The sequence below is a fragment of the Ralstonia sp. 1138 genome (assembly GCF_040544795.1).
Lineage (GTDB): Bacteria > Pseudomonadota > Gammaproteobacteria > Burkholderiales > Burkholderiaceae > Ralstonia > Ralstonia flatus.
Genome location: NZ_JBEPKQ010000002.1, coordinates 223,833 through 673,275, shown reverse-complemented (window position 1 = coordinate 673,275; position 449,443 = coordinate 223,833). Strand labels below are relative to the sequence as shown.

General features: G+C 65.2%; 426 protein-coding genes, 1 tRNA gene, 3 pseudogenes and 2 riboswitches (2 of these 432 only partly in view). Of the genes and pseudogenes, 215 read left to right on the top strand and 215 right to left on the bottom strand.

Translation table 11 applies throughout. The annotated features are described in order from the left end of the window. The 8 genes from bioB to ABIC76_RS10780 all read left to right on the top strand — a co-directional run. Window positions 1-996 carry the 3' portion of a biotin synthase BioB gene (gene bioB, locus ABIC76_RS10815; protein ID WP_102064357.1) on the top strand. Its footprint begins 84 nt before the window's first position, so only the last 996 of its 1,080 coding nucleotides appear in the window; its start codon lies off the left edge, out of view; it ends in the stop codon at window positions 994-996. 675 nt (window positions 997-1,671) lie between these two features. Then, window positions 1,672-3,696 carry an acetyl/propionyl/methylcrotonyl-CoA carboxylase subunit alpha gene (locus tag ABIC76_RS10810; protein ID WP_102064356.1) on the top strand — a complete coding sequence of 675 codons (2,025 nt, stop codon included), beginning with the start codon at window positions 1,672-1,674 and terminating at the stop codon, window positions 3,694-3,696. 109 nt (window positions 3,697-3,805) lie between these two features. After that, window positions 3,806-4,747 (top strand): 2-hydroxyacid dehydrogenase, encoded by a 942-nt coding sequence (locus tag ABIC76_RS10805; protein WP_354533963.1) that lies wholly within the window; start codon window positions 3,806-3,808, stop codon window positions 4,745-4,747. 1 nt (window position 4,748) lies between these two features. Next, window positions 4,749-5,678 carry a hydroxymethylglutaryl-CoA lyase gene (locus ABIC76_RS10800; protein WP_102064355.1) on the top strand — a complete coding sequence of 310 codons (930 nt, stop codon included), beginning with the start codon at window positions 4,749-4,751 and terminating at the stop codon, window positions 5,676-5,678. Window positions 5,679-5,700: 22 nt separating this feature from the next. Then, window positions 5,701-6,201 (top strand): YbaK/EbsC family protein, encoded by a 501-nt coding sequence (locus tag ABIC76_RS10795; protein ID WP_027678443.1) that lies wholly within the window; start codon window positions 5,701-5,703, stop codon window positions 6,199-6,201. Between the two features lie 10 nt (window positions 6,202-6,211). Beyond that, window positions 6,212-6,478 carry a DUF1289 domain-containing protein gene (locus tag ABIC76_RS10790; protein WP_102064354.1) on the top strand — a complete coding sequence of 89 codons (267 nt, stop codon included), beginning with the start codon at window positions 6,212-6,214 and terminating at the stop codon, window positions 6,476-6,478. Window positions 6,479-6,490: 12 nt separating this feature from the next. Continuing rightward, window positions 6,491-7,444 (top strand): MBL fold metallo-hydrolase, encoded by a 954-nt coding sequence (locus tag ABIC76_RS10785; protein ID WP_354533960.1) that lies wholly within the window; start codon window positions 6,491-6,493, stop codon window positions 7,442-7,444. A 61-nt stretch (window positions 7,445-7,505) separates the two neighbouring features. Further along, window positions 7,506-8,195, top strand: a complete 690-nt coding sequence (locus ABIC76_RS10780) for a TetR/AcrR family transcriptional regulator (RefSeq protein WP_354533959.1) — start codon at window positions 7,506-7,508, stop codon at window positions 8,193-8,195. 6 nt (window positions 8,196-8,201) lie between these two features. Here ABIC76_RS10780 and ABIC76_RS10775 read toward each other — a convergent pair whose 3' ends face one another. The 8 genes from ABIC76_RS10775 to ABIC76_RS10740 form a co-directional block, all read right to left on the bottom strand. Beyond that, on the bottom strand, window positions 8,202-9,788 hold the full coding sequence (locus ABIC76_RS10775; protein ID WP_354533958.1) for an AMP-binding protein: 1,587 nt from the start codon (window positions 9,786-9,788) through the stop codon (window positions 8,202-8,204). 59 nt (window positions 9,789-9,847) lie between these two features. Further along, on the bottom strand, window positions 9,848-11,842 hold the full coding sequence (locus tag ABIC76_RS10770) for an acetyl/propionyl/methylcrotonyl-CoA carboxylase subunit alpha (RefSeq protein ID WP_354533957.1): 1,995 nt from the start codon (window positions 11,840-11,842) through the stop codon (window positions 9,848-9,850). A gap of 3 nt (window positions 11,843-11,845) precedes the next feature. Continuing rightward, on the bottom strand, window positions 11,846-13,003 hold the full coding sequence (locus ABIC76_RS10765) for an acyl-CoA dehydrogenase family protein (protein WP_065860218.1): 1,158 nt from the start codon (window positions 13,001-13,003) through the stop codon (window positions 11,846-11,848). Window positions 13,004-13,064: 61 nt separating this feature from the next. Next, window positions 13,065-14,684 (bottom strand): acyl-CoA carboxylase subunit beta, encoded by a 1,620-nt coding sequence (locus ABIC76_RS10760; RefSeq protein WP_354533956.1) that lies wholly within the window; start codon window positions 14,682-14,684, stop codon window positions 13,065-13,067. Beyond that, window positions 14,671-15,558: an SDR family oxidoreductase gene (locus tag ABIC76_RS10755; RefSeq protein ID WP_354533955.1), complete on the bottom strand. Its 888-nt coding sequence runs from the start codon at window positions 15,556-15,558 to the stop codon at window positions 14,671-14,673. The genes ABIC76_RS10760 and ABIC76_RS10755 overlap by 14 nt, the downstream gene beginning before the upstream one ends. A 39-nt stretch (window positions 15,559-15,597) precedes the next feature. Then, complete coding sequence (locus ABIC76_RS10750; protein WP_354533954.1) at window positions 15,598-16,752, bottom strand: acyl-CoA dehydrogenase family protein; 1,155 nt, start codon at window positions 16,750-16,752, stop codon at window positions 15,598-15,600. A gap of 14 nt (window positions 16,753-16,766) precedes the next feature. After that, the gene (locus ABIC76_RS10745) at window positions 16,767-18,539 is read right to left on the bottom strand and encodes an acyclic terpene utilization AtuA family protein (protein ID WP_354533953.1); all 1,773 of its coding nucleotides are present in this window, start codon (window positions 18,537-18,539) and stop codon (window positions 16,767-16,769) included. 1 nt (window position 18,540) lies between these two features. Continuing rightward, a complete protein-coding gene (locus ABIC76_RS10740) occupies window positions 18,541-19,320 on the bottom strand; it encodes an enoyl-CoA hydratase/isomerase family protein (RefSeq protein WP_354533952.1) in 780 nt (259 codons plus the stop codon). A gap of 274 nt (window positions 19,321-19,594) precedes the next feature. Here ABIC76_RS10740 and ABIC76_RS10735 point away from each other — a divergent pair, with 274 nt between their 5' ends. The 3 genes from ABIC76_RS10735 to ABIC76_RS10725 are packed head-to-tail and all read left to right on the top strand — an operon-like array spanning window position 19,595 to window position 23,318. Beyond that, complete coding sequence (locus ABIC76_RS10735; protein WP_354533951.1) at window positions 19,595-21,874, top strand: TonB-dependent receptor; 2,280 nt, start codon at window positions 19,595-19,597, stop codon at window positions 21,872-21,874. After that, window positions 21,874-22,644: a tetratricopeptide repeat protein gene (locus tag ABIC76_RS10730; RefSeq protein ID WP_354533950.1), complete on the top strand. Its 771-nt coding sequence runs from the start codon at window positions 21,874-21,876 to the stop codon at window positions 22,642-22,644. The genes ABIC76_RS10735 and ABIC76_RS10730 overlap by 1 nt, the downstream gene beginning before the upstream one ends. Further along, window positions 22,635-23,318, top strand: a complete 684-nt coding sequence (locus tag ABIC76_RS10725) for a Fe2+-dependent dioxygenase (protein ID WP_354533949.1) — start codon at window positions 22,635-22,637, stop codon at window positions 23,316-23,318. Before ABIC76_RS10730 ends, ABIC76_RS10725 begins: the two co-directional genes overlap by 10 nt. A gap of 18 nt (window positions 23,319-23,336) precedes the next feature. Here the strand turns inward: ABIC76_RS10725 and ABIC76_RS10720 are convergent, their stop codons facing one another. After that, entirely contained in the window at window positions 23,337-24,263 is a 927-nt protein-coding gene (locus ABIC76_RS10720; protein WP_354533948.1) for an alpha/beta fold hydrolase, read from the bottom strand. Between the two features lie 137 nt (window positions 24,264-24,400). Here ABIC76_RS10720 and ABIC76_RS10715 point away from each other — a divergent pair, with 137 nt between their 5' ends. The 3 genes from ABIC76_RS10715 to ABIC76_RS10705 all read left to right on the top strand — a co-directional run bounded on the left by ABIC76_RS10715 (window position 24,401) and on the right by ABIC76_RS10705 (window position 27,716). Continuing rightward, on the top strand, window positions 24,401-24,949 hold the full coding sequence (locus ABIC76_RS10715; RefSeq protein ID WP_316888794.1) for a type 1 glutamine amidotransferase domain-containing protein: 549 nt from the start codon (window positions 24,401-24,403) through the stop codon (window positions 24,947-24,949). A 100-nt stretch (window positions 24,950-25,049) separates the two neighbouring features. After that, window positions 25,050-26,033 carry an NAD(P)H-dependent flavin oxidoreductase gene (locus tag ABIC76_RS10710; protein ID WP_354533947.1) on the top strand — a complete coding sequence of 328 codons (984 nt, stop codon included), beginning with the start codon at window positions 25,050-25,052 and terminating at the stop codon, window positions 26,031-26,033. A 210-nt stretch (window positions 26,034-26,243) separates the two neighbouring features. Continuing rightward, a complete protein-coding gene (locus tag ABIC76_RS10705; protein WP_354533946.1) occupies window positions 26,244-27,716 on the top strand; it encodes a DUF1254 domain-containing protein in 1,473 nt (490 codons plus the stop codon). Between the two features lie 22 nt (window positions 27,717-27,738). Here ABIC76_RS10705 and curA read toward each other — a convergent pair whose 3' ends face one another. Continuing rightward, window positions 27,739-28,770 (bottom strand): NADPH-dependent curcumin/dihydrocurcumin reductase, encoded by a 1,032-nt coding sequence (gene curA / locus ABIC76_RS10700; RefSeq protein WP_354533945.1) that lies wholly within the window; start codon window positions 28,768-28,770, stop codon window positions 27,739-27,741. A gap of 181 nt (window positions 28,771-28,951) precedes the next feature. Between curA and ABIC76_RS10695 the strand changes: the two genes are divergently transcribed. Continuing rightward, window positions 28,952-29,536, top strand: coding sequence for a helix-turn-helix domain-containing protein (locus ABIC76_RS10695; protein ID WP_354534216.1), 585 nt, complete (start codon window positions 28,952-28,954; stop codon window positions 29,534-29,536). Then, window positions 29,536-30,075: a GNAT family N-acetyltransferase gene (locus ABIC76_RS10690; RefSeq protein WP_102064334.1), complete on the top strand. Its 540-nt coding sequence runs from the start codon at window positions 29,536-29,538 to the stop codon at window positions 30,073-30,075. Before ABIC76_RS10695 ends, ABIC76_RS10690 begins: the two co-directional genes overlap by 1 nt. Here the strand turns inward: ABIC76_RS10690 and ABIC76_RS10685 are convergent. The 3 genes from ABIC76_RS10685 to ABIC76_RS10675 form a co-directional block, all read right to left on the bottom strand. Further along, complete coding sequence (locus ABIC76_RS10685; protein ID WP_102064333.1) at window positions 30,072-30,929, bottom strand: PhzF family phenazine biosynthesis protein; 858 nt, start codon at window positions 30,927-30,929, stop codon at window positions 30,072-30,074. The two genes, ABIC76_RS10690 and ABIC76_RS10685, sit on opposite strands and share 4 nt — an antisense overlap. 133 nt (window positions 30,930-31,062) lie before the next feature. After that, entirely contained in the window at window positions 31,063-31,491 is a 429-nt protein-coding gene (locus ABIC76_RS10680) for an acyl-CoA thioesterase (protein ID WP_354533944.1), read from the bottom strand. Window positions 31,492-31,520: 29 nt separating this feature from the next. Beyond that, window positions 31,521-32,375, bottom strand: coding sequence for a 3-hydroxybutyryl-CoA dehydrogenase (locus ABIC76_RS10675; protein ID WP_009239280.1), 855 nt, complete (start codon window positions 32,373-32,375; stop codon window positions 31,521-31,523). 175 nt (window positions 32,376-32,550) lie between these two features. Between ABIC76_RS10675 and ABIC76_RS10670 the strand changes: the two genes are divergently transcribed. The 7 genes from ABIC76_RS10670 (at window position 32,551) to ABIC76_RS10640 (ending at window position 38,695) form a co-directional block, all read left to right on the top strand. Then, window positions 32,551-33,483 carry a LysR family transcriptional regulator gene (locus tag ABIC76_RS10670; protein WP_354533943.1) on the top strand — a complete coding sequence of 311 codons (933 nt, stop codon included), beginning with the start codon at window positions 32,551-32,553 and terminating at the stop codon, window positions 33,481-33,483. Between the two features lie 241 nt (window positions 33,484-33,724). Further along, window positions 33,725-34,408: a hydrolase gene (locus ABIC76_RS10665; protein ID WP_354533942.1), complete on the top strand. Its 684-nt coding sequence runs from the start codon at window positions 33,725-33,727 to the stop codon at window positions 34,406-34,408. Window positions 34,409-34,519: 111 nt separating this feature from the next. Then, window positions 34,520-35,341: an alpha/beta fold hydrolase gene (locus ABIC76_RS10660; RefSeq protein WP_354533941.1), complete on the top strand. Its 822-nt coding sequence runs from the start codon at window positions 34,520-34,522 to the stop codon at window positions 35,339-35,341. 57 nt (window positions 35,342-35,398) lie between these two features. Next, entirely contained in the window at window positions 35,399-35,719 is a 321-nt protein-coding gene (locus tag ABIC76_RS10655) for a XapX domain-containing protein (RefSeq protein WP_354533940.1), read from the top strand. Window positions 35,720-35,723: 4 nt separating this feature from the next. Then, window positions 35,724-36,155: a DoxX family protein gene (locus ABIC76_RS10650; protein ID WP_354533939.1), complete on the top strand. Its 432-nt coding sequence runs from the start codon at window positions 35,724-35,726 to the stop codon at window positions 36,153-36,155. A 4-nt stretch (window positions 36,156-36,159) separates the two neighbouring features. Then, window positions 36,160-37,998: an amidohydrolase gene (locus ABIC76_RS10645; RefSeq protein ID WP_354533937.1), complete on the top strand. Its 1,839-nt coding sequence runs from the start codon at window positions 36,160-36,162 to the stop codon at window positions 37,996-37,998. Beyond that, the gene (locus ABIC76_RS10640; RefSeq protein ID WP_354533936.1) at window positions 37,988-38,695 is read left to right on the top strand and encodes a YoaK family protein; all 708 of its coding nucleotides are present in this window, start codon (window positions 37,988-37,990) and stop codon (window positions 38,693-38,695) included. Before ABIC76_RS10645 ends, ABIC76_RS10640 begins: the two co-directional genes overlap by 11 nt. A 12-nt stretch (window positions 38,696-38,707) precedes the next feature. Here ABIC76_RS10640 and ABIC76_RS10635 read toward each other — a convergent pair whose 3' ends face one another. Further along, entirely contained in the window at window positions 38,708-39,424 is a 717-nt protein-coding gene (locus ABIC76_RS10635) for a GntR family transcriptional regulator (RefSeq protein ID WP_354533935.1), read from the bottom strand. Between the two features lie 280 nt (window positions 39,425-39,704). On the opposite strand from ABIC76_RS10635, the gene ABIC76_RS10630 reads away from it, so the two are divergent. The 6 genes from ABIC76_RS10630 (at window position 39,705) to ABIC76_RS10605 (ending at window position 45,917) form a co-directional block, all read left to right on the top strand. Next, entirely contained in the window at window positions 39,705-40,772 is a 1,068-nt protein-coding gene (locus tag ABIC76_RS10630; protein WP_354533934.1) for a porin, read from the top strand. Window positions 40,773-40,919: 147 nt separating this feature from the next. Next, the gene (locus ABIC76_RS10625) at window positions 40,920-41,975 is read left to right on the top strand and encodes an ABC transporter ATP-binding protein (protein WP_354533933.1); all 1,056 of its coding nucleotides are present in this window, start codon (window positions 40,920-40,922) and stop codon (window positions 41,973-41,975) included. Window positions 41,976-42,052: 77 nt separating this feature from the next. Then, window positions 42,053-43,318 (top strand): ABC transporter substrate-binding protein, encoded by a 1,266-nt coding sequence (locus ABIC76_RS10620; RefSeq protein ID WP_102064322.1) that lies wholly within the window; start codon window positions 42,053-42,055, stop codon window positions 43,316-43,318. A gap of 2 nt (window positions 43,319-43,320) precedes the next feature. Continuing rightward, window positions 43,321-44,286: an ABC transporter permease gene (locus ABIC76_RS10615; RefSeq protein WP_354533932.1), complete on the top strand. Its 966-nt coding sequence runs from the start codon at window positions 43,321-43,323 to the stop codon at window positions 44,284-44,286. A gap of 1 nt (window position 44,287) precedes the next feature. Then, entirely contained in the window at window positions 44,288-45,184 is an 897-nt protein-coding gene (locus tag ABIC76_RS10610) for an ABC transporter permease (RefSeq protein WP_102064320.1), read from the top strand. Window positions 45,185-45,194: 10 nt separating this feature from the next. Next, window positions 45,195-45,917: an aspartate/glutamate racemase family protein gene (locus ABIC76_RS10605; RefSeq protein WP_354533931.1), complete on the top strand. Its 723-nt coding sequence runs from the start codon at window positions 45,195-45,197 to the stop codon at window positions 45,915-45,917. Between the two features lie 12 nt (window positions 45,918-45,929). On the opposite strand, the gene icmF is transcribed toward ABIC76_RS10605, so the two are convergent. After that, complete coding sequence (gene icmF / locus ABIC76_RS10600; protein WP_354533930.1) at window positions 45,930-49,217, bottom strand: fused isobutyryl-CoA mutase/GTPase IcmF; 3,288 nt, start codon at window positions 49,215-49,217, stop codon at window positions 45,930-45,932. 309 nt (window positions 49,218-49,526) lie between these two features. On the opposite strand from icmF, the gene ABIC76_RS10595 reads away from it, so the two are divergent. The 9 genes from ABIC76_RS10595 (at window position 49,527) to ABIC76_RS10555 (ending at window position 58,989) form a co-directional block, all read left to right on the top strand. Further along, the gene (locus ABIC76_RS10595; protein WP_102064317.1) at window positions 49,527-50,552 is read left to right on the top strand and encodes a hypothetical protein; all 1,026 of its coding nucleotides are present in this window, start codon (window positions 49,527-49,529) and stop codon (window positions 50,550-50,552) included. A gap of 255 nt (window positions 50,553-50,807) precedes the next feature. Then, window positions 50,808-52,010, top strand: a complete 1,203-nt coding sequence (locus ABIC76_RS10590; protein WP_027678482.1) for an ammonium transporter — start codon at window positions 50,808-50,810, stop codon at window positions 52,008-52,010. Between the two features lie 84 nt (window positions 52,011-52,094). Next, on the top strand, window positions 52,095-52,451 hold the full coding sequence (locus tag ABIC76_RS10585; RefSeq protein ID WP_012760922.1) for a DUF427 domain-containing protein: 357 nt from the start codon (window positions 52,095-52,097) through the stop codon (window positions 52,449-52,451). 164 nt (window positions 52,452-52,615) lie between these two features. Beyond that, window positions 52,616-53,338 carry an AraC family transcriptional regulator gene (locus ABIC76_RS10580; protein WP_354533929.1) on the top strand — a complete coding sequence of 241 codons (723 nt, stop codon included), beginning with the start codon at window positions 52,616-52,618 and terminating at the stop codon, window positions 53,336-53,338. A gap of 106 nt (window positions 53,339-53,444) precedes the next feature. Further along, a complete protein-coding gene (locus ABIC76_RS10575) occupies window positions 53,445-54,425 on the top strand; it encodes a DMT family transporter (protein WP_354533928.1) in 981 nt (326 codons plus the stop codon). 640 nt (window positions 54,426-55,065) lie between these two features. Further along, window positions 55,066-55,701 (top strand): LysE family translocator, encoded by a 636-nt coding sequence (locus tag ABIC76_RS10570; RefSeq protein ID WP_354533927.1) that lies wholly within the window; start codon window positions 55,066-55,068, stop codon window positions 55,699-55,701. A gap of 33 nt (window positions 55,702-55,734) precedes the next feature. Next, the gene (locus ABIC76_RS10565) at window positions 55,735-56,928 is read left to right on the top strand and encodes a low temperature requirement protein A (RefSeq protein ID WP_354533926.1); all 1,194 of its coding nucleotides are present in this window, start codon (window positions 55,735-55,737) and stop codon (window positions 56,926-56,928) included. Between the two features lie 94 nt (window positions 56,929-57,022). Next, window positions 57,023-57,730 carry a glutathione binding-like protein gene (locus tag ABIC76_RS10560; RefSeq protein ID WP_354533925.1) on the top strand — a complete coding sequence of 236 codons (708 nt, stop codon included), beginning with the start codon at window positions 57,023-57,025 and terminating at the stop codon, window positions 57,728-57,730. A gap of 62 nt (window positions 57,731-57,792) precedes the next feature. Beyond that, complete coding sequence (locus ABIC76_RS10555) at window positions 57,793-58,989, top strand: MFS transporter (RefSeq protein ID WP_354533924.1); 1,197 nt, start codon at window positions 57,793-57,795, stop codon at window positions 58,987-58,989. Window positions 58,990-59,422: 433 nt separating this feature from the next. On the opposite strand, the gene ABIC76_RS10550 is transcribed toward ABIC76_RS10555, so the two are convergent. Genes ABIC76_RS10550 through ABIC76_RS10535 form a run of 4 tightly spaced genes read right to left on the bottom strand, consistent with a single transcriptional unit; the run spans window position 59,423 to window position 61,837 of the window. Further along, on the bottom strand, window positions 59,423-59,677 hold the full coding sequence (locus ABIC76_RS10550; RefSeq protein ID WP_354533923.1) for a hypothetical protein: 255 nt from the start codon (window positions 59,675-59,677) through the stop codon (window positions 59,423-59,425). Further along, window positions 59,674-60,090 (bottom strand): VOC family protein, encoded by a 417-nt coding sequence (locus tag ABIC76_RS10545; protein ID WP_354533922.1) that lies wholly within the window; start codon window positions 60,088-60,090, stop codon window positions 59,674-59,676. Before ABIC76_RS10545 ends, ABIC76_RS10550 begins: the two co-directional genes overlap by 4 nt. Beyond that, complete coding sequence (locus ABIC76_RS10540) at window positions 60,090-60,596, bottom strand: helix-turn-helix domain-containing protein (protein ID WP_354533921.1); 507 nt, start codon at window positions 60,594-60,596, stop codon at window positions 60,090-60,092. The genes ABIC76_RS10545 and ABIC76_RS10540 overlap by 1 nt, the downstream gene beginning before the upstream one ends. A gap of 20 nt (window positions 60,597-60,616) precedes the next feature. Then, a complete protein-coding gene (locus tag ABIC76_RS10535; protein ID WP_354533920.1) occupies window positions 60,617-61,837 on the bottom strand; it encodes an aminotransferase-like domain-containing protein in 1,221 nt (406 codons plus the stop codon). A 125-nt stretch (window positions 61,838-61,962) separates the two neighbouring features. On the opposite strand from ABIC76_RS10535, the gene ABIC76_RS10530 reads away from it, so the two are divergent. Beyond that, entirely contained in the window at window positions 61,963-62,316 is a 354-nt protein-coding gene (locus ABIC76_RS10530; protein WP_354533919.1) for a glyoxalase superfamily protein, read from the top strand. 64 nt (window positions 62,317-62,380) lie between these two features. Here ABIC76_RS10530 and ABIC76_RS10525 read toward each other — a convergent pair whose 3' ends face one another. Beyond that, window positions 62,381-62,569, bottom strand: a complete 189-nt coding sequence (locus tag ABIC76_RS10525) for a hypothetical protein (RefSeq protein WP_147218045.1) — start codon at window positions 62,567-62,569, stop codon at window positions 62,381-62,383. A 61-nt stretch (window positions 62,570-62,630) separates the two neighbouring features. Continuing rightward, a complete protein-coding gene (locus tag ABIC76_RS10520; RefSeq protein WP_354533918.1) occupies window positions 62,631-63,101 on the bottom strand; it encodes a PRC-barrel domain-containing protein in 471 nt (156 codons plus the stop codon). A gap of 199 nt (window positions 63,102-63,300) precedes the next feature. On the opposite strand from ABIC76_RS10520, the gene ABIC76_RS10515 reads away from it, so the two are divergent. Further along, complete coding sequence (locus ABIC76_RS10515; protein WP_354533917.1) at window positions 63,301-63,777, top strand: hemerythrin domain-containing protein; 477 nt, start codon at window positions 63,301-63,303, stop codon at window positions 63,775-63,777. Window positions 63,778-63,807: 30 nt separating this feature from the next. After that, window positions 63,808-65,604 carry a thiamine pyrophosphate-requiring protein gene (locus tag ABIC76_RS10510; protein ID WP_354533916.1) on the top strand — a complete coding sequence of 599 codons (1,797 nt, stop codon included), beginning with the start codon at window positions 63,808-63,810 and terminating at the stop codon, window positions 65,602-65,604. A gap of 22 nt (window positions 65,605-65,626) precedes the next feature. Here the strand turns inward: ABIC76_RS10510 and rtcA are convergent, their stop codons facing one another. The 4 genes from rtcA to ABIC76_RS10490 all read right to left on the bottom strand — a co-directional run bounded on the left by rtcA (window position 65,627) and on the right by ABIC76_RS10490 (window position 68,930). Next, the gene (gene rtcA, locus ABIC76_RS10505; RefSeq protein ID WP_354533915.1) at window positions 65,627-66,688 is read right to left on the bottom strand and encodes an RNA 3'-terminal phosphate cyclase; all 1,062 of its coding nucleotides are present in this window, start codon (window positions 66,686-66,688) and stop codon (window positions 65,627-65,629) included. 90 nt (window positions 66,689-66,778) lie between these two features. Then, window positions 66,779-67,294, bottom strand: coding sequence for a hypothetical protein (locus ABIC76_RS10500; RefSeq protein ID WP_354533914.1), 516 nt, complete (start codon window positions 67,292-67,294; stop codon window positions 66,779-66,781). A gap of 11 nt (window positions 67,295-67,305) precedes the next feature. Then, window positions 67,306-68,520 carry an RtcB family protein gene (locus tag ABIC76_RS10495; RefSeq protein WP_354533913.1) on the bottom strand — a complete coding sequence of 405 codons (1,215 nt, stop codon included), beginning with the start codon at window positions 68,518-68,520 and terminating at the stop codon, window positions 67,306-67,308. After that, the gene (locus ABIC76_RS10490) at window positions 68,517-68,930 is read right to left on the bottom strand and encodes a zinc-ribbon domain-containing protein (protein WP_354533912.1); all 414 of its coding nucleotides are present in this window, start codon (window positions 68,928-68,930) and stop codon (window positions 68,517-68,519) included. Before ABIC76_RS10490 ends, ABIC76_RS10495 begins: the two co-directional genes overlap by 4 nt. A 194-nt stretch (window positions 68,931-69,124) precedes the next feature. Between ABIC76_RS10490 and rtcR the strand changes: the two genes are divergently transcribed. Next, window positions 69,125-70,723 carry an RNA repair transcriptional activator RtcR gene (gene rtcR / locus ABIC76_RS10485; protein ID WP_354533911.1) on the top strand — a complete coding sequence of 533 codons (1,599 nt, stop codon included), beginning with the start codon at window positions 69,125-69,127 and terminating at the stop codon, window positions 70,721-70,723. Between the two features lie 56 nt (window positions 70,724-70,779). Then, a complete protein-coding gene (locus tag ABIC76_RS10480; protein ID WP_102064296.1) occupies window positions 70,780-71,694 on the top strand; it encodes a LysR family transcriptional regulator in 915 nt (304 codons plus the stop codon). Between the two features lies 1 nt (window position 71,695). On the opposite strand, the gene ABIC76_RS10475 is transcribed toward ABIC76_RS10480, so the two are convergent. From ABIC76_RS10475 to ttcA, 7 genes are all read right to left on the bottom strand, one after another. Further along, the gene (locus tag ABIC76_RS10475) at window positions 71,696-72,709 is read right to left on the bottom strand and encodes a zinc-binding alcohol dehydrogenase family protein (RefSeq protein WP_354533910.1); all 1,014 of its coding nucleotides are present in this window, start codon (window positions 72,707-72,709) and stop codon (window positions 71,696-71,698) included. Window positions 72,710-72,823: 114 nt separating this feature from the next. Next, complete coding sequence (locus tag ABIC76_RS10470; RefSeq protein ID WP_354533909.1) at window positions 72,824-73,744, bottom strand: patatin-like phospholipase family protein; 921 nt, start codon at window positions 73,742-73,744, stop codon at window positions 72,824-72,826. Window positions 73,745-73,845: 101 nt separating this feature from the next. Next, window positions 73,846-74,118, bottom strand: a complete 273-nt coding sequence (locus ABIC76_RS10465; protein ID WP_354533908.1) for a DUF1145 domain-containing protein — start codon at window positions 74,116-74,118, stop codon at window positions 73,846-73,848. A gap of 127 nt (window positions 74,119-74,245) precedes the next feature. After that, entirely contained in the window at window positions 74,246-75,712 is a 1,467-nt protein-coding gene (locus tag ABIC76_RS10460; RefSeq protein WP_354533907.1) for an FAD-dependent monooxygenase, read from the bottom strand. Window positions 75,713-75,972: 260 nt separating this feature from the next. Further along, entirely contained in the window at window positions 75,973-77,811 is a 1,839-nt protein-coding gene (glmS, locus tag ABIC76_RS10455; protein WP_354533906.1) for a glutamine--fructose-6-phosphate transaminase (isomerizing), read from the bottom strand. Window positions 77,812-77,927: 116 nt separating this feature from the next. Then, window positions 77,928-79,295: a bifunctional UDP-N-acetylglucosamine diphosphorylase/glucosamine-1-phosphate N-acetyltransferase GlmU gene (gene glmU, locus ABIC76_RS10450; RefSeq protein WP_354533905.1), complete on the bottom strand. Its 1,368-nt coding sequence runs from the start codon at window positions 79,293-79,295 to the stop codon at window positions 77,928-77,930. A 338-nt stretch (window positions 79,296-79,633) separates the two neighbouring features. After that, entirely contained in the window at window positions 79,634-80,581 is a 948-nt protein-coding gene (ttcA, locus tag ABIC76_RS10445) for a tRNA 2-thiocytidine(32) synthetase TtcA (protein WP_027678562.1), read from the bottom strand. 166 nt (window positions 80,582-80,747) lie between these two features. On the opposite strand from ttcA, the gene panE reads away from it, so the two are divergent. Next, window positions 80,748-81,704: a 2-dehydropantoate 2-reductase gene (panE, locus tag ABIC76_RS10440; RefSeq protein ID WP_354534215.1), complete on the top strand. Its 957-nt coding sequence runs from the start codon at window positions 80,748-80,750 to the stop codon at window positions 81,702-81,704. A gap of 287 nt (window positions 81,705-81,991) precedes the next feature. Here the strand turns inward: panE and ABIC76_RS10435 are convergent, their stop codons facing one another. From ABIC76_RS10435 to ABIC76_RS10410, 6 genes are all read right to left on the bottom strand, one after another. Beyond that, window positions 81,992-83,731 carry an efflux transporter outer membrane subunit gene (locus ABIC76_RS10435; RefSeq protein WP_354533904.1) on the bottom strand — a complete coding sequence of 580 codons (1,740 nt, stop codon included), beginning with the start codon at window positions 83,729-83,731 and terminating at the stop codon, window positions 81,992-81,994. Window positions 83,732-83,738: 7 nt separating this feature from the next. Continuing rightward, window positions 83,739-84,902 (bottom strand): ABC transporter permease, encoded by a 1,164-nt coding sequence (locus tag ABIC76_RS10430; protein WP_354533903.1) that lies wholly within the window; start codon window positions 84,900-84,902, stop codon window positions 83,739-83,741. Next, on the bottom strand, window positions 84,899-85,870 hold the full coding sequence (locus tag ABIC76_RS10425) for an ABC transporter ATP-binding protein (RefSeq protein WP_354533902.1): 972 nt from the start codon (window positions 85,868-85,870) through the stop codon (window positions 84,899-84,901). Before ABIC76_RS10425 ends, ABIC76_RS10430 begins: the two co-directional genes overlap by 4 nt. Continuing rightward, window positions 85,867-86,841 carry an HlyD family secretion protein gene (locus ABIC76_RS10420; RefSeq protein ID WP_354533901.1) on the bottom strand — a complete coding sequence of 325 codons (975 nt, stop codon included), beginning with the start codon at window positions 86,839-86,841 and terminating at the stop codon, window positions 85,867-85,869. The genes ABIC76_RS10425 and ABIC76_RS10420 overlap by 4 nt, the downstream gene beginning before the upstream one ends. A 58-nt stretch (window positions 86,842-86,899) precedes the next feature. After that, on the bottom strand, window positions 86,900-87,670 hold the full coding sequence (locus tag ABIC76_RS10415) for a TetR/AcrR family transcriptional regulator (RefSeq protein WP_354533900.1): 771 nt from the start codon (window positions 87,668-87,670) through the stop codon (window positions 86,900-86,902). A gap of 86 nt (window positions 87,671-87,756) precedes the next feature. After that, window positions 87,757-88,680, bottom strand: coding sequence for a LysR family transcriptional regulator (locus ABIC76_RS10410; RefSeq protein WP_354533899.1), 924 nt, complete (start codon window positions 88,678-88,680; stop codon window positions 87,757-87,759). A gap of 118 nt (window positions 88,681-88,798) precedes the next feature. On the opposite strand from ABIC76_RS10410, the gene rocD reads away from it, so the two are divergent. Then, on the top strand, window positions 88,799-90,025 hold the full coding sequence (gene rocD, locus ABIC76_RS10405) for an ornithine--oxo-acid transaminase (protein ID WP_354533898.1): 1,227 nt from the start codon (window positions 88,799-88,801) through the stop codon (window positions 90,023-90,025). A 25-nt stretch (window positions 90,026-90,050) separates the two neighbouring features. Further along, complete coding sequence (locus ABIC76_RS10400; RefSeq protein ID WP_027678571.1) at window positions 90,051-90,980, top strand: arginase; 930 nt, start codon at window positions 90,051-90,053, stop codon at window positions 90,978-90,980. Between the two features lie 279 nt (window positions 90,981-91,259). Here the strand turns inward: ABIC76_RS10400 and ABIC76_RS10395 are convergent, their stop codons facing one another. After that, a complete protein-coding gene (locus tag ABIC76_RS10395; protein ID WP_252692014.1) occupies window positions 91,260-91,658 on the bottom strand; it encodes a dihydroneopterin aldolase in 399 nt (132 codons plus the stop codon). A gap of 22 nt (window positions 91,659-91,680) precedes the next feature. After that, a complete protein-coding gene (locus ABIC76_RS10390) occupies window positions 91,681-92,499 on the bottom strand; it encodes an SDR family oxidoreductase (RefSeq protein WP_354533896.1) in 819 nt (272 codons plus the stop codon). Window positions 92,500-92,515: 16 nt separating this feature from the next. Here ABIC76_RS10390 and ABIC76_RS10385 point away from each other — a divergent pair, with 16 nt between their 5' ends. Next, complete coding sequence (locus tag ABIC76_RS10385) at window positions 92,516-93,709, top strand: class I SAM-dependent methyltransferase (RefSeq protein WP_354533895.1); 1,194 nt, start codon at window positions 92,516-92,518, stop codon at window positions 93,707-93,709. 4 nt (window positions 93,710-93,713) lie between these two features. On the opposite strand, the gene ABIC76_RS10380 is transcribed toward ABIC76_RS10385, so the two are convergent. After that, a complete protein-coding gene (locus ABIC76_RS10380) occupies window positions 93,714-95,003 on the bottom strand; it encodes a muropeptide transporter (RefSeq protein WP_102064250.1) in 1,290 nt (429 codons plus the stop codon). A gap of 97 nt (window positions 95,004-95,100) precedes the next feature. On the opposite strand from ABIC76_RS10380, the gene ABIC76_RS10375 reads away from it, so the two are divergent. Continuing rightward, a complete protein-coding gene (locus tag ABIC76_RS10375; protein ID WP_354533894.1) occupies window positions 95,101-96,048 on the top strand; it encodes a M48 family metallopeptidase in 948 nt (315 codons plus the stop codon). 447 nt (window positions 96,049-96,495) lie between these two features. Continuing rightward, window positions 96,496-97,374, top strand: coding sequence for a hypothetical protein (locus tag ABIC76_RS10370; protein ID WP_354533893.1), 879 nt, complete (start codon window positions 96,496-96,498; stop codon window positions 97,372-97,374). A gap of 12 nt (window positions 97,375-97,386) precedes the next feature. On the opposite strand, the gene ABIC76_RS10365 is transcribed toward ABIC76_RS10370, so the two are convergent. Then, a complete protein-coding gene (locus ABIC76_RS10365; protein WP_354533892.1) occupies window positions 97,387-98,304 on the bottom strand; it encodes an EamA family transporter in 918 nt (305 codons plus the stop codon). A gap of 220 nt (window positions 98,305-98,524) precedes the next feature. Here ABIC76_RS10365 and ABIC76_RS10360 point away from each other — a divergent pair, with 220 nt between their 5' ends. The 4 genes from ABIC76_RS10360 to ABIC76_RS10345 all read left to right on the top strand — a co-directional run bounded on the left by ABIC76_RS10360 (window position 98,525) and on the right by ABIC76_RS10345 (window position 101,752). Next, window positions 98,525-99,037: a MarR family winged helix-turn-helix transcriptional regulator gene (locus ABIC76_RS10360; protein WP_354533891.1), complete on the top strand. Its 513-nt coding sequence runs from the start codon at window positions 98,525-98,527 to the stop codon at window positions 99,035-99,037. Window positions 99,038-99,062: 25 nt separating this feature from the next. Then, window positions 99,063-99,668 (top strand): DUF6630 family protein, encoded by a 606-nt coding sequence (locus ABIC76_RS10355; protein WP_354533890.1) that lies wholly within the window; start codon window positions 99,063-99,065, stop codon window positions 99,666-99,668. A 112-nt stretch (window positions 99,669-99,780) separates the two neighbouring features. After that, window positions 99,781-100,536 (top strand): YdcF family protein, encoded by a 756-nt coding sequence (locus ABIC76_RS10350; RefSeq protein WP_354533889.1) that lies wholly within the window; start codon window positions 99,781-99,783, stop codon window positions 100,534-100,536. Between the two features lie 307 nt (window positions 100,537-100,843). Beyond that, complete coding sequence (locus ABIC76_RS10345) at window positions 100,844-101,752, top strand: prohibitin family protein (RefSeq protein ID WP_102064243.1); 909 nt, start codon at window positions 100,844-100,846, stop codon at window positions 101,750-101,752. Between the two features lie 61 nt (window positions 101,753-101,813). On the opposite strand, the gene argC (ABIC76_RS10340) is transcribed toward ABIC76_RS10345, so the two are convergent. Then, entirely contained in the window at window positions 101,814-102,827 is a 1,014-nt protein-coding gene (gene argC / locus ABIC76_RS10340) for an N-acetyl-gamma-glutamyl-phosphate reductase (RefSeq protein ID WP_102064242.1), read from the bottom strand. 127 nt (window positions 102,828-102,954) lie between these two features. Further along, on the bottom strand, window positions 102,955-103,740 hold the full coding sequence (locus ABIC76_RS10335; RefSeq protein WP_102064241.1) for an exodeoxyribonuclease III: 786 nt from the start codon (window positions 103,738-103,740) through the stop codon (window positions 102,955-102,957). 32 nt (window positions 103,741-103,772) lie between these two features. On the opposite strand from ABIC76_RS10335, the gene pyrE reads away from it, so the two are divergent. Further along, entirely contained in the window at window positions 103,773-104,450 is a 678-nt protein-coding gene (pyrE, locus tag ABIC76_RS10330) for an orotate phosphoribosyltransferase (protein ID WP_027678582.1), read from the top strand. 600 nt (window positions 104,451-105,050) lie between these two features. Here the strand turns inward: pyrE and ABIC76_RS10325 are convergent. The 4 genes from ABIC76_RS10325 to ABIC76_RS10310 all read right to left on the bottom strand — a co-directional run bounded on the left by ABIC76_RS10325 (window position 105,051) and on the right by ABIC76_RS10310 (window position 108,651). After that, a complete protein-coding gene (locus tag ABIC76_RS10325) occupies window positions 105,051-105,878 on the bottom strand; it encodes a polyphosphate kinase 2 family protein (protein WP_316883427.1) in 828 nt (275 codons plus the stop codon). A gap of 46 nt (window positions 105,879-105,924) precedes the next feature. Continuing rightward, window positions 105,925-106,806, bottom strand: coding sequence for a diaminopimelate epimerase (gene dapF, locus ABIC76_RS10320; protein WP_354533888.1), 882 nt, complete (start codon window positions 106,804-106,806; stop codon window positions 105,925-105,927). 89 nt (window positions 106,807-106,895) lie between these two features. Next, window positions 106,896-107,789 (bottom strand): lipid A biosynthesis lauroyl acyltransferase, encoded by an 894-nt coding sequence (locus ABIC76_RS10315; protein ID WP_316883425.1) that lies wholly within the window; start codon window positions 107,787-107,789, stop codon window positions 106,896-106,898. Window positions 107,790-107,802: 13 nt separating this feature from the next. Next, entirely contained in the window at window positions 107,803-108,651 is an 849-nt protein-coding gene (locus ABIC76_RS10310; protein WP_316888876.1) for a lysophospholipid acyltransferase family protein, read from the bottom strand. Window positions 108,652-108,890: 239 nt separating this feature from the next. Between ABIC76_RS10310 and metK the strand changes: the two genes are divergently transcribed. Next, window positions 108,891-110,081, top strand: coding sequence for a methionine adenosyltransferase (gene metK, locus ABIC76_RS10305; protein WP_354533887.1), 1,191 nt, complete (start codon window positions 108,891-108,893; stop codon window positions 110,079-110,081). Between the two features lie 116 nt (window positions 110,082-110,197). On the opposite strand, the gene ABIC76_RS10300 is transcribed toward metK, so the two are convergent. From ABIC76_RS10300 to ABIC76_RS10290, 3 genes are all read right to left on the bottom strand, one after another. Continuing rightward, entirely contained in the window at window positions 110,198-110,776 is a 579-nt protein-coding gene (locus ABIC76_RS10300; protein ID WP_354533886.1) for a hypothetical protein, read from the bottom strand. A gap of 7 nt (window positions 110,777-110,783) precedes the next feature. Continuing rightward, complete coding sequence (locus ABIC76_RS10295) at window positions 110,784-111,413, bottom strand: hypothetical protein (RefSeq protein ID WP_354533885.1); 630 nt, start codon at window positions 111,411-111,413, stop codon at window positions 110,784-110,786. A 254-nt stretch (window positions 111,414-111,667) separates the two neighbouring features. After that, window positions 111,668-112,180 (bottom strand): hypothetical protein, encoded by a 513-nt coding sequence (locus ABIC76_RS10290; RefSeq protein WP_027678590.1) that lies wholly within the window; start codon window positions 112,178-112,180, stop codon window positions 111,668-111,670. A 240-nt stretch (window positions 112,181-112,420) separates the two neighbouring features. On the opposite strand from ABIC76_RS10290, the gene ABIC76_RS10285 reads away from it, so the two are divergent. Further along, the gene (locus ABIC76_RS10285) at window positions 112,421-113,302 is read left to right on the top strand and encodes an AraC family transcriptional regulator (protein ID WP_354533884.1); all 882 of its coding nucleotides are present in this window, start codon (window positions 112,421-112,423) and stop codon (window positions 113,300-113,302) included. Between the two features lie 12 nt (window positions 113,303-113,314). Here the strand turns inward: ABIC76_RS10285 and ABIC76_RS10280 are convergent, their stop codons facing one another. Further along, window positions 113,315-115,303 (bottom strand): acid phosphatase, encoded by a 1,989-nt coding sequence (locus ABIC76_RS10280; protein ID WP_354533883.1) that lies wholly within the window; start codon window positions 115,301-115,303, stop codon window positions 113,315-113,317. Window positions 115,304-115,535: 232 nt separating this feature from the next. Between ABIC76_RS10280 and ABIC76_RS10275 the strand changes: the two genes are divergently transcribed. Next, the gene (locus ABIC76_RS10275; protein ID WP_354533882.1) at window positions 115,536-116,684 is read left to right on the top strand and encodes an HPP family protein; all 1,149 of its coding nucleotides are present in this window, start codon (window positions 115,536-115,538) and stop codon (window positions 116,682-116,684) included. Between the two features lie 49 nt (window positions 116,685-116,733). Here the strand turns inward: ABIC76_RS10275 and ABIC76_RS10270 are convergent, their stop codons facing one another. Beyond that, window positions 116,734-117,639: a LysR family transcriptional regulator gene (locus ABIC76_RS10270; protein WP_354533881.1), complete on the bottom strand. Its 906-nt coding sequence runs from the start codon at window positions 117,637-117,639 to the stop codon at window positions 116,734-116,736. Window positions 117,640-117,745: 106 nt separating this feature from the next. On the opposite strand from ABIC76_RS10270, the gene ABIC76_RS10265 reads away from it, so the two are divergent. The 3 genes from ABIC76_RS10265 to ABIC76_RS10255 are packed head-to-tail and all read left to right on the top strand — an operon-like array spanning window position 117,746 to window position 120,658. Beyond that, window positions 117,746-118,801, top strand: a complete 1,056-nt coding sequence (locus tag ABIC76_RS10265; protein WP_354533880.1) for a polysaccharide deacetylase family protein — start codon at window positions 117,746-117,748, stop codon at window positions 118,799-118,801. Window positions 118,802-118,824: 23 nt separating this feature from the next. Then, on the top strand, window positions 118,825-119,247 hold the full coding sequence (locus ABIC76_RS10260) for a 5-carboxymethyl-2-hydroxymuconate Delta-isomerase (protein WP_354533879.1): 423 nt from the start codon (window positions 118,825-118,827) through the stop codon (window positions 119,245-119,247). 55 nt (window positions 119,248-119,302) lie between these two features. Next, window positions 119,303-120,658, top strand: a complete 1,356-nt coding sequence (locus ABIC76_RS10255) for an MFS transporter (protein ID WP_354533878.1) — start codon at window positions 119,303-119,305, stop codon at window positions 120,656-120,658. Window positions 120,659-120,719: 61 nt separating this feature from the next. Here ABIC76_RS10255 and ABIC76_RS10250 read toward each other — a convergent pair whose 3' ends face one another. Continuing rightward, window positions 120,720-121,334, bottom strand: coding sequence for a glutathione S-transferase (locus ABIC76_RS10250; RefSeq protein ID WP_354533877.1), 615 nt, complete (start codon window positions 121,332-121,334; stop codon window positions 120,720-120,722). 267 nt (window positions 121,335-121,601) lie between these two features. On the opposite strand from ABIC76_RS10250, the gene ABIC76_RS10245 reads away from it, so the two are divergent. From ABIC76_RS10245 to ABIC76_RS10235, 3 genes are all read left to right on the top strand, one after another. Next, a complete protein-coding gene (locus tag ABIC76_RS10245; RefSeq protein WP_354533876.1) occupies window positions 121,602-123,818 on the top strand; it encodes a response regulator in 2,217 nt (738 codons plus the stop codon). Window positions 123,819-123,889: 71 nt separating this feature from the next. Then, window positions 123,890-124,807 (top strand): RNA polymerase sigma-70 factor, encoded by a 918-nt coding sequence (locus tag ABIC76_RS10240; RefSeq protein ID WP_354533875.1) that lies wholly within the window; start codon window positions 123,890-123,892, stop codon window positions 124,805-124,807. Between the two features lie 141 nt (window positions 124,808-124,948). Next, window positions 124,949-125,419: a carboxymuconolactone decarboxylase family protein gene (locus tag ABIC76_RS10235; RefSeq protein ID WP_354533874.1), complete on the top strand. Its 471-nt coding sequence runs from the start codon at window positions 124,949-124,951 to the stop codon at window positions 125,417-125,419. 82 nt (window positions 125,420-125,501) lie between these two features. Here ABIC76_RS10235 and ABIC76_RS10230 read toward each other — a convergent pair whose 3' ends face one another. Continuing rightward, window positions 125,502-126,044: a GNAT family N-acetyltransferase gene (locus tag ABIC76_RS10230; RefSeq protein WP_354533873.1), complete on the bottom strand. Its 543-nt coding sequence runs from the start codon at window positions 126,042-126,044 to the stop codon at window positions 125,502-125,504. Between the two features lie 209 nt (window positions 126,045-126,253). On the opposite strand from ABIC76_RS10230, the gene ABIC76_RS10225 reads away from it, so the two are divergent. Beyond that, on the top strand, window positions 126,254-127,774 hold the full coding sequence (locus ABIC76_RS10225; protein ID WP_354533872.1) for a lactonase family protein: 1,521 nt from the start codon (window positions 126,254-126,256) through the stop codon (window positions 127,772-127,774). A gap of 110 nt (window positions 127,775-127,884) precedes the next feature. Here ABIC76_RS10225 and ABIC76_RS10220 read toward each other — a convergent pair whose 3' ends face one another. Beyond that, window positions 127,885-129,519, bottom strand: a complete 1,635-nt coding sequence (locus ABIC76_RS10220; RefSeq protein WP_354533871.1) for an acyl-CoA synthetase — start codon at window positions 129,517-129,519, stop codon at window positions 127,885-127,887. Between the two features lie 192 nt (window positions 129,520-129,711). Here ABIC76_RS10220 and ABIC76_RS10215 point away from each other — a divergent pair, with 192 nt between their 5' ends. Beyond that, window positions 129,712-130,410 (top strand): Crp/Fnr family transcriptional regulator, encoded by a 699-nt coding sequence (locus ABIC76_RS10215; protein WP_354533870.1) that lies wholly within the window; start codon window positions 129,712-129,714, stop codon window positions 130,408-130,410. Between the two features lie 102 nt (window positions 130,411-130,512). Next, window positions 130,513-131,184, top strand: coding sequence for an AraC family transcriptional regulator (locus tag ABIC76_RS10210; protein WP_354533869.1), 672 nt, complete (start codon window positions 130,513-130,515; stop codon window positions 131,182-131,184). Between the two features lie 20 nt (window positions 131,185-131,204). On the opposite strand, the gene ABIC76_RS10205 is transcribed toward ABIC76_RS10210, so the two are convergent. The 9 genes from ABIC76_RS10205 to ABIC76_RS10165 all read right to left on the bottom strand — a co-directional run bounded on the left by ABIC76_RS10205 (window position 131,205) and on the right by ABIC76_RS10165 (window position 138,202). Beyond that, window positions 131,205-132,143, bottom strand: coding sequence for a bestrophin family protein (locus ABIC76_RS10205; RefSeq protein ID WP_354533868.1), 939 nt, complete (start codon window positions 132,141-132,143; stop codon window positions 131,205-131,207). Between the two features lie 288 nt (window positions 132,144-132,431). After that, window positions 132,432-132,707, bottom strand: a complete 276-nt coding sequence (locus ABIC76_RS10200) for a fucose-binding lectin (protein ID WP_354533867.1) — start codon at window positions 132,705-132,707, stop codon at window positions 132,432-132,434. A gap of 32 nt (window positions 132,708-132,739) precedes the next feature. Continuing rightward, complete coding sequence (locus tag ABIC76_RS10195) at window positions 132,740-132,955, bottom strand: hypothetical protein (protein ID WP_354533866.1); 216 nt, start codon at window positions 132,953-132,955, stop codon at window positions 132,740-132,742. Window positions 132,956-133,004: 49 nt separating this feature from the next. Then, window positions 133,005-133,742 carry an amino acid ABC transporter ATP-binding protein gene (locus ABIC76_RS10190; protein WP_354533865.1) on the bottom strand — a complete coding sequence of 246 codons (738 nt, stop codon included), beginning with the start codon at window positions 133,740-133,742 and terminating at the stop codon, window positions 133,005-133,007. Continuing rightward, entirely contained in the window at window positions 133,729-134,382 is a 654-nt protein-coding gene (locus ABIC76_RS10185) for an amino acid ABC transporter permease (protein WP_147216790.1), read from the bottom strand. Before ABIC76_RS10185 ends, ABIC76_RS10190 begins: the two co-directional genes overlap by 14 nt. After that, window positions 134,379-135,113 (bottom strand): amino acid ABC transporter permease, encoded by a 735-nt coding sequence (locus tag ABIC76_RS10180; RefSeq protein WP_354533864.1) that lies wholly within the window; start codon window positions 135,111-135,113, stop codon window positions 134,379-134,381. The genes ABIC76_RS10185 and ABIC76_RS10180 overlap by 4 nt, the downstream gene beginning before the upstream one ends. A gap of 67 nt (window positions 135,114-135,180) precedes the next feature. Continuing rightward, window positions 135,181-136,008, bottom strand: coding sequence for a transporter substrate-binding domain-containing protein (locus ABIC76_RS10175; RefSeq protein WP_102064218.1), 828 nt, complete (start codon window positions 136,006-136,008; stop codon window positions 135,181-135,183). Continuing rightward, window positions 136,005-136,802, bottom strand: a complete 798-nt coding sequence (locus tag ABIC76_RS10170; protein ID WP_354533863.1) for a FadR/GntR family transcriptional regulator — start codon at window positions 136,800-136,802, stop codon at window positions 136,005-136,007. Before ABIC76_RS10170 ends, ABIC76_RS10175 begins: the two co-directional genes overlap by 4 nt. Window positions 136,803-137,272: 470 nt before the next feature. After that, on the bottom strand, window positions 137,273-138,202 hold the full coding sequence (locus tag ABIC76_RS10165) for a LysR family transcriptional regulator (protein WP_354533862.1): 930 nt from the start codon (window positions 138,200-138,202) through the stop codon (window positions 137,273-137,275). Window positions 138,203-138,566: 364 nt separating this feature from the next. On the opposite strand from ABIC76_RS10165, the gene ABIC76_RS10160 reads away from it, so the two are divergent. From ABIC76_RS10160 to ABIC76_RS10145, 4 genes and pseudogenes are all read left to right on the top strand, one after another. After that, window positions 138,567-140,003 carry an NAD-dependent succinate-semialdehyde dehydrogenase gene (locus ABIC76_RS10160; protein WP_354533861.1) on the top strand — a complete coding sequence of 479 codons (1,437 nt, stop codon included), beginning with the start codon at window positions 138,567-138,569 and terminating at the stop codon, window positions 140,001-140,003. A gap of 13 nt (window positions 140,004-140,016) precedes the next feature. Continuing rightward, complete coding sequence (locus ABIC76_RS10155) at window positions 140,017-140,382, top strand: carboxymuconolactone decarboxylase family protein (protein WP_354533860.1); 366 nt, start codon at window positions 140,017-140,019, stop codon at window positions 140,380-140,382. Beyond that, window positions 140,379-141,365, top strand: coding sequence for an NAD(P)H-quinone oxidoreductase (locus tag ABIC76_RS10150; RefSeq protein ID WP_354533859.1), 987 nt, complete (start codon window positions 140,379-140,381; stop codon window positions 141,363-141,365). The genes ABIC76_RS10155 and ABIC76_RS10150 overlap by 4 nt, the downstream gene beginning before the upstream one ends. A 208-nt stretch (window positions 141,366-141,573) precedes the next feature. Then, a pseudogene (locus ABIC76_RS10145) lies at window positions 141,574-141,657 on the top strand (IS5/IS1182 family transposase); the annotation flags it as partial. 40 nt (window positions 141,658-141,697) lie between these two features. Here ABIC76_RS10145 and ABIC76_RS10140 read toward each other — a convergent pair. After that, a complete protein-coding gene (locus ABIC76_RS10140; protein WP_354533858.1) occupies window positions 141,698-142,708 on the bottom strand; it encodes a fimbrial protein in 1,011 nt (336 codons plus the stop codon). Window positions 142,709-143,586: 878 nt separating this feature from the next. On the opposite strand from ABIC76_RS10140, the gene ABIC76_RS10135 reads away from it, so the two are divergent. From ABIC76_RS10135 to ABIC76_RS10125, 3 genes are read left to right on the top strand one after another with little or no spacing between them, the layout of a single operon-like run. Continuing rightward, entirely contained in the window at window positions 143,587-145,146 is a 1,560-nt protein-coding gene (locus tag ABIC76_RS10135; protein ID WP_502947852.1) for a recombinase family protein, read from the top strand. Then, entirely contained in the window at window positions 145,143-146,045 is a 903-nt protein-coding gene (locus ABIC76_RS10130) for a ParB/RepB/Spo0J family partition protein (RefSeq protein ID WP_354533857.1), read from the top strand. Before ABIC76_RS10135 ends, ABIC76_RS10130 begins: the two co-directional genes overlap by 4 nt. Further along, on the top strand, window positions 146,042-146,920 hold the full coding sequence (locus ABIC76_RS10125; protein WP_316888912.1) for a plasmid partitioning protein RepB C-terminal domain-containing protein: 879 nt from the start codon (window positions 146,042-146,044) through the stop codon (window positions 146,918-146,920). The genes ABIC76_RS10130 and ABIC76_RS10125 overlap by 4 nt, the downstream gene beginning before the upstream one ends. Before the next feature lie 68 nt (window positions 146,921-146,988). On the opposite strand, the gene ABIC76_RS10120 is transcribed toward ABIC76_RS10125, so the two are convergent. Continuing rightward, window positions 146,989-147,357, bottom strand: coding sequence for a hypothetical protein (locus ABIC76_RS10120; protein WP_354533856.1), 369 nt, complete (start codon window positions 147,355-147,357; stop codon window positions 146,989-146,991). Window positions 147,358-148,206: 849 nt separating this feature from the next. On the opposite strand from ABIC76_RS10120, the gene ABIC76_RS10115 reads away from it, so the two are divergent. The 4 genes from ABIC76_RS10115 to ABIC76_RS10100 all read left to right on the top strand — a co-directional run bounded on the left by ABIC76_RS10115 (window position 148,207) and on the right by ABIC76_RS10100 (window position 151,888). After that, the gene (locus tag ABIC76_RS10115) at window positions 148,207-148,677 is read left to right on the top strand and encodes a hypothetical protein (protein ID WP_316895793.1); all 471 of its coding nucleotides are present in this window, start codon (window positions 148,207-148,209) and stop codon (window positions 148,675-148,677) included. Window positions 148,678-148,850: 173 nt separating this feature from the next. Then, window positions 148,851-149,753 (top strand): hypothetical protein, encoded by a 903-nt coding sequence (locus tag ABIC76_RS10110; RefSeq protein WP_354533855.1) that lies wholly within the window; start codon window positions 148,851-148,853, stop codon window positions 149,751-149,753. 64 nt (window positions 149,754-149,817) lie between these two features. Next, window positions 149,818-150,732 carry a GIY-YIG nuclease family protein gene (locus tag ABIC76_RS10105; RefSeq protein ID WP_354533854.1) on the top strand — a complete coding sequence of 305 codons (915 nt, stop codon included), beginning with the start codon at window positions 149,818-149,820 and terminating at the stop codon, window positions 150,730-150,732. A 448-nt stretch (window positions 150,733-151,180) separates the two neighbouring features. Next, complete coding sequence (locus ABIC76_RS10100; protein WP_354533853.1) at window positions 151,181-151,888, top strand: BglII/BstYI family type II restriction endonuclease; 708 nt, start codon at window positions 151,181-151,183, stop codon at window positions 151,886-151,888. Between the two features lie 7 nt (window positions 151,889-151,895). On the opposite strand, the gene ABIC76_RS10095 is transcribed toward ABIC76_RS10100, so the two are convergent. Continuing rightward, window positions 151,896-152,741: an MT-A70 family methyltransferase gene (locus tag ABIC76_RS10095; RefSeq protein WP_354533852.1), complete on the bottom strand. Its 846-nt coding sequence runs from the start codon at window positions 152,739-152,741 to the stop codon at window positions 151,896-151,898. Window positions 152,742-152,860: 119 nt separating this feature from the next. Here ABIC76_RS10095 and ABIC76_RS10090 point away from each other — a divergent pair, with 119 nt between their 5' ends. Beyond that, window positions 152,861-154,132, top strand: coding sequence for a DNA adenine methylase (locus tag ABIC76_RS10090; RefSeq protein WP_354533851.1), 1,272 nt, complete (start codon window positions 152,861-152,863; stop codon window positions 154,130-154,132). A gap of 94 nt (window positions 154,133-154,226) precedes the next feature. On the opposite strand, the gene gyrB is transcribed toward ABIC76_RS10090, so the two are convergent. The 3 genes from gyrB to dnaA form a co-directional block, all read right to left on the bottom strand. Continuing rightward, window positions 154,227-156,755: a DNA topoisomerase (ATP-hydrolyzing) subunit B gene (gene gyrB, locus ABIC76_RS10085; RefSeq protein WP_354533850.1), complete on the bottom strand. Its 2,529-nt coding sequence runs from the start codon at window positions 156,753-156,755 to the stop codon at window positions 154,227-154,229. Between the two features lie 115 nt (window positions 156,756-156,870). Beyond that, window positions 156,871-157,986, bottom strand: a complete 1,116-nt coding sequence (gene dnaN, locus ABIC76_RS10080; RefSeq protein WP_012760842.1) for a DNA polymerase III subunit beta — start codon at window positions 157,984-157,986, stop codon at window positions 156,871-156,873. 276 nt (window positions 157,987-158,262) lie between these two features. Next, the gene (dnaA, locus tag ABIC76_RS10075; RefSeq protein WP_354533849.1) at window positions 158,263-159,852 is read right to left on the bottom strand and encodes a chromosomal replication initiator protein DnaA; all 1,590 of its coding nucleotides are present in this window, start codon (window positions 159,850-159,852) and stop codon (window positions 158,263-158,265) included. A 629-nt stretch (window positions 159,853-160,481) separates the two neighbouring features. Here dnaA and rpmH point away from each other — a divergent pair. The 4 genes and pseudogenes from rpmH to yidC all read left to right on the top strand — a co-directional run bounded on the left by rpmH (window position 160,482) and on the right by yidC (window position 163,206). Then, complete coding sequence (gene rpmH / locus ABIC76_RS10070) at window positions 160,482-160,616, top strand: 50S ribosomal protein L34 (RefSeq protein WP_003262958.1); 135 nt, start codon at window positions 160,482-160,484, stop codon at window positions 160,614-160,616. 62 nt (window positions 160,617-160,678) lie between these two features. Continuing rightward, window positions 160,679-161,101, top strand: coding sequence for a ribonuclease P protein component (gene rnpA / locus ABIC76_RS10065; RefSeq protein WP_147213434.1), 423 nt, complete (start codon window positions 160,679-160,681; stop codon window positions 161,099-161,101). Then, window positions 161,098-161,394, top strand: a pseudogene (gene yidD, locus ABIC76_RS10060) (membrane protein insertion efficiency factor YidD); the annotation flags it as partial. The gene rnpA and the pseudogene yidD, both read left to right, overlap by 4 nt. Window positions 161,395-161,541: 147 nt before the next feature. Further along, on the top strand, window positions 161,542-163,206 hold the full coding sequence (yidC, locus tag ABIC76_RS10055; protein WP_027678621.1) for a membrane protein insertase YidC: 1,665 nt from the start codon (window positions 161,542-161,544) through the stop codon (window positions 163,204-163,206). Window positions 163,207-163,278: 72 nt separating this feature from the next. On the opposite strand, the gene ABIC76_RS10050 is transcribed toward yidC, so the two are convergent. Continuing rightward, window positions 163,279-163,677, bottom strand: a complete 399-nt coding sequence (locus ABIC76_RS10050; protein ID WP_102064201.1) for a VOC family protein — start codon at window positions 163,675-163,677, stop codon at window positions 163,279-163,281. Between the two features lie 55 nt (window positions 163,678-163,732). Between ABIC76_RS10050 and mnmE the strand changes: the two genes are divergently transcribed. From mnmE to ABIC76_RS10035, 3 genes are read left to right on the top strand one after another with little or no spacing between them, the layout of a single operon-like run. Next, the gene (gene mnmE, locus ABIC76_RS10045; protein WP_354533848.1) at window positions 163,733-165,178 is read left to right on the top strand and encodes a tRNA uridine-5-carboxymethylaminomethyl(34) synthesis GTPase MnmE; all 1,446 of its coding nucleotides are present in this window, start codon (window positions 163,733-163,735) and stop codon (window positions 165,176-165,178) included. 7 nt (window positions 165,179-165,185) lie between these two features. After that, a complete protein-coding gene (locus ABIC76_RS10040; protein ID WP_354533847.1) occupies window positions 165,186-165,575 on the top strand; it encodes an NUDIX hydrolase in 390 nt (129 codons plus the stop codon). A 4-nt stretch (window positions 165,576-165,579) separates the two neighbouring features. Continuing rightward, window positions 165,580-165,903: a low molecular weight protein tyrosine phosphatase family protein gene (locus tag ABIC76_RS10035; protein ID WP_354533846.1), complete on the top strand. Its 324-nt coding sequence runs from the start codon at window positions 165,580-165,582 to the stop codon at window positions 165,901-165,903. Between the two features lie 15 nt (window positions 165,904-165,918). Here ABIC76_RS10035 and ABIC76_RS10030 read toward each other — a convergent pair whose 3' ends face one another. Next, window positions 165,919-166,170: a hypothetical protein gene (locus ABIC76_RS10030; RefSeq protein WP_354533845.1), complete on the bottom strand. Its 252-nt coding sequence runs from the start codon at window positions 166,168-166,170 to the stop codon at window positions 165,919-165,921. 339 nt (window positions 166,171-166,509) lie between these two features. Then, window positions 166,510-166,722, bottom strand: coding sequence for a 30S ribosomal protein S21 (gene rpsU, locus ABIC76_RS10025; protein WP_003262970.1), 213 nt, complete (start codon window positions 166,720-166,722; stop codon window positions 166,510-166,512). Window positions 166,723-166,972: 250 nt separating this feature from the next. Between rpsU and ABIC76_RS10020 the strand changes: the two genes are divergently transcribed. Beyond that, window positions 166,973-168,064 carry a DNA topoisomerase IB gene (locus ABIC76_RS10020; protein ID WP_354533844.1) on the top strand — a complete coding sequence of 364 codons (1,092 nt, stop codon included), beginning with the start codon at window positions 166,973-166,975 and terminating at the stop codon, window positions 168,062-168,064. Between the two features lie 33 nt (window positions 168,065-168,097). Here the strand turns inward: ABIC76_RS10020 and ABIC76_RS10015 are convergent, their stop codons facing one another. Genes ABIC76_RS10015 through ABIC76_RS10005 form a run of 3 tightly spaced genes read right to left on the bottom strand, consistent with a single transcriptional unit; the run spans window position 168,098 to window position 174,084 of the window. Beyond that, the gene (locus ABIC76_RS10015; RefSeq protein WP_354533843.1) at window positions 168,098-169,642 is read right to left on the bottom strand and encodes an efflux transporter outer membrane subunit; all 1,545 of its coding nucleotides are present in this window, start codon (window positions 169,640-169,642) and stop codon (window positions 168,098-168,100) included. Window positions 169,643-169,644: 2 nt separating this feature from the next. Further along, window positions 169,645-172,797: an efflux RND transporter permease subunit gene (locus tag ABIC76_RS10010; RefSeq protein WP_102064194.1), complete on the bottom strand. Its 3,153-nt coding sequence runs from the start codon at window positions 172,795-172,797 to the stop codon at window positions 169,645-169,647. 15 nt (window positions 172,798-172,812) lie between these two features. Further along, the gene (locus ABIC76_RS10005) at window positions 172,813-174,084 is read right to left on the bottom strand and encodes an efflux RND transporter periplasmic adaptor subunit (protein WP_354533842.1); all 1,272 of its coding nucleotides are present in this window, start codon (window positions 174,082-174,084) and stop codon (window positions 172,813-172,815) included. Window positions 174,085-174,652: 568 nt separating this feature from the next. Here ABIC76_RS10005 and ABIC76_RS10000 point away from each other — a divergent pair. The 4 genes from ABIC76_RS10000 (at window position 174,653) to ABIC76_RS09985 (ending at window position 178,760) form a co-directional block, all read left to right on the top strand. Beyond that, the gene (locus ABIC76_RS10000) at window positions 174,653-175,324 is read left to right on the top strand and encodes a TetR family transcriptional regulator (RefSeq protein WP_027678631.1); all 672 of its coding nucleotides are present in this window, start codon (window positions 174,653-174,655) and stop codon (window positions 175,322-175,324) included. Then, window positions 175,321-176,214, top strand: coding sequence for a patatin-like phospholipase family protein (locus ABIC76_RS09995; protein ID WP_102064192.1), 894 nt, complete (start codon window positions 175,321-175,323; stop codon window positions 176,212-176,214). Before ABIC76_RS10000 ends, ABIC76_RS09995 begins: the two co-directional genes overlap by 4 nt. A 105-nt stretch (window positions 176,215-176,319) precedes the next feature. After that, entirely contained in the window at window positions 176,320-177,768 is a 1,449-nt protein-coding gene (locus ABIC76_RS09990; RefSeq protein ID WP_354533841.1) for a dihydrolipoyl dehydrogenase family protein, read from the top strand. A gap of 101 nt (window positions 177,769-177,869) precedes the next feature. Next, window positions 177,870-178,760, top strand: coding sequence for a DODA-type extradiol aromatic ring-opening family dioxygenase (locus ABIC76_RS09985; RefSeq protein WP_354533840.1), 891 nt, complete (start codon window positions 177,870-177,872; stop codon window positions 178,758-178,760). A 31-nt stretch (window positions 178,761-178,791) separates the two neighbouring features. Here ABIC76_RS09985 and ABIC76_RS09980 read toward each other — a convergent pair whose 3' ends face one another. Then, window positions 178,792-179,820, bottom strand: coding sequence for a D-2-hydroxyacid dehydrogenase family protein (locus ABIC76_RS09980; RefSeq protein WP_354533839.1), 1,029 nt, complete (start codon window positions 179,818-179,820; stop codon window positions 178,792-178,794). 426 nt (window positions 179,821-180,246) lie between these two features. Here ABIC76_RS09980 and ABIC76_RS09975 point away from each other — a divergent pair, with 426 nt between their 5' ends. The 3 genes from ABIC76_RS09975 to ABIC76_RS09965 all read left to right on the top strand — a co-directional run bounded on the left by ABIC76_RS09975 (window position 180,247) and on the right by ABIC76_RS09965 (window position 184,391). After that, the gene (locus tag ABIC76_RS09975; RefSeq protein WP_354533838.1) at window positions 180,247-182,115 is read left to right on the top strand and encodes a phosphoenolpyruvate carboxykinase (GTP); all 1,869 of its coding nucleotides are present in this window, start codon (window positions 180,247-180,249) and stop codon (window positions 182,113-182,115) included. 861 nt (window positions 182,116-182,976) lie between these two features. Further along, the gene (locus tag ABIC76_RS09970) at window positions 182,977-183,819 is read left to right on the top strand and encodes a winged helix-turn-helix domain-containing protein (RefSeq protein WP_354533837.1); all 843 of its coding nucleotides are present in this window, start codon (window positions 182,977-182,979) and stop codon (window positions 183,817-183,819) included. Window positions 183,820-183,929: 110 nt separating this feature from the next. After that, window positions 183,930-184,391: a DUF3617 domain-containing protein gene (locus ABIC76_RS09965; RefSeq protein WP_354533836.1), complete on the top strand. Its 462-nt coding sequence runs from the start codon at window positions 183,930-183,932 to the stop codon at window positions 184,389-184,391. Between the two features lie 69 nt (window positions 184,392-184,460). Here ABIC76_RS09965 and otnI read toward each other — a convergent pair whose 3' ends face one another. From otnI to ABIC76_RS09935, 6 genes are all read right to left on the bottom strand, one after another. Further along, entirely contained in the window at window positions 184,461-185,249 is a 789-nt protein-coding gene (gene otnI, locus ABIC76_RS09960; RefSeq protein WP_354533835.1) for a 2-oxo-tetronate isomerase, read from the bottom strand. A gap of 23 nt (window positions 185,250-185,272) precedes the next feature. After that, window positions 185,273-186,598: an MFS transporter gene (locus tag ABIC76_RS09955; RefSeq protein ID WP_102064187.1), complete on the bottom strand. Its 1,326-nt coding sequence runs from the start codon at window positions 186,596-186,598 to the stop codon at window positions 185,273-185,275. Window positions 186,599-186,659: 61 nt separating this feature from the next. Further along, window positions 186,660-187,304: a 3-oxo-tetronate 4-phosphate decarboxylase gene (gene otnC / locus ABIC76_RS09950; protein ID WP_102064186.1), complete on the bottom strand. Its 645-nt coding sequence runs from the start codon at window positions 187,302-187,304 to the stop codon at window positions 186,660-186,662. After that, on the bottom strand, window positions 187,301-188,614 hold the full coding sequence (gene otnK / locus ABIC76_RS09945) for a 3-oxo-tetronate kinase (RefSeq protein ID WP_354533834.1): 1,314 nt from the start codon (window positions 188,612-188,614) through the stop codon (window positions 187,301-187,303). Before otnK ends, otnC begins: the two co-directional genes overlap by 4 nt. Next, window positions 188,611-189,522 carry an L-threonate dehydrogenase gene (ltnD, locus tag ABIC76_RS09940; protein ID WP_354533833.1) on the bottom strand — a complete coding sequence of 304 codons (912 nt, stop codon included), beginning with the start codon at window positions 189,520-189,522 and terminating at the stop codon, window positions 188,611-188,613. The genes otnK and ltnD overlap by 4 nt, the downstream gene beginning before the upstream one ends. 15 nt (window positions 189,523-189,537) lie before the next feature. Then, window positions 189,538-190,254, bottom strand: coding sequence for a FadR/GntR family transcriptional regulator (locus ABIC76_RS09935; RefSeq protein WP_102064183.1), 717 nt, complete (start codon window positions 190,252-190,254; stop codon window positions 189,538-189,540). A gap of 132 nt (window positions 190,255-190,386) precedes the next feature. On the opposite strand from ABIC76_RS09935, the gene denD reads away from it, so the two are divergent. After that, the gene (gene denD, locus ABIC76_RS09930; RefSeq protein WP_354533832.1) at window positions 190,387-191,370 is read left to right on the top strand and encodes a D-erythronate dehydrogenase; all 984 of its coding nucleotides are present in this window, start codon (window positions 190,387-190,389) and stop codon (window positions 191,368-191,370) included. Here the strand turns inward: denD and ABIC76_RS09925 are convergent. Together ABIC76_RS09925 and ABIC76_RS09920 are read right to left on the bottom strand one after the other, a co-directional pair. Then, window positions 191,367-192,011: a response regulator gene (locus ABIC76_RS09925; RefSeq protein WP_027678646.1), complete on the bottom strand. Its 645-nt coding sequence runs from the start codon at window positions 192,009-192,011 to the stop codon at window positions 191,367-191,369. The genes denD and ABIC76_RS09925 overlap by 4 nt on opposite strands. Beyond that, a complete protein-coding gene (locus ABIC76_RS09920) occupies window positions 192,008-193,447 on the bottom strand; it encodes a cache domain-containing protein (RefSeq protein ID WP_354533831.1) in 1,440 nt (479 codons plus the stop codon). The genes ABIC76_RS09925 and ABIC76_RS09920 overlap by 4 nt, the downstream gene beginning before the upstream one ends. 226 nt (window positions 193,448-193,673) lie before the next feature. Here ABIC76_RS09920 and ABIC76_RS09915 point away from each other — a divergent pair, with 226 nt between their 5' ends. Then, window positions 193,674-195,728: a carbon starvation CstA family protein gene (locus ABIC76_RS09915; RefSeq protein WP_027678648.1), complete on the top strand. Its 2,055-nt coding sequence runs from the start codon at window positions 193,674-193,676 to the stop codon at window positions 195,726-195,728. Between the two features lie 8 nt (window positions 195,729-195,736). Then, window positions 195,737-195,931 (top strand): YbdD/YjiX family protein, encoded by a 195-nt coding sequence (locus ABIC76_RS09910; protein WP_027678649.1) that lies wholly within the window; start codon window positions 195,737-195,739, stop codon window positions 195,929-195,931. A gap of 75 nt (window positions 195,932-196,006) precedes the next feature. Here ABIC76_RS09910 and ABIC76_RS09905 read toward each other — a convergent pair whose 3' ends face one another. The 5 genes from ABIC76_RS09905 to gabT form a co-directional block, all read right to left on the bottom strand. Beyond that, entirely contained in the window at window positions 196,007-196,753 is a 747-nt protein-coding gene (locus tag ABIC76_RS09905; protein ID WP_354533830.1) for a tetratricopeptide repeat protein, read from the bottom strand. 101 nt (window positions 196,754-196,854) lie between these two features. Beyond that, the gene (gene metW / locus ABIC76_RS09900) at window positions 196,855-197,490 is read right to left on the bottom strand and encodes a methionine biosynthesis protein MetW (RefSeq protein ID WP_027678651.1); all 636 of its coding nucleotides are present in this window, start codon (window positions 197,488-197,490) and stop codon (window positions 196,855-196,857) included. After that, window positions 197,487-198,701 (bottom strand): homoserine O-succinyltransferase MetX, encoded by a 1,215-nt coding sequence (metX, locus tag ABIC76_RS09895; protein ID WP_354533829.1) that lies wholly within the window; start codon window positions 198,699-198,701, stop codon window positions 197,487-197,489. Before metX ends, metW begins: the two co-directional genes overlap by 4 nt. A 279-nt stretch (window positions 198,702-198,980) precedes the next feature. After that, on the bottom strand, window positions 198,981-200,483 hold the full coding sequence (locus ABIC76_RS09890) for an NAD-dependent succinate-semialdehyde dehydrogenase (RefSeq protein ID WP_354533828.1): 1,503 nt from the start codon (window positions 200,481-200,483) through the stop codon (window positions 198,981-198,983). Between the two features lie 4 nt (window positions 200,484-200,487). Then, window positions 200,488-201,768, bottom strand: a complete 1,281-nt coding sequence (gene gabT, locus ABIC76_RS09885) for a 4-aminobutyrate--2-oxoglutarate transaminase (RefSeq protein ID WP_354533827.1) — start codon at window positions 201,766-201,768, stop codon at window positions 200,488-200,490. A 153-nt stretch (window positions 201,769-201,921) separates the two neighbouring features. On the opposite strand from gabT, the gene pdxR (ABIC76_RS09880) reads away from it, so the two are divergent. After that, complete coding sequence (gene pdxR / locus ABIC76_RS09880; protein ID WP_354534212.1) at window positions 201,922-203,436, top strand: MocR-like pyridoxine biosynthesis transcription factor PdxR; 1,515 nt, start codon at window positions 201,922-201,924, stop codon at window positions 203,434-203,436. A gap of 61 nt (window positions 203,437-203,497) precedes the next feature. On the opposite strand, the gene slmA is transcribed toward pdxR (ABIC76_RS09880), so the two are convergent. From slmA to argB, 3 genes are read right to left on the bottom strand one after another with little or no spacing between them, the layout of a single operon-like run. Then, window positions 203,498-204,148 carry a nucleoid occlusion factor SlmA gene (slmA, locus tag ABIC76_RS09875; RefSeq protein WP_027678656.1) on the bottom strand — a complete coding sequence of 217 codons (651 nt, stop codon included), beginning with the start codon at window positions 204,146-204,148 and terminating at the stop codon, window positions 203,498-203,500. A 42-nt stretch (window positions 204,149-204,190) separates the two neighbouring features. Continuing rightward, entirely contained in the window at window positions 204,191-205,048 is an 858-nt protein-coding gene (locus ABIC76_RS09870) for an HAD-IA family hydrolase (RefSeq protein ID WP_316888965.1), read from the bottom strand. Beyond that, window positions 205,048-205,974, bottom strand: a complete 927-nt coding sequence (gene argB, locus ABIC76_RS09865; protein ID WP_027678658.1) for an acetylglutamate kinase — start codon at window positions 205,972-205,974, stop codon at window positions 205,048-205,050. Before argB ends, ABIC76_RS09870 begins: the two co-directional genes overlap by 1 nt. Before the next feature lie 173 nt (window positions 205,975-206,147). Between argB and ABIC76_RS09860 the strand changes: the two genes are divergently transcribed. The 3 genes from ABIC76_RS09860 to ABIC76_RS09850 are packed head-to-tail and all read left to right on the top strand — an operon-like array spanning window position 206,148 to window position 207,217. Further along, window positions 206,148-206,741, top strand: a complete 594-nt coding sequence (locus ABIC76_RS09860; RefSeq protein ID WP_004628241.1) for a sigma-70 family RNA polymerase sigma factor — start codon at window positions 206,148-206,150, stop codon at window positions 206,739-206,741. A 51-nt stretch (window positions 206,742-206,792) separates the two neighbouring features. Continuing rightward, complete coding sequence (locus ABIC76_RS09855; RefSeq protein ID WP_027678660.1) at window positions 206,793-207,005, top strand: zf-HC2 domain-containing protein; 213 nt, start codon at window positions 206,793-206,795, stop codon at window positions 207,003-207,005. Then, the gene (locus ABIC76_RS09850) at window positions 207,002-207,217 is read left to right on the top strand and encodes a cysteine-rich CWC family protein (protein ID WP_102064174.1); all 216 of its coding nucleotides are present in this window, start codon (window positions 207,002-207,004) and stop codon (window positions 207,215-207,217) included. The genes ABIC76_RS09855 and ABIC76_RS09850 overlap by 4 nt, the downstream gene beginning before the upstream one ends. On the opposite strand, the gene ABIC76_RS09845 is transcribed toward ABIC76_RS09850, so the two are convergent. Both ABIC76_RS09845 and ABIC76_RS09840 read right to left on the bottom strand, forming a co-directional pair. Continuing rightward, complete coding sequence (locus tag ABIC76_RS09845) at window positions 207,218-207,439, bottom strand: hypothetical protein (protein WP_092974084.1); 222 nt, start codon at window positions 207,437-207,439, stop codon at window positions 207,218-207,220. Between the two features lie 46 nt (window positions 207,440-207,485). Beyond that, window positions 207,486-207,980 carry a copper chaperone PCu(A)C gene (locus ABIC76_RS09840; RefSeq protein WP_102065108.1) on the bottom strand — a complete coding sequence of 165 codons (495 nt, stop codon included), beginning with the start codon at window positions 207,978-207,980 and terminating at the stop codon, window positions 207,486-207,488. Between the two features lie 145 nt (window positions 207,981-208,125). On the opposite strand from ABIC76_RS09840, the gene ABIC76_RS09835 reads away from it, so the two are divergent. Together ABIC76_RS09835 and ABIC76_RS09830 are read left to right on the top strand one after the other, a co-directional pair. Beyond that, window positions 208,126-209,472 carry an ATP-binding protein gene (locus ABIC76_RS09835; protein WP_102064173.1) on the top strand — a complete coding sequence of 449 codons (1,347 nt, stop codon included), beginning with the start codon at window positions 208,126-208,128 and terminating at the stop codon, window positions 209,470-209,472. Between the two features lie 48 nt (window positions 209,473-209,520). Then, the gene (locus ABIC76_RS09830) at window positions 209,521-210,099 is read left to right on the top strand and encodes a response regulator transcription factor (protein ID WP_004628252.1); all 579 of its coding nucleotides are present in this window, start codon (window positions 209,521-209,523) and stop codon (window positions 210,097-210,099) included. A 33-nt stretch (window positions 210,100-210,132) separates the two neighbouring features. Here ABIC76_RS09830 and ABIC76_RS09825 read toward each other — a convergent pair whose 3' ends face one another. From ABIC76_RS09825 to gatC, 20 genes are all read right to left on the bottom strand, one after another. Continuing rightward, window positions 210,133-210,336 (bottom strand): CsbD family protein, encoded by a 204-nt coding sequence (locus ABIC76_RS09825; protein WP_004628255.1) that lies wholly within the window; start codon window positions 210,334-210,336, stop codon window positions 210,133-210,135. 85 nt (window positions 210,337-210,421) lie between these two features. Then, window positions 210,422-211,036, bottom strand: a complete 615-nt coding sequence (locus ABIC76_RS09820) for an HlyD family secretion protein (protein WP_102064172.1) — start codon at window positions 211,034-211,036, stop codon at window positions 210,422-210,424. A gap of 214 nt (window positions 211,037-211,250) precedes the next feature. Further along, the gene (gene hslU, locus ABIC76_RS09815; RefSeq protein ID WP_102064171.1) at window positions 211,251-212,582 is read right to left on the bottom strand and encodes an ATP-dependent protease ATPase subunit HslU; all 1,332 of its coding nucleotides are present in this window, start codon (window positions 212,580-212,582) and stop codon (window positions 211,251-211,253) included. A 26-nt stretch (window positions 212,583-212,608) separates the two neighbouring features. Continuing rightward, entirely contained in the window at window positions 212,609-213,145 is a 537-nt protein-coding gene (gene hslV / locus ABIC76_RS09810; RefSeq protein WP_004628261.1) for an ATP-dependent protease subunit HslV, read from the bottom strand. 157 nt (window positions 213,146-213,302) lie between these two features. Then, window positions 213,303-214,904, bottom strand: a complete 1,602-nt coding sequence (locus tag ABIC76_RS09805) for an ABC transporter substrate-binding protein (protein WP_354533826.1) — start codon at window positions 214,902-214,904, stop codon at window positions 213,303-213,305. A 100-nt stretch (window positions 214,905-215,004) separates the two neighbouring features. Next, window positions 215,005-216,312: a zinc metallochaperone GTPase ZigA gene (zigA, locus tag ABIC76_RS09800; protein ID WP_354533825.1), complete on the bottom strand. Its 1,308-nt coding sequence runs from the start codon at window positions 216,310-216,312 to the stop codon at window positions 215,005-215,007. Between the two features lie 99 nt (window positions 216,313-216,411). Then, window positions 216,412-216,831 carry an RNA polymerase-binding protein DksA gene (dksA, locus tag ABIC76_RS09795; protein WP_024977044.1) on the bottom strand — a complete coding sequence of 140 codons (420 nt, stop codon included), beginning with the start codon at window positions 216,829-216,831 and terminating at the stop codon, window positions 216,412-216,414. 421 nt (window positions 216,832-217,252) lie between these two features. Beyond that, window positions 217,253-218,338, bottom strand: coding sequence for a CobW family GTP-binding protein (locus ABIC76_RS09790; RefSeq protein WP_027678670.1), 1,086 nt, complete (start codon window positions 218,336-218,338; stop codon window positions 217,253-217,255). Then, window positions 218,326-218,853, bottom strand: coding sequence for a Fur family transcriptional regulator (locus tag ABIC76_RS09785; RefSeq protein WP_102064168.1), 528 nt, complete (start codon window positions 218,851-218,853; stop codon window positions 218,326-218,328). Before ABIC76_RS09785 ends, ABIC76_RS09790 begins: the two co-directional genes overlap by 13 nt. Before the next feature lie 96 nt (window positions 218,854-218,949). After that, a complete protein-coding gene (locus ABIC76_RS09780) occupies window positions 218,950-220,188 on the bottom strand; it encodes a lactonase family protein (RefSeq protein ID WP_343548069.1) in 1,239 nt (412 codons plus the stop codon). A 12-nt stretch (window positions 220,189-220,200) separates the two neighbouring features. Then, window positions 220,201-221,727 carry an FAD-binding oxidoreductase gene (locus tag ABIC76_RS09775; RefSeq protein ID WP_354533824.1) on the bottom strand — a complete coding sequence of 509 codons (1,527 nt, stop codon included), beginning with the start codon at window positions 221,725-221,727 and terminating at the stop codon, window positions 220,201-220,203. A gap of 132 nt (window positions 221,728-221,859) precedes the next feature. Further along, a complete protein-coding gene (locus ABIC76_RS09770; protein ID WP_354534211.1) occupies window positions 221,860-222,378 on the bottom strand; it encodes a metal-dependent hydrolase in 519 nt (172 codons plus the stop codon). Between the two features lie 78 nt (window positions 222,379-222,456). Then, window positions 222,457-223,650, bottom strand: a complete 1,194-nt coding sequence (locus ABIC76_RS09765; protein WP_102064164.1) for a class I SAM-dependent rRNA methyltransferase — start codon at window positions 223,648-223,650, stop codon at window positions 222,457-222,459. Window positions 223,651-223,689: 39 nt separating this feature from the next. Continuing rightward, complete coding sequence (gene xerC / locus ABIC76_RS09760; protein WP_354533823.1) at window positions 223,690-224,676, bottom strand: tyrosine recombinase XerC; 987 nt, start codon at window positions 224,674-224,676, stop codon at window positions 223,690-223,692. A gap of 14 nt (window positions 224,677-224,690) precedes the next feature. Next, on the bottom strand, window positions 224,691-225,380 hold the full coding sequence (locus ABIC76_RS09755; RefSeq protein WP_354534210.1) for a DUF484 family protein: 690 nt from the start codon (window positions 225,378-225,380) through the stop codon (window positions 224,691-224,693). Between the two features lie 14 nt (window positions 225,381-225,394). Next, a complete protein-coding gene (gene gatB, locus ABIC76_RS09750) occupies window positions 225,395-226,861 on the bottom strand; it encodes an Asp-tRNA(Asn)/Glu-tRNA(Gln) amidotransferase subunit GatB (RefSeq protein WP_354533822.1) in 1,467 nt (488 codons plus the stop codon). A 93-nt stretch (window positions 226,862-226,954) separates the two neighbouring features. Continuing rightward, window positions 226,955-227,917 (bottom strand): dienelactone hydrolase family protein, encoded by a 963-nt coding sequence (locus ABIC76_RS09745; protein WP_354533821.1) that lies wholly within the window; start codon window positions 227,915-227,917, stop codon window positions 226,955-226,957. Beyond that, window positions 227,917-228,399, bottom strand: coding sequence for a hypothetical protein (locus tag ABIC76_RS09740; protein WP_027678679.1), 483 nt, complete (start codon window positions 228,397-228,399; stop codon window positions 227,917-227,919). The genes ABIC76_RS09745 and ABIC76_RS09740 overlap by 1 nt, the downstream gene beginning before the upstream one ends. A 38-nt stretch (window positions 228,400-228,437) precedes the next feature. Continuing rightward, window positions 228,438-229,925, bottom strand: a complete 1,488-nt coding sequence (gene gatA / locus ABIC76_RS09735) for an Asp-tRNA(Asn)/Glu-tRNA(Gln) amidotransferase subunit GatA (protein ID WP_102064161.1) — start codon at window positions 229,923-229,925, stop codon at window positions 228,438-228,440. A 98-nt stretch (window positions 229,926-230,023) separates the two neighbouring features. Next, window positions 230,024-230,323, bottom strand: a complete 300-nt coding sequence (gatC, locus tag ABIC76_RS09730) for an Asp-tRNA(Asn)/Glu-tRNA(Gln) amidotransferase subunit GatC (protein WP_004628291.1) — start codon at window positions 230,321-230,323, stop codon at window positions 230,024-230,026. A gap of 491 nt (window positions 230,324-230,814) precedes the next feature. On the opposite strand from gatC, the gene ABIC76_RS09725 reads away from it, so the two are divergent. The 5 genes from ABIC76_RS09725 (at window position 230,815) to rodA (ending at window position 237,296) form a co-directional block, all read left to right on the top strand. After that, window positions 230,815-231,858, top strand: coding sequence for a rod shape-determining protein (locus ABIC76_RS09725; RefSeq protein ID WP_004628293.1), 1,044 nt, complete (start codon window positions 230,815-230,817; stop codon window positions 231,856-231,858). A gap of 239 nt (window positions 231,859-232,097) precedes the next feature. Next, window positions 232,098-233,144 carry a rod shape-determining protein MreC gene (gene mreC / locus ABIC76_RS09720; RefSeq protein WP_354533820.1) on the top strand — a complete coding sequence of 349 codons (1,047 nt, stop codon included), beginning with the start codon at window positions 232,098-232,100 and terminating at the stop codon, window positions 233,142-233,144. Window positions 233,145-233,160: 16 nt separating this feature from the next. Then, window positions 233,161-233,673 (top strand): rod shape-determining protein MreD, encoded by a 513-nt coding sequence (mreD, locus tag ABIC76_RS09715; RefSeq protein WP_015856079.1) that lies wholly within the window; start codon window positions 233,161-233,163, stop codon window positions 233,671-233,673. Between the two features lie 42 nt (window positions 233,674-233,715). Continuing rightward, window positions 233,716-236,121 (top strand): penicillin-binding protein 2, encoded by a 2,406-nt coding sequence (mrdA, locus tag ABIC76_RS09710; RefSeq protein ID WP_102064159.1) that lies wholly within the window; start codon window positions 233,716-233,718, stop codon window positions 236,119-236,121. 23 nt (window positions 236,122-236,144) lie between these two features. Further along, complete coding sequence (gene rodA / locus ABIC76_RS09705; RefSeq protein ID WP_037026347.1) at window positions 236,145-237,296, top strand: rod shape-determining protein RodA; 1,152 nt, start codon at window positions 236,145-236,147, stop codon at window positions 237,294-237,296. Window positions 237,297-237,343: 47 nt separating this feature from the next. Here the strand turns inward: rodA and ABIC76_RS09700 are convergent, their stop codons facing one another. Next, window positions 237,344-239,032 (bottom strand): AMP-binding protein, encoded by a 1,689-nt coding sequence (locus ABIC76_RS09700; RefSeq protein ID WP_354533819.1) that lies wholly within the window; start codon window positions 239,030-239,032, stop codon window positions 237,344-237,346. Between the two features lie 452 nt (window positions 239,033-239,484). Here ABIC76_RS09700 and ABIC76_RS09695 point away from each other — a divergent pair, with 452 nt between their 5' ends. Continuing rightward, the gene (locus ABIC76_RS09695; protein ID WP_009239399.1) at window positions 239,485-240,423 is read left to right on the top strand and encodes a LysR family transcriptional regulator; all 939 of its coding nucleotides are present in this window, start codon (window positions 239,485-239,487) and stop codon (window positions 240,421-240,423) included. A gap of 73 nt (window positions 240,424-240,496) precedes the next feature. On the opposite strand, the gene ABIC76_RS09690 is transcribed toward ABIC76_RS09695, so the two are convergent. From ABIC76_RS09690 to ABIC76_RS09675, 4 genes are all read right to left on the bottom strand, one after another. Next, on the bottom strand, window positions 240,497-243,127 hold the full coding sequence (locus tag ABIC76_RS09690; RefSeq protein WP_102064157.1) for a DNA topoisomerase III: 2,631 nt from the start codon (window positions 243,125-243,127) through the stop codon (window positions 240,497-240,499). 253 nt (window positions 243,128-243,380) lie between these two features. Continuing rightward, window positions 243,381-243,761 carry a thioredoxin family protein gene (locus ABIC76_RS09685; protein WP_316888990.1) on the bottom strand — a complete coding sequence of 127 codons (381 nt, stop codon included), beginning with the start codon at window positions 243,759-243,761 and terminating at the stop codon, window positions 243,381-243,383. Between the two features lie 62 nt (window positions 243,762-243,823). Next, window positions 243,824-245,029 carry a DNA-processing protein DprA gene (gene dprA, locus ABIC76_RS09680; protein WP_354533818.1) on the bottom strand — a complete coding sequence of 402 codons (1,206 nt, stop codon included), beginning with the start codon at window positions 245,027-245,029 and terminating at the stop codon, window positions 243,824-243,826. A gap of 25 nt (window positions 245,030-245,054) precedes the next feature. Further along, window positions 245,055-246,242 carry a LysM peptidoglycan-binding domain-containing protein gene (locus ABIC76_RS09675; protein WP_354533817.1) on the bottom strand — a complete coding sequence of 396 codons (1,188 nt, stop codon included), beginning with the start codon at window positions 246,240-246,242 and terminating at the stop codon, window positions 245,055-245,057. Window positions 246,243-246,494: 252 nt separating this feature from the next. Between ABIC76_RS09675 and def the strand changes: the two genes are divergently transcribed. The 15 genes from def (at window position 246,495) to ABIC76_RS09600 (ending at window position 262,206) form a co-directional block, all read left to right on the top strand. After that, on the top strand, window positions 246,495-247,010 hold the full coding sequence (gene def / locus ABIC76_RS09670) for a peptide deformylase (RefSeq protein ID WP_102064153.1): 516 nt from the start codon (window positions 246,495-246,497) through the stop codon (window positions 247,008-247,010). A gap of 10 nt (window positions 247,011-247,020) precedes the next feature. Next, on the top strand, window positions 247,021-249,045 hold the full coding sequence (locus ABIC76_RS09665) for an ArnT family glycosyltransferase (RefSeq protein WP_354533816.1): 2,025 nt from the start codon (window positions 247,021-247,023) through the stop codon (window positions 249,043-249,045). A 57-nt stretch (window positions 249,046-249,102) separates the two neighbouring features. Then, window positions 249,103-250,086 (top strand): methionyl-tRNA formyltransferase, encoded by a 984-nt coding sequence (fmt, locus tag ABIC76_RS09660; RefSeq protein ID WP_354533815.1) that lies wholly within the window; start codon window positions 249,103-249,105, stop codon window positions 250,084-250,086. A 31-nt stretch (window positions 250,087-250,117) separates the two neighbouring features. After that, window positions 250,118-250,774, top strand: coding sequence for a LysE family translocator (locus ABIC76_RS09655; protein ID WP_027678692.1), 657 nt, complete (start codon window positions 250,118-250,120; stop codon window positions 250,772-250,774). 120 nt (window positions 250,775-250,894) lie between these two features. After that, window positions 250,895-251,755 (top strand): zinc metalloprotease HtpX, encoded by an 861-nt coding sequence (gene htpX / locus ABIC76_RS09650; protein ID WP_027678693.1) that lies wholly within the window; start codon window positions 250,895-250,897, stop codon window positions 251,753-251,755. A 103-nt stretch (window positions 251,756-251,858) separates the two neighbouring features. Then, complete coding sequence (gene rsmB, locus ABIC76_RS09645) at window positions 251,859-253,190, top strand: 16S rRNA (cytosine(967)-C(5))-methyltransferase RsmB (RefSeq protein ID WP_354533814.1); 1,332 nt, start codon at window positions 251,859-251,861, stop codon at window positions 253,188-253,190. A gap of 13 nt (window positions 253,191-253,203) precedes the next feature. Further along, entirely contained in the window at window positions 253,204-253,974 is a 771-nt protein-coding gene (locus ABIC76_RS09640; protein ID WP_354533813.1) for a DUF4390 domain-containing protein, read from the top strand. Next, a complete protein-coding gene (locus ABIC76_RS09635) occupies window positions 253,971-256,442 on the top strand; it encodes a sensor histidine kinase (protein WP_102064148.1) in 2,472 nt (823 codons plus the stop codon). The genes ABIC76_RS09640 and ABIC76_RS09635 overlap by 4 nt, the downstream gene beginning before the upstream one ends. 36 nt (window positions 256,443-256,478) lie before the next feature. Then, the gene (locus ABIC76_RS09630) at window positions 256,479-257,192 is read left to right on the top strand and encodes a response regulator (RefSeq protein WP_354533812.1); all 714 of its coding nucleotides are present in this window, start codon (window positions 256,479-256,481) and stop codon (window positions 257,190-257,192) included. A 67-nt stretch (window positions 257,193-257,259) separates the two neighbouring features. Continuing rightward, a tRNA-Phe gene (locus ABIC76_RS09625) sits at window positions 257,260-257,335 on the top strand. A gap of 287 nt (window positions 257,336-257,622) precedes the next feature. Beyond that, window positions 257,623-257,928 (top strand): hypothetical protein, encoded by a 306-nt coding sequence (locus ABIC76_RS09620; protein ID WP_354533811.1) that lies wholly within the window; start codon window positions 257,623-257,625, stop codon window positions 257,926-257,928. A gap of 178 nt (window positions 257,929-258,106) precedes the next feature. Beyond that, window positions 258,107-259,015 (top strand): MurR/RpiR family transcriptional regulator, encoded by a 909-nt coding sequence (locus ABIC76_RS09615; protein WP_354533810.1) that lies wholly within the window; start codon window positions 258,107-258,109, stop codon window positions 259,013-259,015. Window positions 259,016-259,031: 16 nt separating this feature from the next. After that, on the top strand, window positions 259,032-260,387 hold the full coding sequence (locus tag ABIC76_RS09610; RefSeq protein WP_102064144.1) for an aspartate aminotransferase family protein: 1,356 nt from the start codon (window positions 259,032-259,034) through the stop codon (window positions 260,385-260,387). Then, window positions 260,381-261,217 carry a beta-keto acid cleavage family enzyme gene (locus tag ABIC76_RS09605; protein WP_354533809.1) on the top strand — a complete coding sequence of 279 codons (837 nt, stop codon included), beginning with the start codon at window positions 260,381-260,383 and terminating at the stop codon, window positions 261,215-261,217. Before ABIC76_RS09610 ends, ABIC76_RS09605 begins: the two co-directional genes overlap by 7 nt. A gap of 83 nt (window positions 261,218-261,300) precedes the next feature. Continuing rightward, the gene (locus tag ABIC76_RS09600; RefSeq protein WP_092973985.1) at window positions 261,301-262,206 is read left to right on the top strand and encodes a glutamate/aspartate ABC transporter substrate-binding protein; all 906 of its coding nucleotides are present in this window, start codon (window positions 261,301-261,303) and stop codon (window positions 262,204-262,206) included. Window positions 262,207-262,221: 15 nt separating this feature from the next. Here the strand turns inward: ABIC76_RS09600 and ABIC76_RS09595 are convergent, their stop codons facing one another. Beyond that, window positions 262,222-263,559 (bottom strand): protoporphyrinogen/coproporphyrinogen oxidase, encoded by a 1,338-nt coding sequence (locus tag ABIC76_RS09595; protein ID WP_354533808.1) that lies wholly within the window; start codon window positions 263,557-263,559, stop codon window positions 262,222-262,224. A gap of 88 nt (window positions 263,560-263,647) precedes the next feature. Between ABIC76_RS09595 and ABIC76_RS09590 the strand changes: the two genes are divergently transcribed. Beyond that, window positions 263,648-264,196, top strand: coding sequence for a TetR/AcrR family transcriptional regulator (locus tag ABIC76_RS09590; RefSeq protein ID WP_354533807.1), 549 nt, complete (start codon window positions 263,648-263,650; stop codon window positions 264,194-264,196). 9 nt (window positions 264,197-264,205) lie between these two features. Here the strand turns inward: ABIC76_RS09590 and ABIC76_RS09585 are convergent, their stop codons facing one another. From ABIC76_RS09585 to ABIC76_RS09570, 4 genes are all read right to left on the bottom strand, one after another. Then, a complete protein-coding gene (locus ABIC76_RS09585; protein ID WP_354533806.1) occupies window positions 264,206-265,492 on the bottom strand; it encodes a multifunctional CCA addition/repair protein in 1,287 nt (428 codons plus the stop codon). After that, window positions 265,489-266,190, bottom strand: coding sequence for a glutathione S-transferase family protein (locus ABIC76_RS09580; protein WP_102064139.1), 702 nt, complete (start codon window positions 266,188-266,190; stop codon window positions 265,489-265,491). The genes ABIC76_RS09585 and ABIC76_RS09580 overlap by 4 nt, the downstream gene beginning before the upstream one ends. Before the next feature lie 224 nt (window positions 266,191-266,414). Then, window positions 266,415-267,419 (bottom strand): complex I NDUFA9 subunit family protein, encoded by a 1,005-nt coding sequence (locus tag ABIC76_RS09575; RefSeq protein WP_354533805.1) that lies wholly within the window; start codon window positions 267,417-267,419, stop codon window positions 266,415-266,417. A 182-nt stretch (window positions 267,420-267,601) separates the two neighbouring features. Further along, on the bottom strand, window positions 267,602-269,554 hold the full coding sequence (locus ABIC76_RS09570) for a lytic transglycosylase domain-containing protein (protein WP_354533804.1): 1,953 nt from the start codon (window positions 269,552-269,554) through the stop codon (window positions 267,602-267,604). A 43-nt stretch (window positions 269,555-269,597) separates the two neighbouring features. On the opposite strand from ABIC76_RS09570, the gene ABIC76_RS09565 reads away from it, so the two are divergent. Next, a complete protein-coding gene (locus ABIC76_RS09565; protein ID WP_354533803.1) occupies window positions 269,598-270,203 on the top strand; it encodes a 5-formyltetrahydrofolate cyclo-ligase in 606 nt (201 codons plus the stop codon). Window positions 270,204-270,220: 17 nt separating this feature from the next. Beyond that, window positions 270,221-270,835 (top strand): pyridoxamine 5'-phosphate oxidase family protein, encoded by a 615-nt coding sequence (locus ABIC76_RS09560; protein ID WP_354533802.1) that lies wholly within the window; start codon window positions 270,221-270,223, stop codon window positions 270,833-270,835. A 4-nt stretch (window positions 270,836-270,839) separates the two neighbouring features. Here the strand turns inward: ABIC76_RS09560 and ABIC76_RS09555 are convergent, their stop codons facing one another. The 5 genes from ABIC76_RS09555 to ABIC76_RS09535 form a co-directional block, all read right to left on the bottom strand. Continuing rightward, on the bottom strand, window positions 270,840-271,298 hold the full coding sequence (locus ABIC76_RS09555; RefSeq protein WP_232041524.1) for a TfoX/Sxy family protein: 459 nt from the start codon (window positions 271,296-271,298) through the stop codon (window positions 270,840-270,842). Between the two features lie 29 nt (window positions 271,299-271,327). Next, the gene (gene metF / locus ABIC76_RS09550; RefSeq protein WP_015856052.1) at window positions 271,328-272,158 is read right to left on the bottom strand and encodes a methylenetetrahydrofolate reductase [NAD(P)H]; all 831 of its coding nucleotides are present in this window, start codon (window positions 272,156-272,158) and stop codon (window positions 271,328-271,330) included. Window positions 272,159-272,168: 10 nt separating this feature from the next. Further along, complete coding sequence (locus ABIC76_RS09545; RefSeq protein WP_004628357.1) at window positions 272,169-272,513, bottom strand: phage holin family protein; 345 nt, start codon at window positions 272,511-272,513, stop codon at window positions 272,169-272,171. A 55-nt stretch (window positions 272,514-272,568) separates the two neighbouring features. After that, window positions 272,569-273,993 (bottom strand): adenosylhomocysteinase, encoded by a 1,425-nt coding sequence (gene ahcY, locus ABIC76_RS09540; RefSeq protein ID WP_102064133.1) that lies wholly within the window; start codon window positions 273,991-273,993, stop codon window positions 272,569-272,571. Between the two features lie 107 nt (window positions 273,994-274,100). Then, window positions 274,101-274,176, bottom strand: a riboswitch (S-adenosyl-L-homocysteine riboswitch). 42 nt (window positions 274,177-274,218) lie between these two features. Further along, a complete protein-coding gene (locus ABIC76_RS09535) occupies window positions 274,219-274,968 on the bottom strand; it encodes an AAA family ATPase (protein WP_354534209.1) in 750 nt (249 codons plus the stop codon). A 235-nt stretch (window positions 274,969-275,203) separates the two neighbouring features. Between ABIC76_RS09535 and ABIC76_RS09530 the strand changes: the two genes are divergently transcribed. From ABIC76_RS09530 to ABIC76_RS09510, 5 genes are all read left to right on the top strand, one after another. Further along, window positions 275,204-276,661 (top strand): alkaline phosphatase, encoded by a 1,458-nt coding sequence (locus tag ABIC76_RS09530; RefSeq protein ID WP_354533801.1) that lies wholly within the window; start codon window positions 275,204-275,206, stop codon window positions 276,659-276,661. A gap of 17 nt (window positions 276,662-276,678) precedes the next feature. After that, complete coding sequence (locus ABIC76_RS09525; protein ID WP_354533800.1) at window positions 276,679-278,073, top strand: alkaline phosphatase; 1,395 nt, start codon at window positions 276,679-276,681, stop codon at window positions 278,071-278,073. 75 nt (window positions 278,074-278,148) lie between these two features. Continuing rightward, a complete protein-coding gene (locus ABIC76_RS09520) occupies window positions 278,149-278,844 on the top strand; it encodes a hypothetical protein (protein WP_354533799.1) in 696 nt (231 codons plus the stop codon). Window positions 278,845-278,904: 60 nt separating this feature from the next. Continuing rightward, window positions 278,905-279,816: a bifunctional hydroxymethylpyrimidine kinase/phosphomethylpyrimidine kinase gene (thiD, locus tag ABIC76_RS09515; RefSeq protein ID WP_206273455.1), complete on the top strand. Its 912-nt coding sequence runs from the start codon at window positions 278,905-278,907 to the stop codon at window positions 279,814-279,816. A gap of 12 nt (window positions 279,817-279,828) precedes the next feature. Continuing rightward, window positions 279,829-280,188 carry a DUF4369 domain-containing protein gene (locus ABIC76_RS09510; protein WP_102064128.1) on the top strand — a complete coding sequence of 120 codons (360 nt, stop codon included), beginning with the start codon at window positions 279,829-279,831 and terminating at the stop codon, window positions 280,186-280,188. A gap of 64 nt (window positions 280,189-280,252) precedes the next feature. Here ABIC76_RS09510 and ABIC76_RS09505 read toward each other — a convergent pair whose 3' ends face one another. The 6 genes from ABIC76_RS09505 to thiC form a co-directional block, all read right to left on the bottom strand. Continuing rightward, the gene (locus tag ABIC76_RS09505) at window positions 280,253-280,732 is read right to left on the bottom strand and encodes a VOC family protein (protein ID WP_316889022.1); all 480 of its coding nucleotides are present in this window, start codon (window positions 280,730-280,732) and stop codon (window positions 280,253-280,255) included. A 125-nt stretch (window positions 280,733-280,857) separates the two neighbouring features. Continuing rightward, window positions 280,858-282,012 carry a thiamine phosphate synthase gene (locus tag ABIC76_RS09500; protein ID WP_354533798.1) on the bottom strand — a complete coding sequence of 385 codons (1,155 nt, stop codon included), beginning with the start codon at window positions 282,010-282,012 and terminating at the stop codon, window positions 280,858-280,860. Next, window positions 282,009-282,836: a thiazole synthase gene (locus ABIC76_RS09495; RefSeq protein ID WP_325653931.1), complete on the bottom strand. Its 828-nt coding sequence runs from the start codon at window positions 282,834-282,836 to the stop codon at window positions 282,009-282,011. Before ABIC76_RS09495 ends, ABIC76_RS09500 begins: the two co-directional genes overlap by 4 nt. Before the next feature lie 9 nt (window positions 282,837-282,845). Continuing rightward, a complete protein-coding gene (gene thiS, locus ABIC76_RS09490; protein ID WP_027678722.1) occupies window positions 282,846-283,061 on the bottom strand; it encodes a sulfur carrier protein ThiS in 216 nt (71 codons plus the stop codon). Then, the gene (locus ABIC76_RS09485) at window positions 283,058-284,203 is read right to left on the bottom strand and encodes an FAD-dependent oxidoreductase (protein ID WP_354533797.1); all 1,146 of its coding nucleotides are present in this window, start codon (window positions 284,201-284,203) and stop codon (window positions 283,058-283,060) included. The genes thiS and ABIC76_RS09485 overlap by 4 nt, the downstream gene beginning before the upstream one ends. A gap of 13 nt (window positions 284,204-284,216) precedes the next feature. Next, window positions 284,217-286,112: a phosphomethylpyrimidine synthase ThiC gene (thiC, locus tag ABIC76_RS09480; RefSeq protein ID WP_027678724.1), complete on the bottom strand. Its 1,896-nt coding sequence runs from the start codon at window positions 286,110-286,112 to the stop codon at window positions 284,217-284,219. Window positions 286,113-286,211: 99 nt separating this feature from the next. After that, window positions 286,212-286,313: riboswitch (TPP riboswitch) on the bottom strand. Between the two features lie 215 nt (window positions 286,314-286,528). Here thiC and ABIC76_RS09475 point away from each other — a divergent pair. Further along, window positions 286,529-287,689 (top strand): NAD(P)H-dependent flavin oxidoreductase, encoded by a 1,161-nt coding sequence (locus ABIC76_RS09475; protein ID WP_354533796.1) that lies wholly within the window; start codon window positions 286,529-286,531, stop codon window positions 287,687-287,689. A 73-nt stretch (window positions 287,690-287,762) separates the two neighbouring features. Here ABIC76_RS09475 and ABIC76_RS09470 read toward each other — a convergent pair whose 3' ends face one another. Next, window positions 287,763-292,730 (bottom strand): putative Ig domain-containing protein, encoded by a 4,968-nt coding sequence (locus ABIC76_RS09470; RefSeq protein ID WP_354533795.1) that lies wholly within the window; start codon window positions 292,728-292,730, stop codon window positions 287,763-287,765. 704 nt (window positions 292,731-293,434) lie between these two features. On the opposite strand from ABIC76_RS09470, the gene ABIC76_RS09465 reads away from it, so the two are divergent. Together ABIC76_RS09465 and ABIC76_RS09460 are read left to right on the top strand one after the other, a co-directional pair. Next, window positions 293,435-295,096, top strand: coding sequence for an acyl-CoA dehydrogenase family protein (locus tag ABIC76_RS09465; RefSeq protein WP_354533794.1), 1,662 nt, complete (start codon window positions 293,435-293,437; stop codon window positions 295,094-295,096). A 277-nt stretch (window positions 295,097-295,373) separates the two neighbouring features. Next, window positions 295,374-296,282, top strand: a complete 909-nt coding sequence (locus ABIC76_RS09460) for an amino acid ABC transporter substrate-binding protein (RefSeq protein WP_354533793.1) — start codon at window positions 295,374-295,376, stop codon at window positions 296,280-296,282. A 288-nt stretch (window positions 296,283-296,570) separates the two neighbouring features. Here ABIC76_RS09460 and ABIC76_RS09455 read toward each other — a convergent pair whose 3' ends face one another. Further along, the gene (locus ABIC76_RS09455) at window positions 296,571-298,301 is read right to left on the bottom strand and encodes a GMC family oxidoreductase (RefSeq protein WP_354533792.1); all 1,731 of its coding nucleotides are present in this window, start codon (window positions 298,299-298,301) and stop codon (window positions 296,571-296,573) included. Between the two features lie 353 nt (window positions 298,302-298,654). Here ABIC76_RS09455 and ABIC76_RS09450 point away from each other — a divergent pair, with 353 nt between their 5' ends. Then, entirely contained in the window at window positions 298,655-300,079 is a 1,425-nt protein-coding gene (locus ABIC76_RS09450) for a coniferyl aldehyde dehydrogenase (RefSeq protein ID WP_354533791.1), read from the top strand. A 58-nt stretch (window positions 300,080-300,137) separates the two neighbouring features. After that, window positions 300,138-301,025 carry a LysR family transcriptional regulator gene (locus tag ABIC76_RS09445; protein WP_354533790.1) on the top strand — a complete coding sequence of 296 codons (888 nt, stop codon included), beginning with the start codon at window positions 300,138-300,140 and terminating at the stop codon, window positions 301,023-301,025. Window positions 301,026-301,085: 60 nt separating this feature from the next. On the opposite strand, the gene ABIC76_RS09440 is transcribed toward ABIC76_RS09445, so the two are convergent. Next, on the bottom strand, window positions 301,086-301,370 hold the full coding sequence (locus ABIC76_RS09440; RefSeq protein ID WP_102064116.1) for a hypothetical protein: 285 nt from the start codon (window positions 301,368-301,370) through the stop codon (window positions 301,086-301,088). 474 nt (window positions 301,371-301,844) lie between these two features. On the opposite strand from ABIC76_RS09440, the gene ABIC76_RS25575 reads away from it, so the two are divergent. The 4 genes from ABIC76_RS25575 to ABIC76_RS09420 all read left to right on the top strand — a co-directional run bounded on the left by ABIC76_RS25575 (window position 301,845) and on the right by ABIC76_RS09420 (window position 303,488). Beyond that, window positions 301,845-302,042 (top strand): hypothetical protein, encoded by a 198-nt coding sequence (locus ABIC76_RS25575; protein WP_257878091.1) that lies wholly within the window; start codon window positions 301,845-301,847, stop codon window positions 302,040-302,042. 183 nt (window positions 302,043-302,225) lie between these two features. Further along, window positions 302,226-302,531 carry a hypothetical protein gene (locus ABIC76_RS09430; RefSeq protein WP_102064115.1) on the top strand — a complete coding sequence of 102 codons (306 nt, stop codon included), beginning with the start codon at window positions 302,226-302,228 and terminating at the stop codon, window positions 302,529-302,531. A gap of 27 nt (window positions 302,532-302,558) precedes the next feature. Beyond that, a complete protein-coding gene (locus tag ABIC76_RS09425; RefSeq protein WP_354533789.1) occupies window positions 302,559-302,864 on the top strand; it encodes a hypothetical protein in 306 nt (101 codons plus the stop codon). A 24-nt stretch (window positions 302,865-302,888) separates the two neighbouring features. After that, on the top strand, window positions 302,889-303,488 hold the full coding sequence (locus tag ABIC76_RS09420) for a hypothetical protein (protein ID WP_102064114.1): 600 nt from the start codon (window positions 302,889-302,891) through the stop codon (window positions 303,486-303,488). Window positions 303,489-303,552: 64 nt separating this feature from the next. Here the strand turns inward: ABIC76_RS09420 and ABIC76_RS09415 are convergent, their stop codons facing one another. The 3 genes from ABIC76_RS09415 to ABIC76_RS09405 form a co-directional block, all read right to left on the bottom strand. Next, window positions 303,553-303,771 carry a hypothetical protein gene (locus ABIC76_RS09415; RefSeq protein WP_354533788.1) on the bottom strand — a complete coding sequence of 73 codons (219 nt, stop codon included), beginning with the start codon at window positions 303,769-303,771 and terminating at the stop codon, window positions 303,553-303,555. A 109-nt stretch (window positions 303,772-303,880) separates the two neighbouring features. After that, the gene (locus ABIC76_RS09410) at window positions 303,881-304,324 is read right to left on the bottom strand and encodes an acyl-CoA thioesterase (RefSeq protein WP_102064113.1); all 444 of its coding nucleotides are present in this window, start codon (window positions 304,322-304,324) and stop codon (window positions 303,881-303,883) included. A 111-nt stretch (window positions 304,325-304,435) separates the two neighbouring features. Beyond that, window positions 304,436-304,558, bottom strand: a complete 123-nt coding sequence (locus ABIC76_RS09405) for a hypothetical protein (RefSeq protein ID WP_354533787.1) — start codon at window positions 304,556-304,558, stop codon at window positions 304,436-304,438. A gap of 184 nt (window positions 304,559-304,742) precedes the next feature. On the opposite strand from ABIC76_RS09405, the gene ABIC76_RS09400 reads away from it, so the two are divergent. Beyond that, window positions 304,743-305,177, top strand: coding sequence for a universal stress protein (locus ABIC76_RS09400; protein WP_354533786.1), 435 nt, complete (start codon window positions 304,743-304,745; stop codon window positions 305,175-305,177). 42 nt (window positions 305,178-305,219) lie between these two features. On the opposite strand, the gene ABIC76_RS09395 is transcribed toward ABIC76_RS09400, so the two are convergent. After that, window positions 305,220-306,017, bottom strand: a complete 798-nt coding sequence (locus ABIC76_RS09395; protein WP_354533785.1) for an IclR family transcriptional regulator — start codon at window positions 306,015-306,017, stop codon at window positions 305,220-305,222. Between the two features lie 195 nt (window positions 306,018-306,212). Here ABIC76_RS09395 and ABIC76_RS09390 point away from each other — a divergent pair, with 195 nt between their 5' ends. From ABIC76_RS09390 to ABIC76_RS09370, 5 genes are all read left to right on the top strand, one after another. Then, window positions 306,213-306,977, top strand: coding sequence for an ABC transporter substrate-binding protein (locus ABIC76_RS09390; protein ID WP_354533784.1), 765 nt, complete (start codon window positions 306,213-306,215; stop codon window positions 306,975-306,977). Window positions 306,978-306,997: 20 nt separating this feature from the next. Beyond that, window positions 306,998-307,669 carry an ectoine/hydroxyectoine ABC transporter permease subunit EhuD gene (gene ehuD / locus ABIC76_RS09385; protein ID WP_102064109.1) on the top strand — a complete coding sequence of 224 codons (672 nt, stop codon included), beginning with the start codon at window positions 306,998-307,000 and terminating at the stop codon, window positions 307,667-307,669. A gap of 2 nt (window positions 307,670-307,671) precedes the next feature. After that, the gene (locus ABIC76_RS09380; RefSeq protein ID WP_354534208.1) at window positions 307,672-308,433 is read left to right on the top strand and encodes an amino acid ABC transporter ATP-binding protein; all 762 of its coding nucleotides are present in this window, start codon (window positions 307,672-307,674) and stop codon (window positions 308,431-308,433) included. Then, window positions 308,430-309,740 carry an NAD(P)/FAD-dependent oxidoreductase gene (locus ABIC76_RS09375; protein ID WP_354533783.1) on the top strand — a complete coding sequence of 437 codons (1,311 nt, stop codon included), beginning with the start codon at window positions 308,430-308,432 and terminating at the stop codon, window positions 309,738-309,740. The genes ABIC76_RS09380 and ABIC76_RS09375 overlap by 4 nt, the downstream gene beginning before the upstream one ends. A 74-nt stretch (window positions 309,741-309,814) precedes the next feature. Then, window positions 309,815-310,204, top strand: a complete 390-nt coding sequence (locus ABIC76_RS09370; RefSeq protein ID WP_102064106.1) for an RT0821/Lpp0805 family surface protein — start codon at window positions 309,815-309,817, stop codon at window positions 310,202-310,204. A gap of 71 nt (window positions 310,205-310,275) precedes the next feature. Here the strand turns inward: ABIC76_RS09370 and ABIC76_RS09365 are convergent, their stop codons facing one another. Further along, window positions 310,276-311,139, bottom strand: coding sequence for a DMT family transporter (locus ABIC76_RS09365; protein WP_354533782.1), 864 nt, complete (start codon window positions 311,137-311,139; stop codon window positions 310,276-310,278). Window positions 311,140-311,490: 351 nt separating this feature from the next. After that, entirely contained in the window at window positions 311,491-311,763 is a 273-nt protein-coding gene (locus ABIC76_RS09360; protein ID WP_354533781.1) for a metal/formaldehyde-sensitive transcriptional repressor, read from the bottom strand. 98 nt (window positions 311,764-311,861) lie between these two features. Here ABIC76_RS09360 and ABIC76_RS09355 point away from each other — a divergent pair, with 98 nt between their 5' ends. Continuing rightward, on the top strand, window positions 311,862-312,977 hold the full coding sequence (locus tag ABIC76_RS09355; RefSeq protein ID WP_354533780.1) for a nickel/cobalt efflux protein RcnA: 1,116 nt from the start codon (window positions 311,862-311,864) through the stop codon (window positions 312,975-312,977). 209 nt (window positions 312,978-313,186) lie between these two features. Beyond that, on the top strand, window positions 313,187-313,495 hold the full coding sequence (locus ABIC76_RS09350; RefSeq protein WP_027678745.1) for a hypothetical protein: 309 nt from the start codon (window positions 313,187-313,189) through the stop codon (window positions 313,493-313,495). Between the two features lie 54 nt (window positions 313,496-313,549). Here ABIC76_RS09350 and ABIC76_RS09345 read toward each other — a convergent pair whose 3' ends face one another. Next, complete coding sequence (locus tag ABIC76_RS09345) at window positions 313,550-314,446, bottom strand: LysR family transcriptional regulator (RefSeq protein ID WP_354533779.1); 897 nt, start codon at window positions 314,444-314,446, stop codon at window positions 313,550-313,552. 98 nt (window positions 314,447-314,544) lie between these two features. Between ABIC76_RS09345 and tam the strand changes: the two genes are divergently transcribed. Next, window positions 314,545-315,324, top strand: coding sequence for a trans-aconitate 2-methyltransferase (gene tam / locus ABIC76_RS09340; protein ID WP_354533778.1), 780 nt, complete (start codon window positions 314,545-314,547; stop codon window positions 315,322-315,324). A gap of 86 nt (window positions 315,325-315,410) precedes the next feature. Here tam and ABIC76_RS09335 read toward each other — a convergent pair whose 3' ends face one another. Together ABIC76_RS09335 and argC (ABIC76_RS09330) are read right to left on the bottom strand one after the other, a co-directional pair. Next, window positions 315,411-316,247 (bottom strand): bifunctional allantoicase/(S)-ureidoglycine aminohydrolase, encoded by an 837-nt coding sequence (locus ABIC76_RS09335; RefSeq protein ID WP_102064100.1) that lies wholly within the window; start codon window positions 316,245-316,247, stop codon window positions 315,411-315,413. A 138-nt stretch (window positions 316,248-316,385) separates the two neighbouring features. Next, window positions 316,386-317,318: an N-acetyl-gamma-glutamyl-phosphate reductase gene (gene argC, locus ABIC76_RS09330; protein WP_354533777.1), complete on the bottom strand. Its 933-nt coding sequence runs from the start codon at window positions 317,316-317,318 to the stop codon at window positions 316,386-316,388. A gap of 114 nt (window positions 317,319-317,432) precedes the next feature. Between argC (ABIC76_RS09330) and ABIC76_RS09325 the strand changes: the two genes are divergently transcribed. Together ABIC76_RS09325 and ABIC76_RS09320 are read left to right on the top strand one after the other, a co-directional pair. After that, window positions 317,433-318,317, top strand: coding sequence for a LysR family transcriptional regulator (locus ABIC76_RS09325; RefSeq protein WP_354533776.1), 885 nt, complete (start codon window positions 317,433-317,435; stop codon window positions 318,315-318,317). 168 nt (window positions 318,318-318,485) lie between these two features. Then, complete coding sequence (locus tag ABIC76_RS09320; protein ID WP_354533775.1) at window positions 318,486-319,805, top strand: MFS transporter; 1,320 nt, start codon at window positions 318,486-318,488, stop codon at window positions 319,803-319,805. A 4-nt stretch (window positions 319,806-319,809) separates the two neighbouring features. On the opposite strand, the gene ABIC76_RS09315 is transcribed toward ABIC76_RS09320, so the two are convergent. The 5 genes from ABIC76_RS09315 to ABIC76_RS09295 form a co-directional block, all read right to left on the bottom strand. Then, window positions 319,810-320,241, bottom strand: a complete 432-nt coding sequence (locus ABIC76_RS09315) for a polyketide cyclase (RefSeq protein WP_102064096.1) — start codon at window positions 320,239-320,241, stop codon at window positions 319,810-319,812. 48 nt (window positions 320,242-320,289) lie between these two features. After that, a complete protein-coding gene (locus tag ABIC76_RS09310; RefSeq protein WP_027678753.1) occupies window positions 320,290-320,727 on the bottom strand; it encodes a carboxymuconolactone decarboxylase family protein in 438 nt (145 codons plus the stop codon). Between the two features lie 86 nt (window positions 320,728-320,813). After that, the gene (gene pdxR, locus ABIC76_RS09305; protein WP_354533774.1) at window positions 320,814-322,271 is read right to left on the bottom strand and encodes a MocR-like pyridoxine biosynthesis transcription factor PdxR; all 1,458 of its coding nucleotides are present in this window, start codon (window positions 322,269-322,271) and stop codon (window positions 320,814-320,816) included. A 78-nt stretch (window positions 322,272-322,349) separates the two neighbouring features. Continuing rightward, the gene (locus tag ABIC76_RS09300) at window positions 322,350-323,564 is read right to left on the bottom strand and encodes an NnrS family protein (RefSeq protein ID WP_354533773.1); all 1,215 of its coding nucleotides are present in this window, start codon (window positions 323,562-323,564) and stop codon (window positions 322,350-322,352) included. A gap of 20 nt (window positions 323,565-323,584) precedes the next feature. After that, the gene (locus ABIC76_RS09295) at window positions 323,585-324,790 is read right to left on the bottom strand and encodes a globin domain-containing protein (protein WP_354533772.1); all 1,206 of its coding nucleotides are present in this window, start codon (window positions 324,788-324,790) and stop codon (window positions 323,585-323,587) included. Between the two features lie 228 nt (window positions 324,791-325,018). Here ABIC76_RS09295 and ABIC76_RS09290 point away from each other — a divergent pair, with 228 nt between their 5' ends. The 6 genes from ABIC76_RS09290 to ABIC76_RS09265 all read left to right on the top strand — a co-directional run bounded on the left by ABIC76_RS09290 (window position 325,019) and on the right by ABIC76_RS09265 (window position 330,024). Beyond that, window positions 325,019-325,492 (top strand): RrF2 family transcriptional regulator, encoded by a 474-nt coding sequence (locus ABIC76_RS09290; protein WP_102064092.1) that lies wholly within the window; start codon window positions 325,019-325,021, stop codon window positions 325,490-325,492. A 280-nt stretch (window positions 325,493-325,772) separates the two neighbouring features. Next, window positions 325,773-326,687: a DNA damage-inducible protein D gene (gene dinD / locus ABIC76_RS09285; RefSeq protein ID WP_502947851.1), complete on the top strand. Its 915-nt coding sequence runs from the start codon at window positions 325,773-325,775 to the stop codon at window positions 326,685-326,687. A gap of 235 nt (window positions 326,688-326,922) precedes the next feature. Next, window positions 326,923-327,309, top strand: coding sequence for a DUF2795 domain-containing protein (locus ABIC76_RS09280; RefSeq protein ID WP_354533771.1), 387 nt, complete (start codon window positions 326,923-326,925; stop codon window positions 327,307-327,309). Between the two features lie 26 nt (window positions 327,310-327,335). Further along, the gene (locus ABIC76_RS09275; RefSeq protein WP_354533770.1) at window positions 327,336-327,875 is read left to right on the top strand and encodes a DUF4142 domain-containing protein; all 540 of its coding nucleotides are present in this window, start codon (window positions 327,336-327,338) and stop codon (window positions 327,873-327,875) included. 35 nt (window positions 327,876-327,910) lie between these two features. Beyond that, entirely contained in the window at window positions 327,911-328,117 is a 207-nt protein-coding gene (locus ABIC76_RS09270; RefSeq protein ID WP_354533769.1) for a hypothetical protein, read from the top strand. Window positions 328,118-328,365: 248 nt separating this feature from the next. After that, on the top strand, window positions 328,366-330,024 hold the full coding sequence (locus ABIC76_RS09265; protein WP_354533768.1) for an S-layer protein: 1,659 nt from the start codon (window positions 328,366-328,368) through the stop codon (window positions 330,022-330,024). Between the two features lie 12 nt (window positions 330,025-330,036). On the opposite strand, the gene ABIC76_RS09260 is transcribed toward ABIC76_RS09265, so the two are convergent. Continuing rightward, entirely contained in the window at window positions 330,037-331,512 is a 1,476-nt protein-coding gene (locus tag ABIC76_RS09260) for a sensor histidine kinase (RefSeq protein ID WP_354533767.1), read from the bottom strand. Beyond that, window positions 331,490-332,170: a response regulator gene (locus ABIC76_RS09255; protein WP_045785346.1), complete on the bottom strand. Its 681-nt coding sequence runs from the start codon at window positions 332,168-332,170 to the stop codon at window positions 331,490-331,492. Before ABIC76_RS09255 ends, ABIC76_RS09260 begins: the two co-directional genes overlap by 23 nt. A 147-nt stretch (window positions 332,171-332,317) precedes the next feature. Between ABIC76_RS09255 and ABIC76_RS09250 the strand changes: the two genes are divergently transcribed. Further along, window positions 332,318-333,367, top strand: a complete 1,050-nt coding sequence (locus ABIC76_RS09250) for an ABC transporter substrate-binding protein (RefSeq protein WP_354533766.1) — start codon at window positions 332,318-332,320, stop codon at window positions 333,365-333,367. An 18-nt stretch (window positions 333,368-333,385) separates the two neighbouring features. Here ABIC76_RS09250 and ABIC76_RS09245 read toward each other — a convergent pair whose 3' ends face one another. Continuing rightward, window positions 333,386-334,513, bottom strand: coding sequence for a porin (locus tag ABIC76_RS09245; RefSeq protein WP_354533765.1), 1,128 nt, complete (start codon window positions 334,511-334,513; stop codon window positions 333,386-333,388). A 288-nt stretch (window positions 334,514-334,801) separates the two neighbouring features. Between ABIC76_RS09245 and ABIC76_RS09240 the strand changes: the two genes are divergently transcribed. Continuing rightward, a complete protein-coding gene (locus ABIC76_RS09240) occupies window positions 334,802-335,236 on the top strand; it encodes a PaaI family thioesterase (protein WP_102064083.1) in 435 nt (144 codons plus the stop codon). A 23-nt stretch (window positions 335,237-335,259) separates the two neighbouring features. Next, on the top strand, window positions 335,260-335,859 hold the full coding sequence (locus ABIC76_RS09235) for a hydrolase (protein ID WP_354533764.1): 600 nt from the start codon (window positions 335,260-335,262) through the stop codon (window positions 335,857-335,859). A 19-nt stretch (window positions 335,860-335,878) separates the two neighbouring features. Here the strand turns inward: ABIC76_RS09235 and ABIC76_RS09230 are convergent, their stop codons facing one another. Then, window positions 335,879-336,724 (bottom strand): helix-turn-helix transcriptional regulator, encoded by an 846-nt coding sequence (locus ABIC76_RS09230; RefSeq protein ID WP_354533763.1) that lies wholly within the window; start codon window positions 336,722-336,724, stop codon window positions 335,879-335,881. A 124-nt stretch (window positions 336,725-336,848) separates the two neighbouring features. Here ABIC76_RS09230 and ABIC76_RS09225 point away from each other — a divergent pair, with 124 nt between their 5' ends. Both ABIC76_RS09225 and ABIC76_RS09220 read left to right on the top strand, forming a co-directional pair. Next, complete coding sequence (locus ABIC76_RS09225) at window positions 336,849-338,315, top strand: MFS transporter (RefSeq protein ID WP_354533762.1); 1,467 nt, start codon at window positions 336,849-336,851, stop codon at window positions 338,313-338,315. Between the two features lie 130 nt (window positions 338,316-338,445). Next, window positions 338,446-339,225, top strand: coding sequence for an aquaporin (locus ABIC76_RS09220; protein ID WP_354533761.1), 780 nt, complete (start codon window positions 338,446-338,448; stop codon window positions 339,223-339,225). 9 nt (window positions 339,226-339,234) lie between these two features. On the opposite strand, the gene ABIC76_RS09215 is transcribed toward ABIC76_RS09220, so the two are convergent. The 14 genes and pseudogenes from ABIC76_RS09215 to ABIC76_RS09150 form a co-directional block, all read right to left on the bottom strand. After that, the gene (locus ABIC76_RS09215) at window positions 339,235-339,882 is read right to left on the bottom strand and encodes a response regulator (protein ID WP_354533760.1); all 648 of its coding nucleotides are present in this window, start codon (window positions 339,880-339,882) and stop codon (window positions 339,235-339,237) included. Window positions 339,883-340,124: 242 nt separating this feature from the next. After that, window positions 340,125-341,339: an EAL domain-containing response regulator gene (locus ABIC76_RS09210; protein WP_354533759.1), complete on the bottom strand. Its 1,215-nt coding sequence runs from the start codon at window positions 341,337-341,339 to the stop codon at window positions 340,125-340,127. 942 nt (window positions 341,340-342,281) lie between these two features. After that, window positions 342,282-343,088: a MetQ/NlpA family ABC transporter substrate-binding protein gene (locus tag ABIC76_RS09205; protein WP_027678773.1), complete on the bottom strand. Its 807-nt coding sequence runs from the start codon at window positions 343,086-343,088 to the stop codon at window positions 342,282-342,284. Between the two features lie 137 nt (window positions 343,089-343,225). Continuing rightward, on the bottom strand, window positions 343,226-346,042 hold the full coding sequence (locus ABIC76_RS09200; protein ID WP_354533758.1) for a DUF4118 domain-containing protein: 2,817 nt from the start codon (window positions 346,040-346,042) through the stop codon (window positions 343,226-343,228). Between the two features lie 656 nt (window positions 346,043-346,698). Continuing rightward, window positions 346,699-347,322, bottom strand: a complete 624-nt coding sequence (gene kdpC / locus ABIC76_RS09195) for a potassium-transporting ATPase subunit KdpC (RefSeq protein WP_354533757.1) — start codon at window positions 347,320-347,322, stop codon at window positions 346,699-346,701. 15 nt (window positions 347,323-347,337) lie between these two features. Next, complete coding sequence (gene kdpB / locus ABIC76_RS09190) at window positions 347,338-349,563, bottom strand: potassium-transporting ATPase subunit KdpB (protein WP_104564778.1); 2,226 nt, start codon at window positions 349,561-349,563, stop codon at window positions 347,338-347,340. 40 nt (window positions 349,564-349,603) lie between these two features. Then, window positions 349,604-351,376: a potassium-transporting ATPase subunit KdpA gene (gene kdpA, locus ABIC76_RS09185; protein ID WP_354533756.1), complete on the bottom strand. Its 1,773-nt coding sequence runs from the start codon at window positions 351,374-351,376 to the stop codon at window positions 349,604-349,606. A 19-nt stretch (window positions 351,377-351,395) separates the two neighbouring features. Beyond that, window positions 351,396-351,485, bottom strand: a complete 90-nt coding sequence (kdpF, locus tag ABIC76_RS09180) for a K(+)-transporting ATPase subunit F (protein ID WP_102064073.1) — start codon at window positions 351,483-351,485, stop codon at window positions 351,396-351,398. After that, window positions 351,482-351,607 (bottom strand): hypothetical protein, encoded by a 126-nt coding sequence (locus ABIC76_RS09175; RefSeq protein WP_004628489.1) that lies wholly within the window; start codon window positions 351,605-351,607, stop codon window positions 351,482-351,484. Before ABIC76_RS09175 ends, kdpF begins: the two co-directional genes overlap by 4 nt. 31 nt (window positions 351,608-351,638) lie before the next feature. Next, window positions 351,639-352,445 carry a TorF family putative porin gene (locus ABIC76_RS09170; protein ID WP_316896154.1) on the bottom strand — a complete coding sequence of 269 codons (807 nt, stop codon included), beginning with the start codon at window positions 352,443-352,445 and terminating at the stop codon, window positions 351,639-351,641. Window positions 352,446-352,832: 387 nt separating this feature from the next. Then, entirely contained in the window at window positions 352,833-353,231 is a 399-nt protein-coding gene (locus tag ABIC76_RS09165; protein WP_147216765.1) for a DUF8617 domain-containing protein, read from the bottom strand. Between the two features lie 103 nt (window positions 353,232-353,334). Next, window positions 353,335-353,517 (bottom strand): annotated as a pseudogene (locus tag ABIC76_RS09160) (toxin-antitoxin system HicB family antitoxin); the annotation flags it as partial. Window positions 353,518-353,563: 46 nt separating this feature from the next. Next, window positions 353,564-354,019 carry a YqhG/Tai3 family protein gene (locus ABIC76_RS09155; protein WP_354533755.1) on the bottom strand — a complete coding sequence of 152 codons (456 nt, stop codon included), beginning with the start codon at window positions 354,017-354,019 and terminating at the stop codon, window positions 353,564-353,566. 557 nt (window positions 354,020-354,576) lie between these two features. Beyond that, window positions 354,577-355,092 (bottom strand): hypothetical protein, encoded by a 516-nt coding sequence (locus ABIC76_RS09150; RefSeq protein WP_102064069.1) that lies wholly within the window; start codon window positions 355,090-355,092, stop codon window positions 354,577-354,579. 764 nt (window positions 355,093-355,856) lie between these two features. On the opposite strand from ABIC76_RS09150, the gene ABIC76_RS09145 reads away from it, so the two are divergent. The 4 genes from ABIC76_RS09145 (at window position 355,857) to ABIC76_RS09130 (ending at window position 357,819) form a co-directional block, all read left to right on the top strand. Beyond that, window positions 355,857-356,228, top strand: a complete 372-nt coding sequence (locus ABIC76_RS09145; protein WP_354533754.1) for a hypothetical protein — start codon at window positions 355,857-355,859, stop codon at window positions 356,226-356,228. Window positions 356,229-356,592: 364 nt separating this feature from the next. Further along, window positions 356,593-356,856, top strand: a complete 264-nt coding sequence (locus ABIC76_RS09140) for a DUF2933 domain-containing protein (protein ID WP_354533753.1) — start codon at window positions 356,593-356,595, stop codon at window positions 356,854-356,856. Beyond that, a complete protein-coding gene (locus ABIC76_RS09135) occupies window positions 356,856-357,527 on the top strand; it encodes a methyltransferase family protein (protein ID WP_316889078.1) in 672 nt (223 codons plus the stop codon). Before ABIC76_RS09140 ends, ABIC76_RS09135 begins: the two co-directional genes overlap by 1 nt. 28 nt (window positions 357,528-357,555) lie before the next feature. Next, a complete protein-coding gene (locus ABIC76_RS09130) occupies window positions 357,556-357,819 on the top strand; it encodes a DUF5676 family membrane protein (protein ID WP_316889080.1) in 264 nt (87 codons plus the stop codon). Between the two features lie 40 nt (window positions 357,820-357,859). Here the strand turns inward: ABIC76_RS09130 and ABIC76_RS09125 are convergent, their stop codons facing one another. The 11 genes from ABIC76_RS09125 to ABIC76_RS09075 form a co-directional block, all read right to left on the bottom strand. Further along, window positions 357,860-360,100 carry a copper-transporting P-type ATPase gene (locus tag ABIC76_RS09125; protein WP_502947856.1) on the bottom strand — a complete coding sequence of 747 codons (2,241 nt, stop codon included), beginning with the start codon at window positions 360,098-360,100 and terminating at the stop codon, window positions 357,860-357,862. Window positions 360,101-360,256: 156 nt separating this feature from the next. Further along, window positions 360,257-360,730 carry a hypothetical protein gene (locus ABIC76_RS09120; RefSeq protein WP_354533752.1) on the bottom strand — a complete coding sequence of 158 codons (474 nt, stop codon included), beginning with the start codon at window positions 360,728-360,730 and terminating at the stop codon, window positions 360,257-360,259. 507 nt (window positions 360,731-361,237) lie between these two features. Then, window positions 361,238-361,552, bottom strand: a complete 315-nt coding sequence (locus ABIC76_RS09115; RefSeq protein ID WP_147215590.1) for a hypothetical protein — start codon at window positions 361,550-361,552, stop codon at window positions 361,238-361,240. 47 nt (window positions 361,553-361,599) lie between these two features. Then, window positions 361,600-362,184, bottom strand: a complete 585-nt coding sequence (locus ABIC76_RS09110; protein WP_354533751.1) for a hypothetical protein — start codon at window positions 362,182-362,184, stop codon at window positions 361,600-361,602. Window positions 362,185-362,223: 39 nt separating this feature from the next. Continuing rightward, window positions 362,224-362,487, bottom strand: a complete 264-nt coding sequence (locus ABIC76_RS09105; protein WP_354533750.1) for a hypothetical protein — start codon at window positions 362,485-362,487, stop codon at window positions 362,224-362,226. 155 nt (window positions 362,488-362,642) lie between these two features. Then, window positions 362,643-363,056 carry a hypothetical protein gene (locus ABIC76_RS09100; RefSeq protein ID WP_354533749.1) on the bottom strand — a complete coding sequence of 138 codons (414 nt, stop codon included), beginning with the start codon at window positions 363,054-363,056 and terminating at the stop codon, window positions 362,643-362,645. Window positions 363,057-363,372: 316 nt separating this feature from the next. Next, complete coding sequence (locus ABIC76_RS09095; RefSeq protein WP_354533748.1) at window positions 363,373-364,080, bottom strand: aquaporin; 708 nt, start codon at window positions 364,078-364,080, stop codon at window positions 363,373-363,375. Window positions 364,081-364,085: 5 nt separating this feature from the next. Then, window positions 364,086-364,580 carry an arsenate reductase ArsC gene (locus ABIC76_RS09090; protein WP_354533747.1) on the bottom strand — a complete coding sequence of 165 codons (495 nt, stop codon included), beginning with the start codon at window positions 364,578-364,580 and terminating at the stop codon, window positions 364,086-364,088. A gap of 10 nt (window positions 364,581-364,590) precedes the next feature. Then, a complete protein-coding gene (locus ABIC76_RS09085; protein WP_102064057.1) occupies window positions 364,591-365,073 on the bottom strand; it encodes an ArsI/CadI family heavy metal resistance metalloenzyme in 483 nt (160 codons plus the stop codon). 11 nt (window positions 365,074-365,084) lie between these two features. Next, the gene (locus tag ABIC76_RS09080; protein WP_354533746.1) at window positions 365,085-365,408 is read right to left on the bottom strand and encodes an ArsR/SmtB family transcription factor; all 324 of its coding nucleotides are present in this window, start codon (window positions 365,406-365,408) and stop codon (window positions 365,085-365,087) included. 486 nt (window positions 365,409-365,894) lie between these two features. Beyond that, a complete protein-coding gene (locus tag ABIC76_RS09075; RefSeq protein WP_354533745.1) occupies window positions 365,895-366,356 on the bottom strand; it encodes a lysozyme inhibitor LprI family protein in 462 nt (153 codons plus the stop codon). 161 nt (window positions 366,357-366,517) lie between these two features. Here ABIC76_RS09075 and ABIC76_RS09070 point away from each other — a divergent pair, with 161 nt between their 5' ends. The 3 genes from ABIC76_RS09070 (at window position 366,518) to ABIC76_RS09060 (ending at window position 368,219) form a co-directional block, all read left to right on the top strand. After that, window positions 366,518-367,339, top strand: coding sequence for a PA3715 family protein (locus ABIC76_RS09070; protein ID WP_354533744.1), 822 nt, complete (start codon window positions 366,518-366,520; stop codon window positions 367,337-367,339). Window positions 367,340-367,541: 202 nt separating this feature from the next. After that, entirely contained in the window at window positions 367,542-367,847 is a 306-nt protein-coding gene (locus ABIC76_RS09065) for a panthothenate synthetase (RefSeq protein ID WP_354533743.1), read from the top strand. A gap of 132 nt (window positions 367,848-367,979) precedes the next feature. Beyond that, complete coding sequence (locus ABIC76_RS09060) at window positions 367,980-368,219, top strand: hypothetical protein (RefSeq protein WP_502947850.1); 240 nt, start codon at window positions 367,980-367,982, stop codon at window positions 368,217-368,219. 75 nt (window positions 368,220-368,294) lie between these two features. Here ABIC76_RS09060 and ABIC76_RS09055 read toward each other — a convergent pair whose 3' ends face one another. The 7 genes from ABIC76_RS09055 to ABIC76_RS09025 all read right to left on the bottom strand — a co-directional run bounded on the left by ABIC76_RS09055 (window position 368,295) and on the right by ABIC76_RS09025 (window position 375,851). Continuing rightward, complete coding sequence (locus tag ABIC76_RS09055) at window positions 368,295-368,444, bottom strand: hypothetical protein (protein ID WP_354533742.1); 150 nt, start codon at window positions 368,442-368,444, stop codon at window positions 368,295-368,297. A 39-nt stretch (window positions 368,445-368,483) separates the two neighbouring features. Then, complete coding sequence (locus ABIC76_RS09050) at window positions 368,484-369,659, bottom strand: DUF4382 domain-containing protein (RefSeq protein ID WP_354533741.1); 1,176 nt, start codon at window positions 369,657-369,659, stop codon at window positions 368,484-368,486. 271 nt (window positions 369,660-369,930) lie between these two features. Then, window positions 369,931-370,392: a chromate resistance protein ChrB domain-containing protein gene (locus tag ABIC76_RS09045; RefSeq protein WP_354533740.1), complete on the bottom strand. Its 462-nt coding sequence runs from the start codon at window positions 370,390-370,392 to the stop codon at window positions 369,931-369,933. A 31-nt stretch (window positions 370,393-370,423) separates the two neighbouring features. Beyond that, a complete protein-coding gene (locus tag ABIC76_RS09040; RefSeq protein WP_354533739.1) occupies window positions 370,424-371,596 on the bottom strand; it encodes a chromate transporter in 1,173 nt (390 codons plus the stop codon). A gap of 26 nt (window positions 371,597-371,622) precedes the next feature. Continuing rightward, complete coding sequence (locus ABIC76_RS09035) at window positions 371,623-372,585, bottom strand: chromate resistance protein ChrB domain-containing protein (protein ID WP_354533738.1); 963 nt, start codon at window positions 372,583-372,585, stop codon at window positions 371,623-371,625. 54 nt (window positions 372,586-372,639) lie between these two features. Next, window positions 372,640-373,695 (bottom strand): dienelactone hydrolase family protein, encoded by a 1,056-nt coding sequence (locus tag ABIC76_RS09030; RefSeq protein ID WP_354533737.1) that lies wholly within the window; start codon window positions 373,693-373,695, stop codon window positions 372,640-372,642. Window positions 373,696-373,769: 74 nt separating this feature from the next. Further along, window positions 373,770-375,851, bottom strand: a complete 2,082-nt coding sequence (locus ABIC76_RS09025) for a TonB-dependent receptor (RefSeq protein WP_354534204.1) — start codon at window positions 375,849-375,851, stop codon at window positions 373,770-373,772. 657 nt (window positions 375,852-376,508) lie between these two features. Between ABIC76_RS09025 and ABIC76_RS09020 the strand changes: the two genes are divergently transcribed. Then, window positions 376,509-380,000 carry an autotransporter outer membrane beta-barrel domain-containing protein gene (locus tag ABIC76_RS09020; RefSeq protein WP_102064048.1) on the top strand — a complete coding sequence of 1,164 codons (3,492 nt, stop codon included), beginning with the start codon at window positions 376,509-376,511 and terminating at the stop codon, window positions 379,998-380,000. Window positions 380,001-380,077: 77 nt separating this feature from the next. On the opposite strand, the gene ABIC76_RS09015 is transcribed toward ABIC76_RS09020, so the two are convergent. Beyond that, window positions 380,078-381,451 carry an ABC transporter ATP-binding protein gene (locus ABIC76_RS09015; protein ID WP_102064047.1) on the bottom strand — a complete coding sequence of 458 codons (1,374 nt, stop codon included), beginning with the start codon at window positions 381,449-381,451 and terminating at the stop codon, window positions 380,078-380,080. Between the two features lie 150 nt (window positions 381,452-381,601). Then, on the bottom strand, window positions 381,602-383,386 hold the full coding sequence (locus tag ABIC76_RS09010) for an ABC transporter permease (RefSeq protein WP_027678798.1): 1,785 nt from the start codon (window positions 383,384-383,386) through the stop codon (window positions 381,602-381,604). Between the two features lie 288 nt (window positions 383,387-383,674). Here ABIC76_RS09010 and ABIC76_RS09005 point away from each other — a divergent pair, with 288 nt between their 5' ends. Together ABIC76_RS09005 and ABIC76_RS09000 are read left to right on the top strand one after the other, a co-directional pair. Further along, window positions 383,675-383,962: an acylphosphatase gene (locus ABIC76_RS09005; protein WP_027678799.1), complete on the top strand. Its 288-nt coding sequence runs from the start codon at window positions 383,675-383,677 to the stop codon at window positions 383,960-383,962. 102 nt (window positions 383,963-384,064) lie between these two features. Further along, on the top strand, window positions 384,065-385,651 hold the full coding sequence (locus ABIC76_RS09000; RefSeq protein WP_354533736.1) for an inorganic phosphate transporter: 1,587 nt from the start codon (window positions 384,065-384,067) through the stop codon (window positions 385,649-385,651). A gap of 83 nt (window positions 385,652-385,734) precedes the next feature. Here ABIC76_RS09000 and ppk2 read toward each other — a convergent pair whose 3' ends face one another. The 3 genes from ppk2 to ABIC76_RS08985 form a co-directional block, all read right to left on the bottom strand. Beyond that, window positions 385,735-386,637: a polyphosphate kinase 2 gene (gene ppk2, locus ABIC76_RS08995; RefSeq protein WP_027678801.1), complete on the bottom strand. Its 903-nt coding sequence runs from the start codon at window positions 386,635-386,637 to the stop codon at window positions 385,735-385,737. Between the two features lie 140 nt (window positions 386,638-386,777). Continuing rightward, window positions 386,778-387,635 (bottom strand): 23S rRNA (adenine(2030)-N(6))-methyltransferase RlmJ, encoded by an 858-nt coding sequence (locus ABIC76_RS08990; protein WP_102064043.1) that lies wholly within the window; start codon window positions 387,633-387,635, stop codon window positions 386,778-386,780. A gap of 60 nt (window positions 387,636-387,695) precedes the next feature. Then, the gene (locus tag ABIC76_RS08985; RefSeq protein ID WP_354533735.1) at window positions 387,696-389,129 is read right to left on the bottom strand and encodes a CoA transferase; all 1,434 of its coding nucleotides are present in this window, start codon (window positions 389,127-389,129) and stop codon (window positions 387,696-387,698) included. Window positions 389,130-389,236: 107 nt separating this feature from the next. Between ABIC76_RS08985 and ABIC76_RS08980 the strand changes: the two genes are divergently transcribed. Beyond that, complete coding sequence (locus tag ABIC76_RS08980; RefSeq protein WP_354533734.1) at window positions 389,237-390,469, top strand: citrate synthase family protein; 1,233 nt, start codon at window positions 389,237-389,239, stop codon at window positions 390,467-390,469. A 16-nt stretch (window positions 390,470-390,485) separates the two neighbouring features. Here the strand turns inward: ABIC76_RS08980 and minE are convergent, their stop codons facing one another. The 3 genes from minE to minC are packed head-to-tail and all read right to left on the bottom strand — an operon-like array spanning window position 390,486 to window position 392,412. Then, window positions 390,486-390,740, bottom strand: a complete 255-nt coding sequence (minE, locus tag ABIC76_RS08975) for a cell division topological specificity factor MinE (protein ID WP_004628536.1) — start codon at window positions 390,738-390,740, stop codon at window positions 390,486-390,488. Between the two features lie 14 nt (window positions 390,741-390,754). Beyond that, window positions 390,755-391,573 (bottom strand): septum site-determining protein MinD, encoded by an 819-nt coding sequence (gene minD / locus ABIC76_RS08970; RefSeq protein ID WP_009239512.1) that lies wholly within the window; start codon window positions 391,571-391,573, stop codon window positions 390,755-390,757. 44 nt (window positions 391,574-391,617) lie between these two features. Next, the gene (minC, locus tag ABIC76_RS08965; RefSeq protein ID WP_354533733.1) at window positions 391,618-392,412 is read right to left on the bottom strand and encodes a septum site-determining protein MinC; all 795 of its coding nucleotides are present in this window, start codon (window positions 392,410-392,412) and stop codon (window positions 391,618-391,620) included. A 352-nt stretch (window positions 392,413-392,764) separates the two neighbouring features. On the opposite strand from minC, the gene ABIC76_RS08960 reads away from it, so the two are divergent. From ABIC76_RS08960 to ABIC76_RS08945, 4 genes are all read left to right on the top strand, one after another. Next, the gene (locus ABIC76_RS08960) at window positions 392,765-394,831 is read left to right on the top strand and encodes a bifunctional 2',3'-cyclic-nucleotide 2'-phosphodiesterase/3'-nucleotidase (RefSeq protein WP_354533732.1); all 2,067 of its coding nucleotides are present in this window, start codon (window positions 392,765-392,767) and stop codon (window positions 394,829-394,831) included. A 12-nt stretch (window positions 394,832-394,843) separates the two neighbouring features. Beyond that, complete coding sequence (locus ABIC76_RS08955) at window positions 394,844-395,647, top strand: tetratricopeptide repeat protein (protein WP_354533731.1); 804 nt, start codon at window positions 394,844-394,846, stop codon at window positions 395,645-395,647. A gap of 197 nt (window positions 395,648-395,844) precedes the next feature. Then, entirely contained in the window at window positions 395,845-396,885 is a 1,041-nt protein-coding gene (locus ABIC76_RS08950; RefSeq protein ID WP_180815142.1) for a fimbrial protein, read from the top strand. A gap of 193 nt (window positions 396,886-397,078) precedes the next feature. After that, the gene (locus tag ABIC76_RS08945; protein ID WP_354533730.1) at window positions 397,079-398,092 is read left to right on the top strand and encodes a fimbrial protein; all 1,014 of its coding nucleotides are present in this window, start codon (window positions 397,079-397,081) and stop codon (window positions 398,090-398,092) included. 15 nt (window positions 398,093-398,107) lie between these two features. Here ABIC76_RS08945 and ABIC76_RS08940 read toward each other — a convergent pair whose 3' ends face one another. The 4 genes from ABIC76_RS08940 to ABIC76_RS08925 all read right to left on the bottom strand — a co-directional run bounded on the left by ABIC76_RS08940 (window position 398,108) and on the right by ABIC76_RS08925 (window position 401,406). Continuing rightward, window positions 398,108-399,085, bottom strand: a complete 978-nt coding sequence (locus ABIC76_RS08940) for a 2-dehydropantoate 2-reductase (protein WP_354533729.1) — start codon at window positions 399,083-399,085, stop codon at window positions 398,108-398,110. Between the two features lie 4 nt (window positions 399,086-399,089). After that, complete coding sequence (locus tag ABIC76_RS08935) at window positions 399,090-399,914, bottom strand: class II aldolase/adducin family protein (protein WP_354533728.1); 825 nt, start codon at window positions 399,912-399,914, stop codon at window positions 399,090-399,092. A 120-nt stretch (window positions 399,915-400,034) separates the two neighbouring features. Then, window positions 400,035-400,982, bottom strand: a complete 948-nt coding sequence (locus tag ABIC76_RS08930) for a DUF2272 domain-containing protein (protein WP_354533727.1) — start codon at window positions 400,980-400,982, stop codon at window positions 400,035-400,037. A gap of 145 nt (window positions 400,983-401,127) precedes the next feature. After that, window positions 401,128-401,406: an HU family DNA-binding protein gene (locus ABIC76_RS08925; protein ID WP_004628548.1), complete on the bottom strand. Its 279-nt coding sequence runs from the start codon at window positions 401,404-401,406 to the stop codon at window positions 401,128-401,130. Between the two features lie 633 nt (window positions 401,407-402,039). On the opposite strand from ABIC76_RS08925, the gene ABIC76_RS08920 reads away from it, so the two are divergent. Continuing rightward, window positions 402,040-402,579, top strand: coding sequence for an SET domain-containing protein (locus ABIC76_RS08920; RefSeq protein ID WP_354533726.1), 540 nt, complete (start codon window positions 402,040-402,042; stop codon window positions 402,577-402,579). Window positions 402,580-402,599: 20 nt separating this feature from the next. On the opposite strand, the gene ABIC76_RS08915 is transcribed toward ABIC76_RS08920, so the two are convergent. Both ABIC76_RS08915 and ABIC76_RS08910 read right to left on the bottom strand, forming a co-directional pair. Continuing rightward, window positions 402,600-404,273, bottom strand: coding sequence for a sensor histidine kinase (locus ABIC76_RS08915; RefSeq protein ID WP_354533725.1), 1,674 nt, complete (start codon window positions 404,271-404,273; stop codon window positions 402,600-402,602). A gap of 8 nt (window positions 404,274-404,281) precedes the next feature. Further along, window positions 404,282-404,992 (bottom strand): response regulator transcription factor, encoded by a 711-nt coding sequence (locus ABIC76_RS08910; RefSeq protein ID WP_354533724.1) that lies wholly within the window; start codon window positions 404,990-404,992, stop codon window positions 404,282-404,284. Window positions 404,993-405,068: 76 nt separating this feature from the next. On the opposite strand from ABIC76_RS08910, the gene ABIC76_RS08905 reads away from it, so the two are divergent. Further along, the gene (locus tag ABIC76_RS08905; RefSeq protein ID WP_065858353.1) at window positions 405,069-405,296 is read left to right on the top strand and encodes a DUF3717 domain-containing protein; all 228 of its coding nucleotides are present in this window, start codon (window positions 405,069-405,071) and stop codon (window positions 405,294-405,296) included. An 18-nt stretch (window positions 405,297-405,314) separates the two neighbouring features. On the opposite strand, the gene ABIC76_RS08900 is transcribed toward ABIC76_RS08905, so the two are convergent. Both ABIC76_RS08900 and phhA read right to left on the bottom strand, forming a co-directional pair. Next, entirely contained in the window at window positions 405,315-405,629 is a 315-nt protein-coding gene (locus ABIC76_RS08900; RefSeq protein ID WP_027678815.1) for a 4a-hydroxytetrahydrobiopterin dehydratase, read from the bottom strand. A gap of 60 nt (window positions 405,630-405,689) precedes the next feature. Next, entirely contained in the window at window positions 405,690-406,634 is a 945-nt protein-coding gene (phhA, locus tag ABIC76_RS08895; RefSeq protein ID WP_354533723.1) for a phenylalanine 4-monooxygenase, read from the bottom strand. Window positions 406,635-406,771: 137 nt separating this feature from the next. Between phhA and ABIC76_RS08890 the strand changes: the two genes are divergently transcribed. The 4 genes from ABIC76_RS08890 to ABIC76_RS08875 all read left to right on the top strand — a co-directional run bounded on the left by ABIC76_RS08890 (window position 406,772) and on the right by ABIC76_RS08875 (window position 410,074). Further along, a complete protein-coding gene (locus tag ABIC76_RS08890; protein ID WP_027678817.1) occupies window positions 406,772-407,248 on the top strand; it encodes an Lrp/AsnC family transcriptional regulator in 477 nt (158 codons plus the stop codon). A gap of 93 nt (window positions 407,249-407,341) precedes the next feature. Further along, complete coding sequence (locus ABIC76_RS08885) at window positions 407,342-408,106, top strand: lysoplasmalogenase (RefSeq protein WP_343549197.1); 765 nt, start codon at window positions 407,342-407,344, stop codon at window positions 408,104-408,106. A gap of 34 nt (window positions 408,107-408,140) precedes the next feature. Next, window positions 408,141-409,142, top strand: coding sequence for a delta(1)-pyrroline-2-carboxylate reductase family protein (locus ABIC76_RS08880; RefSeq protein ID WP_354533722.1), 1,002 nt, complete (start codon window positions 408,141-408,143; stop codon window positions 409,140-409,142). Window positions 409,143-409,345: 203 nt separating this feature from the next. Next, window positions 409,346-410,074: an OmpW/AlkL family protein gene (locus ABIC76_RS08875; RefSeq protein WP_102064027.1), complete on the top strand. Its 729-nt coding sequence runs from the start codon at window positions 409,346-409,348 to the stop codon at window positions 410,072-410,074. 66 nt (window positions 410,075-410,140) lie between these two features. Here ABIC76_RS08875 and ABIC76_RS08870 read toward each other — a convergent pair whose 3' ends face one another. Further along, complete coding sequence (locus tag ABIC76_RS08870) at window positions 410,141-410,362, bottom strand: heavy-metal-associated domain-containing protein (RefSeq protein ID WP_354533721.1); 222 nt, start codon at window positions 410,360-410,362, stop codon at window positions 410,141-410,143. Between the two features lie 145 nt (window positions 410,363-410,507). Between ABIC76_RS08870 and ABIC76_RS08865 the strand changes: the two genes are divergently transcribed. From ABIC76_RS08865 to ABIC76_RS08825, 9 genes are all read left to right on the top strand, one after another. Next, window positions 410,508-412,730, top strand: a complete 2,223-nt coding sequence (locus ABIC76_RS08865; RefSeq protein WP_354533720.1) for a heavy metal translocating P-type ATPase — start codon at window positions 410,508-410,510, stop codon at window positions 412,728-412,730. Then, window positions 412,727-413,194: a Cu(I)-responsive transcriptional regulator gene (cueR, locus tag ABIC76_RS08860; protein ID WP_102064024.1), complete on the top strand. Its 468-nt coding sequence runs from the start codon at window positions 412,727-412,729 to the stop codon at window positions 413,192-413,194. Before ABIC76_RS08865 ends, cueR begins: the two co-directional genes overlap by 4 nt. A 75-nt stretch (window positions 413,195-413,269) precedes the next feature. Next, on the top strand, window positions 413,270-414,139 hold the full coding sequence (locus ABIC76_RS08855) for an alpha/beta hydrolase (protein ID WP_354533719.1): 870 nt from the start codon (window positions 413,270-413,272) through the stop codon (window positions 414,137-414,139). Window positions 414,140-414,206: 67 nt separating this feature from the next. After that, window positions 414,207-415,841 carry a GMC family oxidoreductase gene (locus ABIC76_RS08850; protein ID WP_354533718.1) on the top strand — a complete coding sequence of 545 codons (1,635 nt, stop codon included), beginning with the start codon at window positions 414,207-414,209 and terminating at the stop codon, window positions 415,839-415,841. Window positions 415,842-416,088: 247 nt separating this feature from the next. Then, window positions 416,089-416,859, top strand: coding sequence for an ABC transporter ATP-binding protein (locus ABIC76_RS08845; protein ID WP_206273361.1), 771 nt, complete (start codon window positions 416,089-416,091; stop codon window positions 416,857-416,859). A 111-nt stretch (window positions 416,860-416,970) separates the two neighbouring features. Further along, window positions 416,971-417,711 carry an ABC transporter ATP-binding protein gene (locus tag ABIC76_RS08840; RefSeq protein WP_354533717.1) on the top strand — a complete coding sequence of 247 codons (741 nt, stop codon included), beginning with the start codon at window positions 416,971-416,973 and terminating at the stop codon, window positions 417,709-417,711. A gap of 75 nt (window positions 417,712-417,786) precedes the next feature. Next, window positions 417,787-418,995, top strand: coding sequence for an ABC transporter substrate-binding protein (locus ABIC76_RS08835; RefSeq protein ID WP_027678828.1), 1,209 nt, complete (start codon window positions 417,787-417,789; stop codon window positions 418,993-418,995). An 80-nt stretch (window positions 418,996-419,075) separates the two neighbouring features. Beyond that, the gene (locus tag ABIC76_RS08830; protein WP_009239536.1) at window positions 419,076-419,960 is read left to right on the top strand and encodes a branched-chain amino acid ABC transporter permease; all 885 of its coding nucleotides are present in this window, start codon (window positions 419,076-419,078) and stop codon (window positions 419,958-419,960) included. 14 nt (window positions 419,961-419,974) lie between these two features. Next, window positions 419,975-420,961, top strand: coding sequence for a branched-chain amino acid ABC transporter permease (locus ABIC76_RS08825; RefSeq protein ID WP_102065099.1), 987 nt, complete (start codon window positions 419,975-419,977; stop codon window positions 420,959-420,961). 233 nt (window positions 420,962-421,194) lie between these two features. On the opposite strand, the gene ABIC76_RS08820 is transcribed toward ABIC76_RS08825, so the two are convergent. Next, a complete protein-coding gene (locus ABIC76_RS08820; protein ID WP_354533716.1) occupies window positions 421,195-421,446 on the bottom strand; it encodes a hypothetical protein in 252 nt (83 codons plus the stop codon). Window positions 421,447-421,565: 119 nt separating this feature from the next. Here ABIC76_RS08820 and ABIC76_RS08815 point away from each other — a divergent pair, with 119 nt between their 5' ends. Further along, entirely contained in the window at window positions 421,566-422,003 is a 438-nt protein-coding gene (locus ABIC76_RS08815; protein WP_354533715.1) for a hypothetical protein, read from the top strand. A 23-nt stretch (window positions 422,004-422,026) separates the two neighbouring features. Further along, window positions 422,027-422,785 (top strand): sulfite exporter TauE/SafE family protein, encoded by a 759-nt coding sequence (locus tag ABIC76_RS08810; RefSeq protein ID WP_027678832.1) that lies wholly within the window; start codon window positions 422,027-422,029, stop codon window positions 422,783-422,785. Here the strand turns inward: ABIC76_RS08810 and ABIC76_RS08805 are convergent. Further along, a complete protein-coding gene (locus ABIC76_RS08805) occupies window positions 422,775-423,152 on the bottom strand; it encodes a cupin domain-containing protein (protein ID WP_027678833.1) in 378 nt (125 codons plus the stop codon). The two genes, ABIC76_RS08810 and ABIC76_RS08805, sit on opposite strands and share 11 nt — an antisense overlap. 169 nt (window positions 423,153-423,321) lie before the next feature. Here ABIC76_RS08805 and ABIC76_RS08800 point away from each other — a divergent pair, with 169 nt between their 5' ends. Then, window positions 423,322-423,873 (top strand): phosphonate degradation HD-domain oxygenase, encoded by a 552-nt coding sequence (locus tag ABIC76_RS08800; protein ID WP_354533714.1) that lies wholly within the window; start codon window positions 423,322-423,324, stop codon window positions 423,871-423,873. Here the strand turns inward: ABIC76_RS08800 and ABIC76_RS08795 are convergent. After that, window positions 423,859-424,827, bottom strand: coding sequence for an SDR family oxidoreductase (locus ABIC76_RS08795; protein ID WP_354533713.1), 969 nt, complete (start codon window positions 424,825-424,827; stop codon window positions 423,859-423,861). The two genes, ABIC76_RS08800 and ABIC76_RS08795, sit on opposite strands and share 15 nt — an antisense overlap. A gap of 105 nt (window positions 424,828-424,932) precedes the next feature. On the opposite strand from ABIC76_RS08795, the gene ABIC76_RS08790 reads away from it, so the two are divergent. Next, entirely contained in the window at window positions 424,933-425,829 is an 897-nt protein-coding gene (locus tag ABIC76_RS08790) for a LysR family transcriptional regulator (protein WP_354533712.1), read from the top strand. A gap of 12 nt (window positions 425,830-425,841) precedes the next feature. Here ABIC76_RS08790 and ABIC76_RS08785 read toward each other — a convergent pair whose 3' ends face one another. From ABIC76_RS08785 to crgA, 3 genes are read right to left on the bottom strand one after another with little or no spacing between them, the layout of a single operon-like run. Next, window positions 425,842-426,057: a DUF3820 family protein gene (locus ABIC76_RS08785; RefSeq protein WP_354533711.1), complete on the bottom strand. Its 216-nt coding sequence runs from the start codon at window positions 426,055-426,057 to the stop codon at window positions 425,842-425,844. Between the two features lie 18 nt (window positions 426,058-426,075). Continuing rightward, complete coding sequence (locus ABIC76_RS08780) at window positions 426,076-426,564, bottom strand: DUF3995 domain-containing protein (RefSeq protein ID WP_354533710.1); 489 nt, start codon at window positions 426,562-426,564, stop codon at window positions 426,076-426,078. Window positions 426,565-426,575: 11 nt separating this feature from the next. After that, complete coding sequence (gene crgA, locus ABIC76_RS08775; protein WP_354533709.1) at window positions 426,576-427,472, bottom strand: LysR family transcriptional regulator CrgA; 897 nt, start codon at window positions 427,470-427,472, stop codon at window positions 426,576-426,578. A 107-nt stretch (window positions 427,473-427,579) separates the two neighbouring features. On the opposite strand from crgA, the gene ABIC76_RS08770 reads away from it, so the two are divergent. Continuing rightward, window positions 427,580-428,185 (top strand): short chain dehydrogenase, encoded by a 606-nt coding sequence (locus tag ABIC76_RS08770; protein ID WP_354533708.1) that lies wholly within the window; start codon window positions 427,580-427,582, stop codon window positions 428,183-428,185. A gap of 155 nt (window positions 428,186-428,340) precedes the next feature. Continuing rightward, window positions 428,341-429,489 carry an ABC transporter substrate-binding protein gene (locus ABIC76_RS08765; protein ID WP_354533707.1) on the top strand — a complete coding sequence of 383 codons (1,149 nt, stop codon included), beginning with the start codon at window positions 428,341-428,343 and terminating at the stop codon, window positions 429,487-429,489. Window positions 429,490-429,563: 74 nt separating this feature from the next. Here ABIC76_RS08765 and ABIC76_RS08760 read toward each other — a convergent pair whose 3' ends face one another. Beyond that, the gene (locus ABIC76_RS08760) at window positions 429,564-430,577 is read right to left on the bottom strand and encodes an aldo/keto reductase (protein ID WP_354533706.1); all 1,014 of its coding nucleotides are present in this window, start codon (window positions 430,575-430,577) and stop codon (window positions 429,564-429,566) included. Between the two features lie 86 nt (window positions 430,578-430,663). On the opposite strand from ABIC76_RS08760, the gene ABIC76_RS08755 reads away from it, so the two are divergent. From ABIC76_RS08755 to ABIC76_RS08690, 14 genes are all read left to right on the top strand, one after another. Beyond that, window positions 430,664-431,593, top strand: a complete 930-nt coding sequence (locus ABIC76_RS08755) for a LysR family transcriptional regulator (protein ID WP_354533705.1) — start codon at window positions 430,664-430,666, stop codon at window positions 431,591-431,593. A gap of 183 nt (window positions 431,594-431,776) precedes the next feature. Further along, window positions 431,777-433,726 carry a tRNA uridine-5-carboxymethylaminomethyl(34) synthesis enzyme MnmG gene (gene mnmG / locus ABIC76_RS08750; protein WP_354533704.1) on the top strand — a complete coding sequence of 650 codons (1,950 nt, stop codon included), beginning with the start codon at window positions 431,777-431,779 and terminating at the stop codon, window positions 433,724-433,726. After that, on the top strand, window positions 433,726-434,394 hold the full coding sequence (rsmG, locus tag ABIC76_RS08745) for a 16S rRNA (guanine(527)-N(7))-methyltransferase RsmG (RefSeq protein ID WP_354533703.1): 669 nt from the start codon (window positions 433,726-433,728) through the stop codon (window positions 434,392-434,394). The genes mnmG and rsmG overlap by 1 nt, the downstream gene beginning before the upstream one ends. Before the next feature lie 37 nt (window positions 434,395-434,431). Next, on the top strand, window positions 434,432-435,217 hold the full coding sequence (locus ABIC76_RS08740; protein WP_015855941.1) for a ParA family protein: 786 nt from the start codon (window positions 434,432-434,434) through the stop codon (window positions 435,215-435,217). Between the two features lie 17 nt (window positions 435,218-435,234). Then, window positions 435,235-436,146: a ParB/RepB/Spo0J family partition protein gene (locus ABIC76_RS08735; RefSeq protein ID WP_027678844.1), complete on the top strand. Its 912-nt coding sequence runs from the start codon at window positions 435,235-435,237 to the stop codon at window positions 436,144-436,146. A gap of 350 nt (window positions 436,147-436,496) precedes the next feature. Then, window positions 436,497-437,045 carry an ATP synthase subunit I gene (locus tag ABIC76_RS08730; RefSeq protein WP_102064005.1) on the top strand — a complete coding sequence of 183 codons (549 nt, stop codon included), beginning with the start codon at window positions 436,497-436,499 and terminating at the stop codon, window positions 437,043-437,045. Window positions 437,046-437,275: 230 nt separating this feature from the next. Next, on the top strand, window positions 437,276-438,157 hold the full coding sequence (gene atpB / locus ABIC76_RS08725; RefSeq protein WP_027678846.1) for a F0F1 ATP synthase subunit A: 882 nt from the start codon (window positions 437,276-437,278) through the stop codon (window positions 438,155-438,157). 83 nt (window positions 438,158-438,240) lie between these two features. Beyond that, window positions 438,241-438,507, top strand: a complete 267-nt coding sequence (gene atpE, locus ABIC76_RS08720; protein ID WP_003262709.1) for a F0F1 ATP synthase subunit C — start codon at window positions 438,241-438,243, stop codon at window positions 438,505-438,507. Window positions 438,508-438,613: 106 nt separating this feature from the next. Continuing rightward, window positions 438,614-439,084 (top strand): F0F1 ATP synthase subunit B, encoded by a 471-nt coding sequence (locus ABIC76_RS08715; RefSeq protein WP_009239554.1) that lies wholly within the window; start codon window positions 438,614-438,616, stop codon window positions 439,082-439,084. 2 nt (window positions 439,085-439,086) lie between these two features. Then, window positions 439,087-439,623 (top strand): F0F1 ATP synthase subunit delta, encoded by a 537-nt coding sequence (locus ABIC76_RS08710; protein WP_027678847.1) that lies wholly within the window; start codon window positions 439,087-439,089, stop codon window positions 439,621-439,623. 73 nt (window positions 439,624-439,696) lie between these two features. Next, on the top strand, window positions 439,697-441,238 hold the full coding sequence (gene atpA / locus ABIC76_RS08705; protein WP_009239556.1) for a F0F1 ATP synthase subunit alpha: 1,542 nt from the start codon (window positions 439,697-439,699) through the stop codon (window positions 441,236-441,238). Window positions 441,239-441,302: 64 nt separating this feature from the next. Beyond that, complete coding sequence (gene atpG, locus ABIC76_RS08700; protein WP_027678848.1) at window positions 441,303-442,178, top strand: F0F1 ATP synthase subunit gamma; 876 nt, start codon at window positions 441,303-441,305, stop codon at window positions 442,176-442,178. Window positions 442,179-442,220: 42 nt separating this feature from the next. Then, the gene (gene atpD / locus ABIC76_RS08695; protein WP_037028786.1) at window positions 442,221-443,624 is read left to right on the top strand and encodes a F0F1 ATP synthase subunit beta; all 1,404 of its coding nucleotides are present in this window, start codon (window positions 442,221-442,223) and stop codon (window positions 443,622-443,624) included. A 91-nt stretch (window positions 443,625-443,715) separates the two neighbouring features. Next, window positions 443,716-444,132, top strand: a complete 417-nt coding sequence (locus ABIC76_RS08690) for a F0F1 ATP synthase subunit epsilon (RefSeq protein WP_009239559.1) — start codon at window positions 443,716-443,718, stop codon at window positions 444,130-444,132. 98 nt (window positions 444,133-444,230) lie between these two features. Here ABIC76_RS08690 and ABIC76_RS08685 read toward each other — a convergent pair whose 3' ends face one another. Beyond that, entirely contained in the window at window positions 444,231-446,612 is a 2,382-nt protein-coding gene (locus ABIC76_RS08685; RefSeq protein ID WP_102064004.1) for a DUF6600 domain-containing protein, read from the bottom strand. A gap of 569 nt (window positions 446,613-447,181) precedes the next feature. Here ABIC76_RS08685 and ABIC76_RS08680 point away from each other — a divergent pair. The 3 genes from ABIC76_RS08680 to ABIC76_RS08670 form a co-directional block, all read left to right on the top strand. Further along, entirely contained in the window at window positions 447,182-448,324 is a 1,143-nt protein-coding gene (locus tag ABIC76_RS08680) for an RsiV family protein (protein WP_354533702.1), read from the top strand. Window positions 448,325-448,344: 20 nt separating this feature from the next. Next, window positions 448,345-448,806, top strand: a complete 462-nt coding sequence (locus ABIC76_RS08675) for a CoA-binding protein (RefSeq protein ID WP_102065097.1) — start codon at window positions 448,345-448,347, stop codon at window positions 448,804-448,806. A 115-nt stretch (window positions 448,807-448,921) separates the two neighbouring features. Beyond that, window positions 448,922-449,443 carry the 5' portion of an alpha/beta hydrolase gene (locus tag ABIC76_RS08670; protein ID WP_102064002.1) on the top strand. Its footprint extends 426 nt past the window's final position, so the window shows 522 of its 948 coding nt (coding positions 1-522); it begins with the start codon at window positions 448,922-448,924; its stop codon lies beyond the right edge, outside the window.

The following is a 449,443-nucleotide window of genomic DNA, read 5'->3' as shown; positions in this document are numbered from 1 at the left end:
CGCGAAGCCATCGAAGCGCTGTTCGCGCTGCCGTTCAACGACCTGCTGTTCCAGGCGCAGCAGGTGCACCGCGCCAACTTTGATGCGAATGCGGTGCAGCTCTCGACGCTGCTGTCGATCAAGACCGGCGGCTGCCCCGAAGACTGCTCGTACTGCCCGCAATCGGCGCGCTACGACACCGGTGTCGAGGCTGAAAAACTGATGCCGATCGACGCAGTGCTGGAAGCCGCATCGCGCGCCAAGCAAAACGGCGCAAGCCGCTTCTGCATGGGCGCCGCGTGGCGCAACCCCAAGCCGCATCAGCTCGACGCCGTGGCCGACATGGTGCGCGGCGTGAAGGCGATGGGGCTGGAGACGTGCGTGACGCTCGGCATGCTCAAGCAGGAACAGGCCGCGCAGTTGAAGGAAGCGGGCCTGGACTACTACAACCACAACCTCGACACTGCGCCGGAGTTCTACGGCGAGATCATCACCACGCGCACGTATCAGGACCGGCTCGACACGCTCGAGCACGTGCGTGACGCCGGCATCAACGTGTGCTGCGGCGGCATCGTCGGCTTGGGGGAATCGGTGCACGAGCGTGCAGGCCTGATCGCGGAACTGGCGAATATGGAGCCGTATCCGGATTCGGTGCCCATCAACAACCTGGTGAAGGTGGAAGGCACGCCGCTGGCGGGCAACGAAGAACTGGACCCGTTTGATTTCGTGCGCACGATTGCCGTGGCGCGCATCACGATGCCCAAGGCGATGGTGCGGCTCTCCGCTGGCCGGGAGGCGATGGACGATGCGCTGCAGGCTCTCTGCTTTATGGCCGGTGCTAACTCGATCTTTTATGGCGAGAAGCTGCTGACGACGGATAACCCGGAGGCGGATGCGGATCGGAAGCTGCTGGCGCGGTTGGGGATGCGGGTGGAGGTGCAGGATCACATGCACCATGAAGCGCAGGCTGGGGCGCAGTCTTCGCATTGCCATATCGACATTACGCCGGCGGACTGATGTTTTGTCTTGGGGTGGGTTTTGGTTTTTTGTTGGTGGTCCATCCCTTGTTTCATCCCCTGCCGGGGCTGACTCACTTTTCTTTGTCTTGCCAAAGAAAAGTAAGCAAAAGAAAGGCGCGCCCGAGATGGCGAAAGACTCCTTGAATTTATGTCGCAGGGAGGGGAAGGGAAAAACTCGCTTCGCTCAGACAGTTTCCCTTCCTTTTTCCTCCCTGCAACAGAAATTCAAGGCGCCATCTAGGGCATCAACGGCCCCACCATCGCAGTGCAAACGCAGTGGTGGGTACGCAGCAAGACGCGGAGCGAAGGAACAGGCAACAAGCAACAAGCAACAAGCAACAGCCTGACAGAGCATGCACACCAACGTTTTGGCCGTTGACGTTCCTGCCCTAGATGGCGCCTTGAATTTGTGTAAGCGGGCGGAAACAAGACGGGGAACTGTCTGAGCGCAGCGAGTTTTCCCCGTCTCCGCCCGGTTACACAAATTCAAGGAAGGGGTCGCCATCTCGGGCGCGCCTTTCTTTTGCCTACTTTTCTTTGGCAAGACAAAGAAAAGTAGGTCGTGCCCGGCAGGGTACGAAACAGGGATGGACCAAAACCGCGCGCCCCGGCAGGGGATGAAACAAGGAATGCACCACAAGTGCAAAAACAAACACGGAGACTCAACAACACCATGCTGACAAAACTCCTCATCGCCAACCGAGGCGAAATCGCCTGCCGGGTCGCCGCCACCTGCCGCAAGCTCGGCATCCGCACGGTCGCGGTCTACTCCGATGCCGACGCCAACGCCCGCCACGTCGCGGCCTGCGACGAAGCCATCCACATCGGTGAGCCCGCCGCCCGCGACAGCTACCTGCGCGCCGACCGCATCCTCGAAGCCGCACGCGCCACGGGCGCGCAAGCCGTCCATCCCGGCTACGGCTTCCTCTCGGAAAACGAAGCCTTCGCAAAAGCCTGCGCAGACGCCGGCATCATCTTCGTCGGCCCGCCGGCCTCGGCCATCGAAGCGATGGGCAGCAAGAGCGCGGCCAAGGCGCTGATGGAAACAGCAGGCGTGCCGCTCGTCCCGGGCTACCACGGCGACAACCAGGACGCGGCCTTCCTGCGCACGCAGGCCGATCGCATCGGCTATCCGGTGCTCATCAAGGCAAGCGCGGGCGGCGGCGGCAAGGGCATGCGCGTGGTGGAATCGGGCGATGCGTTCGAAGCGTCGCTCGCCTCGGTCAAGCGTGAGGCGTCGTCCAGTTTTGGCGACGACCGCGTGCTGATCGAGAAATACCTCACGCGCCCGCGCCACATCGAAATCCAGGTCTTCGCCGACAGCCTCGGCAATGCCGTCTACCTGTTCGAGCGCGATTGCTCCGTGCAGCGCCGCCACCAGAAGGTGCTGGAAGAAGCCCCGGCGCCCGGCATGACGCTGGAGCGTCGCCGCGCGATGGGCGAAGCGGCCGTGGCTGCCGCGCGCGCCGTGGGCTACGTGGGCGCCGGCACCGTCGAGTTCATCGTCGACGAAGACGGCACGTTCTACTTCATGGAGATGAACACGCGCCTGCAGGTCGAGCACCCGGTCACCGAAATGATCACGGGCGAGGACCTCGTCGAATGGCAATTGCGCGTGGCCTCCGGCGAGCGGCTGCCGCGCACGCAGGACGAACTGCACATTCACGGTCACGCACTGGAAGCGCGCATCTACGCAGAAAACCCCGACCGCGATTTCCTTCCCTCGATCGGTACGCTGAAGGTGCTGCGCACGCCGGCAGCGGTGGAGTTCACCGTGGGCGCGCAAGCCAATGGCGAACCCGCCGCCGTGCGCATCGACGCTGGCGTGCGCGAAGGCGACGCCATCAGCCCGTACTACGACCCGATGATCGCCAAGCTGATCGTCTGGGGCCGCGACCGTGACGAAGCGCTCGCACGCATGCTGCAGGCGCTGGGCAGCTTCCACCTGGTGGGGCTGTCGTCCAACGTGGCGTTCTTGCGCCGGCTTGTTGCATCGAAGCCGTTTGCGACGGCCGACCTGGATACCGGCCTGATCGCGCGCAATCACGACACGCTGTTCCCCGCCGCACCGGACGTGCCGCAAGACGCCATCGCGCTGGCCGCGGCAGCGTTGCTCGCCCGCGAGGCGCGCAGCCTGCGCACCGACACGCGCGACCCGCATTCGCCGTGGGCGCGCGGCAGCGGCTGGCGGCTGAACGGTGCTGCTGAGCGCACGCTGCGTTTCACGCATGGCGATCAGTCCATCGACGCGACCCTCATCTACGGCCGCGACGGCTCGCGGCTGAAAGCTGGCGGCAGCGAGGCGCCCTTCACCTCGCAGCGCCACGCCGAGACCTTCACCGTCACGCTCGGCACGCACAAGGCAACCGGCCAGGTGCACGCGGATGGCGATGCCTTCCACGTCTTCACCGGTGGCGCGCACTGGACGCTCGAGCGTCACGACCCGCTTGCCCATGCCGGCGAAGCCGATGACGAAGGCGGCAAGCTCACGGCGCCGATGCCAGGCAAGGTCATCGCCGTGCTGGCCGCGCCCGGGCAGACCGTCACCAAGGGCGCGCCGCTGGTCGTCATGGAAGCCATGAAGATGGAGCACACGCTCACCGCACCCGCCGACGGCGTCGTCGAATCGGTGTTGTATGGCGTGGGCGATCAGGTGACGGAAGGTGTGCAACTGCTGGCGTTCAAGCCGGCCGAATAACGGCTGTATGACGCCCGGATGAGGCCCAAGCGGGGCCGCCACACGCGTTGGCGGCCCCTGCTACACTGCTTGACGTATACGTCAATCACCCGCACTGAAGTCGCCCCACATGCACATCCAGATCTATACGCCCGATGGCAAGCCCCAACCCTGGCTCGATGGTTTTGCGCAGGCCCTGCCTGAGGCGCGGCTGTCGGTGTGGGAGCAAGGCGCGGCGCAGGATGCTGACTACGCCGTGGTGTGGCAACCGCCCGCCGACATGCTGCGCGATCGCCGCGACCTGCGGGCGGTGTTCAACCTCGGTGCGGGCGTCGATGCGATCCTGGGCCTGCGCGCGCAATCGCCCGACGCCATTCCCGAAGGCCTGCCGATCGTGCGGCTGGACGACGCCGGCATGGCCGCGCAGATGGGCGAGTACGTCACGCACGCCGTGCTGCGCTTCTTCCGCCGGCTCGATGAATACGAGCGTCAGCAGCAAGCGAAGATGTGGCGCTTCCTGAAGCCGTTCAACCGCGACGAGTTCGTCGTCGGTGTGCTCGGCCTGGGCGTGCTGGGCACGCACATCGCCAAGACGCTGGCAGGCTTCGGCTTTCCGGTGCGCGGCTGGAGCCGCTCCGCCAAGCACGTCGACGGCGTCGATTGCCGCGCGGGCAGCGATGCGCTGCCGGATTTTCTCGCCGACACGCGGGTGCTGGTGAACGTGCTGCCGCTGACGGCCGACACCGAAAACGTGATCGACGCGAAACTGCTGGCTCAACTCGCGCCGGGCGCGTTCGTCGTCAACGTGGCGCGCGGCAAGCATGTGGTGGAAGACGACCTGCTGGCCGCCGTGCGCAGCGGGCATGTGGCCGGCGCCGCGCTCGACGTGTTTCGCACCGAGCCGCTGCCTGCCGACCACCCGTTCTGGACCGAACCGCGCATCCACATCACGCCGCACATTTCGGCGCTGACACTGCGCGAGGTCAGCATTGCCCAGATCGCGCGCAAGATTCGCGCGCTGGAAGCGGGCGAGCCGATTGCCGGCATCGTCGATCTGCAACGAGGGTACTGAGATGAGCATGCCGAATTTTGTGAAGGTGGTCGAGGTCGGCCCGCGCGATGGTCTGCAGAACGAGAAGTCGCCGGTCTCGACGGACACCAAGGTCGAGCTGGTGAACCGGCTGTCCGACGCCGGCTTCGTCAACGTGGAAGCCGCCTCGTTCGTGTCGCCCAAATGGGTGCCGGCGATGGCCGATGGCGCCGACGTGATGGCACGCATCCAGCGCCGGCCGGGCACGCTGTACTCCGTGCTCACGCCCAACATGAAGGGCTTCGAAGGCGCGGCCGCAGCGGGCGCGGATGAGATCGTGATCTTCAGCGCCGCCAGCGAGGCCTTTGCGCAGAAGAACATCAACTGCTCGATTGCGGAGTCGATCGAACGCTTTGTGCCGGTGGCCAAGGCCGCCAAGGATGCAGGCATTCGCGTACGCGGGTCGATCTCGTGTTCGCTGGGCTGCCCGTATCAGGGCGAGGTGCCGGTGTCGTCCGTGGTGGATGTCATCAAGCGCATGGCCGATCTGGGCTGCGACGAGATCGACATTGCCGACACCATTGGCGTAGGCACGGCCGGGCGGGTGAAAACCGTGATGGAAGCCGCCGCGGCGACGTTCCCGATCGACCGCCTCTCGGGCCATTTCCACGACACGTACGGCCAGGCGTTGGCCAACATCCTTGCCAGCCTGGAAGTCGGCATCGCGATCTTCCACGCCTCGGTGGCGGGGCTGGGCGGCTGCCCGTATGCCAAGGGCGCGACCGGCAACGTCGCCACCGAAGATGTGCTGTACCTGCTGCACGGCCTGGGCATCCGCACCGGCATCGACCTCGACAAGGTCGTGCTGGCGGGTGACTTCATCTCGCAGGCCATCGGCCGCCCGACTGCCTCGCGTGCGGGCCGCGCGCTGCTGCTCAAGCTGCAGGACCAGATCGCCCAGGCCTGCATCTGAAACTCCATCAAGAAACACGACGATGACCGCTACCGATACGAACGCCCCCCTGCCTGAATCCGCCCAACGCGTGGCCGACCACCTTCGTACGCTCGGCTACGAAAAAGCCATCGTGATGCTGCCGGCCACCGGCAAGACCTCCGCCGAGGCGGCTGCCGGTCTGGGCTGCTCCGTGGCCGAGATCGCCAAGTCGATCATCTTCCGTCGGGCAGAAGACGACGTGCCGGTGCTGGTGATCGCCAGCGGCACCAATCGTGTCGACGAGGCAAAGGTTTCCGCGCACGTGGGCGCGCTCGCCAAGGCCGATGCGAAGTTCGTGCGCGAGAAGACCGGTTACGCCATCGGCGGCGTGTGCCCGGTCGGCCATGCGGTCAAGCCCGTGATGCTGCTCGACCAAGACCTGTTCCAGTACGACAGCGTGTGGGCCGCCGCCGGCCACCCGCATGCCGTGTTCAACCTCACGCCTGCCGAACTGGAAGCGATGACCGGCGCGCCCGTCGCCGATATCGCCCAGCGCGACTGATCGCACGAGCATGGACGCCTGCACCCGCGCGCAACTGAAGCTCTCGCTCGGCAAGTTGCGCAACAGCCGCCAGCAGGCGGAGCATGCGCAGCCGGTGTCCTCGCCGTGCATCAGCGTCTGCAAGATGGACGACGCGCGCGGCCTGTGCATCGGCTGCATGCGCACGATCGACGAAATTGCCGCGTGGTCGACCATGAACGACGCGGCTCGTCTGGCCGTGTGGAAAACCTTGCCCGAGCGCGCCTGCGCCTGGCTCAACGACGCGCCCTGCGCCTGACCGCTGATCACCATGGCCGAACACGACATCGTCACCCTTCCGGATTCGATGCGCGTGTTCGAGCGCGGTTGGCTGTCGTCCAACAACATCCTGTTCTTCGATGACGAAGCGCACGGCGGTTGCGCGCTGGTCGACACCGGCTATCTCACGCACGCCCCGCAAACCGTCGCGCTGGTACAGCACGCGCTGCAAGGCAAGCCGCTGCGCCGTCTGCTGAACACGCATCTGCATTCCGACCATTGCGGCGGCAACGCAGCGCTGCAGGCCATCTACGGCAGCCACACGCGCGTGCCCGCCGCGCAGATCGACGACGTGCGCCGCTGGGATACCGACGCCCTCAGCTACGGCCCCACCGGCCAGGAATGCGCGCGCTTCACGCTGCCTGACAACGATGCCGACGCAGCCCTGGCCGACGGCATGACGCAGCGACTGGGCGGCTTCGACTGGCAGGTCATCAGCGCACCCGGGCACGACCCGCACGCAGTCATCCTCTTCAACCCCGACACGCGCGTGCTGATCTCGGCCGATGCGCTGTGGGAACGCGGCTTTGGTGTGATCTTTCCCGAGCTGGAAGGCGAGAGCGGCTTTGCCGAGCAGCAGGCCATTCTTGAGCGCATCGCGCAACTCGACGCCCGCGTGGTGATTCCCGGACACGGCCGGCCGTTCACCGACGTCAACGCCGCAATTGACGCTTCGCTCGGGCGGCTGGCCTATCTGCGCGCCGATCCCGAGCGCAACGCGCTGCACGCCATCCGCGTGCTGGTGAAGTTCAAGCTGCTGGAGCAGCAGGCGCTGTCCCACGGTGCGCTGTTCACATGGTTCACGCAGACCACGCTGATGCCACGCTTGCAAGCGCGCTTCTTCGCGAGCCAATCGATGGAGACCTTGCTGGATGCCGCGATTGCGGCGCTGGTCAAGGCGGGCGCCGCCACCGTCGAACACGGCCGCATTCTGAACCGCGATTGACGTGCCGCGCGGTGGCGATGCCCCGCTACAATGCAGCGACGCCTCTTCTCCTCTCCAGGGCATGCCGAAACCCGCCACACCGAACCCGCCCGAACCTGCCACCGAAGGCGCCTCTGAATCCGCCACTGAAGCCGAAGCACCGCGCCGCAAGCGCGGCCGCCCCGCACAGGATGCCAACGAGGGCTTGCGCCGCGCGCTGATCGAGCAGTCGGCCAGGCTGTTCCGCGAGAAGGGCTACGGCAACACCACGGTGCGCGACATTGCCGCCGCCACGGGCGTGCATGCAGGCAGCTGGTTCTACTACTTCAAGACCAAGCAGGACATCCTGCAGGCGGTGATCGAACACGGCCTGACCGTGGCATTGGCCGACATCGAAGCCATCGATATCGACCACCTGCCGCCGCGCGAGGCGATGCGGCAGCTCGTGCGCGCACACCTCTACACGCTGCTCGCACCGAACCAGGATTTCATTCCGGTGATGCTGTACGAATGGCGCTCGCTCGATGCGCAGGCACAGGAACGCATCATCGCGCTCAAGGACCGGTACGAAGACATCTGGACGCGCGTGATCGATCGACTGCGCGCCTCCGGCGAATGGGCCCAGCCGACGCCCGTAGATCGGCTGCTGATGTTCGGTGCGCTGAACTGGACGGCACAGTGGTACCAGGCCGGCGCGGGCATCAGCATCGATGCGCTTGCCGATCAGGCGGTGCTGTTCATCCTGCGTACCCCGCCTCAGCCGGCGGCTTAGCCCTACTTAGCGTGCATCGCCCTCGAACAGCGTCTGGTTGGCGCTGCGCAGCACGTGCTTCTGGATCTTGCCCGTCGCCGTCATGGGCAGTTTGTCCACTACGGCGATGTGCTTGGGCACCTCAAAGCTACCGAGATGCGCCCGACAATGCGCCTGCAGCGCGGCGGCATCGGCGTGTGCATCGGGCTTGAGGCAGACAAACGCCGCCACCGCTTCCACCCAGTGCGAGTGCGGCAAGCCGACCACTGCAGCATTCGCCACAGCCGGGTGCCGTAGCAACACCTCTTCCACCTTGACCGAAGGGACGTTCTCGCCGCCGGTCTTGATCATGTCCTTGATGCGGTCCTTGAACTGAAGCTGACCGTCGGCATCCCACATGCCGAGGTCGCCCGTGTGGTGCCAGCCGAAGCGGCGCGCGTTGGCCGTGGCCTGCGGGTCCTTGTAATAACCGAGCATGACGTTGGGACCGCGATGCACGATCTCGCCCAGTTGGTTCGGGCCGAGCAGATTGCCTTGATCGTCCATCACCGCTGCTTCGTTCACCATGCACGGCCGGCCCCAGTAGTTGCCGGTGCGCTGCAGTTGCTGGTCGGGCGCAAAGTACATCGTCATCGGGAAAATCTCGGTCTGCCCGGAGCCGAGGGCAAAGTTGGGGCACATCTCGGCAATCAGGCGTTCGAGCAGCGGCTTGGCCATCGGCGCCATCGCATAGAGGCACAGGCGCAGGCTGGAGAGGTCGCGCTGCGCACGCAGTGGATGGTGCAGCAGCGCGGCGTACATGAGCGGCAGGCCGAACAGTTGCGTGATGCGCTCGTTCGCAATCGCGTCGAGCAGCGCTGCCGGATCAAAGCCGCGCTGGATGACGAGCGTGGCGCCCACCATCATCGCGGACGCGGCCGTCGCAAACTGTGCGCAGTGGAACATCGGCAGCAGGCACGAGAACACGTCGGTCTCGTTCAGATTCAGGCCCGCGACGTTGGACATCAGTGCTGCATGCACCGAGCGGTGTGAGTGCATGGCCCCCTTTGGCCGCCCGGTCGTGCCGCTGGTGTACATGATGAGCGCGAGATCGCGGTCGTCGATCACCACGGCGGGCAGCGTATCGGCGTGGCCTTGCAACGCTTGTTCCACCGTTTGCGGTCCGTCGGCAACCGGTTCACCGAAGCATTGGTGCGCCGGCAGCCCGAGCGCCGCCAGCGTGTCGCGCAGCGCCGGGTACAGCGCCGCGTCGATCACCACGTGCCGCGCCTCGGCATGTTCGAGGATGTAGCGCACATCCTCCGGCCCGAGCATCGCGTTGATCGGCACCCACACCAGCCCCGCCTTGAGAATGCCGTACGCGGCCACCAGGAACTGCGCCGAGTTCCCGCACACCATCGCGACCTTGTGGCCGGGCCTGAGGCCGCTCGCAAGCAGCGCGTGCGCATAGCGATTGCTGTCTGCATTGAGTTCGCCATGCGTCATGCGGCGCGGGCCGTCGACCAGCGCGACCTTCGCGCTGAACTTGCGTGCACTGCGATGCAACGTATCGCCCAGCGCCACCCGGTTCAGCAGGTTGGCTTCGAGCGTGGTGTCTGGCGTGGCTTCGGACATGGGACGTCTCCTGTGGACTGCATTGACCGCACGAATTGCACGACGAAACGATGGAGCCGTCAGGCCGCGGCAATCTCCATCAGCAACCCACCGGGCGCAACCTGGGCCCCGACCTGGGTGAACAGGCCCCTCACCTCGCCTGCGAGCGGCGCGGCAATGCTGTGCTCCATCTTCATCGCCTCCACCACCACCAGCACCTGACCTGCGCAGACGGCCTCCCCTTCGGCCACGTGCACCGCAACCACGCGGCCGTTCATCGGTGCGCTGATGCGGCCGCTGCCGGTTTGCGCGCCGCTGCGCTCGGCCTTGGCGTAGGTGATGTCGATGGCGGTGTGCTCGATGCCATTCAGCACGAAGTGGCAAGCGCCGCCCGTGACGGCGTAATCCACCGCGTGGAACGTATCGCCCAGCGCGAGCGTGATGCGATCGTCGCCCTCTGACACAAGCGCCACCTGCGTGGCACCGCCGTCCCAGGTCAGCTCCCATTGCTGCGCACCGAGCGCACGCACGCGCATGTCGATGGCCTCACCGTCGAGCGTGAAGCGGCACAGCGTGGGATAGGTACGGCTGCTGGCCCAGCCATGCAGTTCTGCGGGATACCGGCGCGCGGTGCCTTCGCGCAAGTGGGTGAGCAGCACGGCAGCCGCCTGGCAGACCGCTGCATCGGGTACGGCCGCCAGCCGCGTCGCCGCCGGGAAATGGCGGTCGATGAACGCCGTCGACACATCGCCGGCAAGAAACGCCGGATGCGCCACGCAGTCGCGCAGAAACGCCCGGTTGGTCGGCAGCCCAAGCAGCAGGCAATCGTCCAGGGCGCGCGCAAGACGCCGGCAGGCATCGGCGCGGTCGGTGCCGTGCGCGACGATCTTGGCGAGCATCGAGTCGTAGTACGGCGAGACGACGAGCCCGTCGGCCAACGCATGGTCTGTGCGCACCTCTTCGGGCGCACGCCAGCGGGCGACGGCGCCGCTCTGCGGCAGGAAATTCTGCTGCGGGTCTTCTGCGCACAGCCGCACTTCAATGGCGTGGCCGCCTTGTGCGCGGCGCGCATCGATGGCGTCTTGCGCCAGCGGCAACGGCTCGCCCAGCGCCACGCGCAACTGCCACTCGACGAGATCGACGCCGACGATCGCTTCAGTCACCGCATGCTCGACCTGCAGGCGCGTGTTCATCTCCATGAAGTAGAACGCGCCGTCGGGGGCGAGCAGGAACTCCAGCGTGCCCGCCCCCACATAGCCGATGGCGCGTGCCGCCGCCACCGACACCGCGCCCATGCGCGCGCGTAACTCGGGTGATACGGCCGGTGACGGCGATTCCTCAATCACCTTCTGATGCCGGCGCTGCACCGAGCAATCGCGCTCCCCGAGGTGCACCACGTTGCCGTGCGCATCGGCAAAGACTTGAATCTCGATGTGGCGCGGCTCGACGATGGCTTTTTCGAGGATCAACTCGCCCGAGCCAAACGCGTTCTCCGCTTCCGAGCACGCGGACTGCAGCGCCGCCGCAAACTGCTCCGCCCGATCCACCCGCCGCATGCCACGCCCGCCGCCGCCAGCGGCCGCCTTGATCATCACTGGGTAGCCAATCCGTGCGGCTTCCTCCGCCATGCGCTCGGCGGATTGATCTTCGCCTTGATAGCCCGGCACGCAGGGCACGCCGGCGGCTTCCATGAGGCGCTTGGCGCCGGCCTTGTTGCCCATCGCGCGGATCGCATCTGCGGGTGGGCCGATGAAGACGAGGCCGGCGTCTGCGCAGGCGGCGGCAAAGGCGTCGCTCTCAGCAAGAAAGCCGTAGCCTGGATGGACCGCCTGTGCGCCCGACTTGCGCGCCGCCTCCAGCAACGCCGCAATGTTCAGGTACGACGCCTGCGGTTGCGATGCGCCAATCGGCAACGCGAGATCGGCGGCGCGGCAATGCGGCGCATCGCGGTCGGCGTCGGAATACACGGCAACGGTGCGCATGCCAAGACGACGCGCCGTGCGCATGATGCGCAAAGCGATCTCGCCCCGGTTGGCGATGAGGACCGAGCGGAAGGCGGCATGCGGGGCGGCCATCGTTCAGCCCTTCTTGCCCGGCAGCGTGTTCATGTATTTGCAGATGATGCCGAGCATCACCTCGTCCGCGCCGCCACCAATGGAGCCCAGGCGCCCGTCGCGGTAATAGCGCGAGACCGGGTTGTCCCACGTGAAGCCCATGCCGCCCCAGAACTGCAGGCAGGCATCGGGCACGATGCGCGCGAGGCGCCCGGCCTTGAGCTTGGCCATCGATGCCAGCTCCGTCACGTCCTGCCCGTTGATGTACAGGTCGCAGGCTCGATACGTGAGCGCGCGCAGCGCTTCCACCTCCGTCTTCAGCTCGGCCAGCTTGAAGTGCACCCACTGGTTGTCGAGGAGGCTGGCGCCGAAGAGCTTGCGCTCGCGTGCGTACTCTGCGGTGGTCTCGATGCACATCGTCATCGTCGCCAGGCTGCTGGCCGCGGCCCACAGGCGCTCTTCCTGGAACTGCAGCATCTGGTACGTGAAGCCCTTGCCTTCCTCGCCGATGCGGTAGCGCTGCGGCACGCGCACGTCGTCAAAGTAGATGAGGCCCGTGTCCGACGAGTTCATGCCGATCTTGCGGATCTTCTTGCCGACCGACACGCCCTTCGTGTTCATCGGCACGATGATGAGCGACTTGTTGCGGTGGGCCGGGTCATCGGACGTGTTGGCCAGCAGGCACATCCAGTCGGCCTGCAGGCTGTTGGTGATCCACATCTTGCTGCCGTTGATGATGTAGTCGTCGCCGTCCTTGCGCGCGGTGGTCTTGATGCTGGCCACGTCGGAACCCGCGCTGGGTTCGGACACGCCCACGCAGGCCACCGCATCGCCGCTGATGGCGGGGGCGAGAAACTGTGCGCGCAGTTCATCCGAACCAAAGCGTGCGAGCGCGGGCGTCGCCATGTCGGTCTGCACGCCAATCGCCATCGGCACGCCGCCGCAGTGGATGTGCCCCAGCGTCTCGGCCATCGCCATCGCATACGAATAGTCGAGTCCCAGGCCGCCGAATTCGGTGGGCTTGGCGATGCCGAGAAAGCCCAGCTCGCCCATCTTCTTGAAGAGCTGCTTGGCAGGAAACATCTCGGCCGCTTCCCATTCATCCACGTACGGGTTGATGTCGCTGTCGATGAAGCGTTTCAGGTTGCGCTGCAGTTCCTGGTGTTCGTGGGTGAAGTGCATGGTGTCTCGCTCCGTTGTCCTGGTGTGCTGGGCTGTTTCGTGTATGGATTTCGGGATGGCGCTACGGGCGCGCAACGCCAAACTGGATCGGATGCAGCGTTCGCCTGCGCGCCTCGTCGCAGACGGACAGCACGCAGGCGAGCACCTTGCGCGTATCGCGCGGGTCGATCACGCCGTCGTCCAGCAGCCGGCCCGAAATGGTGAACGCGTCGGACTGCCGCTCGAAGGTGTCGATGACCTTGGCGCGCATCGCTTCGATGGCGTCGTGGTCGACGGTCTGGGTCTTGCGTTGCATGCTCGCGGCTATCACCGTCGCCATCGTGCCGGCGGCCTGCTCCGCGCCCATCACGGCCGTCTTGGCGTTGGGCCAGCTGAAGCAGAAATCCGGAAAGAAGCCGCGCCCCGACATGCCGTAGTTGCCCGCCCCGAACGACGCACCGCAATGCACGGTGATGCGCGGCACGGTGGCGTTGGCCATGGCCTGGATCATCTTCGAGCCATGCTTGATCATGCCGGCCTGCTCCGACGCCTTGCCGACGATGAAGCCGGTGGTGTTTTGCAGATACAGCAGCGGCGTGTCGGACTGGCAGCACGCCTGGATGAAGTGCACCACCTTGGTGGCGCCCGCCGGGTCCAGCGGCCCGTTGTTCGTGATGACGCCAACGCGCATGCCGCAGATGGCCGCATGCCCGGTGACGGTGCCGGGGCCGTAGTCGGGCTTGAACTCCAGGAAGTCCGACCCGTCTGCAATGCGTGCAATGACCTCGCGCATGTCGAGCGGTTTGCGATGATCGGTCAGTGCGATGCCAAGCAGTTCTTCGTCATCAAAGCGCGGCGGCGCATAGGGCCGATTCGCTGCAGGCACATCGCGGTTCCAGTCGAGCGCGGCAACAAGTTCGCGCGCAATGCGCAGCGCATCCGCATCGTCTTCGGCCAGGTATTCGGCCAGACCCGAAGTGGTGGCGTGCATCTCCGCGCCGCCCAGTTCCTCTTCGGTGGCGATCTCGCCCGTGGCGGCTTTCAGCAACGGCGGGCCGGCGAGGAACGCGCGCGCCCGGTCGCGCACCATCACCACGTAGTCCGACAGGCCCGGCATGTAGGCACCGCCTGCCGTGCTCGACCCATGCACCACGCTGATCACCGGAATGCCCGCCGCCGACAGCCGCGCGAGCCAGTAGAAGCCGCTGCCGCCGTGGATGAAGGTCTCCACGCGATACGTCAGCAGGTTGGCACCGGCCGATTCGACGAGGTGGATGAACGGCAGCTTCTGCTCCAGCGCAATGGCCTGCGCGCGCTGGAACTTCTCGATGCCCATCGGCTGCACGGCCCCGGCGTCGATGCCCGCATCGTCGACAATGATCATCGCGCGCACGCCGCTCACCCAGCCGATGCCCGCGATGAAGCCGCCGCCAGGAATGGAGCGCGCCGGGTCGGTGTGATCGAGGCAAAAGCCCGCCAGCGTCGACAACTCCAGAAACGGCGCGCCGGCGTCGAGCAGGCGGCCCAGCCGGTCGCGCGGCAACAGTTGCCCGCGTTGCTCGAAGCGCGCGCGCGAGGCTTCGGACTTGTCGCGCGTGCGGTTCTCCAGCGTGCGCAACTGGCCGACGCGCTCCGTGAGGGCAGCATGGTTCTGCCGATACGCGTCGCTCTGCGGCACGATGCGCGATTCAAGCGCCGGCATGGCGGTCCTCCTCGCCTTGCAGCACCTTGGGCGTCACGGCCAGATGAAAGCCGTTGAACGGCGCGGCGCCATGACGCGGTGCCGGCATCGGCGACCCGGCCCGCACGTTCGGCCGGCCGCCGTCCACGCGCAAGGTCGTGCCGGTAATGAAGCCCGCCGCTTCCGAGAGCAGATACACGATCGCCGAGGACACTTCCGCCTCGGTGGCAAAGCGCCCGAGCGGCACCGTCGACGGCATGCTGCGGATGGTCTCGGCCATCCATGGCGGATACGCGTCCATGCCCGACGACGCCACGTAGCCAGGCGCCACGGCGTTCACGCGCACGCCGTACTGCGCCCACTCGAATGCGGCCGTCTCCGTCAAGTTCACCATGCCTGCCCGCGCGGCGCCGGAGTGGCCCATGTTCGGCATGCCGCCCCACATGTCCGCCACGATGTTGACGATGGCGCCGCCGCGCTGCTGCATCGCCTGGTTCAGGCATTCGCGCGCCATCAGGAAACCGCCCGTCAGGTTCGTCTGCACCACCGCTTCCCAGCCCTTGGCCGAGATGTCCTTGAGCGGCGCCGGAAACTGCCCGCCCGCGTTGTTGACCAGCGCATCGATGCGGCCATGCTCGCCGTAGATTTGCGCGACGGTCGCTTGCACGGCAGCCTCGTCGCGGATGTTGCAGACGTAGGCGTGCGCGATGCCGCCAGCTTCGACGATCTCCGTGCGCACCGCCGCGAGCTTCTCTGCATTGCGCCCCACCAGCGCAACGGCTGCGCCCAGCGATGCCAACTCGTGCGCCGTGCACCGGCCGATGCCGCTGCCGCCGCCCGTCACCACCGCCACCTGCCCCTGGAACAGCCCCGGTCGAAAGACTGAGCGATACATGGTTCTCTCCCTGAATGCGCGCGTTAGGCCCTTAGGTCCTTAGGCCCAGCCGAGCTGGCGCGCGGCAAGGTCGCTGAGGATTTCCTCCGCGCCGCCGCCGATCATGTAGACCTTCACTTCACGATAGATGCGCTCCGACTTGGTGCCGCGCATGAAGCCCATGCCGCCGAGCAGTTGCACGGCCGTGTCGGCGCAGAACTGCAGGCTCTGCGTGGCGAAGTTCTTCAGCATGCACAGCTGTGCGACCGGCGCATCGCCGGCCTGCATGCGACGCATCAGGTCTTCAAGCAAGGCGCGCGTGGCTTCGATGCGCGTGGCCATCGCCACCAGCTTCTGGCGCGCCACCTGGTGCTGCACGAGACGCTTGCCGAAGGTTTCGCGCTGGGTGGCCCATTCCACGGCTTCGGTCAGGCACGTGCGCGCCAGGCCGTAGGCCTGCATCGCCAGCGCCAGGCGTTCGTGGTTGAAGTTGCGCATGACCAGCTCGAAGCCGCGGTTTTCCGTGCCGAGCAGGTTGCCGACCGGCACGCGGACATTGTCGAAATGCAGTTGCGCGGTGTCGGAACACCACCAGCCCATCTTGCTGAGCGGCGTGCGCATCAAGCCCGGCGTATCGCCCTCCACCAGCAGCACGGAGATGCCGCCTGCCCCCGCCCCGCCGGTACGCACGGCCACGGTGATGTAATCGGCGCGCATGCCGGAGGTGATGAAGATCTTGCTGCCATTGACGACGTAGTGATCGCCGTCGCGCACCGCGCGCGTGGTGAGATTGGCGACGTCCGAGCCGCCCGAGGGTTCGGTGATGGCGAGCGCGCTGATCTTCTCGCCCGACAGAATCGCCGGCAACACGCGCGCCTTCAGCTCGGCCGATCCCCCGGCAACAATGGGCGGCGCGCCGATCGTGTGGCTGAACAGCGAAGCGAGCAGGCCACCGCTGGCCGCTCGCGTCAGCTCTTCGATCATTGCCAGTTCAAGGAACAGGTCGCCCGGCGTGCCGCCGTATTCCTCGGGGAAACCGATACCGAGCAAGCCGAGATCGGCCGCCTCGCGATACAGCGCACGCGGAAACGTCTCGGCCTCTTCCCATGCATCGATGTGCGGCAGCACGGCCTTGTCGACAAAGCGGCGCACCGTCTCGCGAAACGTATCGTGATCGGCATCGAACAGCGCAGACGGCAGCAGGCCTGGAAACATGATCGCCTCGTCGATCAAAGGGGGTCGGCCGGCACGCGCACCGGCATCGTCAGCAGCACCTGCGCCATGCCCTTGCCGAGCGGGTCGTTGCGCAACGACGCCATGCCGCCACCGCCCAGCGCTTGCTCGCACGCGAAGTTGAGCGCGTGAATGCCGGGCAAGTCGTACCGCGTCACGCGCCCTTTCACGACGTGCGCGAGGTACGCTGCGACAGCCTCGGCGGTGAGTTGCGCGCGCAGCAGCGGCAGGTCTTCGGGCCGGCGCGCGATGACGCCGATGTTGGAGGTGTCGCCCTTGTCACCGCTGCGTGCGTAGGCGAGTTCGATGAGGGGCACTTCGCGCGTCGGGCCGGGCGGCAATGCGGTCGATGCCGGCACCGCAGCCGATGCTTCCAGCGCGGCGCCGCCCGTCGGCACCGCGATGTCGAAGCTCTCCTCGCCCAGTAACGTCACGCGCGGCTGCACGCGCGCCTTGTCGATCAGGAAGGCGTATTGCTTGATGGCCGGCACCACGCTTGGCCGCCCGCCGGCGCCGGTCGTGCCGGGCGCCCACGATGTGCCGGCTGGAGCGATTTCGCGCGCGAACAGTTCCAACGCCGGCTTGTTCGGATGCGTCACCGCCAGCCACATCACCGATTCAAAGCGGGGCGCGGTCGGCTGATGCGGCCCGAACAGATATGCCGAACCCAGCGTCTCGATATGCGTTGCGCTGTAGTCCGGCAGGCCGAGCTGGCGGAACAGGCCGCGCGTGCGCTCCAGAATCGCCTCGGCCGTGCGGCGCGCCTTGCGATCGGCATCGATGCCGACAACGGTGAGCTGACCCGTCGCGCGATAGCCGTCGGCATACGTTGCGCTCACCTTGTAATCGGGCGTCGGCGCGCGACCGCGTGGGCCGCGCACTTCGACGCGATGCTCGCCGGCCTGCGTCATCGTCACGTGCGTGAAGTCGCAGACGACATCGGGCAGCACATAGCGCGCGGGGTCGCCGATTTCGTAGAGCAGTTGCTCGCCCACGGTCGCAGGCGTCACCAGCCCGCCCGTGCCGTCGGGCTTGGTGACGATGAAGCTGCCATCGGCCCGGCATTCAGCGATCGGATAGCCGCTGTGCGCCCAGTCGGGCACGGCTTCCCAATCGGTGTGCAGGCCGCCCGCGCCCTGGCAACCGCATTCAAGGATGTGTCCGGCGAGGCTGCCGGCGGCGAGCCGATCGTAATCGTCGGTGGCCCAGCCGAAGTGGTGCATCAACGCGCCGAGCGTGACGGCGCTGTCGACGCATCGCCCCGTGATGACAACCTGCGCGCCGGCATCCAGCGCTGCCTTGATCGGCAATGCACCGAGGTACGCGTTGGCGCTCACCACCTTGTCGGGCAAGGGGCGGCCACTTTGCAGCTCGCGCACGCCTTCGTCGCGCAGCGCGGGCAGCAGCGGCGTGACGTCGTCGCCTTCCACAACGGCAATACGCACGCTGACGCCCAGCTCAGCGGCCAAGGCTTGCAGCGCCGCCGCGCATCCACGCGGATTCACGCCGCCCGCGTTGGCGATGATGCGGATGTTCTGCGCCAGCGCATCCTTGAGCACCGCGCGCATCGCCACGCCCACAAAGTCGGTGGCGTAACCCAGCTCGGGGTTTTTCATGTGCGCGCTGGCCAGCAGCGACATGGTCAGCTCGGCCAGGTAATCGAAGACGAGGAAGTCGATGCGGCCGGAGGCCACCAGCTGCAGCGGCCCGGTCACGCTGTCGCCCCAGAAGCCGCTGGCCCCGCCGATGGCAATGGTGTCCTTGCGCATGTCAGCGGCCCGTCCAGTTGGGCGCGCGCTTTTCGCGAAAGGCGGCCTGGCCTTCCTGCGCGTCTTCGGTCAGTGCAAACAGGCCGATCTGGCTTTCGGTAAAGGCCATGGCCTGTTCGAAGCTGAGTTGCTCGACGTGCTTGAGCGTGTACAGGCCGCGCCGGATGGCCGACGGCGATTTGTCGACCAGCCGCGCGAGCAATGCGTCGACTGCTGCATCCAGCGCTTCAGGCTCGGCGACTTCGTTGACGAGGCCGGCGGCGAGGGCGCGGTCTGCGTTCATCGGTTCGCCCGTCAGGCAGAGTTCATTGAGCACGCGACGTGGCAACTGGTGCTGCAGCACGGCCAGCACCTGGGCCGGAAACAGGCCGACCTTCACTTCCGGGAGCCCGAACGTGGCGCTGCGGCTGGCCACCGCCAGATCGCACATCGCCAGCAAGCCCATGCCACCCGCCATGCACGCGCCGTTCACGCGGGCGACGAGCGGCATGGTGCAGCGACGCGCCGCGCGAAACAGATCGGCCAGCGCCTGGTGGGGCTCGGAATAGTCGAAGCGGAACGATTGGCCGCTTTGCAGATCGGCACCCGCACAAAAGGCGCGCGTACCGGCGCCGGTCAGCACCACGGCGCGCACGGCGGCGTCACGGCTCGCGTCGGCCAGCGCGGCAGTCAGCGCTTCCAGCACGGCGGCGTTGATCGCGTTGCGGCGGTCTTCGCGCTGAATGGTCAGCCACAGCGCTTGGCCGCGCCGCTCGATGAGGAGTTCCGGGTCCGTGCTCACGCGACGCTCGCCTTGAAAAGGGAATTCGGTTGGAGAACCTGCCCGGCAATACTAAATCATTTGATTGAAAAAATGAAAGCGTTCGCGTGCCGCCGCCCTCAACAATTTTCTACAGCGCGGCCGAACCGTCGTAACCCCATGATTTATATGACGATCCCGCTGCAGCCGTAAGCAATTCGCCAGCTGACGCGTTGACTCGTTCACATGTAAACGATAACAATTCTCATTTACAACAAACATGTGACGAAAACTTTCAGGGGAGTGTCACCACGTCATGTCCGCAGCACAGATCGAACGCAAGCGCACCGAACATTCGGTGGTGGGTTACCTGACCGGCGCAATGAGCTTCGCCGTGGCTTCTGCACCGGCGGTGGCCGACACGAAGAAAGACGCCGTATCCGCCACCCTGCCCGAGCAGACCGTGACCGGCACCAACGGCTTCAAGGCGGATGCGGCCTCGGGCGGCAAATTCACCGCGCCGCTGCTCGATACGCCCAAGTCCGTCACGGTGATTCCCGCAGAGGTGTTGCAGGGCACGGGCTCCGTCACGCTCACCGAGGCGCTGCGCACGGTGCCGGGCATCGCGTTTGGCGCCGGCGAAGGCGGCAACCCCGTCGGCGATCGCCCGTTCATCCGCGGCTACGACGCGCAGGCCAGCACCTTCCTCGACGGGCTGCGCGACATCGGTGCGCAATCGCGTGAGATGTTCAACGTGGAATCGGTGGAAGTCATCAAGGGGCCGTCGGGCGCGTATGAAGGCCGGGGCTCTGCGGGCGGGGCGGTCAACATCGTCACAAAGACGCCGAAGCTGGAGCACTTCACCGAGGGCACGCTGTCGGTCGGCAACGCGGCGTACAAACGTGCCACCGTCGACGGCAACTACCAGATCGGCGAGCACGCGGCGTTCCGCCTGAACGCGATGGCGCACGACGCCGCTGTTGCCGGCCGCGACGTGACGAGCTTCAGCCGCTGGGGCATCGCACCGTCCATCGCCTTTGGGCTGGGCACGCCCACGCGGGCGACGCTGTCGTACTACCACCTGCAATCGAACGACACGCCGGACACCGGCATTCCGTACAACAACGGCACGTTCAACCGCCGCACCGATGGCCGCCCGCAGCTGTTCGGCCCCGGCGACGGCGCGCCCGTGAATGTCGACCGCAATGTCTACTACGGCCTGTCGCGCGACTTCCGCCGCGACCGCGTCGACATGGGCACCTTCACGCTGGAGCACGATGTGTCGACCGCGTTGAAGCTGCGCAACACCACGCGCGTCGCCCGCACCAGTCAGGACTATGTGTGGACGCAGCCCGACGACAGCCAGGGCAACATCTATTACGGCATGGTCTGGCGCCGCACCAATTCGCGATACTCGGTGGCCAACACCGTCGCCAACCAGACAGAAGCGACCGGCAAGTTCGACACCGGCGGCTTCAAGCACAGCTACGCGGCGGGTCTGGAGTTCTCGCGCGAGCGCAGCAGCAACGACACCTACGCCGTAGCCACCGGCAGCAATCGCTGCCCCAACGGCATCGGCGCGGCGGGCGGCTACAACTGCACCGATCTCTTCAACCCAAACCCGAACGACCCCTGGGCCGGCAGCATCAGGCTGAGCAACAATCCGGCAGAGACGACGGTGCGCACGCAGTCGGCCTACGTGTTCGACACGATCGAGCTGTCGCCGCGCTGGCAAGTCAACGGCGGGCTGCGCTTTGATCGCTTTTCCGCATCGGCCACCACGTCGGCGAATGCGCAAGGCGTGCGTTCGAGCTTCTCGCGCGATGACAACCTGCTGAACTACCAACTCGGCCTCGTGTTCAAGCCTGCGCAGAACGGCAGCATCTATCTGGCGTACGGCACATCGTCGACACCGTCGGGCTCGGTGGCGGGCCAGGGCGCCGATACCAGCGCGCTCACGCCGGACCGCTCGGGCAATCGCGGCGACGTGCTTGCCCCGGAAAAGAACCGCGCCTACGAACTCGGCACCAAGTGGAACGTGCTCGACAGCAAGCTGGCACTGACGGCCGCGATCTTCCGGATCGAGACGACCAACGCCCGCATCGCGCAGCAGGACGGCACCGCCGCCATGGCGGGCAACAAGCGCGTCGATGGCTTCGAGCTGGGCTGGTCGGGCGCGCTCACCAACCGCTGGCAGGTGTTCGGCGGTTACACGTATCTGAAGAGCGAACTGCGCAACAACGGCGGCGCGGGCGCAGCCTTTGGCGGCACCAACGGTACGGCCTTCCCCAACACGCCGAAGAACAGCTTCAGCCTGTGGACGACGTATCAGCCGATGCCGAAACTCACGCTGGGCGGCGGCGCGTATTACGTCTCGAAGGTGTGGGGCAGCGCCAACCCCGCCAACCCGAAGTGGGTCCCGGCCTACTGGCGCTTTGACGCCATGGCCGCGTACCGCATCGACAAGCACACCACCCTGCAACTGAACGTGCAGAACCTGTTCGACAAGGTGTACTTCAACCAGGCGTATGCATCGCACTACGCATCGCTGGCACCGGGCCGCACGGCCATCCTGACGCTGGGCATCCGCTACTGATGCCGGCTGACGCTGCAACCGCCACAGCCGCTGTCACCGCCACAGCCGACGCGGCGCTGGTCGATGCCATCCACGCCGTGCTGACCGGCCCCGCCGACCGCGCCGCGCGCTGGCTGGCGGCAGCCGCCCAGCGCGGGCACACGGAAGCGCAGGCCATCTTCGGCCAATGGCTGCTCGATGGCCGCGGTGTTGAACGCAACCCCGGCGAAGCGCTGTTCTGGTTCAAGACGGCCGCGCTGTCGGGCCACGCGATGGCCGCCAACATGCTGGGCCGCTGCTATGAGCACGGCTGGGGCGCGCCCGCCTGCGACAAGACCGCCACGCACTGGTACGCCCGCGCGGCCAATGCCGGGCTCGACTGGGGCCAGTACAACTACGCGACGCAGTTGCAACTCGGACGCGGCATCCCGGCGGACCGAGCCCGCGCGTTTGCACTCTTCAAGGCGGCGGCCGCGCAAGGGCACGCCAAGTCGATCAACGTGCTGGGCGGCTTCTATGAAGACGGCTGGGAGGTCGAGGCCGACCCCGTAATGGCCCTGCGCTGCTATCTGCGTGCCGCAGAGGGCGGAGACTTCCGCGGCCAGTTCAACGCAGCGCGCCTGCTCGCACTCGCCAACCGCGCAGACGACGCCCTCGCCTGGATGCAGGCCGTGCCCCGCACCGCCACACCCGCCTTTCTCGCGAAGGCACATGACTTTCTTGCAGGCCATCCCGATGCGCGTTTGCGTGCGCTGGCCTGCGTGCTGAACACCCCATCGCCATGTTGCTGAAGATTCCCGCCGTCCTCACGAAGGAACAGGTCGCGCAGTGCCGCGCCACGATCGACGCTGCCGAGTGGGTAGACGGCAAGGTCACGGCCGGCGCGCAGTCGGGCCACGTGAAGCACAACATGCAGCTGCCCGAAGGCTCGCCGGCTGCGCGCGAGGTCGGCACCTTGATTCAGGATGCGCTGTCCGCCAACACGCTGTTCTTTTCTGCCGCGTTGCCGCTCAAGGTGTTTCCGCCGCTATTCAACCGCTATGCCGGCGGCCAGACCTTCGGCAACCACGTCGACAACGCGGTGCGCCACCTGCGCGGCACGGATTTCCGCATCCGCAGCGACCTCTCCTGCACGCTGTTCCTGACCGAGCCCGAAGACTACGACGGCGGTGAACTCATCATCGATGACACCTTCGGCGAGCACCGCGTCAAGCTCGGCGCCGGCGACATGGTGCTCTACCCCAGCAGCAGCCTGCACCGCGTGACGCCGGTGACGCGCGGTGCGCGCGTGTGCTCGTTCTTCTGGCTGCAGAGCATGGTGCGCAGCGATGCGCATCGCACGCTGCTGTTCCAGATGGACACGGAACTGCAGCGGCTGATGGGGTTGCTGGGGCAGGACGATCCGTCCGTGATTGCGCTGACGGGGACGTATCACAACCTGCTGCGCGAATGGGCCGAAGCGTAGGTGGCCACTCAAGCCGCCTCAGGCGAAGTACGCGCGCATCTCCTTGAGCAACGCTTCGGGCGCCTCTTCCGGCACGTAATGCCCGCATGGCACCGTGCCGCCGCTCACGTCGTCCGCCACGGCTTTCCACAGCTCCAACGGCTTGAAGCAGCGCTGGATCACGCCGTGCTCGCCCCACAGCACACGCAGCGGCACGCTCACGCGCTTGCCGGCGTCGCGGTCAGCGCGATCATGTTCAAGGTCGATGGTGGCGGCGGCACGGTAGTCCTCGCACATGGCGTGCACGCACGCAGGTTCGCGCATGGCAGCGGCGTAGGTCGCCATGGCTTCGGGGGCGAACGGTTCCAGCCCCGCGTGGCGCAGGCCCATCAGTTTGCTGATGTAGAAATCGGGCGTGGCGTTGATCAGCGTCTCGGGAAACGGCGACGGCTGGATCAGGAAGAACCAATGCCAGTAGGCAGACGCAAACGCCATGTCGGTGTGTTCGTACATCGCCAGCGTGGGGGCGATGTCGAGCAGCATGGCGCGCTCGACGTGGAGGGGATGATCGACACACAGGCGATGCGCCACCCGCGCCCCGCGGTCATGCGCGCACAGCCGGAAGCAGCCGAAGCCGAGCGCGCGCATCACCTCCACCTGGTCCTGCGCCATGGTGCGCTTGCTGTATTCCGCATGCCGGGCGCTGCCGGCCGGCTTGGACGAGGCGCCATAGCCGCGCAGATCGGTCGCGACGACCGTGTAATCGCGCGCCAATTCATGCGCGACCTTATGCCAGATCACATGGCTTTGCGGATGGCCATGCAGCAACAGCAGCGGCGGCCCGCTCCCGCCGATCACCCCCGCGATCTCCACCCCGTTGGCCATCTGGCGGAACGGACGAAAGCCGGGAAACAGCGCGGCATCTGCGGCAGCGGTGGCGGCATCGATGGAAAGCGGCGTGGTCATGCGGGTCTCCGGTGATCGGTCGTGGTTGAAGTGATGCGTGGCGATTGCTCCGCATGCTAGCGCAGAGCAGGCACGCGCGTTGCGGAACCATTCCCTGCCGTTCTCTTCTTTTGATTTCCCCTGACAAGGAGTTCGCCATGACCCCATTGCATGACATGCGCATCGCCATCCTCGTCGACGACCTGTTCGAGCAGGCCGAACTGGCCAGCCCCAAGCAGGCGCTGGAAGGCGCCGGTGCCACCGTCAGCATCATTGCGCCGAAAGGCCCCAGCGTGACGGGCCTGCACCACGCCGACAAGGGCGATACGTTCAACGTGGACCTGACGCTTGATCAAGCCAAGGCAGACGACTTCGACGGCCTGGTGCTGCCCGGCGGAGTCTTCAACGCCGACGCACTGCGCGTCGTGCCGGCCGCGCAGGCCTTCGTGAAAGCGTTCGAGCGCGCGCAAAAGCCCATCGCCGTGATCTGCCACGGGCCGTGGCTGATGGTGTCTGCCGGACTGGTGCGAGGCCGCACGCTGACGAGCTGGCCGACGCTGCAGGACGACATCCGCAATGCCGGCGGCATGTGGGTCGACCGTGAGGTGGTGACTGACCGCAACTGGGTCAGCAGCCGCAAGCCCGATGACCTGCCCGCCTTCAACCGCACCTTCATCGAACTGCTGGCGCAGCACGCCCACGTCTGAGCGCGGTGCGGTGACCGCGCACGGCGGGGTGCGGGATCGTTCCTATAATCGAACGACATGCTCTGCCCTGTTGTGCCGGTTTGCCAAACCAGGAGACGCCATGCCCGCCGCCAAGCACCTGCCGCCCGCGCTGCAGCACCTGACGCTGCCCGTCATCGGTTCACCGATGTTCATCGTCAGCTATCCGGAACTGGTGTTGGCGCAATGCAAGGCCGGCATCGTGGGGGCATTCCCGGCGCTCAATGCGCGCCCGGCGGAGGTGCTGGACGACTGGCTCACGCAGATGGACGCGGACCTGGCGGCGTACCGCACCGCGCATCCGCAGGAGGTGGTGGGGCCGATCGCCGTCAATCAAATCGTGCACCACTCAAACGCGCGGCTGGAGCAGGACGTGGCCACGTGCGTCAAGCACAAGGTGCCGATCTTCATCACCTCGCTGCGCGCGCCGGTCAAGGAGATCCTCGATGCGGTGCACAGCTACGGCGGCATCGTGCTCCACGACGTGATCAATCTGCGCCATGCGGAAAAGGCCTTGGAAGCCGGCGTCGACGGCCTGATTCTGGTCGCCGCCGGCGCGGGCGGGCATGCCGGAACGCTCTCGCCCTTCGCACTCGTTGGCGAGGTGCGGCGCATCTTCGACGGGCCGATCGCGCTGTCGGGCGCAATCGCCACGGGCGATGCCATCCTCGCTGCGCAGGCCATGGGCGCCGACCTTGCCTATATCGGCACGCGCTTCATCGCCAGCCAGGAAGCTCACGCGGCGGAAAGCTACAAGCAAGCCATCGTGCGCGCGGCCGCGTCGGACATTGTTTATACCAACCTCTTTACCGGCGTGCACGGCAACTACATCCGCGAAAGCATCGAACTGGCGGGCCTGGACCCGGCTGCCCTGCCCGAGGCCGACAAATCGAAGATGAATTTTGGCGATGGCAGCTCGCGCGCCAAGGCCTGGAAAGACATCTGGGGCGCCGGCCAGGGTGTCGGGCAGATTGCCGATCTGCCGCCCGCCGCCGAAATCGTGGCGCGCATGAAAGCCGAGTACGACGCTGCAAAGTTGCGTCTCGCACTGCACCTGCGCCTGTGAAACGCGCCTGCGCCGAGCCATGCGTGCGTGCCTCGCTGCACTTCAATTGACTTGCGCTGGCGGCGCTTCTACATTCCAAAGATTCATGACACGACATGCGCGGGGCTGCGGGATCGGCCACCGCGCAACCGTATGCGCAAGCATCCTTGGGGGGATGACCGACAGGCGTCTGCTTTCCTGTTGCGCGCACCGACGACAAAGGAGAACAAGATGACGCACTGCCCTGCGCCCGCGCGCCCGCTGACCAAGCTGGCCGTGGCGCTGAGCGTGGTGGCCTCGGCGATCACCCTGGGCCTGACCGGTTGCTCTACCCAGAACACCGCGACCACGGCTCCCATCGAACAACGTCTGCCGCAGCCGAACGAGGCGCTCGTGCGCTCGGCCTACGTCTACGCGTTTCCGTTGATGATGACCGACGCGCTGGTGCAGACCACGTCCGCGCTCGCGCCCGCTGGCACGTTCATGCATCAGCGCACGCTGGAAGACGAAACCCTGCCGACCGGCGTGCGCGCCCGCGTAGACGTGCTCGCCAGTAGCGCCTTCGTCGATTTGCGTAATGGCCCGGTCGTCCTGAGCCTGCCCGACACGGGGCGCCGCCACATCTGGGTGGCGCTGCACGACGGGTGGAGCGATGTGTTCGAGTCACTCGGCAACCGCACCACGGGGTCGCGGGCCGCGCACTACGCCCTCACGCCGCCAGGCTGGGAAGGCACGCTGCCGGCCGGCGTGAAGCAGATCACCGCGCCGACCAACCTGGTGTGGGTCGTCGCGCGCACGCAAGTCGCCGGCGCGCGCGATGTGGCCGGCGCACGCCGGGTGCAGGACCGCTACCGCATCACCCCGCTGGACGCCTTCGGCAAAACGTCCCTGCGTGAGGCCGAAGCCGAAACCAAGGTGAACGCCGACAAGGCCACCGACCTCGACGTCAGCATGGAGGCCGCGCGCCGCCGCGTCACCGCATTGGATGCCAACAGCTACTTCACGCGCTTTGCCGAACTGCTGAAGGACAATCCGCCGCACGCGGCCGATTCGACGATGCTGCAATCGCTGCGCGATCTGGGCATCGTGCCCGGTGCGCCGTTCGACGCCAAGGTCGTGAGCGCCGCCAATCTGAAGGTCATGGATGGCGGCGTGGCGGCGGCGCGGGAGACCCTCTCGCTGGCCGTGAAGCAGCCGCCCATCACGCAAAACGGCTGGTTCATCCCGCGCATGATCGGTGCCTATGGGCTGGACTACGCGCAGCGCGCCATCGTCGCGTGGAACGGCGGCGGCACCGACCTGCCGCAGGACATGCTCGTCGCCACCGCCAAAACCGACACCAACGGCATGGCGCTGGACAGTACGCACCGCTATGTCCTGCACTTCGAGCGCAACCAGCTTCCGCCCGAGAACGCCGGCTGGGCCATCGCCGCGTTATCCGCCGGCGGGCAACCGCGCAGCGCTGCGGAGCGCCCGAGCCTGCGCAACATGCTGAGCGAGGCCGACCACCCGCGCCTGAACCGCGACGGCTCGCTCGACATCCTGATCCAGCGGGCGCCGCCCAAGGGCATGCGCAACAACTGGCTGCCGCCGCCCACCGGAGCGTTCCTGCTGCGCATGCAGCTGACGTGGCCGAAGGAGGCCGCGCTCGACGGCTCGTGGCTGCCGCCCACGTTACAGCGCCGCGACGCCGCAGCCCAATAACCAACCGACAACGCCCGGGCGATCACGCCTCGGCCACGCGCACCACGAGCTTGCCGAAGTTGCGTCCTTCGAGCAGGCCGAGGAACGCGGCCGGGGCGTTCTCCAGCCCGTCGACGCGGTCTTCGCGCACCTTCACCTTGCCGGCCGCCACCCACGCGGCCATGTCGCGCTGGAACGCGTCGTAGCGACTGGCGTAGTGGTCGAGGATGATGAAGCCCTGCATGCGCACGCGCTTCTGCAGCACGGTCGCGGTGACCTTGGGCAGACGGTCTGGCCCGGCGGCGGCCTCGTCGTTGTAGTGCGAAATGAAGCCGCACACCGGCACACGCGCGCCGATGTTCAGCAGCGGCAGCACCGCGTCGAACACCTCGCCACCCACGTTTTCGAAGTACACGTCGATGCCGTCGGGGCAGGCCTGGGCCAGGCGCTTCGCGAGGTCGGGTTGGCGGCGGTCCAGGCAAGCGTCAAAGCCGAGCGTGTCGACGGCGTAGCGGCATTTGTCTGCGCCGCCGGCAATGCCGACCACGCGCGCGCCCTTGAGCTTGGCAAGCTGTCCGACCACCGCACCGACCGCGCCCGTGGCCGCGGCCACCACCACGGTTTCGCCGGGCTTGGGCTCGCCAATGTCGAGCAGACCGACGTACGCCGTAAAGGCAGGCATGCCAAGCCCGCCCAGCGCCAGCGATGGCTCCGGCATATCGCCCAGCGCGGTCAACTCTTCACCGGCCGCAACGGCATAGTCCTGCCAGCCCGCCGCGCCGAGCACCACATCGCCCTCGCGAAACCGTGCGTCCCGCGATGCCACCACGCGGCTGACGGTACCGCCCACCATGGGCGCGCCCACCTCGACGGGCGGCGCGTAGCCGGGGCCGACCTCGTCCATCAGATTGCGCATGTAAGGGTCGAGCGACAGGTACAGCGTGCGCAGCAGCACCTGGCCGTCCTGCGGCGTGGGCACGGCAGTCTCTTCGATGCGGAAGTTGTCGAGCGAAGGCGTACCGCTGGGGCGGCTGGCAAGAACGATGCGGCGATTGACGGCTTCACGTTGCGGCATGGCAATCTCCTGTAGACCAATCGTCTAGAAAACGGCGAAAAAAATTTGCGTGGCTGGGCAATCTAGCAGCAATCGCAAGATTCAGCCGACGGTTGCGCAAGGCACTACCCTCAGCAAGGCCAATCATTCATCGCCTCATATTCCAGTTTACTAGATGCAAAATTCCATTAAACTGGAATGCATGGACATCCATCAACGTATCGCCCAGCGCCTGCGCGAACTGCGCGACGCCCAGGGGCTCTCGCTCGACGCGCTAGCCGAACGCAGCCAGGTCAGCCGATCGGCCATCTCCCTGATCGAGCGCGGCCGGAGCAGCCCGACCGCTGCGGTGCTCGATCGGCTCAGCTCCGCGCTGGGCGTGACGCTGGCCTCATTGTTCGAAGACGGTGCGGCGCCAGCCGCGGAGCCCTCACCCGTATCGCGCGCGGCGGAGCAGCCGGAGTGGACGGACCCCGCCTCCGGCTACGTGCGGCGCAACCTGTCGCCGGCAGCGCGTTCGCCGCTGCAGCTCGTGGAGGTGCACTTTCCGCCCGGCCAGCGCGTCGCCTACGACACCGGCGCGCGCGATGCCGAAATCCACCAGCAGGTGTGGATCATCGAAGGCACGATGGAAATGACCGTGGGCGACGCGCACTGGCGCCTCAACGCAGGCGATTGCCTGACCATGCGGCTGGACTGTCCGATCGTCTATCACAACCCCACGCGGCGGCCGGCCCGCTATCTCGTCGCACTCACAACCGTATCCGCTGCCCACTGGAGGCCCTGATGACCGACACCCTGACCATCCGCCGCGTGGGCGCCAACGAGGCAAGCGCGTGCGTCGATGCCTTGGCCGATGTGCTCGTCGATTGCGTGGAGGGTGGCGCGTCGGTCAGTTTCATGGCGCCGTTGTCGCTCGACAAGGCGCGGGCGTTCTGGCGCGGCGTGGCCGATGGCGTGGCGAGGGGCGAGCGTGCCTTGCTGATTGCCGAAGATGCGGCGGGCGCCATCCACGGCACCGTTCAGTTGGTACTCGCGCAGCCGGAAAACCAGCCGCACCGTGCTGACGTCGCCAAGATGCTCGTGCACCGCCGCGCGCGCCGTCAGGGCCTGGCGCAGCGATTGATGGCGGCCATCGAAGACGAGGCGCGCACCGAGGGCAAGACGGTGCTCGTGCTCGACACCGTGACGGGCGGCGACGCCGAGCGGCTGTACGCACGCGCCGGCTGGCAGCGCGTAGGCGTGGTGCCCAACTACGCGCTGATGCCGGACGGCGCGTTCTGCGGGACGACGTTCTTCTGCAAGCAGCTGGGCGCCGCCGATTAAATCGTCAACGTGCCGCGGCCGATTTCGATCACGCGGCCGCCGACGTGGATCGTGCCGTCGGCATCCACCCGCAGCGTGAGGTGGCAGGGTCGTCCCACTGCAGCGCCCTGCTCGATGCGGTAACTGGCCGGCAACGCATGGCCCGTCGCGCGCAGCCAGCCGCCGAGGTTGGCACACGCCGAGCCGGTGCCCGGGTCTTCGAGCATGCCGGTGCCGTATTCGAAGAAGAAGCGCGACACCACCGGATCATTGCTGCCGGGCTTCGGCATGGTGAAGACATACGCGTTGCGCCCATCATTGCGGCTGCGCGGCCACGCGTCGAACACCGACAGATCGGGGCGGGCGCGGTCGACGTCAGCGCGTGTCTTGACGGGCACCATCAACTGTTCGATACCGGCATCCACCCACAGCGGTGGACCTGCCAGCGCATCGGCATCCAAGCCCAGCATGCCGGCGATGGCCGGGTCCGCCTCCCGCGTACTCAGGGCACCGGAGCGCGGCGGCACCAGCGACCACCCGTCGTCCTGCGCCGTCAGCGACACGATGCCCGACGGGCAACGCAACGTCAGCTCATTGCCGGGGCCATACAGTTCGCGCACCACCTGCGCGGTACCCAGCGACGGGTGGCCAGCAAACGGCATCTCGTAATCGGGCGTGAAGATGCGGAAGCGCGCCGTGGCGCCATCGGCCTCGTCGGGAAAGATGAAGGTGATTTCGGACAGGTTGAACTGGCGTCCGATGGCCTGCATGGTGGCGTCATCCAGGCCGCGCCCGTCTTCAAACACGGCGAGCTGGTTGCCGCCAAAGGTGGATTCGGCAAAGACGTTGAGCAGGCGGAAGGCGTAGCGCGACATGGTGGCGTCCGAAGTGTTGGGGAAGAAAAAAGGCGGTGTGGCGATGCGTCATCTTCAACGCACCGCCACACCGTCTCCATGCACACTTGCAGACAGTTTGCGCGAATCCGGCCTGACAGTTGGCGGACAGCCGTTACAGCAGCCGGTAGTCGTCCGTACGGGGCGTGCGTTCCATCACGTCGAACAGCGCCGGTGGTGGCGCGGCAACTTTGCGCTCGGCAAGGTCAAACCACGCGCACATGCTGGTGATTTCGGCACACAGGTCGCCCGCTTCATTGCGGATGCGGTTGACCATGATGAAACGCGAACCGCGTTCGTTGCGGCCGGCGGTCTCCACACTCACGGTAAAGGCATCCATGAGGCGCAGTTCCTTGCGGTAGCTGACACGGTCTTCAAACACCACCGGCCCGAGCTTGTGCTGCGCGAAGGCCTTCGGGCCAAAGCCCTGCTCGGTCAGAAAACGAAAGCGGCTGTGCGACGCGTAGTCGATGTAGCGCGTGTTTTTGAGATGCTGGTTGCCGTCCAGGTCAGCCCACAGCACCTGATACGTATAGATCGACATGGACGGCTCCGATGCGGTGCGGGATTGGCTCACTTGCGATAGTCGTACACACCGCGGCCGGTCTTGCGGCCGAGGTAGCCGGCGGCCACCATTTCGCGCATCAGCATAGCCGGGCGGTATTTCGGATCGCCGAATTCGGTGTACAGCACTTCCATCACAGCCAGCATGGTGTCCAGGCCGATCATGTCGGCCAGCGCCAGCGGCCCGATCGGATGATTGCAGCCGAGCTTCATGCCTTCGTCGATCTCCTCCGGCGAAGCCAGACCCTCGCCCAGCACGCAGAACGCCTCGTTGATCATCGGGCACAGGATGCGGTTGACGACAAAGCCCGGGCTGTTCTTGACCGTAATCGGCGTCTTGCCGAGCTGCTTGGCCAGCGCTTCCACCGCCGCGTGCGTGGCATCGCTCGTCTGCAGGCCGCGGATGACTTCCACCAACGCCATCATCGGCACCGGGTTGAAGAAGTGCATGCCGATGAAGCGGCTGGCGTCTTGCAGCACGGCGGCCAGCTTGGTGATCGAGATGGACGACGTGTTCGACGCCACGATCGCGTGCGGCGCAGCGGCAGCTTCGAGCTGCTTGAGGATCTTCACCTTCAGGTCGAAGTTCTCCGTGGCGGCCTCGATGACGAGGTCGGCGCGCTTGAGGTCGTCGTACGACGTGGAGCCCTGAATGCGGGCGAGCGCTGCGGCCTTGTCGGCTTCGGTCAGCTTTTCCTTCTTGATGAGGCGGTCCAGGCTGCCGGCCACGGTGGCAATGCCTTTCTGCACGGCGGCATCGCTGATGTCCACCATCACCACATCCAGCCCGACCACGGCGCACGCTTGCGCAATGCCGTTGCCCATTGTTCCGGCACCGACGATGCCGACGACTTGAATTGCCATGAACTGCTCCTCGCTTGGTATTGGAATGGAAGATGAAATGCAACAGATTGCAGAGGATAAACGACGCGACGACGGGCAGAAAAGCCTCCCTGACGCTCCCGTCACATTTCACCGGTTCGCCGTATGATGGCCGGCGTCGCGCCCCCCTTTCACCTCAGGCGCCAGGACGCTGCAAATGGACCGTTTTCTCAGTATCGAAGCCTTCGTGCGCGTGGCAGAAACGCGCAGCTTTGCTGAAGCCGCCCGCCAGTTGGGCGTGACCAACTCGGTGGTCACCAACCGCGTGCAGCAGTTGGAGCGCTTTATCGAAGCGCCGCTGTTTCACCGCAGCACGCGGCATGTGCGCCTATCCGAAGTGGGCGAGACCTATTACAAGCAATGCGCCGAGGCCGTCTGCATGCTGACGGACCTCACCGACCAGATGCGCGGCCTGCGCGCCACGCCGGCCGGCAAGCTGCGCATCCGCATGCTGCCCGGCTACGCGCTCAGCCACTTTGCCGAGCCGCTGGCCCGGTTCGGGGCGCAGTACCCCGATATCCAGCTCGACGTGGTGGTGGACGACAGCGTGGTCGACCCGATTGCCGAAGGGTTCGACGTGGTGTTCCAGATCTTCCCGCCCATCAACGATTCGCTGATCGAGCGGCGCCTGTTCACGCTGCGGCGCATGTTCTGCGCCACGCCCGCGTACGTGGAAGAGTACGGCCTGCCGCAGCAGCCGGCCGACCTGCTGCAGCATTCGCTGGCGCTGTACTCGGGCTACCCGACACGCAAGCGCTGGGTGTTCTCGCGCAATGGCGAAACCCTCCCCGCGATGGACCTGCCCGAGCAGGTGCGCTCCAACTCCGTGCATCTGCTGCGCGACTACGCCCTGACCAGCGCCGGCATCGCCTGCCTGCCCACGCTCGTCATCAGCGACGACCTGGTCGCCGGGCGGCTCGTGCCGGTGCTGGCCGATTACGACCTGACACCGCTGCATTTCTCGGCCGTGTATCCGGCGACGCAGCGCCAGGCCGTCAAGGTGTGCGCGCTGATCGATTGCCTGGCCAGCCACCATGCCGGCGAGCTGGCTTGGGACAAGCCCCTCATCGAGCGCGGCTGGATCCGCTGACGTCGCTGACGGCCACGCGCGCCGAATCCCACGACCGGCGCGCGGGTCCAGGGTACCGACCGAATGTTTCGGAACGTCGCGGCGATTGTTCGGCAATCGCAAAAACTGCACTCGCCGATTGAGGCGTTGCACCTCGAACGCAACTTCCTATCATGGATGGGCCGTTGATCGCGCCGCGCCGATGCGGCGACAGGTCTGCAGCATCCCCCCTCGCATCTCCTATCGGAAATCGGATACGGCCATGAATCCCAAGCTGGAAGTCCTTACCCCGCAGAACTGTCAATTGATCTTCATCGACCACCAGCCGCAAATGGCCTTCGGCGTGCAGTCGATCGATCGCCAGGTCCTGAAGAACAACACCGTTGGCCTTGCCAAGGCCGCCAAAATCTTCAACATCCCCACCACCATTACGACTGTCGAATCGCAGAGCTTCTCGGGCTACACCTATCCGGAGCTGCTCGATGTGTTTCCGGATCAGCCGCTGCTCGAACGCACCTCGATGAACTCCTGGGACGACCAGAAGGTGCGCGATGTCCTGGCAAAGAACGGCCGCAAGAAGGTGGTCGTCTCGGGCCTGTGGACGGAGGTGTGCAATTGCACGTTCGCGCTGTCGGCCATGCACGACGCCGACTACGAGATCTACATGGTGGCCGACGCTTCCGGTGGTACGTCCAAGGACGCGCACGACTACGCCATGCAGCGCATGGTCCAGGCCGGCGTGGTGCCCGTGACGTGGCAACAGGTGCTGCTGGAATGGCAGCGTGACTGGGCCCACCGCGACACGTACGACGCCGTCATGAAGCTGGTGAAGGAGCACTCCGGCGCCTACGGCATGGGCGTGGACTACGCCTACACGATGGTGCACAAGGCGCCGCAACGCACCGCGACGCCGCACGAGGCGCTGGCTGCCGTGGCTGCCAACTGACCGCGCCGCCGACTATAAAAGAAGACGCTGTTCCGGCCGGGCGACGCATGTGCAACCGCATGCGTCGCCCCGTCGTCCATTCAACCAGCCACCCTCCTCTCTCTCATTCCCATGCAAACGATTACCACCCAAGACGGTACGCGCATCTTTTACAAGGACTGGGGCAGCGGCAAGCCCGTCGTCTTCTCGCACGGCTGGCCGCTCAATGCCGACGCGTGGGACGCGCAGATGCTGTTCCTCGTGCAGAAGGGTTTTCGCGTCATCGCGCATGACCGGCGCGGTCATGGCCGTTCCGACCAGCCGTCGCAGGGCAACGACATGGACACCTACGCCGACGACCTGGCAGCGCTGCTCGATGCGCTCGACATCCAGGGCGCCACGCTGGTCGGCCATTCCACCGGCGGCGGCGAAGTCGCGCACTACATCGGCCGCCACGGCACCAAGCGCGTCGCCCGCGCCGTGCTGATCGGCGCAGTGCCGCCCATCATGCTGAAGACGGCGGCCAACCCGAACGGCTTGCCGATGGACGTGTTCGATGGCATCCGCAAGGGTGTGGCCGACAACCGCTCGCAGTTCTACCGCGATCTCGCCACGCCGTTCTTCGGTTTCAACCGGCCGGGCGCGAAGGTTTCGCAGGGCACCATCGACGCCTTCTGGGCGCAGGGCATGACCGGCGGCATTCACGGCCAGTACCTGTGCATCAAGGAATTCTCGGAGGTCGACTACACCGAAGACCTGAAGAAGATCGACGTGCCGGTGCTGTTCCTGCATGGCGACGACGACCAGATCGTGCCGATCGACAATTCGGCCAGGCTGGGCGTGGAGCTGGTGAAGAACGGGACGCTCAAGGTCTACCCCGGCGGCTCGCACGGCATGTGCGTGACCGAGGCAGACAAGGTCAACGCGGACCTGCTGGCCTTCCTCAGCACCTGATCGGCACGGGCGGCGCCGTTTGCGCGCGCCGCCCCTTGGCATCCTGGAGCCCTCCTCGTGAAGCCCTACCTCATCTCCATTGGCGTCGGCATGCTGGTTGGCGTCATCTATGCATTGCTGCACGTCCGCTCACCGGCGCCACCGGCGATCGCGCTGGTCGGGTTGCTCGGCATGCTGATCGGCGAACAGATCGTGCCGGCCGCGCAGCGCCTGCTGGCCGGCGAGCCGATCACCATGGCGTGGTTCCGGCACGAATGCGTGCCGAAGATCACCGGCGCACCGCCTCAAGTGCCGAGCCAAGCGCCGCCCCAGGCGTCACCCACGGACCTGGCTGCCACCGGCGAATCCGGCAGCGCCACGCCGCGCAATCCGAGCTGATGCCATGACACGCCTGTCGCTCGAACCCTCGCACGCTGCCGCGCCCGCCGGCACCGCGGCGAATGTTGCCCTGCATGCCGGCCTGCTGTTCCTGCGCGTCACCGGCAGCGCCCTGCTGATCGCCGTGCATGGGCTGCCCAAGGTGCTGCACTACAGCCAGGAACTGACGCGCATTGAAGACCCATTCCACCTGGGCGCCGCACCCACGCTGCTGCTCGCCATCCTGTCGGAAACGGTTTGCCCGCTGCTGATTGCGCTTGGCGTGCTCACGCGCCTGGCCTGCCTGCCCATCATCGCCACGTTGCTCGTGGCCATGCTCGTGGTGCATCCGGACTGGTCGCTTGCCGATGGACAGTTCGGATGGATGCTGCTGATCATCTTCACGACGGTCCTGATCGCCGGACCGGGACGCTTTTCGATCTTCCCAAAATACTGACGCAATGACCGCCGACCTCATCCTGCACAACGGCCGCATCCATACGGTCGACCGCGAACGCCCCACCGCCAGCGCCGTTGCCGTGCGTGACGGCCGCTTCGTTGCCGTGGGCGACGATGCCACCGTGATGGCACAGCGTAGTGCCACGACTCAGGTCATCGACCTGCGCGGGCGCACCGTCATTCCCGGCCTGAACGATTCACACCTGCACCTGATCCGGGGCGGGCTGAACTACAACCTCGAGCTGCGCTGGGAAGGCGTGCCCTCCCTGGCCGACGCGATGCGCATGCTCAAGGAGCAGGCCGCCCGCACGCCGTCGCCGCAATGGGTGCGCGTGGTGGGCGGCTGGTCGGAATTCCAGTTTGCCGAGCGCCGCATGCCCACGCTCGAAGAGCTGAACCAGGCCGCGCCCGATACGCCCGTGTTCGTGCTGCATCTGTACGACCGCGCGCTGCTGAACCGCGCGGCGCTGCGCCAGGTCGGCTACACCAAGGACACGCCGAACCCGCCCGGCGGCGAAATCCAGCGCGACGCATCCGGCGAGCCCACCGGTATGCTGATCGCCAGGCCCAACGCGATGATCCTGTACGCGACGCTCGCCAAGGGGCCGAAGCTGCCGCCGGAATACCAGGTCAACTCCACTCGCCAGTTCATGCGCGAGCTGAACCGCCTCGGCGTAACAAGCGCCATCGACGCGGGCGGCGGCTTTCAGAACTACCCGGAAGACTACGAGGTCATCCGCGAGCTGTCGGCGCAGAACCAGCTCACCATCCGCATCGCCTACAACCTCTTCACGCAGAAGCCAAAGGAAGAGCTGGCCGACTTCAAAAACTGGACCGGCAGTGTGCAATACCGCCAGGGCGATGACTTCTTCCGCCACAACGGCGCGGGCGAGATGCTGGTCTTCTCCGCCGCTGATTTCGAAGACTTCCTGCAACCGCGCCCCGACCTGCCCGAGACGATGGAGCAGGAGCTGGAAACCGTGGTGCGCCACCTCGTCGCGCAGCGCTGGCCGTTCCGGCTGCACGCTACTTACGACGAATCGATCTCGCGCATGCTCGATGTGTTCGAGCGTGTGAACCGCGACATTCCCTTCAACGGCCTGCCGTGGTTCTTCGACCATGCCGAGACGATTTCGCCGAAGAACATCGAGCGCGTGCGCGCACTCGGCGGCGGCATCGCCATCCAGGACCGCATGGCCTTCCAGGGCGAATACTTTGTCGACCGCTACGGCGCAGCCGCTGCCGAACAGACGCCGCCCATCAAGCGCATGCTGGCCGAAGGCGTGCCCGTGGGCGCCGGCACCGACGCCACGCGCGTGTCAAGCTACAACCCGTGGACGTCGCTGTACTGGCTGGCGAGCGGGCGCACCGTGGGCGGCATGGCACTGTATCCGGAAGGACTGCCGCGCGAGGTGGCGCTCGAGCTGTACACGCACGGCAGCGCGTGGTTCTCCGCAGACCAGGGCAACAAGGGGCAGATCAAGGTCGGGCAACTCGCCGACCTGGCAGCGTTGTCGGCGGATTTCTTCAGCGTGCCGGAGGCCGATATCAAGACCATCGAATCGGTGCTGACGGTGGTGGGCGGCCGCATCGTCTACGGCGCCGCGGAGTTTGCCGAATTCGGCCCGCCGCCGATTCCGGTGCTGCCGGAGTGGTCGCCCGTGGCGCGCGTGCCGGGGCACTGGCGGCCCGCTGCGCCTATGCAGCAGCAGGTGCATCAGTGCGTCGGTTCGTGTTCGGTGCACGGCCACGCCCACCAGAAAGCGCGCACGGCCAATGTGCCGACCACCGACTTCCGCGGCTTCTGGGGCGCCTTCGGGTGTTCGTGCTTTGCCTTCTGAAGCGGCGACGGCGGCAACGGCCGCACCGGCGTCAGCGCGTTTCCTGATCGCGCAGGGAACGCTGCTGGCGTTCGTCGCGGGCTATGTGGATGTGGTCGGCTTCGCGGCGTTGTTCGGACTGTTCACCGCGCATGTCACCGGCAACTTCGTGATGATCGGCCTGGAACTGGCGGGCTCCGGCCAAGGCGTGCTCGCCAAGCTGCTGGCGCTGCCGATGTTCGTGGTGGCCGTGGCGGCGACCAAACTCGCCGTGACGGCGCTCACGCGGCGCGGTGTGGCGCCGCTGCGGCCGCTGCTGCTTGTGCAGGCCGTTCTGCTGCTGGCCTTCATGGCGGCGGGCCTGCTGGCGCTGCCGATTCAGTCCCCCGATGCACCAGCCACCATCGTTGTCGGGCTGATCGGCGTCGCGGCGATGGGCGTGCAGAACGCCAAGGCGCGCATCGTGCTGTCGGAACACGCCCCCACGACGATCATGACGGGCAACACCACGCAGATCGTGATCGATGTGGTGGAGCTGCTGTCGCCGGGCGCTACGCAGAAGGATGTTGCGCGCACGCGGTTGCGCAAGATGGTGCCGCCGCTTGCCGGCTTTGCCATCGGGGCGGTGCTGGGCGCGCTGGCGTTTGCGACGCTGTCGTTCTGGTGCGTGTTGCCGCCGGTGGGGATTCTCGTGGCCCTGGCCGTCATGCAGCGCTAGGGCTTCGCCCGGTCAGAGCTTGACGCGGCGGAAGAGCGTCGAGAAATCGATCGCCTCCACCTGCCGGGGCTCCAGCTCCAGCGCAGCGATGTATTCACCCAGGTGTTCGCCCATCAGCCGCGCGGCACGCTCGCCGTCGCGGCGCTCCACCGCATCGAGAATGGCCAGGTGTTCGTCATGGCCGCAGCTCGGCCGTGCGGGGGACTCATAAAGCCCGATCAGCAGCGAGGTGCGCGCCACCAGCGTGCGCAGCATCGCCGTGATGATGGGGTTGCCGTTGGCCTCGGCAAGCTGGATGTGGAAATCGCCCGACAGGCGGATCCACTCGCGCCAGTTGCCCGATTCCCGGCTGGCATGTTCGGCAGCCGCCAGCGCGCGCAGTTCGGCGAGTTGCGCCGCGGTGGCGTGCTGGGCCAGTTCCCGCACCGAGCCGGTTTCCAGAATCAGCCGCGCCCCAAACACCTGACGCGCTTCCGCAGCGTCGTGCACGGCGATGGTCGCGCCGCGATTGGGCTGCAGCTCCACCACGCCCTCATGCGCCAGCTTCACCAGCACCCGGCGCAATGTCCCCCGCGTAATTCCAAAGGCCTTGCATAGCTGTGCCTCGACCAGGCGCGTGCCCGGCGGCAGCTTCTGCTCAAGGATGGCCTCGTACACCGCATCGGAAATGCGGGCGTCGACTTCGGCGTTGTTGCGGCGGGGCTGGGAGATCGGAGGGGTCGTAGGCACTGGCATCTCGCCATTCTAATCGAGCAAACCGCGCTTGGATTGTGCACAACCCTGATGCCAATCCAGACGACCTTGGTGCGACATCCTCAAGAAATCTCCCTGCACCCCAGGTGGTTTTGCACCAGAAGCAGGCGAAAACCCGCGATTTCGCATGGCACGGTTACTGCATGGATGACCTCCGTGATTGTGCACAATCCAAACGAAGCTTGTACTCAACATAGAACGCAATGCCGGGAGCGGCCACGCGGTCGCGCCAATTCATTTAGGGGGATCACCTGTCATGAGCACCACCACCAAGCTGGGCGCTGCCGCCTTGGCATTCGGGCTGTCTGGCGTCGCCGCTGCGCAATCGAGCGTGACACTGTCGGGCGTCATCGATACCGGCGTGAGCTGGACCAACCATGCCGGCAACGGCTCGCAAAGCCTGACCGGCGTGTCGGACAGCATTCTCGGTGTGTCCAACTTCGGCCTGAGCGGCAAGGAAGACCTCGGTGGCGGCGTGAAGGCGCTGTTCAACCTGCAGGCGGGTTTCAACCCCAGCAACGGGCGCATGTCGTCCAACGGCACGCTGTTCTCGCGCAATTCGTATGTCGGGCTGAGTTCGTCGTCGGGCACGCTCACGGCCGGCAAGCAATGGAACTTCAACGACGACTGGCTGGTGGGCAGCGTCTTCAAAGGCGGCTACAACTCGGGCTCGATCTTCAAGTTCAGCGAGTTCGACGCCGTCAGCGAGATCTACAACAACACGGTCAAGTACGTGTCGCCCGACCTGGGCGGCGCGCAGTTCGGCGCGATGTACGGCTTTGGCGAAGCTGCCGGCTCGATCTCGCAGGGTTCGCTGTTCAACCTCGCAGGGCGCTATAGCGCCGGCCCGCTGTACCTGGCCGCCAGCTACGACCAGGAGCGCGATGGCAGCGGCACCGGCTCGCTCTACAAGCTGATCACCGTGGGCGGCAGCTATGCGTTTGGCGCGACCAAACTGCGGCTGGGCGCGGCGCGCGCCGATGTGGGCGGCACGGGCGCGTTCCAGTCGATTCCCAGCATGTCGGCGCGCAAGGCGTACGCAGTGGAAGGCGGCGTCGACTACGCCTTCACCACGGCCTTTACCGGCTCGGCCGACGTGCTGTATCGCCGTAACACGACGCTGTCGAACAGCTCGATGGTCTACCGGCTGCTGGGCCTGTACAGCCTGTCGAAGCGCACCACGCTGGTGGCCAACGTGGCGTATCTGAAGAACTCGTCGAGCGCGACGGAAGCGCTGGTCAACACCACGTCGGGCGCCATCGGCGGCGGTGTGCCGGGCACGAGCCAGACCTCGGTGGCGCTGGGCGTGCGTCACACCTTCTGACCCGCGCGAAGCCGGCCGCGCCACCTGCCCCGGTATGTGGCGCGACTGCCCGCAGATGCGGCCATACGCACCAGAACGACGCATGCCCGGCCCGCGCGCCGCGAATTTGCCGCGCGCAGACAGGCACACCTATTGCACCAACCCGACATGACCCGCGCCCCCACCGCTCCCGCCGCCGCTGCTGCCGCTGCCGACTCCCTCGAACTCGTTGCGCTGACCAAGCGTTACGCGCACGACGCCGTGGCGGTCGATGCCATCAACCTGCGTGTGCCCGCCGGCAGCTATTGCTGCCTGCTGGGCCCGTCGGGCTGCGGCAAATCGTCAACGCTGCGCATGATTGCCGGCCATGAGCATGTGAGTGACGGCGACATCCTGCTGGGCCATCGCAACATCACCAACCTGCCGGCGGCATCGCGCGGCACGGCCATGATGTTCCAGAGCTACGCGCTGTTTCCGCATTTGAGCGCGCTCGACAACGTGGCCTTCAGCCTGAAGATGCGCGGCATCAACACACGCGAGCGCCGCCAACGCGCGCAGGCGTTGCTCGAGCGCGTGGCGATGGGCCACCTGGCGCAGCGCCGGCCGGGCGAGTTGTCGGGCGGCCAGCAGCAACGCGTGGCGCTGGCACGTGCGCTGATCATGGAGCCGCGCGTGCTGCTGCTGGACGAACCGCTCTCTGCGCTGGACCCGTTCCTGCGCACGCAGATGCGCGCCGAGCTGCGGCGCTGGCAGCAGGAGCTGGGGTTGACGTTCGTGCATGTCACGCACTCGCAGGAAGAAGCGATGGCGCTGGCCGACCAGATGGTGGTGATGAACCACGGCCGCATCGAACAGGCCGGCACCCCGCGCGAGATCTACAACCAGCCGGCCAGCGCGTTTGTCGCGACCTTCATCGGCGGACACAACCTGCTGGAAGACACGCATGGGCCCGTGGCGGTGCGCATCGATCGCATGGCCCTGCACGCCGATGAGGCCACCGCTGGAGACCACCCGCGCGTGCAAGGCCGCATCTGCGACATCGAATACCAGGGCACGCACGTGCTGGTGGGCGTGGAAGGCGTGGCGCTCTCGCCCTCGCAACGCGTAACGGTGAGCCTGCCCGAGACCGACGCCGCCATCCCACGCCTGGCGCTGCATCAACCCATCTGGGCTTCGTGGGATGCCGCGCAGGCGCACCGTCTGCCGGCCAGCTCCGCCGCCTGACACCCGAGACCCGACATTCCAATCCGCAGCCTGACGGCTTCAGGCGCTGCCTTCACCTTTCTATCAGGGGTTGCAACATGTCTGACGATTCCAACGACTTCAAGGCCGGCCGCCGCACCGCACTCAAGGGCATGGCCGCCATCCTGGCCACCGGCGTCGTACCCGCGATCCACGCGCAAGAAAAACTGACGCTGCGCTACCTCGGCACGGCGGTCAACCAGGACAAGCTGATCGCCGAGAAATTCGAAGCCGACACCGGCATCCGCGTGCAGTACGTGGCCGTCACCACCGATGAGATCACCAAGCGCGCAGTCACCGCCCCAAGCAGCTTCGACCTGATCGACACGGAGTATTTCTCGCTCAAGAAGATCGTGCCGACCGGCAACCTGCTGGGCATCGACGCGCGGCGCATCAAGAACGCGGACAAGATCACGTCGCTGTTCACCAAGGGCGAGGTGGCGGGCAAGAAAGTGGGCGACCAGGGCACAGCACCCAAGAAGGTCATGTACCTGCCGGGCGCCAACGCGACCACGTTCGCGACCTCGCCCACGCAGTTCATGACGCTGATCCCGACTGTGTACAACGCCGACACGCTGGGCATTCGTCCCGACCTCATCAAGCGCCCCATCAACTCGTGGGCCGAGCTGCTGAACCCGGAATTCAAGGGGCGCGCGTCGATCCTGAACATTCCGTCGATCGGCATCATGGACGCGGCGATGGTGGTCGAAGCCAAGGGCCTGCACAAGTACGCCGACAAGGGCAACATGACCCGCGCCGAAATCGACCTGACCATCAAGACGCTGATCGAAGCCAAGAAGGCCGGCCAGTTCCGCGCGCTGTGGAAGGACTTCAACGAAAGCGTGAACCTGATGTCGTCGGGCGAGGTGGTGATCCAGTCGATGTGGAGCCCGGCGGTGACGGCCGTGCGCAGCAAGGGCATCGACTGCACGTTCCAGCCGCTGAAGGAAGGCTATCGCGCGTGGGCTGCCGGCTTTGGCATTCCGAAAACGGTGTCGGGCAAGAAGCTCGACGCGGCGTATGAATTCATCAACTGGTTCCTCGACGGCTGGGCCGGTGCGTACCTGAACCGCCAGGGCTACTACAGCGCCGTGCTGGAAACGGCCAAGGCCAAGATGGAGCCGTACGAGTGGGCCTACTGGATGGAAGGCAAGCCCGCCGCCAAGGACATCAAGAGCCCGCACGGCGATGTGCTCGCCAAGGCCGGCAGCGTGCGCGACGGCGGCAGCTACGAACAGCGCATGGGCGGCATCGCCTGCTGGAACGCGGTCATGGACGAGAACGAGTACATGGTCCGCAAGTGGAACGAGTTCGTCGCGGCCTGATCATGACGACCACAGCACCGTCCACATCGTCAGAACCGTCGGCAGCGTCGGCAGCGTCGGCGCCGGCCAACGATGCACCCGCCGCCCGGGCCCGACGCCCGGTCGGTCCGGGCCTGCAGGCGCTGCCGTTTGCGGCGGTGTTCGTGGTGTTCTTCCTCATCCCGCTGGGGCTGGTCGCGATGGTCAGCTTCTGGGATTTCAACGAGTACGCGCTGCTGCCGACCTTCACCTTGCGCAACTACGCCAAGCTGTGGGAAGGCTGCGGCCATCTCAACGAATACGGCGATCTGTGCGTGACTGCGTCGACGTATCTGTCGACGCTGCGCTTTGCGCTGGGCACCTGGGCGCTCACGCTGGTGTTGGGTTTTGCGCTGGCGTATTTCCTTGCGTTCCATGTGCGATCGGCGGCCGTGCAGACGCTGCTGTTCGTGATCTGCACGGTGCCGTTCTGGACGTCCAACGTGATCCGCATGATTTCGTGGATCCCGCTACTGGGCCGCAACGGCCTCGTCAACCAGACGCTGCAGGCCATGCACCTGGTCGACCAGCCGCAGGACTGGCTGCTGTATTCGAACTTCTCGGTGCTGCTGGCGTACGTGCACCTCTACACCATGTTCATGATCGTGCCGATCTTCAATTCGATGATGCGGATCGACCGCGCGTTGCTCGAAGCCGCGCGCGATGCCGGCGCCACCGCCTGGCAGACGCTCTGGCATGTGATCGTGCCGCTGTCGCGCAGCGGCATCCTGATCGGCTCCATCTTCATCCTGACCATCGTGATGGGCGATTTCGTCACCGTCGGCGTGATGGGCGGTCAGCAGATTGCCTCGGTCGGCAAGATGATCCAGGTGCAGACGTCGTACCTGCAATTTCCGCTGGCGGCCGCCAACGCCGTGGTGCTGCTGCTGACGGTGCTGATGATCATCTGGGGCCTGACCCGCGTGGTCGACATCCGCAAGGAGCTTTGACATGCAAGCGCGCTTTCGTGAACCACGCGCCCCCGGCTTCTGGCCGCTGGCATGCCTCTTCGCGCTGTTTGTGCTGTTCCTGTACGGGCCGATGCTGACCATCTTCGCGCTCAGCTTCCAGGGCCCGGACGGCGGGCTGACGTTCCCGATGAACGGGCTGTCGCTGCATTGGTATCGCCAGCTGGCCGAGGGGCTGGGCGTGGTGGATATCGGCGCGGCGTTCCGCCGCTCGCTGGCACTCGGCGCGGTCGTGATGGCCCTGACCATGGGGCTCTCGCTGCTGGCGGCGCTGGCGTTTCGCAAGCGGCTGCGCGGCGGCGGTGTGCTGTTCTATGTGACGGTGGCCAGCCTGATCATGCCGTCGATCGTGGTGTCACTCGGCATCGGCCTGCAGTTCCGGCTCATCGACACGGGCATCAAGGCGCTGCTCACCGCGATGGGCATGAGCGAGCAGGCCGACAGCTTTGGATCGTCGCTGGGCCTGTGGACCTCCGCCCTCGGTGCGCACCTCACGTGGACGCTGCCGTTCGGCCTGCTCATCATGTTCGCCGTCTTCAACCGCTTCAACCCGGCCTATGAAGAAGCCGCGCGCGACCTGGGCGCTACGCCGTGGCAGACCTTCCGCCACGTCGTGCTGCCGCTGATTGCGCCGTCGCTGATCGGCGTGGGCATGTTCGGTTTCACGCTGAGCTGGGACGAGATCGCACGCACCTCGCAGGCGATTGGCGATGTCAACACGCTGCCGCTCGAGCTGCAAGGCTTGACCACCACCGTCACGACGCCGTCCATCTACGCGCTGGGCACGCTCACCACCGTGGTGTCGTTCATGGTGATGGGGTTGACGATGCTGGCCATTGTTCGACTGCGCCGCCGCCAGAGCGCCGGGCGTGCCGACTGAACGCGAGCCAATGACCATCGCTACCGAATCCCCCAGCCCGCGCCGGCTGCTGTTGATCAACCCGAACACCACGAGCGCGCTCACACAGACCATCACGCGCTTCGTGCAGGCCGCATTGCCCAGCGATGTCATTGTGGAACCGGTCACCGCGCGGTTTGGCGCGCCGTACATCGCCACCGAAGTCGGCTACGCCGTGGCCGCGCATGCCGCGCTCGACGCATGGACGCGGGCGGAGCAGCCAGCCATCGACGCCGCCATCATCGGCTGCTTTGGCGACCCGGGGCTCTTCGCGCTGCGCGAGGTGGCGCCGTGCCCCGTCACCGGCCTGGCGGAAGCCGCGTTGATGGAAGCGGCAACGTACGGCAGTTGCGCGGTCATCACGGGCGGCCACGCGTGGGGCCCGATCCTGGAGCGCTTGCTGCCCACGCTGGAGGGCGGCCACACCGTGCGCGACATCCATACCGTCGAACTCGACGGGGCCGCGCTATACGCTGCGCCGGATGCGGCAGAACAGATCTTGATCGGCGCCTGCACGACCGTCCTGCGGCGCCAGCCCGTGGACGCGATCGTGCTGGGCGGTGCCGGGCTGGCGGGCCTCGCGCAGAAGCTGCAAGCCCACGTTCCCGTACCGCTCATCGACAGCGTGACAGCAGCCGCGCGCCAGGTATGGCATGCCCAGCGCGGCGGGCATGGCGCGCTGCCGGCATGGATTGCGCCCGCCACGCATGCTTGAACGCGGTGCGGGCTACATGTTGCGCCGGTACTGCCCGCCCACCTCGAACAGCGCATGCGTGATCTGCCCGAGCGAGCAGACGCGCACCGCATCCATCAGCACGGCAAACACGTTCTGATCGTCAATCACCGCGCGCTGCAGGCGCTGCAGCATGGCGGGCGCTTCCCGGGCATGCCGCGCATGAAACGCTTCCAGGCGCGCGAGTTGGCTCTGCTTCTCTTCCTCGCTGGACCGTGCCAGTTCGATGTGCGGCGGCACCACGCTCTCGGCGTCGGGATTGCGGAACGTATTCACACCGATGATCGGCAGCGAGCCATCGTGCTTGCGCTGCTCATACAGCATCGACTCTTCCTGGATCTTGCCGCGCTGGTAGCCGGTTTCCATCGCCCCCAGCACACCGCCGCGCTCGGCAATGCGCTCAAACTCCTGCAGCACGGCTTCTTCCACGAGGTCCGTCAGCTCGTCGATGATGAAGCTGCCCTGGTTCGGGTTCTCGCACTTGGCCAGGCCCCACTCGCGATTGATGATGAGCTGGATGGCCAGCGCGCGCCGCACCGATTCGGCCGTAGGCGTGGTGATCGCCTCGTCGTAGGCATTCGTGTGCAGGCTGTTGCAGTTGTCGTAGATGGCGATCAGCGCCTGCAGCGTCGTGCGGATATCGTTGAAGGCAATCTCCTGCGCGTGCAATGATCGGCCCGATGTCTGCACGTGGTACTTCAGCTTCTGGCTGCGCTCGTTCGCGCCGTACTTGTCTCGCAGCGTCACCGCCCAGATGCGGCGCGCAACGCGGCCGAGCACGCTGTATTCCGGGTCCATGCCGTTGGAGAAGAAGAACGACAGATTCGGCGCAAAGTCATCGATATGCATGCCGCGCGCGAGATACGCCTCCACATACGTGAAACCGTTGGCGAGCGTGAAGGCGAGTTGCGAGATCGGGTTCGCGCCCGCCTCGGCGATGTGGTAGCCCGAGATCGACACCGAGTAGAAATTGCGCACCTGGTGGTGCACGAAATATTCCTGGATATCGCCCATCACCTTGAGCGAAAACTCCGTCGAAAAGATGCAGGTGTTCTGCCCCTGGTCTTCCTTGAGGATGTCGGCCTGCACCGTGCCGCGCACGTTCTGCAGCACCCACGCGCGGATCTTCGCCTCTTCGTCCTGCGTCGGCTCGCGCTGGTTGTCAGCGCGGAACCGGGCGAGGTTCTGGTCGATGGCGGTATTCATGAACATCGCCAGGATCGTCGGCGCGGGCCCGTTGATCGTCATGGACACCGACGTGGCGGGGCTGGTCAGGTCAAAACCGTCGTACAGCACCTCCATGTCGTCGAGCGTGGCGATGGACACGCCGGAGTTGCCGACCTTGCCGTAGATGTCTGGTCGCAGCGCTGGGTCTTCGCCGTAGAGCGTGACGGAGTCGAACGCGGTGGACAGCCGCTTGGCCTCCATGCCTTCCGAGACGAGCTTGAAGCGCCGGTTGGTGCGGAAGGCATCGCCCTCGCCCGCGAACATGCGCGTCGGGTCTTCGTTCTCGCGCTTGAAGGCGAACACGCCGGCGGTGTACGGAAAGCTGCCCGGCACGTTCTCGCGCATCAGCCAGCGCAGCACTTCACCGTCGTCTTCGTACGGGGGCAGCACGACCTTGCGGATGGTCGTGCCCGACAGCGTGGTGTGCGTGAGCTGCGTGCGGATTTCCTTGTCGCGAATCTTGACGACGTATTCGTCGCCGGAATACGCGCGGCGCAGGTCCGGCCACATGGCGAGCAGCTTGCGCTCGGCGGCGCCGAGCTGTGCGTCGCGCTCAGCCGCCTGCTTGTCGAGCGCGGACAGCGTCTGCACCGTGGCGCCCGCTTGCTCCAGCATGCGGTGGCTGGCACGCAATTGCTGGCGCTCGCGCGCGAGGCGGCTTTGCGCGTCGACGCGGCGGTGGTAGCTGCGCACCGTATCGGCCAACTCCGCTAGGTAGCGCACGCGCGCGGGCGGCACGATAGCGTCGTGGCTGGTGGAGCATTTGCCGGCCGGGCGCGGCAGCGTGCGTTCGGCCAGGGCCATGCCGCGTTCGGTCAGGCGATCGGCCAGCGCGTGATACAGCGCCGTCACGCCGTCGTCGTTGAAGTGCGAGGCCTGCGTGCCGAACACCGGCATGTCTTCGGGGCGGGCGTGCCATTGCTCGCGGTTGCGCTGCACCTGCTTGGCGACGTCGCGCCACGCATCCTGCGCGCCCTTGCGGTCGAACTTGTTGATCGCCACCAGATCGGCAAAGTCGAGCATGTCGATCTTCTCCAGCTGGCTGGCGGCGCCAAACTCGGGCGTCATCACATACAGCGACAGATCGACATGCGGCACGATGGCCGCGTCGCCCTGCCCGATGCCGGAGGTCTCGACGATGATGAGATCGAATCCGCCCGCGCGGCAGGCGGCAATCACGTCGGGCAGCGCGTCGGAAATTTCGCGGCTCGCCTCGCGCGTGGCCAGCGAGCGCACAAAGATGTTCGGGTGATTGATCGCGTTCATGCGAATGCGGTCGCCCAGCAGGGCGCCGCCCGACTTGCGCCGCGACGGATCGATCGAGATGACGGCGATGCGCAGCGTGTCGTTCTGGTCGAGCCGGAAGCGGCGGATCAGCTCATCGGTGAGCGATGACTTGCCTGCGCCGCCCGTGCCCGTGATGCCGAGCACCGGCGTCGGCGTGGCCGCCGCAGCCGCGCGCACGGCATCGCGCAATGCCGGGTCGATGCGGCCCGATTCCAGGGCCGTGATCAGCTGCGCCAGGGCGCGGCGGTCGCCGTTGGCGACGGGCGCCAGCGTCGCGGGCGCATAGACGGAAAGATCGATGTCGCAGCGCTGCACCATGTCGGCAATCATGCCGGCCAGGCCCATGCGCTGGCCGTCTTCGGGGCTGTAGATGCGCGCGACGCCGTAGTCCTGCAGTTCGCGGATCTCCGCCGGCACGATCACGCCGCCACCGCCGCCGAACACCTGGATGTGCTCGCCGCCGCGTGCGCGCAGCGCGTCGATCATGTACTTGAAGTATTCGACGTGGCCGCCCTGGTAGCTGGACACCGCAATGCCCTGCACGTCTTCCTGCAACGCCGCGTTGACCACCTCGTCCACCGAGCGGTTGTGCCCGAGGTGGATCACCTCGCAGCCCATCGACTGCAGGATGCGCCGCATGATGTTGATCGACGCGTCATGCCCGTCGAACAACGATGCGGCCGTCACGAAGCGCACCTTGTTGCGCACCGGCGCGGCTGCGCTGGCAGGCGTGGGATCGGCCGCGCGGGCAGCGGAAAGATCGGTCATGTCTCCACCTTCGATAAGTGGGGCGCCGGCGCTGGATGTGTTGTACGGCGCACAAGGCGACGCGTGCCGGTCGGCGGGTCGAACAGACAGTATTTTCGGGGTTGGCGCGGTCGTCAACGGGCCGCACGGGCGATGACCTGTTGAGCCCTCCGCTCAAATAGGCACGTCGCCACCCGGGCCGGTTTGCGCAAATTGCAGACGACCGGAACGGTCCGATCTCGGTGCAACACCCAGCTTGCACACAATCGATACAAATCGTTAGAGTCGGATTTTGGTCGGAAACGGGTCCGGCCACAGGGGGAACTTCCAATGCCAAGCCGCGCGACGATGCGCTGGTGTCTGATTGCCTTGCTGGCGTGGTCCGGCCACGCCCTGGCGTGGGACTACACGCCCGGCGCCATCCCGGGGCTGATCAGCGTGCTTGGCTTCCTGACGGTGCAATCGCAGGCGCTCGACCGCGCCATCCAGCGCTTTCCCGGCCAGCGTGAAGAGCTGATCCGCGCCCGTACCCAGTTCGACAACACCTTCCCGCAGGCACTGGCCCGCACACGCCGCCTGATCGCCGGCATTCCGCTCTCCGACGACGAGCGCCAACTGCTGATCGAGCGCGCACTCGACATCCACCAGCCGAGCGTGGGCGTTTCCACGCAGACGCCGCAAACCGCCCACTCGCTGGCCGAACGCGTGGTCGCGCGCGCGCAAGGCAGCCAGGACCGCGCCACGCTGCAAACGCTGCTGGCGGTGGTCTACGACGACCGGCCCGCCGAAGAGCTGAGCAGCCGCTTTACGCAGGCCGTGACGTTGTCTGACTGGCCGAACGCGCGCGGCGCGAGCGTCAACCTGCGGCTGCCGTTCTCGTGGGAACGCGTGCCGCCCACGCCGCCGCGCAAACCCGACCCGGCGCGCGTGGCGATCGGCGCGTGGGCCAACCAGGGCGGCTCGGGGCTCTCGCGCATGGAACTGATCGTGCGCCCCACCGAAGGCGACCTTGAAGCCGTGCCCGACAATCGCGAACCGCGCTGGATGCGCGATGCCGTCAAGCAAGCGGTGGCGGGACCCTGCCGGCTGCTGGGCTGGGGCACGCAATCGTTCGGCGGGCGCAGCGGCGTGTGGGCCAGCTACATCGGCGAATCGCCCGGGCCGCATCTCCCGCGCGCCACCGGCAGCACGCTGGTCGGCCGCGTCTTCATGGTGCCGACCGACGGCGCGCTGCTGATGCTGCACATGCAGTCCCCCGCCACGTCGCCCGAGCAGGCCAGCGCAGTGCGGCTGCGGTACGAGCCGCTGTGGAACGGCGTGGCGACATCGTTCAGCGTGTCTGGCGCCAAGCCGTAACGCCGCCCAAGCCGTACGCACCACCACGGCGCATCTCACTCCCACACCGCACCAATTCAAAGCAATTACGCACCGATTTCGGGCTACTTCCAGCGCGCTACGCGAAGGCGATGCCTTTCGCACGGCCCTGGTGCGCCATGTCATCTTTTTGCACACCGTTGGAACAACTTTTGCATCTGTCGGCGCTTTTTGCGTCATTTATGGGCACACGCTGCACCCGGATGGCGCTGACCCTCAACCCGCACGACAACCGCAATGAACTCCATCAAAACCGGGGGCGACGCGCTCTTCATCCTGCTGGGCGCGATCATGGTGCTGGCCATGCATGCCGGCTTCGCGTTCCTTGAGCTGGGCACCGTCCGCAAGAAGAACCAGGTCAATGCGCTGGTCAAGATCCTGGTCGACTTTGCCGTGTCGACCATCGCGTACTTCTTCATCGGCTATTCGATCGCGTACGGGGTCAATTTCTTTACCGGCGCCGACGTGCTCGCCCAGCAGAACGGCTACGAGCTGGTGAAGTTCTTCTTCCTGCTGACCTTCGCGGCGGCCATCCCGGCCATCATCTCGGGCGGCATTGCAGAGCGTTCGCGCTTCGAGCCGCAACTGGCGGCGACCTTCGTGCTGGTGGGCTTTGTCTACCCGTTCTTCGAGGGCATCGCCTGGAACCAGCGCTTCGGCATCCAGCACTGGCTGCAGAGCGTGACGGGCGCGGAGTTCCACGACTTTGCCGGCTCGGTGGTCGTGCACGCGGTGGGCGGCTGGATCGCGCTGCCGGCGGTGCTGCTGCTGGGCGCGCGCCACGGCCGCTACAAGGACGACGGCCGCATCGCCGCGCATCCGCCGTCGAACATCCCGTTCCTGGCGGCCGGCGCCTGGGTGCTCGCGGTCGGCTGGTTCGGCTTCAACGTGATGAGCGCGCAGACGCTCGACAAGATGAGCGGCCTGGTCGCCATCAACTCGCTGATGGCCATGGTGGGCGGCACGCTCACCGCGTGGTGGATGGGCAAGAACGACCCGGGCTTTTCGTACAACGGGCCGCTGGCCGGGCTGGTGGCCGTATGCGCCGGCTCCGACGTGATGCACCCGCTCGGCGCACTGGCCGTCGGCGGCATCGCAGGCGTGCTGTTTGTGTGGATGTTTACGCGCGTGCAGAACGTCTGGCGCATCGACGACGTGCTCGGCGTGTGGCCGCTGCACGGCCTGTGCGGCGCCTGGGGCGGCATCGCGGCCGGCATCTTCGGTTTGAAGGCGCTCGGCGGCTTGGGCGGCGTGTCGTTCTGGGCGCAGGTGGCGGGCACGGCCGGCGGCATCGCCATTGCGCTGATCGGCGGCACGGTGGTGTACGGCACGCTGCGCAAGCTCGTCGGGCTGCGGCTGGACCGCGAGGCCGAATTCATGGGCGCCGACCTGGCGATCCACCGCGTCTCGTCCACGCCGGAATCGGAAACGCACTGGTAAGCACGAACCGGCAGTCAGGGGAAGGCGCGCGCGGCGCTTGCTACAGTGAAAGCGTCTTCCCTGGCCCAACTGCAGGAGTGCCGCATGCCCGATATCGATCCGAATCACCCGATCACCGTCGAGTCGAACCCGCGCCGCGTAACCGTGACGCTCAACGGCTTCACCATCGCCAGCACGCACCTGGCGCGCACGCTGCGCGAGGCGTCGTACCCGCCGGTGCAGTACATCCCGCGCGACGATGTGCAGATGAACTTGCTGGAGCGCACGCAGCATCACACCCATTGCCCGTACAAGGGCGATGCGTCGTACTACACGATCGTGGCCGGCGATGTGCGCGCCGACAACGCCGTCTGGACGTACGAACAGCCCAAGCCCGTCGCACGCGAAGTGGCCGGCTACCTGGCGTTCTATCCGAACAAGGTGACGATCCAGGAGGAATGAGGGCGCAGGCGCAGCTGACATGCCGCTGTCACGCAAGCGGCGCACGATGCGCCTGTTCCTCTTCTCACGGGAGCCTCTTTCCGTGAAAGTTCCGAGACCCGGCGCAGACGATCTGTGGCCGGGTATTTTTTTGGGCGAGTGCCGGTGCTATTCTCGGCGGCACCATGCTGGACTTCCGCACTTACGGCCTCGCCGCGCCGCCGCACTCGCACGACTTCATGCAAGTCGTGATGCCCGCACGCGGCATCCTCGAGATGGACGTCGACGGCCGCGGCGGCCGTGTCGACACGCACCACGCCGCGCTCATCCCGGCGGGCGCCACGCATGCGTTTGAAGCCACCGGCGCCAACCGCTTCATCGTCTTCGACATCCCCGGCCAAAGCGTGGACGCGCCCAGCCTGGGCGGCCTGGCCGACCGCGTGTTCTTTCCGCTCACGCCCGGCCTGCGCGCACTGACGACCTGGCTGCAGGACGCGCCCATCGTCGACACGGTGCTGGCCACTGCGTGGTCGTCACTCGCGCTGGCAACGCTGGCCGCGCATCCGGCCAATCAATCCACGCAGATCCGCGCACGCCCCGATGCGCGTGCGGAGCGCGCCTGGCACGCCATCGAGCACCGCTACGCGGAGCCGCTTACCGTCGATGCGCTGGCCGCAGAAGCGGGCGTCAGTGCGCGTCGCCTCGCCACGCTGTTCCGTGCCGCCTACGGCACCACGCTGCATGCGCATCTGGCCCAGGTGCGGCTGCGGCATGCATTGACGCTGCTGGAAACCACCGCCCTGCCCATCGCCGAGATTGCCGCGCGCACCGGCTACTACGACCAAAGCGCCCTCACGCGCCACCTCAAGGCGGCTCACGGCATCACGCCCGCAGCGGTGCGCCGCTAGCCCGGCCCATTTCCGTTTTTGCCAAAACGCAGCCGTCTTCACCAAGACGCGCGCCACGCGCACGCGCAGAGTGCCGGTTCGATTGATCTTTACGGACAGGCGCTCCATGGCTGTTGGCGACACTCCCACTGCAACGCATCTTCATCACGCCCAGCACGACGTGCGGCGCGACCACCTCACGGGCATCGGCTACGGCGTCGCGGCAGGGGCGCTGTGGGGCATCATCTTCGTCGCGCCGAAAATGCTGCCGCAGTTTTCACCGCTGGCGCTGTCGGCCGCGCGATATGTGCTGTACGGCGTGCTCTCGCTCGCGCTGGCGCTGCCGGTGTGGCGCACGCTATGGCGCAAGACGACTCGGCGCGACTGGGCGGCGCTGCTGCTGTTATCGCTGCCGGGCAACATCCTTTACTACCTGTGCGTGGCGGGGGGTGTGCAGCGCGCGGGCGTGGCGCCGGTGTCGCTCATCGTCGGGTTGTTGCCGGTGACGGTCACGCTCGCGGGCGCGGCTGAACGCGGCAGCCTGCCATTGCGTCAACTGGCCCTGCCGCTGCTCTTGGCCGTGGCCGGTGTGGTGTGCATTTATCTGGATGCGCCCGACGTGCATTCGGATGCCGGCGGCAAAACCTATTTCATCGGCCTGCTGATGGCAGCGGGCGCGCTGGCGTGCTGGACGGTGTATGCGGTGAGCAACGCGCGGTACCTGCGCGCGCGACCACAGTTCTCGAGCCGCGAATGGTCGCTGTTGACGGGCGTCGCGACCGGGGTGCTGTCACTGGCACTGGCCGTGCCGGCGTTTTTGCCGCCCGGCATGGCAACGGCTTCTGCGCAGCCCGCATCGGCGTGGGCGATGTTCTGGCTGGTGAATATGGGCGTGGCGCTGGGGGCGTCTGTGCTCGGGAACAGCCTGTGGAATGCGGCTAGCCGCAAGTTGCCGTTGACGCTGTCGGGGCAGTTGATTGTGTTTGAGACGGTGTTTGCGTTGGTGTATGGGTTTGTTTATGAGGGGCGGTTGCCGCATGGGTTGGAGGTGGCGGCTGCGGTTTTGTTGGTGAGTGGGGTGGGGTTGGCGGCGCGGAGGCATGGGTAGGTTTTTTGGTTGTTTTTTGCCTTGGTGGTGCATCCCTTGTTTCATCCCCTGCCGGGGCTGACTCACTTTCTTTGTCTTGCCAAAGAAAGTAAGCAAAGAAAGGCGCGCCCGAGATGGCGACCCACTCCTTGAATTTCTGTCGCAGGGAGGGAGGGGAGGCAAACTCGCTGCGCTCAGACAGCCTCCCCTCTTTTTCCTCCCTGCAACAGAAATTCAAGGCGCCATCTAGGGCAGGGAAAGTCAAAAGACAAAAGCCACACCATCTGGGCACAAGCGCAAACGGCAAGGCCAACCACACGATGGGTTGGCCTTTTTCTTTTGACGTTGAGCCCTTGATGGCGCCTTGAATTTTCGTAAGCGGGCGGAAAAAAGGTGGGGAACTGTCTGAGCGCAGCGAGTTTTCCCCACCTCCGCCCGGTTACGCAAATTCAAGGAGTCTTTCGCCATCTCGGGCGCGCCTTTCTTTTGCTTACTTTTCTTTGGCAAGACAAAGAAAAGTGAGTCGGTCCCGGCAGGGAACGAAAGGAAGGTGGACCACCAACCCCAAAACCAAAAACAAAAAACCCCCACCCCATTTGACGCCCCATTTTTTTCATGGATAACTGTCTCCCCTCACCCCAACAACACAGCGAGCCACCCCATGACCCTCCACACCTGGCTGGCCTTCATCGGCGCCAGCATCATCATCCTGCTCATCCCCGGCCCGACCATCCTTCTGGTGATTGGTGATTCGCTGGCCAACCGTGGCCGCTCGGCGTGGAGCACCGTTGCCGGCGTGGCCGCTGGGGACACCACAGCCATGGCCGTGTCCCTTGCCGGTGCGGGCGCCCTGCTGGCCGCATCGGCGGCGGCCTTCACGGCGCTCAAGCTCATCGGCGGTTCGTACCTCGTCTATCTGGGCATCAAGTCGATCCTCAGCGCCCGCCGCCTGCGCGACGATGCACCCGAGGCCAACATCCCGGTGCAGCAGAAGTCCGCCGGCCGCCGCTTCCTGTCCGCCTGGACGGTCACGGCGCTCAACCCCAAGAGCATCGTCTTTTTCGTCGCGTTCGTGCCGCAGTTCATGTCGGCCGAGCAGACCTTCCTGTCGCAGAGCGTGATCCTGCTGCCCACCTTCGTCATCCTGGCCGCCGCCAACGCGTCGATGTACGCGCTGGCCGCCAAGCTGCTCGCCAAGCGTCTGACCAGCGTGGCGGCGCAGCGCCGCTTCGGCTACACGGGCGGTGCGGTGATGGTGGGCGCAGGTACCCTCACGCTCGGCATGCAGTCGGCCTGATCGCCCTTCCCAAGGCCGCCCCGAGGACCCCCGATGCCCCGCAGCTATCTCCGCCCATCGCCCGAAGGGGCCCACGGCCACCACCGCGTCACCAACATCGAGCTGTTCTTCGATCTGGTGTTCGTGTTTGCGGTGACGCAGCTCTCGCACCTGCTGATCGGCAACTTCACGCTGCAAGGCGGCGCGCAGGCGCTGCTGCTGATGCTGGCGGTGTGGTGGGTGTGGATCTTCACGTCGTGGGTGACGAACTGGCTCGACCCGGACAAGCTCGCCATCCGCATGCTGATGCTCGTGCTGATGACGGGCGGGCTGCTGCTGTCGGCATCGCTGCCGCAGGCGTTCGGCTCGCGCGGGCTGGCGTTTGCGCTCGCCTATGTGTTCATGCAGTTCGGGCGCACGGTGTTCTTCCTGTGGGCCGTGCGCGGCGAGGCGCTGCCCATGCGGCGCAACTTCCAGCGCATCGCCACGTGGCTCGGCATCTCTGCAGTGCTGTGGCTGGCGGGCGGCCTGTCGGACGGTTCCGTGCGCTGGATGTGTTGGATCATCGCGCTGACCATCGAATGGCTGGGGCCCTCGATGGGTTTCTACACGCCGGGCCTGGGTCGCTCCACCACCAACGACTGGAACGTGGAAGGCGGCCACATGGCCGAGCGCTGCTCGCTGTTCATCATCATCGCGCTGGGCGAATCGGTGCTGGTCACGGGCTCCACGTTTGCCGGGCTCGACTGGACCGCAGAAAACATCGCGGCGATGGCGATGTCGTTCGTCGGCAGCCTGGCGATGTGGTGGCTGTACTTCGACACGATTGCCGAGCGCGGCGCGCACACGATGTCGCATTCGGCCGATCCTGGCCGACTCGCACGGCTGGCCTACACCTACATCCACGTGGTACTGGTGGCGGGCATCATCGTCGGGGCCGTGGCCGATGAGTTCGTGCTGGCGCATCCGGTGGGCCACCCCCATGCGGGGACGGCGCTGGCGGTGCTGGGCAGCGCGGCGCTGTACCTGCTGGGCAACCTGCTGTTCAAGTGGGCGATCTTCGGCCGGTTGCGCCCAGCGCATGTGGTTGGCCTGGTGGCGCTGGGCGGCGCCTGGATGGTGGCGGGCGAATGGCCGGCGCTGGCGGTATCCGCACTGGCGACGGGCGTGCTGTGCGGCACGGCGGCGTGGGAAGGGTACGCACGCTCCTGCGAGACAGCCGAACCGGCACAAGCGCACGGGCACTGAGTGGTCACCTGAAAATTCCAGTTTTTGGACATTACAAAAGGCCACTCGCGCGCCTACTCTGTCCACCAACATGACAGAACACGAGGGCCCCGCCATGATCGACCTCTACTACTGCGCCACGCCCAACGGCCTGAAGATGGCGCTGTTCTTTGCCGAAACCGGCTTGCCGCATCGCGTCATCCCCGTTGATATCAGTCGGGGTGACCAGTTCAAGCCCGAGTTCCTGGCCATCTCGCCCAACAACAAGATCCCGGCCATGGTCGACCACGACCCGGCCGAGGGGACCGAGCCGGTGGTGCTGTTCGAATCGGGCGCCATGCTGCTTTACCTGGCCGAGAAGACCGGCCAGCTGATGCCCGCCGACCTGCACGGCCGCATGGAAGTGCTCAAGTGGCTGTTCTGGCAGGTGGGCGGCCTGGGCCCTATGGCCGGGCAGATCGGCCACTTCAACGTCTATGCGCCCGAGCGCGTGCCCTACGCCATCGAGCGCTACACCAAAGAGACCAACCGCCTGTACGGCGTGTGCAACCGCCGCCTCGCCGATCGCCCCTACATTGCCGGCACCGACTACACGATCGCCGACATCGCGGCCTATACGTGGATCGTCCCGCACGCCGGGCATGGTCAGGACCTGAACGACTTCCCGCACCTGCAGCGCTGGTTCGAAGCGGTTGGCGCGCGGCCGGCCACGCAGCGCGCCTATGCCGGAGTGGAACGCGCCTACTCGCGCCGCCGCGAAGACATCTCCGACGACGAGCGCAGCGTGTTGTTCGGCCAGACGGCCAGCTCCGGCGCGCGCTGATCCTCACGGAGCCCACGCGCTCCGCCTTTCCCTACGCATTCTTCTTCTGAGAGGAGCCGACCATGCCGGCATCGCTGTGGTGGTTGTGCCTGGGCGCGTTCGCCATCGGCACTGAAGGTTTCATGATCGCCGGCCTGCTGCCGGTGCTGGCCGCAGACCTGGGCGTGAGCGTGCCGGCGGCGGGGCAGCTCGTTACCGTGTTTGCCATCACGTATGCCGTGGGCTCGCCGGTGATGGCGACGCTGCTCGGCAATGTCGACCGCCGCCGCGTGCTGATCGGCGCGCTGGCCATCTTTGCGGCAGGCAACCTGCTGGCAGCCACCGCGCACGGCTTTGGGCAACTGATGGCGGCGCGCGTGCTGCTGGCGCTGGCAGCCGGCGTGTTCCTGCCGACGGCCAATGCGGTGGCGACCTCGCTGGTGCCCGCCTCGCGCAGCGGCTCGGCGCTGGCCATCATCACGGGTGGCGGCACGGTGGCAGTGGCGCTCGGCGTGCCGCTGGGCGCGTGGATTGCGGCGCAGGGCGACTGGCGCTCGACGTTCATCGCATGCGGTGTGCTGTCGGCACTGGCCACTGCGGGCCTCGCCTTCGGCCTGCCGCGTGCGCTGCCGCACAGTGTGACCACGCTGGCGCAGCGCCTGTCCGTGGCACGCCGCCCCGGCATGCTGGGCGCGCTGGCGGTGTCCACGCTGTGGGCGGCGGGCGGCTTTACGTTCTACACCTACGTCGCACCGTTCTTTGTGCAGGGACTGGGCTTCGCGCCGCAGCACGTGGGCATCGTGCTGTTCCTGGTCGGCAGCTTTGCGGCGCTGGGCACGGGCCTGGGCGGCCACATGACCGACCGCGCCGGCGTGGCGCGCGTGCTGGCGGTCAGCAGCGCGGGCATCGTGCTGGCGTTCTCCGTGCTGTCGCTGTCGGCGCAGGTGCTGCACGGCACGGTGGCCGGCGCCGTCGCCATCGGCGCGGTCGTGCTGTGGGGCATGGCCGGCTGGGGCTTCGGCCCGGCGCAGGCAACGCGCCTGATCCGCCTCGCGCCCGATGTGTCGCCGATCACGCTGTCGCTGCATGCGTCGGCCGTGTATGTGGGGATCGCGCTGGGGTCGAGCGTTGGCGCGCTGGCCCTGGCGCATGGCGGCCCTGGCATGCTGGGCTGGGCAGCCGCCGCGTGCCATGTGGTGGCGGTGGTGTTGTGGCGGACGGGTGGGCGGCATGAGGCGGCGCTGACCGATGGACCTGCAGCCACCTCGGTCGCACATTGAACACCGGAGCGCGGAACGCGACGCGCCGGGTCCAGAGCGCGACGCACGGACCTCAAACCCTCGCGCTCCGCGCTTGCACTGCCGCGGTCGACCCTCAAACCCTCGCGTTCCGACCCTGAACCACGGCGTTCGACCCTCAAACCCTCGCGTTCCGACCCTGGACCGCGGCGCTCGACCCTCAAACCCTCGTGCGCCACACTTTGAGCTCGACATTTTCGACCTCAAACACTCACGCTCCGGGCTTCGAGGTCGACGCTTGGGCCTCAGAGGCTCGGCGTCCGACCTTTGACCCCTCGCGTTCGGCCCTCTGAGCCCGATTTTTTCGACCTCGAACTGTCATGCTCCGGGCGTTGAGCCTGGTGCTCGAGCCTCGGACACTCACGCTCGACTGTCTGAGCCTCGCAATCGCGCCTCAGAGCCTCACATACGACACTCAGACCGCCGCGGTGGGCGTGTCCCGCCCGCCGGTCGAGCGCCGCGCGCCACGCCGATCCAGGTACGGCAGCGCGAACATATAGAGCCCCGTGAACAGCAGCAGCGCCAGCGGCAGCAGCGGCGCGTAGGTGATCCACGCCGGCGGCTGCGCACCCTTGCCCAGCCCCAGGGCGACAAAGTTGGCGATGACGGTGAGCGTGAACGCCATCGACACCCAGCGGTGAAACTGGCGGATTGCGTGGCGGGCGCTCACTGGGCACCTCCGGCGGCCTGGATCATCTTCCAGCCGTTGCCGGCCGGGTCACGAAAACCGGCGTCGACGCTGCCGAAGCGGTCGATCGGCTCCTGCGTGAACTCCACGCCGCGCTCGCGCAATTGGGCGTAGGTGGCGCGGCAATCGGCAACGGTCAGCACCAGCGGCGGCATCGCGCCCTTGGCCACCATGGCGCGCAGCGTCTGCGCCGTGGCCTCGTCGTGGATGGGCGGGCCGGGCTGGAACAGGCCGAGCTGAAACGACGGCTGCTCCGGATGCTGCACCGTCAGCCACCGATACGGGCCGTTGCGCACATCGGTATGCGCGCGAAACCCCAGCTTGTCGACATAGAACGCCAGCGCCGCGTCCTGATCATCCACATACAGCCCGACGACATTGATCCCTTGGCTCATCACCGCTCCTTGTTGTTGGTGGGTGACGGATTTGTACCCGCCGCCAGCTGGCGGCGCTTCTCCGAAACTGCTGTGACGAGGTCGGGCCGCTGCGCCGCCTTCAGCACACAGGCGGGCACGCGGTCGAGTTGCTGCTGCGGCGCGGTGGCCTGTGCGTCGCGGCGAAGCGCGCTCGGGCTCTGCCCGGTGATGTCGCGAAAGATGCGGCCGAAGGTGCCAAGGCTTTCCCAGCCCGTGGCGTAGGCGATTTCGATGATGGGCAGGTCGGTGTCGCGCAGCAGCGTGGTGGCCTGCTCGATGCGGCGCGTGAGCAGGTAGCGGTGCGGCGGAATGCCGAAGGCCTCCTTGAACGAGCGCGCAAAATGCGCCGCCGAGACGCCGCTCACCTCGGCCAGCCGCTTGACGGGCCATGCCTCGTGCGAGGCGGCGTCCATGCGGTCTTTGGCGCGCAGCAGGCGGCGCAGCAGCGCGGGGTCTTGCTGCGCGTCGGTGTGTGCCTGTGCCACCGCTGCCTGCGCCAGCGGGGTCAGCCCAGCTTGAACTCGCCGATGGCATGCGCGAGCTTGCGCACACCCTCTTCCACCTGCGCCAGCGACGAGGTGGCGTACGACAGACGCAGCGTCGAGCGATCCGGGTCGACCGGGTAGAACGCCGCGCCCGGCACGAACGCCACACCGCGCTCGATGGCCACCTTGGCCACATCGCCGGCATTGCGGCCCGGCAACGTGCACCACAGGAACATGCCGCCGCGCGGGCGGTTGAAGGTCAGTTCAGTGTCGGGCAACAGCGCACGCAGGCCGTTGGCCATGGCGTGAGCGCGTTCGGCATAGGCGGCACGCGTGCGCGGCAGCACCGTGTCCAGGCGATTGCTGCGCAGGTACGCGGCGGCCGTGGCCTGCGCAAACGTGGAGGTGTGCGCATCGGCAAACTGCTTGACCATCACCGCGTTGCCCAGCACCGGCTGCGAGGCGATCATCCAGCCCACGCGCAGGCCCGGCGCCACCACCTTCGACAGGCTGCCCAGGTAGATCACACGCCCCTGCGCGCCGTCGGTCTGCTGCGACAGTGCGTACAGCGACGGCGGCGGGGGCGCGTCGAAATACAGATCGCCGTACGGGTCGTCTTCCACGATCAGCAGGTTGTGGCGCACGGCCACATCCAGCAGGCGCTTGCGACGCTCCAGGCTCATCAGCGCGCCGCTCGGGTTGCCGAAGTTGGGAATCACGTAGAGGAATTTGGGGCGAGTTGTGGCCGCCCCCGTGGCGAGCACCTTTTCCAGCGCGTCGACATCCAGGCCGTCGCCATCGGTCGGCACGCCGGCCACCTTGGCGCCGTAGAGCTTGAACGCCTGGATGGCGGCGAGGAAGGTGGGCGCTTCGGTCAGCACCGTATCGCCTTCGCCGATCAGGACCTTGCCCAGCAGATCCAGCCCTTGCTGCGAACCAGTGGTGACGAGGATGTCGGTGTTGGCGACGTTGGCGGCACGCGACTTCATCAGCGTGACGATGGCCTCACGCAGCGGCTCGAAGCCCTCGGTGGCGCCGTATTGCAGCGCGCGGGCGGCGTCGGTGGCGAGGGCGCTGTCGGCGGCGGCCTTCAGGCCTTCCACGTCAAACAAGGCGGCATCCGGAAAACCGCCGGCAAACGAGATCAGGCCCGGCTTGCCGAGCACCTTGAACAGCTCGCGGATGGCGGAGGTTTCGACGTTTTGCAGGCGGGGTGCCAGCAGCGATTGCAGGAATTCCATGGCGTGCGTGTCTCTGTAGTTCGAGTGCCCGCCACTTTACGTGATGTGCGCCGCGTGCGCATGCCAACAGGGCGTCACAGCCATGACTAAAATGCCGGCACCGCCTAGGCGAAAAGGAGCCCCGCATGGCCGTCCGACGCATCGTCCCGAACCTGCATGCTGCCGATCCGGCACGTGCCCGCGCGTTCTATGCCGAACTGCTCGATCTGGAAGCGGTGATGGACCACGGCTGGATCGTCACCTTTGCCGAGACGGCCAACACGATGACGCCGCAGGTCAGCATTGCCAGCGAAGGCGGAAACGGTACGCCGGTGCCGGCGCTATCGGTAGAGGTAGACGATGTGGACGCCGTGCATGCGCGGGCCGTCTCGCTGGGCCTGGAGATCGTCTACCCGCTCGTCGATGAGCCGTGGGGCGTACGCCGCTTTTACGTGCGCGATCCGTTCGGCAACGTGGTCAACATCCTCGCGCACCGCTAGCCCGCACGCATCAAAAAAGCCCGCATGCCAAAGGCGATGCGGGCGCGGCGGTACCGGCTAACGGCTACCGGTGATTGCCGTTGTGGGTGCGCTTGTCCTGGTGTGCGTTGCCGTTCTTGTCCTTCTCGACAACGCGCGTGATGCCACCCGTGGCGGGCGGGTCACTGGCCGGGAAGGTGTCTTCCACCGCCTTTTCTACCAGTTCCTCACGCTTTTCTGCGTGCGGATGCTTCTCTTTCTTACCTTTCTCCATGGCGCCCTCCTGTTTCAAGCGTGGTTGACGACACGCAAGCGAACAGCGTGCCTGAGCGCGCTCAATACTCTTCCCAGTACGGACGCGAGCCGTAGTACTCATGCACGGACTGCGCCCAGGTCGGATCGGCCATCGTGGGCCAGCTGTCCTTGTCGAAACCCGGGGCCGCTTCAAGGCGATCCTTGTTGGCGTCGAGCACGAAGCACTTGCGGTCGACGTCGAGCGACATGGCACTCCACGGCACCGCAAACAGCTTGTCGCCGATGCCCAGGAAGCCGCCCACCGACATGACCGCATAGGCGATCCGGCCGCGCTGCACGTCGAGCATGATGTCGGTGATCTTGCCGAGATCCTCCCCATTGAGGTTGACGACGCGATCGCCTTCCAGCGTATCTGCGGCCATCAGTTCCGGGCCCGGACCGGCTGAATCCGTATCGGCGCGCCCGATGATGCGCATCCGGATGCCAGCGGTGGTTCCCACACCGGTGGCCGTACCGGTGCCCAGCGTGGTGCCCGTTGTCGTGGTTTGCATAGCAGTTACCTCCCATCAATCAGTTGACGTTCAGGATGATGTGCGGCGGCCGCGCAAGTCTGCGGCGGCCGTCGCACGTAACCACCTGTGTCAGCACGAAGCTTGCCTGCGCCACATCCCCCGCAAAGGCGCGGCCGCGGCATGCCGCTTGCTCGATGGTTCGGCGGACGCAAACAACAACCCCTGACCGGAGAGCCCCATGAACAAAGCCGAAATCCCTGTGGCGCAACGCGCCGTGCTGTCGATGCTGCTGGACGATCACCGCGAGGTGAAGAAACTGTTCAAGACGTTCCAGCAGGAGAAAGACAAAGCCGCCGGCGAGCAAATCGTGCGCGAAGCGTGTGAAAAGTTGACCGTCCACACGCAGCTTGAAGAAGAGGTGTTCTATCCGTTCGTGCGCGACAACGGCGGCGAAGCCTTCAAGGACCTCGTCGACGAAGCCGTGGTGGAACACGCCACCGCGAAGGACCTGATCAAGCAGCTGAGCGGCATGCAGGCGGGCGATGACCTGTTCGCCGCCAAGTTCACCGTGCTGGCCGAGTACGTCTCGCACCACGTCGAAGAGGAAGAGACCGAACTCTTTCCCAAGCTCATCCGCCAGCACGTGGACCTGACGCCGCTGCAGGAACCCATGACCACGCGCAAGGAAGCACTGCTCGCCGAGACCGCCAGCTGACGGCCCATCACCCGATACCGGACAGACACCATGCAAGCCACCGTCAGCGATTTCCTCGTCGCCCGCCTGTATGACTGGGGTGTGCGGCGCATCTTTGGCTACCCCGGAGACGGCATCAACGGCATGTTCGGGGCCCTGCAGCGCGCGGGCGGCAAAATCGAGTTCGTGCAGGTGCGGCATGAAGAGATGGCCGCCTTCATGGCCTCGGCGCACGCCAAGTTCACGGGTGAGCTGGGCGTGTGCATGGCAACGTCCGGGCCGGGTGCCACACACCTCATCACGGGGCTGTACGACGCGCGGCTCGACCACATGCCTGTGCTGGCGATCACCGGCCAGCAGGCGCGCACGGCAGTCGGCGGGCATTACCAGCAGGAGGTGGATCTGGCGGCGATGTTCCGCGACGTGGCCGGCGCGTTCGTCCACCAGGCCAGCATGCCGGCGCAGGTGCGGCACCTGCTGGATCGCGCGGTGCGCATCGCCATCGGGCAGCGTCGGGTGACGGCGCTCGTGCTGCCCAACGATCTGCAGGAAATGCCCTACACCGAGCCGCCGCGCGCGCATGGCACGGTGCACTCGGGCGTGGGCTACAGCGCGCCGAGCGTGATCCCGCAAGCGGCCGATCTGGAGCGCGCGGCGGACATCCTCAACAGCGGCCGCCGGGTGGCGATGCTTGTCGGCGCGGGCGCACTCGGGGCCAGCGCAGAAGTGGCGGCCGTGGCGGAAACGCTCGGCGCGGGCGTGGCCAAGGCGCTGCTCGGCAAGGCCGTCCTGCCCGACGAATTGCCCTATGTGACGGGCGCCATCGGCCTGCTCGGCACCGAGCCGAGCTGGGAGCTGATGAGCCACTGCGACACGCTGCTGATGGTCGGATCCGGCTTCCCCTATGCGGAATTCCTGCCCAAGGAAGGCCAGGCGCGCGGTGTGCAGATCGACCTCGACCCCGGCATGCTGGGGCTGCGCTATCCGATGGAGGTCAACCTCGTGGGCGACAGTGCGCAGACGCTGCGTGCGCTGCTGCCGCTGCTGCAGCGCAAGACCGATCGCTACTGGCCGGACCGCATTGCCCGTTGGAATGAAAGCTGGTGGAAGACGCTGGAAGACCGCGCGCTGCAGCCGGCCTACCCCGTCAACCCGCAGCGCGTGTTCTGGGAGTTGTCACCGAAGCTGCCGAGCAACGTGATCGTCACCAGCGATTCCGGCACCTGCGCCAACTGGTATGCGCGCGATCTCAAGTTCAAGCCCGGCATGATGGGCTCGCTCTCGGGCGGCTTGGCATCGATGGGGGCGGCGGTGCCCTACGCGATTGCGGCCAAGTTTGCGCATCCCGATCGCCCTGTCATCGCACTCGTGGGCGACGGCGCCATGCAGATGAACAACATGGCGGAACTCATCACCGTGTCGAAATACTGGAAGCGGTGGAAGTCTCCCAAGTGGATCTGCATGGTGCTCAACAATCAGGATCTGAACGAAGTCACCTGGGAGCAGCGCGTGATGGAAGGCGACCCGAAATTCCCGGCGTCACAGGACATCCCAGACGTGCCGTATCACCGCTTTGCCGAGTTGATCGGCCTGAAGGGCATCTACGTCGACAACCCCGACCAACTGGCCGGCGCGTGGGATGAAGCGCTCGACGCAGACCGCCCCGTGGTGCTGGAAGTGAAGACCGACCCCGATGTACCGCCGCTGCCACCGCACGTCACGCTGCAGCAGGCTCGCAACTTTGCGACGGCCCTGGCGTACGGCGACCCGGACGCGAGCGGCGTGCTGCGCGGGACAGCGCGGCAGGTGCTGTCGGCGCTGTTCCCGGTGCACAAGGACAAGGAGTGACACGGAAGTGGAGCGGGTGCAGTCAGGCCACCTCGACGTGGACGGCGCCGGATGCCAGCGGGCGCACCGCCACCTCCACCGGCAGGAACTTCTCGATCACGCCGATGTTGGTCAGCAGGTGCGATGACGCCGTGACCACCGTGAAAGCACCGGCGCCTGCGAGCGCCATCGGCAGCACCAACTGATCGGCGAGGTATTCGTCGACGGCGGCGGCGCTTTGCAGGTAGCGCTGCGCGGCTCCGGCGACTTCCCTGCCGATCGTCTCCGCCGTCACGCCACGCTCGCCGAAGCCCGTGAACACTTCGGTCACGTGCTCGTGCTCGATGTCCAGGACGAGCGCATTGCCGGGCCCTTCCGCGTTGCCGAGGTCCCGAACCGTGCCTTCGACGCCCGGCACGAGACGGCTCAACGTGTCCAGCTCGCGCCGCGCCACGCTGCCGCGCACGCCGGCAACGATGCCTTCGGCACGCAGCGCCCGTTGCGCACCGCGCTCCGTCAGGTATAGCGGCGTCAACGCGCCAGTGCACGGCGTTACCGTCGCCGCCACCTCGCCGCCGCCCGCGGGATAGAAGCCGTGGCGCTTGAGCGCGAGCGTCTGCGTCACACCCATGCGCGCCACCAGCGGCAGCCATGCCCGGATAAGGAAGTCGACCGGCGGTGCGGCGCGGTTGTGCGTGCCGCCGCTGACCGACACGGTGCTCGGCGCGTCAGCAAACCAAAGCGCTGGAAGGATCGTCTGCAGCACGAGCGTGCAACTGCCGGCCGTGCCGATGGCGAAGCGGTAATCGCCACCACGGATGGCGCCGGGCGCAAACCGCAGCGTCTGCGAGCCTGCTTCTGCGCCCTCTACCGTCGCTCCGCTGATCTGCACGGCGGCCTGCACCGCCGTCAGATGCTGGCGCAGCAAGCCCGGCTTCGAACGCTTGGCGCGGATGTTCTCGATCCGGAATGGCGTGCCGGTCAGCATGGACAGCGTGAGCGCCGTGCGCAGGATCTGCCCGCCCCCTTCACCTTGTGCGCCGTCAAGTTCGATGCAATCGGCGGACTTCGCGTGGTGTGCGTGTCGTTGTAATAGGGTGTTCATGGTTTGTTCTTCTTGTTTTTTATTAGTGTGCGCACATCACCGCCGCATGCGCGTCCGGTCGTACTCGCGTCGCAAGCGTGCTCGTCCGTCTCAATCGGTCGTGCTTGCCGCCAGCACACAGAGCGTGCGGCATCGTGCGTTGTACGCGGTCAGGCACCAGATGCCCCACCATTCCTTTCCGGCATCAAAGTAATCGCACCAGGTACTGCGTTCCGGCTCTTCGTCAGGGTTGCCCACCCAGTCGATGACGTTCAGTCCGTCAGCCGGCAGAAGGCCAAGCAGCTCTGCCCATTCCCGGAACGCCTTGGTTTCGAGCTTCGTGCCGTACGGCGGGTCCAGGAAGGCACGTTCCAACGCGCCACCCTTTTCTGTGAGCGCCCGGACGTCAGACGCGTCGAGCGTCCGGGGACAGGCACGGTCCAGCTGGACGTCCTGCGCGGGCCATCCGAGCTGCGCGAACAGGCTGCCCAGTGCCTGGCGGTGAATCTCAATGCCAGGCGCGTCCGGCCCTTCGACGCGATACAGCACAAAATCAAAAACGCAGCCGGCATGCCCCAAGCGCCGCCGCATCGCCTCCATGTCAGGGCTCTCGACACGCGTCAGCATGGTCGATGCCCTTAACCCTTCACACACACCACCTGGCGCAGCGTGTGGACGATCTCCACCAAGTCCGCCTGCGCAGCCATCACGTGGTCGATGTCCTTGTACGCCATCGGGATCTCGTCGATCACGTCGGCGTCCTTGCGGCACTCCACGTGGGCCGTGGCGCGGATCTGGTCATCGACCGTAAAGCGCTTCTTGGCCTGCGTGCGGCTCATGGTGCGGCCTGCGCCGTGGCTGCACGAACAGAACGCCTCTTCGTTACCGAGCCCGCGCACGATGAAGCTCTTTGCGCCCATCGACCCCGGGATGATCCCAAGCTGCCCCTTCTGTGCCGACACCGCGCCCTTGCGCGTCACCAGCACCTCGCGGCCGAAGTGGGTTTCACGCTGCACATAGTTGTGGTGACAGTTCACCGCTTCCACGTCGGCTGCAAACGGCTTGGTGATGACCTTGCGCGCGGCCGCAATCACGTTCTGCATCATCGTGGCGCGGTTGCGGCGCGCGTAGTCCTGCGCCCAACCGACGGCTTCAACGTAATCGTTGAAGTGTTCGCTGCCTTCTTCGAAGTACGCCAGGTCGCGGTCCGGCAGGTTGGCGATGTGCTGTCGCATATCGGCCTGCGCCAGTTCGATGAACAGGTTGCCGATCGCGTTACCCACGCCGCGCGAACCCGAGTGCAGCATGAACCAGACGCGCTGCTCTTCATCCAGGCAGACCTCGATGAAGTGATTGCCCGTACCGAGCGTTCCCAGGTGCTTGTAGTTGTTGGTGTTCTTCAACTTCGGGTACTTGTCGGTGATGCGCTTGAAGCCATCGGCCAGTTCACCCCACATGGCATCCACGGTTTCCGGCGGCGTGTTCCAGGCCCCCTTGTCGCGCGGGCCCGGCGTACGGCCGTGCGGCACCGCCGCTTCAATGGCGCTGCGCAGGCCGTGCAGGTTGTCCGGCAAATCAGCCGCCGTGAGCGTCGTACGCGCGGCCATCATGCCGCAGCCGATATCCACGCCGACGGCCGCCGGGATGATCGCGCCCTGCGTGGGGATCACGCTGCCGATGGTCGAACCCTTACCCAAATGCACATCCGGCATCACCGCCAGGTGCTTGAAGATGAACGGCATCTTGGCCGTATTCATCAACTGCTTGCGGGCGTCGTCTTCCACCGGCACGCCGTTGGTCCACAGCTTGATGTCGGCGCCGTTGTCGACGTGGAGGGTGTTGTAGCTGCTCATGATCCGTTGCTTCCTTTGTTGTTGTCGTTGTTCTTCTTGCTGATCGTGCGTCCGCTGCGTCGCGCCACTCGGCACGGTTTGCAGCGGATGGCGATCGAGTCGATATAGCCCTTGGCGGTTTCATACCACCATTTCTGCTGTGCGGCGGTCCAGACCTCGTGCTTTCCGCAATCGACGCAGGCGTACCACTGATCGACGTAGTAACCGTGTTGTGCGAAGCGGGGCAGACCGGATCCCCAGCTGTTGTGCGGCGCCAGTTGCGACACATCCACCGGCAAGCTACCCCGCGGTGGAGGCGGAGCTGGAGCAGGCACCGGCGCTCGTGCCCGCAGGCAGGCAATCTTTGCCTGTTCTCGCCGCTCGTGGCGCCGCGCCATGATGGCGGCGCGCTTCTGTTTACCGCTGATCATGCTGCGCTCCTGCTGAGTTGGACACATCCTCTAGTGCAATGGGTATGCCAGGTCACTTCCCCTGGAACAGCCAACCTCGCAACACATTGATTTCATTGGGTTTCCACGCATCCAACGCAGATGTAGGCACGCGAAACTTCCCGAAATATCGATCTATCGATATATTGGTTTATCTTTTTGGATAAACACGCGGGATGCGCAAAAACGTCGCCATCGGTTTCGTCGGTACCACGCTCGACTACGTGGGCAAGGGCGCACAGCGCTGGGAACGGTGGCGGCCGACCGTCGGCCTGTGCCAGCAGGACGACCTCGTCATCCACCGCCTGGAGCTGCTGCACGATGCCCGCAGCCGCGGCCTGTTCGAACGGCTGCGCGCGGACATCGCGTCCGTATCGCCCGAGACGGAGGTGCGCAGCGTCGAAGTCACGCTACGCGACCCGTGGGACTTCGAAGAGGTCTACAGCACGCTGCACGACTTCACCCGCAGCTATGCCTTCGACACCGAGGCCGAGGACTACCTCATCCACATCACCACGGGCACGCACGTCGCGCAGATCTGCTGGTTCCTGCTGGCCGAGGCGCGCTACCTGCCGGCGCAGCTCATCCAGACCGCACCGCCGCGCAAGAAGGAACTCGGCAACACGGCCGGCAGCTACAGCGTCATCGACCTGGACCTCTCGCGCTACGACAAGATCGCCACGCGTTTCGCACGCGAGCGCGAAGACACGGTGTCGCTGCTGAAGTCCGGCATTGCCACGCGCAACCCGGCGTTCAACCGGATGATTGAGCAGATCGAGCGCGTGGCCTCGCGTTCCAAGTCGCCAATGCTGCTGTTCGGGCCGACAGGCGCCGGCAAGTCGTTCCTCGCGCGGCGGGTGTACGAGATGAAGAAGGCGCGGCACCAGCTAGCAGGCCGCTTCGTCGAAGTGAACTGCGCCACGCTGCGCGGCGACAGCGCCATGTCGGCGCTCTTCGGCCACGTGAAAGGCGCCTTCACCGGCGCACAGACCGAGCGCGCGGGCCTGCTGCGCAGTGCGGACGGCGGCCTGCTTTTCCTCGACGAGATTGGCGAACTCGGCCTGGACGAACAAGCCATGCTGCTCAAGGCCATCGAAGAGAAGCGCTTCCTGCCGTTCGGCAGCGACCGCGAAGTCGAAAGCGATTTCCAGCTCATCGCGGGCACCGTGCGCGACCTGCGGCAGTGGGTGGCCGAGGGGCGCTTTCGCGAAGACTTATACGCGCGGATCAATCTGTGGACCTTCGACCTGCCGGGCCTGGCCGATCGCCCCGAAGACCTGGAACCGAACCTTGATTTCGAACTGGCCCGTTTTGCGCGCGAGCACGGCGAGCAAGTGCGCTTCCATACCGAGGCGCGCCGCATCTATCTGAAGTTCGTCACTTCGCCGCAGGCGCGCTGGACGGGCAACTTCCGCGAGCTGTCGGCCAGCGTCACGCGGCTGGCAACGCTGGCCGAAGGCGGACGCATTACCGAAGCCGATGTCGCCGACGAAATCGCCCGTCTGCAACGCACGTGGGCCGCGCCGGATCCGGCAGGCAAAGGCGACCGCCTTGCCAACTTGATCGGCGACGCGGCGGCATCGATCGACCTGTTCGACCGCATGCAGCTGGAAAACGTGATTGCCGTGTGCCGCGAATCGGCATCGCTGTCGGACGCCGGGCGCCGGCTCTTCGACGTGTCGCGCATAGAGAAGGCCAAGGTGAATGACGCCGACCGTCTGCGCAAATACCTCGCACGGTTCGGACTGGATTGGGCGACCGTGCGCGCCGGCTAGGCGCTCGGTAAGATGCCGTCCATCCTTCGACGCCTTCGCACTCGACCCCACACGCCATGATCCGCCTGGACGACCTCGCCATCCTCGTGCTGGCCGTGGACAACGGCAGCCTGTCGGCGGCTGCACGCGTGTTGAACATTGCACCCGCGGCAGCAAGCGCGGCCATCAAGCGGTTGGAAGCGGAACTCGGCGTGCGGCTGCTGGCGCGGTCCACGCGCAGCCTGGCGCTCACACAGGAAGGCGAGCGCTACCTGCAACACGCGCGCCGTGCGCTGGCGGATCTGCAGGCCGGGCAGGACGCGCTCGCGCTCGGGCGCCAAGCCATCGGCGGCGATGTGTCGCTGTCGATTCCGTCAGACCTCGGCCGCAACGTGCTCACCGGCTGGCTCGACGACTTCCTCACCGAGCACCCAGCGGTGGCGCTTCAAGTGCGCATCGGCGATCGGCTGGTCGACATGTTCCGGCAGCGCGTCGATGTCGCGGTGCGCTATGGCGAGCCCGAGGATTCATCGCTCGTGGCGCTGCCGCTGGCGCCGGACAACCGCCGCGTGCTGTGCGCGGCGCCGGCCTACTTTGCGCGGCATGGCGTGCCGAAGACCCCCGACGATCTGCGTCAGCACAACTGTCTGCTGCTGGCCCTGTCCGACACCACGCACGACCAGTGGACCTTTCACGGTGCGAGCGGCGACGGTCAGGCGCACGTTGTACGTGTCACCGGCAACCGCATCGCAGACGACGGCGAACTCGTGCGCCGCTGGGCGGTTGCGGGGCATGGCATCGCTTACAAGTCGCGGCTGGACGTCCTGGCCGATCTGCGCGCCGGCCGGCTGCAAGCCGCGCTGACCGACTGGCGCGGCGAGGCGGCGCCGCTGCATTTGATCTGCACGCACCGCCTCACGCTGTCGCCCACGCTGATGCGGCTGCGCGACTTCCTGCAAGACCGCATCGCCGGTTATCTGGCAGACGCCTGAGTCAAAACCCTTCCAGCACGATCTTGCCGCGCGCCTGATTGCTTTCGATCAGGGCATGCGCGCGCTTGAGGTTGGCGGCATTGATCGTGCCGAAGTGCTCGTTCATCGTGGAGCGCAACGTGCCTTCGTCGATGAGCGCGGCCACGCGATTGAGCAGGCGGTGCTGCTCGATCTGGTCGTCCGTGCTGAACATGGAGCGCGTGTACATGAACTCCCAGTGCAGCGACAGGCTCTTCGCCTTGAGCTTGCGCACGTCGAGCTGCGCCGGGTCGTCGATCAAGGCAAGGCGGCCTTGCGGCTTGAGCGCCTCGACGATCTGCTCGAAGTGGTGTTCGGTCTGGTTCAGGCTGGCGACGTAATCCACCGCCGGCACACCAATGCGATGCAGTTCCGCGGCCAGCGGCTGCGCGTGGTTGATCACATGGTGGGCGCCCAGCTCGCGCACCCAGGCAGCCGTCTCCGGGCGCGAGGCGGTGCCGATGACAGTCAGGCCGGTCAACCGGCGCGCGAGCTGCACCAGCACCGACCCCACACCGCCCGCCGCGCCGACGATCAACAACGTCTTGCCGCTGGGCGCCGCAGACTCCGGCACCTGCAGCCGGTCGAAGAGCAATTCCCAGGCGGTGATGGCGGTGAGCGGCAGCGCCGCTGCCTGCGCAAACCCGAGCGTGGCGGGCATCGCGCCGACCACGCGTTCGTCCACGACATGCAGCTCGCTGTTGGTGCCCGGGCGCTGCAGGGCACCGGCATACCAGACCGCATCGCCCGGCTTGAAGAGCGACACCTCGGCGCCGACAGCGCGCACCACGCCGGCAGCATCCCAGCCCAGCACGCGGGGTTGTCCATCCACGGGTGGCATGCCCGCGCGCACTTTCACATCGACCGGGTTGACGGAGATGGCGCGCACTTCCACGAGCAGATCGCGCGGGCCCGGCGTGGGTTCGGGCAAGGTCAGGTCGACGAGCGCTTCGGGGGCGTCGATGGGCAGGCTTTGGTAGTAGGCAACGGCTTTCATGGCGGACATTCCAGTGAATTGGATAGCCGCATCATGGGCGCGCACTGCTGGCGGAAACAGACGCGCGGCGCAGATTCAGTTTCAACGCGGGACAGAAAATCGCACCCTGCCCCATCAAGCTGCATGCACGCCGTGGAGGTCTGCGTTGCAGTTCGGGTGATCTTCGTTGTGGTCGTGCTCACGCAGCGCGCCCGGGATGCCGGTGGCCGCCAGACCATCGGCTGCAAGCCATGCCGCCGTGGCGGCAGCAGCGCGGTCGATCAATTCGCCGCAGCGGGCGTAGTCGTAGGGCGACACGTCGAGCGGGCACAACGGCGGCACGACGGTAATGGGCACCTGCCCCGCCCAGCGCTCCAGGTCTTGCACAAGCTGACGCGCGACCAGCAGCGACAAGGCGTTCAGCGCGTGCTCGATGGCGCTGCGCGGGGCGCGGCGGTCCGCACACGCAAACCCTGCCGGCAGTACGACGACGCGCGTGGCGCCCAGCCGGATGGCCGCGGAGATCGGCGTGTTGTTGGCGACACCGCCGTCGATCAAGAGCCGGTCGCCAATACGCACGGGCGGAAACACGCCTGGAATGGCGGCGCTGGCCAGCACGGCCGGCACGATGGCGCCAGACGACAGCACCACCTCGGCGCCGGTGCGCATGTCGGTGGCCACCACATGCAGCGGCAGCGTGGCCGCCTCCAGCGGGGTCTGCGCAAAATGCCGCGCCAGCAGGCGCTGCAGGCCCGATGCATCGACAAGGTGCTCCCGTCGGCCGCCCAGGATGCCGAGCATGCTGAACATCGCCCGCCAGGACCACGGCATCACGTCGGCGCGCCGCACGCCGCGCCACAGCGCCTCGAGCTGCGCCGTGCCCGCGGCGTGGGGGTTGCACGCAAAAAAGGCAGCGTTGATGGCGCCAGCCGAGGCGCCCACCACCATGTCGGGCACCACACCGGAGGCCACCAGCTCGCGCAGCATGCCGGCCTCGATGGCGCCGAGGCTGCCGCCACCGGCAAAGACAAACGCCGTTCGTTCCACTCTGTCCATGATCGATGCCGCGTTGCAGCAAGGAGTCCCGAGGGGTCAATCCAGGGACGACTGGAACTAGAGTAGGTCTGCCCCGCCGATGCGGCTAGTTAGTTGGCCGATCAGCGAGCTTGCCGTGCGGCGTCCGCCAGCGGCTTCCAGTGCAGAAAGCCGAACAGCAACGTCAGCAGCACGCTGTCGAACAACGGGCCCTTGTGCAGCGCCACCTTGCGAAAGCACAGCACCACTTCCAGCAGGTGCGCGGCCAGCAACACCAGCGCCATGATGCGCAACCAGCCGATGGCGTCGGCCGACAGCGGCAGGGGCGTGGCATAGCTGGCCAGCGCGAGGCCATACACGGCGAGCAGGACGATCTTGCTGAGGACGTTGAACATGCCAGGACTCCAGAGGGACGGTGATTCCGATGCCATGCAGCATACCGGCCACCGTTGCCCCTCCGGCCGCTTCAAACACCTGGATAGACGCCGCCCTCCACCCGGCTGTCTCTGCCGGCGGGCGGCGTCAGGCCGTCGCCGTGCCGAACCACCGCTGCAACGCCGTCTGCAACCCTTCGGTCGTTCCGTCACCGACCCACGCCACGTGGCCGTCGGGGCGGACCAGCACAGCGGACGGCGCGGGCACCGTGCCCATCACCGGCAGCGTCCAGGCGCCTGCGTAGCGGGCGTCCACTCGCCGCACGCGATCGACCCATGGCGCGATGTCGATGGCGTCCGCCGGGCCGAAGTTGATGAGCACCGCGCCGGCCGCGTGCAACAGCTGGAAGACGCGCACGGGGCCCTTAGCGGTGTCCAGGTCGAGATCGGGCATGCGGCGGCCGAGCAGCGGATGGCCTTCACCAAAGTCGTAGCGAATGTCGAGCGCGGAAACCATCCCGACGAGCCGCCTGCGCGGTTCCTCCATGCGAAACAGCTCCGAGGTGATCTCGCTCAGCGCCTTGGACCGCTCGTCCTGGCGAAGCAGCACCACCTGCGCCAGCGTATTGCGCAACGTGCGCGCGGCAACGGGATGGCGTTCCGCGTGATAGCTGTCGAGCAGACTGTCGGGCGCCGTCCGTTTGATGACGGCGGCGAGCTTCCAGCCCAGGTTCACCGCATCCTGCATGCCCATGTTCAGGCCCTGGCCGCCCATGGGCGGATGCACGTGCGCGGCGTCGCCTGCCAGCAGCACCCGTTGGTCGCGGTAGGCCACGGCCTGGCGGGCCATATCGGAAAACCGCGAGATCCAGTTCGGCCGATGCGCACCAAAGTCGGTGCCATAGACGGCGATCAGCGCCTCGCTCAGGTCGGCCAGCGTGGGCGCATTGTCGGTGCCGAGTTGTCGCTCGGTCAGCACCACGCGGACGCACTTGCCATCTTCCATGGGCGCGACAGCGTGCCGGCCGATGGCGTCGTATTTGAAGCCAAAGGGGGGCGGCGGCTGCGTGGTGTGTACCTCGGCGATGAGCCAACTGGTCGTGGCGTCCCAGCCTGCAAACTCGATGCCGGCGGCCTTGCGGACAGCGCTGCGCCCGCCATCGCAGCCCACGAGGTATTGCGCCCGCAGCACCTTGCCGTCGGACAGCGTGACGTCGACTCCGCTGCCGTCTTGCGTGAAGCCGGTCACTTCCCGCGCGCGGTAGAACGGCACGCCAAGCTCGCCGACCCACTGCGCGAGGAGTCGCTCGGTGTGGTGCTGCCACAGGCCGAGCACATAGTTGTGGCGGGTGGGAAAGTCGCTGATGTCCAGCGGGTTCTCGCCAAAATGCACGACCGGATAGGTCTTGCCCTGCGAGACAAAGCGCTCGGCCACGCCACGCTGGTCGAGCACTTCGACGGAGCGCGCGTGCAAGCCCAGTGCGCGCACGCCCACCACATCCTGGTTGGCGCGGCGCTCGACAATGGCGACGTCAATGCCGGCCAGGGTCAGCTCGGCCGCGAGCATGAGCCCCGTCGGCCCACCGCCGGCAATCACCACGGCATGCCCGCTCATTTCGCACCTCCGGCTCGCATCACCACGGCCCTGCCCTGCGCTCCAAACGTCGATGGCATCACACGCATGTCTCACCCTCCTTTCGGTCGGTTTCAAGATTGGGGGGCGATGCTACTGCGGCCGCCGGGGCTTCCCGCAACCCCCGGGGGCCGCGGTATACTTGAGGCAACGGTGGAGCGAATGCTTGTCTGGCGAAGCGCACACCACGAAAAAAGGCCGTCCCGAAGGACGGCCTTTTCTGTTTCTGCGCCTGCCGAAACTTATTCGACAGTCACCGATTTCGCCAGGTTACGCGGCTTGTCGACGTCGGTGCCGCGCGCCAGTGCCGTGTGATACGCCAGCAGCTGCAGCGGCACCACATGCAGGATCGGAGAGAGCTGGCCGTAGTGCTCCGGCATGCGGATCACCTGGATGCCGTCGCTCGACTGGATATGCGTATCGGCATCGGCAAACACGTACAGCTTGCCGCCGCGCGCGCGCACTTCCTGGATGTTCGACTTGAGCTTTTCCAGCAGCGCGTCGTTCGGGGCCACGGTCACGACCGGCATCTGCTCGGTCACCAGGGCCAGCGGGCCGTGCTTGAGTTCGCCGGCCGGATAGGCCTCCGCGTGGATGTACGAGATTTCCTTGAGCTTGAGCGCGCCTTCCAGGGCGATGGGGTAATGCAGACCGCGGCCGAGGAACAGTGCGTTTTCGCGGCGGGCAAATTCGTCCGACCACGCGATGATCTGCGGCTCAAGCGCCAGCACCGCGTTGAGCGCCGACGGCAGGTGACGCAGATGGCGCAGCGCGTCTTCTTCCTGCTCGGTGTTCAGATGGCCGCGCAGCTTGGCGAACGTCAGCGCCAGCATGTACAGCGCGGCCAGCTGCGTGGTGAATGCCTTGGTGGACGCCACGCCGATCTCAGTGCCGGCGCGCGTGAGGAACTTGAGCTGCGTCTCGCGCACCATGGCGCTGGTCGCCACGTTGCAGATGGCGAGCGTATGCGTGTGGCCCAGTTCGCGTGCGTGGCGCAGTGCGGCCAGCGTGTCGGCGGTCTCACCCGATTGCGAGATCACGACGACGAGCGCGTTGGGGTTGGGCACCGTCTCGCGGTAGCGGTACTCGCTGGCAACCTCGACCTGCGTCGGGATCTTGGCGATCGATTCCAGCCAGTACTTGGCCGTGCAGCCCGAGTAGTAGCTCGTGCCGCAAGCCAGGATCAGCACGCTGTCGACCTTGGGCAGCACCTGAGCCGCCTCGGGGCCGAACAGGTCAGGCGCAAAGCCTTGCACGCCTTCCAGCGTGTCGCCCAGGGCGCGCGGCTGCTCGAAGATTTCCTTCTGCATGAAGTGGCGGAAGGGGCCAAGTTCGACGGCGGCGGCGTAGGTGCCGACTTCCTTCACTTCACGCTCGACGATCTTGTCGTGTGCATCGGCCACGGTGAAGCCCTCTCGGGTGATCTCCACCACGTCGCCCTCTTCCAGATAGGCCATGCGGCTGGCGGTGCCAGCCACAGCCAGCGCGTCGGAGGCGAGGAACGATTCGTTCTCGCCGAGCGCCACCACGAGCGGCGAGCCGGCGCGCGCGCCTACCACCACGTCGGGGTTGTCGCGTGCAAACACGGCAATCGCATAGGCGCCGTGCAGGCGCTTGACCGACGCACGCACCGAGGCGAACAGGTCGCCGCGCGTGGCGCTGCTCGGGTACGTGTAGGCCTGGTGGATCAGGTGCGCGACGACTTCCGTATCGGTCTGCGATTCAAAGCCGTAGCCGACGGCCTTGAGTTCGTCGCGCAGCGCTTCGTAGTTTTCGATGATGCCGTTGTGCACCAGGGCGATGGTGTCGCCCGAGAAGTGCGGGTGCGCGTTGACGGTATCCGGCCGGCCATGCGTGGCCCAGCGGGTGTGCGCGATGCCGATGGCGCCATCGAGGTGGCTGGTCTGTGCCTGGGCATCGAGATCGGCCACGCGCGATACGGTGCGCGCGCGCTCGAGCTGTCCGTCACGCTGTACGGCGACGCCGCATGAGTCATAGCCGCGGTATTCCAGGCGACGCAGGCCTTCGATCAGGACGGGAACGATATTGCGCGTGGAAACCGCGCCAACGATACCGCACATGTTGATTTCTCCAGTTGGGGTGCGGCCGCACGCTCAATGTGCGCCGCACTCGGTAATTCAGTATCGATGCTCGTGTGCCGAAGCGGCATCCGCTGTTCGGCGCAGGAGAAACCCTGTCAGCCTTCCTTCTTCTGCTTGACCGGGCGCTGCCAGCTGTCGATGGTGACCTGCCGCGCCCGCGAGACCGTCAGCTTGCCGTCGGGCGCGTCCTTGGTCAGCGTGGTGCCGGCGCCCAGGGTCGCGCCCTTGCCAACGCGCACCGGCGCCACGAGCTGCGTGTCGGAACCGATGAAGGCGTCGTCTTCGATGACGGTGCGGAATTTGTTCGCGCCGTCGTAGTTGCAGGTGATGGTGCCCGCGCCGATGTTGACGCGCGAGCCGACCGTGGCGTCGCCCACGTAGGCCAGGTGATTGGCCTTGCTGTGCGCCGCGATCTGGCTGTTCTTGACCTCGACAAAGTTACCGATGTGCACGTCTTCGGCCAGCTCGGTGCCCGGGCGCAGCCGCGCGTACGGGCCGATGCGCGAGTCGGCGCCCACCTTGGCGCGCTCGATGTGGCAGAACGGCAGAATCTCGGCGCCGGCCTCGATGGCGGCATCGCGGATCACCGCATTGGCGCCGATGCGCACGCCGTCAGCCAGCGTGACATCGCCCTCGAAGACGCAGTTGACGTCGATCACCACGTCGCGGCCGCAGGTGAGCTGGCCGCGCACGTCGATGCGCGCCGGGTCGACGAGCGTCACGCCATCTTCCAGCAGTTGCTGCGCGATGTTGCGCTGGTGAATGCGCTCCAGCTCCGCCAACTGCACCTTGCTGTTCACGCCCAGCGTTTCCCACTCGGCCAGCGGATGGGCGGACGTGATGGGCACGCCTTCGCTGGCGGCACGCTCGATCACGTCGGTCAGGTAGTACTCGCCCTGCGCGTTGTCGTTGGAGAGCGTGGCAAGCCAGCTCTTGAGCTTGGCCGTCGGGCACACGAGGATGCCGGTGTTCACCTCATGGATGGCGAGTTGCGTTTCGTTGGCGTCTTTCTGCTCGACGATGCGCGTGATGCGGCCGGCGGCGTCGCGCACGATGCGGCCGTAGCCGGTCGGGTCGCCCAGATGCACGGTCAGCACGCCCAGGTGGTCGTTGCCGGCGGCGCCCACCAGCGCGCTCAGCGTTTCGGCGCGGGTGAGCGGCACGTCGCCGTAGAGCACCAGGGTGGGCACGCTCTCGTCGAGCTGGTCCACGGCCTGCATGACGGCGTGGCCCGTGCCAAGTTGCTTGTCTTGCGTGGCGAAAGCGATGTCGGGCGCGCCAACCATCTCGCGCACCCGATCGCCGCCATGACCGACAACCACCACCAGCCGCGTCGGCGACAGGGTGCGCGCGGTTTCAATGACGTGCGCCAGCAGCGATTTGCCGGCCAGGGGGTGCAGCACTTTCGGCAGGGCGGAGCGCATGCGTTTGCCCATGCCTGCAGCCAGGATGACGATATTCACAAGGAGGTTCCTAGAGTGACTCGAAGCGATAGCCTGCGACGGGTTGCCGGCACCGGGATTGGCTGCCTGAAACCCACCGCCCGCCACCTCCCCTCAGGATGGCCGGACCGCCTGCAAACCCTTCTGCGGGGCGCTTTTGCGGCGTATAAGACACAGATGGAAAAATTCTAGCATGGGGCCCACCCTCCCCCTGAACCGGTCAAACGGTGGAATTGTTGCAATCGCGCCATGACCGAGACGGGTAGCCCGCTGGCCGGTCGGGCGGATGGCGGACGTCCGGCATGGCGCGCGGTGCGCATGTGTGAAGCGTGTGCCACCCCGTGTGGAGCGGGTGGCGCTCAGCTTGCCGCGGCCTCCCCGGGCACGGCTTGCTCGGCGGGCTTGTCGCCTGGTTTGCGCTCAAACCGCACGAACTCGATGCGGTCGTCGTGCGAGCCGGCAAACACCAGCGGGGCCTGGTCGTAGGCAGTCTGGCCGAACAGCGCGTCTTCGCCGATCTTTGCCAGGCCCGTGGTCAGCCCGTTGAAGTCGAACAGATCGGTATCGGCCAGGTGCGACGGCACGACGTTCTGCAGCGAAGCGAAGATGTTGTCGATGCGGCCCGGCGTCTGGCGCTCCCACTCCAGCAGCATCTCCTTGACCTTCTTGCGCTGCAGGTTTTCCTGCGAGCCGCAGAGGTTGCACGGGATGATCGGGAATTCCATCGCGCGAGCGTAGGAGGCGATGTCCTTTTCCGCGCAATAGGCGAGCGGCCGGATGACGATGTGGTCGCCGTTGTCGGTGGCCAGCTTGGGCGGCATCGACTTCATCTTGCCGCCGAAGAACATGTTCAGGAAGAACGTGTTGACGATGTCGTCGCGGTGATGGCCCAGCGCGATCTTGTTGGCGCCCAGCTCCTTGGCCGTGCGGTAGATCACGCCGCGGCGCAGGCGCGAGCACAGCGAGCACGTCGTCTTGCCCTCGGGCACCTTCTCCTTGACGATCGAATAGGTGTCCGCCTCGACGATCACATATTCCACGCCCAGCTTCTTCAGGTAGTTGGGCAGCACCTCTTCCGGAAAGCCGGGCTGCTTCTGGTCGAGGTTCATCGCAATCAGCTTGAAGTCGACCGGCGCGCGCTTCTGCAGCGCCATCAGCACCGACAGCATCGTGTACGAATCCTTGCCGCCAGACAGGCACACGAGGATGGTGTCGCCGTCTTCGATCATCTTGAAGTCGCCGATGGCGCGGCCAACCTGCGACTGCAGACGGGTTTCGAGGCGGTGGAAATTATTGGAAAACGTCATGGCATATCGACCCCGCCAGCGCTGAATAATGGCCGGACGGGCGTCAAATTGTGAGGAAAATCAGCATTTTAGCGCGCGCGGGGCGCCGTCTGCAGGGTCGCGCGAACAGGCCTAGAATCGTTTGCCTCTCTTCTGCTCGATGGAAACGAACCCCATGACGACAGCAATGCGGATTCTGGTGCTTGGCGCCGGTGGCACCGGCGGTTATTTCGGCGGGCGGCTCGCCCAGGCGGGCGCGGACGTGACGTTCCTGGTGCGCCCTGCGCGTGCGGCGCGGTTGCGCGAACACGGTCTCGTGATCCGCAGCCCCCACGGCGATGCGCAATTGCCCGTGCAGACCATCACTGCAGACCAGGCGGCGGCTTGGGGCCGTGCCGACCTGGTGCTGCTGAGCTGCAAGGCCTACGACCTGGAAGACGCCATCACGGCCATCCGTCCCGTGGTGGGTGAGCGCACGGTGGTGCTGCCGGTGCTCAACGGGCTGGCGCATCTGGAACGGCTCGATGCGGCGTTTGGTGAATCGCGGGTGCTCGGTGGGCTGTGCCACATCAGTGCGACGAGCGCGCCGGATGGTGCGGTGCTGCATCTGAGCAACGGCCAGGGCCCCGCCGCGCATTCGATCACCTTTGGCGAGCGCACGCCGCATGCGCCCCGCGAGCGCACCGAGGCGATTCGCGATGTGTTTGCCACGGCCCACTTTGATTCCGTGCTGGCCGAGAACGTCATGCAGGACATGTGGGAGAAATTCACGTTCCTCACTTCGCTGGCGGCAATGACTTGCCTGATGCGGGCGACGGTGGGCGAGATTGTCGCCACGGATGAAGGCGCGGCGCTGAACGAGGCGATGTTCAACGCGTGCGAGCGCGTGGCGGCTGCGTCGGGGTATCCGAATCGGCAGGCGGCGCGCGAGCGTGCGCTGAACGTGCTGACGCAGGCGGGGTCCCCGCTGACGGCATCGATGCTGCGGGATCTGGAGAGCGGCGCGCGGGTGGAGGCGGATCACATCGTGGGGGACATGCTGCGCCGTGGGCGGGCGTTGGGCGTTGATGTGTCGCTGCTGCGGGTGGCGTTTGCGCATTTGCAGGCTTATCAGCAGCGGTTGTTGCGGGCGGCGGCTGGCTGACTGTTTGTTTTTTGCGCGTTGGGTTCACGCCTGTTTCATCCCCTGGCGGGGCTGACTCACTTTCTTTGTCTTGCCAAAGAAAGTAAGCAAAGAAAGGCGCGCCCGAGATGGCGACCCCCTCCTTGGATTTGTGTCGCGGGGAGGGGAAGGAGCCAAACTCGCTGTGCTCAGACAAGGCTCCTTCCTTTTTCCTCCCCGCAACAAAAATCCAAGGCGCCATCTAGGGCAAGGAAAAGCAAACCGTCCACTGCCAGCGGCGCCACTCTGGATCGCTGCTTGTCATTTGCCTATTGCCAACCGCCACCCAATGCCTGCATGAGCGCGGCGGAGTCTAGCAACCTGTCGGCTTGGCTCTGCACCTGTTGCAGCGTGGCCTGATCGACCTGGCGTTGGGCGTCCAGCAACGTTAGCGTGCTGATGCCGCCGGCGGCGTGGCGGGCTTGGGCGGCGCGCAAGGTCTGTTGCGCCTGGTCGGTTGCGAGCGCTCGGGCCTGTAGCGTTCGGGCGTCGTTGTTGAGGGCGTGCAGGGCGTCGGCTACTTCTTGCAGACCTTGCAATACGGCTTGTTTGTAGGCGGCGCCGGCTGCATCGTAGGCGGCTTCGGCTTCGCGTTTTTTTGCGCGCAGGGTGCCGCCGTGGAAGATTGGCTGCGTGAGCCCGGCGCCGAGATTCCAGATGCTCGATCCGGCGCCGAGGACATTGCGGAAGCTGGTGGTTTCCGAACCCAGGCCTGCGGACAACGTGATGCGCGGGAACAGGTTGGCCGTGGCCACGCCCACGTTGGCGCTGGCTTCGTGCCACATTGCCTCAGCAGCGCGGATGTCGGGGCGGCGTTGCGCGAGCGTCGAAGGCAGCGACACCGGCAGCGGGTCGGGCAAATGCAGTGCGTCGAGCGACGGCAACTCCGGCAAGCCGGCGCCAGGCTCGCGGCCTAGCAATACCGATAGACGGTGCCGCTGCTGCGCGGCCTGTTGCACGAGCGGCGGCAACGTGGCGTCGGTCTGCGCGACGAGCGTGCGCTGCGAGAACGCATCGACCTGCGCGACGCCGCCCACACTCAACCTCCGCTCGGTGATCTCCAACTGCTTGCGCTGCTCGGCGGCCAATCGCTGCGTGGTGGTGATCTGCGCATCGAGCGCGGCAATCCGCACTGCGGTCGTCACCACATTGCCCGCCAAAGACAGCCGGGCCGCTTCCAGTTCATAACGCTGCGTATCGACCTGCGCTTGCGATGCCTCCAGCGCCCGGCGCACGCCGCCAAAAATATCCAGCGCATACGACACCGACAGCGACGCCGAATACAACGTGAACGGCCCCGGCTTGGGCGTGTTGAAACCGAACGCCTCCGGGTTGATCTGCTGACGCACCGCCGACACGGTGCCATCCACCGACGGCAGCGCATACCCGAACTGCGCCTGCGCTTCCGCCTGCGCCTGACGCAAGCGTGCCTCTGCCTGCATGACCGACGGGCTCGCGCGCAACGCCTCGTCCACCAACGCATCCAGCGCCGGCGATCGGAACAGGTGCCACCAATCCGCCGGCACATTGGCATCGACAAGATGTTGGGCTTCGCCGCCAACCACGGGTGCGGATGCGGTTTCGCGCGCCACAGGCTGCGCGGAATAGCCGGTAGCCGCAGGCCCCGCGGGCGCTTTGAAATCGGGACCGACGGCACAGCCGCTCAGAGATAACGCGGCAACAATCACAACGCCAAGCAACCGCTCGCCACCCCACAACGCACGCCGCACCGTCAGCACATGCGACCGGACGGTTTGGCCGTACCCTGCCCTAGATGGCGCTTTGAATTTCCGTAAGCGGACGGAAAAAAGACGGGGAACTGTCTGAGCAAAGCGAGTTTTCCCGTTCTCCGCCCGGTTACGAAAATTCAAGGGGAAGTCGCCATCTCGGGCGCGCCTTTCTTTGCTTACCTGTCTTTGGCAAGACAAAGAAAGTAAGTCGGCCCCGCCAGGGGACGAAACAAGGGATGCACCACCAGCGCCAGCACGTCGAATCCAAAGCATCCACATAGCCACCTCAATCCAACGTCCTGCGATAAAACCGCAACGCCACCCCCAACACCACCACCGTAAACACCATCAACGGCCAGATGCTGGGCCACAGCTCAACCCATCCATTGCCCTTGAGCAGGATGCCGCGCGTGAGCCGGTTGAAGTACGTCATGGGCAGCAGGTTGCCGATCACCTGCGCCCACTTCGGCATGCCCACGAACGGAAACATGAAGCCCGAGAGCAGGATGTTCGGCAGGAAGTAGAAGAACGTCAGCTGCGTCGCCTGCAGCTGGTTCTGCGCCAGCGACGACAACGTGATCCCCACCGTCAGGCTCGCCACGATAAACAGCAGCGCCGACACGTAGACCATCCACACGCTGCCGACAAACGGCACGTGGAAAACGAAGAACGCCATCAACAGGATGATGGTCACTTGCACCAGCCCGATGAAGATGTACGGGACGATCTTGCCCGTCATCACCTCCAGCGGATGCACCGGCGTGGCGAGCAGGTTTTCCATCGTGCCGCGCTCGCGCTCGCGCGTCATGGCCAGGCCCGTCATCATCACCATGGTCATCGTCAGGATGGTGCCCATCAGGCCGGGGATGATGTTGTACTGCGTGATGCCTTCCGGGTTGTAGAGCTTGTGGATGCGCACATCGAATGGCGGCGCGGCACCGCTCGGGCCCGCGCCTCCGGCCAGCGGCGACAGCGCGCCCTTCATGTCCTTGCTGACGACGCCCTGCACGAGTTGCGAGAGCGACGCCACGGCCAGACCTGTGGCGGCTGGGTCGGTGGCATCGGCTTCCACGAGCAGCGAGGGCTTCTCGCCGCGCACGAGCTTGCGCGTGAAATCCGGCGGGATCGATACGACAAACTGCAGCTGCCCCTTGGCCAACGCCTCAAGTGCGGCGGTTTCGTCTGTCAGCGTGGTCGTCAGGTCGAAGTAGTCGGAGTTGCGCATGCTGGCCAGGAAGCTGCGCGTGAACTCGCTCTGGTCTGCGGCAATCACGCCGGTCAGCAGATGCTTCGGGTCGGCGTTGATGGCAAAGCCGAACAGGAACAGCTGCATGATCGGAATGCCGATCATCATGGCGAACGTCACACGGTCGCGGCGCAGTTGCAGGAACTCCTTGAGCACCACGCTCCACCAGCGCACGAACGAAAAGCGATTGCCGTCCGCCTTCATGGCTGCGCTCCGTAGTTGTCGGAGGAGCGCTTCATCATGTGGATGAACACGTCTTCGAGGCCGGTGTCGATCGGCTCGGCGCGCGTGCCGGATTCTTCGGCAAGCTTGCGCAGCGTGCCCTCCAGCGCTTGCGCATCGGCGCCCGTCACGTGCAGCACCGAACCGAACGCGACGGTCTGATCCACGCCGGGCTGCCCTTCCAGCTTGCGGCCCAGTTCGACGAGGTTTCCGCCCAAGACGGACCACGTCGACAGGTGCTGCGCAGCGATCACCTCATCGGCAGTACCGTGCGCGAGCAGTTCGCCATACGCGATGTAGGCGAGCTTGTGGCAGCGCTCGGCTTCGTCCATGTAGTGGGTGCTGACGAGCACCGAGATGCCTTCCGCTGCGAGCCGGTGCAGCTCTTCCCAGAAATCGCGGCGCGCTTTCGGGTCGACACCGGCGGTGGGTTCATCGAGCAGCAGCAGCTCAGGCTTGTGGAGCATGCACGCGGCCAGCGCCAGGCGTTGCTTCCAGCCGCCCGACAGCGAGCCCGCCAGTTGCTTGGCGCGCGAGGCCAGCCCGAGATGCTCCAGCGCGTGGTCCACCACCTCGCGCCGACTGGGCATCTCGTACAGGCGCGCGACGAAATCCAGGTTCTCGCGAATCGAAAGATCATCCCAATACGAGAACCGCTGCGTCATGTAGCCAACGCGCCGTTTGATCTGCGCAGACTCTTTAAGGATGTCGTAACCGAGGCACGAGCCGCTGCCGCTGTCGGGCGTCAGCAGCCCGCACATCATGCGGATCGACGTAGTCTTGCCGCTGCCGTTGGGCCCCAGGAAGCCAAAGATCTCGCCGCGCGCGACCTGCATGGAGAGGTCTTTCACAACGTGCTTGTCGCCAAAGTGCTTGTTCAGGCCACGCACGTCGATGGCGTAGTCGCCGTTGCCTGTGTGGGGCTGGCCCTCGGGGCGGGGAGCGCTCATGGCAGCGTCACCTCCACGGGTTGGCCCGGGCGCAGCTTCGGGCCATCGGCCGCAGCCGGCCGCGCCTCCACCATGAAGACCAGCTTGTCGCGCGTCGCGTTGCTGTAGATGACGGGCGGCGTGTATTCGGCTTCGGTGGCGATGTAGGTGACGGTGGCGTTGATATCCGCCGCGCAGCCATCGCAGTGCAGGCGCGCGGCTTGCCCGGGCTTGAGCGCGCCGACCACGCCTTGCGGCACGAAGAAGCGCACTTTCACGTTGGCCGGCGGCAGCATCCGCACCACGGGGCTGCCGGCGCCGACCCACTCGCCTTCGCGATACAGCGTGTCGAACACGAGACCGCCCTGCGTAGCCTTCTGCGCTTTCTGATCGAGCCGCCATTGCGCTTGCGCCACCGCCGCACGCGCGGCTTCCACCTGGGCGGATTGCGCGCGAATCTGGTCATTGCGCGCCGGCAGCTGGGCAATGCGCAGCTGGCTGGTCAATTCACGCACGCGCTGCGCGTTGGTCTGCGCGGTCGAGCGGCTTGCATCGAGCTGCGATTGCGCGATGCCGCCTGCGCGGAACTGCGCTTCGTCACGCGCGAGCTGCGTCGACGAGAGCTTGTCCGCCGCCACCGCCTGGGCCAGTTGCGCGCGCACCGCGTCCACTTCCGGCACGCGCTTGCCGACGTTCAGATCGGCGAGTTGCGCTTCGGCACCTTGCAGTTGCGCGGCAGCCTGCTGGCGGGCCGCCGTCTCATCCACCGATTCCAGTACGAAGAGCGGTGCACCGGCGTCGACGGTCTGCCCGCGCTGCACGCCGAGATGTTCGAGCCGCCCGCCCACCGGCGAGGCTACGTAGACGAACTCGCCTTCCACATAGCCCTGGTAGGTGCGGTCGTCGTGTTTGGCGCAGCCCGCCAGCGCGATGGCTGCGGCCGATACCGCCGCCAAAGACCCTGCCCTACCCATGCACAACGCTTGCCGCATACCGCCCTCCGCGGGATTCGATTGATGCGATTGATGCGATTGACCTGCCGTGTACGCCCTACTCGCGCCCCTTGCTCTTTGGCTTGGACTTGGACTTGGGCTTCGATTTCGATTTCCGCTTGGCTGATTTCCCGTCCGCTTGCTCCGCCTTGGCGACTGGGCCGATGCCATGCAGCAGTAGCGCCGCCACGTGCCGGCCGATGTCCTCGTCGCTGACCCGATCCGCCAGCGGCAGGCGGCCCCACAGCGCGCGCGTCGCCAGCGGCAGCATCGCCAGGCCGATCAACGAGACCATCACCAGCGGCGGCTGCAAAGACGCGTTCACCGCGCCGGCGGCCTGCGCGTGCGCAATGCGGTCGACCAGCAACGTGGCGCGCTCCAGCGCGATGCGGGCAAACACACGCTCGCGCAACTGGCCGCCCTCGCTGGCGATCTCGCGAATCCACAGCGTCGGAAACCATGGCGTGGCCGTCGCCACCGCGACCATGCGCTGCGCCACGCCGGCCACCGTCTGCGCAAGGTCGGGCAGATGCGCGTCGTCGGCGATGATCGCCAGTGCCGGGCCCGTCACCTGATCGATCAACGGACGGATGCGCCCTTCCACCACAGCGTCGAGCAATTGATCGCGCGTCTTGAAGTGGTAATGCACCATCGGCGCCGTCACCCCGGCTTCGCGGGCGATGGCGGCAAGCGTGGTCGGGCCAACGCCGTCGCGCGCAAATAACGTGACGGCAATGTCGAGCAGGCGGTCCCGGAGGTCGTCCTGCATTGCGCCGTCCTGGCGGCGAGGGCGGCCTGGACCGCGGGAGGAAGGTTTGCGGGTTGCCATGCTGCAAATATTAATTGTCGAATTAATTAATTTCAAGGCAGCAGTTTGCGTCTCGCAGATCAGCCTGGAACGCGACGGCGGCGCGGCTAACCGCGCGCCGCTGCATCCAGTTGCGCAAGCCGCACCAGCAAACGGTCTTGCGCTTCGCTTGGGAAGCTCGACGTGCGGCGCACGGCAAACACGGTGTTCAGGCAGCGTCGCGCCACGATCGGGCGCACGACGTGCAAGCGTCCGCGCTCCACTGCATCCTGGATGGCGTGCAGCGGCAGCACCGACCAGCCCATGCCAGCCTCCACCAAGGTGCTCACCTCTTCCAGGTCGGAGACGTGATGCGCGCTGACGGTCGTCTCGGGCATGCGCCGGAACAGCGCCTTGAACCACAGCCCGTAGACCGCATCGGATTCGTCGTAGGTGACGAAGGGCAGCGCCGCGCAATCAGCCAGCGTGCGTGGCGAAGCGTGCTCACGCAGTGCGCGGGCGCTGCAGGCGAGCACGAATTCCTCGGTATAGACCGCGTGGTGCTCAAACAGGCGAGACGTGCGCGGCGTGTAGACGAAACCCAGATCGGCACGGCCGGATTCGACGTGGCCGAAGACCTCTTCGTCGCTGCCAAAGGCGAGTTCCAGGCGCACATCGTCCAACAGCGGCGCATCGGATTCTGGCGACGGCGTCAGGAGCGCCGGCATCAGCACATAGCGCCCGAAGCTGGAGCCGCTCGCCAGCTTGAGCGACACGCGTTCCATCTCGCCGCTGTGCAAGGCGGCGCGCAGCTCGTCCAGCCCCGCAAACGCATCGCGGCACCACGCGCGCACCGACGTACCGGCCCGCGTGAGCACCAGCTTGCGCCCCGAGCGCTCGAACAAGGGCACGCCCAGCCATTGCTCCAGTTGCCGCATCTGGTAGGACAGCGCCGGCTGCGACACGGCCAGGCGATCGGCGGCCCGCACGAAGCTGCCTTCGTTGGCAACGGTCAGGAAGCTATGCAGATAGCGCAGCGGCGAGTGCGACATGGCGCCTCAATTCATCAAATTTTTGGATCGAAAAACGAAAAACATTCGATTTGATTTCAAGTCTGTCAGATCGCACAATCCGCCGCAAGTGAACGACCGATCCAGGCAGGAGGCCATCATGACGACCGCAATGCAACATCCGAGCTATGCATTGGAAGACCGTTACGGCGCACGCAACTACGCGCCCTTGCCGGTCATGCTGGAACGCGGCGAAGGCGTGTGGCTCTTCGATACGGACGGCCGGCGCTACCTCGACATGATGTCGGCGTACTCGGCCGTCAGCTTCGGGCATTCGCATCCGAAACTCGTGGCCGCGCTGATAGAGCAGGCGGGCCGCCTGACGCTCACGTCGCGCGCCTTCCACAACGTCGAGCTGGGCCCGTTCCTGGCCGACGTTTGCCGCGTCACGCGCATGGACCGCGCGCTGCCCATGAACACCGGCGCCGAGGCCGTCGAAACGGGCATCAAGGCGGCCCGCAAATGGGCACGCGACGTGAAGGGCCTGGCGCCCGAGGCGGCCGAGATCATCGTCTTCGAGAACAATTTCCACGGCCGCACGACGACGATCGTCGGGTTCTCCTCGCACGATCAATATCGCTACGGATTCGGCCCGTTCGCGGCGGGCTTCCGGCGCATTCCGTTTGGCGACGCCGATGCGCTGCGTGCCGCCATCGGGCCCAACACCGGCGCCATCCTCATGGAACCTGTGCAAGGCGAAGGCGGCATCGTGGAACCGCCTCCTGGCTACTTGAAGCTCGCACGCGAACTCGCCACCCGGCACAACGTGCTGCTGATCTGCGACGAGGTGCAAACAGGCCTCGGCCGCACCGGCGATGTGCTCGCGAGCTGGCATGAAGGCGTTGATGCCGACTTGGTGGTGCTTGGCAAGGCGCTCGGCGGCGGCATGGTGCCCGTGTCAGCCATCGCAGGCCGCGAGGCGGTGATCGGCGTGTTCCAGCCTGGGGACCACGGCTCCACGTTTGGCGGCAACCCGCTCGCAGCGCACATCGGCCGGGCGGCACTTGCCTTGCTGATGGAAGAACAACTGCCACAGCGTGCCGCGCGCGTGGGCGCAGCGTTCATCAATGAACTGAAAACGCTGGTCGGCCACGGCGTGCGGCAAGTCCGCGGACGCGGCTTGTTGATCGGCCTGCAGCTCGACGCCGACATCGACGCACACGACTTCGCCTTCGCGCTGGCCGAGCGCGGCGTGCTGACCAAGGACACCAACGGCAACGTGGTCCGCCTCACACCGCCGCTGGTGATTGGCGAAGCTGAACTGGCACTGGCGCTGGAGGCCATCCGCCAGACGCTGGCAGGGTGGCCGCGCCGCAAGGTGGCGTGACGGAAGAACTTGCAAGGGGAGTGACATGACCATCATCGATCTGATCGGCGCGGCCATCGGCTGCGGCGCGCAAGACGACGGCTGCAAGGACGGCCCGCGTGCGCTGCTCGAAGCCGGCGCGCTGGCGCGATTGCAGACGCCGGACACGCACGCTGCGCTCGTGCACGACATCGAACTGGCGACGTCGGCCGGGCACAGCCGCTCAGCGCGTCTGGCCGCGCTCCCGGGCGTGGCCGGCTTCTCGCGCGCGCTTGGCGATGCAACCGCGCACAGCGTGCACCAGGGGCATGTGCCCGTGATCATCGGCGGCGATCACTCGTGCGCGATCGGCACGTGGTCCGGCGTGGCGAACGCCTTGCGGCCGAAGGGCCCGCTCGGCCTGATCTGGATCGACGCCCATCTCGACAGCCACACGCCGCAGACGAGCGATTCCGGCGCCATCCACGGCATGCCGCTGGCGGCGCTGCTCGGCCACGGCGCGGCGGCCCTCACGCAAATCCGCGATGCCGCGCCGAAGCTGTTGCCGGAACACGTCGTGGTAATCGGCGCGCGCAGCTACGAGCCCGCCGAACGCGCGTTGCTGGATCTGCTTGGCGTGCGCGTCGTCGACGCCGCCGAAGTCGCACGCAACGGCCTGCGCGCCGTCATGGCCGACGCCATCCGCCAGGTCAAATCGGGCACCGCGGCCTTTGGCGTGACACTGGATCTGGATGCCTTCGACCCCGCCGTCGCACCCGGCGTGGGCACGCCCGAAACAGATGGACTCACCGCACACGGCATGGCCCAGGCACTCGCCGCCTGCGCGCGCGACGCACGTTTCGCCGCATTCGAACTGGTGGAATACAACCCGCGCCACGACAAGGGCGGGATCACAGCGCATCTGGCCCTGGACCTGCTGGCCAGCGTAGCAGGCGCGTTGCACGCCCAGCGCCGCGAATACGCGACGGCGGCTTAAGCCGCCAAACCGCAGGCACCAACGCCCGCACACCAACGGTCTGGCCGTTGATGCCCTAGATGGCGCCTTGAATTTCTGTTGCAGGGAGGAAAAAGAAGGGAGGCCTGTCTGAGCGCAGCGAGTTTGCCTCCCTTCCCTCCCTGCGACATAAATTCAAGGAATCTTTCGCCATCTCGGGCGCGCCTTTCTTTGGTTACTTTCTTTGGCAAGACAAAGAAAGTGACTCAGCCCCGGCAGGGGATGAGACAGAGAACGCACCAACAACGCCAAAACAGCCGCTCAGGCCTGGTCCTTAATGCGGAACACTTCCACCCCCACCGACTCACAATCCGGATACACATCCGGCTTCTCCGTCGACACCCGCGCCGCCAGCACATGCGGGTGCTTTAGCATTGCCGTCAGCACGTCATCACACAGCGTTTCCTGCAGATGGATATGACCTTGCGCCATACGCCGCGCCACGGTGTCGCGCATGAAGTCGTAATCCACCACTTCATGCAGCTTGTCTTCCGTGGGCGACGAATGCTCCAGCGGCACGTACAGCTCGATGTTGATCAGGACGCGCTGCTCGCCCTTCTTCTCGAATTCATGCACGCCGATGTTGATCTGCACTTCGTAGTTGCGCAGGAACATGCGGCGGCAGTGCGACAGGCGCGGGTGGGATAGCAGGGAAAGCATGGGAGCGTCCGGGGGGAGTTGTTTATTCAGTCAGGAACATCACGTCGCGGGCCAGCGGCATCAGGTGCTGGCCTCCGTCGACGAACAGCGTGGTGCCGGTCACGGCGCGGGCGGTGGCGAGGTAACACACGGCCTCGGCGATGTCTTCCGGCGTGGACGACTGGCCCAGCGGCGTCATCTGGTGCGCGCGTGCAAACCCGCCTTGCGACTGGTCGCCCGACACCATCGTGATGCCCGGCGCCACGCCCACCACGCGCAGCGCGGGCGCCAGTGCCTGCGCAAGCTGCATCGTCGCCGTCGACAGCGCGGCCTTCGACAGCGTGTAAGAGAGGAAATCCGGGTTCAGATTGTCGAGCTTCTGGTCGAGCAGGTTGATGACGACACCGCGGCGCTCGGCACCATCCGCCGTCAACGCACGGTGCAGCTCGCGCGACAGCAGCAGCGGCGCGGCCACGTTGGTGCGCATGTGCGTATCGAGCGACGCATAGCTGAAGCTCGTCGCCACGTCGTACTGGAACAGCGACGCGTTGTTGACCAGGCAGGTGGGCGTACCCAGTGCAGCGCTGCAATCGGCAATCAGGCGACCGGCAGCGGCTTCGTCCGAGAGGTCGGCCTGCAGCACGGCGGCGCGCTGTCCCATGGCGATGATCTCCGCGGCCACGGCGTCGGCCTCGGCGCGCGAGCGGTGGCAATGCACGGCAACATCCCAGCCGTGGCGGGCCAGCGCCAGGGCAATGACGCGCCCCACGCGGCGGCCTGCGCCGGTAACGAGGGCGATGCGCCGCGGTGTAGCGGATGCTGCGGCCGATTCCGCAGTGGACTGGTTGGGCGTCTGCGCCATTGTTTACAATCCGGCGATGAGCAAAACCGTGAGTTTACCGCTTCCCAACGAGGCGGCGCAGGCGCAGTCCGCGCACCTGTTCGCCATGATCGCCGATGCCATTGCGGCTGCCGGCGGCTGGCTTCCATTCGACCGCTACATGGAACTGGCGCTCTACGCGCCCGGCCTGGGCTACTACAGCGGCGGCGCAGCCAAGTTCGGCCGCCGCGTGGAAGACGGCGGCGACTTCATCACCGCGCCTGAACTGACGCCGTTCTTCGGGCGCACCGTGGCGCACCAGATCGCGCAGGTGCTGCAGGCTCTGCCTGAAGGCCAGCGCCACGTGCTGGAATTTGGCGCCGGCACCGGCAAACTGGCCGCCGGCATCCTCACCGAACTGGATGCGCTGGGCGCACGGCCCGACAGCTACGGCATCGTCGAACTCTCTGGCGAGCTGCGCCAGCGCCAGCAGGAGCGCCTGACTGCGCTCGGCTCCGAGCTGGGCGCGCTCGCGCGGTGGCACGACACGTTGCCCGCGCCGTTCACTGGCGTGATGGTCGGCAACGAAGTGCTCGATGCGATGCCCGTGTCGCTGTGGGCGCGCCGCGGCGGCGTGTGGCACCAGCGCGGCGTGGTGCTCGATGCCGACAACGGCCTGCAATGGGAAGACCTGCTTGTTGACCCGTCGGAGGTGCCCGCCAAGCTGGCCGCCCTGCCGGGCACGGACGATCTCATCACCGAATCACACGAAGCCGCCGAGGGCTTCATCCGCAGCGCCGGCGCGGCACTTGAGCGCGGCTTGCTGCTGCTGATCGACTACGGTTTCCCGGCTGCGGAGTACTACCACGCGCAGCGCGCCAACGGCACGCTCATGTGCCACTACCGCCAGCACGCGCATGACGATCCGTTCTGGCTGCCCGGCCTGCAGGACATCACCGCGCACGTCGATTTTTCAGGGATTGCCCAGGCGGGGCAGGAAGCCGGACTGGAACTGCTCGGCTACACGAGCCAGGCGCGCTTCCTGTTGAGCGCCGGCGTGGGCGAGCTGCTGATGACGCTCGATCCGTCCGATCCGATGCAGTTTCTGCCGGCGGCCAATGCCGTGCAGAAGCTGCTGTCGGAGGCGGAAATGGGCGAGCTGTTCAAGGCCATCGCGCTGGGCAAAGGCATCGATGCGGCGCTACCGCTGGCGGGCTTTGCGGATGCCGACCGCTCGAACCGCCTGGGTTAGTCGATCAGGCTGACGCGGCCTTGGCGGCTTTGGCTTCCAGGGCCCGTTCGTTCTGCTCGGCTTCGTAGCGGCCGATCGTGCCGCGCATCCACCACAGCAGCGCCAGGCCCGGGAAGGCGAACGCCACGGTCATCAGATAGAACGCGGGCCAGCCGTAGGCTTCAACGAGGTAGCCCGAGGTGGGCCCGACGTACACGCGGCCGATGGAAGCCAGCGCCGACAGCAACGCATACTGCGTCGCCGAGAACGACCGGTTGCACAGCGCCATCAGCAACGCCACAAAGGCCGCCGTGCCCATGCCCCCGCAGATGTTCTCGATGCCGATGGCCACCGCCATCGTCCACAGATGCTGCGGCGTCACGGCCAGTACCCAATAGCCCAGGTTCGACACCGCCTGCAGCACGCCAAACAGCAGCAGCGCCCGCACCAGCCCCAGCCGGACCATCAGCGTGCCGCCGTACAGTGCGCCCACGATGGTGGCGGCCAAGCCGAGCGTCTTGTTGACGATGCCGACCTCGCCGGCGGAAAAGCCGACGCCGCGGATCAGGAACGTGGTCGACAGGCTGCCCGCAAACGCATCGCCCAGCTTGTAGAGCACGATCAACGCCAGCAGCGCCCAGGCGCCACGGCGCGAGAAAAAGTCCCGCAGCGGGCCGACCACCGCTTCCTGCAGGCTGCGCGGCGGGCGCGCCGACACCTCCGGCTCAGGCGACCACAGCGTCGTGAAGATGCCCAGCGCCATCAGCCCGGCCATCAGCAGGTACATGTTGCTCCAGCCCATCACGCGATCGGCGAGATACAGCGCCAGGCCGCCCGACACCAGCATCGCCAGCCGGTAGCCGAGCACCTTCACGGCCGCGCCGACGCCGCGCTCGCTCGAATGCAGCACGTCGGTGCTGTAGGCATCGAAGACGATGTCCTGCGACGCCGACAAGAACGCCACCAGCACTGCAAGCCCCGCCAGTGCCCAGAGCGCGGCGTGCGGCGGCGTGAAGGCCATGGCAGCAATCGATGCCACCAGCCCCGCCTGCGTCAGGACCAGCCAGCCGCGCCGTCGGCCCATCAGCGGCGGCGTGAAGCGGTCCATCAAGGGCGCCCACAGGAATTTGAAGATGTACGCCTGGCCCACCAGCGAGAACAGCCCGATGGTGCGGATATCCAGCCCTTCCACCGTCATCCACGCCTGCAGCGTGCCCGAGGTGAGCGCCAGCGGCAGGCCGGAGGCAAAACCCAGCAGCAGCATCGCGCCGATGCGGCGGTTGCGGAAAATATCGAGGTAATCGTGGAAGGTCATGCGGCGGGCCGGAGGGGAAGGCGAATGCGGGTTGCCACGTAGCGTGGCACGGTGCGTTGGCCGATATTATGTCGCACGGATTCGGCCCCTCACCCATATGCCCCGCGCCACACGCTCCCTGCTGATCGCCATCGGCCTCGCGCTATCTGCGTGGGCCACCGCCATGGACGGCCCGCTGCCCGTGCCCTCCGACGGCGTGAAGCTGGAAGCGCCGACCACCACATCGCCCAACATCCGCCTCGTCATTCCGGCGGAAGAAATCGACAAGCGCGCGCTGGCCGAGTACCAAGGCATCATCGACAACGCGGCCCACGAAGGCGCGCTGGCGCCCGACAACGTGCCCGACCTCATCCGCCTCCGCAGCATCGTCGGGCGCCTCACACCGCAGGCACCGCGCTGGAACCCCGACGCCGCGCGCTGGCAGTGGGAGGTCAACCTGATCGGCTCGTCGCAGGTGAATGCGTTCTGCATGCCCGGCGGCAAGATCGCCGTGTTCTCGGGGCTGCTCGAACAGTTCAAGCTGACGGACGACGAACTCGCCATGGCGCTCGGCCACGAGATCGCCCACGCGCTGCGCGAGCACGCCCGCGCCCGTGCAGGCCAGCGCGAGATCACCAACCTGGGCGCCAACGTCATCTCGCAGCTGTTCGGCTTCGGCAACCGGGGCGACACGGACCTGGGCGAAGGCGCCAAGATGCACCTGCTGGCCTTCTCGCGTGCGGAGGAAACCGAGGCCGACCTGGTCGGCATGGACATCGCCTCCCGCGCCGGCTACGACCCGCGCGCCGCGCTCACGCTGTGGCAGAAAATGGGTTCGATCGGCGGGACGGAGCAAAAGCAGTTTCTGTCGACGCACCCCTCGGGGCGCACGCGCATGGCGGTGCTGTCACGCCATTTGCCCGAAACGCTCACGCTGTTTGCCGACGCCCGCCATATGACGATGGCGAAGCTCCCGGAATATCGGTCGAACATGCAATATCTGGGCGCGGCGCCTGTTGATAATGGCGACGAGGCGCCGATGCGGCCGATGGTGCGGCGGCAATAATCGGCGTCGAACAGGCGCGCGTTCCACCTGATACGCCCCCCACACTCCATCGATATGCGGTCTAGAGCCGCATCCATCGCTGGTCTTCTAGACAACACTTCTTTCCGTTCCGCAAATCCCGCCGATTTACGGAGTTTTTACTTTTGCAGCGGGATTAATCGTCAGTGCGGCCACCATTTGGTAGGGAGTCACCCCATCTTAAGCAAACCCTAAGAAAACAACTTTGCCCGCCTTGTACGCTGCGCCCCGCAGCATTTCTACGCACAGATTTCCACGAAAATCACGAATACAGGGATACGTACAACAATGAAGGCATGGGGCAAGGGATTTACGGGAATTGCATTCGCCTGCGCATTGAGCGCCTGCGGCGGCGGTGGCGATAGCAGCAACGGCGGTTTTGCGGACCCGAACAGCTTTTCAGTCAGCGCAACCGTCGGCGGAACCAAGGTGCAAACGTTTAGCGCAGGCAGCCAAAATGCCACGCTGACGGTCAAGTCGGGTCAGGACCTGCGCCTGGACAGCAGCACCGACGTCAATTGGAAATCCGGCGATGCGACGAGCAACACCGAGGTCTCCGTCAAAGGTGCCAGCACGCAAAGCTGGACCGCAGGCCTGAAGAGCCCGCCGGGCGGCACGTTTACGATCACCGTGACGTCGACCAAGGACGCGAGCAAGTCGGCGAAGGTGACGGTCACGGTGACGCCGCATGAGTACACGGCAGGCACGGCGCAAGTGGGTCGCGTCATCACGTGGAAGGAAACGAGCAACTACGTGGACGGCTCGACCGCGCAAAAGACGCGTGTGAACACCACGGCAGCCGTCGACGCCAACACGGGCATCACGACCGTGACGTCCACTCTGAACAACGTGACGGATGACACGTTTACGCAAGACGCCGACGGCAACCGCCTCAAGCGCACGTTCCCGAACAACGCCTCGTGCACGTACAACCCCAAGCGCAATCTGCTGAACTTCCCGTTGTCGGTGGGCAAGACGTGGACGTCGGGTTGGCTGTACACCTGTACGGCCGGCTATACGGAAACGGTCAGCATGACCTCGACTGTGGAAGCGTATGAACCGGTCACCACCGATGCCGGCACGTTCAACACGCTGCGCATTCACCATATTGAAACCATTACGAAATCCAACGACGGTCAGCTTCAGAATGGCCCCGCCGGCAACGCAGCCTACGCCATCGACATGCGCTGCTGGTGGGACGTCGCCGGCCAGCGCACCGTGAAGTGCGACAACGCCAACACGTATCAGGGTCCGGCCCCGGCGAATTACGTGAAGACCTTCTCGCAGTCAATGATGTCGGTCCAGTAATACCGCGCAGCTTCACCGCTCAACCAGCCCCGCAGCCTTTGCCGGCCTCGCGGGGCTTGTTGTTTGTACGGCCGTCTTCGCCCGCCGCGACAACGCCATCCCCGCCACCGTCGCGCCCAGGATCAGCACCGCGCCGCCCGTCTGTATCGGGCTGAACCATTCGCCCAGGACGAGCGCGCCGAGCACCGTCGCCGTCAGCGGGCTGAGCAGCGACAGGAACGTCACGTCTGCGCCGAGCACGCCGATACCGCGGACCCACAGCCAGTAGCCTAACGCCGTGCCGATGACGATGAGGTACGCAAAGCCCACCGCGTTACGCGCCGTGAGCGCGGGCGGCAAGCCTTCCACGAACAACGCCACCGGCAGCAGGACCAGGCCGCCGAGCGCGAGCTGCCAGGCGGCCACTGCCAACGGCGTGCCGATGCGGTCCCAGCGTTCGATGAGCACCGTGCCGATCGCCATCGAGAACGCCGCGGCCAGCGCAGCCACCACGCCGATCGCATCGAGCTTGGCCGCTGGGCCGAGAATCAGCAGCCCCACCCCCAACGAGCCGGCCAGCGCCGCGGCCAGTTGTGCGGGACGCGGCTTGCGCGAAAGCAGTGGCCATGCGAGCAGCGCGACCACCAGCGGTTGCACCGACATGATCGTTGCCGCCACGCCGCCCGGCAGGCGCTGCGCCGCCACGAACAGCAGCGCGAAGAACACGCCGATATTCGCTAGCCCGAGAAACAGCAGCGGCAGCAGCTTGCTACGCGGCGGCAGGCCGGGGCCGAGCAGCATCAGCAGCACACCTGCCGGCAGCGCACGCAGCGCGCCGACCAGCAACGGGTGGCCGACGGGCAGCGTCTGCGTGAAGACGAGATAGGTCGTGCCCCACAGCACCGGCGCCGCAGCGGTGGTCAGCATCAACGTCAGACGGTTGAACTGCATGATGAATCTCCATGTCACGTTATTCGATATCGAAATAAATGAGGACACATCCAGGCGGCGTCTTCGCTCTCCGGCGCCAGCGCAGCGTTCCCAAGGGCGCCGCCTTGGCCCTGCGGCACGCGCGATGGCGCGCATTGTCTCCGCACCGCAAAACCGATACGATCTTCCGGAGCCTCGACATCAAGTAATTCGATGTCGAAATACTAGGACGAGGATTTTTATGGGTCAAGGTGATTCCGCATCCCCGCAGGGCGGGCCGATGGACAACATCCTCGCGCAATGGCGGCGCGAGCGCCCGGACATCGACCCGAGCCCGATGGCCGTCTGCGGCGATGTCTGGCGCGCCGGCGAGCGGTTGCGCAGCGGCGTGGTCGCCAACGTGGCCGGAGCCGATCTCGACATGGCGGGTTTTGACGTGCTGTTGACGCTGCGCCGCAACGGTCGCGATCAGGCGCTGTCGCCTTCCGCGCTGGCCAAGGACATGATGCTGTCGACGTCCGCCATGACGAATCGGCTCGACCGGCTGGAAAAGCGCGGCCTGATCGCCCGCAAGACCGATCCGGACGACCGGCGCGGGCTGCAGATCGTGCTGACCGACGAGGGCTTCGCGCTGGTCGACGGGCTGGTCGCCTCGCATGTGCAGACCGAAGAGCGGATGCTTGCGGCGTTGAGTCAGGCGGAGCGGGCGATGTTGCGAGAGTTGCTAGGGAAGATCGGCGGCGCAGGCGATTGAGTTCGACCGACAGGAGAACACGTTCATGCTGAAGCGATTCAAAAACCTGTTCGGCCGACCCGCGCCGACACCGACATCGGAAGACCCGCTGCGCGATGACGACATCCTGCGGGACGACTTTTCTCCCAGCGCGGACGCGATCGATGCCCTGGCCGAGTTCGTGTGCCTGGTGGGTGCGCCGTGTGGGCAGGCCGAGGCGGACCAACTGGCCGCGTCCGTGCGGACCGGCGACCTCCCGGGCGATGACATTGCCGGGCTGTTGACGTGGTCGATTGCCCGAAACCTGGGCGACGGCGCGCCGTGGACGCTGGCCATCTGGGTCGATTGGAAAGCCTGGGATGAAATCGAATGGCAGACCGAGAAGCTGCTCGACACGCTGGGCATCGGGGCGCACTGGGAATGGACCCGCGCTGAAGCCGAGCGCACCGTTGCAGAGGGGCTGCTCGATTTCGGCGCATGGCTGCGTCCGCACGGCTACGAATTGCTGCACGTCGATACCGGGGGCGACGACTACTTTGCGTTTCCCATCCGGGCGGATCTGCTGCAAACCGGACTTGCCCACGCCGAGCGCGCAGGGCTGAAGGTCGAGCAGGCCGACGACTTTCGCGCGTCGCAAGGGCTGTCGCTCTAGCCCTGCCCTGTTTACCGCAACAACCCCGTAAGAAGACGGGTCGCGCGCCGCGCCATTCCTCTTTACGATGGCGGCTCACGTGTGCGCGTGGGGCGCCAACCTGGAGGAGCGTGTGAGCCTGACCATCCTGTGTGTGCTGGTGATCGTGGCAGCGGTGTGTGCAGCACGCGGCCGACGTCGGGCTGCGCGCGGGCTGGCGGTGTTCTGTGGCGTGCTGGTGATCGCGATCGGCTGTGGGCCGGTGCCGGCCTGGCTGCTCGATTCGCTGGAAAAACCGTTCGAGAACGAGCCGCACATCCAATGGGGCACACGCAACGCCATCGTGCTGCTGGGCGCGGGTACGTTCCGCGTGGGCGATGAGGTCGAGCCGGGACTGTTCTCCTATCCGCGGCTGGTGGAAACCACACAGCTGTACCAGGCGTGCCGCAAGTCGGATGGCGATTGCAAGATCCTCGTCAGCGGCGGCGATGCACGCCACCATGGCTTACCGGAAGCAACGGTGTATCAGCGCGAGCTTGTCCGGCTGGGTGTGGCCAAGGACGACGTGCTCCTGGAACCCCGGAGCATGAACACGTGGCAGAACGCGCAGTTCTCGCGCACGGTGCTGGCGCAATACGCGCCGGACCGCACGGTGCTCGTGTCATCAGCCATCCACCTGCGGCGCAGCCTGCTGTATTTCACGCACTTCGGCATGGCGCCAATTCCGGTGCGCGCCGACGATCTGCAGGCCGCGGCCTCGCCCTTGCCGATGGCGTACAACTTTGCGCTGACCGATTTCGCGCTGCACGAGTGGATCGGCATTGCGCGGTATCACGTGTACAACGCGCTGGGCTGGAACCCGGCGCGCATCAATCCCGGCGACGCCTGATTCGACCCGGCTGCCCCGCCGTTCGAAGTGGCGCTCTAGTGCTTCCGGAGGGCAGCAAAAATCCGGCGCCGACCTATACTTTGTGCATCGCAACATCCGGGCATCGCAATGCGCCACCTCGGCCGTATTGAAGCTCACCGCCTCATCACCATTGGCAAGCTTGCTTGCCACCACCCGCCCACCGGGCGCGGCCATCCCTGACGGGAATCGCTGACGATTCCTGCGCCAGCAAGCAGGCCGCTGCGTAAGCAGCGCCCGCCCCGCCAGCCACACCTCAGAAGCAAACCAACAAGCAAGGGGAACCCTCATGCCTCAAGTCACGGCAAGCAAGCTGCCGGTCAAACTGCTCGCGCTCGTCTTCGGCGCCGTCGCGGCGCTCGTGATCGGGCGGACTTTCCTGCTGAACTGGCAGATCATTCCGCCCGGCTACACGGGCATCAAGATCAACCGGCTGGTCGATCGCGGCATCACGCATGAAAACGTCGTCACCGGGTTCGTGTTCTACAACCCTGTGCAGACCGCGATCATCCAATACCCGACCTACGTGCAGCGCGTGATCTGGACGCAAGACGTGAATGAAGGCCGCGCGCTCAACGAAGAGCTGACGTTCAACACCAAGGACGCCGTGCCCGTCAACGTGGACGTAGCCGTCTCGTACCAGCTCGATCGGGAGAAAGTGCCGGCGTTCTACACCAACTTTCGCGCCGATCGCATCGAGACCTTCACGCACGGCTACCTGCGTGACACCGCGCGCAACGTGATCGTCGCCATCGGCTCGGAATACAACTTCGACGATGTGAACGGCGGCAAGAAGGAGGAGTTCGTCGCGCGGCTCACCAAGGAGCTGGACGCGCGGCTCGCGCCGCTGGGCGTGTCGATCAAGCAGTTCGGCATCGTCGGTTCGCTGCGCCCGCCGCGTGCGCTGCTCGACGCGGTGAGCGCCAAGACCAAGGCCATCCAGGACGCCATCCGAACCGAGAACGAAGTGCGCTCCGCCCAGGCCGAGGCCAAGAAGCGCGTGGCGATTGCCGAAGGCGAAGCCGCAGCCAACCGTGCGCTCGCCTCGTCGCTGGATGACCGCCTGCTGGCGTGGGAGCGCCTGAAGCTCGAACGTGCCGCCATCGAGAAGTGGAACGGCGTGACGCCGAGTGTGATGGCGGGCGGCAACGGCGGCGGCATGTTGTTCAACATCCCGGCCGGCGCGCAAGCCAAGTAAGCCGCGCCGCCAAAGAAAAACGCGCCCGAAGGCGCGTTTTTCGTTTCCGCTCAGGCGGCGATCAGCTTGCGAAGCCCGGCGCTGCCTCGCGCACGGCGTGCTCGGCGCCCGCTGCGGGAATCGGCGCTTCCACATGCAGGCTGGTCGCTTCATCCACGCCCAGGTGCACGTTCATGCATTGCACCGCCGCACCGGCCGCGCCCTTGCCCAGGTTGTCCAGACGCGCGGTGACGACCATGCGCTCGTCCGAACCAAACACGAACAGGTCGGCGCGGTTGGTGTCGTTGGCGCCCTGCACGTCGAAGAAGCCGTTGTCGAGCGTCGCCACGTTGTCAGCCGGCGCCACGCGGATGAACTGCTCGCCCTGGTAGTAATCGGCCAGCACACGGGCGATGTCCGTCGGGCTCGCCTTGCGCGCCAGGTGCTGCGGGTGCAGGCCGATCGTCACCGCCAGGCCCTTGAGGAAGTTGCCGACCACCGGCGTGAAGATCGGCGCGAGGCTCAGGCGGCTCTGCACGCGCATCTCCGGCAGGTGCTTGTGCGCCAGGGCCAGCGCGTACGGACGCGGGCTGTCGAGCTTCGGGTTATTGGCGGCCAGGTAGTCGGCGATCATCGCCTTGCCGCCGCCGCTGTAGCCGGTGAGCGAGAACGCCGTGACCGGGTAGTCGGCCGGGACGATGCCTGCATCCACCAGTGGACGCATCAGCAGCACGAAGGCGCTGGCGTGGCAGCCCGGCACGGCGATGCGCTTGGTATTGCGCAGGCGCTCGCGCTGGCCCTGGGCCAGTTCGGGCAGCCCGTAGACCCAGTCGTCCGACGTGCGGAACGCGGTGCTGGCGTCGATGATGCAGGTGTTCGGGTTGTTGACCAGCGAGACGGCCTCGCGCGAGGCGACGTCCGGCAGGCACAGGAATGCGACATCGGCGGCATTCAGGAATTTGGCGCGCTCGGCGGAATCCTTGCGCTTGTCTTCGGCGATGCGCAGCAGCTCGATATCGTCGCGCTGCGACAGATAATCGAGCAGGCGAAGGCCGGTGGTGCCTTCCTGACCGTCGACGAAAACCTTGAATGCCATGGTGATCTCGCTAAAAAACTGGGGGCCAAAGACAACGCCGGCAAGCGGTGCCGGCGCGTGAGGTTTGCATTGTAGCGGCTGACGAAGACATTTCCGCGGCAGCGCTACGGAGTGATTGCTGTGTCGCTTACCAGTGCGGCTTCGTGTCGTAATCGATCGTCAGGGGCGCGTGGTCGCTGAACTTGATGTCCTTGAAGATCGACACCCGCTTGGCCGTGGCGGCAATACCTGGCGTGGCGATCTGGTAATCGATACGCCACCCAACGTTCTTTGCGTACGCCTGGCCGCGGTTGCTCCACCAGGTGTACTGCTCGGGGCGCTGGTCGAGCGTGCGGAACACATCCACATAGCCGACCTCGTCGAACAGCTTGGTCAGCCACGCGCGCTCTTCGGGCAGGCAACCGGAGTTCTTCTGGTTGCCCTTCCAGTTCTTGATGTCGATTTCCTTGTGGACGATGTTGACGTCGCCGCACAGCACGACCTCGCGGCCCTTTTCGTGGCGCAGGTCCTTGAGATGCTCCATGAACAGATCCATGAAGCGGAACTTGGCCTGCTGGCGCTCTTCGCCGCTGGAGCCCGACGGCACATAGACCGAGATGATCGACAGCTTGCCGTAGCGGGCCTCGACGTAACGGCCTTCGGCGTCGAACTCGCCGTTATCGAAGCCGATGATGACCTCGTCGGGCTTGTGGCGGGTGTAGATGCCCGCACCGCTGTAGCCCTTTTTCACCGCGTGCTGGAACACGCCGTGGTAGCCGTGCGGCGCCAGGAATTCGGGCGTCATGTCGTCTTGCGCGCATTTCAGTTCCTGCACGCAGACGAAATCGGCGTCCTGCTTGCCCATCCATTCAAAAAAGCCTTTGCTGGCAGCGGAGCGAACGCCGTTGAGGTTGGCGGAAATGATGCGTAACATGGCGGGACTTTTTTGCGGACCAGAGAAAAAAGATGAGCCAAAACAGCGAGTTGCGCCAATCCTTCATCCGCTTTGCGGTGGAAGCCGGCGTGCTGTCGTTCGGGGAATTCGTGACCAAGGCGGGGCGGACGTCGCCCTATTTCTTCAACGCCGGCAAATTTGCTGACGGCGCACTGCTGGGCCAAGTCGCGCAATTCTATGCGAAAACCCTGCTGGACTCCGGTGTCGAGTTCGACATGCTGTTCGGGCCGGCCTACAAGGGCATCACCCTGGCATCGGCCACCGCCGTGGCGCTGGCGGGCCTGGGCCGCAATGTCGGCTTTGCGTACAACCGCAAGGAAGCCAAGGACCACGGCGAAGGCGGCAGCCTGGTCGGCGCGAAGCTCCAGGGCCGCGTGGTGATCGTCGATGACGTGATCTCTGCCGGCACTTCGGTGCGCGAGTCGGTGGAGATGATTCGCGCTGCTGGCGCAACGCCGGCTGCCGTGCTGATTCTGATGGATCGGATGGAGCGCAGCGGCAATGCGGTGGATATCGGCGAGCGCTCTGCGGTGCAGGATGTGCAGGCTCAGTACGGGATGCCGGTGGTGTCGATTGCTAATCTGGATGATTTGCTGGGGTATCTGGATAACGCTGGTGACCCGGCGCTGGCTGGGTATCGTGAAAAGGCTGCGGCGTATCGGGATAAGTACGGCGTTAGTGCGATTTGAGTTTTTGATGTTGTGGAAAACCCCGGTGGATTTGGTTCGCCGGGGTTTTTGTTTTTTGGTTTGGCGTTTGTTTCATCCCCTGCCGGGGCTGACTCACTTTCTTTGTCTTGCCAAAGAAAGTAAGCAAAGAAAGGCGCGCCCGAGATGGCGACCCCCTCCTTGAATTTCTGTCGCAGGGAGGGAGGGGAGGCAAACTCGCTGCGCTCAGACAGGCCTCCCCTCTTTTTCCTCCCTGCAACAGAAATTCAAGGCGCCATCTAGGGCAGGGAAAGTCAAAAGACAAAAGCCACACCAACTGGGCACAAGCGCAAACGACAAGGCCAACCACACGATGGGTTGGCCTTTCTCTTTTGACGTTGAGCCCTTGATGGCGCCTTGAATTTTCGTAAGCGGGCGGAAAAAAGGTGGGGAACTGTCTGAGCGCAGCGAGTTTTCCCCACCTCCGCCCGGTTACGCAAATTCAAGGAGTCCTTCGCCATCTCGGGCGCGCCTTTCTTTTGCTTACTTTTCTTTGGCAAGACAAAGAAAAGTAAGTCGGTCCCGGCAGGGAACGAAAGGGAAGTGGACCACCAGCGCCAAAATCCGACAACGCCAACCCAGTCACTCAATCCTCAACGCCTCAAACGCCGGATTCCCCTCCGGATACTGCGGCTTCATCCCTTCCAGCACCCGCAACAAAATCTCCGCCACCATCACATTCCGGTGCGTCTTCGAATCCGCGGGCACGACATACCAAGGGGCGTCGGGCGTCGCGGTGGCGTTGATGGCGGCCTCGTAGGCTTCCATATAGCCCTCCCAGAACTCCCGCTCGGCAATATCGGCTGGGTCGAATTTCCAGTGTTTGTGCGGATCGTCGACACGCTCCTGCAGGCGCTGGCGCTGCTCGTCTTTCGAGATATGCAGGAAGCATTTGACGATGGTCGTGCCGGTGTCGCTCAGCATCTGCTCGAACGCGTTGATGTGCCCATAACGGCGTTTGCATTCGGCCGCGTCGATGTCGCCGTGCACGCGCGTGATCAGCACGTCTTCGTAGTGGCTGCGGTTGAAGATGACGATCTCGCCGCGCGCGGGCGTCTGGGCGTGCACGCGCCAGAGGTAGTCGTGTGCGAGTTCCTGCGGCGTCGGCGCCTTGAAGCCGACCACGCGCAGCCCGAGCGGGTCCATCGCGCGGAAGACGCCGCGCACGGTGCCGTCCTTGCCCGAGGTATCCATGCCCTGCAGGATTACCAGGACCTTGCGCCGGTGCTCGGCGTAGAGCACATCCTGCAGCGCGTCGAGCTTGGCCGAGACTTCGGCCAGGCGCGCGTTGTCGTCCGCCTTGTTGCCGGTGGAGAACGGCTTGCTGGAGGCATCTACCTTCGCGATCTTGAACTTGTTGCTGCCGTCGAAACGGTAGTCGTCAATCAGGTTCTTGCCGTTCGTGCCCACGGTATCTCCTTGTTGTTCTGACGTTGCGGCAGGCGGCCGCGCGGTGTCAATGCGCTGCGGCAGTCAACTTGAGCGCATCCAGGTCCAGCGTGCCTTCAAAAACGGTGGTGGCGGGGCCCGTCATCATGACCGGCTGGCCGACACCGGCCCAGGCGATGGTCAGGTCGCCGCCATGCGTGGCCACCTTGACGGGCGAATCGAGCAGGCCGCGGCGGATGCCGGCCACCACCGCTGCGCAGGCGCCGGTGCCGCAGGCAAGTGTCTCGCCCGCGCCGCGCTCGTACACGCGCAGGCGTACGGAATGGCGATCGACGATCTGCATGAAGCCCGCATTCACGCGACGCGGAAACACGGCATGCGATTCGATCAACGGACCGTCTTCGAGCACGGGAAAGGCTTCCGTATCGTCGACGATCTGCACGGCGTGCGGATTGCCCATCGACACCGTCGACAGCCATGCAGTGCGGCCGTTGATCTGCAGCGCGTGCTGCGTGTCGTCGCCCTCGACGCGAGTGGGCAGGCCCTCCGGCAGGAACGGCAGGCGCGCTGCCTCGAACACCGGAGCACCCATGTCGACCGTGACCTGGCCGTCGTCCTGCATCGTCAACGTGGCGATGCCGTTCATGACTTCCACGCGCACGGTGCGCTTGTCGGTCAGACCGCGGTCGGTGACGAACTTGACGAAGCAGCGTGCGCCGTTGCCGCAGTGCTCCACCTCGCCGCCGTCGTGGTTGAAGATGCGGTAGCGGAAATCGACGTCGGGCCGCGTTGAACGCTCGACCAGCAGGAGCTGGTCCGCCCCCACGCCGAAGTGGCGGTCGGCAATGGCAGCCCATTGCTCGGGCGTGAAGTCGATCGGGGTCTGGAGGCCGTCGAGCACGACAAAGTCGTTGCCCGCGCCGTGCATCTTGGTGAAGTGCAGTTTCATGGCGGGCCGCACGGAGGCGGCAATGAGCGTTCGGAAAACGCCCATTCTAAAGCGAGCCGGCCTCGGTTGCCCCGGGGCGGCTGCGGGCATCAATAAATGCCCGGCATGCCCTCGGGGCGGTGCTTGAAGCGCTTGTGCACCCAGTAATACTCCGTGATGCGCGGGCGGATCGCGTCTTCAAAGAAGGCGTTCATGCGGCGCGTGTCGGCGGTCAGGTCGCCGGTGGGGTAGTTCTCCCACGCGGGCAGGATGCGCAACGCATAGCCCTCGTAGTTGGGCAGGATCTCGGTGTACATCGGCACGACCTTGGCGCCGGTCATCGACGCCATGCGCGGGATGGCGTTGAGCGTGAGCGCCGGCACGCCGAAGAACGGCACGAACTCGGAGTCGCGCTCGCCGAAATCCATGTCCGAGATGAGCTGCAGCGCCTCGCCGCGCTTGATGGTGCGCATGATCTGGCGGATGTTTTCGTTGCGCGACACCATGGTCGCGCCAAAGCGGCTGCGCAGTGCCTTGATGGCGTCATCGAGCACCGGGTTCGCCATACGCGTGTACAGCGAACAGCCCGCGTTGCCGACGTGCTTGCGCAGATAGTCCGTCAGCGCCAGCGCGCCGATCTCCACGCCCGACAGATGCAGCGTGACGAGAATGTGCGGCTGGCCGTGCAGCGCCGGCAGGTTGGCCTGATCGTCGATCTTCACCACGCGCATCAGGCGCTTTTCCGATGCGAACCACGCAAACGAGCGCTCGGCAAAGCTGCGGAAGACCTTGCGGAAAACGTCGTGCGCCATGGCTTCGCGCTCGGCTTCCGATTTCTCGGGAAAGCACGCGCGCAAATTGGCCAAGACCACGCGGCGGCGGCCATTGGGGATTCGGTAAAGCAGTCCGCCAAGGCCTTCGCCAAAACGCGCGACAAAACCGTACGGCAGGAAGGACAGCAGCCACAAGAAGCCGAGTCCGAGTTTGGCAGAGAAACGTTCCATAAAGGCAGCAGTGTCAGGCAGCGGGTGGAGCTTCCGCGCCCTTGGGATGCTTGTAGCGGTTATAGCCCCAGAGATATTGCGTCGGCGCCACGGCAATCAACCGCTCAATGGCGGCGTTGATGCGGGTGGCGGCCTGCGTGGCGTCTTCGGGCAGATCACCGATCTCCTCCACGTGCAGCCGGTAGCCCGTACCGCGCGGCAGCCGCTCGGCAAACAATGCCACGACGGGCGCACCTGTGAGCCGATGCAGACGGTGCACCAGCGTCATCGTATAGGCCGGCTTGCCGAAGAACGGCGCCCATACGCCTTCACCGCCGGTGGGCGTCTGGTCGGGCAGGATGCCAATGGCCTCGCCGCGCTTGAGTGCGCGCACCAGCATGCGCACGCCCCGCGGGTCTGCGGGAGCCATGTGCATGTTCGGCCCCGTGCGCATGTGTTCGATCCAGGCGCGCAGGCTTTCCTTGCGCGGCGGCTTGAACAGCGATGTGACGGGATGCTCGCTCGCGTAGGCCTGCGGCAGGACCTCGAAGCAGCCCAGATGCGGCGTGAGGAAGATCAGGCCGCGCCCGTCTGCCAGCGCACGCTCGATGGTGGCTCGGCAGACATCGAACAGGTGCGGCGCAACCTGCGCCCCGTTCTTGCGCACCCAGAAGTACGGCATCTCGAACACCATGCGGCCGGCGGAGCGCCCAGCCTCTTTGAGCATGGCGGGCGTGACGTCGGGATAGGCGTGGCGGAAGTTGGCGATGAGCCGGTCGTGATAGCGGCCGGGCACCTGGGCGGCCAACGCTCCCAGCCAGCCGCCCAGCGCCTGCAGCACTGACAGGGGCAGGCGTGAAAACAGCCAGTAGAGGAAGGTCATGCGTGCGTACGCTGCAATGTGTTGGTCGCAGTCGACAGGAGAGCAGGGTCTTGGCAGGCCGTGCTGCGGCCCCGAAAAGTGCCGCGTATAATAGCGCGATTCGCCGAGTTAACTGACAACTTGCGGGGCGAATCCTTGCTTGGCCACAAACCTCGGCAAGGTTGCTAAATACCGCTAAAGCGTCGCCGGCCGTGGCTTAACGGATTGGCAACGTGATAGCCAATCTGGAGCTAACAGCCGTGTCAAACGACTTCCTCTTCACCTCGGAGTCGGTCTCCGAGGGCCATCCCGACAAGGTCGCCGACCAGATTTCCGACGCCATCCTGGACGCCATCCTCGCCCAGGACAAATATGCGCGCGTCGCAGCAGAAACGCTGTGCAACACCGGGCTGGTGGTGCTGGCGGGTGAAATCACCACGTCGGCCAACGTCGATTACATCCAGGTCGCGCGCGAGACCATCAAGCGCATCGGCTACGACAACACCGAATACGGCATCGACTACAAGGGCTGTGCCGTTCTCGTCGCTTACGACAAGCAATCGCCGGACATCGCGCAGGGCGTCGACCGCGCATCGGACGACTACCTGAACCAGGGCGCCGGCGACCAGGGCCTGATGTTCGGCTACGCGTGCGATGAAACGCCCGAGCTGATGCCCTTCCCGATCTACTACGCACACCGCCTGGTCGAGCGCCAGTCGCAACTGCGCCGCGACGGCCGCCTGCCTTGGCTGCGCCCGGACGCCAAGTCGCAGGTGACGGTGCGTTATGTGGATGGCAAGCCGCACAGCGTGGATACCGTGGTGCTGTCCACCCAGCACGCGCCGGAAATGTCGCAAGAGGCCATCCGCGAAGCCGTGATCGAAGAGATCATCAAGCCGGTGCTGCCGTCGCACATGCTGGCCGACACCAAGTACCTGGTGAACCCGACCGGCCGCTTCGTCATCGGCGGCCCGCAGGGCGACTGCGGCCTGACCGGCCGCAAGATCATCGTCGACACGTACGGCGGCGCAGCCCCGCATGGCGGCGGCGCGTTCTCGGGCAAGGACCCGTCGAAGGTCGACCGCTCGGCGGCGTATGCCGCGCGCTACGTGGCCAAGAACGTGGTGGCCGCCGGTCTGGCGCGCCAATGCCAAGTGCAGGTCAGCTACGCGATCGGCGTGGCACGCCCGATCAACATCACGGTGTACACGGAAGGCACGGGCGTGATCCCGGACGAGCAGATCGCCAAGCTCGTGCAGGAGCACTTCGACCTGCGCCCGAAGGGCATCGTGCAGATGCTGGACCTGCTGCGCCCGGTCTACGAAAAGACCGCCGCGTACGGCCACTTCGGCCGCGAAGAGCCGGAGTTCAGCTGGGAAGCCACCGACAAGGCCCTGCTGCTGCGCGAAGCAGCCGGCCTGGCGGGCGAGCCGGCCAAGGCGTTTGCCTGAGCCAGCACTGGCGCCAAAGAGAAACCGCCCTTCGGGGCGGTTTTTTTGTCTGCTTGCCAAGAAAAAAGCCGCCCCGAAGGGCGACTGCTTTTTCTAACTTACACATGCGGTGCGCGCTACTGCCTGGCAACGGCTGCACGGAACGCGGCATCGTCGAGCAACACGCCAACCAGCTTGCGGTAGAGCGCTTCATATTGCCCCGCCGCCTGTGGAATCGCCGACACCCCCATGAACGGAGAATCCCACGAAGCCTCGGTGCGCAATGCGCGGTCGTAGCGCACGGTGCCAGACCGCGTCACCACAAACCGTGCTGCCAGCGCTGCTTTGCCGGTCCCGACGGGAGCTTCAACGGAGCTGTCGAGCAGCGTGCCGGTGATCACCGCATCCGAACGTGCATCCAACAGGCCTGCCGACTGCAACTCGACGCGCAAGGTTTCCCGCAGGTATTGGGCAAAGGAGCCTTCCACCGGCGAACGCACTGTGTTGCTGCGAATGCTGACGCCCTTATCCACACTCGCCGATTGCGCAGCATCCAGCGTGAATTTGCCCACCTCGACCGGGCCGATGGCAGGGCTACCGGCGCGCAGTTTCGCGGCGTTCTCGATGGTCGGCTTGGGCGGCGTCATCGGCATTTCGGCGCAACCCGCCAGCAGCGAGGCGGCCGCGAGCAACGCCGCCCACAGTGCACGCACCATTCCGGAATCAGTTGAACGCGGCGTCATAGGACAGATCCTTCAGCGCGTTGCTCAACACCTCGCGCGTCACCTGCTGGACTGCGTCCAGCGCTGTCGCAGACTTCTTGGCGCCGGCGGGCGGATTGGCGTTACCCAGGGTGGTGTGGATCGCATGACGCGCAGTCTTCACGATGGGGGTCGCCTGCCCCGGCGGCAGGTAGCTCACCGTGCAGATGTAGCCATCGGTGACAGCGCTGCCGGCCAGACCAAAGGTCAGACCCGTCACGAAACCCTTGGACGCGGCATCGTCCGTGATCGGCACGTTGTTCAGCGTGACGTTGAGCATGCCCACGTTCGGCGTCGGCTCTGTCGATACCTTCGAGAAGAGGCCGGTTTCGATGACTTCCTTGGCGGCCGTGTCTTTCAGAAGCGTCGTCACGCGCGGGTTGGGCGCGCCTTTGGTTTGAAATTCGAACACCAGTTGCACCGGCTTCGGATCCGCAACCTTCTTCATTTCGGACGCCGGCACCGCTTTGGTCGCGGTATCGACATAGAAGCTCGCGCAACCTGTCAACATGGCCGCGCCGGTCAAAGCAGCGGCCATCACCATACGGCGGATGAAGCGCCCGCCCCCAAACTTGCTGTTGTTGTTTTGCATACCCTGATTCTTCTTTGTGTGAGGTCGACTTCGGATACGTCGACGCAGGCGGTCAGCGTACTGGCGCGCCCCCGCAGACGGCGCCCCGGAGGGGCTGGGGGATGCTATCAGAGGCGAAGTGAAGATCACGCCCTTTCGAAGAGGGGTATCGCGGCGGCTGGTGGGGCCGCTTCAGTCGGGCTCCGAACCCGGCGCATCGGCAAAATGAAAACCGCCCTTCGGGGCGGTTTTTTCTTGGACCTTCGCAGCAGCAATCAAGCCGCCGTCACGCGAAAAGCCCGCCAGCGCGGCGAGTTGCCGTAGCGAGCACGAATGCCCTGGCGCAGTTCAGCGGAGTTGCCGTACTGGAACAGGCCGTTCTCGATGTCGTAGAAGAGTTCGCGACCGGGGCGCGTGTCCACGGCTGTCGCGTGGCCGTAATTGGACAGCCAGTACACGCCCGGCGTACCCGTCACGATATCGAGCAGCGCATCGAAGTTCACCGCGTTGGCAACTTGCACGCCATGCAGGTCCACGTTGCTCAGCAAGGTCAGCACATCCTGTCCATTGCCATTCGGATCCCAGCGGAACTTAACCTGCAAGATGCCGGCGCGCAGCTTGCTCGGGTCGGAATCCTTGGGCGCGATCGACGCGTCCAGCGTGTTCTTGCACCAGAGCGCGCTGGCGGCGGCGCACCAGCCGAGGCGGCGTTCGGTGTCGGTGCCGCCGCCCTGCGTCTGCAGGCTCGAATAGTTGTTGTGCGATGTGTAAAGCGTCTGTTCTGCCATGATGTGGCCTCGTCATCCAAGCGTGAGCCACCGGCTGTGTGCCGGCGCACCGCAAGGAACCGCCCTCACGGCAAGACCCACTCTAGGGACGCCAGGGCAGCGCCGATATGCGCCGCATGTGCCCAACCTCGCCCCATGGCAAGCGGCACGGGCCAAAGATCACGGCAGGCGATTGCGCAATTTCGATCAGGCGCGTCAAACCCGCCGGCGATACCGTATCGCCACCCAGGAGCCACCGCATTGACCACCGCCACTGACCGCTACCTCGCCCGCTTCCGCGCCGTGCTGGCCCACATCGACGCGCATTTGGAAGACACGCTCGACGTGGACGGGCTGGCCGACGTGGCGGCGTTTTCCAGCTACCACTTCCACCGTCAGTTCTCGTTGCTGTTCGGCATGAACGTCGGGCGCTATGTGCAGTTGCTGCGGCTGAAGCGTGCCGCCCATCAACTCGCCTATCGTGACGACGTGCGCATCACCGACATCGCGCTGGCATGCGGGTACGAAGGGCCGGAGGCATTTGCGCGGGCGTTCCGCAGGCAGGCGGGCCAATCGCCGTCAGCCTTCCGGGCCGCGCCGCAGTGGGCGTCCTGGGCGACCGATCTACAGGCGCTGCGCGCCCTCAGGAGCCAACACATGCCCGCACAACCGCACACCGAATCCGTTGAGATCGTCGAGCGCGAGGCCGTCGCCGTCGCCGCCATCGAGCACCGCGGCGACCCAGCACGCCTGGGCGAGACCCTTCGCACGTTCATCGCCTGGCGCCGCGAGCATCGCCTGCACCCCAGCGTTTCGGCCACGTACAACGTCATCTACGACAACCCCGACGACGTGCCGCCCGAAGCGTTCCGCATGGACATCTGCGCGGCGACGCAGGCACCGGTCGCCCCCAATGCGGCGGGCATCACCGGCAAGACGCTGGCAGGCGGGCGCTACGCCGTGCTGCGCCACACGGGCTCCGACGACACGCTCGCCCAGAGTGTGGCGTACCTGTATGCCGATTGGCTTCCCGCCAGCGGCGAGGAGCTGCGCGACGCGCCGTTGCTGTTCCAGCGCGTGCGCTTCTACCCCGACGTGCCCGAGCACGAGGCTGTGACGGACGTACTCCTGCCGCTCAGATGACCGGTCAGACGCTCAGGCGTCCAGGTGGATCTGGATGCCGGTGGCCGTGTAGATGGCCGTGGCCTTGAAGCCGTCCACCACCACCGACGCGAACTGGCGGTTGCTGCCCGCGCCATCCACCACGGCGATGGTGTCGCCCACCTTGGGCGCGTAGCCGTTCACGAACTTCACGTGCAGCGTGCCGCCGGCAATCGTGGTGAGGCCGGCCACGCTCAGCTTGCCCTGACCGTTCGGGCCGATGGCGAGGTCGAGCGTCGTGCCCTGCAGTTGCGTGAACTTGCCCGCAATGGCCACCGCCGCCGGCGCGTTGACCGCCAGCGTGCCGGCGCCGACATACACGTCGCCCGTGCCGAATGCGTTGGCCGAATCGGCTTCCAGCACGCCGCCTGCAACCTGCGTGCCGCCGGTGTACGTGTTGGCACCTGCCAGACGCAGCCGGCCAGTGCCCTGCAGCGTGAGCTTGCCCGCGCCCGAGATGGCATTGCGCCACGTATCGGCCGCGTTGAAGCCGCCCTGCGTTGCATCCATCGACACGATCACGTTGCCGTTGAACGCGCCGTAGCCGTCGGCCGCCGCGAACAGGTTGAGGCGGCCCCAGCCTTCGGCGTCGTCGAGCACGGGGTAGCCGGACGCCAGCTCCGTCGTCTTCAGCACCACGCGGCGTTGATCGGCGCTCAGGTACGGGAAGCGCGTTTCCAGCAGCACCTCGGCGCCCTTGGGCACCACCGGCGCCAGCGTCGTCGCGCCGATCTGCGTGAAGCCAAACGTCATGCGGCGCGTGAAGTTGGCCTGGTTGGTGGCGTAGTCGGCAAAGCGGTCGGTGGCCGGCGTGCCGGACTGGGCCAGCGCCGGGAAGGTCGTGGCGTCCGTGCCGGTCTGCGCCATCAGCGCGGTGTGCGCCTGCGTGAAGGCGGCCGTCTTGAGCGCGGCATTGGACGGGTCGACGAGGTTGGCTGCGGCGGCGGCAATGCCGATCATGCGGCCCGACATCACGTCCAGCGGCGAATGCATGCCGGCCAGGATGCGGTTCTCGCCCAGCTCCAGACCACGCGACAGCATCTGCTGGAAGCGCTCGGGCACCAGGTATGCCATGGCCACGGCATCGCGCGTCGCCTCGGCCGAGTGGCCGCTGATGAAGCCGCCGTCGGTGGCGGGGGTCGGGCTTTCGGCCGGCACCAGCGTCGGCACGACCACCACGCTGCTGCTCCAGCGGTACGGTCGCGCGTATTTGTAGAAGCGCTTGGCCGGCTCGGTAGAAGCGTTGTTGCCGACCGTGTTGATCAGGTCGACCACCTTGCCGAAGGCGGTGTTGCCGCCCGAGGTGCCCACGCCCGTGTTGTTGCCGCTGTCGTTGTAGAGCACCGTGGTGGCATCGGCCGGCACGGTGGTAATCGACGTCGTCTGCTGCGCGAGCGTGCGCCACGCGGTGGTCAGCGGCCCCATGCCGTCGGTCACGCTGTAGCCCTTGCCGCGGCGGTCGTCAAAGTACGCCGCATCGGCCTGGGCCTGCGTGCGGTTGGTGGTGGCGTTCACCACGTATTGAACGTTTGCGTTTAAGACGGGCAGATTGAGCTGCGTGCCGCCGGCCGTGCCGTCATTGGGCAGGCCCGTCCACGTGGAGGCAACCACCGCCGGGAACGACCCGTTGGCCGGCGCGTTCACGCCCGCATCGACGATCTCCGTCAGCGGCTGCCAGAGGTCGAGAAAGCGCGTGAACAGGCGCACACCGGCGTTGGTGCCCAGCGTGGCGTAGCGCGCATCGCCGCGCTGGTTGGTGGCGATGTTGTCGACGAAGGCGGGCACGCCGGTGGCCACGGCAGCCGTGTCGACAAAGCCGGGGTCTGCCGGCGGCGCCGGAATGGCCTGCGTGGTAGCGACGGGCGTGCTGCTGGTGTTGTCATCGCCGCCGCCGCACGCGGTGAGCGCGAGGGCGCCGAACAGCGCAACGAGGCTGGAGCAAAGACGCGGACGGAAAAACACGGGGCGGGCAGTGAAGGACATGGTGCGGCGGGCGCGGAGCCCGAAGAGAGCGCTGGAAAACCTCGCAGTCTCGGCACGCGCTGTGAAACCACCGTGACGTTTCCTTGACAAATCTGCGTGATCGTCGCCCTACATTGGGGCACGCCACGTCACGGCAGCGCTGACGGCGCGTTATGTCACAGCGTGATAGAATCGCCGGCTCCGTTTTTTGACTTTGGTGAAGCCTGGTCCGGGCAATCGCCGTCCGTCGACCATGTCCGCTTCACCGCTGCATCCCGCCCTGCGCCGCTGGCTCCACAGCTTCATTCCCGCACCCGTAACCGTGCGCTGGAGCGAACGCGTCCGCTCCGCCGTCGGCGCCCTCGTCGGCATCCTCTTTACCGGCACGATGATGAAAATGGTGCCAGGCGCTTCCACGCTGATTCCGCTGCTCGTCGCGCCGATGGGCGCCTCCGCCGTGCTGCTGTTTGCGGTGCCGGCCAGTCCGCTCGCGCAGCCGTGGTCGATCATCGGCGGCAACCTGGTGGCGGCCACGGTGGGCGTGACATTCGCGCTGCTCGTCGATGATCCGGTGATTGCGTCGGCGCTGGCCATCTCGGCGGCCATTGCCGGCATGTTTGCGCTGCGCTGCGTGCACCCACCTTCGGGCGCGGTGGCGCTCACCGCCGTGATCGGCGGGCCGGCCGTGCATGCGCTGGGCTATCGCTTCGTGCTCGAGCCGATCCTGATCCAGTCTGCGCTGCTGCTGGTGGGCGCGCTGGTGTACCACGCCGCCACCGGCCACCGGTATCCGCACGCGCAGCGCCTGCCCGCTGCCGAGCGCCCGCCCACCGCGGCCGGCTTCACCCGCGCCGACATCGTCGCCGCGCTGCGCCGCCAGAGCGAACTGCTGGACATCGACCCCGAAGACATTGAAGCCGTGCTGCGCGAGATGCAGCTGCAAGCCTACACGCGCACGTTCCAGGCGCTGACCTGCGCCGACATCATGACCACGCCGGTCGTCACGGTGTCGGCCGGCACATCGATCCCGCGCGCGCTGCAACTGCTGCGTCAGCATGGCTTCAAGGCGTTGCCGGTCGTGGACGAAGGCAGGCGCGTGGTGGGCATCGTCACGCGTGTCGACCTGCTCGGCCTGGCGCCCGCAGACATGCGCCAGACGCTGCGCCGCTGGTTCAGCATCGGCGCGCTCACGCCGCCGCGCGTGGCCGACCACATGAAGACGCGCGTGCAGACCATCGCGGCAGACGCGCCCATGTCGGATCTGGTGCCGATGTTTGCCAGCGCCGGCCACCACCACATTCCGGTGCTGGATGCCGACGGCCGGCTGGCCGGCATCGTTACCGAATCCGACTTGGTGGGCGGGCTGTACCGTCAGGCGAACATCGCGCCGCAGGCGGCCTGACGCGTCAGCACATCAGGCGCCCGAGTGCCCGACTGCGCCTGCCCTGCCGTCACAGCGCATCCCAACGCCAGTCCTGCTGGAGCCGGTCCCGAACGTAGTCGACAAACACGCGTACGCGCGGCGCAAGGTGCTGGCTGTGCGGATAGATCGCGTGCAGCGGTGCCGCCGACACCGAATGCCCCGGCAGCACGCGCACCAGGCGCCCAGCCAGCAGATCGTCCCCCACGTCCCAGATGGATTTGACGGCAATGCCCGCGCCCTCGGCGGCCAGCGCATGCGCGGCTTCGCCGTCGTTGGTGACGATGGAGGCCGTCACGCGCACGGTGTGCTCTTCGCCGCCGCCGCTGAAGCGCCAGTCCGCGCGGCGCTGGTCTCCGATGACGATGCACCGATGGCGCACGAGGTCTGCCGGATGCGCCGGCGCGCCGTGCTCGGCCACGTATGCCGGCGAGGCACATAGCACCCGGAAGTTCGGCGCCAGCGGCCGCGCGATCAGCGTCGAATCAGTCAGCGCGCCGAAGCGGATGGCCATGTCGTAACCACTGTCGATCAGGTCGACCACGGCGTCGGTCAGCTCCAGCTGCACGCTCAGTTGCGGATGCTCGCGCTGAAACGCCGCCACGATGGGCGCAATGCGCCGTCGCCCGAGCTGCCCCGGCGCCGTCACGCGCAGCAGGCCACTCACGGCCTGGCGACGCTGCATCAGTAGCGACTCGGCCTGTTCGATTTCATCGAGGATGCGCACCACGCGGCTGTGGAATAGCACGCCCTCTTCGGTCAGCGTCTGACGGCGCGTGGTGCGCTGGATCAGGCGTACGCCCAAGGCGGCTTCGAGCTGCGCCAGGCGCTTGCTCACGACGGACAGCGGCAAATCCATCTCGCGCGCCGCGCCCGACAGGCTGCCGGCGGAAACGATACGGGCAAACGAAATGAGCGCGGGCAGGTTGTCGAGCATGGGGCAATTCTTCGCGTTTCGGAAAGGATGTTTCCTATTGGCAGCGGTATTTCAGCGATTTCGCGAAGGCTAGCATGCCCCGGTCTTTCACGTTCGCGCTTGTGCCATGACCCGACTGCCTGATACCCCGCCCTCCACCGACGCTCGCGTCGACACCGCTGCCCAGCCGCACGCCGGCCGCCGCACGTTTCTCAGCCGTGCAGGCGCCGGGGCAGGCGCCCTGGCCGCTGGCGCGCTGCTGGCCGGCAACGCCGCCGCACAAGCACCGCGGGCCAGCGGCCCTGCAGCTGCTGGCGCGCCAGGCGCAGGCCAGTTCTGGCCAGACGGCATCCGCCTCGTCATCTCCATCTCGATGCAGTTCGAAGCCGGCGGCCAGCCGCCCAAAGGCACCGACAGCCCATTCCCCAAGATCGACTTTCCGGCCAGCATGCCGTCCGACCCGGCCACCAACACGTGGTTTGCCTACGGTTACCGCGAGGGCATTCCGCGCATGCTCGACCTGTGGGACCGACACGGCGTGAAGGTGACCTCGCACATGATCGGCGAGGCGGCGCAGCGCCACCCGGAACTCGCGCGCGAGATCGTCGCACGCGGCCACGAGGCCGCCGGGCACGGACCGCGCTGGAGTTCGCAATACGCCATGACGCGCGCCCAGGAACGCGCCTTCCTGAGCGAAGCCATGACGATGGTCGAGGCGGTGACGGGCCAGCGCCCCGTTGGCTACAACTGCAACTGGCTGCGACGCGGCCCCAACACGCTGTCGCTGCTGCAGGAGCTGGGCTACCTGTATCACATCGACGACCTGAGCCGTGACGAACCCTTCATCGAGCAGGTCAACGGCCGCGACTTCGTGGTCGTGCCCTACACGCTGCGCAACAACGACATCCTGCTGATCGAAGGCCGCAACTACTCGCCATCGGCCTTCCTCGAGCAGATCAAGCTCGACTTCGACCAGCTCTACGAAGAAGCCGGCTCGCGCCGCCGCATGATGTCGATCAGCGCGCACGACCGCATCAGCGGCACGCCGCAGATGGTGCGCGCGTGGGACGCCTTCCTCCGCTACGCCAAGCAGCACCCCGGCGTGGCCTTCCTGCGCAAGGACGAGATCGCCCGCTACACAGCCGCAAGCCCGCTGAGCGTGCGCGAGCCCGAAACCATCTGACGCCGGCCCGGCGGCGGCGCTGCATGCCCGCCGCCAAGCTTTCGGCAACCCGCACACCTGCACGCACCGCCATGCCGCATATCGTGATCGAAGCGACCGAGCCGCTGGCACTTCGCCTGGACTTTCCCGCGCTGTTGCGCACGATCCACCAGCAGTTGGCCGACAGCGGCAGCGCGCGGCTGACCGACCTCAAGAGCCGCGTCCACATCGCCGGGACGTTTCTTGCCGGTGACGACGCGCAAGCGCAGTTCGTCGTCGCCCGCCTGGTGCTGACCAACCCGCGCCCCGCACAGATGCAGCGCGACATGGCCGCGACCATCCACGACGTTCTGCGCGATGCCATTGCCGCCCGCGCAGACGCCGGCGCCTGGTGGCAATGCTGCGTGCTGGTGGAAACGCTCGACCGGACGCTGTACCAGAAGACCGACTCGCGGGCACCCGGCTAGCCCGTCAGTCAACACCGCACCCCGCAACACACACAACAACACCCAAGGAGACCTCATGAACCCGCACCCGCACGCCGGTGCGCTGGCGCAGCCTGCACCTGCCGCCGCCACGCCATCCGCACTGCCCCGCACCGCACCTGACGATCCGGCACTCGATGCCATCTACCGCCGCATTGCCTGGCGGCTGATGCCGATCTTGTTGCTGGCCCAGGTGTTGGCCTACCTCGACCGCGTCAACATCGGCACCGCCAAACTGCAGATGGCGGCCGACCTGAGCCTGAGCGCCACCGCCTACGGGCTCGGCGCGGGCATCTTCTTCGTCGGCTATTTCTTCTTCGAGGTACCGAGCAACCTGCTGCTGCATCGGCTGGGCGCGCGCGCCTGGATCGCACGGATCATGGTGTCGTGGGGGCTGCTGTCGGCGGCCATGGGCTGGGTGCAGAGCACGACCGGGTTTTACGTGCTGCGCTTCCTGCTGGGCGTGGCGGAAGCGGGCTTCTTTCCCGGCATCGTGCTGTATCTCACGTACTGGTTTCCCGCACACCGGCGCGGCCGCATGACGACCCTCTTCATGAGCGCCACGGCCGTGGCGGGCATCGTGGGCGGCCCGTTGTCAGGATGGATCCTGGCGGCATTCGACGGGCAGCTCGGGCACGCCGGCTGGCGGTGGATGTTCGTGCTCGAAGGGCTGCCGTCTGCCCTGGTGGGCGTGCTGGTGTTCTTCCTCTTGCCGAGCCGGCCGCGCGAGGTGCGCTGGCTCAATGCCGATGCACTGGCGCGTCTGGAGGCGGATCTCGCGCAGGCCGCACCGGCGCAGGCGCCCCTGCATCGCGCGTCGGACATCCTCAACGGCACGGTCCTGCTGTTTGCGCTGATCTATTTCCTGCTGCTGGCGGGCCTGTATGGCGTGAGCTTCTGGCTGCCGAGCGTGATTCGCGCCGCGGGCATCGCCAGCACCGTCACGGTCGGGTGGTTGAGTGCCGTGCCGTATGCCGTGGCCATGGTCGCCATGAACGTGGTGGCGCGGCAGGCTGACAGGCGGCGCAACTGGGGCACGCTCGTCGGCGCGTGTGCGCTGGTGGCCGGTGCAGGCTTTTGTGTGAGCGCGTTGACCGTCGATCAGCTCGCGCCGGCCATGGCCGCATTGACGGTCGCCTCGGCAGGCATCCTGTCGGCGCTGCCGCTGTTCTGGAACCTGCCCACCGCCCGCCTGGATGGCGTGGCAGCCGCTGCCGGCATCGGCTTCATCAACGCCATTGGCAACCTGTCGGGCTTCGTCAGCCCATCCGCCATCGGCTGGCTGACGGACCTGACACACACGGCAACCGCAGGCGTCGGGCTGCTGGGCGCATGCGCCATGCTGGCCGGTGTGTTGACGCTGGCGTACGGGCGTCGCGGTCGCCCGTCCTGACATCAGCTATAGACAGGTGCGGCCGGCGCGGATACGACAGCCCTCCCCGCCGGCCACTGCATCAAACCACATCCATCGCCAACTCGCGAAACGCGCTCAGCTGTTCCGCCGCCACCGAGTACGCCACCAGGCGCGGATAGTCCGCCGCCGGCACGCGGTCCGGCACCATCAGCTGGATGAAGGCCCACGCCACGGCCACCGTCACGCCGGCCTGCGTCAGCTCGTTCTGGTCAACGGGCAACGGCGCGTCCTTCCACTCCGCCTCCAGCGCTTCCACCGCCGCCAGCAACTGGGTGTGCACGCGCTCGACCCACGGCCCGTGCACTTTCTCGCTCGGGCGCAGGTTGTGTTCGTAGACGATCTGCACGGCCTTCTCGCACGCGGCCAGCGCCAGGCCGATCACGCGCAGGGTGTGCTGGCGCTCGGCAATGGCGGCGGGCATCAGGCTGCGGCCTGCCAGCGTTTCTGCGTAATCGATGATGAGCGTGGAGTCGATCAGCACGGTGCCGTCGTCGCACACCAGCGTGGGCGCCTTGACCACGGGGTTGATAGCGCTGAACTGATCGAAATGCCGGAAGACCGAGACCGACGCATGCTCGAACGGCAGCCCGAGCAGCTTGAGCGAAATGGCCGTGCGGCGCACGTACGGGGAATCAAGCATGCCGATCAACTTCATGGAATCTCCTGGCTGGTGTGGGTGTGATGGGTAAAAAACCTGGGGTGTGCAATGCCTTGGCCCCACGCGGGCGCGGATGCACATGATAGACAGCCAGCGCAAAGCGTGCCCGCGCCCCGGGCACGTTTTCTGCGTGTGCAGCATCCGCTTTAGGGCACCCGATTTGCCACCCAATTTGAGCCGCCTGATGCCGACACCGGCCGGCCTCCCGATTTTCTAGAATGCACGACACGGGCCAATGCTGCCGCCCGCCGGACAGGAGACCTTATGCCGTTTCTCGCGCACGACCATGACTGCCTCGGCTGGAGCGGTGAGATGGCGCAGCGCGTGCTGGCATTCGATTGGGCGTCCACGGAGTTGGGCCCGATCGAGGACTGGACACCCAGCCTGCGTGCCGCCGTGCAGATGGTGCTGGCCTGCCCGGTGCCGCTCGTCATGCTGTGGGGCCGCCACGGCTACATGGTCTACAACGACGCCTACGCCGAGTTTGCCGGCGGGCGTCATCCGTATCTGCTCGGTTGCCCCGTTGAACTCGGCTGGCCCGAAGTGGCGGACTTCAACCGCCACGTCATGGATGTCTGCCTGGGTGGCGGCACGCTGTCGTACCGCGACAAGGAACTCGTCCTGTTGCGCAACGGCCGCCCCGAAGACGTGTGGATGGATCTCTACTACAGCCCGCTGCCCGATGACAACGGCCGCCCGGCGGGCGTGCTGGCCATCGTGGTGGAAACCACGGAGCGCGTGCAGACCGAACGCGAACGTCAGGCCGCCGAACAGGCGCTGCGCCAGTTGACCGAAACGCTGGAGCAACGCGTGGCCGATGCGCTGTCAGCCCGCGCCGAAGTGGAAGCGCAATTGCGCCAGGCCCAGAAGATGGAAGCCATCGGCAACCTGACGGGCGGCGTCGCGCACGACTTCAACAACGTGCTGCAGGTGATTGCCGGCAACCTGCAGATGCTGGCGGTGGAAGCGCCGGGCAACACGCGCGTGCAGCACCGGGTGGCCGCGGCCACGCGCGCCGTGCAGCGCGGCGCCACGCTGGCTGCGCAATTGCTCGCCTTCGCGCGGCGCCAGCCGCTCTCGCCTGCGGTCGTCAACCCGACACGGCTCGTCCAGGGCATGAGCGAGATGCTGCACCGTGCGCTGGGCGAAGCCATCAAGGTGGAAACGCATCTGGCCGATGACCTGTGGCACGTGCAGGCCGACCGCAACCAGCTCGAGAACGCGCTGCTGAACCTCGCCATCAACGCACGCGATGCCATGCGCGGCGGCGGCGTGCTGACCATCGCCGCCAACAACGTCACGCTCGACAGCACGCAGGCGCAGGCGCAAGGGCGCGGCCAGCTTGCGCCCGGCGACTACCTCGTCTTCTCCGTCACCGACACCGGCGTCGGCATGCCGCCCGAAGTGGTCGAACACGTCTTCGAACCGTTCTTCACTACCAAGCCCGATGGCCATGGCACGGGTCTGGGCTTGAGCATGGTGTTCGGCTTCGTCAAGCAGAGTGGCGGGCATATCGCCATCGACAGCGCGGTCGGGCGCGGCACCACGGTGCAGCTCTACTTCCCCCGCAGCACGGAGGCCGCCCCGGACGATGCCCTCGACCTGCGCGACACCGTCGTCACGCCCATGGGCGGGCGCGAGACCATCCTGGTGGTGGAAGACGACACCGACGTGCGCCTGACAGCCGTCGACATGCTGACGCAGCTCGGCTACCGCGTGCTGACCGCCGCCAATGGCGAAGCCGCGCTGGAACTCATGAACAGCGGCACGCCCATCGATCTGTTGTTTACCGACGTGATCATGCCGGGCCCCATCAAGGGCGGCGAACTGTCGATCCGCGCCGCGCAACGCGTGCCGCCGCTGCCGGTGCTGCTCGTCTCCGGCTATACGCGTGACGAAATCCTGCACGACGGCAGGCTGCCGCCGGGCGTGACGCTGCTCGACAAACCCTACCGGCGCGATGACCTCGCGCGCATGGTGCGCAACGTGCTCAACAGCAGCCGCACAGGGCAGACGCAGGTGCGGCCCACAGTAACGACATCCACCGACGATGCTGCAACTGCAGTTGCATCTGCCGACACGTCACCACCGCCCACGGTGCTGCTGGTGGAAGATGACGCCGGCTCCCGCGAAGCCATGCAGGAGGTGCTTACAACGTTCGGCCTGGAATGCGTGTCCGCCGCCACAGCCGAAGACGCGCTTGCCCTGACCCACACGCGCCCGGTTCACGTCCTGCTGACCGACCTCACCCTGCCGGGCCAATCCGGCGCCGACCTCGCCCGCGCGCTGCTGCGGCAGCACCCGAACATGGACGTACTGCTGATGACCGGATACGGCATCGAGGCCGACATTGGCGAGCCCATCCCGGGCGCGCGCGTGCTCGCCAAGCCGGTCGACCTGACGCTGCTGCATGGGGCGCTGGCGCCATGGCTCGGCACAACCGTCAATGCGGCAACGCAACATGTGACGAACGCCGCATAATCGCTGCACCCTGTCACAACTGGCCGCCCCCGCTCGTCTAGGGAGCATCTGTCCTAGACGACGCCCCTGCCATGACCCAGCACCGCCCCGACCGCGCCGACCGCAACACCCGCACTGACCGCGAAGACACGGCCTTCACCGCCGCGCGGCCTCGGCTCTTTGCGATTGCCTATCGCATGCTCGGTAGCCGGGCCGATGCGGAAGACGTGCTGCAAGACGCCTGGATGCGCTGGCACCAGACCGACCAGACCGCGCTGCAGTCGGCCGAGGCGTGGCTCGTGACGGTGGTCACTCGCCTGTCGATCGACCGCCTGCGCGCCGCCAAGGCCGAGCGCGAAGCCTACGTCGGCTGGTGGCTGCCCGAGCCGCTGGTGGAGCCCGAATCCCACACCCCCACGCCCGAAGCCGCGGTCGAACTGGCAGGCGATTTGTCGATGGCCCTGCTGTGGGTGCTCGAACGCCTGTCGCCCGAAGAGCGTGCGGCGTTTCTGATGCGCCAGGTGTTCGAGCAAGACTACGCAGAGATCGCCGCCCTGCTGGGCAAGACCGAAGCCGCGTGCCGGCAACTGGTGCACCGCGCATCCGACCGTGTGCAGCAGGAGCGCCCGCGTTTTGATGTCGCGCCCGATGCGCATCGGGACTTGCTCGAACGCTTTGCCGAAGCCTCACGCACAGGCCAGCGCGACGCCATCCGCGCGCTGCTGGCAGACGACGCGCAATTGGTGGGCGACGGCGGCGGCAAGGTGCCGTCGTTCACGCGCATCATTCAAGACGCCGGCCAGATCACCAAGATCTACTGCGAACTGGTGCTCGCCATGGGCAACGTCCGCTACGTACACGCCCGCGTGAACGGCGAACCCGGCCTGCTGCGCTATGTGGATGGCAAGCTGGAATCGGCCCAGTCGTTCGTCCTCGAGAGCGGCCGCATCGTGGCGATCTACGTGGTGCGCAATCCGGACAAGCTGGCGCACATCGGCATCGGCGCATAAGAAAACGAAGATTTTCTGGCCGGGCTGTCACAACCCCGCCGCGTGGCGCGTCTTGAGGGTATGGAGCGACGCAAGGCAAGCACCGGCCCACCGGTCGCCCGCCTCGGCTCCTTCGTCCACCCAAACCCTCAGGAGCCACTCATGTCGCAAGCCCCTCGCATTGCCTACTTCCAACTCGCACCGAAGGCGTTCAACAACTTGCTGAACCTGTCGAACGGCCTGCGCCGCGACTTGCTGGGCGCACGGCTGGTCGACCTCGTGCTGCTGCGCGTGTCGCAAATCAACGGCTGCGCCTTCTGCATCGACATGCACTGGAACGACCTCGTCAAGATGGGCGAAGACCCGCGCCACCTGAACGCCGTGGCCGGCTGGCGCGAGGCCCCGTTCTTTACCGAGCGCGAGCGCGCGGCCCTGCGCTGGGCGGAGCTGGTCACCGACACCCCGCACAGCGATGCCAGCGACGAAGAATTTGCCCGGCTGCGCCAACACTTCAGCGATGAAGAGATCGCCGAGCTGAGCTTTGTGATCGTCACCATCAACAGCTGGAACCTGCTGAACGTGAGCCTGCGCAACCCGGTGCCGCTGAATGCGCCGTATGTTGCAGCGGCGTAACAAGGTCGGCGCCGATACGACGATCGCTGTACAGCAGCGCCTGCACCCACGCGTAGGCGCTGCACCTACAGGCTCGGCAGGTTCAGCCGTGCAGGAAGCGCACCATCAGCACTTCGTCTGCATAGCCCGTGGTTGATTTGAGCGCGCGCGGCTCCACGCCGTAAGTCTCAAACCCGCAGCGCGCATACAGCGCGAGCGCCGCATCGTTGCCGCGCACGACCGACAGCGTGAGCTGCTGCACCAACCCCGCTGCCGCCGCCACGATGCGCTCCACCAGCGCCACGCCCACGCCGCGCCCGCGCGCTGCCGGTGCCACATAAAAGCCCCACACGAAACCCTTGTGCGCGAGCTTCGCCATCGTTTGCTGCTTGAAGCCCGCCATGCCGATGATGCGTGCATCGCTGCCGGTTCCCGCATAGGCGCCCAGCACGATCGTCGTCGCCAAGCGCTCGGCAAACGCTTCCGTCGAGAGCCCGACCTCCGCCTCGTAGGTTGAGCCGAATGCGTCCGGCGAATCCTTGAGCGCGGCGAGCCGGATGGTGCGGTAGTCGGCGACATCGTTTGCATCGCCCGAAGACAACTGGCGGATTGCGACTGCGTTGTTGTTCGGGTTGGCGTTGGACATGGCTGACGAGGAGATTGTCGTGTAGGCAAGAAACAGACGTGGGCCGCCAGTATCGCGCCAATCACACGCCTTGGACCTACAGCGCCGCCTCCGTCCATGAAGCCGAGGGCGTTGTCCGTCAATTGGCCTATGTCGGCGCACACCCAGCTACCTATGCTTCGGGGAAACGCGAGTCAGCAGACCGCGACAACGAGAACCGGGGGGAAGCCATGGCCGAGCTTTTGATCGCCCAAGCGCAACGCAGCAGCAGCGCACACGTACAGCCCACGCCAGCACCGATCCCGCCCGACACCCCGCGGCACACACGCGGCCTGCACGGTGCCGCACTGGTGATGGCGGCTGCGCTGTCGCTGGGGCTCAGTGCCTGCGGTGGCGGCGACGATGCCGGTACCACGACCCCGCCGACGAACAACAACACGCCGGCGCCAACGCCGACACCATCACCTGCGCCGACACCGACGCCGGCCCCCGCCCCCGCGACATACTCGGTGGGCGGCACCGTCAGCGGCCTGGCCGCGGGTAAATCGGTCACGCTGCTGGACAACGGCGGCGATGCCGTGGTCGTCAGCGCCAACGGCAGCTTCCACTTCCCGACCAAGCTCGCGCAGGGCAAGCCCTATGCAGCCACGGTCGGCACGCGGCCTTCGGGCGAGAACTGCACCGTCACCAACGGCAGCGGCATTGTCGGCACCAGCAACGTGACGACCATTGCAGTGGCCTGCACGCCCAAGCCGCTGTTCGGCTATGCGGTCAACTCCACCGACGGCACCATCTCCGCCTTTACGCTGGATGCGACCACCGGCCTGCCTACCGCAGTGGGCACAGCAGTAGCGGTGGGAGCGGGCCCGCTGTCGCTGACCATCGACCCCGCAGGCAAATTCGTCTACGTGGCCAACGCCAACGACAACACCGTCACCACGCTGTCCATCAATGCCAATACCGGCCTGCTCACGGTGGTGGGTTCGCCCACCGCCACGGGCATGCAGCCGTACAGCATTGCGCGCACGCCCAACGGCAAGTTTGCGTATACGGCCAACTTTGGTGACAACACGCTCTCGGCGTTCTCGGTCAACACCGGCACGGGTGCGCTCACTGCGCTTGCGCCCATCACCGCCGGGGCCAACCCGTACACGGTCACCATCAACAGCGCCGGCACCTTCGCCTATGTGGTGAACGCCAACAGCGGCGCCACGCCCGGCACGGCCATGGCGTTTGCCGTCAACAACAGCACCGGCGCGCTCACGCAGGTGGGCACCACGGTCAACACGGGCAACACGCCGCAGTTCATTGCGGTTGCACCAAGCGGCGGCTTTGCCTACGTGGCCAATTCCGCCGACAACACGCTGGGTGTGTACAGCATCGACAACACGGGCGCACTCACCGCATCGGGCTCACCCGTGGCAACCGGTGTCAACCCGTTCTACATCGCCATCGCCCCGTCGGGCGGCTTCCTGTATGTGGCCAACGTGCTGGACAACACGGTCAGCGTGTTCAGCATCAACCCGGCCAACGGCGCGCTCACGCTGGTTGACACCACGCCCACCGGCAACGCGCCCGTGACGGTCATCGTCAACCCGGCCGGCACCTTCGCCTACGTGGTCAGCGCCGTGGACAACACCGTCAGCGCGTACAGCATCAACAGCACCACCGGCAAGCTGACTGCCGTGGCCAGCGGGTCAGCCGCCACCGGCAACATCCCGCGCGGGATGGCGATCGTGGCGGTGCCGTGAGGTTGTGATTGCGCTGAGTTGAGCTGAATCGGTCTGCAGGCATGCAAAGCCCCTCGCGATGGCGAGGGGTTTTGTTTTATTGCCGGCGCGTGCGGCAGCGCCGGCGGTGCTCACACATCAATCGCCGAAGTCGACTTCACCTTGCGACGTAGCTCGTATTTCTGGATCTTGCCCGTCGATGTCTTGGGCAGCGGGCCGAAGAACACCGCCTTGGGCACCTTGAAGCCCGCAAGCAGCGTCTTGCAGTGCGCGATCAGGTCTTCTGCGGTGGCGGTGGCGCCGTCCTTGAGTTCAACAAAGGCGCAGGGCGTTTCGCCCCACTTGGCATCCGGCTGGGCGACCACGGCGGCGGCCAGCACGGCGGGGTGGCGATACAGCGCGTCTTCCACCTCCACGCTGGAGATGTTCTCGCCGCCCGAGATGATGATGTCCTTGCTGCGGTCCTTGATCTTGATGTAGCCGTCGGGCATGCAGACGCCCAGGTCGCCGGTGTGGAACCAGCCGCCGGCAAACGCCTCGCGCGTGGCCTTCTCGTTCTTGAGGTAGCCCTTCATGCAGATGTTGCCGCGGAACATGATTTCGCCAATGGTCTCGCCATCGGCCGGCACCAACTGCATGGTTTCCGGATCGAGCACCGCTACCTGCGATTGCAGGTGATACCGCACGCCCTGGCGTGCCTTCATCGTGGCGCGGTCATGCTCGGGCAGCACGCGCCATTCGTCCTGCTCGGCACAGACGGCGGCGGGGCCGTACACCTCGGTCAGGCCGTAGACGTGCGTCAGCTCAAAGCCCATGGCTTCCATCTGCGCCAGCACGGCGGCTGGCGGCGGCGCACCGGCCACCATGCCGCGCACAGGGCCGCGCAGGCCCTCGCGCCACGACGGCGGCGCGTTCACCAGCGCGGTGTGCACGATGGGCGCTGCGCAGTAGTGCGTCACGCCTTCGTCGCGCATGAGGTCGAACACCAGCTTCGGCTCGAACTTGCGCAGGCACACATTCACGCCTGCGCGCGCCGCGATCGTCCACGGGAAGCACCAGCCGTTGCAGTGGAACATCGGCAGCGTCCAGAGGTAGACCGGGTGCTTGGGCAGATCCCACTCCAGGATGTTCGACACCGCGTTGATGGCCGCGCCGCGATGGTGATAGACCACGCCCTTCGGGTCGCCCGTGGTGCCCGAGGTGTAGTTCAGCGCAATCGCATCCCACTCGTCAGCCGGCAACTGCCACGCGTAGTGCGGGTCGCCGGAGGCGAGGAACGTTTCGTAATCGGTGTCGCCAAACGGCTCGGCCTGCGGGCCCAGGGCATCGTTCACGGCAATCACCTTCAGGCCGGGAATCTCCAGCGCCATCTGGCGCGCCACATCGGCAAACTCGGTGTCGGCCAGCAGCACGCGGGCTTCGCCATGGCGCAGCATGAAGACGAGGTTGGCAGCATCCAGGCGGATGTTCAGGGCGTTGAGCACGCCGCCCGCCATCGGCACCCCGAAATGCGCCTCCACCATGGCAGGCGTGTTGGGCAGCAGCGCCGCCACCGTGTCGCCACGGCCCACCCCCGCCAGCGACAGTGCACTGGCCAGGCGCCGCGCACGCACGTAGGTGTCGCGCCAGTTCTGACGCACCGGCCCGTGCACGATGGCCAGGCGATCGCCATACACATCGGCCGCGCGGGCAAGAAACTCGATGGGTGTGAGCGGGACGAAGTTGGCCGCGTTGCGGGCCAGACCGCTATCAAAATCCGTGGGCATTGCTGTGTCTCCGTGCGCCGGGCGCTGTTGCTTTTTGTTGGGCAACGCTATCATCGGCCGGCTCCCGCACTCTGTCACCCGGATGACAAACCGCCCGGAAACCCGCGCCACCCAAAGGCCGACGGGTTTCTTACAAAGCGAAGGCAGAGCCCCACGCGCCCCCGCCACCTTGACCGTGTGCCCACGCCCGCCATGACGACACCCCGTGCCCCGACGCCCGCCACGCAACTGCAAGGCCATGCGTGGTTCACCGCGCTTGCGCCTGAACACCAGGCCCTGGCCGTGCGAGAAACCCTGCTGCAGGCCTTCGAGCCCGGCGCCTTCATTGCCCGACGCGGTGAACCATCCCGCTACTGGATCGGCGTCGACACGGGCCTCATCAAGCTGGCCGTGTACACGTCCGACGGGCGCGGCTGCACGTTCTCCGGCGTGCCCGCCGGCGGCTGGTGCGGCGAGGGCAGCGTCATCAAGCGCGAAGACCGCCGCTACGACGTGATTGCCATTCGCGCCTCGCACGTGCTGCTGGTGCCCGAACCCGTGTTCAATACGCTGCTCGCGCAGAGCCTGCCGTTTGCCAGCTTTGTGGTGCGCCAGCTGAACGAACGCATGGGGCAGTTCATCGCCACCGTGCAGAACGATCGCCTGCTGAGCGCCGATGCGCGCGTGGCGCAAGCGATTGCACAGTTGTTCCACCCGGCCCTGTACCCGCGCACGAGCACCGTGCTGGAACTGTCGCAGGAAGAGATCGGCCTGCTGACGGGGTTGTCGCGTCAGCGCGTGAACCGGGCGCTGCAACGGCTGGCCGAAGGCGGAATGATCACGCTGTCGTATCAGACCATCCGCGTGACCGATCTTGAGCGGCTGCGGCTGTTCGGCCTGTCGGAGCTGTAAGCGCCGCGGCCGACTCTGTCACCCGGGCGACATTGCCCCTGTTGCGTGCAGACATAGAATCCTGCGACAGTCGCGCTTCATCCGCCGCCTTATCGGTCAGCCATGCCACTCATCAGCCGCGCCCACGTCCGACTCTCGCGCCTGCGCTTTCCGTTTGCGGTGCGCGTGCAGGCCGAGCTGGGCAGCGCGTGCCTGCGCGATGCCAACGGCCGACGCGAAGTGCGCCCGGGCGACCCGTTTGTCGTGCCCGCTTTCGCGCATTTCGGTTGCGAGATTCCGGGCACCGTGTGGCAGCCGTGCGCCATTACGTTCCACGCCGTGCCCGACGCCGGCTGCCCGCGCATGGCCGCCATCCAGCATGACAAACCCTGGGCCCGTGCGCTGGCCACACTGGTGTTCGAACACCCGGCGCAGGCGTGGAATGCCGCCCTGCTCAGCCACTGCTGGCAGGCCTGCCCGCGCCAGGTGCGAGCGCGGCTGTTTGCGGAAGGGGAAGCCCTGCATGCGCTGGTGCGCGAGCAACGCGCCGCCTGGGCGCTGTACCGGCTGGCGCACACCTGCGGCAATGACGCGCCCGAAGCCGAAGCGCTGCACGCGCTGGCCCGGCGCGCCGGTCTACGCAACGTGCGCACGCTCAAGGAGACGTGCGGGAGCCTGTTCGGAGTGGAGCTTGGCGCGCTGCTGGCGCGCAACGCAGATGCGGTGGGCGGTGCGCTGCAAGGCAGTGCGCCTAGGCTGGCGCACTGGGCGCAGCCGCTCACGGTGGCTGTTTAAGCGTCGGCCGCAGCCGCTGCTCAATCCACAATCACCCCACGCCGCACACCCTCACGCGGCGGCGGGCTGGGCTCGCCCATGATGTCCCGCACCGCGTCTTCAATCGTGGCGGACAGCGCGTTGAGCGCGAGGTCGTTGTCTTCGGTGCCGAACGGGTCTTCAAGCTGCGAGGCGATGGCCTCGTGCGCCATGAAGGTGTACGCCACGAACACCGCAAACACGGGCGTGAAGCTGCCGATGCTTTCCACCAGCCCGAACGGCAGCGCGGCGCAGAAGAAGTACACCGTGCGGTGGATCATGACCGAGTACGCGAACGGCAGCGGCGTGCCGGCAATGCGCTCGCACCCGCCGATGCTGTTCGACAGCTCGTTGAGGTTGCGGTCGAACGCCAGAACGGCAACCCCATCGAGCGCGCCGGCTTGCGTGCGACGCTGCACCCATTCGCCCAGCCACTGCACGATGGCGATGGGCCGGTAGCGCGCAGCCATCACGCGTTCGAACAACGGTGCGGGCAGGCGCGCAGCAAGGTCTTCGCGCGCATCGGTGTGACGCAACTGGTGACGCAGCGCGTGCGGCAGCGCACCCAGCACCTGCGCGAACTCGCGCACGTCGGCATCGGCTGCGGCACCGTTCGGCCCAGTGCTGCGCGGCAACGTCAGCGCCTGGCGCGTGAGTGAGCGCGCCGTGTTGAGCAACTGGCCCCAGAGCTTGCGGGCCTCCCAGTAGCGGTCGTAGCTGGCGTTGTTGCGAAAGCCGAGGAACACTGCCAGCGCAATGCCGACGAGCGAGAACGGCGTCGTGCTCAGGTTGACCGAGATGGGCAGCAGGTGCGCATGCACCGCGATGGCCACCAACGACACGAGGAAGATCAGGAACAGGCGGGGCAGAAGCTGCGGCAGCACCGATCCGCGCCATGCGAGCAGCATGCGGAACCAGTGCAGATGGGGGCGGACAACCATGGGGCGGGTGAGGCAGAAGGTGGAGTGCAGCGATTATCGCAGAGCACTCCTGGCGCCTGACACCTGTTTTTGGCGGTATTCAGGGCTCGTTCGGCCCTGTGGACCCTGCCTCCGCCGCGTCGGATATTTTATGAATTGATTATCTGAAAATCCCGACCCGGCTCAGCTCCCGCAAAAACCCCGCATATTAAAAATCCAAAACACAAATCGGCGCAAAGCGAACGCACTCGCTTTACGCCAACCCATGCAGAACCGCACTGCATTCTGCATGTTCAGGCCCGCCGTAAATCAGGCGGTCTGGGTATAGCCGCCCTTGGTCCAGCTGTTGCCGTCCCAGCACCACTCCGTGGTGTTGCTGCCGCTGGTGGCATATACGCGGATATGGACCGCGCTGCCGACCAACCAGCTGGTGACGGAGACGTTATCGCCCGGCTCGCTGAAAGCGCCCGTGTACCACCCCTTCCCGTCATAGCAACGCTCGGTGATCTTGCCACCATTGGCCGTGTAGACACGGATCGACGGCACGGTCCCCCACGACGTTGCAGCGGTCTGAACGTTCGACATGTTTTATCTCCAGAATGTGATTTCAATATCCATCAAATAAATGCAGCGAGATTTTCTCGGCATTTACTACGGCCCGGGTTCAGGGCTTCGCTAGCATAAGCAAAGAAAATTCCGGCTGCTGCTGAGAGATAAGCAGCACAGATGGAGAGAAAACTTACTGAACAAATGACCGATTTTTCGCGCCCAACCATTATGTTGAGCGCACCCACAAAATAGACAAAAGGCACCAGATGAGGTGCCTTGATCATGTCTAATCCAAAATAGCTGCAAGCGATGGCATAGCCACCATAGGAGCGCTCACTGCACCGCACCAATGAACGCCGCCAGCTCCGCCGTCTTGGGGCTGGCAAACACCTCCTTGGCGGGGCCGCTTTCATGGATCAGCCCATGGTGCATGAAGACGAGCTGATCGCCCACGTCACGGGCGAAGCGCATCTCGTGCGTGACCATGATCAGCGTCATGCCTTCAGCGGCGAGTTGCTTCACCACGGCCAGCACCTCGTTCACCAGTTCCGGATCCAGTGCGGAGGTGATCTCGTCGCACAGCAGCACCTTCGGCTGCATGGCGAGCGCGCGGGCAATGGCCACGCGCTGCTGCTGGCCGCCGCTGAGCTGGTCGGGGTAGGCATCGAACTTATCGGCCAGGCCCACCTTGACGAGCATCTGTCGTGCGAGGTCCTGGGCATCGGCCTTCTTCATCCCCTTGACCACCACGGGCGACAGCGCCACGTTCTCACCCGCCGTAAGGTGCGGAAACAGGTTGAACTGCTGGAACACCATGCCCACGTTCAGGCGCAGCGCGCGCAGTTGCGCGGGCGTGGCCTGCGAGCCCTTGAGCACCGCGTTGTCGACCACGATCTGCCCGTCGTCGATGGCTTCCAGCCCGTTGATGGACCGCAACAGCGTGCTCTTGCCCGAGCCGCTGCGCCCGATGATGGCGACCACCTGGCCGCTTTCCACGCGCAGGTCCACACCCTTGAGCACATGGTTGTTGCCGTAATGCTTGTGTACGGCGCAGAGATCAACGAGCGGCATAGAGCTTCTTTTCCAGATGAGAGGCGTAAAGAGACAGCGGCCAGCACAGCGCGAAATACGCCAGCGCCACCAGCCCGTAGATAAGGAATGGCTGGAAGGTGGCATTGGCCAGCACCGAACCCAGCTTGGACAGGTCTTCAAACCCGATGATGGACGCCACCGCCGTGCCCTTGACGATCTGTACGGAGAACCCGACCGTGGGCGCAATCGACAGGCGCACCGCCTGCGGCAGCACCACGTGCCGCATCTGCTGGAAGTAGCCCATCGCCAGGCTGGAAGACGCTTCCCACTGCCCGCGCGGAATGGCCTCGACACAGCCGCGCCACACCTCGGCCAGATAGGCGCTGGTGTACAGCGTCAGGCCGATGGCGGCAGCCGTCCACGGCGACATCTCGAACCCCGCCATGGACGCCCCAAAGAACACGATGAACATCTGCATGAGCAGCGGCGTGTTCTGGAAGAGCTGGATGTAGGCCTTGCTCACGCGCTGCAGCGTAGCGTTGCGCCCCACACGGGCAAACAGCACCACCAGGCCGGCCGTGCCGCCCAGCGCAAAAGCCATGAGCGACAGCATGAGCGTGGCAAGCAGGCCCTCCCCCAGCTTGAGGAGAATGGGCAACAGAGGAATGTCGGCAATCATGCGGCATCTCCAACGGAGGCGGCTGCGGTGGTGGTGGCAGCAAGCGGTGCAGCAGACACCGCAGGCACGCGGCGCCCCACGACAAAGCGCTGCCCGATCCAGGCCAGCAGCTGACGCAGCAACAACGCCAGCGCAAAGTACAGCGCCGTCACCACCAGGTAGGTTTCAAACGCGCGGAAGTTGCGCGACTGGATGAAGTTGGCCGCAAAGGTCAGGTCCTGCGCGGCAATCTGCGAGACGACCGACGTGCCCAGCATCACGATCACGATCTGGCTGCTCAGGGCCGGCCACACCTTCTGCAGCGCGGGCCGCAGCACCACATGCCGGAAGATGGCCCAGCGGCTCATGGCCAGCGCGTTGGCGGCTTCCAGCTGGCCGCGCGGTGTTTCTTGAATGCCCGCACGCACAATCTCTGTGATGTACGCGCCCAGGTTGACCACGGCCGTGAGCAGCGCCGCCTGCCATTCGTTGATCTGCACGCCCAGCGAGGGCAAGCCGAAGAACACGAACATCAACTGGACGAGGAACGGCGTGTTGCGGATGCCCTCCACATACACCTTGAACAGCGCATTGAACGGGGCGATGCGCCAGGCGCGGCACACGCCCCCGGCAATGCCGATGGCGCCGCCGAGCACCGCGCCCGCCGCCGTGAGCGCGAGCGTGAATGCTGCGCCCTGCGCAAGCTGGCCGCTGTAACTGAAGACAGCGCCAAAGTCGAATTGATAAGCCATGGAGGTCATCCGTGGCCCGGCACACCAACATGGGCGCCGGGCCTGTGTTGCGAAGGCGTGCGCGGGCTTACAGCTTGGTGGGCAGCGGCATCTTGATCCAGCGCTGCGACAGATCGTTCAGGCGGCCATCCGTCTTCAGCTTGGTGATGACGGTGTTCACCTTGTCGAGCAGCGCGGGCTCGCCCTTGGCCACACCCACATAGCAAGGCGTGTCTTCCACGGGGAACTTCAGGTCGAGCTGGCGCAGCTTCGTGCGCTCGTTCACCGCGTTGGCGACGATGTTGCCCACCGTCACCAGTTGCACCTGGCCAATCAGGTAGCTCTGCGCGGTGGCGTTGTTGTCTTCATAGCGCTTGATGGTGGCCGATGCCGGCGCAACGGCCGAGAGGGCCAGATCTTCAGTCGAACCGCGCGTGACGCCGATCGTCTTGCCGGCCAGATCTGCCGGTGCCTTGATCGTCATGTCTTTCGGGCCGTACACGCTCTTGGGAAACGGCGCATACGCCTGCGTGAAGTCGATCACCTTGGCGCGCTCCGCGTTCTTACCCAGGCTGGAGATGACCACATCGACTTTGCCCGTGGTCAGGAACGGAATGCGGTTGGTGCTGGTGACGGGCACCAGCTCGGCCTTGACGCCGAGTTCCTTGGCGACGAGGTTGGCCATGTCAATGTCATAGCCCTGCAGCTTGAGGTCCGGCCCCAGCGAGCCGAACGGCGGGAAGTCGTTCGGGATGGCCACGCGGATCACGCCGGCTTTCTGGATGTTGGCCAGCGCATCGGCATGCGCGGGGCGGCCGGGCAGCAATGCCGCAACAGCGCTGGCCGCCATGACGGCGTGGAGGAAGAAGCGACGCGAGATGTGGCGCGAAGCGTGGCGGGCGGTGATGCGGGTCATTCAAAAACTCCTTCGGATTCAGACATGGAGACGAGGCGAAACGAAACCGGTTCGTACGGCATGCGCTCGGGCGCAAGGTGGGGTGAAGGCGGCGGCGCGTTCAGATCAATCCCGCTGCGGCGCGCGGCTGACAGCAAGTGCGCGCGCATGGCCTCTGCACTGGCGGCAGCGTCGCCCGCCGCAATGGCCTGCACGATGGCGTCGTGCTCGTGCGCGGGGTGGTCGTCTGCGCCGTTGCGGGCAAAGGGCAGGCGCAGGCTGTGGCCGATGGCGTGTTCCAACTGACCGGCCATCGCCATCAACCCCGGGTTGCCCGACAACTGCGCGAGCAACAGGTGGAAGTGCAAATCCGCCTCTGCCGCGCTCAGCAAATCATTGCGCGCAAGCGCATGGGCCAACTGCTGCTGCAGCCATTGGAGGTGACGCAGGCCGGCGGCATGCATGCGCGCGGCGGCCAGCGCCGTCCAGCCGGGTTCCAGCACCAGACGCAGCTCGATCAACTGACGCGGCGACAGCGTGCCCAGCGCCGGCGTGGCAAACGGGCGGTGCATGCGCTCGGCACTGGCCCGCTCGGCGCCAAACGTCTGGCCACGCACCACCACGCCACGGCTGGGGAGAATGTCCACCAGGCCCAGCGTTTCGAGCACCGTCAGCGCCTCGCGCAACGACGCGCGGCTCACGCCCAGGCTTTCCGCTAGCTCGCGCTGCGGCGGCAGGCGGCTGCCACTGGGGTAATCGCCGCTCAGGATGCGTTGCTGGAGTGCTTGCGCAACGGAGGATGGAATGCTGTGCATAGGCCGAGATTGGAGAAAGACACGGTCGTGGTCTGACCGGTCGCCCACGGCTTATGCGAGTTTTGTGCCATGCAGCAAAAGGCTGCTTGTTTGGCGGTATTGCGGGGGGTTGGTTGCCTGGGCTGTGCCCTTGGGTGAGGCGGGGGCTGGGGGTGCGGGGGATTGGGCGCTTGGAGTTGGTGCGGGGTGCACCGGTTTGGGACGTGTGGGCGCTGAGGGAGCGGTGCGTTCCAACTAGCGTTGCACCAGTGGCGGAGCGAGGACCGTGTAGCACGTCACAAGAAACGTGACCTCGATGGAAGACGTAGACAACTTAGGCGCCTGGCGACAACTCCGACAGTCTGCGTACGCTTGTCAAAGGCTGCGGGATTCCCTCGACGGCCATCGCGTTTCTGATGGAGGACGACCACCCGCTCGAGAAGCAAAAAGGGGCGATCCGATCCGAGCTGGCCCCGGCTCCCCTCTCTCCACTAAGCAATACCAAGCTCCTTGGCATAGCCCTCCAGTTCGTCGGCGACGTGCGTCTTCAACGATTCAACGAATCGTTTGATCTTTGCATCGACGAACTGCCGAGACGGGTAGACCGCATACACGTTGCGGACCTGCGTGTGGTACTGCGGCAGTACGCGAACGAGTGCGCCGCTGCGCAGGTCGTCCATCGCTGCAAAGGCGGCCAGGAGCCCGATCCCCGCGCCATCCCGAAGGGCACATGACATTGAATCCATGTCGTTGACGCTGAAGTGAGGACCGGTAGGGCGGAACGTTGCATCGCCAGCGGGGCTCTCAAGGCGCCATTCGTCTGGCGCGTAATCGACTGTACCGAGGAGCACGCATGGGTGGTCGATCAGGTCTTCGGGGCATTCCGGGGTACCGTGGGCGGCCAGATAAGCAGGAGACGCTGCGAGGATGCAATGGCTGGTGCCGATGTTCTGGCTGACGTACGCGGAGTCTGGCAGCGTTCGCGTAATCACGATGCCGACGTCAAGCTGTTCTTCGAGCAGATTCGGCATGCGTTGCGACAGCAGAAGCTCGACGGACACTTCGGGATAGGACTTGCGGTAAGCCATGACGGCGCGCGTGACCAGATTGCGCCCGAGCCCGGGAACGGAGTGAACGCGCAACGTGCCGCGCGGCTCGAGCAGGGCGTCACGTGCCTCGGCCTCTGCACGCTCCACGTCGGCCAGGATGGCCACGCACCGGTCGTAAAACCGCCGTCCCGCATCGGTGATGACGAGGCGGCGCGTCGAGCGCTGCATGAGCCTGGTGTCGAGCGATTCCTCAAGGACAGAAACCGCACGCGAGACGTTTCCCACTGTCGTGTCCAGGTGGTTCGCGACGGCGGTGAAACTCCCCATCTCGACGACTTTCGCAAAAACCGACATGTTGTGTAGCTTGTCCATCCCACCTGCCCCTTTGGTCTGACTTCATCGTATCGGCCCTGCGCCGTGTATTCCCGCACCTCCCGTGCTTTGCGCGGGCGGCCGCTCTTCATCGGCAATCGCAGCCTTGCGTGTCGGTGAGCGTAACCCAGCGAAGCGCTCCGATTTTCTCTCTCCCGGAAAGAATCATTCTTTCCGCCCCGGCTAAATCCGGCGGGGCTTCCTACCTAGACTGCGTTCCGCAGACAAGCACTCCCTGACACCCGTGAGCCCCGGCAGCCATCGTCGGCTCGGTTGTACGTCAAGGCGCCGGGCGGCCGTCAAGCGGTTGACAAGGCATGAGTGCGCACCGATTCGAATTCCCACCTACTGGAGCAAGAAAGCCATGAACGCCCACTACGACCCCCTCTATCTTTTCATCAACGGCGAATGGATTACAGCCGGCGAGCGCGATACCGCACCGGTCATCAATCCGGCCACGCTGCAGGAACTCGGACGTGTGCCGCTTGCGACGGCGGCTGACCTCGACCTGGCGCTGCAGACGGCAAAGCGCGCATTCAACGTATGGCGCAATACGGTGCCGGCAGAGCGCGCGCGCATTCTGAAAGACGGCGCGAACCTGATGCGCGAACGCGCAGAGCACATTGCTGAACTGCTGACCCTGGAAGAAGGAAAGCCACTGGCCGAAAGCCGCGATGAAGTCCTGCGCGCAGCCGAGTACTTTGAGTGGTTTGCGGAAGAGGCCCGCCGCATCGACGGCCGCGTGGTGCCGTCCAATCGACCGGGCGTGCAGCAACTCGTGAAACGGCAAGCCATTGGCCCGGTGGCGGCTTTCACGCCGTGGAACTTCCCGGCCATCACACCGGCGCGCAAGCTCTCTGCGGCGCTGGCGGCAGGCTGCAGCGTCATCATCAAACCGGGTGAGGAAAGCCCGGCAACGGCACTCGCGCTCGCCCGTGCGCTGGACGACGCAGGGCTGCCCAAGGGCGTGCTGCAGGTGGTCTTTGGCGTGCCCGATGATGTATCGAAGACGCTGATTGCGTCGCCGATCATCCGCAAAGTGACGTTCACCGGCTCCGTCCCCATCGGCCGGCTGCTCGCAGCGCGCGCCGCAGAAGGCGTGAAGCCGATCACGCTCGAACTGGGCGGCCACGGCCCCGTGCTCGTGTTCAAGGACGCCGACGTTGAACGGGCGGCTGTGGAAGGTGCAGCAAACCGCTTTCGCGGCACTGGGCAGGTCTGCATTTCGTCAACGCGCTTTCTGATTCAGCGCGAGGTGTACGACGCGTTTGCTGCGCACTTCGTGTCGGCCACCCAGAAGCTCAAGGTGGGCGACGGGATGAAGCCCGGCACGCAGGTCGGCCCACTCGCCAACCCACGCCAGATTGCCAAGATGGAAGAGCTCGTTGCCGATGCCGTGGCGCGCGGTGCCAAGGTGCTGACCGGCGGCAAGCGCATCGCGCGCGATGGCTACTTCTTCGAGCCGACCGTGCTGGCCGACGTACCGATGGAGGCGCGCGTGATGCACGAAGAGCCCTTTGGCCCCATCGCAGTGCTGATGCGGTTCGATGAACTGCAAGACGGTCTTGCCGAAGCGAACCGCCTGCCGTATGGCCTGTCGGCCTATGCGTTCACGAAGGACGCGCGCACCGCCATCGACGTTGGCGACGGCCTGGAAGCCGGGATGATCGGCATCAACCAGTACCGCATCGTCTCGACCGAGCTTCCGTTCGGCGGCGTCAAGGAAAGCGGCATCGGTTCTGAAGGCGGCGCCGAAGGCATCGAGTTCTATCTCACCAACAAGTTCATCAGCCAGATCTGAGGAGGGCGCCACCATGTCAAACGCCAATTTCAACAGCCCGCGTGAAGCCGCGCGCGCCTTTACGCCGAAGCTCGCGGCACTCGTGGACGACGTGCTGTTTCCGCAGGTGTGGGCCGACGCCGCCCTTTCACCGCGCGACCGCAGCCTTGTGACCGTCGCCGCGCTGATCGTCGGCGGGCATCACGACGAGCTGCCCGCGCATCTGCGCCGCGCTGTGGGCAACGGGCTCACGCGGGAAGAACTTGCCGCAGCCATCACCCACCTCGCCTTCTACGCAGGGTTTCCGGCCGCGATCTCGGCTTCCGCAGTCGCGCGATCGACGCTCGGCGATGCACAGACCCAAGCACAGGCACAGGCGCAGCAGGAGACGCAATCATGAAAGCCATCACCTTCAGCGAATTCGGCGATGCCGATGTCCTCAAACTCGCCGACGTACCGGCCCCTGAGCTGCGACCGGACGACCTGTTGGTGCGCGTACACGCGGCGGGCGTGAACCGCGCCGACCTCACGCACCGACGCGGCGGATACGGCCGGCCGAACTTTGGCGACTCCACCATCATGGGGCTGGAAATTGCGGGCGAGGTGCTGGAAGTGGGTGCCGCAGTCGAGGGCTATCAGGTAGGCGACCGCGTGATGGGCGTGGTGGGCGGCGGAGCGTATGCCGAAATTGCCCGCATCGACTGGCGCATGGCCATGCCGATTCCCGAGCAGCTCGACTACGTACACGCGGCGGCCATTCCGGAAGTGTTCGTCACGGCGCATGAGGCGCTGATGCATCTCGGACGCCTCGAGCAGGGTGATTCCGTGCTCATTCATGCCGCGGCTGGCGGTGTGGGTTCTGCAGCGGTCCAGCTTGCGTACGCGACCGGCGCGACTGTGTTTGCGACCACCGAGGGGACCAAGCTCGAACGCGTTGTACAACTGGGCGCCGAACATGTCATCGACTACCGCACGGAAGATTTTGCCGCTGTCGTCGCGCAGAAGACGGAGGGGCGCGGCGTGGACGTCGTGATCGATTTTGTGGGCGAGCCGTATTTCGAGCGCAATGTCGCATCCCTTGCGAATGGTGGGCGCCTTGTGCAGGTGGGGATTCTGGGTGGCGGCGGACGCGTGCACGTCGACTTGGAGACGATTCTGTATCGCCACATCCAGATTATCGGCACCGTCATGAAGTCGCGCGCCCAGCAAGAGAAACACGCCATGGTGCGGCGCTTTCGCGAGCATTGGCTCAACCGCTTTGCCGGCGGCCGGCGCCTGGAGCCCGTGGTGGACAGCACGTTTGCGCTTGAGCATGCAGCCCAGGCCCATCGGCGCATGGAATCGTCCGCCAACGTGGGAAAGATCATCCTGACGATGGGCTAAGCATCGAACTGGCGTCCGGCGGTTGTGGTCACGCCTTTTCAGACAAGGGCTGCTGCTGGACAGTCGATGGCTCGTCGCTGTCAGCCCGCCGGGACTTTGCTCACGCGGTGGCATTCCCGCCCGTCACGGGAATGCGTCAGTCTGTTGTTATTGGCTGTTGCCACGCCGCTCGATGGCGGCTAGATCGCGAAGCGAGATGAGCGTCTCCTTCTGGCGCCCGCTTGATACTCATCTCGCTTTGCTCACTCCGGCTTGCGCCGTCATCTGCTGCCGATTCGCCGATCGGTTTTGTTGGCGGCGCTTACAGTCGATCGCCTCCGCGCCGCGGCTCGTTACTGATACTCCATCAGCACCGACATGGCGCCATTCACCGTGCCGGGCGTGACGTTGGCTTCGGTCTGAACGTAGGACACCCGCATCGGGATTGAGAACGAACCGCCGGTGTCCTTGTTGTAGTCATCGATTCTGGTGGACGTATCGAATAGAACAGCCGCCCCGGCACTGTCCGTTACCCTGATCCTCACGCCTTTAGCGGTGGATTCGGGCGAAAGCGGCAATACACCTGCCGAAGTCTCGATCGTGTCGCCCACCGGCTTGAGCCTGTAGAGAACCTTGTTGTATCCCTTCGGGCAGTCGTTAATGCTGATCTGGAAGCTGCGCTCGCCAGCCGTTGCGCCGATACCGGTCAAGCTTCTCGCGGTAGCGGGTTGCAGCGCTACGGCCTGACTTGGCACCGAGCAGCTTGCTTCGATTCTGGTCAGCGTGGTGTCAAGGCGGATGTTGTGAAAAGTCCAGCGGGATCCCGACGTTGTCTTTGCGTAAAAGCTGAACTGGATGTGATTGTTGGATACTCCGTTAACTAACGGTACAGCGTTCCTCAGCAATTGAATTTCGATCGGCGAAGAAAATTCTATGGGCGATTGATTTTCACTCAACCTTGTCTGAGGTTTTCCATTGATGAGGACTTGCATGTTCAAGCCTTTGATCGCCGTGAGAACGATCGGCCCCTCCACTTCCCAGCCCCCTGGGAGGCTACCTGGGACGGGCGTCACCATGGTAAAAGGCGTGAAATAGCGCAAAGTGCATGTGCCCTCACCACATAACTGTTGAGGCGTAATATAGCTTCTGGCCACAACGGTATCAGCAGGAGCATCCCCAGGCAGTGAGAGTGCGGTAGGAAAAGGACGGAAGTCTATGCCGAAAGCGGACGTGGCCGCAGTCAAGCCCAGCGCGGCCACTACTGCCCGTCCCACCACGCGCATGGCTTTCAGATCCAGCCGGTGCTTCTTCATTAGTTGCTCCCCAATATGCAAGGTATTGTTGGAAATGTGTGCCTCGCGCATCGGCCTATTGCACGTCCCCTCCTCCCAAATTTGATACACGTCTAAGTCGTTAGGGGTATCCAGGATGCGCGCGGCTATCACAAACACAGCGCTACGCGGAATGCTGCGATAACGGCTGGGCACGTGCGGATTGATTCTCTACATTGAGCAAAGATGGCGGCATCAGACGAATCCCAAAAACCGTAAGCGCCCGGTGATGAATTGCGCGCGGTCTGGTTTGACCGCACAGCAACTCAGGCAGCCAGCAAACGGCGGGGATACTGCGAGGCGTATCCGGGTCTCGTCAGGAAGAACGCCATGGCAACTATTCGGACCTGCGCAAGCTGCGGCCAACCCTTCGTCCCACGCTCTCAAGTACCGAACCAGACTTACTGCTCCATGCCAGCCTGCCAACGAGCGCGGCGACAGCGTTGGCAGCACGAGAAGATGGCAACCGACCCAGACTACCGAGAAAACCAAAAACGGAGTCAACGCGCTTGGCATGAGCGGCATCCGGACTACTGGCAGCAGTACCGGAACACCACAGCTAAGGGCGGGGAAACTAAGGGCGCACACAAGAGGGGCCAAGACTCCTCGTATGCCGGCTCAGTGCTGCCCAACTTCCCAGCTGGTCTCTATCGAATCGAAGCGGTTCTCCAACCGAGCGGCGCAACAATGGACGCGTGGATCGTACGAATGACGCCCGTGTATCTCGACCACTGATGCAAAAAGGACCTTTGCAAACATAGGACGTCATAGGCTCCGCATCTAACAACCGTTACCGTTTCTTCCATGTGAATCCTGGCCCCTCCTGCGACGCTGGAATTGCGCCTTCGGATCCACACGCGCCCACGTCCGTTAGCCGGCATTGGCGGAAAAAACTCTATGCGGTTGGACGTATGGCCGAAACCTTTTCGAGACCTCCCGACGAGCCCATCCTGCTTCGTGGCGCCGAGTACGTTCGGATGTCGACAGAGCATCAGCAGTACTCGACACAGAATCAGGCCGACAAGATTCGCGAGTACGCACAGCGTCGGGGCATCCAAATTGTGCGGACCTATGCTGACGAGGGTAAGAGCGGCCTACGACTCGACGGTCGCCAAGCGCTACAGCAACTTATCAAGGACGTTGAGTCCGGCACCGCCGACTTTCAAGTCATCCTCGCCTACGACGTCAGTCGCTGGGGCAGATTCCAAGATGCCGATGAGAGCGCCTATTACGAGTACATCTGCCGCCGTGCCGGCATACAAGTGGCCTACTGCGCAGAACAGTTCGAGAACGACGGCTCACCGGTCTCGACTATCGTCAAAGGCGTCAAGCGCGCCATGGCTGGCGAGTACAGCCGCGAGCTGTCTGCCAAGGTGTTCGCCGGCCAATGTCGGCTGATCGAACTGGGCTATCGACAGGGTGGACCGGCGGGATATGGCCTGCGGCGCGTCCTGGTCGATCAGCTAGGTACCGTACGCGCTGAGCTTACGCGCGGCCAACAAAAAAGCCTGCAGACTGATCGCGTCATCCTGATGCCAGGGCCGGACGACGAGACCGCAACGGTCAATCAGATTTATCGATGGTTTATTGACAGCAACTTACTGGAATCCGAAATCGCCAACCGGCTCAACGCCAGCGGCATTCGTACGGACCTCGGTCATGCATGGACACGCGCCACGGTGCGCCAAGTGCTGTCCAACGAAAAGTACATTGGCAACAACGTCTACAACCGGACGTCCTTCAAACTCAAGAAGCATCGCGTCGTCAACGGCCCTGAAATGTGGATTCGCAGGGACGGGGCTTTCGAAGCCATCGTTTCACCCGAGCTGTTCTATACAGCGCAAGGCATTCTGCGCGCTCGGGCGCGCCGATTCAGTGACGAAGAACTGTTGGACAAGCTGCGCAATCTCTATCGCACGCGCGGGTTCTTGTCAGGGCTAATCATCGACGAGACGGAAGGCATGCCTTCGGCAGCAGCCTATGCACACCGCTTCGGTAGTCTCGTCCGCGCTTATCAGGCGGTCGGGTTCACACCGGATCGTGATTATCACTACATCGAGATCAATCGCCTCCTGCGGCGTATGCATCCGCAGATCATCGGACAAACGGAGCGGATGATTGCCGAACTTGGCGGCTCAGTAGAACGTGACTCGGCAACCGACATGCTCACTGTCAATCGCGAGTTCAGTGTTTCGATCGTTCTATCGCGCTGTCAGATGCTGGAGACCGGCAGCCACCGGTGGAAGGTGCGCTTTGACGCTGGCCTTCTTCCCGACATCACAGTAGCCGTGAGGCTCGACACGGCCAACCAAGGGCCGCTGGACTACTACCTGTTGCCGCGATTGGACTTTGGTCTGCCGCGCATCAGCTTGGCCGATCACAACAGATTCGAACTTGAGACCTATCGGTTCGGTAACTTGGACTACCTCTACGGCATGGCCGAGCGCAGCCGCATCAGGAGGGCCGCATGACGAGGAAACACGCCAAGCCTGACCTGCGCATGATCCCGCTGGACGCAATCGAAGTCCTCAACCCCAGGGACCGCAACGCACAGAAGTTCGAGGATATCGTCCGCAACATCCAGACCATCGGTTTAAAGAAGCCGATTACTGTCACACCGCGCCCTGGGCAAGACGGCGCCGAGCACTACCTGTTGATCTGTGGTGAAGGACGCCTCAAGGCCTTCCGAGAGTTGGGGGAAAACTTTATCCCTGCGCTGGTGGTGGAGGCCAGTGATGAAGATGCCTTCGTGATGAGCCTGGCCGAAAATATTGCGCGCCGGAAGGGCAACGCCTTGGAGCTATTGGCAGGTATTGGCAGACTGCAAGAGCAAGGCTACGACAAGAAGGCGATCGCGGAGAAAACTGGGCTGACGCTGGACTATGTACACGGCATCCTGCAGCTCCTCAGTAGCGGTGAAGAGCGCCTACTTGTGGCGGTAGAGTCGGGGCGCATCCCATTGACAGCCGCACTTGTCATCTCGGGGGCCGGCAACAATGACCGTGCCGTACAAGTTGCCTTGCAGGAAGCCTATGAGACCGGCCAGTTGAGAGGTCACCAATTGCTGCATGCGCGGCGCGTCATAGAGAGGCGGCAGGCACTTGGAAAGACCTTGGCGCGCAGCGCACCACGCAAGCCGGCTGAGGTAACGACATCCAGTTTGGTGCGCAATTACCAGAAAGAAGTCGAGCGTCAGAAACTGCTTGTTAGAAAGGCTGAGACAGCACAACAACGTCTGCTCTTCGTCGTTGAAGCACTACGCGAGTTGATGTTGGACGAAAGCTTCACGGTGTTACTCCGCGCCGAGCGTTTGGATACGCTCCCGAAGTACCTGTCTGATCGAGTCTGGCCAGGAGGCCATACCTCATGACCGATCTGCTCGGGTTCATCCCTCGGCCACTGACGCTGCCGCTTGAGAACATTCTGCCGTCACGCAAGACCCCCGAGGGTCTCCAGCAATCTGCGAAGTTCAAACAGATTTTGTCGTCTATTGAAGCGATCGGCATGATTGAGCCGCTGAGCGTGGGCAAACCCGACAAAGCCAGCGGACTGCACGTCTTGCTTGATGGTCATATCCGACTCGCGGCGCTGAGGGAATTGGAGTTCGTGGATGCGCCTTGTCTGGTCGCCAACGATGACGAAGGCTATACGTACAACAACAGACTGAATCGAGTGAGCACGATTCAGGTGCACTTCATGATTCGGCGCGCCCTGGAGCGCGGTGTGCCTCGCGAAAAATTGGCCAAGGCGCTGAACGTCGATGTTCGACACATCATCATGCACGCGGCCCTGCTCAATGGCGTTTGCCCGGAAGCCGCAGAACTGCTGAAGGACTTTCACTTCTCACCGAACTTGGGTGCCGTGCTTCGCAAGCTGAAGCCCACCCGCCAGATCGAGTGTGTCGAACTGATGATCGCGGCGAACAACATCACAGTTTCGTATGCGCAAGCGCTAGTTGCGGCCACGCCGAGCAATCTGCTGCTACATGAGAGCAAGCCGCGCAAATTGAGCGGTGTCACCGCCGAGCAGATGGCAAAGATGGAGCGCGAGATGGGGAACCTGCAAGGCCAACTCAAATTGGTCGAGCAGTCCTACGGTCAAGACGTCTTGAACCTGGTCCTAGCCAAGGGATACCTCACCAAATTGGTGAGTAACGAAGCGGTGTTTCGGTTTCTGTCCCAGAAGCACCCTGATGTTTTACGTGAGTTTGAGACCTTGACACGATCAGTGTCGCTGGAGGCCTGAACAGGGCTCGGCTGAACCACTGCCTCTGTTGGCATTCCCGCCCGTCACGGGAATGCGTCAATCTGTTGTTATTGGCTGTAGCCACGCCGCTCTATGGCGGCTAGTACGTCCCACGTCTGCGGATCAACGTCGCGGCCCCCGAGCGACATCGATACGTATGCATCAATCGCATCCATAAAGCCTTTGATGAATGCCGGCGGGAATGCGTGTGCAGAGAGGTGCTGAAGCTCTGCCCGCAGCATGCCCGGTCGGCATTGGCCATGGGTGCGCATGGCGGTGCGAGTGCGCTTGAGATAAGCCTGCGCTGCCATTGCGCCGTTCAGGTACGTGCGATTTTTGGTGAGCGTGCCGGTGTCAGACGACGTGGACGCGTGCGTGGGTGGTGCAGGTGGAGATGGATAGGACGCGGGGCGGTGCCCGCTGTGATTCGCAGTCATGACAGCCTCTTGGATGGTTAAGAGACCCGTCATTCGTCGCCAGACGAGGTGGCGGGCCCGACGGCGAGGCTGGCGAACCGGCTCCAAGAAAACCGGCAGACCCGAAGGTCTCCCCACCCGGCCCGCCATAAATAACGCGCGAGCGAGTGCTCGGGGCTGATCGTGCATGACATCAGCCCCTCTTGGAAAAACCACGGATCGCCAGACCCGGCTGCCGTTGGAGCAGCAGCGGGAGCAATTATAGCGATGGGGGCGGCGGTAAAAGTTGGATTATTGATTACGCGCAGCAATGGTCGGAAGGCCCGGCTCACCCCTCAGACTGTGGAGTTTCAGTGTTAAACACTGGAACTCCACCCCCAGACACTGAAGCGTCAGTGTTAAACACTGGAGCTCCACCCTCAGACACGGGAGCTTCAGTGTTAAACACTGGAGCTTCACCCTCAAACACTGGAGCGTCAGTGTCAAACACTGGAGCTCCACCCTCAGACACTGGAGCTTCAGTGTTAAACACTGGAGCTTCACCCTCAAACACTGGAGCTTCAGTGTTAAACACTGGAGCTTCACCCTCAAACACTGGAGCTTCACCCTCAAACACTGGAGCGTCAGTGTCAAACACTGGAGCTTCACACTCAGACACTGGAGCTTCAGTGTCAAACACTCGAACCACAGCGGCTAGGGCTGGCGCTCAAAGCACAAGCACCGGCGCGCTGTAATCAGCGCGCGCCGTGTAATGCGCGACCGCTTTCCGTCAAAAATTGTGCGTGGCATTGAGATACGCAGCAACGGTGCCCAACATCTCCGTGTCGTGCCGACCGGCATGACACTGATAGCTGCTTTAGAAGGATTTCAATGTCTCAAAACCTGATTTCGTTTCAACTCAGCGCCACCGACGTAACCGCCATTGATGGCGCCCTGAAGACCCTGGAAGAAAAGCTCGTCGGCCTGATCGGCCTATCGACGGAACAACGCAGCAAGCTCATGAAGATGGGCCACAAGTCCGAGGCGTTCTGCCGCGAAGCCTTGGAACTGCTCAGCAACAACCCTGGCGTGCTACCGGCCAACTTCAGCCTGCAGGAAATGCGCCGCGATCTAACGGGCTTTGACACGTTGCGCCCCCGCGTCGCCCGCATGGACAAGCTGCTCGAACGGATGCGTGATTCGCAGCTGGCAATGGGCAGTGATTTGATGTCGGCCGCGCTGGAGGGTTACACGTACTTGAAGGTTGCGGGCAAGGGCGAAGGACTGGAGGGGGCGCGACGGGTTTTGTCGACGCGGTTTAGTCGGCGGCCGAGGAAGAAGGCTGAGGAGACTGTGCAGTGAGGTGATTGGTTGTTGATGGTTTGAACGAAGCCGCCCTTTGGGCGGCTTCGTTGTTTTGCGCAATCCAGACCAAGCGCGCTCGCTAAGCGTCGACGAGAATAAGACGTTTGGCGAATCGGGAGTAGCAACAGGCAGTTACACTGCCAACACACCCTCTCGCTCGCCGCTGGAACATGATTACTGAGACCCTCACCTTGGCCAGGCTTGCCGAAATGGCGGGGAAGTTTGTTTTCTGGGTTCGTAAGCAGAGGACCCGCCCAGCGGAGACAGTTGCTGGGCGCTTCATCCGTCTTTTTGAAAGCCACGATGTACATCGCAATCAAATACCTCGATTCTTTGGTCGAGGTTTGACCTTGCGGGACATACAAGACGAGAGTTCGCTCCTGGAAACGCTCGATGAGCCGATGCTTGAAGCAGTGTGCGACCTATTTGCGGTACGGCGAGAGTGGCTAGAAGGGGCCGAGGACCAGATCTATCCCTGTCACGACTTCTATAAGCAGCCTGAAGCCGTGGCACCCTTCCTGGCAGCGCTCAAGGCACATAATCCGGACGGTCAGCTCGATGGCGTATTAATCGCCCCTGACGATGAAAAAGGCGACGCGCTCATCATCCTAAGCGAGGTTGTCGGATGGATCGGCGACAAGCCCGTATATCGGAATCACCTGCTGAACAACTGGCTCTTCGATTACTGGAAGTCGCGGACTTACTTGGCCGCATGTGTAGCAAGCGCCTGGAAAAGCGAGGTCTATATACGCGGTTTTTACGCGCCTGGGAAGGCGATCAAGCGCACAGCGAGCGGCGAGCACCTATTGGGAACGGGGAGTGACTGGCCAGCTCCCAGCAAGAATAAGCGCTTGTATCCGGAGGATATGGCGCTGAAGCCTGAAGCCTTCTTAGCTGGAATCGATGCCGAGCAGGATAGTTATGGAACCGCGTCGGCGCTGAGCCTTTGGCTGAAGCTTGAAAAAGATGGCCACATGGCGACGGGTCTGTCAATGTACCGCCGCGAGGATGTTCGACAGCTATTTGAGGAACAGCTGACCATGCTCGGCGAAAAGTCGGCAAGCTTACGCTGACGCGACACACCCGCTCTGGGATTCGAGCACGAGCTGGCACCCGCTAATCGAAGCACAACAAAATATGAGACCGTTCACCCTGCGAGTTTTCGTACCTTCTGGCGACCCCACCGGTGTACTGATTGCAACGCGAGACGACGGGATTGGAAAGGCAACCATTTTCTCCCGACCACTCCTGGGCGAGGTCAAAGGCAGAAAAGAGTGGCACCTCCCGGGCGTCTATTTTCTGGTTGATCAATCCAAACTCTACGTTGGTGAGGGGGATCCTGTTGGTAAGCGCCTTGAAGACCATGCAGCAAAGAAATCCTTCTGGGACAGGGCACTCTTCTTTACGGCCGACAACCGCCTGAACAAGGCACACATCCAACACCTTGAATCGAAATTGGTGAAATTGGCCCATGAAGCTGGGATCGCCACTCTAGATAACGGCAACACCCCGCAAACGCCTGCTCTCGGCGAAGAGGAATATGCATTCGCGGAGAACGTCCTAGCTGATCTCCTGTTAATGCTCCCGCTACTGGGGTTTACTCAGTTCGAAGCAACGCAGGCTGTAGGCGAAGACGTAGACGCCGACACGGATGAGCCGAATGCGGTAACGACGGGCAAGCGAAGAGCCATCTACTCTGCACTTCCTCAAGGCATGCGCTTCCACGGTTCGTTCAAGGAGTCTCGCGCGACGATTGAAACGGCGGACGGTGGCGTCGTGCTGAAAGCCGGCAGCACCGTCGTAAAAGAGCCGGCTCCCAGCTTTGATGTTTGGATGGCCAAGTACGCGCAGCTACGCCGACAACTAATCGAGTCCGGCGTCATTGCGGAGGAGAATGGACAGATGGTCGTGAGGCGAGATCAGTTCTTCTCCTCCGCATCTGGTGCCGCCACGGTCGTGCGCGGCGTTAGCAGCAATGCGGACGGATGGGTTAACGAAGACAAACGGAACCTGGGCGATCTGCTGCGAGCGCTTAAACAGAGAAACGGCTAGTGATTGGGAGTGCGGCAAGCAAAAGTCGACGTCGCAAGATCACGAGGGCACCTGACGGGGCTAGTCGACTGAAATGCGTTACGCGGCTTACGGAACAAGAAGCGCGATAGGCGTTTGGCGCCACGTAGCGATGTGACGATCACAGCGTTGGAGGGGTATGCCCATGCGGAAAGCGTGTGAGGAGCGCTCAATACAGTGTGGATGGCGTTGTCAGCTCGTTTTGCGCGAGGCGGCGGAGAGAGAAAGGTGAACCTGCAACGTGGTAACTGCGTGGGCGGCTGGTTGTTGTGAACAATACTTCCAACGGCGTTGTCCATTCCAGGTAGATAGACACTCCTCTATGCTCGCACGGCCCCTCGAAAATGAACGTTTTTAGGAGGCGCTGGCTCGTGAGGCGGGTAAGTCGCTTGTAGTACCATGTGCTGTCATTTTGCCCACCTGTTTGCGCATGTTCGAGACGAAGACCTACGACGATCCTATGGTGCTTGATCCCGCAATTCGGGAGCGCTGGGCGTTCCTGGAGACCAGCTCCGCCGCTGCCGTATTGCGCGCGGTTTGCCGAGAAGAGTGGGCAGACATTACTGAGGTTCTGCGCACGTTCCAGCTTGTTCCTAATCGCTGGCTACGCGCGGGTGGCAATCGCGGTGATATTGCACAAGAAATTGACGGTATGTTTTCTGATTTAGGGTGGCGTGAAATTCGCGTCGATCTAACCACTCAAGGCATCCTGCTAACAAAGAACGGCAAGGAAGTGGAGAGATTGGAGCCTCAATATCAAGAGGGCTATCTCGTCGATAATTTCAAAGGGCGAGTAGCACTCGATGTTGAATGGAATGCGAAAGACGGAAACTTAGACCGTGATTTATCTGCATACCGATCGTGGCATGAGGCCGGCGTGATTTCTGCCGCGGTCCTTATCACGCAAGATAGGGTTCGACTTAAGGAACTCGCAGATCGTCTATGGAGAGACTACCAATTAACGCTCCCCGAAGAGGAAAGGAAATTTAAGCTCCCCATTGACCTCAGCACGTCTACAACTACAAATCTAGAAAAGGCCGCGTTGCGCGTGAGACGGGGAGTTATGGGAACATGCCCACTATTGGTAGTTGCCGCCATCCCGGCGACATGGAACCAGCAGCCGTACTTGCCCGCCTAAAGCGGCATTAATTTCGTGCCTTGGAGGGCTTTCTCCCTCGGGGATGCATTGTCGTTTCGGCCGCCTGCAGTAGCGAGCGAACTCTTTGGATGGAATAACCACTCCCATCGGAAAGCTGTCGAATACTTCTCCCTTGCTCATATAGGGCACGAAGTCTATCGCCAATGGCTTCGGCCCTATCCTTACTGACATGTTCATTCGGAGCCAAGCGCGGCAGAATTTCGCCGCCCTCATAGCCTTTGTGGACAACACCGCGCGGTATCACTTCATCGGCGGACTCGTCGCCCCAAACACTCCAGCCGGGGCGCGCGTGACGAGCAAACATTTCGAGGTAAGCGCCGGGTGAGCAAGCCTCAATCAACCGATATTGTTCGTCCGGTTTTCGAGAGTGCTCCCGCTTGCGCGTCTCGATCATGTTCACCTGCGAGCGTCCTGGTGGCAAAGTCCTCATCGATCCTTTGACACCGAACAAGAGTAACTCAGTCACGTTACGGAAATAGAAGCCGACACCTCGCCCGTCCGGCCCTCCGTCTTTTCGGCGCTTGGCCCAAACGATGTTTGACACGTATCGAAACCCCCACGCCTCCATAACCGCCAAGCCATCGGGAAGGAGAGCGTTTGGAACCCACAAGTAGAGATGAGCGTTGGGGGCAAGTATGTCCTTTACACCGAGCGACATGATCGCGTCGAGCGCCATCGTGGAGTAGCGATCCAACCTTCGGTGTTCAGGGGCAACTTTGCCAGTGCGATTGGAAAATCGCCATGGAGGGTCAGCTAGAACAGTTGAGAAACCGCCAACAACCTGAGGAAGGGGAGGCGGAGCGTTCTCTGGGCGGAGCGGTTTTGTAGCCATGCGACCGAGGCTAACAGAAAAAAAGATCTATTTAAAGATCTTTTCCTCGCACGGGGAGAGGTGGCACGGTACAATCCGTCGCTACCGACAAGCAGCGAATGCACCACTAGAGTCCACAGATGGAAGAACTGAAAGACTGTATGGACCCACATCCTTGCGCCACCCCTGACGTGCCGCCAGGTGTTAATGCCTCAGATATCAGCCCTCGCCCCTACCCTCAAGTGATCAAGTACATGGGGTCGAAGGCTACGTTACTTCCGTTCATCGCGCAGAGCCTATCCCAGGTCGGCCTGTCGGGTCGACCAATCGTCGATCTGTTCGCGGGCGCGTGCGCTATCTCTGGTGGCTTTGGCAATTCAACGAAAATAATATCTAACGACATCCAAGAATATTCGGCCACCATAGCAAGCTCTTATCTGCACAAGATTCAGCACGCCGGCAAAGTTGACGTAATCCGATTGGCTGAGATCTTCGCGAAGGAAAAGCTGGCTTCCCTGCCCGAAGGACTGACTCACTCCGATAACAGCACACTCGATGAATTTAATGCAGTCGAGACTAATAACAAAGCACTTCTAAACACTGAGTTCGATTTCCCATATCAGTTGTTTACTCGCGCTTACTCGGGGACATGGTGGAGCGCCGAGCAGTGTGTTTGGATTGATTCGATTCGGCAAGCACTTGATTCGCTGCGTGAAGATGGCAGTTTTTCTGAGGCAGATTTTCGACTTGGCTTGACATGCTTGATGCACGCAATGGCATACACAAGTCAAGGAACCGGGCACTACGCGCAGTATCGGGATGCGAAGGACGAGTCTTCGATGAAAGATATTGCCAAATATCGAAGGCAATCAGTCGCCGACTACTTCACGCGAAAATTTTCCGCGTTGGTGGATTGGAGTGCCAGATGCGTGGTTGATCTTCAGCACGAAACAACTTCGCTTGATTACAAGGATTGTTTAAGCCGGCTCGGCTCCTCCGTGATCTACGCCGACCCTCCTTACGCGTTTGTTCACTACAGCCGTTTTTATCACGCAATTGAAACCATTGTGCGATACGACTATCCCACATTGCAGTTAAAGGGAGGAGAAGTGGTGAAAGGGCGATATCGCGCAGATCGACATCAGTCCCCCTTCTGCATAAGCACTCAGGTACGAGGGGCGTTCGTAGACCTATTCGATGGAACAAAAGATGCGAACAGCGATTTGCTATTGAGCTACTCAAACACTGGGATGGTCGGGATTGAAGAGTTGATCGACCTCGCACACCAAGAGCTCGGCGGCCGATATCGTATTTGGGTAAACACTCTCGATCACGACCACATGACAATGGGCCGCCGGGAGGATCGAACACGCCAAGTGCAAGAATCGCTAATCGTCGCGAAACGCATTTGAATTTTGACTCGATAGCCCCCCCGGAATTGCTGCCCCCCGAAAAAAAACGCCGAGAGGAAATCTCGGCGTTTTTTTTATTGGGTGCTGCTAATACTCAAACATCAATATTCCGCGCCACCAACGCATTGCTCTCAATGAAGTTCCGGCGCGGTTCCACGTCGTCGCCCATCAGCGTGGTGAAAATCTGGTCCGCGGCAATGGCGTCTTCAATCTGCACGCGCAGCAGGCGGCGTTGGGTGACGTCCATGGTGGTTTCCCACAGCTGCTCGGGGTTCATTTCGCCCAGGCCCTTGTAGCGCTGGCGGCTCACGCCGCGCTCGGCTTCGCTCAGCAGCCAGGTCATGGCGGCGTGGAAGTCTGAGACGTTTTGCTCGCGCACCTTGTCGCCGGTGCCGCGGCGCACCTTGGCGCCTTCGCCAATCAGGCCTTGGAAGGTCTGGGCGGTGGTGGCCAGGGCGGCGTAGTCGGCGCCGGCCACGAAGTCGGCGTCGATGTGGCTCAGGCGCTGGTTGCCGTGCTGGCGGCGTACGACCATGACGCGGTATTTCTCGCTCTTTTCGTCGTACTGCATGAAGGCGTCTGCGGTGGCGCCGCCGTTGGCGCTGCTGGCGTTGCCTTGCATTTCCAGCAGGCGGGCCTTGAGCGTGCGGGCGCTGGCTTCGGCTGCGGGCTCGTTGGACAGGTCCAGGGCCACGCCTTCGGCAATGGCGCGCAGGGCGTCGGCGTCAATCACGCGAGACAGGCGCTCGATCACGCCGCGGCTGAGCTGGTACTGGCGTGCGAGTTCGGCCAGGGCGTCGCCGGCAATCTCGGTGCCGTCGGCACGCACGAGCACGGCGGTGTCCAGGGCCTGGCGCACGAGGTAGGCGGCCATCTCGACGTCGTCTTTGATGTAGCGCTCTTCCTTGCCGTGCTTGATCTTGTAGAGCGGCGGCTGGGCGATGTACACGTGGCCGCGCTCGATGATCTCGGGCATCTGGCGGTAGAAGAACGTGAGCAGCAGCGTGCGGATGTGCGAGCCGTCTACGTCAGCATCGGTCATGATGATGATGCGGTGGTAGCGCAGCTTGTCGAGGTTGTAGTCGTCTTTGCCAATGCCGGTGCCCATGGCGGTGATGAGCGTGAGCACTTCCTGGCTGGAGAGCATCTTGTCAAAGCGCGCGCGCTCGACGTTCAGGATCTTGCCCTTGAGCGGCAGGATTGCCTGGAACTTGCGGTCGCGGCCTTGCTTGGCAGAGCCGCCTGCGGAGTCACCCTCGACGATGAAGAGTTCAGACAGCGCGGGGTCTTTCTCTTGGCAGTCGGCCAGTTTGCCGGGCAGGCCCATGCCGTCGAGCACGCCCTTGCGGCGCGTCATTTCGCGGGCCTTGCGGGCGGCTTCACGCGCACGGGCAGCTTCAACGATCTTGCCGCAGATGATCTTGGCATCAACGGGCGTTTCGTCCAGGAATTCGGCCAGGGCCTTGCTGACGATGTCTTCCACCGGCAGGCGCACTTCAGACGAGACGAGCTTGTCCTTGGTTTGCGAGCTGAACTTGGGCTCGGGCACCTTGACGGAGAGCACGCAGGTCAGGCCTTCGCGCATGTCGTCGCCGGAGGTGTCGACCTTGGCTTTCTTGGCGATCTCGTTGTCGGTGATGTACTTGTTGATGACGCGCGTCATGGCGGCGCGCAGGCCCGTGAGGTGGGTGCCGCCGTCGCGCTGCGGGATGTTGTTGGTGAAGCAGAGCACCTGTTCGTTGTAGGCGTCGTTCCACTGCATCGACACTTCTACGGCCACGCCGTCTTTCTCGCCTGCGGCAAAGAAGATGGTGGGGTGCAGGACGGTCTTGTTCTTGTTGATGTATTCAACAAAGCCCTTCACGCCGCCCGAGAAGGCGAAGTCTTCTTCCTTGCCGGTGCGCTGGTCCGACAGCTTGATGTGCACGCCGTTGTTCAGGAACGAAAGCTCGCGAATGCGCTTGGAGAGGATCTCGTAGTGGTATTCGACGTTGGTGAAGATCTCTTCGTCGGCCAGGAAGTGCACTTCGGTGCCGCGCTTGTCGGTGGCGCCCAGCACGCGTAGCGGCGAGACTTCGACCATCTGGCCGTCCGGCGCTTGCACCGTTTCGATCAGGCGGTTTTGCGGAACGCCCTGCGCAAACTCGATGTAATGCACCTTGCCGCCCTGGCGGACGGTCACCTTCATCCACTTCGACAGGCCGTTCACGCAAGACACGCCCACGCCGTGCAGGCCGCCCGACACCTTGTAGCTGTTCTGGTTGAACTTACCACCGGCGTGCAGCTCGGTCATGGCGATCTCGGTCGCGCTGCGCTTGGGCTCGTGCTTGTCGTCAAACTTGATGCCGGTCGGGATGCCACGGCCGTTGTCGATCACGGAGATGGAGTTGTCCGTGTGGATGGTGACCTGGATCTCGGTGCAATGCCCGGCCAGTGCTTCGTCGATGGAGTTGTCCAGCACCTCGAACACGAGGTGGTGCAGGCCGGTGCCATCCGAGGTGTCGCCGATGTACATGCCCGGCCGCTTGCGTACCGCCTCCAGGCCTTCCAGGATCTGGATCGAGGCGGCGTCATAGCTGTTGGCCTCGGCGGGGGTGGATTGCGGTTTCTGCTCTTCGGTCATGTCGTTCTGCTCGCTGCCATGGGCGTTTTGCGCACATAGCGGGGTTGCTTAAAAACGGCGAAGGGGCGGATCGTCACGATCCAGCCCCTCGTCTTGCTCTGGGTGCAGCGGTGCGTCAAATGCGCATCGGCATGACGACGTACTTGAAGGTGTCGTCGTCCGGCAGGGTGATGAGCGCGCTCGAATTGGAGTCGCCCAGGCTCACCTGCACTTTTTCGGCCTTGAGGTTGGCCAGCACGTCCAGCAGGTAGGTGACGTTGAAACCGATATCCAGCGCATCGCCCTGGTAGTCGATTTCGAGTTCTTCCTGCGCTTCTTCCTGGTCAGCGTTGGTGGAGCTGATCTTCAGGACGTTGGTGTCGAGCATGCAGCGCACGCCCTTGAACTTGTCGGTGGTCAGGATGGCCGTGCGTTGCAGCGCCTGCTGCAGGAAGGCACGGTCGATCGTGAAGCTGTTGCGGTAACCCTTCGGGATCACGCGCTGGAAATCCGGGAACTTGCCTTCGACCAGCTTGGAGATCAGCTCGATATTGCCGAAGGTGAACTTGACCTGGTTGGAGGCCAGTTGCACCGAGACGGGATCGTCCACGTCTTCCAGCAGGCGTTGCAGTTCGAGGATGGTCTTGCGCGGGATGATGACTTCCTGGCGGCCGCCGGCGCCTGCCGGTTGCTCGCCGGTTTCGACGCCGCAGTAAGCCAGGCGGTGGCCGTCGGTGGCGACAGCCATGACTTGCTTGCCGTCCACCACCAGCAGCATGCCGTTGAGGTAGTAGCGGATGTCCTGCTGGGCCATCGCGAAGTGCACCATCGCCAGCAGGTGCTTGAGCGTCTTCTGCGGCAGCGTGATGCGGGCACCGAAATCGGTTGCCTCTGCGACAGTCGGGAATTCTTCGGCGGCCAGCGTCTGCAGCGCAAAGCGGCTCTTGCCGGATTGCACCGTCATGCGCTTATCGTTGAGCGTGAGCGCGACTTCGCCGTCGGGCATCGCACGCAGGATGTCGACCAGCTTGCGGGCGGCCACGGTGGTGGCGATATCGCCGGCGCCGGCGCCGCAATCGGCGTGCGTGGTGATCTGGATTTCGATGTCGGTGGACAGGAAGGAAACCCGTTCACCTTGCTTGGTGATCAGCAGATTGGCCAGGATGGGCAGCGTGTGTCGGCGTTCCACGATGCCGCTCACGATTTGCAGCGGACGCAGCAGGTTGTCTCGCGAGGTTTTGACCAATTGCATGAAGGCGATCCTTGGCTTGAGAGGTGACACCGCGCGCGCCCCAGCCTAGGCCACATGGGCCGGTGCCTGCAGGAGCATTCGCGATTAACCCAAAGTTGTTGTAAATCAAGGGGTTAATCACAAATTATACCGCAAATAAGGGGGCGCTGGATAGCGTCACGCGCGCGGCAAATATGTCTATTGTGCATGAAAAGACGCCCGCATTCGAGCGGGCGTCCGTTGAGGCTTGATTCAGGGCGAATGGCGTTGCCATGCGCTCTGCTGACCATCGCGCGGTCAGCCCTTGAGTGTTTGCTCCAGCACGTGCAACTCGTGGTTGAGCTGGGCGTCCTTCGTGCGCTCATCGGCGATCTTGCGCACCGCGTGCAGCACCGTAGTGTGGTCGCGCCCGCCGAACAATTCGCCAATCTCGGGCAGGCTTTTCTGCGTGAGTTCCTTGGCCAGATACATGGCGATCTGGCGCGGGCGCGCGATGTTGGCCGGCCGCTTCTTGGAGTACATGTCCGCGACCTTGATGTTGTAGAAATCCGCGCAGGTCTTCTGGATGTTCTCCACCGAGATCTGGCGGTTCTGCACGGTCAGCAGGTCTTTGAGCGCCTCGCGCGTGACCTCGATCGTGATCTCTTTGCCGTGGAAGTTCGAGTACGCCAGGATCTTGCGCAACGCGCCTTCCAGCTCGCGCACGTTCGAGCGCAGGTGCTTGGCGACGAAGAACGCCACCTCTTCCGGCACGGTCACGTTCTCGGCCTGCGCCTTCTTCATCAGAATCGCGACGCGCATTTCCAGCTCGGGCGGCTCGATGGCCACGGTCAGGCCGGAGTCGAAGCGCGAGATCAGGCGGTCGTCGATGCCGGTGATCTCTTTCGGATACGTATCGCTGGTAATGATGACCTGCGCCCGGTTGGCGATCAGCGCCTCGAACGCGTAGAAGAATTCTTCCTGCGTGCGGTTCTTGCCCGAGAAGAACTGGATGTCATCGATCAGCAACAGATCGAGCGAGTGGTAGTAGCGCTTGAAATCGTCAAACGCCTTGCGCTGATACGCCTTCACCACATCGGACACGTACTGCTCTGCGTGGATGTAGCGGATGCGCGCACGCGGGTTCTCCATCAGCATGAAATTACCGATGGCATGGATCAAGTGCGTCTTGCCCAGGCCCACGCCGCCGTACAGGTACAGCGGGTTGTACGACTTGCCCGGGTTGTTGGCGACTTGGATAGCCGCCGCGCGCGCCAACTGGTTCGCCTTACCGGTGACGAAGTTGTCGAACGTCAGGATCTGATTGAGGCGCGAGCGCTCGTGCACGGAATCGTCCACCGGCGCCTGCGGCGGCGCGGACAGGCTCGTGACCACGGCGGGCGCCTGCGGCGGCATGCGATACGACTGCGCGCTGACCTCGGCGGCGTCCATCACGGGCACGTCGATATCGGCGGCGGCATGGCTGGCCGTTGCCAGCGCGGTTTCGCGATACACGGACGGCGCGGGGCGCAGCGTGGCAGCGTCATGCGCGACACCGTTGCCGGTCGGCATGGCCTGCCGCGATTGACCTGCTTGCGCACCGAGGGGTTGCATCGGCACCGGCGCAAGCGCCGGCTGGAGGGCCGCCTGGCGCTGGCCGGCGGTCGGGTCGAGCACGAACTGCACGTCGACTGCCGCCTCCCAGTAGTCGCAGGCGAGCGACTGGATGCGGCCCGAGAACTGGCTCTTGACCCAGTCGAGCTTGAAGCGGTTGGGCGCGGCAATCCGCAGCGTGCACGCCTGCTCGTCAAACGACAGCGGCGTCAGCGGCTTGATCCACGTCTTGAATTGTTGCGGCGTCAGCTCACTCTCGAGCTGAGCGGACGCCGCATGCCAGAAATCCTGCATCGTTATCGTTAGGTGTTTGACCGGCGCCACACGCGTCAGATGACGTCCCCGGGAGGGCCGGCCGCCGGGCCCCTGGCGCTGGCCAGAAACCGGGTGGCTTTCGTTATTGGAACGGGATTGTACCCCCTGCCGAAAGTTATCCACAAAGGATAAGTCTGTGGATAACCTGTGGACCCGCTGTGAGTAGCGGTGGACAACCGATTTTGTTGACTTGCCGCAAACCCAGTCCTGACAAGGCTTTTCGCAGAGCACACCAAGCCGCACAAGGCGATGGGGACAACTCGCCAGCGGGTGGATTTCGGGCGCGGAGCGCACGTTATCCCCAATCAGCAAGGCTTGACAGATGTGGGAAATGCCGCTTAAATGTCGGGTTCTGCGATGCGCAGCAGGGGAGCGCACGCTTGTTCGTGTCAGATGCGGGGCGAAAAACACTTCGTCGCGACTGATCCGGCTTAGGCCCGATGCTCTCGGTGCCCGATGTTCCGGTGACACCCTAGACCTGAACAACATAGCGCACGGCAGTCTGCGTGGGCGATTTCTCTGACTGAATCGACACCAGGCCGCGGCGGTAGCCCTAGGCCCGGCGCGTGCGGCAATGTCCGCACCACCCATTAACAAGAGAGTGCATCATGAAGCGTACCTATCAACCTTCCGTTACCCGTCGCAAGCGCACCCACGGTTTCCGTGTTCGCATGAAGACCCGTGGTGGCCGTGCCGTGCTGAACGCACGCCGCGCCAAGGGCCGTAAGCGCCTGGCCATCTAAAGACGGCCGCGCCGAGGGTGACGGCTCATAGCCGTTGCCCATGGCTTTGCGGCACGCTGGCGATGGGCCTGCACGCCTACCCCAAGGCCGCGAGGCTGACAAAAACGGATGAGTTTTCATCCGTTTTTGCTTTGCGGCCGGTCCGGCGTAGTCGTCACTTCGTTCTGTATGTGCGTGCCAATGGCGCCGCCCAAGCGCGCCTGGGCGTGGTGATCGGCAAGAAATTCGCCAAACGCGCTGTCGAGCGCAACCTCATCAAGCGTCAGTGCCGCGAGTTGTTCCGCCTGCGGCAGCCTTTGCTGGGCGGGCGCGACGTGCTGATCCGCCTGCACGCCAAGTTTCCGCGCCAGGACGTGCCAACCGTGACCGCCTTCAAGCGCATCTGCCGTGAAGAGCTGGTGCACCTCTTTGAGGTTGCCGCGCGTCCATTGCCGGCACCGCCTTCGGCCACACCGTCCCAGCCCGGCGCTGGGAGCACGCCATGACGCGCGTGCTGCTGTTTCTGCTGCGCATCTACAAAGTGGCGTTCAGCCCGTTTGTGGGCGCGCAATGCCGTTTCCTCCCGACCTGTTCCGACTACGCGCGCGATGCCGTGCTCGCTCATGGGCCCGGTTACGGCAGTTATCTTGCGGCAAAACGTCTATGCCGCTGCCATCCGTTCGCACAAGGCGGGTATGATCCTGTGCCGCCCGCCGCTGGCGACGCTGTGTCCCGCTCCACCGATCCCGCATCGACCGACGCGACCGCAGCTGACTCCCAGCCTGCGCGGCCGTCGATCCAGGCAGTGCCGGACAACGTAGCGAGCAACCCGAGGTTGGACCCGGAAGCGCAACCGTACAAGGGTACGGTGAGCATCGCAGGTTCAAGACCGGGCTGCGCAGCCGTTTTTCGGCGCTGGCTTCACCTTCCCAGACCGTAATCCGACATGGATATCAAACGCACCATTCTCTGGGTGATCTTCTCGCTGGCGGTTGTCCTGCTGTTCGACAACTGGCAACGCGCGAATGGCCACCAGTCGATGTTCTTCCCGACGCCGCAAACGGCCACGACCACGGCCGCCGCGCCGGGCAGCACGCCCGCAGGCGATGTGCCGAAGAGCGCCTCGACGACGGCAGCCGCCGGGTCGCAAGCCGCCCCGGCTACGGGCGCCGCGTCGCAAGCACCGGCTTCGGAAAAGATCGTCATCTCGACCGACCTGCTGCGCGCCACCATCGACACCGACGGCGCCATCGTCACCAAGCTCGAACTGCTCGATCAGAAGGACCACGACGGCAACCCGATGGTGCTGTTCGACCGCAGCGTCGAGCGTACCTATCTGGCTCGCTCGGGCCTGATCGGCGGCGACTTCCCGAACCACACGACGGTGTTTGCAGCATCGGCCGGCCCGCGTGACCTGGGCACGGGCAACGATGTCTCGATCACGCTGACGGCCGACAAGGGCGGCGCCAAGCTGGCCAAGACGTACGTCTTCAAGCGCGGCAGCTACGTGATCGACACGCGCTTCGACGTGACGAACGACGGCACCGCGCCGATCAACCCGACCCTGTACCTGGAACTGGCCCGCGACGGCGGCGCGATCGAGCAGTCGCGCTTCTACAGCACGTTCACCGGCCCCGCCGTGTACACCGACGGCGACAAGTTCCACAAGATCACCTTTGCCGACATCGACAAGGGCAAGGCACAGGTGCCGGCCCCGACCGACAGCGGCTGGGTGGCGATGGTGCAGCACTACTTTGCGTCGGCCTGGATTCCGGCAGACAACGTCAAGCGCGAGTACTACGTCAACCGCGTCGACAACAACTTCTACCGCATCGGCATCCAGGAGCCGCTGGGCACCGTGGCGCCGGGCGCCAGCGTGTCGGCCACGGCGCGCCTGTTCGCCGGCCCGCAGCAAGCGCGCATGCTTGAGGCCATCACCCCGGGCCTGGACCTGGTGAAAGACTATGGCTGGCTGACCATCGTCGCCAAGCCGCTGTTCTGGCTGCTGGAAAAGATCCACGCGCTGCTGGGCAACTGGGGCTGGTCGATCGTCGCACTGACGGTGCTGATCAAGCTGGTGTTCTTCCCGCTGTCGGCCACGAGCTACCGTTCGATGGCCAAGATGAAGGACCTGCAGCCGCGCATGACGGCCATCCGCGAGCGCCACAAGGGCGATCCGCAGAAGATGAACCAGGAAATGATGACGCTGTACCGCACCGAGAAGGTCAACCCGCTCGGCGGCTGCCTGCCGATCGTGATCCAGATTCCGGTGTTCATGGCGCTGTACTGGGCGCTGCTGTCGTCGGTGGAAATGCGCGGTGCGCCCTGGATCGGCTGGGTGCACGATCTGTCCACGCCTGACCCGTTCTACATCCTGCCGGTGCTGATGGCCGTGTCGATGTTCGTGCAGACCAAGCTGAACCCGACGCCGCCGGACCCGGTGCAGGCCAAGGTGATGATGTTCATGCCGATCGCGTTCTCGGTGATGTTCTTCTTCTTCCCGGCCGGCCTGGTGCTGTACTGGGTGGTGAACAACTGCCTGTCGATCGCGCAGCAATGGTCGATCAACCGCATGCTGGGCACCAACAACAAGGCGGCACCCGCCAAGTAAGGCGAATGCGCTTCAGCAAAAAGGGCACCTCCGGGTGCCCTTTTTCATGCCTGCCAGAAACGCTTCAAGACCTCACACCGGTGCGTGGCAAACGGCTTCGATGTTGTGACCGTCGGGGTCGCGCACGAACGCGGCGTAGTAATTCGGGTGATAGTGCGCGCGCACGCCGGGCGCGCCGTTGTCGGTGCCGCCGGCAGCCATCGCAGCGGCGTAGAACGCCTCCACCTCGCCACGCGTATCGACGCGAAAGGCCACGTGCAGCGGCGGCTTGTTCGGCGCCTGCCCCGCCATCGCCGCCGAAATCCAGAACTCCGCCTTGCCCGGTGGGCCAAAGCCGGCCACGTCGGTGTGGCCGGTAACGGCCGCCGGAAACTCCAGCACCTTGGCCAGGCCAATGGCGCCAAGTGCCTGCTCGTAGAACCGCTTGCTGGCGTCGAAATCGCTGACGACGACGCCGGTGTGATCGATCATCCGAATCTCCTTGGAAACTGGCGCGCAAGGGCGCGGCTGCCGCACAATACCGCCCATGACTGCAGCTGACCACCCCACCGCCTTGCCGAACGCTTCCACCGCGCCACGCGCGCCCATCCTCACCATTCCCATCGCGGCGATTGCCACCGCGCCGGGGCGGGGCGGCATCGGCGTGGTGCGCGTGTCGGGGCCTGATGTGCGCGCCGTCATGCAAGCCGTATGCGGGCGCGTGCTGACGCCGCGGCAGGCAACCTACCTGCCGTTCCTCGACGCCGGCGGCAATGCCATCGATCGCGGCATCGCGCTGTGGTTTCCGGCGCCGCATTCGTACACGGGCGAAGACGTGCTCGAGCTGCAGGGCCACGGCGGCCCCGTCGTGATGCAGCTGCTGCTGCAGCGCTGCCTGGCCGCCGGCCGCGAGATCGGCCTGCGCGTGGCTGAGCCCGGCGAGTTCACGCGCCGCGCCTTCCTCAACGACAAGATGGATCTGGCGCAGGCCGAGGCCGTGGCCGACCTGATCGAAGCCAGCACCGAAGCGGCCGCACGTTCGGCGGCGCGCTCGCTCGATGGCGCATTTTCGCAGGCGGTGCATGCGCTGGTCGAGCGCGTGATCCATCTGCGCATGCTGGTGGAAGCGACGCTGGATTTTCCCGAAGAGGAAATCGACTTCCTTGAGGCGTCCGACGCGCGCGGCCAGCTTGCCGACATTCGTGCGGCCGTTGACGGCGTGCTCGCGCAGGCGCGCCAGGGTGCGCTGCTGCGCGAAGGCCTGCATGTGGTGCTGGCGGGGCAGCCGAACGTCGGCAAGTCGTCGCTGCTCAATGCGCTGGCCGGCGCGGAGCTTGCCATCGTCACGCCAATTGCCGGCACCACGCGCGACAAGGTGCAGCAGACCATCCAGATTGAAGGCATCCCGCTGAACATCGTCGACACGGCGGGCCTGCGCGATACGGAAGACGAAGTGGAGCGCATCGGCATCGAGCGCACGTGGGCCGCCATCGCCCGCGCCGATGTCGTGCTGCATTTGCTGGATGCCGCGGACTATCGCGCCAACGGCCTGTCGCCCGAAGACGCCGCGATCGACGCACGCATCGCCGAGCACGTGCCCGCCGGCGTGCCGACCCTGCGTGTCATCAACAAGATCGACCTCTCGGGCGTGGCCGCACCAGGCCGCGTGGATGCAGAGCCCCCCGAGGTGTGGCTATCGGCGCGCGACGGCCTTGGCGTCGAACTGCTGCGCGCGGCGTTGCTCGAGATTGCCGGCTGGCAGGGCGGCGGCGAGGGGCTTTACCTCGCCCGCGAGCGCCATCTCGCGGCGCTGCGCACGGCGCGCGACCATCTCGCCACTGCGGCCGAGCACGCGGCACAGCAAGCGCAATCACTGGATCTGTTTGCCGAAGAGCTGCGGCTTGCGCAGGAGGCGTTGAACAGCATTACGGGGGCGTTTTCCAGCGATGATTTGCTGGGGGTGATTTTTAGTCGGTTCTGCATCGGCAAGTGACCGCCCCATGTCTGCCTACCCCGTTTCCATCAAAGGCGTCCTTCGCGCACCCACCGGCGATGTCGTCCTGCTACTCAATGAACGGGAAGAATGGGAGCTGCCCGGCGGGCGCATCGAACTTGGCGAAACGTCCATCGAGTGCCTAGTCCGCGAGATTGCCGAAGAGTTGAATTTGCACGTGGAGGTGAGCGCGTTGATCGACACGTACCTGTTCGAAGTCGTGCCGGGCAAGCACGTGTTCATTGCCACATATGCGTGCGCGCTGGTCGGCCCGTTCGAGCCGACCGTCAGTCATGAGCACAAGCGCCTCGGGCTGTTTGCGCCGGATGCATTGCCGACGAATTTGCCGGAGGGCTATCGGGCGTCGATAGCGGCGGCGCTGAAGGCGGCAGCCTAGCGCGATGCGTGCGCTCTTCATTTGCAGCCGCAATCGGCTGCGTAGCCCGACGGCAGAAGCAGTCTTCGCCCAATGGCCAAATGTCGAGACCGACTCTGCGGGCTTGGCGCCCGACGCAGACGTACAACTCGATGCCGACCAGCTTGACTGGGCCGAGGTGGTTTTCGTCATGGAGCGCAGCCACCAGCGACGCCTGTCGCAACGGTTTGGTGCGCGGCTACGCGGCAAGCACGTCGTATGTCTGGATATTCCCGACAACTACGCGTTCATGCAGCCCGAACTCGTCGCCTTGCTAGAGAAACGCGTCGGTCCGCATCTGCGCGGTTGACTGCAAGGCAGCCGTTCAATCCCGGCCCCACCGCCAGCGCGGCGGCTCGCCCTTCCACCAGCAAACCAGCACCAGCAGCCCTGACACACCCAGCACGTACAACGAAAAACCCAACTGCGTGCGCCCCGGGTGCAGCCCGACGATGCCGGCCACCAGCAATACAGCATAGATGGCGAGCACCACCCAGCCCTGCCAACGCGAAGGGAAACCCCATCCCCAGCCGTAGCGCTTGGCGGGAAACCAGTACTCGTTGGAATCGGTAGACATCGTTGTTTGGGAACGCGCGTGCAAAGGATGCCCGCTACTGTACTCCCGCACAGAATCGGCGCAACAAACGCCAACAGCCAGCCGGTCATTTACCGCTGGCGGATGTCGTTTGCAACAGAGAAGGGCGCGCAGGGCGCACCGAAGCGGCGGACAATGGCGCACAGGCCATCAACCGCATCTTGCTAGCTTCTGTATCGGGGAGTGGAGCGTTGGTTGAATCCGGAAAGGCTTCCGGTACGCACGAAGCGTTACGAACCAAGCTCGGCGGAACGGAGGTCGAATGACTTCACACCGCCAGCGGCAGCACCCGACTGGTGCTACCGAAACAATCGCGCGATCTTAGTAGAGCTTCTTCGGCAGCATTTGCGAACGCAGGCGTTTACGCGTACGCGACACAGCAGCAGCCTTCTTGCGCTTGCGCTCGGTCGTCGGCTTTTCGTAAGCGGTGCGGGCGCGCAGTTCCTTGATCAGGCCAGTGCGCTCGATTTCACGGCGGAAGCGGCGCAGTGCAACTTCGACCGGCTCGTTTTCTTTCAGACGGATGGTGGTCATCGGGTCCCTTGCTCAGTATTCGGGTGGACGGCGAAACAGCGGATTATATACCGCCCAGAGGGCGTGCAGTGTAGTTGAATCTGTTTACCGATGCAAGGCACTTCCGATTGTGGCGGAAAGGCCATTTCTTCGGCCATTTTTACGCAGATGCGTGGCCTTGATACTACGCCGCGAGCAACCGCCCGCCAGGGGCAGGTGCGGGAGAGGAACGCCGCTTGCTCAACGCGAGCATCTCTCCAGGCTCTCTACCGTGGAACGCGTTCCCAAGTCTGCGCCCGCGCCGGTTGCTGCAACCGCCACCCTCCTCGCCGAAGCGCTGCCCGAACAGCTGCGCTATGTCGACGACACACGCCCTGGCTACACCCGGCGCCGGCTGCGCGGCCAATTCGTCTATTTCGACACCCGTGGCCAGCGCATCCGCGACCCGGCGGTCATTGCCCGAATCAACAAGCTGGCGATCCCGCCGGCCTATACCGATGTCTGGATCTGCCCACACGCGGGCGGTCATCTGCAGGCGACGGGGCGTGACGCGCGTGGGCGCAAGCAATATCGCTATCACGCAGAATGGCGCGCCTTTCGCGATGCCGATAAATACGGGCGGCTGCTGGCCTTCGGGGCGGTGCTGCCGCGGGTGCGCGAGGCGATCACCGCCCACCTGGAAGCGCCGGGCCTGTCGCGCGAAAAGATGCTGGCGACGGTGGTCTACCTGCTGGACGTGACGCTGGTGCGCGTGGGCAACGCGGCGTATGCGCGCGACAACCGCTCCTATGGGCTCACGACGCTGCGCAATCGGCATGTGGAGGTGCACGGCAACACGGTGCGCTTTCAGTTTCGCGGCAAGAGCGGCGTGGAGCACGACGTGTCGGTATCGGACCCGCGCCTGGCGCGCATCATCCGGCGCTGCGTCGATCTGCCGGGGCAGGAGTTATTCCAGTACATCGACGAAGCTGGGGATCGCCGCGTAGTCGATTCCACGGATGTGAATGCATACTTACAAGAGATTTCCGGTGCGGATTTCACGGCGAAGGACTACCGCACCTGGGCGGGCAGCGTGCTGGCGCTGGACCTGCTGCGTGGGCGACCGGCGACCAATGCCACCGAGGCGCGCAGGCAAGTGGTGGAGGCCATTGCCGCAGTAGCTCAACGCCTGGGGAACACGCCGGCCGTCTGCCGAAAGTGCTACGTGCATCCGGCCGTGGTGGACGCCTTCCTGGCGGGCGAGCTGGCAGCACTGCCCCCGGTTCGGGCACGCAAGGGCCTGCGACGCGAAGAGGTGGCGCTGCTTCGATTTCTCGAACACACCGCCGAGGCAAACGGCGCGGGCAAAAAAAAGCCCGCCTGAACAAGGCGGGCTTTCGAGCGAACAGACGCCAACTTACTTCGATTGCTGCGGCGTCATGTCCGGCGTGGCGGGCGCGACGCCCGGAGCAGCCGTCGGCTGCGCCTGCCGTGCGGCCACGGTGGTGCTCTGCTCCTGCAGGCCGCCGCCCAGCGCCGTGTACAGATCGATGGCGTTGGTCAGGCGCGCCAGGCGCGTCTGCACCAGCGTCTGATCGGCGCTGAACAGATCGCGCTGCGCATCGAGCACGTCGAGGAAGCTCGACACGCCGTTGCGATAGCGCTGGTCAGACAGCGTCAGGCGATCGGCCGTGGCATCGCGGAAACGCTTCTGCGCGGCCACCTGCTCTTCCAGCGTGCCGCGCGCCACGAGGGCGTCGGACACCTCGCGGAAGGCCGTCTGGATCGTCTTCTCGTAGTTGGCAACCGCAATCTTCTGGTTGGTCTTGGTCAAGTCCAGGTTGAAGATGTTGGTGCCCCAATTGAAGATCGGCAGCGTGAGGTTCGGCACGAACGACCAAAACCCCGTTCCGCTCTTGAACAGATCATGCAGCGCGCCGCTTGCCGTGCCCACGTTGGACGTCAGCCCGATGCTCGGGAAGAACGCCGCACGCGCCACGCCAATGTTGGCGTTGGCGGCAACCAGCTTCTGCTCGGCCTGGCGGATGTCCGGGCGCTGCTCCAGCAGCTCCGACGGCACACCCGGGGGAATGTCGGCCACGATCTTTTCAGACGACACCGTGGTCGGCGCAGGCAGGTCGGCCGGCAACGGCGCCCCGACCAGCAGCACCAGCGCGTTGGTCGCCTGGGCGTACTGGCGCGTGAGCTGTGCCACCGACACGCGCGCCGATTCCACCAGCGTCTCGGTCTGGCGCAGGTCCAGGGCGGACGAAGCACCCACGTCAAAACGCTGCTTGGCCAGCTTGTAGTAGTCCTCGCGGCCCTTCAGGGTCTGCTGGGCCAGGTCCAGCTGCTCGGCGTAGGCGCGCTCGTTCAGGTAAGCCTTGGCCACCTGCGAGATCAGGCTGATCTGCGCAGCACGCCGGCCTTCGTCCGTCGCCAGATAACTCGCACGCGCAGACGACGTGACGTCGCCCACGCTGAACAGGTTCACCTGGTAGTTGCTGATGCCCACGCCAAGCTGGTACTGCTTGGTGTAGACGTCGCCGCCGGTGGTCGAGATCGACGGCGGCGTGTGGCTGCGCGTGTACGTGGCAGACGCGTTGACCGGCGGCAGCAGGTCAGCGATCTGCAGGCGGTACTGCGCACGCGCGGCCTCGACGTTGAGCATGGCCACGCGCAGGTCGCGGTTGTTCTCGAGCGCCAGGCCGATCAGCTTCTGCAGGCGCGCATCGGGGAAGAACTCGCGCCAGCCCAGTTCGGTCGCGCGGGGCGCGTTCTCGCCGGGCTTGGCGGAGTCCGCCGGCACGGCATAGCCGGCCGGTGCCTGCGGATACGCGCTCGTTATCGGAGCATCCGGGCGCTCATAGGTGGGCGCCAGCGAGCAGCCGGACAGCACGCCGGCAGCCAGCAGGAGCGCCGGCAGCAGCGCGGGGGTTCGAAAGGTCATCGTTTTCTGCATGTTCAGATTTCCTCGTCCAGCGGACGGTGCGCGGCATCCAGACGGCGTTGACGCTCGCTGCCCTTGAAGATGCGGCGGACCACCACGAAGAACACAGGCACCAGCACCACGGCCAGCACCGTCGCGGTGAACATCCCGCCCATCACGCCGGTACCGATGGCGCGCTGGCTGGCGGAGCTGGCGCCCGTGGCAATTGCCAGCGGCAGCACACCCAGGATGAAGGCGAACGACGTCATGATGATCGGGCGGAACCGCAGGTGCACGGCTTCCAGCGTCGCCTCGATCAGGCCCTTGCCTTGCGCCTGCAAGTCCTTCGCAAACTCGATGATCAGAATGGCGTTCTTGGCGGACAGGCCCACCACCGCAATCAGGCCGACCTTGAAGTACACGTCATCCGGCATCGCGCGCAGCGTCACGCCCAGCAGTGCGCCGAGCACCCCCAGCGGCACCACCAGAATCACCGCCGCCGGGATCGACCAGCTTTCGTACAGCGCCGCCAGCACCAGGAACACCGCCAGCAGCGACAGCGCGTACAGCGCCGGCGCCTGCGAGCCCGAGGCCTTTTCCTGCAGCGACTGGCCCGTCCACTCGTAGCCGATACCGGCCGGCAGCTTGGCCGCCAGGCGTTCCATCTCGGCCATGGCGTCACCCGAGCTGGCACCCGGTGCAGCCGCACCCGAAAGGCGGACTGCCGGATAGCCGTTGTAGCGCACGAGCTGCACCGGACCGACGATCCAGTGGCCCTTGGCGAACGTCGACATCGGAACCATGTTGCCCTGACCGTTGCGCACGTACAGGTTCATGATGTCTTCGGGCTGCATGCGGTTGATCTTGTCCGCTTGCACGATCACACGCTGCTGACGACCGTAGTTCGGGAAGTCGTTGGCGTACGCCGAACCCAGCGCCGTCGACAGCACGGCGTTGATGTCGGTGAACGAGACGCCCAGCGCATTGGCCTTCTCGCGGTCGATATCCACCTGGTACTGCGGCGAATCTTCCAGACCTTCCGGGCGCATGCCGGTGATGATCTTGCTTTGCGCCGCCATCCCCATCAGCTGATTGCGGGCTGCCATCAGCGCGTCGTGGCCCAGGCCCGCGCGGTCCTGCAGACGGAACGTGAAGCCCGTTGCGTTACCCAGTTCCGGAATCGGCGGCGGGTTGAGCGGGAAGACGATCGCATCGCGAATGCCGCCGAACAGCGCACCAAAGGCACGGCCGGCCACGGCATCAGCGGTTTGGTCCTTGCCCTTGCGCTCGCTCCAGTCCTTGAACGGGGTGAACACGATACCGGCGTTCGGGCCGTTACCCGAGAAGCTGAAGCCCTGCACGGCCACGATGTTCTCGACCGCCTTTTCCTGCTTGTAGTAGTTCTCGACCTGCTTGATCACTTCCAGCGTGCGGTTGGCCGAGGCACCCGGCGGCAACTGGATGTTGGTCACGATGTAGCCCTGGTCTTCGGTCGGCAGGAACGAAGACGGCAGGCGCAGGAACAGGAACACCACCGCAGCGATCAGCACCGCGTAGATGACCATGTAGCGGAAGGTCTTCTTCAGGATGCGTTCCACGAAGCTCTGGTAGCGATTCGTGGTGGTGCTGAACATGCGGTTGAACCAGCCGAAGAAGCCTTTCTTCTCGTGGTGCGAACCCTTCTCGATCGGCTTGAGCAGCGTCGAGCACAGTGCCGGCGTGAGCGTCAGCGCCATGAGTGCCGAGAAGAAGATCGACGACACCATCGACAGCGAGAACTGGCGATAGATCGCGCCCACCGAGCCCGAGAAGAACGCCATCGGGATGAACACGGCCATCAGCACCAGCGTAATACCGATGATGGCGCCTGTGATCTGGCCCATGGCCTTGCGGGTCGCTTCGCGCGGGGGCAGGCCTTCTTCGGCCATGATCCGCTCGACGTTTTCCACCACCACGATGGCATCGTCAACGAGAATACCGATCGCCAGCACGAGGCCGAACATCGTCAGCACGTTGATGGAGAAACCCATCGCGTTCATGACGGCAAACGCGCCCAGCAGCGAGATCGGCACCACGATCGACGGCACCAGCGTGTAGCGGATGTTCTGCAGGAACAGCAGCATCACCAGGAACACCAGCACCATGGCCTCGAACAGCGTCTTGACCACTTCCTCGATCGAGATCTGGACGAACTTCGAGGTGTCGTACGGCACTTTGTATTCCACGCCGGCCGGGAAGTACTTCGACAGCTCTTCCAGCTTGGCCTTCACGGCCTTGGCGGTGCCCAGCGCGTTACCCGTGGGCGAAAGCTGCACACCAATGGCCGAAATCGGCTGGCCGTTGATCCGCGCAGACGTCGAGTAGGTCTGGCCGCCGAGTTCCAGGCGCGCCACGTCCTTCACGCGCACCAGCGAACCGTCCGGCTTGGCGACCAGCACGATGTTGCCGAACTGCTCGGTGGTCGTGAGCTGGCCTTCCACCACGACCGTCGCCGCGAGCGGCTGGTCGGAGACGGACGGCAGATCGCCGATCGTACCGGCCGAGACCAGGGCGTTCTGCGCACGGATGGCGTTGTAGACGTCCGTCGGGGTCAGCTTGTAGCCGACTAGCTTGGCCGGATCGATCCAGACGCGCATCGCGCGCTCCGTACCGAACAGCACCGCCTGACCCACGCCCGGCACGCGCTTGATTTCGTTCAGCACGTTGCGCGAGATGTAGTCGCCCAGTGCCACCGGGTCCATCTTGCCGTCGGTGGATGCCAGCGTGGCGAACAGCAGGAAGTTCGAGCGCGCCTTGTCGACCTGCACACCCTGCTGGGTCACCTGCGAAGGCAGACGCGCTTCCACGCGCTTCAGGCGGTTCTGCACGTCCACCTGCGCCAGCGCCGGATCGGTACCGGCCTTGAACGTCACGGTGATCTGCGCTTGGCCGTTACCGCCCTGGCTGACCGACTCCATATAGAGCAGGCCGTCCGCACCGTTCATTTCTTGCTCGATGATGCTGGTGACGGATTCGTCCAGCGTCTTCGCATTGGCGCCCGGATACGTTGCCGTGATGATGACGGACGGCGGCGCAATGGTCGGGTACTGCGAGATCGGCAGCTGGGTGATCGAAATCGCCCCAGCAAGGATGATGAACAGCGCGAGCACCCAGGCAAAGACCGGGCGATCGATAAAAAACTTTGCCATGCGATGGCTCCTTGTTTACTGCTTGGCTGCCGGTGCGCTGGCAGCGGGAGTGCTTGCAGCAGGGGCGCTGGCCGCCGGGGCAGCCGCTGCGCCGCTACCCTGGCCGCCCTGACCTTGCGTGGCCTTGCCCTGGCCCGCCGACATCGGCTGCCACGGCACGGCCTTGACCGGTGCGCCCGGACGAACCTTCTGCAGGCCGTCGACGATCACCTTGTCGCCCGCCTTCAGGCCGCTGGAGACGATCCAGTCCGTGCCGATCGAGCGGTCGGCCTGAACCTGGCGTACTGCAGCCATGCCCTTTTCGTCGACCACCATGACGGAGGCGCCGTCCGGGCTGCGCGTCACCGCTTGTTGCGGCACCGTGATGGCCTGTTCGTCCACGGCCTGCTCCAGGCGGGCACGCACGTACATGCCCGGCAGCAGCGTGCGGTCGGCGTTCGGAACGATCGCGCGCAGCGTGATCGTGCCCGTGGCCGGGTCCACCGTCAGGTCCGAGAAGTAGAGCTTGCCCGGTTGGGCATAGGCACGGCCGTCTTCCGTCACGAGCGTGACCTTGGCCGCATCGCCACCGGCCTTGGCCAGCTTGCCGTCCTTGAGCGCCTGCTGCAGACGCATCACTTCGGTGCTCGACTGCGTGAAGGTCAGGTAGATCGGGTCGATCTGCTGCACGGTCGTCAGCAGCGTCGCCTCGCCCTGGCCCACGAGCGCGCCTTCGGTGACCTGCGCCAGACCGGCACGGCCGGAGATGGGCGAGGTCACACTGGCGTAGCCGACGTTCAGCTTGGCGGTTTCCACGGCAGCGCGGGCGGCGGCCACGTCGGCGGTGGCTTGCTTGGCGGCGGCGGTGGCGTCGTCGTAGTCCTGCTTGCTGATGGCGTTGGTGGCGACCAGCGGCTTGTAACGCTCAGCCTTCAACTGCGCCTGCGTTTGCGTGGCCTCCGAACGCGCAAGCTGTGCCTTGGCGCTGTCCAGCGACGCCTGATACTGCGCCGGATCGATCTGGAACAACTGCTGGCCGGCCTTCACGTCACTGCCTTCAGCGTAGGTGCGCTTGAGCACAATGCCCGCGACTCGTGCGCGCACCTGCGCCACACGCGTGGCCTCCAGGCGGCCCGGCAACTCGCTGGTCAGGCCAACGGAGTGCGGCTGCACGGTCACAACGCCGACTTCGGTCGGAGGCATGCCGGCGCCGCCCGGCCCTTGTGCCTGCTTGTTGCCGCAGGCTGCAAGTGCCACCACCATGAATGCGGCGGCAGCGAGTTGGTGATAACGGCGGGTGTTCGTCATAGATGACCCCATGTGGCGATAAGCGGAATGCCGGGTGCCGCAACGCCGCGCAAACGAGTGCGACGCCGGCAAGCCGTCAGCGAAACCAAAAGACACAAAACGAAAACGTCCGATGCTAGCCGTATCTGGCGGCACGCGATATGGCCTTTGCGACGAACTCGCAACAACTCGGACCAGAATGCTTAGACGCGGGAGCGATCGGCAGTCGATCTCCGACCCGCTGACCGACAAGACATGAAGTCGGCCCCGGGCCGCTTGCCCGCATGGATGTGGCGCATACGGCCATGGGCAAGCGACGGAGTGCGCGCTATTATAGATACGTTCGCGTATGTATGTAAGTCTCGCCCTCGACGAATAGGGACTCCGTTGACACATTTCCGGAGTTCGTAGCAATGAGCGCGACGAAGCGGACAGGCGGCGAATACCGCGCTGCGACAAGCATTGTCAGCCAATGGACCCGTTGCCGCGTTGTGCGGAGCGCAATGGTGCGTTGCCTGGAATTGTGCATTGCACAAAAGCCAATCGAAAGAACGCCGGACGAGATGCCCCGGCGTTCCTCTGGAAGATCATGGTCAGACGAACGAAGGAAGAAGCCCTGGAAACACGTAACCGCATTCTGGATGCGGCGGAAGACGTGTTCTATGCGCGCGGCGTGGCACGCACATCCCTCTCCGATATTGCGCAGGCGGCGGGCGTGACGCGCGGCGCCATCTATTGGCACTTCCGTAACAAGACCGACGTCTTCGCCGCCATGTGCGAGCGCGTGAAGCTGCCGATGGAGACGATGTGCACGCCGCTGGGCGTGGAGGCCGATGACCCGCTGGGTGAACTGCGCACCGTGGGCAACTTCCTGCTGCGGCAACTCGTGGAAGACGCGCACTGGCGCAAGGTCTTCGAGATCATGTTCAACAAGTGCGAGTTCGTCGAAGACACCAGCCCCATCCTCAAGCGCCAGCAGGAATCGTTTGAGGAAGGCATGGCCCATCTGACGAGCATCATCGAGCAGGCGACGCGGCGGGGGCAGTTGCCGGCCGACCTCGACATCCCCCTGGCCGTGGCGCATTTTCATGCCACGTTCAACGGCATCATGGGCGATTACCTGTTCTACCCGGACGCTTCCAGCCTCGCCACCAAGCGCGAGCGCCTGCTGGATGCCTGCATCGACACGCTCAAATACGCGCCGTCGCTGCGGCTGGAACCGGCAGCCGCAGCGGCCGCCCGCGCCGGGGCCTCGGCATGAACGCGCCGGTGTTCGATCAGATGGTCTTTGCCGGCGGCGGCAACCGCTGCTGGTGGCAGGCCGGCTGGTGGGACGTCGTGCAGCCCGAACTGGGCTTGGCGCCGCGCGTGATTGCCGGCATCTCGGCCGGCGCATCGACGGCGTGCATGCTGCATGCATGGAATTCCGCCGAGCTGATGGATTACTACGGCGAAGCCTTGCGCCAAAACACCCGCAACGCCCATTGGGGCAACCTGCTGCGCGGCGAGCGCGTGTTTCCGCACTACGGCATGTACCGCACGGCGCTGCTGACGGTGTTCGGCGAGGGCCGCTTCGCGCGGCTGGCGCAGGCGCCCGAGATCCGCATCGGCGTGGCACATATCCCGCGCTGGCTGGGCGCACGCTCAGCGGTGGCGGCGGGGCTGATTGCGTACAACATCGAAAAGCACGTTCGCAAGACGCTGCACCCGACGCTCGGCAAGCGCCTCGGCTTCACGCCGGAAATCGTGCGCGCGCAGGACTGCGCCACTCCGGAAGACTTGGCGGACCTGCTGCTGCAATCCGCCTCCACGCCGCCGTTCACGCCGGTGCTGCGGCGCGCGGGGCGGCCGGTGCTCGACGGCGGCATGGTCGACAACGTGCCGGTGCACGCGCTGGACGCCACGCCGGGCGACGCGCTGGTGCTGGTCACACGCCTGTACCCGCGCCCGACGTATTTCCGCATGGACGTGCCGGTGGCGGAGGGCGTGCAGCGCCGCTTTTATGTACAGCCCTCGCGCAAGGTCCCCATTTCGAGCTGGGATTACACCCGGCCCGGCGCCATGCGCGACGCCTATGCGCTCGGCCGTCATGACGGCGAAACCTTCCTGCGCGAACTTCCACGCGGGTTCGCCACGGCGGTGGCGGCGTAACCACCTCCTCCAAGACAGGCGGCGGGCGCGCCGCTTGCTCCACATGGCGCGCCCGCCGGCGTGCCTGCCAGGTCGTCCGGCCGATGCTTGTTCGACGGACACTTCATGCCCGCAAACCCTGCACATGCGTTTGACCTGATCGTGATCGGCGCCGGTTCGGCCGGGCTCGCAGCGGCGCGCCGGTCTGCGCAACTTGGCGCGCGCACGCTGCTGATCGACCGTGCCCAAGTCGGCGGCACCTGCGTCAACCGCGGCTGCGTGCCGAAGAAGCTGCTCGGCTACGGCGCCGCCTGGTCGCAGACGATCGCTCGGTGCTTGCGCGCTGCAGACACCTCCCGCACCTCGGACGCCTGGGCCGATGCCATCGCCCGCACGCGCGCCGAAGTCGCGCGGCTGCACGAAGCACATTTCGCCCAACTGGGCGATGCCGGCGTGCAATGGCTGAGCGGCATGGCGTCGCTGCGGGGCCGCGGCATCGTCCGCTTGCAAACCGAATCTGGCAAGACCACGCTGCGGGCACGCCAGATCGTGCTGGCCGCCGGCGCGCGCCCCACGCCGCTCCCCGTACCCGGCGCTGAGCTGGCCTGCACTTCCGACGACGTATTCGGCTGGGACGCGCTGCCCGCCTCGCTCATCATCGCGGGCGGCGGTGTTGTCGCGGTGGAAATGGCGTCCACGCTGGCGCGCTTTGGCGTCCGGGTGACCGTGCTGACGCGCGATGCGCGCGTGCTGCCGGAATTCGATGCCACGGTGGCCGAGGCCGCTTCGCAGTCGCTGGCTCGCTGCGGCGTCGACCTGATCCTGAACGTCGACGTCGTCCGCATCGAACACGATGCCGGAAACGGCGGCGGCGGCGGCGGCGGCGGCGTGGCCGTCTACGCGAGCACCGAGGGCAGCGACGCTCCGCGCGTGCTGCGCGCCCAGCGTGTCATGAGCGCCATCGGCCGGGCGCCGAACATTGCCGGCCTTGGCCTGGACGCTGCCGGCGTCACGCTCGATGCGCACGGGCGCATTGCCGTCGACCGCCACTTCCGTACGCGCGCCCGCGGCGTCCACGCAGTCGGCGACGTCTGCGGCGGCAGCCCGCTGCAATTGACGCCCGTAGCCGCCGCGCAGGGCCGCTACGTGGCCGAACGCCTATTCGGCAAAGGCATCAAGCTGCCCGACATGAACGCCGTGCCGATGGCCGTGTTCTGCGATCCGGCCATCGCCAGCGTGGGCCTGACCGAGGCCGACGCCCGCGCGCGCTGGCCTGAATTGGGCAAGCGCGGGCCAGACACCGACAAACGCGCCCTTGCCGACCGCATCGACGTGGTCGTCCGCCGCTTTGTCTCGCTGGAACAGCGCTTTGCGGGCTCGGGAATGGAGTCGCTGATCAAGCTGGTATGCAATGCGCGCAGCGGCCGCGTGCTCGGCGCGCACATTGTCGACAACGCGGCGCCGGAGATCATCCAGGCGCTCGCGGTGGCCGTGCGCATGGGCGTGCGGCTCAAGCATCTGCAGTCCACCGTGGGGCTGCACCCGACCGTGGCGGAGGAATTGCTGAGCATGTAAGCGCACTCATTCAATTTTCCTGATCCCGCCCTGCAAATCCATGCACGTTACTGGCGCGGCGTCGGCGCAGAATGGCAGACATATTCTTCAGGAAATTTGACATGCTCCCCGTGCTTTATCTGTCCCATGGGTCGCCCATGCTAGCGGCCGATCCCGGCCCCGTCGGCAAGATGCTGGCGGCGCTCGGGGAAGAGATGGCTGCGCTCAAGCCGCGCGCCATCGTCGTGGTGTCGCCGCACTGGATGACGCGCCGGCCGGCTGTCACCGCCCGCGCGCAGCAGGAAGCCTGGCACGACTTCGGCGGCTTCCCACCGCAGCTCTACGCCCTGGAATACGCCCCGCCGGGCGCGCCGGACTTGGCCGAACGCATCCGCACGCTGATCGACGGCAACATCGTCCCTGGGCTGGAAGAACAGGCCTCCACCGTGCTGGACCCGCGCCAGCCGCTGGACCATGGCGCCTGGGTGCCGCTGATGCTGATGTTTCCGGAGGCAACGATCCCCGTAGTGCAGGTGTCGTTGATGCCGGGCTTGTCACCGGCGTGCCAGATGGCGATGGGGCGCACGCTCGCGCCGCTGCGCGACGAGGGCGTGCTGATCGTCGGCTCCGGCAGCTTCACGCACAACCTGCGCGCGCTGATGCGCGGCCCGGGCATGGCGCAGCACGGCGTGCCGGTCGAGCCGTGGGTAACGGCCTTCCGCGAATGGATGATCGAGACGATGACCGACGGCATCCGCAGCGGCGACTTCACCCGGTTCTGCGATTACCGCGCGCAAGCCCCGAACGCCGCCCACGCCCACCCGACCGACGAACACCTGATGCCGCTGTACGTGGCACTGGGCGCCGCGATGGGGCAGCCGAGCCAAGCCACGCCGGGCGGCGTGCAGGCTCAGCACGTGGTCGATACGGTGACGTACGGATCGTTGGCGATGGACAGCTTCCGCTTTGACGGCGCGGGCGCCAATCAGCCGCAGCTGCGCGCCGCGGCTTGATTGGCGGAAACGACGGGCAGGACGACTGGCGTTATGCGCGGATCAGCGCAGGCGCCAGTGCCGTCGGATTGACCACGCTGTCGACGTTGCCCTGCAGAACATCGAGGATGTTCTGGAACGCGATGCTGAAGTACAGCTCGTAGCCTTCGCGCTCGACGTAGCCGATGTGCGGCGTGCAGATGCAGTTCTCCATGCGCAGCAGGGTGTGGCCCTGCAAGATGGGCTCCGTTTCAAACACGTCGATGGCGGCCATACCCGGGCGCCCGCGGTTGAGCGACGTCACCAGGCCGTTTTCTTCCACCAGCTCGGCACGGCTCGTATTGACGAAGAGGGCCGTCGGCTTCATGCGCGTGAGGTCGGCCACCGTGACGATGCCGCGCGTTTCGTCGTTCAGGCGCAGGTGGACGGACAGCACATCAGACAGCTCGAACAGCGCTTCCTTCGAATCCGCCACGGCAAAACCGTCTGCGCGTGCCCGCTCTTGCGACCCCTCGCGGCCCCACACCAGCACATTCATGCCGAAGGCGCGACCATAGCCGGCCACGAGCTGGCCGATCTTGCCGTAGCCGAAGATGCCCAGCGTCTGGCCCTTCAGGACGCGGCCAATGCCAAAGTTGGGCGGCATCGTCGTGGATTTCAGCCCCGACTGCTGCCACGCGCCGTGCTTGAGGCTCGCCACGTATTGCGGAATACGGCGCTGTGCGGCCATCACCAGCGCCCAGGTCAGCTCGGCCGGCGCCACGGGCGAGCCCTTGCCCTCCAGCACCACCACACCCTTGTCGGTGCAGGCATCCAGATCGATATGGCCGCCGGAGTCGCGCGATACGCGGCCGGTCTGGCTGATGATCTTGAGTTTGGGCAGGCGATCAAGCAACTGACGCGTCACGCGCGTGCGCTCCCGGATCAGCACAATGGCTTCAACGTCCGCCACGCGTGCGGCCAATTGCCCCACACCTTTGACGGTGTTGTTGAACACTTTGACTTCGTGGTCTTGCAGCAGGCTGAAGCAGTCCAGCTTGCGAACAGCGTCTTGGTAGTCGTCCAGTACGGCAATCTTCATCGACATCTCACTTCGAACAATGGTGCGCAGCAAAAAACAGCGATCCCTCGCGGTGGTATTCTTCCCATCCCTCGTCGCACGACAATCCGTGTCGACGTTCGGAATTGCCCGCCGCGGGCACGCAATTTGCGCAGCCCCGCTGGTGACGAGTCCTTGTTCTAGGGTCTGTTGACCTCGGTCCCGCCACTTTAGCGCACGCGGCCCCCGCTGCCCGGAAAAACCCACCTTCCGCCAGCGCACCGCTTTGTAACTGAATGTGAAATCAGCACGGCTACCGTCCCTCCGCCTGCCTCACCTCTCCCTCTGGAAACCGCTGATCCGGCCCGCTTCCGATGCGCCGTCGATCGCTTTCCACCCCGCCGCTGGGCGCGGCCACCGTGCTGATCCGACACCGATTTCTTTCTCACTTCCATTGGAGTTTTGGTCATGAATCAACCCGTGATGCAGGGCGTGCCCGCATTGAACGTGCCCGATTACGTGAAACACCCACGCCTGATCGCGTGGGTGGGCGAGGTGGCAGCCCTCACCAAGCCGGAGCGCATCGTCTGGTGCGATGGTTCGCAAGAGGAATACGACCGCCTGTGCGCCGAAATGGTGGCCGCCGGCACGATGAAGCAGCTCAATCCGGCCAAGCGCAAGAACTCGTACCTGGCGCTGTCCGACCCGTCGGACGTGGCGCGCGTGGAAGACCGCACCTTCATCTGCTCGCAGAAGAAGGAAGACGCCGGCCCCACCAACAACTGGACGGCCCCGGCCGAGATGCGCCAGACGCTGAACGGCCTGTTTGACGGCAGCATGCGCGGCCGCACGCTGTACGTGGTGCCGTTCTCGATGGGCCCGCTGGGCTCGCCGATCGCACACATCGGCGTGGAGCTGTCGGACAGCCCGTACGTGGCCGTCAACATGCGCATCATGACCCGCATGGGCCGCGCGGTGTACGACGTGCTGGGCACCGACGGCGATTTCGTGCCGTGCGTGCACACCGTCGGCAAGCCGCTCGCAGCCGGCGAGAAAGACGTGCCGTGGCCGTGCAACCCGACCAAGTACATCGTGCATTTCCCGGAAACGCGCGAAATCTGGTCGTTCGGCTCCGGCTACGGCGGCAACGCGCTGCTGGGCAAGAAATGCTTCGCGCTGCGGATCGCCTCGACCATGGGCCGCGACCAGGGCTGGCTGGCCGAGCACATGCTGATCCTGGGCGTGACGTCGCCGGAAGGCAAGACGTATCACGTGGCGGCGGCCTTCCCGTCGGCCTGCGGCAAGACCAACTTTGCGATGCTGATTCCGCCGGCGGGCCTGAACGGCTGGAAGGTGACGACCATCGGCGACGACATCGCCTGGATCAAGCCCCGCCAGGACGCCAACGGCAAAACGCGCCTGTACGCCATCAACCCGGAAGCCGGCTACTTTGGCGTGGCCCCGGGCACGAGCGAGAAGACCAACTTCAACGCGATGGCCACGCTCAAAGAGAACGTCATCTTCACCAACGTGGCCCTGACCGACGACGGCGACGTGTGGTGGGAAGGCATGACCGACACGCCGCCGGCGCACCTGATCGACTGGCAAGGCCAGGACTGGACGCCCGAGACCGCCAAGGAAACCGGCCGCAAGGCTGCCCATCCGAACGCGCGTTTCACGGCGCCCGCCGCACAATGCCCGTCGATCGATCCGGAGTGGGACAACCCGGCCGGCGTACCCATTGATGCGTTCATCTTCGGCGGCCGCCGTTCGACCACGGTGCCGCTCGTGACCGAAGCGCGCGACTGGACCGAAGGCGTGTACATGGCTGCCACGATGGGCTCGGAAACCACCGCCGCCGCTGCCGGCCAGCAAGGCGTGGTGCGCCGCGACCCGTTCGCCATGCTGCCGTTCTGCGGCTACAACATGGCCGACTACTTCGCGCACTGGCTCAAGGTCGGCGAGAAGCTGGCCAAGAGCGGCGCAACGCTGCCGAAGATCTTCTGCGTGAACTGGTTCCGCAAGGATGAAAACGGCAAGTTCGTGTGGCCGGGCTTTGGCGAGAACATGCGCGTGCTCAAGTGGATGGTCGATCGCATCGAAGGCCAGGCGCAGGGCGATGAGCACGTCTTCGGCGTGTCGCCGCGCTACGAAGAACTGAGCTGGGATGGCCTGGACTTCACGGCCGAGCAGTTCGCCAAGGTGATCTCGCTGGACGCGGCAGCCTGGAAGGAGGAACTGGCGCTGCACGACGAGCTGTTCACAAAACTGGCGCACGGCCTGCCGCAGGCGCTGCCCGACGCCAAGACCCGCCTGGAAGAACGCCTAGGCGGCTGACCTCGGTTTCGCCGTCGACCCCAAGAAGCCCGCCGTGTGCGGGCTTTTTTTTTCGCCCATGCTGGAACGCTGGCTAAACAATGAGCAGTAATCCTAAAGTTTTAAATCACGCGGATTACCCCTGCCCACAAAACAGATCAATTGATTTTTGGCGAATTGATTTGCGTTGTAAAAAATACCGGCTCCCACACGAGAATGACCATTATGCCAAGCCGAGCATAATTGCCGCGTATTTATGCCACGCCTGAATCATTGAACGGCCGCATCGGCGAAGAACGTTGCCTGGCATAGCTTTATGAAGAGTGCATGTCAATCGTGGCACTTCAGTTCGTGCCGGATTGAATGAATTTCCAAATTTTAAAATTCGTGCGTGACGAATCCCTACGGGATTCTTATAATCCGGCAAAACGGAATCCTTTCTCTCTGAGCCAGAGGGGGGGTTCATGACTAGAGGAAACGGGAAAGGGCGAACAAGCCTTATGCCAACGGAGGTGGGGATTCCCTACTTCACCGGCGCTCGGGGGGGCGCCGGCTCGGATTGTGCGCAAGCTGCGCCGCAAACCGTGCAAACGATTGCACGGTTCGGCACGCTGCGACTGGCACCGAGGGGTTTGCAGACCTTTCTCAGGACCACCCTGGACACCACCCAGGAGGCTCCGCTGGCGATCGTCGACGGGAACAGCAGCATGACGATCCGCGCAAGGCCGACGGCCAGGCAACAGCGCCCGCAAGAAAAGACATGCGAGCACAGGCGCAATTGCCCGCATGGCACTCATAACAACGCGCACCGCAGACAGCAGAGCGCAGCCACAAGGCTGCTCGCCGGAGTGTGTCGGCTGGTTAGACGGGAGGTATCACAAAGTGGGTATTCAGATCTTGCTGGTCGAACAAGACCAGGCAGAGGGGGAGCGTCTGTCGTTTTCCCTGCGTGATGGTGGACACGATGTTCAACGGGTCAGCCATCCGGGCCAGGCGCAGGCTGCCATCCTGGCCGCCATGCCGGAGCTGCTCCTGATGGAGTGGACGTGGCCCGAGCGCGAGTCGATCGACATGCTGCTGGCCTTGCGCGCCAACATGCAGACGCGCGGCCTGCCGGTCATCGTGCTGTCCCGCCATGGCGATGCGCGTGCCAAGATTGCCGCGCTCGACGCCGGTGCCGACGACTACGTCGTCAAGCCGTGCGACACGGGCGAACTGCATGCCCGCATCCGCGCCGTACTGCGCCGCCGCGCGCCGCATCAACATGGCGACGACATCCTGCAGGTCAACGGCCTGCGCCTTGACCCGCTGACGCTGGGTGTGACCGCCCAGACCGACACCGGCCCACGCGCCATTCCGCTCAGCCCGCTGGAATTCCGCCTGCTGCACTTTCTCGTCGCGCATCCGCAACGCGTGCATTCGCGCACGCAGCTGCTGGACCGCGTGTGGGGCAACCATGTCTTCGTGGGTGAGCGCACGGTCGACGTGCACGTGCGCAAGCTGCGCGTCGCGCTGGCCGGCACCCCGTGCGATGGCCTGATCCAGACCGTGCGCGGCGGCGGCTATCGCCTCGTCGTCGGCACCAGCGGCGCAACGGCCATGCATGCTGCCGAAGCGATCGGCCTGCAGCTCGAAGCCGCAACCCGCAAGGCCGAACTGCCGTCGTACGGCCACGTGCCGACATCGCGTTCGCTGGCCAAGGAACCGGTGCGCCTGGGCGTCTGAGCCCAGGTCGATCCAACGCGCATCGCGCATCTCCGACGGCCATCCCATCGCCGCTCATGCCGGGCGGCGATGGGGGCGTCGCGTCATCTCATCCGTTCAAGGTATCGACTATGAAGCTGTGGCACAGCGGTGTACTGCTGGCTGGACTGACGCTGGGCGCGCACGCCCAGGAAGTCACGCCAGGTTTGTGGGAAAGCACGACGAGCGTGACGCTGAACGGCAAGCCGTTGCCGCACTTTGACGAGCAAGGCCGCCAAGTACCGAGCCGCCCCGAACGCGGCTGTCTGAGCGCCAACGATGCCGGCGACGTGCGCGCCATGTTTGAGCGTTCCATCCGCCGCGATCAACAAGGCTGCAAGCTCACGCGGTGGAACTACACGCTGGGCACGCTCAAGGTCACGCTGTCGTGCGAAGACCCGCAGGGCGGCAAGGGCGTGCTGGAAGCCAGCGGCCCGCTGACGCCGACGTCGTACAACATCAGCGGCAATGGGCAGTATCAGCATTCGCAGTTCGGACCGATGAAGAGCGGCTTCCACTACCAGGGCCGCTACCTCGGCGGGTGCAAGTCGTAAGCGACGCACCAAAAGACAACGGCCGGACTGCACACGCAGCGCCGGCCGTTTTTGCTTGGGGAAGCCCGATCAGCGTTGGCTCTCGCGCCAGCGCTTGAGCCAGCCGAGCCCTTCGCTGGTGCCGGCACGGGGCCGATACTCGCAGCCGACCCAGCCGTTGTAGCCAAGCGCATCCAGCAACGCAAAGAGGTGCGGATAGTGCAGTTCGCCTTCGTCCGGTTCGTGGCGATCGGGCACGCCGGCGATCTGCACGTGGCCCACACCCTCAACGTACTGCTTGAGCTTGACCGACAGATCGCCCTCCATGATCTGCGCGTGGTACAGGTCGAACTGCACCTTGACGTTGGCGGCGCCGACTTCCTTGCACACCGCATGCGCCTGCGCCTGATGCGTGAGGAAGAAGCCCGGCATGTCGCGCGTGTTGATCGGTTCCAGCACGATGGTGACGCCCGCGCCGGCAGCCTCGCGCGCAGCGTAGGCGACGTTGCTGACGTAGGTGGCGTGATGGCGTGCGCGGTCAGCACCGGCGGGCAGCAGGCCGGCCATGACGTGCAGGCGCGTGTTGCCGAGCACCTGCGCATATTCGAGCGCTGTCGCAATGCCGCGCTTGAATTCCTCTTCGCGACCGGGCAATGAGGCGATGCCGCGCTCGCCGCCCGCCCAATCGCCCGGCGGGGCATTGAACAGCGCTTGCGTGAGCCCAGCGTCGTCAAGACGGGCGCGGATATCGGCCTTGTCGAAGTCGTAAGGGAAGAGAAACTCCACGCCCTCGAAGCCGTCTTCTGCCGCGGCGGCAAAGCGGTCGAGAAACGCGTGCTCCTGGTACATCATGGACAGGTTGGCGGCAAAGCGCGGCATGACAGACCTCTGAATACTATTGCTTATTTATTGACCAGCTTGGGCGGCGTGCGCAACACGGCAATGCAGCCGAGCACCAGCACGCCCGCCAGCGCGTACATGCCGGCGGATGTGCTGCCCGTCATGTCCTTGAGCGCACCGATCATATAGGGGCTCACGAAACCGGCCAAGTTGCCGACCGAGTTGATGGCGGCAATGCCGGCCGCAGCAGCGGTGCCTTGCAGGAACGCCGTGGGCAGCGACCAGAACAGCGGCGCACACGTCAGCACGCCCGCGGCAGCCAATGACAGGAACACGATCGACAGCGCCACGTTGTTACCCGCGGTTGCCACCACCGCAAACCCGACGGCGCCCATCAACGCGGGCACAACGAGGTGCCAGCGGCGCTCGCGGCGTGCATCGGCGCTGCGGCCGATCAGTACCATGGTGATCGCCGCACAGACATACGGAATGGCGGAGAGCACGCCCACCATCAGGGTGTCTTTCACACCGGCGTTCTTCACCAGCGTCGGCATCCAAAACGTCAAGCCGTACTGGCCCATGACGAAGGCGAAGTAGATCAGGCTCATCATCCACACGCGCGGATCGGAGAACACCTTGCCGATGCCGGGGTGCTCGGTCTTGCCTTTGTTGTCGGCCGCAATGTTGGCTTCGAGGATCTGCTTTTCCTCTTCCGACAGCCACTTGGCCTTGCGGATGCTGTCATCGAACTTCCAGAGCACCAGCAGGCCGACCAGCACCGCCGGGATGGCTTCGATCACGAACATCCACTGCCAGCCCTGCCAGCCGCTGCCGGCGCCTGCCCCGTGAAACGCGCTCATGATCCAGCCCGACAGCGGGTTGCCGAAAATGCCCGAGATGGGAATGGCCGCCATGAACATCGCCACGATGCGTGCGCGGCGGTGCGACGGATACCAGTACGTCAGGTACAGGATGATGCCGGGGTAGAAGCCGGCTTCCGCCAAGCCCAGGAGAAAGCGCATCACGTAGAACTGCGTGGGCGTCTGCACGAATGCGAACGCGCCGGAGATCAAACCCCACGTGATCATGATCCGCGCGATCCAGATGCGCGCGCCGATCTTGTTCATCAGCAGATTGCTCGGCACCTCGAAGAGGAAATAGCCAATGAAGAAGATGCCGGCACCGAGCCCGTACACCGTCTCAGAGAAGTTCAGCGCCTGCGACATCTGCAGCTTCGCAAACCCGACGTTCACGCGGTCGAGGTACGCGACCACGTAGCAGAGCATGATGAGCGGGACGATGCGGCGCGACACGCGCGCATAGACGCTGTCCTCTTTTGAAACGGCGTGCGAAGGCAACGCCGCCGTGGTGGCGGTCGAGGTGTTCATGTGGTCTCCGGTGTAGGTTTTATGTGGGCCGGGCAGCGGGCTACCGATTTGCTCCTGATCGCTACCAACGGGCCCCGAACGTCTGGCGCAGTTCGTCGATCTGCGCGTCGGACAGCGGTGCCGGCTTGGGTTCGGTCATCAACCAAAGCCGTGCGGTTTCTTCCAGTTCTTCCAGCGCGTAAGCGGCATTCGACACGGAGCCGTGCCACACCACGGGCCCCAGCCGGTCGAGCAGCACGGCGCGCACGTCGCAGGCCAACTCGGCGATCTGCGCAGCGACGTCCGGATGCCCCGGCCGCTGATAGCGGACCAGCGGCACGTGGCCGACCTTCATCACGTAGTACGGCGTGATGGGCGGCAGCACGTCGGCTTCATGCCAGACGCCCGCCAGCGTGAGCGCCACGAGATGCGTCGAATGCGTGTGCACCACGGCATGCGCCTCCGCATTGCGGTCGTAGATGCCGCGATGCAGGGCGAGCGTTTTCGACGGCTTGTCGCCGCTGACCCATTCGCCTGCGGTACTGACCTTGGCGATGCGCGCCGGGTCGAGCGTGCCGAGGCAGGCATCGGTGGGCGTGATGAGCCAGCCGTCGGGCAGGCGCGCGCTGATGTTGCCCGCCGTGCCGACGGTGTAGCCGCGCGCATACAGGCTCTGACCGACATGCGCGATCTCTTCGCGCAGCGCGCTTTCGTTCGTTGCGGTCATGCGACCGGCTCCGTCGTTGCGTGGGCCAGCTGCGCAAGCGCCTTCTCGAAGAAATCCACGGTCCCGAAGTTGCCGGATTTCAATGCCAGCGCAACCGGGTCCTTGTCGATGGTGGCCGTCCAGGGCACGCCCGGGTCGATCTGCGGGCCGATGCGCAACGCGCGCACGTCGAGCGCCTGCACAACCGCGCCCGATGTCTCGCCGCCGGCCACCACGAAGCGGCGTACGCCATCGGCGTGGAGCGTGCGCGCGATGCGGCCCAGCGCGTCTTCCACCAACTTGCCGGCGCGCTCCACGCCCAGCGTCTTCTGTACGTGGGCCACTTGCTCCGGCGCACTGGTGGCGTACACCAGCACCGTCTGCCCGGCATGGCGGTGCACGAAATCCAACGCCTCGACCACGACCGGTTTGCCTTCGGCCAGCGCCAGTGGATCGATCTGGAACGCCGGGCGCGAGGCACGCCAGTGCGCCACCTGGGCATTCGTCGCGCGCGAGCAGCTGCCCGACAGCACGATCGCCGAATCGGCCACCGCGGGCAGTTGCGCCGCATTGCCCTGCGCAGTGATCAGCCCTGCGCGGCGATATTGCGCCGGCAAGCCAAGCGCCAGGCCCGAGCCGCCCGTCAGCAGCGGCAGGTCGGCAAACGCCTCGCCCAGCACGATGAGGTCGTCTTTCGAAATGGCATCGGCAATTGCCAGCTTCACGCCGTCGGCACGCAGTTGCTGGGCCTGGTCGCGCGCAGCCTGCGCACCGCGCATGACGGTGTCGTATCGCAGCAGGCCGACCTTGCCCGCACTCTGGCGCGCAAGCACCGACACGAGGTTCGGATCGCGCATCGGCGTGAGCGGATGGTGCTCCATGCCCGACGCGTTGAGCAGCACGTCACCCACGAACAGATGACCACGGAAGATCGTGCGGCCGTTTTCGGGAAAGGCGGGGCAGGCCAATGTGAAATCGGTACCCAGCTCGGCCATCAACGCTTCGGCCACGGGGCCGATGTTGCCGGCATCGGTGGAATCGAACGTCGAGCAGTATTTGAAGAAGAAGCGCGAGCAGCCTTGCGCGCGCAGCCAGTGCAGTGCATTCAACGACTGCGCCACGGCATCCGCCCCCGGAATCGTGCGCGACTTGAGCGCAACGACGATGGCATCGGCATCCGCAGCGATGGCCTCGGCGCCTGCCTGCGGCACACCGATGGTCTGCACCGTGCGCATGCCGGCACGCACGAGCATGTTGGCAAGGTCTGTCGCACCGGTGAAGTCGTCGGCGATGCAACCGAGGACCGGGCGGGACGTGGGCGCTGCGCTCATTTCGGTTGGCCCTCCGGCAACGTGATGCCCGGGAAGATCTTGATGACGGCCGAATCGTCTTCCTTCGCATAACCGGCCGTGGATGCCTGCATGAACATCTGATGCGCGGTAGCCGCCAGCGGCAGCGGAAACTTGGTCGCGCGCGCGGTATCGAGCACGAGGCCCAAGTCCTTGACGAAGATGTCAACGGCGGACAGCGGCGTGTAGTCGCCCGCCAGCACGTGGGCCATGCGGTTTTCGAACATCCAACTGTTGCCCGCGCTATGGGTGATGACTTCGTACAGCGCATCCGCTGCCACGCCTTCGCGCAGGCCCAGGGCCATGGCTTCGGCCGCAGCGGCGATGTGCACGCCGGCCAGCAGCTGGTTGATGATCTTGACCTTGCTGCCCGCGCCCGCCTTGTCGCCCAGGCGATAGACCTTGCCGGCCATGGCGTCGAGCACATGGCCCGCTGCCGCATATGCCTCGGGCGTGGCCGAGGTCATCATGGTCATCTGGCCCGAGGCAGCCTTGGCCGCGCCGCCCGAAATCGGTCCATCCACATACAGAATGCCCTGCTGCGCGAGACGCGCCTCCAGCGCAATCGACCAGTTCGGGTCGACCGTTGAACACATGACGAACGTGCTGCCCGGTCGCATGGCGGCCGCTGCACCGGCCTCTCCGAACAGCACAGCTTCGGTCTGCGCGGCGTTGACCACCACCGAGACCACCACGTCCACGCCCGTCGCCACCTCGGCTGGCGTTGCACAGGCCACGCCGCCTTCCTTGGCGAAATCCGCCGCGGCACCGGGGCGCGCGTCGCAGGCATGCACGGTGTAACCGTGATTGCGCAGGGTCTTGGCAATGCCCAGGCCCATGGCGCCGAGTCCGATCACGCCGACCTTCCGGTCAGCCATCGATTGCGTCATGAATGACTCCAGAAATCAGTCTTGCGCCACGTCGCGCCCTTCGGCCAGACGACGAGCGGCATTGAACATGTGGGTCTGCGCGGCATTGCGTGCAGCCAATGCGTCGCGGTGGCGGATGGCCTCGACCATCGCGCGGTGCTCGTCGCGGACCTGGCGGGCGAAGTCTTCACGGCGCGCTTCGTTGCTGCGCGTCACGCCGATCGCTTCCTCCAGGTATTGGCTGAAGAAGCCAAGCGCCTGCACGAGGAACGGATTGCCGCTGGCCGCCGCGATGGCATGGTGAAAGCGCAGGTCTTCGGTCACGCCGTCACCGCCGGCCGCCACGGCAGCGTCAATGCCGTCGAGTGCGGCGTCGATCTCGATCATCTCGGCCTCGGTGCGACGCTGGGCGGCCAGCGCGGCGCCTTCGGCCTCCAGCGCGCGGCGCAGTTCGATGATGTGCAGCACGGCGTCGATCGACCCGGCCTGCGCCGCGTCGATCCGCAGCGGCTTGAGGCCGGCCTGCTGCGTGACGTACACGCCGCTGCCCTGGCGCGCTTCGACCACGCCTTCGTGGCGCAGACGCGAGATGGCTTCGCGAATCACGGTACGGCTGACACCGAATTCCTGCCCGAGCACGGTTTCGGAAGGCATGCGTTCGCCGCGGCGCAGTTCGCCCGCGTCGATCTTGTCCATCAGGGTCTGGGCCACGCGGTCGGACAGGGAGGGCGCGGCGTCGAGTCGTTCAAACATGGGGCAGGGATGTCTTGGCAAGCGTAAATTCGTCGTGTCATCATACAAGTTGAGTCGCAGAGCTTCATCCCTGTTTACCCTAGGCATCGATCAAAACGCCCGGCGGGTTACGCCAGGCAACAAGGAGACACCATGAACATCGTCATCACCGGCGGCGCCGGTTTCCTGGGCCAGCGCGTGCTGGCGGCACTGCTCGAACAACCCGGCCTGCCGGATGCGGACGGCTCGGTGCAGCCCGTTGAGACCTTCATCGTGCTGGACCAGGTGGCCGGTCAGATTGCCGATGCGCGCGTGCGCTACGTGACCGGCGATGCCTCCGACCCCGCCCTGATCGCCAAGGTGATCGACGAAAACGTGGGCGGCGTGTTCCACCTGGCCGCCGTGGTGAGCGGCACCGCGGAGGCCGATTTCGACCTCGGCATGCGCGTGAACCTGGACGGCACGCGCGCATTGCTCGATGCGCTGCGCGCGCAGCACGCCAAGACCGGCCGTGCGCCGCGCGTGCTGTTCGCCAGCTCCGTGGCGGTGTTTGGCGGACAGTTGCCCGCCGTTGTCACCGACGACACGGCGGCCACGCCGCAGGCCTCGTACGGCGTGCAGAAGCTGATGGGCGAATTCCTGGTCGGCGAGTATTCGCGCAAGGGCTACATCGACGGGCGCGCGGTGCGCATCCCCACGGTGTCGGTGCGCCCGGGCAAACCGAACGGCGCGGCCTCGAGCTTTGCCAGCGGCATCATCCGCGAGCCATTGTCAGGCGAGGAAGCCATCTGTCCGGTGGAAGCCGAGACTGAGCTGTGGCTCGCCTCGCCGCGTCAGGTAGTGGCGTCGCTGCTGCACGCGTACACCCTGCCGGCGTCGGCATGGGGCCATCGCCGATCACTGAACCTGCCGGGCATTACGGTGCGCGTGGGCGAGATGGTGGAGGCGTTGCGCAAGGTGGCGGGCGATGCGCCGGTCTCGCGTATCCGCTGGGAGCCGGACGCCCGCATCAAGGCCATCGTGCAAAGCTGGCCGGCACGCTTCGATACCGCCCGCGCCGATGCCATGGGCTTTGGCCGCGACACCTCGTTCGAGGCGATGGTGCGCGATTACGTGGAAGGCACAAAGGGCGTCTAACGGCCCTTTCCCAGCTCCACCGCAAACTTCACCAGCTCCGCCTGGCCCTCGATGCCGAGTTTGCGCTTCAGGTTCAGGCGGTGCGATTCCACCGTGCGCACCGACAAGCCCAGCTCGTCGGCGATGCGCTTGTTGGCGTAGCCCTTGGCGATGCCGTCGAGAATGTCGCGCTCGCGCGGGGTGAGCGCCTCCACAGGCGTGGGCATGACGGCCTGCTCGGCCATGCGCATCGCCAGCTGCGCGCTGTAGAACGGCCGGCCGGCCAGCACGGCATCGATGGCTTCGACCAGTTCGCTGGCGGGCGCGTCCTTGAGCACGTAGCCGCGCGCGCCGGCGCGCATCACCTGCCGCACGTATTCCAGGTTGTCGTGCATCGACAGCACGAGCACGGCAATCTCGGGAAATTCCTCGGCAAACTTTTCGGTGAGCGCGATGCCGTTCATGCCGCGCATGCCGATGTCCATCAGTGCCAAGTCGGGCGACAGCGTGCGCGCGGCCTGCAGGGCGGCTTCAGCGTCGCCGGCTTCACCCACCACTTCGAAATGCGGCACGGCTTCCAGCCGCACGCGCACGCCATCGCGCACGAGCGGGTGATCGTCGACGAGGAGCAGTTTGACGGGCGCGGGTGATCGCATGTTCATACGAGCGGAGAAGAGGGAACAGAAGCCAATCGAGCGATGACGCCATGCGGCAGCACGGCGGTCACCTCCGTGCCGTGCGGGCCGGAGGCGATGGTACAGGTGCCGCCGAGCGCGGCCATGCGCTCGCGCATGTTGCGCAGGCCGATCCCGTGTTGCGGGTCGACCTGCACGGACTCCACGTCGAAACCGGGGCCGTTGTCGCGAACGGACAGGCGCACCGCATCGATATCGTTTTCGAGCAGCACGGCGATGCGCGTCGCTTGCGTGGCATGGCGCTCGATGTTGGAGACGGCCTCCTGCGCAATGCGGAACAGCGCGGTGTTGCACGCATCCGGCAATTGCACCGGCGGGCCGACAAGTTCGAGCGCAATCGCAAACCCCGGCTGGCTGTCTTCGTGTGCCTCCCGTGTTTCGCGCACGAGGAGTTCCAATGCTGCCGCCAAGCCAAGATCATCCAGGAGCGCAGGGCGCAGGTTGTGCGACACGCGCCGGACCTCGCCCAGCGCACCGTTCAACCGGTCGAGCGCGCGGCGCAGCATGCTGTCTGCCCGCTCGATCGACGCCGGCGATGCAGGCCCGGCCTCAAGATGGCCATGCGCGGTTTCCAGCAACAGCTTGGTCGACACCAGCACCTGGCTGATGCCGTCGTGCAGCTCGCGCGAGACACGCGCGCGTTCGTCTTCCTGGGACTTCACCACCTGCTGCGCGAGCTGGCGCAGCTTGGCATCGGCCTGGCGATGGTCGCTCACGTTCAGCGCCAAACCGCTGCCGGCCACCAGCAGGATGCTGACTGCGGCAATGCCCACCACCCAGGCCAGCGTCTGGTCGATGTTGGTCTGCGCGCGCCGGTCAATCTCTCGCAGGGTTTGCTCGATGTCGTCCAGGTACAGGCCGGTGCCGACCATCCAGCCCCACTGCGGAATCGGCTCGACGTAACCGAGCTTGGGCACGCTCTGGTGCGTGGACGGCTTGTCCCACATGTAGCGTACGAAACCGCCGCCGGCCTGCGCGGCGGCAACGAGTTTCTGGATGGTCGGCTGTCCGCCTGAATCCGTCAGGTCCCACAAGTCGCGGCCGACAAGTTCGGGCTGGCGCGGGTGCATCAGGTTGCGGCCGCGCAGGTCATAGAGAAAGAAATAGCCGTCGGTGCCGAAGTCGAGACGGGCGAGGGTGCGCATGGCTTCGTCGCGCGTGGCGTCGTCCCGGGTCGGGTCGGCGCCGTGGCCGGCTGCCAGCAACGGTGCGATGGCACTCTGCGCCAGCTTGACGTAAGACCGCAGCTCGGTCTCCTTGGCCTGCAGATACGCCGACTCCACCAGCTGCCGTTCGTGCCGCGCCAGCGCGATCGACTGATGGCGCACGGTCAGCATGATCGCCAGCATGGCAATGGTCAGCGGTGCGACGGCGAGCAGCAGGATTTTCTGGCGGAGCTTCATAACAAAAACGCGGCGCTTTGCTGCATTGCAAGGTGGCGGCGCGGTCTCGATCAGGTGTGGGGCCCTGCGTAGAACTACGGACATGCGTTGCGTAGTCCTCCGCTTGTGGCGCGGGGTGGGGCTGGCAAATACTACACGCCCCTGTCACGGGGCAGGACTTACCGCAGGGATGAACCCACATCCCGCGTTCAGCACAACACTTCGACCAAGGTTCGAGGAGACCGACATGAGCTTCGTCAGGCAACACCTGATCTGGCTGGTCATCGCCATTCTTGGCGCGTCTGCGTTTGCCACCGTTGCGCTTGCGCGCGGCGAGGCCGTCAGCGCGCTCTGGGTGGTAGTGGCCGCCGTATGCATCTACCTGATCGCGTATCGCTACTACAGCCGCTTCATCGCCGACAAGGTGCTCGGTCTGGACGGCACCCGCAAAACGCCCGCCTGGCGTTACAACGACGGGCTCGACTACGTTCCCACCAACAAGCATGTGCTGTTCGGGCACCACTTTGCGGCCATTGCCGGCGCTGGCCCGCTGGTCGGCCCCGTGCTGGCCGCGCAGATGGGCTACCTGCCCGGCATGCTGTGGATCCTGGCCGGCGTCGTGTTTGCCGGTGCAGTGCAGGATTTCATCGTGCTGTTCATCTCCAGCCGCCGCGACGGCCGCTCGCTGGGCGACCTCGTCAAGAGCGAGATGGGCACCGTGCCCGGCGTGATCGCGCTGTTTGGCGCGTTCCTCATCATGATCATCATCCTGGCCGTGCTGGCGCTGATCGTGGTGAAGGCGCTGGTCGGCTCGCCGTGGGGCACCTTCACGGTAGCCGCCACGATTCCCATCGCGCTGTTCATGGGCGTGTACGTGCGCTACATCCGCCCGGGCCGCATCGGCGAGATCTCCATCATCGGCTTCGTGCTGCTGATGCTGGCCATCATCGGCGGTCAGGCGGTGCATGAAAATGCCGCCCTCGCGCCGCTGTTCACGTTCGACGGCAAGGCCCTCACGTGGATGCTGATCGGCTACGGCTTTGTCGCCTCGGTGCTGCCGGTGTGGCTGCTGCTGGCCCCGCGTGATTACCTGTCGACGTTCCTGAAGATCGGCACGATTCTCGCCCTGGCCATCGGCATCCTGATCGTCGCGCCCAAGATGCAGATGCCTTCGCTGACGCAGTTTGCCGGCGGCGGCGGCCCGGTGTGGTCGGGCAACCTGTTCCCATTCCTGTTCATCACCATTGCGTGCGGCGCGGTGTCGGGCTTCCACTCGCTCATCTCGTCGGGCACCACGCCCAAGCTGCTGGAGAACGAAACGCAGGCCCGCTTCATCGGCTACGGCGCGATGCTGATGGAATCGTTCGTCGCCATCATGGCGCTGGTGGCCGCTTCGGTCATCGACCCGGGCGTGTACTTCGCGATGAACAGCCCGGCGGCACTCGTGGGCGCGACACCGGATACGGTGGCGCACACGCTGTCCACCTGGGGCTTCGTCATCACCCCTGACGTGCTGATCCAGACCGCCAAGGATGTCGGCGAAAACACCATCCTCGCCCGTGCAGGCGGCGCCCCGACGCTGGCCGTCGGCATGGCGCACATCCTGCACCAAGTGGTGGGCGGCCCGGCCATGATGGCCTTCTGGTACCACTTTGCGATCCTGTTCGAGGCGCTGTTCATCCTCACGGCCGTGGATGCAGGCACGCGCGCCGGGCGCTTCATGCTGCAGGATCTGCTGGGCACCTTCGTGCCGGCACTCAAGCGCACGGATTCGCTCGTCGCCAACCTCATCGCCACGGCCGCGACCGTCGCCCTGTGGGGCTACTTCCTGTACCAAGGTGTGGTCGATCCGCTGGGCGGCATCAACACGCTGTGGCCGCTCTTTGGCATCTCCAACCAGATGCTCGCCGCGATTGCGCTGACGCTGGGCACCTGCGTGCTCGTCAAGATGAAGCGCGACCGCTACGTGTGGGTGACGCTGCTGCCGACCGCCTGGCTGCTGATCTGCACGCTCACCGCCGGCTGGCAGAAGCTGTTCGATCCGGACCCGAAGATCGGCTTCCTGGCGCATGCCAACAAGTACGCCGGCGCGATCGCCGAAGGCAAGCTGCTGGCCCCGGCCAAGTCGATGGCGCAAATGCAGCAGGTGGTGCTGAACGACCGCATCGACGCGTTCCTGTGCGGCCTGTTCATTCTCGTGGTGGTCAGCATCGCGTGGTATGGCGTGCGCACGGTGCTCAAGGCGCGCGCCGCGAGCCGCCCGACCGCCAACGAAACGCCGTACGAAGCGCTGGGCGCATGAGCACGGGCATGCGCGAAGAACTCGAGAACTTCGGTCGCTACCTGGGCCAGACGCTGCGTCTGATGGTCGGCGTGCCGGACTACGACACCTACGTGCGGCACATGCAGGAGACACACCCCGACCAGGCCGTCATGACGTACGAAGACTTCTTCCGCGAACGCCAGGACGCGCGCTACGCCGGACGCGTCGGCCGCTGCTGTTGATGAACGGTTGAACGCGCTCCAAAACAAGAACCGCCGGTGCATGCAGCCATGCCCGGCGGTTTTTTCTTGCGTGTCCTACATGGACTGACGTGCCGCTGTGGGCGGATCGCCATGCTTGGCGCGATACGTTTGCTCCACCAGTGCGCGCAGCTTGCCGAGTGCGCCGACATCGCCTTGGGCAGCCGCCCTGCCGTACCACTTCTTGGCCTGCTCGATATCCTGCGCCACCACGCCGGGCTCGCCACGCTCGTAATAGCTGCCGACGATGTACTGCGATGGCGCGTCGCCGCCCTCGGCCGCCTTCTTGTACCAAGTGAACGCGCGCCCGTAGTCGCGCGGCACACCGCGCCCGGTGAAGTAGTCGGTGGCCAGCGCGCGCTGCGCCTCGACATGCCCGCCGGCGGCAGCACGCTCGTACCACTTGTTGGCTTCTTCCAGGGAGCGAGGCACCAGCTCGCCGCGTTCGAACAATTCGCCGTAGGCAAACTGCGCGTGGGTCATCTGGTTATCGGCGGCACGGCGCAGCCATTTGACCGCTTCGTCGGGCCGCGCGACGGTGCCTTCGCCGCGCATCAGCATCATCGCGTAGTTGAATTGCGCGAGCCGGTTGCCGCGTTGCGCAGCCTCGGCAAATTCGTCGAAGGCGTGGCCGAAGTCGTTCTTCTCGTAGTGCGCGATGGCGATCTGGGTGAGGGCGTCGGCGTCGCCCCGCACATCTTGCGGCGAGGCGGCGGCCAGTGCAAAAGGTGCCGCCATCCCCATCGCAACCACCAACACCGCCTGCAGCATGCGCGGACTTCTGCGCCTGGTCTGTCTGCTCATCGCACGCTCCTCACCGGAAGATGAACCAGTGTAGCGCGCCACTGTGCTGCGCGTGGGCGCGCACAAACCAGCACACGGCAAGCCCATCGATGCCGAGGCAATCAGCCGGCGCGCACCCGGTACACCGCCACGCTGCCGCGCCAGTTGGCGCCCCAACGGACCACGTTGCCTTCGTGGAGGACAACGCGGTCGAGAATCACCAGCCCCACCTTGGGCGCCAGCGCTTCAAAGTCGCGGATGGTCAGCACGCGCACGTTGGGCGTGTCGTACCACTCGTACGGCAGCGATTCCGACACCGGCATGCGCCCGCGGAAGATCGACAGCCGGTGCGGCCAGTAACCGAAGTTCGGGAACGACACAATGCACTCGCGACCCACGCGCAGCATCTCGCGCAGCACCTGCGCCGTGTTGTGGATGGTCTGCAGCGTCTGCGACAGGATGACGGTGTCGAAGCTCTTGTCTTCGAACAGCGCCAGCCCGCCTTCAAGATTCTGCTGGATCACGTGCACGCCTTTTTGCGTGGAGGCCAGCACGCCCGCATCGTCAATCTCGATGCCGTAAGCCAGCACATCCAGCTCGTCCTGCAGCACGCTCAGCAGGCTGCCGTCCGCACAACCGAGGTCGAGCACGGTGGAGCGCGGCTCGATCCAGCGGGCGATGGCTCGGAAGTCCGCGCGGTCGGCCAGGATGTTCGGTACCGCGGAAGGTGCCGCGGTGTTCAGCGTTTGCGTTGTCATGCGCCGATCTCCTGGGCGATGCGTTCGTAGTAGGCGCGGACCAGCGCGTGGTAGCGCGCGTCTTCCAGAAGGAAAGCGTCGTGGCCGTGGGGCGCGTCGATCTCGCCGTAAGTGACACGGTGCTTGTTGTCGAGCAGCGCCTTGACCAGCTCGCGGCTGCGCGAAGGGGCGAATCGCCAGTCGGTCATGAAGCTGACGACGAGGTAGCTCGCCTTGGTGTGCGCGACGGCCTTGGTCAGATCGCCGCCGTAAGCCAGCGCGGGGTCGAAGTAATCGAGGGCGCGCGTGATGAGCAGATACGTGTTCGCATCGAAGTACTCGGCAAACTTGTCGCCCTGGTAGCGCAGGTAGCTCTCGACCTGGAACTCGACGTCGAACGAGAAACGGATGTCTTCCGCCTTCAGCTCGCGGCCGAATTTCGCGGCCATGTCTTCGTCCGACAGATACGTGATGTGGCCGATCATCCGGGCCACGCGCAGGCCGCGCTTGGGCTTGACGTTGTGCGCGTAGTAATCGCCGCCGTGGAAATCGGGGTCGGACAGAATCGCGCTGCGCGCCACCTCGTTGAAGGCGATGTTCTGCGCCGACAGCTTGGGCGTAGAGGCCACCACCACGCAGTGCCGCAGCCGGTCCGGATACATCAGGCTCCAGGCCAGCGCCTGCATGCCGCCGAGGCTGCCGCCCATCACCGCCGCGAATTGCTGGATGCCGAAACGGTCGGCCACGCGCGCCTGCGCGTTCACCCAGTCTTCCACCGTCACCACGGGGAAGCGCGCGCCATAAGGCAGGCCGGTTTCCGGATGCGGGCTCATGGGGCCGGTCGAGCCGAAGCACGAACCCAGGTTGTTCACCCCGATGACGAAGAAGCGGTTGGTGTCGACCGGCTTGCCCGGGCCGACCATGTTGTCCCACCAGCCGACTTCGCCCTCGGCGTGCACGCCCGCCACGTGGTGCGAAGCGTTGAGCGCGTGGCAAATGAGCACGGCGTTGGAACGGTCTGCGTTGAGCGTGCCGTAGGTTTCGACCATCAGGTCGTAGCCGCTGATTTGCGAGCCGTTGCGCAGTTGCAGCGGCTCGGCAAAGTGCATGCGCTCGGGCACGACCAGGCCGATGGCGTTGGCCGGTTTGCCGTGCTGTGCCTTTGAAGAGGCGGTATCGGCCTGCGCCGCATCGGCTGCGGTGACCGCGGGGTCAGCCTGGATGTCTGTCATGGCACCAAAGAAAAAACCCGACCGGCAACGCTGTTCACGCAACCAATCGGGTTCTCATGTGGCGCACGTGGGGCGCTTGCTTTCACCACCCCCGCTCTGACCGAACCTCTTTAGCCGCATTTGTAATGAGAGCCCAGAGCCACATGTGTGCATGCCTGGACTCCCGCGCGCCCGCAAGCCAGTCGTCAAATCGGCGCGCCAGAGGAAGGTGATTATAGAGCAAGCGGCGGCGGACGCATCACCGCAGCGTGATGCGCCCGATCCCCGGCCCTACGTTGGTCAGAGGCCGGCCATGTTGATGTACTTGATCTCCAGGTACTCGTCGATGCCGTATTTCGAGCCTTCGCGGCCCAGCCCCGATTGCTTGACGCCGCCAAACGGCGCCTCCGCTGTCGAGATCAGGCCGGTATTGACGCCAACCATGCCGGACTCCAGCGCATCCGAAACACGCCAGGCGCGGCCCAGATCGCGCGTGTAGAAATACGCGGCGAGACCGAACTCGGTGTCGTTCGCGGCCGCCACGGCTTCGTCTTCCGTATCGAAAGGAATGAGCGCCGCCAGGGGGCCGAACGTTTCTTCATGCGCCACGAGCATGTCGGCCTTTGCATCGACGACGACGGTCGGCTCAAAAAACGCGCCGCCCTGTGCGGACAGCGCATGCGGCTTGCCCCCCACCAGCACGCGGGCACCCTGGCGTACGGCGTCGTCCAGATGCTGTTGCACTTTCTCCATCGCGCGCATGTGGATCAGCGGGCCCTGCTGCACGCCGGGCTCCGTGCCGTTGCCCACGCGCAGCGCGCGCACCGCGTCAGCCAGCTTGGCAGCGAAGGTGTCGTAGATGCCGCGCTGCACGTAGAAGCGGTTCGCGCACACGCAGGTCTGACCCGCGTTGCGGTACTTGGCGATCATCGCGCCTTCCACGGCCGCATCGACGTCGGCATCGTCGAACACGATGAACGGCGCGTTGCCGCCCAACTCGAGCGAGAGCTTCTTGATGTCGTCCGCGCACTGGCGCATCAGCAGACGACCCACGGCCGTCGAGCCCGTGAAGCTGAGCTTGCGCACGACGGGGTTGGAGGTCAGTTCACCGCCAATCGCCTGCGAATCGCCCGTGACGATCGACAGCAAACCCGCCGGCACGCCGGCGCGCGCCGCCAACTCGGCAAACGCCAGGGCCGAGTAGGGCGTTTCCAGCGCCGGCTTGACCACCATCGAGCAGCCGGCCGCCAGCGCCGGGCCGACCTTGCGCGTCATCATCGCGATGGGGAAATTCCACGGCGTGATGGCCGCGCTCACGCCGATCGGCTCCTTCTGCACGACGATGCGGCGATCGCCCTGCGGCGAAGGAATCGTATCGCCGTAAATGCGGCGCGCCTCTTCCGCAAACCATTCGATGAACGACGCGGCGTAGGCGATTTCACCGGCGGCTTCGGGCAGCGGCTTGCCTTGCTCGGCCGTGAGGATGGCCGCAAGGTCCTGCTGGTGCTCCATCATCAGATCGGCCAGCTTGCGCAGGATCCTGGCGCGATCGCGTGCGCTCACCTTGCGCCAGGCGCGTTGTGCAACCTGGGCGGCATCGATGGCGCGGCGCGTTTCGGCGGCGCCCATGCCGGGCACGGTGCCGACCTTACGGCCCGTGGCCGGATCGGTCACGTCGCGCGTGGCGCCGTCATCGGCATCGGCCCAGGTGCCTGCGAGGAACGCCTGCGTGCGCCACAGGCCGGGGTCTTTCAGTGCGATCGGCGGCGTAACCGGCGCGCTCGGCAAATCGGTGCGGGTCATGGTGTCAGCCCTCCAGTGCGCGTTGCAGGATGGCAAGGCCCTCTTCGAATACCGCGTCTTCAATCGTGAGCGGGAACAGGAAGCGGATCACGTTGCCGTACACGCCGCACGACAGCAGAAGCAGGCCGGCTTCGAGCGCCCGTTGCTGCACGAGCTTGGTGAAATCGGCGTCGGGCTTGCCGTCCGGCGTGTTGAATTCGACAGCAACCATCGCGCCCACGCCGCGCACTTCTGCAATGCGCGGCTGCTTGGCCTTGGCAGCGTTCAGTGCATCGACCAGACGTGCGCCCAGCGCGGCGGAGCGCTCGCAGAGTTTCTCGTCGGCAATGATGTCGAGCACGGCATGTGCGGAGGCCACCGCCAGCGGGTTGCCTGCGTAGGTGCCGCCGAGCCCGCCCGGCGCCGGTGCGTCCATGATCTCAGCACGGCCCGTGACGGCGGACAGCGGCAGGCCGCCGGCCAGGCCCTTGGCCATCGTCGTGATGTCCGGCAGCACGCCGGTGTGCTCCATGGCAAACAGCTTGCCGGTGCGGGCAAAGCCGGTTTGCACTTCGTCGGCGATCATCACGATGCCGTGCTCGTCGCACAGCGCGCGGATGGCGCGCACAAAGTCGGCGGGCATCTGGTAGAAGCCGCCCTCGCCCTGCACCGGCTCGAAAATGATGGCCGCCACCTGGCGCGGATCGATATCCGCCTTGAACAGACGCTGGATAGCGTCCAGCGCATCCTGCGTGCTTACGCCATGCAGCGCGATGGGCGCCGGCACGTGGTAGATGCTGCCCGGAAACGGCCCGAAGCCCGTCTTGTACGGCACCACCTTACCCGTCAGCGACATGCCCATGAACGTACGGCCGTGGAACGCGCCCGTGAGCGCGATCACCCCCGGGCGGCCCGTGTGCGCCCGCGCGATCTTGATGGCGTTTTCGACAGCCTCGGCGCCGGTGGTGAAGAACGCGGTCTTCTTGGCGTGCGTGCCGGGCGTGATCGTGTTCAGGCGCTCGGCCAGCTCGACGTACGAGCCGTACGGCACGATCTGGAAAGCGGTATGCGTGAAGTGATCCAGTTGCTCGCGCACGGCCTGCACCAGGCGCGGGTGGCGATGGCCCGTGTTGACCACGGCAATGCCGGCCGCGAAGTCGATGTAGCGGCGGCCTTCGACGTCCCAGAACAGGGCATTCTCGGCGCGCTCGGCGTAGCGGTCGGTCATCACACCGACACCGCGCGGCGTAGCGGCGAGGCGGCGGGCATTCCATTGGGCGTTCTGTTGCGGATCTCGGGCGTTCATGGCGGTCGTGTGCGTTGGGTCAAGAAAGATCGGATGCGAGCCAGTGTGGCGCCATTGGCTCTGTACAATAAGACCCAATCAGGTTTTTCTTTTGGAGCCACTTTGGCTCCATCACGCGCCATGGCCGACCACTCCCCCACGCACCGCGCCAGCATGCTGGTCGACTACCTCCAGCGCCGCTTCGACCGTGCCGGGCCGGGTGGCGAACCCGACCACCGCCGTCTGTACCGCGTGCTGCAAGAGGGCATCCTGCGCGACGAACTGCAGCCGGGCACCCGCCTGCCGTCGTCGCGGCAGTTGGCGACCGAGCTGGGCATCGCGCGCAACACGGTCATCCACGTCTATGAACAACTCGGCGTGGAAGGCTATGTCTCGGCGGGCGTGGGCAGCGGCACTTTCGTCGCCGATACCGCGCCGGACCGGTTGGACGCGGCGCCTGCACAGGCTGCCGCCGTCGCCACAGCAGCGGCCGCGCCGATCGCCGAGGCAGCCACGCCGTCTGCGCCGATGCTTTCGACGCGCGGCCGTGCGCTGGTGCGCGATGCAGGCGCCAGCTCGCGCCAATGGGGCGCCTTCATGCCGGGCGTGCCGGAGGTGCGGATGTTTCCGGCGCGCATCTGGTCACGGCTGCACAACCGGCTGCTGCGCAAGCCGTCGCCCGCGCTGCTGACGTATCCGGTGGGCGCGGGCTACCTGCCGCTGCGCACCGCGCTGGCCGACTACCTGCGCACCGCGCGCGGGGTGCGCTGCGAGCCCGAGCAGATCATCATTACCGCGGGCATCCATCCGTCACTCCAGCTCATCGCGCAACTGCTGTGCGACGCCGGCGACAGCGCGTGGATCGAAGACCCCGGCTACTGGGGCGTGCGCAGCGTACTCACCGCTGCGGGCGTGCGCACGGTGCCACTGCCGGTGGATGACGAAGGCATGCGCTTCGACATCCCCACGCGCGGTCGCCAGCGCAGCAAGCCGCCCAAACTCATGGTGGTTTCGCCGTCGCACCAATACCCGCTCGGCTCGGTGATGAGCCTGGCGCGACGCCGCGCGCTGCTCGCCACCGCACACGCCACCGATGCGTGGATCGTCGAAGACGACTACGACAGCGAATTCCGCTACGGCAGCCGCCCGCTGCCGTCACTGCAAGGGCTGGATGAAGGCGGGCGCGTGCTGTACATGGGCACGTTCTCGAAGGTGCTGTTCCCCAGCTTGCGGATCGGCTATCTGGTCGTGCCGCCGGCGCTGGCCGATGCCTTTGCGACAGGCCTGTCGGAGATGTTCCGCGGTGGCCAGATTCTCACGCAGGCGGTGCTGGCGGACTTCATTGCGGAAGGCCATTTCGTCTCGCACATCCGGCGCATGCGCGGTGTGTACGCGGAACGGCGTGAAACGCTGCTGGCTTCCATCAGCCGCGAATTTGGCGACGCGCTGCCCGTGCATGACGGCGCGTCCGGCCTGCATCTCGTGCTGGGCTTGCCGGCCGGCACCAACGATGTGGCCGTTGCCGATCTGGCGCTTGCCAACGACGTCGTCACGCGGCCGCTCTCACGGTATTACCAGGACGATGCGCGCCGCCTGCCTGGGCTGCTGCTGGGCTACGGCCATGTGGAAACCGAGCAGATTGCGGCGCGGTTTCATACGTTGGCGGAGGCGATACGCGCCGTCGGCTGACCCACGACGCGCGCAATAAAAAAGCCCCGCATTGCGGGGCTTTCTTTTAGATGATGCCGGCTCAGGCCAACAGCACGCGCAACTGCGCATCGGCACCTTCGACCGGAGACTTCCGGAAACCGCTCTTCGCATACCGATGCCAGCGCCCGAGCACTGCACACACGAGCAGGTTGGCGCGCGAAGCGATGTCGGTATCCGCAGGCCAGGCGCCCTGCGTGACCGCCATGCGCAGGCTCTGCTTGAGCGAGGCCTCGATGCGATCCAGGCACTGCGCCATGCGCTCGGGCAGGCGCTCGTCTTCGCCGACCAGCGCATCGCCCACCAGCACGCGCGTCATGCCCGGATTCTTGTCAGCAAACGACAGCAGCATGTGCGCGATGGCATGCGCCTGCCGCAGGCCGTGTTCTTCACGCAGCGTGATCTGATTGATGAGGCCAAAGACGGTCTGCTCGATGAATTCGATCAGCCCTTCGAACATCTGCGCCTTGCTGGCGAAGTGGCGGTAGAGCGCCGCTTCGGAGACATCCAGCCGTGCCGCCAAACCTGCGGTTGTGATTTTTTCACCACGCGGATGCTCCAGCATGCCGGCGAGCGTCTGCAGAATCTGCACGCGGCGCTCGCCCGGGCGGGGTCGTTTGCGTACCGGCGGTGCTTCTATGGCGACGTCCGCGACCGGCTCGGCGGTCGGAAACTCCGTTTGCGCGTTGCTCATGACTTCCTGGCCCCTCTCCCGTTCTGAGCGCGGAGTGACTGCCTAGCCGCGTCGAACAAGCCTTCGTTTTAGTTGAAGCACCGATTTTACTTTCACGCTCACATAGCCGGGCCGGTTGGCGAACAAAATCGGTGTGGCGGCCGGCTGATGTGGTGAATTTGCACGTGCGCCCATGGCAGAGGCTTGCATTGGATGCAATGCGTCGGCAGCGGAAGTGGGCTGCACGCCGGGCGGCACGCGCCGCAGATAGCCCGTCACCCACACCGTGCCGATGCCCAATCGCCGATAGCGTTTGAGGTGAGAAAGCGTGTCTTCGACGAGGATGGCGCGCGATGGCGCAATACGTTCGCGCGCGAGCAACCGGCGCAGCATCAGCGGATCGGGCTTCGGGCGCAGGCGCCGGTGCACCCACATGTGCTCGACGGCAATTTCGCGCAGGAATGCGCGTTTCAGGCCAATGAGCCGCAGCACCTCGCGCGCGTAGGCAACCGGTGCGTTGGTCAGCAGGATCTTGCGCCCGGGCAGGGCGCGCAGCAGTTGGGCGAGGCCGCGTTCGGCGCGCACCATGGCGCGCAGGTCTTCAAAGCGGTGGGCCTCTGCGAGGAAATCATCGGGGTCGACGCCGTGATGGCGGACCATGCCGAGAATCGTGGCGCCATAGCGGCGCCAATAGTCCACGCGGACCTGGCTGGCCGTGGCGTCATCCGTGCCGAGCACGCGCGCCACATACGCCGTCATCAGCCGGTTGATCTGCGGAAAGATCGCGTGGGAGGCGTGGTGGAGGGTGTTGTCGAGGTCGAACAGCCAGACCGGCTGCCGGGCGGGCACGGAGCCCGCCGGCACCTCGCGCGGGAAGGTGCGCGCAGCATGGCGCACCCGCACCGCCCGGGTGGTTCGCATCAGTGCGAGCGGATCATCGTGCCGAACGCCTGTTCGGTCAGGATTTCCAGCAGCAGCGAATGCTCGATGCGGCCATCGACGATGTGCACGGAGTTCACGCCGCTCTTGGCCGCATCCAGCGCCGACGAAATCTTCGGCAGCATGCCGCCCGAGATCGTGCCGTCGGCAAACAGCTCGTCGATCTCGCGGGCCGACAGGTCGGTCAGCAGGTTGCCCTGCTTGTCCATCACGCCCGGAATGTTGGTCATCATGACCAGCTTCTCGGCCTTCAGGATCTCGGCCATCTTGCCGGCCACGACGTCGGCGTTGATGTTGTAGGCCTGGCCTTCGTCAGAGAAGCCGATGGGCGAAATGACCGGAATGAACGCGTCGTCCTGCAGCGCCTTGACCACGGCCGGGTTGATCGTCTCGATGTCGCCCACGAAACCGATGTCGAGAAACTCGCCCGGCTTCTCGCGGTCCGGCATCTTCAGCTTCTTGGCGCGAATCAGGCCGCCGTCCTTGCCGGTCAGGCCGACCGCCTGGCCGCCGTACTGGTTGATCAGCATGACGATGTCCTGCTGGACTTCGCCGCCCAGCACCCACTCGACCACTTCCATGGTCTCTTCGTCGGTCACGCGCATGCCCTGGATGAAGGTGCCTTGCTTGCCGACCTTCTTCAGGGCTTCGTCAATCTGCGGGCCGCCGCCGTGCACCACCACCGGGTTCATGCCGACCAGCTTGAGCAGGATCACGTCGCGCGCGAAGCCATGCTTGAGCTTTTCCTCCGTCATGGCGTTGCCACCGTACTTGATGACGATGGTCTTGCCGTGGAACTTGCGAATGTAAGGCAGGGCCTGCGCGAGAATTTCAGCCTTCAACGCCGGCGCGATATGCGCGAGTTCGGGGGCGAGGCCAGCAGGGTCGGGGGCAGCAGAAGCGGTCATGACGGTGACATCCGGTTGGGCAGGTATGATGGAACGCCGAATGTCGCCTGCAACACAAAAAACGAAGCAGCCCATTTTCGGCAGCGGGATTTTACAAGAAAAGGCGCTACGGTCTGCCGGCGCACCTTATGTGCCCGCCATACCGTTGCCACGAAAGAACACCCTGGGGAAACATGGCCATCGCACCCGACCAACTCGACGCGCTGCGCCCTCACCTGCTGCGTTTTGCGCAACTGCAATTGCGCGATACGGCGCTGGCTGAAGACACCGTGGCCGACACCATCCTGGCGGTGCTTGAGCACCCGGAGCGCTTTGCCGGCAACGCCTCGCTCAAGACCTACGTCATCGGTATCCTCAAACACAAGATCATCGACGCGATCCGCTCGGGGCGGCGCGAAGTGCGCGTCTCGCTGCTTGCGGGCGGTGAATCCGACGAGGCCGGCATGCGTTCCGACGAAGCCGTCTTCGACAGCCTCTTTGCCGCCGACGGCCACTACACTAGCCCGCCATCCGACTGGGGCGACCCGGATGCCGCGCTGTCACGGCGCGAATTCTTCGACGTGCTGCAAATGTGCGTTGATCGGCTGCCGCCGCGGGTGGGCCGCGTCTTCATGATGCGCGAGTGGCTGGAACTGGAAACCGACGAAATCTGTCAGGAATTGCAGATCACGGCGACCAATGCCTGGGCACTGCTTTATCGCGCCCGCATGCGCCTGCGCGAGTGCCTTGACCTGCACTGGTTCGGCAATCAGCCGGCCGCCGCCTGAATCGCCCGTCAGCGCACCGAAGCCGCACACGCTGCATCACAGAGAACAACCATGCCGAACCGTTGGGGACTGCCCACCTGCAAAGAAGCCCACCGCATGCTGGTGTCGAAGATGGACCGCGACCTGTCCACAGGCGAGCGGCTGCGCCTGCGCGTGCATCTGTTCGCCTGCGATGCGTGCACGCGGTTCTCGCATCAGATGGGGTTTTTGCGCCAGGCGATGCACAAGCTCGGGCAAGACGACGACGGGAGCAACCCCGCGTGACTGCGCCGGCTGCCAACACCGTCTGCGCGATGTGCGGCGCGGACTTGCGCTGCGGCGCCATCGGCGACGGCACGGGGCCCGACGCGACATGCTGGTGCATGTCCGAAGAGACATTGCCGGCCAGCGCACGGCGCCCGGGACAGGGCTGCCGCTGCCAGCGTTGTCTGCGCGAAGCGATTGCGCAGGCGCGGGCGGCGTCTGAAGCCAACTGATCAGTCTTTGTCTTTGCTGTCGTCGTCCAGCGTGCGCAGTGCGCGTCGGACGTCGGCCCGGCCGCGCTGGCGCTCCGCGTGGCCGCCTTCGGTGTGGGCCCCGGCCTTGCGGCCACGGGCCAGCGGCACGAGAAAGTTGCGCGGGCGCGCAGTGCCGGCCTTCGTTGAAGGTTCGATGCGGAACGTCAGTTTCTGGCGAGTGCCCAGTGTCTTGTTAGCCATAGGAATGCTTCCTTGCGTGGCTTGAAGCGTCACTCGCCGCAAGCCATCAATGCTTGTGTTCGCCGCCGTGGTTCATGGCGGGCATGTTGCCGGCGGTCAGGTCGCGCACCCGCGCCTCGACCTTCTGCTCGACGACGCGCTTGTCGGCCAGCTCCACCTTCAGCGTGAGCGGCACGGTGGCGTCCTTGGCGAGCGGCTGCTTCAGGTCCATCAGCATCACGTGATAGCCGCCCGGCTTGAGCTGCACCGTCTGGCCCTTCGGCACCTCCAGCGACTGGACGGCGCGCATGCGCATGACGTTGCCTTCCATCTTCATCTCGTGGATCTCGGCCGTGCCCGCCACCGGCGTCGACACGCCCACCACCTTGGCACCGTCCGCCGATTGCAGCGTCATGAACGCGCCGCTGGAGGTCTGGCCTGGCACCGTGCCGCGCACCCACGCGTCTTGCACCGTGACCTGTGCAAAAGCAGCGGCACTGGCGAGCAGGCCAGCCGTGAGCACAGCCACGCAAGCGGAAGAACGGATCGATCGGGACGTCATCATCAAGGGCTCCTGTCAGGGACAAACGTGCTGCGCATTAAAGCACAGCGCCTGCGGGAAGATAGGTTGGGTGCACAATTGTGCGGCTGATTGACGCATCGCCGCACGGAGAACCGCGCGGTGCGCACGTTTACACTTGTTCACCATGCTTTCGACCCTGTCTCTTGCCGCCCCGCTGCTGGACGCATCCAGTCTACGCCGCCTCTTCTGGCTGCGATGGAGCCTGCTGGCCACCCAGCTGGTCCTGATGCTGCTCGCGCCGCTGGTGTTTGGCGTGCAATTGCCGGTGGTGCCGCTGCTGAGCGTGATGGGCCTGCATGCGCTGTTCAACCTGCTCACCGGATGGCGCGTTCGGCGCAACCGGCCCGTGCAGCATATCGAGATCACCGTCCAACTGCTGGTGGACCTGACCGCACTGTCCGCCCTGCTGTACTTCACGGGTGGCGCGACCAACCCGTTCGTCTCGTTCTATCTGCCGGCGCTGGCGATTGCTGCGGCCATGCTGCCGATTGCACACGTGGTGGGCCTCACGCTCTACGCGCTGGCCGCCTACAGCATGATGCTCGGCAACTACATCCCGCTGAAGCTGGCGAACCAGGCCGATGCCATGGCGTATCACCTCGCCGGCATGTGGATCGATTTCGTGGCCAGCAGCGCGATGATCGCCGGCTTTACGGCACGTCTGTCCGCTGCGCTGCGCGAGAGCGATGCGCAACTGACCGAAGCGCGCGAACGGCTGCTGCGCGAACAACGTATCGAAGCGCTGATGTCGCAAGGCGCGAGCGTGGCGCACGAAATGGGCACGCCGCTGTCTACCGTGGCCGTCATCACCGGCGAGCTGCAGCACGACGCGAAGCAGCCGGACTCGCCCCTCGCCCCGTATCGAGAAGACCTGCGCGCCATCGAACAGCAACTCGAACTGTGCCGCGCCGCCCTGGCGCGCTTGCAGCGCAAACCCAACGACGGCGCGCCGGAGCCGCTCGGCCAATGGCTACCCGGTTTTACGCAGACGTGGCAGTTGCGACATCCGGACATCCGCCTCCACACGGAGACCTCGCCAGCGGCACAGGCGGTGGAATTGGATGCTGTGAACGTCGGCCAGATCCTCACCATCCTGTTGGACAACGCCGCCCGCAGCCAGCACCACGCCGGGCGTGACCTGGTACCGCTGCTGCTGACCGCCAGGATCGACGCCAACCCCGATACGCTGCGCGATATGCCGCCGCAGATCGTGCTGTCCATTGTCGATACGGGGTTGGGCTTGCCGGAAGACCTGCGGACCTCGCTGGGCCGCACGCCTGTGCCGAGCCGGCACGGCGGTCACGGCATCGGACTGTACCTGGCTTCCACCACGGCGCGCCGCCTGGGTGGTACCGTGGTGCTGCGTCCGAATCCGCCGCAAGGTGCCATTGCCGAACTCCGACTGCCAATCGGTGGTCCGAAGGAACACCCGGCCGCTCCCATCATGGGCGCGCCTACCCTCTTCACATAACGAGACGGCCTGGCGCAGCCCCATGCGCGTACGGCCCCGGAGAACACCATGCAGCAGCCCGCCCCCTTTCTGATCCTCGATGACGACGACGTCTTTGCGCAGACGCTGGCGCGCGCGCTCACGCGTCGCGGCTTTGCTCCGCAGATCGCCCACACCGGCGGCGAGGCGTTGGCCCTGGCCCGCCAGACGCGGTTCTCGTATGTCACCGTCGATCTGCACCTGGCCGCCAGCGACAAGGGTCTGATGCCCCATGGCGGCACGGACTCCGGCCTGCACTGGATTGCCCCGCTGCGCCAGGCGCTGCCCGAGGCGCGCATGTTGATCCTCACAGGCTACGCGAGCATCGCCACCGCCGTGCAGGCGGTCAAGCTCGGGGCTGACGAATATTTGGCCAAGCCGGCCAATGTCGATTCGATTCTGCTGGCGCTGCAAGTCGGCGTGTCTGAAGCCGTGGCAGAGCAGACAATGGAAAACCCGGCGCCGCTGTCCGTCGCGCGGTTGGAGTGGGAACACATCCAGCGCGTGCTCGCCGAGCACGGCGGCAATATCTCCGCCACGGCGCGGGCGCTCAACATGCACCGGCGCACGCTGCAGCGCAAGCTGGGCAAGCGGCCGGTCGCCAAATAAGCGCCGGCCGCGCGAGGCTACATCAGCGCGGCATCACCAGCGGGTGTCACGCTCCCACGCCTTGAGTTCGTCTTCGGCGCGTTCCTTCGTGTAGCCGTAACGTTCCTGGATCTTGCCGGCAAGCTGATCGCGCTTGCCGCGGATCACCGTCAGATCATCGTCCGTGAGCTGGCCCCACTTCTCCTTGATCTTGCCCTTGGCCTGATCCCATTTGCCTTCGATCTGGTCCCAGTTCATACGTCCTCCATTGCGATTGAGATTGAGCGATTGAGACAAAGCAGGGGCGACCCGCAGGCCGCCCGTGCAGAGACTTCCTTGTGGCTTACTTCTTGAACTTGGCGGCGACGTCGTTCTGGCACTTCGTCTTCGCATCGCCGGACATGGCGTCGCAACGTTCCTTCGCGGCCTTGTAATTGGCGTCGTTGGTGTCCTTGACGGCGTCGCGGCGCGCTTCGCTCACGTCCTTGGCGTCACCGGTGGCCTTGGCATGGCTGACTTCTTCACCGGCCTTGGCGCGCGTGTAGGCGGCCTTGGCATCCTTCACGCAGGTGTCCTTCTCGTTGCCCTTCATGGCATCGCACTTCGTCTTGGCGACGTCGTAGTCGGCCTCGGCCTTTTCCTTGGCGGCGCGGTTGCGGGCGGCTTCAGTGCCATCGCGCTCCACCATCGCATTGGCTTTGGCGACGTTGTAGTCGCCCTTGGCCTGCGCACGGCAGACGTCGCGGTCATTGCCCTTCATCGCATCGCACTTGTCCTTGGCGGCTTTGTAGTTGGCATCGGCTTGCTTGACGGCGTTGTCGTAAGCACTGCGTTTGGCATCGTTCGGGGCCGAGGTTGCGGCGGGCCCGGTGGGCGCCGGTGTGGTCTGGGCGTGCACCAGCCCCATCGGGGCGCAGGCGAGCACGCAACACAGGGCCAGGCGTTGGATCGGTTTCATACGCTTCTCTCCTTGTCGTGGTTGGAATCGCGCACGCCACGTGCGCGGCGCGCATTGTCTGTGCGGCACCACCTTCTTCAGCAGATAACGGACCCGACCCCGGGTGATCCTGAGCAAACCCTTGCTGCGCCTGGGTTTGCGGCCCTCCAAACAAAACGGGCCGCATCGTCTCCGATGCGGCCCGAAATGCATATGGAATGCGTTGCTTACACGCTTAGAGCACGTAGCGCGACAGATCTTCGTTGCCCGACAGCTCGTTCAAGCGCTCGTCGACGTACGCGGCGTCGATGGTCACCGTCTCGCCCGACGATTTGTGCGCGTGGAACGACAGGTCTTCAAGCAGCCGCTCCATCACCGTGTACAGGCGGCGCGCGCCGATGTTCTCGACCTTCTCGTTGACCGAGCAGGCGATCTCGGCGAGGCGATGGATGCCGTCTTCCGCAAACACGAGATCGACGCCTTCCGTCTTCAACAACGCCTGATATTGCTTGGTGAGGCTCGCATCGGTCTGCGTGAGAATCGCGCGAAAATCTTCCACCGACAGCGAATCCAGCTCCACGCGAATCGGGAAGCGGCCCTGCAATTCCGGAATCAGGTCGCTCGGCTTGGACAGGTGGAACGCGCCCGACGCGATGAACAGGATGTGATCGGTCTTGATCATCCCGTACTTCGTGTTGACGGTCGTGCCTTCCACCAGCGGCAGCAAGTCACGCTGCACGCCCTGACGCGATACCTCGCCGCCGCCGTATTCACTGCGGCTGGCAATCTTGTCGATCTCGTCCAGGAACACGATGCCGTTCTGCTCGACGTTGGCCACCGCTTTCTGCTTCAACTCGTCTTCGTTCACGAGCTTCGCGGCCTCTTCGTCGATCAGCAGCTTGAAGGCTTCCTTCACCTTCATCTTGCGACGGTTCTTCTTGCCTTGGCCCAGGCCCGCGAACATCGAGCGGATCTGCTCGGTCATGTCTTCCATGCCCGGCGGCCCCATGATGTCCATGCTGGGCACACCCGCCGACACTTCCAGTTCGATTTCCTTGTCGTCGAGCTGGCCTTCGCGCAGCTTCTTGCGGAAGGTCTGGCGCGCGGTCGAATCCTTTTCTTCCGGCTGCGCAAAGCCGATGTCGCGCGGCGGCGGGATCAGCACGTCAAGAATGCGGTCTTCGGCTGCATCTTCGGCCTTGGCGCGCACCTTCTTCATCTCGGATTCGCGCGTTTGCTTGACCGCCATCTCGGCGAGGTCGCGCACGATGGTGTCGACGTCACGGCCGACGTAGCCGACTTCGGTGAACTTCGTCGCCTCGATCTTGATGAACGGTGCGTCGGCCAGCTTGGCGAGGCGCCGTGCGATCTCGGTCTTGCCCACGCCGGTCGGCCCGATCATGAGGATGTTCTTGGGCGTGATTTCCTGGCGCAGCGGGTCTCCCACCTGCTGGCGGCGCCAACGGTTGCGCAGCGCGACGGCCACAGCCTTCTTGGCCTTGTGCTGGCCGATGATGTGCTTGTCGAGTTCGGAGACGATTTCCGACGGCGTCATGGTTTCAGACATGGGAATCCTGTCGATGGGGGCGCTCGTTATTCGAGCGTCTCGATCACGAAATTGGTGTTGGTATAGATGCAGAGTTCGCCGGCGATCCGCAGCGATTTCTCCACCACATCGCGCGGGGCGAGGTCGGTGTTCTCCATCAGCGCCTTGGCGGCCGATTGGGCATACGAGCCACCGGAGCCAATGGCAGCAATGCCGCCTTCCGGGTCCAGCACGTCGCCGTTGCCGGTGATGACGAGGGTGGCTTCACGGTCGGCGACGATCAGCATCGCCTCAAGGTGGCGCAGGGCGCGGTCGGTACGCCAGTCCTTGGCGAGGTCGACGGCCGAGCGCAGCAAGTTGCCTTGATGCTTCTGCAGCTTGGCTTCAAAACGGTCGAGCAGGGAGAAGGCGTCGGCGGTGGCGCCGGCAAAACCGACCAGCACCTTGCCGTCGTAGATGGCGCGCACCTTGCGGGCCGAGCCCTTCATGACGATGTTGCCCAGCGTGACCTGGCCGTCGCCGCCGAGCGCAACTTGGTTGCCGCGCCGCACGCTGACGATGGTGGTGCCGTGATACTGTTCCATGCGCTTGTTCCTGGGGGTCGGGCTTGGCGCGGCCCCCAGCGGGCCGGCCAAAGAACTTCATACTTGACGCCAGCCCCGTGGATTTCAAGCCTGATTTCCGTCACAACGCACACTTTTTGTGCGCAGGAAATCGCTTCTTACGGCTTTTCTACCCCGTTCAGCGTGTCACATCGAAGGCATACGTGCGCTCGTCCAGACGCGGCACCATCGTGTAGCCCTTGCGCGCTGCCCAGACGTTGATGTTGAAGTAGAGCGGAATCACCCCGTCATCGCGCATCCCTATTTCCGTGGCGTCCTGCAGGAGCTTTTCGCGCTTGCTGTCGTCAAGCGTCTGCAGCGCCTCAGCCAGCTTGGCGTCGAGTGCGGGGTTCGAATAGCGCCCGCGATTGGACGCACCCCAGCCACGCGCGGGGTCGTACGTCGCCAGCAGTGCTTTCAGGCTGGAGCTGGCTTCACCCGTATCGGCACCCCAGCCCGCCTGCAGGAACGAAAAGTCCAGCTTGTTCGCCCGCGTGAAGAATGACGCCGACGGCAGCGTCTCGACCTTGGTGGCAATGCCAACCCGCGAAAGCATCGATGCGACCACCTGCGCGACGCGGTCATCGTTCGGGTAGCGGTTGTTGGTGGCGTGCAGCGTAATGGCAAAACCGTCGGGGTAGCCGGCCTGGGCGAGCAGCTTCTTCGCCGCGGCCGGGTCGGCGGCGGGTGCCTTCAGGCCAGGCACGTGGCCAAACAGCGAGCTGTTTACGAGTTGGCCCGTCGGTTCGGCCGCGCCCTCCATCACGCGGTCGACGATGGCCTGGCGTGAAATCGCCAGCGAGATCGCCTCGCGCACGCGTGCGTCCTTGAGCGGATTCTTCGACAGCGGCTTGCCCGCCTTGTCGGTCACGAACGGCGACACATCGCGGTTCGAATCCATATGCAGATACATCATGCGAAACACCGGCATCTTGAACACCGTCACCGCCGGATCGGCTGACAGCTTCTTGATGTCCGAGCTGGGCACGTTTTCGATGACCTGCACATCTCCCGCCAACAGCGCCGCCACGCGCGGTGCATCCGCCGTCAGAATGCGCAGCGTCACGTGCTGCCATTGCGGCTTCTTGCCCCAGTAACCGTCAAAGCGCGTCAGCTCCAGCCGATCGCCACGATTGAAGGAGACGAACTTGTACGGCCCGGTGCCGATCATGGTGCGGCCATTATTGAAGTCATCCGCGCCGGCTTTTTCGACCGCTTTTTTCGACACCATGTAGATGGTCGACAGGTCGTTCGGCACCAGCGGATAGGGGCCGTTGGTGGTGATGCGCACGGTGAGCTTGTCGACGGCCGTCACCTCCTTGAAGCCACGCGTATAGATCGTGAACGGCGATGGGCTGTTCTTGATGGTGGCCGGGCGCGCCAACGAATAAACGACGTCGGCGGAGGTGAACTCGGTGCCGTCATGGAAATGCACGCCGGGACGCAGCTTCACTTCCCACACCGTATCGCTCAAAGCTTTCCACGACGTAGCGAGGCCGGGCTTGAGGCGCATCTTCTCGTCCTTGGCGATGAGCGCCTCGAACATATGCTCGGCCACGTTCGAATTGGGCGTGACGTTATGAAAGTGCGGATCGAGCGAAGTGACATCGCTCGACAGGCCGACCACCAGCGTGGAGGCCGGCTGGGCATGCACAGCGCTCGATGTGAGCGCCGAAAGCGCCGTGGCAAAAGACAGCGCGGCGACAAGGTTCGCAGCGCGTAGCAGACGCAGGACCGGCATGACGACTCCCCGATGGTTCGTGACGAAAGCAAAACGTTCGGAGATTGTCAGGACCGGACGACGCCGGTGTCAACGTCGATGAAGCAGGGGGGCTGCGTGCTCAGTGATGGTGCCCGCAGTCGCAGTCGTCACCGTGTTGGTGATCATGATCGTCGTCGCCGTCTTCATCGTCATGGTCATCGTAGGCCCACGCGGGGAACGGATCGGACAGCGCGGCCCACGCCTCGGGGCCGGCAACCATCTCCGCCTCGGTCAACAGACAGGCGTCGAGTTGCGCGATGAGCGCGGCTTCGTCCAGGTCCGTGCCAATGAAGACCAGTTCCTGACGGCGGTCGCCCCATTGCGCGGGCGCACCGTTGTCGTGCATCTTGTCCACGATGTCTGCGCGGGCTTCTTCTTCATCGGGCCACTCGGCTTCATCCACAGCAGCCCACCAGGCACCCGCGCCGCCGTGACGCATCACGCCGCCGGCCTGGCCCCAGCTGCCCGCCGTGTCCATGCGTGAAGCTAGCCAGAAATAGCCCTTCGAACGCAACACGCGGCCATGCTCGCGCAGCCATTCGGTGTGCATCAGATCCCACAGACGCTGCGGGTGGAACGGCACGCGGCGGCGATAGACGAAACTGCCGATGCCGAGCGCTTCAGTTTCGGGCACATGTTCGCCGCGCAGCTCGGCCAGCCACGCAGGCGCCGCCGATGCGGCATCGAAATCAAAACGATGCGTATTGAGGATTTCGTCCAACGGCACCTTGCCGAACGATGCCGGCACGACGCGCGCCCGCGGGTTCAATGAATGCAGGATGCCGGCCAGACGTTCGCGCTCCGTATCGCTCACGAGATCGATCTTGTTGAGCACGATCACGTCGCAAAACTCGACCTGTTCGATGAGCAAGTCGACGACGGTGCGATCGTCATCTTCATCACGCGCCTGGCCGCGATCGGACAGAAAATCAGCAGCGTCGTAGTCGGCCAGGAAGTGCTGCGCGTCGACCACGGTGACCATGGTGTCCAGGCGCGCGAGGTCGGACAGCACGTCGCCTTCAGCGTCTTCAAACGTAAACGTCTCGGCAATCGGCAGCGGCTCGGCCACGCCGGTCGACTCGATCAGCAGATAGTCGAAGCGGTCTTCCCGGGCCAGGCGCGCGATCTCGTCGAGCAGGTCTTCGCGCAGCGTGCAGCAGATGCAGCCGTTGGACAGCTCCACCATGCGTTCGTCGGTGCGCGAAAGCTGCGCACTGGTGGCCGTGCCATCGCCGACGAGCTGCGCGTCGATGTTGACGTCCGACAGGTCATTGACGATCACGGCCACGCGCTTGCCCTCGCGGTTGGCGAGCACGTGATTGAGCAGCGTGGTCTTGCCGGCGCCCAGAAAGCCGGACAACACGGTAACGGGAAGCGGACGGGACATGATCAGCGGCCTCGGTTCGTGGCCAAACAAAGCAAACAGCCCGGTGAGTTACCGGGCTGCCAAATCAAATGAATGCGTCAGACAACTGCGACGCGTGCGTCAGTCACCCATCAACTTCTGGCGCTTTTCGCGGCGCTCTTGCGCCTCCAGCGTCAGCGTGGCCGTCGGGCGGGCGAGCAAGCGCGGAATGCCGATCGGTTCGCCGGTCTCGTCGCAGTAGCCGTAGTCGTTGGCATCGATGCGGGCGATCGACTGTTCGACCTTCTTGAGCAGCTTGCGCTCGCGATCGCGCGTACGCAGTTCCAGCGCGTGCTCCTCTTCGATGGTGGCACGGTCTGCCGGGTCCGGCACGATCACGGTCTCGCGCAGGTGCTCGGTGGTCTGGTTGGCGTTCGCGAGAATTTCATCGCGCATTTTTACAAGCCGGTCCTTGAAGAAGGCGAGCTGCGCCTCGTTCATGTAATCCTTGTCGCTCATCTTCAGGATTTCGGCTTCGGTGAGTAGTTTCTTGCTGCTCATGGTTGCTGCAGATGATCCTGGTAAATCGCGCGCCGTCTCGGCTATCGCGTCGTCCTTGCGCGGGGATGCGTCGGACTCATTCTGGCTGGCGGCGGACTTGCCGCCCCACGCGCCTCCTTTTGCCTCTCCCGCAGCGGCGCCCCCTGCCGCTTTTTTTCGGGTGGCTGGCGCAGCCTGGGCTGCTGCCGACTCCGTTCCGGGCTGCCCGGCTCCAACGTTGGCGCCGCGCCCTTCCTTGGTCTTAGTCACCATCGCCTGCTCTCCTATCGGACGTGCTTCGGACGACGTGCTTCTAAATCGACCTATTGTAGCTGAACGATCTTACCCGAACTATCGGAGAAACACGGACACAAAATCCGGCCCGGATTCTGCCTGAAAGCGCGCGGCGGGGCCACCCAAAAGGAGGGTAAAAGCGGCCGGATCAGGCCAGGCAGTTCTCCAATCCTTTCAGAATCGTTTCGCGCGGCAGGTCGACACCGATGAACACCATCCGGTTGGAAGGGGTCTCGCCGTCCCATTTGCCGCCCACATCGCTGCCCATGAGCTGGTGCACGCCCTGGAATACGACCTTGCGGTCGACGCCTTCCATGTACAGCACGCCCTTGTAGCGCAGCAGCTTCTCGCCGTAGATGTTCAGCACGCCGGAGAGAAACTCCTCCAGCTTGGTGTAGTTGAACGGCCGTTCGCTGCGGAAGACGAACGAGGCGATGCGGTCGGTATGGTGCGCATGCCCGTGATGGTGGTGATGGCCGTGACCGTGGTGCTCATGATCGTGGTCGTGATCGTGATCGCAATCGGCCGAGCAGGCGTGGTCATGATCGTGATCGTGGTTGTGATCATGACCGTCTTCGCGCAGGAAGTCGGGGTCGATCTCCAGCTTTGCATTCAGATTGAAGCCGCGCAGATCGAAGATGGTGTCGATCGGCGCGTCGCCAAAATTGGCGGTGCGGATCGGGGCGCGGGGGTTCATGTGCAGCAGGCGGTGGCGTAGCGCGTCCACGTCGTCGGCGGACACCAAATCGCTCTTGGTGATGAAGATGGCGTCAGCAAAGCCCACCTGGCGCTGCGCCTCTTCCTGCTTGTCGAGCTGCATGTTGCCGTGCTTGGCGTCGACCAGCGTGATGACGGCATCCAGCAGGTAGCGGCTGGCGATCTCGTCGTCCATGAAGAACGTCTGGGCAACGGGGCCGGGGTTCGCAACGCCGGTCGTTTCGATGACCACGCGATCGAACTGGATCTGGCCGTTGTCGCGGCGCGTGAGCAGATCGGACAACCCCTTCACCAGATCGCCGCGGATGGTGCAGCAGATGCAGCCGTTGCTCATCTGCACGATCTGCTCGTTGCCGTCCTGCACGAGGATGTCGTTGTCGATGTTCTCTTCGCCGAACTCGTTCTCGATCACGGCGATCTTCATGCCGTGCTGTTCGGTCAGGATGCGCTTGAGCAACGTGGTCTTACCGCTGCCGAGAAAGCCCGTCAGGATGGTGACCGGGATCATTTTGGACATGATGCGTTTCCTGTCTTGTGATGAGACGCCAGATGCGCGCAATCCGCGCAAGCGCCCTTGATGGTGAGTTCGGCATGGTCGGCTGCGAAGCCGGCGGGCAGGGCGGCCTTCGGCATGGCCGGCGGCTCGGCACCCTCCAAGCAGAAGTCGCGCCCGCATTGCGTGCAGTGGAAGTGACTGTGCGAGCGGTGCGCCGCTTCGCGCGCGGCATCGTGCTCGGCCAGGCTGAAGCGGAAGACACGATCGGCCCCGGCCGTCTTGTGGACGATGCCGCCTGCCACGAGCCAGTCGAGCACGCGGTAGACCGTCACGCGGTCGATGCCGGAATCGTCCGGCAGCGCATCGCATACCGCCTGGTGCGAGAGCGCATCGGCGCCCTGCATGAGCACAGCGAGCACGCGCACGCGGGGCTCGGTCACACGGCTGCCCAGGCCGCGCAGGCGTGCGCGGGCAGCCTCTTCAGGCGAACTGGGTTGCGAAGTGGCGAGATCGTCGCGCGGGGCCGGGGTATTCATGCGCGGGATTGTCCCACGGGGCGCGGGTTGCTGCAATTGAGTTGCAATTGGGCGGCCTTGCACCGCCCAGGGTTTCTTTTCGCGCGGCGGTAGCGCTTATGCCGCAAATGCCAGACACACCGGCGTCGGCACTTTCGCCACCACCGCCGGCTGGTCCAGCTTGCCGGTCTGGCCGTCGATGCGCAGCCGCAGGATGGTGTCGCCCTTCTGGTTGAGCACGTAGAGGTGGCTGCCGTCGGGCGCCATCGTCATCGCCCGCGGAAAGTGCACGCCCTCGCTCCAGTACTGAAGCGGCGCGAGCTTGCCAGAGGCGTCAATGCTGAATGCGGCCACGCTGTCGGCCAGCGGGTGGTCGGACTTCAGCTTCCGGTTGCTGGCGTAGAGGAACCGCCCGGACGGGTGCATCAGCAGCTCGGCGCCGCTCTTCTGGCCTGTGTAGTCGGCAGGGGTGGTGGAGATGCGCTGACGCTCTTCCTGCACGTGGCCGGTGGCGGGGTCGTAACCGTGGCAGGCGACCGAGCCTTCCAGTTCGTTGATGACGTAGAGCAGCTTGCCTTGCGGATGCAGCGCCAGGTGGCGCGGGCCGCTGCCAGGCTTGAGCTGCGCACGGTCACGCGGGGCAAGCTTGCCGCCCTCAATGGCAAACACGTTGATGCGATCGGTGCCCAGGTCGGTGCCGATCACGTGCTGGCCGGTGGTGTCGAACAGCATCATGTGCGCGTGCGGCGCCTCCTGTTCGGGGCGGGGGCCGGAGCCGGTGTCCTTGAAGATGCCGGAGACGGTGCCGAGCTTGCCGTCCTCGCCGATCGGCAGGAGGTTGTACGCGCCGCCGCTGTAGATCGACACGCACAGGTGCTTGCCGTCCGGCGACACGACCACGTGTGCGGGGTTCGTGCCCGACAGCGACAGCGGCTGGCGGTTCAGCAGCGTCAACTTGCCGTCGCGCGCGTCGATCGCATAGGCCTCGGCGCTGCCGTTCGGCCGACCTTCATATACCTCAAGTTCGTTGATGGCGTACAGGAACCGCTGATTCGGGTGCACGGCCAGGAACGACGGATTGGCGCTTTCGACGACCTGCACCTGCGTCCATGCATCGCCGCGCGGTGCGAGCACATAGATGCCGCGCGCGGCCGGGCCACCGGCGGTGCCGCCCGGCGCATTGAACGTGTACGTGCCGACATAGGCGAAGCGGGGAGCGCGCGCATTGCCTGCGGGCTGCGCGCCCGACGCGGCAGGTTGTTCGGCCGCCTGGGCCATGACGGTTTTGGGAAGAGCGCCCAGCAAAGGCAAGCTACCGGTCCACTGCATGAAAGTTCGACGAAGACGATTGGTCATTGGATGGCTCCATCAAACACGCACGGACATGGCGTGGTGGAAGATGTTGTTCGGATCATACCGGCGCTTCACATCCTGCAGAAACGCGTACAGGTCGCCGCTGCCGTAGTAGAGCTGCGGCCAGAACGGGTAGGCGAGCATGTCGACGTCGGGGTAGTTGATGTAGCAGCCCTCGTACCGGTCGCCCGGGTAAGGTGTGCCGCTGTGCGGCGCGGGCACATCGGGCGCGCCGTAGACGTCGCGGTAGAAATCGCTGATCCAGCGCAGGTGGCCAGCGTCATCGGCGGCGGACGTCCAATACGTCTGGTACTGCAGCTTCATGATCGAGGCGCGCTGCGGCACGGCGGTGTCGCCGATGCGCTCGGCCTTGTTGACGGCGCCGCCGTACGAATCGACTTGCAGCAACGACTGGCTCAGATCGACGCCCGGCATCGTCCGCGTGAGGTGGACGTAGATGCGTTGCGCCTCGCGCGCCGTGAAGCCGCGCTTCATGTAGGCCGATTTGTACTTGCCGCGCTGATTGGCCCCTGAGCCGTTCAGGTACTGCGTGGCCGTCAGCCAGTCGTATTGCACGATGGTATGCGGCTTGGAGCAGAGCAGTTGCCCCACGCCCTGCTTGTGCGCAGGGCCGTAGCCGGGCGGGCGCCCCTTGACCGGCGTCGGCGCGCAAGCCTGGAAGCGGCTCAGAAAATCATTGAGGACGGAGAGATCGCGGCACGTGCCATCCGGGTTGCAGAACTGCGTGAGCAGCACGATCTGCCCCGACGATTTGTGCGTGAGTTTGAGCAGCGAGAACATGCCCCACGTGTCCGGATCCTTGCCACGCGTCTCCCAGTATTCGCCGTAGATGCGCAGCAGTTCGGCAAAGCGCTGCGGCGTCATGGTCGCCCAGTCGAAGGCCACGGTGGCAAGCGCCACTTCCTGCGGCGCCTCGGGCAGCTTGGCGAAGGTGTAGCCCGTGATGACGCCGAAGTTGCCGCCGCCCGCGCCGCGGCACGCACGGAACAGATCCGGATCATGCGCCGCATCCACCGTGCGCGCAGCCGCCTTGCCGGTTTTATCCACGGTGACGATGTCCACGGCCGAGAGCCAATCCACCGTCAGCCCCTGCAGCCGCGACAACAGCCCATACCCGCCGCCGCAGATATGCCCGCCCGCGCCCACCGAATAGCAGGAGCCGCCGGGCAGCGTCACGTTGCGGCGCTTGTACAGCTCCAGGTAGCCGTTCCAGTTCTGCGTGCCGGCCGGAATGCGCACCGACCCGTCGGCGCGCACTTCGGGCGTGGCGAGCAGGCTCAGGTCGACGATCGTGCCGTCGGGGTTGTTGGAGACGAAATCCTCGTAGCAATGTCCGCCGCTGCGCACGGTCGGGCGCTGGCCCGCGTTGATGATGCGCTGCACGGCGGGCGCCACGTCGTCGGGCTTTTCTATGAGGGCGATGCGGCTGACAGCCTGCGCATCTGTCGAGGGCCAACGCAGGTTGAAACCATGTTTGAGCGTGTTGTAGCGAGGGTCTTTGCGCGTCACATCCAGTGTCATCGACGACTCCCGGTGAGGGCGTTTGCGCAAGCGTTGCGCAAACGGAGTTGGATTCGGACGCGTGGCGTCCGGCGGTTCCAACTTAGTCGCTCGCAGGCCCGGCTTCCATCAGACAATGCCGATACGGCTGGGTCATCGCGCCACGTGCGCGAACCATCCGACCACGCGCGTTGCCGTTGCGGCCCACAGCGGCCGCACCAGCCAGCACGCCGCAGCCCACGCGAGGATCACCACGACCAGATCGCAGCGACCGCTCTTCCACAGGTTCAGGGAATGACGCCCCCAGATCCAGGGCACACCCAGCGGATTGGGCCAGTCCGCCAGCAGATGCATCAGCCCGCCGCACGCGAAGCCGAACAGCAGCGGCGCCCACAGCTGCGCATGGCCCAACGCCTGGTACGACAGAACAAGCACCGCAACCCAGCCGATGCCCCAATGGGTGGCGGTGCGATGCGTGATCCAGAGGCGGCGCGCACGGGTCCACCAGGCCACCTCCATCCAGTCTGGTGCGGTGCTGCCGGCCACCGCCGCGCAAAACGCCAGGAGGCTGCCGAGATGTTCGAGAGACGTGTGCGAAGCCTGTGCGACGAGGGCGGCGGCAATCAGGCCTGCCGCCCAACCCGTCGCATGATGGGCAGCGTTGGAAGCCATCGACGAGATGCGGAAAACGAAGGACCGCATCTTCGCAATGGCGGCTTGCCGGGACAAGCCAAAAATTGCGACAAATTGCTAGCCGACTTGCAACAGCAGGCCCTTGAGGTATTCGCCTTCCGGGAAGCTCGTCAGCAGCGGGTGGTCGACGCCGCCCGCCAGCCTGCGCTGGATGCGCGCCGTCACCTTGGCATCGGCCGCCGCGCCCGCGACGATCTTCTGGAACAGGTCTGCGTCGATCGCGCCCGAGCACGAATACGTGAACAACAGGCCGCCCGGGCGCAGCAACTGCATGCCAACCAAGTTGATCTCCTTGTATGCGCGCGCCGCGCGATCGACCTGCTGCGCCGAGGCCGCAAACTTGGGCGGATCCAGCACGATCAGGTCGAACTGGCGGCCTTCCGCCCGGAAGTTGCGCAGCGACTTGAAGACGTCCGCATCCAGCCATTCGGCGCGCGCCGGATCGAAGCCGTTGAGCGTGACGTTGCGCTGTGCCACCGCCAGCGCCTCGCCCGACGAGTCGATCGACACCACCGAGCGCGCCCCGCCCTTGAGCGCCGCCAGCGAAAACCCGCCCGTATAGCAGAAGCAGTTCAGCACATCGCGATCGCGCGCCAAGGCGCCGACGAGCGCGCGGTTGTCGCGCTGGTCCACGTAGAAGCCGGTCTTGTGGCCTTCGCGCACGTCCACGTAATAACGCACGCCGTGCTCGGTGGCAGACAGGTCGGCGGCAGGTTCCGCACCGGCCAGCACACCGGTCATCTGCTCCAGGCCTTCGCGCTCGCGCACGCTCACGTCCGACCGTTCGTAGACGTTCGGGCAACCCGTCTCTTTGATGAGCGCCGCGACGATCGCCTGCTTCCAGTGCTCCACGCCCGCGGCGCTGAACTGGCAGACGAGCTGGCCCGCATTCCCTGTGCCGTACTGGTCGACGATCAGGCCGGGCAGGCCGTCGGCTTCGCCCATGACGAGGCGCACGGCGTCGGTGTCGTGCACCCACGCGCGGCGGTACGCCACGGCCGCGGCAATGCGGCGCTTGAAGAACGCGTGGTCGACGGGCTCCGATTCATCAAAGCTCCACACGCGCGCGCGAATCTGCGAGACAGGGCTGAACGCGGCGCGCGCCAGAAACTGGCCGTTGTGTGCGCGCACGATGACGGTCGCGCCGGAGGCCGGCTTGCCCTCCACGCGATCGATGGCGTTGGCGAAAATCCACGGGTGCCGGCGCAGCAGCGAGCGCTCCTTGCCGGGCTTCAGAATCAGGGTTTGCATACGACTGGGGATGGGGCGCCCGAAGCTTCGGGCAATGCGCTACTTCTTTTTTGCGCGGGGATGCGCCTGATCGTAGATCTTGGCCAGGTGCTGAAAATCGAGCGAAGTATAAACCTGCGTGCTGGCAATGCTGGCGTGGCCGAGCAGTTCCTGCACCGCGCGCAGATCACCGGACGACTGCAGCATGTGCGTGGCAAACGAATGCCGCAGCACGTGCGGATGCACATCCGCCGGCACACCCGCCGCGATGGCGTTGCGCTTCATGCGCAATTGAATCTGCCGCTGCGCCAGCCGCTTGCCGCGCGCCGACAGAAACAGCGCGTGCGCGTCTTCGGGTGCCGCGTCGGGCTTGGCAAGCTGCTCGCGCACCGCCAGCCATGCAGCCAGCGCCTCCGCCGCCTTGGTGCCCACCGGCACGGTGCGCCGCTTGCTGCCCTTGCCGAGCACCTGCACCTCGCGCGCCTCCAGATCGAGCCAGCTCGCCGATTCATACGCGCCAGCCTTCACGTGGCGCAGGTCGAGGCTGACCAGCTCAGAGAGCCGCAGCCCGCACGAATAGAACAGCTCGTTGACGGCACGGTCGCGAACCGTTTCGGCATCGTCGCCGGGCAGTTGCTCCATCAGCGCGACAGCTTGCTCCACGGACAGCGCTTTCGGCAGCCGCTTCGGGCTCTTCGGCGCGCGTACGCCGTCGACCGGATTGGCGGTGACGGCGGCATCGCGCAGCGCCATCCATTTGAACCAGCCGCGCCACGCCGACAGCGCCCGCGCAATGCTGCGGCCGGACAAACCGTCGCCGTGCAGCTGCGCCATCATGCGGCGGATATGGTGGGACTGCAGTTGCGTGAGATCGACGTTGGCGGCGTGCTGCGCACCGAGGCGCTGCAGGACGGCCAGCTCGCGGGTGTAGCTCTCCAGCGTGTGCGGCGAGAGCTGCCGCTCGAACTTCAGCGCGTCAAGGTAGGCCGCAATCTGCGGATGCGGCGGCTGTGCGCCATGGTCATCGGCGGATGCAGATTGCGGCATGCGGTGGGCTGCGCTCAGTCGCGCAGGCGGTTGAGCGCGGCAGCGGCCAGTTCGCCGATCTGCGCGAGGTACGTCGTGCCCATGCCGTCATTGAAGCGGCGGGCGTCCGGCGACCCGAGCACCAGCAGGCCGAATGCCGGCGCGGCGCTTGCATCGGCATCGCCACACACCGGTACGCGCAGCGTGACGATGGCGAGCGATTCGATGGGCGCGCCGCCGGTATCCGACGTATCGAGCCAGCCGGCCGCTTCAAAGCCGGCATTGGCGCCGCAATACGGCGCACGCAGGCCGGCCGCAAACAGGCGCACTTCCTCGCTCACGCCCTGCGCGACTTCCAGGTGTGCAAATTCCTCGCCGACCTGCCACACGCGCAGCGCCACAGCGGGCACGTCAAAGATTTCACGCAGACCATCCTGCACGGCGTACGGCAGCGCATGCGTGTCGGCCTCGCCCAGCAGGCGCGTCGTCCAGGCGTGCACGCGCTGCTGCGTGCGGTCGTTCTCGTTGCCGTGGCGCATCAGGTCCGACAGCTTGAGTTCGAGGTGCTTGTTCTTGTCGCGCAAGATTTCCATCTGGCGCTCCTGCAGCGACACCGCGCGATGGCTGTGCGGGCTCGTCAATTGAATGGCGGCCAGCAGCTCGGCGTGCTCTTCAAAGAAGGCCGGATGCGCCTGCAGGTAGTTGGCGACGTCTTGTGCGTTCATCGTGGAGGTGCTCATCAGGCTGCGCCGAGTTTCTTCTTCAGCAGTTCGTTGACTTGTGCGGGATTGGCCTTGCCGCGCGTGGCCTTCATGGCTTGACCGACCAGCGCGTTGAATGCCTTCTCCTTGCCGGCGCGAAATTCCTCGACCGACTTGGCATTGGCGGCCAGCACGTCGTCGATGATCTTCTCCAGCTCGCCCGAATCCGACATCTGCTTCAGACCCTTCTCAGCGATGATCGCGTCGGCATCTGCGCCGTGTTCGCCGGCCCACATGGCGGGGAAGACGTCCTTCTTGGCCGTGTTGTTGCTGATCGTGCCGTCGGCAATGCGCGCGAGCAGCTTGGCGAGTTGCGCGGGCGACACCGGTGCGGCATCGATTTCCAGATCGGCGCGGTTCAGGTTCGAGGCGACCTCGCCCATGATCCAGTTGGCCGCGGCCTTGGCGTTCGCAGCACCCGCATCCGCCATGACGGCTTCGAAGTACGCCGCCGTCGCCTTGGTGGCGGTGAGGATGCTCGCGTCGTACTTCGGCAGGCCGTAGGCCGACTCGAAGCGTGCGGCCATGGCGGCCGGCAGCTCGGGCAGCGTGGCGCGCACGCGCTCGATCCAATCGTCGCCGATGACGAGCGGCAGCAGGTCGGGATCGGGGAAGTAGCGGTAATCCTGCGCGTCTTCCTTGCTGCGCATCGAGCGCGTTTCCTTGCGGTCCGGATCGTACAGGCGCGTTTCCTGCACCACGGTGCCGCCGTCTTCGATCAGCTCGATCTGGCGGCGCACTTCGTAGTTGATCGCCTCTTCCAGGAAGCGGAACGAGTTCAGGTTCTTGATTTCGCAGCGCGTGCCGAACGGCGCATCCGGGCCCGGGCGCACCGACACGTTCGCGTCGCAGCGGAAGCTGCCTTCCTGCATGTTGCCGTCGCAGATGCCCAGCCACATCACCAGGGCGTGCAGCGCCTTGGCGTAAGCAACGGCCTCGGCCGCGCTGCGCATGTCGGGCTCGGTCACGATTTCCAGCAGCGGCGTGCCGGCGCGGTTCAGGTCGATGCCCGTCATGCCGGCAAAGTCTTCGTGCAGCGATTTGCCCGCATCTTCTTCCAGATGTGCGCGCGTGAGCTGCACGGTCTTCTCATAACCGGGCTGGCCGTTCTTGCCTTCCACCTGGATGGTCAGCGTGCCGCCCTGCACCACGGGGATCTCGTACTGGCTGATCTGGTAGCCCTTGGGCAGATCGGGGTAGAAGTAATTCTTGCGCGCGAAGATGCTCTTGGGCGCGATCTTGGCGCCGATGGCCAAGCCGAACACGATGGCCCGCTCGACGGCGCCCTTGTTCAGCACCGGCAGCACGCCCGGCAGCGCCAGGTCAACGGGCGCCGCTTGCGTGTTGGGCGCCGCGCCAAAGGCGGTGGACGCGCCGGAGAAAATCTTCGAGACCGTCGAGAGCTGCGTGTGCGTCTCGAGGCCGATCACCACTTCCCATTGCATGTTGCGTGTGTCCTGTCGATTGTTGTGGTGTGAATGTCTAGGTACTCAGGTGTTCAGGTATTCAGGTATTCAGGTGTTCTTGCCTGGCTGCGATCAGGGGTGCGGCGCATCGAGCCACGCCGCGAGCTTCGCGAACGCGGCCTCACGCGCTGCCGGATCACCGCCGACCGTGACCGTTCCGTAGCGACGTCCCTTGGGGATGCCGTTGCGCTCCTTGATTGCTGCCGTGCCGTCGAAGCCGTGATACGCGCCGCCAAACATGTCCAGCTCGAAACGCGCCTGCGGCTGCCGCGCCAGTACGGCCGTCTGCAGCGCCTGGCAGTGATCGGCCGGCGTCCAGTCGTCGTTGCCGCCGGCCAGCAGCAGCAACGGCGCGTTGAGCCGATAGTCCGGCCGCTTCTGTGCCGACGCACAGCCCGGATAGAACGCCACCGCGCGATTGACCGCGGGCGTATCGGCGGGCCAGGCGCGGCTGGCGTCCACCGCCTCCAGCACGGCCTGCGCGCCGTTGGACCAGCCAAGCAACACGATGCGGCGTGCATCCACGCCCGGCTGCCCCGCTACCCAGCGGATCGTGGCCAGCACGTCGGCGCGGCGCACGGCACCGTTGATATCGCGCGTGGCGGTGCGTTCGGTGCAGATGCCGTGCGGTTTGCCGCGCGGGCCGAAACTGTCCGGAAACACCACCGCGTAACCACGCGCGCCGAGCCACTGCGCATAACCGCGGTACCGCGAACCCAGCGCCTTGGCATCCGCCCCGGCCGGCGTATACAGGCCGCTGCAGCCGTGCAGCGCGATCACCACCGGCGTGCCGGCCGCGGGCGCCTTGACGGGCGACGCGACCCAGTAGGCGGTCAACGTTGGCGGCGCATCGTCGGCGTCTTTCACAGACGCACGCGGAATCTCCACCGTCTGCACGCCCAGCTCCGCCGAGGACGGCGCACGCGCCGCCGGCATATCCGGCAGGGCGCCCTCAGCGTCGGGCGTCGGTTGCGCGAACGCGTGCAGCGCCAGGGCGCTGGTCAGCGCCGCCACCACGCGAAGCGATAGGCGCATCACCGGGCATTCCGGGCGCATTGGCCCGTTTGCGGGTCGAACATCACCGGCCAGGCTTCTTCATAGATGCCGGGCGTGCAATGCGCTTCGCAGTTGGCGTGTGCCAGCGTGACGCGGCGCGGGTCCTGCCAGACCATCAGCGTGCAATTGCCGTAGCGCTCGCGCAGCTCGATGCTGGGGCGGCGCTTGGTCTGCTGGAACGTCGACAGGTCGAACTGGCACGAGCCGCGCCGGCCGACCCACAACTGCCATTGCATGGCGCTGACGTTGTTGTCGGCCACCGTAAGCGTCGCCTGCTCGCGGAAACCGTCTTCTTCGGTCTGGCTGCAGTAGCCGTTGATGTCGATGCGGCGGTCGGAAATCGGCGGCGGCTTCGACGGCCGGCTGATGCCGGGAATCGACGGCAGCGGAATCGGCACGCACGCCGCCAGCAGGCCGGCGGCAAGCGCCAGCCCGAGTGCAGTGCGGATGCGGTGGTTCATGCGTGCCTCCTGCATGGAGCGGAAACGTCGGTGCGGCGTCAAGCGGCCGGCTGGCGGTTATGCCAGTCGGTCGTCTGCTGGAACGCATGCGCGATCTGCAGCATGCGTGCCTCTTCAAAATAGTTGCCGATGATCTGCAAGCCAACCGGCAGACCGTTGGCGCCGAAACCGGCCGGCACGCTCATGCCCGGCAAGCCCGCCAGGCTCGTCGACAGCGTGAAGATGTCTTCGAGGTACATCTGCACCGGATCATCGCTCTTCTCGCCGATCTTCCAGGCAACGGTCGGGGCGACGGGGCCCATGATCACGTCGCACTGCGCGAATGCGTTCTGGAAATCCTGCGCGATGATGCGGCGGATCTTCTGCGCCTGGAGGTAATAGGCGTCGTAATACCCGTGGGACAGCACGTAGGTGCCCACCAGGATGCGGCGCTTGACCTCCCAGCCGAACCCTTCGGCGCGGGACTTGCGGTACATGTCGGCCAGATCGCGGTATTCCGCCGCGCGGTGGCCGTAACGCACGCCGTCAAAGCGCGACAAGTTGGACGAGGCCTCGGCCGGGGCGATCACGTAATACGTCGGGATCGACAGTTCGGTCTTCGGCAGGCTGATGTCGACCAGCGTGGCGCCGAGCTTTTCCAGCTCGGCCAGCGCGGCGCGTACCGTGGTGCGCACGTCGTCGGCCAGGCCTTCGCCGAAATACTCCTTGGGCAGGCCGATGCGCAGGCCGGCCAGCGGGCGGGCGGCATCGGCGCCTTGCAGCGGCTGGCCAAGCAGGCGGCCGAAGTCTTCCACATCGCCGCCGCGGCCGGGTTCCAGGCTGGTGGAATCGCGCGGGTCAAAGCCGGCCATGGCAGACAGCAGCAGCGCGCAATCCTCGGCAGTGCGGGCCATCGGGCCGCCCTGATCCAGCGACGAGGCGAAGGCGATCATGCCGTAGCGCGACACGCGGCCGTACGTCGGCTTGATCCCGGTAATGCCCGAGAACGATGCCGGCTGACGGATCGAGCCGCCGGTGTCCGTTCCGGTTGCGGCGGGCGCCAGATCGGCCGCCACCGCTGCCGCCGAGCCGCCCGACGAGCCGCCCGGCACGTGCTCGAGGTTCCACGGGTTCTTGACCGCGCCGAACGCCGAGTTCTCGTTGGACGAGCCCATCGCGAATTCGTCCATGTTGGTCTTGCCCAGCGTCACCATGCCGGCCGCGCCAAGGCGTTCGACCACGGTGGCGTCAAACGGGCTGACGTAGTTGCCGAGCATCTTGGAGCCCGCCGTGGCGCGCCAGCCGCGGGTGACGAACACGTCCTTGTGCGCGATCGGCACGCCGGTCAGCGGCGCCGCGTTGCCGGCCGCGATACGGGCGTCGGCGGCCCGCGCCTGGGCAAGCGTCGCCTCGGCGTCGACATGGGTAAAGGCGTTGAGGTGCGCCCCGGCCTCGATGCGCGACAGGTAGTGGCGAGCCAGTTCCTCCGCCGAAACCTCCTTGGCGGCGAGTTGGGCGGACAGGGCTTTGATCGTGGATGCGGTCATCGAATACGTTCGGATGGGCTGCCGGCAGCGGCCGGCGACGTCGAATGGAGTGGGCTCAAGACAAGCGCGGACGCGCCGTTTACGCGGATTACCGCGCGTTACTCGATCACCTTGGGCACAAGGTACAGGCCGGCTTCGGTGGCCGGCGCGCATTGCTGGTAGTCCGCACGGCGGTCGGCCTCGGTGACGGCATCGTCGCGCAGACGCTGGGCTTGCGCCTGGACCTGCTCGATCGGGTGGGCCATCGGCTCGATGCCGGTGGTGTCCACGGCCTGCATCTGCTCGACCAGCGAGAAAAACTGGTTGAGCTGGGTGAGGGTCTGGGCCGCCTCGCCTTCAGAGACTTCGATACGGGCGAGATGGGCGATGCGTTTGACGTCGGAGAGTTCGAGTGCCATCGGAGTGGGTCAGTGAGTGCAGCGGCGGGCGGGCAACGTACGGCAAGCGACGGCTACTGCGCGCAAAGACCGCTCAGGTTGGGCGCTGACAGCGCCGATTTGCCGCAATTTTGGCGCCAAACGCCCGCGAAACGCTCGAATTATAAGGTATGATTGCCGACTAAATTTCTAAGTCAGCAGGCGACTTCGTGCAGTCACGGACCCTCTGATTAAGTACCCCGGGAACCTCCCGGCAGTCGCACCGTCAGCATCAGGCGACACTTAATCAAAGGTTCCTTGGGGGCCCCCTCTCCGGGCGGCCCAGCCTCGGCAGGATGGCCAGTGCCACGGCACCCCACCGTCGACCACCACGGAGCCCGCGACATTCCCGGGAGCGCAGTAGCAGGATCGGACCGCATGGCATGCCCTTGCGACGTCCGCGCGTTGGTGCAGCCGTTGCGCCGCAATCCTGCTGCTGGGCCGCCCATGACTCGAAAAACAGGATTCATTCGATGTTCGGCTTTTTGCGCAGCTATTTCTCCAACGATCTCGCGATCGACCTCGGCACCGCCAACACCCTGATCTACGTCCGCGACAAGGGCATCGTCCTTGACGAGCCGTCGGTGGTGGCCATTCGCCAGGAAGGCGGCCCGAACGCCAAGAAGACCATCCAGGCGGTCGGCAAGGAAGCCAAGCAGATGCTGGGCAAGGTGCCGGGCAATATCGAGGCGATCCGCCCGATGAAAGACGGCGTGATCGCCGACTTCACCGTCACCGAGCAGATGCTCAAGCAGTTCATCAAGATGGTGCACGACACCAAGCTGCTGCGCCCGAGCCCGCGCATCATCATCTGCGTGCCGTGCGGTTCGACCCAGGTCGAGCGCCGCGCCATCCGTGAATCGGCGCTGGGCGCCGGCGCATCGCAGGTGTACCTGATTGAAGAGCCGATGGCGGCTGCCATTGGCGCCGGCCTGCCGGTGTCGGAGCCGTCGGGCTCGATGGTGGTGGACATTGGCGGCGGCACCACCGAGGTGGGCATCATCTCGCTGGGCGGCATGGTCTACAAGGGCAGCGTGCGCGTGGGCGGCGACAAGTTCGACGAGGCCATCGTCAACTACATCCGCCGCAACTACGGCATGCTGATCGGCGAACAGACCGCCGAAGCGATCAAGAAGGAAATCGGTTCGGCCTTCCCGGGTTCGGAAGTGCGCGAGATGGAAGTGAAGGGCCGCAACCTGTCGGAAGGCATTCCGCGCGCCTTCACGGTGTCGTCCAACGAAATCCTGGAAGCGCTGACCGACCCGCTGAACCAGATCGTCTCGTCGGTGAAGATCGCGCTGGAACAAACCCCGCCGGAACTGGGCGCCGACATTGCCGAGCGCGGCATGATGCTCACGGGCGGCGGCGCACTGCTGCGCGACCTGGACCGCCTGCTGGCCGAAGAAACCGGCCTGCCGGTGCTGGTGGCCGAAGACCCGCTGACCTGCGTGGTGCGCGGCTCAGGCATGGCGCTCGAACGCATGGACAAGCTGGGCAGCATCTTCTCGTACGAATAACGGGACCATGCGCCACGCCGATCCGCGTTCCGCTGTTGCGGCCGATTTCGTGACTGCCGTTCTGGTCACGCCAGCCGCCTTCGCGGACCGCTGAGATGCGTCTCGCGCCGGTGCGCCGTGCTCCGCCCACCCCGGGCTTCGGCACCGCACCAGCGCCACACCCAATCTGTTGCCGGCAGGCCGTTGACCTTGACGTTGACCGTCACGCGTCTGCCGTGCCCATTTGAAGCGTCCGGGTCATGGATTACTCCCCGCCGCCCCTCTTCAAGCAGGGCCCGTCCGCCACCGCGCGGCTGGTCGCCTTGCTCGCGCTTGCGCTTGCATTGCTGGTGATCGATGCCCGCATGTCCGTGCTGGGCGTGATTCGGCAAGTCGTGTCGGTCATCCTGTACCCGGTCGAGCGCCTGGTGCTGATTCCACGCGATACGGCACGCGCCGCGCTCGATTACACGCAGTCGTCCACCAGGCTGGCCGTCGATAACCGCAACCTGCGCGAATCGGCCGTTGCCCAGGCGCAGCAATCGCTGCGCGCCTCGCAGCTCGAAGCCGAGAACCGCAATCTGCGCACGCTGCTGAATCTGAAGCAGCACGCGGCGGTGCCCACGGTGACGGCGGAAGTCCTCTACGAAGCACGTGACCCTTATACGCAGCGCATCGTGATCGATCGCGGCTCGAAGGACGGCGTGCGCGCTGGCTACCCCGTCATCGACGACCGCGGCGTGGTCGGGCAGGTGACGCGCGTGTCGCTGTTCGAATCGCAAGTCACGCTGCTGACGGACAAGGACCAAGCGATCCCCGTGGAGGTCGTGCGCAACGGCCTGCGCAGCGTGGCGTTTGGCGGAGCGCGACCGGGCGCGCTGGACCTGCGCTTCATGGCTGCCTCGGCCGATTTGCAGCAGGGCGACCTGCTGGTCACGTCGGGGCTGGACGGCGTCTATCCGGCGGGCCTGCCGGTGGCGCGTATTTCGCAAATCGAGCGCAAGGCTGATACCGCGTTCTCGCGCGTGATCTGCGAGCCGGTGGCCGGCATCCGCAGCAACCGGCACCTGCTGATCGTGAAGTACGAATCGGGCTTCCCGCCGCCGACGGATCTGTCGCCGCCGCCCGCAGCCAAGGGCAAGAACGCTGCCCGCGACGCCCGCGAAGAAAAGGACCGCGCCGCACGCGCCGCCGCCGAAGCCAATGTGCCGGCACCCGCGCCGGTCGCCGAAGAAAACGCCCCGCCGCCGCGCCCGACCGACGCCGACGGCAATCCGCTGGACACCGATTCAGCGCAAAAACGCTGAAGCGAGGCCATCGATCATGAACTCGCCCCAATACCTGCTGCGCCCGGTCAACCCTGGCTTCATCGCATTCAGCTTCGTGCTGGCGTTCCTGTTCAACCTGATGCCGTGGGGCCACATGCAGTGGATTCCCGATCTGGTGGCGCTGGTGCTGGTGTTCTGGAACATCCATCAGCCGCGCCGCGTGGGCATGGTGGTGGCTTTCCTGCTGGGCCTCCTGATGGACGTGCACGAAGCACGTCTGCTTGGCGAACACGCGATGGCCTACACGATGCTGTCGTATTTTGCGATCACGATTCACCGGCGCGTGCTGTGGTTCTCGGTGCTGTCGCAGGCGCTGCACGTGCTGCCGCTGCTGGTGCTGGCGCACGCCGTGCCGATCGTCATCCGCCTGCTGATGGGCGCGCACCTGCCGGACTGGCAGGTCATCCTGCCGCCGCTGATCGAAGCTGCCCTCTGGCCGTTCGCCAACGCCTTCCTGCTGGCGCCGCAGCGTCGCCCGGAAAGCGTCGACGAAACTCGGCCCATCTGAGGCGGCCGACCTGATGCACCCAGCTATTCGCCTTCACCTGGCATGACCGAAATCCGCAACGTCGAACAGGAGCTGTCGCGCTTCCGCCTGCGGCTGGCGGCGGCCGCCCTGTTCGTGCTGGTCTGCTTCGGGCTGCTGCTGGCGCGTTTCTTCTGGCTGCAGCAGGTCAAGCACGAGCAGTACTCGGCCAAGGCGGAAGACAACCGCATCTCGGTCGCGCCGATCGAGCCCAACCGCGGCATCATCATGGACCGCAACGGCGTGGTGCTGGCGCGCAACTATTCGGCGTATACGCTGGAGATCACGCCGTCCAAGCTGCAGGACACGCTCGACAACACGATCGATCAGCTTGCCCAGGTGGTCGATATCCAGCCGCGCGACCGCCGCCGCTTCAAGCGCCTGATGGAAGATGCGCGCAGCTTCGAAAGCCTGCCGATCCGCAGTCAGCTGACGGACCAGGAAGTCGCGCGGTTCTCGGCGCAGCGCTTCCGCTTTCCGGGTGTGGACGTGCATGCGCGGCTGTTCCGCCAATACCCGCTGGGCGACTCGGCGTCGCACGTGATCGGCTACATCGGCCGCATCTCCGAGCGCGATCTGGACCGCATCGACAACATGAGCGATGCCAACAGCCAGCCCGGCGTGGCGTACGACCCGCGCAAGGATTCGAACAACTACAGCGGCACGGAATACATCGGCAAGGTCGGCATCGAGCAGAGCTACGAAACCGAACTGCACGGCCTGACGGGTTATGAAGAGGTGGAGGTGAGCGCGGGTGGACGGCCGATCCGCACGCTGTCGACCTCGCAGGCAACGCCGGGCAACAACCTGATCCTGTCGCTCGACATCAACCTGCAGCGGCTGGCTGAGCAACTCTTCGGCAACCGGCGCGGCGCCCTCGTGGCGATCGAGCCGGAGACGGGCGACATCCTCGCCTTCGTCTCCAAGCCGACGTTCGATCCGAACCTGTTCATTGAAGGGATCGACAGCGCGACCTGGAACGAGCTGAACAACTCGCCGGACAAGCCGCTGCTGAACCGCCCGCTGCGCGGCACGTATCCGCCCGGCTCGACGTACAAGCCGTTCATGGCGCTGGGCGCGCTGGAGCTGGGCAAGCGCACGCCGCAGTGGGGCATGGCCGACCCGGGCTCGTTCACGCTGGGCAACCACACCTTCCGAGATGACGTACCGGGCGGGCACGGCTGGGTCGACATGTACCGCTCCATCGTGGCGTCGTGCGACACGTATTACTACCGGCTCGCCAACGACATGGGCGTCAATGCCATCCACGATTTCATGAAGCCGTTCGGCTTCGGGCAGGTCACGGGCATCGACATCGAGGGCGAGCGCACGGGCATCCTGCCGTCCACCGAGTGGAAGCGCAAAGCCTACAAGCGCCCCGAGCAGCAGAAGTGGTACGACGGCGAAACCATCTCGCTGGGCATCGGCCAGGGCTACAACAACTTCACCATCCTGCAGCTCGCGCACGCGATATCGACGCTGGCCAACAACGGCGTGGTGATGAAGCCCCACCTGGTGAAGGCCGTTGAAGATTCGCTGTCCAAGTCGCGCTCGCTGACGGTGCCGACGGAGAGCTACCGGATTCCGCTCAAGCAGGCCAACATCGACGTGATCAAGCGCGCCATGGTGGGCGTGAACCAGGCCGGCACGGCGGCCAAGGCGTTCATCGGTGCGCAGTATGTGTCGGCGGGCAAGACCGGCACGGCGCAGGTGTATTCGCTGGGCAAGAACGAAAAATACAACCACCACGCCATTCCCGAAAACAAGCGCGACCACGCGTTGTTCGAAGCGTTTGCGCCGGCGGACCATCCGAAGATCGCACTCGCGCTGATCGTGGAAAACGCGGGCTTCGGCGCTGCATCGGCCGCGCCGATCGCACGCGCGGTGATGGACTATTACCTGACCGGCAAGTGGCCCGCCGAGCTGGCTGCCACCGCGCCGAAACCGCAGCAGCAACCGCCGGTGGATACGCCGAGCGTGTTCTCGACCGGCAAGACGGCCACCATCGCCAGCGCAACGGCTGCACCGCCGGTGGCGGTTGAGCCGGCATCCGGGGTCGCTGCCGCTTCGGGCGTGGCCGCTTCCGCCGCCGGTGCTGCGACCGCCGCTTCGGCGCCGGCTGCGTCGTCCGTGGCGGCAGGCGGCACGCGCAGTGCGCCGCCGCTGTCGCCGGACCTCGTAGCACCGGCCCTGCGCGAGGCCGGCACCAGCGCCGAGGCCGTCGCCCCGGCCACGCTCGACGCCCAGGTGCTGCAGGCGCTGTCGCATGCGCAACCGGCGCCAGAACTGCCGCCGCGCGGACGAGGCAACGCTGCCGCACCGGCTTCGGCGCCGGCCACCGCCCCCAAGGGGGCGAAGGACGCCAAGCCCGGCAACAAGCCGGCACCGAAGCCCGCGCAGAAACCGGCCTCCAAGCCGGCCGCGCCCTGATATTTGCGCTTGAGGATTTCGCCATGGACAAACTGGACAAGCGCCGCATATTCAACGTCATCAAGTCGCTCTTCACGGGCTTCGATGGCCCGCTGGCCCTGATCGTCTTCCTGCTGCTCGGCACCGGATTGATCGCGCTGTACTCAGCTGCCATCGACATGCCGGGTCGGGTGGAAGACCAAGTCCGCAACATCCTGCTGTCGTTCGTGCTGATGTGGATCATCGCCAACCTGCCGCAGCAGACGCTGATGCGCTTCGCGGTGCCGCTCTACACCGTCGGCGTGGCGTTATTGATTGGCGTGGCGGCGTTCGGGCTCATCCGCAAGGGCGCGCGGCGGTGGCTCAATATCGGCGTGGTGGTCCAGCCCTCCGAGATCATGAAGATCGCCATGCCGCTGATGCTGGCGTGGTACTTCCAGAAGCGCGAGGGCGTGATCCACTGGTATGACTATCTGGCGGCCGCCTTGCTGCTGCTGATTCCCGTCGGGCTCATCGCCAAGCAGCCGGACCTGGGCACCGCGCTGCTGGTCCTCGCGGCCGGCATCTACGTGATCTACTTCGCCGGACTGTCTTGGCGGCTGATCGTGCCGGTGCTGGTGGTTGCTGTGACCGCGATCACGCTGGTGGTGTCGTTCGAGTCGCGCATCTGCGCACCGGGCGTGAACTGGCCGATCCTGCACGACTACCAGCAGCACCGCGTCTGTACGCTGCTCGATCCGACCACCGACCCGCTCGGAAAGGGCTTCCACACCATCCAGTCGATCATTGCCATCGGCTCCGGCGGCGTGACGGGCAAGGGATGGCTGAAAGGCACGCAGACCCACCTGGAGTTCATCCCCGAAAAACACACCGACTTCATCTTCGCGGTGTATTCGGAGGAATTCGGGCTGGTGGGCAACGGCGTGCTGCTGTTCCTGTATCTGCTGCTGATCCTGCGCGGGCTCTTCATTGCCGCCAACGCAGGCACACTGTTCGGGCGCCTGCTGGCAGGGTCGATCACGCTGATCTTCTTCACCTACGCCTTCGTCAACATGGGCATGGTGAGCGGCATCCTGCCTGTGGTGGGCGTGCCGCTGCCACTCATCAGTTACGGAGGCACGGCGCTTGTCACGCTGGGCATGGGCATCGGCATCCTGATGAGCATCGCCCGACAGAAACGCTTCGTGCAGACCTGACACCTGACAAACGAAACGGCCGCCAAATTCTGGCGGCCGTTTCGTTTTCAGGCGGCGATGGCCTCTTCGCGCAGCAACCTTCGCAGCACCTTGCCCGTCGCGGTGGCGGGCAGCGCATCGTGGAACTTCACGCGCCGCGGCACCTTGTACGGTGCCATGTTGTCGCGCGACCAGGCAATCAGCTCGGCTTCCGAGAGCGTCACGCCGTTCATGGGCACCACGTGCGCGCAGACGACTTCGCCCTTGTCGGGATCGGGAATGGGCGTCACGGCCACTTGGCGGATCCCCGGGTGACGCGACAGCAGCGCCTCGACTTCCTCCGGAAACACGCTGTAGCCCGACACCTTGATCATCTCCTTGATGCGACCCTGCCACTGAAGGTAGCCGTCGGGCGAGACCTGGCCGATGTCGCCGGTGCGCAGGAAACCGTTGTGCAGGACGGCGCGCGTGGCCTCGTCGCGCTGCCAGTAGCCGCGGAACACGCCGGGGCTGCGGATGGTGATCTCGCCCGCCTGGCCGGGCGGCAATTCTGCGCCGGTGTGCGGGTCGACGATGCGTACCTCTGTCTGCGGGACGATCTTGCCGTGCCATCCCCAGCGCGGGGCATCGGCCGGCGTGATGGCGTCACAGGTATGCGTTTCCGACAGGCCGTATGCAGCTTCGTAGGTTCGGCACTGCGGGCCGGCAAAGGCGCGCCACTGCTCGGCGATCGCCTCCGTCAACGTCACGCCAAAGCTGGTGCATGGGTTGGTCACGAGCGATTCCGTGCGGTATTGCGCGGCATCCGGATGGGCCATCACCGCCAGGTTCATCGGCGTCATGCTGTACCACCACGTGACGCGGTAGCGGTCGATGGCCTGCAGCACGGCCAGCGGATCGAAACGATAGAGCAGGATGGTGGGCGCGCCGGAATACAGCATCACGTTCATGCCCATCAGCATGCCGGCAATATGCGACAGCGGCGCCACGGCGAGCAGCACGTCGGCCGCCTGGATGCCACCGACCTGCACCGTGACAGCCGTTTTGTACAGCGCGTTGCGGTGCGTCAGCATGGCCCCCTTCGGGCGGCCGGTGGTGCCGGAGGTGTAGACCATCAGCGCCACTTCATCCAAGCCAACCTGGATGGCGGCCACGGCATCGCGCTCGGCCACATCCACGGGTTCGGCCATCAACTGCATCAGGTCAAGCTGCGCGGCGCCCGGCTTGTTCTTGAGCGGCGGCGCAGACGAGGCATCGGCGGCAATCAGCTCGGGCGGCACGGCCAGTGCCTTGCGGCACGCCGGCTGCGAGGGCTGCAGATCGGCATAGCGCGTGGTGATGACGGTCGTGACCGACGTGCCGGGCCGGGCGGCCTCGACGATCGGCATCAGGTCTGCCGCAGCCACCAGAATCTTGGCGCCGGAATCGGCCAGTTGGTCGCGCAGTTCGTGTTGACGCGACAGCGGCCCGCACGGCACGACGATGCCGCCGAGCTTGGCCGTGGCCAGATGCGCCACGATGGCTTGCGGACAGTTGTGCAGAAACAGCGCAACGCGATCGCCGCGTGTCACGCCCAGCCGCCGGAACTGCACCGCCAGCCGCGTCGAGGCTTGGTCCAGCTCGCGCCAGCAGATCGTGCGGCCGTACCACAACAGGGCGATGCGCTCGGGCGTTTGCTGCGCATGGTGGGCGCAATACCGGTGCAGCGGCATTTCGCCCGCCAGATAATTGACCGGTTCGCGGTTCTGGATGGTCATGTGGTGTCTCCTCGGCCGGCGGCCTCGCAAAGCGAGACATCGGCCGTGATGGCAGCCCTCGTTGCGGGGCGCTCATGCGGGTCAGGGTTCGCGGCATCCATCGTTCGAGTATGGCGAAGCCGTCTGGCCACCGCCGCACCGATTTGCGCAAGACCCTGTTCCACCCACGATTTGAGCCGAACATGACGTCGCGCAAGACGAATCCCACAAAAATCTACCGTTCGGTATAGAGTCTCGGCGCAAATCTGCTACGGCGTCAATCGGTGAGAAGTCGGATACCCAGCCACGGCAATGAAATAGCGCAAACGCAAACCCGGTCGACATCCTAACCTGAGCGTGCGCTCACATTCCAGGATTGCCCCTAGGCAGTGAATTGCTTGTGACAATATTAAATATTTGCTGTCATGACAGATTTGTTCTATTTTTGACAACAAATTATGTGAGAGGCTGGAATGGATCGTTTGCAGTCGATGCGGGTGTTTTCCAAGGTGGTGGAGCTTGGCAGCTTCGCCCGGGCAGCCCAGCATCTGTCGATGAGCAATGCCGTGGTCACGCGCTACGTGGCCGACCTTGAGGCGCATCTCGGCACGCGCCTGCTCAACCGCACCACGCGCAGCCTGTCGCTGACCGACGTGGGCGAAACCTACCTGCAGCGGTGTGCGCAGATCCTGCTCGACATTGACGAGGCGGAATCGCTCGCCACCTCGCGCAGCCAGGCGCTCGTCGGTGGCCTGCGCATCGTCGCCCCCGTCATGTTCGGGCTGCACGTGCTGCCGATGCTGCTCGCGCGCTTCCAGCAGCTCTACCCGGAGGTGACGTTTGACGTGGCGCTGTCCGATCGCCCGATCGACATCGTCGAGGATGGCCGCGACGTCGGCATCATGGTTTCGGAACTCGGCCTCGGCTCGCACCTCGTCGCACGCCGGATGATTTCTGCGGAGATGGTCATGGCCGCAACGCCGGCCTACCTCCGCCAGCATTCCACGCCGCAGCGCGCCGAAGATATTGCCGAGCACCGCGTCATCGCCATGTGGCACCCGCAACTGCGTCACGAATGGGAGATGAGCACGCCCGACGGCCAGTCGATCTCGGTGCCGGTGCAGCCTTCGCTCGTCACAAGCAATGCCGAACTGATGCACCGCGCGGTGCTCGCCGACATGGGCATCGCGATTCTGTCGTCGTACATGGCCCGGCCGGATCTGGAATCCGGACGACTGGTGCGCGTGCTGCCGCAATACAAGCTGCCGCACCGGTCGCTGTCGCTGGTGTACCCAAGCCGCAAGTTCCTGCCGACGAAGGTCCGGACGTTCATCGACTACATGCTGGCCCAGGCGATGGAGGTCAAGCACAGCGAGGCGCGTGCTGGGCGCGGCCTCAGCGAAGCCGCATAAGCGGAGCCGCATCGCCAAAACAAAACGGGAGGACAGTGTCCTCCCGTTTGCATTGATGCCTGCGAAACCGCAATCAGGTTTCGCTGGTGCTTTCCTCATCGGCCTCGGCTTCAGCGGCTTTCTTGCGCGCCGGGGCCTTCTTTGCGGCCGTCTTGCTTGCGGTCTTGGCGGGCGCCTTCTTGGCAGCGGGCGTCTTGGCGGCGGCCGTCGTCTTCTTCGCCGCAGTCTTGGCACCGGGCTTGCCCTTGCCTTCGCCACGTGGCTCGAATTCGAAGCCGATCTTGCCGTCCGGCTGCTTGACGAGGAACGCCTTGAAGTTGCGCCCTGTGCGCGCCGACTTGAAGCCGGTCAGCAGGTCGGTCTTGCCTTCGGTCAGCAGCTTGGCCAACTGCTCGCGGCTGATCTCCTGCTGCAAGATGATCTTGCCGGTGGTGAAGTCGCAGGTCTTGGGCTGCGCCACGGCGTTCTCGCACACGTACTTCAGGCCGTGCTCGTAGACGTTGCCGTTGCACTTCGGGCAGTGGCCGACGCTTTCCTGGCCGGAGAAATCGACCGGCTCGCCATCGTCTTCGTCGTTCTGGCCGAAGTCGAACTCCATCTTCCAGTGACCGTCTTCCTGCGCCAGCTTGAGGATGGCGGCAAACGGCCGGCCCATCTTGCTGCGGAAGCCCTGCAGCGGGCCGATGGTCTTGTTGGTCAGCAGCTCTTCCACCTCGTCCAGCTCGAACTGGCGGCCACCCGGGATCTTGCTGATCGAGAAATCGCAGTGGCTGCAGGCGAAGCGGCGGTAGTTTTCCTTGACCACGTGGCCGCACTGCGGGCATGGCGTGGAGAGCGTCGCGTAGTCGCCGGGGATGGTGTCGCTGTCGTATTCCTTGGCGCGCTTGACGATCTGCTGCGTCATCTGCGCGATCTCGCGCATGAATTCGTCGCGCTCCAGCTGACCGCGTTCGATCAGCGAAAGCTTGTGCTCCCAACCGCCGGTCAACTCGGCCTGCGTCAGTTCTTCCACGCCCAGGCCGCGCAGCAGCGTCATCAGCTGGAAGGCCTTGGCCGTCGGAATCAGCTCGCGGCCCTCGCGTACGAGGTACTTTTCCGTCAGCAGACCTTCGATGATGGCCGCGCGCGTCGCTGGCGTGCCCAGGCCCTTGCCGGCCATGGCTTCGCGCAGCGCGTCGTCGTCGACGAGCTTGCCGGCACCTTCCATGGCCGACAGCAGCGTCGCTTCGTTGTAGCGTGCGGGCGGCTTGGTGGTCAGGCCGACCGGCTCGACCTTGTCCGTCTTGACCTTCTCATCCTTGGCGACCGGCACGAGGTTGGCGTCTTCGCCCTGCGCCTCGCGGCCGTACACGACCAGCCAGCCCGGATTCACCAGCACCTTGCCTTCGGTCTTGAAGTGATGCCCGGCCACCTCGGTAATCCGCGTGGTGACCTGGTATTCGGCGGCCGGGAAGAACACTGCCAGGAAGCGGCGCACCACCAGGTCGTACAGTTTCTGCTCGGGCTCCGAGAGGTTCTTCGGTGCCTGCAGCGTGGGGATGATGGCGAAGTGATCGCTGATCTTGCTGTTGTCGAAGATCCGCTTGTTCGGCTTGACCCACTGGTTGGCCAGGATCTTCTTCGCATGCGTCAGGTAGTTGGGCGAGCTTTCGCCCAGCATGTCCAGCGTCTGCTTGACCGTGCCCATGTAGTCTTCGGGCAGCGCGCGCGAATCGGTACGCGGGTAGGTCAGCACCTTGTGCTTTTCATACAGCGCCTGCGCCAGGCCCAGCGTGTTCTTGGCCGAGAAGCCGAAGCGGCCATTGGCCTCGCGCTGCAGGCTGGTCAGGTCGAACAGGGCCGGCGACATCTGCGTCGACGGCTTCGATTCTTCCGTCACGGAACCCGGCTTGTCGCGGCACGCAGCCACGATGCTCTTGGCCTCGGCCTCGCTCCACAGACGCGAATCGCGCTGCTCTGGATCGAACTCGTTCTTCTTGAACTTCGGGTCAAACCAGCGGCCTTCGTACAGGCCGGCCGCGGCGATGAACTCGGCGCGCACTTCCCAGTAATCGCGCGGGACAAAGCGTTTGATCTTCTCTTCGCGCTCCACCACGATCGACAGCGTGGGCGTTTGCACGCGGCCCACGGTAGTCAGGAAGAAGCCGCCGCCCTTGCTGTTGAACGCGGTCATGGCGCGCGTGCCGTTGATACCGACCAGCCAGTCGGCCTCGGAACGGCAGCGGGCAGCATCGGCCAGCGGGATCATCTCTTCGTCGCTGCGCAGCTTGGCAAAGCCGTCGCGAATCGACTGCGGCGTCATCGACTGCAACCACAGACGCTTCACCGGCAACTTGGTGTTTGCGTGTTGCGCGATCAGGCGGAAGATCAATTCACCTTCGCGCCCCGCGTCACATGCGTTGATCAGGCTGGTGACGTCCTTGCGCTTGATCAGGCGTGTCAGCACCTTCAGGCGTGATTCCGACTTGGCGATCGGGCGCAGGTCAAAGTGCGGCGGGATCACGGGCAGATGCGCGAAGCTCCATTTGCCGCGTTTGACTTCGTATTCATCCGGCGCGGCAATCTCGACCAGGTGGCCAACCGCCGACGAGAGGACGTAGTCGTCGCTCTCAAAGTACTCGTCGTGCTTGGTGAAGCCACCCAGCGCGCGCGCGATATCAGCGGCGACCGACGGTTTTTCGGCAATGATGAGAGCCTTGGACATGTGAGCGGATCCTGGCGATCGCAAGTAATCGGGTAAAGAAGAAGTCGCTTTTCTATAACGACCGTTCGCGTGTTTTTTTAGAGTCTTATGGCAACGCCTGCCGACTTCAAGTGCCGGCGACGCTTGTCAGCGCGCCCCTTTGGGCGTCCTCAATGTTCGGCCGGCCCAAATTTGGCCGCCAATCATAAGCGCGGTTCCTTTTCAGGCGCAATAGAGTGGCGCATGCGGCGCTTGGCGTTGTCAAGGCCTGCAATCACGCCGATTCCAGCAGCCAGCCTCGCAAGTCAGGGGCCGAAGCCACCGCCGAAGCCGTGCTCAGATCACGCGAAAGCAATCCCTCAACAACACCCGCGTGGGGCAAGACCGGGCCGAAAAACAACACATCGCTCCCTCGCTGCACCAGCAGGGTCGGAAAGTTCTCCACGTCGAAATCGCCCAGCGCGTCGGCATGGTCTTCCACATCGACCCAGACGAAGCAGCACTCCGGATGCCGCTGCGCCAGTTCAGTGAAGGTCGTCCGATAGCTGCGGCACGTGCCACACCACTCCGCGCACAGGCACGCGACCAGCAGTTGCCCGGAGCGGATGCCCGCGTGCAGCGCAGCGGCGTCGGTGTCGGGCGAGAGCAGTGGCATGAAAAACGGGGCTGAACGATCAGCAGAGTGGCGAGGGGGTCGCGCCTATTGTAGGCACGCTTTCACGGAAGCCGCAGGAAGCGCCCGCCGGGCTGACGCTCGACGCGGCCATCCAGCTCCAGCGCCAGAAGCTGCGCGGACAGCGCAGCCGCTGCCTGGCCGGTGCGCTCGCACAAGGTATCCAGATCGACGGGGTCAAACCCAAGCGCGTCGAGCAACGTCGTTTCAGCCGCACTCGGCGCCGCGCGGGCTGGGGCCGACGCAGCCTCGGGTGCCTGGACCGCGGCCGTGCGCGTCGCACGTTTGGCCGGCGTTGCAGCACGCCCCCAGCCGAGTTCGTCGAGGATATCGGCGGCGGTTTCCACCAGCTTGGCGCCTTGCTTGATCAACAGATGGCAGCCCTTGGCGAGCGGCGAATGGATCGACCCGGGGATCGCAAACACATCGCGCCCCTGCTCGGCGGCCAGCCGCGCCGTAATCAGCGAGCCGGACTGGGCCGCCGCTTCCACCACCAGCAGCCCGCGCGCCAAGCCGGAGATCAGTCGATTGCGGCGCGGGAAGTTCTCGGCCCGTGCGCCCATGCCGAGCGGGTATTCGGAGATGATCACGCCAGCCTCGGCAATGCGATGCGCCAGCGCCCGGTTGCGGGCGGGGTAAACAATATCGAGCCCCGTCCCCACGACTGCGATGGTGCTTCCCGGACCGGCCAGCGCGCCCTCATGCGCGGCCGCATCGATGCCCAGCGCCAGGCCCGACACGATCGTCACGCTCGCCGCCGACAGCGCCTGGGAAAACGCCCGGGCGTTCTCAATGCCGGCGGCCGTGGCGCTGCGCGCGCCCACCACGCCCACCGCGGCCGCGCGCAGCAGGGAGGCGTCGCCCTTGGTGTACAGCAGGGTCGGCGGGTCCGGCAGTTCGAGCAGGCGGGGCGGGTAGCCGCGATCGGCCAGCGTGAAGATGGCGTTGCCCGGCTCGTTCACCCAGGCGACGGTGCGCTCGATCAGCGCTGACAGCGTGTCGTCGGGCTCGGCGAGCACCGCCCGCGCCTGGCGCTCGGGAAGCACTTTGGCGAGCGCGGCATATGGCTGAGCGAAGATGTCTTGCGGCAACCCGAAGGCCGCCAGCAACTGCCGCGCGGCAACGGGCCCGACGCCGGGGGTTTCAGTCAGACGCAGCCACGCGGCCAGTTCAGCCGGGTCGCGCGTGCAGGAGAGGGAAGCCGTGGAGTCGGCCGCGGCGGGCGCCGCGACCTGGGATGCATCGGTCAAATCAGGGACTGCGGTAGCGCGTAGTTCAGGGTTGCGGCGACATCGGGTTGCTGACGCTGTCGCCCACTTCCACGGTGTTGGAGGCGTCCGTCACCAGTGCATAGGCGACATGCGGGAACACGCGGAACACGAAGGCCAGGCCGTAGCGTTCTTCCGGCAGTTGCACGGCCTCGTTGCCCGCGGTGGCGTCTTTCACGAGCGCACCAGCGCGCGCCAGCGACAGCACGTGGCCCGGCTCCAACCCCTGCTGGCTGCCGATGTTGAGCACAACCACCTGGTCGGTGCCGCCAAAACGCACGCCGCCAGTCACCTTGGCGACCGCGCCGTGCACGTCGCCTTCCGGCGCATGCGGCGTATAACGCACCGGCACGCGTGGCGGCAGTGGCATCAGTTGCGAGCCGACGCCCATTTCTTCCTTGGACGACAGCACTTCCATCTTGGTGACCGCCTGCGGGCCGGTCGCCGCACGCACCACGCGCAGCGTGCCGAGGAAGTCCGCTTCGTAGCCGAGCACGTTGCCGGTTATCGGATCCCTGAGCGGACGGACGGGGCGATACGCCTGCCATTCGGTGCCAGCCTGGCCGCCTTCGCCTTCCGGCAGCCCGCGAGCGTAGGCGTTTTCGCCCTTGCCCAGATACACGCGGCCTTCGGGCAGCGAGAAGATGCGCGCCGGCGTGGCCAGCGTTTCTTCATCCACGACGATCGGCTGGGTCAGGAACGGCTCGATGGCGGCGGCCGGAATGCTGGAGATGGCGTCGCCGTCTTGGCCCGACACGCGGGTATGCGGCGACAGGCGCACCGTGCTGCCATCCGCCGACGCCGGCGAACTCGACAGCCACGCGCGGCCATTGGCGTGATGCAGATACAGGATCTGGCCCGGATAGATCAGATGCGGGTTGCGGATCTGCTCGCGGTTCATGCCCCAGAGTTCGGGCCAGCGATAGGGCCGCTTGAGGTACTTGCCGGAGATCGCCCAGAGCGTGTCTCCACGGCGCACGGTGTACTGCGCAGGCGCGGTGGGGGACAGTTCGGATTCGGGGATGCCCGCTTGGGCAGCCGTCGCGGCCTGCGCCTGTTGTGCCGGCGTCACAGTGCGCTCGGCAGCGTGGGCGGCGCCCATGCAGAAAAGCGCTGCCGCGGCAACCGCCGACAGGGCGCAAACGTAAGACTGGCGCGCTTTCGTGGCAGTTTGCATGGCGGGCTGGGAGTGCATCGGTGTGTTACGATGGCGCATTATTCTATGAAGAATCGGCGAGTGGTCCGCGGGCCTGTTCGACGCCTCACCGCCGCAGCTGTACGCAGTTCTGCGCTGCAGCAAGAGGGGTATGGCATCCAACATTCGTCAGGCTTTTTCCTAAGCCATGTGGCGGATAGCGCCCCCGATTCTGCATGACATTCCAAGCGATCGCAATTGAAGGCAACCCCTCGTTAGCGTGGCCTTCTGCAACCGTTGTTGCCAAGCATCATGGCCCTACTGAATATCCTGCAATACCCTGATCCGCGGCTGCACAAGGTCGCCAAACCGGTCGCCGTGGTGGATGACCGCATCCGCAAACTGGTGGCCGACATGGCCGAGACCATGTACGAGGCGCCGGGCGTCGGCCTGGCCGCCACGCAGGTCGACGTGCACGAGCGCGTGATCACCATCGACGTGTCGGAATCGCGCGACGAGCTGCGCGTGTTCATCAACCCGGAAATCATCTGGGCCAGTGATGAGCACAAGGTGTGGGACGAAGGCTGCCTGTCGGTGCCTGATATCTATGACAAGGTCGATCGCCCGGCCCGCGTGCGCGTGCGTGCACTGAACGAGAAGGGCGAAACCTTCGAGCTGGAGGCCGACGACCTGCTGGCGGTGTGCATCCAGCACGAGATGGATCACCTGATGGGCAAGGTCTTCGTCGAATACCTCTCGCCGCTCAAGCAGACGCGCATCCGTTCCAAACTCAAGAAGCATCAACGCGACGCGGCGCTCCAGCGTTGAACGCGTTCCCATGCCTGCCGACGCCGACGCGCGCCCTCGCCCCATCCCGCTGATGCCGATCGCTCCCGATGACGCAGGCACCAACGTAAGCCCGCGCCGCCTGTCGGCGCTGCTCGTGCGGCACTGGCGTGCCGTCGTCGTGCTGATGCTGTGCGCGTATTTTGTGGCGGGCACGTTCTGGCGCGCGCCATGGAAGGCGGACGAGCCGTATTCCTTCGGCATCGTCATCAACATCATCGAGCGCGGCGACTGGGTCGTTCCCAACGTCGCCTTCGAACCGTTCGTCGAAAAACCCCCGCTGATGTACTGGACGGGCGCGCTCGCCGCGCTCGCGCTGCCCGACATGCCGCCGCACGAAGCCGTACGCGTGGCGGTGCTGTTCTGGATGGCGCTGACGTGCTGGGCCGTCTGGCGCACGGCGCGCCTGCTGCGCAGCGAAGCGCGCGACTGGCGCTTGCGTGTGGGGGCAGACCTGGCTCGCGGGCGCCCTGGGCTGACGTTGGCCGCACGCCGTGAAGCCGGCCTGGACGCCGGCGGCGCTGCATTGCGCGACTATGCGCTGGGCGCGCTGCTGCTGTTTGCCGGCTGCGTCGGACTGGTCGAGCACGTCCACAAGTTCATTGCCGATGTCCCGCAACTCGCCGGCACCGCGATCGCCCTGTATGGCCTGGTGCGCTTCGTCAAAGAGAGCGAAGCTGGCGGTGCAAAGGGCGTCGACGTCCTGCGCCCCGCACTGTGGTTCGGCACGGGCATCGGCGTGGCCTTCCTGGGCAAGGGCGTGCTGGTGCCGGGGCTGTTCGCGATCACCCTGCTGGCGGCGATCGCCCTGTTGCCCGATTTCCGGAACCGGCAGGCATGGCGCTTCTATGGCCTCTCGCTGCTGGTGGCGCTGCCATGGCTGGCGATCTGGCCGGCCGTCTTCTGGCACGAATCGCCGGACCTGTTCATCGAATGGTTCTGGGTCAACAACCTGGGCCGCTTCTTCGGCTTCTCGCATCTGGGCGGCGAGAAAGGCGCGCTGACGACGACCATCCGTTCCATCTTCCTGACCGGCACGCCGGCTGTGTGGCCGGCGGTGGCCGTGCTGGGCGTGTCGCTGTACAAGCTCATGCGGCAGCGCGGGCATGGCGCGCGTACGGCGTGGCTGTTGCCGTATCAGGGGCACCTGGTCGTCGCGCTGTTCGTGTTGGCGACGATTGCCGTGGTCCTGCGCTCGGCGGTGCTGCGCGATGTCTACCTGATGCCGCTGCAACCGGCGCTGGCCCTGCTCGGCGCGCCGATGCTGCTGCTGATCGCGCCAGCGTGGCGGGCGCGCGCATGGGGCGCGGCGGTGGCGTTGTTTGGCGTGCTGGGTCTGGTGGTGTGGGCCGTGTGGGGCGCACTCGTGACCAGCGGCGGGCAATTGCTGCCGGGGTGGCTCGCCAAGATGCTGGGCCGCGTGCTGCCGTTGCCGTATGACATGCTGATCCACCCGTTCGCCGTCTTGGCGGCGGGGGCGATTACGGCGCTGTGGGCTGCCTGCGTGTGGCTGCGGCCGGCGCGTTCGGGCGTGGTCGCATGGGCAGCCGGTCTGGGCATGGTGTGGGGCCTGCTGGGCACGCTGCTGATGCCCTGGGTGGACGACGCCCGCAGCTACCGCCCGCTGTTCCAGGCGATCAAGCCGGTGCTCGAATCGGCGCAGATCTGTGTGGCCACGCGCGGCATGGGCGAAAGCGAACGCGCGCTGATGCACTACGAAACCGGCGTGCGCCCCGTCAAATGGCTGCTCGGCCACAGCGGTGCCGGCGACGATCACCGCCCCAACCCGACCGCGCGCACCTGCGACCTGATACTGGTGCTCGAAAAACGCCCGGAACACGCCCGACGCCGCCCGCACGGCAACAACTGGGAAATGGTCTGGCGCGGCAGCCGTCCGGGCGACACCAACGAAACCTTCTCGCTGTTCCAGCGGCGCAGCAATGGCGCGCCCGAGGCGCTGCCGTCGCCCGAGCCCATCGTGCCGCTGACCGACACGCCGCATCGCGGTCGTCGCTAAGCCCAATGCGCTACGCTGTCGTGTAGCGCGCTTCCCCTCGTTTTCGGTTTTCCATCCATGACGTCCACCCTCCGCGTAGCGTTTGCCGGCACGCCTGAATTTGCGCAGATTGCCCTGGCGGCCATCCACCAGGCCGGCTTTCCCGTCGTTGCCGTGCTGAGTCAGCCGGATCGCCCGGCAGGGCGCGGCATGCAATTGCAGGCGAGCCCCGTTAAGCAGTACGCCGTCACGCATGGGTTCGCGCCGATCCTGCAGCCGCCGTCGCTCCGCCGCACGGGCAAATATCCGCAGGAAGCCGCCGAAGCCATCGACGCCCTGGCCGCCCAACGCCCCGACGTGATGGTCGTCGCGGCCTATGGCCTGATCCTGCCGCAGGAAGTGCTCGATCTGCCGCGCTTTGGCTGCATCAACATCCACGCGTCGCTGCTGCCGCGCTGGCGTGGCGCCGCGCCCATCCACCGTGCAATCGAAGCGGGCGATGCCGAATCGGGCATCACGCTCATGCAGATGGATGCGGGCCTGGATACCGGCGACATGATCGCCATGGAACGCGTGCCCATCGGCCTGACCGACACGACCGGCACGCTGCACGACACGCTGGCCGCGCTCGGCGGACGCATGGTCGTGGAGGCACTCGCCAAGCTGGCGCAGGACGGCAAGCTCGACGCCACGCCGCAGCCGGCCGAAGGCATCACGTATGCCGAGAAGATCGCCAAGGACGAAGCCGCGCTCGACTGGTCGCGCCACGCCGCCGCGTTGCTGCGCCAGGTGCATGCGTTCAACCCGTTTCCCGGCGCATCGGCTGCGCTGGATGGCGTAGCGATCAAATTCTGGCAAGCGGAGGCGCTGGCCGATCGCCCGGCTGACGTAGAACCCGGCACGGTACTCGCCGCCAACGCCGAGGGCGTCACCATCGCGTGCGGCGCCGGCGCGCTGCGTGTGACGCAGTTGCAGAAGCCAGGCGGAAAACGCCTGCCTGCGCGGGAATTCCTGCAAGGCCTGGCGATCCAGCCCGGCCAGCGCTTCGCCTCGCGCAGCTGACCACGCCATCTATATAGAAGAGGATTTCGCCATGACCGCGCTGGGCATCGTCAATCTGCCGCTCTTCATGCTGGCCGTGTTTCTGCTGAATGTGACGCCAGGGCCCGACACGGCCTATATCGTCGGGCGCAGCGTCTCGCAAGGACGCGCGGCGGGGCTGCTGTCGTCGCTGGGGGTGTCGGCGGGCTGCTGCGTGCACGTGCTGGCGGTCGCGTTCGGGCTGACGGCGCTGCTCGCGGCGTCCACCGTGGCGTTCACGGTCATCAAGGTGGTCGGCGCGGCGTACTTGATTTATCTTGGCGGCCGCATGCTGCTGGCGCCGCCTGAACGCGACGACGCCCCGGCCGAAAAAACGGAAACGCCCGCCGCCCGGCGCCCGCGTCCGCTCAAGTCGCTGTTCATGCAGGGTTTTCTCACCAATGTGCTGAACCCGAAGGTCGTGCTGTTCTTCCTGTCGTTCTTCCCGCAGTTCGTCGATCCGCACGCCGCCCACAAGGCGCTGGCCTTCCTGGCATTGGGGGCGGTGTTCATCGTCATGTCGACGATCTGGAACAGCTTGGTGGCGTGGGTGGCCGCCAGCGTCACGCGCCGGGTGGCAGGCAAGCCCGGCATCAAGCGGTGGCTCGATCGCGTCGTGGGCACGGCGTTTATCGGCCTGGGCGCGCGGCTGGCGTTCACCACCCGTTGATGCGTCAAGCGTCATCTGCGGCGAAATATCGCGCAAGTGCGGCGCAAACCCTTGAATTTTCAGCGATTATCGCGATCTAACGACTTCACAACCCCCAACACCCACAGGAGCCACGCCCCTATGTTCAACTGGATCAAGACCTTCATGTTGATGGCAGCGATCACCGCGCTGTTCATCGTCATCGGCGGCATGATCGGCGGACGCAGCGGGATGATGCTGGCGCTGCTGTTCGCGCTGGGCATGAATTTCTTCTCGTACTGGTTCTCCGACAAGATGGTCCTGCGCATGTACAACGCGCAGGAAGTCAACGAGACCAGCGCGCCGCAGTTTTATCGGATGGTGCAGGAGTTGGCCGGCCGCGCCGGCCTGCCGATGCCGCGCGTCTATCTCATCGACGAAGCACAGCCGAACGCCTTCGCTACCGGCCGCGACCCAGAGCATGCCGCCGTGGCCGCCACGACCGGCATCCTCAATATCCTGTCGGAACGCGAACTGCGCGGCGTGATGGCGCACGAGCTGGCCCACGTGCAGCACCGCGACATCCTGATCTCGACCATCTCGGCGACCATGGCCGGCGCGATCTCGGCGCTGGCGAACTTTGCCGTGTTCTTCGGCGGTCGCGACAGCGAAGGCCGCCCCGCCAACCCGATCGCCGGGATTGCGGTGGCGATCCTCGCGCCGCTGGCGGCGTCGCTCATCCAGATGGCGATTTCCCGCGCACGCGAGTTCGAAGCCGACCGCGGCGGCGCGACCATCAGCGGCGACCCGCAGGCGCTCGCCTCAGCGCTGGACAAGATCCATCGCTATGCGGCCGGCATTCCGTTTGCCGCCGCCGAAGCCCACCCGGCCACCGCGCAAATGATGATCATGAACCCGCTGCATGGCGGCGGCCTGGCCAACCTGTTCAGCACGCACCCGGCCACGGAAGAGCGCATCGCACGGCTGATGCAGATGGCGCAGACGGGGCAATATCCGGCGTAAAAGCGGCAGCCCGACGGGGCGCTTCCTTTATACTTCCGCAGTCCGCACGAGCCCGCCCATCGCGGGCTCGTTGCATTTTGTCCGCCCGATTTCCTGCCGCCCGATGCGCCTGCCGCCCGATTCCCTCGCCCACGCCTTGTCGCTTGCCGCCGCCGCCCTGGGCAAGCTGCGGCAGGGCACGGCATTGCCGCAGGCCATCGATGCCGTCTGCCAGAGCCAACCCGCACCGGTGCGCGGCGCCGTGCAGGATCTCGCCTACCGCGCCACGCGCTGGCTGGGCAGCACCGACTGGCTGATCCGCACGCTGATCCCGCGCCCGCCCGCCGAAGGCGCCGCCAATCTGCTGCGCGTAGCGCTCGCACAATTGCTGGACGAGCCGCTGCCGTACGCGCCGTTCACCGTCGTGGACCAGGCCGTCACGGCGGCCTCGGCTGATCCGAAGCTGTCGCACGGCAAGGGCATGATCAACGGCGTGCTGCGCCGCTTCCTGCGCGAGCAACAGGCGCTGGTCGCAGACATGCAGGCGGATCCGTCGGCCGCCACCAACTACCCGACGTGGTGGATCGACACCGTACGCAACGCGTATCCCGATGTCTGGCAAACCATCCTGGCCGCCGGCAACCGCCGCCCGCCGATGGTGCTGCGCGTGAACCCGCGCCGCATTGCCGTCGACGCGTATCTCGCGCGCCTGGCCGAAGCCGGCATCGACGCCGAGCGCATCGGCGAGCAGGCCGTCCGCCTTGCGCGCGCCGTGCCCGTTGCCGAACTGCCGGGTTTTGCCGACGGCGATGTCTCCGTGCAGGACGCCGGGGCGCAACTGGCTGCAACGTTGCTCGACGTGGCCCCCGGCCAGCGCGTGCTCGATGCGTGCGCCGCCCCGGGCGGCAAGACCGGCCATCTGCTGGAGCTGGCTGACGGCCTGGACGTCACGGCGCTTGAGTCGGATGCCGCGCGCGCCGTGCGTATCACCGAAAATCTCGCACGCCTGAGCCAGAACGCCACGCTCTGCGTCGGCGACGCGGCAAAACCCGACACCTGGTGGGACGGCCGACCGTTCGACCGCATCCTGGCCGATGTGCCGTGCTCGGCCGCCGGCATCGTGCGGCGCCATCCGGACATCCGCTGGCTGCGCCGCCCCGCCGACCTCAAGGCGCTGGCCGGGCTGCAGCGCGACATCGTGCGCGCCCTCTGGGCATGCCTGAAGCCGGGTGGCAAGCTGGTTTATGTCACGTGTTCGATTTTCCCGACGGAAGGCGAGGACCAGGCCCGATGGTTTGAACGCCATCTGGAAGATGCGATACGATTGCACGCGCCCGGCCAGTTGCTGCCGGTCTCGCCCGACGCGGCGCTGACCAGCGGATTCGACGCCGGCGCGTCGCCCATGCCGCTCGATCACGACGGCTTCTTTTACGCGGTTTTCCAGAAACGGCCTTGATGCACCGACCGTTGTGACTGTCATCCTTCGCCCATCGATCCGGCTGCTGCAAACCCGGTTCCGGCAGATTCTGCAACGGCTGGTCGCGCTGGTCGCATTGGGCATGCTCCTGTGGTGGCCGGTCGCCGCACCCGCACAGTCCATCGAAGTCAACCGGGCGCAGCTCGAATACGCCGACGGCGGCTGGAACCTCTCCGCCGATTTCGATTTCGACCTGCCCAGCAACCTCGAAGACGCAGTCAACAAGGGCATCGCGCTCTACTTCCTCGTCGAATTCGAGCTGATCCGCCCGCGCTGGTATTGGTTTGACGACCACGCCATCAGCGCCACGCGCGTGGTGCGGCTGTCGTATCACCCGCTCACACGCCAATACCGGGTATCGACCGGCGGCCTGCAGGTGCCGTTCTCGCGGCTGAAAGACGCCGTCGATTTCATGCAGCACGTGCGCGGCTGGCGCGTGTTCGAGCAGCGCGCCGTCAAGGCCGGCGAAACCGTCCAGGCCGAAGTGCGCATGCGCCTGGACGTGACGCAACTGCCCAAGCCATTCCAGATCAACGCCGTCAACACACGCGACTGGAATCTCAGTTCCGAATGGAAGCGCTTCAGCGTGCTGGTGCCGAATGAGCCGCCGCCTGCCCCGGCGCCCGCGCCTGCTGCGCCGCCGGCCAGCCCACCGGCATCCTCGCCGCCCGCTTCGGGTGCGTCGGGCCTGTCGCCCAATTCGGGCTGGGGGATGAGCGCCGGCCCGTCCAGCGCAGGCACATTGCTGGCGCCCGCCAAATGATCTTCGATCGCAGCTACAAGCGGCTGCTCTATCAGGTGGTGGCCGGCACCATCGTCTTTCTGGCGATCGTGCTGGTCGGGCTGCTGGCCGCCGCATCGGCCAATACCGAATTCTTCGACCGGTATTTCACGCTGCTCTACAAGGTCAACCTCGTCATCGGGGTACTGCTGGTGGTGATCATCGGCGGGCTGATGCTGGCGCTGGCGCTGCGCGCGCGGCGCGGCAAGTTCGGCACGCGGCTGATGACCAAGCTGGCGGTGTTCTTCGGCGTGGTCGGCGTCCTGCCTGGCGTGCTGATCTATCTGGTGTCGCTGCAGTTCGTGTCGCGCAGTATCGAGTCGTGGTTCGACGTGAAGGTCGAATCGGCGCTGGAGGCCGGCCTGAACCTTGGCCGCTCGACCATGGACACGGCGCTGGCCGATCTGCAGAACAAAGGTCGCCTGATTGCCGAACAGGTGGGCGATGGATCAGCCTCGGCCACGGCCATCACGCTCAATCGATTGCGTGAGCAATTCGGCGTGCAGGAAGCGACCATCTTCACGGCCAGCGGCCGGGTGATCGCCACCGCGTCAAACACCTACGACTCGCTCGTGCCGAACCTGCCCGATCAGGCCGTGCTCGAACAGGCCCGCGCGCCGGGCGGTTACGCCAGCCTGGAAGGCGGCAGCGATAACGATACCGGTAGCGCCTCCGCGCCGGCCGCCTCGGCGCCAGCGGCACGCAACAATGGCCGCCGCAATGATCTGTACCAACTCCATGTGGTGGTGGCGCTGGGGACGGCGTCCCGTGACGAGCCGGGCCTCGGGCTGAGCACGCCGGCACGCAAATGGGCCGGCACCGGTTTGCTGGCAGACCGCCGGCCGGAAGATGGCGGTGGCACCTCGCGCGGCTTCGGCCTGATCGGCGAGAGCGGCCGCGACGAACGTTTCCTGCAGCTCGTGCAACCGGTGCCGCAGGCGCTGGCGCGCAATGCCGACGCCGTCCAGCGCGCCTACCAGGAATACCAGGAGAAAGCGCTCGGCCGCACGGGCCTGCGCAAGATGTACATCGGCACGCTCACGCTCACGCTGTTCCTGGCGGTGTTCATTGCGGTAATGCTGGCGCTGCTGCTCGGCGCGCAGCTGGCACGGCCGCTGCTAATGCTGCTCCAGGGCACGCGCGAAGTGGCCGAGGGCGATCTCTCGCCCAAGCGCGAATTGCATACGCGCGACGAACTCGGTGTGCTCACCCAGCAGTTCAACCAGATGACGCGGCAGCTGGCCGACGCGCGCCGCGCCGTGGAGCAGAATCGCGCGGCACTCGAGCAATCGAAGGCCTATCTTGAGAGCGTGCTGACCAACCTGACCGCGGGCGTCTTCGTGTTCGACCATCGCTTCGTGCTGCTGACCGCCAACCCGGGTGCCGAGCGCATCTTCAAACAGCCCTTCGGCGCGTGGGTCGGCCAGGGGCTGACCAGCATCACGCCGGTGGCGGCCTTCGCGCCGGTGGTCGAACAGGCCTTCGCCGAACAGGACGCAAGCACGGCCGCCGGCGGCGCGGTGGCCCACTGGCAGAAGCAGGTTGAAATTCCGCTCGAAGACGAAGACGAGCCCCTCACGCTGCTGGTGCGCGGCACGCGCCTGCCCGGCCCGTCCGTCGGCGCGCACGGCACCGAGCGCGGCTACGTGGTGGTGTTCGACGATATTTCCGACGTGATCTCGGCGCAGCGCTCTGTGGCGTGGGGCGAGGTTGCGCGGCGCCTTGCGCACGAAATCAAGAATCCGCTCACGCCCATCCAGCTCTCGGCCGAGCGCCTGGAGATGAAGCTTTCGCCCAAGCTGTCCGAGGCGGACGCTGACGTGCTGCGGCGCGGCGCCACCACCATCGTCAACCAGGTGGCCGCGATGAAGCGCATGGTCGATGATTTCCGCGACTACGCCCGCACGCCGCCGGCCATGCTGCAGGAGCTGGACCTGAACGCGCTGGCCGCCGAGGTGCTGCACCTGTACGGCATCGATCACCCCGACCGCCGCGACCATCCCGTCATCGAGGCCAAGCTGGGCGCCAATCTGCCGCTCATCAAGGGCGACCCGACGCAACTGCGCCAGGTCATCCACAACCTCCTGCAGAACGCGCAGGACGCCGTGGCGGAGAACGAAGCGGCCGGGCGACCTGCTCCGCATGTCATGTTGCAAACTGACACGGTAGAATACGACGACGCCTCGGGCGCGCGGCGGCAGGCCGTGCGGCTTGCGATCGCGGACAACGGCGGCGGGTTCTCTTCCCGCATCCTCAACCGCGCCTTCGAGCCGTACGTCACGACCAAAGCCAAGGGCACAGGATTGGGCTTGGCCATGGTGAAGAAAATCATGGACGAGCACGGGGCGCGCATCGAATTGCGCAACCGCCAGTCCAGCACAACATCGGGCACATCGGGTACCGACACCGTCGGCGCCCAGGTTTCCATACTGTTCGTAAAACTCGCGTAGCGCGGACGGCAATCCCGCCGCACATAGAGGAAAAGCATGGCCACCATCCTCGTTGTCGACGACGAAATGGGTATCCGGGAGTTGCTCTCCGAAATCCTCGGAGACGAAGGGCACGTTGTTGAAGTCGCCGAGAACGCGCAGCGCGCGCGCGAATACCGCGCGAACGCAACGCCCGACCTCGTCCTGCTCGATATCTGGATGCCGGATACCGACGGCGTGACGCTGCTCAAGGAATGGGCGTCGCAAGGTCTGCTGACCATGCCCGTCATCATGATGTCGGGGCACGCCACCATCGACACTGCTGTCGAGGCGACTAAGATCGGCGCGCTGAATTTCCTGGAGAAGCCCATCGCGCTGCAGAAACTGCTGACCGCGGTGGAGCAGGGCCTGTCGCGCAGCAAGGAAAAGCCGCGCTCCGCCGCACCGGCTGCAGCGCCGTCGGCGGGACTGGCAGGAGCCGCGCCCAACGCCGCAGTCGCGGGTACGCCTGCCGGGCCGGATCGCACCGATATCAACGGCGTACCGACCCGCCCTGCCGAAGGCGGCGGCATGCAGTTCTCGTTCGACATGCCGCTGCGCGAAGCGCGCGACCTGTTCGAGCGCGCGTACTTCGAATACCACCTGCAGCGCGAAGGCGGCAGCATGACGCGCGTGGCCGAAAAGACCGGCCTGGAACGGACTCACCTGTACCGCAAGCTCAAGCAACTGGGCGTCGAACTCTCGCGCAACAAGGGCGAGCCGGCGGCCTGATCATCAAAGTGCTCGGAGGGACTTGACGACTGGGCGCACACCCTGTCATACTTGCCTTTCTTTGCTTGGCCCGGTAGCTCAGTTGGTAGAGCAGCGGATTGAAAATCCGCGTGTCGGTGGTTCGATTCCGCCCCAGGCCACCAAAATTCCTCGCCCTTCAAGATCAATCGATTTTGCAGGGCAACAAAAAAGACCTCCTCGCGAGGTCTTTTTTCATTTCTGCGACGCCGTTCGCGCGTCCCCGCCATCTCCCCATTTGCCGCGCCAGCCGCCAATCTGCGGCGCAGTGGCGCATGCACAAAAAATGTACCCGAGGCTCTTGACGCAACGCAGCTTAGGGTATACCTAGCGGCGCAAACTGCGCCAAACTGTCGCAGGCCTCGGTATAGTGACTCAACGCTATCAAGCGGCAAGCACAAGGAGATTCTCCATGGCACTCGTTGGCACCGGTCACCACCACTTTCATTTCCACGCTTTCGACGGCATCAGCCGCAAGACGCGGTTGACGTGGTTGCGCAATGCCGCGGCGCTAACGTGTCTGATGGCGCTTGTCGCGGCCATGTGGGTGGGCGGCAATCTGTCGGCTCTGACGCACACGCCGCTCATGAGCGGGGTGTCATCGATCGGCGCGGTGATGATTCTGGCCTGCACGTGCATGGCGCTGAGCCTGCTGGGGCTGGTCGGCGCCGGCTTCTTCCAACTGCGCATGGAACAGCTCGACGCGCCGGCAACCTGAGACGCACGCACCACACGCACGACGGAGGCTTCGGCCTCCGTTTTTGTTTGCCTAGACGGCCGCATTCCTGGGATGCGGCCGTTTTTGCGTTCGCCCAACGCACTGAGGTCAATCCGAACTTGACTCATTTGTTTCAATTACGTAGTTTACGAAACAGTTGAATCAATTCGGCCACCTCATGACGTTCGATGGGCTCATGCAAACGCTGCGCGACCGCGCCGGCGATTTGTCTCCGCAACTGCAGCGCGCCGCCATGTTGCTGGAAACGCACCAGCACGACATCGCCCTGCTTTCGATGCGGGACTTTGCGCGCCGCTGCGACCTGCCCCCGGCCACGTTCTCGCGCCTGGCACGCGCGCTGGGCTTTGATGACTTTGCGGCGCTGCGCGACATCTGCGTGAACCACCTGCGCCAGCAAGCTGACGGCTTTGCCGTCCGGGCCAACGCGCTGCAAGGCGACGATGCGGCGGGCGCGTCGGAGGCCGAGCGCATTGGCATGGCGATCGGCGCGCATGTGCAGTCGGCGTTTTCGCCGGCCAACGTCGCAGCGCTGGAGACCGTCGCCAGCGCCCTGTGCAAGGCGCGCCGTGTCTTCCTGCTGGGCGCACGCAGTTGCCTGGCGCTGACGCATGCATTCGGCTATGCCGCGCAGCTGTTCGACGACAAGGTCACGCTGTGCGCCGGCAGCGGCAACACGCTGGCCGACCCGCTGCGCTTTTGCGGCGCGGGCGACATCGTCGTTGCCGTCACGTTTGATCCGTACACGCGCGAGGTCGTCGAAGCGATGCAGTACGCGCATGCGCGCGGGGCGCGCCTCGTGTATGTGACCGACAGCGCCATCGCCCCCGGCGCTGAACTGGCGTGGCAGCACCTCGTCGCGCCCGTCGCCATTCCGTCGTTCTTCCATTCGCTGGCCGCGCCGATGGCGCTGCTCGACGCGCTGCTGATGACCTGGTTCCGCCACGCCGGGCCCACTGCGCTCGCCCACCTGGCCGACAGCGACGCCCAACTCAAGCAACAGGCCGCCTACGTGCGCAGCGCCCGCCGCAGTGAAGCGGCTGTCGCCGTGCCGCCCACCCAACGTTGACCTCCCGAGATCACCCATGACACCGTCCACCACCTCCGTCTTCCACCGCGACCCGCGCAAGACGCTGCCCACCGCAGTCGGCGGCGAGGGCATGACCCTCATCGACTCCGACGGCAAGCGTTACCTCGACGCGTGCGGCGGCGCCGCCGTTTCGTGTCTCGGCCACGGCCACCCGCGCGTGGTTGATGCCATCTGCAAGCAGGTGCGCGCGCTAGCCTATGCGCACACATCGTTCTTCACCACGGACGTGGCGGAAGAACTGGCCGCGCGCCTGGCCGCTGCGGCGCCGGGCGATCTGGACCACGTGTATTTCGTCTCCGGCGGTTCGGAAGCAATCGAAGCGGCGCTGAAACTCGCACGCCAATACTTCGTTGAAATCGGCCAGCCGCAGCGCCGGTACTTCATCGCGCGGCGTCAGAGCTATCACGGCAACACGCTGGGTGCATTGGCGATTGGCGGTAACGCATGGCGCCGCGAGCCGTTCCTGCCGCTGCTGGTGCCGGCGCACCATGTTTCGCCGTGCTATGCGTATCGCGAGCGCCTGGATGGCGAGAGCGACGCGCAATACGTGCAGCGCCTGGCCGACGAGCTGGACGCGAAGATCGTCGAACTCGGTGCCGAAAATGTCGCGGCCTTCGTCGCCGAAACCGTGGTGGGCGCCACGGCCGGCGCGGTGCCGCCGGTGGGCGATTACTTCCGCAAGATGCGGGCCGTGTGCGATCGCCACGGCGTGCTGCTGCTGCTCGATGAGGTGATGTCCGGCATGGGGCGCACCGGCTACCTCTTCGCATGCGAGGAAGACGGCGTGGTGCCCGACATGATCGCCATTGCCAAGGGCCTCGGGGGCGGGTATCAGCCGATCGGCGCAACGCTGGTGAACCGCCGCATTGTCGACGCGATCACGAACGGCAGCGGCTTCTTCCAGCATGGCCACACCTACATCGGCCACGCCACGGCATGCGCGGCGGCGCTGGAAGTGCAGAAGGTCATCGCAGAAGAGAACCTGCTCGCCAATGTGCAGGCGCGCGGCGAACAACTGCGTGCAGCGCTGCGCGCGCGCTTTGCCGACCACGCACATGTGGGCGACGTGCGCGGCCGCGGGCTGTTTGTCGGCGTGGAGCTGGTGGCGGATCGCGCGACCAAGGCGCCGCTGCCGCCTGCCCGCAAGACGCACGCACGCGTAAAGGCCGAAGCGATGCAGCGCGGCCTGATGGTCTATCCGATGGGCGGCACGATCGACGGCCAGCGCGGCGACCACATCTTGCTCGCACCGCCGTTCATCGCCACCGCGCAGGACATCGACGCCATCGTCGAACGCCTGGGCGACGCCGTTGACGCCGCCACCGCCGCCACGCTGGAGGCCGCGTGGTAACTCAGCCCATCGCCATCGCCGTTGCGCCCAACGGTGCGCGCAAAACGCACGCCGATCACCCCGCATTGCCGATCACGCCCGACGAACTGGCCGCCTGCGCGCGCCAATGCGTGGATGCCGGCGCCGCGATGCTGCATCTGCACGTGCGCCGCCCCGACGGCACGCACAGCCTGGAGCCTGGCGACTACCGCCCGGCCATCGCCGCCGTGCAACGCGCCGTGGGCGACGCGCTGGTGATCCAGATCACCACGGAGGCCGTCGGCATCTACACGCCCGAACAGCAGATGGCTTCGGTGCGCGCGCTGCAGCCGGAAGCGATTTCCGCCGCGCTACGCGAGCTGGCGCCCGACGCCGCGCACGAGGCGGAAGCCGCGCGCTTCTTTGGTGAGCTGGCCGCGGCGCGCACGGCCATCCAGTACATCCTGTATTCCGCCGACGACGTGGTGCGCTACCGCGACCTGCGCACACGCGGCGTGTTGCCCGATACGCCGCACTGGGTGCTGTTCGTGCTCGGCCGCTACAGCGCGGGGCAGCGCTCCGACCCCACCGACCTGCTGCCATTCCTGCAGGCGTGGGCTGACGGCGGCAACCTCACCGCCAACGTGCCCTGGGCGATGTGCGCGTTCGGCCCGCGTGAAGCCGAATGCGCGCTCACCGCAGCGCTGCTCGGCGGCCATGCGCGCCTGGGATTCGAAAACAACATGGCCCTGCCCGACGGCAGCACCGCACCCGACAACGCGGCGCTCGTCACCAACCTGCGACGGCATCTCGACGCGCTGCACCGGCCGCTGGCCAGCGCCGCAGATCTGCGTAGCTGGTTCGGCCGTTAGGACGTTCCGCATTCATCGCCACGAAGCCAAAGCACAGACGGCCGCAACACAACAGGCCGCGCACCACAACCATTGGAGGAAGTATGCGTTTGACCACCCGCTGTATCCGGATCATCCCGCTTGCGCTGACGAGCCTGCTCGCGATCGGCGCGCACGCGCAAGCCCTGGACGGCACGCTCAAGAAGATCCAGGACAGCAACACGATCCTGATCGGCGTGCGCGAATCGTCGATTCCGTTTTCTTACCGCGACAGCAAGAACGAGATCGTCGGTTTCTCGGCCGACCTCTGCTCCCGCGTGATCGACGCCGTCAAGAAGAAGACGGGCAAGCCCAACCTCGACATCAAGCAGATTCCGGTGACCTCCCAGAACCGTACGTCTCTGGTGCAGAACGGCTCGGTCGATCTGGAGTGCGGCGTGACCACGCACCTGAAGTCGCGCGAGCAGCAGACTGCTTTTTCGACGACCTTTTTCATCGCCGGCACGCGCCTGCTGACCAACGTGAAATCCGGCGTGAAGGATTTCCCCGACCTGGCGGGCAAGTCGGTCATCACCAACGCGGGCACCACGTCGGAACGCATCCTGCGCAAGATGAACGACGAGAAAAAGATGAACATGAACGTGATCAGCGGGAAGGATTACGGTGAATCGTTCCTCACGCTTCAGAGCGGCCGCGTGGCGGCGTTCATGATGGATGACGTGCTGCTGGCCGGCGCACGCACGCTGGCGCAGAAGCCCGACGACTGGGTCGTGACCGGCACGCCGCAGTCGTTCGAAGCCTACGGCTTCATGCTGCGCAAGGACGATCCCCAGTTCAAGAAGCTGGTGGACGACACCATGACCGGCGTGATGAAGAGTGGCGAGATCAAGACGCTCTACGCGAAGTGGTTCGAAAAGCCGGTGCCGCCCAAGAACTTGAACTTCAACTTCCCGATGAACGATCAGTTGAAGGCGCTGTACGCGAACCCGAACGACACGCCGTTCGAGTAAAGCGCAGCGGCAGCCTTACGCCATGCTCCGGGCCAGCGCGGCGCGCTCCGCCTGTGGGATGCGCGCCGCCAACAGGTGGCCGGCGGCCCAGTGCCCGGACTCGGCGGCACCGTCCGTCCACGGGCTGCCGAGATAATCTCCCGCCAGCACAATCCGACGATCACGGCCAAGCGTGGCGCGGTACGCCGCAATGGCACGCGCGCGGCCGACGGGCGATCGCGGCTCGGCCGCAGCCCAACGCTGCACGTGTGCCGACACCACTGCACGCTCCAGACCCGGCAAATGCATCGCCATTGCCTCGGTGGCGGAACGGATCAGCGTGTCATCGTTCTGCGGCATGGTGCGCGTCGCGGCCTGCTCGCCGAACATCGCACAGACGACAGGACCGTCGCCTCGCCCTGCACTGTGCTGAAATGTCAGCGCCGCCAAAGGGCCGCCCTCCACGGGTGAAAACAGCGCGCCGTACGCCTGCGCGAATACCTTCGGTGCCGACCATGAAGGGGAAAGACCGAGGGCCACATGAATGCTCGGCGCGTAGGTCGCGTCGAGGACTGCGGCCTCGCCCAGCGTCGGATGGGGCAACCACGCCCGCGTTGCATGTGCAGGCGTGGCGAGCACCACGCCGTCGGCGCTGATCCACTCTCCGTTGACGCACAGGCGCACGCCCTCTGACGTTTCAGCAACCTGTTCGACGTTGGCGCCGTAACGCACATCGAGCGACGCGGCCATCGCGCGCGGCAGCGCCTGCCAGCCGCCTTCAACGATCAGCGTGTCTGCGCCGCGAAATGCGCCGAGCGCGGCCAACAACGCTCGCGAGGTCCCTTTCAGCCGGTGAAAGTACAGACCATGCACCATGGGTTCGAAGACGTACCGCGTGGCAGCGCCGCCGAACACGCGTGTGGCCCAGTCCTGCGCGTCGGCGTCGTCGAATGCGGCCAGACTGGCGTAGTGATTGGGGTCAATGCCGCGCGCCTCCCGCGCTTGGGCAAAGCCGCCTCGCAGCATCTGCCATGTTTCACCACAGGTGAGTTGGCCCGTGGTCGCAAGCGACCATGGGCGTTTGGAATGCACGGCGCGAAAGTCCTGCCCTCGCTGCAGCGCCGCCACGGCCGAAGTCTTGTGCAGCCGTGACGACAACCCCGCCTCGTGCAGCAACGGCAGCACGTGGCGATATCGTGACGACACGAATTGCGCGCCGCATTCGATGGTGCGTCCGTGAAACGGCACGCTGAGGATGCGGCCGCCGGGCGCGCGCGCCGCCTCGAATACTGTGACGGCGCAACCTGCCTGTTGCAGATGCCGAGCGGCGTTCAGTCCCGCAATGCCCGCCCCGACTACGATGAAATGTCGCATGGCCAAAAAGTGAATGGTGACGCGACTTACAATACCGGCTGGCCGCGCACCATACACAGCCTGTCAGTTTCTGCACGAGGACGCCGTCATGCCCAGAACCACCCGCACGCGCTGGATCGAAGCCGGTTTTGAACTGCTCGACATGTATGGCGCGGATGGTGTCTCGGCAGAGCGCCTGGCGCGCCGCCTGAATGTGACGCGCGGCGCGTTCTATCACCACTTCAGCAGCCGCAACGACTACGTGCGCAGCCTCCTGGCCGAGTGGGAACGCGCTTATACCGGCAGCATCCTTTCGCTCGTCAAACCCGACGACACCGCCGAGACGCTCCTCGTGCGCTACCTCGACGTGGCCGCATCGATGCATCCGGGGCGCGAAGTTGCCATCCGCACGTGGGCCATGCGCGAGCCACTGGTGGCTGAATACCTCGAACGCGTGGATTCGCAGCGGCTGGCCTTCGCCACACAACTGTGCGGCTTGCACGGAGGCGTGCCCGACGACGCCGCCTTCTGGGGCCGCATCGCCCACCTGTGCTTCATCGGTACGCAGCAGACCACGGCCCGCCCCGACCCCGAGGCGTTCCGGGCGTTCTTTCTGAAGTTGTTCGCGATGTCGCAACGGCTGGCCGTTCCAGCCTAGCCGTCGGACTCAGATACCGGCCTGCGCAACGGCCTCGATGCGCGCCTGATGCACGGCCTGCTTGATGTGCGCCGGGTTGTCGGCATAGCGCTTGGCGACGGCGCCGGCATCGATGGACGATGCAGCCGCCAGCGCGCGCAGCAGGCGTTCCGTCTGCGGATAGCTGCGGTCTTCAAACCCGAGCCGGCCACGTGCGTCGGCCTCGCACGCCTGCAGGGCCTGACGGAAACGGTCCGGCTTGCGCAGCGCATCGCAACGCTCGAGCAGACGCACCAGCGCTGCGGCATCGAAACCATCGCAACGATGGATGTTGCCGTGCTCGCGCGCCACCACCAGCGCCAGTTCGCGGCACTCGGTCGGCACGCGCAGGCGCTGGCACACCGCTTCGATCAGTGGCAGGCTGCGCTCTTCGTGGCCAATGTGGCGGGGCAGGATGTCGTCGGGCGTGGCGCCCTTGCCGAGGTCGTGCACCAGCGCGGCAAAGCGCACCGGCAACGAGGTCGCCATCGCTGCCGCGGTTTCGATCACCATCATGGTGTGCACGCCGGTGTCGACTTCGGGGTGATAGTCGGCGCGCTGCGGCACGCCCCACAGCCGATCGAGTTCCGGCAGCAGGCGCACCAGCGCCCCGCAGTCGCGCAGCACGGCAAACATGCGCTGCGGATGGGCTTCCATCAGGCCGCGTGCAATCTCCTGCCACACGCGCTCGGGCACCAGCGCATCGACTTCGCCGTCCTGCACCATGCGTTGCATCAGCGCATTGGTTTCGGGCGCGACATGGAAGTCGGCAAAGCGCGCAGCAAACCGCGCCAGGCGCAGGATGCGCACCGGGTCTTCCATGAACGCATCCGACACATGCCGGAACGTGCGCGACGCCAAGTCGGCCTGTCCCCCGTACGGATCGACAACGGGGCCGACGAGCGCGCCGTCTTCCGCCACGCGCTGCGCCATCGCATTGATGGTCAGGTCGCGGCGGACGAGGTCGTCTTCGAGCGTGACATCGGGGGCGTAGTAGACCGAGAAGCCCTTGTAGCCGGCAGCCGTCTTGCGCTCGGTGCGGGCAAGCGCGTATTCGGCATGCGTCGCGGGATGCAGGAAGACCGGGAAATCCTTGCCGACCGCGCGAAAGCCACGTGCCTCCATGGCTTCCGGCGTGGCGCCGACCACAACGTAATCCCGGTCCTGCACCGGCAGCCCGAGCAGCGCGTCACGAATGGCGCCGCCCACGGCATACACGTCCAGCCCATGCGTGGCCGGATCGACGATGGCTTCAGCCTGTGCCGCGCGTTCCGTCATTGATTGGCGGCATGGTCGGCAACAACCAGCGTGTCTTCGTCCGGCGCGGTGCGATACGGCTCGTCGTCGGCGAGGAAGTCATGCTCGGCGCGCGCACCGTCGATCCACTCCTGCATGGCGGGCAGATTGAGGATGTAGTCGGCATAGGCCTTGGCGGCTTCGGGCAGACGCACGCCGTACGTGGCGAAGCGGCTGACCACCGGCGCATAGAACGCATCGGCCACCGTGAAGTGACCGAACAGGAACGGGCCTTCGGCCGCGTACTTCTGGCGCAGCTCAATCCAGATCGTGGCAATGCGGTCGATGTCGCGCTGCACGGCCACGTTCCAGCCCATGCCGGGCAGCACGGCCGTCACGTTCATCGGCATGTTGTTGCGCAGGTTGGTGAAGCCGCTGTGCATTTCAGCGCAGACCGAGCGGGCGTGTGCACGGGCCTTCGGATCGGCCGGCCACAGTTGTGCGCGCGGAAAACGCTCGGCGAGCGTCTCGCAGATGGCGAGCGAATCCCACACCGTCATGTCGCCGTCCACCAGCACCGGCACACGGCCCGCCGGCGAGTAGCGACGAATCTCGGTGGAAAACCCTTCGACAAAAAGACGCACGCGAATCTCTTCGAACGGAATGCCGGCCTGCTTGGCGAGCAGCCACGGGCGTAGCGACCACGACGAATAGTTCTTGTTGCCGATGACCAGTTTCATGATTCCCGTCCTTGGAGAGTGCACTGCAATTGTTGTGGGAGCCCGCCAGCATCGCGCGGGAATGCCGGGCGCTCTAGTTTTGTTGTATCGGAAGCGGCGAGCGGCAGCGCGAAGGCGAACGAACCATTCTAGCCTTGCGCTGCACCGCCACAAAATGAAACGGATTGGCCACGGTTGTGAAGCGGATTCACAAACGACGCAAATCCTCCGCGTTTCCGTAGCGGCTAGCGATGAACCCGCGTACGTGCAGCACGCAATCCACGGTCCGGCCCAAAGCCGGCCAGGGCGGGCAGCATCACGGCCTCCATGCCGAGCGGGTGGATGCCGAGTTCCGGCGCGACCGGTTCCATGCTGACGTTGTCCACGCGCATGGAGTCGAGGTTGTCCCGCGAGATCGGCGCGCCTGGCAGGTGTTCGAGCAGCGCGGCCTGCATGCGGCCCAGCCCTTCGGGAAGCGGCACGATCCAGCGCGGGTGGCCGCTGGCACGCCCCGCAAAGCGCATCAGCTCCGCCAACGTGTAGATGCGCGGCCCCACCAGCGGATACGCGTGGCGGATCGTCGCGGGTTTCTTGAGCGCGTTGATGAATGCGGCGGCCACGTCGTCCACATACACGGGCTGGAAGCGCGCATCCGCACAGGCCAGCGGCACGAACGGCGCCATGCGCTGCATGCTCGCAAACAGATTCAGGAAGTGGTCCTGCGGGCCAAACACCACCGAGGGGCGGAACACCGTCCAGTCCAGCTCGCTGTTCATGACCACGCGTTCGCCATCGCCCTTGCTGCGCAGGTACATCGACGGGCCGGCCGGATCGGCGCCCAGCGCGCTCATGTGCAGCAGCCGGTTCACGCCATGGCGTCGGCATGCGGCGACGATGCGGCGCGGCAGGTCGACATGCACGCGCTGGAAGTTCGGGCCGTACGGGGTGTCGCGCGCGTCCTGCAGTACGCCGACGAGATTGATGACGGCGCAGTGCTCGCCGCCGCGCTCGGTCAGCGCCAGGAACAGTGCGTCGAGCGCGTCGTCGGCGTAGATGTCGGCATCCATCACGTCCACACGCGGCAGCAGCGTGAGGTTGTGCGCGCGGGACGACTCAGGATCGCGCGTGGGCACGATCATGCGGCCTTCGGGCAGGCCCGGCGCAGAAAATGTCTCCGTCACGAGCCGCGACAGCAACTGCGAGCCAATAAAACCGGTACCGCCAAAGATGAGCAGATTGGAGGGCTGCATGGAGGCATCTCCAAGACGGGTGGGGGGCAACACCACAATACATCCCGAACGGGATTGCCCCCAAGATATGTCGACGCAGCGTGCTGCGTGCGGCACAACTGTGCGTCAGCCAGCGCACGCGCCCATGAGAAACGCCCGCGTTGCGGCGGGCGTCGGCGGACAACGGGAGGACGATCAGGCGCTCAGGGCAGGTCGTCCGGCGTGACCGATTCGGGCACCACCTTGCCCAGGCGATCCTTGAGCGACTGCGGGCGCCCAGTCAGCAATGCGCTGTAGTAGGTCGCGTTCGACAGCACGTTTTTCACATACGTGCGCGTCTCGTTGAATGGGATCGTCTCGGCGAAGATCGCGCCTTCCACCGGCCGCGTGAGCGTCGAGCGCCAGCGTTTCGGGCGGCCAGGGCCGGCGTTGTAGCCGGCGGTCGCCAGCGTGACGGAGCTGTCCAGGTTCGTCAGGATCATCGACAGGTAGGCCGTACCCAGCAGCACGTTGGTATCGATGTCGCTCATCTGCGAAACGCGGAACCCCGGCAGGCCGATCTTCTTGGCAATGTGCTTGGCGGTTTCCGGCATCACCTGCATCAGGCCCGAGGCGCCCACCGACGAACGCGCGTCCATGATGAACCGCGATTCCTGGCGGATCAGGCCGTAGGCCCAGGCAATGTCCAATCCCACCGCATCGGCGTTGCGCTGGACCACATTGAGATACGGCGTCGGGAAGCGCAGCGCGAAGTCGTGCTCGGTCTTGGTCTTGTCGGCGGAGTTGACGGTGCGATCGAGCAAGCCCAGCTTGCGGCCATATTCGGCGGCGGCCAGCAACTCGCGGTCGCTCATGTTGCGCAATTCCCAGTTCCACTCGCGGTTGCCTTCGAAGCGCAGATTCAGGTCGTACAGCTTCTTGGCACGCCCAAAGCCCGGGTGGTTGCGGCCCATCACATCGATCTCGGCGTCGGTCACGGTCGTGCGCGGCGGCACGGTGATGCGCTGGCCGAGTTCTTCCTGCGCCAGTTGGCCATAGAAGTTGAACTGGCCGGCAATCGACTGGAACTGCTGGCGGGCTTCGTCGTTGCGATTGTCGGCCTTGAGCGCGCGGCCGTACCAGTACGTCCAGGCGGGGTCCCGATCGCGCAGGGAGGGGCGCATTTTCTCAACGGCCTGACGCACCATCTTCCAATCCCCGGCGCGCAGAGCCGCGCGCACGCGCCACTCCTGCGACTCGTCGGAGAGATAGGCATCGCCGCCGAGCGTCAGCTGGCGACGGTAAGCGTCCAGCGCATCGGGCGTCTGCTTCTTGGCGGCGTACTGGCCAATGACGCCCCAGCCCGCGCCTTGCTCTTCGCGCGACATGCCGCCGGTTTGCGCCAGCAGATACGCCGTCGCCTGCGACGGATCGTTGCGCGCCATGCGCGTCACGTTGGCCAGCGTGTCGTTGTCCACGCGATCGCCGTCGGGCAGCACTGCCGCAATGCGCGACGCTTGCGTGACGAGGTTCTGCTCCAGCGACAGCCTCGCCGCAAACGCCACGTCCGCACGCGTGAACTGCTTGGACTGCGCCAGATAGCCGATCAGGTCGACGCAGCCTTCGCCATAGCCCTTCGGATCCGACAGCGTGTTGCGGGCATCGGCAGCCACGTTCTGGCCCTTCATCGCACGCGAGAGCAGGGCATAGCACTCGACCTGCGTGTCGTCCTTCAGCACGAAGTTGGGGTACTCGGCGTCGAAGGTCGCCCAATCGCGCTTCTTGCCGAGCACGAGCAGCCAGTCGTTGCGCAGCCGGTCGGCAATCGCCTCGCCCTTGTAGCGTTGCAGGAACGAGCGGATCTCATCTTCCGGTGCATCGGTACGCGCATAGCCGCTGGCATCGAACAGCTGCGGCTTGATGCGGAAATACTGCACGTAAGACTGGATCGGGTAGTCGGAGAGGCTATCGGCCAGCTCCCAGCTGCGCGACACATCGTTGCGGCGTGCAGCGTTGCGCAGCTCGACAAACGCATCGTCCGGATTGGCCGGAATGCCCTGCGGCGCCTGGCGCTTGGCGGCCACCGCCAGCGGCGTCGGGCCGACCACGCTCATGCCCACCACGCCTGCAAAAGCCAGCGCGACCGCGCGATATACTGCCTTGGCCTTCAATGTCATCTCCTGCCCCATCCAATCACTGTTAGGTCTGCCGAATTATCCCATGTCAGCCTTAGGGAACCCGCACGATCCGGCCAATCCCACCACGCCCATCGAATCGCGCCGCACGCTGCGCACCATGTTGCTCGATGCACGCGCCGCGCTGCCGGATCGCATCGCCCACGATGCCGCGGTGGCGCATCACCTGGCCAGGTTGCTGAACGCACTGCCCGTCAAACGCCTGGCCGCCTACTGGCCAACGCAGGGAGAGTTCGATGCGTTGACGGTGCTAGGCCACTGGTTGGCGGCCGACGCCACGCGCCATGCACTGCTGCCTGTAGTGACTGACAAATTCTCGCCCCTGCAGTTTCGGCGATGGACGCCCGATTGTGAAATGACGCCCGGCGCGTACAACATTCCCATCCCCCGCTCGGGTGAGATGGAAACGCCCGATGCCTTGCTGATCCCGTGCGTGGGCTTTGACGCGCAGCGCTACCGCATCGGCTACGGCGGCGGCTTCTACGACCGCACACTGGCTGCGCTGCATGCCGCCGGGCACCGCCCCCGCACCATTGGCGTGGCGTACGAAGTGAACCGCGTGGAGTCCATCGCACCGCAATCGCACGACATCGCGCTCGACTGCATCGTCACCGAGCGCGGCGCGTTTTAATCCGCCACAGGAAACCCATGTCCCACACGCTGAAAACCGTTGCCGACCTCGAAGCCGTGTACGGCGCCCCGAACCCGCGTTCGCTGCTCAAGGAGATCGACCACCTGAACGCCGACTACCGCGCGTTCGTGGAGGCTTCGCCGTTTATCGTGCTGTCGTCCGTGGGTGCCGGCGGCACCGATGCCTCGCCCAAGGGCGATGCGCCGGGCTTCGTCCGCATCCTGAACGAACGGCTGCTGGCGATTCCCGACCGGCCCGGCAACAACCGCATCGACAACCTGCGCAATATCGTCGAAGACGGGCGCGTGTCGGTGCTCTTCATCGTGCCGGGCGTAGGTGAAACCTTGCGCGTGAACGGCACGGCGACCATCTCGGCCGATCCGGAATTGCTCGTGTCATTTGCGGTGCAGGGGAAGCTGCCGCGCAGCGTGATCCTCGTGCAGGTGCAGACGGTGTACTTCCATTGCTCGAAGGCGCTGGTGCGCTCAAAGCTGTGGGAGCGCGGCGCGCAGGAAACCAAGCCGGCTGTGCCCACCGCAGGCAAGATCCTGCAGCACATCAGCGGTGGTGCGTTTGATGGAGAGGCCTACGATCGCGAGTTGCCGGAGCGGCTGAAGACCACGCTGTACTGAGCGTTCAGCGCTTGGCTGTCTTTTTTGCGGCGACCGTCTTGGTCGCCGTTGTCTTTGTTGCCTTGGTAGCTTTCGCCGTCTTTGCCGTGGCGCGCTTCGGCTTGGCGGCCTTGGCATTGGCGTCACGCAGCGCGGCTTCAATGGCAAGTCGCGCCCAGTCGCGCAATGGCTGCCCACCGTCGAGCGCCTCTGCCGGCGTGCTCAGGTAGCCCGTCATGCTGATGGTGCGGCCGTTGCGCTCGTAACTGAACGGCGTGCATTTTTCAGCAAGGAAACGTTCGCGCGTGAGGTCGTCCACGCGCAGGTAAGACGTGCCGCGCAGCACCAGCGCAAACACGATGTCGTCGTAATACAGCGCCGCGCCGCTGAACATCCGGCGCGCGCGGATCTCGCCGATCTGCGCCGCCAGCGGCCGGAGTTCGTCAAGCAACCAGGCGATCAGCGGATCGGGTGCGGCGGCCATGACGATCTCCTTTGCTGTGCGCGTTCTCTTTACAGGCCCAGTCGCTGCCAGATCGCCCGCGTGGAGCCGGCTGCGTTCAGCGTGTAGAAGTGCAGGCCCGGCGCGCCGCCTTGCAGCAGGCGGTCGCACATGGCCGTCACCACGTCCAGGCCGAACGCGCGAATCGATTCACGATCGTCGCCAAAGCCTTCGAGGCGCTTGGCGATCCAGCGCGGCACTTCCGCACCGCACATCTCGGAAAAGCGCATCAGCTGCGACGAATTCGTGATCGGCATGATGCCGGGCACGATGGGCACGTCCACGCCGAGCTTACGTGCGTCGTCGACGAACTGGAAGTACGCGTCGGCGTTGAAGAAGTATTGCGTGATGGCAGAGTCCGCACCGGCCTTCACCTTGCGGGCGAAGTTCTCCAGATCGTGCCGGGCGGAGCGCGACTGCGGGTGGTATTCGGGATACGCCGCTACCTCGATGTGGAACGCCTCGCCGGTTTCCTGGCGGATGAACTCGACCAGCTCGTTGGCGAAGCGGAATTCACCGATCTCGCCCATGCCCGACGGCATGTCGCCGCGCAGCGCGACGATGCGGCGGATGCCGTGTTCGCGATACGTATTGAGAATGCCGCGGATGCTCTCGCGCGACGAACCCACGCACGACAGGTGCGGCGCCGCTTCGATGCCTTCGCGCTGGATTTCCACCACGGCGTCGAGCGTGCCCTGTTGCGTGGTGCCGCCCGCGCCGAACGTCACGGAGATGAAGCGCGGCTTGAGCGGCGAGAGTTGCGCGCGCGTGTTGCGCAGCTTCTCGGCGCCTTCCGCCGTCTTGGGCGGGAAGAATTCGAAACTGAATTGACGGTCTTGCATGACAGAAACCTTAAGCCTCGCGCAGCAACAGGCTCGAGAGCAGCCACGAGATCACGCTGTACAGGATGGAACCCAGCAGCGCGGCGCCAAAGCTGGCCACCTGAAAGCCCGCCAGCAGGTTGCCGACAAACAGGAACAGCAGTGCGTTGATGATGAAGATGAACAGCCCGAGCGTGAGCAGCGTCACCGGCAGAGTGAGAATCACCAGGATCGGGCGGATCAGCGTGTTGACCAGACCCAGCACGAGCGCCGCGATCAGCGCGGAGCCGAAGCCGTTGACGTGGATGCCTTTGAGCAGATAGGCGACAAGAAGCAACGCCAGCGCGTTGATGACCCAGACAGCGAGCAGTCTCATGGAGGAGTCCTCGGTTGGAGAGCCGGCAGCAGGGAATGCCGCCGGCAGGTACGGCTTAGTAGCGGTAGTGGTCAGCCTTGTACGGGCCTTCCTTGCTCACGCCGATGTACGCAGCTTGCTGGTCCGTCAGCTCGGTCAGTTGCGCATTCAGCTTCTTCAGCTGCAGGCGCGCGACCTTCTCGTCCAGGTGCTTGGGCAGCGTGTAGACGCCCACCGGGTACTTGTTCGAGCCCTTCACCGCTTCGGTCCAGAGTTCGATCTGCGCGATGGTCTGGTTGGCGAACGAGCTGCTCATCACGTACGACGGGTGGCCCGTGGCGCAACCCAGGTTCACCAGGCGGCCCTTGGCCAGGATGATGATCTTCTTGCCGTCGGGGAAGATCACGTGATCGACCTGCGGCTTGATCTCTTCCCACTGGTACTTCTCGACGGACGCGATGTCGATCTCGTTGTCGAAGTGGCCGATGTTGCAGACGATGGCCTGGTCCTTCATCTTGGCCATGTGGTCGTGCGTGATGACGTGGTAGTTGCCTGTGCAGGTCACGAAGATGTCGCCGTGCTCGGCGGCGTAATCCATCGTCACCACGCGGTAGCCTTCCATGGCGGCCTGCAGCGCGCAGATCGGGTCGATTTCGGTCACCCACACTTGCGCCGACAGTGCGCGCAGTGCCTGTGCCGAACCCTTGCCCACGTCGCCGTAGCCGGCCACGACCGCCACCTTGCCGGCGATCATCACGTCGGTCGCGCGCTTGATGCCGTCGACCAGCGATTCACGGCAACCGTACAGGTTGTCGAACTTGCTCTTGGTCACCGAGTCGTTCACGTTGATGGCCGGGAAGCGCAGCTCGCCGCGCTGGGCCATCTGGTACAGGCGATGCACGCCCGTGGTGGTTTCTTCGGTCACGCCCTTGATGGCGTCCAGGTTGCGGCTGTAGAACGTGGCATCCTTGGCCAGCTTTTCCTTGATGGCGGCAAACAGGAAGGTCTCTTCTTCGCTGCCCGGCTTGGCGATCACGGAAGCGTCTTTCTCGGCGCGGGCGCCCAGGTGCAGCAGCAGCGTTGCGTCGCCGCCGTCGTCCAGGATCATGTTCGGCGTGCCGCCGTCGGCCCATTCGAAGATGCGGTGGGTGAAGTCCCAGTATTCCTTGAGCGATTCGCCCTTGAAGGCGAACACCGGCGTGCCCGAGGCGGCAATCGCGGCGGCCGCGTGGTCCTGCGTCGAGAAGATGTTGCACGAGGCCCAGCGCACGTCGGCGCCGAGTGCCTTGAGCGTCTCGATCAGCACGGCGGTCTGGATCGTCATGTGCAGCGAGCCGGCAATGCGTGCGCCCTTGAGCGGCTGGCTGGCGGCAAATTCCTCGCGAATCGCCATCAGGCCGGGCATTTCGGTCTCGGCGATGGCGATTTCCTTGCGGCCCCAGTCGGCCAGCTTGATGTCGGCGACGAGGTAATCGTGTTTCAGTTCGGTGACAGCGTTCATTGGATCACTCCGAAAAAGATGGGTGACCGCACGCGGGAGATGACCACTGAGACGGGGCCCATGCTGGGGCCCCGGATAGATGCGTTCTCGCCATCGTGTCAGCCACGATACTGCGAGCGCCGTTTGAACTTCCGAGCCTGGCGGTTGGGGCAGTGCCCACCCGTTGCAACGCTCCTCGGAATGGGCTGGATTGTAGCGGATTCGGCCGACCGCCACCACGGCAGTTCATTGCTCCAGCAGCATGTTCAGCATCCGTTGCGGATTGGCCAAAAAATCGCGCGTGACCTGAAAGTGCTCGGTCTCCTCATAGGCGATGCGCCGAATGCCGTCGCCGTCACATTGATAGATCCAGGCGTCGGGATAAGCCATCAGGATCGGCGAGTGGGTGGCGATCACGAATTGGCTTTCCGCCTGCACCAGGTCATGCAGGCGCGTGAGCACTGCCAGCTGCCGTTGCGGTGACAGCGCCGCCTCGGGTTCGTCGAGCAGGTACAGACCGTTCGGGCCGAAGCGGTTCATCAACAGCGCAAGAAACGATTCGCCATGCGATTGCGCATGCAGCGACCGACCGCCGTAGGAATCGATCACGCGCCCGCCCAGGCCCGGCTCTTCATCCATCTGCTGGATGTTGGTGGCCACATTGAAGAAACTCTCGGCGCGCAGGAAGAATTCGGTGCGCGGCTTGCGAAAACCTCGTGCTATGCGCAGATGCGCGTGCAGCTCGGAGTGCGACGCGTGCGTGCTGAAGTTGAAGTTGCGCGAGCCGCCCTCGGCGTTGAAGCCGAGCGCCACGGCAATCGCCTCCATGAGCGTGGATTTGCCCGAGCCGTTTTCCCCCACGAGGAACGTGACCTTGGGATGCAGCTGCAGTGTGTCGAGCGCGCGTACGGCGGGCAGGCTGAACGGATAGGCGTCGAAGGCGGCAACGGTGTCGCGCCGCAGCGTGACGTGGCTGACGAACTGGCGGGTAAGCATGGTCGCAGGCAGGCAAGCGGAGGTGCCGGCATCGTAGCGCGGCGGCGCGCCGGATGCGCCTGCCAAGGCATGGCTCGCCGCTCAGGAAACTGCAAAGCGTTAGCGCGGCTCATGCGGCGGTGTCAATCGGTTGTCACATTCGAACCTTGCGATCCGGTTAGGAAGTGGTGCACCCGCATCACGGATGTGCAACACGCGGCCACCAAAGTGCCGGGCATCGTTCAGGGAGCCAACGATGCACAACCACAAACTTACGAAGTACGCCGCCGCCGTGGCAGCCGCGCTCGCCATGGCTGCGTGCGGCAGCGACGGCACGTCCAGCAACGCCGGCACTGCCGCGCCGGATGCCGGCACGCCCGCCACGCCCGCCAAGAACGTCGTGTTCTTCCTGGGCGACGGCATGGGCCTGACCACCATGACCGCCGCGCGCATCTACAAGGTGGGCGAAGACGGCGAACTGACCATGGACACGCTGCCGGAAACCGGCTTCGTGCGCACGTACTCGAACAACGCGCAGGTAACCGACTCCGCGCCGTCGATGTCGGCCTACATGACCGGCGTCAAGATGAACAACGAGGTCATCTCGATGTCGCCGGACACGATGGCCTATGACGCGGGCGGCAAGGATTACCTCTCGGGCGCCGACAGCACCTGCCCCAGCGGCAACGGCAAGCCCGTCACGACGCTGCTCGAACTGATGAAGGCTGCGGGCTACGGCACGGGCGTGGTCACCACCACGCGGATCACGCACGCCACGCCGGCCGCCACGTATTCGCACATCTGCCACCGCGATGGCGAGAACACCATCGCCGCGCAGCTCACGCCGGCCGGCAAGGGCTTCAACGCCGCGCTCGGCGATGGCGTGGACGTCGTCTTCGGCGGTGGCCGCAAGCACTTCCAACCCACCACGGCGGGCGGCGCGCGTACCGACGGCCGCGACCTGATCGCCGAACTCAAGGCCGGCGGCTACCGCTATGCCAGCAACAAGGCGGAGTTCGACACGCTGCAGGCCACCGACGGCAAGGTCGTGGGCCTGTTCACCAGCAGCCACATGTCGTACGACCTGGATCGTGATCCGAGCAAGGAGCCGAGCCTGGGCGAGATGACCAACAAGGCCATCGACGTGCTCGCCGCCAAGAAGAAGGGCTTCTTCCTGATGGTGGAAGGCGGCCGCATCGACCACGCGCTGCACGAAACCACCGCCCGCAAGGCGCTGCAGGACACGGTGGCGTTCGACTCCGCCATCCGTGGCGCAATCGACAAGCTCAACACGATCGACCCGGGCCTGAAGAACACGCTGATCGTCGTGACGGCTGACCACGACCACACGCTGGTGCTCAACGGCTACGCCAAGCGCACGGGCCCGACCAATGACAGCAACCCCGGCGTGCTGGGCCTGCTGAAGAACTACGTGACGGGTGCCAATGCCACCGACACCGGCGGCAACCCGTTCACGATCATCGGCTTCGGCACCGGCGAGAACCGCCCGGCCACGCGCGGCGCACTGACGGATGCCGCCGTGTACGACAAGAGCTATCACCAGGAAGCCGTGATCCCGGTTGCACCGGGCGGCGAAACGCACGGCGGCACCGATGTCTTCATCGGCGCACGCGGCCTGGGCGCCGAGCGCTTTACCGGCACGATGGACAACACCGAGGTCTTCGGCCTCATCAAGCAGGCCGTGGGTCTGTAAGAGGGAGAGGGCACATCATGAACACGCAATCGAACCGTATCCTGCGCGCCACGCTGCTGGCGCTGGCAGCCGGTGCCTGCGCCCAAGCGCACGCCGCCGGTGAAGCCAAGAACGTGATCTTCTTCCTGGGCGACGGCATGGGCCCGACCACCGTCACCGCCACGCGCATCTACAAGGTGGGCGAGGCGGGCAAGCTGACGATGGAATCGCTCAAGCGCACGGCGCGCATCAAGACGTACTCGAACGATGCGCAAACCACCGACAGCGCGCCGTCGATGTCGGCGTACATGACCGGCGTGAAGATGAACAACGAAGTCATCTCCATGTCGGCCGACACCAAGGCCAGCGATGCCACCGGCAAGGGCTATGTGAGCGGCGCAGACAGCACGTGCCCCGCCAACAACGGCACGCCCGCCGTGACGCTGCTGGAGCTGGCCAAGGCCGCCGGCAAGTCAGTGGGCGCGGTGACGACCACGCGCGTCACGCACGCCACGCCGGCCGCCACGTACTCGCACATCTGCCACCGCGACGGTGAAAACCAGATCGCCGCGCAGGGCACGCCCGGCAACGCGCTGTACAACGCCGCACTCAAGGACGGCCTGGACGTGCTGCTCGGCGGCGGCCGCCGTCACTACCTGCCGCAAGGCACGACGGGCAGCAAGCGCACCGACACGACCGACCTGATCGCCCAGTTCCAGGCGGCCAACTACACCTATGTGTCGACCGGCACGCAACTGGCGGCGATCAACCCGGCCACGACGACCAAGCTGCTCGGCCTGTTCAACCTGGACCACATGAACTACGAGCTGGACCGCGTGAAGAAGAGCGTGGACGAGCCGAGCCTGGCCGACATGACCGAGAAGGCCATCCGCGTGCTGCAGAAGAACGGCAAGGGCTATTTCCTGATGGTGGAAGGCGGCCGCATCGACCATGCGCTGCACGGCACCAACGCCAAGCGCGCACTGGAAGATGCCGGCGCGTTTGACGAAGCCATCAAGCGCGCGCTGGGCACGGCCGATCTGTCGAACACGCTGATCGTCGTCACGGCCGACCACGACCACACGATGACGATCAACGGCTACCCGCACAAGGGCAACCCGATCCTGGGCCTGTCGACTGACATCAAGACCAAGCAGCCGCAACTGGCCGCCGACGGCCAGCCTTACACCACGCTGGTGTTCGGCAACGGCGGCACCACGCGCAAGGCCACGCGCGACAACCTGGCCTCGGTCGATACGGCTGCAGACGATTACCTGCAGGAAGTGGGTGTGCAGCTCGGCACGCCTGGTTCGGAAACGCACGGCGGCGGGGATGTGATGCTGTTCTCCTCTGGTCCGGGCAGCGCACCGCTGAAGGGCACGCTGGACAACACGAAAGTGTTCGGCGTGGTCAAGACGGCCATGGGCCTCTGATTCCTGCGTTTCCATTGACGCGCATGCCGAACTCATCGGCATGCGCTTTTTTCGTTTCAGCCTCACCGAATTCGTATGACCCGATCTGCCCGCATTCTGTTTTCGTTCGCCTTCGCCGCCCTCGCTGCTACGGCACAGGCCGCCGGCCCGGTTTCGTCCAACGCGCTGACCGCCTTGCGCGTCGAACACCAGATGTCGTCGCTCGGCACCGACGGCATCCAGCGCGACGTCCGCTTTGCCGAACGCGTCTACCGCCAGGGCGACCGCGTCTGGATCGCCCGCGAACTGCCGCCCGCTTCGGCGCACGCCGAGCACGACCACGCCAACGCCCATGCCGGCCACAAGCACGCCGATACCGACACCGCCCCGCGCTGGATCGAACGCGACGCCAAGGGCGCGCTGACCGTGCGCGTGGTCAGCGAATCCCAGCAGAAAAACTACGCCGTGGAACCGGCCGAATATTCCAACATCGGCTTCGACGGCTCGTGGGCGACGGCGTATCACTTGCTCGACCCGGCCGCACTCAAGGGCATGCGCGCCGAAGGCCCGGTACGCAATGGCGTGCAGACCTACCGCTCGACGCAGGGCGAGCGCACCGTCACCGTCGATTGGGACGTGGCCGGCCAATACCCGCGCCGCGTGGAATCGCGCAACGCCACCGGCACGCAACGCAAGCTCACGCGCGTGACGGCGTTGCCCGCCCCCGCCGCCGCACCGTGGGAACGCGCCCAGCGCTACGCCGCCGCCGATTACACCGACCTGATGGACTGACGCTTCGGTCGGTGCGGGATAGCGCTATAGTGCGAAACACCCCCCAAACATTCGCACGACATGACGATCACCGACCCGACCCTCGCTGCGTTTGCCGCTCCCGCCTCGCACGTGCCGCGCGTGCTCACCATCGCCGGTTCGGACAGCGGCGGCGGTGCGGGCATCCAGGCTGACCTGAAGACGTTTGCCGCGCTCGGCTGCTACGGCATGTCGGCCATCACGGCCATCACCGCGCAGAACACGCTGGGCGTAACGGCGGTGGAATCGCTCACCCCGGACATCGTCGCCGCGCAGATCGACGCCGTGGCAAGCGACATCGGCGTCGATGCGGCCAAGACCGGCATGCTGGGCACGCCGCAGGTGGTGGAAGCCATTCTCTCGGCGCTGGACCGCCACCCGATCGCCAACCTCGTCGTCGATCCGGTCATGGTCAGCACCAGCGGCGCGCAGCTCGGCAGCGACGCCACGGTGCAAGCCATGGCGAAATGGCTCTTCCCACGCGCGTTGGTCGTCACGCCGAACCTGCCGGAAGCCAGCGCGCTGCTCGGCCGCGAGGTGCGCACTGCCGACGACATGTTGCCCGCCGCGCGCGACCTGCTGGCGCTTGGGCCCCGCGCGGTGCTGCTCAAGGGTGGGCATCTGAGCGCCACGTCCACCGCCGGTGAAGACGGCGTGCTGCAAGACGTGCTCGTCACCGCTGAAGGCACCGAGCGCGTCTACGCGCATACCTACATCGACACGCCGCATACGCACGGCACCGGCTGCACGCTGTCTGCCGCCATTGCCGCCCACCTCGCGCGCGGCGATGCGCTGGAAGTCGCCATCGAAGCCTCGCTCGATTACCTGCTGCACGCCATTGGTGCCGGCCGCCACCTGGCGCTTGGGCGAGGCGCCGGTCCGTTGAATCACGGATTCGCGCCGCGCCCGCTCGCCGCACCGCGTTCGCTCGAAGTGGATGTCGAGGAAGATTGATCAGGAGCTGCCATGAAACGCCTGCCGCTCATGCTGGTTCGCTGCCTTCCGCTCGCTGCGCTGTGCGCGTTGCTCGGTGCCTGCAATGGCTATGTCAGCCTCGGCTCGCCCATCGGCAGCGCCTTCTCGATTGGCGGCACACTGTCCGGGCTGCCCGGCGGGCAGTCGATCGTATTGCTCAACAACGGCCGCGATTCGCTCACGCTGGCCGCCAACGGGCCGTTCGTGTTTGGCGGGCTGGTGCCGTTCGACGGCAGCTACGTGGTGACGATCACCACGCAGCCCGCCTCGGCCAATTGCGTGGTGACGAATGGCAGCGGCACGGTCAATGGCGATGTGAACAATGTGCAGGTGACGTGTCAGGCGCGTTGAGCGATCAACACAGGCAAAAAAAAGCGCGGCTCTCGTCCGCGCTTTTTTCTTTCCACCGCCGATGTCAGGCCGATGCCGCCGCCTGATCCTTCGTCCACTTCTCCATGCGTTTTGCCATCTCATCGGGCGCCACATCTTCGACATGCGTGGACACGGTCCACACGTGGCCGAACGGGTCTTTGAGCGTGCCGGAGCGGTCGCCGTAGAACTGGTCCACCACGGGGCGGACTTCCGTGCCGCCGGCCTTCAGCGCATTGGCAAACACGGTGTCGACGTTGGGTACGTAGATCATCATGCCGACCGACGTGCTCTGCAGCGTGTCTGGGCTGGCGCAGGCCATGTTGGGGAATTCATCGGCCAGCATGATGGGCGAGTTGCCGATGCGGATTTCTGCGTGCGCGATGGTGCCGTTGGGGCCGTTCATGCGCATGATCTCGGTGGCGCCGAAGGCCTGCTTGTAGAAGTCGATGGCGCGCGCGGCGCCTTTGATGCTCAGGTACGGGGTGACGCTGTGGTAACCCTCGGGGATGGGCTGGACCGCCATGTCTTGTCTCCTGCAGCGTGTGTCGGAAAGCCGCTGCGGCAGCAACCGCAGCGGCGCACGAACAGGATAGGTCAGCGAAAACGCGGGTGCGTGGCGCAAGTGCACAGACGTGCGGCGGACGATGCTTACGCGCGCACGTGCGCCGCGAACGTCGCTTGCAGTGCGTCCACCGCAGCCGGCACATCGGCCGCCTGAGTGATGGCGCGCACCACCGCCACGCTGCCCACGCCCGATTCCAGCACGCGCGGCATCGCTGTCAGGTCGATGCCGCCGATGGCGACCAGCGGCGGCGCCGGCACGCGCGTGCGCATGGCGGCCGCGTAGGCGAACAGGCGGCCGAGGCCCTGCGGCACGGTCGGCATGGTCTTGGTGGGCGTGGCGAACACGGCGCCCAGTGCGAGGTAGCTCGGGTTCAACGGTGCGACGCGCAGCATTTCGGCAAAGCCGTGCGTGCTGATGCCAAGGCGCAAACCGGCCGAGCGGATCGCCACCAGGTCGGCATCGTCGATGTCTTCCTGGCCGAGGTGAATGCCGTAGATGCCGCTGCCGGGCACCTGCGCATGCACGTCGAGCGCAACTTGCCAGTGGTCGTTGATGAACAGGCGCGTGGCGCTGTTGCGTGCGGCGGCTTCTGCGCGGCGCACCTGGTCGACCACGGCCTGCGCGTCGTCCGACTTGAAGCGCAACTGCACCGTCGGCACCTTGAGCGCGACGAGGCGCGCCACCCAGTCCGCATCCGGCACGACGGCGTAGACACCGAGCTGCGTCGGGCACGGCGCAAAGGCAAGGTCCGCTGCGGTGGGGCACGGCAACGCGGGTTCGAGCACGCGGGGCAAGGCAGAGAATTGCGTGGGCCAGGCCAGGGCATCCGCATTCGCTTCCGCGATCCACGCGCGGGCCACGCACAGCGCATCACGCGGTTCGAATGCCAGCGCGAGTGCCGCACCGAAGATGGCGACGAAACGCGCGTCTAGCGCATCTCCATGTACCGCGGACGTAAAGCGGTACATACCGAGGCGGTCGTACACGGTGTCGATGCGTTGATCGCCTTCCACTGCCGTCAACACAACAGCGGCGCCAGCAGAGCGAGCACGCTCGGCTTGCGCCGTATCGGTCGTCAGCAGAACGGTGGCGGCGCTCGTGGCTTCGTCGGCGTGGTCGGCCACGCTCCAGGCGTGCGGGGCGCGACCGAAGGCTTCGGTATGGCGATCGACGATCTGCGCAGCAAGGGCTGCGGCTTCCGACCACGCGGCGGAAAAACGCAGGGCGGATGCACTCATGCCTGCTTCTCTTCCGCATGCCAGAACGGCAACCCAACAACCGGCGTGCTGGCCTGCGCGACATCACGTTCGGGCATCGGGCCCGACAGCCGCGCGAGGCGACCGGCCTGCGTGGCCATCGCAAACGCCTGCGCCATCGCCACCGGGTCGCCGGCTTGGGCGACGGCGGTGTTGAGCAGCACGGCGTCGTAGCCCCATTCCATCACCTGCGTCGCGTGCGACGGCACACCCAGGCCCGCATCGACGATGAGCGGCACGTTGGGCAGGCGCTCGCGCAGCAGGCGCAGGCCGTACGGATTGGTGGGCCCACGGCCGGTGCCGATGGGTGCGGCCCACGGCATCAGCGCCTGGCAGCCGACGTCGAGCAGGCGGCGGCACAGCACGAGATCTTCAGTGCAATACGGCAGCACCTTGAAGCCGTCGCGAATCAGGCGTTCGGCCGCAGCCGGCAGCGCGAGCGTGTCGGGCTGCAGCGTGTAGTCGTCGCCGATGACTTCGAGCTTGATCCAATCCGTCTCGAATACTTCGCGCGACATCTGCGCGAGCGTGTAGGCCTCGTCGGCGGAATAGCAGCCGGCGGTGTTCGGCAGCACGGGCACGCCGAGTGCTCGCAGCATCTTCCAGAAGCCCGCGCCGCCTTCGGGCGAGCCCGCGCTCTGGCGGCGCAGCGCCACCGTCAGCATGGCGGGGTTGGACACGCGCACCGCGTCTTCCAGCGATTGCGGCGACGGGTAGCGCGCGGTGCCGAGCAGCAGGCGCGAGGCGAAGGTTTCGTCGTAGAGGCGCAGCGGGTCAGCCACGGCGGACAGATTCGTAGTGGTCATCGAAGACTCCTAGCCGCCCACGACGGGCTGCACGAGTGCAATGCGGTCGCCTGTCTTGAGCGCGTGCTGCGCATGGCGCGCCTTGGGCACGAAATCGCCATTCACGGAGGCGGCAAACGGCGGCGCGATCTGCAGTTGCGGCGTGGCAGCACCAATGGCGTCGGCCAGCGTGCTGCCCGCAGGCAGCGCGAGCGACAGGTCGTTGAGGGTGACGTTCAGCGTCATGACAAAACAGGTTCGGGGGATGCGGCGTCAGCAAACAGCCCGGGCCATTCGCAATCGTCCGCATCGATGGTGCGGCCGTCCAGCAACGCGCGTGCAGTCGCCACAGCGGCTTGGGTGACGGCGGGCGCAATCATGTAACCGTGCCGGTACAGGCCGTTGACCGACAACGTGCCCGCGCCATCCCAGCGGATGGCCGGACGATGGTCGGGCAACGTCGGCCGGCACTGGGTGTTCAACTCCAGCACGCGCGCCTCGCCAAACGCGGGGTGCACGGCGTACGCAGCAGAGAGTAATTCCAGCGTGGAGCGCACGCTGGCCGGCGACATGTCGTCGGATTCCAGCTCGGTCGCGCCGATCACGTAGACATTCCCGGGCTTGGGCGCGATGTAGAGCGGGTAGCGCGGATGCAGCATGCGCACCGGCCGCGTGAGCGACACGTCCGGCGCATGGATGCGCGCCACTTCGCCGCGCAGACCACGCAAGCGCGGCCACTGCGGCTTGGCACCGAGGCCACGGCAATCGAGCACGAGGCGCGCGCCCAGCCCCGCAGCGGCGAGCGCGTCGGGGCTCGGATCGACAACCTCCGTGTTCCAGCGCAATTGCACGCCCAGCGCTTCCAGCTCGGTCGCCAGCGCATCCAGCACGCCGCGCGGGTCAAGCTGACCTTCACCAGCGAGATACAGCCCCTGCGTGAAGCGTTGCGCGAGCAGCGGCTCCAACTGCGCAATGCCGGCTGCATCCACGGCGCGCAGATCGGCAGCCACGCGCTCGGGCGGCGCGGCATTGCGGACGTGGCTGGCAAACAGCGATGCCTCTCCACGATCCGCCGCATGCCACACGACGAGCGTACCGGCCTGCTGGAAGAAGACCGGCGTGCGCAGCTTGGGCATCCAATCGCGCCACAGCGCGAGGCTGGCCAACCCCAAATCCACGACGAAACGATCAGCCACCGCAGCTTCGGCCAGCGGCGCCAGCATGGCCGCGGCCACATACGCCGCAGCACCGCTGCCGTCGCGCGGGCCGCGCTCCACCACGGCAATGCGCGCAGGCGGCACCCCCGTTTGCGCGAGTTGCCACGCACAGAGGCGGCCAGCGAGGCCACCGCCCAGGATCGTTACGTCAAATGCAGTCGAGGTTGGCATTGCACCGCTTGGCTTAGCTGTAGATCTTGCTGCCGCTCTTGCGGAACTCGATCGACTTTTCTTCCATGCCGCTCACGGCGGCGGTAGCGTTGGAGTCGAGCGTGGCCGCGTAGTCGCGCACTTCCTGCGTGATCTTCATCGAGCAGAACTTCGGACCGCACATCGAACAGAAGTGCGCGATCTTGGCGCCCTCGGCTGGCAGCGTTTCATCGTGGAAGGCACGTGCCTTCTCGGGGTCAAGGCCGAGGTTGAACTGGTCTTCCCAGCGGAACTCGAAGCGTGCCTTCGACAGTGCGTTGTCACGCAGCTGCGCGCCCGGCCAGCCCTTGGCAAGGTCGGCCGCATGCGCGGCGATCTTGTAGGTGATGATGCCTTCGCGCACGTCTTCCTTGTCCGGCAGGCCCAGGTGTTCCTTGGGCGTGACGTAGCAGAGCATGGCGGTGCCGTACCAGCCGATGTTGGCTGCGCCGATGCCGCTGGTGATGTGGTCGTAGCCCGGGGCGATGTCGGTCACCAGGGGCCCAAGCGTGTAGAACGGGGCTTCGAAGCAGTGCTTCAGCTCTTCGTCCATGTTGGCCTGCACGCGCTGCAGCGGCACGTGGCCCGGGCCTTCGATCATGACCTGCACGTCGTGCTCCCACGCCTTCTTGGTCAGCTCGCCCAGCGTGTGCAGCTCGCCGAATTGCGCGGCGTCGTTCGAGTCGGCAATGCAACCGGGGCGCAAGCCATCGCCCAGGCTGAACGACACGTCGTACGCCTTCATGATTTCGCAGATCTCGTCGAAGTGCGTGTACAGGAAGTTTTCCTTGTGATGCGCCAGGCACCACTTGGCCATGATCGAACCGCCGCGCGAGACGATGCCGGTGATGCGGTCAGCGGTGAGCGGCACATAGCGCAGCAGCACGCCGGCGTGGATGGTGAAGTAGTCCACGCCCTGCTCGGCCTGCTCGATCAGCGTGTCGCGGAACATCTCCCACGTCAGGTCTTCCGCCACGCCGCCGGTCTTGTCCAGCGCCTGGTAGATGGGCACCGTGCCGATGGGCACCGGCGAGTTGCGCAGGATCCATTCACGCGTTTCGTGAATGTGCTTGCCGGTGGACAAGTCCATGATCGTGTCGGCACCCCAGCGGATCGCCCACACCATCTTTTCCACTTCCTCGGCCAGCGACGACGTCACCGCCGAATTGCCGAGGTTGCCGTTGATCTTCACGCGGAAGTTGCGGCCGATGGCCATCGGCTCCAGCTCGGTGTGGTTGATGTTGGCGGGGATGATTGCGCGGCCAGCGGCCACTTCGGCACGCACGAATTCCGGCGTGATGTCTTCCGGGCGCTGCGGCAGGTTCGCGCCGTACGAGAAGCCCGGATGCTGCTTGAGCAGCTGGCGGTACTCGGGCTTGTCTTGCAGTGCCTGCAGGTTCAGCGATTCGCGCAGCGCGACGTACTCCATTTCCGGCGTGATGATGCCGCGACGCGCGTAGTGCATCTGGCTCACGTTGGCGCCGGCCTTGGCGCGGCGCGGCTTGGAGATGTGCGAGAAGCGCAGGTGGGCGGTCGCCGGGTCGTTGGCGCGGGTCTGGCCGTATTCGGACGACAGGCCCGAGAGGATTTCCGTATCGCCGCGCTCGTCGATCCACTTGGCGCGCAGCGGCGCCAGACCGGCCTTCAGGTCGATGTGCACATCGGGGTCGGAGTACGGGCCCGAGGTGTCGTACACCGGCACCGGCGGGTTCAGCATCTCGCCCTTGTCGGTGCGCGTGGCGGTCTGCTTGATGGTGCGCATCGGCACGCGGATGTCCGGGCGGCTGCCGACGATGTAGGTCTTGCTGGAGGCCGGATAGGCGAACTTCTGGTCGAGCTCGGACTGCAGCGAGTCGAACGATGCGGCGGGGGCGTTTTTGGCTTGGGGCATGGTCTCGTCCTTGATTCTGTGGCCTGGTGGTGCAGGCAGTGGACGAAACCGGGAGAGGTGGCGTGACCCGAAGAACTGAGGGGTGGGCTGCCAGAGACTACGCGGTGTTCTGAAACTTCCCACGCCGGTACGAACCGGATCGGGTGCGAAGGGACTCTCTCAGCCGCACGGCCCATCCGTACGGCACCCCTGTTTCATCCAACGAGGCTGAATTTAAGCACAGGGCCGCCGGCGTTGCCAGCACGAAAAGCCGAGAGAGGGCGGTCGACGCGTCATTTCAGTCCAAACCGCCGCGCAATGTGCGGCGGCACGCACCGGCGGGGCTCGCCTTGATCTTGCGCAACCCCGCCGCGTTTCACCTATGCGACGCTCAATCCCTTTTCTATTGCATTGCGGCACGGCCGCTGGGAGTTGTCATGCTGGAGCGTCGGTTCACACTCGCGGGGCGCAGCCTCGTACCCATCGTGCAGGGCGGGATGGGCGTGGGTATTTCGGCGCACCGGCTGGCCGGCGCCGTGGCGCGCGAAGGCGGCGTCGGCACCATCGCCAGCATCGACTTGCGGCATCACCACGCAGACCTCGTCGCCGCCACCGAGAAATCGCGCGACAAGGACGCCATCAACGCAGCCAACCTCGTCGCGCTGGACCGCGAGATTCGCGCCGCGCGCGAAGGCAGCCAGGGCAACGGCATGATCGCCGTGAACGTGATGAAGGCGGTGGAATCGCACCCAGCGCTGGTGCGTCAGGCGTGCGAGAGCGGCGCCGATGCGATCGTCATGGGCGCGGGCCTGCCGCTCGATCTGCCGGAGATGACGGCGGAACATCCGAAGGTGGCGCTCATCCCGATTCTTTCCGACTCGCGCGGCGTGGGCGTGGTGCTCAAACGGTGGATGAAAAAGGCGCGGCTGCCCGATGCGGTAGTGATCGAGCACCCGACGCATGCGGGCGGCCATCTGGGCGCCGCTCGCATCGAAGATCTGCGCGACGAGCGCTTTTCGTTTGCGCGGGTGCTGGACGAATGCCGGGAGTTGTTCATCAAGCTTGGGCTGGCGGCGGAGCAGATTCCGATCATCCTCGCGGGCGGCATCGATTCGCATGCCAAGGTGAAGCACTGGCTCGACAAGGGCGCCGCTGCGGTGCAGCTCGGTACGGCGTTTGCGGTGACGGAAGAGGGCGATGCGCACGTGCGCTTCAAGCGGGTGCTGACGGGTGCAGAGCAAGGCGATATCAGCGAGTTTGTCAGCGTGGCCGGGCTGCCGGCGCGGGCCGTGATGACGCCTTGGCTTTCGCGTTATCTGTCACGCGAAAGCGCGCTGCAGGCGAAAGCCAAGGTGCGGGATTGCCTGCAGGGGTTCGATTGCCTGCAGACGTGCGGGCTGCGGGATGGCATCGGCAAGGTGGGGCAGTTCTGCATTGACCTGAAGCTGGCGCAGGCGCTGCGGGGGGACGTGGAGCGCGGACTGTTTTTCCGTGGGGCGGGGAAGCTGCCGTTCGGGGAGGCGATCCGGCCGGTGCGGGAGTTGATGCATTACTTGTTGACGGGGGAGAAGCCGGCGGAATCCTCGACGGCAACCTGATGCGCTGACATCTCGTCGGAAAGAAAAGCCAGCCCGAAGGCTGGCTTTTTGTTGTGCGCTGACCGCTGTTTCCTCAGAACGGTGCAGCAAACGTCAAGCGAACGCCCTGCTGCAAACCGCCCATCCCGGCCATCACGCTGTAGTCCAACCCAAACGTGAGCGGCCCGGTGCGGAACTTCGTTCCCAACCCGATCTGCATGCGATCGCGCCCAAACGGCGTGCCCGGCACGTAATAGGCAGGGCCCGCCGATGCCAGATCGGCATACGCCAACCCTGCGTTGCTCTGCCCGTTGAAGTCGTGCTGGTACTCCACGCGCGCGAACGGCAGGAAGGTGCCCCACTTGGTCTTCTGCGTGTATTCGGCGCGCAGGCCGAGCGTGCCGGATACCGTCGTCACCGTCTGGTCGAAATACGTCAGCGTGTTGAGGCCGGCGCCCGATTCGGTGAACTGATCCAGCGTCGATTGCGAGACCGACAAACGGCCGTAAGGCGAGACCAGCCAGGTGCGATCGCGATGCTCGTAGCCGGCCGACACGGAGGCGAACACCTGCTTGCCGTTGCGTTTGCCGGTGGCGAAATCGTTGGAGTCCGTCACCCAGCGGCGCGAGTCGAAGCTGAGCGTGCCGAAGCCGGCCACACCATCGACGAACAACGAAGGCGGGGGGCGATAGCTGCCGTAGAGCGCGAGGCTATAGCTGTCGCCCGTGCTCTTGGTGCCCGCGTTGCCGATGTCGGTGGAATCGCGCCCGTAGCCGAAACCGGCACCGATCGAGAGCTGATCGGACACACGGTAATCCGCGCCCGCCGTCACGCCGCCCGTGGTGAAGCGGAAACCGGAGCGTTGCGAGCCAGCATTGGCGAAACCGAAGTCCAGCGTACCGGCGCTCCAGAACGCGAGGTTCGGGTCGGTGTTGTCCGGGCCCACGCCCGCCGCGTCGGCACCGGGCAGGTCAGGGCCGGCATCTGCGTTCGACTTGTCGGCGTTGCCGTTGGCCGCATCGGTGGGGCGCTTGGCCCGTGCGAACGGGCGCACGCCCTGGCCCTCACCGCGCATGCACGCATCGTGCGCGGAAATGCCGACCACATCCTGGCAACGCGCCTGCATGTCAACGCGCTGGCCCGGCATGGCCACCGTCAGACCGTTGCTTGACGGTGCCCGGCCGGTGCCATGCAGCGCTTCGAGGCGACGGTTGTAGTTGTCGATCTGCGTGGTGGCGAAGCGGCGCGCAGCCTGGACTTGCGCGTTGATCAGACCTGCCACATCCGGGTCGGCGGAGGGGTCCTTGCGCGGCGCAACGTTCACCTGCACGGTTGCCGGCGCCGAAGTGGCAAACGCGTTGGACAGCGTGTAGGTGATGGCAGCCTGACCGCTGTAGGTGCCCGACGGCGTGAAGTTCAGCACGTAGGTCGATGCCGCCGCAGCCGGGCTTCTCACGCCTGCCGGCGTCTGCACAGCCTTCTGCACGATCGTGGCCGTACCGGCGTTGGCCGGCACCACCGACACCAGGGTCGCCCCCGTGAAGGGGCCACCCGTGGCGCCTTCGGTCAAGTCCACGCTCACCCCCTGACCTGACGACGTGATGGCTTGCTTCTGCACTACGGCAATCGGCACCGCGTTCACGTTGACCGTCACCGGAATCGGCGCGGATGTGCCGGCCGTGTTGATCAGCGCATAGGTGAAGTTGACGGCGCCAGAAGTCGTCGGCGTCGGCGTGTAGACGATGTCCAGACCGTTGACGACGGCCGTGCCGCTGGCAGGCGGACTGACAATCGCGATGGACGAGAACGGACCGCCCGTTGCATTGGCCGTTGCATGCAGCGTGATCGGCACCGTCGACGTGGTGGTGGCCGTGATTGCCGGCGCGGTGCCGATCACCTGACCGACCGTGATCGTGTAGCTGCGTGTACCGCTGTACGGGGCACCCACTCCGGTGCTGCTGTCGGTGGCCTTCACAGTGAACGTGCTGCTGCCCAGCGTGGTGGGCGTGCCGGACAGAACGCCTGTGCTGGCATTCAGGCTGAGGCCCGCGGGCAACGACCCTGTGGATACGGCGTAGGTGTAAGGGGCGGTGCCGCCGGTGGCGCTGAAGGTCTGGCTGTAGGCCGTGGTGACCTGGGCCGACGTTGCGGCCGCCGGATTGACCGTGATCGTGGGCGCGCCGATGGTGACGCTGTAGGCACGGCTGGCCGTGAAGCTGTTGGCGTCGGTAGCCGTGATGGTGATGTTGAACGTGCCTCCGGCGGTGGGCGTCCCCGAGAGCACGCCGCTCGACGTGAGCGTGAGGCCAGCCGGCAGCGCGCCGGACGTGATGGCGTAGGTGTACGGCGCCCTGCCATTGGCGGCCGTCACGGTCTGGCTGTAGGCCGTGGCAATGGCGGGATTGGGCAACGTGGCGGGCGACACCGAGATGCTGGGCGCCGAAACGGTCAGCGTGTAAGTCCCAGTAATCGAATACGGTCCGCTGCCCGAGCTGCTGTCGGTGGCCACCACATTGAAGGTGACGGTCCCCGCCGAAGTGGGCGTGCCCGACAGCGTGGCGGTGGCGGTGTTGAACGACATGCCCGCGGGCATCGTGCCTGCGGTGATCGTCAGCGCATAGGTGTAAGGACTCGTCCCGCCGCTGGCCGTGAAGGTTCGGCTGTAGGCCGTGCCGGCCGTACCGCTCAGCGAGCCCGAGGCCGGCGTGATCGTCAACGTGGGCACCCCGACCGTCAGCGTGTAGGTGCGGCTGCCGGTGTATGGGCCGGTGCCAGTGCTGCTGTCTGTGCCGGTGATGGTGAAGTTAAAGGTGCCGCCCGCCGTGGGCGTGCCGGACAACACGCCCGTCGATGTGAGCGTCAGGCCCGCCGGCAATGCACCGGCCGTCACTGCGTACGTGTACGCAGGGATACCGCCGCTTGCCGTGACCGCCTGGTTGTAAGCCGTGCCGATCGTTGCGTTTGCCAGCGTCGCCGGGCTCAGGCTGATCGTGGCGGCATTGACGGACAGGCTATAGGCGCGCGTGCCGGTAAAGCCATTGGCATCCGTGGCGGTGATGGTGGGATTGAACGTGCCGCCAGCCGTCGGCGTCCCGCTGATGACGCCTGTCGTGCCGTTCAAGCTCAGTCCCGCGGGCAGCGCGCCTGATGTCACCGCGTAGGTGTACGGCGTTGCTCCGCCGCTCGCGGTAACTGTCTGGCTGTAGGCAACACCAGCCGTCGCCGCAGTCAGCGTGCTCGGCGACACAGTCACGCTGGGTGCCGAGGTGGTCAACGTATAGGTGCCAGATGTGCTGTACGGCCCCGTGCCCGTCGAGTGATCGGTGGCAGTGACCGTGAAGTTGACCACGCCCGTGGTGAGGGGCGCGCCGGACAACACGCCGGTGCCGGTGTTGAACGAGAGGCCAGTCGGCATCGTCCCGCTGTTGACGACAAGGCTGTAGGCGTACGGCGCCACGCCGCCACTCACCGTGAAGGCCTGGCTGTACGCCACGCCCGCTGAAGCGCTGAGACCGCCCGATGCCGGGGTGACTGCCAACGTGGGCGCATTGACGACCAGCGAATAGGCGCGACTACCCGTGTACGGGCCGTTGCCGGTACTGCTGTCGGTGGCGGTCACGGTGAAGTTGAACGTGCCGCCTGCCGTGGGCGTCCCCGACAGCACGCCGCTGGAACTGAGCGAGAGGCCCGCCGGCAACGCTCCGGAAGCGAGGGTGTAGGTGTAGGCCGCCGTACCGCCGCTGGCCGTCAGCGTCTGGCTATATGCCGTTGCAACCGTGGCATTGCTCAGCGTGGACGGCGAGAGCGTGATCGTCGGCGCGGCGACGGTCAGCGTGAGCGTGCCGCTGGTCGCCGTGAACGGACCGGTGCCCGTGCTGCTGTCGGTGGCCGTGATGGTGAAGTTGAACGTACCGCCCGCCGTGGGCGTGCCCGACAGCGTCCCGTTGCTGGCCAGCGAGATGCCGGCCGGCAGCGCGCCCGACGCGATCGCATAGGTGTAAGGCGCCGTACCGCCGCTGGCCGATACCAGCGTCTGGCTATAAGCCGTACCCACCGTGCCCGCCGCAGGCGACGACGGCGCATACGTGACGGTCGGACTCGACACGGTGACCGTCACGGTGGCCGGCGCCGAGTTGCCGCCCGTGTTGGTCGCCGTGTACGTGAACGAGTCCGTGCCGGAGTACGACGCGTTGGGCGTGTAGGTGATCGACATGCCCGACGCGGTGGCCGTGCCATGCGCTGCCTGCGTGGCCACGGCCACGCTGGTGGCCGCGCCGCCGGCGATGTTCAGCGTGACGGGGTTGCTGGTGCTGCCGTGTGCAACGGTGGTGCTCACAGCATTCGCAACGGGAGCCGCCACGAACGTGTAACGATCAAACGCGTTGGTGGGACTGGTCCCGTTAAAGTTCGTCACGGTGACGTCAACCGTACCGGGCGTACCCGCGGGTGAGATGGCCGTGATCGACGTGGCGCTGTTGACGGTGAAGCTGCTCGCGTTGGTCGCGCCAAACTTGACCGCCGTGGTGCCGGCGAAATTGGTGCCTGTAATGGCGACGGAGGTGGCGCCGGCGGTTGGGCCTGAGCTCGGCGAAATGCTCGTCACCGTGGGCGCAGTTGAGATGACGTTGATGCTGACGATACCGTTGGGCTGCCAGGTGACGCCGTCATTGCTGGTGTAGAACGTGGCGGTGTCGGTACCACTGAAGCCGTTTGGCGGGGAGTATACGAAACCACTGGTAAACGGGTCCCCCGAGGGCGGTACCGAACCGCTGTAGATGGCGATGGTGCCGCCTTGGGCGGTCGCCTTAAGAACAGCCGGGCCGGATGAATCGTTCATACCGCCGGCAGAATCGTAAGCAATGCCGGCCAGGAAGGGGTCGCAGTTGTTTGTGTCCGACGCCGTAAAGACATAGGACTTCTGCACGTTCATGTTGGTCGCGAACGTGACGGTGCAGGGGGCAGCGAGTGCTGCCTGCGACAACACCGTCAGCCAGATCGCCAGCACGGCCAGCAGGCCCCGGCGCAACCATTCCCGCCCCTGCACCTGCAGACAACGGAACATTGACCATCCGGCGACCCCACGCCGGCCATACGGGCTGTTTTGTGTCAGCACGCGCATTTCTCCCTCGCCCCACCCGCTGTGTTGCGGGCTTTTTGCTTTGTGGTGTGTTGGGAATACTCAGTGCCGGATCCCCATCAGGCACTTCCCGATGATGAGGGGAAATAGCATGCGGATTTGCACACGCAATCCATTGCAACGGACTTAGCCGCGCAAGGGCACCGTGTTAATCCTTGGAAATATTCCCCCGACAGACCCATGCGGCTTTCTTATCTTTTATGGGAATAGACGCAGTGATCCAGCGCGATGCTAAAAAAACGCTACCACTGCGTCAATACCACCTTTCGGACGCCCTCGCCTGATGTCGCACTTTTGGCACGTTCCGCGTTGATACGGCGTTTTCATGAAAGCCCGTGAACATTCCGCCCATTATTTTTTTGTTGATACACCGTGACCAGAATGCCAATCAAATTGAGACGCAAAAACCATTAATCGAAGAATTGCTGCGCTGAAGCATTCAATATCGTGGCGACGCGACATTACGAGGAGCGTTGCGCCGCAATACCTCGCGGAAATTCGCTTGATGAGCAGCGGGATGGCACTGCCGTACAAACAGACGCCGTATGGAAATCCCCTTCCAACCACCTCCGCCCCCGGTGGTCTACCATGGCCCACAGACCCAAAAGCGCCACGCCAGGAGACTCCCAATGCCCACAGAGGCCACCCACCGCGTCTTCAACCAGGTCCCGGACCTGACCGGCTTCAACCCCTTCACGTCCGACACCACGCTGCAAGGCGCGCTCGAACGCCTGGGCGGCGGCTGGAACGCCAGCGCGTTGCAAGCCTTCGGCGACCAACTCGGCGCGCCCGAGACGCTGCAGTGGGCCGCGGAGGCCAACACCTACCACCCCGAACTCCACACCCACAGCCGCACTGGCGAGCGCATCGACGCCATCCGCTTCGACCCGGCCTGGCACGCGCTGCTCGGCCTGATGCGCAGCCAGGGGCTGCAGGCGCTGCCGTTTGCCGACCCGCGCCCCGGCGCCTGGGCCGCGCGCACCGCCGGTTATTTCATGCAGGCACAGATCGAATCCGGCACGTTGTGCCCGGCGACGATGACGTTCGCCAGCATTCCCGTGCTGCAGAAAGAGACCGCGCTGTTTGCCGATCTGGGCCCCCGTCTCTACGCCCGCGAACACGACGCGCGCGACCTGCCGTGGCGCCAGAAAACCGCCATCCTCGTCGGCATGGGCATGACCGAAAAGCAGGGCGGCTCCGATGTGCGCAGCAACACCACGGTGGCAATGCCCTTGCGTGGCGAGGGCCGTGGCGCAACCTACGCCATCACCGGCCACAAGTGGTTCTTCTCCGCGCCGATGTGCGATGCGCACCTGGTGGTCGCGCGCATGGGTGCAGAAGACGGCCCGCTGTCGTGCTTCTTCGTGCCGCGCTTTCGCGATGACGGCAGCAAGAACCCCATCCAGATCCAGCGTCTGAAAGACAAGCTCGGCAACCGCTCGAACGCGAGCAGCGAAGTGGAGTTTTTCGGCGCGGAGGGCATCCTCATCGGCGAGGAAGGGCGCGGCATTCCGACCATCATCGAGATGGCGACGCACACGCGGCTCGATTGCGTGATCGGCAGCGCGGCCATCCTGCGCCACGCGCTGATGCAGGCGCTGCACCACGCGCGCCATCGCATGGCATTCGGCCGCCTGCTGGCCGACCAACCGCTGATGCGCAACGTGCTGGCCGATCTGGCCCTGGAATCGCAAGCCGCGACCTTGCTGATGATGGAACTGGGCAATGCGTTCGAGCGTGCCGATGTCGATCCGCTGGCCGCGGCATGGAAGCGCATCGTCACGCCCGCCGCCAAGTTCTGGGTCTGCAAGCGCACCATCGAAGCGACCGGCGAGGCGATGGAAGTCTGGGGCGGCAACGGCTACGTGGAAGAAGGCCCGATGGCGCGCCTGTATCGCGAAGCGCCGGTCAATTCCATCTGGGAAGGCTCGGGCAACGTGATGTGCCTGGACGTGCTGCGCGCCATCGGCCGCACGCCGGACGATGCGCTGCGCCTGGTGCACGACATTGGCGAGCGGGCCCAGGGCCACCGTGCCGTGCGGGCGGAGTTGGCCGCGCTGCAGGCGATGCTGCATCAGCCGGGCGACATCCAGGAAACCTCCGCTCGCCGCATCGCGCAGGGGCTGGCGCTCACGGCACAGGCGGCGCTGATGCTGGCCCACGCCCACCCGGACGACGCCGAGCGCTTTATCGCCAGCCGCTTCCATCATCAGCATGGCCGCGTGTTCGGCACGCTCGATGGGCATGCGCAGGAGCTTGGCGCGGTGCTGCAGCGCGCGTGGCCCGTGTAACACCACCCCGGGAATGTGGCCGCACGTGAGCGCACGCTTTCGCCGAACGCTCTTCACCACGGACCGACGTCCGGCCGTTTATCCACGCACCGAACAGGTGCTTGAGGGTATACCCGCAATCAGCGCATAATGCGCGCCCATGGCGGCGCGTGACATTGCTTCACGTTTTGGCATTCCCGGGGGGAGTGACGGCGCGCACGCCAGTGCTGCGCCGACAGGGCAACGGTGCAGCCAGTCGTGCCACTAGAGCCCTAACCCTCTCCCAGGACCTTTGACGATGTCGTTCCCCGCGCGCACGTGGCTGCTGGCCGCGCTTGCCGTTCCCGCCGCTGTTTCCGCCACCTTCTTCTCATCCGACGTTGCTGCCGCCACCCCGACGCTCGATCGCATCCGCGACTCCGGCACGGTGCATGTGGGGTATCGGGAAGACTCCATTCCGTTTTCGTATCTCGATGGCACCAAGCCGGTCGGCTACGCCATCGACATCTGCTCGCGGCTGATCGACTCGCTGCGCACGTCGCTCAAGCGCCCCGACTTGAAGGTGCAGTACGTGCCCGTCACGGCCGCCAACCGCCTGGACGTGATCGCCACGGGCAAGGCCGACCTGGAATGCGGCTCGACGAACAACTCGCCGGAGCGCCGGCAGAAGGTGGCCTTTACGATTCCGCACTACATCACCAAGGGCCGCATGCTGGTGAAGACCAGCTCGCCGATCCAGCAATGGGAAGACCTGAACGGCAAGACGGTGGTGGCCGCACGCGGCTCGACCAATGCCGACCTCGCACGCAAGCTCAACGAAACGGGCATGACGATGCAGGTGGTGGATGCCAACGACCTGCGCAGCGCGTTTGCGATGCTGGCCGATGGCCGCGCCAGCGCGTTTGCCGGCGACGACATCCTGCTCTCGGGCATGCGCGCCACGGCCAAGAACCCGGCTGACTATCGCCTCGCGGGCAAGACGCAGCTGGTGTCGTCGTACGCGATCATGCTGAGCAAGCAGGACCCGGAGTTCAAGAAGCTGATCGACCAGTCGATGACGCGGCTGATTGTCGACGGCGAGGTGCCGAAGCTGTACAAGAAGTGGTTCCAGCAGCCGATTCCGCCGAATGGGGTGAATCTGGATGTGCCGATGAGTTATTTGTTGCGGGATTCGTTTAATACGCCTACGGATAGTGCTGGGAACTGAGGCTGGATGTTTGGGCGTTTGTGGTGCACCCCTTGTTTCATCCCCTGCCGGGGCTGACTCACTTTCTTTGTCTTGCCAAAGAAAGTAAGCAAAGAAAGGCGCGCCCGAGATGGCGACTTCCCCTTGAATTTATGTCGCAGAGAGGGGAAGGGAAAAACTCGCTTCGCTCAGACAGTTTCCCTTCCTTTTTCCTCTCTGCAACAGAAATTCAAGGCGCCATCTAGGGCTCCAACGGCCACTCCGTTGGTGTGCGGAGGGCGGCGCTGCGGTTCGTCGCCCTGGTCGTTTTTAGTGCACCTCAGCGGGCGCGACTTGCGCCGGGATGCTGCCCACCACATTCAGTGTCGGGCGGCCGCCTTGGCGCATGAGGTCTGCGGCGCGCTCGGCGATCATGATGATCGGGGCGTTGGTGTTGCCGCCGATGAGCGTCGGCATGACGGAGCCGTCGATCACACGCAGGCCTGTCAGGCCGCGCACGCGCAGTTCGGGGTCGACCACGGCCATGCCATCGTCTGCGCTGCCCATCTTGCAGGTGCCGACGGGGTGGTAGATGGTGTCGGCGTGCTGGCGGATGAGGGCGCGCACGGCTTCGTCGTCGGAGCCGTCGCCGCGGATGTTTCCGGAATACAGCTCGCGCCCGCCCAGGTCGGCCAGTGGGCGCTGCGCGAAGATGCTCTTCACGGCGCGGAAGCCGGCGAGCATGCCGGCCATGTCGTCGGGGTCGGAGAGGAACTTCGGGTCGATCAGCGGGGCGTCGCGCGTGTCGGCGGAGGCCAGGCGCACTTCGCCGCGGCTCTTCGGGCGCAGCACGCACACGTGGCACGAATAGCCGTGGCCGTAGTTGAAGGTGCGGTTGTGGTTGTCGGCCATGGCGACCACGAAGTGCAGTTGCAGATCGGGATCGGTCAGATCGGGCCGGCTCTTGATGAAGCCGCCGGCTTCGGCAAAGTTGGTCGCCAGCATGCCGCGACGCTCGCGCCGGTAGCGCAGGATCTGGCCCAGCATATGCGCGCTGCCGCGTGCGGAATACCCGATCAGATCCAGGTTGAAGACTTTCTTGTGCAGGATGATGTCGAGGTGATCCTGCAGGTTCTGACCGACGCCGGGCAGGTCGTGCACAACGGGAATGCCGAGCGAGCGCAGATGCTCCGCGGGGCCCACACCCGAGGCCATGAGCAATTGCGGCGAACCAAACGCGCCCGATGAGACGATCACCTCGCGGCGCGCGCGCAGCGTTTCAGTGCGGCCTGCACGCTCCACCACCACGCCTGCCGCACGCTTGCCTTCAAAAACGATGCGCAGGGCCTGCGTGTCGGGCAGCACCGTCAACTGGCGACGATTGCGGCTGAAGGTGGCGTCGGCCTTGTCGCCGCCGTGCAGATAGGCGCGCGCGGCGTTCCAGCGCTCCCCGTTGTATTGCGTGACCTGGTACGGGCCGACGCCTTCCTGGTCGGGGCCGTTGAAATCGTTGTTGCGCCGGTAGCCTGCGGCCACGCCGGCCTCGACAAAGCGTTGTGCGATGGGGTTGCCGGTGCGCAGGTCGCTCACGTGCAGCGGGCCGGTGCCGCCGTGCAGCGCGTCGTCATCGCGGCCGGCAAAACGCTCGTTGCCTTCGGAGCGCTTGAAGTAGGGCAGCACGTCGTTCCAGCTCCAACCGGTGCAGCCGAGCGCCGCCCAGTGGTTGTAGTCGCTGGGCGTGCCGCGGATGTAGATCATCGCGTTGAGCGACGAACTGCCACCCAGCCCGCGCCCGCGCGGCTGATAACCCTGGCGGCCGCCCAGCCCCGCTTGCGGCACGGTCTGAAACCCATAGTTGCGCTTGTTCTTGAACGGCAGCGACGCCGCGCAACCGGCCGGCACCCACACGGACAGGTGATGGTCGTGCGGGCCCGCTTCCAGCAGCGCGACCGTCACGTCCGGGTCTTCGGTCAACCGGCTGGCGAGCGCGCAACCGGCCGAACCGGCGCCAACGATGACGTAATCGAAGGTGAGAGCCGAGGTGGGCAAATCGGTGGCCATGGATGTCTCCGGATGGGTTTTTTATTGGGCGAGCGACGCCGCCGGCTGTTTGCCGGTCACGAATTCACATCCTAGGCGCCATGGGTTGTTTCAAACGACCGGGCTTACCCGCATTAGAGGCATCGTTCGATGTCATGCAGCAAACCGGTGCGCTGCGGCTCCCAAACTCTTGTCGGAGTGAAGCGGCCGGGATGACGCGGCGCAGCAATTCCGCGCGGGCACACGGTTGCGAGGGCCGGCCTAAGCCTGGCATGCGGCACACGGCCGGACCGTATCAGCCCGTCGCAAGAGCGCGTGGCGACCATACTGCTTTGCAATTGCACCGATCCGCCGACCCTTGCCAGGAGCACCCCATGCAACCTGCCGATCTGCCCGCCCCACACATGTTGCACATGCAGCAGACCTTCGAGGCCATGCGCGCGGCCCACCAGGCCGACATGCTGCCCGCCTGGCCCGTGCGCCGCGACCGCCTGATGCGTCTCAAGCGCCTCGTCATGGACAACCGCGAGGCCATCGCCCAGGCCGTCAGCGCAGACTTCGGCAACCGCTCGCGGCAGGAAACCGAGTTGCTGGAGATCTTCCCGAGCGTGGACGGCATCAAGCACGCGCTGTCGCACGGCAAGCGCTGGATGCGCGTGCAGCGACGCGGCGTGAGTCTGTGGTTCCGGCCGGCCAGCACGCGGCTGATTCCGCAGCCGCTGGGCGTGGCGGGCATCGTCGTGCCGTGGAACTACCCGATCTATCTGACCATCGGGCCGTTGGTCTCCGCGCTGGCGGCGGGCAACCGGGCGATGGTCAAGCTCTCGGAATACACGCCGCGCTTTTCCGCCCTGTTTGCCGACCTGGTCGAGCGCAGCTTTGCCGCCGACGAAGTACGCGTCATCAATGGCGATGCCGCCGTCGCCGAGGCCTTCTCGCGGCTGCCGTTCGACCACCTGCTGTTCACCGGCTCCACCAACGTCGGCCATCACGTCATGCGGGCGGCCGCCGATAACCTCACCCCCGTCACGTTGGAATTGGGCGGCAAATCGCCCACGCTGATCGGGCCGGATGCGGACTTCGACCGCGCGGTGGAACGCACGCTAGTGGGCAAGCTGCTCAACGCCGGCCAGACCTGCGTGGCGCCCGACTACGTGCTGCTGCCCGCCGGCACCGAACAGCGCTTCATCGATGCGGCGCGCAAGCTGGTCGGCAAGATGTACCCCGACATGGCGCGCAACCGCGATTACACGACGCTCATCAGCCCGCGCCACTTCCAGCGCATGGCCAGCCTGGCCGACGAGGCCCGCGAGCAGGGCGCGCAGGTGCTGCCGCTTGCCAACGCCGCGCCCGACGACGCCACGCGCCTGTTCCCGCCCGCGCTCATCACCGGCGGCACCGACGACATGCGCGTTATGCAGGAAGAGATCTTCGGTCCGCTGCTGCCGCTGGTGCCGTATCGCACGCTGGACGAGGCGATCGACTACATCAACGCGCGACCGCGCCCGCTGGCGCTGTACGTGTTCGAGCGCAGCAACAGCACCATCGACCGCGTAATGAGCAGCACCATCGCCGGAGGCGTCTGCATCAACGAAACCCTGCTGCACGTGGCGCAGGACGACCTGCCCTTTGGCGGCGTGGGTGCCAGCGGCATGGGCGCGTACCACGGCATCCACGGGTTCGAGCGGTTCTCGAAGATGAAGCCGGTGTTCAAGCAGGCCCGGCTGAACGGGCTGGGCCTGTTCCGCGCGCCGTATGGCAAGACGTTCGAGACGATGATGAAGCTGCTCGTGCGCTGACAAGTCATTAGCAGCGATGAGGTTTTTGCACCAATGCATTAGCTTCTAGAATGCAGCGATGGCCAAGAACCTCGACATCACCCTCGTCCGCACCTTCATTGCCGTGGCGGAAAACGCCAGCATGACGGTGGCGGCCAACGCGTTGCACCTCACGCAGGGCGCCATCAGCCAGCAGATCAAGCGGCTCGAAGACGCCTTCGAATGCCGCCTGTTCGAGCGCGACGGCCGGCGGCTGGAACTCACCCGCGCCGGTGAACGGTTCCTCGGTCGCGCCAAACGCCTGCTCGCCCTCAACGACGAAATCTGGGCCGACATGGCGGCGCGCCCGCTGCAGGGGCCGGTGCGCCTGGGCGTGCCTTACGACCTGGTCGGTACCGTCTTCCCGCCGATCTTCAAGGCGTTTACCGAGGCGTGGCCCTCGGTGGAATTGACCATCGTCTGCGGCACCTCACCCGAGCTGGCGGAGGGCATAGCGCGCGGCGAGCTGGACGTCGCCGTGGTCGAAGCGCCGGTGGACGAAGCCACGGGCGAATGCCTCTGCGTGGAGCGTCTGGTGTGGGTCGGCCCGCGCGGCGGCAACGTGCATGCGAAGCGCCCGCTGCCGCTGTCGATGGTGGATGAAAGCTGCGCCTTCCGCGCCCGCGTGCTCAAGGCGCTGGGCGAGCACGGCATCGAATGGCGCACGGTGTTCGAGAGCGGCAACATCGAAGCGACCACCGCCACGGTGCGCACCGGACTGGCCGTCACGGCATGGCTGACGCCGACGGTGCCGGCGGATCTCGACATCCTCGGGCCCGAGGCCGGCCTGCCGGAACTGCCGATGTTTGCGATCAGCTTGCTGCTGCCGGTGCAGGGCGCGAGCCAGGCAACACAAGCGCTGGCGCAATGTATTCGAGACGGATTTTCTACGCGGCAAAGCGCGCTGGAGCGCAAGCGCGCGGCTTGAGCTGAGATCGGCTGCCTATCTGGCATCCCCGGCCCGCCCCGGGGAAACGTCCATCTGTTGTTATGCGGCGGTGACCTGCCGTCGCTCGATGGCGGCCAAGACCTCCCACGTGCGCGGGTCTACGTCGCTCCCCCCGAGCGACATCGACAGATACGCGTCGATGGCATCGATAAAGCCTTTCACGAAGGCCGGTGGATACGCATGTTCCGAGAAGTACGTGAGCTGCTCGCGCAGCCTGCCCGGCCGGCATTGACCGGCTTCGTGCATGACGCTGCGCGTGCGGCACAGAAACGCGCGCGCCGAGACTGCACCGTCAAGGTAGAGGCGGTTCTTGGTCAGCGACATGCGGCACCTCCCGGTTGCGTGGGAAGCCTGCAGCGCCAAGGCGGCGGAGAAGGGTAAGACGCGGGGCGATGCCCGCTGAGTGCGGTAGCCATGTGGCCTCCGGGGATAGGTTGATGGAGGCTCGCCGCTCGCTGCTAAACGAGGGTGGCGGGCCTGACGACGGCGTTAGCAGACCGGCCCTATCCCAGCTACCGGCAGACCCGAAGGTCTCACCGCCCGGCCCGCCATGAAACACATAGGCGTGCACAAGCACCGGACACAAAAATGCCGCGCGGAGGCGGCTGTCCGTCTGGGAAAAAGGGGTGGGCTGCTAAACCCAGTCACCGTTGGTGCGGTGACGGTGGGGATTATAGGTGCCGAAGTTGAACTGTGGCGGCCCAAAGCGTCCAGTCGAGGCCGATTCCTATAGTGACCGTCTACAGCAGCGGCTAAGTTCATGTCCGATTTCTGCTCGGCTGGCCTATGGAGATTGGAATGACTAAAACGCGATTCAAGAGCGACGCATCTGAGGCTATTTACAGCACAGCATCCGATTTGCATCGCGCCGGTCTCATCAATACAAAAACCCTGCGTGAATACCACGAGCTGTGTGTCGTGCCCGTACAGCAGCCAATTTACAAACCAGATGATTCGTCGCCGCTGGACTATGAAGCCCCCACTGAGGGCGATTGATTTTGCAAACCCAGCCTCGGAGAATGTGTGCGGTTTTCGCCAGCATTTCAACCGTTCAAACCTCTTCCACTCGATCGCATACGCATGAAGCGACCTATTTCCCTAACTGTCGTTAGCTGGCTTCTGCTCTTCAGCGCAGTGGCCTCCCTAATCTCTACGGTGAATTCACTGCGTAGCTGGCAAATGCTGGAATCGCTGGGTGTCCATGCAGAAGCGAACTGGACGTTGATCGGTCTCGGGGTGCTGACAAATCTGCTCGCAATCGCGTCGGGCGTCGGCATCCTGAAAGGACAAGGATGGGGTCGCAAGGTATGCCTTGGTTTTCTGCTGCTGAGTGTGTTGGTGTCACTGGTGTCGTTCTTCTATATCCAAGCGATTGGCGTGCTGGTCGCGCGACTGGCTGTCTTTGCAGCCCTCGCATTCATCCTGCAACGGGCATCAGCCCGCGCTTATTTTCGGCAGGGCAGCAATACCACCGCCACCGCGTAAGCGTTCTCACTGGCACCCCCAACGACCTTGCATACACATACCTTCACTCACCCAATCCTCCCGGAGCGCAAGCTCAGAACCGGCTTCCATTGGTCGGCGCTGGTGTTTGGCACGCTCTGGGCTTTCTCGGAAGGCTTGATCGCGCAAGGGGGGCGACTAGCCGGCGTCGACGCTATTGCCGCACTCCTGGTGACGCTGGACCGAAATGCAACACCGGAAGTGACCGTAGCTGCCACAGGCCTGTTCTTCGTCAAGAACGTCTACTGCGGTATTCGCGCCAGTGATTGGCTTGAGGACGCATTGCGCCAAGCCGGATACCGGCGCATCACCTAAAGTCCAGCCCACCGACGCGGCACGATGTTGAAGACCATTTGGACAATGTTGCCCCGCAAGCGGGTTACGACAACGGCCGAAGCACCGGAGAACAACCATGTTCGGCACGTGGCCGCGGCCTTCCATAACCGTGAGGAATTCCAGCGACGGGCTACGGCGGCCGCATTGGTACTTGGCAGCAATACGATCGACACGCTCGTCGGTCTATTGCGCAGTGAAGATACGCCACCTGACGCACTAGCACCTCAATTCGCTGGGCTTGGTGCTTGGCTAACCGCACGTCAGTTCGCCATCTTCGAGGTCTTCTACCACTTCGGTGCGCCTGCCGTTCCTACCTTGCTGAGTTTTATCCGCGGGGAGTACGACTGGACGCAGGGCAACGCCATCGAAATACTGTGCAGGCTATATGCAAAGGGCGTAGCACCGGCATCAGCGTTTGAATTGCTGAAGGAAACCATTCCGTCGATGCGCGAGGAGTCGTTGATTTATGCCGCAGGCCCGCTGCACATGCTCCGGCAGCAAGACACAACGCTCAGTGACGTTCTGGAAGAGCTTTTGGAAATACCCGAGTTCTCCGACGCGTACCAATACACGGTGACGGGCACGTGGCCATCGGCTGAGTAGCACCAAAAAACAAAAACCCCGCCAACCGGCGGGGTCCCCTAAATCCTTTTGAGCCTGCGAGCAATCAAGCCTGCGGCGCAGCCCCATCTTCGGGAGCGGCCTCGCCTTCGGCCTTGGCTTCGTCCTTCTTCTCGATCATCTCTTCCAGCGCGCCCGCGCCCTTGAAACCGGCAACGGCGGCGACGGCCTTGGTCAGCAGGCCGGCATCCGGATCGACTTTCTCGGCGGCTTCAACGGCGGCGACGGCGCCGGCGATCTTGCCCACTTCATCCAACAGTCCCATGGTCACCTCCGCGTGATTGAACGGGAGAACCATCTTGCTCCGGGCAAGGGGCGCAAGTGCAAGCAAAGTTAAAAATTTTTCGAAGGCGTTCGTTTGCGTACGCCGGGCATCACTCCGCTTCGGCGCCGGCAGGGGTGGCGGTGAGCGCGGCCAGGCGCTGGCGGGCGCTGTCGCTAATGGGGCTCGATTGGCGCGTCGCAACGTCGATCTGCACGATCACCGATTGCGATGTCGCGGCGCATTGGCCGTTCTGGAAGATGGCTTGCTCGAGCTTGACCGAACTGCGCCCGACGCTCGCCACGCGCGTGCCGATCTGCACCGAACCCGGCCAGAGAATTTCGTTGCGGAAGTCGAGCACGAGCTGTGCGATGACGAACTCGCAGCCGGGCGCGGCCAGCGGGTTGTCGGGCGAAAACAGCATCTCGACGCGGCCTGTCTCCAGGTACGTGGCGAAGACGGCGTTGTTGATGTGGCCCTGGCGGTCGGTGTCGCCGTAGCGGAGCTTGTCGGTCGAATGCAGGGGGTAATCGGAAAGGGAGGGCGTGGTCGTCATGTGGGGCGCGGCGTCTGGGTCAACTTGCGCATTCTGCCTGCCTTCCTGTGCAAGTGCTGACAGTGCGACCGCACCATGGCCTTTCCGTTGACTCGTATCAACGCGCCGTTTTCAGCAGCGCTTACGTTGGAAGCAGACGGCGTTGTTGATGTGGCCCTGGCGGTCGGTGTCGCCGTAGCGGAGCTTGTCGGTCGAATGCAGGGGGTAATCGGAAAGGGAGGGCGTGGTCGTCATGTGGGGCGCGGCGTCTGGGTCAACTTGCGCATTCTGCCTGCCTTCCTGTGCAAGTGCTGACAGTGCGACCGCACCATGGCCTTTCCGTTGACTCGTATCAACGCGCCGTTTTCAGCAGCGCTTACGTTGGAAGCAGATACCGGCCGCACACAAGGTGCGGCCGCAGACATGGCAAGGAGGCCACATGAAAACCCTGGTACTGGCGACGGACGGATCGACCTATTCCGATGCGGCAGCGCGGTGCATTGCCGACAAGACCCTCTTCGGCAGCGACGTGACGGTGCACGTTGTGCACTGCATGCCGGACCTGTCCGGCGACATCAAGTCGCTCGTCGGCAAGGCTGAGGTTGACGCGTGGTACGCGGAGGAAAGCACCGGCGCCATGGCTTCGGTCTGCGCGATCCTGGGTGCGGCGGGCGTGCCGTTCGAACGGCATGCGCTGGTGGGCTTTCCGCCTGACCGCATCGTGCACCACGCGCAAAGTGCGGGGGCGGCGGCCATTGTCATGGGCTCGCATGGGCGTGGCGTGTTCGTCGAAGCGCTGATGGGCTCGGTGGCGGGCCGGGTGCTTGCCCATGCCGAATGCCCGGTGGTGCTGGTGAAGGAGCCCAAGGCTTGATGGTGGCGGGGCGGCTGCAGCGAATCTCCGCTGCGCGCAGCGCTACCCCAGCGCCCGCACCGACGTGCTGATCGCCCGCGCGCATTGCAGCAGCGCGGGGCCGAGCTTCGCTTCCATCTCTTCCGCCGTCCATCGGCCGGTGGGCGCAACAAGGTGGATGGCGCCCAGCGGCCGCCCATTGCTGCTGACGACCGGCGCGGCAATCGTCATGTCGCCGAGGAACAGTTCTTCGCAGTTGGTGGCGTAGCCGCGCTGGCGCGCCTGGCGCAGCATTTCCATGATGTCGGCCACATCGGTGCGCGTATGCATGGTGTGCGCCACGCGCTGCGACGCCTCCACGATGGCTTGCGCTTCGGGCATCGGCAACGCGCTCAGGTAGGCGCGGCCCGACGCGGTGCAATACATCGGGATGCGGCTGCCGATGGGCATGTGCACCGGCACGAAATGCGCGCTCACAAAACGCGCGACATACACCATCTCGTTCTGATCGGGCTCGGTCAGGCACGAGGTTTCGGTGGTCATCTTGGTCAGTTCGGCCAGGAACGGATTCGCCACGTCGATGAGCGTATCGGCGGCCAGGTAGTTGAAGCCGATCTTCATCACCGCCGGGGTGAGCTGGTAGCGGCGCGTCTGCGGATGCTTGCGCAGGTAGCCGAGCTGCTCGAGCGTGTAGACCATGCGCTGTGCCGAGCTTTTGTTGATGCCGGCCGCGGCGGCCACGTCGGCAATCGTCATGGTGCGGCGCTGCGCGTTGAAGGCGCCCAGCACGGCCAGCCCTTTCTCCAGCGACTGGTTGAACAGCAGGTCGGGGGCGTCGGCGGGTTCAGCGGCGTCGGTCATGACAAGTGGCGGCTCGGTGGCAAATCAACGGACAAAGAATCGCATATCGATTCGTATACGTCGATTAGTGGTTTTCCATAGTTATTTATCGATTCGATACGTTCGAATATTGGCACAAGCATTGCATTGCGTTGAGCCAGTCCCCGTGCATTGCGCGTTCGGGGTGCATCTTTTTCCGTTGCCTGGAGGATTGCCATGTCTGTTGTCACCACCTTCCGTCGCGCTGCACTGACGTTGTGCATGCTCGGCACCGCATCGCTTGCCTGCGCGCAGGGTGCGCCGGCCACCTACAACGTGGGCGCCACGGCCACGGGCGTGCCGTTCACGTTTCTGGACGTGAAGACGAATTCCATCCAGGGGATGATGGTCGACACCGTGACGGCCGTGGGCAAGGCCGGGGGCTTCAACGTGAACGTGCAGCAGACGGTGTTCTCGGCGCTGATTCCGTCGCTCACGTCCAACAAGATCGACATCATCTCGGCGGCGATGCTCAAGACGCCGGCGCGCGCGCAGGTGGTGGATTTCTCCGACCCGGTCTACTCGTACGGCGAAGGCCTGATCGTCAAGGCTGACGACGCCAAGAACTACGCCACGCTCGATGACCTGAAAGGCGAGGTCGTTGGCGCGCAGGTCGGCACGGTGTTCCTCGACATGCTCAACAAGAAGGGCATCTTCAAGGAAGTGCGCAGCTACGACTCGGTGGCCGACATGACGCGCGACCTGGCGCTGGGCCGTATCAAGGCCGGCCTGGGCGACCAGCCGATCATCGCGTACCAGATCCGCCAGAACGCCTTCCAGGGCGTAAAGCTGGCTGCCGGCTACAAACCCGCCAACGTGGGTGATGTATGCCTGGTGGTGCGCAAGGGCGATACCGAAACGCTCAACCGCCTCAACAAGGCCATCGCCAAGATCAAGGCCGACGGCACGCTGGATGCCATCGTGAAGAAGTGGGGCATCTGATTCCCGACGGGTGATGCGCCATGAGTGTTGCAACGTTTCTTGAGAACGCGCAGGACTTCCTGCCGATCCTGCTGAAGGGGGCGGTGGTCACGGTAGAGGTGACCGTGCTGTCGTTCCTGCTCAGCAGCGTGATCGGGCTGGGGCTCGCGCTGATGCGCCTGTCGCCCATCAAGGCCGTGTCTGCGGCCGGGGCGACGATCGTCAACATCATTCGGGGGCTGCCGATCATCGTGCAGCTCTTCTACATCTACTTCGTGCTGCCGGACATCGGCATTCAGCTCACCGCGTTTCAGGCGGGCGTGATCGGGCTGGGCATTGCGTATTCGGCGTATCAGGCCGAGAACTTCCGCGCCGGCATCGAAGCGGTCGACCCCGGCCAGCGTGAAGCGGCGCAGGCCATGGGCATGCGCGGCACGCTCATCATGCGGCGCGTGATCCTGCCGCAGGCGTTTCGCATTGCGCTGCCGCCGTACGGCAACACGCTGGTGATGATGCTCAAGGATTCGTCGCTGGTGTCCACCATCACGGTGGCGGAAATGACGCGTGCGGGGCAGCTCATCGCCTCGTCCACGTTCCAGAACATGACGGTCTACACGCTGGTCGCGCTGCTCTATCTGGTGATGAGCCTGCCGCTGGTGTTCGGCCTGCGCAAGCTCGAACACCGCATGGGCGCAGGGAGGGCCAAACGATGAGCATGATCGAGATCCGCGATCTGCAGAAACACTTTGGCGACCATCAAGTGCTGCGCGGCGTGAGCCTGCACGTGAACAAGGGCGAGGTTGTCTGCCTGATCGGCCCGTCGGGCTCGGGCAAATCGACGGTCCTGCGCTGCATCAACGGGCTGGAGCCGTACGACGGCGGCGAGATCCGCGCCTTTGGCGAACGCGTCGATCAACACAGCAAAACGATCCACACGCTGCGCAGCCGCATGGGCATGGTGTTCCAGCGCTTCAACCTGTTCCCGCATCGCAGCGTGCTCGAAAACGTGATGGAAGGCCCCGTCTACGTGAAGGGCGAGCGCCCCGAAGCTGCGCGAACGAAAGCAATGGCGCTGCTGGAGAAAGTGGGCCTGGCCGCCAAGGCAGAGGCGTATCCGGCGCAGCTTTCCGGCGGCCAGCAGCAGCGCGTGGCGATCGCCCGCGCGCTGGCGATGGAACCCGAGGCGATGCTGTTTGACGAGCCCACGTCTGCGCTCGACCCCGAACTCGTCGGCGATGTGCTGGAAGTGATGCGCGCGCTCGCCCGCGAGGGCATGACGATGATCGTCGTCACGCACGAGATGGGTTTTGCGCGTGAGGTGGCAGACCGCGTGTGCTTCCTGCACAGCGGCACCATCGTCGAAGAAGGCCCAGCCGCGCAGGTCCTGGGCGCCCCGCGCCAGCCGCGCACGCAGGACTTTTTGCGCCGCGTGCTGCACAAGCCCGCCGATGCCCCCGCCGGAGACCTCGCGCCATGACGCAGCCGCAACTCGACATGGCTGCAGGCGGCGAGCCGCTGCCGCCCTCGCTATGGGCAGCGACGGCGCCTGCTGCACCGCCTACACCGCCGTTGATGGAATCGATCACCACCGATGTGCTCGTCATCGGTGGCGGATACACGGGACTGTCCACCGCATTGCATCTGGCCGAACGTGGCACGCAGGTCACCGTGCTCGAAGCCAACGATCCGGGCTGGGGCGCTTCCGGGCGCAACGGCGGACAGGTCAACCCGACGCTCAAGCACGACCCCGATGAACTGGTGAGCCTGCTGGGCGCCGCCCGTGCCGAACCGTTGATCGACACGGTTTCGCGCTCCGCCGACCTGGTGTTCGACCTGATCGACCGGCACCGCATCGACTGCCAGCCCGTGCGTGCCGGGTGGCTGCAGCTTTCGTATTCGGACAAGGCCGTGCCGGCGTTACATGCGCGCGCACGGCAGTGGGAAAAGCGCGGCGTGCCGGTGGAAATGCTGGACCGCGCCGCCGTCGCGCAACGTGTCGGCACCGAGGCGTTTGCCGGCGCATGGCTCGACGGCCGCGCGGGCGCCATCCAACCGATGGCCTATGCACGCGGCCTGGTGCGTGCCGCGCAGAATGCCGGTGCCGCGGTGCATGGCCGCACCGCGGTCACCGCACTCGAGCGGCAAGGCACGCAGTGGATTGCCACGACCAGCACGGGTGCAACGGTGCGGGCACAGCGCGTGGTGATCGCCACGAACGGCTACACCGGTCCGCTCTGGCCGGGGCTGGCGCAGACGGTGCTTTCGGCCAACAGCTTCATCGTCGCCACCAAGCCGCTCAAGACGGCTGAAGCCGAGCGCATTCTGGCGCGCGGCGAAACGGCTTCCACATCGCAACGGCTGCTGCTGTATTTCCGCAAAGACGCAGCCGGGCGCCTGCTGATGGGTGGACGCGGCTTCTTTTCCGAGCCGCGCGACGCGCAGGATTTTGCACACCTCGAACGCTCACTGGAGCTGCTCTTTCCACAACTCGGCCCGCTGGAATACGAATACCGCTGGGCCGGCCGCATCGCCATCACACGAGATTTCATGCCGCATATTCACGAGCCGGCGCCAGGCATCACGATGGCGCTGGGCTGCAATGGGCGCGGCATCGCGTTGTGCACCAGCCTCGGCCAGCAGATTGCCGCACGGCTGGCGGGCAGTGGCGAGGCGTTTCCGTACCCCGTATCGCCCATCACGCCGATTCCGCTGCATGGCCTGCAGCGCTTCTACATTGCGGCGGGCGTAGCGTGGTACAGCCTGCTCGACAAGCTGGGCGGCTGAGCGCGCTGTCACAGCCGGCCGTTGCCGCATGGTCTAGGATGGAGGCTCCTTCTCGTCACATCCCTGGGGGTCTCATGTCGTATCGCCGCCGTCTTGCGTTCGCTTTTGCGGGCGCCGCGCTGTTTGCTGCCGCCACGCCGTCGTTCGCGTATTTCCGCAACGTGCTGGCCAGCACCATCATCGGCTCGATGAGCCCGACGGAGTTGAAGTCGTTCACCAAGGCCATCGGCGATGTGCTGAAGAGCACCGCCGACAACACGCCCACGCAATGGAGTTCGCCCGCCGCGGGCAAGCAGCCTGCCGTCGACGCGACCATTACGCCGCTGGAATCCAAGACCGACGCCGGCCAGCCGTGCCGCCGCCTGCAGAGCGAACTGACGCGCGGCAGCAGCAAGGAACAGTGGACGGCGTGGCTGTGCAAGCAGCCCAGCGGCGAATGGAAGTTGCGGCGGCTGGCGCAGTAAGGCATGGGCTACCGGGCAGTCTGTAGCGCGGGCGAGCCGCCACGCTCCAGCGGCTCGCCCACCGGCTGCACTCAGCGGGCCGCCCGAAACGCCACTGCCAACCCCAGCAGAATCATCGCCATCCCCGCCATGGCGAGGAGCGCCAGGCGATGGCCAAGGACGAGGTCATCCAGCAGCGCCGTCACCACCGGCACGAGGTAGAACAGGCTCGTCACGTTGACGAGATTGCCGCGCTGCATGAGCCGGTAGAACAGCAACTGCGCTCCCACTGACATCACCACGCCCATCCACAGCAAGGCGGCGATGCCGGGCAAGCTGGGCGTGAACGTTAGCGATTGCGAGGGCAGGGCGAAAGCAAACCCCGCACACAGTACGAGGCTCACCGCGTTCTGCAACGGCAGCGTATCGATGGGCGACTGGTTCAGCCGCTTCTGCCCGATGGCGCCGACCGTCATGCAGAACAGCGCGGCCAGCGCATAGCCGAGACCGGCCATCGGCACCTGTTGCGCATCGGCCCCGCCCACCACCAGCGAAAGGCCGCCCAGCGCGAGGAGGAGGCCGGCCATCCGTGGTGCGGACCAGGTACGTTCAGTCACGAGCAGCGTGAGCAGCGGCTGCACGCCGAGCACCGTTGCCAGCAGCCCGGGCGTGAGGCCGCGGTCCAGCGCGAGCAGATAGCAGATCGAATAGCCGCCGGTCAGCAATGCACCGGTGGCGGCGACCTTCAGCCGTGAGCCCGGCGCCGGCCACCACCGCCCGCGCCGCAGGCCAAGGCCCGCCAGCACCAACGACGCGAGCGCAAAGCGCCCGACCAGAAACGCGAACGCCGGGACATGCTGCACCCCGATCTCCGCAAAGATTGCGCCGCTGCTCCACAGCAGCACGAATAGAACCGTCGCGCCGGACCCTGCCAGCGCGGCTTGCATGGAACGCATTCCACTCACCTGTCGAAAAAGGATGTCGGGTTCCGGCGCGCAGGCAAGCGCCTGCCTCGGGCGTGTGCCCGAGCCTGGTTCAGGTCAACCGGAAACGAAGCGGCTGGGAATCAGCCGAGAGCGGGCGGAGGCGGCGGCTGTGCAGCGACCGCGTCGTAGCCCCAGGAGACGACAGGAGGTGGGAAGGGCCCGGGCTGCACGCACACGTCATCCACGCGGGCGCGATGGCCGGCGGCGATGAGGGTGGCGTGAAGTCGGGACATGATGAAGATTCGAAGAATCAGAATCAGAATTGGCCGATGGCGTTGCAGCAGCCTATCGGGATCGCGCACAGGGCGCAAGCGCGACGCGTTACTTCAGGTACGACTTGATCACCTGCATCACCGCATCGAGGTCTTCCTGGCGTTGCGCCTCGGCCGGTTCCTTCACGACGTGATCGGTGAGGTGACCTTCGATGACCGCTGCCATCAGTCCGTTGACCGCACCGCGAATCGCCGCGATCTGCTGCAGGACGGCCGTGCAATCGCCCTCTTCGGCGAGTTGTTTTTCCAGCGCTGCGGCCTGCCCCTGGATGCGCCGCACGCGCGCCAGCAGCTTGGCTTTGTCGCGGATGGTATGGGCCATGGGTCGGGTATCGAGGTGAAGTGAACGACGCGGGAGGGTAGCATCACTATACTCGGGGGGAGTATATTTCGCCTACCCGATTTCACTGCCTTCCCTCCATGACCGCGTTCACCACCCTGCTGCAGCAAGGCAATGCCTGGCTGTTCGTTCCCAGTGCGATCCTGCTCGGTGCGCTGCATGGCCTGGAGCCCGGGCATTCCAAGACGATGATGGCGGCGTTCATCGTTGCGATCCGTGGCACGCTCACGCAGGCGGTGTTGCTCGGGCTGTCGGCCACGGTGTCGCATACGGCGGTGGTGTGGGCGGTGGCCATGGCGGGCCTGTACTTCGGCCGCAACTGGAACGCAGAAACCACCGAGCCCTATTTTCAGATGGTGTCGGCCGTGCTGATCGTGGCCGTGGCAGCGTGGATGATGTGGCGCACCTGGCGCAGCACGCACGCAGCGCACGACCACGATCATCATCACCATGACGGCGGTCACAGCCATGACGAGATCCAGCGCATCGACACCGGCCACGGCATCGTGCAACTGGCCATCTTCGAAGATGGCGCGCCGCCGCGCTTCCGGCTGACACGCGAGGGCACGCGCGGCAACGCATGGTCGGCCGAGCAGGTGCAAATCGTGACGGAGCGGCCCGACGGCAGCCGGCAAACCTTCCGCTTCGTCCAGCGCGACGGCTTTCTGGAATCGGAGCAAGTCATTCCCGAGCCGCACGCTTTTGTAGCGCGCCTGTCGCTCGGGCATGAACACCATCGGCATGACTACGACGTCACGTTCACCGAGCATGATCACAGCCATGGCGGGCTCGATGTGTCATCTACCGAATACCAGGACGCCCACGAGCGCGCGCACGCCGACGACATCCGCCGCCGTTTCACCAACCGTGAAGTCACCACCGGCCAGATCATCGTGTTCGGGCTCACGGGCGGGCTGATTCCGTGCCCGGCGTCGATCACCGTGTTGCTGTTGTGCCTGCAGCTCAAGAAGATCACGTTGGGCGCGGCGCTGGTGCTGTGCTTCAGCATCGGGCTGGCGCTCACGCTGGTGGCCTCCGGCGCGCTGGCCGCGCTCAGCGTGAAGCACGTCTCCCGCCGCTGGGGCGGCTTTGGTGAATTCGCACGCAAGGCGCCGTACCTGTCAGGCGTGCTGATCGCTCTGGTGGGACTGTACGTGGGGTGGCAGGGCGTGCACGGGTTGATGCAACTGCCGTAGCAACGTCTGCGCGTTTTGCGCAAAGCTGCATCCAGTGCCGTGCACCCTGCGTATCTGCAGGTACAGGCTGGTGCGGCAAGTTTTTCGTCGATGCAGTGTCAGGTTTGCATGCGCACCGCGACCAACCTGTGGGATCCGGGCGGCCACGCGCCGCGAGCGATCCGATGGAGCCGCCTCCGGCGGCACGTTCACCGCACGAGGAGTTCATCATGCACACCCGCCGCCTTACCCTGGCCTTGCTTGCCACGCTTTCCGCTTCCGCCGCGCTGTTCATCGCCCAACCGGCTTCGGCCGCGCAGGCCAAGTACGATCCGTACACGCAAGGCGCCGTCGACAAGACGGACCCGTTCACGCAGGGCGCCGACCGCCAGGCCGACACCTATGGCTATCTGTCGTGGAAGTACGATCGTTTCGATCCGTATGCGCAAGGCGCGGATCGGCAAACCAGCGCGCATGACGTGCTCGCATGGCGCGGCGATACGAGCTACCCGGGCAGCACGGACGGCGCACGCGCGTGAACGGCCCGTATGGCGTGAGAGGGACCGTATAAAACACGGCCCTCCGCGCGCGCATCACTTCACCGATGTTGCCCCGTCGACGATCCGGTCATACAACGCACGCGCTGCGGGCGACAGTTGCGCGGCCTTGCGCGTGACGAGCACCAGCGTGCGTGACACTTCCGGCTCGACCAGCTCCACCGTACGAATCATCGGGTACGCGTTCTTCTGCATCGCCAGCCGCGGCACCACCGCTGCGCCCAGGCCTTCGGCCACCAGCCCGAGCGCCGTTGAACTGCGCTGCACTTCGTAGAACGAATGCAGCGTCACGCCGCTCGCCTTGAGGGCACCGTCGAGCAGGCCGCGGTTGCCGCTGACCTCGCCGGCAAAGATGAGCGGGTAAGGCTGCAAGGCCTGCCACCGGATGCGGCGCCGCTTGGCGAGCGGATGATCGTCGCGGCAGACGAGGACGTACGGGTCGCTCGTCAGCGGCACGCTCACGAGTTCCGGATGCTGGTCGCCTGCAATGCTGATACCGAACTCGGCCTCACGACGCAGCACCGCCTGCAGCACGGACGCCGAGGCGTGGTCGAGAATCTTCACGCGATCGTGCGGGCGGTGCTCGGAGAACGCTCGCAGGATACGGGGCAGGTATTGCACGCCCACCGTGGGCACGCACGCGATGGTGATGTCGCCGCGCTGGCTCAGGCCGGTCTCGCGAATCTCCGTAAGCGCATCAGACAACTCATTGAGCAGCCGGCGCGCCTGCGGCAAAAAGCGCTCGCCGATTTCAGTCAGCTCGGTCCGGCGCGTGGTGCGCTCCACCAGCGCGACGCCAAGAAACGCCTCCAACTTGCGCAGGCGCTGCGTGATGGCGGTCTGCGTCACGTGGAGTGTGTCGGCGGCTTGCGTAAAGCTGCCACTCTCCGCAATCGCCACGAATGCCTGCACGCCGAGCGTATCGATTTTCATCAATGTTATGAATCAATTCGGAAATTGAATTCATTTTACTGATCGATTGGGAAACCGGACACTTTGCCCATCCCGCAAACCACGACAAGGAGCGCATCGTGACGACCCCACACGATTGGTACGCCAAGCAGTATGTGCAATTCGAGGATGAGCGCACGCGGCCGGTCCGGGACCTGCTCGCTGCGGTGCCGCCGACGCCCGTCCATATCGCCATCGATATCGGCTGCGGACCGGGCAATTCGACGGAAGCGCTGATGGCGCGTGCGCCTGCCGCAGCTGTTCGCGGCATCGATGCCTCGGCCGACATGATTCAAGCCGCACGCAAGCGCCTGCCTGAGGTGCGCTTCGATGTGGCCGACATTGCTGCGTGGGATGAGCCCGGCGCGTATGACCTGATCCTCGCCAATGCGGTGCTGCAATGGCTGCCGGCGCACGACACGCTGTTTCCGAAACTCGTCGGCAAACTTGCTGTGGGTGGCCATTTGGCCGTGCAGATGCCGGACAACCTTGACGAACCGGCGCACCGCCTGATGCGCGAAGTGGCCGCAGCGGGGCCGTGGGCCGGCAAGCTCAAGGGCGTGGAGCGCACGGAGCGCTTCGATGCGCGCCGCTATTACGCGCTGCTCGCGCCGCTGTGCTCGCACGTCGACGTGTGGCGCACCACGTACATGCACCCGCTGCAAGGCGGGGCGGATGCGGTGGTCGAATGGTTCAAGGGCAGCGCGCTGCGGCCGTTCCTCGCAGCGCTAAGCGAAGACGAGCGACCCGCATTCCTCACCCACTATCGCGACGCCATCGCCCAGGCCTATCCGGCACTCGACGATGGCACGGTGCTGCTGCCGTTCCCCCGGCTGTTCATCGTGGCGACGCGCAAGTAGGCGTAATCGCAGAAACAAAAATGACCGCCATGAAAAAAGCCCGACGGCAGACCACCGGCGGGCTTTTTATCTGACACCTGCGGCGCTTAACGCGACGGGTTCAGGGTCAGGTTCATGTGACGATTCACATCCTTGTACAGCAGGTAGCGGAAGCGGCCGGGGCCACCCGAATAGCAGGCCTGCGGGCAGAACGCACGCAGCCACATGAAGTCGCCGGCTTCCACCTCGACCCAGTCCTGATTGAGGCGATAGACCGCCTTGCCTTCGAGCACGTACAGGCCGTGCTCCATCACGTGGGTTTCGGCAAACGGAATCACGCCGCCCGGCTCGAACGTGACGATGTTGACGTGCATGTCGTGGCGCATGTCGCTCATGTCGACAAAGCGCGTCGTCACCCACGCGCCATTGGTGCCCGGCATCGGGATCGGCTCGACGTCCTGCTCGTTCGTCACGAAGGCTTCCGGCAGGGGAATGCCGTCGACGACCTGGTAGTGCTTGCGAATCCAGTGGAAGCGCACCGCGGCGTCGCTGACGTTGTGCAGCGTCCAGTCGGCGCCCGGCGGAATGAATGCATAGCCGCCCGGCGTGAGCGTGTGCTTCTTGCCCTGCAGCGTCAGCTCGGCTTCGCCTTCAACGACGAACAGCACGGCTTCGGCGTTCTTGTCCTGCTCGGGCTTGTCGCTGCCGCCGCCCGGGTTCACTTCAACGATGTACTGCGAGAAGGTTTCGGCAAAACCCGACAGCGGGCGGGCGATCACCCACAGGCGCGTGTTCGTCCAGAACGGCAGCCAGCTCGTGACGATGTCGCGCATCACCCCCTTGGGGATCACTGCGTACGCCTCGGTGAACATCGCGCGATCGGTCAGCAGATCCGTCTGCGGCGGATGGCCGCCATGCGGCGCGTAATACGTGGTCTTAGACATGTTGCATTCAGGCAATGGGTTGGTCCGGCCCCGAGCGCAAACAGCAACAGGCGGTTCGTACGCGGGCGGCGTTGACGATAGCGAAGTCGCCCACAATCGACCAATTAAATGTTGCGATGCCTTCCATTCGATTTGCCACTACCGCGCCAGCATCAGATCAAGGTTCTGGACCGCCGCGCCTGAAGCGCCTTTGCCGAGGTTGTCGAACACCGCCGTGAGCAGGACCTGGCCGTGGTCGTTGGCGAACACGGCCAGCCGCATGTCGTTGGTGCCGTTGAGCGCCTGCGGATCGAGATACGGCACGGCGGACGGCACCTGCAGCGGCACCACCTCCACATGCTGCGCGCCAGCGTAGTGGTCGGCCAGACATGCGTGCAGCGCAGCCGCATCCACGCCCGCGTTGAGCAGACGCAGCTCAAGCGGCACCGTCAGCACAATGCCCTGGCGATACGCGCCGTAGGCTGGGACGAACATCGGCCGCTGCGTGAGCCCGGCGTGCAGTTGGATCTCCGGCGTGTGCTTGTGCGCCAGACCCAGCCCGTAGACCTGGAACGGCAGGGCGTTTGCTGCCTCTGGCCCCTCGTAGGTTTCCACGGCAGCGCGGCCGCCGCCCGAATAGCCGGACACGGCTTGAATGCTGATGGGGTAATCCGCCGGCACAAGGCCCGCCTGCACGAGCGGGCGCAGCAGCCCGATCGCGCCGGTCGGGTAGCAGCCCGGGTTGGTCACGCGCGACGCGCCCGCAACACGTTGAGCTTGCTCCTCGCTCATCTCCGGAAAGCCGTAGACCCAGCCCGGCGTGGTGCGATGCGCGGAGCTGGCGTCGATCACGCGCACGCGCGGGTTGACGATGGCCGCGACCGCCTCGCGCGCGGCCGCATCGGGCAGGCACAGGATGGCGATATCGCAGGCGTTGATGGCCTCGGCACGGCGTTGCGCGTCTTTGCGGGCGTCGGCGGGAAGCGTCAGCAGTTTCAGGTCTTGCCGCTCGACACGGCCGCGCAGACGCTCGTGGATTTGCAGGCCGGTGGTGCCTTGGTCGCCGTCGATGAAGACGAGGGGCGTGGACATGGCGGGCGCTCCCAGGGAAAGAAGTTGGTGATGAATGCGAGCCTCCATCTTCGAGCGCGACCTAGAATATGAAAAGTTGAATTTCACAACCGTCACATTCAGCTTTCCTGAATCATGCGAGAGATCAGCCTGGACCGCCTTCGCACGCTCGTCGAAGTTGCCCAGCGCGGTTCGTTTGCCGACGCGGCGCGGGCGCTGCATCTGGCGGCGCCCACCGTCAGCCTGCACATTGCCGAACTGGAAGATCGCGTGGGCGCGCAGTTGCTCTCTCGCAAGCGCGGGCAGGTGCAGCCCACCGCCATCGGCGAGGTGATGGTGGAGCGCGCCCGCAAGCTGCTGGCCGATGCCGAGCAGGCGCTGGACGACATCCAACGCCAGGTGCAGGGACTGAGCGGGCGCGTACGGCTGGGCGCGTCCACCGGCGCCATCGCCCACCTGCTGCCGCAAGCGCTGGAGGTGCTGCGGCAAGACCACCCCGGCATCGACGTGCAGGTGGCGGTGCTCACGTCGCAGGAAACGCTGGCGAGGCTCGCCGATGGCGCGCTCGACATTGGCCTCGTGGCACTGCCGCAATCGCAGGTGGCGGGGCTCGCCATCAAGCCATGGCGGCGCGATCCGGTGATGGCGTTCCTGCCGGCGCACTGGACGAGCCCCGCGCGCATCACGCCGGCTTGGCTGAGCGCGCAGCCGTTGATCCTCAACGACGCCACCACGCGTCTGTCGCGCCAGACGACCGAGTGGTTCGCCACGGACGGTTATCACCCCGTGCCGCGCATCCAGCTCAATTACAACGACGCCATCAAGAGCCTGGTCGCCGCCGGTTATGGCGCCACGCTGCTCCCGCACGAGGCGTCCGCCGCACCGTCGGATGTGCGCATCAGCATGCGGCCGCTGCGGCCTGCGTTGTGGCGCGAACTTGGCATCGCGCACCGGGCCGGCCACGTCGAGCGATCGACGCAGCATGTGCTCGATGTACTTTGGATGCTGCGCGCGAAATAGCGCATTGCGCGCCTTGGCACCGTGACGAGGCGGAGAATCCGCTGAATAAAGTTTGACTTCTTGTGTCGCGACAACTATCGTAAGATATGTTTTTCGACACAACACGGCCCGCCTGGCTGCCCATTCCGAGCCGCGCACGCCGCCTCCTCCCTTTCTTTCTTCGCCCTCATGCCTCTACTTGATCCCTCGCGCGAGCGCCGGTTGCTCTGGCTGCTCGCGCTCACGCAGTTCACCGTCATCATGGATTTCATGGTGATGATGCCGCTTGGTCCGCAGATCATGCATACGTTTGGCATCGGCCCGGCGGCGTTCGCCACGGCCGTGTCGGTGTATTCGCTGTGCTCGGGTGCTTCCGGCCTGTTGGCCGCCACCTACATCGACCGCTTTGACCGGCGCCGGCTGCTGCTGGCCGTCTACGGCCTCTTCACGCTCGCCAACCTGGCGTGCGCGCTGTCGGGCAGCTACAGCATGCTGCTGTTTGCACGCGCATTTGCGGGCGTTACGGGCGGCGTGCTCGGGTCAATCATCATGGCCGTGCTGTCCGACGTGATTCCGCCCGCGCGGCGCGGCGCGGCCACCGGCGTGGTGATGTCGTCCTTTGCGCTGGCGGCCATGGCCGGCGTGCCGGTCGGCATTGCCATTGGCGCACACTTCGGCTGGTCGGCGCCGTTCTTCCTGCTGACGGCACTCACGGTGCTGATCTGGCTGGGCGCGCGGCAAACGGTTCCGCCGCTGGCCGAGCATCTGGCCGGCAATCGCAGCCAGACGCTGGGCGAGGTGCTCTCCGGCCTGTGGCGGTTGCTCACCAACCCGCGCCATCTGCGTGCCTTCGTGCTGACCTTCGTGATGATGGGCTCGCACATGCTGGTGATTCCGTTCATCTCGCCGGTGCTGGTGGCCAACCACGGCGTGGCGCCTGAAAACCTGTCGTGGCTGTATGTGGCGGGCGGCGCGGCGTCGTTCTTCAGCTCGCGCGCGGTGGGCAAGCTGGCCGACCGCTACGGCCGCCGGCGCGTGTTCGTGGCTGCTGCACTGCTGGCGTTCATCCCGGTGCTGCTCATGACGCATCTGCCTGAATGGCCGTTCATCGGCATGCTGCTGTTCTTCCCGTTCTTCATGGTCATCCTCTCCAGCCGCATGGTCCCGATGCAGGCATTGATGACGACGGTGCCCGCTCCGCAAGTGCGCGGCGCGTTCCTGTCGGCCAACAGCGCGGTGATGTCGGTGGGGACCGGCGTGGGTGCGTGGCTGGGCGGGCTGCTGCTGTCCGGCGGTGCAGGCGGCCGCATCGAGGGCTATGGCCTCAACGGCTGGCTGGCCGTGGCGGCCGGGCTCTTCTGCGTGTTCTGGGTGAGCCAGGTGAAGGGCTCGGATGCGCAAGGCGATCCGTCGCTGGCGGCATCGCCTGCAGCACCGGCATCGGCTGCACATGCCGGCGCGTCGGGTCCGCAAACGGTGCCGCAAGCACCGCAGGCGGACAAGGCCTGACCGGCTATTCGGCTTCCAGCACCGTCTTCAGCTTCACCAGGTCGCGCTGCACCCATTCGGCATCGGCGTTGAACTGCGCGTCGTCCATGTTCGGCTGCTGAAACAGCGTGAGCGAGACGGTGGTGCCGGCGCCGTTGCGCACCACGCGCAGCGGCACGTAGATGACCGATCCGTCGGGCAGGCGCACCCAGTGATCGGCGATGCCAAATTCATTGGGCGGGCTGAAGCGGATGAACACGGTGCCTTCGTCGCTGTTGGGCGCGGCCTTGGCGATCCACTCGTCGGGTGCGGCGCCCGAACCCTGCGTCCCGGGCGCGAGCCCTTCCGACAGGCCGGTCGCCCAGATCGGAAAGTTCAGCGGCTCGGCCAGGAACATGGCCACGTCATCGAAGTGACGCTCGACGTTGATGCTCAAGGTGCGGACGTTGTGCAGCATGAGGCCTCCGTGTGCGGCATTCGCCGTGCGAGGCAGTATATGCGGCGTTCAGGCGGGCAGCTTGCGAAAGCTGATGGCTAGGCGGTTCCACGTGTTGATGGTGCTCACCAGCAGCGTCAGGTCGACCAGCTCGGCATCGGAGAACTGCGCACGCACGGCCTGCCAGACGTCGTCGGGCACGCGCGTTTCTGCGACGAGCGTGACGGCTTCCGTCCAGGCCAGCGCGGCGCGTTCGCGGTCGGTGAAGAAGGGCGTTTCATGCCAGACCGAGACGGTGGCCAAGCGGCGGTCGTCTTCGCCGCCCTTGCGGGCATCGGCGGTGTGCAGGTCGACGCAATAGGCGCAGCCGTTGATTTGCGAGGCGCGCAGACGCACGAGTTCAGTCAGCGGTTTTTCCAGCGTGCTTTTGCCCAGCGCTTTTTCGAGGCCCATGACCGCCTGGATGGCGGCGGGATTGCTTTGATAGAAGTCGAGGCGGGGTTCCATGAGAGGCTCCTGTATTCGCTGTATTGAGAACTGGAGCCAGTCTAGGCGCGCAGGTGGCACCTTGGAATTGCCAATCCCCGCGAATATCAGGTAGCCACCTTGGCCAGCGCCTCCGCCAGCTTGCCGAGGCCCGCGTCGATCTCGGCAACGTTCACGTGGCCGTAGCCGATCAGCAGCCCGGGCTGCGGCGGCCGCGCCACATACATCCTGGCCGTGCCGTACAGCCCGACGCCGACGCTTTCCGCCAGCTTCACCAGCTCGGCCTCGGGCAACGGTGCGTGCACCTTCGCGGCCATGTGAATGCCCGCCGCTGACGGCACGGGGGCCAACCACGGCGCAAGCGGGCCACGCAGATGCCGCAGCAGCGCATCCCGGCGCGCCGCGTATTCCTTGTGCATGCGGCGCAGGTACTTGGCGAAATCGCCGTCGAGCATGAACTTGCCCAGCGCCGCCTGCATGAGCGATTCGCTGTGCCAGTCGGCCACCTGCTTGGCGTGCCGCAGCGGCGCCACCAGCGAAGCCGGCGGCACCACATAGCCGATACGCAGTTCCGGAAAGATCGTCTTCGAAAACGTACCGACGTAAGCCACGCAACCGGCGGTGTCCAGGCTTTCAAGCGATTCCATCGGGCGGCCGTCGAAGCGGAATTCGCTGTCGTAATCGTCTTCGATGATGAGCGCGTCATGACGCTGCGCCCAGTCGAGCAGTTGCGCGCGGCGCGCGAGGCTCATCGGCATGCCGAGCGGAAACTGGTGCGACGGCGTCACGTAGACGAGCTTGGCGTGCTTGGGCAGCGCATCAACGACGAGGCCTTCGGCATCGACCGGCACCGGCACGACGTTGGCGCCCAGGGCCTGCAGCGCAATGCGCGCGGGCGGATAGCCAGGATCTTCGATGGCGACGGTGTCGCCCGGGCGCACCAGCACGCGGGCGATCAGGTCGATGGCCTGCTGCGCGCCGTGCGTGACGACAATATCGGCCCAGGCACACACCACCGCGCGACTGAATGCGAGATAGCGCGAGATGGCCAGCCGCAGCGCCTGGTCGCCGGCCGGGTCGTGATAGCCGCCGCGTCCGCGCGCCTGCTGGCGCAATGCGTGCGCAACACAGCGGCGCCACACGTCGAAGGGAAACAGGCGCTTCTCGGTCACCCCGCCAACAAAATCGTGGACGATGTTCGCGCGCGGCTGGGGCAGCACCGCGGGCATGTTGTTCCACGGCGTGTCGAAGGCGCGGGCCACCGGCGCAGGCGACGCCAGTTGCGCCGCAGGCGAGGCCGTCGGCGTGCGTGCGCGCAATCCTTCGGTGGCCTCAGCGACGAAGGTGCCGGAACCGGCGCGCGTGCGCAGATAGCCCTCGGCGATGAGGCGTTCGAATACGTCGAGCGTGGTCTTGCGCGACACCCCGATCTGCAGCGCCAGGTCGCGCGTGGAAGGCAGACGCTCGCCCGGCACGAGCCGGCCGTCGAGGATGGCGGTGCGGAGTTGTCGATAGAGCTGGCCGGCAAGGTCATGCCGGCCGTGGATCGTCAAATGGACATCCATCGTGGGCGCAGTGTGCGAAGGGGCTGCGCCATTCTACGGAAGGTGCCGGAGGCGGGGCAGAGCGGCCAGGCCCGAAGTTCAGCCCTCCCGGCCGTCAGCGCGCGGCGCGATCAGCCACGGCGTGTAGCGCCACAGGTAGGTCACGAACGCTGCGACCCACAGCACGCTCGCCCCGCCGATCCACACCTCGCGCGGCAGCAATGCGGGGCCCGCCACGCGCACGAGTGCGGCCAGCGCGATGGCGGCATAGGCGAAATGCTCTGCCCGCCCCGTGCGCAGCATCCGGCCGGTGTGACCGAGCGCAGTGCGCGTGATCATCGCGATGATGGCGCCGCCGATGGCTCCCGCCGTGAGCGCATGCAGCGCGGTGGAACGGTCGCCCCAGCCGAGTGCAGCCGCAGCCAACATCGCAAAGCCGATCGGCAGGAAGACATACGCCACATGCAGGATGGAAACGATGGGCGTGCGCAGCGTGCGGCGGGTATCCCAGCCTGCCCAGCGGACGGCCTGCACGACGGCTGCCACCGCAAATACGATGGCGGGAACGATGCCTTGAAGCGGCGTCGCCAACATGACAACTGCGAGCGCCGTGGCCGGAACGACAGCGCGCTCGACCCACACCACACGGCGCACCTGCACGCCCGGAATCGCGTTGGACGTAAACATCGGGATGACGCGTCCGCCAATGACCGTGACGAACAGGCAGACCAGCCCGGCGGCCGCATCCAGGCAACGCAATGCGGCAAGGGGCGCCTCAAGCGCTAACGCGCCATGAAACGCTGCGTTGACGGCACCGAGCACCAGCAGCGCGATCGCCAATCCGTAGTTGCGTGCGCTCTTCGCGCGCCACAAAACGCGCAGAAACGCCACGACGCACGCCGGCAGGAACGCCATATCGGCTGCCACGGCCAGCGGCACAGGGCCCATCCACATCAGCACACGTGCCGCCAGCCATAGCCCAGCGAGCGCGGCGAGCTGCGGGCCTTGCGGGGTCTGCAGGCCCGTCCAGTTCTTGCCTGCGGTGAACAGAAAACCGACCACCACCGCTGCCGCAAAGCCGAACACCATTTCGTGTGCGTGCCAGAACAGGGGCGCCATCGTAGCCGGGCCTCGCGCCGAAGGCAGTACACCCAACAGCAACGCCGCCCACAACGCCATACCCAACACGGCAAACGCCGCCGCAAGCAGATAGAACGGTCGGAAGCCGAGCGCGAAGAGGGCCCGCCCCGAGTAAGGCACGCGGCTTGCCGGATCGGGCTTGCCGATGGTGAGCAACGGGGCAGGACGGGGCATGGTGAAGTCTGTGGTTCAAATCAAAGGATGTCGTCCAGCAGGTCGGGGCCGAACACTTCGCGATGGATGCGCTCCGACGGCACGCCGCGGGCGAGCAGCGCCGCACGCTGCGCCTGCATGAACGGCAGCGGGCCGCAGAGATAGAAGTCCGCGTCCGCCGCGTTATCGCGCACGAATGTGTCGACCGTCATGCGGCCGGGCCGTGCGGGGCGCGATGCGAACTCCACGTCTTCGCCGGACTCCAGGAAGACGTGCGCCTCGAAGGCCGGCAGCGCTTGCGCCGCGCGTTCCAGATCATCGGTGTGGGCAACATGCGAGGCGGCGCGGGCGGCGTGGCTAAACACGATCTTGCGGGCGCTGCTCCCCTGCGCCAGCGTGTTGAGCGCCGAGATCATGGGCGTAATACCAACACCCGCCGACATGAGGACGATAGGGTTGTCGGTCGCCAGTTGCGGCACGAAGTCGCCGTAGGGTTGGCTGACGAGCAGGACGTCGCCTTCGCGCGCATTGGCATGCAGCCAACTCGAAACGGTGCCCGCGGGGCGATCGGCGTCACCCGCATCGCGCTTGACCGAGATGCGCCACGTGCGGCCATTTGGCGCGTCCGATAGGCTGTACTGCCGCTGCTGGAGCACGCCCGGCGCCAGTTCCACTTGCACCGAGATGTATTGGCCCGGCAGGAAAGCGGCCAGCGGCGCATCACCCACGGCTTCGAGCGTGAGCGACACCACGTCTTCAGCCTGCTGACGGCGGCTGACAATGCGCACCGGCTGACGATGGTCGGGGCCGCTGCCGGTGTACTGGTACAGGCGCGCTTCAGCCGCGATCAACTCGGCGGCGAGCAGCCAGTAGGCTTCGTCCCAGGCCGCGAGCAGGTCAGGCGTGGCGGCGTCGCCCAACACTTCGGCAATCGCACCCAGCAGGTGGCGCGCAACGATCGGATAGTGGCTCGGCTTGATACCGACAGCGGCGTGCTTGTGCACGATGCGGTTGACCACGGGCGCCAGCGCGGCGTTGTTGCCATGGTTGGCGGCATACGCAAATACCGCCGAAGCCAGCGACTGCTGCTGCGACCCATTGGCCTGATTGCCCATGTTGAACAGGTTCGTCAACTCGGGATGGCTGGCGAACATGTTGCGATAGAAGGTCTGGGTGATGGTCAAGCCGTGCTCGCGCAGCACCGGAACGCTGGCAGCAATGTAGGGCTTGGACTGGTCGGACAGCATGCTGGACTCCAAATATGCGTGAAATATGCAACAAATAAGACGGGGGCGCCGTCACGCTTTTGTTCTGGATGGCCTGGTGCTCAGGCAACCGCTTGCGTTGGATTCTATTAAACGTATATTTGATATGCAACAAATAGACCTGCGTCAAACCGGCGCATCTCCAGCGGCAACTTCCGGATAAGATGCGCCTCTCATGAATGTTTTACCTGCAGAGCCCGCACGCCCGCCATGCGACTGACCGACTACACCGACTACGCCCTGCGCACGCTGATCTACGTGGCCGTGCATCCGGACGAACTCGTCACGATCCAGCGCATTGCGGATGCCTTCGGCATTCCCAAGAACCACCTCATCAAGATCGTCCAGCAGCTTGGGCAGGACGGCTTCCTGCATACCGTGCGAGGGCGCGCGGGCGGCATCACGCTCGGCCGGCCCGCTACCGAAATCAATCTCGGCGACGTGGTGCGCGCCACCGAGCCCGACTTCCGCATGGTCGAATGCTTCCAGGGCGACGACAACCACTGCGTCATCACGCGTGTGTGCGGCCTGCGCGGCGTGCTGCATGCGGCGTTGCAGGCGTACTTCGACGTGCTCGACGGCTATACGCTGCAGGATCTGGTCGACAAGCCGAACGCGGTCAACCGGGCGTTGGGAGAGGCACCGCTGCCGATGCCGCGTGCGGCCCGGCGCAAGGTGAGTTGATCCGTGCGCGCAGGAACGTTCGTCCGATGGCTTCCTACAGTCTCTTCGATGTATTGCCCCGCAGCCCTTCCAATCCGTCCGCCCTGCGCTGTCTAAGTCGCATTGCGCGCCTCAAAGCCGCCCACTGCGCCGCTCCGGCCCAACTCGAAGCGCTATTCGCCTCACTGCAGTACCGCTCCCCGCCGGGCACAAGTTGACAACGTTTGACAGCAAACGTGCCTGACGCTGCCTAAATTGTCCGCTCCGAAAACACTCGGCACCCAGGCTTCACGCTCCCGACATGCTGTCGGTCGGCAGCCCAGGTGCCGGCTATCTGGGAGCAGGCATGAGCGAAAGGCGCATCAACACCAAGCACGCACACACGTTTGAAAGCATCAAACAGCTGAACGAAGACGATTCCGAATTCTGGTTTGCACGCGACCTGGCGCCGATATTGGAATACCAGGATTGGCGCAACTTTGTGCAGGTGGTCGAAAAAGCAAAAATGGCCTGCCAGCGATCAGGCCAGGCCATCGAAGACCATTTCGGTGAGTTCAACAAAATGGTCGAACTCGGCTCCGGTGCGGTTCGCAAGATTGTGGACTTCCGGCTCACCCGCTACGCCTGCTACCTCATCGTCCAGAACGGCGACCCGTCGAAACCTGTCATCGCCAACGGGCAAACCTACTTTGCCGTACAGACGCGGCGCCAGGAACTGGCCGATCAAGCGCGCTTTGGCGCGATGTCTGAAGACACTCGCCGTCTCATGCTGCGTGGTGAGCTGACGGAGCACAACAAGGCTCTGACGACCGCCGCCAGGCGCGCGGGGGTGGAATCCGGACTCGACTACGCCATCTTCCAGAACCACGGCTACAAGGGCCTTTACGGCGGCCTGGGCGCCAAGGACATCCACGCCGCTAAAGGGCTCTCCAAGAAGCAGCAGATTCTCGATCACATGGGAAGCACCGAACTGGCCGCCAACCTGTTCCGGGCCACACAGACCGAAGACAAGCTGCGGCGTGAAGGCGTCCGCGGCAAGCGCGAGGCCAACCAGACGCACTTCGAAGTGGGTGCCAAGGTGCGTCAGACCATCAAGGAGATCGGCGGCACCATGCCAGAACACCTGCCAACGCCGGCAAAGAGCATCCAGCAGATCGCGAAGGAACAGAAGCGGCTGCAGCGCAGCGCCAAACCATCGGGAGAAGAGAGCAGCTGAGCCCGCGCAATCGCGGCTTAGAACAACACCCTTACCAAAGCGCGTCGGGAGACGCTTCATGCCCAAGACCCGCGCGCGTCAGCATCGCATGCTGACGTAGCCCGCGCGCCGCTTCTACCTTGAGCGGCTCTTCGGCGCTCACTGCATCCTCGCTCAGGCATGTTCACTGCTGCAAACCGGTCGTTGGCCGTGCCATTTCCGGTGACGGCCAAATCAACCGACCAGCGGAGGTGTCATGAAACCCACTCGCGACAAGAGCAAGCACGCGTCGCATTCGAAATCGACGTCGCAGAGCAATCGCAGTAGCGCATCGGCCAAGGAGCGTGGCGGACACGCCAGCCAGGGCAGCAGCGGCAAGTCGTCCGAACGTGCCGGTGCCAAGTCGCACGAGCGCGGCGCACATGGCGGGGGCGGAGGCGGAGGCGAACACGCAACGCACTCGCCGATCGGCATCCAAAAGGCCTTGAAGGGCGCGTCTTACCCGGCGAAGAAGCAGGAGCTGCTGAAGACTGCGCAGGCGAACGGCGCAGACGACAGCACGCTGAAGACGCTGCGCGATATGCCCGACGACGAGTACGACACGCCGGCCGCGGTTTCCAAGGCTGTCAGCAACGAAAAGTGATGCGCCTCGGCGCAGGAGGACGACTCATGAACAGATCGACACAGCGTTTGAGCGCGCGGCGCGTGGCCGCGTTGCTGGTGGCAGGTGCGCTCGGCTTTGGTGGTGCGTTGAGTGTGGCGCGGGCGGCGGCGGACAAGTCCGACACGACGTTCGTTACCAAGGCCGCGGCCGCGGGCATGCTCGAAGTGCAGGCCAGCCAGGTTGCGATTACGCGCGCGAGCAATCCCGACGTGCGCGCCTTCGCACAACGGATGGTGAAGGACCACACCACCGTTGGCGACGAACTCAAGTCCTTGGCCGGCAAGAAGGGGGTCACCGTGCCCGACAGCCTGCCCGCGGACGAGCGCGCGAAGGTCGACAAGCTCAGTGCGCTTGAAGGCGCGAAGTTCGACAAGGCCTACGCCGATGAGGTGGGCGTGAAGGCGCACAAGGAAGCGGTCTCGTTGTTCGACAAGGCTTCGAAGGACGCCAAGGACCCCGACATCAAGGCGTTCTTCTCGCACAACCTGCCTGCGCTGCGCGAGCATCTGCAGATGGCGGAGCAGTTGAAACCTGCAGTGAAATAGCGCTGCGGCAACACGCATCATTGACCGAGGTGATCATGAATAGCCGACACCAGAAGGGCGCCGGACATCCGTCCGGCGATGACACCTTCCTGACCGACGTGTCCGAGACCGATGCAGAGGGCACGACCGTGCGCGAAGCCGAAGTCCGCGAACGTGACATGTCCGAAGTGGACGGGCGGAAATCGCACCGCCAACCATCCGGCGAGGAGGAACGCGATACGTCTGCGAAGGACGCGCCCTGACGCCACACCGACATTGCAATCGACACGGCCCCGTTGATGGGGCCGTTTTTCTTTGCGCGCTGTTTGCGTATCCCGCCCATTCGCTGGGTTCCGCACCGCTTGTGGATTTAACACGGCGTCTTCACCAAACCGTCACGGTTGGACGCCAAGATGCCGCCACGCAAACGTTTCAGTCGTGCATGAGCCGCCCACACGCATGGGTGGCCGGAGGCGTTTGCGCGACCTCATCGAATCGACAGGAAACCACAATGCTTTCGACCAAGAAGACGCTGCTCGCGATCGCGGTGCCGGCGTGCATGACCCTCGGCCTGTACGCGTGCGGCGGCAGTGACGACCCCGCTCCCACCAACACGGCAGGCACCTCGCCCGCACCGGCACCGACCACGCCCACGCAGCCGGCCAAGCCGCAGGGCATGTGGACCACGGGCGATCTGCACGTGCACACGGCGGAGTCTGTCGATGCCGTCACGCCGCTGTCGACAGTGCTCGATCACGCATTCGACCTGAATGGCCTTGATTGGATGGCCGTGTCGAACCACCTGCGGCCGTCGCCGCGCGATGCCACGGGTGCCACGCTTGCCGGCGGCTCCATTGCCGCGTCGGCCGGGATCGCCAAGTACGAGATGCCCGCCATTGCGCAAGCGCAGGCGGCAGGCAAGTACGCCGGCAAGCTGATCTTCTCCGCGGCCGAGTGGGACATGCCCACGCACGATCACCTGAACGTGGGCATCTTCGATGGCACCGACAAGCTGCAGACGTCGGCCAAGGGCCTGAACAAATTTGAGTACTTCTTCACGCAGCAATCTGCATCGCTGTTCGATCCGAACGATGTGACCGCATGGCAGCAGGAAGGCCCGCGCGCCGGCACAACACACACCGACGTGGTCAATGCCTTCAAGTGGCTCAAGACGAATTACCCGAACAGCAGCTACGGTCTGATCAACCACCCGTCGCGCAACCCGGGCAAGTACACGGTGGCGGACTTCCGCGAGTTCAACGACACGGCGCCCGACATCATGTTCGGCATCGAAGGCATGGTCGGTAACCAGATGGAACCCGATCGCGGCGGCTATACCAGCGCCTACATCGACGCCAACTTGAAGAACCGCACCTACGGCGGCGTCGACTACGTGGTCGCGCAAGTCGGCGGCGTCTGGGATGCGCTGCTCGGCGAGGGCCGCCGCATCTGGAACTTTGCCGATTCCGACCACCACTTTGAAGTGGATGCCACGCAGCAGTTCAGCAGCGGCTACTACCCCGGCGAATACGCCAAGACCTATATCTGGCTGCCCGGCACCAGCCCCGACCTGAAGACGCTGCTGGCGGCCATGCGCTCGGGCAAATCGTTCGCCGTGTTTGGCGACCTCATCAACGCGCTGGATTTCACCGCCGGCACCGCGGCCACGTCAGCCGACATGGGTGGCACGCTCACGGCCAAGGCCGGCGACAAGGTGACGATCACCATCCGCTTCAAGAGCCCCGATCACAACAACTATGAGTACCCGCTCGGCAGCGGCTTCAAGGTCAACATGCGGCCGGTGGTGGATCATGTCGACCTGATTGCCGGCGACGTGACGGGCAAGGCGGCATCGGGCACGCCGGCCTATGCGAAGGACACCAACGACTCCACCAAGGTCGTCGCCACGTTCACCAAGGCGGACTGGAAGGTCGACGCAGATGGCTACAACACCGTCACGTACACCTACACGGCCGCCAAGAACCAGTACTTCCGCCTGCGCGGCACGAACCTCGGCATGAACGTGTCGGGCGAAACCAGCAACGGCAATCCGCTGCCCGATCAGAAGACCGTGGTGACGGAAAACGCTGCACGCTTCAACGCCATCAACGATCGCAACTACAACGATCTGTGGTTCTACTCGAACCCGGTGTTCGTGTCGGTGCAATAAGCGCCGCAGCCGTCAGGCAGGCGCGGTGACGGACGCTGCGGCGGGCGCGCTCGTGCGCCGCAGCCACACCGTCACCGCCAGCCCGACGCCGCCCGGCCCGGGCGCCAGCGCAATCTGCCCGCCCATGCGATCCACGATCTGCCGCACGATCGCCAGGCCCAGGCCGCTGCCTTGGGTCTGCGTGCCTTCCAGGCGCGTGAAGCGTTCGAACACCCGTGTGTACGCCTCGGGCGGAATGCCAGGGCCGTTGTCGATCACGGCCAGCATGGCCCAACCGTAGTCCGCCGACACCTGCACCGTCACGTGGCCGCCTTCCTGCGTGTAGCGCACGGCGTTGTCGACGAGGTTGAACAGCAGGGCGGCGATCAGCGTGCGGTTGCCCGACGTCCACACAGGCTGTTCAGCGGGCTCGATGCCCAGATCGATCTGGCGGCCATCGGCCAGCAGCGCGAGGTCTTCCAGCACGGTACGCGCCACCTGTGAGAGGTCCACCGCCTCGCTCGTCGCGGCCGAGGCTTCGGCCTGAGACAGCAACAGCAAGTCGTTGATGAGATCCGCCAGATTGCGCGTGCTGGTGCGCGCGGCTTTCAGGACTTCGTGGAGCGCGGCATCGGCGTTGGCTTGCGCTGCCACCTGCATCTGCGTATCGAGAATCGCCAGCGGCGTGCGCATCTGGTGCGCGGCATCCGCAATGAAGCGCTTCTGCGTGAGCGCGTTGTCGGCAATGCGCTGCAGGTACTGGTTGAACGCGCCGGCAATCGGCTGCAGTTCGTGCTGCAGGCCGTCGGGGTCGAGCGGCGCAAGGTCGGTGGGCGCGCGTGCCGACACATTGCCGGCCAATCGCAAGATCGGTCGCAGTTCCAGCGTCAGGCCGATGAGGATCATCGCCAGCGCAAGGCCCACCAGCGCGAGTTGGCGCACGGTGGCCGGCCACCACAACTGGCGGATCATCGCGTCGCGCCCGTTCGTGGTTTGCGCGACGCGCGTGACGACGCGCTCGGTGCGGCCGGCGTCGTACATGGTGCGCACCACGGCCGCCACGTGCACGGGCTGGCCCTCTACGGTATCGGTGTAGGTGCCGGCGTCCGCCAGGCCCGCCGCATCAAACGCGGGGCGCGTGCCGAAGTCCAGCCGCCCGGCCAGCAGCCGGCCATGCTCTGTGCTGACCTGGTACGTGACCTGGTCGCGCACGGGGCTTTCGGGCGCGGCAAACACCGCCAGCGCGGCCGGCGGCACCGAGACGCGCAAGCGACCTTCGTCCCATTCGACCTGGCCGCTGATCATCTGCGCGGCCGTGTCGAGCGCGTGAAAGTGCACGAGATCGGCGTTGTGGCGTGCGGCGGCCAAGTCCAGCCAGCCGTCCGCCGCCACATAGACGACCAGCGGCAATGCCAGCCACAACACCAGCCGCGCACGCAGGCTGTGCGCCCGCGCAGGGGCGGGGCCCGACTGCGCTGGCGCTGGATCAGGACTGCGCAGCAGAGGCATCGCGCAGCAGGTAACCGAGGCCGCGCAGCGTAACGATGGTGGCAGCGGAATGCTCCAGCTTCTTGCGCAGGCGGTGGATGTAGATTTCGATGGCCTCGGGGCTGGCTTCGTCGTCCATCCCGAACACGCCGTTCACCAGTGCCGGTTTGGACACGGTGCGCCCGAGCTTGAGCATGAGGATTTCGAGCACGGTGTGCTCGCGCGCAGGCAGCACCAGAGGCTGGCCGGCCAGATTGAAGGTGCGGCTGCCGGTGTGGTACGTCAGGTCGCCGCATTGCAGCTCGACGGATTGGTCGGGCGCACTGCGCCGCACGAGCACCTGGATCCGCGCAATCAACTCGCGAATCTCGAACGGCTTGACGAGGTAGTCATCGGCGCCGGCACCCAGGCATGCGACCTTGTCGTCGATCCCGCCGCTGGCCGTGAGGATCAGCACCGGCACGGCGTTGCGCCGTCCGCGCAAACGTTGCAATACGCCTTGCCCCGACAAGGTGGGCAGTTGCAGATCGAGCAGCACCACGTCGTAGTGTTGCGTGAGCAACAACGTGTCGGCAGATTCGCCATCGGTGGCGTGATCCACCGTGAAATGGGCGCGGCGCAGGGCTTCAGACAGCCAGTGCGCCAGCGGGGCGTTGTCTTCGATCAGGAGCAGCTTCATGCGAAAACAGCGCGTCCGAAAAATGAAAGCGATTTGTGGGTTGCCGCTTCCTAGAATGGTGGCGGCTGCCTACGCGCGCCGGAGGCATCACTCACCAGATCCGGACCGCGCGATACCGATATCTACAAAAGAGCCGGAGACAACTCAATGGGTGTTTTTACCTGCAGGAGCGCTCGCGCACGCGGCCTCCGGGGCTGGATCACGCCGTGGCTCGCTGCCGTTCTGGCAGTGGCAACCTCCCATGCCCTCGCCCAAGACCCGACGCGCCTGACGCTCATGGTCAGCGGCACCGCCAAGATGATCTACCTGCCCGCGACGCTGGCGCAGCGCCTGGGCTATTTCCGCGACGAGGGGCTCGAAGTGGAACTGCTCTCGCAACCCGCCGGCGTCGATGCCGAGAGCGAACTGCTCACGGGCTTTGCGCAAGGCGTGGTCGGCTTTTATGACCACACCATCGACCTGCAAGCCAAGGGCAAGGAAGTGCGTGCCATCGTCGTATTCAGTCAGGTACCGGGCGAAGCGGAAGTCGTCTCGACACGGTTGCCGGCAGCCGTGCAATCGATGCGCGATCTACGCGGCCGCACGCTGGGCGTGACGGGGCTGGGCGCATCCACGAGCTTTCTCACGCGCTACCTGATGGCGCAGCAGGGGCTGTCGGCCGGCGATTACACCATGCTGCCCGTCGGCGCCGACCGCAGCTTCGTCACCGCGCTGCGCAACGGCCGCATCGATGCCGGCATGACCACCGACCCGACGGTCTCGCGTCTTGTGCACAGCGGCGAAGCCCGCGTGCTGCTCGACTTGCGCACGCTGGAAAGCACGCGCGCCGCGCTGGGCGGCCCGTATCCGGCCGCGTGCCTGTATCTGCAGACCGAATGGCTCGAAGCGCATCCGGATATCGCCGCCAAACTGGCTCGCGCCTTCGTGCACACCCTGCGTTACATGCACACGCATGGCGCGGAAGACATTGCCGCCCGCATGCCGGCTGAATTCCGGCGCGATCATCCCGAGCTGTACGCAAAAGCGCTTGCCGCCGCGTTGCCCACCTTCAGCACCGACGGACGCATGCCGGACGACGGCCCACCCACCGTCCTGCGCGTCCTCGCCGCCAGCAATGCCAACGCGCGCGACAAGCACATCGACCTCTCGCGCACCTATACCAACAAGTTTGTCGATCAGGTGCGCGAGCGCCGCTAGCTCAAGCCAAACACTCGCTTAGAAGCGCGTCCGCATACCGACGGCGAACTCCGTCTGGCTGTTGTGGCCGTTGGTGCTGCCCACGATGTACTGATCCTTCAGCTTCATGTAGTCCGCCGCGACGTAGAACTCCGTGCGCTTGGACACGTGATAGAACACCGAGCCGTACAGCGTGTTCTTGCGGCCGCTGCCCGCTGCGGTGGCGCCCACGACGCTCGCATACGCGTTGAGGGTGTTGCCGTCGGCGCTGAAGGCGGCGTTGTTGGCCTTCATGATCTGGTAGCCGATTTCGTAGTCGAACGCACCCGGGGGCGCCACCTTCAGCGACAGGGTGTATGCGTTGTCGCTGCGGTTGCCGATCGCGGCCGGCTGCTCGCCGGTGTAGTGGAAGTAACCGGCATTCACGCGGAACATGCCGAAGATCACGTTGCCGCCCACCGAATACGAACGGTCCATGAAGCCGCCCACCTTGGCCTGTTGCGCGAAGCCGGCCAGGTGGAAGTTGTCGCCGTTGTAGCCCAGCGCGAGCGATTCGGTCGTGCCTTGCGTGAACTGGCCCGGCACTTCACCAAACTGATAACCCAGGGCCGTGAGGAAACGGCCGTCCCACATCTTCTTCCACACCACGCCGTTGTTCATGCGTGTGCCGGTGGCGCTGCCTGCGTAGAAAATCAGCTGCTTGAAGTTGTTGACGTTGGTGTAGCCGCCTTCATCCAGGCTCACCGAGGCGCTCGTGTAGGGGTCGCCGTAGATGGCCGAGATGTCGCGCGCAATCGCGTTCTGACGGCCGAAGGTCAGCTTGCCCAGCGCCTCGCTCTGCAAGCCCACCCAGGCGTCGCGGTTGAACAGCACGCCAGGGGTGTCCATGTTGCCGGTCGGCGTTTCAAATTCGGATTCCAGGCGGAAGATGGCCGACGTGCCGCCGCCCAGGTCCTCCTTGCCGGTCAGGCCCCAGCGGCTGCCCGAGAACCAGGGCACCTGGAAGCCGGTCAGGCGCGCGCCCGAGGCATTGGCGTTGTTGACGGTGCTGATGGTGGTGTCGATCAGCCCGTAGAGCGTCACGTTCGACGACTGGGCGTGGGCGCCGGTGGCCAGCGTGGCCGCCGCAGCTGCTGTTGCCGCAAGGGCAAACTTGATGCGGGACATTGAAGTCTCCTTCCTTTGTGGGTGATGGTGTCCGGTCGTGGTGCCGGCTTCGGAAAACGCGCGACGGCGGTGGGTCAGGCCGCCGATGCAATCGCTGGGCGAGCGTAGAAGGGACCACCTTTCTGGAGCCTTTCGCGTCGGCGTGCGCGCAACGTCAGGGTCTACCCGCATTGGGGCATGGGCAGACGCGCGTTGTTGCGTCGTCCAATGCAACGCATTGCAGCCCCGGCAATCAGGCTCGCGGTAGAGTGTCGAGTCACCTCACCGCAACTCCACCAGACCTTCCCCATGCACCCGTCCCAAATGACCGGCCTGCAATTGCTGCAGGCCATGTCGCACGGCGAGCTGCCGCGCGCGTCCATCAGCGAAACCATCCCGATGACGATGGATTCCATCGAAGCGGGCACCGTGCACTTCACCGCCCAGGCCGACAAGCGCCACCTCAATCCGCTGGGCGGTGTGCACGGCGGCTTTGCGGCGACGGTGCTCGATTCCGTAACGGGCTGCGCCGTGCATTCGATGCTGGAAGCGGGCGTCGGCTACGGCACGGTCGACCTGAACGTCAAGATGGTGAAGGCCGTACCGGTGGATACACCGCTGGTGGCCGTTGGGCGCGTGCTGCATGTCTCGCGCACGATCGGCGTGTCGGAGGGCACGCTCAAGACGCAGGACGGCACATTGCTCGCGCATGCCACGGCAACGTGTGTCATCCGCCGTCCGTAAATCCGATTGACCTGGAGCACCTGATGTCTGAACCGCTGCAAACCCTGTCTGCCCTGTCTGCGAAGACCACCGCGCTGGTGCTGATCGACCTGCAACGCGGCATCCTGCCGTTCGCGCAGGGGCCGCATACGGCCGAGCAGGTTGTGGGCGCGTCCGCCAAGTTGGCCAAGCGCTTTCGCGAGCTGGGGGCGCCCGTGGTGCTCGTGCGCGTGGGCTGGGCCGCCGACTACGCCGATGCGCCGCGCCAGCCCGTCGACCGCCCCACGCCCACACAGCCCGGCGGCCTGCCGCCGCAATGGTGGGAACAGCCTGCCGAGCTGGAAGTGGCGCCCACCGACATCCAGATCACCAAGCGCCAGTGGGGCGCGTTCTACGGCACCGAGCTGGATCTGCAACTGCGCCGTCGCGGCATCACCACCATCGTGCTGGGCGGTATCTCGACGCATGTGGGCGTGGAATCGACAGCGCGCGCCGCGTGGGAGCACGGCTACGCGCTGGTGCTGGCCGAAGATGCGATGAGTTCGAACGATGCGGCGATGCATGGCTCGTCGGTGGAAAACGTGTTCCCGCGACTGGGCCGTGTGCGCGACACCGACACCATCCTGGCGGCGCTGACGGCCTGAACGCTGACGGCCTGAACGTTCAAGCGCCGTCTTCGACCGGCACGTACAGCACCATGCGCAGGCGCGGGTCTTCCATCACCGGCAGGCCGATGTAGTCGTAGCGGACGACCTTGCCGCCGGGCGTGCGAATCAGCTTGTGCTCCGCGCGCTGGGCGCGCACTTCGTGCTGGCGCCACCACGTATCGAACTCGCGGCTGCTGGTGCGCAGCCGGTCCACCAGCGCCACGAGTACCGGGTCGTCTGCGTGCGGGTCGTACACCGCGCGAAACTTCGCCAGCATGCGGCGCGCCTCGTTTTCCCATTCGACAAAACGCTCGCGCGCATTGGCATACAGGAACATGTAGACCAGCGAGTTGCGGTCTTCCGGCGGCATCGTGCCGAAATCCATGAAGAGCTGCGAGGTCGCCTCGTTCCAGCACAGCAACTCGGTGCGGTAGCTGCGCACGTGGGCCGGCAAGACCATGCCGGCAACAGCGCGGCGCAAGACATCGGGCACCGCCTCGGCGGCCGGACGCCCCGACGCCGCAGCCGCTGCGCCCGTCAAGACCGACTCCGCGCGCGCCAGGCCGCGCATGTGCGCGCGTTCATCCGAAGACAGCTTCAGCGCACGCCCGATCGCCTCGATGGTCGCCACTGAGGGCCGCACGTCGCGCCCCTGCTCGATGCGCACATACCAATCGATGCTGATGTTGGCGAGCTGCGCGACCTCTTCCCGGCGCAGCCCGGCGGTGCGGCGGCGCCCGGTGCCCTCGGGCAGCCCCACATCCTGCGGACGTAGATGGCTGCGGCGGCTGCGCAGGAATTCGCCCAGCTCGTTGCGGGGCGCGGCAGGCAAGGGCGCGAGGTCGGCGGTGAAATCGTCCATGGCGGTATTACACACGGCGGCGCGTGTGGGTGGGAGGGACAAGCTAATCCTAGGTTAATCCTAGCTCTGCATCGAATCGGCGCGCGCACCTACGCTGCGTTCACCTCTCTTTCCGGAGCCGATCGTGACCCACCTTTCTTCTGCTTCCTCCGCCTCGGAACCCCGTCGCTGGCTCGCCTTTGGTGTGATGGTGACGGCGCAATTCATGTTCATCGTCGACGCGTTCATCGCCAATGTGGCGATCCCGAGCATCCGCACAAGCCTGCATGCCACGCCCGCGCAACTCGAGGCCGTGCTCGCGGTGTACCAGCTTGGCTACGCGATTCTGCTCATCACCGGCGGCCGTCTGGGCGACCTGTTCGGTCGCAGGCGCGTCTTCCTGCTGGGCCTCGTGGCCTTTACCGCCACCTCGGCCGGTTGCGGGCTGGCGGGCAGCGCGGCGGCGCTCATTGCATGGCGTTTCACGCAGGGCCTCTCGGCCGCGATGATGGTGCCGCAAGTGCTGGCGAGCGTGCAGGCGCTCTTTGCCGGCGCCGAGCGTGACCGGGCGCTGTCGATCTTCGGCCTGGTGATGGGCACGGGCGGGGCAGCCGGCTTGCTGGTAGGCGGCGCACTCACCAGCGCAGATATCGCCGGACTCGGCTGGCGCTCGGCCTTCCTGATCAACGTGCCGGTCGGGCTGACCGCCGCGCTGCTCGGCTGGCGCTGGATTCCACGCCCGGGCGCCGACGCGGCAAAGGTGCATCTCGATACCGCCGGCGTGGCGTGGATGGCCGTCAGCGTGGCCGCCGTGCTGGTACCGCTGCTGTTCGGTCGCGAACTGCACTGGCCAGTGTGGACGCTGGCACTGCTTGCCGCAGGCGTGCTGGGCATGGCGACGTTCCAACAGCTTGAGGCCCGTGTCGACCACGCCGGCGGTACGCCGCTGCTGCCGCCCACCTTGCTGCAGCATCGCGCGTTCATGACCGGCCTGACGGCATCGGCGCTGCACTACATCGGGATGATGGCCTTCTTCCTCGTGCTGACGCTGTATCTGCAAAACGGGCGGCAGCTGTCTGCGGTGCGCATGGGCGTCGCCATCCTGCCGCTGGCCATCACCTTTCTCATCACGTCGCGGGTGGCAAATGCGCTGGTGCGGCGCCATGGCGTTCGCGCGCTGTTGGCAGGCCTCGGCCTGATGGCGCTGGGGCTGCTGATGCTGCTGTCGGGTTTCGGCACGGCGTGGGCGCACCCCGCCACGCCGAGCATGGCGCGCATCAGCATTGCCGTGGCGCTGTACGGCGCGGGGCAAGGCCTGGTGGTCGTCCCGTTGATCGGCCTGGTGCTGACCGGCGTAGCACGCACGCAAGCCGGTGCAGCAGCAGGGCTGCTGATTACCGCGCAGCAATTGGCGGGCGCGCTGGGCGTCGCCTGCATCGGCGGGCTGTATTTCACGTTTGCCGCAGGCGGCGGTGCCATCGGCATGGCGCACGGCACGATGGCGGGATGCATCGCCATGCTGGCGGCGCTCGGTGCGGCGGCCGTGGGTTTTGCGCGACTGGGCGCACAGCAGCGGCAACTGGCCGCGGCCGGCGCGGCAAGCCCGGCTTGAGTCGCGTTACACCTCACACGATTCGATACTCGGGCGCGCGACACAAGCGCGCCCGCGTGCATTGATCAGCCCCGGCGGACATTCCACACTCCCGCGCGATGCACCTGGCATCGCTTGCCCCTTTTTCCGCATGGCCACTGTTTCCCACCTTCGCACCGCGGCTTCAGCCCCGTCCGCTGCACCGTCGCTAGCTCGTCGCATCGTCGCGGAGGGGCTCGGCACAGCCCTGCTGATTGCAGTGGTGATCGGCACCGGCATCCACGCAAGCCGGCTCTCCGGCGGCGATGCCACGTGGACGCTGCTGGCGCAATCGCTGGCCGGTGGCGCGGGTCTGCTGACGCTGTTGACGGTGTTTGCGCCGGTGTCGGGGGCGCACCTGAACCCGGCGGTCACGCTGTCGGCGTGGCTGCGGGGCGGTCTGCGTGGGCATGAGGCCCTGGCCTACCTGGCTGCGCAGGCCGTGGGCGCCGCGCTGGGCGTGGCCGCTGCGCACGCCATGTTCGGCATGCCGGCGTGGGCGCCAGGCACGCATGCCGCAACCGGACCCGCCCTGTGGTGGAGCGAGGCACTGGCAACGTTCGGATTGATTGGGGTGGGCATCGCCTGCGGCCGTCACGCGCCGAAGCAATTGCCGCTGGTGGTGGCCGCCTATATCGCAGCCGGATATTGGTTCACGTCGTCGTCATCGCTGGCCAACCCCGTCTTGGCCTTTGCCTGCGCGCTGACCGACGGCCCCTCCGGCATCCGCCCGGGGGATGTCCCGGGCTACATGCTCGCGCAATTGCTCGGCGCCATGCTGGCAACGCCGTTGTTCAATTGGCTGATGGGCGTGGAAGCATCGCCCCGGCAGGCATCCGACACGGGCGTCACCCCAACGCAAGCCGTGCCGATGCCCCGCCGGGCAGGCTGAACCGGGCGCTTAGCGCAGCGCCTTCAATCCGCTGTCGCGAATGTACTGAAAGAGATCCGTCTCGCGCGCCAGCCCCAACTTGCGCAATGCCATAGTCTTTTGCGTGCTGACCGTCTTGATGCTCGAACCGAGCCTCAGCGCAATGTCCGACACGGCCATGCCGCCGGCATACATGCGAAGCACTTCGCGCTCGCGCACGCTCAGTCGCTCGAACACACTCCGTTCGTTGGAACCAAGGCCCGTGTCCTCCAGGATGCGCGGGCTGTCATAGCGCACGCCGCGCGCGCCGGCCATGACAGCGTGGCCGACATGAACGAGATCATCGTTCTTGCTCACAATGCCCGACACGCCGATTTGCCGCATGACGCGCAGGAGCGCCGGGTTGTGAACCATCGTGCAGACCACGATGGCACGCTTCGGATGCTTCTTGCGCAGGCGCGCCAGCAGTTGCATGCCGTCGAAAGCGGGGTCGCCGCCGAGGTTGTAGTCGGTCACGATGACGTTGCAGTCGGCGCGTAGAAGTACCTCCAGCAGCTCGCGTCCGTCGTGTGCCTGTGCGACGACACGCAGTTGCGGAAACTGCCCAAGGGCCACGGCCAGCCCCCGCAGAATCAATGGATGATCGTCTGCCATCACGATCGAGAGGACAGAGGACATGCGCGCGCCGTCAGCTCAAACGCTTCGCCGGCGATGGCGTGTCGTGCCTGGCGAACAGCAGGGTGGGAGAGATCGGAGCCGTCATGGAAGGAGGGAAGGCCGCAGAGGGGAGCGGGTACCTTACTCACCTGATATGCGCGGCGGGGTCAGACTTTTCTTACTTTTGCAGGATGTAACCTTTCGGGGCAGAAGCTGTTTCTATCAGGGCTGAGGAAAACTGAATGGCCCTGCGGCATTCGCCCTCAAGCCGCCGCCTGCACGTGCGCCAGAAACGCCGTAACGGAAAGCGGCGCGGCCCACAGATACCCCTGGCCCGTGGCGCAGCCGAGCGCGCGCAAGGTCTGGCGCTGCGCATCGGTTTCCACGCCTTCGGCAATGCACTCGAGCTGCAGGGTGCGCGCCAGTTCGATCATCGTGCGGCAGATCACGCCGCGCTGGCTGGTCTGATCCACCGCCGCCGTAAACGACCGATCGATCTTGAGAATGGTGAAGGGCAGGTCGGCCAGCAGCTTGAGCGTCGCAATGCCCACCCCAAAATCGTCGATGGCCAGCGGATGGCCCAGCAGGCGCAAGCGGTTCAGCGCGATGGTCAGCTGCGTAGCATCCGGCACGGGCGAATCCTCCGTCAGCTCGATGGTGATGGCCGCCGGCGCAATGCGCGCCTCGCGCACGGCCGCTTCGATACGGTCGATGGTGCCGGCCCGGCTCAGCGTCTGCGCAGACGCATTCACCCCGATCGAAACCGGATGCGCATGCGCAGCCAGCGCGTGCTGCACGCGCACGCAATGCTCCAGCACGTGAAAGAACAGGCCATCGGCCAGCCCGAGCGCTTCCAGGCGCGGCACGAACGCGGCGGGCGACACACGCCCGTGCACGGGGTGCATCCAGCGGCAGAGCGCCTCGGCGCCCGCAATCTGATTGCTGGCCAGATCGTGCTGCGGTTGAAAGACGACTTCGATCTGCTCGGGCGTTTCGTGGATCAGCGCGGCCAGTTCATCATCGGAAAACTGCGGCAAGCCCGGGGTTGCAGCGGGCGCCCTGTCCAGCTCGCGCGCGGCGGCTTCTTCGAGCAACGGCAGGACGTGCGCCGGGCGCAGCGGCTTTTGCACACCGTGCGTGCGCGTCAGCCCGATCGCATCGGCCAGGCCGACGTGCGACTCCACGATCGGCGCATCCATCGCGCTGACCCACGCCCACACGGGCGCCTGTCGCGGAAAGACGCGGCCGCCGCGCAAGTGCATCTGCTCCATCAGTTCGGGGCCGTTCATGCCAGGCATGTCGATGTCGCACAGCACGAGATCGACGTGGCAGAGCTGGAGGAGGTAGAGCGCCTCGCGGCCGTCGCAAGCGGTCAGGATCTGCTGCACGCCCAGCGTATGGAGCAGTTGCCGGGCGGCAGCCCGTTGCACGGGGTGGTCGTCCACCACCAGCACGGCGAGTTGCGCGAAACCTTCCATCGGCCAGTCCTTGTTGTTGTGGGTATCGGGGCGAAGCGCACCGTGTCTGCACTGTGTGACGCCACCGTCAGCCGCCATTGAAGCACCGCGCGGAGGCCTTGTCAGGCGAAGTCGATGCACGGCGCCGGAAAAAAACAAAGCCCGCGCAGCTTTTCAACTGCGCGGGCCTTGAGCGATTCCCCCAACCTTTTGAGCTTCCGACGCCGGTGTCGACAGCGTCGGGATGGAAGAAATCGTGCCCGAAAAAAATGAAGCCCGCAACAGGGGCGGGCTCAAAAGGGGGGGAGTGCTCTCTAAAGAGAGAGCAAGGTGAAGTTTAGTGGAGGGGGTGCAGTCAGACTGTCCGGGGTTCGCCGAAACCCTTGTAGGACAAAAACTGACGCAATTTCGCGATGTTAGCTGCACAAAGCACACCGTTGGGCGCACATTCGCGGCGACAACGTGATGCAGGCAACGCTTTGGGCGGGCACCGCTCTGACGCGCTTGAGCGATCGAAGCGTGGCTCGAAGCGCCCGCTTGAAAAAGCTGCGCTCGTTGCTATCGGGCAACGCCCCCGGAGCAAGACGCCGAAAAGATGAGAATTCAGAGTAGCCAGAACCGGCTGAGATGCAAGGCGGCCAGAAGAACAACGAAAGCCGCGCGCCAAAGAAAAAAGCCCGAGCACCAGGTGCTCGGGCCACAATCCACCAAGGAGGGTGGAGGAGACAGTTCCTACTATAGCGAATCGTTTGCTGCGTTGCAATAAGGTAGAACTACTTAATGTAACGAGAAGCTACAAGCGTTGCCGGCGCGCCACGTGTGACGAAAACGATTGCAAGCGTCAAACGATGATGCAACGCAACAAAGCACATGGCGCACCGAAAGCTCACGTCAAGCTCGCGGTGCGCCACGGTTCAACTTCGGGCCGATCGGCGAAAGTAACTGCTGACTTAGCAGCCCAACTTAAAACGCCGGCAGGATCGCGCCCTTGAACTGGGTGTCGATGAACTTGCGCACGTCTTCCGATTGGTAGGCGCGCACCAGCGTCTTCACCCAGGGCTGGTTCTTGTCTTTTTCACGCACGGCGATCAGGTTGGCGTACGGCCCCTGGCGATCTTCCAGGGCGATGGCGTCCTTGGTCGGCGTCAGGCCGTTCTTGACGGCGTAGTCGGTGTTGATCGAAGCGGCGTCCAGGTCATCCAGCGAGCGCGGCAGCTGCGCCGAATCCAGCTCGATCAGCTTGATCTTCTTCGGGTTCTCGACCACGTCGCGCGGGGTGGCGTTGTTGCCGTTCGTGCCGGCGCCCGCCTTCAGCTTGATCACGCCGGCCTTCTGCAGCAGCAGCAGCGCGCGGTTGCCATTGGACGGATCGTTCTGGATGCCGACCTTGGCGCCTTCCTTGAGCTGCGCCAGCGACTTGACCTTCTTCGAGTAGAAGCCCATCGGCGCCACGTAGGTCAGGCCCACGTTGACGATCTTGTAATGCCGCGCCTGGATCTGGCTGTCGAGGAAGGGCTGATGCTGGAAGCCATTGGCGTCCAGGTCGCCCGAATCGAGCGCGGGGTTGGGCTGGGCGTAATCGTTGAACTCGATGATCTTGACGTCGAGGCCGTCCTTCTTGGCGACCTTCTGAACGACTTCCCAGATTTGCGCATCGGGGCCGCTCATGGTGCCGAGCTTGATCTGCTTGGTGTCGGCGTTGGCGGCGGTGGCGACGGCAAAGGCAATGGCCGGTACGGCCACGCGCGCAAGGCGGGAGAACAGAGACATGGAGAAACCTCGTGGATCTTGTCGTGAATGAAATCCGCCCGCGGGTAGCGGGCGTGTGACGCGATCCTGTCATAGCGGCCCACGTAACCGAACGACTTTTTCGGCATGTCCATATGCCCTGCAACGGTGCAGCCAGGCTAGGCGATGGGCTCGGCGTCTTCCACAGGCGGCGGCTCGGCGGCGGGCAGGGCGACGACAAAGCACGCGCCGCCATCCGCCGGCGCCTCCACCCAGATGCGGCCGTGATGGGCGCTGACGATCGCCTCGCACACCGCCAGGCCCAGGCCGACGCCCGTGGTGGCCGATTCCTTCTCGCCGCGCGTGAACTTCTCGAAGATGGTGCGCACCGCGCCGGCGGGCACACCCGGCCCGTGGTCGCGCACCCGCAGGCGCAGTTCGTTGCCGCGTGCTTCGTCGTGGACGAGTTCGCCCGAGACGCGGACCTCGGTACCGGCCGGCGCAAACTTGCCCGCGTTCTCCAGCAGGTTCGACAGCACACGCTCCATCAGCGACCCATCGCAGCGAATAAGCGGCAACGCCGCGAGGTGATCCACCACCACACGATGATCGGGCAGCGGGTTCGCCTGCAGCGCCGCGCCCACCAGCTCCTCGATCGATTGCCATTCCAGCCGCAGCTTGACGTCCTGGTTCTGCAGGCGCGCCATGTCGAGCAGGTTGGTGACCATGGTGCGCATGCGCTGCGCCTGCTGGCCGATGGCGGCTGCAGCTTCGGCCTGCAACGCGGGCAAGGGCGGCTGCGCGCGCAGCAGCGTCTCGGCCATCCCCACCAGGCCTGTGAGCGGCGTGCGCAAGTCGTGCGACACGGCGGCCAGCAGCGAATTGCGCAGCCGCTCCGATTCAATCCGCACTAAGGCGTCGCGCGCCACTTCCACGTAATGCACACGCTCGATGGCGATGGCGATGAGGGTGGCGCAGGCGTCGATCTGGCGGCGGTTGTCGGGCTGGGCGAGCACCTGGAAGGTTTCGGGCTCCACCGCGAGCACTCCGCGAATGGCCATCGGCGCCTTCAAGGGCAGATACAGCACCGAGCCCGACGGCAGCGTATGCGTGCCCGTGCCGGCGGGCTGGCCGTGCTGATACGTCCAATCTGCCAGCACGCGGTCGAGGTTGGGCATGCCGGACGGCGCATCGGTGCTGCCTTCCGGCTTGGCAATCTGCGGTGCGCCCAGCCGCCCATCGAGCCCGACGAAGAAGAACGCACAGCGCCCGCCAAACGTTGCGTTGACGAAGCGCCCGCCGATGCTGACGATCTGGTCCAGCGTGAGCGCGGCGGACAACTCCCGCGCGGCCTCATACAGCGCATGTGCCGACGCCTCGCGCTGCACCGCCACCTCGGCCTGTTCACGCAGGCCGGCCGTCAACTGGCCCACCAGCATGCCGACCGCCAGCATCACCCCAAAGGTCAGCAGGTACTGCACGTCGCTCACGGCAAAGGAAAAACGTGGCGGCACGAAGAAGAAATCGAACAGCGCCACCGACAGCACCGACGCCAGCGCCGCCGGCCCGCGCCCATGGCGCATCGCCACCGCCACCACGGCGGCCAGGAACAGCATGACGATGTTGGCCAGATCGAACACCGGCCGCACGAGGCTGGACAGCGCCGTCGCCACGCCCACATACACACAAGCGGCCACATAAGCCGGCTTGAGCCAACTGGCTTGCGCATCCGCCGCACGCTGCGCCTCGCTGCGCACGTCGGCACGGCCAATGTCCGCCGCGCGCGGCGGCAACTGGATATGCGCCGGGTCCGCCGCCGCACGGATCACGTCGACCTCGGGGCACTGCCGGGCCAGCGCTTCGGCAAAGTCACCGCTCGGCAGGCGGCGCTCCAGCCCGATCGCCAGCCGCAGCGCCACCACGATGGCGCGCGCCGATCGCCAGCGCTTCTCCGGCGGCCGCCCGATCACCGCCTTGGTGATGTTGTGGCGGCGGATATAACCGGTGATCGCCTCGACGGCGTTGGTGCCGGCCAGCGTCTCCACCTTGGCACCGGCGTCTTCGGCCAGCTTGAGCAGGGCATGCAAACGCTCGGTGCGCGCATCGGCGGCGCGCAGATGCGGCATCACCACGGCCACGGCATGCCAGTCGCATTCCAGTTGCGCGGCCAGGCGCGCCGCGCTGCGGATGACCTGTTCGCCATCGCCCTGCGGGTCCAGGCACGCGACGACGGTTTCGCGCGTACGCCAGACGTTTTCAATGCGGCGCGCGCGGCGATAGGCCTGCACATCGTCGTCCACGCGATCGGCGGTGCGGCGCAGGGCGAGTTCGCGCAGCGCGATGAGGTTGCCCTTGCGGAAGAAATTGCGCGCGGCGTGCTGCGCCTGCTCAGGCATGTAGACCTTGCCCTCGGCCAGGCGGCGCAGCAGTTCATCGGCGGGCAGGTCGACGAGGATGACTTCGTTGGCCGCATCGAACACCGCATCCGGCACGGTTTCCCACACACGGATGCCGGTGATGCTGCCGACGGCCTCGTTCAGGCTGTCGAGATGCTGGACGTTGACGGTGGTCCAGACGTCGATGCCGGCAGCCAGCAGGTCTTCGATGTCCTGCCAGCGCTTGGGGTGGCGCGAGCCTGCCACGTTGGAGTGGGCAAGCTCGTCGACGAGGATGAGTGCGGGCCGGCGCGCCAGTGCGGCATCCAGATCGAATTCGGGCAGCGTGCGGCCCTTGTATTCGACTTGGCGTGTGGGAAGGTGCTCAAGGTCTGCGACCAGCGCGGCGGTTTCGGCGCGGCCGTGGGTTTCGACCAGACCGATGATGACGTCGATGCCAGCGGCGCGGGCGGCCTTTGCTGCTGCCAGCATCGCGTAGGTTTTGCCTACGCCGGCCGAGGCGCCGAAATAGATGCGGAGTTTGCCGCGGGCGGACTGCTCTTGGCCGGATTGGAGTTCGGCTAGGAGTTGGTCGGGGTTCGGGCGCTCGTTATCTGGCATGGCTTGTATTTTGGGTGCTTTTTTGTTGTTGGTGCATCCCCTGTTTCATCCCCTGCCGGGGCTGACTCACTTTCTTTGTCTTGCCAAAGAAAGTAAGCAAAGAAAGGCGCGCCCGAGATGGCGAAAGATTCCTTGAATTTATGTCGCAGGGAGGGGAAGGGAAAAACTCGCTGCGCTCAGACAGTTTCCCTTCCTTTTTCCTCCCTGCAACAGAAATTCAAGGCGCCATCTAGGGCAGGGTACGGACACACCATCGAAGTACAAACGCTGTAGTGGGTACGCGCCAAGACGCGAGGCAAGGCAAGTCAGTAAGACTAGGTGGAGATGGCGAGCGAAGCGAAGCAGCACACCGCAACACACAAGACACCGATAAGGCACGCAAACCACCGTTTTGGCCGTTGACGTTCCTGCCCTAGATGGCGCCTTGAATTTTCGTAAGCGGGCGGAAAAAAGGTGGGGAACTGTCTGAGCGCAGCGAGTTTTCCCCACCTCCGCCCGGTTACGCAAATTCAAGGAATCTTTCGCCATCTCGGGCGCGCCTTTCTTTTGCTTACTTTTCTTTGGCAAGACAAAGAAAAGTAAGTCGGTCCCGGCAGGGAACGAAAGGGGGATGGACCACCAACATCAAACCCAGCAGTCCACAAAACCCCAACCCCTCACTTCAAATCATCCAACGCCAAATTCAGCTCCAACACATTGACGGTAGGCTCGCCAAACACCCCAAGCACCGGCCCCTTGGTGTTCTCAGCCACAGCCTTCTTCACCAGGTCAGCGGAGAGATGCCGCGCACGCGCAACCCGCTCCACCTGATACGCCGCAGCAGCAGGACTAATCTCCGGGTCCAGCCCACTCGCAGAAGCCGTCACAAGATCAGCAGGAATCGGCGCGGCATTCCCAGGGTCCGCTTCCTTCAGGGCAGCAATGCGCGCCTTCGCCGCCTCCGTCAACGCCGGGTTGCTCGGCCCAAGGTTGGAGCCACCAGAAGCCTGCGCGTTATACGGATTCGGCGCAGTCGCCGAGATCCGCCCCCAGAAATACTCCGGGGTGTCAAAGTTCTGCCCGATCAACGAAGACCCGACCGCCTTGCCGTCACGCTCGATGATCGAGCCCCCCGCCTGCGCCGGAAACAGCGCCTTGCCCACGCCCGTCACCACCACCGGATACAGCACCCCCGTAATGAGCGACAGCCCGACGAAGACCACCAGCGCCGCACGCAGCAGGCCACCTTGTTGCGGCACATCGGCCTGAACAGGTTGACGCGCTTGAGTTGTGGTTGCCATGAATGCACTCCTTCCTTAAACCCAGCCCATTGCGGCCAGGAACATGTCGATGAGCTTGATGCCCGGGAAGGGCAGCAGCAGGCCGCCCAGGCCGTAGATCAAGAGATTGCGGCGCAGCAGCGCGGCGGCTCCCAGCGCGCGGTACTTCACGCCTTTCAATGCCAGCGGAATCAGGAACACGATGATCAGCGCGTTGAAGATCACGGCGCTCATCACGGCGGATGCCGGCGTTGCCAGGTGCATCACGTTCAGTGCGGCGAGCTGCGGATACGTCGTCGCAAACGCGGCCGGGATGATGGCGAAATACTTCGCCACATCGTTGGCGATCGAGAACGTGGTGAGCGACCCGCGCGTCATCAGCATCTGCTTGCCGATCTCGACAATCTGGATCAGCTTGGTGGGGCTGGAATCCAGGTCGACCATGTTGCCGGCCTCCTTGGCGGCCTGCGTGCCGCTGTTCATGGCAACGGCCACGTCGGCCTGTGCCAGGGCGGGCGCATCGTTGGTGCCGTCACCGGTCATGGCAACGAGGCGGCCCTGCGCCTGCTGTTCGCGGATCAGCGCCAGCTTGGTCTCGGGCGTGGCTTCGGCAATGAAGTCGTCGACGCCGGCTTCGGCGGCGATGGACGCGGCGGTCAGGCGGTTGTCGCCGGTGATCATCACCGTCTTGATGCCCATCTGGCGCAGCTCGGCAAAGCGCTCGCGGATGCCGGCCTTCACGATGTCCTTCAGTTCCACCACGCCGAGCACGCGGTCGTTGTCGGACACCACCAGCGGCGTACCGCCCGCGCGTGCCACGTCATCCACAGCCGTCGACACCGCATCGGGAAACTTGCCGGCCAGCAGCGTCACATGCGTGCGGATCGCATCGGCCGCGCCCTTGCGGATCTGGCGGGCGTCACCGGCATGCGAGACATTGATACCGCTCATGCGCGTCTGCGCAGAGAAAGCCACGTACACCGGCTGCGTCTTCGCCAGCGCCGCTTCATCGATGGATGCCTCGCCCAGATTGCGCGCGAGCGTGACGATGCTGCGGCCTTCCGGCGTTTCATCGGCCAGCGACGACAGCCATGCGGCCTCGGCCAACTGCTTGGCCGTCACGCCCGGCGCGGGAATGAAGCGCGACGCCTGGCGGTTGCCGTGCGTGATCGTGCCGGTCTTGTCGAGCAGCAACACATCCACATCACCGGCCGCTTCCACGGCGCGGCCGGAGGTGGCAATCACGTTGGCCTGCATCATGCGGCTCATGCCCGCCACGCCGATGGCGGAGAGCAGACCGCCAATGGTGGTCGGAATCAGACACACCAGCAGCGCGACGAGCACGGTGATCGTGATCGGCGAACCGGCCTTCATCGCGTCCACCGAGAAGATCGAGTACGGCAGCAGCGTGACAGTCGCCAGCATCAGGATGATGGTCAGGCTCACCAGCAGGATCGTCAGCGCCAGTTCGTTGGGCGTCTTCTGGCGCTTGGCGCCTTCCACCATCGAGATCATCCGATCAAGGAAGCTCTCGCCGGGGTTGGCGGTGATGCGCACGATGATCCAGTCCGACAGCACGCGCGTGCCGCCGGTCACGGACGAGAAATCCCCGCCCGATTCGCGGATGACCGGCGCCGATTCGCCGGTGATGGCACTTTCGTCCACCGAGGCCACGCCTTCGATGACCTCGCCGTCGCCGGGCACCATGTCGCCGGCTTCGATGAGCACGATGTCGCCACGGCGCAGCGCGGTGGCGGCGCGCGCTTCCACCCGATCTCTGCGATGCGGGTCTGCCAACACCTTGGCCTGCACCGTGGTCTTGATGCCGCGCAGCGATGCGGCCTGCTGCTTGCTGCGGCCCTCGGCCAGTGCCTCGGCAAAGTTGGCGAACAACACCGTGAACCACAGCCACACCGACACGGCGAGGATGAAGCCCGCCGGCGCTTCGGCCTGGCCGCGCAGCGCCATGACCCACAGGATGGTGGTGAGGATGCTGCCAACGTAGACGACAAACATCACCGGGTTCTTGGCCTGCGCGCGCGGCGACAGCTTGCGGAAGCTATCGACAATGGCGGGCTTGACCAGCGCCGACGAGAACATCGACAGCTTGCGCACATCCTTGGCGGACAGCGTGGTGTGCGTCGTGTGCGTGCTGCGTGCCTGCGGCTCGGCGGCTGCAGCAGTACCAGTACCGGCGCTCGGCTCAAGCTTGTGCTTGACCGTACGCACAGCCGGTTCGGATTCGGGATAACGGATAGCCATAAGGCACCTGTTGATATGGGGTAGACGACTCGCCGTGCGCTTAGCGTGCGAGGTGTTCTGCAATGGGGCCGAGGGCCAACGCGGGGATATACGTGAGCGCGCCCACCAGCAACACCGAGCCGATCAGCAGCACCACAAACAGCGGGCCGTGCGTGGGCAGCGTGCCGGCCGTCACGGGCAGGCGCTTCTTGGCGGCAAACGTGCCTGCCATCGCCAGCACCGGCACGATGATCCAGAAGCGGCCCAGCCACATCGCAATGCCCAGCGCCACGTTGTAGAAGGGCGTGTTGGCAGACAGGCCCGCAAACGCGCTGCCGTTGTTGTTGGCGGCGGACGAGAAGGCGTACAGCACCTCAGAGAAGCCGTGCGTGCCGGGGTTGAAGATGCCGGCCTTGCCCTGCGTGACCACCACGGCGATGGCCGTGCCCACCAGCACCAGCAGCGGCGTGACAAGGATGGCGATCGACGTCATCTTCATCTCGAACACCTCGATCTTCTTGCCGAGGTATTCCGGCGTGCGGCCGATCATCAGGCCCGCGATGAACACGGCCAGGATGGCGTACACCAGCATGCCGTACAGGCCCGAGCCCACACCGCCAAATACCACTTCGCCCAGCTGCATCAGGAACATCGGCACGAAGCCGCCCAGCGCCGTCAGCGAGTCATGCATGGCGTTCACCGCCCCGCACGACGCTGCCGTGGTGATGGTGGCAAACAGTGACGAAGCCACGATGCCGAAGCGCGTTTCCTTGCCTTCCATGTTGCCCACGGCCTGGTCGATGCCGAGGTTCGCAAGCATCGGGTTGCCATGCAGTTCAGCCCATGCCAGGAAGACGGCCAGCACGGCAAACAGCACCGTCATCGCCGCCAGCACCGCCCAGCCTTGCCGTCCATCGCCCACCATGCCGCCAAACGTAAAGCACAGCGCCGCCGGGATGATGAAGATCGCCAGCATCTGCACAAAGTTGGTCAGCGCGTTGGGGTTCTCGTACGGGTGTGCGGAGTTGGCGTTGAAGAAGCCGCCGCCGTTCGTGCCGAGCATCTTGATCGCCTCTTGCGACGCGACCGGGCCCATCGGCAGGGTCTGCGTTTGCGTGGTGGCTTTCTCGGTAACGGGGTTGCCTTGGGCATCCTTGAGCGGGTTGCCCTGCGCGTCCATCTTCGGGTTGTCGTACGTGGTGGCGGTGACGGTGGTCACCTCCTTGTAGCCGTCGAAGTTCTGGATCACGCCCTGGCTCACGAAGAACACCGACACGATGATCGACAGCGGCAGCAGCACATAGACCGTCGCGCGCGTGAAGTCGACCCAGAAGTTGCCGATGGTGTTGGCCGAGTGGCGCGCAAACCCGCGGATAAGCGCAATCACCACCGCAATACCGGTGGCCGCAGACAGGAAGTTCTGCACCGCCAGTCCGAGCATCTGCGTGAGATAGCTCATCGTGCTTTCGCCCGAATAGCCTTGCCAGTTGGTGTTGCTCACAAAGCTGATGGCCGTGTTGAACGACGAATCCGGCGTGATGGCACCAAAGCCCTGCGGGTTGAGCGGCAGCCACTGCTGCGCGCGTTGCAGCGCATACACCGCCAGCGCGCCCAGCACGTTGACGACGATGACCGCCAGCGCATAGCGCTTCCAGCCCATCTCGGCCTGCGGGTTGACGCCGGCCACGCGATAGAACAATCGCTCGATGGGGCCGAGCCAGTGCGCGCGCGATGGCTTGTCGCCAAACACGCCAGTCATATACGCGCCCAGCGGTTTGGCCAGAACCAGCAGCACGACCAGATAGATCGCCAGCTGGAGGAGGAACGCATTCATGGTGTGCCTCGCAGTGTTGTTAGAAGCGTTCGGGCCACAGCAGGGCCACGAACAGATAGATCAACAAGGCCACCGTGATGGCCCCGGACAGCACATAGAGCCAGGTCATTGCTGTTTCTCCATCGCGTGCGTGGTCGGTTGGTCTTTGGTGGCAAGCCGGCCGGAGAGGGCGAGCAAGCCGCCCACTGCCAGCGCCAGCACCGCAAGGCCGGCGAGATAAACGAGGTCCATATGCGCTCCCCTTTCCTTCAGGTCATGATGGTCAGAACGTCTTGGTCACGGCCAGCAGCGCGGTGGCCTTGCCCATGTAGTTGCCGCGCGTGTTGGTGTACGCGGCGCGTGCAGCGTTGGTGTCGATGTACGCAAGCGATGCCGTCCAACCGCTGCCGAAGTCTTTCGTCACGCCCACCTTCCAGTCGGCATACGAGGTGCGCACCACCTGATGCGGCACCTGTTGGTAGCCCACGTGCAGGTTCAGCGTCAGGCCCCAGAAGCCGGTGTCGAAGTTGCCCGACAGATCGAAGTACTGGCTGTGGTGGCTATCTGCAAAACCGAACAGGTTGGAGAACGCGTGCGAGTACTTGAACGAGACCGGCCCATAGCCGATCTGCGCATAGCCCTCGGTGGTGTGCGGGCGGGTGTAGCCGTCGGGGTAGCTGCCCGGGTAGTAGTACTGCAGCACGCCCACATCAATGGGCACGTCCTTCATCAGCTCGGTCTTGTAGCCGCCGTAGAAATCCATCTCGATGGGAGCGGAGACGTTGGGGTTGGAATCCCCCAGCCAGCTGATCGACGAATTCCAGTTGCCCACGTAGAAGCCGTTGGGCAGCGCGTAATCCACACCGCCCTGAATGGCGGGCTTGTTGTTGGTCTGCATGAGACCGCGATAGCGGTATTGGCTGGCCAGCGTGACGTTGGCCGTCAACGGGCTGGCGGGGGCGGCCGGAGTGGCAACGGGTGCCGGCGCAGCGTCGGTGGACTGCGCAAAAGCGGCCGCGCTGGACAGTGCTGCGGCACAGAAGACAACGCCACCCATGACGGTGGCGTGCAAAGAAACCTTGGCTTGCATGGACCTTTCCCTTGTTGTTTTAGGTGCCGCCCGGCCCGGCGCAGATGCGCTTCAACGGGGCCGGATGCGGCGTGCAGGCAGGCTCCCGTCACAGGGCCTGCGTGCAGTGCAACAGTAGGGAAAGGGGGGTAAAAACGGGGTAAAGGTTGGGGGGAGGGGTGTAAACGCCGTGTAAAAACCGGCTTGCTACATGCGAGGCGCTTGACGGGGCAGCGAGGTGTTGTAGGTCCAACCCCGCGCCTCTGTCAGATGTTGGGAGAATGGAAGAAGTGCCGTGTTGTGACGTTGCCCGGTTCCACTCGCGCGCTCGCACTAATCAACAACACAACGACAAGCGCGCTGCTAAAACAGACGCCCTAAAAGTGACTGGGCTTTTGCTCTGAATGTTCACTCTTCTGACTTTGTAGCGAACACGCCTTTTTTGCCCGCCGAGCCCGGCGTATATGTGACGAACGAGTTGTCTTTTGCCGTTTCCATATGCAGCCGCCCGCAAGCAGTGCATTCATACGCCGTCCGTCTCAACGCTATGAACTGTCCATGGATGTGGTCATGGAGCAGATTGCCATGGTCCAGTCCGAGAGCTATGTACTCCTCGGAGTAGCCCCGATCGAGCAGCCAGCGGTGCACCTCCCCTTGTTCGACTGCCGTCACATAGCTCTGAATTTCGCCGACGAACCAGTCGGAGAACGGCTCGCAATCTACGTCCTTTAGGAAAGCGGCCTTGTACGGTAGAGACGACGTGTTATCCCGAATGGTGTTGCCACACGTGCATAGCAATTTGCTCATGACACCAACGTAATCTTGAGAATGGACACCAGATGATAGGGCCGGGCGACGGTCTTTCCAAACGACTATCCGCTCAAGTTAGCCAATCTAAGTTGGCTGGGAGGACTTTCTCGCCATTCGCCTCCATGTCGCCCACCGCTTCTGCAACAATCCTCCGGATACCGGCGAGTGCACCCTCCGGCGTGGCAGCGAGCCACGATAGCGACGGAAATTCTGCGCAGAGGCCAACGTGTTCCCCATCTTCGGGGTACCACGTCACCCGGTAAGTGAACTGGTCTTGCGTCATGACTTCGCTCCTAAATCAAAAGAGCCGCACGAGGCGGCTCCCTTTGTCAGTTACCCGGTGACGAATAGGGCAGCATGTCATCGACCTTGATGATCTTCCAACCATCATGTCGTTTGGTGAAAAACACGAGAACGGTGACCTCGCTACGCGAGCCAAAACTCACAGGCACGACAACAGCCTCGCTGAACGTGAGCGGCCGGCCTGGCTTGATATGAGCGAGCCAATCACGTTCGTCGTAATCCTGCGCCTTCAGAAAGTAGTCCGCACCGCCAGGAAGTTGGTCTCGCCTGTAGTCTCTGCGCAGGCTCTCAACCGTAGACGCGTCAACGTAGCGATCGATCTCGCGATCTAGAAGCGGGAACACTTGGTTCACCTGCTTGTTGATGTACCAGACATAGAACTGTTTCGCTTGCAGACCAAGAGAAGTCAGCGCGTCAGCATAGGACGCGCACGAGAATGCCATTAGAAAACCGGCAAGCCAAAATGACAGTGTTTTTTTCATGCTTGCCTCAATGACGTCGATACAGCTTGTACGGCGGCTTTTGCGTTCGATACGCTTGGCCGGGATAAAACCCATTGTTCTGGACAAAGTCTGATACCCAGCTTGATCCGTCAAACATGGCCATATGGCCGTGGGGGTGCCCGGGGATGGGTTGGATCACGATCACATCTCCTCGACGAGGCGACGAAGCGTCGTCCAGTTCGATGAACCCGGCCTGACGCAAGGGAAACCCATAGTCCTTTGCCGAACGTGTTGGGGTCACACTGACTCCTCCTGCTTCAATCGCCTTTCGAACATACTTTGCACAGTTCCCAGTGCTTTGGCTTTGTGCATGCTGTCGAACGTGATTGGCCGCTGCATTACTGTCCCACATAGTTTCCTCGCATTCAGTTGATTGGAAATATCTTTCCCAAGATATCTCCGAGAATGCTAGGTCTTAAAGCGTAGTTTAATGATTGAGATTTGTTTCGTATTTATTGGAAGATGTGTTATTCCAATTCAGCGGACTTTCTTCACATCGGACTCGTACCAAGCCCCTCCGCATCACCCAAGCACGTCTACGATAATTCCGCCTGCTGCTCCTCATCCGACGATCTTTCATCAGCTCTGCCAGCTTCGTCGTCCTTTCGCTTTGCTCCCCGACTAAACCGCACCGCCAGCGCCTTGCGCGCCGCGTCCAACCCTTCTCCCTGACCCGCCACCTTGAGGAACGCGTACCCCTCCAACGTGGCGCTCATCACATCGCTGCCCAGCGCCAGCTGCGAATCCGCCATGCGTTCGTGGATGCGTGCCACGCGCATGAGGCGACTGCGTAGCTGATCGAAGCCCGCCAGATCGCGGCGCAGTTCGGCGAGGTCGAAATTGCCGGGCAGAACGTTGGGGTTGTTGTTCAGCACCTCCACGGCCTTGCGTGCGAAGGCTTCGGACTTGTCGCCCATCTTCACCAGCGTTCGGCGCTGCACCGGGGTGAGGTCGATCAGGCTGGCAAGCCGGTCTTCCAGCGTCTTCAGCGCGCCGTCGACGGCGGCCAAGTCAGCTGAAGTGAGCTGATACGAAATCAAGTTCTGCGGCATTTCACTCCTCGCAAGTCGATTGGCTGTGCCGTGCCATCAAGGGCACGAGGGCGGGAGATTGGCCGCTACGGCGCCGGTCCGCAATGCCAGGAGGCAGTTTTGGACGAAGAATCAGAATGATCTGATGCGGCCTTCACAACTCGACACATCGAGAGGCGTTCTCGACGGTCCGAGCTCAGAGCTCGACGCGTGGAGCTTTTTGCTCGACTGTCCGAGCTCAGAGCTCGGCGTGCGAGGCTTTTTGCTCGGCCGTCCGAGCTCTGAGCTCGACGTGCGGGGCTTTTTGCTCGGCGGCCCGAGCTCGGAGCTCGACGCGTGAGGCTTTTTGCTCGGCCGTCCGAGCTCGGAGCTCGGCGTGTGAGGCTTTTTGCTCGGCTGCCCGAGCTCGGAGCTCGACGTGTGAGGCTTTTTGCTCGGCTGCCCGAGCTCGGAGCTCGACGTGTGAGGCTTTTTGCTCGGCTGCCAAAGCTCAGAGGTCGGCGTACGAAAATCAGAATCCGGTGCGCACCCCCCATCGCTATAATTCCCCCGCCGCCGCACCAACGGCAGCCGGGCGTAGCAACCCGCATAGCATCCTTAGAGAGACTGTCGCGCCAGCGACGGTCCGCCTTCGTTCGCTTGTGTTTTTCATGGCGGGCCGGGCGGGGAGACCTTCGGGTCTGCCGGTCGTTCTCTAAGGGCCGGTTTGCTACCCCCGCCGTCAGGCCCGCCACCCCGTGTAGCAACGAGATTGCGAGCCTCCGATGCAACTTAGAGAGGCCGACATGCCATCTGTCAAAAGCGGGCACCGCCCCGCGTCTTACCCATCTCCACCAGCACCACCACCGAGCCCAACGCCCACGTCGTCCGACGCAGGCACGCTTACAAAAAACCGCACCTACCTGAACGGTGCAATCGCAGCGCAGGCGTATCTCAGGCGCACCCGCACCGCCATGCGCACCCACGGCCAATGCCGACCGGGCATGCTGCGTGAGGAGCTTCAGCACCTTTCCACACACGCGTTCCCGCCGGCGTTTATCAAGGGCTTTATGGATGCGATTGATGCGTACGTTTCGATGTCGCTCGGAGGGCGCGATGTCGATCCGCAGACGTGGGACGTGTTAGCCGCCATAGAGCGGCGGGGCTACAGCCAATAAAAACAGATTGACGCATTCCCGTGACGGGCGGGAATGCCGGAGCGGATCGGGCGTAGTGAAGTCGGCTGTGGCCAATGGAAAGCGCCAGGCTCCTCGCCTTGCGGTCTCTAAATCAGGACAACGAAACCACGGCTATCCCGATGCGGCGGCTTCATATCCGCCCTGGCCTCTCTCGCGGATGGAGACGCCAGCGACTGATCGGATACGGCAGTTACCGCCCGATCAAGAAGAGGCTCGGTGAATGTCATATCGCATGGGAACACGTCATCGGCTGCCGTGTTGATCGCGGTCAATTCCTGTTTCTGAACCCCGCCAATACTGAAGACGTAGCTTGGTGAGTCCATTGCTGTGGCCGGAGGCGGATATGGAGAACCATGAACCTGGGCAGCAACGTGACGACACTGCGCCAGCCATCACGCGCTCGAAGCTTGTACTGATCGGCTTTCTGCTGGTTGTTGCGTACTTCCTATGGACCGAGCATCAGGCGCACGTGATCCAGTTCCTGCCGTTTCTGCTGCTTGCGGCATGTCCTTTGATGCATGTGTTCATGCATGGTGGTCATGGCCATCGGCATCACGGGCACCCACCCGCCAACGCTGACCGCGCCGACGCCCCGGGAGAACAGTGATGCAACACGACAGCACATTTGGGTACGGCCTGTGGTCACTGGTGTTCATCAACTCCGCCGTCTTCATCATCTTTGCCTTCAGCTTTACGAAGCCTCAAACCTCGCGGGACTGGCGTTCGTTCGGTGCGTTCTCGGCGTTCATCGTTGCGCTGTTCACCGAAATGTATGGGATACCGCTGACGATTTATCTGCTGTATCCATGGCTCACAGCAAAGTTTCCTGGTGTCGACTTTCTTTCGCATGACTCAGGGCATCTGCTGGAAGTCATGTTTGGCTGGCGGGCCAACCCCCACTTTGGCCTGTTCCATATCGTGAGCAACGTGCTGATCTTTGGCGGCTTCATCCTGCTCGCGGCGGCATGGCGCGTGCTCTACGTTGCGCAAAGCGCTCACCGGCTTGCGACCACGGGCATCTACGCCCGGTTGCGGCACCCTCAGTATGTGGCGTTCATCCTCATCATGGCCGGCTTTTTGTTCCAGTGGCCCACCCTGCTGACACTGGGCATGTTCCCGATCCTTGTATGGATGTATGTGCGCCTGGCAAAGGCAGAAGAAGCCCAAGCCCTGGCCGAGTTCGGGCGCGAATATGAAACTTATCGGGACCAGACACCCGCGTTCTTTCCCCGCTTTGGCGAAGGTGCCCGCAACGACAAGGTGCACAGGAAGCTCTGATGTACCGATGCTGAATCAGGAGGCTGCCATGAAGCCGCTCAGAACTGGAGCCACGTTCGCCTTTACGGTGATGCTGTTCTATGCACTGTGTGCGATGGTCTGGTACGCATTTCCAGAGCCGTTCATGCAGTTCATGACGGCGCTGTTCCATGGCATCGACTTCCACACACTGCAAAGCGGAAAAGCAACGCTCGGGAGCACGGCCTATGCCGATGTCATCCTTGGGGTCTGGGCGTTTGTTGCGGCAACGTTTTTTGCTTGGCTGAGCGCAAAGCTTCCGCCAGAGAATTGAACCGCCGGCTTGGCGCGGCAGCGTGGAAACTGCTGCCGGGTCAGATGTTTAGCCGGCGCAGACGCAGAGCATTCGATACCACCGAAACTGAACTCAGGCTCATCGCCAGCGCTGCGATCATGGGTGACAGCAGCAACCCGGTTGCGCTGTAGAGAACACCAGCGGCAAGCGGCACGCCCAGGGCGTTGTAGACAAACGCAAACCCAAGGTTTTGCTTCATGTTGGCGATCGTTGCCTCGGACAGGTTCCGAGCGCGTGCGATGCCGCGCAGGTCCCCTTTCACAAGCGTGACCTGCGCGCTATTCATGGCGACATCCGTGCCTGTGCCCATGGCAACACCGACATCGGCCTTTGCCAACGCGGGCGCATCGTTGATCCCGTCGCCTGCCATGGCGACTGTCCGGCCCTCGCTTTGAAGCTTCGTCACAAGCGCCAATTTATCCGCGGGCCTGACTTCTCCATGAAACTCGGCGATGCCCAGCGACTCAGCGACGGCTCTTGCCGTGACCGTGCCGTCGCCGGTGGCCATCACCACACGAATGCCTGCGTCCTTCAATTGCGCCAACGCTTCCGCCGTTGTCGATTTAACGGGATCTGACACGGCAAGCAGACCGGCAAGCCTGCCGTCTGCGGCCAGGTACATCACGCTCGCGCCTCGCGCGCGTAGCGCGTCTGCGGCATGAGCCAGCGGAGCTGCATCGATGTGTTCTTGTTCCATCAACACCTTATTACCCAGCGCCAGCTTCTTGCCGGCGACAGCGCCGCGTACGCCGATGCCGCTGCTGGATTCGAAGTTATCCGCCTTGTACAAAGACAGCCCGCGCGCTCTGGCGGCCTCCACAATGGCCGCAGCCAATGGGTGTTCGCTGCCTTGATCCAGACTGGCCGCCAAGCGCAGCACTTCCACGTCATCAAAACCGTTGGCGCCCACAGTGCGTTCAAAAGCAGGCTTGCCTTCGGTGAGCGTTCCGGTCTTGTCGACCACGAGGGTGTCAACCTTGCGCAGGTTCTCGATGGCGGCGGCATCGCGAAACAAGATACCGTTCGATGCGCCCTTGCCGCTCGCCACCATGATCGACATCGGTGTGGCAAGACCCAGCGCACATGGACAGGCGATGATCAGCACGGCGACCGCGTTGATCAGCCCGTACACCCAGCTTGGCTGCGGCCCAAAGAAGCCCCAGGCGAAGAAGGTCAGCACGGCAACGGCCACCACAGCGACAACGAAACCGCCCGCGACCTTGTCCGCCATGCGCTGCATGGGCGCCTTGGAGCGCTGAGCCTGGGCAACCATCTGGACGATCTGCGAGAGAACGGTTTGGGAACCGACTTTCTCAGATTCGATGATCAGGCTGCCTGCTGTGTTCATCGTCGCGCCAATCACGTGGTCACCCACCCGCTTGGTCACGGGGATCGGCTCACCGGTAATCATGGATTCGTCAAGCGAGCTGGTGCCTTCGACCACGATACCGTCGGTGGGCACCTTCTCGCCCGGCCGCACGCGCAGCCGGTCACCAACGTGCACATGGCTCAGTGGTATATCGGCTTCGGTGCCGTCCGCGTTGACGCGCCGGGCCGTCTTGGGGGCCAGACCCAGCAGTGATTTGATGGCGGCAGAAGTTTGCGATCGCGCCTTCAGCTCCAACAGTTGGCCCACCAGCGTGAGAGAGATGATGACCGCCGCCGCCTCGAAGTAGACGCCGATCCGGCCGTGCTCGGTGAACGTCTGGGGAAACAGTCCTGGCGCGACGGTGGCGATCACGCTGTACAGATACGCGGCGCCCGTGCCGAGGCCGATCAGCGTCCACATGTTCGGGCTACGGTGCACGAACGACTGTGCGCACCGCCGGAAGAAGGGATAACCCGCCCACAGCACCACGGGGGTCGACAGGACCAGCTCGACCCAGCTTTGCTGCGAAGCATCCATCCAGCCGTATCGGTGCCCGAACATCGCGAGGATGAACGCTGCAACGGTGAGCGGCAGCGTCCACCAAAAGCGGCGCTGGAAGTCGATAAGTTCCGGGTTCTCTTCTTCGTCCAACTCCGGAATGACGGGCTCCAGCGTCATGCCGCAGATCGGGCAATTCCCTGGGCGGTCCTGCCGGATTTCAGGATGCATTGGGCACGTGTAGATGGTGCCTGCTTGGGATTCGGCGGGGGCTGTTGCGGCCCGGCCGTGTTCGTGCACTGCACCGTGTGCTTCAAGGCGATGACCGGCGTGCTGATCATGCGAGTGAGTGTGATCGTGCTCGGCTGCGTGGATGTGGCGGTGCTCTTCCATGGACATCGGCTCCTATCAGTTCGCCTACTGCCGGACGCACTCACTTTGGGAAGCATCGTGCGTTTTCTCATGCTCAAGAAACGATGAACCCTCCCATTTGGGAGGGTCAACGGTGAGCGTTGCGCCAGCGCTGCACTACGCGACTCGGCGATCCACCTACTTAGACATCATGCCGCCCATTCCGCCCCCCATGCCCATGCCTTGGCCATCCATCATCATCTGCATCATTTCCTGCATCATGGCCGTGTGCCGCTCCATCATCCCCTGACACATCGCCATCTGGCTGGCCTGGCTCTTTCCCTTCATTGGCTTCATGTCGCCCGTCTGCCGCATGCCAGCCATCATGTCCTGCATCACCTTCATGCGCTCGTCCATCAACGCTTGACGTTGTTCAGGCGTGTTGGCGGATGCCAAGCGTTCCCTGATCGCGCGTAGGTGGGCAATTTGGGCATCAAAGTCGGCATTGCTTTGCTGCACAGCCGTTGCAGCGGGTGCCGCGGCCTTCTTCTCCGGATGGGTATGGTCATGTTCAGGGCTGCTCGATGGGCCCGCAGCGAGCGCCAGAGAAGCCCACATGCATACGAGCGTGGTCGAGACGGTTGCGATAAGGGTGCGTCGAGCGTTTGCCATGATGACCATCCTTGAGTGTCATTTGCTGCAGATATCACTGCCAATGTAGAAGACGGGCGCGATGCGCCATTGATGCATGTCAAGCCGTCACTGCATGCGCCTGCGTGGAACGCGCGCGACCGGTCGTTTGTTGCGCTAGCGCCCTGGAATGGGCCTGACGTCAACGCACAGAATCGGAAGTTGGAACGGGCCCCCCATCGCTACAATTCGCCCGCTGCTGCAGCAATGGCAGCCGGGTGTAGCAGCCCGTCTCTTTCTCAAAGGACGGATAGCCGCTGCCACGCGGCTTTTTTGTCCGGAGCTTGTGCACGTCTATTGTTTTTATGGCGAGCCGGGCAGGGAGACCTTCGGGTCTGTCGGTTTCCTGTGAGGCCGGTCTGCTACCCCTGTCGTCAGGCCCGCCTCCCTCGTTAAGCAAGGAAAGCCCGGCCTTTCACCGGCGCGGAGGCGCCTTATGTCTATCGATGAACAGGCGGCGCAGTCTTCGGACGGCAGGGCCGGGCCCTATCACTCAACCCGCTCCTCAAACTCGCTGAGCCGCCTCATGACAGCGGGATTGTCTTTGTACCGCCGCTTCAATGCGGCAAGACGCTTGTCAGTGCCAGCGCAGTAGATGTCGAAGCTGTCGAGCAGATATTCCCTTCGCTCGACCTGTTCCGGGCTGTCCCCCTCGAATGGTTCGCCACGAAAGTGGTCGCAGATTTTCCGTTCTTCAATGAACGTTGTGACCTCCGGAGGGAGGCGCAGGGGTGTAAGCGCGCTTGCATGCGAGCACGCCGTCAGAAGGACAAGACAGCCAGTCAACTTCAATGTGATGTTCATGTGAGCACAGATGCGTTGAATAGGTCTTGTGACAAGGGCGCGCGGCTTCAATGCGCCATCCGCCGGAGCGCACCGAGCCCAACGATGGCGAACAGAAACAGGAAGGCACCAAGAAACCCCGTCAGTAATCCACCAACCATCGCGCGATTGCGGAACCACGTTGGCCCAAGCGCTCGCGTCGACAAGTTGGCTGCGACCTGGGTACGCCCTTGTGCGATATCGCCAAGGCGTTTGGCTGCAGTTTCAAGGTTGGACAAGAAGCGCTCACCGCCTGTGGAATCTCCGTCGATCGTCCCGGCCCAGGTGTTCACGCGGGCATGCAGAGCCGCATCGCTCCATTCGACAGCACCTGCGTAGCGTTTCAGAAGGAGGTCGAGCGCGGAGCAAAGCTCGCTGTCTGCGGCAACGGCGTTCGCAAGATTGGGCGCTTGTTTGCCATACGCAAAAAGCCCGGGGCGGATTTCCGCCTTTGGTAGCCATGACAGCGGATTCACGAAGCGCATCTTCTCCTTCGCATAGAACCCGATGTCGACCGGCTTGGAACAGTCCACAGGAATCGTCGCGACTTCAAGTCCTCGCAGTCGCGCAATCGAGACATTGCGCTGCCTGGCCATTTCATCAATTGACTGCATGGTGTGCGGTGTGTGAACGGGCAATCTATTTGCAAAGCCTCAAACCTTCCCCACCGGCTTCAACTCCCACATCGGCAGGTAATTCATGATTGGCCGTTCAAACGTGCCGCCCTTGTCGAGAAAGGGCTTGGCCGAATCCAGCATCGGCCGAAACGTATCCAGTTGCTTGGCCGCATCGAGATCAGTCCACAGGCTCACGTTCGACAGCGACGAGGTGGCCTCGTCCTCGCCCACATAAAACGCGACCAGACCTCGCATGGCTTCGATGCCGGGCCGGAGCACGGCTTCGAGGTCGTTCATCATCTGCCGCATCTCGGCGAACTTGTCTGGCGGACACCGAAGAATCGAGACTCGGACGACTGGTTGCATTGGAAACTCCCTTCGTTGAGCTGCGTTGAAAGACAGGTTAATTCGCCCGTTCCCGGGTAAGGAGCGTACCGTCGACCAACCTCCCGACATCAGCCATGGCAGTACGCCAGCACAGCAAAATGCCCGCCGTATGAGCGGCATATTCTTAATGCCTCGGCCTCCCAAGAGGGATCTTCCTTCTCATAGGTTGCCTTGCTGCGGTGCCAGTCTCCGTCTGGCGTCAGCACGGAATAAGTGATGCCCTCGGCGGTGAGTTGATCGACTGGAAAGACAACGAGCGGTTGAGCCTCCGGAATGCCTGCATAGGCGGAATAGCTCAACTGGCTTTGATCCATCCACTCTTTCGTGCAACACCAGTAGTAGTCCCACCGCGCGTTTTCGATCGGCGTGTCGTCTTCCCCCATATTGAAGGGACGCATCATCTCTGCGGCGGCAGCCTCTACTGAGTCCGTGTCCAGAGGGTTGATGTCGGTCGGCAAGATGATGAGCGCAAAGAATTTCATGATGAAGAGCGTCCATCCCGGAGCGGGCTTGCCGGTTATGAAGGACGCCAGCAGACGATAGTGAACGGAGTGCAGAACGGATGCGGAGAGTACCGCTACTGCGCCAAAAACTGAACAACCGCACTCACCGTAACCGGCATCTGCTCCTCCAACTACCAATGCTCCGCATCGGAAATCACCAGCGCCTGCACATTAGTGGCGGCGTTGCGATGTACACGGTGGGAAAGGCGCGACGCAGAGCCTCGTCAAGAGTAGTGCGCGCCACGCGGGGTGCAAGCGTGAAGGAGAGGGGAGGCGGGCGCCGGCGCCTCGGGGGTTACGTCTGCGGCGGATGCTCGCCCGACGATTCGATGACGTTGGGATGGCCGCTGGCGGCAAAGCGCGGCTCAAGCAGGTTGTGCAGCAGCACGCCCAGCACGGCGCCTGCGCATTCGGCCAGCACAAACGCCGGCACGCTGCCGGGCGCGATGCCGGCAAAGCTGTTGCTGAACATGCGCCCGAACGCGGCCGCCGGGTTGGCGAACGATGTGGACGCCGTGAACCAGTACGCCGCGCCGATGTACGCCGCCACCATCGACGCAGCCCGTCCGTTGGGCGCCCGCAGGATGACGATCAGCAGGCCGGCGGTGGCCACCGCTTCGGCAATCCACTGGCCCGTGCCGCTGCGCACCTTGGTGGAAAACTGCAGCAGGGTCATGTCGAACATGGCGTGCGCCAGCCATGCGCCCAGCACCGCGCCCAGCATTTGCGCAACGATGTACGGCAGCAGCGCGGCGGCGGGCAGCTCACCGCGCGCCGCCATCACTGCGCTGACGACCGGATTGAAGTGCGCGCCGCTGACCGGCCCCAAGGTTTCGATCAGAACGTAGAGCCCGCCCACCGTGGCGGCCGTGTTGGCGAGCAAGGCGATTGCGGCGTTTCCGGCCGCCAGGCGCTCGGCCATGATCCCCGAGCCGATCACGATGGCCAGCAGTAGCGCCGTACCCAGTGCTTCGGCGGTAAGCCGGCTGCGCAGTTCGACCATGGTGTTCAAGCCTGTGTAATGCGTTCCAGCGCGGCCTGCAGCTCGGCGTTGCTGAGGGTGTCGAGCGGCAGGGCCAGCAACTGCAGCATGCGATAGCCGATGGCCTGGCGTGTCAGTTCAAAGGCCTGCCGCTTGCCCTCGTCACCGCCGGGTGCGTTGGAGGGGTCGGCATAGCCCCAATGCACTTTCACGGGACTGCCGGGCCAGTAGGGGCAGGTCTCGGCTGCCGCGCTGTCGCACACGGTAATGACGATGCGCATCTGCGGGGCGCCGTCCGCAACAAACTCGTCCCAGCTCTTGCTGCGGTAGCCAGTGGTGTCGATGCCTGCGTTGGTTAGGGCTTCGAGTGCGAATGGGTTGAGGCGGCCACTGGGTGCGCTGCCGGCGCTGTAGGCGCGCACGTCTTTGCCGAGTTGCTTGGCCCAGTGGTTGAGCATCCCTTCGCTCAGCACGCTGCGTGCGGAGTTGTGGGTGCAGAGGATGAGGACGTTGGTGGTCATGCGTGCGCCCTTAGCAGCAGGATGAGCCGGACTTCACGGCAATGCCGATCGGCTTGCCCTTTGGAGCACGCGGTGCGCAGCAGGCAGACGCCTCCGGGGCGGCTTCTTCCTTCTTGTCCTCGCTGAAGACCGGGATGTTGCCGAGCGAATGGAAGTGCTCCCAGGCGATGCCCTGCGGGTCGGTGATCCAGTGCTTGTCGCTGCGGGCATAGCAGCAGGTGGTTTCGCCTTCATCCAATAGCGCCATGTCTGCGGCTTCCGCACGGGCCTTCAGGTCGGCCAGTTCGGCAGCTTCATCCACCTGGAAACCCAGGTGGTCAACGCCCGGGGCGCTGCCACGTGTCGAGATGGCGAAGTTGATGCGCGGGTCGTCCAGCATCCACTTGGCGTAGTCGGTTTCCACGCGCGTCGGCTCGGCGGCAAAGAGCTTGGAGTAGAAGGCGATGCTCTTGCTCAGGTCGTCAACGTGGAGATGGACGTGAAATCGTTTCATGGGATGCTCCTTCAGCACTTGCAGTCGGTGGCGTTCGCTTCCAGGCAGGCTTCGCCCTGGCAACAGTTGGCGGTCAGGAAGCCCAGCAGGGCGTTCATGTGGTCATACGCCGCGCGATAGATCAGATTGCGGCCTTCACGCTCTTGCGTTACCAGGCGTGCGGCCGTCAGTTCCTTGAGGTGGAACGACAACGTGGCGCCCGGCACGTCGAGCTGTTCGGCAATCGCACCCGGCGTCATGCCTGCAGGCCCTGCGACCACCAGCATGCGGAACACTTGGAGGCGCAGGCCATGGGCCAGCGCGGCGAGAGATCGGATAACGTCGTTTTCTTCCATATTTCCAATATATTCGAAATGTAGAGCCGCAGCAAGGCGGTCAGCCTGCGATATCGGGAACAACTTGGGAGGCACTTGATGCTGTTGCGTGAGAGATCGGGCGGTGGCGCTCGGTGGTTGCTCCACCAATCGCCATCACGTGCATGCCGCTTTGCCCACAACCCCGCCACGGCCTTGATGCCCCACAGAGGGTTTATAGGTTTACTTCTTTATGTATACAGATAGTAGTAGTAGATAACGGTGGATAAGTCCTGTGGATAAGCACGAAAAGCGCTTTGACATCAAAGACTTGCCGAACGTACAACCCATCGGACAGTGTGTGCCGTTGCGTGGATGACTGCGGGGGATCGCATCTGGCCCGGTCGCCCCGCCGGGAAGTTATTCCCGTGCTGTCTGCACGCTGACCCCGGAGAACCAACACGCTTGTCCCTGGAGTTATTCACAGGGGGAGGGGAGGTTATCCACAGTGGCATCTCTCCCACCCGGCTAGTGCGGGTAGTACTCCAGCTCTGCTATGCGCGCCCGGATTGCCTCCACGTTCAGCCCTTCGATATCGGGGCTCGCCACTGATCCGGCATCTGCGCGCCACGGCGCGTTGTCGGCCACCTTCTGGGCGTTTCGATAGGCCAGCCAAGCACGTTGTGCGTTGCGGATGGCCTCGCGTGATACGGGGTCGGATTTGGCCATGACGGCCTGGTACAACGTGTTCATCTGCCGGTCGTAGGCCTGATACGCGGTGTGCGTGCATTCGGTCATGCCGGCCGTGGTGCTGCCTCGCGGGCTCTGCAGGCACTGCTCGAGTGCGTCGTCGATGGGGTCAGCGGCCCATGCGGCCAGCGGCAGCAGCAGCGCGACCGCGAGGGATAGCGTACGGACGACGCCGCGCATACGCCGGGTGGCGAGATCGGATGCTAGGTGGGTCGGGGCGTTGAGCGTAGGAAGGGCCATTGCATACCTCATCGTTTTTACGGCGGGGGTGGTTGCCATGGTAGGAAAAGACTTCCCGTGCCGCATGGGGCGTGGATGCAACGCCGCCATGTGCGGATAAAGCTCACCACGCCGCGGCGTTCCCGAGCACAATCCCGCACACGCTCGCATTCGCCATCGACATGAAACACACCCACGTATCCCATCTGCTGTGCATTGCCGGCCTGCTGCTCGGCACGCAAACCGTCCACGCTGCTGAAGATGCCTGCACCGCGCAGGTGGAAGGCGCGATCAAGCGGGCGTACCCCGCTGCGAAACGCACGGGCAGCGGCTACACGGTCGACGGCGCCCGCATCCAGTTGTCGGAGGCGTTCAACCCGCATGCGGTGATGTGCCGTACGTGGCCCGCGCACCCGGAACTCACGCTCCTGGCGGTGCCGCTGATGCAACAGGAGGATGCTGACGCAGGTAACGAAGGTGACCTTGAACTGTTCGTGCTCGACACGGCCAACGGCAGCATCCGGCAACGTCTGCGCCTGCCCGCGCGCATGTCGGACGATGCGGTGCGCATTCGGTCCGTCACGTTCGACACCGCGCGCTATGTGGTCGCGCCCGGGCAGACGGCGTTTGGCGTGCGCATCGTCAAGGAGAGCAGCTCGCGGGCCAATCCGTTCAGCGAGACCGCTTTGTGGCTTTACACCCTTCAGAGCAGTCAATTGAAGCCGGTGTTGAACGGCGTCGCGGTGGAAACCGGCGGCGGTGAATGGGATACCAACTGCGCCGGCGCGTTCGAGCAAACCAAGCGCACGCTGACCATGACATCGGACACGCACAACGGCTACGCCGACATCGCGGTGACGGAAACCAAGTCCGCATCCACCAACAGGGTCGACAAGGCCGGCGAATGCCAAACGCGCGACGCCAAGCCGCAACGCACCACCTACCGCCTTGCCTACGACGGCAAGCAATACGTTGTGCCGAAGGCGCTGGCGCCGCTGGAGTGAGCGGCAGGCGCGGCCTGGCTCGCGACGCCCTCATCCTCGCCTCTACGCCATCTCGCCTAACCGACGGCTGATAACGCAAACAGGCCGGCCGTCCTATACCTGTGGTGTTCGGCCATGCGCGGGCGTGGCGGCCGTGGTGGCCGTGGTGGCCGTGGTGGCCTTGTCGCGGCGCTTGCCCTGGCCATCATCCAGGAGGCAGATCATGCGCATGCTCGTCAACGTGCGGATTCCGCACGAACCCTTCAACACCTATGTGCGCGACGGCTCCATCGCCGAGCGGATCCCGCGCGTGCTGGCCGAAAGCAAGCCCGAGGCGGTCTACTTCACCGAGCAGAGCGGCCATCGCGGCGCGGTGCTCATCGTGAATGTGGAATCCGCCTCGCACATTCCCGCGTTGGCCGAGCCGTGGTTCCTGCAGTTCAACGCAGACTGCGAGTTCCGCATCGTGATGAGCGCGGAAGATCTGAAGAAGGCGGGGTTGGCGGAGATTGGTGCCAAGTGGAACTGAGGTTTCGTCTGGCCGGCGTCTTCCGTCGTTTTGTGCCCTGCGGTCATGGTTACGATTGGTTGCACTGAAACGCACATTCTCATCTGCGTCTGCCTAGAATCCGTAGAACCAAAAACCAGGAGGAAGACGTAAATGACCCGAGCACAATGGATGATGGCGGCTGCAATGGCTGCGCTCTGCACCATCTCGCTGACTGCGCAAGCCAAGGGCAATGCAGGCGGCGGTTCTGCTGCGCATATCAGCAGCCAGGGCATGGCCAACACCAACGGGCACGACAGCCTCGACCGCGATAAGGGCAAGGCCCGGGCGGCAGACCGTGCGCATCAGCATGGCAAATCCACGCAACATAAGCACGCGGGCAAGGGCAAGTAAGCACCGCAACGCAGCAAAGAAAAAGCCGGTCACGCAGACCGGCTTTTTTGTTGCGCGAGCGCTGAGGTCAAAGGCTCAGCAATTGCCCTTCTTCGCCTGCCCCGGCGGGCAGAAGCCGTTGCCCGGGCCGCCTTGCGGATGCGCGGCCGGGCCATCGACCGGCACGTAGACGCAACCGCCCAGCAGCGATGCACCCAAAGACAGGATGAGGATGATGTTCTTCATTGTGTTGTGAGGGGCGGGCTTCGCCCCTTTTCTCCCTGGTTAGAAACTGAAATTGACGCCGGTCTGGCTGCCGGCCGAAACGTTGACCGGATTGCTCAGCGTGGCGCCCGATGCACTGGTGGCCTGCACTGAGTACTGGCCCGCCGATGCTGACACGGCCGACAGCGCGATCGGCAGCGTCGCACTGTACGTGCCCACCAGCGGCGCGGCTGCGGGCAGCGCCAGCGAGTAGGCGCCGGTATCAAGGTTGGCATTGGCCGAGGTGATCTCGTACGACACCGAGTTGACCGTCTGCAGCGCGCGCAACGTGGCCTGCGCCGATGCGATGGCCGCGCCCGATGCGGTATTGGTGGTGGAGGCCGGCAGCGCGATCGGCGCGCCCGTAGTGGAGACCGTGGTCGTGGTGCTGGCTGTCACGGGCACGGTGCGGATGATGCCCGTGGCATGGCCGGTCGGCAGCGTGTTGTCGACGATCACCACGTCATAGGCGCCGTTGGTGCTGCTCTGCACCAGCGGCGACAGCACGAACTTGCCCGTGGCGTCTGCCACCGTGCCGCGGATGACCTGGCCGTTCTGCTCGGCATAGACCGTGGCGCCGGCCTGTGCGGTGGGCACGTAGCCCGTGATCGAGCCGCTCACCACCGTGGGCGTTGCGGTGACGACCGGCTTGAGGCTGTAGCCGCCGTTGCCCTGCTGCACGATCGATTTGCAGGCATTGAAATCCAGCACCAGATCCACCAGCGTGTTGGCCTGCACGGTGAAGGGCTGGATGATCTTGTAGCCGCTCTGTGCGCCGCTGGGGGTGGCCAGCGCCTGCTCGGTCGACGAGCCGGTCACCACCACGGAATTGGCCAGCGTGTTGCCCCGATTGGCAGATAGCACGAGGCGCAATTGCTGATATTGCCCGGCGGGCAACGGTGCCGTACCGAGGTCGGTCAGCACGCCGTTGGTGAGCGAGAGCAAGTCCACCTTCTGAGGCGTGGCCAAGGCGATGTCGGTCCAGCCGGCGTCGGAGTCGGCCGCAGAGGCGCTGGCGTGCACGCGCACCTTGTTGACGGTGACATAGACGTGATCAAAACCGCAGGACGGCGCGTCCGTCATCGAGACATGGACCGTGCCCGTGCCGGCATCCGTACCGCCATCCCCGCCGCCGCATGCTGCGATGAGCAACGGTAGGGGCAATGTAAGGAGGATGTTCCGATAGGTTGTTTTCATGGTTATCTCCTCGGGTGGGGGTGCCCGAAGGATAGTCGTGGCCATGGCACGCATTTTGGTCGATTTGAAACCAATCGTAACGCTGCCTGTGCCGGTTGGCACCGGGCAAGGGGAACAACGTTTGCGCTGGTTTTCCCTGACTGCATGGGGGCAACCGTTTGGCATGGGAGGCCGCGCCCGCCTGCATGCTCGGTCTATTTCTTCTTTCTTCACCGCGCCCTGCGCATCGAGGGCGCTCCGGACCGCGTGAGCGAGTGCGCCTCGCCGTTGTTCATGCAGGCATCTTGGGCGGCCAGTTGTGCGTTTCTGCCTGGCAGTGTTTGCACCACGCATAGAGCGCGTCGTACATCACCAGCCCGTGTTCGAGCATGGCGAGGTCATCGGCAAAGACATGCGACAGGCCCAGCGAAATTGCGTACAGCCCGCTGGACTGCGGTGTCATGTCGAGCCTTGAGGTATCCGCGCCGCGCACGATCTGCGCAAGGTGCTGCAGGGCCGGGTCATCGCCAAGGCGGTACTTGCTGAGAAACGCATCGAAGCTGCACAGCTCGCCCACGTGCGAAAGTTCCACACCTGGAACGTCATACGGAATGGCGCCGGTGTCATGGGCGACGCGCAGCACGTCGCCCGGTGGCACGTAGAGGAAATGGGGTGTCTCGTCGATGAAGCGGGCGATCAGCCACGGGCAGGCGATGCGGTCGATTTTGGGGCGCTCGCGTGTGATCCATTGCATGGCACTACCTCCCGCATGAGTGAACCGTGAATCAGTGATGCAGCAACGGATACAGCGCCAGGCCAAGCAATGCGGCCCCCGCCACGATCACCGGTTCGGGCAGCTTCTTGAACTTCACGAGCAGCAGCACCGTCGCCACGGCCAGCAGCGCCGTCGGGACATCGACGATGGAGCGCTTGGCCAGCACGATCACCGCGCCGGTAATGGCGCCCACGGCGGCCGCCGTCACGCCATCCACAAACGCGAGGATGGAGGGCAGCTTGCCGTATTTCTTGAAGTACGGCGCCGGCAGGATGGTGAAGAGGTAGCACGGCAGAAACGTGCCGAGCGCCGCCACGCACGCACCGGGCAGGCCCGCCACCAGGTAGCCGATAAAGCCGACGGTGATGACCACCGGGCCGGGCGTGATCATTGCCACGGCCACCGCGTCGACGAACTGCTTTTCGTTGAGCCAGTGGTGCTCCGTGACCACGCCGCCGTAGAGGAACGGCACGATGGCCAGCCCCGAGCCGAAGACGAATGCACCGGCCTTGGCGAAGAACGCGCCGAGCTGCCACAGCAGCGATGCGTCGATCGTGCTGAGCCAGCCGCTGGCGGCCGCGACCGGGGCAGCCGCGATGGCGTTCGTGCGGCCCTGGCGCAGCCACCGGGGCGGCGCACGCCAGAACCACACCAGCACGCCCGCCGCCAGGAAGAGCCACGCCACCTCCGATTCGGTGATGACCGTCACGGCCGCCAGCAGCAGGTAGATGGCCCACAACAGCTTGTCTTTGCCGACGCTCTTGGTGGTGAGCTTGTGCGCGCTGATGGCGATGATGCCGATCACCGCCGCGCCCACGCCGTAGAACACCGACTGCATCCACGTAAGTCCGCCAAAGCGCGTGTAGGCCCACCCCAGCGCCACCACCATCAGGAACGACGGCAGCACGAACGCAATGCCGACGAGCGTGGCGCCAACGATGCGGTAGTGCACATAGCCGAGGTAGATGGCCAGTTGCGCGGCCAGCGGCCCCGGTGCGAGCTGGGCGAGCGCGAGGCCTTCCTTGTAGTCCGCTTCGGTAATCCACTGGCGGCTGTCCACCAGATCTCGGCGCATGTAGCCGGCCAGCGCGACGGGGCCGCCAAAGCCCAATGCGCCAAGCCGGAGGAAATACAGGAGCAGTTGCCGGAGCGTGTAGGTGGGTTGTTCAGGGGCAATGTTCATGGGTTACCTGCAATGAGCGACAGCGGTCATGGCTTGCGGCTGCCGGAAAAATGCACATACAACGAATCGAGCACACTCCCGATTTCTGCGAGCAGGGCATCGTCATCCGCCACGCGCTTGCGGGCCCCTGCCAGGATGGCTTCGAACCCGCCGGCTTCCGGCGTGGCCGCGCCGCCCACGTCGAGCGCATGCACCATGGCGCCCAGGCGCGCGAGGCCGGCATCGTCGTCGAGCCCAAAGCTGGCGACGAGCACCTCGAACGAAACCCGTTCGCCAACATGCGTGAAGGCGGCACCGTCAAAGTCGAAGCCGAGCGCATCGGCGGGGCAATCGGCCGGGCTGTCGAGCCACAGGAAGCGCGCGTGCGGATCGATGAAGCGGTGGATGAGCCAGGCGCTGGCAACACGGTCCACCCACAGGTGCCGGCGCGTGGCCCACAGGCGGCCCTGGTATTGGGTGCGGTCACGGCGGGGGATGCTGCCCGCGGCGGCGCGCGGTTCGCCCGGCGAGTGTGTGGCTTCGACCGCCGCCGCAAAGTCGCGCCATTGCGCATCGGCACGCACGGTCGCTTCATTGGAGAAGAAGTCGATCTTGCGGATGGCCTCGTAGGCGCGGGCATGGCGGCGCAGCAGCCGGTTGCGCTCGGCGGCGGGCAGGTCGGGTAGCGTCTTGCGCGCTTCAGACAACTCGGCCAGCCACTCGGCGTAGTCAGGCGAGCGGTCGAACAGGGCGCGGTAGGCCGCGTCTTCCGCTGCATCGCCGGCCTGCACGCGCAGCACCCAGGCCTGGCCGTCTTCCTGCAACGTCTCGTCTGCCAGGTCGTTGAGCTGTGCGGCATGCTCGGCACGGGCGGGTAGCAGGTAGACGCCATCGCGCAGCGCCGCACAGCCGATCGCCTTGATGGCGCGCCAGATGCGCATGCGCGCGGTGGCGCGGGCGGTGGGCAGGCTGACGATCAGCAGCAGCCAGGAATCGATGGGGGCGGTCATGATGGCAGCATAGGCGCACGTCATAACCGCTGCAATCTTGTAGAGGTTCCTACATCAGCGCGGCGAGAGGGCCATGGCTTTCGTCAGGAATGCCTTGACGTCGGCCTCGGCGCGTTCGGCTTGCTCCAGGTTGGCGCCGGTGGAAACGCCCCGGACGGTGCAGCGCTTGTAGTCGGCCTCCATGGCCTGCAGGTTGGGGTATTTCTCGCCGCTCTTCAGCCGGTAGTACGCATCGTGCTGCACGTCGATCATGGTCTGCGGGCAATCGCGCGCCGTGGTGGCACCCGGGAAGTACTTGAAGTACGCACGCGTGCTGTCGAAGTCGTGATACGCGCCGGGGTAGACATGCACGTCGACGGTCTGGCCGTCACGCCGCATGACCTCCGCCGCGTTGCGGCAGAGCTGTGCGGGCGTGTAGTCGTCCTTCTCGCCCAGTGCGAGCATCAGCGGGGCGCCGGACAGCGGCGGCGGCGGGATCTCCCACCAGAGCGCCGAGCACCCGGGGTAGAAACCGATAAGCGCGGCAAACCGCGTGTCGTCATCGATGACGCCCTTGCGGAACGCATCGAGCGTCATGTCCAGTGCCACACCGCCGCCGCGCGAAAAACCAATCTGCCCGATGCGCTTCGGGTCGATGCGCGGGTCGGTGCTCAGCAGCTTGAGCGCGAACAGCGCATCGGCGTCATTGGCGGCGGGGTTGAGCTGCGACTGGTTGTCCATCGTGTTGGCAATGCCGCGCGGGCCATACGAATCCACCACGAACGCGGCCATTCCCATCTGGTTGAAGAGCCGCACCCACCGGTCGACGTCTTTCTGCTGCGGCCCGGCGGAGCCATGCGAAATCACCATCGCAGGCACCCGGCCTTGCAGGTTCTCGGGCAGATACAGCGTGCCCCAGATAGGCGTGGGCGTCTTGTCGAACTTGCGATGCACCAGCTCCCATTTGCTCTTGGGCGTGGCGCTGTTGAAGTGAATGCGGCCGGTCGGTTGTGCCGAGAGATCGCTGACGATTTGCTGCGCCGATGCGGGCAGTGCCAACGCCACGGCGGCAACGGTGGTAGCAACAAGGAACAGGTGACGCAACAAGCCGACGGTCGAACGCCTTCTCATGAGGATTCCTGGCGGTGAAGTTGAAGCGCTGATTGTGCCGCGGGGAGACGGCAGGCGCAGCCATCTTTGTCGATCTAGAAATTCCACACCACACCGGCGCGCACGGTGCGGGGCTCGGCGGGATGAATGTGGCGGTCATTGATGCCCGTTGCCACGTCATTGGCATCCAGCGGTGACGCCTCGCCCTTGAGCAGGGATGCGTAGTAGTAGTCGATGTCGTTCACTTGTTTGTTCAGCACATTGAGCACCTCGACGAACACGCGCACGTTCTTCTGCAGCCGGTAGCCCAGCTTGAGGTTGACCAGGAACGACGATGCCGATCGCACGCTGTTGTCTTCAACGAGCGGGCGCGGGCCGAAGTAGCGCAGCCGTGCGCCAAGCATCCACCGGTCGTGCGTCCATGACACGCCGGCCGATGCGGTGGTCTGGATGGCCTCGGGAATGCTGTCGCCTGCCGGGTTGCTGTCGCGAAAGCGCGCACGCGAGAAGGCCGCATCCGCATCGACGATCAGTTCGGGCAGCGGCGTGTAATAGGCCGCGAGTTCCACGCCCGTGCGGCGGCTCGGGCGGCTGGGTTCGGTGGTGCCGGTGTCGCCGGAGAAGACGAGTTCAGAGCCAATATCCAGGCGCCAGAGCGACGCGGAAAGCTGCAGGTTGGGGGCAAGCGCCCGCGTGCGCACGCCGACCTCGTAGCCGGTGGCGGGGACGAGCACCGACACCTTCTGCACCGGGTCTGCGCTCACCGGATCAACGGTGGTGGTCGCGCCGCGCACGTCATTGCTGTGATAGCCCCGGCCCCAGTTCATGAACACATCGGTACGCGCCGTGGGCGACAGCACGACGCTCAGCTTGGGGCTCACGATGTGGTCCGTTCCATTGCCCGAATTGAGCGGGTTGCTGCTGGCGACGCTGTACCAGAACTGATCGGCCCGCACACCGGCGATGGTGCGCAGCCACGGCAGCCACTGCGTGCTGTTGCGCACGTAGAGCGCGGTGCTGGTTTCGTTCACGGTGTCGCTGCGGACCAGCGCGTACGGTTGCCGCGCCTGCGTGTTGGTCAGGCGAATCGGGTCCAGCCGGTCGAAGCGCGTATGCGAGCCGACTTCCGTTTCGCTCTCACGCCCGGCAACGCTGCCCAGCCACGTGCGCGATGCGTTCACGCCCGTGGTGACGCGGTTCTCGAACTGCTCGAACTGGTCGCCTTGCTCGGGGTTGTTAAGCGCGTACGTAAAGTTGGAGAACAGCTGCAGCCGGCTCTTGATGACGTAGGCGTTGGCCTTGAACATGCCATCGGCAAGCGGCCGCAGCCAGTCGGCCGAGAGGCTGTAGCGGGACGCCGCGCCGCCATCGCTCGGGTCGATTGCACCAAAGCGCGGGATCAGCCCTTCATTGATGGCGCGCAACGGCACCTGGTCGGTGGATTGCCACGCGTTCTTGTAGGCCATGCCGGTCACGCTGATGCGCTCGCCGCCGCCCAACGGCACGGTGTAGCGCAGCACGCCATTGAGCTTGTGCACGCCTTCGGGCACGGTCCACGGGCCATTCTCGCCCAGCCATTCGAAGCCATAGAGCAGCGTGCCGGGGCCGACCGTGCTGGCGTTGGCCAGCAGGCCGCGCCGGTAGTTGTGCTCTCCCAGCTCGAGCTGCGCGATGCCCTGCGGCAGATGGCTCACGTAGTCCATGCGCACCGCACCGGCCGCAGAGAAGTCGCCCTCTTCCGCAAAGCTGGTGCCTTTCTTGTAGGCAATGCCGTCGACCAGTTCGGGGATGACGAAGTTCAGATCGGTGTAGCCCTGGCCGTGCGCGTGCGTGCGCATGTTGACCGGCATGCCGGCCACCGTGGTGGCGAGATCCGTTCCGTGGTCGAGGTTGAAGCCGCGCAGGAAGTATTGGTTAGCCTTGCCGTCGCCGCTGTGCTGCGTGACGATCAGGCCGGGCACGCTCTCCAGCAATTCGCCCGGCCGCAGCAGGGGGCGATTCTCCAACTGGGCGCGCGGCACATAGCCTTGGTTGGCGGCCTCGCCCGTCGACGACGCGGCGGCGGCAGAACCACTGGCGGTGACGGCTCCAAGCTGAAATTCAGGCTGCTGCAAACCGCCTGCATGCGCGATGCCTGAATGGCCCCACGTCCAGCACAGGCCCCACAGTGCTCCCATCGACCACGCGTAACGCGCCTGCATACCACGGCCCCCTTTTGCCCCGGATGTTGTTTGCGAAGTGTCATGCAAGGCTCATACCACATGTCGATGGGCGCGGGGTTTAGGGGGATGTGCAAGCAGAAACCAGGTGCCCGTGAAGTGCAAAGCTTTACCGGCGGGATTGGCGTTTGGGTGCGGCATCAATAAAGGCGGTTTCTCAATTCGCTTTGCCACTGTGGAGAAAGACCACTCGTCGTAAACCATGATGGGTGGCGGGTTTTCGCCCGCTTCTTTAAGGAACGAAAACAAAAACCCCGCCTTAGCGATGCTGAAAACAAACACATCCTCAAATCCCGTTGATTTTTACATTCGTTGTACATCGCGATGCACAGCCATTCCTAGAATCACGCCGTCCGCAACACTTCAGAAACAATGCAGTGGGGTCAAGTTGTGCGGACAGGGCTGATGCTCGCCGTCATGAGTTGGTCTGGCAGGTCCACCAAGAAAGACGTGGCAAGGTCGGAGACAACCTCTGCGAGACGATCGGCCCACCGGGGAAGTAGGACTTCAACAAACCATCAACGATAAGAAGGGGAAGTCCGCGCAAATCGCGCTACGTCTGTCCGGGGGGACAGACGTAGCGGCTTCTTTACGCGTGCGCGCGGACGCAAACGTATGTCTACGCCATTGTTCCAGCGCCGCCGCGGGCGGCTTCAGTTTGTCTCCATTGCGCTTGTTGCTTCGCCATTCGCCCTGTTCGGGGCGCTTGCGCATGCAGACTGCACCACCACCGGGCAGACCACCGTCTGCGATAGCGCGGCACCCAATCCAACCACATCCACCATCGGCGCCGGCAACGTGGCGGCGGAAGACAACCGCGTGGTGACGGTGCAGACAGGCAGCACGGTCGCGGTGGGCGACACCAGTGCGATTGCCGTGCGCGACAACGCCAACATCACGGTGCAATCGGGCGCCACCGTGAGCGCAAACGCGGTGTCGACGTCCGGCTTTTATGGCACTGGCGGCAACGCAATCGACTTCCGCAACAACAGCACGCTGACGGTGCAGCAGGGCGGCCAGGTGCTGGCCAACGGCACACAGCTCAGCGGGGAAGCCGTCAACCCGGAAGGCACCGGCAACACCATCGTCAACAACGGCCTGATCAAATCGGCGCATGGGGCCGCCATCTGGTTCCAGAACACCACCGGCGGCAACACGGTCGTCAACAACGCCACGGGCACGATCCAGACCGACGTGGCCAACGGCAACGTGATGGGCGCATCGGGCAACGGGTCGGTGGATTTCACCAACCGCGGCAAGGTGGTCGGCAATCTGATCTTTGCGGGCGGCAACGATGCGCTGCACCTGTACACCGGCTCATCGGTGAGCGGCAGCATCAGCGGCGGCGGTGGCGCAAACGTCATCACACTGAACGGCACGGATAGCGCAACGCTGGGCACCATCACGAACTTCCAGACCCTGCGCAAGCAGGACAGCGGCACGTGGACGCTGTCCAAAACGCTCGCCAGCATGGGCGTGACCAACGCGCAAGTGCAGCAGGGCACGCTGATCGTGCAAGGCAACAACAGCGCCTACACCGGGACGATGCAAGTGGACGCCGGCGGCACGCTGCAAGGCGATGCGCTGGGCGTGACGAAGGCCGTGACGAACAACGGTCTGGTGCGTTTCCAGCAGGATGTGGATGGCAGCTATGCGGGCCAGATCGTCGGCGCAGGTGCGCTGGAAAAAACCGGCACGGGCACGCTCACGCTCGCAGCCGGCAATACGTACAGCGGCGGCACGACCATCACGCAAGGCACCCTCGCCATCGGTGCGGACAGTGCATTGGGCGGCGCGACGGGCGTACTCACACTCAACGGCGGCACGCTGCAACTGACCGGCAACGTGGACGTGGCCGGCACGCGCGCGGTCAGCATCACCAACGCCAACGGCACGATCGATACGCAGGGCTTCACGTCGACCGTGAGTCAGGGCATTTCAGGTGCCGGCGCGCTGACCAAGGCCGGCAGCGGGACGCTGGTGCTGGCGGGCGACAACACGTACCAAGGCGGCACCACCATCGCCGCGGGCACGTTGCAGCTGGGGAATGGCGGTACGTCGGGCAGCGTCGCGGGCGATGTCGTGAATAACGGCACGCTCGCCTTCAATCGCTCCGATACGTACACGTATGGCGGACAGATCTCCGGCACGGGCGCGGTCAATCAGAGCGGTACCGGCACAACGGTCTTGACGAACGATCACACCTATTCGGGCGGCACGACCATCTCGGCAGGCACGCTGCAACTCGGCAATGGCGGCACGTCAGGTTCGATCACGGGCAATGTGGTGGACAACGGCACGCTCGCCTTCAACCGTTCAGACGTGTTCACGTTCGGCGGCACCGTCACCGGCACGGGCGGCATCACGCAGGCCGGTACAGGCACGACCGTGCTGACCGCCAACAACGCCATCCAGGGCAATACCGTGGTGGCCAGCGGGGCGCTCGCCATCGGCGACGCGGCGCATGCCGGCGCAACGCTCGGCGCGTCGGGCTCCAACGCGCCGCAGAACCTGCGCACGATGGCGGCCGGCGGCAGCACGGTGCAGATCGCCGCCAACGCCACGCTGGGCGGCTACGGCACCGTGAACGGCGCTGTCACCAACAACGGCACAGTGGCCGTGGCCGATGCGCTGGCCGCGTTTGCCAACACGGGCAGCGGCAGCCTGACGATCAACGGCGCACTGAGCAACGCCGGTACGGTGCAGATCGGTGGCGCGGGTGTCGGCAACAAGCTGGTAGTCAACGGCAACTATGTCGGCAACGGTGGCGTGCTGGCCATCAACACCAAGCTGGGCGCCGACAACTCGCCGACCGACAAGCTCGTCATCTCGGGCGGCACGGCCAGCGGCAATACGGCGGTGCGCGTGACCAACGCCGGCGGCGCGGGTGCGAAAACGACGGGCGATGGCATTGAAGTCGTCAGCGCCATCAACGGCGCAACCACGCAGGCCAATGCCTTTGCGCTCGCCAACCGTGTCGTGGCCGGCCCGTATGAGTACACGTTGCAACGCGGTGGCTCCGCCAGCGCCGACAGCTGGTATCTGCGCACCCTGCAAACCTCAACCCAGGGCACCGGCGGCGGCACGACGGGCACCGGTACGGGCACAGGCACTACGCAGCCGGCACTGCGTCCGGAGGTGTCGCTCTACACCGCCATTCCGCAACTGACGCTGCTCTACGGCCGCGCGCTGCTCGATACGCTGCACGAACGCGTGGGGGAGGAGAGCAACCAGGCCGCCGCACCGGCAGGCACCTCACCCGTGCTGCGCACCGGCTGGGCACGCGTGATCGCCCAGAAGGGCAGCCGCATGTCGGACGGCAACGGTGTCTACGGCAACCAGGGCCCTGCGTTCAGCTATGACTTTGGCGGCGTGCAGTTCGGCGCCGATGTCTACCAGCGCCAGCGCGAAGACGGCAGCCACGACCACGCCGGCGGCTACTTCGCCACCGGCCGCATCGCGGCAGACGTCACGCACGCGGATGGCGCAGACGCGGGCCGCGACACCGTCAACGCCAACACGGTCGGCCTGTACTGGACGCACTTCGGCCCGTCGGGCTGGTACCTGGATGGCGTGGTGCAGGGCACGCGCTACGACGCTGATGCGTCCCCGCATGGCGTGAACGGTTTGAAGACACACGCGCTCGGTTACGCCGCATCGCTGGAGGCCGGCTACCCGATCGCGCTGTCGCCGCAATGGCGTGTCGAGCCGCAGGCGCAGCTCGTGTATCAGCGTGCCGCGTTTGCCGATGCCAACGACGGTGCCGCCGACGTGCGCTTCAACTCGGTGAACTCGATGCTGGGCCGGCTTGGCGTGCGCGTGAGCAAGCGCTGGGGCGAATCGCCGGAGCGTCAGCACACCGCATGGGTGCGCGCCAACGTATGGCACGAGTTCCGCGGCCAGACGGGCACGCAGATGTCGTCGCCGGACGGCGGCTTCGTGCCGTTCACCGCGCAACTGCCGAGCACCACGCTGGAGCTGACGGGTGGCCTGACGGCGCAGGTGGCGAAGAACGGCGTGTTCTATGCCAGCGTCGGCTATCAGGTCAGCGCGGACCGTCGCCTGCATGGGGTGAATGGCAAGGCGGGGGTGCGTTGGGGGTGGTGATGGAACATCGCTGTTCCTGCGCGTGAAAGAAAAAGAGCCGCTTCATGCGGCTCTTTTTTCATGTCGACCTCGCGCGCTTACGCCGCGTGATCCCCACCTTCCTGCGCCTCACGCTCTTCGCGTTCCTCGCGCTCTTCACGGGGCAGGGTCAGCATGCCGGTGTTGTAGACGTACTCATACACCTCGCCGTAACGGCCCCATTCGATGCCGATCTTCAGCACGCGCTCGGCCTCTTCGGGCTTGAGGTACGCCTCCAGCTCGCGCAGCACGTGCTCTTCGCGGATCTCGCCGTCTTCGTTGGCTTCCAGCTCGGCGCGGATGTGCGCGGCCAGGGCCACGCGCTCCAGCAGCTTCTGGCCGAACAGCACCTTGCGCTCGGGCGGTTCGGTTTCCATGTAGGTCTTGCCGAACGGCGTGACGATGATGTCGCCGCGCTCGATGGTGGCCAGTTGCAGCAGGGACAGTGCTTCGCACGCGGGCAGCAGGTCGTCGTCGGTCACGCCGGCTTCTTCTGCCAGGTGCGGCAGGTCGGCGCGGCCGTTGAACGGCGCTTCGACCAGCAAGTCCAGAATGGCCTCCATCTGGCCGATCTCGGCGTCGGGCAGGCGGTAGGCAAGCTGCTCGGCGGCGGGCTCCACGCCTACATGCACGCCCACGCGCTGCGGCGAGGTCATCAGCCCATACACCTCGTCGATGAGGTTGCGCACGGCGGCGGAATCGCGGTTGCGCGGGCGCGGGAACGGCACGCGCACCTCGGCGCGGATGCGCCCCGGATCGCTCGACAGGATGACGATGCGGTCCGCCATCATCACCGCCTCTTCGATGTTGTGCGAAACGATGAGGATGCTCTTGATGTTGGTGCGGCGGTCTTCCCACAGGTCGAGCATTTCGTCGCGCAGGTTCTCGCCGGTCAGCACGTCGAGCGCGGAGAACGCTTCGTCCATCAGCAGCAGGTCGGGCTCGGTGACGAGCGCGCGCGCAATGCCCACGCGCTGGCGCATGCCGCCCGAGAGTTCGCGCGGCAGGGCGCTGTTGAAGCCCGACAGGCCGATCAGGTCGATGGCCTGTTCGGCGCGCTCTTCGCGCTCGGCCTTGGGCACGCCTTGCGCCTCCAGGCCCAGCTCCACGTTCTGCTGCACCGTCAGCCACGGAAACAGCGCAAACGACTGGAACACCATCGCAATGCCCTGCACGGGGCCGGTGTACTCGCGCCCGCGAAACAGCACCTGCCCGCGATCGGCGCGCACAAGGCCCGCCATGATGCGCAGCAACGTCGACTTGCCCGAGCCCGATTTGCCCAGCATGGCGACGATCTCGCCCTGGCGCAGGTTAAGGTCCACGCCTTCGAGCACGGCGCGGTCGGTGTGGTCTGCGGTGCGGAAGATCTTCGAGACGCCGCGCAGCTCCATGACGCTTTCAGCGTGCTGGCTATGGGTGCTGGTGGTAACCATGTGTGTTCTCAGCTAAATAAGTCGTCTTAGAACATGCTCAAGATCCGTAGCGAGCGCCCCGAGGTTGGCCCGAGACGCGCAGCCGTACATGAGTACGGCGAGCATCGCAGGGTCAAGATCGGGGTGCGCAGTAGGATCATGAGCATGTTCTTACAGGCGGGTGCGCTCTTGCGCGATGTCATACAGGCGGTTCCACAGCAGCCGGTTGAAGCCGACCACGAACAGGCTCATCACGGCAATCCCCAGTGCAATGCGCGGGAAGTCGCCCTTGGCCGTCATCTCGGCGATGTAGCTGCCCAGGCCCGTCGCCACCAGCGTGCGGTCACCCCACGACACGTATTCGGAGACGATGCTGGCGTTCCACGAGCCGCCGGCGGCCGTCACCAGACCGGTCAGCAGGTTGGGGAACACGGCGGGGATGAGGAAACGCTTCCACAGCAGCCAGCCGCGCAGGCCGAAGTTGCGGGCGGCCAGTTTGAGTTCGGTCGGGATGGCCGACGCGCCGGCAATCACGTTGAACAGGATGTACCACTGCGTACCGAAAATCATCAGCGGGCTCAACCAGATTTCCGGGTTGAGCGCGAAGCGCGCGATGAGCATCACCGCCAGCGGGAACATCAGGTTGGCCGGGAACGCCGCCAGGAACTGCGCCACTGGCTGGGCGATGCGCGCCACGTTCGGGTTCAGGCCGATGCGGATGCCGATCGGCACCCACACGAGCGCGGCCAGCGCAATCAGCAGGATCACACGCACCATGGTCAGGAAGCCGAGCCAGAAGACGTGGCCGACCTCAGCCCAGCCCACCTCGGAGCGCACGAACTGCAGCACGTGCGCCACCGCCATCAGCGCGGCCAGGATGATGACGACATCGGCGATGCGGTGCGACCACGGGAAGCGCGGCAGGAATCCGTTGCCGGGGGCCGCGGTGGGCCGCGTACGCTCGGCACCCCAGGACAGCGTGCGTTCGGCCAGGGCGGCGGTGCGCTCCAGCAGCGCCTTGACCCACTCGGAGCGGCGCAGCAGGTCCAGCAGCCACGATTGCGGCTCGCGCTCCGACGACATCGAGTCGAAGCGGAAGCGGTCTGCCCAGGCAATCAGCGGGCGGAACAGCAGTTGGTCGTACAGGATGATGCCGATCAGCATGGCCAGGATGGCCCAGCCGATGGCGGGCAGGTTCTGCTGCTGGATCGCCAGGGAAATGTACGAGCCGATGCCCGGCAGCTTGATGTCGTGGCCCGAGACCGAGATGGCTTCCGACGCCACCACGAAGAACCAGCCGCCCGACATCGACATCATCATGTTCCACAGCAGGCCCGGCATGGCGAACGGCACTTCCAGGCGCCAGAAGCGCTGCCACTTCGACAGGCGGAACACCGTGGCCGCCTCTTCCAGGTCGGTCGGGATGGTGCGGAACGATTGGTACAACGAGAACGCCATGTTCCACGCCTGTGACGTGAAGATGGCGAAGATGGCCGCGCATTCCACGCCGACGAGGTTGCCCGGAAACAGCGCAATGAAGCCCGTCACCGTGATCGACAGGAAACCCAGCACCGGAATCGATTGCAGGATGTCGAGCGCCGGCACCATCACCTTTTCGGCGGTACGGTTCTTGGACGCAATGGCGGCAAACGCAAAGGAGAACGCCAGCGACGCGCCCAGCGCCAGCAGCATGCGGATGCTGGTGCGCAGCAGGTAATAGGGCAGTTCAATGACGTCGAGGCTGACGTCCAGGTGTTCGCCCGGCGTGTAGGGCACGTTCATCTGCTTGGCGGCGTAGGCCACGAGCACGATGGCGGCCAGGATGATCGGCAGGAGGGCGAGGTCAAACCGGTTGGGCGGCGCCGTCAGCAGGTTGCCGAAGTTGACGCCAAGGTTGGTACCGAAGGTGGTACCCAAGCGGCCCCGGATGGTGGTTTCGTTGTCGTTCTGCTGCATCTTGGATAACCGGGACGGAAACCGCGGACGAAATTCGGGCGCCTCAAGGCCTGGGGCCGAGACGCAATACATGGCATGGCGGATGACGGGGCTGGGCGCAGTGCTTTGCGCAAGCGTTGCTTGGCACCCGGCGGCAAGCCGCCTAGTTTACCTTGCGTAACGTCAGAGCCCGCCGCGCGGTTGTCAGTCTGACGACGTCACATTCCAGAAATGTGACAGAGATGCGACAGCGTCGGTTTGTCATGTTTTACCCAACACATCTCCTGCCGTTTGCTCCGGAGGCCTGCCATGTCCGCCATTGCGCAAGTGATCGTTACCGTACAGGGCCGGGTGCAGGGTGTCGGCTACCGCGCCGCATGTGCCGACCACGCCCGCCTGCTCGGCCTGCGCGGCTGGGTACGCAACCGCCGCGATGGGGCGGTCGAAGCGTTCCTGGCCGGCCCCGAGGCCAATGTGCTCAGCATGCGCGAATGGATGTGGGAAGGGCCGGACAGCGCGCACGTTACGCAGCTGGACGTCGCCACGGGCGACCATGAGGCGCCGGGGCCCGGCTTCGAGATCCGCCCCACCGTGTAATGTCCAGCAATCAACGGACACGGATTCGACACGAAACCGTCACCTACCGCACAAGCTCGACTCCTAGAATCGGTCACCCAGCCCCCTTCCTGGTGACCCGTCATGTCGCATCCCCTCTCCGTCCAGCCCGGGGCCGTGCCCGGGCGCTTCCGCAACCTTGGTATTGCAGCCTTCCTGCTGATGCTGGCGGGTGGCGCCGCCTACGTGGTGAGCCATCTGGTGACCGATCTGGAAGGCGTGTCCACCAGTTCGGCGTTGCCGTTCGTGCTGCTGGGCATTGCGCTGCTGATCGCGCTCGGCTTCGAGTTCGTCAACGGGTTTCATGACACGGCCAATGCGGTGGCCACGGTCATCTACACGCATTCGCTGTCGCCGCACCTGGCGGTGGTGTGGTCGGGTGTGTGGAATTTTGCGGGCGTGATGGTGTCCAGCGGGGCCGTGGCCTTCGGCATCCTGCAACTGCTGCCGGTGGAGCTGATCCTGCAGGTGGGCAGCCACTCGGGCTTTGCGATGGTGTTTGCGCTGCTGATCGCGGCCATCATCTGGAACCTGGCGACCTGGTATCTGGGGCTGCCGTCTTCCAGCTCGCACACGCTCATCGGTTCGATCATCGGCGTGGGCCTGATGAACCAGCTCCTGCACGGCGCCAACGGCACGAGTGGCGTGGACTGGAGCCAGGCGCTGGGCGTGGGCAAGTCGCTGCTGTTTTCGCCCATCATTGGTTTTCTGCTGGCGGGGCTGCTGCTGTGGGTGCTGAAGGCGGCGGTGCGCGTGCCCGCCCTCTATGCCGAGCCCGAGGGCAACCAGCCGCCGCCGTTCTGGATTCGCGCGCTGCTCATCCTCACGTGCACGGGCGTGTCGTTCGCGCATGGCTCCAACGACGGGCAGAAGGGCATGGGCCTGATCATGCTGATCCTGATCGGCACGGTGCCCACCGTCTACGCGCTCAATCGCGCCGTCACCCCGGCCGAGACGCAGACCTTCCTGGCCGTGTCGCATCAGACTGCCGCCACCTTCGGCAAGTACACCAACGGGGTGGCGCCGTCGGCCAATCCGCGCGCCGATGTGGAGGCCTATGTACAGAAGCGCGTGCTGACGCCGGCCACGCTGCCGGCCGTGCAGGCGTTGACGAACAGCATCGCCGCGCAGGTCGGCGAGACGGGCTCGATTGCCGCCGTGCCGCAGAACGAAGTGGATAACGTGCGCAACAACATGTACCTGGCGTCCGAGGCCATCCGCCTGCTCAAGAAGAGCGGCCAACCCGCCATTGCCAAGGACGACCAGGCCGTCATCGACAACTACAAGCAGCAGCTTGACCACGCTACGAAGTTCATCCCCACGTGGGTGAAGGTGGCCGTGGCGATTGCACTGGGCCTGGGCACGATGGTGGGCTGGAAGCGCATCGTCATCACCGTGGGCGAAAAGATCGGCAAGCAGCACCTGACGTACGGGCAGGGCGCGTCGGCCGAACTGGTGGCCATGGTGACGATCGGCGCGGCCGATGCATATGGCCTGCCGGTATCGACCACGCATGTGCTGTCGTCGGGCGTGGCGGGCACGATGGCGGCCAACGGCTCAGGGCTGCAGTGGAATACCGTGCGCAGCCTGCTGCTGGCCTGGGTACTGACGCTGCCCGCATCGATCGTGCTGGCGGGTGGCTTGTACTGGCTGTTCCGCGCGATCTTCTGAATACCTGAACGCGCGCATTGAACGAAAAGGGCGACCGCGCAGGCCGCCCTTTTTTTTGTTTCTCCGATGGCGTTGCCGCCGGTTCAGTACACGTTCGGCACGATCATGTCTTCCGGCACCGGGTGGCGGATGTACTCCGCATGGTGCACGCGCTCGGGCAGCAGCACCGGCGGATGCGGCACCGGGTGGTAAGGCACCTGCCCCAGCAGATGGTGGATGCAGTTCAGGCGCGCGCGCTTCTTGTCGTCGGCCAGCACGACCCACCACGGCGATTCGGGAATGTGCGAGCGCTCGAGCATCGCCTCCTTGGCCTGCGTATAGGCCTCCCAGCGGCGGCGGCTCTCCAGGTCCATCGGGCTCAGCTTCCACTGCTTGAGCGGATCGTCGATGCGGCTCTGGAACCGCACTTCCTGCTCTTCATCCGTCACCGAGAACCAGTACTTGACGATCTGGATGCCCGAGCGCACGAGCATCTTTTCGAACTCGGGCACGGAGCGGAAGAACTCTTCGTATTCCTCGTCGGTGCAGAAGCCCATCACGCGTTCGACGCCGGCGCGGTTGTACCAGCTGCGATCGAACAGGACGATCTCGCCGGCGGCGGGCAGATGCGCCACGTAGCGCTGGAAATACCACTGCGTGCGTTCGCGGTTGGTGGGCGCCGGCAGCGCGGCCACGCGGCACACGCGCGGGTTCAGCCGCTGCGTGATGCGCTTGATGGCGCCGCCCTTGCCGGCGGCATCACGGCCTTCGAAGATCACCACCAGCCGGTGGCCGGTCTCGATCACCCAGTCCTGCAGCTTGACGAGTTCGCCTTGCAGGCGGAACAGCTCGCGGAAGTACATGCGCCGCGTTTCGCGCGCTTCCTCGCTGATGCCCTCGCCGCCGCCGAGCAGGTGGTCGTCGATTTCCATCTCCAGCTCCTCGTCCAGCGTGTCGAGGAGGTCTTCCTGCAGGCGCGCCTGCCGGGCTGCGTCGCGTTCGCTCATGGTGTGTTGCTCCTGCCGATCTTGCCGAGAGTGCCGAGAGGGGCGCTGCGCACGGACAGCGCAGTGCAAGTCTAAGCCCGACTAGGTAGCACGGGCATGTGGCAGGGGAGTGACATGTGGGCGTCACGCCGCCCAAAGGCTCAACTGGATTCGCCTTCCAGCATGAACTTGGCGCCGTCGTCCTGGCCGAGCAGGCGCACCAGCGTGGGCATGGCTTCCTGCAGCTGTGCCTTGAGCGTCCACGGCGGGTTGACGATGAACATGCCGCTGCCGTGCAGGCCCAGGCCGCCCTCGACCGGGTGCTTGACCGTGAGCGTGACGTGCAGCCAGTCGGTCGGCCGCAACTGCTTCAGGCGCGAAGGAAACTGCGCGGCTTCGCGCCGCTGCACGAGCGGATACCAGATCGCATACATGCCGGTGGCAAAGCGCTGCAGGCTGTCTTGCAGGGCCTGCACGGTGCGGGCGTAGTCCTGCTTGTCTTCGAATGACGGATCGATCAGCACCAGCGCACGGCGCGGCGGCGGCGGCAGGATCGCCTTGATGCCGGCAAAGCCATCGCCGTCGTACAGCATGACCTTGCGGCCTGCACCGCGAAAGTTGTTGGACAGCACCTTGATTTCTGAGCTGTGCAGCTCGAACAGGCGCAGGCGATCGGCGTCGCGCAGCATCTGCCACGCCAACCACGGCGAGCCGGGGTAGTGCCTCAGTTCACCGTTGGGATTCAGTTCGCGCACCTGGTCGAGGTACGCATCGAGCAACGGCGGCAGCGTTTCACCGCCTTCGGCCGCGCGCCACAAGGGGCCAATGCCGGTATCGAACTCGGCCTTCTTCTGCGCCCATTCGTGGTCCAGCGCGTAGAGGCCGGCACCGGCGTGCGTGTCGATGTACCAGAACGGCTTGTCCTTCTGCGTGAGGTAATCGAGCATCTGCACAAGCACGGCGTGCTTGAGGACATCGGCGTGATTGCCGGCGTGGAAGGCGTGACGGTAACTGAGCATCGGCGGGCCATGTGCGCCCGGAGTATCAGGCGCGGGCAGAGAAAACGGTAGGCGCGAATCCTACCACCGCGCGGGATGCGTCCCCAGCGGCACGCTGGGCAGCGCCCAGTGCGGAGGCGTCTCGGAAAGCTGCCCCGCGTGGCGCAGCGCGGTGAGCGCGCCAAAGCCGGACGGTGACGTTTCCACATACGCGCCGATCTCTTCATAGCGCGGGTCGGCCGCATCGAACCCGTTGACCATGCGGCCCAAGCTGCGCAGCCAATGCGCCGTCTGCGCGAGCGACACACGCACGTGCCAGCTGCCGCCTTCGGTCATGCGGCGTGCGAGCGCGGTCATTGCGCCAGCCGCCATCAGGTAGCCAGCGCCGTGGTCGAGCGCCTGTGCGGGCAGCGGACGCGGCTTGGCCTCGCCGGCGGCCTGCGCTTCGGCCCAGTTGAAACCGCTGGCGGTCTGCACGAGCGAATCGAAGCCTCGTCGATTGGCCCAGGGGCCGTCGTAACCGTACGCGCACAGGCTGACGTAGACGATACCGGGGCGCAGCGCAGCGACCTGCTCCGGACCAAACTGCAGCGCCGCCAGGCCACCGGGCCGATAACCCTGCACGAAGATATCGGCGTCGCGCAGCAACGTGCGGAGTTGGCCGGCACCGGCTGCATCGCGCAGGTCGAGCTGCGCGGAGCGCTTGCCGCGCCCGGTGTCGATCACCAGCGGTGGGATCGCCGGCAGATGCGGCCCCGTGACGAGCAGCACGTCGGCCCCATGCGCTGCGAGCGTCCGGCCGCAGACGGGGCCTGCAATCACGCGCGTGAGGTCCAGCACGCGCACGCCCGAAAGCGGACGGCCGTCGGCATGCGCCGGCAGCGGCTGCGGTGGCGCATCGCCCATGCGTTCGATCGTCATCAGCGGCTGGCTTGCGACGGCGATGCCTTGCGGGTGCGCGTCCCACTCTTCAAACGTGCGCGCGGCGGTGACGACCATGCCCGCTTGCGCGGCTGCTTCCTCAAACGCCTCTGCGTTCCATTGGTTCAGCGCGGCGGCCACGGCGGCCCGGTCATACGCACAGCCGAGCAGCTTCAGCACACCGTCACGGTGATGCGCAAAGTTGGTGTGCAGGCGCACCCAGCGGCCATCGCCGCAGCGGTAGAGCCCGGCGATCTTGTCCCACGGTTCGGGCGGCAACTGGCCTTCGACACGGAAGTAGCGCTCGGAGCGGAATTCCAGCGCGGCGTGATGCATGTCGACAGATACGGTTTGCTGGCGCCCGCTACGCAACGTGTCGACCTGCGCGGCCGCGAGTGCAGCAGCGGCAATGGTGCTCTGCGCCAGCGTGCCCACCGCAAACGACGACGGCAGCGCCGGCTCGGCGCCCGTGAGTGTGGCACGCGACAGCACATCGGCCGGCTGGCCGAGCACGGTCCACAACTGGCCGAGTGCGTCGGTAGGGCTGACAGTCTGCATGGAAGGATCAACCACATCAGCAACGGGTGACGGCATGGCGGGGCTCCGCAAGCAAGGTGCGCCCATTACAGTCCCGCGCGGCCGATAGCGTCAACATTGACTAGACTGATCAACCTCGATCGCCGTCCACCACATCCGGCCCGATGACCGCCTACCTCAATGCCGCCGAAGCCGCCGAGCGCCTGCGCATCTCGCGCCCCACGCTGTACGCCTATGTGAGCCGCGGGCTGCTTGCGGCGTACCCGTCGCCCGACGGACGCGGCAGCCGCTACCGCGAAGCCGATGTGGCACGGCTGGCCGATCAGCGTTCCGGCGGACGGCGCCCGCGCCAGGTGGTGCGTCATGCGCTGGACTGGGGCCTGCCCGTGATGGAATCGGCCATCACGCTGATCGATCATGGGCAGTTGTTCTACCGTGGCATGCCGGCGCTGGAGCTGGCCGAACACGCCACGCTGGAAACCGTGGCGGCGCGGCTGTGGCAGTGCGAAGAAGCGGCCGCCTTCAACACGCCCGCGCCGGCGTTGCCGAAGAGTTGGTACGCGGCGCTCTCGTCGCTGGCAGAGGCGGACATCCGGCAACGCTGCTTAGCGTTGTGCGCGCTCGCATTGCCGGCGCTGGACGAAGCCGCGTGGCGGCAGGATGCTGCACGCACGGCGCGCGATGCCGGTGCGCTGCTGCGCGTCGTGTTTGCCGCCATGCTGGGCCGCAAGCCCGATGCCGCGCCCGCGCACCTGCAATGCCAGCAGGCATGGAACGTTGATGCGCACGCCGCCGAGGCCATCCGCGTCGCCTTGGTGCTGTGCGCCGATCACGAGCTCAATGCCTCCAGCTTTGCGGCGCGCGTGGTGGCATCGACCGGCGCCAGCCTGGGCGCCGTAGTCAGCGCGGGGCTGGCTGCGCTCTCCGGCGGCCTGCACGGTGGCACCACGGCGCGCGTGGAGGCGTTGCTGAGTGAATTGGAAAGCGAGCGCTCCGTGACAACGGCATTGCGCCGTCGACTGGATCGCGGCGATGCGCTGCCCGGCTTTGGCCATCCGCTGTATCGCCAGGCCGACCCGCGGGCGGAAGCGATCCTGGCGCAGTTGCCAAAGACGGGCGCGGTGCGCAAGCGGCTGCAGACGGTGATGGACGCCGTGGCCGGATTGACCGGCGATGGGCCATCGGTGGATTTCGCGCTGGTGGCCATCCGCCGCGTGCTTGGGCTGCCGGAAGGTTCAGGCTTTGGCCTGTTTGCGGCGGGGCGAACGGCGGGCTGGATCGCGCACGCGCTGGAGCAGCGTGCGGCAGGGCAGTTGATCCGCCCGAGAGCCGCCTATGTGGGGCCGATGCCGGCCGCGCCGGACGCACCGGCGGGCCGCATCATTCGTGTGCGGTAACGACGCGGGCCGAGGGTCAGGCCTGCGGAATCTCGATCTTCACCTCCAGCACTTCCAGGTTGTCCTGGCGCTCGAGGTTGACCTTGATGTCGTCGTTGCCGATCTTCACGTACTTCGAGATCACAGCCACCAGCTCGCGTTGCAGCGCGGGCAGGTAGTCGGCGGGCGCACCGCTGGCGGTACGTTCATGGGCGAGGATGATCTGCAGGCGCTCTTTGGCAACGCTTGCAGTCTTCTTCTTCTCGCCGAGCAGGAAAGACAGAATCGACATGGATGTGCGTCTCCTTATTTTCCGCCGCCGAACAGGCGCTGCAGGAAGCCCGGCTTGTTGTATTCGACGTAGCGCAGTTCCTTCTCCTTGCCCAGGAAGCGGTCGATCACATCGTGGTACGCATTGGCCACGTCGGAACCTTCCAGATGGATGGCGGGCAGGCCCTGGTTGGATGCCTGCAGCACGGCCTCGGATTCCGGAATCACGCCGATCAGCTTGATGCGCAGGATTTCCTGGATGTCGGTCAGCGACAGCATCTCGCCTTCGGACACGCGCTTCGGGTTGTAGCGCGTCAGCAGCAGGTGTTCCTTGATCGGCTCCTTGCCTTCCACCGCGCGGCGCGACTTGGACGACAGGATGCCCAGGATGCGATCGGAGTCGCGCACCGAAGAGACTTCCGGGTTCGTCACCACGATGGCCTCGTCGGCAAAGTACATCGCCATCAGCGCGCCCGATTCGATACCGGCCGGCGAATCGCAGACGATGTATTCGAAGCCCATTTCCTTCAGGCCTTCGATCACCTTCTCGACGCCTTCACGCGTGAGCGCATCCTTGTCGCGCGTTTGCGAGGCGGGGAGGATGAAGAGGTTTTCGCACTTCTTGTCCTTGATGAGGGCCTGGTTCAGGTTGGCCTCACCGTGGATCACGTTGATCAGGTCATACACCACGCGGCGCTCGCAGCCCATGATGAGGTCGAGGTTGCGCAGGCCGACGTCGAAGTCGATGACGGCGGTCTTGTGGCCGCGCAGCGCAAGGCCGGCGGAAAACGCCGCACTGGTGGTCGTCTTGCCGACGCCGCCCTTGCCGGAGGTGACTACGATGATCTTGGTCATGGCTCGTAACTCTGTAAGTTAAATCGCTCGGCGCACGGGGTGCGTCACTTCATCCGCAACGGTTCGAAAACCAGCGTGTTGTCCGCGAGCCGGACCTGCGCAGGCTTGCTGGCGTAGGCGTCGGGCCACGGGGTTTCGCCGGTGCGGTAGATGCCGGCGATGGAAATCAGTTGAGGCTCCAGGCACGTGCAGAAGATGCGCGCGTCCAGGTTGCCCTTCACGCCTGCCAGCGCGCGGCCGCGCAGCGAGGCATACACGTAGATGTTGCCCTCGGCGATCACCTCGGCGCCGTCGCTCACCAGGTCGAGCACGACGAGGTCGCCGCGCGCATAGATGCGCTGGCCGGAACGCAGGGGGCGGTCGACGATCATCGTGCCGGGCTGCATGGCCACGGCATCGGCAGCAGGAATGGCAGGGGTGGAGGCAGGGGCTTCAGCGGCTTGGGCGTGCTCGGGCGCATCCGGTGCGTCCTGCGCGTCCTTGCTGTCCGCATCTTTGGCGTCATTCCCGCCGCGCGGGCGGCGGCCGTGGCTGTCGAGCAGCGGCAGGCCGAAAGCCTGGGCCCATTCGGCCTGCTCCGGGCTGGCGACCACGCCGATCGCGCGAGCACGCAGCGCGGTCAGGGTCTCCACCAAACGGTCGATGGGCAGGCGCTCGTCTGCGGCCAGGCGGCGCACGTCGATGGCGATCACGTCGTTGGAGAAAAACTCCGGCGTGTCGGCAAAGCGTCGCGTGAGTTCGGCGGCCAGGGCGTCCATGTCGGCGGTGCGCGGCGACAGCAGCAGGGCATCGACGGTGCCGCTGCGGATCTCGAACAGCGGCGCTTTCTTCTGGGACATAGAACGGCTACGCGGAAAAATGGGCTCATTCTAACGTTGTTGACGAAACGCCTTGAATTTTTTGGCCCCGCCGATCCCCCATTCGGCTAAGACGCGCAACCGGCGCTGTTCTCCACATGGCGGGCGCCACGCGCAAATGTCATCCGACGGTCACGGCATCGTCATGCGCGCTTTCGATACTTCTCCGCTTCTGAGCCCCCCCCGGTCCAGTCTGTTGTCCTCTCGCGTTGCGCAAACGGTTCCTCCGATTCTGCGTGCGCGTCTGCGTGTCATTCGCTTCATCTGCCATTCGCAGTTTGCATTCAGCAGTTCGTAGTTCGCATACCAAAAAATAGACTTCAGGGAGAAGTTCATGCGAGTCCGACCATTGTGTTCGGCGGCGTTGCCGCTTGCTGTTTTCCTGTCGATGACGCTGGCTGCGTGCGGCGGCAGCGACGACACCCCGTCGAACGGCAGCACCACGCCTGCTGCCAGCGCCGCCCCGGCCGGCACCAAAGCCACGCTCGCCGTGCTTGAGACGACCGACCTGCACACAAACGTGCTGTCGTACGACTACTTCAAGCTGGCGGCCGACAACTCGCTCGGCTTCGAGCGCGTGGCGACGCTCATCAACCAGGCGCGTGCGCAATTCCCGAACACGCTGCTGCTGGATAACGGCGACACCATCCAGGGCACCGCGCTGTCGGACTACCAGGCCATGGTGAGCCCCGTCACGTGCGACCAGACGCTGGCGATCTACAAGGTGATGAACGCCGCCAAGTACGACGGCGGCGGCATCGGCAATCACGAGTTCAACTACGGCCTGCCGTACCTGTCGCAGGTCACGGGCAATACGTTCAACGTGGATGGCCTGCCCGATCCGGCCACGCAGAAGAAATGCGCGGGCCCGGCCTTCCCGCAGGTGCTGGCCAACGTGATGAGCGCGAAGACCAACGCGCCGCTGTTCCAGCCGTACACGATCATCACCAAGACGGTGACGGCCACGGCGCCGGACGGCAGCACGATCAGCGCGCCGGTCAAGGTCGGCATCATCAGCTTTACCCCGCCCACCATCACGAGCTGGGACAAGCGCTGGCTCGACGGCAAGGTCTACACGGTCGGCATCAAGGAAACCGCCGCCAAGTACATCCCCGAAATGCGCGCGAAGGGCGCCGACCTGGTGGTGGCGATTTCGCACGGCGGGCTCGATAACTCGACGTATTCGCCGACGATGGAAAACGGCAGCTGGTGGCTGTCGACCGTGCCGGGCATCGATGCCATGCTGATCGGCCATTCGCACCAGCTCTTCCCGGATGCGAACAGCACGGTCTTCCAGTTCAACCTGCCGGGTGTCGACAAGGTCAAGGGCACCGTGAACGGCGTGCCGACCGTGATGGCGAACTACTGGGGCAAGCACCTCGGCGTCATCAAGCTGGGCCTGACGTTCAACGGCACGAACTGGGCTGTGGACAAGACGCAGACCACGGTGGAAGCGCGTTCGATCCAGAATGCCGACAAGACCTACGTGGCCGCTGATCCGACGGTCTCGGCCGCCATCGCCACCGAGCACCAGGCGACGATCAACTACGTGAAGACGCCGGTGGGCAGCACCGACTTCAACATGAGCACGTACTTTGCCGACGTGGGCGACCCGGGCGCGATCGAGATCGTGAACCAGGCTCAGGCCGATTACGTGTCGGCGTACATCCAGGCGAACCTGCCGCAGTACGCGTCGCTGCCGGTGCTGTCGGTGAGCGCGCCGTTCAAGAGCGGCTTTGGTGGCGGCACCGATTTCACCGACGTGGCAGCCGGCCCGCTGGCGATCAACAACGCGGCTGACCTGTATCTGTATCCGAACACGGTCTACGCCGTGAAGGTCGCGGGCTCCGACATCAAGAACTGGCTGGAAACGGCGGCCAAGCGCTTCAACACCATCGACCCGACGCAAGCGACGGTGCAGAAACTGGTGAGCACGTTCCCGGGCTACAACTTCGACATGTTCACCACGCCTGACCTGACGTATGAGATCGACGTCACGCAGCCGGTCGGCAGCCGTATCAAGAACCTGATGTACAAGGGCGTGGCGCTCGACCCCGCCGCGCAGTTCATCGTGGCGACCAACAACTACCGTGCAAGCGGCGGCGGCAACTTCCCGGGCCTGGACGGCAGCAAGACGATCTATGCGTCGCCGGATGCCAACCGCGACGTGCTGATCAGCTACATCAAGAAGATCGGCAGCGTGAAGCGTGCCACCAACGGCTCGCAGCGCAGCTGGCGCTTCACGAAGCTGGCGACGTCGGCGGCAACTGTGGTGTTCCCGTCAGCGGCGGGCAAGCTGGCTGCCGCTGCGGCTGCAAACATCAACAACGTCACGCTGTATCAGGCTGACGACGGCACCAACAAGGGCCTGTCGCTGTACCAGATCGACCTGACGCAGTAAGAGGACCACGCCATGCCTTCTCTTCGTTCCGCATGGGCGGGTGCACCGACCGTGGAATCTCCGCGGCAGTCGGTGCCGATGCTGACCGTGGCTGCCGCGCTGGCGATCGTCGTGATGGCCGGCGGTTGGTTGTCGCACGCACGCCAGGCGCCCGCCGTGGATGCCACGCAGCTGGAATCGTGGCGCGCCATGGTCGTGCAAGCGATGGAGCCCGAGGCGCTGCAGAAGCTGCGTCAGCTCGCGCGCGGCGGCTCAGTGCCGGCGCAATCCGCGTTGGGCGAAGCCTTGCTCGGCGCGCACGACAGCGCTTTGCGAAACGAAGGGATGCGCTGGCTGGAAACCGCCGCACCGAGCGATGCGCGCGCGCAGTTGTCGCTGGGCAAGGCGCTGCTGCTCGGCACCGGCGGGGTGGAGCGCGACTATCCGCGTGCGTTGCGCCTGCTGCGTCAATCCGCTGACAAGGGCGACGCCGCCGCCGCGTATTACCTCGGCCTGATGTATCGCAGCGGCTACGGCACCGCCATCGACACGGCGCAGGCTGCGCACTGGTTTGATCGTGCCGCGCGTCACGAGATTCCGGCCGCGATGTTTATGCTGGCCAATGCATATCGTGAAGGCGATGGCGTGCCGCGCGATGAGGCCCGTGCGCTGGCGCTGTACCAGGACGCTGCCGAGCACGAATTGCCCGAAGCCGTGCAGGCCTTGGCGATGGCGTATCAGAACGGCGAACTCGGCCTCAAGCGCGACGATGCGGCGTATCACCAGCAGTGGATCGAAACGGCGCATGCGCTGAAGCATCCCGCGCTTGCGCCGTAAGCATCACCTTCACTTCTTCTCGGCTGTTCTGATCAACGCGATCCTCGCTGTCATGGCGATGGATCGCGTTGGTCTTTCTGGTTAGCAGACCGCTTCACCTTGCCCTTCTGCCATTGATAAGCGCCCGCTATTTGTGGAGCACCCGAGTTTGCAGAATGGGACAAATCCTATCCACAGCGATTGGATCACGTGTTTTTATGTTGCCCGACGATAACGAACCGGAGCAACACATGCGCGTATGGTGCGCAAGGCTGGCAGCGGGCCTCATGTTAACCGCGGCAAAGGGCGCTTTTGCCTACACATGCACCACGGTCACGACGAGTACCACAATCCAACCGCAAAAGCTCTCGGTGCAGCGCGACCTGCCGGTCGGCGGCCTCATTGCGCAGGTGGTTTCCGATGTGGTGACTACCTTCAACTGCACCAACGAAGTGCCTCGGTTGACATACCAGGAAGTCGGCATCAAGGGATATGGCACCTACGTTGGCGACATCGACGGCAAGCGCGTGTGGAAAACCAACATTGAGGGCATTGGCTATGCCATTGGTGTTGGAATCGTGAACGGGTGTGGTGAGGGCCTGGAACGCTGGGTCAACGGAACGACCAACCCAGACAATCCGAACCATCGCCTGTATTGTGCGGTCAACGGGGTATTCAGCACGCAACCCATGAAGCACAAGGCGTTGATCAATTTCTACAAGACCGAAGCGAGCACGGGAACGGGCACGGTATCGGGCAAACTGATCGGCGCCTTTATCTTGAAGAACAACCAGAGTGTCTGGCAGACGGAATCCCAGTTCAGCATTGGCTCCGTTGCAGTGGAAAAGCTGTCGTGCACGCTGGGCAGCGCGGCAATCAATGTTGCCATGGGGGAAGTCCCCGTTGGTGCGTTCAAAGGGCCGGGTACTTCGCCGCCAGAGGGCCGCACAAAGAGCTTCGGTATTCCGTTGACGTGCCCGAAAGGCGCCAGCATCAACCTGCAACTTGACGGCACCGCACACGACGCCACGCAAGGCATGCTGAAGTTGAGCGACGAAGCCGCAAGCGCCACGGGCGTGGCCATCCAGATGCTCTACGACGACAAGCCCGTGGAGCTGGCCAAGCGATTCAAGTGGCAGACAACCGAGGCCGAAGGTACGTATTCGATCCCGCTCAAGGCGCGGTACGTACAAACGGAAAACAGCGTCGTCCCAGGTATTGCCAACGGCAGCGCGACCTTTACGCTGACGTATCAATAAGTCGGCGCAGCCGGTTCACTGAAGTTAGGAATCAGCGTGCGTGCTGCACGTACGCTGGTTTCCGTTCTTGCCCCGGCTTTTGCAGCATCGCTGATCTGCGCCTCGCGTTAACGCCAAAACAAGAAGGTTCCTACATACACGCGATAGCTCGCATGCTTCCATTCATAGTTTTCAATCATGACGGGAGCAAGACGTGCGCATCGTATACCGGAGTTTCTTGGCAGCGTTGATGTGCCTGGCTGGAGGCAGTGCCCTTGCGTACACCTGCGAAACCGTTACGAGCAGCACCACGATTCAGCCGAAGGACCTTGCGATCCAGAGAGACATTCCCGTGGGGAGCGTCATTGCAGAGGTGGCATCGGACATCGTGAGCACCTTCAAGTGTTCCAACACCGAGCCAAAGCTTCCTTGGCAGGAGGTCGGGATTAAGGCGTATGGGACATACGTTGCCGACTTCGACGGCAAACGCGTCTACAAGACAAATGTTGATGGAATTGGCTACGCCGTTGGCATTTCGACCCCGGGCGGTACATGGGACGCATGCGCCAACCAGACGCGCTGGGTTACGGGATTGAACACCGACAACCCGGACCACTACATCTACTGCGCGGTGAACGGGATGTTCAGCGCGCTGCCAAGGCAAGGCAAAGCGTTGGTCCGCTTCTACAAGACGGCTGCAACCATCAGCGCCGGGTCGGTGTCAGGAAAGCAGGTGGGCTCTTTCATCCTGCGAAACAACAAGACCTCTTGGCACAGGCCGGAATCCACCATCAATATCGGCACATTCAAGGTCGATGTCATGTCGTGCACGGTAAGCCGCAAGCTGATTCCGGTGAAACTTGGCGACGTGCCCGTGAGTGCGTTCAACGGGTTGGGCACTTCGCCGCCTTCCAGGACGCAGGCCTTCAGCATTCCGTTGAACTGCGCAAAAGGTACGAGCATCAACGTGCAACTCGACGGGGAGGCACATGACGCCGCGCAGGGCATGCTGAAATTGGACGCGGGCGCCACCAGCGCCACGGGCGTAGCGATCCAACTTCTTTACGATGACAAGCCATTGGAACTCGCCAAGTTATTCAAATGGCAAGTGGCAGATGCGGATGGGGACTACGCGATTCCCCTCAAGGCGCGCTACGTGCAAACGGAAAACAGCGTCGCACCAGGCATTGCCAACGGCAGCGCCACCTTTACGCTGACGTATCAGTGATTTGGCGTTGCCGGTTCAGTAAAGCCCGCGGGTCTGGGCGTGCAGTCGCACCAGACCCAGCAGCGCATCAATCTGCGGGGTCGGCACACCCACGTGTTGACCAATCTCCCGCACCGATGCCACGAGCGCATCGATCTCCAGCGGGCCACGCCCGGCCTCCGCATCCTGCAGCATCGACGTCTTGAACGCGCCAAGTTGCCGCGTGACGGCGCTGCGTTCTTCACCGCTCTGTTCGATCGGGCAGCCGATGCGCGCGCCGATCGCTTTCGCTTCTTCCATGATGGCCAGGCAAAACGCGCTGACCTGCGGGTCGTCGAGGATGCGATCACACGTCGCGCCGGTCAGCACCGACACGGGGTTCATCGTCATGTTGCCCCACAGCTTGAACCAGATGTCGCGCTGGATGGCTTCGCTGCGCTCGATCTGCAAGCCGGCGCGTTCAAACAACGCACCGATTGCATCAAGGCGCGGTGAGGTGCCGCCCGCCGGTTCGCCAAGAATCAGCCGCTTGCCGAACCCATGGCGCACATGCCCCGGCGCCGTCGTCGAGCACGTCAAATGCACCACGCAACCGAGCACGTTCCGGGTGGGAATGGCCTGCGCAATACGGCCGTGCGGATCGACCGATTGCAGGCGCAGACCTTCCAGCGGGCCAGGTCGATCAAAGAACCACCATGGGACGCCGTTCATCGCCACCACCACGGCGGTGTCCGGGCCGATGAGGGGTGCGATGGTTTGCGCCACGCTTTCCATGGCCGGCGCCTTCACAGCAACGACAACGAAATCCTGCACACCGAGCGCATGCGCATCGTCACTCGCGCGCACCGGCGCAGAGCGTGTATTGCCGTCTTCGGTCAGCCGCAGACCTTCTGCTTGCAGCGCTTGAAGCGTCGCGCCGCGCGCCAACACGTTGATAGGTTGATCGGCCAACGCCAGCTTCGCGCCAAGATAACCGCCGACCGCGCCGGCGCCGACAATGCAAATACGCGTCATGTGATCAGGTTCGGTAGGAAGGATCGATGCGGTCGATGGTGCGGGTCAGCGCCGCAAACACATCTTCGCCTGCGCCGAAGTTCGGGTTGAACTGCAACGAATCGCGCGTGCAGTTGCGCGCAATCGCTTCGGGAATCTCCAGCACGGGGCCCATCGACGTGGAAGCCAGTTGGATCTCGCACGCGCGGTTGAGCAGCCACAGCACGGCAAACGCCCGCGCAATCGAATCGCCCCAGGCCAGCAGCCCGTGGTTCCGCAGAATGACCGCAGGCTTGTCGCCGATGTTCTTCACCAGCCGCGGCCCTTCATCGGCATGCACGGTAATGCCTTCAAAGTCGTGATACGCCACTTTGCCGTGCAGCTGCGCCGCATAGAAGTTGCTGATCGACAGACCATCGCGCGCGCAGGCCACGGCCATGCCGGCGGTCGTGTGGGTGTGCATCACGCAATGCGCACCCGGAATGCCCGCGTGAATAGCGGCATGCACGGTAAAGCCGGCCGGATTGACGGGCCAGTCCGGCTGACCCGCCGCGCGCTGCACATTGCCCTGCAGGTCGATCTTCACGAGGTTCGACGCGCAAACCTCGGCATAGGTCAGGCCAAACGGGTTGATGAGGAAATGCGGGCCGCCATCGTCGGCGCTGCCATCTTCGGGTCGCAGGCGCAACGTGATGTGGTTGTAGATCAGTTCGGTCCAGCCGAGCTGCGCAAAGATGCGGTAGCACGCCGCCAGCTTCACGCGCGCGGCCCATTCACGTGGGCCGCACCAGTCCGGGCGATGGGCCTGGATGCTCGATCCGGCGTCGGGTGAAAGCGAAAGCACCGTCATGACCTGTCTCCTGATCGCAGGGGCCATGCGCCGGTCGGGTTGCCGGCGCTTAAGTGATTCACATGTTAATGAATTTGCACCGAACGTCAAACAACGTTACATCCGCTAGCTCGCCGTCTGCTAGGGCAACTGGTTACGCAGGATCACCAGCCACTGCATGACCGAGTTCGTGTACGGATCGAGCTGGTTGGCGTCATTCAACTCCGTGATGCTCATCGACGCGGATTGCTGCACGTTGCCGCCAATCGATTTCACTTCATGGCGCACCGGGTCCACCTCGACGACCAAGTCGCAGTGCATGGGCGTTCTGCCGGCCTGGATCTCGGCCGGGTCCGTCATGAAGCGATCGGCGCCCCGTGCGGTGCAGATGAGGTCGCCGGGGCGCGGCACGGCCGGCGTGCGTTCGAGCACGAAGGCAGGGTGCTTGAGCAGACGGTCGCGCGCATCGGTCACGTATTCCGCATGCGTGGCACCCGTCAGGAATTGATCGTTCTGCAGGCCGGCCTTGCGCATGATCCACGAGATGAACACCGCAGACCACGCCCAGCCGCCTGTCGTGAGCTGCTGGCACGTCGGCGTCTTGCCGACGATGGCCCAGTAGCGCTTGGCCAGCACGCAGCCGCGCGCGGTCGCTTCACCGCCGGTGCCGTCCGGATAGCGCAGGCAAGGTGCGGGGGCGGGAGCAGCGGGCGTCGCAACCGCTTTGGGCAGCGGCATGTCGGTACCGCTTTCTTCATCGGACGGGGCCGGCGTCGGGTCGTCGGGTGTCAGCCAGCGGCCTTGCGGCTGGTCGGGGAAACCACCGCCGGCCACGCAATACGTATCGTCACGCCCCACACGCACGACCTGGCGGCCCCATCTGTCCCATTCGGTCAGGGCAATCTGGATCATCTTTTCGCGCGGCGTGGCGCCGGGGCGCGTCTGCACGACTTCGTTGTCGGGCAGCGGTTCGGCCTGTGGGCGCGCAGGCGGCGTCGCGCAGCCGGCAAACCAAAGGACCGGTGCGATCAGGACGATCGGCAGGGCAATACGCAAAGCGAGCGAATTGCGCAGAAGAGGGCGGGACATGGAAGAGGAGGGAAGGGATGGCCTGACGGGGAGACAGGCCTTCCGACGTGGTACGCCACTGCTGCGGTCGATTCACGCATGCAATGGCATGCCACGTCGTTGGCGCTCACCAGACGGGCTGGCTGCGCCGAGGGCTGTCACTGCATCAGGCGTTGACAGCGTCCTTGAACTTCTGGCCGGCCTTGAACTTGACCGTCTTGGCTGCTTCGACCTTGATTTCTTCGCCGGTGCGCGGGTTGCGGGCCATACGCTCGGCACGCTCACCTTGGCTGAAGGTACCAAAGCCGATGAGGCTGACCGCATCGCCCTTGCCAACGGATTCCATGATGGCTTGCAGCGTCACGTTCAGTGCCTGCTCGGCCTTGGCCTTGGTCAGACCGTCTACGCCGCTGGCGATGGCGTCGATCAGTTCGGTTTTCGTCATTGCTTGACTCCCTTCAAGAGTAGATAAAACACACAACAGAGCGTCCGGGGGATGGCTCCAAGGGCGACATGATACCGGCATGCGAACAGCGTCGGCACGTGAGCTTTGTAACGGCAGGTGGCATGTGGGTTCCGTAAACCCGCATGGGGCCTACGTTGCGAGGCGATCCCATCACATCAATGTTGACGCGCGGTGTTCTCGTTTGCGGTTGGCTTGTTGGTTCGCTGACCGGTTCGACGCAAGTCGATCGACGGGTTTACCTTTTTTCTTATGTATACAGATAGTAGTAGTAGATAACGGTGGATAGTTTCTGTGGATAAGTGCAAAAACTGCTTTATGTTCAAGCACTTGTCGCAAGCAAAACAGGGGGTACCGCGTGTGCCCTCAGGTGGATAGCTTGCTGTTTTTTCCGATCGTCCGGCGGGCAACCCCGTCACTTGTGCCCACACCGTCGACAGGGCAGCCACAGACAGCCAACAGCATTTGCCGGTAGTTATCCACAGCGGCAGGCCAAGTTATCCACATTGGTCGAGCGGCATGGGGTTGTGGCACGTGTCGAGATGCCATGCTTTTGGTGTAGGCTCACGGCTTCGTTGATCGACGTTTTTGTTTCGCTTTACTGCGCCATTTCCCATGACACGCACGTCCCCTGATGCCACGCCGGCTCTGGCTGAGTCCTCGCCCGCGACGGAAGCGCCGGCCAAACTGCGCCGCCGCGATCGCATCGAGGTGCGCGAATCGGGTGTGCACGGACGCGGCGTGTATGCCGTGGTCGCTATCGCACGCGGCAAGAAGATCATCGAATACAAGGGCGAGCACATCACGTGGAAGGAGGCGCTGCGTCGCCATCCGCACGATCCGTCGGACCCGAATCACACGTTCTATTTCAGCCTGGAAGACGGCAGCGTGATCGACGCCAAGTACGGCGGCAACCGCGCGCGCTGGATCAACCACGCGTGCAAGCCGAACTGCGAGGCGCGCGAAGCGGATGGCCGCGTCTTCATTCACGCGCTGCGCGACATCGAAGCCGGCGAAGAACTGTTCTACGACTACGGCCTCGTCATCGAAGGCCGCCAGACGAAGGCCCTGAAGGAACAGTTTGCGTGCCGCTGCGGCGCGAAGAAGTGCCGCGGCACGATGCTGGCGCCGCCCGCGAAGAAAAAGAAGAAGTAAGTCGCAGGTCCGTCCGTCGATCAGACGGCGTCGTCTGCCAGCGGCAGGCGCAACACGAAGCGCATCACGCGGCTGCCATCGCGCGCGGTCGCATCATCGATGGCGACGGTGCCGCCGTGCAGACGCACGATGTCGTGCACGATGGCCAGGCCCAGGCCGCTGCCTTGCGGTTGCCCCGGGCGGTGGTCCGCATCCCCACGGAAGAAGCGCTGGAAGACTTCACCGCGCCGCTCGGGCGGAATGCCGGGGCCGTTGTCTTCCACACTGACCACACCCCACCATCGAGATGCGGCGTCGGCCTCCATGCCGGCGCGCAAGGTCACGCGTCCGCCGGCCGGCACGTATTTGATGGCGTTGTCGAGCAGGTTGTTGGCGGCCTCGCGTAACAGCACCACGTTGGCCAGCACCGGCGCCTGCAACGAACCCGGCGATGCTGCCTCCTGCGGCCAGGCCTCGAAGCCGAGATCCAGCCCGCGCGCGAGTGCACGCGGCACCCACTCGGCGCCGGTATCGAATGCAAGCGAAACGAGATCGACCCGCATCGGCGGCCCCAGCTGATCGAGCGTCATGCCGGGCTCGGCACGCGCCAGCGTCAGCAACTGGTTGGACAGGCGCACCGCGCGGTTGGCCCCCGATTGCAGCTCCAGTAACGCCGGCCGCGCATCGTCCAATGTCTTGGCATCGACAGCGCGATCGGCGTGCAACTTCAACGCGGTGAGCGGCGTGCGCAGCTGATGGGCAGCGTCTGCGATGAAGGTGCGCTGGGCTTCGAGTGCGTCGCGCAACCGGGCCAGCAGCGCGTTCATCGCGTTGATGAGCGGTTGCAGTTCAGCAGGCACGCGCTCCGCAGATTCCGCCGGCAGCGGCGTCACCGAACGCGCGCTCTGCTTGTTGAGGGTGTCGGCCAGCGTCTGCAACGGCTGCAGCTCTTCCTTGAGCACCAGCGAGAGGATCAGCCCGCCGATGGCCAGCAGCACGATCAGCGGAATCGACACCGACAGCAGCACTTCCTTGGCGGCCGTATCCCGATGGTCCAGCAGCTCCGCCACTTCCACGACGATGCCGCCTTCGGCCTGCATGGCGTCTGGCGGGTTGGATAGATTGAACGCGGGTGCCGTCTGCGACTGCGTGGGCGCGAGCGCGGGGCGGGTGACGTCATCTTCGGGATCGGGCTGCACAGGCTGGCGCGGTGAGCGCGGCTTGGGCACCTCCGCGCTCACGCCCGGTACGAGCAAATGCACCGCGCGCACCTGTTTGCCGTCGATCCAGCTGTAGAACACGCGCGCATCCCCAATGCGGACCTGGCCCGAGCCGTAGCCCAGCGGTGTGTCGCGCCCGACGAGCGTGCCCGTGGGGCCGGAAATGCGCCAGTAGATGCGGTCTTCACCGCTGTTCTGAACGAGCGTCTGCGCAGTGAGGGCAATGTCGTACAGCTTGGCTGCCGGCACATGCGGACCGGCGATGCGCAATTGCTCCGCCAGCGTGTTCGCCACACCCACCAATGCGCGATCGAACACCTGCGCGGTGTAGTGCGCCGCCAGCCAGTACGACAGCGCGCCGGTTCCCACAATCAGGCCAAACAGCGGTGTCGCCAGCGCACGCAACAGATGCAGGCGCAGGCTGATCGCACCGTTGCCGCCCTTGGCCGGTGCTGCTGAAGCCGACGACGAGGCGGGACGATGGCGTTTGAACATGGCGAGAACTACGCCGCGACGCGTGCCTGCAACAGATAGCCGAAGCCGCGCACCGTGACGATCTCCGCTTCGGAATGTTCGATCTTGCGGCGCACGCGGTGCACATAGACTTCGATGGCCGTGTCGCCCACCACGTCGTGGCTGGCTTCACCGATGGCGTGGCCGAAGCTTGCAAGGTGATCCTGCAACTGCACCTTGCTGACGACGCGGCCCTGGCGCAGCATCAGCAGCTCCAGCACGGCAAACTCGCGCGGCGACAGCTCCAGCGGTGCCGCATCGACAAAGATGCGGCGCTCCATGCCGCTCATGCGCAACCGTCCGACAAGGATGTCGGGCCGCGCGGCCGGCTCGGTCGAATCATTGCGACGGCGCAGCAGGGCGCCCACCCGTGCCACGAGTTCGAGCATCTCGAACGGTTTGAGCAGGTAATCATCGGCGCCGGCGTTCAGGCCGTTCACCTTGTCCAGCAGGCCGTCGCGCGCGGTGAGGATCAGCACGGGCGTCACGCGATCGCGCGCCCGAAACTGCGACAGCAGCGTCATGCCGTCGATACCGGGCAGCCCGAGATCGAGGATGACCAGATCGTGGGTCTGCCGGGTGAGCTGTTCAGTGGCGAAGACACCGTCGTGCACGACATGCACGCGATGTCCGGCTTGCGTGAGTCCGGCATGGATGCCGCTGGCGATGGCACGGTCGTCTTCAATCAGCAGGATGCGCATTGACTCGATCCAGAGTGCGGGCGGAAAAGGGCAAAAAGGGACAATCGGCGAGATTGGGCAGCGCTACAATGCGCGGATGACCGATGCCCTGCTCACCATCACCGATCTGGAGGCCGCCATCAATTTCTGGCGTGCCCGTTCGCCCGCCGAAGGCGAGGAACTGCGGCTGTGTGCCGAGGCGTCGGCGCTGGCCAAGCCGTATGCGCTGATGATTGTACAAGGCGCCACCCGCATCGCCCCTGAGCAATTGGGCGACAAGGCGCGGGCGGCGTATGAGGCGTGGCGCGCAGCCACACGGGGCTGAGCGCCAGCGTTGCGGTGATTACTTCGCGCCGGTGGCGCCTGCGCTTTTCGCGGCCTGCTCGATAAAGCGCGCGAGATCGGCGTCACGGTGCGTGAGCCCATTCGCATCGTGTGTGGACAGGGTGATGTCCACGCGATTCCACACGTTGAACCACTCGGGGTGGTGATTCATCTGCTCGGCTTTGATCGCCACGCGCGTCATGAAGCCGAACGCGGCGTTGAAGTCGGCGAAGGTGAAAGTCTTCTGGATGGCGTCGCGGTCGCTCTGCAGCGTCCAGCCGGGCACTTCGGCAAAGAGGGCCTTGCGTTGGTCGTCGTTCAGGGTCGGCATCATGATGGGGGCGAAGTTCTGTCTTGAATGCGCGCAGTATAGTCAGCGCGCCACGCTCTGCGCTCAGATGTCCGCCGTGTCTGCCCAACCTTCGCGGTTGCCGACGTTCAATACCAGATCGCCATCCACCACGTCGCCCGCACCGATCGTCGGCAGCGCGGCGAGTTCTTCATACAGCGGCGTGAAATCCGGACGCGTGGCGTCGAACAGCTGCTCGAAGCTGTCGATCGTGAAGTAGGTCTTCTGGAACGTGTCGATGCGGTAGCGCGTGCGCATGATGCGGCGCACGTCGAAGCCGATGCGGTTCGGGCTGGCTGAATCCAGCGCGTACACCGATTCACTCTTGCTCGACACGATGCCCGCACCGTAGATGCGCAGGCCGGCCGGCGTGCGAATCAGGCCGAATTCCACCGTGTACCAGTACAGGCGCGCGAGCATGTCGAGCTGGCCCAGGCGCGCGGCCTTCAGGCCACCCTTGCCGTAGGCTTGCATGTAGTCGGCAAAGATCGGGTTAATCAGCAGCGGCACGTGGCCGAAGATGTCGTGGAAGCAATCCGGCTCTTGCAGGTAATCGAGCTGGTCGGGGCGACGCATCCACCAGCTTGCGGGAAAGCGGCGATTGGCGAGGTGATCGAAGAACACTTCGTCGGGCACCAGGCCCGGCACGGCGACGATCTGCCAGCCGGTGGCGCGCATCAGGGTTTCGTTGAGTTCGTCGAAAGACGGCACGGCGTTGCGGCTCATGCCCAGCGTCGACAGGCCTTGCAGGAATTCATCGCACACGCGGCCCGGCAGCAACGCTTCCTGGCGGTCGTACAGCGTGCGCCACGTGGCATGGTCGGCGGCGGTGTAGCGGTGCACCGGCTGCTGCATGGTGAAGTCGGCGCGCAGCGTCTGGCCGTCCAGGCCTTCGGCGAATTGCTCACGCAGCTTGTCGGTCAGGGTGCCGTTGAAGCCAGCCGGAGCGGCGTTTTGCGCTGCGTCGGGGGCGGTGGTTGCGATGTCCATTTGTAATGTCGATCTGTGCAATCAGAGTCCGGCCAGTGTAGGGGCGGGGCCACGCGGGTTGGCCGCAAAACGGTGGTCCATTGCGCCTCGTTTGCGGAAATCATGCAGAATGCTGCCTGTGAACGCAGGAGATGTGCATGATTTCGCTTGATACCTTCGATCTGGCCCTGCTGGCGGCCCTTCAGCGCGATGGCCGCGCGACGCATCAGCAGCTCTCCGAGCAAGTCCACCTGTCGGCCAGCCAGGTCGGACGGCGCCTGGCGCGGCTTGAATCGGAAGGCGTGATCGAGGGCTACCGGGTGGTGCTCTCGCCGACCGGGCTGGGGCTGGGCGTGACGGTGTTCGCGAGCGTCAAGCTGGCGCACCACGGCGACGCCATCGTCGAACGCTTTCGCGAAGAGATCAGCTTGCTCGACGCGGTGCAGGAGTGCTACTCCGTGGCGGGTGACGCCGATTACATGCTGCGCGTGGTGGTGCCCGATCTGCCTGCGCTGTCGGAATTCGTCATGCGCAAGCTGATGCGTGTGCCGGGTGTGGACAATGTCCGTTCCAATATCGTACTGACGGCCTTGAAGCGGGATGGCGCGTTGCCGCTATCCCACCTTGGTGGGTAGATTCGCGCCTTGCGCCGGGGTGCGCGGCGTGTCACGCTGCAAGCCGACATCACTTTGCTGATATGAATCGCCTCTGTTTGGCGGGAGACCACGATGGTTGAAGGACACACCACGCATCCGGCGCACGCGCCGGCGCATCTGTCAGGCGGCTACGGCATGCCGGCACGGGTTCGCGCGTGGTGGGTGGCTGCCGCCGTGGCGGGCGTCACCTACGGCGGCATGCTGACCATGGTGGCGGTCGAGGTGCCACCCGGCACGCCGCTGGTCGGCCGCATCGTCGCGCAACCGCTGTGGAAAATGCTGATGGCGCTGCTGCTGGCGCGCGCAGCCTCGCTGCATGAAATTCCGCGTGAGCGGCGCTGGCTGATCGGCGCCATGGTGTTTTCCGCGTTCGGGGATCTGTGGCTTGCTCTGCCGGGGTTCGCGTTCTCGTTCATGGCCGGGCTGGGCTGTTTCCTGCTGGCGCATCTGTGCTATCTGCGGGTGCTGGTGGGGCTGCGCGGCGTGTCGTCGGCCATCCGCATGATTGGTGTCGGCGTGATGATCGGCGTGGCCATCGGCATGCTGCTGTGGTACTGGCCGGGCCTGGGCGAACTGAAGGGGCCGGTGATCGCCTACATGGTCGTGCTGTCGGCGATGGTGTGCGCGGCATTGTTGGCGCGCCTGCCGGGGCCGCTGACGGCGTGGGGCGCACTCGCCTTTGCGGCGTCCGACGCGATGATCGGCATCAGCGTGTTCGTCTTTCCGTTCACCGACCATGAGCTGGCGATCTGGTGGAGCTACGCCGCTGCCCAGCTGCTCATCAGCGCGGGATTGCTCACGCGCCGCACACCGCCGCCGCGCCGCGCCGCTGCATAAGTCCGTCCGACGTTTCTTCCGCTGCGGGAGCCCGATGCTGGAGACCCTCGACGCTGCCACCACGGCAGCCCGCCTGCCTTACGCTGCGTTGGCCGATGCCATCGCCCAGGTGTTGCGCGACGCACGCGCCGGCCGCGCCCAGGCACCGGCGCGTCTTGTGATGCCCGTGGCGGGCGGCGGCAATCTGCTGCTGATGCCGGCGTCCAATGCCGACATCGCCATCACCAAGATGATCACCGTGCACCCGCACAACCCTGGCCGAGGCTTGCCAGCCATTCACGGCGAGGTCGTGGTGATGGACGCCCGCACCGGCGAGCGCCGGCTGATGCTCGATGGCCCGACCGTGACCGCGCACCGCACCGCCGCCGTGTCGTTGCTGGCGGCGCGCTTGCTGGCACCTGAGCCGGCGGGGGATCTGCTGCTGATCGGCGCTGGAGCCCAGGCGCGTGCGCACCTGGAAGCCTTCCGCTTCGGGCTGGGCACGCGACGCGTCACCATCGTCGCGCGCACGGGTGCCAGCGCCGACGGGCTGGCGTACTACGCACGCGCCCTCGGCATGGACGCCACCGCACTGGCCGGCGGTGATGCGGCCGGCGTGGCGGATGCGGCCCGCGCGGCATTGCCGCAGACGTCGCTGGTGATTACCGCTACACCGTCATCGCAACCGGTGCTTCCGGACTTGGGCGATCCAGGCCAGCCTGCAGGCTATGCGTGGGGCGCGCATCACTTCATCGCGGCTGTTGGCGCCTTTCGGCCCGACATGGCCGAGCTGCCGCCGCGCTTGTGCGTGCATGCCGCCGCCGTCGATCGGCTGTACGCCGACACCCTCGTCGACTTGGAAGCCGAGGCTGGCGACCTGCTGCAGGCCGGCGTGCCGTGGTCGCGTGTGCGGCCATTACAACAGTGCGTCGACGCGCCGCCGGACACACTTACGCAGCCCGCGCCGGTGTCGCCGGTGGTGTTCAAAAGCGTCGGCAGTGCCCTGTGGGATCTGGCTGCGTGCGTGCTCGCGCTGTCCAAGTCCAGGTCTGTTTAAAAATCGGGCATGTGCCGAAGACGCCCGCTGCAGGCCGATGGAGCGCGCCGCTTGTAACAGAAAACCTCTAGAAAAAGGGTTCTAGCCAAGGCAATCACACGGGATAATGGCCATCCCTTCCGCCTGGGAGGAGACGTAGAACGCACCGCAAACGTATCAAGGCGTTTGTATCGGATGCGTCTGACACAGGAGCACATACAGAGATGGCCTATAAAAAAGCACTGGCGGCCGCCGCCGGGATGATCCTCGCCACCGCCGCACACGCACAGGCTGCCGGCAGCAATATCGTCAGCCTCGGCTGGTTCCGCGTGATGCCGAATAGCTCGAGCGACCCGCTGTTCGTCAACAGCGTTGGCGGTGCACCCGTCAACCAATCGGTGCCGAACACCGGCGCGAAGATCAAGGAAGCCGATACCGTTGGTCTCGCCTTTACGCACTTCTTCACCGACAACGTGGCCGTGGAACTAGTGGGCGGCCTGCCCCCGCGCCACAAGATTGAAGGCACCGGCTCGTTCTCCGGCTATGGCGAAATCGGTTCGGCCAAGCAATGGAGCCCGGCCGTGCTGGCCAAGTGGTACTTCTTCAGCGCGGACAGCAAGTTCCGTCCGTACGTGGGCGCTGGCCTGAACTACACCTGGTTCTCCGACGAGAAGATCACCAGCAGCGCGTTCCAGAACCAGGTCCTGGGTCGCGGCACGCCGGGCAGCAAGAGCAATGTGACGACCGACAGCTCGCTGAACCCCGTGCTGAACGTGGGCGCGACCTACGCCATCACCAAGGATTGGTTCGTTGGCTTGTCGGTGTCCTACCTGCCGCTGAAGACGACGGCCAAGATCGACACCACGCTGATCAACGGCGTGCATATCCAGAGCGAAGCGAAGATCAAGATCAACCCGGTCGTGACCTTCCTGAACGTCGGCTACCGCTTCTAAGCGGCTTCCGCGCAAACAAAAAGGCGTGCCACAGCGGCACGCCTTTTTTTGTTGCCGAGCCCGGGCTCAGGCGGAAGCTTTGACCGGGTAGCCGGCTTGTTCGATGGCAGCCTTGACCGCATCGACGCTGGCCCCGCTGGTGACGGCCACGGTCTGCTTGTCGAGGTCGACCTGCACATTGGCGCCGGCATCGACCTGCTGCACCGCGCGCGTGACGGCCGATACGCAATGGCCGCAGCTCATGCCCGTCACCGCAAAGGTCGTGGAGGTCGTGGAAGACGTCGTCATGGTTGGCTCCTGAAAGAGGGAAGGGTGAATCACGGCAGCAGTATGAACCTTCCCATCGTGGGAAGCGCAAGCGTAAAATGGCGCTTGACCTTACCAAGATGGGAAGGTCTAGGCTGATGCCATCTCCTTCAAAACGGACGCTTCCATGACTGCCGCCAGCCTTCCCGACGTGACTTCCACCGATCTCGATATCAGTGGGATGACCTGCGCCGCCTGTGCGGGCCGCGTCGAGCGCGCCTTGCGCGCCGTGCCGGGTGTGACCGAGGCGAGCGTGAATCTCGCGACCGAGCGTGCCCGCGTGCAGGGCGGTGCGGCCCGCGATGCGCTGATCGCCGCCGTCACTGCTGCCGGCTATGAGGCGCGCGTCGCTTCCGACGAAACTGCCGCGCCGGCTGCCGCCGAACCCGACTTCTGGGACGGTGCCGGCCCCGTGTGGATTGCCGCCGCGCTGTCTGTGCCGCTGGTGTTGCCGATGATCGCCGGCTGGTTCGGTGGTGACTGGATGCTGCCGGCGTGGGTGCAATGGCTGCTGGCGACGCCGGTGCAGTTCGTCATTGGTGCGCGCTTCTACAAAGCCGGCTGGAAGGCGCTCCGTGCGGGCGCCGGCAATATGGATCTGCTGGTGGCGCTTGGCACGTCGGCGGCGTATGGGCTGTCGCTGTGGCTGTGGTGGCGCGCCGGGGCGGAGGGGATGCACCACGCGCCGCACCTGTACTTCGAAAGCGCCGCCGTGGTCATCACGCTGGTGCGGCTCGGCAAGTGGCTGGAAGTGCGTGCCAAGCGCCAGACTGCCCAGGCCATCCGCGCTCTGCAGGCGCTGCGCCCCGACACCGCTCGCGTGCGCGGTGCCGACGGCACGCTGCGCGATACCCCCGTCGCCCAGGTGCGCGTCGGCGACGTGGTGTCCGTGCGCGCCGGTGAACGCATCCCCGTGGATGCGGTGGTGCTGGAAGGCGCGAGCCACGTCGATGAATCCATGCTGACCGGCGAAAGCTTGCCCGTGCCCAAGCGCGAAGGCGACCGCGTGACCGCCGGTGCCATCGCCACCGACGGCGTGCTGCTCGTGCGCACCACGGCCATCGGCGCAGATACGATGCTCTCGCGCATCATCCGCCTCGTAGAAGACGCGCAGGCCGCCAAGCCGCCGATCCAGCAACTGGTCGACCGCGTGAGCGCCATCTTTGTGCCGGCGGTCCTGGTGGCGGCGTTGCTGACGCTGGCCGGTTGGTTTATCGCTGGGGCGGGGTGGGAGACGGCCATCGTCAACGCCGTGGCGGTTCTGGTGATCGCTTGCCCGTGCGCGCTCGGCCTTGCCACGCCGTCCGCCATCATGGCCGGCACGGGTGCGGGCGCGCGGCGCGGCATTCTCATTGCGGACGCGCAGGCGCTGGAGCGCGCCCAACAAGTCGATTTCGTTGTCTTCGACAAGACGGGCACGCTTACCGTCGGCCAGCCGCGTGTGACAGCGGTGGACGCGGCATCCGGCATTGATGCCGACACGCTGCTCGACCAGCTTGCCGCGCTGCAGGCCGAGAACACGCACCCGCTGGCACAGGCCACGCGCGACTATGCCAAGGAGCGCGGTCGCGCTGTCACGCCCGCGCAATCGCCGGAAGTGCTGGCCGGACGCGGCACGCGGGGCATCGTGAATGGCGTATCGCTGCAACTCGGCAATGCGCGGTGGATGGATGAACTGGGGCTCGATCGCAGCGCATTGCAAGCACGCGCCGATGCGCTGGAGGCGCAAGGCAACACCGTCTCGTGGCTTGCGCAGCGTGACGAAAGCGGCGTGCAGTTGCGCGGGCTGATTGCCTTTGGCGATGCGCTCAAGCCCGGCGCGAAGGAGGCCGTGTCCGCGCTGCAGGCGCGCGGCGTGCGCACCGCGCTTGTGACCGGCGACAACGCCGGCGCAGCACGCAGCGTGGCGCAGGCGCTCGGCATCGATGAGGTGGCCGCGCAAGTGCTGCCGCAAGACAAGGCCGCGCGCGTGTCGGCATGGCAGCAGGGCGGCCATGTGGTGGCGATGGTGGGCGACGGCATCAACGACGCGCCAGCGCTCGCGGCGGCCGATGTCGGCATTGCCATGGCCACCGGCACCGATGTGGCGATGCAGGCCGCCGGCATCACGCTCATGCGCGGCGAGCCGCGTCTGGTGAGCGACGCGCTGGACCTCTCGCGCCGCACTGTCGCCAAGATCCGCCAGAACCTGTTCTGGGCCTTCATCTATAACGTGGTGGGCATTCCGCTGGCGGCATTCGGCTTGCTGAACCCGACATTTGCCGGCGCGGCCATGGCGTTCTCCAGCGTGAGCGTGGTCACCAATGCGCTGATGCTGCGCCGCTGGCGCGCCACCGGAGACAACGCATGACGCGCACGAATCTCATCGACAAAGGCCCCGTCAACATTGGCGAGGCCGCGAAGGCCAGCGGCGTGTCGGCCAAGATGATCCGTTACTACGAAAGCATCGGCCTGCTGCCGCCGAGCCCGCGCACCGAAGGCAACTACCGCATGTACGACGCGCGGGCGTTGCATGTGCTGCGCTTTATCCACAGGTCGCGCTCGCTGGGTTTCGCGCTGGAGGAAATCCGCACGCTGCTGTCGTTGTGGAACGATCGCGAACGCGCCAGCGCCGATGTGAAGGCCGTCACCCTGCGCCACGTGGCGGATCTCGATGCGCGCATCAGCGAGCTGCAAAGCATGCGCGACACGCTCATGACGCTGGCCAACGCCTGCCACGGCGATGACCGCCCCGATTGTCCGATCCTCCAGAGCGTGGCCGGCGAGGGCGGTGAAGGCGGCCCCGAGTCCGACCTCGACGCCTGCTGCCACTGACGGGCCGCTCTATTGGCGCGGATTGCGACAGGCGGCGTCTATGCCACAATCTGGCAACCCAAGGAGGAGACGCCGATGACGCAAGCCCCCGCTCAGGTCACCGCCCATCCAGCGCTGGAAACCCGCCAGCGCATGAAGGACGGCACTGAACTGCTGGTCCGCACCTGGTTGCCCGCGCCCGACACCGGCGAGCCGCGTGGCACCGTCATCCTCGTTCACGGCATGGCCGAACACAGCGGCCGCTATCCACATGTGGCCAAGGTGCTCACCGACCTTGGTCTGCGCGTACGGGCCTTCGACCTGCGCGGCCACGGCAAGAGTGGCGGCCCGCGCATGGCGCTCGACGCGCAAGACAACTACCTCACCGATCTCGCAGAAATCGTCGATGCCGTCGTCGCCGAATGGCACGAGATGCCGTTCGTGCTCGGCCACAGCATGGGCGGATTGATCGTCGCGCGCTTCACCACCGCGCGTATCCGCCCCGTGCGTGGCGTGCTGCTGTCGTCGCCCGCGCTGCGCGTGAAATTGCCGCCCGGAACGGGCATCGTGCGAGGGATTCTCTCCGCCATTGCGCCGCGGTTGCCGGTGCCCAATCCCGTTGATCCGGCCAAGCTTTCGCACGATCCGGGCGTCGCCGCCGCCTATCGGGCAGACCCGCTGGTGCAGGGCACGATCAGCGCATCATTGCTGGAGTTCATGCTCAACGCGATCACGCAGGCGCAGCAGGATGCGCCGCGCCTGGAAGCGCCGATGCTGCTGATGGCCGGCGGTGCAGATTCGATTGTCGATCCTTCCGGCAGCCGCGATTTCTATGCGAATGCGCCGGAAGATTTGCGGACCTTGGCGTGGTTCGACAACGGGTATCACGAGATCTTTAACGAAGCCGAGCCGCTGCGTAGCGAGGTGTTTGGAAAGATGACGGAGTGGCTGGCTTCGCGGATTTGATTTGAAGTGAATTGGTTGCACCACAAAAACAAAAACCAATAACACCAAGGAAAAGAAGCACGGAGACATGGACACCTACGACTACATCATCATCGGCGCAGGCTCCGCAGGCTGCGTCCTCGCCAACCGGCTGACCCGCGACCCCGACGTTTCCGTCCTGCTGCTCGAAGCGGGCGGCAAGGACGATTACCACTGGATCCACATCCCCGTCGGCTATCTGTATTGCATCGGCAATCCGCGCACCGATTGGCTGTATCGCACGCGCGAAGAGCCCGGCCTGAACGGCCGCTCGCTGGGGTATCCGCGCGGCCGCGTGCTCGGCGGTTGCTCGTCGATCAACGGCATGATCTACATGCGTGGGCAGCGCGAAGACTACGACGGCTGGGCCGCCATCACCGGTGATGATTCCTGGAGGTGGGATGCGGTGCTGCCGCTGTTCAAGGCCAGTGAAAACCACCACGGCGGCGCGAATGCGTGGCACGGTGCAAACGGCGAATGGCGCGTCGAGCCGCAACGCCTGCATTGGCAGGTGCTGGAGACCTTCATCGAAGCGGCCGTGCAGGCGGGCATTCCGCGCACGAGCGACTTCAACCGCGGCGACAACTTCGGCGTCGGCTACTTCGAGGTCAACCAGAAGCGCGGCATCCGCTGGAACACGGCCAAGGGGTTTCTGCGCCCGGCATCGCAGCGGCCGAACCTGACCATCGTGACGGGCGCGCAGGTGCGGGCGCTGACGTTTGACGGCAAGCGCTGCACCGGCGTGACGTATCGCGGGGCAGGGCAAGACTACACCGTGGCCGCGCGCGAAGAGGTGATCCTGTCGGCGGGCGCCATCAACTCGCCCCAATTGCTGGAGCTGGCGGGCATTGGTCAGCCGGAGCGTCTGCAAGCGCTCGGCATTCCAGTGCGCCAGGCGCTGCCGGGCGTGGGGGAAAACCTGCAGGACCACCTGCAGCTGCGCAGCGTGGTCAAGGTGAACGGGGTGCCGACGCTCAACACGCGCGCGTCCAACTGGTGGGGCAAGGCGCTCATCGGCATGCAATACGCATTCAATCAGAGCGGGCCGATGAGCATGGCGCCTTCCCAGCTGGGCGTGTTCGCGCGATCGAATCCGCATGTGTCGCGGCCAGATGTGGAATATCACGTGCAGCCGCTGTCGCTCGACAAGTTCGGCGATCCGCTGCACGCGTTCAATGCGTTTACCGCGAGCGTGTGCAACCTGCGGCCCACCTCGCGCGGCACGGTGCATGTCACATCCGCCGATCCGTTTGCGGCGCCGACCATCGCGCCGAACTACTTGTCCACCGAGGAAGACCGCAAGGTCGCGGCCGATTCGCTGCGGCTCACGCGCCGCATCGTCGCGCAGCCGGCCTTGGCGCAATACCGGCCCGAGGAGTATCTGCCCGGCGCCGCGTTCCAGACCGACGAGGAACTCGCCCGCGCGGCCGGAGAAATCGGCACGACCATCTTCCACCCGGTCGGCACGTGCCGCATGGGCCGCGCCGACGATGTAAACGCCGTGGTCGATGCGCAGCTGCGCGTGCGCGGCATCGACGGCCTGCGGGTGGTGGACGCGTCCGTCATGCCGACGATTACCTCCGGCAACACCAACTCGCCGACGATCATGATTGCGGAGAAGGCGAGCGAGATGATCCGCGTGGCGCGCAAGGCCCGGGCGCGCGGTGAGGCGGTGCCGGCCTGACGTCGGTCCCCCGATGCCGATGACACGGGCGTGCCACACCGCCCGTGTCCACTGGATGCGCAATCCGCATTGCCCCGATACGTAACTCTACGTAACCCTTGCACGCGAGCCGGAAAGCCAATGCCGGTGCGGGTTTCCGGGGCGTAAGCGGGGTGTAATCGTCTCGGTAAAAACCCCGATGTTTTGCAACGCAACAGCCGTTGACAATCATCCGCACCATAAAAAGGGCGGGAGACAAGAGGGAATCATGGCGCAGGACATCATTCTCGAAACGCGCGGACTGACCAAGGCCTTCAAGGGCTTTACCGCCGTGTCCGACGTCAACCTGCGCGTGCAGCGTGGGTCGATCCACGCGCTCATCGGCCCGAACGGTGCCGGCAAGACGACCTGCTTCAACCTGCTGACCAAATTCCTGGTGCCCACGCGCGGCACGATTCTGTTCAACGGCATCGATATCACGCCGGAGAAGCCGGCACAGATCGCGCGTCGTGGCGTGATCCGCTCGTTCCAGATCTCCGCTGTGTTTCCGCATCTGACGGTGATGGAAAACGTTCGCGTCGGGCTGCAGCGGCAGCTCGGTACGGCGTATGCGTTCTGGCGCAGCGAGCAATCGCTCAACACGTTGAATGCGCGCGCGATGGAGCTGCTGGAACAGGTGGGCCTGACGGAGTTTGCGCACACCGTGACGGTGGAGCTGCCCTACGGCCGCAAGCGCGCGCTGGAGATTGCGACCACGCTGGCGATGGAGCCCGAGCTGATGCTGCTCGATGAGCCCACGCAGGGCATGGGCCACGAAGACGTGGACCGCGTGACGGAGCTGATCAAGCGTGTCGCGCAGGGCCGCACGATCCTGATGGTCGAACACAACATGAACGTGGTCTCGTCCATCGCCGACAAGATCACGGTGCTGCAGCGCGGCCAGATCCTGGCCGAAGGCCCGTACGAAGACGTCTCGAAGAACCCGCAGGTGATGGAAGCCTATATGGGCACCGCCGATGCGGCGCTGGAAGGCCATTGAGGCCGTTGACGCTGTTGAGGCCACTGATCGACGCTGATCGATCACGCGACGCGGCTGCGTGCCGCGCATCAAACGTAAGCGAACGCTAGACCGAACACACGAGAACACTGCATGAGCACGCCCGCGCTCCAGATCAAGGACCTGCACGCCTGGTACGGCGAATCGCACATCCTGCATGGTGTCGACCTGACCGTGAACCGCGGCGAGGTGGTCACGCTGCTCGGCCGCAACGGCGCGGGCCGGACCACCACGCTGCGCGCCATCATGGGCCTGGTGGGCACGCGCAAGGGCTCCATCGTCGTGCACGACGCAAGCGGCCACGGCGTCGAAACGATCGACCTGCCGACGCACAAGATCGCCCACTGCGGCATCGGCTACTGCCCCGAAGAGCGCGGCATCTTCTCGAGCCTCTCGTGCGAAGAGAACCTGATGCTGCCCCCGGTACTGAAGGGGCAAGTCGCCAAGACCGGCAATGCCGGCATGAGCATCGAAGAAATCTACGAGATGTTCCCGAACCTGGCCGAGCGCCGCCAGAGCCAGGGCACGCGCCTGTCGGGCGGCGAGCAGCAGATGCTGGCGGTCGGGCGCATTCTGCGCACGGGCGCGAACCTGCTGCTGCTCGACGAGATTTCCGAGGGCCTTGCGCCGGTGATCGTACAGGCGCTGGCCCGCATGATCCTGATGCTCAAGAAGCGCGGCTACACGGTGGTGATGGTGGAGCAGAACTTCCGCTTTGCCGCGCCGCTGGCAGATCGCTTTTATGTGATGGAACACGGCCGCATCGTCGAGCGTTTCGAGGCGGCGCAACTGCAGGACAAGATGCCGGTGCTGCACGAACTGCTCGGCGTGTAAGACGTTTTCCCGATCGACTTGCAAGACCCATGCGCCAGCGTGATCCGCGGCGCGCACGACACAGGAGACAAGACCATGACACTCAAGAAGCTGGCTGGTGCATTGATGGCGGTAGGGCTGGGCGCGGCTGCATTCGGCGCGCACGCGCAGGTGAGCGGCGACAAGGTGAAGATCGGCTACATCACCGATCTCTCGGGTCTGTATGCCGACATCGACGGGCAGGGCGGTGTCGAGGCGGTCAAGATGGCGATCGAGGATGCGGGCGGCAAGGTGCTGGGCAAGCCGATCGAACTCGTGACGGCCGATCACCAGAACAAGGCCGACATTGCCGCATCGAAGGCGCGTGAATGGATGGACCAGCAAGGCCTGGACATGCTGCTGGGCGGCACGAACTCCGCCACGGGCCTGGCGATGAACAAGGTGGCCTCTGAGAAGAAGCGCGTGTTCATCGACATCGGTGCGGGCACGGCACGCCTGACCAACGAAGAGTGCACGCCGTACACGATCCACTATGCATACGACACCGTGGCGCTGGCCAAGGGCACGGGCAGCGCGGTGGTCAAGCAGGGCGGCAAGTCGTGGTTCTTCCTGACCGCCGACTACGCCTTCGGCCACTCGCTGGAGAACGACACGACGGCCGTGGTGAAGGCCAACGGCGGCACGGTGGTGGGTTCGGTCAAGCACCCGCTGTCGGCGTCGGACTTCTCGTCGTACCTGCTGCAGGCGCAGTCGTCCAAGGCGCAGATCCTGGGCCTGGCCAACGCCGGCGGCGACACGATCAATTCGATCAAGGCGGCCAAGGAATTCGGCATCACCAAGTCGATGAAGATCGCCGGCCTGCTGATGTTCATCAACGACGTGCATAGCCTGGGTCTGCAGACGGCCGAAGGCCTGTTGATGACCGACAGCTGGTACTGGGACATGAACGACGCCACGCGCAAGTTCGCCAACCGCTACTTCATGAAGATGAAGAAGATGCCGAGCAGCCTGCAGGCTGCGGACTACTCGGCGGTGTCGAACTACATCAAGGCCGTGGCCGCTGCCGGCACGGACGATCCGGACAAGGTCATCGCGCAGCTCAAGAAGACCAAGATCGACGACTTCTACACGAAGGGCACCATCCGTCAGGACGGCCGTGCCATCCACGACATGTACCTGCTGCAGGTGAAGTCGCCGGCCGAATCGAAGAAGCCGTGGGACTACCTGAAGGTCGTGGCGACGATCCCGGGCGAGCAGGCTTTCACCACGCCGGCCGAGTCGAAGTGCTCGCTGATGAAGAAGTAAAAGCGTAGGCAATCCGGCGCCGCCGTCCGTGTGGAGGGCGGCGCCATCAACGTTGTGTTGGCGTTCTTCTCCTGACCGCGATGGAAATTTTCGGCGTTCCGCTACCGGCCATGCTCAGCCAGCTGTTGCTGGGTCTGGTCAACGGTTCCTTCTATGCGATGTTGAGCCTGGGCCTTGCGGTCATCTTCGGGCTGCTCAACGTCATCAATTTTGCGCACGGGGCGCTGTTCATGCTGGGCGCGGTGCTCACGTGGATGGGCTTCTCGTACCTGGGCGTGCCGTACTGGGCGATGCTGGTGCTGTCGCCCCTGGTGATCGGCCTGCTGGGCGTGGTGATCGAACGCACGCTGCTGCGATTCATCTACAAGCTTGATCACCTCTATGGCCTGCTGCTCACGCTGGGCGTGACGCTCGTTATCGAGGGCGTGTTCCGCGCCATCTACGGTGTCTCGGGCCTGCCGTACGACACGCCCCAGCTGCTGCAGGGCGCCACCGACCTCGGCTTCATGATGCTGCCCAACTATCGCGCGTGGGTGGTGGTGGCGTCGCTGGCAGTGTGCTTCGCCACCTGGTTCATGATCGAGAAGACGAAGCTGGGCGCGTACCTGCGCGCCGGCACCGAGAACCCGAAGCTGGTCGAAGCCTTTGGCGTGAACGTGCCGCTGATGGTCACGCTCACTTACGGTTTTGGCGTGGCGCTGGCGGCGTTTGCGGGCGTGCTGGCGGCACCGGTCATCCAGATCTCGCCGCTGATGGGGCAGAGCATGATCATCACCGTGTTTGCGGTGGTGGTGATCGGCGGCATGGGGTCGATTCTGGGTTCGATCGTCACCGGCCTGGGCCTGGGTGTGATCGAGGGGCTGACCAAGGTGTTTTATCCACAGGCGTCGGCGACCGTGGTGTTCGTGATCATGGTGCTGGTGCTGCTGGTGCGTCCGGCGGGCCTGTTCGGTAAAGAGAAATGAGCGGCGCGGCCAACATGACCAACTCTTCCTCCTTCAAATACGTCTTGTACGGCGTGCTGCTGGTGGCGCTGATTGCCGCGCCGCTGGTGGGCGCCTATCCGGTGTTCGTCGCCAAGCTGCTGTGCTTTGCGCTGTTTGCCTCTGCCTTCAACCTGCTACTGGGCTACACGGGGCTGCTGTCGTTCGGGCATGCGGCCTTCTTTGGCGGCGCGGGCTACGTGGCCGGCTACATGATGCGCGACTTGCACGTCACGCCGGAGCTTGGCCTGCTGGCCGGGACCGCGGCGGGCGCGTTCATCGGCCTGATCGTCGGCCTGCTCGCCATCCGCCGTCAGGGCATCTACTTCGCGATGATTACGCTGGCGCTGGCGCAGATGCTGTACTTCTTCTGCCTGCAGGTGCCGTTCACCGGCGGCGAAGACGGCCTGCAAGGCGTGCCGCGCGGCAAGCTGTTCGGCGTGCTGGACCTGTCGTCGGACATGACGCTGTACTACGTGGTGCTCGTGATCGTGGTCGCGGCGTTCCTGCTGATCGTGCGCACGATCCACTCGCCGTTCGGGCAGATCCTCAAGGCGATCAAGGAGAACGAGCCGCGCGCCACGTCCCTCGGCTACGACACCGATCGTTTCAAGCTGCTGGCGTTCGTGCTGTCGGCGGCGCTCACGGGCCTGGCCGGTGCGCTCAAGACGCTGGTGCTCGGCTTCGAGACGCTCACCGATGTGCACTGGTCGATGTCCGGCTCGGTCATCCTGATGACGCTGGTGGGCGGCCTCGGTATCCTGTCCGGCCCGCTGCTGGGCGCCGCGCTGGTGATTGCGCTGGAAAACAAGCTTGGCGACATTGGCAGCTTCCTGGCCGGCGCCACCGGCATCGAGGGCTTCAATATCCTCGGCGAATCGGTCACCACGGTTACGGGCGCGATCTTCGTGATCTGCGTGCTGACGTTCCGCCGCGGCATCATGGGCGAAATTGCGGCGCGCGTGCCTTGGTTGCGACGTTGACGCCACAATGCCCGAAGATGCCGGCAAATTTCACCCGAACGGCTGATCTTGGTGCCTGATGCACCGTAAGGGTTTGCTCTAGTTGCTGCATTGCGGTGCATCTTTTACAGTCGCGTTACGGTTTTCGCACGAGATAAATGAGGCGGGAGCGAGGAGACGACAGCACACACCGCATGTACGGTGGAGATGCAAAATAAATGAAGGCCCTGCCAGGCGATCCCCGGCAGGGCCTTTTAGTTTGTGCGCTCGCCTTCCGCGAGGGCGCCGGCCAGCAGCGCACGGCCCCGGGCGCTGACCGTTACCAACTGCAGCCCCGGCGCGGAGTCGGGCACGCAGTCCACCAGCCCGTCGATGCAGGCATCCTCCCAGATCGACAAACGCGGGCACGACGTCCGCCACGTTTCCAGTACTTCAGCATAGTGCCGCGGCCGCTCGGCCAGCGACTGCAGCAATTGCAGGGTGAGGGCGCGGGTCGGATCAGCCATGGCGGGCTCCGTGGGATGACGCATCCATTCTGGTTCGCGCTTATTCACAAGAGAAATGCATTCGGTGTCGACGCCTATGCGCGCGCTGCATGACAATGGCGCCTTCGCCTGAGCCCCCCATGACCCTGTCCACTCGCCTTGCCACGCCCGAAGACCGGCCGCGCCTGCTGGCCGCCGTCGCGTCGACCGCCTCGCCGCTGCAGGTGGCGCATGCCGTCGATACGCTGCTCGCCCATCCGAGCGTGCATCCGTGCTTCCTCGTTGAAATGCGTGAAGCGCTGGCCGGCGTGGCGCCGATCACGCTCGTGCCGCATCTGGCGCTGGGCGGTCTGGTGGCGTGGTTGCCCGTCGGCGTGATGGTGCTTTCCGGTGACACGGCCACGCGCGATGCGGCCCTGGCGGCCGTCAATGAGTACGCCAGGGCACATGGCATACTCCACGTCCTGTTGCCGCCCGCGGCGCTTTCGGCGGAAGACGCCGCAGAACTCGGCTTTGCGCCCGACGCATCGGGCTGCTGGCGGCGCAGCGCACGTCCGTCGCCCAAGTCGCTGGGCTAATCCTTCCCGTTACGTTTCTCCTGATGGAATTCGCTTTGCTCGCCGTGGCCGGCTTTCTGGCTGGCCTGATCGATGCCGTGGCCGGTGGCGGCGGCCTGGTGCAGATTCCCGCGCTGTTCTCGGCGTATCCGAACATCGCGCCCGCCACGCTCATCGGCACCAACAAGGTCGCGTCGATGTCGGGCACGGCGACGGCGGCGGTGCGCTACGGCCGCACGGTGCGCATTTACTGGGGCGCGACGGCGCCGGCGGTGGTCACGGCGTTTGTGTTTTCGCTGCTCGGCGCGTGGGCGCTCACGCATATTCCGGCCGAGCCGCTGCGCCGTGCGCTGCCGTTCGTGCTGGCGGTGCTGCTCGTCTACACGGTGGCCAAGAAGAATCTGGGCGCCGATCACGCCCCGAGCCTCAAGGGCTGGCGCGAGCGCGCCGCGGCATTGCTGGCCGGCGCGGCCATCGGTTTCTACGACGGCGTGTTTGGCCCGGGCACCGGCAGCTTTCTGATGATCGTGTTCGTGCGCGTGTTCGGGTACGACTTCCTGCATGCGTCGGCGTCCACCAAGATCGTGAATCTGGCGACCAACGTGGCTGCGCTGTTGCTGCTGGCCGCCAAGGGGCACGTCTGGTGGCAGCTGGGCCTGGTGATGGCGGTGGCCAACGTCGCCGGCAATCAGGTCGGCAGCCACCTCGCGCTGCGGCACGGCAGCCGCTTTGTGCGCAAGGTGTTCATCGTGGTGGTGCTGGCGTTGATTTTGAAGACGGCTTACGACGCCTTCATCCGTTGAGCTGCTTCTCGAGCGCCACGCTGCGCTCGGTAACGACATCGCCCGTGTGCTGCGTGGTTACGGTTTCGATCAGCATGATTCCGCATTCTTCGTCGGCTACCGGAAAGTGACGCACGCCGCGCGGCACGACGCAGAATTCGCCGGGGCCGAGATGCACATCGGCGCGGTCTTCGAAAGCGATTTTCAGGTGGCCGTAGACCACGAAGAACAGCTCGTCTTCATTCGGGTGGTCATGCCAGACGAACTCGCCTTTGAGCTTGGCGACCTTGATGTATTGGTCGTTGACCTGGCCGACGACGCGCGGCGACCAATAGTCCGTGACCTGTTCCAGCGCCTGCGTGACCTGTACGGCGTGTCCTGCGAGCATGATGCGCTCCGATGTGTGGGAAGGCCCTGAAGATAAGGGCGGGCGCCGCGCATTCCCAACCAAACTTTCTAATCGCGCCGATCACGCGGGCTAATGCGCGGTGCGTTGTCACCGTGTTGCCGCATGGGCCCGCTACGCTGCAGGGTTCCGCTTTTGCCCGCGCTGCATCATGGCCCTGAGTCTCGACGACATCCGCACGCTGTTCGACCGCCACGGCAACCTTGCCTACAGCGGCGAGCCCGTCACCCAACGCGAACATGCCCTGCAGACGGCCGCGTTGGCGGAGGCGGCCGGCGCGTCGGATGCGCTGATCACGGCGGCGCTGCTGCACGACCTCGGTCATTTGCTGAACCTGCAGGGCGAGACGCCGACCGCCCACGGCATCGATGATCAGCACCAGTACTTTGCGCTGCCGTTTCTGCGTGCGACGTTTCCGGAGGCCGTGCTGGAGCCGATTCGCCTGCATGTGGATGCCAAGCGCTGCCTGTGCGCGATGGATGCGCATTACTACGCGCGCCTCTCAGCCGATTCCGTACGGAGCTTGGCGCTGCAAGGCGGCGTGTTTTCGGCGCAGGAAGCCGAGGCCTTCATGCAGCGTCCATACGCTGCCGATGCGCTGCAGCTGCGCCAGTGGGACGACCTCGCCAAGGTGGCCGGGCAGCGCACGCCTGATCTTGCGCACTTCCTGGCGACGGCGGCGAGGGTTTCAGCGGCAGCCTAGGCTGCGCAGCGTCGCGCCCACGGCGTCGTCCCACGGCGTGTGCGGTTCGGCGCCGAGTGCCTGCACGAGCTTGGCGTTGTCCATGCGCACCGGGTGCTGCCACAGGTATCGCATCTCGCGCATCTCGCGCAGCATCTCCGAGAACGGCGCCAGCGCGGGCATCAGCCACCACGGGAAGGCGCGCGTCTTGACGGGGCGGCCCACCGCGCGGCCGATTGCTGCGGCCATCTGCGTGCCGTCGGCATCCCAGTGACCACGCATGTGATAGACGGCAAAGTCCGGCAGACGGTCGCCTTGCTCGACAAGACGCAGCATCGTTTCGGCCACGTCCGGCAGGTACGCCCATTGGTGCCCGATGCCCGCGGCGCCGGGCTGCGTGACGGTGCGCACGGGCTTGCCCGGCCTGACCAGCGCGCCGGCAAACCACGTGTTGCCGGTTTGCGGCCCGAAGAAATCGCCGGCGCGCACGATCAGGCTGCGCACGCCGTCTGCGCTGGCGGCCTGCATGCGGCGCTCCAGCTCTGCGCGGATCTTGCCCTTGCGCGTGAGCGGTGCCTGCGCGGTCGTTTCGCGCAGCACGGGAAACGTGTCCGGCGCAAAGTTGTACACCGTGCCGGGCAGCACGATGCGCGCGCCTGAAGCACGTGCGGCGGCGATGGTGTTGTCGATCATCGGCAGCACCAGCCCGGCCCAGTTCTGGTAGCCCGGCGGGTTGACGGCGTGGATGATCAGCTCCGCGCCCTGGGCCGCGCCAACCACGTCTTCTCGCACCATCGCGTCGCCGCGAATCCATTCGAACGCGGTGTTGCGGTTGGTCAGCGCCTCCGGATTGCGCTGCAGCGCCCGCACGTGCCAGCCGCGTGCCACCAGCCGACGGGCCACTTCACCGCCGATGCCGCCGGTGGCGCCCAGTACCAATGCGATGCGTTTTGCCTGTTGGTTTGCCTGTTCCATGACCGTGCTCCTGAGGTGTGTGAGAGCGTTACGATGGACGCATTCTGGGCGCGACTGTGCTTCAATGGAATTGTTGATGATGAGTGTGCAGCTATACGAATTTGTATGAGCGGAACTGAGCCCGGCTGGGAGTTGTATCGGACCTTTCTTGCCGTTGTGCGAGAAGGATCACTGTCGGGCGCCGCCCGCGCGCTGGGGCTGACGCAGCCCACGGCAGGGCGGCATGTCGATGCGCTCGAACGGGCGCTGGGCATGTCGCTCTTCATCCGAACGCAGCAGGGGCTGAGCCCCACAGAAGCGGCGCTATCGCTGCGGCCGTTTGCAGAATCGATCGAAGCCACGAGTGCAGCCTTGCTGCGCGCCGCCTCCAGCCAGGGCGAGGGCGTGCGCGGCACCGTGCGCATCACCGCCAGCGAGGTGGTGGCGGTGGAAGTGCTGCCGCCCATCCTCGCCGATCTGCATGCCGCCTATCCGGAGCTGACGCTGGAGCTGGTGCCTTCGAACCGGATGGAAGACCTGTTGCGCCGCGAGGCGGATATCGCCGTGCGCATGCAGCCACCGAGCCAAGGCGTGCTCGTTGCGCGGCATATCGGCGGGATCGAACTGGGGCTGTTTGCCCACCGGCGCTATCTGGCGCAGCGCGGCACGCCAACCACGGTGGAAGAACTCGCCGGCCACACGTTGATCGGCTACGACAAAGAGAATGCGTTCCTGCGCAGCGTGCGAGCGCAGTTCCCGTGGATCCAACGCAACCGCTTCGCGCTGCGCACCGACAGTGACCTGGCTGCGATTGCCGCGCTGCGTGCGGGCTTCGGCATCGGCTTCTGCCAGGTCGGCCTGGTGCGGCACAACGCAGATCTGGTTCGGCTGTTCGGCAAACAGGTTTCCATCACGCTCGACACCTGGCTCGCCATGCACGAAGACCTGCGCGACAGCCCGCGCTGCCGCGTCGTGTTTGACGCGCTCGCGACGGGGCTGCTGCGTTACATCAACGGCGATTGATCGATCGCGTTGTCAGCGGCCGTGGCGCAGTGGGTCGAGCAGACCCTTCAGGCCGTTGTGATCCAGCTCCTGCATCAGCGCGAGCAAGCGGCCGATCTGCCCCGGTGGAAAGCCCTCGCGCGCGAACCAGTTGAGGTAATGGCCCGGCAGGTCGGCAATCAGGCGGCCCTTGTACTTGCCGAAGGGCATTTGCGTGGTGACGAGGCGTTGGAGGTCTTCGGGGTTCATGGGCGCTATTGTGCCGCGTCAGCGCGAGGTGGCTGCAACAATCAACCCCGCCAGCACCACGCACAGCGGCGAGTACATCCACGTATCCCGCTGCGCAAACACGCTGCCGCGCACCCGCTTGAAGAAGCCGACATAGCGGAAGTCGCCCACGGCACGCAGCGTGAACACGGCGGCCAGCGCGAACGCGCCAATGCGCAGCGCGCCTTGCGGAATTGGCGCCACCAGCGTGCCGGATGCTGCGGCCACCCATGCCGCCATCGCCAGCAGGATCAGCCCGATCAACGCCGTGCCCAGCGCGCTTGGCTTGAACAGCGGCGCGCCGTTGCTGGAGGGCACAGCGGCCTGCTTGCCGGCGCGTCCGCCAGCGGCCCAGTAGAGGTGCGTCAACCCAAGAAATGCAAGCACTGCGCAAGCGATACGACCGGCGATCAGGGCGGGGAACATGGTGGCGGAACGTATGGAGATGGCGTGAGTGTAGTCAGCCGCGCCGCCCGCAGCGGTGGCCATGACGTCGCACCCTAAGCTGGCACACGCGCCGCCACATATTCCAGCAGATGCGCGACGAAACCCGTGAGCTTCGGCAACGGCCGCCGGTCCTGCCGGTACACGACGTGGATCGGTCGCGGTTCTGGCGCATACGCCTGCAGCACGCGCACGAGCTTGCCGTTGGCCAAGTCTTCAGCCACCAGTACCTCCGGCTGCAGCAGCAGGCCCGCGCCCGCCACTGCGGCCATGCGCAATCCGTGGCCGTCGTTGCAAGTGAAGGTGGGGTCGTCGCGCCAGGGCGTGTCGCCGTCCCACCCGCGCAATTGCCACGCATTGCGGTTGTTCCACACCATGTGCGACAGGCAGCGATGCTGCGGCAGGTCGGCCGGCGTTTCCGGCCGGCCGTACCGCGCCAAGTACTCCGGCGACGCGCAGATGACCATGCGATACACGCACAGCGGCTTGGCCACCAGATCGGCATCGCCCAGCGGGCCGATGCGGATGGCGAGATCGAACCCTTCGTCGACGAGATCGACCATGCTGTTGCTGAGGTTCAACTCCACGCGCACCTGCGGATGCGCCTGCTGGAACGTCGCGGCCAGTGGCGCGATCACGCACGCGCCGAACGTGGTGGGCGCGCTCACGCGCAGCGTGCCCGAAGGCGACGCGCGCAGCCGTTCGACCGAGGTTTCTGCCCAGCGCACCTGTTCCAGCACGCGCTTGGCATCTTCGTAGAACACGCGGCCGGCGTCGGTCAGGCTTTGGCGGCGCGTGCTGCGCTGGAGCAGGCGTGCGCCCAGCTGCGTTTCCAGCGCGCTCACATATTTGCCGACCATCACCGCGGACATTTCAAGCCGTGCCGCGGCCTCGGTGAAGTTGCCGCCTTCGACCACGGCAACGAAGGTCTCCATGCTGCGCAGCTTGTCCATATTCCGAACCATTGATTTGGAATGACCGAAGGTATCACGGCTTTATCGCATAAGGGGTTCGACCAAGAATAGGCGCCATTCCAACCGGATTTGCGAAGGAGCACAGCATGAAAATCGTCGTGATTGGCGCCAGCGGCACCCTGGGCCGCGCCGTGGTGGCAGAACTGGAGCAGGGCGGCGCACACGAAATCATCCGCGTCGGCCGCACGCAGGGCGAGCATCAGGTCGACATCACCAACGCAGACAGCGTGGCGGCGCTGTTCGACAAGCTCGGCCGCGTCGACGCCATCGTCTCCACTGCGGGCAATCTGTTCTTCGGGCCGCTGACCAAGATGACGGCCGCGGATTTCAACGTGGGCCTGCAGGACAAGCTGCTCGGCCAGGTGCGCCTGGCGCTGGTCGGTCAGCATTATCTGAACGACGGCGGCTCGATCACGCTGACCACCGGCATCGTGGGGCAGGAGCCGATCGCACAAGGCGCCAACGCCACTGCGGTGAACGCGGGGGTGGAGGGCTTTGTGCGCGCCGCCGCGTGCGAGCTGCCGCGCGGCATCCGCATCAACGCCGTGAGCCCGACGGTGCTGACCGAATCGATGGAAGCATATGGCCCGTTCTTCCCCGGCTTCGAACCGGTCTCGGCAGCGCGCGCGGCGTTGGCGTACCGGCGCAGCGTGGAAGGCGTGCAGAGTGGCCGGGTGTATCGCGTGGGCTGAATCGGCCCAGGTCGTGAACACGTTAAGTTTCGGGGTATCTCCCCCTTGCCCGCGTGGCGTGACTCCTTCTAGACTCGTTCATCCCCGACCCATCGGTCGGTCAATCGCAGATTCAGGGCGGGCGCAGACCCGCTCGACACATCTCAGGAGACGGCATGAAGGTATCGCGCGCATCCCGCATTGCACTCGCCGCGACGGCGCTGTTGGCCGGTACGGCATTCGCCCAGGTGAAGGTCGGCATTACGGTGTCGGCCACCGGGCCGGCGGCGTCGCTGGGGATTCCCGAGAAGAACACCGTGGCGCTGCTGCCCAAGGAAATCGCCGGCAAGAAGGTCGAGTACATCGTGCTCGACGATGCGTCTGACACGACCACCGCCGTCAAGAACACGCGCAAGCTCATCACCGAAGACAAGGTCGACCTGGTGATCGGTTCGACTGTCACGCCCAACTCGCTGGCGATGGTCGACGTGGTGGCCGAGAACGAAACGCCGATGATCACGCTGGCCGCCTCCGCGCGGATCGTCGAGCCGATGGACGCCAAGCGCGCGTGGGTCTTCAAGACGCCGCAGAACGATTCGCACATGGCAACGGCCATTGCCGAGCACATGGCAAACCATGGCGTGAAGACCGTCGCGCTGATCGGCTTTGCCGATGCCTATGGCGATTCGTGGGCGCAGGAGTTCGACAAGGTGGCGGGGTTGCGCAAGCTGAAGGTCGTCGCCAACGAGCGCTTTGCACGGACCGATACGTCTGTGACGGGGCAGGTGCTGAAGATCATGGCGGCCAATCCGGATGCAGTGCTGATCGCAGGCTCAGGTACGCCGGCCGCGCTGCCGGAACGTGCGCTCAAGGAGCGGGGCTACAAGGGCAAGCTGTATCAGACGCACGGTGTGGCGAACGCCGACTTCCTGCGCGTGTGCGGCAAGGATTGCGAAGGCACGTTCCTGCCGGCGGGCCCGATCCTGGTGGCCGAGCAGCTGCCGGACAGCAACCCGGTGAAGAAGCCGGCGCTGGCGTACAAGACAGCATACGAAAAGGCCTACGGCGGGCAGGTTTCCACCTTTGGCGGCCACATGTGGGATGCCGGTTTGTTGCTCACCAATGCGATGCCGGAAGCGCTGAAAAAGGGCCAACCCGGCACGCCGGCGTTCCGCAAGGGATTGCGCGACGCGATGGAGACGACGACCAATCTGGCGATCTCGCACGGCGTGATGAATATGAACGCGAAGGACCACCTTGGTCTCGACCAGCGCTCGCGCGTCATGGTCGAAATCAAGGACGGCAAGTGGAAGCTGCAGAACTGACGATGTAGGCAACGCCATCGGCCACGCAAAACGCACGGTTCGCGCCGTGCGTTTTGCTTTGTCTAGCGGAGGGCTCAAGCGTTGATAAGGCTTTGCGGCACCGGCGACGCCGTGGTTTCCGGCAGCGCAGCGTCGATTTCCGCGAGATCCGCATCCGTCAGTTTCAGGCTGGCCGCGCCGAGCAGGCCGTCAAGCTGATCCGGCCGTCGCACGCCGGCGATGGCTCCCGTCACCACCGGGTTGCGCAGCGTCCACGCGATGGCGACTTCGGCGGGCGTGCGTCCATGCCGGGCGCCGACGCCACGCAGCACCTCCACCAGCGCCAGGTTGCGCGTCAGGTTCGGCTCCTGAAATTCGGGGCTGCGCTGCGCGCGCCAGTCATCGGTCGGCAGCGCGGCGATGCGCTCGCGCGTCATGCGCCCCGACAGCAGTCCCGATTGCAGCGGCGAATAGACGATGTTGCCGATGCCATGCGCCGCCGTGTACGGCAGGATGGACTCCTCGATGCCGCGCATCAGCAGCGAGTAGGGCGGTTGCAGCGAGGCGATCGGTGCGACCAAGCGGGCGCGTTCCATTTGCGCCGCATCGAAATTCGACACGCCGATATGGCGGATCTTGCCGGCGCGGCGTGCCTCCGCCAGCGCGCCGATGGCGGCTTCGATCGATTGCTCCGGCGCCCCGGGCGGGAAGGCCGGCCAGTGGATCTGGTACAGGTCGATCGCGTCCACGTTCAGGCGGCGCAGGCTCTGGTCGATTTCACGTGAAAGCGATGCCGGGTCGAGCGAATGCGAAATCCGCCCCTGCGCGTCCCACACCAGCGAACCCTTGGTGAACACGTACGGGCGGCGGTCTGCGGGCAACGTGCGCAGCGCGCGGCCGACCACCGTTTCCGCGTGGCCCAGCCCATAGGCGGCAGCGGTGTCGATCCAGTTGATGCCGGCGTCCGCAGCGGCGGCGATGGCGGCAATGGAATCGCGATCGTCCTGGGCGCCCCAGCCATATTCCCAGTTGCCGCCGCCCGTGGCCCACGTGCCGAAGCCGAGTGGAGAGATGTGCAGGTCGGATTGACCAAGTTGTCGTGTCTGCATGGCGATGTCCTTGTCAGGTCAGGGAGAGGAGTCGCCAGTCTAGGCAGCGCGGTCACGCCGATTAAGTGGATAGAATCGGATGCACTATGAAGACAGAATTCACAATCGATCCGGACCTGCTGCCCGCGCTCGATGCGCTGCGCCGCGTGGCGGAGGCGGGGAGCTTCACGCAGGCGGCCGCAGCGCTGGATGTTTCGACGTCTGCGCTGTCGCAGACCATCCGGCGGTTGGAGGCCGCGCTCGGCGCGCAATTGTTGGCGCGGACCACGCGGCAGGTCAGTGCAACCGAAGCGGGCGAAGCCTTGCTCGCGGTCGTGCGGCCGAGCCTCGATGCGCTGTACGGCGCGATGGCCGAAGTGGGGGAGCGCGCCACAGAGCCGCGCGGCGCGTTGCGCGTGACGGCTTCACGCGTCGCGTATCAGGCGGTGCTGCAGCCGGTGCTGGGCGATTTCCTCGCGCGCTATCCGCGCATCGAACTGGAGGTGTCGGTGGACGATGGCCTGTCCGCCATCGTCGCCGACCGCTTTGACGTCGGCATCCGCTTCGGCGAGCGTGTCGAGCGCGACATGGTCGGCGTTCCGATCGGACCGGCGCGCCGCATCGCGGTGGTCGGCAGTCCAGCGTATCTGCAGGCACATGGCACGCCCGAATCGCCGGACGCCCTGCGCGACCATCGCTGCATCCGATACCGCTTTCCCAGCAGCGGCGCCTTGTACGACTGGGAGTTTGCCGCGCCCGGCGGTGGCGCCAACCAGTCGGCGGATGTGGCCGGCAGCTTCATCGCCAATGACGTGCTGGCAATGGTCGAGGCGGCGAAGCAGGGCGTGGGCTTGGCGCACGTGCTGGAAGACCTCGTCACCCACGATGTGGCGGCTGGCCGCTTGGTTCGGGTGCTCGAAGATTGGTGCCCGCCCAGGTATCGCTTCCATCTCTATTTCCCCCGCATGCCGCAGATGCCGGGCAAGCTGCGCGTGTTCATCGATTTTCTGCAGGCACACTCAGCCAAAGGTGAGTGACCGTCGGCGGAATGTGTTTCACGTGAAACACAAACGCCCCGCCCAAGCGGTGCATGTTTCACGTGAAACACGAAAAGCAGGGGAATTTCGTCCCGATTGCCGCATGGCCGAACTGCGGTGTAGCCGCGCGACTTATAATTCCGCTTCTCCAAATTTTTGATGCCTCCATGCGAGGAGGAAGCCATGCTGTATCCAATTGAATTCGATGTGATCGTGGTGGGCGGCGGACACGCCGGCACCGAGGCCGCGCTGGCGGCAGCGCGCATGGGGTGTCAGACCCTGCTGCTGACGCACAACATCGAGACGCTGGGGCAGATGAGCTGCAACCCGTCCATCGGGGGCATCGGCAAGGGCCATCTGGTCAAGGAAGTGGACGCCTTGGGCGGGGCCATGGCCATCGCGACGGACGAGGGCGGCATCCAGTTCCGTATCCTCAATTCCAGCAAGGGCCCGGCCGTGCGGGCGACGCGCGCCCAGGCAGACCGCGTGTTGTACAAGGCGGCGATCCGCCATCGCCTCGAAAATCAGCCGAACCTGATGTTGTTCCAGCAGGCCGTGGAAGACCTGCTTGTTGAGGGGGATCGTGTCGTCGGGGCGGTGACGCAGGTCGGCGTGCAATTCCGCGCACGCGCTGTCGTGCTGACGGCCGGGACGTTCCTGGATGGCAAGATCCACGTTGGGCTGAATAACTACACCGGCGGTCGCGCGGGCGACCCCGCCGCGGTATCGCTGTCGGCGCGTTTGAAGGAATTGAAGCTGCCGCAAGGGCGCCTCAAAACCGGTACGCCGCCGCGCATCGACGGTCGTTCCATCGATTTTTCGGTGCTCGAAGAGCAACCGGGCGATCTTGATCCGGTGCCGGTGTTCTCGTTCCTGGGCCGCGCGGACATGCATCCGCGCCAAGTGCCATGCTGGGTCACGCACACCAACGAGCGCACGCACGACATCATCCGCGCCGGGCTGGACCGCTCCCCGATGTACACGGGCGTGATCGAAGGGGTGGGGCCGCGCTACTGCCCCAGCATCGAAGACAAGATCCACCGCTTTGCCAGCAAGGACAGCCACCAGATCTTCCTGGAGCCAGAAGGTCTGGCGACGAACGAGTTTTACCCGAACGGCGTGTCGACCAGCCTGCCGTTTGATGTGCAGCTCGACCTGATCCACTCGATGCGCGGGCTGGAAAACGCCCATATCCTGCGCCCCGGTTACGCCATCGAATACGACTATTTCGATCCGCGTGGGCTCAAAGCTTCGCTGGAATCGAAGGCGATTTCCGGTCTGTTCTTCGCCGGCCAGATCAACGGGACGACCGGTTATGAAGAGGCCGCGGCGCAAGGCCTGCTGGCGGGCATCAACGCCGGCCTGCAAGTGCAGGGCAAGGACGCCTGGACGCCGCGCCGCGACCAAGCCTATCTGGGCGTGCTCGTCGACGACCTCATCACCCGCGGCGTGACCGAGCCGTATCGCATGTTCACCAGCCGGGCCGAGTTCCGCCTGAGCCTGCGTGAGGACAATGCCGACATGCGCCTGACCGAAGTCGGCCGCGCACTGGGCGTCGTTGACGATGCGCGTTGGGACGCGTTCAACCGGAAGCGCGACGCTGTTTCACGTGAAACAGAGCGTCTCAAGTCGACCTGGGTGAATCCGGCCACGCTTCCGCTGGAAGATGCTGAGCCGGTGCTGGGCAAGGGCATTGAGCGTGAGTACGCCCTGGCCGACTTGCTGCGCCGCCCGAACGTGACGTACGAAACGCTCATGGGCATGCAGGGCGGCAAGTACGCGCTCGAAGCGCCGTTGGCTGAAGACCCGTTGCTGGCCGAGCAGATCCGCGAGCAGGTCGAGATCGGCATCAAATACCACGGATATATCGCCCGGCAAGCCGATGAAGTCGAGCGCCTCGGCGCCAACGAAAACACACGTCTGCCGGCCGATTTTGACTATTCGCAGGTGCGCGGCCTGTCGATCGAGGTCCAGCAGAAGCTCGCCAAGCACAAGCCGGAAACCATCGGCCAGGCTTCGCGTATCTCCGGCATCACGCCGGCCGCCGTGTCACTGCTGCTCGTGCACTTGAAGAAGGGCGTGCTGCGTGGACAAGTCGGCCCGCGCGCCAGTGCAGAAGGCGAGGCCGCTTGATGGCGAATGCACTGACAGACGCCCGGGCAGACCTGGAGGCCGGCGCGCGTGCGCTCGGTCTGTCGCTGGACGAAGCGCAAGTCGACCGCCTGCTGGCGTACCAAGGGCTGCTGGCCAAATGGAACCGCGTCTATAACCTGACCGCCATTCGTGATGCCGGCGACATGCTGACCCATCACCTGCTGGATTCGCTGTCGGCCGTATCGCGCATCGCCGAGTTGGCGCGTCGCGCTCAACCCGACGCACCGCGCGTGCTGGACGTCGGTTCGGGCGGCGGCCTGCCGGGCATCCCGCTCGCCGTCGCCTTTCCGGATGTCAGCGTCACGATGGTCGACATCGTGCAGAAAAAGACCGCCTTCCTGACGCAGTGCCGCGCCGAGCTTGGCCTGACCAACGCTCAGTCGCATTGGGGCCACGTGGAAAAACTGACCGATGCCACCGGCTATGGCGTCATCACCTCGCGCGCCTTTGCCGAACTGGTCGACTTTGTAAATCTGGCCGGGCATCTGCTGGCCCCAGGCGGTCGCATGGTCGCCATGAAGGGCGTCCGCCCGGATGCCGAAATCGAACGCTTGCCCGCCGGCTGGGCCGTCGAAGCCATCGAGCGCCTGACCGTGCCGGGGCTGCCGGCCGAGCGTCACCTGGTCATCCTTGCGCCGTCGGCGTGAGCGAACGTTGTAGCGAGCCATTCACCGCAGAGGAGTCATGTCGAATATTTTCGTGATCGCCAACCAGAAGGGTGGGGTCGGCAAGACCACCACCACGGTGAATCTCGCGGCCGGGCTGGCCGCGCAAGGGCAGCGCGTGCTGCTGGTCGACCTCGATCCGCAGGGCAATGCCTCGATGGGCTCGGGCATCGATAAGCACACGCTGGAATTCAGCGTCTACCAGGTCCTTGTTGGGCTCGCGACGATTCCGCAGGCACGCCAGCGCTCGGAGGCAGGGCGCTACGACGTGCTGCCCGCCAACCGCGACCTGGCCGGCGCCGAAGTCGAACTGGTCGACCTGGAACATCGCGAAAACCGCCTCAAGCTTGCGCTCGCCGAGGTGGAAGCCGACTACGACTTCGTCCTCATCGACTGCCCGCCGTCGCTGTCGCTGCTGACGCTCAACGGCCTGTGCGCCGCACATGGCGTGGTCGTGCCGATGCAGTGTGAGTACTTCGCGCTCGAAGGCCTGTCGGATCTCGTCAACACCATCAAGCAGGTGCATGCCAACCTGAACCGCGATCTCAAGGTGATCGGCCTGTTGCGCGTGATGTTCGACCCGCGCGTGACGCTGCAGCAGCAGGTGTCGGCGCAGCTCGAATCGCACTTCGGCGACAAGGTGTTCAAGACGGTCATCCCGCGCAACGTGCGTCTGGCCGAGGCGCCGTCGTATGGCATGCCCGGCGTGGCGTTTGACGTGGCATCGAAGGGGGCCAAGGCCTATCTGGATTTCGGCGCCGAGATGATCGCGCGCGTGCGGCAGATGGCCGACATGCCGGCCTGAGCAGCAAGAGGAACAACATGAGCACGATGAAGAAAAAGGGACTGGGCCGCGGCCTCGAAGCGCTGCTCGGCAGCCCGGCCGAGATTGTCGAAGCCGCCAAGCAGGAGGGCGCGCCGACGGTCCTGAAGCTGGAACAGATGCAGCCCGGCAAATATCAGCCGCGCACACGCATGGACGAAGGCGCGCTACAGGAGCTTGCCGCGAGCATCCGCGCCCAAGGCCTGATGCAGCCGATTCTGGTGCGCAAGGTCGAGTCCGACGGCGCGAAACCGAAGTACGAAATCATCGCGGGTGAACGCCGCTTCCGCGCATCGCGCCTCGCCGGTCTGACCGAAGTGCCCGTCCTCGTGAAGGACGTGCCGGATGAATCGGCCGCCGCCATGGCGCTGATCGAAAACATCCAGCGCGAAGACCTCAACCCGCTGGAAGAAGCGCAGGGCATCGCGCGCCTGGTGCGGGAATTCCAGTTCACGCACGAGCAGGCGGCGGAATCGGTCGGGCGTTCACGCAGCGCGGTCTCGAACCTCCTGCGCCTGTTGAATCTTGCCCAGCCCGTGCAGACCATGCTAATGGCCGGCGACCTCGACATGGGCCACGCCCGTGCGCTGCTCGCCGTCGATGGTGCGACCCAGATCACATTGGCGAACCAGATCGTCAACAAGCGTCTGTCGGTGCGTGAGACGGAAAAGCTGGTGGCGTCGACGCTCAAGCCGTTCGAGCTGAAATCGCTGAAGCAGAAGGGCGGGCACCAAGGCGGCCGCGACGTGGCGCGTCTCGAAGAAGAACTGGCCGACCAGCTCGGCTTGGGTGTGCAGATCAAGCTGGCGGCCAAGGGACGCGGTCAGCTGACCGTGCAGTTCAGCAGTCTCGATGAATTCGATGGGCTGCTGGCGCGCCTGCGCCCCGACGCCGGCGAAGAGGCCGCCTGAGCCGATCTGCGACAGTTTGACGCAGGCGCCGCGAGCCCCCGCTGCTGCGCCATTTGCGGGCGTCGACTCGCACAGAATTGGTGCGATTACTTCGCACGTCATCGACGCCAGGCGCTACCGACACCATCATGGAATCAACCGGGCGCCGCTCCATCAGGCGGATTCGGTGCCCCGGCAGCAGCACCGCATTGCGCGCACCGAACGGAACAGGATCGCGTGAAGTGCTGTCGAAGGCGCCCGCACGAGCGTTCGCTTGTGCGTTGACTGGCGAACGCCATGTCCCGTAAAATCGTGCGGTTTTAAATCCGCCTGACCCAAAGCGGTGCGGCATGATGAAAGCACATTCTTCCATGCAGCCAGCTGACCGGCAACGGCCCGATTCTTACGCTTCGTTGAAAGCCGCCCGGCCCCAGTCGGTGCAGGATCCGAAGCACGACAGTTGGGACGATGAGGAGCAGGCGGAGCCGCCGGTGCATGTGCTCTCGCATGACGAAGCGGTCGCCCTGTTTGGCGAGCAGGCTGTGCAGGCCTCGCGTATCACGCCCTTTTCCATCGTGCTCGGCCAGGTGGCCATCACACTGTTGTGTGCGCTCGGTTGGTATGTCGGCAGTTGGTTCGCGGGCACGGGCGCTGCGTCAGCTGCCGAGGCCGGATTGTCGGCGCTGCTGGGCGGCGGCGTATGCGTGGTGCCTTCGGCATGGTTCGCGATGCGACTGTCGACGGCCAAGGGGTTCGAATCCATCGCCCGCCTCGTAGTGGGCGAAGCGATCAAGGTGCTTGGCACGGTCGCGCTGCTGGTGATCGTGGTGGTGGTGTTCAAGGGCCTGCATTGGCCGCCCTTGCTGATCACCCTGATCCTGGCGCTCAAGATGTATTGGGTCGGTCTCGCGCTGCGATAGCGCGTGGAGGCGGCTCCAGCCCACCGCGACATGGCGGGCACACGGGTGTGTTGGCATACGGCAAGGGCCTGAGGCAGGAGAAGCCCGGTTCATTGCGCTGACACCCCGCAAGAACAAGGTGGCGCGTTTCAGCCGCGTGCAGTCCGCGATCTCCAGGAGACACCTGGCTGAATCGGGCGCGGGTCGGAACGGATCACGAAGAATGTTTCGCAATATTGGACTGAATCATCATGGCAACTGAAGTCGCAGAAGCCGCCGGCCACGCCGCCGAGCACGCTCTCACGCCTTCCGCGTATATCGCGGAGCATTTGCAGAATTTCAATAGCATCGGCGGCAAACAGGCCTCCGTCGTCGACTTCTCCGTCATCAACTGGGACACGATGTTCTGGTCCGTGTTGATGGGCCTGATCGGCATCATCTTCCTGGGCATCGCTGCACGTCGCGTTACCGCCGGCGTTCCGGGCCGCTTCCAGGCTTTCGTTGAACTCGTCGTCGAGATGGTCGATGACCAAGCCAAGGGCATCATCCACGGCGATCGTTCCTGGATCGCTCCGCTGGCGCTGATGGTCTTCGTGTGGGTCACGCTGATGAACGCGGTCGACTTGATCCCGGTGGACTGGGTCACGGGCGTCAACCACCTCCTCGGTACCTTCGGTGTGCACGTGCCGCACCACCGCGCGGTGGCCACGGCCGATCTGAACGGTACGTTCGGCATGTCGTTCGCCGTGCTGATCCTGATGATTTACTACAGCTTCAAGATCAAGGGCACGGGCGGCTTCGCGCACGAGCTGCTGTCGGCCCCGTTCGGCGCCAAGTGGTATCTCGCGCCGTTCAACCTGATCCTCAACATCATTGAATTCCTCGCCAAGGCTGTGTCGCTGGGCATGCGGTTGTTCGGCAACATGTACGCGGGCGAACTGGTGTTCCTGCTGATCGCGCTGCTTGGCTCGGTCTGGACGTTCGGTGCTGACACGTCGGCGCTGGGTTTCGTGGGTCACGTGGTGGCTGGCGCAGTGTGGGCGATCTTCCACATCCTGATCGTGCTGCTGCAAGCCTTCATCTTCATGATGCTGACGCTGGTGTATATCGGCCAGGCACATGAGCACCACTAAGTAGTTGCGGTTCAGGTTCTCCGGTTCCGTTTGATTTTTCCAAGTTCTCAAGTTCTTAGTCTTTCACGTAAAAGGGAGTCATCATGCAAGCATTTCTCGCCAACATCCAAGGTCTGACCGCCATCGGTATCGGCATCATCATCGGCCTGGGTGCTATCGGCGCCTGCCTCGGCATCGCACTGATGGGCGGCAAGTACATCGAAGCCTGCGCACGTCAGCCTGAACTGATGAACCCGCTGCAAACGAAGATGTTCCTGCTGGCTGGCCTGATCGACGCGGCATTCCTGATCGGTGTTGGTGTGGCCATGCTGTTCGCGTTCGCCAACCCGCTGCTGTCGGTCATCAAGTAATTCTTTTCGGTCTGCATGATGCCGGAGGCGGCCTGGGTGAACGCTCCGCGTGACCCTCGCCGCTTCGTGCATTGATCCGTAGTCTCAATACCGAAAGGAACACACCATGAACCTGAACGCCACACTCGTCGCGCAGATGGTCGTGTTCTTCATCCTGTGGTGGGTTGTTGCCAAATTCATTTGGCCGCCCCTGGTGAAGGCGCTCGACGAACGCGCGAAGAAAATCGCCGATGGCCTGGCCGCTGCCGATAAGGGCAAGGCCGAGCTGGAGCTGGCCAACAAGCGGGTCGAGCAGGCACTGACCGAAGCGCGCAATGAAGGCGCGCAACGCATCGCGGACGCTGAAAAGCGTGCCCAGATGAGCGCCGAAGAGATCAAGCAAAACGCCCAAGCCGAAGCCGCGCGCATCATCGCGCAAGCCAAGGCCGAAGCCGAGCAGCAAACCGTGCGCGCGCGTGAATCGCTGCGCGACCAGGTTGCCACGCTGGCCGTCAAGGGTGCCGAGCAGATCCTCAAGCGTGAAGTCAATGCGCAGGTCCACGCCGATCTGCTCAATCAACTCAAGGCTGAGCTGTAATCATGGCAGAACTCGCAACCGTTGCCCGTCCGTACGCAGAGGCGCTGTTCCGCGTGGCGAAGGCCGGCAATCTGGGTGCATGGTCTGAGCTTGTGTCGGAAATGGGGCAAATTGCCGCCGTGCCTGACATGAAGGCAATCGCCGATGATCCGAAGCTCTCCAAAGCCGATGTGGCGGGGATCTTCCTGTCGGCGCTGAAATCTCCGGTTTCGCATGAGGCGAAGGAACTGGTTGGCCTGCTGGTGGCCAACAAGCGCCTGTCGCTGCTGCCGGAAATTGCCGCGCAATTCCATGTGCTGCGGAATGCCAGCGAAGGCGCCGCCGACGTCGAGATCACCAGTGCGTTCCCGCTTGAGGGCGCGCCCCTGACCGAACTGGTCGCCACGCTCGAACGCAAGTTCGGCAAGAAGCTGCAGGCTCACGTGAGCGTCGATCCCTCGTTGATCGGCGGCGTGCGTGTGCAGATTGGCGACGAAGTGCTCGACACCTCGGTGCGCGCGCGCCTGACGCAGATGCAGTCTGCGCTGACCGCCGCGTAATGCTGTTTCGCGAGGCGCCGATGCAATCGACGATATCGCGCCCGCAGACAGATTGAAGAATTAGGAGCATTCGATGCAACTGAACCCCTCCGAGATCAGCGACCTGATCAAGACCCGTATCGAGGGCTTGAAGGCTGGCGCTGACGCAAAGAACACCGGCACGGTCATCTCCGTGACGGACGGTATCTGCCGCATTCATGGCCTGTCGGGCGTGATGCAAGGCGAAATGCTGGAATTCCCGGGCAACACGTTCGGCCTCGCGCTGAACCTCGAGCGCGACTCCGTCGGCGCTGTGGTGCTGGGTGAGTACGAGCACATTTCCGAAGGCGACGAAGTCAAGTGCACGGGCCGCATTCTGGAAGTGCCGGTTGGCCCGGAACTGCTGGGCCGCGTGGTCAACGCACTGGGCCAGCCGATCGACGGCAAGGGCCCGATCAACGCCAAGAAGACGGACGTGATCGAAAAGGTCGCTCCGGGCGTGATCGCACGTCAATCGGTGAGCCAGCCGGTGCAGACCGGTCTGAAGTCGATCGACGCAATGGTGCCGATCGGCCGTGGTCAGCGTGAGCTGATCATTGGCGACCGCCAGACCGGCAAGACCGCCGTTGCAGTCGACGCCATCATCAACCAGAAGGGCAAGGGCATCTTCTGCGTGTACGTGGCAATCGGCCAGAAGGCTTCGACGATCGCCAACGTGGTGCGCAAGCTCGAAGAGCACGGCGCGCTGGAATACACGATCGTGGTGGCTGCTGCTGCTTCGGACTCCGCTGCTATGCAGTACCTGTCGGCCTATGCCGGCTGCACGATGGGCGAATACTTCCGCGACCGCGGCGAAGACGCCCTGATCGTGTATGACGATCTGACCAAGCAAGCTTGGGCCTACCGTCAGGTTTCGCTGCTGCTGCGCCGCCCGCCTGGCCGCGAAGCTTACCCCGGTGACGTGTTCTACCTGCACTCGCGTCTGCTGGAGCGCGCTGCACGCGTGAACGCCGATCACATCGAGAAGATCACCAACGGTGAAGTCAAGGGCAAGACCGGTTCGCTGACCGCACTGCCCGTGATCGAAACGCAGGCCGGCGACGTGTCCGCCTTCGTTCCGACCAACGTGATCTCGATTACCGACGGCCAGATCTTCCTGGAAACCGACCTGTTCAACGCCGGTGTGCGCCCCGCAATCAACGCCGGTATTTCGGTGTCGCGTGTGGGTGGTGCTGCTCAGACCAAGGTCATCAAGAAGCTGTCGGGCGGTATCCGTACCGACTTGGCTCAGTATCGTGAACTGGCTGCGTTCGCGCAGTTTGCTTCCGACCTGGACGAAGCGACCCGCAAGCAGCTCGAGCGCGGCCGCCGCGTGACCGAACTGCTCAAGCAGCCGCAATACCAGCCGCTGCAAGTGTGGCAGCTGGCCGCGTCGCTGTACGCAGCCAACAACGGCTTCCTCGACAACGTGGACGTGAAGGACATCCTGGCTTTCGAAAAGGGCCTGCACGACACGCTGAAGACGAAGTACGCCGATCTCATCAACCGCATCGAAGATACGAAGGATCTGTCGAAGGAAGATGAGGCCGCCCTGCGTGCCGCGATCGAGGATTTCAAGAAGTCCGCCGCGTTCTAACCGCGTCATTCCCGAAACTGGTCACGCGTAGCCTGCGTGACCAGGTTTGAACGGAGAGGAAGAAATGGCCGGAACAAAAGAAATCCGCACCAAGATCAAGAGCGTGCAAAACACGCGCAAGATCACCAAGGCGATGGAAATGGTCGCCGCATCCAAGATGCGCAAGGCGCAGGAACGGATGCGTGCAGCCCGCCCGTACGCCGAGAAGATCCGCAACGTGGCTGCGCACATGGCACTGGCCAATCCGGAGTACAAGCACCCGTTCATGGTGGCGCGCGACATCAAGCGTGCCGGCCTGATCGTGGTGACGACGGACAAGGGCCTGTGCGGTGGCTTGAACACCAACGTGCTGCGTGCCGTCACCACCCAACTGCGCGATCTGCAGAACAAGGGCGTCGAGACGCAAACCACCGCCATCGGTACCAAGGGCATGCAGTTCCTGGGCCGCGTCGGTGCCAAGGTCGTCTCGAACGTCGTGCATCTGGGCGACACGCCGCATCTGGAAAAGCTGATCGGTGCGATCAAGGTGCAGCTGGACGCGTTCAACGCAGGCCAGATCGATGCCGTGTACCTCGCGTACACCCGCTTCATCAACACGATGAAGCAGGAGCCGGTGGTCGAGCAGCTGCTGCCGCTGACCGCCGACAAGCTCGCGCAGACTGACGCCGAGAAGCAGGCCTACTCGTGGGACTACATCTACGAGCCGGACGCGCAAACGGTGGTCGACGAGCTGCTGATCCGCTACGTCGAGGCGCTGGTGTACCAGGCGGTGGCCGAGAACATGGCGTCCGAGCAATCGGCCCGGATGGTGGCGATGAAGGCGGCTTCGGACAACGCGAAGAACGTGATCGGCGAACTGCAACTGGTCTACAACAAGACCCGTCAGGCAGCGATCACGAAGGAACTGTCCGAGATCGTCAGCGGCGCAGCTGCAGTCTGATAGCCACGGCAAAGAATCAAGTTATTGGAGATACAAATGAGTATCGCAAACGGAAATATCGTGCAGTGCATCGGCGCCGTGGTGGACATTCAGTTCCCGCGCGACGCGATGCCGAAGGTCTACGACGCGCTGGTGCTGGACGACAGCAACGACGCTTCGTTCGCCGAGAAGGGCCTGACCTTCGAAGTGCAACAACAGCTGGGCGACGGCGTGGTGCGTACCATTGCGCTGGGCTCGTCCGACGGTCTGCGTCGCGGCATGCGCGTGGCGACCACCGGTGCACCGATCTCGGTGCCCGTCGGTCACGGCACGCTGGGCCGCATCATGGACGTGCTGGGTCGCCCGATCGACGAAGCGGGTCCGATCGCGTCCGACGAGAAGCGCGCCATTCACCAGAAGGCCCCGAAGTTCGACGAACTGTCGCCGTCGGTGGACCTGCTGGAAACCGGCATCAAGGTGATCGACCTGGTCTGCCCGTTCGCCAAGGGCGGTAAGGTGGGTCTGTTCGGTGGCGCCGGCGTCGGCAAGACCGTGAACATGATGGAGCTGATCAACAACATCGCGAAGCAGCACTCGGGCTTGTCGGTGTTTGCTGGCGTGGGCGAGCGTACCCGTGAGGGCAACGACTTCTACCACGAAATGAAGGACTCCAACGTGCTCGACAAGGTGGCCATGGTGTTCGGCCAGATGAACGAGCCGCCGGGCAACCGTCTGCGCGTGGCGCTGACCGGCCTGACGATGGCCGAGCGCTTCCGCGACGAAGGCCGTGACATCCTGTTCTTCGTCGACAACATCTACCGCTACACGCTGGCCGGTACCGAAGTGTCGGCACTGCTGGGCCGTATGCCTTCCGCCGTGGGCTATCAGCCGACGCTGGCTGAAGAAATGGGCAAGCTGCAGGAACGTATTACGTCGACCAAGACTGGCTCGATCACGTCGATCCAGGCCGTGTACGTGCCTGCCGATGACTTGACCGACCCGTCGCCGGCAACGACCTTCCTGCACCTGGACTCGACCGTTGTGCTGTCGCGTGACATCGCTGCACTGGGTATCTACCCCGCAGTGGATCCGCTCGACTCGACGTCGCGCCAGCTCGACCCGCAAGTGGTCGGCCAGGAGCACTACGAAGTCGCCGACCGCGTGAAGAAGACGCTGCAGCGCTACAAGGAACTGCGCGACATCATCGCGATTCTGGGCATGGACGAACTGTCGCCGGAAGACAAGCTGGCTGTGGGCCGCGCCCGTAAGATCCAGCGTTTCCTGTCGCAGCCGTTCCACGTTGCAGAAGTGTTCACGGGTTCGCCGGGCAAGTACGTGCCGCTGAAGGAAACCATCCGCGGCTTCAAGATGCTGGTGGACGGCGAGTGCGATCACCTGCCGGAACAGGCGTTCTACATGGTCGGCTCGATCGACGAAGCCTTCGAGAAGGCCAAGAAGCTCCAGTAAGAGCAACGTCTGGCACCGTGCGTAAGCCGGCGCCAGTACTGGCTTCCTGAAGCCCCTTCAGGGAGCCGCTTTTCTGAGCAAAGGAATCGAGATGGCAACCATTCATGTAGACGTCGTCAGCGCCGAGCACGAGATCTTCTCCGGCAATGCCAAGTTCGTGGCGCTGCCTGGTGAAGCCGGCGAGCTGGGCATTCTGCCCGGCCACACGCCGCTGATCACGCGCATCAAGCCGGGCGCCGTGCGCATCGAGAAGGAAGATGGCGGCGAAGAGTTCGTGTTCGTTGCCGGTGGCATTCTCGAAGTGCAGCCGAAGAAGGTGACCGTGCTGGCCGATACCGCAATCCGCGGTCACGACCTGGACGAAGCCAAGGCGAACGAAGCCAAGCGTGCGGCCGAAGAGGCGCTGCAGAACCAGAGCAGCGACCTGGATCTGGCCCGTGCGCAAGGTGAACTGGCCGTGGCCGCTGCGCAGTTGGCGGCGATCGCGCGCCTGCGTCGCAAGCGCTAAGGCAAGTATGTGCCGGCGGGTGTCACTGGCCGGCGCAGACGAAAAAGCAGCCCCGAAGGGCTGCTTTTTTTTTGCCTATGAACGGGCGAGGCGCCTGCTCAGCGGTGCTCGCCTTCGCGCTTCTCTTCACCGCGATGGGCCTGTGGATGCGGTTGGGCTTCGTGGTGTTCCTGCCGCGGCGGTTGGGCCTGTGGTTGAGGTTGTGGCGGACGCGCTTCAGGCGGACGTGGTTGAGGTTGCGGCGCGCGCATCTCGACGTGCGGTTGCGGTGCAGGGCGCGGGGCTTCCATGCGCGGCTCCGGCCGGCGCTGCTCCGGCTCGTGGGGCACGCGCATCTGCGGGGGCTCGTTGTGCGGGTGCTCCTGCAGGGTCGCTGCCGGATTGCCGTTGAAACGATTCGGCTCCTGGCCACCGCGCTGCGGTTGAAGCTGAGGCTGAGGTTGCGGCGCTTGCGGCAGTTGAGGGCGCGGCTCAAAAGCGTGGCGTTCATCACGCGGCGTACCGGGTGCACCTTCGCGTTGCGGTGGGCGTGTCGTCATGCCGGCCGGGCCTTGCGGTGCCTGCGCGGTCTGCAGTTGGGCAGGGCGCTCCTGCGGTGCAGCGGCGCCCGGCTGCGGGCGCGGACGATTGATGGAGCCCGGCGCCATCAGCGCCTGCGGAGCCGGCCCCGGCTGGCCGCCGTGCTGTGGCTGCGCACCTTGCGGGTTCGGCGAGCCGATCAAACCTTGTGGCCCGTTCGCACCGTGCTGCTCCGGCGGTCGGCCAGGCTCGCCGCCGGCGCGTGCAGGCCCACTCTGCCCATTCTGCGCGGCGCGACTCAAACGGAGCCCCGCTGCCTGCGCAGCTACGGGAGCGGGCGGCATTCCGGCACTGGCTTGACCTCGCACGGGCGTGATGCGCGGGCTCACGTTGCCGCCCGTCCAGGCAGGGCCAGCGCCCGGCAGCGCACCGCCCTGTGAGCGGAACCGCTCTGCCAACGCATCGTGCCCGCCCGCCGGCGCGGCGGGTGCGCGTACCGCGATCGCCTGACGTGCAAACACCTGCTGCGGCGGCAACTGATGCGGTCCGCCGTTGGCTGCAGCGCCCACGAGGCTGGCGCGCACCGGGGCCAGCGCTGGTGTCGAAACAAACTGCGCATGCGCCATCTGCGCGCGCAATTGCTCCGGCCGCAGATGCGTCATCGCGGGGCCGACCGGCTGGCCGTTGACGAACGTCTTGGCAGGCACGGCCGTCAGCGCGGCGGGGTTGTTGGCGTTGACGTACGTCACCCGATTCACGTTTCGGATGTTGGTCACGTTGGTGTTGTTGATGATCGTCTTGTTGACCGTGACGTTGTTCACCACCACCGTGCGGTTGATGTTCGTTACGTAGGTCGGGCTGGCCGCATACACAGGGCGATACGCTTCGCCCGGAGCGAGCGGGAACCACGCCACACCCGGCGAGCCGATCGAGATGTTGATCCCCCAGCTCACTCCGCCGCCGCCTCCGCCGCCCACGAAACCGACCAGCGCCGGGGCATACACCGGCCGCGGTACCACCGGCCCCGGCACCCAGCACCACGTCGTGCCGACGTACGCCCAGCGGCCGTAGTGGAAGGGGGCGAACCCCCACGGCGCGTCATCGACCCACGTCCAGCCCCACGGCGCCACCCAGGCCCAATGGCCCGTGCGATACGGTGCCCAGCCGGCGGGCACGGCGCGTGGTACCCACACGGCGCCGTAGCCGTCTTCTTCACGCCATGTGCCGTTGTCGTCGAGGGCTTCGTAGCCGGTCATTTCGCGGCCGACGTAGCGGGCAGACACGGAAGCGTCTTCGCGGGCATCGCGCGATTCGGCCCAGCGGTCGAAGGCGTCGCGGCCCGGGTTGTCGGTGCCGCCCACTTCGGCGAGGTCCGTGCCGCCAAAACGGATTTGCTGCCCGGCGCCCAGCGGCGTAGAGCGGTCATCGCCGTAGGCCGTGCCCTGACCACGCCAGACGGTCACGGTCGTGCTTGAGCCGTCGGGTGCGACGTCGAGACGATATTCGCCCGGCGCCTGCGGTGTGAACGCCAGGTTCGGCGTATCGATCTCGATGGTCTGGTCGGGCGGCAGCGAGCGTACGCGAACCGACAGCGCGCCTTGTGTGAGCTTCACTTGCGTATTGCGGTCGTCCAAGTCGACGAGCGTGGCGCCGGTGTTTTGGCCCAGGCGCAGCGCTGTTGAGCCGACATGGAGTTCGCTGTGGCTGCCCTGGTCGGACCACAGGCGGTCACCCGTGGTGAGCGGGCGGTTGAGCGAGGCGCCGGCCCAGTCGTCGGAACCCGCGGGCGCGAAGCTCACCGTGCCCGAAAAGTCCGACAGCCGCGCCACCCGCGAAGCCGGGTCGGCGGCCATCGCGGCTTGCGCACCGCAGACGAGCAATACGGCGGCAACGCCTACGGCGCGCAACACATGTGGCAGCCGCACACCGGAGAGAGCGGAACGACGGGAAGCCTTGGACATGATGAGCCCTCGTTTTTATAGCGGCCTGCGCCGCGTGGATGTCTCCATTTAACGCGGCAGGCGCCGAGGGGTCGACTTGCCTTTGTAAGAGCGTGTTTCTCCGGGTGGGCAGTCGAGGGCGAGGCAGGGAGGCGCGCGAATTGCGCAGGCAAAAAAAAAGCGCGCGGGCCGGGGAGCACCGCGCGGACGGGAAATCCCTTCGAGGGGTCAATTCGAAAGGAGGGGGTAACTTTGCACTGGGAGCGGGGTCGTCACGAGCGCGCTGGGCGGATGGGTCATCCAGGGCCGAATCTGGCGCACAACATTTGGACACAAACGCTGAGGTGCGAAGGCATTGTGGGTGACGGGGTGGCCCTGAGGCGTAACAAAGTGTGTCGGATTGCAATCGAATGCAAGCGCGGTAAAGGCCGCTCGGTGTGAGCCCAAAATCGCTTCACAGACGTTTTCAGGGAACGCCTGCTGCACCTGCACAGTCCCACCGGTTTGCCGCTCAGGCAGACTGGGCTTGGAAAACGGCGAACCAGCGGTGTGTGTCCTAGTCTGGGGTGTCGGGTTGATAGGAGGGAGGCATGCACAGGCATGCGATGCACCATGTGTTGCAGAGGTCGGTGAGGGCGGGCGTTTTTGTTACGTTGATGGGGGCACTTGGCGGGGTCGGAGCCGCACAGGGCGGCACTGAAGCGGCCGCTGCTGCGCCTGCAACCTCCGCGAGTGCGCCGCCAGCCTCCGCACCTGTTGCTTCTGCACCAACTGCCCCTCTTGCAAAAACGAAAGAGCAGCACGAGCGACTGGCCGGCAGTTTCTGGCAGGGCACGGTGGGCAAGGGCCCAGACGGCCCCGGCTGGAACGTCTGGCTGAACGTGTACGACGCACCGCCCAAAGAGCAGGACAAAGACAAAGACCCGGTGGCCGACACGCTCACCGGCGAAGCCTACGATGATCGCCCCCAGGGCCGCGCCTTCTGGACCGTCGAGGGCCGCAACGCGCCCGAACGTCGCTTCGTGTGGCGCGAGCGCGCAGAAGCGCTCGACGCGGCCGGCCAGTCCGTCGTGCGCGAAGGCGGGACGCTCTCCGGTGCGCTCTCAGGCGACGGTGCCACTGCCACCGGTACCTGGAGCGACGGTGGCCGCAGTCAGCCTTTTACGCTCAAGCGGCTGGCGCGCTATCAGGAGGCCACGGCCGCCTCCGGCCAGGCCAAACTGACCGAACGCTATCCGGTGACGGGCGACGCGGCCACCGACGCGCTCATCCAATCGCTGCGCGTGCGCAAGTGCGACCAGTTCGACACGGAATGCGTCATCCGCATCAGCGCCGTCGGCCTGGGCGACACCATCAGCCTCTTGCGCATGGTGTGGGCTTACAGCGGCGGCGCGCATGGCAACTACAGCTTCACCGCCGGCAACTGGCGACGCGGCGCGCAGGGCTTTCAGCCGATCGCCCTGGCCGATGTGCTGAACCCCACATCCGCCTGCCTGCAGAGCTTCAATACGCAGATTGTCGATGCGCTCAAGCGCGAAGGCGCGCCCGATGCACCGCGCGGCGCACTCAAGGAGAAGGACCTGCGTAACGCCGCGTTTCCGTTTACGCTGCAAGGAGACCGCATCGTCGTGCACTACGGGCCGTATGAAGTGGGACCGTATTCGTCGGGCGCGTTCCGTGCTGCGGTGCGCATCGATGACCTCGGCGCCGCATGCAAGCGGCCCACAACCTGATCGCCACTGCATTGCCAACCATGTCCGCCAATCTTTCCTACGTCGATGAGCAAGCCACCATGCGCCGGCTGTTGTCGGCCAAGACCATCGCCGTGGTCGGGCTGTCGCCGCGTCCGACCCGGCCCAGCTATGACGTGGCGCGCTATCTGCAGCAGGCCGGTTATCGCATCGTGCCGGTCAACCCGCAGCACGCCGGCGAAGACGTGCTCGGCGAGCCCTGCTATGCCACGCTCACCGAAGCCGCAACTACGCTGGCCGCCGCCGGCCAGCGCATCGACCTCGTCGATATCTTCCGCCGCTCGGAACAGGTCCTGCCTGTTGTGCAGGAAGCCGTGACGCTGGGCGTGGGCGGCATCTGGGTGCAGCTCGGCATCGTGAATGACGAGGCGATGGCCGTCGCGCGCAACGCCGGCATTCCGGCCGTGCAAGACCGCTGCACAAAGATCGAGCACTGGCGACTCGGCATCGCCGAGCAAAAATAAAGGTCGGCCCCCAAGGCCCTGTGACAAACGTGGTGGCGCGGCGTCCCGACCTGTCAAAGGCTTCAAGCCAGCGCGACGCGCTACACTCCCGCGGTCATCGCATCCCGCTTACATTATGGCCGTCGATCCGCAAATCCTGCAGTTCTACCAACGCCTTGCCGAACAGTTCGGCGCCTTGCCGCCGCCTGAAGACGCAGCCGCGCAACGCGCGCGCTTCGAAGCGATTGCGGCTGTGTCCGATCGCACCGATCCCGACGGCGTTGAAGTTTCAGACCTGAGCCTGCCGCTTGCCGGGCGCACGCTCGACGCCATCGTCTTTCGTCCGAAGGGTGTGGCAACGCCGCGTTTGCTGGTGTGGTTTCACGGCGGCGGATGGGTCGTGGGCGCGCCGCGCACAACGCATCGCATGCTCGCCGCATTGGTGGCGCAAGACACGGGCTGCGCCGTGGTGAGTGTCGATTACCGCCTCGCGCCTGAGCATCCATTTCCCGTGCCGGCCGACGATGCCCGCGACGCGCTGGCGTACCTGGCCGAGCAGCGCGTGTACCTCGGCTTCGATCCGGACTTCCTGGCGGTTGGCGGCGACAGCGCGGGCGGCCATCTTGCGGTGCAGGCCGCGCAGGGCATGCGCCCCGGC

Excerpts from the sequence above, each read along its gene's own strand:
- ABIC76_RS10810 (WP_102064356.1), top strand. The coding sequence starts at position 1,672 with ATGCTGACAAAACTCCTCATCGCCAACCGAGGCGAAATCGCCTGCCGG.
- ABIC76_RS10805 (WP_354533963.1), top strand. The coding sequence starts at position 3,806 with ATGCACATCCAGATCTATACGCCCGATGGCAAGCCCCAACCCTGGCTC.
- ABIC76_RS10800 (WP_102064355.1), top strand. The coding sequence starts at position 4,749 with ATGAGCATGCCGAATTTTGTGAAGGTGGTCGAGGTCGGCCCGCGCGAT.
- ABIC76_RS10795 (WP_027678443.1), top strand. The coding sequence starts at position 5,701 with ATGACCGCTACCGATACGAACGCCCCCCTGCCTGAATCCGCCCAACGC.
- ABIC76_RS10790 (WP_102064354.1), top strand. The coding sequence starts at position 6,212 with ATGGACGCCTGCACCCGCGCGCAACTGAAGCTCTCGCTCGGCAAGTTG.
- ABIC76_RS10785 (WP_354533960.1), top strand. The coding sequence starts at position 6,491 with ATGGCCGAACACGACATCGTCACCCTTCCGGATTCGATGCGCGTGTTC.
- ABIC76_RS10780 (WP_354533959.1), top strand. The coding sequence starts at position 7,506 with ATGCCGAAACCCGCCACACCGAACCCGCCCGAACCTGCCACCGAAGGC.
- ABIC76_RS10775 (WP_354533958.1), bottom strand. The coding sequence starts at position 9,788 with ATGTCCGAAGCCACGCCAGACACCACGCTCGAAGCCAACCTGCTGAAC.
- ABIC76_RS10770 (WP_354533957.1), bottom strand. The coding sequence starts at position 11,842 with ATGGCCGCCCCGCATGCCGCCTTCCGCTCGGTCCTCATCGCCAACCGG.
- ABIC76_RS10765 (WP_065860218.1), bottom strand. The coding sequence starts at position 13,003 with ATGCACTTCACCCACGAACACCAGGAACTGCAGCGCAACCTGAAACGC.
- ABIC76_RS10760 (WP_354533956.1), bottom strand. The coding sequence starts at position 14,684 with ATGCCGGCGCTTGAATCGCGCATCGTGCCGCAGAGCGACGCGTATCGG.
- ABIC76_RS10755 (WP_354533955.1), bottom strand. The coding sequence starts at position 15,558 with ATGTATCGCTCAGTCTTTCGACCGGGGCTGTTCCAGGGGCAGGTGGCG.
- ABIC76_RS10750 (WP_354533954.1), bottom strand. The coding sequence starts at position 16,752 with ATGTTTCCAGGCCTGCTGCCGTCTGCGCTGTTCGATGCCGATCACGAT.
- ABIC76_RS10745 (WP_354533953.1), bottom strand. The coding sequence starts at position 18,539 with ATGCGCAAGGACACCATTGCCATCGGCGGGGCCAGCGGCTTCTGGGGC.
- ABIC76_RS10735 (WP_354533951.1), top strand. The coding sequence starts at position 19,595 with ATGTCCGCAGCACAGATCGAACGCAAGCGCACCGAACATTCGGTGGTG.
- ABIC76_RS10730 (WP_354533950.1), top strand. The coding sequence starts at position 21,874 with ATGCCGGCTGACGCTGCAACCGCCACAGCCGCTGTCACCGCCACAGCC.
- ABIC76_RS10725 (WP_354533949.1), top strand. The coding sequence starts at position 22,635 with ATGTTGCTGAAGATTCCCGCCGTCCTCACGAAGGAACAGGTCGCGCAG.
- ABIC76_RS10720 (WP_354533948.1), bottom strand. The coding sequence starts at position 24,263 with ATGACCACGCCGCTTTCCATCGATGCCGCCACCGCTGCCGCAGATGCC.
- ABIC76_RS10715 (WP_316888794.1), top strand. The coding sequence starts at position 24,401 with ATGACCCCATTGCATGACATGCGCATCGCCATCCTCGTCGACGACCTG.
- ABIC76_RS10710 (WP_354533947.1), top strand. The coding sequence starts at position 25,050 with ATGCCCGCCGCCAAGCACCTGCCGCCCGCGCTGCAGCACCTGACGCTG.
- ABIC76_RS10705 (WP_354533946.1), top strand. The coding sequence starts at position 26,244 with ATGACGCACTGCCCTGCGCCCGCGCGCCCGCTGACCAAGCTGGCCGTG.
- curA (WP_354533945.1), bottom strand. The coding sequence starts at position 28,770 with ATGCCGCAACGTGAAGCCGTCAATCGCCGCATCGTTCTTGCCAGCCGC.
- ABIC76_RS10695 (WP_354534216.1), top strand. The coding sequence starts at position 28,952 with ATGGACATCCATCAACGTATCGCCCAGCGCCTGCGCGAACTGCGCGAC.
- ABIC76_RS10690 (WP_102064334.1), top strand. The coding sequence starts at position 29,536 with ATGACCGACACCCTGACCATCCGCCGCGTGGGCGCCAACGAGGCAAGC.
- ABIC76_RS10685 (WP_102064333.1), bottom strand. The coding sequence starts at position 30,929 with ATGTCGCGCTACGCCTTCCGCCTGCTCAACGTCTTTGCCGAATCCACC.
- ABIC76_RS10680 (WP_354533944.1), bottom strand. The coding sequence starts at position 31,491 with ATGTCGATCTATACGTATCAGGTGCTGTGGGCTGACCTGGACGGCAAC.
- ABIC76_RS10675 (WP_009239280.1), bottom strand. The coding sequence starts at position 32,375 with ATGGCAATTCAAGTCGTCGGCATCGTCGGTGCCGGAACAATGGGCAAC.
- ABIC76_RS10670 (WP_354533943.1), top strand. The coding sequence starts at position 32,551 with ATGGACCGTTTTCTCAGTATCGAAGCCTTCGTGCGCGTGGCAGAAACG.
- ABIC76_RS10665 (WP_354533942.1), top strand. The coding sequence starts at position 33,725 with ATGAATCCCAAGCTGGAAGTCCTTACCCCGCAGAACTGTCAATTGATC.
- ABIC76_RS10660 (WP_354533941.1), top strand. The coding sequence starts at position 34,520 with ATGCAAACGATTACCACCCAAGACGGTACGCGCATCTTTTACAAGGAC.
- ABIC76_RS10650 (WP_354533939.1), top strand. The coding sequence starts at position 35,724 with ATGACACGCCTGTCGCTCGAACCCTCGCACGCTGCCGCGCCCGCCGGC.
- ABIC76_RS10645 (WP_354533937.1), top strand. The coding sequence starts at position 36,160 with ATGACCGCCGACCTCATCCTGCACAACGGCCGCATCCATACGGTCGAC.
- ABIC76_RS10630 (WP_354533934.1), top strand. The coding sequence starts at position 39,705 with ATGAGCACCACCACCAAGCTGGGCGCTGCCGCCTTGGCATTCGGGCTG.
- ABIC76_RS10625 (WP_354533933.1), top strand. The coding sequence starts at position 40,920 with ATGACCCGCGCCCCCACCGCTCCCGCCGCCGCTGCTGCCGCTGCCGAC.
- ABIC76_RS10620 (WP_102064322.1), top strand. The coding sequence starts at position 42,053 with ATGTCTGACGATTCCAACGACTTCAAGGCCGGCCGCCGCACCGCACTC.
- ABIC76_RS10615 (WP_354533932.1), top strand. The coding sequence starts at position 43,321 with ATGACGACCACAGCACCGTCCACATCGTCAGAACCGTCGGCAGCGTCG.
- ABIC76_RS10610 (WP_102064320.1), top strand. The coding sequence starts at position 44,288 with ATGCAAGCGCGCTTTCGTGAACCACGCGCCCCCGGCTTCTGGCCGCTG.
- ABIC76_RS10605 (WP_354533931.1), top strand. The coding sequence starts at position 45,195 with ATGACCATCGCTACCGAATCCCCCAGCCCGCGCCGGCTGCTGTTGATC.
- icmF (WP_354533930.1), bottom strand. The coding sequence starts at position 49,217 with ATGACCGATCTTTCCGCTGCCCGCGCGGCCGATCCCACGCCTGCCAGC.
- ABIC76_RS10595 (WP_102064317.1), top strand. The coding sequence starts at position 49,527 with ATGCCAAGCCGCGCGACGATGCGCTGGTGTCTGATTGCCTTGCTGGCG.
- ABIC76_RS10590 (WP_027678482.1), top strand. The coding sequence starts at position 50,808 with ATGAACTCCATCAAAACCGGGGGCGACGCGCTCTTCATCCTGCTGGGC.
- ABIC76_RS10585 (WP_012760922.1), top strand. The coding sequence starts at position 52,095 with ATGCCCGATATCGATCCGAATCACCCGATCACCGTCGAGTCGAACCCG.
- ABIC76_RS10580 (WP_354533929.1), top strand. The coding sequence starts at position 52,616 with ATGCTGGACTTCCGCACTTACGGCCTCGCCGCGCCGCCGCACTCGCAC.
- ABIC76_RS10575 (WP_354533928.1), top strand. The coding sequence starts at position 53,445 with ATGGCTGTTGGCGACACTCCCACTGCAACGCATCTTCATCACGCCCAG.
- ABIC76_RS10570 (WP_354533927.1), top strand. The coding sequence starts at position 55,066 with ATGACCCTCCACACCTGGCTGGCCTTCATCGGCGCCAGCATCATCATC.
- ABIC76_RS10565 (WP_354533926.1), top strand. The coding sequence starts at position 55,735 with ATGCCCCGCAGCTATCTCCGCCCATCGCCCGAAGGGGCCCACGGCCAC.
- ABIC76_RS10560 (WP_354533925.1), top strand. The coding sequence starts at position 57,023 with ATGATCGACCTCTACTACTGCGCCACGCCCAACGGCCTGAAGATGGCG.
- ABIC76_RS10555 (WP_354533924.1), top strand. The coding sequence starts at position 57,793 with ATGCCGGCATCGCTGTGGTGGTTGTGCCTGGGCGCGTTCGCCATCGGC.
- ABIC76_RS10545 (WP_354533922.1), bottom strand. The coding sequence starts at position 60,090 with ATGAGCCAAGGGATCAATGTCGTCGGGCTGTATGTGGATGATCAGGAC.
- ABIC76_RS10535 (WP_354533920.1), bottom strand. The coding sequence starts at position 61,837 with ATGGAATTCCTGCAATCGCTGCTGGCACCCCGCCTGCAAAACGTCGAA.
- ABIC76_RS10530 (WP_354533919.1), top strand. The coding sequence starts at position 61,963 with ATGGCCGTCCGACGCATCGTCCCGAACCTGCATGCTGCCGATCCGGCA.
- ABIC76_RS10525 (WP_147218045.1), bottom strand. The coding sequence starts at position 62,569 with ATGGAGAAAGGTAAGAAAGAGAAGCATCCGCACGCAGAAAAGCGTGAG.
- ABIC76_RS10520 (WP_354533918.1), bottom strand. The coding sequence starts at position 63,101 with ATGCAAACCACGACAACGGGCACCACGCTGGGCACCGGTACGGCCACC.
- ABIC76_RS10515 (WP_354533917.1), top strand. The coding sequence starts at position 63,301 with ATGAACAAAGCCGAAATCCCTGTGGCGCAACGCGCCGTGCTGTCGATG.
- ABIC76_RS10510 (WP_354533916.1), top strand. The coding sequence starts at position 63,808 with ATGCAAGCCACCGTCAGCGATTTCCTCGTCGCCCGCCTGTATGACTGG.
- rtcA (WP_354533915.1), bottom strand. The coding sequence starts at position 66,688 with ATGAACACCCTATTACAACGACACGCACACCACGCGAAGTCCGCCGAT.
- ABIC76_RS10500 (WP_354533914.1), bottom strand. The coding sequence starts at position 67,294 with ATGCTGACGCGTGTCGAGAGCCCTGACATGGAGGCGATGCGGCGGCGC.
- ABIC76_RS10495 (WP_354533913.1), bottom strand. The coding sequence starts at position 68,520 with ATGAGCAGCTACAACACCCTCCACGTCGACAACGGCGCCGACATCAAG.
- ABIC76_RS10490 (WP_354533912.1), bottom strand. The coding sequence starts at position 68,930 with ATGATCAGCGGTAAACAGAAGCGCGCCGCCATCATGGCGCGGCGCCAC.
- rtcR (WP_354533911.1), top strand. The coding sequence starts at position 69,125 with ATGCGCAAAAACGTCGCCATCGGTTTCGTCGGTACCACGCTCGACTAC.
- ABIC76_RS10480 (WP_102064296.1), top strand. The coding sequence starts at position 70,780 with ATGATCCGCCTGGACGACCTCGCCATCCTCGTGCTGGCCGTGGACAAC.
- ABIC76_RS10475 (WP_354533910.1), bottom strand. The coding sequence starts at position 72,709 with ATGAAAGCCGTTGCCTACTACCAAAGCCTGCCCATCGACGCCCCCGAA.
- ABIC76_RS10470 (WP_354533909.1), bottom strand. The coding sequence starts at position 73,744 with ATGGACAGAGTGGAACGAACGGCGTTTGTCTTTGCCGGTGGCGGCAGC.
- ABIC76_RS10465 (WP_354533908.1), bottom strand. The coding sequence starts at position 74,118 with ATGTTCAACGTCCTCAGCAAGATCGTCCTGCTCGCCGTGTATGGCCTC.
- ABIC76_RS10460 (WP_354533907.1), bottom strand. The coding sequence starts at position 75,712 with ATGAGCGGGCATGCCGTGGTGATTGCCGGCGGTGGGCCGACGGGGCTC.
- glmS (WP_354533906.1), bottom strand. The coding sequence starts at position 77,811 with ATGTGCGGTATCGTTGGCGCGGTTTCCACGCGCAATATCGTTCCCGTC.
- ttcA (WP_027678562.1), bottom strand. The coding sequence starts at position 80,581 with ATGACGTTTTCCAATAATTTCCACCGCCTCGAAACCCGTCTGCAGTCG.
- panE (WP_354534215.1), top strand. The coding sequence starts at position 80,748 with ATGCGGATTCTGGTGCTTGGCGCCGGTGGCACCGGCGGTTATTTCGGC.
- ABIC76_RS10435 (WP_354533904.1), bottom strand. The coding sequence starts at position 83,731 with ATGTGGATGCTTTGGATTCGACGTGCTGGCGCTGGTGGTGCATCCCTT.
- ABIC76_RS10430 (WP_354533903.1), bottom strand. The coding sequence starts at position 84,902 with ATGAAGGCGGACGGCAATCGCTTTTCGTTCGTGCGCTGGTGGAGCGTG.
- ABIC76_RS10425 (WP_354533902.1), bottom strand. The coding sequence starts at position 85,870 with ATGAGCGCTCCCCGCCCCGAGGGCCAGCCCCACACAGGCAACGGCGAC.
- ABIC76_RS10420 (WP_354533901.1), bottom strand. The coding sequence starts at position 86,841 with ATGCGGCAAGCGTTGTGCATGGGTAGGGCAGGGTCTTTGGCGGCGGTA.
- ABIC76_RS10415 (WP_354533900.1), bottom strand. The coding sequence starts at position 87,670 with ATGGCAACCCGCAAACCTTCCTCCCGCGGTCCAGGCCGCCCTCGCCGC.
- ABIC76_RS10410 (WP_354533899.1), bottom strand. The coding sequence starts at position 88,680 with ATGTCGCACTCGCCGCTGCGCTATCTGCATAGCTTCCTGACCGTTGCC.
- rocD (WP_354533898.1), top strand. The coding sequence starts at position 88,799 with ATGACGACCGCAATGCAACATCCGAGCTATGCATTGGAAGACCGTTAC.
- ABIC76_RS10400 (WP_027678571.1), top strand. The coding sequence starts at position 90,051 with ATGACCATCATCGATCTGATCGGCGCGGCCATCGGCTGCGGCGCGCAA.
- ABIC76_RS10395 (WP_252692014.1), bottom strand. The coding sequence starts at position 91,658 with ATGCTTTCCCTGCTATCCCACCCGCGCCTGTCGCACTGCCGCCGCATG.
- ABIC76_RS10390 (WP_354533896.1), bottom strand. The coding sequence starts at position 92,499 with ATGGCGCAGACGCCCAACCAGTCCACTGCGGAATCGGCCGCAGCATCC.
- ABIC76_RS10385 (WP_354533895.1), top strand. The coding sequence starts at position 92,516 with ATGAGCAAAACCGTGAGTTTACCGCTTCCCAACGAGGCGGCGCAGGCG.
- ABIC76_RS10380 (WP_102064250.1), bottom strand. The coding sequence starts at position 95,003 with ATGACCTTCCACGATTACCTCGATATTTTCCGCAACCGCCGCATCGGC.
- ABIC76_RS10375 (WP_354533894.1), top strand. The coding sequence starts at position 95,101 with ATGCCCCGCGCCACACGCTCCCTGCTGATCGCCATCGGCCTCGCGCTA.
- ABIC76_RS10365 (WP_354533892.1), bottom strand. The coding sequence starts at position 98,304 with ATGCAGTTCAACCGTCTGACGTTGATGCTGACCACCGCTGCGGCGCCG.
- ABIC76_RS10360 (WP_354533891.1), top strand. The coding sequence starts at position 98,525 with ATGGGTCAAGGTGATTCCGCATCCCCGCAGGGCGGGCCGATGGACAAC.
- ABIC76_RS10355 (WP_354533890.1), top strand. The coding sequence starts at position 99,063 with ATGCTGAAGCGATTCAAAAACCTGTTCGGCCGACCCGCGCCGACACCG.
- ABIC76_RS10345 (WP_102064243.1), top strand. The coding sequence starts at position 100,844 with ATGCCTCAAGTCACGGCAAGCAAGCTGCCGGTCAAACTGCTCGCGCTC.
- argC (WP_102064242.1), bottom strand. The coding sequence starts at position 102,827 with ATGGCATTCAAGGTTTTCGTCGACGGTCAGGAAGGCACCACCGGCCTT.
- ABIC76_RS10335 (WP_102064241.1), bottom strand. The coding sequence starts at position 103,740 with ATGTTACGCATCATTTCCGCCAACCTCAACGGCGTTCGCTCCGCTGCC.
- pyrE (WP_027678582.1), top strand. The coding sequence starts at position 103,773 with ATGAGCCAAAACAGCGAGTTGCGCCAATCCTTCATCCGCTTTGCGGTG.
- dapF (WP_354533888.1), bottom strand. The coding sequence starts at position 106,806 with ATGAAACTGCACTTCACCAAGATGCACGGCGCGGGCAACGACTTTGTC.
- ABIC76_RS10315 (WP_316883425.1), bottom strand. The coding sequence starts at position 107,789 with ATGGAACGTTTCTCTGCCAAACTCGGACTCGGCTTCTTGTGGCTGCTG.
- ABIC76_RS10310 (WP_316888876.1), bottom strand. The coding sequence starts at position 108,651 with ATGACCTTCCTCTACTGGCTGTTTTCACGCCTGCCCCTGTCAGTGCTG.
- ABIC76_RS10300 (WP_354533886.1), bottom strand. The coding sequence starts at position 110,776 with ATGGTGCGTGCACTGTGGGCGGCGTTGCTCGCGGCCGCCTCGCTGCTG.
- ABIC76_RS10295 (WP_354533885.1), bottom strand. The coding sequence starts at position 111,413 with ATGCAAAACAACAACAGCAAGTTTGGGGGCGGGCGCTTCATCCGCCGT.
- ABIC76_RS10290 (WP_027678590.1), bottom strand. The coding sequence starts at position 112,180 with ATGGCAGAACAGACGCTTTACACATCGCACAACAACTATTCGAGCCTG.
- ABIC76_RS10280 (WP_354533883.1), bottom strand. The coding sequence starts at position 115,303 with ATGTCCTTCACTGCCCGCCCCGTGTTTTTCCGTCCGCGTCTTTGCTCC.
- ABIC76_RS10275 (WP_354533882.1), top strand. The coding sequence starts at position 115,536 with ATGTCCGCTTCACCGCTGCATCCCGCCCTGCGCCGCTGGCTCCACAGC.
- ABIC76_RS10270 (WP_354533881.1), bottom strand. The coding sequence starts at position 117,639 with ATGCTCGACAACCTGCCCGCGCTCATTTCGTTTGCCCGTATCGTTTCC.
- ABIC76_RS10265 (WP_354533880.1), top strand. The coding sequence starts at position 117,746 with ATGACCCGACTGCCTGATACCCCGCCCTCCACCGACGCTCGCGTCGAC.
- ABIC76_RS10260 (WP_354533879.1), top strand. The coding sequence starts at position 118,825 with ATGCCCGCCGCCAAGCTTTCGGCAACCCGCACACCTGCACGCACCGCC.
- ABIC76_RS10255 (WP_354533878.1), top strand. The coding sequence starts at position 119,303 with ATGAACCCGCACCCGCACGCCGGTGCGCTGGCGCAGCCTGCACCTGCC.
- ABIC76_RS10250 (WP_354533877.1), bottom strand. The coding sequence starts at position 121,334 with ATGAAGTTGATCGGCATGCTTGATTCCCCGTACGTGCGCCGCACGGCC.
- ABIC76_RS10245 (WP_354533876.1), top strand. The coding sequence starts at position 121,602 with ATGCCGTTTCTCGCGCACGACCATGACTGCCTCGGCTGGAGCGGTGAG.
- ABIC76_RS10240 (WP_354533875.1), top strand. The coding sequence starts at position 123,890 with ATGACCCAGCACCGCCCCGACCGCGCCGACCGCAACACCCGCACTGAC.
- ABIC76_RS10235 (WP_354533874.1), top strand. The coding sequence starts at position 124,949 with ATGTCGCAAGCCCCTCGCATTGCCTACTTCCAACTCGCACCGAAGGCG.
- ABIC76_RS10230 (WP_354533873.1), bottom strand. The coding sequence starts at position 126,044 with ATGTCCAACGCCAACCCGAACAACAACGCAGTCGCAATCCGCCAGTTG.
- ABIC76_RS10225 (WP_354533872.1), top strand. The coding sequence starts at position 126,254 with ATGGCCGAGCTTTTGATCGCCCAAGCGCAACGCAGCAGCAGCGCACAC.
- ABIC76_RS10220 (WP_354533871.1), bottom strand. The coding sequence starts at position 129,519 with ATGCCCACGGATTTTGATAGCGGTCTGGCCCGCAACGCGGCCAACTTC.
- ABIC76_RS10215 (WP_354533870.1), top strand. The coding sequence starts at position 129,712 with ATGACGACACCCCGTGCCCCGACGCCCGCCACGCAACTGCAAGGCCAT.
- ABIC76_RS10210 (WP_354533869.1), top strand. The coding sequence starts at position 130,513 with ATGCCACTCATCAGCCGCGCCCACGTCCGACTCTCGCGCCTGCGCTTT.
- ABIC76_RS10205 (WP_354533868.1), bottom strand. The coding sequence starts at position 132,143 with ATGGTTGTCCGCCCCCATCTGCACTGGTTCCGCATGCTGCTCGCATGG.
- ABIC76_RS10200 (WP_354533867.1), bottom strand. The coding sequence starts at position 132,707 with ATGTCGAACGTTCAGACCGCTGCAACGTCGTGGGGGACCGTGCCGTCG.
- ABIC76_RS10195 (WP_354533866.1), bottom strand. The coding sequence starts at position 132,955 with ATGATCAAGGCACCTCATCTGGTGCCTTTTGTCTATTTTGTGGGTGCG.
- ABIC76_RS10190 (WP_354533865.1), bottom strand. The coding sequence starts at position 133,742 with ATGCCGCTCGTTGATCTCTGCGCCGTACACAAGCATTACGGCAACAAC.
- ABIC76_RS10185 (WP_147216790.1), bottom strand. The coding sequence starts at position 134,382 with ATGATTGCCGACATTCCTCTGTTGCCCATTCTCCTCAAGCTGGGGGAG.
- ABIC76_RS10180 (WP_354533864.1), bottom strand. The coding sequence starts at position 135,113 with ATGGCTTATCAATTCGACTTTGGCGCTGTCTTCAGTTACAGCGGCCAG.
- ABIC76_RS10175 (WP_102064218.1), bottom strand. The coding sequence starts at position 136,008 with ATGACCCGCATCACCGCCCGCCACGCTTCGCGCCACATCTCGCGTCGC.
- ABIC76_RS10170 (WP_354533863.1), bottom strand. The coding sequence starts at position 136,802 with ATGCACAGCATTCCATCCTCCGTTGCGCAAGCACTCCAGCAACGCATC.
- ABIC76_RS10165 (WP_354533862.1), bottom strand. The coding sequence starts at position 138,202 with ATGGACAAGCTACACAACATGTCGGTTTTTGCGAAAGTCGTCGAGATG.
- ABIC76_RS10160 (WP_354533861.1), top strand. The coding sequence starts at position 138,567 with ATGAACGCCCACTACGACCCCCTCTATCTTTTCATCAACGGCGAATGG.
- ABIC76_RS10155 (WP_354533860.1), top strand. The coding sequence starts at position 140,017 with ATGTCAAACGCCAATTTCAACAGCCCGCGTGAAGCCGCGCGCGCCTTT.
- ABIC76_RS10150 (WP_354533859.1), top strand. The coding sequence starts at position 140,379 with ATGAAAGCCATCACCTTCAGCGAATTCGGCGATGCCGATGTCCTCAAA.
- ABIC76_RS10140 (WP_354533858.1), bottom strand. The coding sequence starts at position 142,708 with ATGCGCGAGGCACACATTTCCAACAATACCTTGCATATTGGGGAGCAA.
- ABIC76_RS10135 (WP_502947852.1), top strand. The coding sequence starts at position 143,587 with ATGGCCGAAACCTTTTCGAGACCTCCCGACGAGCCCATCCTGCTTCGT.
- ABIC76_RS10130 (WP_354533857.1), top strand. The coding sequence starts at position 145,143 with ATGACGAGGAAACACGCCAAGCCTGACCTGCGCATGATCCCGCTGGAC.
- ABIC76_RS10125 (WP_316888912.1), top strand. The coding sequence starts at position 146,042 with ATGACCGATCTGCTCGGGTTCATCCCTCGGCCACTGACGCTGCCGCTT.
- ABIC76_RS10120 (WP_354533856.1), bottom strand. The coding sequence starts at position 147,357 with ATGACTGCGAATCACAGCGGGCACCGCCCCGCGTCCTATCCATCTCCA.
- ABIC76_RS10115 (WP_316895793.1), top strand. The coding sequence starts at position 148,207 with ATGTCTCAAAACCTGATTTCGTTTCAACTCAGCGCCACCGACGTAACC.
- ABIC76_RS10110 (WP_354533855.1), top strand. The coding sequence starts at position 148,851 with ATGATTACTGAGACCCTCACCTTGGCCAGGCTTGCCGAAATGGCGGGG.
- ABIC76_RS10105 (WP_354533854.1), top strand. The coding sequence starts at position 149,818 with ATGAGACCGTTCACCCTGCGAGTTTTCGTACCTTCTGGCGACCCCACC.
- ABIC76_RS10100 (WP_354533853.1), top strand. The coding sequence starts at position 151,181 with ATGTTCGAGACGAAGACCTACGACGATCCTATGGTGCTTGATCCCGCA.
- ABIC76_RS10095 (WP_354533852.1), bottom strand. The coding sequence starts at position 152,741 with ATGGCTACAAAACCGCTCCGCCCAGAGAACGCTCCGCCTCCCCTTCCT.
- ABIC76_RS10090 (WP_354533851.1), top strand. The coding sequence starts at position 152,861 with ATGGAAGAACTGAAAGACTGTATGGACCCACATCCTTGCGCCACCCCT.
- gyrB (WP_354533850.1), bottom strand. The coding sequence starts at position 156,755 with ATGACCGAAGAGCAGAAACCGCAATCCACCCCCGCCGAGGCCAACAGC.
- dnaN (WP_012760842.1), bottom strand. The coding sequence starts at position 157,986 with ATGCAATTGGTCAAAACCTCGCGAGACAACCTGCTGCGTCCGCTGCAA.
- dnaA (WP_354533849.1), bottom strand. The coding sequence starts at position 159,852 with ATGCAGGATTTCTGGCATGCGGCGTCCGCTCAGCTCGAGAGTGAGCTG.
- rpmH (WP_003262958.1), top strand. The coding sequence starts at position 160,482 with ATGAAGCGTACCTATCAACCTTCCGTTACCCGTCGCAAGCGCACCCAC.
- rnpA (WP_147213434.1), top strand. The coding sequence starts at position 160,679 with ATGGGCCTGCACGCCTACCCCAAGGCCGCGAGGCTGACAAAAACGGAT.
- yidC (WP_027678621.1), top strand. The coding sequence starts at position 161,542 with ATGGATATCAAACGCACCATTCTCTGGGTGATCTTCTCGCTGGCGGTT.
- ABIC76_RS10050 (WP_102064201.1), bottom strand. The coding sequence starts at position 163,677 with ATGATCGATCACACCGGCGTCGTCGTCAGCGATTTCGACGCCAGCAAG.
- mnmE (WP_354533848.1), top strand. The coding sequence starts at position 163,733 with ATGACTGCAGCTGACCACCCCACCGCCTTGCCGAACGCTTCCACCGCG.
- ABIC76_RS10040 (WP_354533847.1), top strand. The coding sequence starts at position 165,186 with ATGTCTGCCTACCCCGTTTCCATCAAAGGCGTCCTTCGCGCACCCACC.
- ABIC76_RS10035 (WP_354533846.1), top strand. The coding sequence starts at position 165,580 with ATGCGTGCGCTCTTCATTTGCAGCCGCAATCGGCTGCGTAGCCCGACG.
- ABIC76_RS10030 (WP_354533845.1), bottom strand. The coding sequence starts at position 166,170 with ATGTCTACCGATTCCAACGAGTACTGGTTTCCCGCCAAGCGCTACGGC.
- rpsU (WP_003262970.1), bottom strand. The coding sequence starts at position 166,722 with ATGACCACCATCCGTCTGAAAGAAAACGAGCCGGTCGAAGTTGCACTG.
- ABIC76_RS10015 (WP_354533843.1), bottom strand. The coding sequence starts at position 169,642 with ATGCAGAAAACGATGACCTTTCGAACCCCCGCGCTGCTGCCGGCGCTC.
- ABIC76_RS10010 (WP_102064194.1), bottom strand. The coding sequence starts at position 172,797 with ATGGCAAAGTTTTTTATCGATCGCCCGGTCTTTGCCTGGGTGCTCGCG.
- ABIC76_RS10005 (WP_354533842.1), bottom strand. The coding sequence starts at position 174,084 with ATGACGAACACCCGCCGTTATCACCAACTCGCTGCCGCCGCATTCATG.
- ABIC76_RS10000 (WP_027678631.1), top strand. The coding sequence starts at position 174,653 with ATGGTCAGACGAACGAAGGAAGAAGCCCTGGAAACACGTAACCGCATT.
- ABIC76_RS09995 (WP_102064192.1), top strand. The coding sequence starts at position 175,321 with ATGAACGCGCCGGTGTTCGATCAGATGGTCTTTGCCGGCGGCGGCAAC.
- ABIC76_RS09990 (WP_354533841.1), top strand. The coding sequence starts at position 176,320 with ATGCCCGCAAACCCTGCACATGCGTTTGACCTGATCGTGATCGGCGCC.
- ABIC76_RS09985 (WP_354533840.1), top strand. The coding sequence starts at position 177,870 with ATGCTCCCCGTGCTTTATCTGTCCCATGGGTCGCCCATGCTAGCGGCC.
- ABIC76_RS09980 (WP_354533839.1), bottom strand. The coding sequence starts at position 179,820 with ATGAAGATTGCCGTACTGGACGACTACCAAGACGCTGTTCGCAAGCTG.
- ABIC76_RS09975 (WP_354533838.1), top strand. The coding sequence starts at position 180,247 with ATGAATCAACCCGTGATGCAGGGCGTGCCCGCATTGAACGTGCCCGAT.
- ABIC76_RS09965 (WP_354533836.1), top strand. The coding sequence starts at position 183,930 with ATGAAGCTGTGGCACAGCGGTGTACTGCTGGCTGGACTGACGCTGGGC.
- otnI (WP_354533835.1), bottom strand. The coding sequence starts at position 185,249 with ATGCCGCGCTTTGCCGCCAACCTGTCCATGATGTACCAGGAGCACGCG.
- ABIC76_RS09955 (WP_102064187.1), bottom strand. The coding sequence starts at position 186,598 with ATGAACACCTCGACCGCCACCACGGCGGCGTTGCCTTCGCACGCCGTT.
- otnC (WP_102064186.1), bottom strand. The coding sequence starts at position 187,304 with ATGACCGCAACGAACGAAAGCGCGCTGCGCGAAGAGATCGCGCATGTC.
- otnK (WP_354533834.1), bottom strand. The coding sequence starts at position 188,614 with ATGAGCGCAGCGCCCACGTCCCGCCCGGTCCTCGGTTGCATCGCCGAC.
- ltnD (WP_354533833.1), bottom strand. The coding sequence starts at position 189,522 with ATGACGCAATCGATGGCTGACCGGAAGGTCGGCGTGATCGGACTCGGC.
- ABIC76_RS09935 (WP_102064183.1), bottom strand. The coding sequence starts at position 190,254 with ATGTTTGAACGACTCGACGCCGCGCCCTCCCTGTCCGACCGCGTGGCC.
- denD (WP_354533832.1), top strand. The coding sequence starts at position 190,387 with ATGAACATCGTCATCACCGGCGGCGCCGGTTTCCTGGGCCAGCGCGTG.
- ABIC76_RS09925 (WP_027678646.1), bottom strand. The coding sequence starts at position 192,011 with ATGAACATGCGATCACCCGCGCCCGTCAAACTGCTCCTCGTCGACGAT.
- ABIC76_RS09920 (WP_354533831.1), bottom strand. The coding sequence starts at position 193,447 with ATGAAGCTCCGCCAGAAAATCCTGCTGCTCGCCGTCGCACCGCTGACC.
- ABIC76_RS09915 (WP_027678648.1), top strand. The coding sequence starts at position 193,674 with ATGAGCTTCGTCAGGCAACACCTGATCTGGCTGGTCATCGCCATTCTT.
- ABIC76_RS09910 (WP_027678649.1), top strand. The coding sequence starts at position 195,737 with ATGCGCGAAGAACTCGAGAACTTCGGTCGCTACCTGGGCCAGACGCTG.
- ABIC76_RS09905 (WP_354533830.1), bottom strand. The coding sequence starts at position 196,753 with ATGAGCAGACAGACCAGGCGCAGAAGTCCGCGCATGCTGCAGGCGGTG.
- metW (WP_027678651.1), bottom strand. The coding sequence starts at position 197,490 with ATGACAACGCAAACGCTGAACACCGCGGCACCTTCCGCGGTACCGAAC.
- metX (WP_354533829.1), bottom strand. The coding sequence starts at position 198,701 with ATGACAGACATCCAGGCTGACCCCGCGGTCACCGCAGCCGATGCGGCG.
- ABIC76_RS09890 (WP_354533828.1), bottom strand. The coding sequence starts at position 200,483 with ATGACCCGCACCGATTTGCCGAGCGCGCCGGTTACGCCGCCGATCGCA.
- gabT (WP_354533827.1), bottom strand. The coding sequence starts at position 201,768 with ATGAACGCCCGAGATCCGCAACAGAACGCCCAATGGAATGCCCGCCGC.
- pdxR (WP_354534212.1), top strand. The coding sequence starts at position 201,922 with ATGCTGGTCGACTACCTCCAGCGCCGCTTCGACCGTGCCGGGCCGGGT.
- slmA (WP_027678656.1), bottom strand. The coding sequence starts at position 204,148 with ATGAGCAACGCGCAAACGGAGTTTCCGACCGCCGAGCCGGTCGCGGAC.
- ABIC76_RS09870 (WP_316888965.1), bottom strand. The coding sequence starts at position 205,048 with ATGCGAACCACCCGGGCGGTGCGGGTGCGCCATGCTGCGCGCACCTTC.
- argB (WP_027678658.1), bottom strand. The coding sequence starts at position 205,974 with ATGACCGCTTCTGCTGCCCCCGACCCTGCTGGCCTCGCCCCCGAACTC.
- ABIC76_RS09860 (WP_004628241.1), top strand. The coding sequence starts at position 206,148 with ATGGCCATCGCACCCGACCAACTCGACGCGCTGCGCCCTCACCTGCTG.
- ABIC76_RS09855 (WP_027678660.1), top strand. The coding sequence starts at position 206,793 with ATGCCGAACCGTTGGGGACTGCCCACCTGCAAAGAAGCCCACCGCATG.
- ABIC76_RS09845 (WP_092974084.1), bottom strand. The coding sequence starts at position 207,439 with ATGGCTAACAAGACACTGGGCACTCGCCAGAAACTGACGTTCCGCATC.
- ABIC76_RS09840 (WP_102065108.1), bottom strand. The coding sequence starts at position 207,980 with ATGACGTCCCGATCGATCCGTTCTTCCGCTTGCGTGGCTGTGCTCACG.
- ABIC76_RS09835 (WP_102064173.1), top strand. The coding sequence starts at position 208,126 with ATGCTTTCGACCCTGTCTCTTGCCGCCCCGCTGCTGGACGCATCCAGT.
- ABIC76_RS09830 (WP_004628252.1), top strand. The coding sequence starts at position 209,521 with ATGCAGCAGCCCGCCCCCTTTCTGATCCTCGATGACGACGACGTCTTT.
- ABIC76_RS09825 (WP_004628255.1), bottom strand. The coding sequence starts at position 210,336 with ATGAACTGGGACCAGATCGAAGGCAAATGGGATCAGGCCAAGGGCAAG.
- ABIC76_RS09820 (WP_102064172.1), bottom strand. The coding sequence starts at position 211,036 with ATGAAACCGATCCAACGCCTGGCCCTGTGTTGCGTGCTCGCCTGCGCC.
- hslU (WP_102064171.1), bottom strand. The coding sequence starts at position 212,582 with ATGTCTGAAACCATGACGCCGTCGGAAATCGTCTCCGAACTCGACAAG.
- hslV (WP_004628261.1), bottom strand. The coding sequence starts at position 213,145 with ATGGAACAGTATCACGGCACCACCATCGTCAGCGTGCGGCGCGGCAAC.
- ABIC76_RS09805 (WP_354533826.1), bottom strand. The coding sequence starts at position 214,904 with ATGCCGGTCCTGCGTCTGCTACGCGCTGCGAACCTTGTCGCCGCGCTG.
- zigA (WP_354533825.1), bottom strand. The coding sequence starts at position 216,312 with ATGTCCCGTCCGCTTCCCGTTACCGTGTTGTCCGGCTTTCTGGGCGCC.
- dksA (WP_024977044.1), bottom strand. The coding sequence starts at position 216,831 with ATGAGCAGCAAGAAACTACTCACCGAAGCCGAAATCCTGAAGATGAGC.
- ABIC76_RS09790 (WP_027678670.1), bottom strand. The coding sequence starts at position 218,338 with ATGTCCAAAATGATCCCGGTCACCATCCTGACGGGCTTTCTCGGCAGC.
- ABIC76_RS09785 (WP_102064168.1), bottom strand. The coding sequence starts at position 218,853 with ATGAATACCCCGGCCCCGCGCGACGATCTCGCCACTTCGCAACCCAGT.
- ABIC76_RS09780 (WP_343548069.1), bottom strand. The coding sequence starts at position 220,188 with ATGACCAATCGTCTTCGTCGAACTTTCATGCAGTGGACCGGTAGCTTG.
- ABIC76_RS09775 (WP_354533824.1), bottom strand. The coding sequence starts at position 221,727 with ATGACACTGGATGTGACGCGCAAAGACCCTCGCTACAACACGCTCAAA.
- ABIC76_RS09770 (WP_354534211.1), bottom strand. The coding sequence starts at position 222,378 with ATGGCTTCCAACGCTGCCCATCATGCGACGGGTTGGGCGGCAGGCCTG.
- ABIC76_RS09765 (WP_102064164.1), bottom strand. The coding sequence starts at position 223,650 with ATGCAAACCCTGATTCTGAAGCCCGGCAAGGAGCGCTCGCTGCTGCGC.
- xerC (WP_354533823.1), bottom strand. The coding sequence starts at position 224,676 with ATGCCGCAATCTGCATCCGCCGATGACCATGGCGCACAGCCGCCGCAT.
- ABIC76_RS09755 (WP_354534210.1), bottom strand. The coding sequence starts at position 225,380 with ATGAACGCACAAGACGTCGCCAACTACCTGCAGGCGCATCCGGCCTTC.
- gatB (WP_354533822.1), bottom strand. The coding sequence starts at position 226,861 with ATGCAATGGGAAGTGGTGATCGGCCTCGAGACGCACACGCAGCTCTCG.
- ABIC76_RS09745 (WP_354533821.1), bottom strand. The coding sequence starts at position 227,917 with ATGCGCCTATCGCTTCGCGTGGTGGCGGCGCTGACCAGCGCCCTGGCG.
- ABIC76_RS09740 (WP_027678679.1), bottom strand. The coding sequence starts at position 228,399 with ATGAACCACCGCATCCGCACTGCACTCGGGCTGGCGCTTGCCGCCGGC.
- gatA (WP_102064161.1), bottom strand. The coding sequence starts at position 229,925 with ATGACCGCATCCACGATCAAAGCCCTGTCCGCCCAACTCGCCGCCAAG.
- gatC (WP_004628291.1), bottom strand. The coding sequence starts at position 230,323 with ATGGCACTCGAACTCTCCGACGTCAAACGCATCGCCCATCTCGCCCGT.
- ABIC76_RS09725 (WP_004628293.1), top strand. The coding sequence starts at position 230,815 with ATGTTCGGCTTTTTGCGCAGCTATTTCTCCAACGATCTCGCGATCGAC.
- mreC (WP_354533820.1), top strand. The coding sequence starts at position 232,098 with ATGGATTACTCCCCGCCGCCCCTCTTCAAGCAGGGCCCGTCCGCCACC.
- mreD (WP_015856079.1), top strand. The coding sequence starts at position 233,161 with ATGAACTCGCCCCAATACCTGCTGCGCCCGGTCAACCCTGGCTTCATC.
- mrdA (WP_102064159.1), top strand. The coding sequence starts at position 233,716 with ATGACCGAAATCCGCAACGTCGAACAGGAGCTGTCGCGCTTCCGCCTG.
- rodA (WP_037026347.1), top strand. The coding sequence starts at position 236,145 with ATGGACAAACTGGACAAGCGCCGCATATTCAACGTCATCAAGTCGCTC.
- ABIC76_RS09700 (WP_354533819.1), bottom strand. The coding sequence starts at position 239,032 with ATGACCATCCAGAACCGCGAACCGGTCAATTATCTGGCGGGCGAAATG.
- ABIC76_RS09695 (WP_009239399.1), top strand. The coding sequence starts at position 239,485 with ATGGATCGTTTGCAGTCGATGCGGGTGTTTTCCAAGGTGGTGGAGCTT.
- ABIC76_RS09690 (WP_102064157.1), bottom strand. The coding sequence starts at position 243,127 with ATGTCCAAGGCTCTCATCATTGCCGAAAAACCGTCGGTCGCCGCTGAT.
- ABIC76_RS09685 (WP_316888990.1), bottom strand. The coding sequence starts at position 243,761 with ATGCCACTGCTCTCGCCCGACACCGACGCCGCTGCGCTGCACGCGGGC.
- ABIC76_RS09675 (WP_354533817.1), bottom strand. The coding sequence starts at position 246,242 with ATGCACTCCCAGCCCGCCATGCAAACTGCCACGAAAGCGCGCCAGTCT.
- def (WP_102064153.1), top strand. The coding sequence starts at position 246,495 with ATGGCCCTACTGAATATCCTGCAATACCCTGATCCGCGGCTGCACAAG.
- ABIC76_RS09665 (WP_354533816.1), top strand. The coding sequence starts at position 247,021 with ATGCCTGCCGACGCCGACGCGCGCCCTCGCCCCATCCCGCTGATGCCG.
- fmt (WP_354533815.1), top strand. The coding sequence starts at position 249,103 with ATGACGTCCACCCTCCGCGTAGCGTTTGCCGGCACGCCTGAATTTGCG.
- ABIC76_RS09655 (WP_027678692.1), top strand. The coding sequence starts at position 250,118 with ATGACCGCGCTGGGCATCGTCAATCTGCCGCTCTTCATGCTGGCCGTG.
- htpX (WP_027678693.1), top strand. The coding sequence starts at position 250,895 with ATGTTCAACTGGATCAAGACCTTCATGTTGATGGCAGCGATCACCGCG.
- rsmB (WP_354533814.1), top strand. The coding sequence starts at position 251,859 with ATGCGCCTGCCGCCCGATTCCCTCGCCCACGCCTTGTCGCTTGCCGCC.
- ABIC76_RS09635 (WP_102064148.1), top strand. The coding sequence starts at position 253,971 with ATGATCTTCGATCGCAGCTACAAGCGGCTGCTCTATCAGGTGGTGGCC.
- ABIC76_RS09630 (WP_354533812.1), top strand. The coding sequence starts at position 256,479 with ATGGCCACCATCCTCGTTGTCGACGACGAAATGGGTATCCGGGAGTTG.
- ABIC76_RS09620 (WP_354533811.1), top strand. The coding sequence starts at position 257,623 with ATGGCACTCGTTGGCACCGGTCACCACCACTTTCATTTCCACGCTTTC.
- ABIC76_RS09615 (WP_354533810.1), top strand. The coding sequence starts at position 258,107 with ATGACGTTCGATGGGCTCATGCAAACGCTGCGCGACCGCGCCGGCGAT.
- ABIC76_RS09610 (WP_102064144.1), top strand. The coding sequence starts at position 259,032 with ATGACACCGTCCACCACCTCCGTCTTCCACCGCGACCCGCGCAAGACG.
- ABIC76_RS09600 (WP_092973985.1), top strand. The coding sequence starts at position 261,301 with ATGCGTTTGACCACCCGCTGTATCCGGATCATCCCGCTTGCGCTGACG.
- ABIC76_RS09595 (WP_354533808.1), bottom strand. The coding sequence starts at position 263,559 with ATGCGACATTTCATCGTAGTCGGGGCGGGCATTGCGGGACTGAACGCC.
- ABIC76_RS09590 (WP_354533807.1), top strand. The coding sequence starts at position 263,648 with ATGCCCAGAACCACCCGCACGCGCTGGATCGAAGCCGGTTTTGAACTG.
- ABIC76_RS09585 (WP_354533806.1), bottom strand. The coding sequence starts at position 265,492 with ATGACGGAACGCGCGGCACAGGCTGAAGCCATCGTCGATCCGGCCACG.
- ABIC76_RS09580 (WP_102064139.1), bottom strand. The coding sequence starts at position 266,190 with ATGAAACTGGTCATCGGCAACAAGAACTATTCGTCGTGGTCGCTACGC.
- ABIC76_RS09575 (WP_354533805.1), bottom strand. The coding sequence starts at position 267,419 with ATGCAGCCCTCCAATCTGCTCATCTTTGGCGGTACCGGTTTTATTGGC.
- ABIC76_RS09570 (WP_354533804.1), bottom strand. The coding sequence starts at position 269,554 with ATGACATTGAAGGCCAAGGCAGTATATCGCGCGGTCGCGCTGGCTTTT.
- ABIC76_RS09565 (WP_354533803.1), top strand. The coding sequence starts at position 269,598 with ATGTCAGCCTTAGGGAACCCGCACGATCCGGCCAATCCCACCACGCCC.
- ABIC76_RS09560 (WP_354533802.1), top strand. The coding sequence starts at position 270,221 with ATGTCCCACACGCTGAAAACCGTTGCCGACCTCGAAGCCGTGTACGGC.
- ABIC76_RS09555 (WP_232041524.1), bottom strand. The coding sequence starts at position 271,298 with ATGGCCGCCGCACCCGATCCGCTGATCGCCTGGTTGCTTGACGAACTC.
- metF (WP_015856052.1), bottom strand. The coding sequence starts at position 272,158 with ATGCAAGACCGTCAATTCAGTTTCGAATTCTTCCCGCCCAAGACGGCG.
- ABIC76_RS09545 (WP_004628357.1), bottom strand. The coding sequence starts at position 272,513 with ATGAGACTGCTCGCTGTCTGGGTCATCAACGCGCTGGCGTTGCTTCTT.
- ahcY (WP_102064133.1), bottom strand. The coding sequence starts at position 273,993 with ATGAACGCTGTCACCGAACTGAAACACGATTACCTCGTCGCCGACATC.
- ABIC76_RS09535 (WP_354534209.1), bottom strand. The coding sequence starts at position 274,968 with ATGCTTACCCGCCAGTTCGTCAGCCACGTCACGCTGCGGCGCGACACC.
- ABIC76_RS09530 (WP_354533801.1), top strand. The coding sequence starts at position 275,204 with ATGCACAACCACAAACTTACGAAGTACGCCGCCGCCGTGGCAGCCGCG.
- ABIC76_RS09525 (WP_354533800.1), top strand. The coding sequence starts at position 276,679 with ATGAACACGCAATCGAACCGTATCCTGCGCGCCACGCTGCTGGCGCTG.
- ABIC76_RS09520 (WP_354533799.1), top strand. The coding sequence starts at position 278,149 with ATGACCCGATCTGCCCGCATTCTGTTTTCGTTCGCCTTCGCCGCCCTC.
- thiD (WP_206273455.1), top strand. The coding sequence starts at position 278,905 with ATGACGATCACCGACCCGACCCTCGCTGCGTTTGCCGCTCCCGCCTCG.
- ABIC76_RS09510 (WP_102064128.1), top strand. The coding sequence starts at position 279,829 with ATGAAACGCCTGCCGCTCATGCTGGTTCGCTGCCTTCCGCTCGCTGCG.
- ABIC76_RS09505 (WP_316889022.1), bottom strand. The coding sequence starts at position 280,732 with ATGGCGGTCCAGCCCATCCCCGAGGGTTACCACAGCGTCACCCCGTAC.
- ABIC76_RS09500 (WP_354533798.1), bottom strand. The coding sequence starts at position 282,012 with ATGAGTGCATCCGCCCTGCGTTTTTCCGCCGCGTGGTCGGAAGCCGCA.
- ABIC76_RS09495 (WP_325653931.1), bottom strand. The coding sequence starts at position 282,836 with ATGACCACTACGAATCTGTCCGCCGTGGCTGACCCGCTGCGCCTCTAC.
- thiS (WP_027678722.1), bottom strand. The coding sequence starts at position 283,061 with ATGACGCTGAACGTCACCCTCAACGACCTGTCGCTCGCGCTGCCTGCG.
- ABIC76_RS09485 (WP_354533797.1), bottom strand. The coding sequence starts at position 284,203 with ATGCCAACCTCGACTGCATTTGACGTAACGATCCTGGGCGGTGGCCTC.
- thiC (WP_027678724.1), bottom strand. The coding sequence starts at position 286,112 with ATGCCCCAAGCCAAAAACGCCCCCGCCGCATCGTTCGACTCGCTGCAG.
- ABIC76_RS09475 (WP_354533796.1), top strand. The coding sequence starts at position 286,529 with ATGCTGGAGCGTCGGTTCACACTCGCGGGGCGCAGCCTCGTACCCATC.
- ABIC76_RS09470 (WP_354533795.1), bottom strand. The coding sequence starts at position 292,730 with ATGTTCCGTTGTCTGCAGGTGCAGGGGCGGGAATGGTTGCGCCGGGGC.
- ABIC76_RS09465 (WP_354533794.1), top strand. The coding sequence starts at position 293,435 with ATGCCCACAGAGGCCACCCACCGCGTCTTCAACCAGGTCCCGGACCTG.
- ABIC76_RS09460 (WP_354533793.1), top strand. The coding sequence starts at position 295,374 with ATGTCGTTCCCCGCGCGCACGTGGCTGCTGGCCGCGCTTGCCGTTCCC.
- ABIC76_RS09455 (WP_354533792.1), bottom strand. The coding sequence starts at position 298,301 with ATGGCCACCGATTTGCCCACCTCGGCTCTCACCTTCGATTACGTCATC.
- ABIC76_RS09450 (WP_354533791.1), top strand. The coding sequence starts at position 298,655 with ATGCAACCTGCCGATCTGCCCGCCCCACACATGTTGCACATGCAGCAG.
- ABIC76_RS09445 (WP_354533790.1), top strand. The coding sequence starts at position 300,138 with ATGGCCAAGAACCTCGACATCACCCTCGTCCGCACCTTCATTGCCGTG.
- ABIC76_RS09440 (WP_102064116.1), bottom strand. The coding sequence starts at position 301,370 with ATGTCGCTGACCAAGAACCGCCTCTACCTTGACGGTGCAGTCTCGGCG.
- ABIC76_RS25575 (WP_257878091.1), top strand. The coding sequence starts at position 301,845 with ATGACTAAAACGCGATTCAAGAGCGACGCATCTGAGGCTATTTACAGC.
- ABIC76_RS09430 (WP_102064115.1), top strand. The coding sequence starts at position 302,226 with ATGCTGGAATCGCTGGGTGTCCATGCAGAAGCGAACTGGACGTTGATC.
- ABIC76_RS09420 (WP_102064114.1), top strand. The coding sequence starts at position 302,889 with ATGTTGAAGACCATTTGGACAATGTTGCCCCGCAAGCGGGTTACGACA.
- ABIC76_RS09415 (WP_354533788.1), bottom strand. The coding sequence starts at position 303,771 with ATGGGACTGTTGGATGAAGTGGGCAAGATCGCCGGCGCCGTCGCCGCC.
- ABIC76_RS09410 (WP_102064113.1), bottom strand. The coding sequence starts at position 304,324 with ATGACGACCACGCCCTCCCTTTCCGATTACCCCCTGCATTCGACCGAC.
- ABIC76_RS09405 (WP_354533787.1), bottom strand. The coding sequence starts at position 304,558 with ATGACGACCACGCCCTCCCTTTCCGATTACCCCCTGCATTCGACCGAC.
- ABIC76_RS09400 (WP_354533786.1), top strand. The coding sequence starts at position 304,743 with ATGAAAACCCTGGTACTGGCGACGGACGGATCGACCTATTCCGATGCG.
- ABIC76_RS09395 (WP_354533785.1), bottom strand. The coding sequence starts at position 306,017 with ATGACCGACGCCGCTGAACCCGCCGACGCCCCCGACCTGCTGTTCAAC.
- ABIC76_RS09390 (WP_354533784.1), top strand. The coding sequence starts at position 306,213 with ATGTCTGTTGTCACCACCTTCCGTCGCGCTGCACTGACGTTGTGCATG.
- ehuD (WP_102064109.1), top strand. The coding sequence starts at position 306,998 with ATGAGTGTTGCAACGTTTCTTGAGAACGCGCAGGACTTCCTGCCGATC.
- ABIC76_RS09380 (WP_354534208.1), top strand. The coding sequence starts at position 307,672 with ATGATCGAGATCCGCGATCTGCAGAAACACTTTGGCGACCATCAAGTG.
- ABIC76_RS09375 (WP_354533783.1), top strand. The coding sequence starts at position 308,430 with ATGACGCAGCCGCAACTCGACATGGCTGCAGGCGGCGAGCCGCTGCCG.
- ABIC76_RS09370 (WP_102064106.1), top strand. The coding sequence starts at position 309,815 with ATGTCGTATCGCCGCCGTCTTGCGTTCGCTTTTGCGGGCGCCGCGCTG.
- ABIC76_RS09365 (WP_354533782.1), bottom strand. The coding sequence starts at position 311,139 with ATGCGTTCCATGCAAGCCGCGCTGGCAGGGTCCGGCGCGACGGTTCTA.
- ABIC76_RS09360 (WP_354533781.1), bottom strand. The coding sequence starts at position 311,763 with ATGGCCCATACCATCCGCGACAAAGCCAAGCTGCTGGCGCGCGTGCGG.
- ABIC76_RS09355 (WP_354533780.1), top strand. The coding sequence starts at position 311,862 with ATGACCGCGTTCACCACCCTGCTGCAGCAAGGCAATGCCTGGCTGTTC.
- ABIC76_RS09350 (WP_027678745.1), top strand. The coding sequence starts at position 313,187 with ATGCACACCCGCCGCCTTACCCTGGCCTTGCTTGCCACGCTTTCCGCT.
- ABIC76_RS09345 (WP_354533779.1), bottom strand. The coding sequence starts at position 314,446 with ATGAAAATCGATACGCTCGGCGTGCAGGCATTCGTGGCGATTGCGGAG.
- ABIC76_RS09335 (WP_102064100.1), bottom strand. The coding sequence starts at position 316,247 with ATGTCTAAGACCACGTATTACGCGCCGCATGGCGGCCATCCGCCGCAG.
- argC (WP_354533777.1), bottom strand. The coding sequence starts at position 317,318 with ATGTCCACGCCCCTCGTCTTCATCGACGGCGACCAAGGCACCACCGGC.
- ABIC76_RS09325 (WP_354533776.1), top strand. The coding sequence starts at position 317,433 with ATGCGAGAGATCAGCCTGGACCGCCTTCGCACGCTCGTCGAAGTTGCC.
- ABIC76_RS09320 (WP_354533775.1), top strand. The coding sequence starts at position 318,486 with ATGCCTCTACTTGATCCCTCGCGCGAGCGCCGGTTGCTCTGGCTGCTC.
- ABIC76_RS09315 (WP_102064096.1), bottom strand. The coding sequence starts at position 320,241 with ATGCTGCACAACGTCCGCACCTTGAGCATCAACGTCGAGCGTCACTTC.
- ABIC76_RS09310 (WP_027678753.1), bottom strand. The coding sequence starts at position 320,727 with ATGGAACCCCGCCTCGACTTCTATCAAAGCAATCCCGCCGCCATCCAG.
- pdxR (WP_354533774.1), bottom strand. The coding sequence starts at position 322,271 with ATGGATGTCCATTTGACGATCCACGGCCGGCATGACCTTGCCGGCCAG.
- ABIC76_RS09300 (WP_354533773.1), bottom strand. The coding sequence starts at position 323,564 with ATGCCCCGTCCTGCCCCGTTGCTCACCATCGGCAAGCCCGATCCGGCA.
- ABIC76_RS09295 (WP_354533772.1), bottom strand. The coding sequence starts at position 324,790 with ATGCTGTCCGACCAGTCCAAGCCCTACATTGCTGCCAGCGTTCCGGTG.
- ABIC76_RS09290 (WP_102064092.1), top strand. The coding sequence starts at position 325,019 with ATGCGACTGACCGACTACACCGACTACGCCCTGCGCACGCTGATCTAC.
- dinD (WP_502947851.1), top strand. The coding sequence starts at position 325,773 with ATGCTGTCGGTCGGCAGCCCAGGTGCCGGCTATCTGGGAGCAGGCATG.
- ABIC76_RS09280 (WP_354533771.1), top strand. The coding sequence starts at position 326,923 with ATGAAACCCACTCGCGACAAGAGCAAGCACGCGTCGCATTCGAAATCG.
- ABIC76_RS09275 (WP_354533770.1), top strand. The coding sequence starts at position 327,336 with ATGAACAGATCGACACAGCGTTTGAGCGCGCGGCGCGTGGCCGCGTTG.
- ABIC76_RS09270 (WP_354533769.1), top strand. The coding sequence starts at position 327,911 with ATGAATAGCCGACACCAGAAGGGCGCCGGACATCCGTCCGGCGATGAC.
- ABIC76_RS09265 (WP_354533768.1), top strand. The coding sequence starts at position 328,366 with ATGCTTTCGACCAAGAAGACGCTGCTCGCGATCGCGGTGCCGGCGTGC.
- ABIC76_RS09260 (WP_354533767.1), bottom strand. The coding sequence starts at position 331,512 with ATGCCTCTGCTGCGCAGTCCTGATCCAGCGCCAGCGCAGTCGGGCCCC.
- ABIC76_RS09255 (WP_045785346.1), bottom strand. The coding sequence starts at position 332,170 with ATGAAGCTGCTCCTGATCGAAGACAACGCCCCGCTGGCGCACTGGCTG.
- ABIC76_RS09250 (WP_354533766.1), top strand. The coding sequence starts at position 332,318 with ATGGGTGTTTTTACCTGCAGGAGCGCTCGCGCACGCGGCCTCCGGGGC.
- ABIC76_RS09245 (WP_354533765.1), bottom strand. The coding sequence starts at position 334,513 with ATGTCCCGCATCAAGTTTGCCCTTGCGGCAACAGCAGCTGCGGCGGCC.
- ABIC76_RS09240 (WP_102064083.1), top strand. The coding sequence starts at position 334,802 with ATGCACCCGTCCCAAATGACCGGCCTGCAATTGCTGCAGGCCATGTCG.
- ABIC76_RS09235 (WP_354533764.1), top strand. The coding sequence starts at position 335,260 with ATGTCTGAACCGCTGCAAACCCTGTCTGCCCTGTCTGCGAAGACCACC.
- ABIC76_RS09230 (WP_354533763.1), bottom strand. The coding sequence starts at position 336,724 with ATGGACGATTTCACCGCCGACCTCGCGCCCTTGCCTGCCGCGCCCCGC.
- ABIC76_RS09220 (WP_354533761.1), top strand. The coding sequence starts at position 338,446 with ATGGCCACTGTTTCCCACCTTCGCACCGCGGCTTCAGCCCCGTCCGCT.
- ABIC76_RS09215 (WP_354533760.1), bottom strand. The coding sequence starts at position 339,882 with ATGTCCTCTGTCCTCTCGATCGTGATGGCAGACGATCATCCATTGATT.
- ABIC76_RS09210 (WP_354533759.1), bottom strand. The coding sequence starts at position 341,339 with ATGGAAGGTTTCGCGCAACTCGCCGTGCTGGTGGTGGACGACCACCCC.
- ABIC76_RS09205 (WP_027678773.1), bottom strand. The coding sequence starts at position 343,088 with ATGTCTCTGTTCTCCCGCCTTGCGCGCGTGGCCGTACCGGCCATTGCC.
- ABIC76_RS09200 (WP_354533758.1), bottom strand. The coding sequence starts at position 346,042 with ATGCCAGATAACGAGCGCCCGAACCCCGACCAACTCCTAGCCGAACTC.
- kdpC (WP_354533757.1), bottom strand. The coding sequence starts at position 347,322 with ATGGCAACCACAACTCAAGCGCGTCAACCTGTTCAGGCCGATGTGCCG.
- kdpB (WP_104564778.1), bottom strand. The coding sequence starts at position 349,563 with ATGGCTATCCGTTATCCCGAATCCGAACCGGCTGTGCGTACGGTCAAG.
- kdpA (WP_354533756.1), bottom strand. The coding sequence starts at position 351,376 with ATGAATGCGTTCCTCCTCCAGCTGGCGATCTATCTGGTCGTGCTGCTG.
- kdpF (WP_102064073.1), bottom strand. The coding sequence starts at position 351,485 with ATGACCTGGCTCTATGTGCTGTCCGGGGCCATCACGGTGGCCTTGTTG.
- ABIC76_RS09175 (WP_004628489.1), bottom strand. The coding sequence starts at position 351,607 with ATGGACCTCGTTTATCTCGCCGGCCTTGCGGTGCTGGCGCTGGCAGTG.
- ABIC76_RS09170 (WP_316896154.1), bottom strand. The coding sequence starts at position 352,445 with ATGCAAGCCAAGGTTTCTTTGCACGCCACCGTCATGGGTGGCGTTGTC.
- ABIC76_RS09165 (WP_147216765.1), bottom strand. The coding sequence starts at position 353,231 with ATGAGCAAATTGCTATGCACGTGTGGCAACACCATTCGGGATAACACG.
- ABIC76_RS09155 (WP_354533755.1), bottom strand. The coding sequence starts at position 354,019 with ATGAAAAAAACACTGTCATTTTGGCTTGCCGGTTTTCTAATGGCATTC.
- ABIC76_RS09150 (WP_102064069.1), bottom strand. The coding sequence starts at position 355,092 with ATGCCGCAGAACTTGATTTCGTATCAGCTCACTTCAGCTGACTTGGCC.
- ABIC76_RS09145 (WP_354533754.1), top strand. The coding sequence starts at position 355,857 with ATGCCATCTGTCAAAAGCGGGCACCGCCCCGCGTCTTACCCATCTCCA.
- ABIC76_RS09140 (WP_354533753.1), top strand. The coding sequence starts at position 356,593 with ATGGAGAACCATGAACCTGGGCAGCAACGTGACGACACTGCGCCAGCC.
- ABIC76_RS09135 (WP_316889078.1), top strand. The coding sequence starts at position 356,856 with ATGCAACACGACAGCACATTTGGGTACGGCCTGTGGTCACTGGTGTTC.
- ABIC76_RS09130 (WP_316889080.1), top strand. The coding sequence starts at position 357,556 with ATGAAGCCGCTCAGAACTGGAGCCACGTTCGCCTTTACGGTGATGCTG.
- ABIC76_RS09125 (WP_502947856.1), bottom strand. The coding sequence starts at position 360,100 with ATGGAAGAGCACCGCCACATCCACGCAGCCGAGCACGATCACACTCAC.
- ABIC76_RS09120 (WP_354533752.1), bottom strand. The coding sequence starts at position 360,730 with ATGGCAAACGCTCGACGCACCCTTATCGCAACCGTCTCGACCACGCTC.
- ABIC76_RS09115 (WP_147215590.1), bottom strand. The coding sequence starts at position 361,552 with ATGAACATCACATTGAAGTTGACTGGCTGTCTTGTCCTTCTGACGGCG.
- ABIC76_RS09110 (WP_354533751.1), bottom strand. The coding sequence starts at position 362,184 with ATGCAGTCAATTGATGAAATGGCCAGGCAGCGCAATGTCTCGATTGCG.
- ABIC76_RS09105 (WP_354533750.1), bottom strand. The coding sequence starts at position 362,487 with ATGATGAACGACCTCGAAGCCGTGCTCCGGCCCGGCATCGAAGCCATG.
- ABIC76_RS09100 (WP_354533749.1), bottom strand. The coding sequence starts at position 363,056 with ATGAAATTCTTTGCGCTCATCATCTTGCCGACCGACATCAACCCTCTG.
- ABIC76_RS09095 (WP_354533748.1), bottom strand. The coding sequence starts at position 364,080 with ATGGTCGAACTGCGCAGCCGGCTTACCGCCGAAGCACTGGGTACGGCG.
- ABIC76_RS09090 (WP_354533747.1), bottom strand. The coding sequence starts at position 364,580 with ATGACCACCAACGTCCTCATCCTCTGCACCCACAACTCCGCACGCAGC.
- ABIC76_RS09085 (WP_102064057.1), bottom strand. The coding sequence starts at position 365,073 with ATGAAACGATTTCACGTCCATCTCCACGTTGACGACCTGAGCAAGAGC.
- ABIC76_RS09080 (WP_354533746.1), bottom strand. The coding sequence starts at position 365,408 with ATGGAAGAAAACGACGTTATCCGATCTCTCGCCGCGCTGGCCCATGGC.
- ABIC76_RS09075 (WP_354533745.1), bottom strand. The coding sequence starts at position 366,356 with ATGGCCCTTCCTACGCTCAACGCCCCGACCCACCTAGCATCCGATCTC.
- ABIC76_RS09070 (WP_354533744.1), top strand. The coding sequence starts at position 366,518 with ATGAAACACACCCACGTATCCCATCTGCTGTGCATTGCCGGCCTGCTG.
- ABIC76_RS09065 (WP_354533743.1), top strand. The coding sequence starts at position 367,542 with ATGCGCATGCTCGTCAACGTGCGGATTCCGCACGAACCCTTCAACACC.
- ABIC76_RS09060 (WP_502947850.1), top strand. The coding sequence starts at position 367,980 with ATGACCCGAGCACAATGGATGATGGCGGCTGCAATGGCTGCGCTCTGC.
- ABIC76_RS09055 (WP_354533742.1), bottom strand. The coding sequence starts at position 368,444 with ATGAAGAACATCATCCTCATCCTGTCTTTGGGTGCATCGCTGCTGGGC.
- ABIC76_RS09050 (WP_354533741.1), bottom strand. The coding sequence starts at position 369,659 with ATGAAAACAACCTATCGGAACATCCTCCTTACATTGCCCCTACCGTTG.
- ABIC76_RS09045 (WP_354533740.1), bottom strand. The coding sequence starts at position 370,392 with ATGCAATGGATCACACGCGAGCGCCCCAAAATCGACCGCATCGCCTGC.
- ABIC76_RS09040 (WP_354533739.1), bottom strand. The coding sequence starts at position 371,596 with ATGAACATTGCCCCTGAACAACCCACCTACACGCTCCGGCAACTGCTC.
- ABIC76_RS09035 (WP_354533738.1), bottom strand. The coding sequence starts at position 372,585 with ATGACCGCCCCCATCGATTCCTGGCTGCTGCTGATCGTCAGCCTGCCC.
- ABIC76_RS09030 (WP_354533737.1), bottom strand. The coding sequence starts at position 373,695 with ATGAGAAGGCGTTCGACCGTCGGCTTGTTGCGTCACCTGTTCCTTGTT.
- ABIC76_RS09025 (WP_354534204.1), bottom strand. The coding sequence starts at position 375,851 with ATGGGAGCACTGTGGGGCCTGTGCTGGACGTGGGGCCATTCAGGCATC.
- ABIC76_RS09020 (WP_102064048.1), top strand. The coding sequence starts at position 376,509 with ATGTCTACGCCATTGTTCCAGCGCCGCCGCGGGCGGCTTCAGTTTGTC.
- ABIC76_RS09015 (WP_102064047.1), bottom strand. The coding sequence starts at position 381,451 with ATGGTTACCACCAGCACCCATAGCCAGCACGCTGAAAGCGTCATGGAG.
- ABIC76_RS09010 (WP_027678798.1), bottom strand. The coding sequence starts at position 383,386 with ATGCAGCAGAACGACAACGAAACCACCATCCGGGGCCGCTTGGGTACC.
- ABIC76_RS09005 (WP_027678799.1), top strand. The coding sequence starts at position 383,675 with ATGTCCGCCATTGCGCAAGTGATCGTTACCGTACAGGGCCGGGTGCAG.
- ABIC76_RS09000 (WP_354533736.1), top strand. The coding sequence starts at position 384,065 with ATGTCGCATCCCCTCTCCGTCCAGCCCGGGGCCGTGCCCGGGCGCTTC.
- ppk2 (WP_027678801.1), bottom strand. The coding sequence starts at position 386,637 with ATGAGCGAACGCGACGCAGCCCGGCAGGCGCGCCTGCAGGAAGACCTC.
- ABIC76_RS08990 (WP_102064043.1), bottom strand. The coding sequence starts at position 387,635 with ATGCTCAGTTACCGTCACGCCTTCCACGCCGGCAATCACGCCGATGTC.
- ABIC76_RS08985 (WP_354533735.1), bottom strand. The coding sequence starts at position 389,129 with ATGCCGTCACCCGTTGCTGATGTGGTTGATCCTTCCATGCAGACTGTC.
- ABIC76_RS08980 (WP_354533734.1), top strand. The coding sequence starts at position 389,237 with ATGACCGCCTACCTCAATGCCGCCGAAGCCGCCGAGCGCCTGCGCATC.
- minE (WP_004628536.1), bottom strand. The coding sequence starts at position 390,740 with ATGTCGATTCTGTCTTTCCTGCTCGGCGAGAAGAAGAAGACTGCAAGC.
- minD (WP_009239512.1), bottom strand. The coding sequence starts at position 391,573 with ATGACCAAGATCATCGTAGTCACCTCCGGCAAGGGCGGCGTCGGCAAG.
- minC (WP_354533733.1), bottom strand. The coding sequence starts at position 392,412 with ATGTCCCAGAAGAAAGCGCCGCTGTTCGAGATCCGCAGCGGCACCGTC.
- ABIC76_RS08960 (WP_354533732.1), top strand. The coding sequence starts at position 392,765 with ATGCGAGTCCGACCATTGTGTTCGGCGGCGTTGCCGCTTGCTGTTTTC.
- ABIC76_RS08955 (WP_354533731.1), top strand. The coding sequence starts at position 394,844 with ATGCCTTCTCTTCGTTCCGCATGGGCGGGTGCACCGACCGTGGAATCT.
- ABIC76_RS08950 (WP_180815142.1), top strand. The coding sequence starts at position 395,845 with ATGTTGCCCGACGATAACGAACCGGAGCAACACATGCGCGTATGGTGC.
- ABIC76_RS08940 (WP_354533729.1), bottom strand. The coding sequence starts at position 399,085 with ATGACGCGTATTTGCATTGTCGGCGCCGGCGCGGTCGGCGGTTATCTT.
- ABIC76_RS08935 (WP_354533728.1), bottom strand. The coding sequence starts at position 399,914 with ATGACGGTGCTTTCGCTTTCACCCGACGCCGGATCGAGCATCCAGGCC.
- ABIC76_RS08930 (WP_354533727.1), bottom strand. The coding sequence starts at position 400,982 with ATGTCCCGCCCTCTTCTGCGCAATTCGCTCGCTTTGCGTATTGCCCTG.
- ABIC76_RS08925 (WP_004628548.1), bottom strand. The coding sequence starts at position 401,406 with ATGACGAAAACCGAACTGATCGACGCCATCGCCAGCGGCGTAGACGGT.
- ABIC76_RS08920 (WP_354533726.1), top strand. The coding sequence starts at position 402,040 with ATGACACGCACGTCCCCTGATGCCACGCCGGCTCTGGCTGAGTCCTCG.
- ABIC76_RS08915 (WP_354533725.1), bottom strand. The coding sequence starts at position 404,273 with ATGTTCAAACGCCATCGTCCCGCCTCGTCGTCGGCTTCAGCAGCACCG.
- ABIC76_RS08910 (WP_354533724.1), bottom strand. The coding sequence starts at position 404,992 with ATGCGCATCCTGCTGATTGAAGACGACCGTGCCATCGCCAGCGGCATC.
- ABIC76_RS08905 (WP_065858353.1), top strand. The coding sequence starts at position 405,069 with ATGACCGATGCCCTGCTCACCATCACCGATCTGGAGGCCGCCATCAAT.
- ABIC76_RS08900 (WP_027678815.1), bottom strand. The coding sequence starts at position 405,629 with ATGATGCCGACCCTGAACGACGACCAACGCAAGGCCCTCTTTGCCGAA.
- phhA (WP_354533723.1), bottom strand. The coding sequence starts at position 406,634 with ATGGACATCGCAACCACCGCCCCCGACGCAGCGCAAAACGCCGCTCCG.
- ABIC76_RS08890 (WP_027678817.1), top strand. The coding sequence starts at position 406,772 with ATGATTTCGCTTGATACCTTCGATCTGGCCCTGCTGGCGGCCCTTCAG.
- ABIC76_RS08885 (WP_343549197.1), top strand. The coding sequence starts at position 407,342 with ATGGTTGAAGGACACACCACGCATCCGGCGCACGCGCCGGCGCATCTG.
- ABIC76_RS08880 (WP_354533722.1), top strand. The coding sequence starts at position 408,141 with ATGCTGGAGACCCTCGACGCTGCCACCACGGCAGCCCGCCTGCCTTAC.
- ABIC76_RS08875 (WP_102064027.1), top strand. The coding sequence starts at position 409,346 with ATGGCCTATAAAAAAGCACTGGCGGCCGCCGCCGGGATGATCCTCGCC.
- ABIC76_RS08870 (WP_354533721.1), bottom strand. The coding sequence starts at position 410,362 with ATGACGACGTCTTCCACGACCTCCACGACCTTTGCGGTGACGGGCATG.
- ABIC76_RS08865 (WP_354533720.1), top strand. The coding sequence starts at position 410,508 with ATGACTGCCGCCAGCCTTCCCGACGTGACTTCCACCGATCTCGATATC.
- cueR (WP_102064024.1), top strand. The coding sequence starts at position 412,727 with ATGACGCGCACGAATCTCATCGACAAAGGCCCCGTCAACATTGGCGAG.
- ABIC76_RS08855 (WP_354533719.1), top strand. The coding sequence starts at position 413,270 with ATGACGCAAGCCCCCGCTCAGGTCACCGCCCATCCAGCGCTGGAAACC.
- ABIC76_RS08850 (WP_354533718.1), top strand. The coding sequence starts at position 414,207 with ATGGACACCTACGACTACATCATCATCGGCGCAGGCTCCGCAGGCTGC.
- ABIC76_RS08845 (WP_206273361.1), top strand. The coding sequence starts at position 416,089 with ATGGCGCAGGACATCATTCTCGAAACGCGCGGACTGACCAAGGCCTTC.
- ABIC76_RS08840 (WP_354533717.1), top strand. The coding sequence starts at position 416,971 with ATGAGCACGCCCGCGCTCCAGATCAAGGACCTGCACGCCTGGTACGGC.
- ABIC76_RS08835 (WP_027678828.1), top strand. The coding sequence starts at position 417,787 with ATGACACTCAAGAAGCTGGCTGGTGCATTGATGGCGGTAGGGCTGGGC.
- ABIC76_RS08830 (WP_009239536.1), top strand. The coding sequence starts at position 419,076 with ATGGAAATTTTCGGCGTTCCGCTACCGGCCATGCTCAGCCAGCTGTTG.
- ABIC76_RS08825 (WP_102065099.1), top strand. The coding sequence starts at position 419,975 with ATGACCAACTCTTCCTCCTTCAAATACGTCTTGTACGGCGTGCTGCTG.
- ABIC76_RS08820 (WP_354533716.1), bottom strand. The coding sequence starts at position 421,446 with ATGGCTGATCCGACCCGCGCCCTCACCCTGCAATTGCTGCAGTCGCTG.
- ABIC76_RS08815 (WP_354533715.1), top strand. The coding sequence starts at position 421,566 with ATGACCCTGTCCACTCGCCTTGCCACGCCCGAAGACCGGCCGCGCCTG.
- ABIC76_RS08810 (WP_027678832.1), top strand. The coding sequence starts at position 422,027 with ATGGAATTCGCTTTGCTCGCCGTGGCCGGCTTTCTGGCTGGCCTGATC.
- ABIC76_RS08805 (WP_027678833.1), bottom strand. The coding sequence starts at position 423,152 with ATGCTCGCAGGACACGCCGTACAGGTCACGCAGGCGCTGGAACAGGTC.
- ABIC76_RS08800 (WP_354533714.1), top strand. The coding sequence starts at position 423,322 with ATGGCCCTGAGTCTCGACGACATCCGCACGCTGTTCGACCGCCACGGC.
- ABIC76_RS08795 (WP_354533713.1), bottom strand. The coding sequence starts at position 424,827 with ATGGAACAGGCAAACCAACAGGCAAAACGCATCGCATTGGTACTGGGC.
- ABIC76_RS08790 (WP_354533712.1), top strand. The coding sequence starts at position 424,933 with ATGAGCGGAACTGAGCCCGGCTGGGAGTTGTATCGGACCTTTCTTGCC.
- ABIC76_RS08785 (WP_354533711.1), bottom strand. The coding sequence starts at position 426,057 with ATGAACCCCGAAGACCTCCAACGCCTCGTCACCACGCAAATGCCCTTC.
- ABIC76_RS08780 (WP_354533710.1), bottom strand. The coding sequence starts at position 426,564 with ATGGCCACCGCTGCGGGCGGCGCGGCTGACTACACTCACGCCATCTCC.
- crgA (WP_354533709.1), bottom strand. The coding sequence starts at position 427,472 with ATGGACAAGCTGCGCAGCATGGAGACCTTCGTTGCCGTGGTCGAAGGC.
- ABIC76_RS08770 (WP_354533708.1), top strand. The coding sequence starts at position 427,580 with ATGAAAATCGTCGTGATTGGCGCCAGCGGCACCCTGGGCCGCGCCGTG.
- ABIC76_RS08765 (WP_354533707.1), top strand. The coding sequence starts at position 428,341 with ATGAAGGTATCGCGCGCATCCCGCATTGCACTCGCCGCGACGGCGCTG.
- ABIC76_RS08760 (WP_354533706.1), bottom strand. The coding sequence starts at position 430,577 with ATGCAGACACGACAACTTGGTCAATCCGACCTGCACATCTCTCCACTC.
- ABIC76_RS08755 (WP_354533705.1), top strand. The coding sequence starts at position 430,664 with ATGAAGACAGAATTCACAATCGATCCGGACCTGCTGCCCGCGCTCGAT.
- mnmG (WP_354533704.1), top strand. The coding sequence starts at position 431,777 with ATGCTGTATCCAATTGAATTCGATGTGATCGTGGTGGGCGGCGGACAC.
- rsmG (WP_354533703.1), top strand. The coding sequence starts at position 433,726 with ATGGCGAATGCACTGACAGACGCCCGGGCAGACCTGGAGGCCGGCGCG.
- ABIC76_RS08740 (WP_015855941.1), top strand. The coding sequence starts at position 434,432 with ATGTCGAATATTTTCGTGATCGCCAACCAGAAGGGTGGGGTCGGCAAG.
- ABIC76_RS08735 (WP_027678844.1), top strand. The coding sequence starts at position 435,235 with ATGAGCACGATGAAGAAAAAGGGACTGGGCCGCGGCCTCGAAGCGCTG.
- ABIC76_RS08730 (WP_102064005.1), top strand. The coding sequence starts at position 436,497 with ATGCAGCCAGCTGACCGGCAACGGCCCGATTCTTACGCTTCGTTGAAA.
- atpB (WP_027678846.1), top strand. The coding sequence starts at position 437,276 with ATGGCAACTGAAGTCGCAGAAGCCGCCGGCCACGCCGCCGAGCACGCT.
- atpE (WP_003262709.1), top strand. The coding sequence starts at position 438,241 with ATGCAAGCATTTCTCGCCAACATCCAAGGTCTGACCGCCATCGGTATC.
- ABIC76_RS08715 (WP_009239554.1), top strand. The coding sequence starts at position 438,614 with ATGAACCTGAACGCCACACTCGTCGCGCAGATGGTCGTGTTCTTCATC.
- ABIC76_RS08710 (WP_027678847.1), top strand. The coding sequence starts at position 439,087 with ATGGCAGAACTCGCAACCGTTGCCCGTCCGTACGCAGAGGCGCTGTTC.
- atpA (WP_009239556.1), top strand. The coding sequence starts at position 439,697 with ATGCAACTGAACCCCTCCGAGATCAGCGACCTGATCAAGACCCGTATC.
- atpG (WP_027678848.1), top strand. The coding sequence starts at position 441,303 with ATGGCCGGAACAAAAGAAATCCGCACCAAGATCAAGAGCGTGCAAAAC.
- ABIC76_RS08690 (WP_009239559.1), top strand. The coding sequence starts at position 443,716 with ATGGCAACCATTCATGTAGACGTCGTCAGCGCCGAGCACGAGATCTTC.
- ABIC76_RS08685 (WP_102064004.1), bottom strand. The coding sequence starts at position 446,612 with ATGTCCAAGGCTTCCCGTCGTTCCGCTCTCTCCGGTGTGCGGCTGCCA.
- ABIC76_RS08680 (WP_354533702.1), top strand. The coding sequence starts at position 447,182 with ATGCACAGGCATGCGATGCACCATGTGTTGCAGAGGTCGGTGAGGGCG.
- ABIC76_RS08675 (WP_102065097.1), top strand. The coding sequence starts at position 448,345 with ATGTCCGCCAATCTTTCCTACGTCGATGAGCAAGCCACCATGCGCCGG.